This is a genomic window from Bacillus sp. FSL K6-0268, from assembly GCF_038005425.1.
GTDB lineage: Bacteria > Bacillota > Bacilli > Bacillales > Bacillaceae_G > Bacillus_A > Bacillus_A thuringiensis_S.
In genome coordinates, this window is sequence record NZ_JBBOTF010000002.1 from 1 (window position 1) to 461,373 (window position 461,373).

Here is a 461,373-nt window from a genome sequence, read left to right on the forward strand (position 1 = left end):
TGAAAAAGAAATCGTACAAAAAGAAGTAGACACAGTTGTTGAATTAGACTTTGCGATGGATCAATTATACGTCAGTTCTGAGGATGAGAGAGCCAATTATCCTAAGTTCTATCGTGAAATATTAGACCGATTAGCAAATGCTCAACGAGCATTATCAAGACGTACAAAAGGTTCAGGTCGTTGGAATAAACAATGTATCCGTGTAGCTAAGCTGCATGAAAAAGTAGCAAATCAACGTAAGAACTTCCTTCATTATAAATCTAAAGAGTTAGCGACTCATTTTGATGTTGTAGCTATTGAAGATCTAAATAGGAAGGGCATATCGCAAGCACTTCATTTTGGAAAAAGCGTCGCTGATCATGCTTGGGGTATGTTCACTTCTTACCTAGCTTATAAACGAAATGAACAAGGCAAACAGCTTGTGAAAATAGATAAATGGTTTCCTTCCACAAAAACATGTAGCAGTTGTGGAAATGTGAAACATATGTCATTGTCTGAGCGAGTCTATTCTTGTATATGCGGTGTAAATTTCGATAGAGATGATAACGCAGCTATCAATATCAAAAATGAAGTAATACGCCTATTAGCGTTAGCATAGATAGTAATAAAATAACCCTTGTTAGCTAGGCTGTCTTAGGAAGAATTCGTTAGCTACCAAAACCCCACTTCAAACAGTCCGTTAGGACGTTAAGTGGCGGGTAGTTCACAAACTCAAAAAAGTGATACAGAACTCATAAACCATGATTTAAACAGGAAAATTTTTAAAACATATTATTTTTAGAATGTTTAATAATAATATATTAATCGGAGATGCTGGCCCTGTCCCTTGTAGAAGAAATCCATCCACTAATTACAATCCCAATAAATATAGTCCAAAATAGGGTTTTCCAAGTTGTAGATTCTGGAAAGGAATGTGCAATCATGCTTAAAGGAGAATGGGCTAATGCATATACTGCTAGCTTAATACCAACCCAGCCTATGACTAAAGATACCGTAATGTTTAATTTTGGTCTACTCTTTATTATTTTCTCGAAGGCAGAAGTAGAAAAGCGCATAATGATTAAACCAATCATACCGCCTATTAAAACAAGAGAAAATTGACCTATATCAAGTTCACCAATAGTACCTAAGTTTGTTTTAGGTAAATTCATTGTTAATGCCACCGCTACGAAAATAGAATCAATAGCAAACGCAAGATCAATGAGTTCAACTTTTAAGAGTATCCGCCAAAAATCTTCTTGTTTTTTTATATGCTTTTCTTTCGTTGCTTGTGGATTTTCCTTTTCAAATAAATTCTTTGTAGCTATATACAGTAAATAAAGTGATCCTAGCGCTTGTACTTGCCATAAATCAAGAAGTAAGGAAATCATGCATAATGCTATAAATCGGAATATTAATGCTCCTGTCAAACCGTAAAATAATTCTTTTTTTCGTTGATTTTCTGGTAATTTTTTCATAAGAAAAGCAAACACAATCGCATTATCAATAGTTAAAACACCTTCTAAAATAATTAAAATCAGTAATGCCCAAATATATTCTATTAACAATAACATCTTCCTTTCTTTAGTAAAGTGAAATGCGAATCAAGCGATAGTTTTCCATGCTATCCGTAAAATTATCCGGTATTTGCATCTGTTGTATGTAAAAAGGAGTTTGAGTTTCTGTTACGGAAACGTACGAACAGTTACTGTAGTGGTATTTGAGGGCTTTCTTGTGTCAAGATAGACAATATCGAATACAGAGTATTAGTAAAAAAATTTAAAAATAACTAAAAATCATCTAACAGCATGGAAAATATGGCAAGATTTTAATAAAAGTTTGTGGTTAATATCAAATGGACAACTGATTTTAAGAGAAAATAATATCAATATGAGGTTCTCTTATGTTAACTGTAAGAGGAATATTTTTAGCGCAGGTATCCATTAGGTTCGGAACATATCGTATTTACAGGAAATTATATTGGTATATCTGTTATTGTTTTTAAGTAAATCAAAATAGCGTACCGTAAGAAATCTGGGATATCAAAATTAGATGATAATCGACATTGTAAGTTTTCAAATTGAGACTTAAACTACAAGATAATGTGGAGGGTTATTGTATAAAATCATTCCGGATTGGAGAAAATCGTAAACTTTTATAATGAAAGTGTGAAGAATAATACTAGTGCAGGTTTAATAAATCCAAATATAAATTCAACTAAAAAGGGTGTTAATTCTTTATGTATTCTTAAATTCTTTGTTTGTGTAGTATTATTTTTTCAAATGGATTATTGTCAATTCATTTAAAATAGGTGTTTTCATGTTCCATTTTTTCATTAAAATTAACAATAATAACAAACCATTTAATAAATACAAACATAGAATAATGTAAGGGACAGCATCCAAGCGTTCCAAACACCCATGCCAAGAAATAAAACTACAAATTATTTCTTGGCCCCTTTTACATAAAAATAAAATAAATTTCATCAAAAATGTACAAGCTTCTTTTCACCTTATTCATAAAATATTAGTAAGGATCTATCAATCCTTACCTCCACTAATTTCAACTCAAAATTACCCAAAACGAAAAAAAGCAAAACAGAGTAATTTAAATTACTCTGTTTTGCTTTTTAAATACAAACTAAAATGTACAAATCTAAATTTATTATAAAGATAAGCTCTATAGCTCACTTATTCTATTTTTCTTTAAGAAAATCCTTACAAAAAATCGATTTTTTATACAAAGTTGCACCCTAATACAAAACATTCATACGTCTAAAAGGTCTCGAAGTCTCCACATTGTATAAAACCATGCATAGAAGGTAAATAAGGATAACAAACAAATCCAATAATAACAATAATTCATCCTAGTGATATTACCGGTTTAAAGCCCTCTATTAATTCATTTAAAACGCATAAGAATAATATGGTAAATTTGTGTGTATTTTGATAATATACATATATAAAGAACAATAAATTTAGTATCGATTTTAATAAATTCCAAAGAAAAGCTCATTTTTACAAGAAATGAGCTTTTCTGTTTCAGGCTAACAACCATGTATCATTTCAACCTTTATTAGGGGAAAGATTGAAAGAAAAGTTTAGCTTAGTTACATTTTTGCATATATGTATGAGAAAGTGAATTGATAATATTTATTCTGAGTATTATGAAATTTAACTGATGTTTTACAGTAAACAACCGACACATATAATCGCAATTTCGAGTTGTTGAAGCACAAGTTAGATACACTTTGTATCATAAAGGAATCTGATAAGTGGATTGCTCAAATTTCTGTCACAATTTCTATATGTAGAAAAAACAGGAACAAACATTTTAGAAGTTGATTTAGATCTCAAGGTGCTTGCGGTAGCCATCACAGATGAGGGTAAGATTTGTTTTTTTGGAAACGGAAAAACAAATGCATGATACGTAAGTTTCGTAATGTTCGTCAGAATCTAGGAGAAGTGAAGAAGCTGCATGCTCTGCGATAACTTGATAATATGGGACAACAGTAGAAGAATGAAGCATATTTCAAGAAAGGTTAAACTACCCGTCCCTTATAGAATACAAGAAACAGGTAGCATGGGTGGTGTTCTTACAATAGCAAGCTTATAAAATTAAGGGAATGTGTTTTCTATATTTTAACTTCTAGATTTCATATTCATCACAAACATTGTGATGGTCGCATTCTTTACGTTTACAGCAGAAACGGCCACAATCGGGTGAATTTACAGAGACTACGTTAATTTTATTAATGGTAATTCGTGCTAATCCAGGGAAACAATCAAAATCTGAGAGGATTATTACATTGTTTCCTTGGAATCCTTGGAATGTCGCACTTGTAGGTGGTTGACAAGCGTACTGAATAACAAGACAAGTTCCAGGAGCTAATGTTCTTAAAAATTGTAATAACTCTGGGTTATTAACATTGTTTACATTAAAAGTTTGTTCTTCTCTTCTAGGCTGTTCTCTATGACCATTACATCTGTTACAGTCACAACCTCCACCAAAACCAAAACCCATAATATTACCCCCTTTCTTTCGTTAATACATCTTATGCTCGTCTAGAAAGGATGGTGTGAGTATATGAGTCTAGTTACGTGTGGATTTTTTCTTTAAATAAAAAATTGTTTAATATATTTTCTTTTTGCTCAATACAAATATAGTTAAGGATGATTTGTGGTTGATTTTTTCATATAGTGTAATTACGACTGTTGTTTATAAAAACAATAACTAAATTTTTTTGCATAGGATGTGGGTACCTATAGATGATATACTGGAAAAATCATTGGATTGTACATTTGTTGATAAGTATAGGTTTCGCAGATAAAGTACACTAAAGTTGATTATTTGTGTTTTTGCTTTAATTTTATTATGGTGTGTGTTTTATATTAGCATAAAGCTCTTACTATCTAACAGCCGTTTAAAGAGATTTTTTTCTTATATGTTATTGTTTTTCGACAGAAGGCTCATTATTTTGTTCGAAGCTACTAGTTCTATGACTAGTAGCTTTTTAGAAAGCATAACGTTGGGAGAAATGGAGATTCTTTAGTGGATGTGTAGATGAGTGCCCGATAGTATTTTTGAAATACAGAATGAATGTTATTCTAATTGTTCTAATAATTTCTTCTTCTGTTGATGAGTGTTTATTATTCCTCCGCAGAAAAGTCCAGCGGTAGTACCACTAGTTATAGTATATAAAAAGATAAAGTTTAAACTGTGAATAGCATCGGTATTTATGTGCATATAGGTATTTAGAGCATATTTGATAATAAAATTAATCAATATAACCATTAATGGTAGGTAGTTTTTTGAACGAAACAGTATACCATTTTTTAGAAAGAAGCGGTGTTTTCTACTATAAAGTTTATAGCCTAAAAATGTGCCGATTCCAAGAAATATAATATAGAGTACGAAAGCATAAAAACGAAATGAGAAGTTCGCAAAAATATTATATATTCCCCATAAAATAAAAATCCCTGGAACTATGAGTGACTGAGAAATATTTACTTCGCGCTCCTGAGAAGCAGCTATGCCCCTAGAGAGTAAAAAATAAAACAATAGCCATACCCATATAGGTGTATGTTTCACAATTTCGAAAATCATCTACTATACACATCCTTAACAATAGATATAATTGTGTATAGTTTGTTTAACTTCAATACAAATATACCTTGAAAAATAGGATGAAGTCTTTCAATGAAAGTTTATAATCCACTTTCTTCACCAGGAATTTCCGGTAACATTCAGACGGTGAGGATTTTTGTTTCTTGTTAAAGTTGAGATATATGCTAAATAGGGATTTACACTGTATGGAACTATTTTCTTTTAGGTTGGTTTACAAAATATTGTTTGTGACCATACGTCCTTCTTCGAAATAGCATGTGCATAGAAATTGTATCAGAACTAAAAATACTATGTAAACAAAGTAGGGAAATGGCTTAGAAACCTAGAAAGAGAATGGAAGATACGAACATTCAATAATGAACGAAGTGTTAGAAGGAAAAAGAAATACAAATAGGGGCGCGTATTTTATGTATAACTTACAAGAAGATATGTGTGAACAATTAAAAGAGGAAAAAGGGGATATTACTATATTTTTAAAGTATCCTAAAACTGATGTTATCGTTTATTTTTTTGTATTAATTTCCTTTTTTATATGGGGGTTCTAGAAATATGATGACGAACATGTCCAAGTTACTATCTGAAAACCAGTGAAAAATAATTTTTTATCTAATTAGGCCCATAGAAAACTGATTTGGAATCACTTTGCTGTATAATTTTATAAAACGTAATATAAAGATTTTAAAAAATTAAATATAATATCTAATAAGTATTATAATAAGAAGTATCAGTGCCTATTTTTCTTCATAAAAAAGAAGAGACTAATTCTCTTCTTTTTGGGATACTTAATTTTTTTATTTTTGAGAAGTTCCCTGGTCTTGGTGATATAAAACAATACGCTGATGTAAAGGTTGAATTTTTCTGTTGGTCGCTGAATACATCTTTTGAAATTCCTTGATCTGTGCTGGTGAAATTTCTATAATCTCTTTCATGACATACCATTCTACATTTTCAGAAAGTGGTGGAGTCGTTAGAGATCCAAGGTAATGATAATAACTTTTATCGGTTGGAATCATAGAGGCTATATCCAATGTTCCGACATCTGTATTTTTCTTGCCTGTTTTTACATGATTTAGCACATCTTGAAACCCTTTATTTTCTTTTCCTTCCTGAAAAAGTACACCAATGACTGCGAGACGTCCATCTTGACTTTTATGAACAAAATGCACTTCGACAGGATAATGTTGTCCGTTTATGGTATGTTCACTGGGAGCATGAAAATGGAACTGTGTAAATGCAAATGTTCTTCCGTTGATTTGTGCTGTCCCTGTATCATCGACTTGGATGGTGTGTCCATTATCCTCTTCATCCTGTACAGTGGTATTGTAATCGAGATGTATGTCCCCAACATCCTGCATAGGAACGACTTTTGATGTGTCGATATTAATAGGAGATTGTGCATCTCCTGATTCAAAATTCCAATGATCTTGATCTTTATAATTGAGCTGTTCTGTTGATCCATTTTGTTTTAGTTGAGGTTTAGTATCCTTTTTTTGTGGTACTGTTTCTGGTTTTGAGCATCCTTGTATGAGAAAAAGACAGCATGCTACTATGAGAAACTCTTGTTTTCTAATCATATTTTTGCCTCCTTTGTATTTCATTTTGATGTGAATCAAGTGCCTATATACTAGACTATATCTTTTCATTTTGTTTCATAAATACCAAAGGATTTTTTGTGAAATGAAAAAAAGTATGTTCTATTGAGATGTTAATCGAGCCTTTTTACATCATTTCCCATGGTTAGTTTCTCTATTACTGGTTTTAATATACATATATTTTCTTATCTGCTGTAGTTTATTGAACAAGAAAAAGCTTATACGGTGCTACATGCTGACATGGTTAGTTTTTTCTAAAAATTACAAAATATATGGTGTGAAAAATAACCTATTATAGTAGAGGTATTTATTATATAGGAAAGATGTGGGGGTGGTTGGTACAGAAAGTACTTTTAGTAAGGATAATTTTTATATATTTTTCTTGTAAAGGAAGCTTCAAAGATCCATTTTAATATTTTTACTGAAGTTGGACTGTAAAAATATTGAAATGGAATTTTTAAAAGAAAAACACTTGAATTCTGTTAGAATATAAGTTTTCTTTTATAAAGAAACATGTCGTGTCCGTTCTATGTTAGGATGTAAATCGTCAAATCGTTGAGGTTTCCTTATACAATGACGCTTGAATGGATGGAATGAAAAGTTTTCTTTAGAAATCTGGTTTTTTTGTAATAGTACTTATTATCGAAGCTAAAATAAATACTAAATGGTATAAATAAAAAGGAACGGTGCTATTAACATGGGTTTCGTTCCAAAGAAAAATAGAGTAGATATAAAAATCCATTATTTACAGGGGAAATATAGGACACCCAATAATTTAGACTTTCTATACTATTAATAGTATAGAAAGATCCAACTTGTGCAAATGTCAAAATTGGTATACAATACAAAATATGAAGACCTTCCCATGTATTAAATCTCTATAACAAGGGGGTCTTATATAATTATCATCTTCTTTTCATATATATTGGATAAGAGAGGATTGGTATATTGAACAAATTATGGTCGTGCGATTCTATACAGTTATTACGAGAAATTGATCGAAAAATGAGCATACTCGAGTCTATAATTCAGCAGATTTCTGGAGATGCGGTTGCAGAAGAAGTAGAAGGGATTCATCAGATTCTTTTAGAGGTGTCTCAACTGTTGCTCGCTTTACAACATGATCCTAAGATGGCACCATTTGTAAAAGGATTAAGTCTACAACTTCAAAATATACAAGAACAGTGCAATCGATTATTGGGTATGAGGAGAATGCATTGATTTTTATTAGGGGACTGTAAAATATTATAGTTCCACTCGTTATGTACTGGAAGAGTACAGCAAGTTAGGTGATATTTTATATAATTACTTATTTTCTTCTTAAAAAGGAAGGCGACTACAAGAAAGAACTATCCGTAATATTCTTCAGAAGCATATTAAATTTATTAAGTTTGATGGATTTAGTGCTCATGATTTAATGTATTCCCCGAAAGAATTCTCCTTCCTCAAGCGTGTGAAGAGCGTAGCCCAAAAATAGGTGGGAGATGTATTTCGGTGTGGCATAGCCAGAAGGCTTTGCTTTTTATTTTGCCTCTGATAAAATCAGTCGTATAAATAATAGATATTGGTATAAAAATGAAAATAGATAGGAATAACCACTCAGTGTTATTGGCGTATTACTATCTTGTATTGCTTGTGAAATATAGGGGAAATCCGTTTGGTGATAATAGGACTATGTAACTATCTACCCAATACATGTGTATTTTGTAATAGGGATATATTGGAATGGAGGAGAAAGGAATGATAATCAATAAACCGAGTAGCTATTCAGTTATCTGTTGATGACTTTTACGGATATTAATATACGCTTTATCAAAAAAATGAAAACGCTACCATCACAAGGCATAAAATAAAATTGCAAAAACTAGGTCTTGTTTGATTTGCCAAAAGTTGCGAAGTAAAGGAACGCATTATAAATGTTACAGTTAGAGGGGCCCTGATGGCAGATATCTGGTATGATTGTTAGTTGCAACAGAAGGGTAAGAGTTTCAAAAAATACACTTGCATATAGGAATGGATGTAGGGTTGAAAGAGTTCGCTAATTGTCAGATGAAAGGACCTATAAAATCTGAAGTTTTGCAATGGATGGAAGAAAGAGATACTCATTCAAATCAGGAAAATAAAGTGTCTAAATAAATTCGTAGAGCAAGGCTATGGTTTCATTCCAAAGTGCAAGTCATGCTAGGATTTAAAACTTTACATATAGATTGATTACGAGATTAGTCTGTTCACAATTAAAAACAACTCATGCATCAATTGTTGGAAGAGTATCTTTTATTTGCACTAAAACCTATATTCTGAATAAAACGGTTCTTTTTTTTTGTGTTTTCATATACTATTAAAAATTATTTATTTTCAAGGAGGTAGTATTATGGTTATTTTACAAGATATATATAAAGGACCTTATAATGTGTTAGCTATTCCCCCTTTACAAAACGCAGATGTTCCTGTTTCAAATTATGATGAATTAATAGAAGATTTACAAACGGAATTGTTCCTTGGACGCAGTGAAAGAGCAATTGCAAGTATTTTAGAACGTATTGCAGACAATAAAATTAATTATCAAACTATTGTTATGATGAGTTTAGGTTTGGCCTCTTTCGCTGTACCAGCATTAGGTCTTCTTACCCCTTTTGTCGGACTTTTTTTCTCACTTCTTAATCCTGGACCTGAACCACCGACTGTTGAAGATATTTTTAAAGCTATGCAGCCTGCAATTCAAGATATGATAGATAGATCACTTACTCAAACCGAATTAAACCAGATGAATAATCATTCTGACGCACTACAAAAACAACTGGGCATCTATAAAGATGCAATGGAACATTTTTATAGCTTAACAAACCCTACTGATATTCAGGCAAATGATCTTCATAATCAAATAGATTATACAAATAATGTTTTACAAACAGGCTTAAGTTTTTTCAAAACAAAAGAGTATGAAGTACTAGGATTACCGTATTATACTATGTTTGCAACAATATCTTTGCTTTTACTGTCTGATAAAGTAAAACATGGGTTATCGTGGAAATATAGTTCTGATGATATACCATTCTTTGAAGGACAATTTAATGCTGCTACGCAAGAATATAGTTCGCAAATTGTAAAGATAATGCAAACTATGACACGTGAACAAGTAGAGAGTATAGACTTTTATCAAAATGTTACAGGCTTTATGTCTACATGGCCAGGAATATCGCCTATAAACTATAAAATGAAAAATAATTTAGATAATACTCAAACATTTAAATACAAAGTATATAATCCAAATCCAGGGGATCCACCGATAACTGAGTATAAAATGTTTGATCGTACACCTATAGCCCAATTAAAGTCGGTTCCTTGTACAAATAATAAGACATTTGTAACAGCGATAGATACGATTAATAATTCTTACGGTTTAGGCATGGTAGATCTTAACACATACGCCTGGTATTTACAACCAACGGATCCTTCTGCCTGTGCACAGACCTATACTATAGACCCAATGCTCCCATTACTTGCTGAATGGTCTAGATATTTTAGCAAACCTGGTTCTTTCGATCCAGGTCAACCTCCTATAGGCCGTGCATTCGCCTTTTGGACTGATCCTACTACGATTCCTGATGGAATTTTCTTTTTCCCTTATATAGACAATCTTCTGTATATTGGAGAACCTGGTTTTGGAAACAATGTCGTTCATAACGGAATGAAAATATCTCAAATTAACAGTTTTTTTAATTTTAATTTTGTCAATATTTTAACGGTACCAGAAAATATCTCAAATGATGCAAATTCTATTTTATCTATTCCAGCTGAAAAGTATTCCCTAATAAATGGATGGAAATCCGTTCTAGAAGCCAATCTAAATTATCCAAATGAAGCTGTTACCGGTTCTACGCCATTAATTTCTACAGCTTTAAATCAGGATCTAGCTTTTAACGTTATTAACTTATTGCCTCCAAATGGTAGTTGGACGCAATATAAACTACGTGTTCATTATGCCACAGATGCAGATGGAGCAGAATTAAGTGTGATTAATTATGGATATAACGTACAATACTATCCTACACAAAGTAGTATAAAATTACCCAATACAGTAACTTTAAGTAACCAACAACCTTCAGATGTACAAGAAAATATATTACTAAGTTACCCAAGTACGAAAGGTTTATTGGGTACCTATATGATTTCTACAGATACGATACCAATCAATTTCGGCCAAGGTAAATGTCAGTTCACTTTACGAAATACAGGAGGTAAAAAAATTATTCTAGATCGGATTGAATTAATACCCGTTGAAAATCCTAATGCCCCTGGACCGATTGTAGATCGTATTCCTGACCAATTTTTTCCTGGAACACCTGACCCGCCTAGCATATGGAAAAACACTAATGTTATGGCTGTACGAGCGGAATTAGATTTATATCCACTACCACCGGAATGGCTGGGGGGATATGTAGTAGACTTTCTTTTAAAAAACGTATCACAATCCACTCAACAAGCGCAAGATGGACAATTTTTATACGATCCTGTACCACAAGGATTTGATGAAATAAAAATACACGAAAGAGAATGGCCTGAAACTTTTCTGCTAGATGTATCTGTAAGCGGTACAATCTATGGACCGAAACAATCCGAATGATAAAATTCATTTTTCACTACTATAATATAAATATAAAAAACAACTATGACAAGTCAAGGAGATGAATTGTATGACAATATTAAACATGGATGAATCCATGTTCTCTCAAGTGAACTTCAACACTCTGCAAGATTTAAGGAATGTTACTGCACAAGTTAACGCTTTATTTACCAATTTAACAAAAGATCAGTTAGCGTTAAATACCAGTGACTATTGGATTGACCAGGTGGTTATGAAAGTAGATTTGTTAGATCCTGCTGTATTTGGAAAAGAAAAAAAACAATTACGTCAACAAGTAAACAAAGCTAAACAATTATGTAAAATGCGTAATCTTTTGAAAAGTGGTAATTTTGAAAATATAAATGCTTGGATAACAGGTCGAAAGGTAGTAATAACCAATCATAATCCATTATTTAAAGGTAAACATGCGTTATTACCACCAGCTAGTATATATCCTTCTTATGTGTATCAAAAAGTAGATGAATCGAAACTAAAATCCCATACACGATATCTATTCTCAGGTTTTGCATCACATGCGCAAGATTTACAAGTAATCGTATCTCGTTATGGAAAAGAAGTCGATGAAACCTTACAAATCCCCTTTGAAACAGCATTTCCAACAACATCTGAAGCTACAGCAAATTGTTGTCAACCCGTTTCAAATCTAGGTGAGCCTACAACAATGATCTCTAATCCTTCGTCTTCACAAGACACACATTATTTTCAATATACAATTGATGTTGGCTCTTTACAATCTGATTATAATGTTGGCATTGAAGTTGGATTTAAAATTATTTCTCGAACAGGAATGGCTCGTTTGAGTAATATCGAACTGAGAGAGCAACGTCCTCTTACAGATAAAGAAATCCGTGATATACAAAGAAAAGAACAAATATGGAGACAACAACTGAATCAAGAAGAGGGAAAATTGATAACAACGTTACAAAGTATAGTGAAGCAATTAAACCGTTTGTATCAAAATGAAGATTGGAACGGAAGTATTAAATCATATGTAATGTATCAAGATGTTACCAACATTTCTTTACCAGACCTACCAAATCAAAAACATTGGTTTATGTCTGATCGAGAAGGCCCACACGCAGCCGTTACACGTATATTAAAACAAGCAGTAAATCGTGCTTTTCAACAAGTAGAAGATGCCAATTGGATTAAAAACGGTAGTTTTACAAAAGGGTTCGATGGATGGTCGATAACAGGAGATGTGAATATTACCGTGCAGTATGGCCGCCCTATGTTAGAATTTAATCATTGGGATGCACAAGTTCAAAAAACAATCATAGTTCCATCAGAATTGGATAAGGAATATATATTACGTGTTCGTACACAGGGACTCGGAACCATTATCTTACAAGATGATACAAACACGTATGAATTAGCTATGAATCGAGAATCTTTTCAAATTAAAATGTTAGAACATCTATCGTTTAGTGGACCTTCTATTACAGTGAGTATTCAATCCGAAAATAATGCATTTGTATTGGATACGATTGAATTAATAGCGGAAACAAATACAGATTTACCATAAAACTACTCCTAGTTCCAATTTTCCTAATAATAAGACGGATCGTTTAGAATGGTTTAAATATGCTATTTTTCAACTGTAAGTATCATAGAATTTATACGCCGTGTGATTTTCTAATTTGAATTTTATTAGTTAAAATTAATTTAATATTTTTTCTAATAAGAATCTCCATAGGAAAACGGATTTATTATTCGTTTAGTTGTACACAATGATTATAACAAGTAACAAAGAAATAGTGTGTTTGCCAGAACTATCTTTTTGTAATTATATAAGGGTGAATTAAATTATATCGAAATAATAAATTTCGGTACAAATAAAAGATACGTTTCAAACAAAGAGGATTCCATTAGGAATCCTCTTTGTTGTAAAATCATTTTTAATTTTACAATTATACCAAAATTTTTAAAAAACAAACATGTTATAAATCAACAATTAGCTGAATATGAAATGGATGTTGATTTTGGACATAATGAATCAGAATCTTTTGGTTTACTAAATAGTTTCTTAAGTTGACCGTGTTCTTTTAACATTTTATTTCCGAAGGGTGTGATTACGATATGCGGAATTATGAGTGGAGGATCGTTTTTGGTTGAATGATTGTAACAACTGTGTAGAAGCAAGAGCCTATGATTTATCTATGATGCCTCTACAAATTCTTATATACAAGAAACTAAAGAATGATTTATCAAAAGTTATACATCACACCAAATTTACCTTTGACAAAAGTACTATACTGAGTGGAGGCTCATGCTATACCTACGTATAATTTCCTCTGTAGATACGAAATAATTTCTTTTTTCGTATCTTATTTATTTTGTTAAACGTAATAAATATTCAAAAGGAGGTTTAATGAATATATAACATATTAAACGGAGGAAGATGTGAAATGAAAAAGAAAGCATTAAAAGGATTTTTAGTAACATCAATTTTAACAGGAGGGGGGATTTTCATTCCCACTGTGACCACACCTATAGCTTTAGCTGAAAATACACAAGAATATACAGGACTTTCCCCGTCGTTACGAAAATTGGGAGCACAGTCTACTTTGATACAAATGTTTGTAGACCAAGCTTTGACACGCCCTAATATACGAATGAGTGAGATTCCGGCATTACTCACACGTCAAGTATTCATTAAACAAGATTTACAAGAATGGTCGTCTGAAATATATCCACATCTTATCTTAATAAATGCAAAAATTAAGGGGTTTACCTCTAAAATGAATAGTTACTATCCAACACTAAAACAATGTGTTGATAATGATGATTTTGGAATTGAATTTTCAGATAGATTAGAAGCACTCCGAGAGTTGGGTAATTCTAATCAAGATAAAATACAAAATCATATCAATGAACTGCAATTTTTCCGAACGCAATTGGGTAATAATATAAAAGAATTAAATAAACAAATAGCAGTGGGACAACAAATCTTAACAACATCAGAATCGGGTAAGATAGATCAATATAAAAAAGATTTAGTGGATGCTAAGACTACGATACAAAAAGATTTACAAGAAATTGCATTGATACCAGGAGCTTTAAATGCCAAAGGATTTGAAATTTTTAAAGACATGTATGGTTTATCTAAAGGAATCATTACACCAGCAGCAGAAATAGCATTAGCAGCAATTAATAAAGGAAAAGAAATTGAAGAATCTATTGTAGAGGCAGAAAAGGCGGCAGAGAAGGCAGCGAAAGAAGCTGGAAAATCTACTCAAGAAATAGAATTAGCAAAAAAAGAGGCTAGAGACAAAATTGAAGAGAGTAAAAAAGGAGAATTGGCAGCCGCAGCTGCAGCAAAATCTCAAGAATATGATTTAATGAAAACAATCGATATTGAAAAAATTCAACAAACATATAATAGTTTTGCAGAAGTTAATAAATTAACAGCATCACAAAAAATATATTTAGATGATTTACAAAAACAGAATCAACTCATTTATACATTAACAACAAAATTGACTGTAGCAGATATACAAAAGGTAATGTTACTTGAGATGCAAAATGATGTAGATACTTTTGAAGAATTAATCAATCAAGAGTTAACATTACTAGATAATTATAAAAAAGATTGGGAGCAAATTAAAACGTGTATGACGCAACTCTCTACAAATACAAGTAATCATGATATGCAAGTTATCCAACTTAAAAGATTAAAAGAGTTTAGCATGCAATTAGAAGAACAAACAAATCAATTTAATAATACAGGTAATTCACTTTAATGAAATAGGCGAATAGCATAGAAGAGTGGATGAAAAAGTAAGGAGAATACATATGAAAAAATCCCCCTATAAAATTATATCTGCTGCGACGATTATAGCAGCAATAACAACAGGTAACATTCTACCTTCTACACATGTTTTAGCGCAGGAACAAATAGTGCAAGAAGAACCCAAAAGTACATATTCACTAGGACCTACAGGGATAAAAGAAGCGTTGGCTGAGACTGGATCGAATATACTGGTAATGAATTTGTATGCAAGTACGATGTTAAAACAACCTAATGTGGATTTATCTGGAATAAATCTAGGGGCAGAGGGTGAAAAATTAATTAAACAAATTCATAGTGATCAAGAAATGAGTCGAGTAAATGCAAAATATTGGATGGATACCGCAAAACCGAAAATCCAAAAAACGACGCGTAATATTGTCAATTACAATACTCAGTTTCAACAGTACTACGATACGCTTGTGGATGCAGCAAAACAAAATAAGGCTCCTGAATTAAAAGAAGGATTGCAAGATCTTTATAATACAATTAATTTTAATGCAAAAGAAGTAAGTGAAGTTGTACAAATTTTGAAAAAATTCAAACAAAAGTTGTATGTAGATTCGACGCAGTTAAAAAATGATGTTAGTGGACCTGATGATAAAGGTGGATTAACAGCTATTTTAGCAGGAAAAGATGCACTTATTCCGCAACTTCAAAGTGAAATTGAGAGTTTACGTGGCACTCAAAAAGCACATTTAGATAATGCGTTAGGCTGGGGAATTGGCGGCGGATTAGGAATGTTTCTTTTGCTTGGCGGAGCTATTGGTGGGACAGTGGCAATTGTCGTGACGGGTGGAACAGCGACACCGTTAGTTGTTGGAGCACTTGGAGCATTAACTGCAGCAGGCGTTGCACTTGGTACAGCTTCTGGAGTAATGCTATCTAAAAATTTAACCGCATATAATCAAATTTCGGATCAGATTGGTCAACTCAGTGAACAGGTAGGTGCTGCTCAGCAGGCCGTGGTTGCACTTACAAATACAAAAGCGACATTAACGGAACTATATCAAACCGTAGATCAAGCAATTGTTTCTCTAACAAATATGAAAAAGCAATGGGACACAATGGGCGCAAATTATAGTGTATTACTAGATAGTGTGGATTCAATGCAACCACAAAACACATCTCTATTAGTGAATGACTTAGATGCAGCTAGAAAAGAATGGAACGATATTTATCAAGATGCAGATTCAATCGCAAAAGACATGGGATTTAAAGTGGAGTGAGACTACTAAATTAGCAGAGACTGTCTAATGAAGCTAGTAGATTTATGATATTTGAAGGCTTTAAATTATATTGGAGGGAAACACATGCTTAAAAAAATACCATATAAAGTCATTGCACTTTCTACACTTTTAACCTTTACAAGTACGGCTTTAACACCGCCTGTAATGACGTTCGCGGCCGAAATGGATCAGTCTAATATTGGAGTTAATGACCTTTCTGCGAATACAGATAAGATGCAACAAACTTTAGAAAAGGCTGGGGAATTTGCACAAATTATGAATCAATATTCATATATGTTAATTCGTAACCCAGATGTAAGCTTCGAAGGAATTGATATTAAAGGACATAGTGAATTACCTAGTAAAGTTGTACGAGATCAACAGAATGCGAGAAAACATGCTACTACATGGGATACGCAAGTCAAGCGGCAATTGATAGATACATTAACAGGGATTATTGTATATGATACTACCTTTGATAATTATTATGATACTCTGGTACAGGCAACTCGAACGGGAGATAAAGAGGTATTAAAAGAAGGTATTACGGACTTGCAATCTGATATTCAAAAGAATAAGCAGAAAGCAGTTGTCTTAATTGAGGCATTAGAACAATTAAGGGATGCGATGGGAGAAGATTCTAGAGCATTTCAAACCAATAAAGAAACGTTGAATTCAATTTTAAAAAATCAAACAACGGGTCTCGACGATGATGAGATAGCTATGCAAAAAGTGTTAGATCAAATTAATCACTTTAAACGAGTACGACGTGATGGAACTATTGTTGTTGCAGTACCGACAATATGGACATGGATAGCTGGTGGCATAATGTTAGGTGTAGCACAATCTGAATTAAATAAGTTAGAGCCACTATTATTACAACTGAATCAAACTATAGATTATAAAAAAACATTGAATCGAGTGGTAGGAGTTGCAGCGAATAGTGTGACTAAAATGCACATAGAAATTGATAATGCAATTGCAGCTGTAACATATATGAAAACCCAATGGGATGATTTAGATGCTCAATATGTGGGTGTACTTGAAAGCATTGAGGCAGCGGATAAAAAAGTAAATGCCGATAAATTTACATTCCTAATTCCTACGTTAAATACAGCAAAAGAGAACTGGAAAACGTTAAAAACAGATGCAACCACATTAAAAGAAGGATTGAAGGATTTAAAGATAGAAGAGGATTCAACACAAAATTAAAATTGAATATAGCTGATTTTCATGTATAAAGATACATGTTACTGAAGTTTGTTAGTGAAAGAAAGCTTGTATAATCATAACAAGCTTTCTTTTTTGAGCTTGTACAAATAAAGGATAATTTTATCCCTTTCGGCAAGAAGTTGGTCTTGCATCCACAGACTTGGTAAATGCTAAAGAGAAGGCAATGTCAATTCGTTACATATTTTGTGAACTGACTCTTTGAAACAGTCTTCTACTTTTGTGTTAAGAAAAATTTTTCTTCTATATTGTAGACAACATACAAAATGGTAGTTCATTCATGATAGGGTTGTTTTCATTCTTCTATAATGTATCAATTTGTTCAAACTAACCATATAATGAATATGTTCTTTAGGGGTAGGGAGGGTGCTTTTATAGATTGGTAAACATAGGTAATGAAAATATCTATATTCCGAGAACTTCCTATTTTAATTAATCCATAAGGGTATTAAGTGGTGATTTTTTATAAGTAATGAAAAACGTCTTTATTTAAGCGCTTTTAGACATCTCGTATATATTGAACGCCTATCATTTAGTAAGGATTGAAGGGAATATTTCTCCGTCCGTGAACAGAATGTTATTTCTAGGGATAATTTATAGAGAAGATGAAAGGGGTGGTTTTCGTACTCTATTTTCTTTCTAGAACTTCCTATATTAAGTTAGCAAGTAGCCTCTTGTAGCTAGTTTATGAAATGCTGTTGGTATAACCAAAGCGACAAAATTCGCCTACTTAATGTTAGTCTAGCGCTTTTTACACGCTTTAAGAAAGATAAATTTGTTATAGAAAGGATAATTAAATGATGGGTACTTTACAAAATAAACATACTGTATATTCTTTTTGTGGTCCTATTTCTTCTAATTCTCATACTAAAATTTTATTTTATAATCCGTTTATTTATAAAAATGTAGGTTTTATCAGTGTTCAAAATTTCCGTGAAAGTGATTCTGCGTTTTTTATAATTATTTTGGATTCTTGTGGAAAACGAATGATGTGTATCGATTCAGATACAACGTATACAACTTCAGTTAGTCTTTTAAAATCACTAGCCGTAATTGCAAAATCTCCATATATTGTAGGGGAGTATTCTTTACAGCTTCAATATGTCTTGTGAAAATATGTATGTATTATAGGACACTTGTACAATCATTTCCTGTTATTTATCATTTTATATATTATAAATCATATTCATAATGGGAAGTGAACTAAATGTGCTATTCTTCAAATGCTAGTGGCTGTTGTCCGCCATCTCAATTTGTGTCTGAAAATATATGTGGAGTTTTTCATGCGGATTTTCCAGTCGATGTTTTTAATGATTTTACGGGATTTCACTTAGCGACAATTACAATTAAGGCAGATTCAAATTCTGCACCTATTCTAGTTACAGCCAAGACCCCTTCAGGGACCATTATTTTAGATAATGGGTTAAATCCTGATAATTCACAAACACAAACATTACCTGCTGTTAAAATTGTAACAGTTTCTCCTTTTTCAGAAAAAACATTAATAGCTGGAACATACTGTATTAATATTATTCGTAGAGTACGTTAAATCATTATTTCCTAATTCCTATCAGTATATATTCTCTCTCATAATTAAAATTATATAAAATGCCTATTTTATTTAGTGTGCAATTGTATTACATGGCGGAATATATTTGTTATTACGTTGTAGTAAGTTATGTAATTAGTATTCTGTGTATATGTATTACCAACAGTCTGTGATCCTATTTTTAAAATAGGGTCTTTTAATGTTGAAAATAATAACAGTAATAAACTATTTAATGAAATTAGGAAGAATTTATCCTTTTTTCGAGGCATATTAAAATAGCGGTGTTAGTATCGTGTTTCTGCCCATCTAGTATATAGAAGTATGATTTTTCCAAGAAGATATATTTTCAAATTGTCGTTAGAAAATTATGGGGGGAGTAGTTCACATAATTATGTTGTTTTCTAGGCTCATGCGGATTCTTCGTATTTTTTCTGCATCTATGAAAGTATTTTTAAAAATTGAATAGATATATACTGTAAGAGTTACTGGCTTTTTATATAAATTAATCAATGAAAAAATCTTTTATACAATTATTTTTCCATCTAAATAAACAAATAATTTAGAGGATTGTTATTCTTAAGTAATTTAGATTTTTATTTTTTGATTAGAAATTTATAATCGTATGTAAGACGGGAAAATTCACAAAATGAACTATTTCGAGCGATTTGAATTCGGTATGTTTTTTGTTAATTCTACAGTATATGTATAGGGAGTTATCTAATATGAATTTTATTGAAATTATAAAGTATAATTTTGATTCTCTGCAATCATATAGTCAACAGGAATTAATACAATCTGTACAAACGCTAGATTTATCACTTGAAAATATCATGCCCTATATTACAGCACCACAACAGCTGGAATACGGGCGAAACATCATTTATCATACTAAGAAACTTGAGGTAATGGTCCTCTATTTTCCGAGCTTAGCAAAGACTCTGATTCATGATCATGGTACCTCCATAGGATGTGTGTATGTCGTGCAAGGTAGCTTACAAAATCATTTATATATTGAGGGTGCCGGAGAGAACAAACCCACATATACTCAAGTACAGCAATTTACACAAGGTGATTTGTTTTCTATTAATAATGATACGATTCACATGATGCAAAACCCCACCCTTTTTCCAACTATTACCTTTCATGTGTATTCTCCGCCATTAGAAGGAGTCAAGACTCACTTTGCTTAAATTAATTATTCTAAGAGATAGTTACTTTTTATACTTTATTTACTTTGAAAGGAGCTATTATGAATCAATTTAAAAATCATTTTGTCCAAAGTTTGCAGGATGGGCGGAGTGTGTGGCTTGAAGGAAAAAAAATTGATGTCACAAAGAATAAGAACTTTGAAGGTACACTGACTACTATTACGAAATTATATGATTTGTTTGCGAATCCTTCTCACCAGCAATTAGTAGGTTATCTAAGTCCTAAAACGAATACATGGGTTCATAGGGCTTTTTTAGTCCCTAGTTCTTATGAAGATATATTAAAAAGAAGAGCTGCTTTTGAAACATGGAGTTATATGACAGATGGAGTTATGAGCCGTCTATCTGATTATGCTCGCTCTCGCTTAACAGGCTGGTACTCATCTCGCAAATTATATACAAAATTTGATTCGCAATTCCCTGATAAAATTACAAATTATTATGAGGAAGCCAGAGATCAACATCGTTTTATAAGTGTTATTCAACGTGACCCACAAATTAATCGATCTATTCAGCAGACAGCTAATATAGATGAATTAGGACTACTACGAATTACGAAAAAAACTACAGATGGAATTTTTTTAAGTGGCGCTAAAATGATTGGCACTGCAGCCCCCTATTCCAATGACTTACTAATTTATCCCTTGACTAGAATAAAAAGTGAATTGTGTTCCTTAGCTCATTTTCTTATAGTTGCCGCTAATTCTCCTGGCTTGCATATGGTTTGTAGGGAGTCGTTTGCAACAGATTTGTCACAACAGGAAAATGCACCTATTAGCGCAAGCTATGATGAAATGGATGCGCTATTAATCTTTGATAATGTATTTGTACCGTGGGAGCGCGTATTGTTGTACGATAGTCCAGAGGCGCTATGGGCATTAAAAGCCGATATAGCTTCTAATAGTTTGGCGTATCATCAAGCTGTTGTTCGATTATTAATAAAATTAGAATTTGTCACAGCAATTGCTTGCGAGATAGCAGAAGCTATTGGTGCTGAATCTTATTTACATGTGCAAGAAAAACTTGGAGAGCTTATTATGCAGATAGAGGTGATTCGTTCGCTTTTATTAGCAGCAGAAAGAGAAGGGGAAATAAATGAATGTAACGTATATATACCAAACTTTAAATATATTGAAACAGCAAGAAATTTAGGGACCAAGTATTATCCCAGAGCTATTGAAATTTTACAACTTATAGGGGCAGGCGGGTTTATACAATTACCTTCGAGCATAAATGATTTTCAAAGTCCATTAGCACCTTTGTTGAAAAAATATTTTAAAGGTGCTAATATCTCTGCAGACAAAAAAACTAAATTGTTCAAGCTAGCATGGGATATAATAGGTAGTCCTTTAGGATCACGGCATGAATTATATGAACGATTTTATGCTGGTGATCCCATACGTAATATGGCTAACCAGTATATAAATTATGATAAAAGTAAATTAAAAAGTATGGTTAATAAATTTTTAAATGACTAGAATGCATTTTTGCTCTTGATCATGTGCAAGTGGATAATAAGTTTGTAGGTAAATTCAAGAACTTAGGAAAAAATTCTAAGTTCTTGAGGGTATCTGTAGACTATGAATTGTTCGACATGTATAGCGTGCTACATCATTATTTATTGAATGCATGTGTGTCCTATATCAAATTGTTTTGGTTATACCAATCCGGAACCTTAAAATTTTTATCAAGTTTCTTATTTGGGATAGATATACATATTAAGAATTTGAGAAATAATTATTTTATTATGATAGTTAAAAAGATGTATTTCTCAAGGGATGTACAGGTTCAAAGCCGGAAAGGTAAATTTTGAATAAATTGATATGTGGAAGGAGCTTTGCTTTTTAACGTTTCATTAGTTTGATCATTAAAATAATAATAGGCAAAGGCTTCGGCGAAATATTCTTCGGGGTAATAGTAATAAGAGTTGTTTGAAAAGGAAGCATATTCTTTAGCGTGAATTTTAAAAAATTCTTGGGAATAACTAATGTTTTGAAATACATAGTTATCAATAGCGTGAGCAGTTTCATGAAGTTCTAAATTTATAGAGGAATGCATATGCCCAGGGTTACTATAACCAATACGAGCGACCACAGGATTGCCTCCAATCCCAGGGACATCATCCCAAGTATACCCAGTTCCTTCCCAACCTCTGGGGATTTTTCCTCGTAGATAGGTGTATTCAGACAGATACGTAATAGGGAAATTAATAAGTTTAATACGTACATTTCTTGTATAGAGTGCATATAAAATATTGTTATTAATTTTGCTGATACGCTGAATCATGTATGATGCTTCTTGTTGATTATAATTGCCAGAAGTTTGTACAATAATAAGTTGTTGGAGAAAGTTTGAAGATATGATAGGCATTGTTTTTGGGGGAGTAAATAGTGATGGTGGCAATGTTTTAATATCTTTGTATAAAGCAGTAGTTTGTTTTTCCTCCGTATTTATATCAGTGTGAAGAGGAAATAATATAAGGAACATACATGTGATTTTTAAAAGGTAGTTTTTAGGGGATATAGTAATTCATCCTTTGCATATGATTTTGTTAAAACATTATATGAAGAAATTAAGGTATATGTGCTAAGTATATTAAAGGAAATTAACCCTTGAAAGTGAAGCATAATGTTTTGTGTATCCTATTTGATGAAAGACTTGTTTTTTATCCATAAAAGGTCTGGTGGCCGTTGACTATCCCTGTTTTTGTTCTTTTAGTTGTTGAGATGTATTTAAAACTTTATAGGAGCGGGGAATTGCTGTTCATCTTACAGATTTTCCCGAACAAGAAAGCCCATTGCCTTTAGGCATGGGATGAAAGTGAGGTTGGATACGGAGTACCACTAAAAATTGCAAGGTTCGTGGTACTTTAATTATCCAAATTATAGGTAGTTTCTTTGGGTCTTTTTGTTGTAATTTTTCGAAAGTAAATGATACATTGTAGCTAGAATAAATGATAATAGAAGAATGTTTCAAAGTGTTTGAGAGGAACATCTCCTCATCTCATGTCGTTGCAAAGTTTATGGACAAGTTCTTATTTTGTTTCTATTGCTAGAAATGTATCAAATGAACGATGCTGAAAATCAAAAAATAAGGGGATGAAACGTATGTCACAGCCCCTAACAGTGAAAGTAAAATTGATTCCAACAAGAGAACAAATCCGTTTGTTGGAACAAAGCAGTCACGAATATATCAAAGTTATAAATACGCTTGTATCGGAAATGGTGGAAGCAAAGAAAAGTACGAAAAAAAGCACAAAAGATATTGAAGCAAATATCCCAAGTGCGGTGAAGAATCAGGCGATTAAAGACGCGAAAAGTTTGTTTGCTACAAAAGTAAAGAAAAGCAAGTATAAAATCATTCCGGTTTTAAAGAGACCTGTTTGTGTATGGAACAATCAAAATTACTCATTTGACGCCACTCATATTTCAATCTCGTTTAAGATAAATGGAAAGTCCACTCGTTTAAAGGTCCGCGCTTTATTAATCGATAAAAACAATCGCAATTTGAATTTGTTAAAACATAAATTAGGTACACTTCGTATCACAAAGAAATCGAATAAGTGGATCGCCCAAATATCTATCACGCTTACTACAAATGAAAAAGCAGGGACGAAGATTTTAGGAGCAGACTTAGGTCTCAAAGTCCCTGCGGTAGCGATCACAGACGATGACAAGGTTCGTTTCTTTGGGAATGGTAGGCAAAATAAATATAGGAAGCGTAAGTTTCGGAGTGTTCGTAATAAGCTAGGAAAAGACAAAAAGGTGAATGCCATCCGACGATTGGATGATAAAGAAAAAAGATGGATGCAAGATAAAGATCACAAAATTAGTCCTGAAATCATTGATTTTGCGATTGATAATCATATTTTTGTCATTCGATTAGAACAGCTAACGAATATAAGACAGACGGCAAGAACAAGTCGTAAAAACGAAAAAAATCTACACACTTGGTCATTTTATCGTTTATCACAATTTATTATCTATAAAGAATAGCTGGTATTCAGATTGAATATGTGACGCCAGCTTATAGAAATCAAAGTTGTCCAAAATGCGCTGAAAAGAACAGGGCACAAGACAGAAAGTACAGGTGTCCATGTGGGTTTAAGACACATCGTGATATCGTTGGGGCGATGAATATTCGCTACGCAACTGTGATTGATGGTAACAGTCAATCAGCCTAAGTACCTATATGGTCTGGTTTAGAAAGGGCAATGAGATACCCTCATCTTGAAGGTTGTTCAAAATAGAAATGGACTGCGAACGTTTCGTCATTCAAGAATCCCACCCGTAACTCCGTAAGGATTCGGGCTTGCGACTTTAGTCGTGGGAGTCTCAAAGACATTATAAAAAGAGTTTATTGATAGGGAAAATTACTTTAATATCGAAATAAGATAATCAATACAGCACAAGTAACGCTAATTAATAAAACAGTGGGTGGTTCTCGCTTTGTGTGCAATCATTTCCCATTTCTGTGGGATCATACATTTAAAGAAACAGGAAAAAGTTTGACATAGGGGATATGCTCTACTAAACTAGTTTTCCTCAAGAAAGCACTTGTTTGGCAAAAAGAAGTGGCTCGTATTATGATTTCACTGTCTGTTGGAAACTCTGAGGATGCTTATACAAGCTTTTTCAAAAAATAAATCTCGTGTTTTAAATCTAAGAAGAACAACGTACAATCTTATATCACAAAACAAACAAATAAAAAATTTTTTGTTGTAGACAACAACAGAAAATTGCGAAGTAAAGGAAAGTATTTTAAATGCTACAGTTAGATGTAGGTATAGGGATAAAAGAATTCGTTATTTTGTTAGCTGGAACAACTCAAAGCTTATTTCTCGTATTGTTGACGTGCAGGTATGTCGTGTATTAACGCTCCATTTCTACAATTGAATCCTTTTAGCTCAAGCTCACACTTAAAAATGAATGAAAGTCGGATATGTATTTCTGTATTTTGACTCCCTATTTGTTTGAAATCTATTTAAGTTGCATTAGCATTATGTGGGATTGAATGTTATGGGGTTTGTCATAGGTGATTTGCTGTATATGTTATTTTTGTAGAGGGAGAGAAAATAGTGATGATTTTTTAGGGACATGCATATATTTTGTTGAGTAATGAATTACTCGTCTTTTTTCTTACTATAGTTTTGTTTTCATAGCTTTCACAAACATGTTTGTTTACCCACAACCATTAGGCTATCTTTTGTCCAATTGAGGAGAGGATCTTTTAGTTCGAAGAGGGGAAATACAGTGGGGAGGAAGTGAAGAGACCATGGTACATCGATACGAATTTGAATTTTCAGTGATGTATAATGACAAGATAACAGATGCACAGTCTACAATTATCTCAGCAAGCTCTTTGGAAGAAGCCCATAAAAAATTAGAATTAGAAGTAAAGCGGCGATTAGGAAAATGTCAACTGAAGGTTGACATAACAAGTTTATTGGTTTCAGAGAATAATCGGTATACAATTGAATAAAAAAGAAAGACCAAATACCACTTGAAAAATGGAAATGGTCTTCTGACCTTTTCTTTTGGGACATTAAAAGAAAAAATAGAGGCATAGCGCAAGAAATGCAATATTTTAGTGATGTATAAAGTTTTAATATTCAAAAAATGGTCGAGTAGCGTATGCGTGCTACATAGGGATGCTATCGTTAGTTGGATAATTTTCTACTATTTTAGTAAGGATAAGTGACTATGATTATATTGTACAGTTATGCAATATTAGGGTTAACCAAGTTGTATAACAGTTAATGATGCAGCGCGGATGTCTATTGTACCCATTATTTCAATTGGTACAATTTGAATGAGGTCATTAGAATTTAAATTAATGAGGATGACACCGCTAGAAACATCAATTTCACCGGTGCCTATGGTGTTAGAACGTACGGCGATTCCAGATCCTGGGATGATGTTATTTGGAGCGTTTAATGTTAGAAAGAATCGACCTGTTTCAGGTGCCGTAGGAATGTTATCAAGGCTGATTGTTAGCGTATAACTGATTTGATAAATACCATTTTTTTGAACTTCAATACCGGTACCTGTACTTATGGTATCATGTATAACCGGGATTGTAATATTGGGATTTGGACTTGTGCTAGGTAAGGATAGTGGGGTTCCTAGAGTTGCAAATTGGGGATTTGTAGCATTGAAAGCGAAACCAAAGGCAGGAAGTATATGAATTTTGGGTGGTGTGCAGCATATTTCCATACATTTAAAATCAAAGGAATCCATATTTTTTTCACCTCTTTATTTAATCTATTGTAGTTAATACTGTGGATAAATCATTTGTTCTAGAAAAGATTTCAGATGATTGAGTCAAAAGAAATACATTGCTATTCTTGTGAAGAAATATACTCTTTGATTCCATTCATTATATTATACTGTACATGGTTTGTTGATTCCATCTTAGTTACAGAAATATACTTTATCATTTTAGTCAAGAAGACTTCTTGTTCAAAGAATATGAAGTGAGTGAGAGATGAATAGGATTCGGACAAGAGATGACAGAAAGTTATCTGTATTATTCGATATATAGTATGTTTGTTGTACAATACGCACATGTCGAAATGAATGATAATTAATAAAGTTTATACGTTGTGTATCTATCTAAATAGAGCTTGAGCAATTTTAATAAATAAAAAATAATTGGTTGTTCTTGTTTTGTATGCAATCTTTTCTTAGCTCTTTGGGATTATACATACAAAGAAACAGAAAAGGTTTCACATATGGGATATGTTTTGCTAAATTCCTTGTTCTGAAGAAAGCGTTTGATCGATTTGCCAAGAGTCGTGAAGTAAAGGGACGTATTGTATATGCCATAGTTAGAGGGCCCTTTTCCGGCAGCTACTTTGTGTTATTGTGAGTTGAAACAGAAACGCAAGAACTTCCAAAAACACAACCTTACATTGGAATGGATGTGGGAGGAAAAGATTTGGTCATTTTGTCAGATGGAACAACCTATAGTCCGAAGTTTTTTGGTTCATGAGAAGAGAGTTAACATTCATGAATACATGACGAATGCTAGAAAAGATTACTGGGATAAAGTCTCGACTGAAATCATCAAAAGACATGATGTGATTGGTATCGAGGATTTGTAAGTCTCTCATATGTTCAAAAACATAAGTCAGCTAAAGCGATTCGTGAACGTTCGCAGTCCATTTCTGTTTTGAACAGCCTTCAAGATGAGGGTGTGTCATCACCCCTCCTAAGACAGACCATATAGGTTCTTAGGCTGATTGACTACTACTGCCAACCACAGTTGCGTAGCGAATATTCATCGCTCCAACGATATCGCGGTGTTTCTCAAATCCGCATGGACACTTATATTTTCTATCTTTCGCCTTGTTTTTCTCCGTGCATTTTGGACACGTTTGACTTGTATAAGCAGGATTCACATATTCAACCTTTATACCAACTACTTTCGCTTTGTACGCGATGAATTGATGACCAAGTGTGTAGATTTTTCTCGTTTTTACGGCTTGTTCGTGCCGTCTGTCTGATGTTCGTTAATTGCTCTAATCGAATAACAGAGATCGTATGATTCGTTGCGAAATCGACGATTTCACGACTTACTTTGTGGTCTTGGTCTTGCATCCATCTTTGTTCCTTATCATCAAGTTGTCGAAGGGTATTTCGTTTCTTCGTTTCTCCTAACTTCTTACGAACACTACGAAATTTACGTTTCATGTATTTATTTTTCCTACCGTTTCCAAAGAAACGAACTGTATCATCATCTGTGATGGCTACCGCAGGAACTTTGAGACCTAAGTCTACTCCTAGAATTTTCGTTCCTGTTTTTTCTATTGTAGGGACCGTGACAGATATCTGAGCGATCCATTTACCAGATTTCTTTGTGATACGAAGAGTACCTAACTTGTGTTTCAACAAGTCGAAGTTGCGATTATGTTTGTCGATTCATAAAGCACGAACCTGTAAACGAGTGGATTTGCCTTTTATCATGAACGGGATGGAAAAGTGCGTATAGTCAAAGGAATCGTTTTGGTTATTCCACACACAAACTGGTCTTTTTAAAATCGGAACGATTTTGTATGCACTCTTTTTTACTTTTGTAGAAAATACACTTTTCGCATCTTTCATTGCTTGATTTTTCACCGCACTTGGGAGATTGGCCTCCATATCCTTTGTGCTTTTCTTTGCTTCAACCATTTCAGATACAAGGGCATTCATGACTTTTATATACTCGTGGCTACTTTGTTCCAATAGCTTGATTTGTTGTTTTGTTGGCAGCAATTTAACTTTCACTGTGATGGTTTGTGGCACAAGTTTCACCCCCTCGTTTTTTGATTTTCAACATACTGTTGTATTGTCGCACTTGATACCTTTCCAGCAGGAGACACAAAATAGGAACGAGTCCACAGACTTGGCAAGTGCGCGAGATGAGGGAACTCTTCTCTTAAACGTTTTGATGTCACTCCTTTGATTTTCGCCATTGTATCAGCAGGACTGCGTGTTGGAAGTGTATGTAAGAACAAATGAACGTGGTCTTTGTCACATGCCATTGCGACAATAACAATATCCAGTTCGTTACATACCTCTTGGACCAACTCTTTGAAACGTTCTCCTACTTTTGTGTGAAGAAAAATCTTGCTTCTGTATCGTGGGCAAAATACAAAATGGTAGTGAATGAAACAGTTGTTTTGGTTTTTCTATAATTATATATCATGTTCATATCGTATTAGTTAAATTATAAAACTGCAACAAAAAGATAAAAAAATAATACCAACATTTTGGATACTTAAAGTGCCACAAACCTTACGTTTTTTTGGTAGTACTCCGTATCCAACCTCACTTTCATCCCATGCCGAAAAGGCGAGGGGCTTTCTCGTTCGGGAAGGGCTGTAAGAATGAAGCGATAAGGCTTCTAACTGCGAGAGCAGCGGAATTAACTTTAGTATATTAGAGTTAGTTAGAATTTTTTACTTAGGAACCCCACTTTCACTTCGTTTAGAAGTGAAAGTGGGGTAATTCAATTATAGGGAAACAGAATATTGGTGATAAGCAGACCCTTGATATTGTCTAAATTGGTTATAAAAATCTAATTTTCTTTCTTGTACCCTTTTACCTGGTGAAATTTCTTTTTGCTTCATATATGTTTGAATTATCCATCCCTGTAAAGAGTCTGGGCGTAGTAGGTATTTTTCTCCAATATAAGGAGGTAAGGCTACTGGAGTTGGTGCATTCACTGTGCCTGGCAATGTTAATTTGTAATACACGTTTCTATTTTTTTGAAACACATCTTGCAACTGTAAAAGGGTAGTGCCCATATACAGATATTCGTCCTGTGTGCTGTATTTGTTTTGCGCATTTCTCTGATCAGCTTGTGCAGGCATCAATACTAAAGAACTTATTAACACCATGAACAAACTATTAATCCATTTTATTTTTTTAAAAGATAAGAAAGTATAAGTTTTTAAGCACGAATTGCTTCCTTGGAAAGCTTGCTATGTAAGGGATTGTGAACAATATTTGGAATTTCCATAATGCGCTAGATTGTGATATTTTTTAGTTATGGAAGCAAATATATTAAAACGTATTTTCTTTGATGAACATAATCATTGGGAACGATTTAAAGATAAATATGGAGCGAGGATCCGTCCAGTTGTTTTGAAAGAAATTGAAAAATTTAGAGGGTGTGGAGACCCTGAAAATGGATTTAAATTGTTTGTATGTGAAGGGTGTCATCATGTTCGAAAAGTTCCTTATCGTTGTAAAGGACGATTTTGTACAACTTGTTCTGTAGGAGAAAGTGAAGAATGGAGTAGACTTCTTTCAGAAGACGTACTTCAGGTGAATCATCGTCATGTTATTTTTACCGTAGATGAAGGACTTCGAGATATTTTTCTTTTGCACCGCCATTTATTAAAGATTTTTATGGATGAGGCCGCAAGGCTGTTGGTGGATTATTTTCAAAAGAAAATTAAGGTAACACCCGGTATTATCGTAGGTCTTCACACCTTCGGCACTAGAATTAATTTTAATCCGCATGTTCATATACTTGTTACAATGGGTGGGATGACAAAGATTGGAGAGTGGAAAGGGTATGATTTTCTTCCGTTTGAGATGCTTCGGAAACAGTGGCAAACCATCGTGTTAAAACTGATTCGAAAAGAGCTCACGGTGGCAGAAAAAAAGCCAATTCAATCGAAACTTCAAAAAGCATTTTCTGATAATGGGAAAGGCTTCTATGTACACGCTCCGAAACAGAAAGGAAACGTAAAAAAACAACTTCGGTATATTGGCCGCTATATTCGTCGACCTGCTATTGGGTTGAACCGGATCGAGGAATATGATGGGCAATCTGTTTCTTTTACATATACGGACAAATTAGATGGGAGGAAAAAAGTAGAAACGATATCTGTAGAAGAGTTTATTTCTCGATTAATTCGTCATATTCCAGATGAGCAATTCAAAATGATTCGTCATTATGGCATGTATGCACGTCGAATTAAAACATTATGTAAAAAACTATTAAATGAATGGCAAAAGAAAGCCAGACGTTGGATAATAAAAGTGAAAAAAACACTACGTCGTCAGACGTGGAGGGAACGAGTTATCGCGAGTGGAAAAAAAGATCCTCTTCTTTGTCCAAAATGTGAATCATTTTATGAATACAAGGGGGAAGTCTGCCTAGAAAGCAGAGAATGGAAAATAAAAGTAGCTTTATGCCAAAATACGCGAAATTATTTAAAGAGGGTGATTGATTATTTCGCCAGTAAGCAAACATCGAAAAAAGAAAAAGAAGAAAAACACAGTTGGACATAAGCGAATTAGCTATGTACAGTATGTTTGTGTAGGCTGTGCTCAAACAGAAAATATTCCCGATTCTGTGGTAAGAAGATTTGATATCATGGATGTAGGAGATTCGATTGTTCCGCCTAGGTTTTCCTGTGAACGATGTGGTGAAGATATGTATCCGCAGGATTACACAGGGATTGATGGGATTATGTACAATTTATCGGATTTTCGCTAGACGAAAAAGGACCGGGTGGTTTTCCCGGTTTTTCTTATATGCACTTTTTTATAGAGATTCCTAATATTCTAGCATCGGAGAAGGATTTATGCGTATTTTTATAAGTTCAATCTCCTTAGCTTGATGGCGATGGGGTACGGCAACCATTCCTTCTTTGCACCAGAACCTTTAATCGTACGTGAGATATGACGAAGATTTTAAAATCCCGCGGATTTAACAAAATGTCTCTTGACATGTCTATGATCTTATTCGATAAAATGATTGAAATGTTTAACAGTTCCATGTTTCATATGCACATAAAACTTACTATGTTTTAGTTTTTTGAGCGCATAAAGTAGAGACCTATATCGATGTCACTCTTTCTCATTAACAGTAAGAGAAAGAGAATGGTAACGCGCTTTTACGTGTAATCATAGTGTGAATATTCAGTCTGAAAATATGTATTGTGAGGTCTACAACGTAAAAACCCATTGCTAAAACAATGGGTTTTTACAATAATTTGTATTACATTTTATTAATTACAACATCATGTGTAACAGATTTTGCACCATCTGGAAGCATTACTGATTGTTTTGGAGTAATGACAGATTTTACAGAGTCAGTATCATTGTTATATTGGAATTGTGAAAGTTCTATTCCGGTATCCGTTTTATAAGTGATAGTTAATTGACTATGTGGAGGTACTTCTAATGTGTCTCCACCAAATTCAACAGCTGTAGATAATTGATTTTGTGTTTGTACAGTTTTAATTGGCTCATGTTTCTCGGCAGCAAAGGTCATGGAAGGGGATAATAAAAGAGATGTACCTAACGCAGCCATTGGTGCTAAAGTTGCTAATTTTTTATACACTTGCATATGTAACTCCTCCTGAACTAATGTATTTAGAAAAATTGTTGATATACCAATTGTATATGTTGTGATTTTATATTAACAAATATAAAAATGTACTTTTCAAAATGTACGTTTCCTTTTATTTAGTATTTCCATATTAAAGAGAAAGAGGTTCTGTTATAAAATTTTCAAATGAAGCTAAGCTGTAGGGGGAAATTCGTGAGGGAAAATGATATATGAGATATTTTAAAGCAGAATAGCTCATGAAAGACATTCTTTTAGTATCCATTAGTTAGTACTGTCGGTTTTCTTTAAGCTATCGTAATGTCTTGAAATTTTACATCCTTTTCAAATAAAAAAGATCTTTTATAAAGGTCTTTTTTATACATGTTTTATTATTTTTATCTGCTATTATGGAATTTGAAACATCAAATAAACTTAACAGCGGGAGAGATGTATGATGAAAATAACTAAATATAAAAAGTTATTAGCAACTGTACCATTAGCATGTATGCTTAGTGCGCCAGTTATTGCAGCACCTGTTAATGCTTTTGCTGCAGCACCAACAAATTATGAAGAAACTAGTCAATTTTCTAAAGATAGTTTTAAAAAATGGTTAGATGAAAAAATATCACCTGCACTTGCGGATCCTGTCAAGCAAATTTATACAGGTGCTAGCAGCATAGATCTTGATGGTTCCTATACTAATTTAGGTTCAGGTGACATTAATTTAACCGCAACTACTGTGGGAGATGGAAAGCCTACATTTGTAAGTGTAGGAACCTTGCATAATACTACAGATGTAGATCAAGTATTAAAAACAGATAGCCAAGCAATAACGAATACGCATTCATTTACAGAAACAAATGCAGAAGGTGTAGCATTGAAGATTGGTGCCGAGACAAAAGTATCAGTAGGGATACCTTTTGTAGCAGAGGGTAATGTCACACTCAAGATGGAAGTTGATACGTCTTATACTCATACAACTGGTAATACATATACTAAAACAACAACAGACACGTTCCCATCTCAAGATATAAAGGCCGCACCACATGGAACAACAGAAATGAATATTGCGATATTTAATCAAGAATATTCAGGAGCATACGATGGATATACCGAAGTTACATCGAGAATTGGACAAGCTGATTATATAAACCAAACGTCAACATTAGGTGTGATGAGTTTATATGATTTTATTAAGAAGGGGCTTGCTAAGGATCCATCTATTAGTTTACCATCGTATATAAAATTAGACGACATAAATAAAAGAGTATTTGTAAAGGTACCAATGAGCTTTTCTGGTGTAGCGGGTTATCATACAAAAGGTGAAGTAACATTTACACCAGATGATCCAAATAAACCAGCTGTAAAAATGTCATTAGAAGATTATAAAGATCCAGTAAAACGTGCTCAATTATTAAAATAAAAAAAGATATCTTGCCAATTGTAATTGGCAAGATATCTTTTTTGGTTCTGGTGCAAATAAAGGATACATTCCCAAGAAATAATGATGATTCCTACTGGAATCATTCTTTACGCTGTTAATCCAAATAATTGATGAATAAATTCCTTTTGATTGCGAACAGACTGATCCTGTAAATCAACTTGTTCTTTTTTATCATATGCATGGCTTCTACTCCTGCAAGAATACATGTGGCTGTGCCAAAAGATTTAAATCCTAACATAGAACGTACACGTTTTTTAATGAAACGATGGTCTTGTTCCACTACGTTATTTAGATATTTTATCTGCCGAATTTGAGTGCCTAGCGGCACTTTTTTCTCTTTCTTTAATTTGGTGATAGCAACTGAATAAGCAGGATTTTTATCAATCGTGATTGCACGAGGTTTTGAGGCATGAAAAGACTGCAAAGCTTTCTTGAAGAAACGCTTTGCAGCCTTATGATTTCTAGTTTTACTGAGATAGAAGTCAATCGTATTTCCTTCAGAATCGACAGCACGATATAAATACATCCATTGCCCTTTTACTTTTATATACGTTTCATCCACTCGCCATGAATCATTTGTTTGTTTAAGATGACGTCGGATACGTTTATCTAGTTCCGGTCCGTATTGATATGGACCCAGCGCATAATCGTTGTATGAGATAAGGATAATCCTCTTTCTTCCATCATTTCCACCAAATCTCGAAAACTTAGATTGTACCGCAGGTACCAACGTACAGTTAGTAGAATGATATCTGGTTGGTAATGCTTCCATTTAAACAAATTGTCCTTTTTCATACTGATCACATCCCCTTTGTAAAGTAATAGTATGTCCAAGATTTAAAAATTCATTGTACAAGTATTATATTCTTTGCACCAGAACTGTCGAATGCTTGTAAAAAATGAAAACGTAAAAAAAACTTTATCAAAGATTATTTTTGTATTCTTTGTCTTCCCCTTACCTTGTTATAATCAAGGTAGATTCAGAAAAAACATTTTACAAAGGGGGCCTATATGTATGAAGAAAAAATATTATAAAGTATTGGCTATCTTCCCATTAGCATGTATGTTAAGTACACCCATGCTAGCAGCACCCGTTTCTACCTTTGCGGCAGAAACACAAAACGAACAAGGAACAAAAGCTATTGATAGGGCAACATTTGAACAGGATTTGAAGTATGCAATGACAAGTATACCCGCGATTATTCAACCCAATGGTACTGGGAAAGTATATAATCCATTTCACACCACCAATCCAGCGATAATTAATATGGTATTTTCTTTAGAAAACTTTAAAGATGTCACTGCTACAGAAACAAAAGATATAACAACAGCGGACGATATGCAAGAAGCAACGTATGAAAATGTCACAGATTTAAACCAAACACATATCACACCGTCTAAAACGATTACCAATACAGATTCCTTTACGTATTCCAATTCAGAAGGAGCAAAATTAGGTGTAGAATTGGATCATACATTCAATGCAAACGTAAGTATCCCAGGTGTAGGAGGAGCCGGTGGCTCTACAACGGAAAAAGTATCTACTGAATTCTCTTATAATCATACAAGTTCTAATACAACGACGCGTACAGAACAAATTACAATACCTTCTCAAACGATTGTAGCGGCACCTCATGGAACAACACACTACGTAGGTAAAGTACAACGGGTTGAGTTTTCTGGAACAATGGAGAATACAGGCTATATTACAGGTACAATAGAAGCTGAGACCAATTTCCGTAAAGCTACCGAATACGGTCCAGGGACCGGTCCCTATGATTATACGCAAAATGGAAAAGAAAAAGTAGATATCTATGATGTATTTAAACAAGCGCTTACAAATCCAGCTTATAGGGGATTACCAAATTATATAGAATTAGATAATGTAAATAAAAGAGTCATTTTAAAGCAACCAATTACTTCTACCTTTACAGGAAAATTAGGATTTAAATCTGATGCAAAAATTGAATTTACACCAAGTGATCCAAATAAACCAAAAGTTCAAATGTCTTTAGCAGATTACCAAAACCCTGAGAAACGTGCTCAATTATTAAAATAACTAAAAAAGATTTTATTATGCATGGGAATAAATCCAAATTATGGTATAGGGGTTTCTTGTCCATCCCCTCCAAAAAGTATATTAAGAAGTACCTCTCAAAACTTTATTGGTTTAAGAGGTACTTTTTTCTAATATCACTTAGATGTGATGTGGTTTTCTGTTGCAGTTATAGCTTTGGATTGTGCTAATTCTTGAATGATCTCATCCATGTTAATCATTTCTGGTGCAAAGAAAGGATACGTTCCCAAGAAATAATGAGGATTCCTACTGGAATCATTCTTTAGGCTGTTAATCCAAATAATTGATGAATAAATTCCTTTTGATTTTGAACGGACTGATCCAGTAAATCAACCTGTTCTTTTTTTATCATATGCATGGCTTCTACTCCTGCAAGTATACATGTAGCGGTGCCAAAAGATTTAAATCCTAACATAGAGCGTAGACGTTTTTTAATGAATCGATGGTCTTGCTCCACTACGTTATTTAGATATTTTATCTGCCGAATTTGAGTGCCTAACGGCACTTTTTTCTCGCTCTTTAATTTAGTGATGGCAACTGGATAAGTAGGATTTTTATCAATTGTGATTGTACGAGGTTTTGAGACATGAAAAGACTGCAAAGCCTTTTTAAAGAATCGCTTTGCAGCCTTATGATTTCTAGTTTTACTGAGATAGAAGTTAATCCTATTTCCTTCGGAATCAATCGCACGGTATAAGTACATCTTTTCCCCTTTTATTTTCAGATAGGTTTCATCAACTCTCCAAGAATTATTTGTTGGTTTCAAATGTTTTCGAATACGTTCATTTAATTCTGGTCCATATTGATGAACCCATCGCATAATCATTGTATGAGCTAAGGATAATCCTCTTTCCTCCATCATTTCCACCAAATCACGAAGACTTAAATTGTACCGCAGGTACCATCTCACTGTTAATAAAATAATGTCTGGTTGATAATGTTTCCATTTGAATATATTTGCTTGTTCCATACTAAGCACACACCTTTTAGTAGTAGTAGTACCAGTATAACCACGTTTGAAAGACTATTTTCAAAACGTTTCCCTTTTTTGCACCAGAACCGAATATGATGGATTTAAGTTAAGTAATTTAGCTTATGATCCCCGATAGTTTTGTAGATTCTTGGAGAGCCGTATGCCATGAAAGTGGCACGTACGGTTCGGGAAGGGGGAGTTGATACGCCGTAGGCGTCTGGCTCCCTACTTCACCTTAATGTTGTTTATGAGTACACCACCATTACTCAATAGGTAGATGATCTTCGAAATAATCCGAATTACCAGAATCATTATTGCCAGAACCAGAATCAACTATCGGTAGATCGTCAACATCAGGAAAATAACCCGGATCATTCGGATCATCAAATGCCATTATCACTTCTTTTGTCTGGTCATTCAAAGAAACCCCTAGTTCTTCTAGCCTTTTCCAAATCTTTGGATTATGTTGAGAAATAACTTTAAACTTGTTATACACCCCCAACTCAACCCACGTTGGGTAATTATTTACTTGATCCCTATAAACAGCGTCTCTTAGCGTAACTGGAGGAAAAATAGGAACCCCGTTGGCAGAATCTATCTCAGTAATAGTATTTGTATTATTATGATAACCATTTAATGCTTTAAGTACGTCACGAACTTTTAAAGTTTCTCTGGACATTGTATTTAGTTTGTCTAATACTCCTTTCTCTTGACCAGGCAGAATTATATAATTGAAACGAATGAAGTTGTATGAACTTTTTCCACTCCAATTTGTTTTTTCATTTAATGTATCTTCTTCTACTAACCGATTAATTGTCTCGTACATTTCATGTGTGCGGTAACTTGGGTCCATATTCTCTACACATGTTTGCGCATAATCTTGCTTTGTACAAATATCCATGTTAACAGGAACGGAATACAACTTATCAGTTGGAAGAGAGTAGTATAAATAATTTTTATATAAAATAGATTGGGTATATACAGTATCTGGAAAATCTGCAGCTATTATTCCTGTAAAAGTTTTGTATTTATTTTCTTTTAAATACGTTATACCTCTTGGATTAATAAACTCCGCATAACCTGACGGCTTACCAGTGAGTGAATCGTTTGGTGTATTTGCACTAAAATGGCTTAAATAAATCTTATTCGGATCGCGATTTAGAGTCAAATTATCAAGTCTATTCCATACGATATTCCATTTTGATTCATACGTTACATTGTCAAATGCATCTTCAACGTCTAAATTAGAGTAGGGAATCCCGAATTGTGTTTTGGAAGGGAAATCCTGTAAAACAACAATTTTACCTCGAATTTCACCTAGTTTCGGATTTGAAGATGTTGGGTTCCAAAAATATGATTTATATGCGTCCCAATACGTCTGAAAAATTTTTTCATAGCGATTTATATCCTGTTCATGTTCATTTTTCACACGCATAATGACTGTCTCGGTTGGATTACTTTTCAAAAAACTTGTCACCATATTTAATACATCACCAAACATAGCGTTTTCGAATACTATACCGTGATGTATAGCAAAAGCATCGTCTGTATCCCGGATACGTATATCAATGTACCGAATTCCCTTTTCTAATTGTGTGGATAGCGAAGCGGATTGATCCTTTGCATATCCAAATGAAGCGCCATCATACAATGCCATCGAATCATGGGTACCCGGGATAGATAAGGTACTAAGTGGGGCTTCGTTGGGAATGGCAGACATCCACTTTTTTAAATCCATAGAGATATAACCTTCCTCCATAGAATTTCCGAAGCTATATCCGTTATCAGCATATGCATTAGGAATATGAGACAGGAAAACGAGAGCCATTGTACATATAATACTTGTAAGTAAACTTTTCTGTTTCATTTCAAACCTCCTTTTATTTATTATATGTTATTTAAAAATACATTTTTAAGTAACGATTTGGTCATAAATTTTTGTATCAATAAACACGGGTATCGAATAGATACATTATAACCCATTGAATTTCTTCATAAGCATATATAATAACCTTTGAAAAAATCCTTTTTAGGGGTAGTGAGACGGTTCATGCTCTAATCCGTCAGATAATTTGGTTCTGGTGCAAAGAAAGGATACGTTCCCAAGAAATAATGAGGATTCCTATTGGAATCATTCTTTACACTGTTAATCCAAATAATTGATGAATAAATTCTTTTTGATTTTGAACAGACTGATCCCGTAAATCAACCTGTTCTTTTTTTATCATATGCATGGGTTCTGGTGCAAAAAAGGGAAACGTTTTGAAAATAGTCTTTCAAACGTGGTTATACTGGTACTACTACTACTAAAAGGTGTGTGCTTAGTATGGAACAAGCAAATATATTCAAATGGAAACATTATCAACCAGATATTATTTTATTAACAGTGAGATGGTACCTGCGGTACAATTTAAGTCTTCGTGATTTGGTGGAAATGATGGAGGAAAGAGGATTATCCTTAGCTCATACAACGATTATGCGATGGGTTCATCAATATGGACCAGAATTAAATGAGCGTATTCGAAAACATTTGAAACCAACAAATAATTCTTGGAGAGTTGATGAAACCTATCTGAAAATAAAAGGGGAAAAGATGTACTTATACCGTGCGATTGATTCCGAAGGAAACACAATTGATTTTTACTTGAGTCAGAAAAGAGATGCGAAGGCAGCCAAGTGCTTTCTAAAAAAGGCCTTGGCTTCTTGTCATGTCACAAAACCTCGTTCAATAACTGCTGATGGTGATAAAGCCTACCCTGTTGCGATACGTGAACTAAAGGAAGAAAAGTGTATACCACACGGTACACCACTTCGTGTGAAAAAATATTTAAACAATATCATTGAACAAGATCATCGGTTTATTAAAAAACGAATTCGGAATATGCTTGGATTGAAATCAGTACTGACAGCTACAAAAATGATTGCTGGAATAGAAGTTATGCATATGATCAAAAAAGGACAAACTCTCCCAGGGGAGAAGTCTGTTCAAAAGCAGATATATCTTATTCATGAACTCTTTGGTTTAACAGCATAACATTCAATTCCGCTAGGAATCTTTTTCTTTTTTTCATATTCCACTGTTTTTGCACCAGAACCATCTTCTGAAATTGAGTGATACTACATATACATGATTATGTTTTTTTCTTATACGTTTGTCAGCTACCTTAGGAACTCTTACAAAAGAGTTCCTCTTTTGTTAAAATTCCTATTTCTAATTTAAATGCCCTATTTTTATCCCTAATATGAATTCATCCTATTTATGAGGTTGTTTTTGCAGCCGGACTCTTTTTGTCTGAAGTCCACACCTATTCAAAGTAATTGCATATCATACTTGTATGTTCCGCTCGATTAAGAGTAAATAGTCTTTACAGAGTAAGAGCCACTTCAAAGAGTGCTCTTACTTTTACATACTAGATAGATTTTTTTTCTTATTTAAACCACCTCTTTATCCATTACCAGAATAACTCCTCGTTTCGTTAGCATGTCATGGGTAAACAAACTACCTTTTTGTGTCCCAACGCATATTCATTTTTACAGAGCTACTAACATCAGAATGAATTTCTTCCACCGTTTATGATTTAATGTGACTAGTAGCCATTGATTATTTACTTTGTACTGTATTTTTTCATCCTTTAAGATTCTATTTAATCGAACGGCAGACCATCCATAATGAGTTGCAATTTGCAAAACTGTTACCGTATCTTTTGACTGAATAATTTGATTGAGATATGTCATCTTAGATGTATTCTCTGCGACTTGTTGTGCTAACATGAGATTCTTTTGTTCCACCATTTGTCTTGCTTGTTGTTCCGGTTGGAGTTGGGACAACAGACAATATTCTATGGATCATTTCATGATTGGGATAATCGTTGCATGTCTTGTTTGTTATCTCGAATTTAGAGAATAACTTTCTCAATACCAATATATATAATTTCTTGTAGAATGAAGATGCTAACACTATACTAGCTTTTCATAACTTTCTCCTAGCCACCACAGGCCCCTACTTGTGTTGGCTATCTTCATATCAAAAAGAAAGAAAAAACAAATACGGTTCTCATCCTAACTTCGCCTTCGTAATGTCTTTATTACACAAGATATGTGGATTGCTTTCCAAGTTACAATTACAGAGATAAGAAGTTGAATGCCAGGGTATGCCCTTCTTGGTCAATCGGACGATACAGATAACACCACTCCCCCTTAATTTCAGTGCCTATTTCATCCCACGCTATTTTAGAAGTTCAAATACCTCGATCATGATAACTTAAAGAAAAGCGACAGTAGCAGCTAGTAACTACTACTGTCGTTTTTCTTTAGTTGGTTTCTTGTAAAGAATTCTATACTTCATTAGATCCAGCTTAAAAAAATTCTCGCAACAGAGCCTTCAAAATAATTTATTCATCAATTATTGAGAACGTTTAAAAAATAATAAATAGATGAATAAATAATCGAAATAGTTTTTTTCATGTATAAATAAAACTAAAGTTTATAACAGAATCTTCTTATATATTTCCAAACGGCATTGTTATTCCTGTACCGCTATTTTTTTATTCTACCTTTATTTGTTCAAACCATTTTCTGAATTCTCTACTACTATTTTCACCACTTATACGTCCTTTTTCCTTACCATCTTTAAAATGAATAATTGTTGGCGTACCAACGATTTTATATTCATCCCAAATACTATCTATATTCTCAATATTTATCACTTTCATATCAACACCTAACTTCTTCGCAAGAGGCACAATAATAGGAGATACCTTCTTACAATGTATGCATGATGTTTGATAAAAATAGACAACTTGCTCTTTTTTATCCCCAATATTTTTTCGCAAATCCGTGAAAGAAATGGTGTTTGAGTAATAATCTTTCTCCGCTGCTCTTTCTGGTTTCTTTTCAATAAAGATTGCTGTAAATAAGAAGATAATAATGCTAATAAACATAAGTTTTTTTTTCATTTCGAGTATTCCTATCTATTTGGATTACAATAAAACTACAAGCACCGACCATACAAAATGCGATAAAAGCTAAAAGTGGAATTGTAATAAAACCATACCAATTGATAAAAGTCTCCATACAAGGGACTCGTCCACAAATGACATCAGTTTTAGAAAATAGAGAAAATGTTTGAATGAGGTAATGATATAGAGAAATACAACCACCTATCCCAGATATCGGTAAAGAATAATATGAAATTTGGTAATCTTTTCTTTTAATTGCTAAACCAATCCATAAAACAAATGGATACATTAGTATTCGTTGATACCAACAAAGAATACAGGGCTCAAATTTCATAATTTCTGAGAAGTATAAACTTCCCAGCGTAGCAGAAAAGGACACTCCCCATGCAATTCATAAAAAATGAAATCTTTTGTCATTCATAGCAACAATCCCCCCTGTATGCATGTTTTTTTGAACTACTCTCCACGTATCCCCTTACAGATTATGTAAAGCAGGGGATTCTTACGTACGAAACCTATTGTTTTCTAATTAATCAAGTCCCCACTGTAGGCCCTCTGGTTAGAGGTCTCAAAAGCCCAGGTATTTGCATAGGCTTTAAATACAGGAACGACCTCTTTTTCCCACCATTACGCCTTATAACATATTAATTGCTTATAGATGTTCTCCCTCTTATCCAAAAATACATTACATATATTAATTCCTCTTCAAATTTACGAAAACATTTTGGATGAAAGGATAGCCCACCTATGTATGTTCCAAATAATACTGTTTTTTAAACTTCTTACACCTAATGACATGTATCACCTATCTGTTGTTAGATTAACGTGTTTCACGTGCTTTAAGGTTTAAGGAATATGAATGCTTTCCGTCAATGATACGATACTAAATAAAAAATGTAATAGATTAGAAAAAGTTACACATACGGTAAACCATACATTTTCTTATACTAACAGGTCTGTTTCAGCCTTAAATCTTGACGTTTGCTAAATTACTATTTAATTTCGACATGCTTTTTCTAAAGGTACTACTTACAACGATACAATAAAGATTTATTTACTCTTTTGCAGGTTAATCAGATTAACCTGCAGCTATCACATTAATAAATCCACCCTTTTCGATTATCATCATTCTTTCAAAAAAGGTGGATTTTTCATAAATTCATTTAGATATGTACAAATCGAGCAGCTTTCCCTACTTTTATCTTTGATTTATTTTAGAGGTAGCACGCGTTTGGCTGTTACACTTTATTGTATGGCTAATTTTGCTGGTTTTACTACAGGAGATCCTACTGGTTTATTAAAGTTGATATCTCCATTTGCATCTAATTCATAAGTTTGAACCTTAGATTCATATACAGAACCTGGTTCTTTTTTGTCTTTCATATCAATTACACCTTTAAAAATAACTTCTTTTGTTTGATCATCTAAATCAAAGCCTAACTCTTTTAATTTGTTCCAAATAGTTGGATTGTGTTGAGAGATGACTTTAAATTTATTATAAATACCTAATTGTACCCATGTTGGATACGTATTAACTTGATCTGTATAGTAACCTTTAATTTTAGAAGTTCCTAATAGTTTCGACGTATATACTGGTGTACTCAATTTAGCTGTTTTGACAACAGCTGTGCGAGGAGCTATTTCGAATTCCTCTGAAGGAACATTCACAACGTGTGAAACCGTATCAACTGATGTAGATGCGTTTGTGTACCCATAGTTTGCGGAAAACTCAAATGTAATTTCATTTTTCGCATCTAGAAGGCCAAGGAAATTCGTTCCTAATGTTAAATGCATCGATTCCTTCATTCCTATATTCATACTATGTGTGACTGTTAATTGTTTGCTTGACGTCAATGTTTTTGTTATATTCTGAGTTTTACCAATAATTTTATTAGTATAATTTTGATTACTCGCTGATGAAATAATATTTTCATATTGGTCCGAATTAGGATCTGGTTTCGGTGCTTCTACATACTTATCTACGTTTGGATTAGAAATTTGTAATGTGTCAATACCCGTAATTGTATTTGTTCCATTATGATAGCCATTTAAATCTTTCAGAACTTCTTGAAGTTGTACGTTGTCTTTTGGAATCGTATTCAACCTATCTAGCACACCTTGCTCTTGACTCGGCAAAATAAGATAATTCAATCTGATAAAATTATAACTATCCTTTTTCCAATTGGTCTGTTCATTTAAATCATCAATTTCTACAAGGTGATTTATTGTTTCATACATAGCATGAATACGACTAGGATCACTAGAATCATTTTGTTCTACGCATGTTTGTTCATATCCTTTTCCTTGCTTTAAGCACATATCCAAGTTAGTTGCTGCAAATGAATTATTTGGGGCTATTAATAATGACGTACTTAATACTCCAGCAAGTGGGATAACTTTTAATATTTTTTTATACTGGTTCATATTTTTTCCTCTTCTCATACATATTTTTTATACAATTTAGATTCTATCAGAAATATATAAGGGGATTCTCCTAGAAAAGGACATTTATTAAAAGTAAAAAATATAATTGTAACTACTCAGCTTCCTCACGGAGGCTTTTTTCATTTACTAGTCTGATATGTACTTTTTGTGTGAATACTAGATATATCAGACAAGGAGGTGGTATTTATGTTGAAAAAACAAGAAATTCTAGCTGTCTATCAAAAGGGACCTCAAGCTATTTACGATTTTGTTCATCAATTAGAAAGTCAAATACAGAATTTAAAAGAGCGTATAGAAGAATTAGAAAATCGTTCAAAAAAAAACTCTACAAATAGTCATAAACCACCCTCTACAGATGGTTTTCGTAAGCCTATTACAAAAAGTTTGCGAAAATCATCCCAGCGTCAAACCGGTGGCCAGTTGGGCCACAAAGGACATACACTTCATTTGACAACGACTCCTGACAATATGATTACCTATTCTCCTACGCATTGTATTTGTTGTCACACGTCCTTAAAACATGAACCTGTAAAAGGATACCGCATTCGCCAAGTGTATGATTTACCACCTATCCTGATAGAAGTCACAGAACATAAAGTGGAACAAAAAGAGTGCCCACATTGCCATTCTATCCAAGAATCCCAGTTTCCCTCTACTGTCTCTCGTCCTGTTCAATATGGTCCAAATATAAAAACACTGATTCCTTATTTAACACATTATCAATGCCTTTCTTTGAAACGAACAAAAGAATTCTTTCAAGATTGTTTTGGACATTCGATAAGCGAAGGGACGTTAGTCAATCATACCCATGCTTTTTCTGCTCAATTGCGGCCGTTTCTCGAAGAAGTAAAAGAACAGATTCTGCAGTCTTCTGTTGTCCATTTTGATGAAACCGGTATGCGAGTAGAAAATAAAACACAATGGTTACATACTGCGAGTACACCGGAGGTGACATTTCAACATATTCATGAAAAACGCGGAAAAGAAGCGATGGATGCAGGTGAAATCTTGCCTTCTTTTTCTGGAATTGCTATGCATGATGGGTGGAAACCGTATGATGTGTATACAGATTGTCGTCATGTTTTATGTAATGCCCATCTCTTGCGAGATTTGCAAGGGATTATAGATAGTACCGGAGAAACATGGGCACAACAAATGAAAGAATTCCTTACACAAGCTTTGACAATAAAAAAGCAATACAAGGGAAATATTCCAGAAATAGAGAAAAAGAATCTGTTTGCCGCATACCAGGCCATATTGAAAGGCAAACAGGTGCCTTCTGCAGAACAAAAAAAGAAAAGAAAACAGACGCCTTCTCAAAATTTATGGAATCGCTTTGCTAAGTATGCGGACAGAATTCTAGCGTTCTTAGAAAGTCCAGATATTCCATTTGATAACAATCAAGCGGAGCGAGATATTCGGATGACGAAAGTCAAACAAAAAGTGTCTGGGACGTTTCGAAGTAAGGAAGGTGCAGAATCATTTTGCCACATACGTAGTTTTATGAGCACCATGAAAAAACAAAATCAATCAGTATTACAAGCGATAAGTCAGGTGTTAAAAACCGGAACGGTTCCTTGGAATACCACTCTTTCGTAAGAGAATGTTTCTATTTCATATAGATTCTTTCTCTTATCGGAGTGTGTTCTTTTTCATGTTTTCGAACAGGAAACATGTATTTGGCATGCTTTTTTGTTTAACTAAGCTGAGTAGTTACATATAATTTATCTCCTTGTGATTTTCATAAGAAACACTGAAAAAAACCGATCCTTATACAAAGAATATAAAAATTTTAAAATGAGACTTTAAATCTTGGACATACTGATACTATGGTTCTGGTGCAAAGAAAGGATACGTTCCCAAGAAAGAATGGGGATTCCTATCGGAATCGTTCTTTACACTGTTAATCCAAATAATTGATGAATAAATTCTTTTTGATTTTGAACAGACTGATTCCGTAAATCAACCTGTTCTTTTTTTATCATATGCATGGCTTCTACTCCTGCAAGAATACATGTCGCTGTGGCAAAAGATTTAAATCCTAACATAGAGCGTACACGTTTTTTAATGAACCGGTGGTCTTGCTCCACTACGTTATTTAGATATTTTATCTGTCGAATTTGAGTGCCTAACGGCACTTTTTTCTCTTTCTTTAATTTGGTGATGGCAACTGGATAAGCAGGATTTTTATCAATTGTGATGGTACGAGGTTTTGAGACATGAAAAGACTGCAAAGCTTTTTTAAAGAATCTCTTTGCAGCCTTATGATTTCTAGTTTTGCTGAGATAGAAGTCAATCGTATTTCCCTTAGAATCAACAGCACGGTATAAATACATCCATTGCCCTTTTACTTTTATATATGTTTCATCCACTCGCCATGAATCATTTGTTTGTTTCAGGTGACGTCGAATACGTTTATCCAGTTCCGGTCCGTATTGATGAACCCAACGCATAATCGTTGTATGAGACAAAGATAACCCTCGTTCCTTCATCATTTCTACCAAATCACGAAAACTTAAGTTGTACCGCAGGTACCAACGTACTGTTAATAAAATAATATCTGGTTGATAATGTTTCCACTTAAATAAATTTTCTGGTCCCATACTGATCACACACCTTTTTGAAGTAGTAATACCAGTATAGCCAAATTTGAAAAACACATTTCAAACATTTTGTTTTTTTGCACCAGAACCCAAATTAGATCGCATGGGACGATCCATATCTGATGTGTTGAAGACCTACGAATCATTTACTGAGAGGGGGATTCATCTCGTTTGCATATCTGACGGGATTGACACACGCCGGAACAATGATATTATGACCAAAGCAATGGTTACGCTGTTGGGGCTGTTCGCGGAAATAGAACGTAATTTCATTCGTGAGCGGACGATGGCCGGTAAGCTCAGAGCGAGGGAACATGGAGTAAAGTTTGGACGTAAAGGAAAAAACAAGGATTTAGTAGATCATGCCATTGATCTTTGGAAAACGAGAAAGTACACGATTAAGCAAATCGAGAAAAAGACGACTGTAACAAAATCAACATTATATCGTGAGATTGAAAAACGTGGGCTAATGAAAGAATCTTAACTTCGCGGTATCTATTCTTACGAATAGAATCACTAAAATGTCTCTGAATCAAGTAGGGCAGACTGATTCAGAGACATTTCCTTTTATGGAATAAATCCTTAATGTACCTTTTGGAGGGGATGGGCAAGAAACCCCATGTACCTGATTCAATAACTTTAAGGCATATGCTAATGAGGGCTATAGTTCTGAAGAATCTATGGAAACAGGGAATATAGCAATTAATTTGAAAAAAATAGATGACTACGATATCAAATTACATCAGTGATTCGTCTTTCTATTTAGGGTACTTATGATTTAAGATCTTTTCAAGGGTATTTGGCATCTAGATATAAGGATTCGAGATACTGGGAATTTATTTATTAGTCATTATGGGGAATTTTATCAAAAGGTTATGTTGAGAAGTATATTAAAGGAGAAACTGCCAGTTGGGGCTGACAGTTTAATAAAAACATATGTCGAGTTCATTATAACATGAATTGATTTAAGGAAATTAGGTCAATCGTAAATACCAAAAAATTAGCTTACGAAGAGCACGTTCAAAATATAAAAATTTATACAACAAAGCAGCTAGCAAACGCTAACAGCTCAGTAGAAGAAGAGAAAAAACAAGAAGCTATAGGCTATTCACTAGCCTATAGCTAGTATGGATTAAAGCAATAATGTTATACGAGGAGGATACAAAAATGAAAGTACCCACAGACTTTTTAATTGCATTATCTGCAAAATTACAAGAAATTGCGGATAATACTGCAGATTTGGAAACAGCTGCTGAACTAGAAGAGTTAATTGAAAAAATTATTGTAAGTATTTCAAAGAGTTGATTAAGTGAATCTAGCGAATGTTTTCAGAAGGGCACAGGGAGATTAGAAATTTAAGGAATTCGTTCCGTTATACTCTTGTTGAACGCCTCGAGAGATATTTTCGGGACGGTTTATTCGCAATCCACCGCTAGCATAGGATAAATCGGCTCCATACGTATCTTGTGAAAAAGTGTGAGGAATTGATGTCGGAAATTCTAGAGATGTTACAAAAAGAAATCCCGCTATATGTAATCGCTGGAGAGATATGGTGCAAAGCAAACCTGTTACGGAAGCATCTCTAAAAATAGAATCATGGAAACCAACAAGTTTATTGAAAAGATAATTTATAGATAATATAAGTTTTTGACGGAAGAGCATCGGGTGTAGAGTTATCCTTTTTACACCTCTAAATTAGTCTCTTGATATAGGTAGTATATATGCTTCTTGTTTGTTCTTTTTTCAGTTAAAGTAATTCTAAACATGTGCATAGGAGAAATAAAATCTGATGCGAACGACGAAGGATATGTTAAAGCAATGGAAAGAGGATGTTCAAGCTATTCAAGAGGAAAAAAGGCGAAAAAAAAGGGAAAAGAAAAAGAATAAAAAATTTAATATTCCGGGTCACACTGCGGACTTTATGAATAAAGATGCTATGTATTATAAAAAGAACAGGGTATGGAAGCAAAGGGGAAAATAAGTCTAACGACCGGATATTGGATTGTGAAAGTATAGACAGGCGAAGGAATGAAGAATGCAAGGATATACAAGTGTGTGGGGTAATCTTAGATGTCATATAAGGTATCCTGTGCATTCTTCGACCTTCTGAATAGTAGGAGGAGGAAGACAGGTACTATTTGGTACGGTATACGGGCAGATAAGTACATGTAGTGTACCAATTTGATAATAAGTTCTTCCTCCATCTCTATTATGAACTGAAAAATGGTTTTTTAAACCAAAAAATCCCTGTTTTAAATTAATTGTGTATGATATGCTGTAAGGAATAAAACCAAAAGAACACGATGGTTATGTGCTTTTTTGGTTTTTCGAACCATTTTAAAGAGGTGCCAAGAACCTTTTTTAAGGGTAAGCATACATTGAAGTATAGGACAACCATTTAATTGGTATTTATCCGCTCATGAAATCCTTTCTATAAAAAGTTTATTTTAAGAGTACCCAAATTTTATTTTGGGTACTCTCTTTTTGATTAGGAGAAAACAGTGTGGTGTGTTCGATTAGGCATATCTATGTAAAGAAATATGTAATGCGTTTAAAATGGAATCATTAAAGGGGCGCAGCGTGGATCTATAGAGATTTAAAAGATATCGAACATTTTTCTTAGTACCATTAAAAAGCACAACCAAATCATGTTGTGATACATAATTTGGTTGTGCCAAGTGTGAATAGATAAAGAAAGCGTATATCCTCTCATAGGGAAGAGGATATGTTGACTACATTTTCATAATAGCATAACGAAGCTAATATGATGAGTTGAAAAATGATAGATAGTAAAGGGAAAATAAAGAAGGATGAAGAACGACGATATATGGTAAAAATGAAATTTATCATTTTAGTCAATAAAACTCCTTTCTCAAGTATCGCAAGTATCAATCTAAAGAATGAAGCGATACGGCTTCTAGCCGCAGGAACTGTGGAGCTATCCTAATAAATTAGAATTAGTTAGAACGCTATATTTAGGAATTCTCTCTTCTAAACGAAGTGAAAGTGTTCAGAAAAGTTCTGCGTATCACATTTAAATTGTTTAATTTTGTATATGAATAACTTAAATGTTTTTTCGTGTGTCTCTTTACTTACTCGTATTGTAAGCTGCATATATAATTTTAAAGGTCGTTAAAATAATGAAACTGGAACCAATTTAAAGATATAAAATATGATATTATATCATGTCATCATTTTTTAGTGACAGAAAATATATCGACAGATTGACGTATAATATATGAAGAATTTCGAGCAGCATGGGGGAGGTGAATACAGAGTTTTTCAAAGATTAGAAACATGTCAAAAAGTTTTATTTGTAAGAACTGGTGTGTATATAAAGAGTTAAAGTAATGCGAAATGTTGTTGTCTAAAATGGTACAAGGTGAATTTCGAGGAGTATTAATAATTAGAAAAGATTGCTATACGGTTGTCGAATAGGATTGGAATTTATTATTTATCTGTGGTGTAGGAATAGTAACGAATGAGAATCATAATTATGAACGCCGGAATTAATTATTGAAAGGAATTTCACATAGTGATATTTAGAAAATAATGATTACAATTTTATGCTAACTATTAAGTATAGGATTAGCATTTGTGAGACGATGGAAGGGTTTTAATATTCTGTTTATATTGGATAGTTCGAAATAGATGGAGTGAACTAGAAATTAGGAGAGATAATCTATGAAATTAATAGATGTTCAAGGTGAATATAATGCTATTTTTAGTTTAGGGGGACGTTGTTTAGCATCTTATAGATTAGTACAATATCGACTTCGACTTTATACAGGGGTTATAGATTGGATGCTTTCCCCTAAACTTTTGAAAGTAATCGATTTGTTAGAAAATCGATTTGGGGATTTTATGAAAAAGGAAAACTTATTATGGGATGGATATGATGTATCTGGTAAATGCTTATTATTAACAGATAAGGTATATGATATTACATCAGTACATGATTTTCCCATAACAAGGAATACACCCGAGAATTGGGTGATGTATGAAGAATTTCGAGTAACGTTGGATAGAAGAATACAAAGATTTTTAAATAAATTAGAAACATGTCAAAAGATTTTATTTGTAAGAATCGGTGGGACATATGAAGAAGCAAAGCGATTAGAAACGGTGCTTTCTAAGATGATTCAGGGTGAATTTCGAGTACTATTAATTAATGATATAGATGGCGATACAGTTGTTGAATATGATTGGGATTTACTATATACATGTAGTATTGGGATGCCTTTATTATTAGATGACAGACTGTGGGGTCAAGTGTTACAAAAAATTTTTCACAGTGCTATATAATGATATGAATTTTTTGGTTTCACGATGAAAAAATAAAAACAGCCTTTTATGTTGGCTATAATTAAGTTGTTCAGACACTGTAGTTAAGAATCGGTTTTGAATAACGCTGATAATTTTATTTTTTTAGCTAAGAAAACTTTTTCCTCAAGGAACGTGAAGCGAGTAGGCGGGAGAAGAATTGGTTTCGGACAAGGGATGGCAGGAAACCATCTTACTTGTTCGACATACATAAAGTGTTACTTTACTACCTTTCGAACGGATGTTTGTTTTGTAGTAGAACCGCAGCGAAATGGGTGAAACGAATGATGATCAATAGAGCATATAAATTTGGTAGCTATCTATTTCAAAAAAAGAAGCCATGCAAGTTTAGCATGGCTATAAATCGTAAGCAATAATCTTTGGAACAAGGGAGTTCATTATCCGTTAATGTTGTTATGTGTGTAGTGAACTGAAGTCTTGCTTAAATTCCTTACTTAATTTAAGTAAAAGTAAAGAATAATAATTTAATTTCATTTTTTGATTGGTGGTTAAAGATAATTGGGTGGAAAGAACGGAATGAAAATGAGAGGTATTTTTTAATCCTTTTTGATATTCACTTGGCTCTAAAAGATATTTATGTTGTCTACAATGAAATAATAAATGTATTAAATCTTGTACGGCATACAATAACATATTTGTATCTTTACTTATATTATTGGAATGTATACGTAGATTACTAAGAGGCAGTGGTATATATACTAGGTTTCCTTTAGATAGTAAATGTAACCATGCAGCAATATCTACTCCAGATCGATACAATCTTCCTGAAAAGACACCAAAGGGCTCGAGTAAGTCTTTTTTTCGAAAAAGTGGAGTTGTGGGTTCGCCAATCCAATTAAATTCAGAGATTATAGAACTAGCAGCTTTAATCCCATTTACTAAAGTAATTTCGTTGAATCTTTTTTGATTGTAAATATTGTCTGGGATATTATTTCCGTTTTCATCTATAAAAGGTCGATAAGACGTCACCAATGAAATTTCGTTGGTGGTATCGTTTAAAAAATAAGCTATCATTGTTTCTATCTTTTCAGGATGAAAGATATCGTCATCCATTAAAAAATTCACATATTCACCATTGGAATATTCAAAACCTTGTATAAAGTTCAAAGCACCACCAATATTTGTTTTGTTACGATAATAACGAATATAAGGGTATTTTATTAAATAGTGTTGGATTAAATTATAAGTTTCATAATTAGTACTATCGTCCACAACTACAATTTCAATATTTCGGTAAGTTTGAGCTAATGCACTTTTTAAAGCCTGTTGAAAATAATTCAGTCTATTGTATGTGGGAATTATTATGCTAACCAAGGGCATTTTGTTATTCAAATTTTTATCACCTCTTGTTAGTATGATAGAATGTTTTTTAGTCTATTTTAAATTCTAAATAGGAACCTTAATTTTTTATATTGCTTGTTTAATAACTTAATATTAGTTTTTTTGGGTTTTTCATATTTTTATATAATGAATAGGGGGAGTGTGATAAATTATTGAATGTGTAATTTTTTCAGTTAAACTCCCCTCATAAGTTGAATTATAGTTATTCTTAATTCGCTGAACATAGTGTCCAGTTTAGCGTACTATATTTATTTGAGGGGAAAATTATTTTTGTGAATTGGCATACAAGTAACTTTTTTTAAATGTTTTTGTAAGCATTGTTTATAAAATAATAAAAATTGTTTTTTATTTTGGGATAGTTGATCTTCATATAAGGTTTCTAAATCTTGTATGACTTGTAAATTTAACTTTATACGCTGAGATAAATGATGAGGATGTTCTAAAAATTTATGACGAGAACAATGAAAAGACATGTGGAGCCAATCGAATAAAGCATCTATTCTCATTTCTGGGTTTTTTCCAATATTTGATGTATGCAGTCGTAGATAACTTAGTGTATCCGAAATATAAACAAGTTTTCCATCTAATAAAAGACTAAGCCATGCTGCCATATCTACATTAAAAACATATTGTGTACCACAAAATTGGCCAAAAGGATTAGTTAAATCTTTTTTTCGGAATAGAGCTGTAGTCGGTTCGCCAATCCAATTTCCTTCTAAAAGAATCGAATTTCCTGCATCAATGCCGTCTATTATAGTGTCAGAATTAAACTTTTTTTTTGTAAAAGTAAAATCTGAAAGTTTTTTTCCTTGCTCATTAATAGGTTGGCGATAGGATGTAATTAATTTAATGGTATTTGTTGAATCTAATAAATAATATTTCATCATTCTTTGAATTTTATGAGGATGAAATAAATCATCGTCCATTAAATAATTTATATATTCTCCTGTTGCTTTTTGAAAAGCCAATTGAAAGTTGCGTCTACCACCAATGTTTATCTTATTTTTATAATATTTAATATATGGAAACTCTTTAGTGTATTGCAATGCGATGTTTTGTGTTTTGTCATTAGTACTATCATCACACACGATTATTTCTATATTACAGTATGTTTGTGAAAGTGCACTTAATAGTGCTTGTTTAAAATAGACAGGACGATTATACGTAGGTATTAGGATACTGACTAGAGGCGTTTCCATATAATTCTTCCTCTCTTGTTCAAATATATATAACGTGATCGATAACTTATAAATTTTGTAGGGAAGTATTAAGGTTTTAATTTTTATGTGTGTGTATAAGATTCCATTAATTTTTTGAGGAGTAGTGAATAATAATTGCATGATCTTTTTTGTGGTATGTTTAATGGAAATCGTTGGGATATATGATTGAAGATTTGTTGTACCATGTCTAATGCTTTTTTATATTCAGAATCTTCTTTTAAAAACCCATTTTGTTTACAATGAAACAATAAATGTAATAAATCCTCTATAGCATATAATTGCATATTATTATCTTTACCAATATTATGAGAATGTAGACGCAACTGACTGAGAGAATCAGGGATGTATAATACATCTCCTTTAGATAGAAGATTTAACCAAGCTGCAATATCTACACCTGAACGGTATAATCTATCAGAAAAAACACCAAATGGAAGCGATAAATCATTTTTTCTAAATAAAGGGATGGTAGGCACCCCAATCCAATTAAATTCAGATACAAGAGAATCGCCTGCTTGTGTACCATCTACAATCGTTATTTGTTTAAATTTTCGATGACTATAGACATTATGAGGAAGAACGTTTCCATTTTCATCAATTAATGAAAAATATGAGGTAATTAATTTGATTTGTTTGGAGGTATCATTTAAAAAATATTGTAACATTGTTTTAATTTTATGAGGGTGAAATGTATCATCATCCATTAAATAATTTATATATTCTCCCGTAGAATATTCATAGCATTTAATGAAATTTAAAGCACCGCCAATATTTTTATGGTTTTTATAATATTTTATGTGTGGATATTGTTGAAGATAAGGCTGTATCAAATGATATGTATCCAAATTAGTGCTATCATCTACAACTATAATTTCGATATTAGAGTAGGTTTGTGCGAGAGCGCTTTTTAAAGCGATTTGAAAATAATTTGCTCGATTATACGTAGGGATTAATATACTTACAAGCGGATCTTCAGCAGTCAATTTTTATCACCTCTAGTACAATATATTTTAGGTCATCATTTAACCTACAAAAAGATTGTATTTAAAGTAATTGATAGTCAATAAATAGAATAATTAATTTGTAAATCTTTTGCAAAGAGGAAGTATTAGTTAAACATAATAAGAATTTGATTAGGATTTATGCGTTTTATTACACGATACCCTTTCTGACTTCTTGTAGCAATACCTTCTGTATTAGGAAAACAATATCCACCAACTGAACATGTTCCATCATCTCTTACTCGAATTTGACCTAGTAAGCCAACAATGACCCATTCAGATCTTTCAAATCGAGATATATATTTCTTTTCAGAATCCCAATCTGGATTCAATATAGCACTTTTTTCTATTATTCCTGAACAATTTATATTGTCAAATTGTAATCTTCCCCATTCATCTACAACGTATTTTTCTTTCCACCTCATTTCGGCACTATTTCCTAAAATACTAGATGTATCAGTAGTTATTCCTAAAATATATTCGTCCTGTGCTGTAGCTTTTCGTACGTATTCTCCATCAAATGTAACAAAATAACCAATATCAATGGATTCATTTTTCACTTCGAACATTTCAGCATAACCAGTTCCGTTAGAAAAATATGTAGAGCCATCAATATACATATTTCTTGTACTTGCTAACCATTTTGCGCCCAATTCTTTATTATCTGGCGATACCCCATTACCAATAAACCAGGAATAGGACTCTTGAGTATCACCGTATTTCCCCATGATATGAGTGCCTTTAAATCCTGCACTATTTCCAATGCCTTCAGCATGAGAGAAATCACCAATGGTTTGCGTATTAACACCCTCAGCATGAGAAAAATTCCCCTTTGCTACGGTATGAGCTCCTTCAGCATGAGCAGCTTTACCTTGAGCCATAGTATAAAAACCTTCGGTATGTGCACTTTCCCCATAAGCAGTGGTAAAATGTCCTTCAGCATGAGCATTTTCCCCATAAGCAATGGTAAAGTGTCCTTCAGCATGAGCATTTCCCCCATAAGCAATGGTGAAATGTCCTTCAGCATGAGAAGCAACTCCTTCTGCCTTTGTATGGGACCCTTCAGCATGAGAAGCAGTTTCTTTTGCTAAAGTATGAGTTCCTTCAGCATGAGAAGCGATCCCTTCTGCCTTTGTATGGGACCCTTCAGCATGGGAACTATTTCCTTCTGCTTTTGTATGGGACCCTTCAGCATGAGAAGCAGTTTCTTTTGCTAAAGTATGAGTTCCTTCAGCATGAGAAGCGATCCCTTCTGCCTTTGTATGGGACCCTTCAGCATGAGAACTATTCCCTTGTGAAGGGTCATCAGCATGACCTGTAGTAGTATAATGTCCCTCAGCATGAGAGTTTTCTCCATAACTTACTGTATTATTTCCCTCAGCATGAGAAGCAGTCCCTTTTGCTAAAGTATTAGCACCTTCTACATGTGAATAATTTGCCCATGATGTTGTATTAACACCTTCAGCATGAGAAGCGATCCCTTCTGCTTTTGTATGAGATCCTTCAGCATGAGAAGCAGTCCCTGTTGTTTCTGTATAAGCACCTTCTGTATGAGAAGCAACTCCTCTTGCTTTTGTATGGGACCCTTCAGCATGAGAAGCAAGCCCTTCTGCTTGTGTCTTAATACCTTCTATATGTGTATTAGTTTGTGCCTTCGATATTTCATTTGAATTCTCAGGATTAACACCTCTATTCTCGTCACAAGAATGATATTTTGAAGTGATTTGAATTGAAAAATTAGAATATTTACACATATCAACACCTGCTTTCCTTCAAAAAAATAAATTATATGGTCCTGCTTATATATCATTTATATAAACGGAATAATCAAGCATTTCGGAATATAGAACATAATCGTTTCTTAAGTGTTGAGAAGTTAATATCATTATGCTGAAAAATAGAAGTAGGTATATACATGATGCATTGTAAAATGATACTAGTCTTCTTCTATAGGTATTTATTTAAACGTAATATCATAAAGTCATAAAATATGAATTTAAGTTTGTAATTCATATAAATAATTTTTATAGGAATTCATTTTTTCTTGTTCCATTAGAGAAAAGATATTTTGTTTATTTGCTAACAAATTGCTTAGCCATCCTAATAATTTTTGAACAATAATCCTTTCAATATTTTTAGTGTATATATTGCTACTATTTTTAATTAATTTAATTATACTAATCCAATCTGTAATAAGGTCTATATCTATTTTATATTTTTGATTATCAATATTTTTACGTTCAAATGTTAATTCATCTATAATTACCACCAAGGATCCTTGTGTTAATAAGGTAAGCCATGAGGCAATTTCTACATCTTTTATGAATTGATGCCCTGCAAATTGTCCAAAGGGTTGAATTAAATCTTGTTTTCTAAATAAGGGGGCGGATAGTCCTCCCACATAATCTTTATATTTTAAAATAAAATGGCTACCTATTGTACTATCCCATTGAACATCTGATGCGTGATTTTTTGTTATGCTGTTTACAACAGGGAGTATATTTCCTTGTATATCAATAGGTTCTGTATACGACGTAACTAATTTTATAGAATTTGTATTATCTCTTAAAAAATAATTCATCATTTTTTCAATTTTCGATGGATAAAGTAGGTCTTCTTCCATAAGAAAGGTAACATACTCTCCTTTTGAAACTTTTAATAACTCTTGTAATATATTTAACTTAGACATATATTTGGAGTCTCTAATATACGTTATTTTATTTGAGTACGGTAAGAACTCTTTTTCTAATAAAATCTGTATTGTATCGGTAGTAGAAGGATCTCTAATTATAATTTCAATATTTGTATAAGTTTGGAGTAAAACACTTGTTAAAGCAAGTTCTACATAATGAGGGTTTCCTATGGCAGGAATTAAAACACTTACTAAGGGTTTTTCCATGTACATATCCTCCTCATAAAATAAATTTTAGTTATATATAAATACTTCTATTATTGATATTTTGAAACGTTAAAATATAGTGAATATTTTGTATATATTTCCTGCTTATAATTTTGATATCGATATATGATTCTTACAGTATTTAATAATGTGTTGTGGTTTGTGTAAAAGCATACATAATAACGTCATTAATATCGTTATCGTATATGTATATATAATAAATATATACATCCTTTTTAGAAATACATCATCAAGTATTCGTGAATATAAGAGTTGACACAATTATATTGGAATCTAAGTCGGACATACATAATATGTATTTTAAATTATACATAGACTACTGATAGGTATATTAAATTTTCTTTCAATGTATGACGATTTATAAAAATTTGTTATTTTAAGTCAAGCAGTTTGGTTTTCTTCTATGGTTGCTCGTTCTGTTCAATATGCTCCAAATATAAAAGATGGATTTTCTATTTAATTCATTAGCAGTACTTTTCTTTGAAATGAATGAAAGAATTCTTTCAAGGTTGTTTTGGTCATTTTATCAGTGAAGAAACGTTAGTCAATCATACAAACAATTTTTAGACTTAATTACAGACTTTTCTTTAAGAAACAAAAGATATGATTCTTCAATCTCGTGTTTTTCATTTTGATGAAACTGGTATGCGTGTATAAAACAAAATGTTAAGTAATGGAAGGTGTCGATTGTTTTTTAGTTGTGGGGAGAATGAATACATGAGAACAAATTATAGTTATCGGTACACGCATTTCCATGTTGGAGGAGAAAATAGATACGGACTGGATTCACAGAAGTTAGAGAGAGTAAGTGTTATGCAGAATAAGACGCAGGGTAATGCAGCGTCCAGAGAAGTGTAGATATCTTTTCGAGTTAAAATGGTGAAGAAATTTTTGAAGAGGTAGACAAACAAGCACAGCTACATTATCTGTAGTAGACAAGTAGCTGTGCATATAAAGAGTAGAAAAAGGTTCATTATAACTTCATTGCTATAAGGAACAAGATTAGGGTACTTTTAATATAACCGAAAAGAGACAAACCGTGAATTCTAAAGATGACCTTTTACAAAGGTAAAATAACAGGGGAAAAGAGTAGTGAAGGGAAATAGTAAAGAAGTGTGATGACTATGAATGTTAATCTAATAAACATAGTAACTGTGTTCAAACAGATGGCGATGGAAAATTTAGAATCAATCTGTGTGGATTTTCTATAGTAAAGAATAAGGTAGAGTATTCAATAAGAAGCAGAATAAATGGGAATGTGATGAAAAGTGTTAAAAGGGTTCAGTAATAAGGCGCCTCTTTTAAATAAAATGAAACTGGGGGAGTCCCATTATGAATTATTTGGAACGTATTTTTTATTTGCACCAACCCGCGCATGTATATGGTAAAATATATGTGAGATGGAAATAATTCATATCGGTGTTTCGGTGAAACAAGATGGTATTAAATTTGATGTAGTTATCATGTCGACATGTCAAAGAAAAGTGCTCACAAGAGTATTTTCTCTTTGACTAGTTCCGATTGTCATAGTTACTCTAATATGATAAGATAGGTATACTTTATCTTATCAGGGACCTTTAGCTCAGTTGGTAAGAGCAGACGGCTCATAACCGTCCGGTCGTAGGTTCAAGTCCTACAAGGTCCATTAATATATGTATAGATTTTCAATAGAAAGTACGATAATAACACAGAATGTTTAATGCCATGTTCTGTATAAAAAAGCACTCTTATGGGTGTTTTTTCTAAATAGTACGATATCACGATATCTAGTTTGTCACATGCCTCTGGAACCAATGTTTTGAAGAGGTCTTTAACTGGATTTATAAGAAAGCGCTTTCTTAGCTTTCTTATATGGTGATGTAGTATGCTATAGTGTATCAATTTAAAAAACTAATATTCTACACATATTTTTATCGATGAACTATATATTATATATAAATGCTATGGATTTGTTTTGAATTTTGAAGTACTGGAACAAAATATATCCTTAGGAGGGATAAAAATTGAATGAGACTAGTGAATTGATTGTTTTTGTTCACATTGCCAAAACCGGTGGTACAACTTTAAGGGATATTTTAGATAAACAATACGGTCCTGATTCATTAAGTATATATGCAGATCCATCTGTGCCGAATCTGAATAGTAAAGAGAAAATCATAAATAGGGTGTTATCACACATTCATACAGCTAAAAGTATTAGTGGACATTTTAGCTATGGAATGAAATATAATCATATAGTACAGGAGCCGTTACTAGCATCAATAAATACGTCGAGAAATATTGCCCATATTACTATGTTAAGAGAACCTGTAGAACATATACTGTCCTTATATCATCATTACAAACGGAATAATTTTTTTAGTATGCATATGCAAACGCCAACGGTGGATCTTGAAACTTTTATTAAACAAAAATTATATTATCCAAATTACCAAACCTTACGTGTATCAGGTGCAGACTTTCCAGATTTAGATATTGCAAAACATAATATTGTTAATCATTTTTCTATAGCTGGAATTACTGATATGTACAATGAATCTTTATTTTTAATGAAAGAAAGGTTCAATTGGAAGGATATGAAATACCAAAAGTTGAATCAATTTGTAAATTCAGACTTAAAAAAAGACATTTCCAATGAACTTGTAAATCTAATTATTCTTGATAATAAATTAGATTTTAAATTATATATGTTTACAAAACAGTTATTAAAACAAAAAATTGCGGCATTAAATATATGTAAACAACAAGAGCTTCGCGAATTTTCACCTTTTACTTAATGTGACTATCTTTGACTTAGCAAATCTAACAGTGCTAAAGCTTGTGGACGGGGTTTTTAGAAAAAGAGTATACTTAATATTTAGTAGCATACACCAAGTATCTGGTGTTTCGATTATGTATCAAGCTATTAATTTAAAATAGCATTAGATTTTTTTATACCTAGGTGTTACCCACTTTAAGCAGGCCGTAAGGACGTTAAGTGAGTATAAAGCGATTGGTATGATTCAGGATTATCCATCTCTTTTGTATCAATCTACACAGGAAAACACCCACGAAAGAACAAAAATCCTAATCTGCTTGAGCCATTCCTCCTACAGAAGAATGGGCGCTAAATCGTACAGATATGAGAAGAAGACTGTCTTTGATATCATGGGTGGTTTCTATGAAGATAACGAATTGAAAAAATAAAAGAGAGCTGCATAATGTAAAAAATGAAACCCATACAGGCTTGACTTAGTTTAGAAATGGTTTAATTCGATGAACGGGAAATTCAGGTTGTTCTCGCTTTTAAGTTGATGGGCATGTTTACATCAACTTTATAATAAATTAACTTTTCATAAAGAGGAGATTATCTATCATTCTTTACAGGAAAGTTGCTCTCCACGTCCATATGGGTGGTTTTTTTTTTTGTATACCGATACATCATGCTTGCGAATATCGTGGCACAGCATATTCCACAAATAATGGCTAAAATAGGGTATCCATCTATTAATGCAAAACCAATAACAGGGCCGAATCCTGTTGCTGGGACCAGTGGATTTATTCCTAAATTGCTACTCATTTCTTACTCCCCTCCTTTTGTACGTACAATGAAATTGTAAAAGTTTTTCTGGAAAATTCAGAATAGAATAATCTGAATTTACAAAAAACTATTGATGATATAACAGAAATTCTCTAAATTAATTTTAAAGAGTGCTGTTAGAACATATACATTGTAATGAATATGACTTATTAATGAATATACATATAATTACCTTTCGAAAAAGTAATTTTTATAGAAATCGTAAAAGACCCACTATGTAAAAGGGAATGAATGGGATGGAGTGAAATAGTCTTTATGCAAATCCCTTTTTTTATCTATAGTAATTGGCAACCGCCTTGTATAATTTATTTTTGTAAAATGGTTTGCTTATATTAGATGTTTTTTTGCTGAAAGTCCTGTATTTGGATTTCGAACCGCTTTTTGGTGTATTCATCAAGAGGCTTGTTTCGGCATTAGGTTGACGTCGTTGGGATGATGAATACTCACTACGCAACTATGACTGTTGATAAAAGTTAATCGGCCTACGCATCTATGTTCGAATTGAAGGAAGTAATGAGATGTCCTTAAATTTGAATGGGAAAATTTTAAATAACCCATGTGTTGCTTAATCAGGAATGCAATAATCAATCTAACATTATTGTTTAATAGTAGGAGTGAAAATAGCGTGAAAGGAGAATAGATATGCAACAACAGTCTCGAAAGCAACAAGCATATAAATCTATAAAGTTAAATATTATAAATAATATATATCAAAAATGGAAGGTATTTCATCAATATCGTTTAGCAACTCAATTTGAGATAAGTCTTATTTCTATTCGTCAAGTCCTAACTAAATTAATGAGGGGAGAGTATGTAAATTCTTATGTTAAATCAGCGATGTTTGTTTTGTATAATGGATTAATTTGCTCAAATATGCGCAAAGAAAGAGAATGGATATGAAAAAACGAATAGTGTTTGTCCTTACTTGTTTGCTGATATTGGGGGGAGGATATTACGTGCAACAAAGGATTTTACTTGGTACAGCTGATGCAACAGTTCAACAGACGATTTTGATTAAGCCTATTGTACCAAGTGCACAAAATGAAAAAGAGCAAGAATCATCAATGAATATTAGTTCCGTACCCGTGAAACTCACTTTTCAGCGAACACAAGGCACGGTTAATATTCTTCCAGTAGGATTAGACAAAGACGGGAGAATGGTTGTGAAGGATGGTTTAGAAACGGCCTCGTGGTATCGGAACAGTGCGATTCCTGGCAATTCAGGAAATTCTTTAATTGCAGGGCATCGAGATTGGAAAGGTGAATTAGGGGATTTTCAATATTTAGAAACAATTCAAAAAAACGAAACAGTTCTTATTCAATATGAAGATAAAGAAATTCGCACATTCCAGGTTGTAGAAAAAAATGTATATCCGATGAATGAAGTACCTGAAGAGGTTATGAATATACAAGGGGAATCACGTGTTACTCTTATTACCTGTACAGGTGAATTTATTCGAGAGAAGGGAGGATATCAGAGTCGTGTAATTGTTATATTGCAATTGGTATAAGATTTTTCCATATAGATAATTGAGTAAAAAGGGGGGCTAAGAGTGGGAAATGCTTTATGGGTTTGTGGAATAATATCTGTTCCACTTGTATTTTTGTATTACATGTATATCACATTTATTTCACTTCTACCTAGATATAATTCCAGAGATAGGAAGATTCCTTTAGAGAAAGAAAAACCGTACTTTATTTTTTGTATACCCTGTTTAAATGAAGCGAAAGTAATTCAGAAAACAGTAGAATCTTTATTACAATTAGATTATCATCGTTTGCTTGTCGTTGTAATTGATGATGCTTCAGATGATGATACGGTACAGGTCGTCCGACAGATGAATGATAGCAGAGTTCGAGTGTATCAGAGAAAGTATCCACAAGCACGCCTTGGTAAAGGAGATGCGTTAAATGATGCATATCAAAAAATTTGCAAAGTAGTAAATCGTCTATCTATTGATCCTCACCAAGTTATCTTGACGATTGTAGATGGAGATGGTCGGCCAAGTAATAATATTTTACAAGAGGCACAACATGCTTTTGCAGATTCAACGGTTGGGGCTGCACAAACGAATATTCGTATGACTAACCGAAAAAGTTGGTTATCTTTTATGCAAGATGTGGAGTTTTATTCTAGTGTGACAGCGATTCAAAATAGTCGTGAATATTTACAGAGTGTTGGGTTAGGAGGAAATGGACAGTTTTCTCGATTGAGCGCCATGCAAGAATTAGGGGAAAATCCTTGGTCAAGTTGTTTGTTAGAGGATTTTGATTTTGGTCTATCCTTATTAATTTGTGGATGGAAAATCCGTCATCTATCTAATAGTATAATGTATCAGCAAGGTGTTACATCAATCACTCGCTACATTAGACAACGAAGCCGCTGGGCACAAGGGAATATGCAATGTCTTCGTCGATTAAGAGAAGTTTCACAAGCAAAAATACCTTTTCTCGCAAAAATTGATATTTTGTATTTTTTATTACAGCCGTGGACAAGTTTAATAGGTAGTTTGATTATGGTCTTATCATGGGGATTGATAGGGATGTTTCTGTATTCATATGATTTTCAATTTTTTATTGAATCCAAACAATGGATATGGAATGTATCAGCTCTTTGTCTTTGGGGGTTTTTAGTTTTCGGACCTGGGTTATTTTGGGGGATTCGTTATTATCAAGTCACTAAGAAGGAAGCAGCGAACAGCTGTACTTTTGGGCAATGTGCTTTAGCAGGAGTAAGTATGCCACTGTATAATTTACTAGTAATTCCAAGTGTGTGGTTAGCTTGTTGGCGTCAATTGATAAGAAAAAAAGACTGGTTGAAAACGGAAAGAATAGAAGAAAATCATATAAAAGAATAGAATGTTTTGTACAAACTAATTTTCAGTTCCGTGATGCAAGGAACCTTTTGTCTGTCTCTCTTAGTATGGTTGCTATTTTAAGTAGGAACTGAATGGTTAGGCTTTCGGACGCTATTTCTTTCTGTCTCCTTCTTATATCAAGTTATCTAAGAATCTCATGTAGCTTGTTTATCAAAACTTTGGCGAGAATACTAAATTACAAAATTCATCTCCCACTTACCGCTGGGAGATGAATTTTGTAAGCTTGGGAGGAGTATTTTTCTTGCCGATGCTTGAACATTAAATAAACAGAATGTTTTTATATTATTTTGGAATGTTGTTTTTAGACAACATGTTCTTCATTGCATTTTTTGTATTACGTATTTACAACGCCACACAATCATTAATTTAGGAGGTTATAAGTATGTTTCATTCAGACCAATAAAAAACAAATAGGCCCCATTTAACGAATTAACGTTCAGATACCTGACGTAAGCAGATGTCAAAGCGTATTGGGATATACGATTACAGGCCTTTCAAAAATATCCTGATCGTTATTATCGAGATTTAACCGAAGAAAAAATAGATCTCTTACTATCGTAGCTAAAATGCTTGAGGACAGAAATAAGATAGGGACTACTTTATAGCTTGGTAAATATAGATAGTTACTAAAAAATATCTATTTCATTACTTAAAAATAAAATGTACAGAAATATCAACTTTTCTGTGCATAAAAAAGCACCTAATCTATTACATATCAAAAACAGCTTCTTTTTAAAATTCACATAAAGTAAATGCCCCTTTTGATGGTTCCATCACAATATTCCTATCCGTTGTTCGCGTCGTATATATCGAATATAGCCTGTCAACTGAAATTCCTTTGTTTCTTTTGGATCGTTAAAATACTATCTTCAACCGATAAATACTCCATTATCTACTTTGTCTTCATTTTTATACATAATAAAACCTTTTTTCGGTTATTTTAATAATTGAGCACGTGTCTCACGAATTTTGGTAATACGCTAAAGACTTTTGAATTTTCTGTTATTTGGGGTGTTTGATGTAAATTCAATTTTTGTATCTGTTTGAAATCCAGCTTATTCTGTAAATGTAGACTGAATTGGTTTCTTTATGAGGACTTTTTTTATTACAGCCCTCCCGAACGAGAAAGCCGATGTCCTTTAGGCATGGGATGAAAGAGAGGTTGGATACAGAGTGCTACTAAAAACCATAAGAAGTCAACACGTTTCAAAGTTCGTGCCGTATTAACCGACCAATTGCGACTTATTGAAGCACATACAGGAAACGTAAGTTTCGTAGTGTTCGTAGGAAGGTAGAAAAAGCTAAGAAACGAAATGCCCTTCGACAATTTGATGATAAGGAATACAGGTGGATGCAAGACCATAAAGTAAGTCGTGAAGTCGTCGATTTCGCAACGAATCATACGATTTCTGTCATTCGATTAGAACAACTCACGAATATCAGACAGACGGCACGAACAAGCCGTAAAAACGAAAAGAATCTACACACTTGGTCCTTCTTTCGCCTCGCGCAATCCATCGAGTACAAAGCGAAAGTAGTTGGTATACAGGTTGAATATGTGAATCCTGCCTATACAAGTCAAACATGTCCCAAATGCCCGAAGAAGAACAAGGCACAAGATAGAAAATATAAGTGTCCATGCGGATTTGAGAAACACCGCGATATCGTTGGAGCGATGAATATTCGCTACGCAACTGTGGTTGGCGGTAACAGTCAATCAACCTAAGAACCTAAATGGTCTGTCTTGGGAGGGTGATGACACACCCTCATCTTGAAGGCTATTCAAAACAGAAATGGACTGCGAACGTTTCGTTATTCAAGAATCCCATCCGTTACACCGTAAGGTGTAGGACTTGCGGCTTTAGCCGTGGGAGTGTCAATTAATTATATGAAAAGGTGATATAGATGTTAGAAAATTTAACGACAGAAATTCGTAATAATAAAACTATGAATTTAGACGAGATGTCAATCATGGAAATTTTAACTACAATGAATGAAGAAGATGCAAAAGTAGCTAACAGCGTAAAATTGGAGATTCCACAAATTGCAAAAGCTGTTGAAGCGATTATATCAGCAAAAAAACAGGGCGGGCGCTTAGTTTATATTGGGGCTGGAACAAGCGGACGGATTGGTTTATTAGATGCTGTAGAATGTCCACCAACGTTTGGAACAAATCTAAAAGAAATAGTGGGGTTAATTGCTGGTGGTGAAAAAGCTTTTATCCAAGCAGTAGAAGGTGCAGAAGACCGTAAAGAATTAGGAATACAAGATTTGAAAGACATTTATCTGAAAAATATAGATGTTGTAGTTGGAATTGCTGCAAGTGGGCGGACCCCTTATGTAATTGGTGCTTTAGAATATGCAAACTCTATTGGTGCTCAAACAGTAGCGATAAGCTGTAATAAAGGATCTATAATTGGAGAAAAAGCAAATATTGCAATTGAAATTAATAATGGACCTGAAGTACTAACTGGATCTACTCGATTAAAAGCGGGGACAGCTCAAAAGTTAATTTGTAATATGCTTTCAACAGCATCTATGGTCGGGTTAGGAAAAACATACGGAAATTTAATGGTGGATGTACAGTTAACAAACGAGAAACTAGCAGAACGCGCAAAACATATAATAATGGACGCTACGGATTGTGATTATAAAACAGCAGCATTATATTTAACACAAGCTGATAATAAACCAAAAACAGCAATTGTAATGATTCTAACAGGTTTTTCAAAAGAAAAGGCTATGCAACGCCTACAAGAAACACAAGGATTTATTCGTCAAGCAATTAAACCTGCAAAATTGTGAGGAATTTAATATGGATAAATACCAAAATGTAGCTTCGAAAATATTAGAGGCGATGGGTGGAAAAGATAATATATTATCTTATACACATTGTATGACTCGCCTCCGAATAACGGCAGTAAATCGCAATCAAATAAATGAAGATGCTATCCAACAAATAGAGGGAGTCCTTGGAGTTGTGGATGATGACACATATCAAATTATTTTGGGGCCAGGTGTAGTTACAAAAGTGGCAAAACAATTCCATCTTATGAATACACAAGAAGCAAACGTGTCTCTTAATCCATCCTCGTCTTTTACGGAAGATTTACAAATAAAAGGTGCTCATATCAAAGCGGAACAAGCGAAAAAAAATAATACACCTTTTAAATCGTTACTCAAAAAAATTGGAAATATATTTATTACTTTAATACCGGCCTTTGTCGGAGCAGGTTTAGTTTCTGGTATTACATCTATTTTACAAAATAATATTACTATCGGAACATTAAACTACGCTACATGGCAACCGTATATCACTATTATGAATATTATTACAAACGCTTTATTTAGTTATTTGGTTATTTATGTTGGAATTAACGCAGCTAAAGAATTCGGAGCAACACCAGCTTTCGGTGGAATTATCGGGGGCGTAACTCTTTTAACAGGAATGCCATCTAATTCTCCAATAAACAATATATTTAATGGTGAGCCATTATTACCGGGGCAAGGTGGGGTTTTAGGTGTTCTATTAGCTGTTTGGATATTATCAGTTTTTGAAAAACAGTTACACAAATGGATTCCAGATGCACTAGATATTATTGTTACACCCACGATTGTATTGTTAATGGTGGGATTAATTACAATTTTTTTGATTATGCCATTCGCTGGTTTTTTATCAGATAAATTAATGTGGGGTATCGATTGGATATTAAAACATGGTAGTATCCTTTCAGGAATGGTACTCGGAATGTCATTTTTACCACTTGTTATGTTGGGTTTACATCAGGTGTTAATACCAATTCATATTGAAATGATTCATTCATCAGGTACAACACAATTACTTCCTATGCTTTCAATGGCAGGAGCAGGACAAATTGGAGCAGCCATTGCTTTATGGGTCCGTTGTAATAAGAATTCAGAATTGATAACTGTAATAAAAAGCGCACTTCCTGTCGGTATCCTTGGGATTGGTGAGCCACTTATTTATGGCGTCACATTGCCATTAGGCCGCCCTTTTATTACGGCTTGTATTGGTGGTGGTATTGGCGGGGCAGTCATAGGTCTATTACAACCCGTGGGAGCCATTGCAATTGGACCATCTGGTATAGCTTTAATTCCTTTAATCGCAAACGGAGAATGGTTAAAATATATCATTGGATTATTTACCGGGTATCTAGCTGGTTTCATCCTAACTTATTTTTTTGGTATTCCCAAAGAAATACGTAAGGCATAAAAATTACTACTTAGGGCTACTATATTTAAAATAATAAATGTGACAATCAATATGAAAAGAATTGAATCCTGTTCCGTACAGAATTCAATTCTCTATTATGGTCTAAAGTAAGATAATTCTTTTTGAGATGGCTGCGAACTTTGCAGCTTAAATTATACTTGCATCAGTTTTTTTACTGCTTTGTCCAGCAACATGATTGGATACATCATATAATCATGCGTATTCTTTCATTTGTTTCATCTGGAAAATTTTTTTGTTCTTGGGCAGATTTAATCCTTGCTTTTTTCGCAAGAATCGGTTTCTCTCAACTCCATACGCATCCGCTTAGTTTTATTTGTCTGCGTCTTGAAGGTTTCAAATTTGAATCTGCAACTAATTTTTATTACTTCATCTTTACGGTAGTGCTTACTAAACCAATAATCGTTCTCTGTGTATTACGCATGTTTTCTCGAAATATAATCAACATATGTTTATACAGAATGACAATCTCCTCGATTTTAGAATTATTGACTCTTTCTATTAAACGGTTTATTCCTTTTTTATTGTAGCTAATCTCAAATTCGATATCTGTAATGTCTAATCAAATTTGACTTTGTCAATCCCAATGAATTGGAAGAACATACTCATGTTAAATCAGTAATTTGACACTCCCACGGTTAAAGCTGCAAGTCCTACACCTTACGGTGTAACGGATGGGATTCTTGAATGACTAAGCGTTCGCAGTCCATTTCTGTTTTGAACAGCCTTCAAGATGAGGGTGTGCCATCACCCTCCTAAGACAGACCATATAGGTTCTTAGGTTGATTGACTGTTACCTCCAGCCACAGTTGCGTAGCGAATATTCATCGCTCCAACGATATCGCGGTGTTTCTCAAATTCACATGGGCACTTGTATGTTCTGTCTTGCGCCTTGTTCTTTTCAGAACATTTCGGACATGTTTGACTTGTATAAGAAGGGTTCACATATTCGACCTTTATGCCAACTAATGTCGCTTTGTACGCGATAAATTGTGCGAAACGATGGAAATGACCAAGTGTGTAGATTTTTTTCGTTTTTACGGCTTGTTCGTGTCGTCTGTTTTATGTTCGTGAGTTGCTCTAATCGAATGACAGAAATCGTATGATCCGTTACAAATCGATGATTTCACAACTTACTTTGTGGTCTTGGTCTTGCATCCATCTTTTTTCTTTGCTTCAACCATTTCAGATACAAGGGCATTCATGACTTTTATATACTCGTGGCTACTTTGTTCCAATAGCATGATTTGTTGTTTTGTTGGAAGCAATGTAACTTTAACTGTGATGGTTTGTGGTACAAGTTTCACCCCCTCGTTTTTTGATTTTCAACATACTGTTGTATTGTCTCACTTGATACATTTCCAGCAGTAGAAACAAAATAAGAACGCGTCCATAGGCTCGACAAGTGTTGAAGATGAGGAAACTCTTCTCTCAAACGTTTTGATGTCACTCCTTTGATTTTTGCCATTGTATCAGCAGGACTACGTGTTGGAGGTGTATGTAAGAACAAGTGAACGTGATCTTTGTCGCATTCCATTGCAACAATAGAAACATCCAATTCTCCGCATATTTCTTGAACCAACTCTTTGAAACGTTCTTCTACTTTTGTATGAAGAAAAATCTTTCTTCTGTATCTTGGGCAAAACACAAAATGATAGTTAAGTAATGACACGGTTGTTTTGGTTTTTCTATAATCATTCATCATGTTTACATTGTATCTGTTAGATTATAAAGCTACAACAAAAAAGATAAAAACATAAAAGATAAAAACATAAAAGATACCAATATTTTGGATACTTAGAGTGCCACAAACCTTGCGGTTTTTAGTAGCACTTCGTATCCAACCTCACTTTCATCCCATGCCGAAAGGCGAGGGGCTTTCTCGTTCGGGAAGGGCTGTAAGTATTTTTCGTGTGCTAGATAAGGCTAGAAAACACTATGATAGTACTTTAACAAATTAAAGTATTTCCGCAGATTGTTGTGAAGGCGAGGAGAGCGCAAAAGTGAAACGATTCGGCTCGTATACTGGGGAAGTTCAAATGGAAATAAGGTTTACTTTGAGAGATTTTATCGTGCAGTTGAGCAAGAACGTTAGGACTATTTTCGCCATTTTAAGTTACAAGGAATCCTAGTATACATATATCATTTTGATTTTCAATGGAATGTGACTCTTAACAAATCCCTAATTTAAAGTTATCATTACTATTTCTGTATGTTAAATTACATTTCAAACATGTATTGTTTAATAGCTACCTAACATCTTAAAGAAAACATCTATTTTACTCTTCATAATATTCTTAAAAGGAGGGTAACAACAGTTAGTTTATATTTATAAAAATCTATAAATAACGATAAAATATTTATAGATAAAAATATTGATGTGGTAAAATAGTTTCGTGAGGTGAGAAATATGAAACTATATTCAATTGGTGATTTTGCAGAAAAGATAGGTAGGACGGAACAAACTCTTAGGAATTGGGATAAAAATAATAAATTCAAGCCACATCATGTTTCTGTTGGTGGCACTCCCTATTATTCGCAGGAACAACTTAATCATTTTCTAGGGATTCGCAGTTTTTTATCAAATATATGGATATAACGATACATCTAACGTTGGTGGATTTATAGAAGAAAGAGGTCGTTTAGCTTATATTGCTGAGTGTAGTGATTCTTTACTGATATACCCAGCTCGTCTAGGAGATTCTTGTTTAAATTTATTGGTATTCCCTAAAAATATTAATCAAACAATGCATACTCATCCATCTGTTCGTTTAGGTTTAGTGGTTGAAGGTAAAGGGATTTGTATTGCATCTGAGGGTGAGATTGATTTAGTAGAAGTATCTGTGTTCTGTCTTGGTGAAATGAAACAACATTGCTCCCGTACAGATAATAACAACTACATGAAGATAGTAGCGTATCATCTAGATAGCGACTGGGGCCATCAGATGAAAATCATCCAATGTTAAATAGAAAATCGATGGGCAACAAAATACTACTATCGCGCAATTGCTTATGAATTGTTTGGAAAATGTGAAAACATTTAAATGAAACTAAATATAGAGTGTATTGCATATAGTACAGATTTTCCGAGGGAGAAGTGACATGAAAAAAGGCTTGAATGGTTAAAAGAAACATAATGGTGGAGACCAAAATAACTTTAAGATTTACAATTCGAAAAAATATAGAACACGCGTATAACGCTGTACCGTATTATCAGAAAATATTCGAAGAAAGAGGGATTACCTCACATGCCCATCAACTTAAGCATTTTTACTACCCCCAAATACAAAAAAACGTTATTCTTTCTTAATAGACTATAAGGAAGGGTGACGTTTTTTTATGAATCGCTCGATTCAAGAGGAGTTACAGCCATTTGCAGAAGAATTACAGCGCTATATCACACCTGATTTTTTGGAAAAACTCGCAAGAGAGATGAAATTTGTAAAGAGAAAACGCAAATTTTCAGGATCAGATTTAGCTACTATTTGTGTTTGGATTAGCCAAAGAGTGGCCAGTGATCCTTTAGTCCGATTATGTAGTAGGCTTCACGCAGTTACAGGTACTGTACTTAGCCCCGAGGGCTTAAATAAACGCTTTAATGAAAAATCAGTGTTATTTTTAAAGCATATTTTCTCTTTGTTGTTACAACAAAAAATCTGTGAGCAAACTCATATTTCTAATCATCTTTATAATTATTTTAAACGTATTCGTATCATGGATGCCACCATGTTTCAAGTGCCTAATACTTTAGAACATATCTATCCTGGTTCAGGTGGTTGTGCGCAAACAGCTGGGATTAAAATTCAATTAGAATATGATTTACATAGTGGACAATTTCTGAATTTCCAAGTGGGGCCTGGAAAAAATAATGATAAAACATTCGGAACGGAATGTTTAGATACGTTACGACCAGGAGATTTATGTATTCGTGATTTAGGGTATTTTTCATTAGAGGACTTAGATCAAATGGATCAACGTGGGACCTATTATATTTCTCGATTAAAGTTAAATACGAATGTATATGTAAAAAATCCAAACCCAGAATACTTTAAAAATGGGGACATCAAAAAACAAACAGAATATATGAAAGTCAATTTAGAAATGATGGTGGGACGCTTGTTACCTGGTGAAACTTATGAAGTAGGTAATGTTTATGTTGGAGATCAAAAAGTTTTGTTTGCCCGATTGGTCCTGTATCGTCTAACAGAACAGCAATTACGAGAACGACAGAAAAAACAAATAGAAAGTGAAAAGAAAAAAGGAAAACCGTATTCACAAAAAAGCAAAATATTATCTGGGCTAAATGTATATGTAACCAACACTCCGTGGGAGTGGGTTTCGATGAAGCAAGTCCATGAACTCTACTCCTTACGTTGGCAGATTGAAATTGTTTTTAAAACGTGGAAATCATTATTTGATATTGATCATTGTCGCACTGTCAAACGAGAACGAATAGAGTGCCATTTATATGGGAAACTGATTGCTATTTTCTTATGTTCTTCTACGATGTTTAAAATGCGTCAACTGTTGTTACAGAAGAAGCAAAAGGAATTAAGTGAATATAAAGCGATTGGAATGATTCAAGATCATCTATTTCTTCTCTATCAAGCTATACAGAAAGACACCCAAGAGATAACAAAGCTTTTAATCCGCCTGTTCCACCTTCTAGAGAAAAACGGGCGGAAATCTCATCGATACGAGAAGAAAACCGTCTTTGATATCATGGGTGTTATCTATGAGTATAGTGGATGTTGCAAGCAAAAGAAAGTTGCATAAGAAAAAAATGAAACCCGTTAGGGGTTATTTGGCGTGCTGAAATTTAATAACTGGCTCCCTTGTGGGGAAAGTTTAAGTTCAAATGAACAAAAGTTAATATTGTGTCTATCCTTAAGTTGATGGGCATGGGATTACCTCAGCTGTTTGACAAAAAAATGTGTAAGGGTAAAATTTTAGGATTTTTAGAAAACAAAGATGCTGGAATTTGTATATTGACTGGTAGGAAAACAAAATATACAGCTGTGCTATCCAGAAGAATATAATATAAGTAGGTTGAGGGGAAACATGAAAACTAAACTAGTCTTTATCACTGGTGCTCCTGGTGTTGGAAAAACTGAAACAGGACAAAAATTAATTCATTTTTGTCCTAATAACTCCGCCTTAATAGACACAGATAAACTTGGTAGCATTCAACCATTTAAGATAGATGATGATTTTTACGAATTAGTGGGTAAGAATCTTAAGGCATGTATTAATAATTTTCATGATCATAAATATCAATTATTGATAATTACTGGTGTATTAATACCAGAGGGCATGTACAAACATATCATAGATTTTGTTAGCGATAAAACAAAGTTTGAGTATAAGATATATGGTCTTCAAGCGAACGAAGAAACTATTATTAATAGAATTAATAATGATAATAAAGGTCAAAATCCAATTCAACGAAAAAAATGGCTGCATGTAAATGACGAGATATTACATATTGAAAAAATACAAATTATTGATACGACAAATTTTTCTATTGGTGAAGTCGTATATGCCATTAGGCTTTTAGAAATGCTCTGAGGTTGAATAATACCGTCTATCCACATAACAATTTTTTGTATCTGTTATTTTTGTGTTTTTTCATTTGTTATTTTAGCGATGGTAACCGGTTATATTATCTTACCGGCTATTTTATTTTCTATAAAAAGTACTAATAGATGTTGAATGGTTCAGTTGAAAAAACGGAAAGTAATTTGTACTTTTTGACCATATACATCACTTGTATACCATTTAATAGAGTGACGGATATTTATGATGTTTAAATAGAAAAAATTTTGATATAACGTGAATGGAAAAAGTATAGATTGCTGTAGAGTCGCTGTAAATAGGAATATCGATATTGTTTGCGAACGAGCACTTATTTTGAGGAGCGCTCTTTCATTTGAAAAGGAATCTTGAATAGAATATTTCCTCCTAGTTATTTTGGAATGAAACATGCTACAATGAGGGGTAATCAAGATGATTGCATAAGGAGGGAATTGTGGTGGATGAGAAATTAGATATGTTAATGAAGGTAATGCAAGAAGGATTTGATGGCTTGAACAAACGTTTAGATGGATTAGAGAATCATTTAAATGTAGTAAAGACTGAGGTTGCCTCATTACGTGAAGACACTACAATTGTGAAGCAACAAGTGGTAAGGATGAGAAAAGATACAAGATACTTGGAAAAGAAATATCAACAGCATGATAAACAAATTTCTGAATTGGAAGATCAGATGCATAAAGCGTAACGGTTGTTATAAATCACATAGGTAATTCATATGCAATGGGTAGACAATACAATATATCAGCATCCTAGAGATGAAGGTGTTGTGGAGGGAAACGGATATATTGTTATTACGGGTTAAGTTATGGGGCTGAAAATAAGAAGTTATCGTATTTCTTGTTCAGTCATTTTTAGTATAGGTTTTTTATGTTGTTTAAACCAAAAAACAACTTGTGAAAATAAAGATGGTTTCTAGCCATAAAAGCATGTAGTAGTTACGGGAATGTGTAATACATGTGGGATTGTCTGAACGAATCCGTTCTATAAATCGCATAGAGATTATAAATGCAGCTAACACTGTCAAAAGGGAAGTAATATGCCTATTAGCGTAGCATAAATAGCGATAAAATAACCTTTGTAATAAGGGAGTTAGTTTGGCTGTCTTAGGACGAATTCTTTAGCTATAGTGTTGAGGGAATATAAAAACTTCTTTGGAGAACAAAATGCTTCCGCATATGGTTAATTTTGTACACCAACATGATCGTAGAAAGGACACTCTTTTAATGGTGCAAGCATGTATTTAAGTATAGGTTTCCATTTATGGTCATCTATTTGCTCATAAGAACGCCTTTCAAGCATAGAATTTACTTTAAGAGCAACTATTCTTTAGAGGTTGCTCTCTTCTTATGATTGACGATTTTATCTTATCGATTCAAAATCTAGAAGACCAAGATACAAAAGACTGATGCATTGGTTAACTTTACAAAATATGGGGTGGGGATATGTATGGATTGCTATTCCAAAATTATTTTATCAAATGGGAAAGAATATATGGTACCGCTTCGTTTTAATGAACTAATTGGAAAAAAGCTAGTTAATGGAGAAAAAGAATGGTTTAATACATGGATTTTAGTTCCTCATATAGATGTAGAAACAGGAAAGGAACTGCAAGTGGCTTTAAATTCCTTATACATAGTAATAATTGAGGAATTCAATGTAAAAATGCAACCCAATATTCCATTAATATTTAGAAGTGAAAAAATAAATCAAGATTAGGGCTAAAAGTATCCATTTGGATGCTTTTATTTATATTAGTAAGGAGAAACTAACCTAATAAAATGCCCCCATGATATATGGGGAAAGGTTATAATAAAAGCGGATGAAGAGCGACTATATACGATAAAGAGGAACTTTATGAATGAGATATAAGCGCTCATCATCCGTTTAAATGGAAAAGTTGAACGAGAACATATGATCTTTGTACATAGAGTGTAGGTGTAGGATACAAAAAAAGAGATTTATTTAAGTATAAATCTTTGCGTATGTTCTTCGCTCATAATTAATATGCAACATATTTTGGTTTTTTATACCAATAAAATTAAATTTATTTGTTACGAATTTCTACTGGAGTAAAATAAAAGAATTAGTATGAGAAGGGTTATATTGTATTTTGGATAGAGAAAGAACCTACAAGGAAAGGAAAACGAGCGGCTGTATGACTGCAACAAAAGAAAGTAATGGTTTGATCGTTATTCTGAATAACAAACGCGCTCCTTATCCTTCGAGAAATGATTGAACGGATGAAGCATATACATGTTTATACATTTTAAAGAAATAGAATAGCTAATTGGGATCATTTCATGTATAGATTACAGTGTATATTTCTTCAACCACTTGTAGTATGTACATATTTTGGTTTTTGATACCAAAAAGGTGCATATAATTAAGGAAACATTCATTCAATATTGTTAATGGGGAAAGATAAGGAGGAGAGAGAATGGAATTAACTCAGCTTGAGAGGGCAATGATTGTTACTACATTTATGGCATCATTGGGGAAAGTAGAACTTGAGACGTTGATAAATGAATTTACATTTGAACAATTAGAGATAGAACTTGAAGAGATATTAAATGAGGATATAACACTTGCACAAATGATAGAGGCGGGAAGAAGTGGAATTCACAAAATTATTCAGGATTTATTAGGTGAAAGTTGACAGATAGTGAACTTACCCACAACTTAACGTCCTAACGGGCTGTTTGAAGTGGTGGCTTTTTGGGAACTAGATACGTTTATTAGTGTTCTATATTTATCCAGCTGTCCCTAAATAAAAGATCAATTACTATAGATTGTAAATACTAGCCCCTGCTAGATTGTTTCCAGGATAATGTTTAAATCCCCTAGCACATAGGTATGGCATCCCATGTCGATACTATATATTGAGTAACAATTATTAGCGGATATTATGCGCTATAAAAAAGGAAGATCTTCTGAATTGAAGAATCTTCCTTTTTACAAATACATGTAAGTTCCATTTATAGATGTCACCACGATTTCCAATGGTATGTATATGATGTTCTCATCATGAGTGATTTAAAAGATTTTGTATTCTGGTTTGAAAAGGTGTGTAGAAAACAATCTGAGGATACTCTTTTTTATCCACATAGAAGTACCGCTCGTACTATTGCCCGATATCAAGAACATATGCAAATGACAAGATTATTAAACCTGCCAGCACTAACCGGCGCATGAATTCTATTAAACGGCATTTTGACGGGGCTAAGCAAAAAGGTCTTGTACAAACGAATGTATCGATACTAACAAGGTTAATATCGACAGTACGTGATCATGCATATAGAAATATATGGAAAAAGTGCTGTTGTCTTTTAGATAACGCTCAGAAAAAAATTAGAAAAACTTCTTCAGGTAGACCAAAAAATAAAGAGAACGTATCTAGAACGTTTAGGTAATCTGCTTGTTGCAAGTAGTGTTACAGGAATTAAAAATACTCTGATCTGTTTACGGAAATTTCTCAAAATACAGACAGAAAATAGGAAAGGAATCACTGCAAAAAATTAAAACAATAAATACATACGATGTTGCCAAATATAGTACTGAATAGGTACTCATATGTTAATTACTCTGGAATAGTACAATGATTTATCCTACTTTTCTATGTATAACAAGAGACAAAGGATGCAACAAAATGATGTACCAATACATTTGAAATTTGAGAGTAGTAACACAAGCGATGTATACGGGCCTCTAAGCCGACTTGTTACATGGTATATTTTTCATGTATATTTTTTACTGAAGATGCTGGTATATTTAAATTATCAAAGTAAAACAGCCACAAAAAAGTAGCCGAGGAGGCGTTATGAATGAAAAAACCTAACAAATTTTCAGTCGTTATTCCAGTAGTTAGTGTGTTAACGATAGGTAGCATTCTGCCAATTACTTCTTTTGCAGCTGAAACGAACGGACTTCCCCATTCCAAAACTAACCTAACACATCGTATGCACTCTAAAATAGGTGCTGATAGTAAAATACATTCTCCAAAAAAATCAAAAAACAAAGCAGGAGCTGGCATAAGTGCGAGTACAGATACAAAAGCGGGAACAGATACAAGTGCGAGTACAGATATAAAAGCGGGAATGGATACAAGTGCTAGCACGAATATAAAAGCAGGGACGGATACAAGTGCGAGTACAGATACAAAAGCGGGAACAGATACAAGTGCGAGTACAGATATAAAAGCGGGAATGGATACAAGTGCTAGCACGAATATAAAAGCAGGGACGGATACAAGTGCGAGTACAGATACAAAAGCGGGAACAGATACAAGTGCGAGTGCGGATATAAAAGCAGGAACGGATACAAGTACTAACACAGATTCAGTACCGGCTATTGATATGGAACAATTTAAAAGAGATCTTATGACAGCAAATGAATACATGCCACCAGAACCACAATCTGATGGCAGTAGAAAAAGTTATTTTCCAGGCCATCTTACAAATCCAGCAACGATTGATGTTACACCTTCTTTGGAAAATTTTAAAGACGTAACTGCTACAGAAACAAAAGATATAACAACAGCGGACGAGACACAAGAGGCTACTTATGAAAATACGACAGATTTAAACCAAACACACGTAACACCGTCTAAAACGATTACTAATACAGATTCCTTTACGTATTCTAATATAGAAGGAGCAAAATTAGGTATAGAATTGGATCATACATTCACTGCAAACGTGGCGATTCCAGGTATAGGAGGGGCAGGTCAATCTACTACTGAAAAAGTGTCTACTGAATTCTCTTATAGTCATACAAGTTCGAATACAACCATTCATACAGAAGAAATTACCCTACCTTCTCAAACGATTGTAGCGGCACCGCATGGAACGACACACTATCTAGGAAAAGTACAACGGGTTGAATTTTCTGGGAAAACGGAAGGAAACGGTTATCTGACTGGCACAATAGATACCGAGCAGTACTTTACGTATCCTGGAGAAGAGGGGCATTGGAGCGGTCGAGCGGATGATCCTAGAAATGTAAAAGAAAAATTGGATATTTATGATGTATTTAAAAAAGCGCTTACAAATCAAGCTTATAGTGGATTACCAAATTATATAGAATTAGATAATGTAAATAAAAGAGTCATTTTAAAGCAACCAATTACATCTACCTTTACAGGAAAATTAGGATTTAAAGCTGACGCAAAAATTGAATTTATACCAAGTGATCCAAATAAACCGAAAGTTCAAATGTCTTTAACAGATTACCAAAACCCTGAAAAACGTGCTCAATTATTAAAATAATGAAAAAAGATTGTGTATAGAAACAAAACCAAATTATTATATAAGATTCCCCAAATAAATTTGTAAGCTAATTTATTTGGGGAATCCTTGTTTAAAGATACAAGTTAATAACTTGGCAAGAAAAATAATGGCAATGAAAATAAAAAAGATTGTGCTGATGGTATGTTGGGTACCAAAAATTGAATAATCTTCTATTTTTGTATACAAATAATAATATCCGCTAATATGTAGTGTGTGATGCGGTATCGTTGTTACATGTTCGATTGATTTTTTATTCGTAAAATTGCATGTTTATTTTGTTTTTTTTTGACGCTCTCATGGCTAAATCCGCAAATCTTACACCTTACGATCTTTTAGCAGCGTTCTGTATCGAAGCTCACTTGCATCCCATAGCCAAGGCCGATGTGAGTGAAGCCGTTATATAGGATGTTTGTACAGTGTCCAGCACTATTCATCCAGGCGTGCCCTACTTCTTGAGGTATACGTTGGGCCTTGAGCAATGTTTTCCCTTGCAAAGAACACCAAATTTATTCATCATATCAAATGGAGATGCACATGTAGGGCTGTTATGATTAAAGTAGTTATTGTTTTGCACGCTCAGTGTTTGTTAATTCAATAGCGCGTTGTTCAAACTCTCTTGAAGATGTTGTTTCATGATGTGTGCCCTTTCTATACAAAGTGTTAATAGTTGTTTTTGACAACCTGGCTGACGGTTCTGGGGTATACTTCAAATGATGTTAAAATGTATACAAAAAATATGCATTGTTAATGTTTATAAAAATAATTTTTATACAAAAGTAGTTTGAAATTAAGATAATAAAAGAACCAAAGCATCTAACTCAGCAGCGGTAGTCGGCGGGATCGCAAGTACCCCCCACTTCTAAAAGTAACGCAAGTATAGGATTCATATAAATAAACTCTTTTAATAAATTTTAAAAACGCTATAATTCATTTAATTGTTATTAAACCGTATATTTGTCCTGAAATATGGCAAACATTCGGAATATCTGTGTTGCTTTCTATGTTTCTCTATCCTATATATTTCGTGTGAAAAAGTTCTGTTATAAAGTTTGAAAAAATATAGGCTCGTTTTCAAACTTTAGTTAGCGTTTAAGAGGTTCTGAGTAACTGCTGTAAATCTTTACGTGTCGAAAAGAGAAGTTTGGAAGTTCACTTCTCTTTTTTTTATATAACATGAATGGTTTCGCTTCATTGTTAGACATATAAAATCTGACGGGTATTATCACTATGTAAACAAATATTCCCGATTCATACTAATAGCCAGACTTTGTATAGAGTAATAGTATCAGTATGATTAAGATGTGAATTACCCGTCACTTAACGTCCTAACAAACTGTTTGAAGTGGGGGCTTCTCTTTTGTTAGCTATCTATATTTACCAAGCTATAAGGGCAATCTGCCCCTAACGAAAAAAACAATTACATAGCTAGTTTGAGCAAGTTGATGCTTGCGTTTACATCATCCTATCGTGATGTGTGCCACAACATGGACAGTCCCACTCAAGGAGGTTTAGTTTTTTGACATCTTTGTTTTTGTAACCACAGCAAGAACATAGTTGGCTACTTGCATAATTCTTAGGTACGATAATCAAATCACGACCTTTCCATACGGCTTTGTAGTCCAGATATTCTCTTCATTTAGCCCAAGATACTTCACGACTTGCTTTTACTAACGCCAAGCGATCAACTTCCCTTAGAAAAGGAAAATCAGTTTTATATTGTGCGGGTGTAGGATAGTTGATGGATGTATCTATGCATGTTTGGGATTCTTGATACGAACTCATTCTATCTGCAAGCATTTTGTTATATACAAAACGAACGCAACCAAATGTTTTTGCGAAAAATAATCGTTGTTCATCATTCAGATAGATACGATACTTATATGCTTTCAACATGACCTCCACCGCACTTTTCACCTTGATTTTCAATATCCTTTTACCTACATCTAGTGTTGCGTCATCAGTAGTCACTAAACAGAAACTTCTTGACCAAAACATTTCTTTCCACCGTTTCTTTTTTACTTGCGAAAAATCTCTCTTAATGAGTCGAGACCTTGCACTTTTATAAGCCTGAATAAACTTTGTCATTTCTGTATTGAGATGTGCCTTGAACAGAATAGGAACATGGTCTACACCATGATGCCATTCGACTAAAGTTACATTGTATGTTTCAGACAGTCGTACAAACATGTCTGTTGCATAGTTTGATATAGTATCATCAAATACATTTCTTTTATATTTTACAACTAACACAAGAGGATCATGCAATCAGAATACTGCATGATGATTACGATCTCATTTCATTGATATATCAACCTTTTATCTTGATAAGACTAATTATATCAAAACAAAAAAATAAAAAGCTAAGTCAAGTTCTTTTTGGCTACGCCGAACCGAAATTCATATCCCCCTACCGTTGGTCTAGCGCCCTTCACACGCTTGTGGAAGGAGAATTCTTTCGGATCGTGCGTTAAAAACTCGTTGTACAAGTGTTAGATTTTTGCACTATCATTAAAAGTGACCTTTTCCTAAGGCTATTTTTATATTTGTTAAGACCTTTTAGATTCGTTATCTTTAGCTAGTCAATTAAAAATAACTTTGGGAGGAATCATTTTATGAAATTAAATAAAATAATGCACAGGGTACTATTGTCTACACCAACTTATGTTGAGGAAAAATAAAAGGAGAGTTTAGGAAGATAAAAACTAAACTTCTGAAGTCACATTTTTACATAGAGGTGGATGTGGGACGGAAAAATCCCACCATTTTATCAGATGGATCAACCTATCAAAACCCGAAGTTTTTTCGGTCATGAGAAGAGAAGTTAGCGAAAGTACAGCGTGTTATTTCTGGAAAAATAAAAGGATATACTGGCTGGCATACACAGCGAATAAAAGTAGTTAGCATTCATGAATACATAACAAGTGCTGGAAAAAGATTACGAAGTCATCAAAACCACGATGTGACTGATAGAGATAGGAAAACAAATAGTAATCTAAAGAATGAATCGATAAGTCTTCTCACCGCAAGTCTTGCGGTGTTAATTCAATAAATTAGAGTGCATTAGAACTTTTTACTTAGGAATCCCCACTTCTAAATGAAGTGAAAAGGAGGATAGTTCAAGGTTATTACTAGGATATAGTGACTATGAGTTCGCTAATAGTGTTTTCGATCCTAAAACTTAGGAATTACAAATTACATACAATTTATGTAAATAAAATGTCTATTTTGAAGAATTCGTCATTATTAGTATACAGCCCTTCGACAACTTGATGATAAGGAACAAAGGTGGATACAAGACCAAGACCACAAAATAAGTCGTGAAATCGTCGATTTCGCAACGAATCATACGATCTCTGTCATTCGGTTAGAACAACTAACGAACATCAGACAGACGACGAGAACAAGCCATAAAAATGAAAAGAATCTACACATTTGGTCATTCTTTCGCCTAGCACAATTTATCGAGTACAAAGCGAAAGTAGTTGGTATAAAGGTTGAATATGTGAATCCTGCTTATACAAGTCAAACATGTCCCAAATGCACGAAGAAGAACAAGGCACAAGATAGAAAATACAAGTGCCAAACCGCGATATCGTTGGAGCGATGAATATTCGCTACGCAACTGTGGTTGGCGCTAACTGATAAGAAAAAAGCTAATTGAAAAAGGAAAGGATAGAGGGGAAACGTTTCCTAGGAGGTGTTTATATATCTAGCAATCAAATTAAAGAATTAGATTTTATACGTTTCATTGCTTGTTTTAGTGTTGTAATGATTCATACTCTTCACCGAACAATATATGGACGAGAGGTATGGAACCAAGAACTCAATCATATGTTAATGGTTATACAGTTATCTTTGATGTTCGCAACCCCTTTATTTGTCCTTGTGTCGGAAATGATAACAGCTCATTCCACTAAAAATTGTATCCCTAAGGGGTTTTTATGGAGGAAAATAAAATTTATTATTGTTCCGTATTTCATTATGAGCATCATTTATGCAATAGATAAGACCTTTTCTGCATCAAATATTAATCAGGGATTTTTTGAAATATGGAGATTATATTTAATTGGTCAATGGCATGGTTATTTTGTTTTAATCATTTGCCAAATGTACCTTCTTCATATCTTTTTTGTTAAATATTTTTATGATAGCAATCCCGCCATTTTACTTACGTATACAGGTTTATTAAGCATGGGGTATTGGTTGATGTTTGATTTATACGTACCTAATTTACCTTCTTCTAAGTATAGCTGGGAGATTTTGCTTAGAATTCCTTTTTTGGGATGGTTATTTTATTTTACAATGGCCTTTTATGCAGGAAAGAATATCGATCAATTTCGCAGTTTCATTTATCGATATAGAAAATATATGTATTTAAATTTATTTATTACTTTTTGTATGGTACATATACTTTTTCATAACGGTATAATTCATATGGTTAGTTCTGCAAGGTATGATGTAGTTCTTTATACGGCTTTTATATTTATTGGATTATTTCTTTTTTCTCGATATTGGATTGATACGCCATATTCTATAAAGTTGGTATGTTCCTGTTCTTACGGGATATATTTGTTGCATCCGCTTGTTCAAAAGTATGTTGCGATATACATATATAGGTTTCAACTGTCTACTTTATGGTATATAGTGAGTATGCAGATATTAGGAATCGGAATCCCAGTATGTATTGTACTTTTGTGCCATAAATATTGGTGGGGGAAATATTTGGTCGGCAAAGTCCGTGTTCCTTTGAAGTATAAAAATAATTAAGATGAACCCATTTACAAATGGAGATGCAATCTTATTTTTTGATTTTTTTACTCTTCCCTAAAAGCCTTTTCCTTCCTCAAGCGTGTGAAGGGCGTAGCCCAATAATTGGTGGGAGATGCATCTTGGTTGGTATTAGCCAAAGTATTTGTAGTTATCTGACCACTGCACTATAACCTGTCTGTGCATACAGATAGGTTATAGTGCAGTGAAATTAGATAGTAATAAATATTCAGTGTTTCTTTTACAGTAACACTTTGTACTGTTGACACTCCCACGGCTAAAGCCGCAAGTCCTACACCTTACGGTGTAACGGATGGGATTCCTGAATGACGAAACGTTCGCAGTCCATTTCTGTTTTGAACAGCCTTCAAGATGAGGGTGTGTCATCACCCCTCCTAAGACAGACCATATAGGTTCTTAGGCTGATTGACTATTACCGCCAACCACAGTTGTGTAGCGAATATTCATCGCTCCAACGATATCGCGGTTTGGCACTTGTATTTTCTATCTTGTGCCTTGTTCTTCTTCGTGCATTTGGGACATGTTTGACTTGTATAAGCAGGATTCACATATTCAACCTTTATACCAACTACTTTCGCTTTGTACTCGATAAATTGTGCTAGGCGAAAGAATGACCAAGTGTGTAGATTTTTCTCGTTTTTACGGCTTGTTCGTGCTGTCTGATGTTCGTTAATTGCTCTAATCGAATGACAGAGATCGTATGATTCGTTGCGAAATCGACGATTTCACGACTTATTTTGTGGTCTTGGTCTTGTATCCATCTTTGTTCCTTATCATCAAGTTGTCGAAGGGCATTTCGTTTCTTCGTTTCTCCTAACTTCTTACGAACACTACGAAACTTACGTTTCATGTATTTGTTTTTCCTACCGTTTCCATAGAAACGAACTGTATCATCGTCTGTGATGGCTACCGCAGGAACTTTGAGACCTAAGTCTACTCCTAGAATTTTCGTTCCTGTTTTTTCTATTGTAGGGACCATGACAGATATCTGAGCGATCCATTTAGCAGATTTCTTTGTGATACGAAGGGTACCTAACTTGTGTTTCAACAAGTCGATTCATAAAGCACGAACCTGTAAACGTGTTGACTTGCCTTTTATCATGAACGGGATGGAAAAGTGCGTATAGTCAAAGGAATCGTTTTGGTTATTCCACATACAAACTGGTCTTTTTAAAATCGGAACGATTTTGTATGCACTCTTTTTCACCTTTGTAGAAAATACATTTTTCGCATCTTTCATTGCTTGATTTTTCACCGCACTTGGGAGATTGGCCTCCATATCCTTTGTACTTTTCTTCGTGCTTTTCTTTGCTTCCACCATTTCAGATACCAGTGTATGGATGAGTTGAATATAATCAGAACTACTTTGTTTCAATAGCTTGATCTGTTGTTTTGTTGGAAGCAATTTAACTTTCACTGTGATGGTTTGTGGCACAAGTTTCCCCCCTCGTTTTTTGATTTTCAACATACTGTTGTATTGTCTCACTTGATACCTTTCCAGCAGTAGACACAAAATAGGAACGAGTCCACAGACTTGGCAAGTGCGCGAGATGAGGGAACTCTTCTCTTAAACGCTTTGATGTCACTCCTTTGATTTTCGCCATTGTACCAGCAGGACTGCGTGTTGGAAGTATATGCAAGAACAAGTGAACGTGGTCTTTGTCACATTCTATTGCGACAATAACAATATCCAGTTCGTTATATACCTCTTGGACCAACTCTTTGAAACGTTCTTCTACTTTTGTGTGAAGAAAAATCTTTCTTCTGTATTGTGGGCAAAACACAAAAGGGTAGTGAATGAAACAGTTGTTTTTGGTTTTTCTATACTTATTTATCATGTTCATATCGTCTCAGTTAGTTTATAAAACTGCAACGAAAAGACAAAAAAATAATACCAACATTTTGGATACTTAAAGTGCCACAAACCTTACGGTTTTTTGGTAGCACTCCGTATCCAACCTCACTTTCATCCCATGTCTAAAGACGATGGGCTTTCTCGTTCGGGAAGGGCTGTAATAAAGTATACCGCAGGCAAGTGTTTGATGATGAAATATCAAATTTATAGGTTAACCACAAAATACAAGGGGAATAACTTGAGAAAGAATAAGATTTGATTATGTTAGTGCTACAATTGTAAGGGTTAATCCCCAAGTATTTAATGGATCAGAGTACGGTCCTACATTAACAGTAAGGGTACTTGTTACACCTGAAGGTGTAGTGAAAATTGCGGGTGCTGATACAGAAGTAAACCCTGCAGTATACCCTAGAGAAGTAGCTGAGCCAACGATTACATTATCATTAAGTCGCATAGTGATACCTGCATAATGCCCTCCTGCTTCAATATAAACTGCTACTTCATATATTGCTAAGTAATTTCTCCCTCCTTCAAGCAATACTGTTGTTGGTGGTGTAAATGAAATCGCTGTACCGTTAGAATGTACGACTGTATCGAGTGGAATCGCAGAATTTACAGCCACTATCGTTGGGGTAGTTTGAACAACATTTAAACTGTTAGCCGTGGGTGATGGACAAGAACAGGGCTTGTGAATTTTTGAGTTACTATTATCTTGGTGGTTCACAGATAGTTACCTCCTTTGTATATCTTAATATTGCAGATTCATTAAAATGTAGATTTTTTGTATTTTTATTATATTTTTAATAACTTTGTAAAAAGCTAATAAAAGTGGAACAACTAGCTTCTAATAGTCGTTGATACTCTATAGATTTCAAAATATATTCCATAAATATATATGAATGTTTTTTTTTAGGCAGTACTGTATTTAACGTATTGCCGGAAAGAATTCTCATTCCTTAGTGAAGACGAATTGGCTTCCAACAAGGAATGGTAAGAAGCCCTCTGAATTATGAGACATATACATTTCGTGTCTATCCAAGTCAAACACAAACGACTCTAATCAATAAAATAAAGCGATAGGGTTTTTAACCGCAAGGACTGCGGAGATAACCTAATAAATTAGAGTTCATTAGAACGCTTTACTTGGGGATTTTCCTTTTCAAAACGAAGTGAAAGTGGGGATAGTTCAATGGAAATACATTTTGATGAGAAAGCCATATATACAAGCTATTGGTGGAAATCGTGGTGACATCTATAAATAATGCAAATATGTACTTTTAATTAGGAAGATCTTCTAAATTGAAGAGGCTTTCTTTTTTATGTACAGATAATGTTCGCTAATACTTGTTACGTTACCTTATTCCACTCTTACATATATTCCTTTGTATTCTCAATAGGTTGCAGGGTAACATAGCGCTCAAGCAATGGAGGTCGTGAAATAAAGGGACGTATTGTATATACTACAGGTAGACGGAGCCTTTCTGGCAGATACTTTGTGTCATTGTGATTTGAAACAGAAGTGCAAGAACTTTCGAAAACACAATCTTACATCGGAATGGGTGTGGGAGAAAAAGCTTTGGCCATTTTGTCAGAGGAGACAATCTATAAAAATCCGAAGTTTTTTCGGTCATGAGAAGAGAAGTTGGCGAAAGAACAGTGAGTAACCTTTTCTAGCATTCATGAATGCATGATGAATACTAGAAAAGGTTACTTGGCCAAATTCTCAACTAAAATCATCAAAAACCACGATGTGATGGGTATAGAGGATTTGCAAGTTCTCAATTGTATTCATACTGTGGGTGTCAAAATAAAGATGTTAAGAATCTAAATCTTTGTGAATGGGATTGTTCTTCTTGTAGCACACATCATGACAGGGATATTAACGCAGGACAAAATCTTAGAAATGAAGTAATAATACTTCTAACCGCAGGGACTCTGGAGTTAGTCTAATTCATTAGAAATCCCCACGTTCACGTCGTTTAGAAGTGGAAGTGGGGTAGTTTAATGCTTACGTTAGGAAACTTTGTTTTTAACGAATAGCTGCACCATTAGGTATAGCATTTTTCATCCACTGGGGAAGCATAGATGCCTCGGAATGAAAAGCATACTTGTTTAAGAGAGATGGACTCGTAATCCAGCGTTTCATTGGTTTTCCGGTCGCATCTTTATCAAGAAAATAGATGAACGAATCATTTTCAAACTGTATTAACCCCATATCTTGATCAATATTTCTTCCGTTTGGAATCGTGAGAAGGCTTTGAAACTCTAATACCCCATCCCAATTTTTAAAAATACGATTATACGTATCTCGATCCGTAATGTAACGCTTCATGCCTCTATCCACTAAATATATGTCTGGTTTCCCTACTTCCTTTACACGATATCCATTATAAGCATATTGGTCATTTTGTAGAAATTCTCGGTTTAAAGTAGTAAATTTTTCTTGACTGGCTGCATGGGCTTGCGGTGCAGTCAGTATACTCCACCCATTGCAGCCGATAAAAGCAGCCAATGTAAGACTGGATAACCTTTTCACTATCTTTTCACACCTTTCATTTTTAATTGTAGAATACAGACTTGTAAGACATTCTCAGAAGTTCTTTCCACGCTGTCTATTATAATGATAACGCTATCATCATGATATAATTTCTTGTTTAAAAATACAGGAAATCTATTGAGAAAATAAAGGGACACATTTCCATTCTATAAGCAGTTTAGAATGATGTGTAAAGAAGGGAAAGAGCATCATGCCCATCAACTTAAGGTTAGAAATCCCAAGGTTTTTCATTGATTGAAATGAAAAACCTTTTAAACAGTATAATTTTCTTGAAAATAAGCATACGAAATAAACCCTAACGGGTTTCATTTTTTTACTTATGCAACTTTCTTTTGCTTTCTACATCTACTATACTCATAAATAACACCCATGATATTGAAGTGAAGTGAACCCGAATAGTGGTATGAACTGACCTACGAATTTGGTACATGAAAAAAACACCTATGCTACCAGTTTCTTATATTTTATAGGAGACAGGTAGTTTAACTTTTCTTGAATACGTTCCGTATTATAATACTCAATGTAATCGTGAATGAGTTGTTTGAGAGTAGAAGTTGAATGTATTTGTTATTCTTGGGAGTAAAACCATTCAGATTTCAATGAGGAATGAAAAGATTCTATTACGGCATTATCATGACAATTTCCTTTACGGGACATACTTGTGGTAATGCCATTCTCTTTAGATAACGTTTGGAAAGCGTAGGAGGTATACACGGCCCCTTGATCACTATGTAGTATAATTTGAGTCTTTTGTTTTAGTTTGATCGCCTTCTCAACTGTGTTTAAGACAAGTGTTACGTCTTGTCTGTTACTTATTTCATACGCAATGATTTCATTGTTATATAAATCCATAATACTTGATAAATACAACATCTCTGTACCAAATGGCAAATATGTAATATATGTAACCCATTTTTCATTTGGCTTGTTAGCTTGAAAATTTCTATTTAAGAGATTCTCTACAACAATTCTACTTTCTCCATTGATCCAGGTTCTTCTCTTTCTTTTAACCCTACATTGAAAATTTTTCTTTTGCATTATTTTTTGTACGGTTTTTCGATTTAGGTGATAATTATATTTTCGTTTCAATGTTGCATTTTTAATTTCCGATTCTCTATCTGAAGTTTCTCGATTTCAGTTATACCTCCTTCACTAGCCTTTTGTAGCGTACTTTGTTTTCCTACAGTGCGACTAAAACGATACGTTTCACCTTCACGATGCCACTTCATCCAAGTTTTAATCTGTGCTTTATTTTTAATTCCTAATTGTTCCATAATTTCTTTATTTGTGTATCCTTGTTTTTTCAGCTCGATTGCTTTCCATTTAATTTCTTCTGAATATGATTTTCTCGTTCCCCTAAAAGAAACACCTCCGTATATTCGTATTTAAATTAAATACGGTATAAGAGGTGTTTTTTCCTTGTCTTATTTCATTGGGTCACTTCACTAAGTATGCAAATTCATTGGAGGTGTTTTTCGTTTGAAGACAAGAGTTCATTACCCAGAAGAAACAAAGTGGAAAGTCATTAAAATGAAGAAAGACGGTTATTCAAATCGTGCAATTATGGAGAAACTCGGAATTAAAAATGTTTCCCAAATTAAGACATGGATGAAATGGTATCGTACAGATCAAACGTATCGTTTTCAACAACCTGTAGGAAAACAATATTCTTATGGAAAAGGACCAAAAGAGCTCAGTGAATTAAAACAGCTACGTTTAGAAAATAAACATTTAAAAACAAAATTACTTGTATGGGGAAAGTATCTGGAAATCGAAAGGGGCTGAAACCAGAAACTGTAGTTACTTTATGGAGAAATGTACAAACAAAAATAACGGTAAAAGACTTGTGTAACGTATTAGAATTACCCCGTTCTACATTTTATCGTTGGTTACAACGAACGGAAGATCTGAAAGATGATATAGAAGAAAAAGTAAAGGACGTCTGACCTGGTCAAGAAAAACTGGAACACAAATTAGATTACGCAATTGATTTTGAATATTGATAAGGAGTCATTCCGTTTAATGTTGAATGAGGACGAACAGAATGATAGTACATATAAATAAATTCAGCTACTAGCTGATTCACTTGGGACAGGGAAATGAGCTTTTCTCCATGTAAGCATTCTCGCTTAAAGATACTAAAGAAAGATTCTATTACTGCATTATCCCAACAGTTTCCTTTTCGGGACATACTTTGTTGAATTTTTTGCTGTTTACAAAAATCAGTCACTTGGTAACTGCTAAATTGTGATCCTTGATCGCTATGAAATAATATGTTTTCTCGTTTCCCATATGTGTTTTTTACTTGTTGAATTGTGTCTTTTACTAATTGAGCATCTTGACAAGTATCTAACGAATAACCAAGCACCCGTCGGGTGCTAATATCTAATGCCGCACAAAAATATACTTTCATCCCATTCATTAAATGGAATTCCGTAATATCACATACTACAGTTGGTATGTCTTTCTTACCAGGTTTAAAGGATCGCTTTAATACATTGGGAAATGTACGGTGTTCTTGTTTTCGTTTCTTATAATAAGTGACAACTTTTGACTGCAAGCCGGCTTTGCATAACGCTTGTCTTACTTGTGACAACGTAACCTTGACTCCCTTGTTTATAAGATAACTGTACAACTTTCGATACCCCATTCTTCCTTTTAAGCATTTAAATTGCATGACAATATAAGCCGCTGTCTTTTTACGTTTTTTCTGATTTTCAGTGGGTTTACGATGAATATAGTCGTAAAAACCACTGACAGACACTTGTAATCGATGGCAAAGCCAGCGCACTCCAAATATTTGATTATATTGTCTTATAAACCGAAAGCGTGTTAGTTTTGGTTGCTCGCAAAGAAGGTTGCCGCCTTTTTTAGAAATTCATTTTCCTTTTTTAACGCCTGGATTTCTCTTCGTAAAGAACGTAGTTCTTCCAGTTCATTGCTTTCATAGGAGGAAATCTGTGTAGAATATTTTTTAATCCATACATTTAGAGTTCCGTTACCCAAGTCAAATTCTCTTTGGATACTTGAAATAGAACGACCTTCTTTGATCACCAATTCAACACATTGTCTTTTAAACATTTCATCATACTGTTTTTTCATCTGAAACACCTCTTCATATAGAATAATTTATCTCTATACTGTGTTCCAGTTTTACTGTACCACCTCAGTCTGTCTTAGGCATAAATTCCGGTATGGATATCGAAGAGTGACCGCTACTCTTCGAAAAATGGGACTGTGTGTCAATCATAAAAAAGTATTACGAATCATGAGACAAAATCATATTCTTTCAAAAGTGCGTCGAAAGAAAAAGAAATATATCAATGGTGCGGAACCAATGGTAGCCCCTCATCGATTGGAGCGCCAATTCGATGCATCCAAACCAAATGAAAAGTGGTTTACGGATGTGACGTATCTCTTATTTGGAGAGCGTACCTTGTATGTATCAACGATCATGGATGCCTTTAATCGTGAAATGATTAGTTGTGTCATCAGCGAATCACAAACACTGACATTAGCGATGAAAACATTGAAACAAGCAATGAGAGGAATCGATGATAATCGTAGGAGTAAAAAGAAATGAAAAGCACAGCTGCAATTATCATCTGTGGACGACAAGCAACTGTGCTTAGGGTGAGACATAAAGGGTAAATATATCTTAGCCTGATTAGCAAGAGAGGTTTAACCTATGTTTACTATAGCAGGAAACGAAAGTATAGATAATGATAAAAATAACCTTTTCCAAGGGCAAGTAGAACAGAAAATAAGTAGGGACAAAAAATACACAGCTACATCATCCGCGGGAGATGAGTAGCTGTGCTAAGAAAGGGTAAGAAAAAATCCGTTGTAACCACAATTGGCATTTGGAATGTTAGGATACTTTTACTATAACAGGCAGCATGCAAATATAAAATGATAAAGATAACCTATGGCAAATGTAAAGATAAGTGTTCAGGTGGTGAGAGATGTATGTATTGTTAGGGGATATAGAGTACAATCTGCAACGCATAGAGAATACCTATAGAAGTGAAGGAATAAGGAACAGTTGTATTATTACTACAAAGGAAAATAATGGTTTAGGTTTAATAGGAAGTATACAACATGTTCCTCACCCTTCATGGAGTGATGGAAAGGATGAAGAGTATTCAAACATTGCAGTAGATTAGCTAATTGGGGGCCTGCAATGTACAAATCTGATTGTCAGTTCTTCATCCACTCTTACTATTTACTGTTTTTTGGTTTTATATACCAAATAAGAACATATAAATGTGATAAGTACCACTAGGATGTTGTTTTAGTGGAAAACAGCGAGAAGGGTGTTAAAATATGGGGAATATATCCACAGATTTACAAATGAAAATTGATATGTTACAGCTATGTCCTATGGATAATTGTGTGTATCATGAACATTTGAAAGTTTATAAGGAATTAGGAATTGATATACAACGTTTTGAATATTACAAGATATATGGGGAACGTTTGGTGCCCTATTCAAAAGAATATATCATGCGCTCAAATTTGGAAGAGTTGTGGAAAAAGGATAAAGAAAAGTACATACAATTCAGTCCCTCTTTTTTTGATCGGTTAAAAAGAAAGGTGGATATATGGATATGGAAGGGAAAGTTGAAATCGTTAGGGGGAGTGGCAAAATGGGTCCGGAAACATTCAAAGGAAGAAAAGAGATAGAATGTTTTTCTTATTCGCCAGAAAAAGCACAGCCAAATTAATACATAACCTGGCTGTGTAGAGAGTGAATAGATATTGAAAAACATAATGAGCTTCTTAGAGGGAAGGATTATGTTGACTGGTTTTTATCATAACATGAAGGGCGTTACGGGAGGATTTGAAAGATGCTATTTAATACAGGGAAAATAACTGAGGATGGGGAGAAGTTGAAATGGATAAAATAGTTACGACCCATGTTGGTCTTATGAATGGAAAAGTACATATTTTTCAAATGAGTCTGGAAAGATTTTTAGATAAAGTAGTTGCTCCAGATGGATGTTTTAAGGAAGGTTTGATACGTTTTAATGATATTTTAATTAATCCAGAACACATCGTTTCTGTGCAACAAGTGCCTTCTGCTCGGATTCGTAGATCGAGTCGAATGCTAGAGTAACATTTAATTTAGCATCCATTTGGGTGCTTTTCTTACGTCAGCCTATATTTTTATTGGGGTGAGTATGAGAATAAACAGGTGTTTATTCTCATGTATTAAAGGTTCTTTCCCGTATTAGTTGAAATTGATATAATGACATATAAAATAGGGAAAAGGTATGGGGGATATTCGATGGAAAATATTTTAAGTGTATTAGATTCTAACATTCAATATGTAAAACATGAATTTATCGACGATCAAATTGTTTTTCAAGCTAAAACAAAATATATAAAAGCTATATGCCCATATTGTATGATGGAATCAGACAAAGTACATTCAAAATACTATCGAGTTTTTCAAGATCTTCCTGTTTCAAATTTTGAAACCCTTATTCATCTAGAGCTGCCTAAATTTTTTTGTATAAACGCTAGCTGCTCTTATACGACTTTTAGCATGCCACTTCCTTATATCGAGCCGAAGGCACGCAAAACAAAGCGTTTACAAAAGGAAATTTTGGCTCTTTCTTTAGAAATGAGTTCGATTAACTCTGCTAAAAGGCTCCATCAACAGAAAATTAAAATTAGTAAAAGCACCATTTGCCGTTGGATTAAAAAAAAGAAATCATAATCGATAAAAGTAATATTACCAAGGTCTGTATTGATGATTTCGCTATTAAAAAAGGGCATCGATATGGAACGATTATGGTAAATATTGAAACGCATAAAATCGTCGATTTAATCCCTTCTAGGGATTTAGAAGATGTGACTGTCTGGTTGAAAACATTTCCCCATCTAGAAATCGTTTCTAGAGACGGTTCTGTCACTTTTCGAAATGCAATTACAGCGGCACACCCTACAGCTATTCAAGTTAATGACCGCTTTCATTTAGTAAAAAACGTAATGGATTATATAAAAAAATATTTTCAACGATTACTACCTACTTCTATACAAATTAATAGCCCATTAGTGGACGAAATAAATCCAGCTTACTCTTTGCTTACCAGAAAAGAAAAAATTGTGATCGCGCAAAAATTACAGAAAAAAAAGATACCTATTTCTAGGATTGCAAAAGAATTAGCAATGGACATTCGTACGCTTCAAAAGTATATTCATCTGCCTAAACATCAATTGTCTACTCTTTTCATGACTAAATTTGAAAGGGAAAGATTTGAAAACATACAACGAAAAAAGCAGATAATCAAACAGGTGAAAAAACTTCATTCCGAAGGAATGAGTATCAGAAAAATTGCTGTATACGTACATTTAGATCGACGAACGGTACGAAGGTATATAAAGGAAAATTTACGAACAATCAGTGTACAAACCCGTTCTGGTCGAACTACAAAAATCAATTCTTATTTGGAGCACATGATTACATATATGCAAAAAGGATACTCCTCAAAGAAAATTCATGATCATTTAGTTTTGCAAGGATACACAGGCAGTGTTTCTACAACTCGTTACCATATCCGATTGCTCAAGAAGCAACAGAACATCAAGAAACCATTTTTTCATTCTATTCCTAGACAAAAAATTATTAGATTGATCTTTAATCCAGCAGGGGATCCTGCATTGAAGAGTCAACAGATAGAAGAAATTTTTGAGCTTTATCCATCTGTTCAGGAATTGTTAACTTTGCTATACCAGTTTCAAACTATACTGGCAGAAAAACAGTATGAAAAATTGTCTGAATGGATACTTAAAGCAGAAAAACTTTCTATTCCAGAAGTAGACTCCTTCCTACATGGAATAAAACGAGATTTTGAGTCTGTACTCCATGCTTGTAAATATCCCTATAGTAATGGTTTAGCGGAAGGCAGTGTGAATAAAACAAAGCTCATCAAACGGATTATGTATGGCAGGAATAATTTTGATATTTTGCGAAAAAAGATTCTATTACGAGAGTTCAACTAATACGGGAAAGAACCGTATTAAAGACTACTAATATATACTCGTTTTTTTACTAAAGGGAGGTACACTATCTGAGGTGCTTTAATCAGAAGAATGGGTGGGAATTTTCTTCTCAATTCTAAGAGCAGAGTTTAATTAAAATTGTCGAGACGTATAGTTATGTTGGTAATATACAATTTGTGAGATTGCTTGTCCTATATTTAATGGAGAAAGGGATGAATTTACTCCATGTGATCAAGTAATAAAATGGGAGGTGGTAATCTTGTACTTTGAGATACATGAGACGAGGTAAAAGGACGAGAAGAAGGTCTTCGTGGGAGGGGATGAAATTAACCGAAAGAGAGCTATTTATCCATGGTATGCATAAAAATGATATAAATATCCAAAATATAGAAAATCACCTAATTACGTAATTTTTGGGTATCCGCTATATTTTGGAACAATAAAAGACAGGCAAACCAGTACGGATATGTATTTGGTTTTTAAATATTCAGAAAATTAATAATATTTTTCTTTCTTGGCAAACAATTGCTTGTACTGTTCTTGTATGTCTTGAAGTTGTAAACTTAGTTCTTTTGCGAGTGTTGTCATCTTAGGGTCTTGTTGTAAGGTGAGCAATGATTGGGACACTTCTAAAAGCATATAATGAATCGTATATACTTCTTTTGTAATCAAAGATTCAGAAATTTGTTGAAGCGTAGATCCGATTATACTCATTTTTCGATCAATTTCCTGTAATAAGTGTGTAGAATGGCTAACATATGATTTGTTCACTATGATTCCTCTCCTGTCTTATACCATTATGCGTATCAATCTTACGGGTATTTTTTATTTTAATAAGGAAAAAGGAGAAAAGGACAGCTGTCAAATTCTTCTTTTTAATTGGAATTTGGATTGTTTCATTGCACTCATGCCCATTTTCAAGTTAGCGCCTTGATTAAAAATACTTATATATCTTACTTGGATAATAAGTTTAGTGATATACAGTATGAGCATTCTTAATCTCTATTAAAATATCTGCAATTCGTTTTCCATTTTTCAAAATCATATGGTCTTTGGTATATCCATCTATATATTGACCCAATTCTTGACTTAACATCACTTCAATTTCACCGTTGTCTCGTATGTTACTCATTAACAAGGTGGCATGTTGACTCTGTAAATAATACAATTGCAACGTTTTAGCCAAAGATGTCACTAATGGTCTCAATAAGACATCATATTGTGGAAGCATATCCGCAGCTATTTGTTCATTTAAAATAAAATGAATGCCATTCTCTTTTGCATCAAATCGATATAAGAAAATCATATACACAGCACGCCCTTTACATGTTATGTGTGAAGATATAGTAGGAAATAGGAGAATATACGGTCGTATTATTCTCCCAATCCCTGAACTAAATAAAAGAATGGTATATGTTCATTATATATCGTGGGAAGTCACTGTTCAATTTGTTATTTCGTTTTGGAGGATATTTTTAATTTTTTCTATTTTTTGATGAGAGAGCCCTCTTTTTATTTGGTTCTTTTAATACATTTAACGTTTTTGTATTTTCTCAACATATATAAATTGAATTTTCTTTAAGATCTAAAGCTATCTGATCGCATATACAAATGTGCTTGTAGTCATGTCATAGATCGGAATTTGAATGCTGCCATCAACTTGTCACGTTATGAATTAGTCAATTAGCCCCTAAACGTTATGGCTAATATGTAGGATGCGTTGTATCCGAATTTACGCCCTCGGAGAGTTATATCAAACGATAGTAGCTTTGGCAAAACCGGACTCGTAGAACAGGGAAATAAACAAACTTTATAGACTTTTATAAGGTTTTGGCAACGGGCAAAAAGTAAAAGATGTCCTTCTTCACTCGGATCAAGGAAGTATTTATACAGCAAAAGAATTTCAAGCGTATGCCAAAGAAAACGGCATGATCATCAGCATGTCCCGGAGAGGAAATTGCCATGATAATGCCGTCATGGAAAACTTCTTTGGTCATTTAAAAAGTGAAGCTTTCTATTCACAAAAGATAACAAAAGTATCCAACACAACTGTGCGAAAGATTGTGCTAGAATACATTCATTACTACAATTGTGTGCGAATTCAAGAAAAATTAAACCACTTGTTCCCTAAAGAATTTAGGGAACAAGTGGTTTAGGTGTTTTGATTGGTGTCCCGTTTTCGGGGTTCACTTCATATCAAAGACTGTTTTCTTTCATATCGATGAGATTTCCGTCCATTCTTCTGTAGAAGGTGGAACAGGCGGATCAAAAGCTTTGTTATCTCTTGGGTACCTTTCTGTATAGCCTGATAGAGGAGAAATAAATGATCTTGGATCATCCCAATCGCTTTATATTCACTTAATTCTTTTTGCTTCTTCTGCAATAAAAGTTGGCGCATCTTAAACATTGTAGAAGAAGCAAAAAGAAAATGGCGATCAGTTTCCCGTATAAATGGTACTCTACTCTTTCTCGTTTGATATTGCGACAATGATCAATTTCAAACAATGATTTCCACGTTTTAAAAACAAGCTCTATCTGCCAGCGTAATGTATATAATTCATGTATTTGTTCCATCGGAACCCATTCCTAGGGTGCATTTGTTACATATACATTTAATCCCGCAGCGAGCTTACTTTTCTCTGAATACGTTTGCTGTTTTAACGTTTCTTTTTCCACGATTTTCTTTAGACGCGTTTTTAATTGTGCTTCTGTTAAGCGATGAAAAATAAGACGTGAAAATAACTGTTGCTTATCACCAATATAAGCTTGCTGGTATTCTATCGTTTCTCCAGGTTTGAGTTGATTCAAAATCTGTATGACATTTATTTGTAGGTATTTAAAATCCCTACAGGCTGAATTCCAGTCCATTACAACAGGCATGGGCGGTTTTTCTCATGCAACGGAGCAGACGCGAGCGAAAGTAGACATTCTGTCTCGTATGGTAGATAAGCAAAAAGAGAAAATCAGGGAACTTCAACACGCTTATAATCGCGCAAAAACAGAAGAAGGTGAAGCGAGTCAATCCGCACAACGATACGCAGAACAAATTCATCGGGCAACAGCTGAACTGAATCGATTTGAAACGGAATTACAGCAATCAAATCGAGAATTAGAGCAACAAGGTAATCGTCTATTGAACTTCGGTAATCGCATGGAAAGCTTAGGTAATCATTTGCAAAATGCCGGAATGCAAATTGGTATGGTATTTGGTGGTATGACTTATGCAATTGGTCGAGGTCTAAAATCAGCTGTGGAAGAATCTATGAACTTTGAACAGCAGATGGCTAACATAAAAGCTGTATCAGGTGCGACTGGACAAGAAATGAGTAAACTCTCTGAATTAGCTGTTAAATATGGGGAAGATACAAAATATTCTTCTGTTGAAGCTGGAAAAGGGATTGAAGAATTAATAAAAGCTGGCGTTAGTTTAAAGGACATTATCAATGGTGGATTAGAAGGAGCATTAAACTTAGCGGCCGCAGGAGAATTAGAGTTAGGCGAAGCAGCTGAAATTGCTTCAACCGCCTTAAATGTATTTAAAAAGGATGGCTTAAGTGTTACAGATGCCGCTAACGCTTCAGCCACTGATGTACACGAATTAAAATATGGTCTGTCAGCTTCCGCAGCAGTTGCTGCTGGGGCAGGTATGACATTTAAAGATACATCAACAGCTTTAGCAGTTTTTGCACAGAACGGGTTAAAAGGTTCAGATGCAGGTACGTCTTTAAAAACAATGCTTATGAGATTAAATCCATCTACTAAAGAAGCGTATAACAAGATGGCGGATTTAGGTCTTATCACTTATAATGCGCAAGCTGGATTTGACTTCTTGGTTAAAAACGGAATCACGCCAGCATCTAGAAGTGTAGGAGATATTGAAGTTGCATTAGAGAGTTATGTAATGAAAACGGAAGGCGTAAAGAAATGGAATGATAAATGTGATACTACATTTCGTGAATTAGCAACTAGTTCGGCTTTCTTATCTTCTACATTTTACGATCAAGAAGGGCACATCCAAAGTTTAGAAAATATATCTGGAATTCTCCACGAATCCATGAAAAAAGATTCAAATAAACAATTAAAACAACATTTAGCTGAAGGGTCAGTCGAAGCACTTGAAGCACGCATTAAACAGCTTGAGATGGAAAATGAGTACTTAAAAAAGTTAAATGCCTTAGTTCAAAACAAGGAAAAATCACAAAACAAGACAAAGCGCAAGTAATCTATGAATTAAGGCATAAATATTCGGTGAAGGCACTCGTGGAGCTAGCTACTATTCCTCGAAGCACGTATTATGATTTAGTAAAGAAAATGAATCGTCCAGATGTAGATGCCGATTTGAAAGCTGAGATTAAAGCGATTTATGAGGAAAATGAAGGTCGTTATGGTTACCGTCGCATTCGTGATGAATTAACGAATCGTGGCCAGAAAGTGAACCACAAGAAGGTTCAGCGCATTATGAAAGAGCTTGGGTTAAAGTGTGTTGTGCGTATGAAGAAATATAAATCCTATAAAGGAAAAGTCGGTAGAATTGCACCTAATATTTTAGAGCGTAATTTTCATACAGATGCACCGAATCAAAAGTGGGTAACAGACATCACAGAGTTTAAATTGTTTGGAGAAAAACTGTATGTATCACCTGTATTAGATTTGTATAATGGTGAAATTATTACCTATACAATTGGTTCTAGACCGACGTATTCGCTTGTTTCAGACATGTTAGAGAAAGCATTGGAACGTTTACCTGAAACGCACCAGCTACTGATGCATTCGGATCAAGGATGGCATTATCAAATGAGACAATACGTCCGTACACTAGAATCAAGAGCTATCGTCCAGAGTATGTCTCGAAAAGGCAACTGTTACGACAACGCAGTAATAGAAAATTTCTTTGGGATTATGAAATCGGAGTTCCTCTACATAAAAGAATTTGAAAATGTAGAGCACTTTAAAATAGAATTAGAAAAATATATAGATTATTATAATACGAAACGGATTAAGGCAAAATTAAAAATGAGCCCGGTACAATACCGGACTCACTTTTATCAAGCTGCTTAATGAAATAACCGTGTCTAACTTTTAGGGGTCACTTCAGTGAGGAACGCTCCTTTTTTGACATGATAAAGATATACTATTTCTTATTTGGTTTGTCATAGTATTATATGTCACCGCAGAAATGAATAGGAATGGTAAAAATAAAAAAACAGCGTATTCTTGACCAAGGAGTACGCTGTTTTATGGTAGAACCATCTATGTTAAGCAATGCTGAATTACTTTTAGTATATGTGACCAAATTTACAGGTATGACACTTCATTACAAATAAGAATACGTGTAAATGTATGTTTATATGTTGGTTTCAATCACCATACAGGTAAAACAGGAGGAAACAAGCCAGGATAGTGGTCTGGCTTGCTATTTTTGTAAGGTATATCAATAAACTGGGAGTACTCTAAGATATGTAAGATAGAAGCAACATATGTTATTACATAAAAAATTTCCACAGTGGTCGCTATCGTTGTCAAGAAATCTTGCAAGATAGGAAACTAGGATGGGTAGATGGAACGGAAAAGAAGAGATTCCCTTTGTAGGAAATGATGTGAAAACCATGGCGCAGTGGAGAGAACATGCGGCAATTTTTATTGTATGACAAGAAATAGATCGTGCGGAAAACGTAGGTGGGGCAAGTATTGGGCGCTGTAGAAAAATGCGTGAGAGGGGACGTGGATATGGGAATGAGGGATTAGAAGAGTGCTAGTTTGGGGAGTTTGAAAAATTAGGAAAATAGGAATCTATCGTGCGTTTGCTGGGTGTATGTACGATTTTCTTTTGTTTCTTTGGCGCAATAAGATATAAAGTTCTCGATAGGGTGTACCCAAATGAGAAGAACCCAAACTGGATTCAATCAACAGTTATTAAAAAAATATAACAGATACAGGAAACCTTCTTGTTCGTTGCTCCCGCAACTCGTCCTATAAAGAAATGTCTATCCCCTTCCAGAAACAGTAAAATCTCTTTGTTTCGTTGCGTACTGTATTCTATACAACACCCAAGCACTTCGTGCATACTTTTTTGCTTATTTCACCAAAAAAATGTGGTAACACACAGAAAAGATAAGAAAAACACCCAAACATATGGTAAAAAAACCAATCATTCGTATGCTTAATAGATGAAAAAGGTTTTACTTTAAGTTATTTTATAAATATATTACAAAATAACAATTAAATGTATTTTTCTCACTTGTTCATTTCACGAGACGTACCCCTTGATACAGGAATGATCACCATTTGTATCATTCCTATTTGGGTACACCCTAGTGGGAAGTTTTTGTGGTGGGATTCTTCTGGATAAGGTTTTTTTCTTGTTACGTTGTCTCTATTTTGTAAAAAAAGGAGGGTGTAGGATGACAAAAAGACCTGCGGTAGTATGTCAACTGAAAAATAATATATTTTGAAGTTATCAAAGGACAAATTGCTTAAAAAAGACATCACGAAACTAGACCAGCACCGCATGTAAAATACTGGAATTGATTGAAAGGTAGCGATGACAAGTTTTATGTCACACTTTCACACACCTTTCAGGCGTAAAGAGTTGGTGATTACGTAGTAGCGCATCCACCAATCGCACAAATTTTCTTGCGGTTAGAACGAGTGCACGTTTGTGTTGATGTTTTGGTACTTCATTATACTTTTTTGCGTAATATTCTTGGTATTCCAATACATGCTTTCTTACAGAGTTGGCGGCTTCAACTAAGTAATACCGCAAGTAATGATTCCCATTACGAGATAATGAAGTATTTTCAGCGGTGAACCGGCCAGACTGGTATGTACGCCAATATAACCCGGCATATTTTGCGATTTTGGTTTCATCGTCAAATCTTTCGATTTGGCCAATTTCAGCGATAATACCAGCGGCATATATAGGCCCGATTCCAGGAATGGATTCTAATGTTTGCGTTAATCCAGCCATGATCCGCTTAATAGATTTTTCTAGTTCTTTAATTTGTCTTTGATAGGTACGAATGATTTCGATTGATGTTCCTAAAAGAATATCGATTGAGTCTTCTACCACCTTATCTAAACGGTACGACGTGCGAACAGCCTTTTGAATGGTTGATGCGACACATTTCGGGTCACCAAATCGATTTTTACTCTTTTCCTGTAGGAACTCAGCGAGTTCCTCTAAAGGCATGTCAGCTAGCTCTTCTAGACTGAATTTTTCAAGGAACAATTCCATCATGGCGTTACCAAATATAGAAGAATCGACTTCTTGTGAGAACGTATTACATTTATAACTTAGGTGTTGTAGAAAATGTTGTTTCTCCTTTGTCAACATTCTAACGAGTTGATAACGAGCTCTTGTTAATTGCTGTAATGCCACGTATTGACTTTCTTTCACGATGGACATTTGATTTCGCCCAAATCGTAAATAATCAGCGATGACAAAGGCATCAATTTCGTCAGTCTTATTCATGTCTGAATAACTTTTCTTGAAGTTTGCGACTTGTTTTGGATTTAGAAGAAATACCTTTGTGCCAAATCTTTTTAAGTCTTCGTCATGATGGAGAAACATGGATGGGTGAAAACTGTAAACAGATGTAGATTCTAAGCCGATTTTTAAAGTTTCAACCTCTTGATTGGTTGTGCACTGTAATAATCGTTCTTTAAGTACCTGTGCACCTGGTAAGTCATTACTGACTGAAAAAGAATCTAGCTTTTCTCCTTCACCATTTAAAAAGCAAACTTTCATATCAAACGAACTTACATCTAGACCAACAAATAATCTCACGTAAGAGACCTCCTTTCGATTTAGAATCATTGCTTGGACGTCTCGAGATATCTCTAGTGTGTACGCCGACCAACAACCTCGTGTATAAGAGCTAGTCCTGAATCGAAAGCCGCCCTAGAGCTACTAACATCTAGGTTCGAGGATCAGGCTGCTCAGCCTGCGAGTAGGGAGCCCCGCGCGTTCACTGAGAAACACTCTTTTCGTGTGGTAAATCCACAGGGGAATACAGAATTGTCCCAAATGATCCTAAGACCATTATCTAGAAATATCTTGAGACGTCCAAGTATTTTCTTTATTACTGGACTCTTATTAGAGAGAAAAACTAAGCCTGAGATAGGGCTTAAATATTAATATACGAGGGGAATGGCCAAATCCATCGTGACCGATTTAGAAATGCTGGAGATCATTCAACAGCTACAGTGGACGACGACAGGGCAACTGGTTGCTTATATGGGCGCGTATAGTCGGCGGAGTATCCTGCGTAAACTCGAGCATTTGCGTCCGTATTTGCACAACATTCAAGAGCCATCTCGTCATATTTTTGGACTCAATAGTAAAGGGGGCGAGTTACTCGGAACGTCTCATGTGACCATTTTGACAGAGTTACAAGACATCTACGATGTCCTCTATCGTAATGAAATCTGGGAATGGTGTGGGTATCCAGAGTGGAAGTGGCAAGAAGAGTTACTACCTTCTTCGAAACGAGATTCACTGTTGCCCGCTGCCTATTGGTATGATAGGCAGCGCCTGCATGTAGTAGAAATCGATAATGGGGAAAATCTGCATCACACACTTTGTAATATGCGCCGGTATGAGGGATTGGTGCAACATGCAGAAAAGCGCGGCAAGCCTGTGCCGCAGGTGTACTATTTTACACCTGACCGGCAGCGTTTGGCTTGGATGGAAGAAGCAATGGGCGGGCATAAGCCGTGGATACAGTTTGTGCATACGCTCAAAAAAGGAGGAATGGTAACATGAAGCAAGAGGATCATAATGTGGTACCGATGTTGATACCTACGATTCCGATTACACCGGCAGAAGAGGCGCAATTGATTACGCTGTTTCAAAATTTACAAACGGCGGTGGTGAACTATTTTGCGAATCCGACGATTTTGCCGAATCAAGAGCTGCAGCAAGCCTTAACTCAGTTATACACGTTTTTACTCAATACGTTTCCGACGCCAGATGGGCGAAATGCGACGCGGTATAATATGTTTCTTTTACTTGGTACGACAAATTCGTTAGCCAGCTTGACTGCACCGGTTGGGCAAATCGCAGAGATGTTAAATGCGCTGTATAACGCGCTTTCTGTATTTGTCGCGTCTCTGATCACGTCTTCGCCATCCGTTCAAAATCAATTGTTCGTCATTCTCATCAATTTATTTGCAGCAACATCCACAAAGCTGAATACGGTGCAAGGAGAAACTGGGCCAGCGGGATCACAAGGACCACAAGGATCGCAAGGACCAGCGGGACCACCCGGCTTACAGGGACCGCAAGGGACGCAAGGTTTTCCCGGTGTGACAGGACTCCAGGGGCAAGAAGGAGATCAAGGACCGCAAGGTGCACAGGGATCACAAGGACCAGCGGGACCACCCGGCGTGCAAGGACCGGAAGGGGACAACGGCGTGACCGGACCAACGGGACCGACCGGACCACAAGGACCTCCGGGACCAACAGGACCGACGGGGGCGATTGGCGTCAGTAATACATTACTAGCAAAGAAAAACAAGGGCACTTCATTTCTGGTAGAGGGGATACACAAAAACAATACGCAAGGAGGAAACAGCGATGACGAATGATCACAGCAATCCAAACAATCAAAACCTCGGTCTACCAGATATCGGACCGATGATTACGCCAACAGTTCCGATTACCCCTGCGCAAGAAGCCGCTCTGTTAAACTTATTTGCCAATTTACAATTAGCCGTAACAGCTTACTTCAATAATCCCACGCCCGCTACGCAGTTACAACTCAAAAACGAACTGAATCTCCTATACAACTTCTTATTGAATGAATTTCCTACACCTGATGGGCGGAATGCGACGCGGTTTAGTTTGTTTCTTCTGTTAGCTACGGTGAATCAGTTACAAGGTGTGGCGCAGGTTGGGGAAATTTCAAATATGATGCAGTCTCTCTATAACGCACTGTCTATTTTTGTGGCGGAACTGTTGACGTCGAGTCCCGCAGTAAAAAATCAACTGTTGAACACACTTACCTTTACGGTGACGATTACGTCTGATGTGCCGGCGGGATCTCCAGGACCAACGGGTCCAGCAGGGTCACAAGGGTTGCAAGGGCCACCGGGCGCACAAGGGGCACAAGGAGCGGCTGGATTTACAGGACCACAAGGGTTGCAAGGGCCTGCAGGGATTCCAGGTGTGAAAGGAGACCAAGGAACGCAAGGGGCGCAAGGATTGCAGGGACCAGCTGGACCACAAGGAAGTGCGGGACCAGAGGGCGATAATGGCGTGACGGGAACACAGGGGCCAACTGGGCCGACTGGACCTACGGGACCGACTGGGCCTACGCCGACGCTGCCAGCGGGGAATGTGTTTGTGGCGAACTATGGTAGTGCCAATGTTTCGGTGATTGATGGAACTTTGTTTGAAAAGGTTACTACTATCGCCGTAGGCACGCAGCCTTTTGGGATGGCGGTCGATGCGGCAAACGACCAAGTTTGGGTAACGAACACTGGTAACAACAGTGTATCTGTTATCAATACTCTCAATTTTACTAAGGTGACAACAATCTCGGTGGGCTTAAAACCTTATGACGTTGCAGTCGACATGGCCAACAACCAAATTTGGATTACTAATTTTAGCAGCAACAGCGTATCCGTAGTTAATGGCTCAACGTTCATGAAGGTAACGACAATTTCAGTGGGTGCAAATCCATGGGGGGTGGCGGTCGACAAACAAAATAATCAGGTTTGGGTCGTAAACGATGGTAGCGGATCCATCTCGGTGATCAACGCTTCCTCCTTTGTTAAGGTAACTACCATTACAGCAAATGCCGGCCTTCGTTATACGGCAGTCGACACAACCAATAATAGGGTCTGGATTACTAACTTTAGCGCCAACATTGTTTCGGTTATTGATGCTTCTTCCTTCGCTAAGATTACTACCATTACAGCGGGTTCAGGTCCTGAAGGAGTGGCCATAGACTCAATGAATAATCAGGTGTGGATAGCGAACCAGGTTAGCAGCAATGTCTCCGTTATTAATGCTTCCTCTTTTGCTAAGGTTACCACTATCAGCTTAGGCTCTGGTTCTTACGATGTGGCAATTAACGCAGCGCATAACCAGGCTTGGGTGACGAATGTGAGCAGTAACAATGTCTCGGTGATTGAGACATCTTCATTCGCGAAAGTAACAACCATCACCGTAGGTACGCAGCCTTACGGTGTGGCAATCAATCCACCAAGTTTGTAAAAAATTAAATCTTCTGTCAACTTTTGATAGGAGATGATACATACACAAATGAAAATAACAGAACATCCAAATAACTCTTCTTGCTATCATGTCTGATGTTATTAAGAAGAGAGACGATAGTCCCCCGTGCTATGCAGATAAAACCATCAGAAAAAACGTTAAAGTAACAACAATCCCCCACACTTTTTATCACAAATCAATCCATCACGTAAAAAACAAAGAGATACAGTAAGAGCATGCCAATCCCAATTTCCTTATGCGTGGGAATAAGTGCACTTCCAACGCAGCGCTAGGGGAAGGAGGAGAGGCCTCCAATCGCCTTGTAGGAAGATAGGAGAATGTGGATGATACGAGTTCCGAGTTCCTCCCAATACTAATAAGAACGTGTGAGAGGTAAAATACTTGTGACATACAGAAAGGTGTCAACAGAGAAAACCGCAAAGAGAAGGAACTGATGTGGAAAACGTTCGATGACCTAGGCAGGAAAAGAGATGAGAAACATTGGATATATAAGGGGGAGCGAGGATGAGCAATATCTAGCACAGCAAATAGAAATAGAAATAGATATCCTATAGCAAGGAAAAAATGTCTCATCCAAACAGCAATCCACCCAAACGGCAAAAGCTCCCACAAGACTAACAAAATGGAGATACAATCTGAATAACACCCCTCACGCCTTTCACAAGCCGTACAGTGGCAGGATGGGAAATGGTGGCGTACATAGAAAAAAGGGGAACTTACAGTTCCTATCAGATACCTGGCTGGATTGGTGTGCTGGTCATTCGTAGCGTTGTCTGCTGGAAAACTGATGATTTCTGATATACAGATTCATTGATGTATAGATGACATATCGTGTAGAATAACGAGGGAAGAAGGAGAAGATTCGCAAAGCATACAGAGTAATGTTCTGTTGAAACAGGTATGATTTGTGAGAGTTCAGGGGGAAAAGATGAGAAATATCGGATATGTCAGAGTCAGCTCGGAAGATCAAAATCCAGCGAGACAAATCGAACAGTTACAGCAACTAGGGATGGATGTGCTGTATCAAGAAAAAGCATCTGGTGCAGACCGCAATCGGCCACAACTACAGAAGCTCATGCAAGATGTACAGAAAGGTGATATCGTATGGGTGACGGACTTAACACGCATTACAAGAAGTACAGCAGAGTTATTTCAATTGGTCTCGTACATCCAAAAAAAGGGAAGTATGTGGGGCGCGTAGAAAAGTACCATGACAATTTGGAGCAAGCCCTTGCTCTTTATGCACAGAGAAAGACGACCATTCATCAAATTTGTGAACAGACACAAATATCTCAATCCACATTGTATCGTAAGTTGCATATGTTATCCGTAAGAAAAAGAAACAGTGGTTGGCAAATGGACGACACCAGGTAGAGTGAATAGGCGCAGTGTAAGTGGTTTGACAAGCAATAAAATGCACTTCATAGATATTTGCAAAATCGAAATGCCTAGTTCATTGCAGCTAGGTATTTCGATTTTGCTCATACATGCTGTATCGAAGTAGAACTTGTCCATTACGTTGTTTACAATCCCGTTGAAATAAGCGAAGGTACCTTTCTTTATGTTTGTTCCAGATTTCATCTTCATAACAAACGCTTGCACTGCTTGTCAGGCAATCGTAAGCTCTTGTTTGTTCACCTGTAGAGAAGTTTATAACTCTATTGCACTGTCTTACGACCTTCCACAATTCTTGAATTGTTTTTGAGTCACTGTAAAAAGAGCGAACGAAAGAAACAAAACGTTCAGGTACCCAGTGAGCGACAAAATCAGCTTGTTCCATATTTTCTTCTGGCGTATTGCTATTCTCATTGCGATTACGTTTGTTTATATCTTTTATATTTTGTATACTCCTTGTCGGACACTTCTTCTACAATCGGTTGAATGATAATCGCATTAGAAGTTTGAAGCATATCTTTTTTTCGCTTCATTGGAACCTGTTTCACCATCTTTAGATGTACAAGTTTCTTCATTAGACGTTGTACGGTTTTATAAGAAACCTCCATCTTTTCAGCTAATCTATTTTTGCATAGGAAACTAACACCTACATATTTACAGCTGTGGCGCTTTAAGATTTCGAGTAACGCAAGGAGTTTAGCTTGTACGTCGGTACGTTTAATGGACATACGGATATTATCTCTGTATGTACGTATAGTTTTGTTTAATTCTTCCACATCTGTGAATGAGGATAAGTTGTGGAAGGATTCTTTAGTTGCAATTACATTGATACGTTTCTTTTTCATGGTATTAGCCCCTTTGTATAAACAAGAAAGCAACAGAATGCCAAGTGTAAGCAAACTGTTGCCTAGGAGCCCTGACGGTAAAATAGTGCGTAAGAGTACAGCAGGTGTTTGCCTAGATGGGTATAGATGGTGTTGTCAACCCCTTTTATACACGCTGTGCTTTTTGTTTTTTTTGTAGATTTTGCATGGTTATTTCTAAAAATCTAAAGGAGCCTTTATATAAAAGGGGTATTTCATTGTTAGTTCGAATCCCTATCCCTCTGGGAACTAATTCCGGAAATAAAAAAATTACGTGACCGTATTGCGCCCAATACGTTAATAACAATCAATGGAGACATCCTTGATCGTAAAATGGGGATGGAATTTTCTGGTAAATACAGCATTGATGGCGTAATGATCGGACGAGGCATCTTCAAAAATCCATTTGCTTTTGAAAAAGAGCCAAGAGAGCATAGCAGTAAAGAGCATCTAGATCTTTTAAGACTACAACTTGATCTTCAAGATCAATATGCAGAAGTACTGCTACGCTCAATCACAGGACTTCATCGCTTCTTCAAAATTTATGTAAAAGGCTTCCCTGGAGCTGCTGAATTGAGAAATCAATTGATGAGTACGAAATCTACTGATGAGGTGCGTGCTTTGTTGGATAGGTTTGAGGATAGTGTTGGTATGGCTCAGGATAGTGAGACGGTTTAACGCTCTGAAGATAGAGGAAAATGGACTGTATTAATTTGTGGGTAGTTATTTTATTTAGTTTTGAGTTTTTTTGTGAATGTAACTTTTTTTGTAACTACTCAGCTTAATTAGGAAAAAGGGCATACCAAATACATGTTTTCATTCGAAAACATAAAAAAGAAAAGACTCCAATAAGAGAAAGAATCTAAATCAAACAGAGAATTTCTCTTATGAAGTTGTGCGATTCCAAGGAACCGTTCCGGTTTCTATAACTTGTCCTATCGCTTGTAAGACAGATTGTTTTTGTTTTTTCATGGTACTCATAAAGCTTCGTATCTGGCAAAAAGATTCTGCGCCTTTCTTACTTCGGAAAGTCCCAGACACTTTCTGTTTGACTTTCGTCATTCGAATATCCCGTTCCGCTTGATTATTATCAAATGGAATGTCTGGATGTTCTAAGAATGCTAGAATTCTGTCAGCATATTTGACGAAGCGATTCCATAAATTTTGAGCAGGCGTCTGCTTTCTTTTCTTTTTTAATTCTGTAGAAAAGACTGGTTGTTCTTTCAATATAGCTTGATAAACAGTAAACAGGTGCTGTTGCTTTACTTTTGGCAGATTTCCTTTGTATTGTTTTTTCAGCGTTAAAGCTTGCGTGAGAAATTTCTGCATCTGTTGCGCCCATTTTTGCCCCGTACTATCTATAATTCCTTGCAAATCTCGTAAGAGATGGGCATTACATAATACATGTCGGCAATCTGTATACGCATCATACGATTTCCAACCATCATGCATCGCAATTCCAGAAAAAGACGGTAAAATTCCGCCCGCATCCATTGCTTCTTTTCCGCGTTTGTGATGAATATGTTGCAATGTCACCTCCGGTGTACTGGCAGTATGTAACCATTGTGTTTTGTTTTCTACACGCATACCGGTTTCATCAAAATGGACAATAGGAGACTGCAGGATCTTTTCCGTTACTTTTTTTATGAATGGCTGCAATTGAGAAGCGAAAGCCTGTGTATGATTTACCAGGGTTCCTTCGCTTATAGAATGTCCAAAACAATCCTGAAAGAATTCTTTTGTTCGCTTCAAAGAAATGCATTGATAATGCGTTAAATAGGGAATCAGTCTTTTTATATTTGGACCATATTGAACAGGACGAGATACTGTCGAAGGAAATTGGGCTTCTTGGATAGAATGGCAATGTGGGCATTCTTTCTGTTCTACTTTATGTTCTGTCACTTCAATCTGAATAGGTGGTAAGTCATACACTTGGCGAATGCGATACCCTTTTACAGGCTCGTGGTTCAAGGAAGTATGACAACAAGTACAATATGTAGGAGAATGTGTAATCGTATGATCTGGAGTCGCTGTCAAACCAAGAGTATGTCCCTTGTGGCCTAACTGGCCACCGGTTTGACGATGAGACGGTTTGCGCAAACTTTTTGTAACAGGCTTACCTAAACCATCTGTAGAAGGTGGCTTATGACTATTTTTGGAGTTTTTTTTTGAAGCATTTTCTAGTTCTTGTATACGTTTTTCTAATTTAGAAAATGTTTCTTCAAATAAAGAAATAACAGCTTCAGGTCCTTTTTTATATGTATCTAAAATAATTTTTCGATCGACCATAATATTCACCTCCCCTGTTTGATATACTCAGTATTTACAAATAGGAGGCATATGAAACTAGTAAAATTAAAAAAAGCCACCGAAAGGTGGCTGAGTAGTTACCTTTTTTTGTTGATACAGTCTGCTTGCTGAAAAAAGAAGTCTTTGAGAATATAATGAACTAACGAATACTCGTAAGGAGAAAAATGACAAGAGCTGGAGTAGAGTACATTAGGCTTTATCGAGGTATGAAATGTAATCTGAATAATAGACAGAAATAAAAAATCTCTTTATTTGAGCATGGCCATCAAGTTAAGAAAATGTATGATTTTTATCTAAATAGGACCTCCTTACATGCAGAGTGCATGTAAGGAGGTCCTATTTTATGTTCAAATTTTCAGGAACTGGGGGCGGTAGCATATCTATAAGTGTGGATGGGGCTTTCAAAAATAAAGAAGGTACTGTTTGGTTGGATTGTGATCGGGATGGTAATGTGAAATTTATTGAAATGAATTATAAGGGTAAGGTGGTAGGAAATGAAACAAGCATTGCTAACGAGAAATTAGAACCCTTTGATGCAGAGGCAGGATCGGAAGTAGGAAAGAATATTGCAAATATAAAAGTTTATGATACGAAGGATTTACTTATTGAACAAACCGGATTAGCCCCATTTTCATTTCAATCAATGAAAAACCTTGAGGTTTCTAACCTTAAGTTGATGGGCATGGGAAAGAACATGCAATTGGGGAAAGTTATATAAATTGTCGTAATTTTGTGGATTTAAAACAAAATAAACATGGAAAATGGATGGGGACAGTGCCTAATTGAATTAGTCAGGCATTGAATTATTTTTGGAATGGTATAGCAGGTACGATTCAAAATTTAACGTGTTCTTCGAAAGAAGTCTCCTTCCCCAAGCGTGTGAAAGATGATAGTCTAGAGATAGGCGGGAGATGAACTTCTATTTATTTTGCCTCTGATATAATCAGTCTTATAAAAGGTAAAATTTGGTATAATGATAAAAATATATAATACTCATGTAGTGGAGAGTGTAGTTGGATTAGACGTTGCAATGGTTGAATTGTATGTGTGTAGCAAAGCTTTATGAAAAGGTTGCCAATCAATGTAAAAATTTGCTTCATATAAGTCTAAAAAATTAACTACGAACTTTGATGTTGTAGTATTACGAACTGCCGTATTGAAAGGTGAAAATTTGATAAAATCATAGATAATAAGGAGTCTAGGAATTCCGTGAATGACCTACTAAGGTAGGGGAATAGGGAAGCATAAATTAAATACTTGACGTATACCTATATAAAGAAAAGGTAAGGGAGGAACTATATGTTCAATGAAAAATTATTGGAAGCATTAAATCGTTATCAGAGGCGTGAAGGCAAAAATCCAGATATAATCAAAGTACATCCGACATATTATAACAATGTACTGAAAGAACTAAATTATCCAGAATGGCTTATTCAAAAGAAAGAGATGGAGCAGAAGAAAAGTTTATTTGGTGTAAAAGCTATATTTACAAATGATATTGAAACCTTTGAATTATAAAAACTGCCGCTTGTTTTGGAATAAATGTGTTATAGTTAAGGTATGAGTAGTGGCGGAAAACACGCCTCATATAGATTTTTTTAATTTTGTCTAAACGATCTATAATGATGGCATCTAAAATCCGAAACCAGATATCGATGGTGCAAGATTGAATGTAGCCGTTGAAAACAAAGGAGCATCCGTAAAGGATGCCCTTTTGTTTTTATAGAAGAAAGAGTATATAACTATTGTACATACTTTTTACTCATTTTTGAATTAATAACCATACCAATTACGGTGGCTTTCAATTAAAGCATCGTGCGCAGCATCCCAATAATTCACGGAATACACGTAGTCATAGTTCATCATGCATATGATACCACTACCAGAAGCATCATGCGATAGTCCGTAATTGTGAGACCATTCATGTTGGATTGCATAAGGAGTAAAGGTTGTTCCTTGATCAAGCACAACGCTAATACCACTTTGAGGTGCGGCAGAATAGACATAAGCAATGCCGCCAGCTGTAAATTTGTTGTCTTTAGTAAATCCAATTACAAAATCGTATTGTGTATTGTTTTTCCATTCGGCATTTAAATCAGCTAACAGTGCACTACTATTTGCACCATCGGATTTCCAATTTGCGTAACCTGTTACAATGAAGTTAATGTCATGTTCTGCCCAAAAGCTATTATCTGCTTTTTCTACCATTTGCGTAGTAATTGTTTTCCAGTCAGGATGAGCAGCTCGATATTCTTCATCAGCTGCGATTAAAATGGTAACGGTTCGAGTGGGAGCTAAAGTATGGGGCAGAGAATTAAAATTTTCGACGTCTGTAGGGGAGAAGGAGTCGAGGTTAATTGAATTTTTATCGGGATTAACCTTCGGTAAAGAATCACTTACAATCGGTAGTTTGCTAGATATGGAGTGTCTATTCAGTTCTTGTGCATATACATGTGTAGGATTAGATGTGAAAGGTAGTAGTAAGAGTGTACTAAACGCTAAAGATGTAAAAAACATTTTGATGTTCAAATTTTTATCCTCCTAATAAAATTACTTTAAAATATTATATAAAAATTTAATGATGTTAGTGATAGGACAAGTATCTTATTTTAAAAGAATTTTTAAGATGTAGAGGATATGGATAATTATATTAAATGTAAAAAACGACGAGTAGGAACAGAAAATTGATTAGTATGGAAATTGGTTGCAGATAAATACTACGGCAAAGAAAAAGAAACTGCCGCCATATCGCTCAATTAATGAAACGATGTAATTCTCTAACAGAGTGGGCATACATCAATCATGGAGTGGGAAGCACTGCCCATATCGTATGTTGGACGATGTAAAAACATTGTAGAAAGAATTTAAAATGTATATAGTAGAGGTGGTCCTACAAGTACCATTTGCTAATAATATTTTATAGGGTTGTCATAATTACGTATTGTACAAAATCAGGAATGAATAATGGGATTGTGAAGAATATGTATCGTGAGGGATGGGGCATCCAAAATGATTGATACATTGTTGTCGGAAATCAATGAATTTATGCGAAGTATATAAGGTTTGAAGTGGGAATTGCACATTAGTAGCGGAACAACATACTATACAGTAAATGAAGCCTATGTGTATGTGAAGTAGGAAAACAGCCCTTAATTGAACTGGAAAGTTAGACAGAAGAATTAAGTGGCTGTTTGAATATGAGTCCGGTATTGTATCGGGCTCATCTCTTTTAATTTTGTTTTTTCTTTTGTGGTTGTAATGAATATAATTATCTAATTTTAGATTGAAATGGTTTATACTCTCGAATTCTTTAAGATAATGTAATTCAGACTTGAATAAGCCAAAGAAGGTTTTTATGACCGCCTTATTTATCATTTTAGAAAAAGAGAATGTGCAGGTGTATCGTCTCTATCTACGAGCTATAATAAGTCTAAAACAGATGATACATACAACTGTTTATCATGTAAATGAAATTCATTTCTATTACGTTTAGATGAGTGGAATTGGTGTTTTAACATGTTAGGAGCTAATCCCCTTGTAGTTTTCCGATTTTTACTATTTCTTCTGGTGAGAATTTAGCCATAAAAAGGACACCTTTAATTGTTGATGGTGTCTAACAATTGAAGGTGTCCATCAAAATTGGATTTTTTTTACTTTATACTCACAAATTTATTGGATTGAATTAAATTAACTTTAACTAAACTATACATATTATTTATAATACGGATTATACATAGATGCTTTAGATTCAGAACACCCAGAACCCATAGGATATGGTTGAACTCCAGAACCTATATGATATGGGTGATGCGGTTGAACTCCAGAGCCGATATGATACGGGTGGTAGGGCTGAGCTCCAGAGCCGATATGATACGGGTGATATGGCTGAACCCCAGAGCCGATATGATACGGGTGATATGGTTGAGCTCCAGAACCTATATGATACGGGTGGTAGGGCTGAGCTCCAGAGCCTACTTGATAAGGATTAGAATACATGTTTATAACCTCTCTTTCATATGTTTCACCATTCAAAATACAAATGTAGTGATTTTTATGATAGTATTTTGGGTTTGGTATACCATATGTGCAAACTCATCAATCTGTGAAACTTACAGTATCAAAATCCCCTAAATAAACGATTGTTTATTACCGATACACTGCTAAATGATAGGCACAACAAGTGGATTTTTTATATTAGAGATACACATTCTATCTAATGGACAACAAAGCTTACGTGTATGTGAAGTAGACAAGAAAAAAACAAGGAGGATTTCACCTCCTTGTTCTAAAAATGAAACAATGCTGCACATATCCCCTCTTCGATACTCTACTCCAGAGACAGGTTCTTTTATATACCGAATTGTATGTTGGTACTAGTTTAAAAATATTCGGGAAATTGATAGAGGATCTTTTCAATTTGATTTGGAATGTTTGTTAAGCTTATATCTTTCTTCGTTCGGAAAAATAGAGTTCGTAAAAAGGTTTTGATATTTCCATATAAAACAGCGAATTGTGTTGGTGTAAGCCGTTCTCTCACTTGAGAAAGCCGTTGTATTTTCTTCGTAAGAATCGATAGAAACTGTTTTTGTGGAAATTCATGTTGTAAAATCGCTAGGAGTGGTGTAATGAGATACTCGTCCTCGTTATTATAAAGTACATCTTGGTGGTGAAATATTGTATTTAGTAAGCAATGAATTACTTTTTCATAGTGAATATTTGAAATGTTTGGATTTTGGATTAAGGCATGTAGGGCAGATGAGCCATGTAGTATGTGGCGTGTATATCCTTTGTTAGGTATACACACACGGTAGTCTTTTTCTAATTTAAAGTATTGAAGGATTTTTTCTAGAGCGTCTACGAGTTGATTTTCTGGTAAAAAAGGGTGTTCTGTGTCGTACTGTATGATTAAAGCTAGAAGTGCAAGTGTATAGGATCGAGTGAAAATACCATCATTTTGTGAAGGAGATATTTCAAAATATAAATAATTTGCACTAAGACAAGAAGCTAGTAATATTTCTAATTGTGAACTTTCTAAAAGGCCATGCTGTATAAAATATTGAAAACATGGATAAATGAGCATTTCTCGTGTGTAGGCATCGATTGTACCGATATGTTGCATCATGGTGAAGGTAATTTCTTTTACATTACATGTATGTAAGTACAGGTAATCATTTTGCTGCAGTTCCTCTAGTTGTAGGTGTAAATCATGAATATCCAAACCAAAGCCTCCTTTGTATCCTATGATTATAAAAGGGGCTGTAATGAAAGGATGTGTATGATGGAAGAAAAGATATGTTTTATTTTGGTGTTATGGAATCTTATATATAGGTAAAAAGTCAGAGTGCATGACTAAAGGGAGAACAGCATTCCAATGTGCTGGGTTGACATGCTGTTCCGTGGAAACGGTTTTTGGTACGACACAACAGGAGTCATTTTACTATATGTGAGTGAGATACAAAGTATGCGGAAATATAAAAAGATGTTTCTGTAGCTAGAGGCGACTTGGGTGTAGTGGAGAGAATGGATAGACACACCGCTTATGCGAAAATAAAAACGGTGAAAAACGCAGATGTGGAAACTGGCGGACGGGAAAGCGAATGGAGGGGATAAGTGTTCGGAAAATTAGAAATCTATCATATAATTTTGTATTATATACACCATACAATTGGTGTTTTTTGTATTTTCATTTTTACGCCTGTTTTTTTGCGAAATAAGCAAAAAACTAGCACGAAGGGCTTGGGTCTTGTATATCATACAGTAAGCAACGGACCTACAGGACCAGCCGGACCTCAAGATAGCGGAACATTAAACAATGCTTTTATAACACGTGCTTCGGCCGCAACACTAGCTGCAAATACTCCAGTTGTATACGAGAATCTTCTTATTATATCTGGAACGGATATTCAATTCACACCACCTTCTGACAATATTATTCTTGATAGTGGACAGCTGTATTTAGTTAATTATCAATTAACTGGGATAGCAAATGGCTTTTTTGACATAGCACTATTTTTAAATGACGCTGAAGTTTCTGGAACCCGTATTGGTACACAGTCTACTACTACGACTGGCAATATTGCATCCGGGACAGCAATTATTGATACAAGACCTTTTAGTGTACCAACTATATTAACACTCAAGGCCACTACTGCTGTAAAACTTCCAACTGCTACAGGAGATCCCTCATATGCTAACACTCAAATAACTATTATAGGATTACTGTAGTATATAACTTCACAATAACCCCTTACTAGTGTATATACCATGTTTTTTTGACAACTGATAATATATGTGAACACTTATGCAACAATTTAAGAATTTGTAATGATACCAAGCACTCTTAAAAAACTTCTTTTTCTAAAGTAACCTTGAAAGGGTTAACGTTTTATCTCGATGTATCAAACGTATATTCATGAGTACTCCTACTATTCTAATCCCTTCAAAAGAAGCCAACCTGTTAAACTTATTTGTTAGACAGAGGATGGAATACGGTGCAGTACAAGTGGGGATAATTTCTAATATGATGAAACCTCTCTATAATGTGCTTGCTATTTTTATAGCAGAGCTGTGACGTTGAGTCCCATGGTGAAAAAATCAATTATTTAACACGCTGACATTTTGGTTACCATTATGCCCGGTATGCTGACTGGGAAGATGGAAAATAATGTGTTTGTGGTAAATCAGCGAAAATAATGTCTCTGTGAGGCTGACCCATTGCATCCGAAAGTGACAATGATTACGGGGTGGGTAGGAGAATTCAGTAGCCGTGGATGTAGTGAAGACTAGGGGGCGAATCATAGCAGTAAATCGGATTTTCAAGGTGTAGCGGTTAGTCCACCAAGTTTATAAGGTTCCCATCCCCTGTCGGCTTTTGACAGGGGACGGTATACATACTTCTATCTACACATCGTGTAAAAAGCAAAGGTATACAGTGGGAAGGTTAAGCTTAATCACGCCATGCGTGGGAGCAATCGTACTTTCAATGCTAAGAGATGAGGAGAAAACGTAGCAATTCGATGGAGAATGGAAGAAGAACGAGAATCGTTCCCCACCCCAAAAAACATGGGAGAGATAACCAGTTAATTAAAGACGAGAACTTTCGTTGTATTAGTCTTTTGTATATTAAGGTTATAGGGTATTTTTTCAGCTAAAAGAAGGACTCTAAATAGAGTTCTGAGAGGAAAATAAGTGAATTCTAAATACAACAATATTTTAATACAAGAGTAATATGTCAAAGCTATAAAAATGCACACAAGGCAACAAAGCAACTTACATAAGCAAGTTGCTTTGTTGAAACTTGTAAGAACAGAAAAAGGTTTCGGTGTTTCGTTGCTGCAGGAAATACAGCTTATGAATAGTATGGATTAAATAAAAATTTTTATACACGAGGAGAGAAAAAATAACAATACTTTTTAATTCGAAATATCTGTCGAGTATACAGAACTAGTAAACAAAACAACTGATTTAGAAACGACAGTTGAACAAGTAGTATGAATTGAAAAAATCAATGTAAGTATCTCAAAGAGTTAAGAGAATCAGATACGTGTTTTCAAAAACCTGAAAAATGACTCTGATGATTTTTATGCATACCATACGTATTTCTGAGGTAAAGTATCTGTAAGTGGGGTTAAGTATGCATAAGAAGGATTAAGAATATAAGGTGTTTTCCGGATGGCTGTTGTACAAGCTATCTGGATAGTATGAAAAGCAGCTTAACGTAAGGGGCCCATATCATGAATGCGAAAGAAACCAGAATTTACATATTGGATTTGCAAGATCAGCATTGCGCAGCATGTGAACATCGGACAAACGATTCACCTAAGTATTGTATGGTGAATTGTAAGGTAGGAGCAGATTTGTATAGACTGGGGAAACAATTAGCTCCGCGTACAGAGGCAAGTTAGAGAAAGTTCTAGACGGAGAAATTGGGAAACATTGATGCCTAAAATTTTAGAGATGTTACAAAAAAAAATTTCGATGAGTGCAATCGCTGGAGAGATAGGATGCGAAGCAAACACGTTACGGAAGCGACTTAAAAAAATGGGATTATGGCATCCGACAAGCAGAAAACAAATACAAGAAAATGCACGCAAAAGATGGGATGAACGATGTGAACAAGCTATCATGTTACGTGAAATAGGGCTTACTTATAAAGCAATATGTCAGCAATTAGGGTGTAGTCGGAGCGGTTTGTATCAACAACTCGAAAAAAGAGGATTAAAGTAAACGTAAAACAGGTATGCCTATAAAACAACAAAATGATAAAAGTATATATTAAGATGGAAATAATAGAAAAAAGAATGGGTGGATTGTGAACGTTCAATTGAGGGGAAAGAATATCAAAGATTAGAAGATGGGACTACGTATTTAACATACAGCGTAGATTGAATGAAATAGAAATTAAGGCGCTATATTTGTTTATTCAATACATTAGCGGATGGAATAGTAATTAAATATTTAAAATGAGGGATGTGCAGGGAATGATGTTAGAATGAATAGCGAAAAAAACAAAAACAAGCGGAAAGCATTCGTTTTATCGCATTCATGGAATAAAAAGGTACTATTTAGAGTCACTGTCAAAGTCAATTGAAATTCGTAAAAACATGAATTATGGTAATACCATAAGGATTTGATGAAAAAATCACTTTATTTGCATATTGTTTTATAAAAAGAGACATATTGCATATTTATTAAAGTCATGTGGCCAGATGTGAAGACAAATAGGGTTGTGCCTTCACAGAAATTAAATGATACATTCATTTTAATGTGCGGGGCATCGTGGTAGATGTAGAAAATGATGTTTTCTAAAGGTTAAATTAAAAAAGGGATAAATAGAAACGTTTTATGTTATATTCATATAAATGTTTGTAAATTTATAATGAAATTATCACGTTTTGGGTTACGAATGTATATATTAGAGTGTAGGGTAATATAAAAACATTTTCTGAGAGCATGCTGGTTACATGCTCTTTTTGTGTTTTGTATCATTATTTGGACTAGAACCTTTTTGTAAAAAGAGCATACATTAAAATATAGGATAACCACTTAATTGGTACCTATTTGTTTATACGCATTCCTTTCTCTAATAGTGTTTATTTTAAGAGTAGCCATTTTATTTTGGTGGCTCTCTTTTTTTGTATAGGAGAAACGTCGGATTGTATTTGATGGGACAGTTGTCAGATAGTTCACATAGACAAATACCTATACCTATAGGAGCTAATTGTAGGAAACGAAACTCAAAAGGAACCTTATAATGAATGACGATGAATACAGCCTATACGTTTCGTATCTATCCAAATCAAGCACAAGTGATCCCAGTCAATAAAACGATTGACTGGGATCGTTTTGTATGCAATCTTTTCCTATCGATACATACAAAAAAACAGGAAGAAAGAGTTTGTCTGGTTAAAGGAAGAGAATCGCATTGTAATTTAGTTGTTTGTTAGCAAAAGTGCAGCATGCATTTATGAAATACATGACAAATGCTAGAAAAGATGATTTGGACAAAGTCTCAACTGAAATCATGAAAAGCCATGATGTGATGGGTATAGAGGATTTGCAAGTATCGTATATGTGACAGAATCATAGGTTAATAAAAGCAAGTAGTGAGGTACCATGGTCACGTAACGACGTGTGAACGCAGAAATACGATGGTTCGTTTACTGGAAAAAACAATAGATAAATTGTTGAAGGGGTAATAAAAAAAGCCAAGTTGCATTGTCATTTGTGGCTGACAATGCAACTTGGCTAAAGATAAATAAAGGGTAAATCCAAATATGTTTTGGCCTGGATGGCAAGAGGTGTTAGCTCTATTTTTTTACTATAGCAGGAAAGGAAGGTACAGATAATGATAAAAATAACTTTTTACAAGGGTAAATAATCATAAAAAGACAACGGATGTAGCTGTATGAAGGATATACTTTGGATATTCAACTTCGTAAAACAGAGAGTATCAGGCTGAGTATATGTTTATGAAAAAGTTAGTGAAAGTTTTTGAAGAACCAAAGATTCTCACAACAGGAAAGGCTCCCGCTCTACTTTGCGCATTCTTTTTATGCGGATACGAAACATTGTACCATTAAAGAAATTAAAACCATTCACGCTATATACAAACAAAGTATTACAGAAGTTATGCCGAACCGCTTAAACTATTTGTGTTTTTTTAAAATTTTGCAACAGAATAATTTATTGTACGTTTTAAACATGATACCGAAAATACAAGTAGGGAAACCGCAGCTAAACTACAGGTTAAAACTACCTATATCTCTGTAGAGATAAGTAATACAAGCAAAAAGAGAGGTATGTTAAGGTGGAAATTTATAATTTCACGTACCGTAATGAAAGAAAAAATCTCAAAATCAAATATTAGGGTTACTTTTAGTTTATCTTTTCCGCTGCAATAGATATATAGATTCTTTGCCACTTTCTTCGAAAAGAGAAGTAATAAAAAATGATATAAAATAAGAAAGGTGACTGGCTCTATGAATCAACCGTTCGTGAATTTATGAGTTGATTTTGCATGTAAGCAATTATTTGAATCAAAAGGAAATGAACAGATTTAATACAATTTTCGAACGTGACGTTAGACGATGAAACAAGGATTCTATTGGAAATCCAGTTCAAGGACTAACATAATTTTCTAAAACATGGTTTGTAGTATTAGAGTTGTCTACATGCTTCTTAAATAAAAAAAAATTCAATTTTAATAAAAAATGCTGGTTTTAGGCTTTAGAGTTTTTTATATAACTATTTTTATATATTATTTTTTTGTTATAGAAAATTATCGAAACGACGTAAAAGCCAATTATGCCTCCACCAGTGTTTAGAATGATATCATCAATATCAAATAAACGATAGGGACAATTATATAGACCATAGACCCCTGTTAATTGTGTTATTTCAAAGAAAAGAGAAATTGAACTGATAATAAGTAATGTTTGCAGAATTTTGTAACAGAAATAATAACGTAAATATATTCCTAATGGAAATAATAATAGCATATTACATGTCACTTGTATGAACCCACGTTCTTTAAATATATTACTATATGTAATGGGAGAATTCCAAACAATATTCGTTTCCCTTAAAAAATCTGCAACAAATGTAAAGGGAACTAAAGAGTAATGTTGCATCCCTGCTTTTTGTATACTACAAGTATTGAACGTATCTGGTAAAGGGAAGATAACTAAACAATATGCGGATATGCCATATAGTAACAAAGAATACACAATAAACGTATGAAAATAATGAATATAACCATATTTTTTATATTGCCACAATAAAAATGGAATGGAGACGATAGCGACAACAATTAGAAATATAAGAAAAGCAGTTTTAATGGATAGTAGGTACGTTTCCAAGTTCATTTTCCTCCAAAAAATAAAATGTATAGTTGATATCCCTTTTAACCAGTAGGGCTACCAACTTTTTTCTAGTCTATCCATACTCTACGTTTATTTCTATCGAATTCTATTACACTATTCTTACAACTTTGTAATAGTATAAAATGGCGTAAAAAAACATTTGGAAATAATTATAAAGTTAGAAAAAAGACAAAAAAGTTTGTAGATGAATATGAAAAAAATGAAATGATTTGAAAAAAATTAGGTATCGGTAAGATACTTAAAGGTAATCTAAGTGAGTATAGAGTATAGGTTAGACGATACAGGGAACTGAAATTTGCTTAGCATATGTGTACGATAGGAAAGACAGTTTCACTCCTCGTTTTTTGACTGTCTACATACGGTTGTATTGTCTCACTGGATACATTTTCAGCAGTAGAAACAAAATTGGAACGTGTCCAGAGGCTTGGCAAGGGCTGAAGATGAGGAAATGCCTCTCTTATTTTTTAGAAGTCATTCCTTTGAATTTCGCCATTGTATCAGCAGGGATGTGTGTCGGTAGTGTATACAAGAATACGCTTTAAAAAAGAAAAAATTCACATACTTGTCCATTCTATCGCCTCGTGCAATTCATTGAGTACAATGCGAAAGTAGTTGGTATAAAGGTTGAATATGTAAGTCTGTTTTATACAAGTTAAACATACCCCAAATACACTGAAAAGAAAAAGGCGTAAGACAGAAAATATAAGTGCCTCTGTGGATTTGAGAAACATCGTGAAACCATCTTTGCATGTGGCGATGGAAAGGTAGTGAGCGTTTGTTTTGATGTACGTAGGAAGGGAAAGTGTATTACATAGCGTAAGAAGGTACATCTTTTTATGTATGGTGTGATCTCTTGTGCATATATATATGAAACAAAACGCTTTACACCCGATAAGTATCTCAAGCCATGAGGGGGAGAAATATGGTTACCATTAGTTTATGTATGATTGTAAAAGATGAGGAACATGTATTGGAACGTTGTCTAGAATCTGTAAAAGGAATACCCGATGAAATTATTATTGTGGATACCGGTTCTACAGATCAGACGAAACAAATAGCAAACAGATGGACGAAGCGCGTCTATGATTTCAAATGGGTGTATGATTTTTCAGCTGCACGGAATGAAGCATTTCAACATGCTACCATGGATTATATCTTTTGGCTCGATGCAGACGATGTGCTGATGCGAGAAGAGGCGAACAGGCTGAGGATGTTAAAAAATGTGTTAGACCAAAGTGTGGATGCCGTATCGATGAAATACCATGCTGATTTTGATGTACAAGGTAATGTGACGGGGAGTGTCATCCGCCATCGCTTATTCAAGCGAGAAAAACAATATCGATGGACGGGTGTGGTGCATGAGCATATTGAAGTGCCCTCGACAGATACCATTTGGGCCAGTGATATTGTCGTGACGCACCAACCACCAAATAATGAGCGTTCCATACGGAATTTGGACTTATATGAACGTTACCTGAAACGAGGCGGCACATTAACACCACACGATTTATTTCATTACGGCAGAGAATTGTCAATGCACGAACGTTACGAGGATGCGATTGACATATTTAATACTTACTTAAAGACACCAGGTATTGCACCAGATATCCGGCTCTTTATTCTAAATGAACTTGCTTCGTGTTATTTTTTTATACAAAATATAGAAAAAGAAGAAGAGGTGGCATTTCAATCCCTGGCATATGCAATGCCGCAACCTGTATTTTGTTGCCGTTTAGGAGAATCGTTCTTACGAAAAGGAGATGTCCATACTGCTATGTTTTGGTATGAGCTGGCTCTCCAAGTACCAGTAACATATTCCTGGTCTCAAGATAAAATTGCCTTTCGCACGTGGTTTCCACATAAACAATTGGGTGAGTGTTATGAACATCTCAAACAGGAGGAAAAAGCGATTTCGCATTATGAGCAGGTACTGACGTATCTACCAGATAAAGAAATACAGCGTAAATTGCGAAAGCTTGTAGAGAAACAAGCGGAAGAATAAAACCTCCGTTTATCTAATCGCCTAAAAAGGTGCGCTTCCAGCACAATTTTATATATGAGAACGACAATAAGGACCTTGTTTCTTTCTCAGCCGTTATGCAGAGAGATTCTTTGAGAAAAGCTCTCTGTTTATTTTAGGTATAATTTGCCCATTGGTAAAGTGTGTGTATATCCTCATAGAAGTCAGGTCCACTGAAAACCATGTGATAGTTACATGATTTATTTGTCTCGTACCAATGTATGATTTCCAGCTGTTGAAGGGTACCATTTTTATATTGTTATAAATTTGAAAAAAATTTCAACTCTTTTTAATGAAATTGGACAAAGATCTAACACAACATAAAATATTTTTTCATAACATACAGTATCGAATGAAAAAGAGGGATTAATATGAAACTGGACATACTACTAAAACCCCTTATTAATCTAGATTCACTTTCTAGTAGCTCTCATTCATTCGAGTGAAGTACATCCAACCCCTAACCACTAATATTCCCTACAATAAACACAGTCTAGATCTATTTGCACATCGTATAAAACTAATTATGTTAGGTATGTAGAATGGTGTTAGAAACAGGCTATATTTCCCTCTGACAAACACAAAAAGATAGTTTCACTAGTTTGCAAAAATGGATACAGAATACATGAATCGAAAGCTGATTAGGAGGGGAATATAGTTTGATTTACAATATATCCACTATATTTCAAGAAACATCATTTTACAATGGAGGGTATATTTCTTGTTTGCCAGATTCACAAAACAGTATAAAAGGGGGGAAAATAAATGAGTGGAAATATAATACCTATGATTACACCAACTGTTCCTATTACACCTATACAAGAAACGGAGCTCATCAACTTATTTTCTATTCTACAAACGACTGCCACAGCTTATTTTGCAAATCCAGACATTATTAATCGTCAAGAATTACAGGGATCATTAAACCAATTATACATCTTTTTACGAGATCAATTTCCAACGGTAGATGGACGTAATGCGACTAGATACAGTATGTTTCTTCTTTTAACAACAGTGAATCAGTTAGCTGGAGCACCTGAGGTTAGTCAAATTGCGAATTTATTACAAGCTCTATATAATTCACTTTCTATCTTTATAGCAGAATTAATACCCTCTAGCCTTGCCGTTAAAAATCAACTTTTTAATATACTTCTATCCTTAGTTTCTATTACAGCAATTACATCATTTGGTATACCAGGACCTACAGGACCAATAGGCCCAACAGGACTTTCAGGATTACAGGGGCCGCAGGGATTGCCAGGGCCTCAAGGACCACAAGGATTACAAGGAAATCCAGGACCTCAAGGACCAGAGGGACCTCAAGGGGACCCAGGTCCTCCGGGGATAGGCGGTATACAAGGACCCCAAGGACCTCAAGGGATGAAGGGACCTCAGGGAGATGCAGGTGCGACAGGACCCGTTGGCCCTACAGGACCAACTGGGCCCACGGGACCTAAAGGCGCAACGGGCGGATCATTGGCGCTGTTTGGGAATGTACTTGTTAATCCATCGACGTAGGTATAGCATCTTAGGATACGGAGAATAATCAAGTTTGGATGAGAAAAAATGTTTCCAAAGGTGCAACGATTACCAGCGGTGGAAAGATTAAATTGCCAAGCTTATAAGATTTTTTCACGCCTTAATCAGAAGGCGTGTTACATAGTCACTTGATTAAGAATTGGTTAGAGGCCTCTCAGTTGGATAGGTATGTGTGTGATTAAAAAGGGACCAACTTATGTGTAAACAATAAGACTATCAAAGAAGATGTATATAAGTGAGAGGATGGGGACAGAAAATAGGTGTTTGTTTGATACAATGGGGCGGTAACAATATCTAGGTAATCGACAATACCTGTCGGTTTGGTCATTACTTCATTTACATACATGTAAAATCTAAAATTCTTGGGCTGTAGGCGAGAATGAGAGAGGAAAATAGATCAAAGAAGGGTATGTTCTGATGGGCTATTTAAAGTGAAGTGGTATCTAAAAATAGGCAGAGCCTTTGGTATAATAATGATGGAAGAACGATGATTGGTTTTAGCACAGATATAACGGCTATCAGGTTAATTCTTTATGGTTTTTTAATTTTTAGTGTACAATACTGTATCGATTCTTTCTGCTTATCTAGTGAATATGCAAGCAATAATAGCGAAGCCTATCTAAAAGGCTCGTATTTTTTATTTTGTTAAGAAAACATTAAGAAATTTCATCAGTATTTATTCAGAAATTAGATTTATCATTCAAATTATGTATTTTATAAACTAAATGGAGCGATATCTTTATGAAAAAATTACTGATAGTAACAGGGATTGTTGTAGTAGTATTGTTAGGAGGAATATGTGTATTTTTTGACAAGATCATGGAGATTTTTCGAGGTGCTGATAGCATGCTCATAACCGGGGACAATGAATATGTACAGTCAGTAGTACACAATATTGAATCTGAATCTAACATCTCATCTAAAGCTATATACAAGGAAAAGTTTGATGGGAAAATCAGAGTAATTAGTAAAACAGCTGCGGGAGCATTACTGAAGATGCATGCGTTACAAATGGTACAAGATCAGTCTACAACTAAACCAATTGAATTTTTACCAGAGATTACAACAGAACAAGGGATCGTATATCAAAATAAGGATGAAAAACATGTAGATAAAGTTGAAGTCGGAGGTCATACACTTATTGTGAAGTTAAATGGGGATGCAGTCATTGGAGCTGGTCCTATCCGAAAAAAGCAATCTAAGTTAATTATAGTCGATGATAAAGTGTATGAAATTTTAAATATAAAAGAACTGACATCGGGTATATTGAAATTTACGCCTGAAAGTGTATCTAAAAAAGAGCTTCAAGCTTGGCGTAATAATACAGAAGGAGAGGCATATATGTTACGATTAAGTAAATAAATGTATGACGATTAGTATGGGAATACCATTAAAAATAAAATCCCTGACTATTCGATTTTTGGAACATATAATATAGGGATATATGAATATAATTGGTTTTTTTCACTTCACCTATCTTACTCTTAATATTTAGGACTAAGAGTCTTGTGGGGGAAAATCGGTTCGTATATCCTCACCTAGAGGCTAATGCCTATTCTTTTTTCTAGAGTTTTTGCAAAAATTTTCTTCGGCTCAATTAACTTTTATGGGTAAGCCGACAGAAAGAAAAAAGTAATTAAAGAAACTAACAATACCTTATTTTTTGTATAGAATACCAAAAATAGGTTATAATATGGTTAAGGTTATCTCCTGACCTTTGATTTTTCTTCTTAAAGCATAATTCATGGAAAGAGGCGAGAGAATTCTCGTCTTTTTGCCTTGGATAAAAATCCATGAGAGGCTTACGTAACCTTTTGTATCGTTTTCTGATAGAATGTTCCTTCCTCAAGCGTGTGAGGGGCGTAAGCCTACATTTTTAAGTATACTGTAGGCATCATCCTACAAAAAAGCGAGATACGATCTATGTCAGTAAATAAAGCATACAAAATTCGTATCTATCCAAATGAGAAACAAAAAATATGAATTACTAAAATGATTGGATGCAGTCGCTTTAGTAATTCATATTTCTTACTCTGCCGAGCTCACTTAATAAAAAAAGAAGCGGATAGTATTGCTCTTTAATCCACATTAAAAACCTCACAGATGCTTCTTCACAGTTTTTCAAGACACAAAATGATATGCCACGGTTCAAGTCTAAAAAGAATAAGATTCAATTCTACACAAATAAGCAAACGAACGGAAATATTACAGTTGTGAGCAACAAAATGAAATGATCGAAAATTGACCTTGTTCGCTTTGCAAAATCAAGAGGAGTAGAAGGGAGTATTGTAAATACTACCGTTAGATGTAATCCAAGCAGGAAATACTTTGTTTTCATTCTTGTTGAAACAAAAGTGCAACCGTTAGAAAAACAGGTTCGTCTATTGGTGTTGATGTTGGATGAAAAAACTTTACTATTCTTTCAACTGGTGAAGTATTTGGAAACCCCGAGTGGTTTTGTACATTGGAAAAGAAGTTGGTTGATGCACAGTAGTTTCCTTCTAAACGTGTAGAAGGCTCTTCCAATTGGAAGAAACAGCGTGTCAAAGTCGCTTGCGTTCATGAACGAATCACCAACGTAAGAACAGACTATTTGTAAAAAATCTCTGCCGAAACTTTCAAAAATCACGATATTTTTATTTTGGCTGTACCTAGGAAGGCATTGTGTGTACAGGTAATGAACCGATAGACCATATTCATTCTATATTAACATATCATTTTACCTCGTGGATAAACGGAGTGTAGTTGCTTTGTTTATATATATAAGTATTGGATTACGGTAAATTACATTTATAAAAGGTTATTTTCTTTTATTTCGTTCTTCCCTGTTCTTGTTATAATTGGACTGAAAATGAAGACGGATGTTATCTACACGTTCTCTTCATTTACATGTCGAACAGAAGGGAGAGTAAAAGATGAAGATAAAAAATATATACAAAGTGTTGGCGACCACCATGCTAGTAAGCCAACTCATGGGTCCCGCGATTTCATATGCAGCTACACAGGATCTTAGTGAACAAACCAAAGACCCAAAAGAAGTGAAACATGGTTTGTTAGCAAATTATTATACAGATGATGCGTTTCACAATTTGACTATGTTTACAGTTCAATCTACAGGGAAAACGCAACTCAATACAGAAACGCTACAGGAGGCCTTATCGAAAGATAAGCAACAGTTCCAATCTGTACGTTGGATGGGCTACATTCAACCGAGTGAAAGTGGCGAATATGAATTTTCTACATCAGATGATTCACATGCAACCATTCAAATCGATGGGAAGATAATTGTACAAGATGCTCCCATGAAAGAAAAGATGACCCTAGAGAAAGGGAAAACATATGCCATTACGGTAGAATATCACACAGATAAAAATGGAGCAGAAAATGTAGCTTCACAATTTGAGATGTTGTGGTCTGTGAATGGAAAAGAAAAAGAAGTTGTGCCAGAAAATAATTTAGTCTTACCTAATTTTTCTAAGGATAAAGTTAAACAATTTACAATATCATCCAAAAACAATGTCATGGCAGATGATGATGGGGACGTTACAATCGATTCTGATGATGATAACATTCCAGATGATTGGGAAATAAATGGATATACGGTGAAAAACGGTCTCATTGTAAAATGGGATGACGCGCTGAAAGCACAAGGGTATACCAAATACAAATCGGATCCACTGAATAAACATACTACGGGAGACCCTTATACAGATACTGATAAAGTGTTAGATCATGTGGATGGTGGTATTTTATCAGAAGCAAAAAATCCTATTGTGGCTGCTTTTCCAAAAGTAGGGGTCAATATGGAAAAAATGATACTAACAAAGAATCAAAACGTGTCTCATGATCAAGGGGGGACGGAAACAAATGAATCAAGTCATACCGTTGGAATCTCCACTACAAATAGTACGTCGGAGTCAAATACAATAGGGGCCTCTGTATCTGCTGGCTATCCGTGGTCTGTTTCTGTATCAGCAACTTATTCTCATGATTATACGACGAGTGTATCTGTAGATCAGTCGAATTCTAATACAAGTGGGCATAGTGATGGAAAATCATGGAGCGAAACATTAGGAATTAATACAGCTGAAGCCGCCTTTTTAAATGGAAATGTGCGATATGTAAATATTGGAACTGCGCCCATTTACAATGTAAAACCTACGCTTAATTTTGTTGTAGGAGAAGGCTCTTCTGCACCGACTATCGCAACCGTTATGGCAAAATCCAATACAGTAGCAAACGTGTTAAACCCTGGTACATTTTATCCGTCCACAACACAAGGTCCAATTGCTTGGAATACGATGGATGATTTCAATGCACAGCCTATTAAGTTGAGTTATAACCAGGTACAACAAATAGAACAGGGTGATCCTTTACAAATTCAAACGACACAAACATCTGGAAACTACAAAACATACAATTCAGATGGAGATGCAATTGTGGATGATTCGCAAAAATGGGAAAATGTTATGAACGATATTGAAAATAAAACAGCAGCTATTACGATAAGTACGATCAATGATACGAAAGAAAGGTACATTTCAGCTCGAAAGGCAGCAAACTATGACCAGCAAAGCCAACCAGAAATAACTTTAGGAGAAGCCGTAGAAACTGCGTTTCCAGGAGCAAAAATCGATGGGGATAAGATTATATATCAAAACGTCAATCCAGAAGTTATGAGGATTGGGATGGATCGTCAAACATATGATGAGATACACAATCAAATGAGCCAGACAGGGGATGAAAATATCTATCATGCCAAATTAAAGCAAGGTATGAATATTTTATTCTATCAACTACTGGGTATTCAAAAAGATATAGATGGAAAAACTTATTATTTCAATAATGATGGGTCCAAAAAAACTGGCTGGTTTACAGATAGTAAGGGGAAACAATATTACTTTGATGAAAAAAATGGTGGTGCGGCAGCGAGTGGCTGGTTTAGAGCTAAAGATCAAAATACCTATCCATCAGTTCAATTTAATCATAATTATTATTTTCTTGAAGATGGTACATTAGCTAAAGGAGTACAATCCATTGATGGGATGATTTGTCAATTTCAATCCACTGGTCTATTAAGTGGTCTATTAAAATATATAGGCCTACAGATGCCATTGAGTGAATTAAGAAATAAAAAAATTACACTCCTACCAGCTGATGAATCTGCTCATCAGATTCTAATCCAGGTGGCAAGTCGTTCAAGCGGGGTATTACAACATGTATATGATTCTCCTGGTGAGAATGCCCTAGGTGAAGTATCACTAGCTGACTGGCTCCCTAAAGATCTGCCAGATGAAAATTATGAGGTAGCAATTGTTTATAATAATACTATCGCTCCCTAAAGATCTGCCGGATGACCTGTATTCGGGAACCATGCTTTATAGATAGTCATAGCAATCCGATGTAGGAAGGTAGTAAGACGAAAGGAGTTATATAAATAATGAAACAAGGAACGATATATAAGGTTTTAGCAACAACCGCGATAGCTGGACAAGTACTGTTGGCGCCGCTTTCAGCCTATGCCGAACAGGTGTTACCTGAAACGAAGCCAACCACAGTGCAACAACAGTCGCTTCCTATGAACCTTGAATCCGCAGGCGGGAATACGGTGCGTGTAACGGCGGATGAAATAGATTTAGATCAAAAACCAGAAAAAGATGTAAAAAGTTGGGAAGACACCGAATACAAAAAAGTAGAAAGTTCACTCTCATCAACAGAAAAAACGAAACTCCGTGACTATATGAAAAACATAGAGGAAATGAACCGCTATGTAAAAGATCATATTTATACGTATGAGTATGACCAAGATACGACGTTAAATAAGTCCATTGAGGATGTAGAGAAAATATTCACAAAGTCTTCTTTGTCTCGTCCGATGGCTGTATATAAGGAGGAAACACCTGAAACATTTGGTTTTTCAGAAAATTTGTACAAAAATGACAGCCCATCTGAAATTTCGTTAGAAAATATAAACAAATTTAAAGAGCAAATTGTAAATCAAACATATAGATTAGATGGGTATACTAAGACAGATCTTACTAGTGGGAAAAATGCAAAGAATCCGATTATCCTTTGTTTACATTTACCAGCCGGTACGCATGCGATGTTGTATAAACCCGAAGAACTTGCTGATATGAATATGTTATTGAAAGATGGTTATGGTATAAAACCTGAAAATGTAAAAGTGATAACGAAACAGGGGAAACAATATGTAAAAGTGGATGCTACAGTAATAGAACCTTTAGATTTTAAAGATGATGCATCAAAAGCGAAAGAATGGGGAGAGAAGCAGTATAAAGCATGGGGAGAGAATTTAACAGAAGACCAAAAAACCAACTTGAATGGGTATATGCTGGGGCAAGAGTATAAAGAGATTAATAAATATCTGTGGGAGCAAGGGCCGGAAAAAAACCCTAATCCAGATTTAGATAAAAAAATTACAAGTATAGAAGGGGCGCTAAAAACGGAACCGATTCCGGAGGATATCACAGTGTATCGTAGAATGGGTGCGGCTGAATTTGATATGTCTTTAACAGACCCAGCTTATAATTTTAATAATCCTGAAAATGTGAAAGCATTCCAAAAAAAATGGGAAGGACAAATAAAAGAAAATTTAGGGTTTCTGAGTACGTCTTTATCCAGTGAAAAAGTAGGAGCTTTTGCAACAAGAAAATTCATATTACGTTTACATGTATTAAAGGGAACGCAAGGTGCTTATGTATCGGGATTAGAAGGTTATCAAAATGAACTCGAAGTCTTATTGAATCCTGGATATAGCTATAAAATCAATAAGATTACTTCTATTATAGATAAAGGGGTTACAAAATTAGTGATAGATGCAAATATTATTCCAAAGTAAAACTGGTAGTAAGTTTGTACCAATCTCTTTTAGGGGGTTCTAAAAGAGATTGGTTGCATATAGATAATAATGGCCTATAAGAGTATCTATCATATTACCAAATATGGGAGTGTGAATGGACCAATAGGGGTCACACGACCGAAAAAAGAAAATTGTACGTTAAGGAATATTTTTACATATTATTAAGGGGTAAAAACACAGAGAAAATAATTTTCCCTGTGTTTTTATTTTTGTTTTATTCTATTTTTCCGTAGTGGCCGTAAGTTTTCAAAATTCAATTCTTGATTTAAATTCCAAATATAATCTCCTGTAAGTGCGATATGTTCCCAACCTAATGGAGAGATGTGCTGAATATATTCCTCTGGAATATGAATACCATTATTCCGTAACGTTTCAATTGCACGAGAGATATAGATAGAATTCCAAGTTACAATCGCAGAAATAATGAGTTGAAGTCCACTTGCACGATGCAATTGATCTTCATAGGATCGGTCACGAATTTCTCCTAATTGATTAAAAAATACAGCTCTAGCCAAAGAATTTTTACTTTCGCCTTTATTTAATTCAACCTGAACTTTTCTTCTGTGTTCAGGATCTTGTATCCACTTTAACATATATAAACTTCTTTCTATTCGGCCGATTTCACGAAGTGCGATAGATAAACTATTCTGTCTAGGGTAAGATGATAATTTTTTTAAAATCAGGGAAGCTGTAACGGTTCCTTGTCGTATAGAGCTAACTAAACGTAATATTTCATCCCAATTTTCACGTATTTTCGTAACTACTCAGCTTCTTCAAATAAAAAAACAGGCCAAATACATGTTTCCGATTCGAAAACATGAAAAGAAAATACTCCAATCAGAGAAAGAATCTATGCCAAATAGAGAAATTCTCTTATGAAGTCGTGTTATTCCAAGGAACCGTTCTAGTTTCTATGACTTGGTTTATCGCTTGTAAGACCGATTGTTTTTGTTTTTTCATGGTACTCATAAAGCTTCGTATCTGACAAAAAGATTCTGCGCCTTTCTTACTTCGGAAAGTCCCAGACACTTTCTGTTTTACTTTCGTCATCCGAATATCCCGTTCTGCTTGATTGTTATCAAATGGAATGGCTGGATGTTCTAAAAACGCTAGAATTCTGTCAGAATACTTGACGAAGCGATTCCATAAATTTTGAGAAGGCGTCTGCTTTCCTTTCTTCTTTTGTTTCGTGGAAAGAATCTGTTGTTCTTTCAATATGGATTGATACATAATAAACAGATTCTTTTGCGTCGCTTTTGGCATGGTACCTTCGGATTGCTTTTTCATCGTCAACGCTTGCGTTAGAAATTTCTGCATCTGTTGTGCCCATTGTTCTCCAGTACTATCTATAATTCCTTGTAAATCTCGTAAGAGATGGGCATTACATAAAACGTGACGACAATCTGTATACGCATCATACGATTTCCAACCATCATGCATCGCAATTCCAGAAAAAGATGGCAAGATTTCTCCAGCATCCATTGCTTCTTTTCCACGTTTTTGATGAATATGTTGCAATGTCACCTCCGGTGTACTGGCAGTATGTAACCATTGTGTTTTGTTTTCTACACGCATACCAGTTTCATCAAAATGGACAACAGGAGACTGCAGAATCTTTTCCTTTACTTCTTTTATGAATGGCTGCAATTGAGAAGCGAAAGCCTGTGTATGATTTACCAGGGTTCCTTCGCTTATAGAATGTCCAAAACAATCCTGAAAGAATTCTTTTGTTCGCTTCAAAGAAATGCATTGATAATGCGTTAAATAGGGAATCAGTCTTTTTATATTTGGACCATATTGAACAGGACGAGATACTGTCGAAGGAAATTGGGCTTCTTGGATAGAATGGCAATGTGGGCATTCTTTCTGTTCTACTTTATGTTCTGTCACTTCGATCTGAATAGGTGGTAAGTCATACACTTGGCGAATGCGATACCCTTTTACAGGCTCGTGGTTCAAGGAAGTATGACAACAAGTACAATATGTAGGAGAATGTGTAATCGTATGATCTGGAGTCGCTGTCAAACCAAGAGTATGTCCCTTGTGGCCCAACTGGCCACCCGTTTGACGATGAGACGGTTTGCGCAAACTTTTTGTAACGGGCTTACCCAAACCATCTGTAGAAGGTGGCTTATGACTATTTTTGGAGTTTTTTTTTGAAGCATTTTCTAGTTCTTGTATACGTTTTTCTAACTTAGAAAATGTTTCTTCAAATAAAGAAATAACAGCTTCAGGTCCTTTTTTATATGTATCTAAAATAATTTTTCGATCGACCATAAGATTCACCTCCCCTGTTTGATATACTCAGTATTTACAAATGGGAGGCATATGAAACTAGTAAAATTTAAAAAAGACACCGAAAGGTGGCTGAGTAGTTACATATTTTCTTTACCTGAATTGTTCCGCCAACCATGAAGTTAATATGGTCATATATTGTTGGAACAGATAATGTATATATTTTATGATTATCAATCGTTTTAATTCGTGGTGAAAAGCGAAACCCTAACATATGGCACATTCCAAATATATGATCAACAAAACCCGCGGCATCTGTATAATGTTCTTCAATTTGCAAATCTGTTTCATGATACAGTAGCCCATCAATAATATGTGGTGCCTCTTCTGAGGAACTAATAACTTGGACATAAAATGGATGATATTGATCTGATATATGTGTATAAAAACTTAATCCTGGGTCATGACCATACTTACCATTTACTTGTGCTAGGGGACTGGAAGTCCCACCGGCACGAAAAAATTGTCCATCTGAAGATGAAGTAGTGCCCTCTCCCCAATAGGAAGAAAAGGGTTGTTTATGATGAAAATTTGCAATATCTCCAAGTGCTTTCGTATAGCTTTCATCTCTTATATACCAATCTGCTATCCAAGCTAGCTGAGAATATGAGATATTTGGACAAGCATCAGCCATTTTACTTAATCCTAAATTAATTCCATCTGATAAGATAGCCGCAAATAAAATTGATTTTTCTTTTGGAGCCTTTTGAGTGTGAAGATGAACAAAGTGTTTGCTAAACTGTGTCCAAGTATCTACTTCTACTAATAAATCTGTTAATTTAATACGCGGCAATAAGTCATACACAAGCCGAGTAATTTCTTCTACATCTTCTGGAACCATCTTTTTTAGAGAAGCGACTTGTATTTTACCTCCATATATCGTTACACCGTGCAAATCTTGATTTGCAAGTAAACAATTGACTTTTGAAAGCTCTATATCTAATTGTTCAAAGCGTTTGTTTAAATATTTCTCTACATCCTCTGTAAATTCCAGGGGGATTTGTTGTGTTTGCTTCATGTGCTGCCAAGTATGGGGTGGTAAAAGATACTCTTCAAAATCTTTATATTGCTTGCTGCCTTTTACCCACATATCACCAGAACGAAGGGTATTCAATAACTCTGAAAACACACTAAATTCATAGTAATGTCGATTTATTTTATCGTCTTGGTACACATATTTCATCCATTTAGACTTTATAAAATCGGTCGGTACATTATCAGGTATTTTTCGTTTTCCAGATTGATTGGCTTCTTTTAATATTTCTAATGCTTGTAATACAGTTTGGCTGGTTGAAGAAGCTTTAAACACATATCTATTGAGTAAACGCGGAGCCATTTTACGAAAATGTCCATAATGATTATCGAGCAAATCTAGATAATCAAATTCTATTGGTCTAGCTAAGCTTTCAGCCTCATGTACAGAGTGGATAAATTTCTCCCAAGATATAATAGATTGTACAGCTTCGAAAGGATCTGTTTCTAATTCTTTTGCTTCAATTAATGCTTTTCCTATTTCGACATAAAGTCTAACTTTTTCATTTATTGATTTCCCATCCTTTTGAAATAGTTTATTATGTTTATTTTCTCCACGGTTAAACATTCGTCCCATTAGTTTTGCAAACATATCTAAACCTTGATCAGTTAAAAAAGCATAGATATGGATAAGGAATGCCATGATCGTTGCATATCGTTTCCTCTCATTAAACCTAGATAAATGTTGTATAGAATAACGAGAGCCCTCACGGACCATTTGTAATAATCTATTCTGATGAATTTCTTTCCCATTATCTAAAGGTAAATCTAAACTTTGAATAAACTCTAATCGATCCAAAATTTCATGGAAATTTTTAAGCGCTATAACCCCCGGTGGTTGACGTAACCAGGATAAAAGTGAACTTTTGTTCTCTTCATGAGTATAAAGTAATGTATCTAGTTGTTCGTATTGATAAGAAGAAAGTCCTTTCGTTAAATAAGGTGGTACAGTAAAACTGGAACACAGTATAGGGATAAATTATTCTATATAAGAGGTGTTTCAGATGAAAAAACAGTATGATGAAATGTTTAAAAAACAATGTGTAGAATTGGTGGTTAAAGAAGGGCGTACAATTTCGAGTATTCAAAGAGAATTTGACCTAGGAAACGGGACCTTAAATGCATGGATAAAGAAATATTCTTCCCCATTTTTGGATAATGAGAAATCTGATATGGAAGAACTACGTTCTTTGCGGAGAGAAATCCAGGCTTTAAAAAAGGAAAATGAATTTTTAAAAAAGGCGGCAACCTTCTTTGCCAGCAACCAAAACTAACACGCTTTCAATTTATCAGGCAATATCATCACATATTTGGAGTGCGCTGGCTTTGCCATCGATTACAAGTTTCTGTTAGTGGTTTTTACGATTATACTCATCGTAAGCCCACTGAAAATCAGAAAAAACGTAAAAAGACAGCGGCTTATGTTGTCATGCAATTTAAATGTTTAAAAGGTAGAATGGGCTATCGAAAACTGTACCGTTACCTTGTAAATAAAAACGTAATGGTGAGCTTATTTCAAGTGAGACAAGCTTTATGTGAAGCTGGATTAAAGTCAAAAGTTGTCACCTATTATAAGAAAAGAAAGCACGAACATCATACATTTCCAAATGTATTAGAGCGATCGGTTCTGTTGCAAAGTTTGAAAAAACATCAACCTGCTTACAAAATACGGTTGTAGTTTAAGCAGTTCTAAATAACTGCTGTAATTCCTTGTACGTTGAAAAAGAGAAGTCTGGAATGTGACTTCTCTTTTGTTTATATATGGCATGAACCGTTTCGATTCCTTTCAATGTACGTGAAGCATGGCGCAGGTTTTGAAATCCTGCGGATTTAACAAAACGTCGTTTGATATGTCTATGGTCTTGTTCGATGAGATTATTGAAATGCTTAACAGTACAATGTTTCGTATGCACATAAAAGCCATTATGTTTTAGTTTTTTAAACGCACAAAGTAAAGCATGAGCCTTGTCTGTTGTGAGAACCGTTGGTTCTCCAAAAGCTTTCACTAACCTTTTCATAAACATATAGGCTGCTTGATGATCTCGCTTTTTGCGAAGTTGAATATCCAATGTGTGACCTTCCTTATCAATCGCACGATAAAGATAACGCCACTTTCCCTTGACTTTGATATAGGTTTCATCTAAATGCCATACGGAATGTGCTGATTTATTTTTCTTCTTCCAAATTTGATAAATGATATTTCCATATTCATGGACCCAACGCATAATAGTTGTAGGATGAACTGAAACACCACGCTCTCTCAAAAGTTCAGATACGTCGCGATAGCTTAAAGAAAAACGACAATAGTAGCCGACAGCTACCAAGATAATGTCTCTCTCAAATTGTTTTCCTTTAAAATATCCCATATGTTAGGCTCCTCATCTCATTTTTCTACAGTCTAGCTCAGCTCCAAAAACTTTGCAACGGAACCAATAGAAAAGATACACTCACGTTCCATCAAGAAAAACACGAAGTAACGATTAAAGGCGCAACGGTACAGCGTATCACAAATTTAGGGGAATTAGTACTTGTGATACCGGATCAATTATATAACCAAGCAAAGCAGGTAGGCGAATTACGCATTGTAAAAAATATGAGTGTAAAAGATGAGAATGATAGTGCTGTGTTGACAGAGAAATTACAGAAAATCATGCCAATGCCAGTAACAGATCCTATCTCATCGGGCCCTGAACTTCTGAATTTTGAAAGTTTTTACATGCAATATCACATGGGACTTATGATGAATGGCTTATTCATCTTTTGTGGTTTCTTCTTAGGACTTGTTTTTTTACTGGCCACAGGTTCTATTATTTACTTTAAACAAGTAGCAGAAGCTCATGCAGATCGTGAACGATATACGATACTTCAAAAGATCGGGGTTACAAAAATAGAAGTGAAAAGAACGATTGCAAAACAAATGGGTTTTATCTTCAGCATGCCCTTGTTTGTAGGGATTTGTCATAGCATAGTAGCTACTTTAGGAGTAAAAGAAGTATTAGGATCTTCTCTACTAGGCGGAAATCCTATGTTTTTCACACCATTAATCATTAGTACAGGGGTGTATAGTTTGATCTATGTTATCTATTATTTTTTAACTGTTCATTCTTATTATAAGATTGTGAGCGTAAAGGAATAGGGATACAATAACTATCCTAACCATACAATTTTAAATATTTGGAGGCATTTCATGAAAAAATATATAACAGTTCTCGGTTTTGTACTCATGTTAAGTGTATTTTCGGTTGGATGTCACAGTATTAAAAAATGGGGAACAGATTCTTATTACGTACAAATTACAACAGATGGACAATTACAAGATAATCACCGTTACGAGTATAGGTTACAGGGATTTAATGAGAAAGGTACAGAAAAAGAAATGGTATTTGATGCAGAGAGAAAACTTAAAAAAGATGCTTTTTTAAAAGTGTATTACGATAAAGATAAGGGCGTAAAAACGTGGGAAGAAGTAAAAAAAGATAACATTCCAGAAAAAGCAAAAATAAACTTAGGTGTACAATAATACTCTCTAAGATCTACAAGGAACACTCATGATGTAAGAAATACCATACGCTTCTTTCTTTATGGAAGGAGCGTATTTTTTGCGCAGTTGAATATATGTAAGGGAGGATGTTCTTTATCAATTGAAATACGTCTCATCCAATTTCAAAAATACATGTGTATATTTTTCCCTCCAAAATATACAAGAAATAGATACTAACACCCATTACCGATTCCCTACGTAAATACGGAATCGGTAAAATGTGTCCAAATTGTGTCCAAACGTACAATTTTCCCGAAATGGTATGGTGAGGCATGCCCATCAACTTAAGCCTTTTTACTACCCCCAAGTACAAAAAAAACGTTATTCTTTCTTAATAAACTATAAGGAAGGGTGACGTTTTTTTATGAATCTCTCGATTCAAGAGGAGTTACAACCATTTGCAGAAGAATTACAGCGCTATATCACACCTGATTTTTTGGAAGAACTCGCAAGAGAGATGAAATTTGTAAAGAGAAAGCGCAAATTTTCGGGGGCAGATTTAGCTACCATTTGTATTTGGATTAGCCAAAGGGTGGCCAGTGATCCTTTAGTACGATTATGTAGTAGGCTTCACGCAGTTACAGGTACTGTACTTAGTCCGGAGGGCTTAAATAAACGATTTAATGAAAAATCAGTGTTATTTTTAAAACATATCTTTTCTTTGTTGTTACAACAAAAAGTCTGCGAGCAAACGCACATTTCTAGCCAACTTTATACTCATTTTAAACGTATTCGCATCATGGATGCCACTATGTTTCAGGTACCTAATACTTTGGAACATATATATCCTGGTTCAGGTGGTTGTGCGCAAACAGCTGGGATCAAAATTCAATTAGAATATGACTTACATAGTGGCCAATTTCTCAATTTTCAAGTGGGACCTGGAAAAAATAATGATAAAACATTCGGAACAGAATGTTTAGATACGTTACGACCAGGCGATTTATGTATTCGTGATTTAGGGTATTTCTCATTAGAAGATTTAGACCAAATGGATCAACGGGGGACATATTATATTTCGAGGTTAAAGTTAAATACGAACGTATATGTAAAAAATCCAAGTCCGGAGTACTTTAAAAATGGTACCATTAAAAAGCAATCAGAATACATACAAATCAATGTCATGCAAATTTTGAATCAACTCCAACCAGGTGAAACAATAGAATACCAGCAAGCTTATATTGGAGATAAACAGCAGTTATTTTCACGTCTCGTTTTTCATCGTTTAACAGCAGCACAATTACAAAAACGCTTGAAAAAAATTGCAGAAAAAGAAAAGTTGAAACATAGAACCTATTCAGAGAAAAGTAAATTAGTAGCAGGATTAAATGTATATGTGACAAATGCACCTTGGGAATGGGTTCCGATGGAACAAGTACATGAATTGTATACATTACGCTGGCAGATAGAAATTGTTTTTAAAACGTGGAAATCATTGTTTGATATAGATCATTGTCGCACTGTCAAACGAGAAAGAATAGAGTGCCACTTATATGGAAAACTAATTGCTATTTTTTTATGTTCTTCTACTATATTTAAAATGCGCCAACTTTTGTTACAGAAGAAACAAATAGAATTAAGTGAATATAAAGCGATAGGAATGATTCAAGATCACCTATTTCTCCTCTATCAAGCCATACAGAAAAACACCCAAGAGATAACAAAGCTTCTAATTCGTCTGTTCCACCTTCTACAACAAAACGGACGGAAATCTCATCGATATGAGAAGAAAACGGTCTTTGATATCATGGGTGTTCATTATGAGTATAGTATAGCTAGGGAACAAAAGAAAGCTGCATAGTTTTAAAAATAAAACTCGGTAGAGTTTATTTAGTGTGCGTGCTTTTAGAAATAATCAATATGATGAACAATTGGTAGCTATTTTGAAGGGAACTTCATTTTATTTGTTCTCTTAAGTTGATGGGCATGTATCGTGAGGCCTATTAGACAAATTTATTAAAGATTTGATCGTTCAAATTTTAGCTATGATTGCGGAACAAGAACGAACCGAAACGAAAAGAAGGCAAGCACAGGGAATTTCGATTGCTAAACAGAAAGGTGTCTATAAAGGAAGACCGACCCTCTATTCTCCAAAAGCAAAGGATCCACAAAAGAGGTTGGTATATAATCGGGTGGTTGAAATGTTAAACAATGGCGAAGCCATTTCTCATATTGCAAAAGAAAACGGCATAACAAGGCAAACCGTCTATAGAATAAAGCATGCTATGTCTAGCTAGAGCTGGTATATAATTATTTAAATCTGGTTCTTATTTGTCATGTAAGCAAATTCTCACATGACAAATAAGAATTAATTTTATACATAATAAAATCGGATTTTAAATTTTCTTGGTTAAGATAACGTGTATATCTCGGCTGTACCCCAAAAAGGTGTGGCATACGGAAAAAATATTCCGAACGAAGGAATTAAAATTGGAGATCGCAGACGACTCTGTTTATAACGAACTCCCATTGAAAGAAAATACATTTAGCATCTTACGCTTTAGTTTTATTAATACTTTAATGAACGAGGTTCCAGGCATGGGAGTAGTAGAAAGGTCATTTCCTGAGGATGATACAATACGAGTCAAAGCCAATGAAAAAATACATCTCTTTAAATAAATACTGTTCACACCATATTGATTTTATTAAAAAAGAAGCAATAAAATAATGGAAAATACTAAAAGGTTCATTCAATATGGAAAAATAAGCCTCAGATATTAAGCTATATGACTAAAGATGATAGAAAACAAGTCCATGAACGACAAAAAGAAAGAATTACAATTGCACTTCAAAAAGGAGTTAGATTTGGCCGCAGAAAAGTTAAAATAGATGATAATTTTATAGAAACTTATCAAGAATAGGAATATGGGTGAAAAACTATTGACAAAGGTCCCTTCATAACAGGGGATGGGCAAAAACACCCTACTTCTAAACGAAGTAAAAGTGAGGTAGTTCAAGGCTGGTATGAACTTAATAACTGCCCTATATAATCAATTTGGACACAATCTTGGAAAAGATCAATGAAGAGGAAATGTTAAACTGGTTAAAGTGTGGGAAAATCATTGAGGAATAAGATTAAATTGACACACTTTGTATTATCTCCCTTTTAGGGTGAGCAAAAAAGCGCCAGATGCATTGTATAAATGTATTTGGGGTATGGCAACCAAAAGCAAAATATGGGGCCATATACGAATATATTCCAATTAAAAAGGGATGTGGAATATAAAAACGTCTCCACATCCCTTTTTGTTAAATTTTCATTAGGTAAAACTATTGAATTTAATCTTGTATATCTATTTTTTAAATATAAAAATACATAAATTGTGAAATCCCCTCATGTTATGCTCTTGCTTTGTTTCCAAATGTTAATAGATGCCAAATTTTCTCGATAGGACCTTGTTTAAATTTTTGCAACCAAATAAAACTAAAAATAATTAGCATAGTAAATATAATGCAGGAGAGTATCAAGCTTTGTATTAGTGTGTAGCCAGATGTCCAACCTAACAATAAAGGAAGCAGTTTAAGAAGCAATGCGTGTCCAATATAAGCCGTTAATGAAATCCGTCCTACATAACTGAGCGGTTTATAAATATACAAAGAATGGTTTTTATTATATAAAAGAATGATGGAAGACAAATAAAATATTGATAAGGGATAAGCCGTTATATAACATAGTCCTTGAAAAGAAATATTATGCTCTACATCTGGGTTTATATAAATAGTCCATAGACCTCCTAAAATTAGGGGTAAGCTGAGAAAACATGACATCTTCTGAATTTTTTTGATCATGACCGTTTGTTGTGATAATTGCTGAAAAAGATTAATTTTCCCTACATATAGTCCTAATAGCATCATACTAAAAATTACAGATAGATAAGTGACAGCGTAACAAATTATTTGAAAAGAAATATTAAAACTTTTGGAGGAGGGGCATCCCAATACCATAGCTCCCATTACTACTAGTATATTACATGTTAGGATTAATCCCGCAATGCGTAGAATCATTCTAGACATTAGTCTAAAGAAAAGAAGTAAGATAAATCCGAATACACTATAGATGATTAAAATAGGAGTTATCTGAGGGCAAATCAGTATCGATATAATCCCTATAGGAAGCAGCGTAATTAATCGCCTTGAAAAAAGATGATAACTATGCAATCCACGTTGTTGCGCGCGTAAAAAAAAGAAATAAGACCCAACGCCAAATAAAAATGAAAAAATAGAAACGAACTTAAAATGAATAAACATGTTATTAAAAATATCCAAGTAAAAATCCATAGAATACATTGGGATTTCTTGTTTTTTTGACAAACCAGCGGCGTGTATAATTAACATTCCAATCAAAGCAAAGCCACGAAGAATATCAAGAGATATAATACGAGTAGAAATATTATTTTTAGTATGCAAATTTCTGTTGTCCTTTCCAGATGTTTAGGTATTTGTAGTAGAACATTCGTTGCTACATTTTGAATTATAGCAATGCAAAATAAAAAAAAACAGAACAAGTTATGGGGTTCGCAAAGGCCATTAAAAATGTTGCAATTCACCAATGTTTTTTCCACTCCTTGAAAAAAGTATTGGTATAAAGGATTCCATATTAGTTGTGGATGTATTTAAATCTTAGTCTTTTTCGTTCTGTCTGTCACAAAAACGACCATTTTTGTGACAGGGGTGGGGATCAAGAACTGAAGTCAAGTGAACTAGCAATCTCGCTGTCACAAAAATATGTAACAAAATCTTTTTGTAACAATACCTATTTCATATTGTTTTTGATACAATATAACAGAAAAGGAGGAATTATATGAAGTTTGGATATATGCGGGTATCTACCATTGATCAAAATTTAGACCGCCAGGAACAGCAACTAATAGACGCTGGGTGCGAGCGTATGTTTTTTGAAAAAGTAACAGGAACCAAACGAGATCGTCTGGAGCTAAATAGAATGTTAGAGTTTCTGCGTAATGGAGATACAGTAGTAGTAACAGACCTGACTCGACTTTCACGTTCTACAAAGGATTTAATTGAGATTGCCGAGCTCATTTCTCGAAAAGGAGCGAATTTAAAAAGCTTAAAAGAGTCCTGGCTTGATACAACAACTGCACATGGAAAAATGCTGTTTACTGTTTTTGCTGGTATTGCTCAATTTGAACGAGATTTAACTTCAGAGCGAACAAAAGAAGGGATTCTGGCAGCAAAAAAAAGAGGCAAATATCCTGGTAGACCATCTGTAGACAAAGAAAAATTAAGTTATGCATTTTATTTAATAGAACAAGGAACAAGTATCACAGAGGCTGCCGAAAAAGCCGGTGTATCTAGAATGACCCTTTATCGAAACATGGACTAATAAAAGATTGTATTAGTAGTTAAATTCATATAAGGAGTTTTTTATGCCTAGTATTGAAGATACAGCTTATCCTCGACTGAAAAGTAATCCATCCCAAAAAGAATTACAAGAGCTATATTCTCCTACAATTGAAGAAATTCATTGGATGAAGCCACATGTAAAAGGAGATGTAGCTAAATTAGGATTATTCGTTTTACTAAAAACATTTCAACGATTAGGATATTTTCTTCCTGTAACAGAAATACCTGAAGACATTGTCATACATATTGCTCAAAAAATGAATCTTACTCTTGTATCACGAAATGATTTACAGAAATATCATAACTCAGGTACTCAAAAACGTCACCATGCCTTGATTAGAGACTATAAAAACATTCATTTCTTCAATGACCAAGCTAGAAAAATTATGACTGATACAATGAATCAAGTATCATCAACAAAAGACGACTCAGCCGATTTCATTAATGCTGCAATAGATGAATTAATTCGTCAGCGTTTTGAATTACCTACTTTTTCTACTTTAAATGAGACAGCTAAGAGGTTGCGATCTCAATCGTACCATGTGGTGTATGAACAAATATATCAATCGATACATGAAAACGATAAAAATAAGATTGATTCTCTCTTTCAAACGAATGATGGTACGGTGTATACTCCCTGGCATCATCTCAAGCAAGATGCCAAAAGTCCTACTATAAAGCATTTCAGGGAATTAGTAGCACAAATGGAATGGTTAATGGATCAAAAAGTAAATACTACTATACTGAAGAGTATTCCTTCTGTTAAAGTACGACAAATGACCTCGGAAGCCAAAACGCTCGATGCAGCACGAATGAAAAAAATGGAACCTAAAAAACGATATGCACTTGCTCTCTCTTTTATCCAATCTCAACTCGCTCATGTTTTAGATAATATTGGAGAAATGATGGTTAAGAGAATGATGTCCGCCCGTAATAAAAGTCGTGATCAGTTACAACATTATCAAATGAAGAACCAAAAACGGACCGATTTGTTAATTACAACTCTTCATGATGTCATTCTTGCTTATCGTTCAGGAAATGAATCTCAAGATAAAATGGAAGCGATTGAACAGGTAGTAGGAAACCGACATGAGGAGATATTACATGATTGCGAATCACATCTTGCTTATAGTGGTGATAACTACTTTGTCTTTGTCTGGGATTATTATAAAAGTAGTCGTTCTACGTTGTTTAAAATTTTAAACACGGTTTCCCTACGCTCTACAAACCAAGATCAAGGATTAGAAGATGCGATTGCGTTTTTAAAAACTCATCAAAATTCCCGAAAAGAGTCTCTTTCTATCGTAAGTATTGAAAAAAAGGGATACTGGAAAAAGGAAATAAAACCTCTACTCGATTTATCGTGGATTCCTGATGCATGGTGGAGATGGATAGCTCCAAATCGAAAATCTGGGTGTTATCCAGAAGAAATTAATCGCCGTCACTTTGAAGCTTGTGTATTTACCCAAATTATGTGGGGTTTAAAATCTGGAGATCTTTACATTGAGGGAAGTGAAAAATACGCTGATTATCGACAACAACTTATCTCTTGGAATGAATATGAACAAAAATTATTGGATTTTTGTCATAAAAGCAATCTCCCCTCTACAGGTAAAGAATATGTAAAACAATTACGGAAAAGGTTTATGAAAATAGCAAAGAAAACAGATACTTCTTTTCCATACAATAAACAAGTGCGTATTGAGAATGGTGAAATTGTCATGGGTAAGTCAAAGAAAAGAAAACCTTCTCCTAAATTAAAAAGTTTAGAAAAATATATTGCTCAAAATCTAGTTCCCATCAATGTTTTAGATATGCTAGGTGATACAGAACATTGGTTAAACTGGACTCGATTTTTTAAACCCATTTCAAAACATGAGGCTCGATTAGAAGATCCGATTGAACGTTATTTAACTACTGTGTTTTGCTATGGTTGTAATCTAGGGCCTGTTCAAACTGCAAGATCATTAGGAAATATGGACCGAAGGCAAATTTCATGGGTAAATCAAAGACACATTACGACAGAAAATCTAGATCAAGCAATCCAATTCATTATTAATTCCTATAACAAATTCGGCCTACCTAAGTATTGGGGAGACGGGAAAAGCGCATCTGCTGATGGAACAATATGGGCCTTATATGAACAAAACTTGTTATCTGAGAGGCATATCCGTTATGGAGGATATGGGGGAATTGGCTATTATCATGTTTCTGATAATTACATTGCATTATTTAGTCATTTTATACCGTGTGGTGTATGGGAAGGACTTTATATACTAGATGTCTTAATGAATAACAATTCTGAGATTCAACCAGAAGTCATTCATTCTGATACACAAGGACAAAGTGCTACCATTTTTGGATTATCTACCTTAATGGGAATCGAGTTAATGCCACGAATTCGAAATTGGAAAGATTTAAAAATGCTCCGTCCAGATAAAGAAAGTCGATTTAAGCATATTGACGATATTTTTACCGATGAAATTGATTGGGATTTAATTAAAATCCATTATAAAGATATGCTACGAGTAGCCATGTCAATTGAAGTAGGAAAAATTACTCCTTCCACTATTTTGAATAAGCTAGGAACCTATAGTAAGAAAAATAAATTATATCAAGCGTTTCGTGAATTAGGACGTGTAATTCGTACTATGTTTTTATTAAAGTACATAGCTGATGAACAATTGAGACGTACCATTCAAACAGCTACAAATAAGAGTGAATCATTTAATGGGTTTACCAAATGGCTATTTTTTGGTGGAGAGGGAATCATTACTGAAAATAATAGAGAAAACCAAAGAAAAGTGATTAAGTTTAATCACTTAGTAGCGAATTGTTTAATTTTTTACAATGTATTTGCATTAACACAAGTGTTACATGATTATCGGCAAGATGGAAATAAATTGGACGAAGAAGTACTAAGTGAGTTGAGTCCATATATCACAGCTCATGTGAATCGATTTGGCAAATATGGAATTGATCCAAATAGACAGCCACCGGATTTACAGTTCGATATGCCAATTTACCAAGTAGCCAATTAACAAAAAGGGTATGTGGCGAATAAAAACTTCTTCACATACCCTTTTTGAATTGGAATATATTTGCATATGGCCCCATATTTCGCTTTTGGTTGCCATACCCCTATTTCTTATATATATTCACAGTGAAAGAGCTTGTCTCATAGTATAATGGTGAGCACTATAATAGATTTTTCACAAAATGAGCAAGTATATGTGACCTAAAGAAAAAGGAGGGTAAAAAGGCTTTTCTTTATTTAAAAGAGGAGTGGTCAACGTGGAAGAATTACAAGATGTAAAAAGGGCAGTACAAGAAATTAAACAAGATATTAAGGAAATAAAACTTGAAATGAAGAGCTTAGAAATGAGAACAACAGGAAATGAAAAAGATATTATTAATATTAACAAACACTTGGATAAAATCAGTGCAAATACAACTTGGATATTACGTCTAGTTGTAGGTGGTATTATTGGAGCAATTTTCACATTTTTATTAAAAGGAAACGGCATCAATAGAACAATAATAAACGAATATTAAAATTTACTATAGCTGTACGAATGTGGTATGAGAAGAAACTATTTATCAAAAGAAATCCCCCATTGTCTGGTGAGACGATGGGGGGGTTCTTATCTTAGAAGTCGAAAAACAACTAAGACGGTTTGTTCGATGGCAATATCATTATACCGCATTTTTGAATGAAAATGACCTGCAATTTTTAACTTTTAAAAAGGTGAAAAATAAAACATGTAGCCCTTATTAGTTTAATAGATGTTTTATATAAGCCTAAAAACGATGGTTATGAGTCAATTGAAAGGTCCAACCAAGAAAAAACACTCGGAAGAGTGTTTTTTCTTGGTTGGATTTGATAAAAAGTTTTGCTTTCCAATCTAATGCATACATAAAACAAGTAACAACTTTAAATTAACTATATCATATAAATTAAGATAAAATATATGTGTGTTTGTACTTTTATAAAGGTAAAAAATATAATATAAATATGTGCGAAGGTTGACTCAGACGTGCTTCTTTTATATTTCAATAGGACATAATTTTTTTTGTAAATATGATTTTATCTGAGGGAGCATTTCGTTTTTCAAAATAGGCGTAAAATGAGAGGGGTGATATAAAAAGACGTTAAAAGTGAGAGGAACACTAACGATGAAACCCGTAAAAAGGTAACATAAATAGGGAGTTTTTTAGGGATAACTGTTTCACAAGAAAGAATTAATTTGTTGGTTCTTAATTTGAGTGACATCATTAGCTTAGAAATTAATGATGAAATTATTATCAAAAAACAAAATAAGGTATCGCTACCTAAGGATGTTGATCCTGTGTTTTGAGATATTGTTTCTAATGTATTCGAAAGATATGATGAAGCTCTAAAGGGTTTGGCGAACCGTTAGAGAGGAAGGAGTAGTAAAATATATAACAACCACCGAAGTAATCCTTCTTAATGAAATTGTCATTAAGAGCATAACACCAAGTGAATCCGTAGGTGTAAAAGAGTTGGGGCTTTTAGAATCTACAATAGACCGTCCTAAATCTTCAGTATTTGGAGATGATGCTTATCCTACAATTTTTGAAAAAGCAGCCGCATGATTCGAATCAATAGGGAAAAATCATGCTTTTTTAATGCAAACAAAAGAACTGTATTAACAGCTATAAACATATTATATGTTTACCATAATTATAATATGTCTATTGAAAAATTCTAAGATAGGTCTCATATCTTCAATGCGAAAGAAGTTATACGAAAGTAAGCCATATAAAGAAGATGTAAAACTTTGTATATCGTAAAAAATTGTGTTTCGCACTTTGCTGTTATCATAGGAAAACACTTAGGTATCTAAGTCATTTTTCAATGCCAAAGGCCCCTTATCACTAATACAACCCTTACTGTTCTTTGATTTATAAGAATATGTAGTGTAAGAATGTTCTCATCTATACTTGAAAAAAGCATATATATATATAAAGGGGAAAAAGTGAGATAGATGGGAGGAATTATCGTGACTAAAAAATTACATTTGGGTTGTGGACGAACTATTTTGAAAGGGTGGATTAATTTAGATATGATGCCTATGGAAGGAGTAGATGTAATAGCAGATTTAAATCAATGCAAAGTGGAGCCTTTACCGTTCGAAGATAATAGTGTAGACGAATTTTTTGCTTCGCATGTACTAGAACATATTCATAATTTGTTAGACTTAATGGAGGAATTGCATCGTATTGCGAAAGCAAATGCAACGATGATTTGCCATGTTCCTTATGGATCTAGTGATGATGCATTTGAAGATCCTACACATATCCGGCAATTTTTCTTAAACTCTTTTTCTTATTGTTCACAACCTAGTTATTGGCGAGCGGATTATGGTTATAAAGGAGACTGGTCGATTGAAAAAATAACTCTAATTGTAGATGGTGAAACTTATAAAAATAAATATGCTAAAGAAATTTTGGATGATGTCTACAAATATAGAAATGTCGTGATAGAAATGATTGTAAAGTTAAAGGCCATTAAACCTATAAGAGAAGCAAATCAAAAATTATTAAACAACGCTCCTATTGAAATTCAATTAACTGCACTCAATTCACAAAAAGCATAACTACAGATATACAACAGATAGGTAAAGAAGGGTATCCTCTCCATCAATTGAAAGAGCATTATGCTCTTTCAATTGATGTTTGCAAATTTTGTTTTAGTCACTATTAATGAAATTGGCTACATTCATCTATTATAAATTATATTTTAGAAATTCTAGATTCTCTAAATAATGAATATTTCTTTTTTTAAACTATCAAATAATATATATTTCCCGCCATTAATGTGCTCTAAATTAAAAACCCCATCCTTATAGCTTATTAACTCGATGTAAGTGTCTTTATAAAAAATTTCAAATATTATTAAATCTTGGTATTCTCTCCATGAAATCATTTCTCCATATACCATTGCATATCACTGTAGATGACTATAGATAATTCTTTTTAACAATTTTTTATCTGTTGATAAAGATATATCTATATTGTGTGTAAAGGGTGAATTCCAATCTGGAGCTGTAGTCTTTATTATTAAAGCCTCGTATTTATATTGCTTATATTTTAATGTCATTATACAAACCTCCTATATATGTATACTATGTTTAAACTAAAAAAATTGTGAGACAGTCCGTATGTTTTTAATAACTACATACAACATAAGTATATTATTCTTAATAATATGGACGGGTGGATGGTTCTTTTAGAGATATAGGGAGCACACATAGATGCTTTGGATTTGAAGCAGTCTATTTGTTGTTGTTTTCTGCTTTGAAACATGGTATTTTTGCTCATATTTAAACTAAATAAAAAGTAAATTAGCAATGTGAGTTTGCTCAACAATTTTGGTTTTGACAATAGCAAAAAGATTTGAATTAAAAATAATACTGCTTTTGTAGTAAGCGGTATATTTAACCTCCTGGACTAGGAAGTGTACTAGTTACTGCATAAAGTCTGTCACTTGTCTTCTGTTAACAAATAATTAAGGGTGGGGAGAATACATCATTTGAAATTTTACTCATTCTGTTTTTGGAAATATAGTTTACTTTCGAAAATTTTAGAACAGAAGGTCAATACACCTCGGTAATGTCCTTTTTAAAAGGTTATTATTATAGTCTTGATTATTTTATACGCTAGTATACTGAACTTAGTGAGTTACTCGTAACTTACTTTATACATATAGCATATAGAAATGGAGGAGCTTAGATTGCAAAAACACTATAAAAAATTAGCAGTCGTTATACCGCTTACAAGTATGTTAAGTATGTCAGCGATTGCACCTGTTACATCCTTTGCAGCGGAAACACAAAAAGCTGATATTTCATCATCACAGGAAGGATTGATTCAAGGTTACCAAATGGAAAATGGTAAGATTACTCCTGTGTATAAAAACAAACTTACTAAGTTTGATACGGATGGTGATATCGACCCGGGTCTTCCACTACTCCCAGAAAATCCATATAATCCAATTCCTGATCATGGAACGGCATACGTTGAATCGACAGATATAGGAGATACTGTTTATTTCCAGCCATTTGATAATACAACCAATGGAGGATTGCTAGGCGCAAGGATTAAGTCGCTTGCACTCATTGATGGGAAAAAATATCCGACAATAGGGTATTTTATTCAAAAACAAGCGAATGGACAAATCAGAGATGGCTATTATAATCCAGCAGATTTATCTTTGATTGCAGATTCAAATCATTTAGCAGATTACGGCTATACACCGTCCGTAATTGATGCGATTCAAAAAGATTTAAATCAAACATACAGCGTGATATGGGATGGAACAAGCAAACTAAAACGAGAAACAAATTATCAACTGCTTCCAGATGCTTCGGGTCTACAGAATGATGCAGCTGCATTCGGCTATAATCAAACGCTAACCTCGGGTGTATCAACGACAAATATGTTTGGAATAGCAACAACAGTCGGATGGAAAATAGGTTTGAGCGCGGGTATTCCAGGTGTTGTAAATGTTACTTCAGAGATTAGTGGAAGCTTAACAGCTAGTTTTCAGCATACTGTAAACGTTACAAAACAAACTAGTTCACAAGTTAAATTTGACATATCAAGAGTAGATAACCCTGACTATAAGTATAATGACTATGCGGCGGCTGTATACAAAATACAGTCAGACTATACATTGTTACCTGGTAAAGGATTATCCTCTATTATAGGATCAAAAGATCCGGATTTGAACCCAGATGGTATGACTCCACGTTTAGCTGCATTAGCAAATACAAATTACGCATATGAAGGTTCAAAATATTACTTCACAGTAACACCTGGATCACACAAGAAAAGTGTTTAATTAAAAAGCCTCCTTACGGAGGCTTTTTAATAGGGTTCTTGCTATCAACCACAAAGTAGCAACATTCACAAGGGTGTTTTAGGTGGCGCACAATCGAAAAAAGAAAATTATACATTAAGGAATAATATTATTATATGAAAGAGATGTTTATTTTCTATTTGGGTCAGTGTATCGACCCTAGTCTATCAAATCGTGTACGTACAGACTGTGTAACAAAAAACATTATTTTTTTATGTGAAAAATGTTTGTTTTTCGAGAGTTAGTTAAACCCTAGTTATATAGATTTACTTAAAAAATACGATAAACCCTGCTTTGGTTTTTTTCTAAAGAGTGGGTTATGCTAATCAATTCGTTCAAGGGTATAATTTTTTTATAAAATAGTGAGAGAACATGAGAGAAATAACGAATAGATGTGGCTGCTCTCTGTACAAAAGAAAACGAAGTCTGTCGTAGGACTTCGTTTTCTTAACATACCAGAAATCACACTAATTTATAATGAGTTTTTACATTTTTTCTGTAATTATATTGATTTACGCACGATTTTTCAAACTTGTAACGTTGTTAACTGTACCTGCAGTACCTTCAACATTTTCAATTGTTTGAGGTATAAACTCTTTTACAGATTGTAGATGGTTTTGAACAAAGCATTTAATCCCTATCGAAAGCGTTTCTACATCTTCAACAGATAGATTATATTGTTCTTTTATAGAGCTGTTATGATGGGTAGGAAAATGATCAATTGGAACTTCAAAAATCATAATTATTTTTTCACTCCTATGTAGTGTAGGGTTTTTATGAAATTACCTGTGTATAAAAAAGTATTTTTGAATTAAGATAATAAATCAATCAAAGTATCTAATCCAGCAGCGATAGCAGGTGGGGATGCGAGTAACCCGCCTGCTAGAAGTAATGCAAGTATAGGACCCATATAAATCAACTCCTTAAATATATTTAAACAACTTTATAAGTTTATAATGCATTAAAATGTTGTTAAAGAGATACTTTGTCCTGTAATAGGACAAAGTAAGATTATTGATACGTTTTTAGAAAGTACTTTTTTCTATAAGATGGGGATGACACATGACTATACTCCACATAATATATAGATTAGAAATAAAATGTTTTTGTGTGTATAAAAAGTACAAAATGGAGTTTATGTAGTGATAGAATTAGAACGCAATGGTCTAATCGTGTTATCAAAAAATCACGTTTTTGATGAGGTTAAAAACTATGTGAAATAAATTTTTTAAAATACTATCAGAATATAAGTAACAATAACAATCATTAAGGATTTTTAATGTTAACGATTGCATATAACGGTTTAAAATATGTCTGTAAGACCAATCTGTAATAAGATTATAGTTTTATATTTTATAGATTGAACAATGTATGTATCGTCAACTTTATCACATCCTACAAGTTAATTTGTAAATGGTTTTCAGTTTCATTGTTCACCCAGGAATTCATAATCTTCTTTAAAATATTAAAAGGGAATTTTTGTATCTAAAAAATTTAAAATGTACCATTTCGTCCTTATAAAAGGATAAAAGAAGATTGTATTTTGGGTATAAATTCTATAAGGTAAGCGCATACCATATAAAACATACATCGGGAGTGTGATACACAATGAAACCAATTTTAAAAACAAGTATATATAGCTCTAATGCTAGTCTCTCTTTCTCTCATGGGGTGTCAGTCGCCATCAACACAGCCGAAACAAACATCTTCACTAACAGAACAACAAGTCATGGCAGATGCTTGGTATCAAACGGCTGGAGAAGCTAAAGCGCTCTATCATCAAGGATATAATCTAGGAAAAATGAAATTAGACGCGGCGCTTGCCAAAGGTACCGAAAAAAAGCCTGCTATTGTTTTAGATTTAGATGAAACAGTCGTGGATAATAGTCCGTATCAAGCTATGACTGTGAAAGAGAAGAAAGGATTTCCCTATAAATGGGAAGAATGGATTCAACAAGCGACAGCAGAAGCCCTCCCTGGAGCTGTTTCTTTTTTACAATATGCAAATGAAAAAGGTGTATCAATCTATTACATTTCCAATCGCAAACAAAATCAGTTAGACGCCACTTTGCAAAATTTACAGAAATTGAATATCCCACAAGCTGATAAGGAGCATGTTTTATTGCAAGGAAATGAAGAAAAAGGGAAGGAAGAGAGAAGAAAAAAAGTTGCGATAGAACATGATATTGTTCTATTTTTTGGAGATAATTTATCTGATTTTACGGGATTTGATGAGAAATCGGTACAAGATAGAAATCAAGCGGTCGAAGAGATACATGAAGTATTTGGAGAAAAGTTTATTGTGTTCCCAAATCCGATGTATGGGGATTGAGAATCAGCTTTATATCAATATGATTTCAAAAAATCAGATGCTGAAAAAGACAAAATCCGTAAAGATGCATTGCGTATATTTGAAGGTGGAAAATAATGAAAGACTAAAGAATAATAAATGTTTGCTATGATATTCTATTGTCTGTCATTTATAAGGTTGAGCGAATGCGCTCAACCTTTTTTCAGTGTGTCAGGTATAGAAATTATTTAAGCGGTGAAACTCTACTGTGGAGGTATCCAACGACTAAGGGAGAGTAGAATAAAATTTTGGATTGACGAACAGAAATCTGATAGGAAGGCTTCTGAATAAGTTGAAATTCAAAAGATGTTTTTAATACGTATTTTTCTTTTCCATAGAGGCTCCTTACTTATATCAGCAGATACCTTGCTGTACAGAACATTGAGGTGGTACAGTAAAACTGGAACACAGTATAGAGATAAATTATTCTATATAAGAGGCGTTTGAGATGAAAAAATAGTATGATGAAATGTTTAAAAAATAATGTGTAGAATTGGTGGTTAAAGAAGGGCGTACAATTTCGAGTATTCAAAGAGAATTTGACCTAGGAAACGGGACCTTAAATGCATGGATAAAGAAATATTCTTCCCCATTTTTGGATAATGAGAAATCTGATATGGAAGAACTACGTTCTTTGCGGAGAGAAATCCAGGCTTTAAAAAAGGCGGCAACTTTCTTTGCCAGCAACCAAAACTAACACGCTTTCAATTTATCAGGCAATATCATCACATATTTGGAGTGCGCTGGCTTTGCCATCGATTACAAGTTTCTGTTAGTGGTTTTTACGATTATACTCATCGTAAGCCCACTGAAAATCAGAAAAAACGTAATGGCGAGCTTATTTCAAGTGAGACAAGCTTTATGTGAAGCTGGATTAAAGTGAAAAATTGTCACCTATTATAAGAAAAGAAAGCACGAACATCATACATTTCCAAATGTACTAGAGCGATCCTTTAAACCTGGCAAGAAAGACGTTCCGACTGTTGTATGTGATATCACAGAATTTCGTTTAATGAATGGAATGAAAGTCAAAAAAGAATCCTATTTCATAGTGATCAAGGATCTCAGTTTGCCAGTTATAAGGTTACTGATTTTTGTAATCAACAAAAAATTCAGCAAAGTATGTCCCGCAAGGGAAACTGTTGGGATAACGCTGTGATGGAATCTTTTTTTAGCATCTTTAAACGCGAATGCTTATATGGAGAAAATCTAATTTCTCTCGCTCAAGTAAATCAGTTAGTCGCTGAATTTATTTATATGTACTATCATTCCGTTCGCCCTCATTCATCATTAAATGGCTTGTGAGAATTGTTAGTTCTTCAAAAGTTTCCATAAACAGAGGATTTCTTATTTTCCGAAGCCTTGAACACTTAATACATTGTGAATGGTTAGATAGAAGTTAAGCTGAAAACTTCTGATAATTTGTATCTTTTTAAATACATGACATATATATGTACCTCCACTGTCCTACAATATAATTTCCTTCAACTATTAAATCATCAACAGAAAGTTTTTTAATAACCTCTAGATTGCGATCCTTCGTCCAGAATGCTTGAAACTATTTATTTGTTCTCTTGTTTCATAACAACACCCTTATAGGAATGTATTAAAGAAAATAGTAAATCCACGTACATATAATTTCATGTACCGAATTATATGTACAAATAAACATCCAAAAACCATCAATAAACCATCAATAAACGTTTAGTCTGGCTCTTCTCGTAAAAGAGGAGCAACAACTTAACATAACATTTTAACTACCAAAAATCATTTTTAGTGATAATGGTGTCAAAATGGTTATATAAATAGATTTTAGTAGATGATGAATTATGATTTTGAGTTATGCAAGTAGAGACATTAACATCATTCGAAATTGAAAAAAATTTATAAATAAAAATTAACTGGTACTAGGACGAATAAATTAGGGAGAAGAATTTTTAAAGGTCTTACGAAGTGACGATAAAGTAGAAATAGACATTAAAATGTATAAAAGTAAAGACTCACGATTAAGGAAATTACAGAGCCGGATAGAATTTTCAGAGTAAGTGCAGGACAACAGAAACATAATATTTGATGGGGTTATGTACCTTGAAATTCTTTTTTTAGTAGTTTTTTATAAGTTATTCCAATGATTTACTACATTTCTCATTCATATATAATGTAAAAACCCATTGCTTTAGCAATGGGTTTTTACAAAAGATTTTATTATAGTTTACTAATTATAACTTTTGACTAATTACAACATCACGTGTAATAGATTTTGCGCCATCTGGAAGCATTGCTGATTTTTTTGGAGTAAGAACAGATTTTGCAGAATCAGTATCATTGCCATATTGAAGTTGTAAAAGTTCTATTCCTGTATCAGTTTTATAAGTGATAGTTAATTGGCTATGTGGAGGTATTTCCAATGTGTCTCCACCAAATTCAACAGCTGTAGATAATTGATTTTGTGTTTGTACGCTTTTAATTGGTTCTTGTTTCTCAGCAGCAAAAGTCATGGAAGGAGACAGTAACAGAGATGAACCTAATACAGCCATTGGTGCTAAGGTTGCTAATTTTTTGTGAATTTTCATGTATATTCCTCCTGGATTAAGTAGTTAGAAAAAATTTTTCATACACCAATTATATAGGGTGGGATTTTATATCAACAGAAATAAAATGTACTTTTCTTCTTATTTAGTATTTCATATCAGGATGACTTTGTCTAAATCCTCGAATTTTTGGAGTAAACTAATGTAACTTAGAAGTTATACTCAATTTCAAAAAGTACCATGTTGAGGGCAGTAACTTCATAAAAATTACATTAATTAAGAATCCAAATATCAATGTCTCATTAATCAAAGTTTATATTAATAAAATGTCCGTTTCTGTGACAGCGCAAGTATTTTCTATAAGTGAATTTAGAAAATTTAAAGTTACTACCCAAAAATGGAATAATGAATGTATTCTAGCACAATCTTTCGCACAGTTGTGTTGGATACTTTTGTTCTCTCTTGTGAATAGAAGGCTTCACTTTTCAATTGACCAAAGAAACTTTCCATGACGGCATTATCATGACGATTTCCTCTCCGGGACATGCTGGTGATAATGCCATTTTCTTTGGCATACGCTTGAAATTTCTTCGCTGTATAAATACTTCCTTGATCTGAGTGAAGGAGGACATCTTTTACTTTTCACGTCCTCATTGCTTGTTTTCATGTCTGCATCGCTAACGGCGGTGCTTGAGAATCGCTGATGACAATACCAACATTTGGATACTTAAAGTGCCACAAACCTTACGATTTTTTGGTAGCACTCCGTATCCAACCTCACTTTCATCCCATGCCTAAAGACGATGGGATTTCTCGTTCGGGAAGGGCTGTAAGAATAAAGTTAAAATGAAGAAAGGAAATACTTATGATTGCAAATGGTTTTTCTTTTTATGTGTGTACCATAAAAAGTTAAAATAATATGAGAGAGCATATATAATTATTTTGGAGCATAGGAGTATAATAAGTGTATTTAATAATGTATATGCTATATAAATAATATATAGGAGTTTTTTTGTATGGTTATATATGGTAAAATATTAACTTGGAGAATATATCAAGAAGAAATCATATTTGGAATAAATTATGAAGATAAAGTGATAGAAATTTGTTGTTATAAGCATAAAATTTTAAATTTCGAACAAATCAATGAAGGAAAATATATATTACTAGATAAGGTAACAAACGAGGTTTTTATTATATGAATAATAAATGAGTTTTCCAAATTTGAAGTAAAGGAATATTTAGAAAAATAGTATGATGCAAATTTAGAAAAGTTATAGTAAAAATATCATAAAATTTCATTACCAAAGGGATGGGAGTCTTCTTATCATATTTATATGGTATAAGTAAAAAATAGAAATAAATGGATATTAGATTAAATCAAACAGATATTCATTATTGAGATAATACGTAATATCCATTGTTATATATAGGTGGTGTATATCCAGATATTTATAGAATAATAGAAGAAATTTCATCACTTTCGTTACTAGATATATGTAAAAAAGGGGAGAGAACAAAATGAGAGAGAATAGATTAACAGAAGAGTCTATTTGTATACGTGAAATAGAAGAAAGAGATATTGAATTAATACGAAATTGGAGAAATCAAGATAAGATAAGACAATATTTTTTAAATCAAAATTATATTACAGAACAACAACAACAAGAATGGTTTCAAATGTATAAACAAAAAAAAGATGATAAGATGTTTATTATTGAAAAATCAGGAGCAAAGAATACAAGAATTGGAGCGTTTGCATTTTATTATATAGATTTACATAAACACACAGCTGAATTTGGAAGATTAATGATTGGAGAAGAATCTTTTGTTGGAAAGGGATTTGGAAAACAAGCAGTTATTTTGGCATGTAAATATGCGTTTGAGCAACTAAATATAGAAGAAATATATGTATATATATTAACTCATAATACAAAAGTGATACAATTGCACAAAGATATTGGATTTGTAATAGAAAAAAAGAATGGGAATGAGAATACGACTTATATGGTAATAAAAAAACAATATGGTATAAATCTTTCTTAGTTAAAAAATAGGGGCTTTGAAATAAAATAACAATACATCATATGATATGCTAGAATTTTCAGAGTAAATGTGAGACATCAGATAGATAATATTTTATGGATCTATCTGATGGACTAGAATAGCAGCCATATAATTAGTTTGAAAGTAGCATGTTTTGGGGAATTGCTAAGAGAGGTGATTGGGATACGTACCTTGGAATTCTTCTTTCAGTAGTTTTTATAAGTTATTTCAATGGTTTACTACATTTTTCACTCATATACAATGTAAAAACCCCATTGCTAAAGTAATGGGGTTTTTACATTAATTTTTATTATATATTACTAATTACAGCATCATTTGTAACAGATTTTGCACCGCCTGTAAGCATTACTGATTTTTTGGAGTATGAACAGATTTTACAGAATCAGTATCATTGCCATATTGAAGTTGTAAAGTTCTATTCCTGTATCAGTTTTATAAGTGATAGTTACTAGACTGTGTGGAGGTATTTCAAATGTGTCTCCACCAAATTCAACTACACTATATCAAGAATATTTACCATAAGACTTTCCCTAAAATATGATCTATTGGAATTGGTCCGATTTCTCTGCTATCTTTACTATTGTTACGATTATCTCCCATTACAAAAATATGATTTGGAGGAACGACCCATTGGTCCTTTATAAGAGCATTCATCGGTTCTTTTATATAAGGTTCCTTTATTTTTTTGTGATTTCGATACACGTAGCCATCTTTAATTTCAATGCTGTCGCCGGGTTTTCCTATGACACGTTTTACATATATGCTTTTATTTGTATCTCCTGTAAACATAGCGATTAAGCCAATATCAAGAATTTGATTTTGAAGGGTTTCTGATTTTCCTAATTGACTATCAATTATAACGATGTCGTTATAATCAGGTTCTGCTGAAAAAGTATGTACGATCTTTGAAACAAATAGTAATTCTTGATTGGAAAGCGTTGGGTCCATAGAATGTCCTTCAACTCTATACGTTTGAAAAATAAACATATTGATAACCACAGTAAAAATAAAAGCTACTATTAAAATGCCAAACCAACGGCCAAATTTTTTCATGTAAGAACTATCCTTTCTTTTGCTGTATAATTCATACTGTTTTGTCATCTGAAAAAACAATAATGTGAGGAAAAGTATCTTTGTTTACATTATAGCTACATATGTACTTATGACAAGGATCTTATAGTGTGAGGTATAATATAAGATCCTTGCTATTCAGAAATATGCGCGTTACTTATATCACAATCCTGGCGTGATTGGATACTTTACTAGATTACCACAATAGAAGCTACTATATACAACATTTTAATACCTTTACCAAATTGTTCTGGTGCAAAGAAGATTGGATAGAAATGAAGACACCAGATTACCTAAGGGAGTTCAGTGTTATGCGAGGAATTCAAATAAAGTTGTAAATATGAATGGTAAGGAAATGAATGGATTCTAAATCAAGTTTATACTCGAATGCAATAGAAAATACGCTGTACAAGATTCACATCATCAATGATTGTTTTTAGAGAACATCCACTCCCTGAAAAGCATAAAATATATCTGATTAAAATACTTTTTACTATAATCCCAAGATATATTTAGAATTTCTTTCATAAGAATGCCTCCATCAACGGTATATTGCTATGTGAGTTGCATTTTACTAAAATTGATACACAAAGTGCTTAAGCTGATGTGGGGACAGATAGTTAACAGGGGTATTTTCTAAATACTGTTGTTATATAGATAGTCAGAAAGATGGATTGGCTTTTCATGGTGCCAATCCATCTTTGTATTTAATAAAAGGAGTCTTCGTATTTTATAGCCAACAGTATTAGTCGGGTTCTGTTTTTTTATCATTTTTCTTGATTCATATAGGTTTGTACGGCATGTAATAAAAATTCTTCTTGTCTCATGCCAGCATCGGCGGCCATTTGAATTACTTTTTGTTTAAATTCATGAGTAGCATGAAAACTTAGTGCTTCTATATTACTTTTAAAGTAAACCCCTTCTACATGTGGAAGAATCATGCCAGAATTCATATGTGCATGTAAATACTTAAGCTCTTCTTGGAATTGCAAGGGGTCTACTTGTAAAACAAAAGGTTTAATTTCTAATTTGATAGTATCTGGTGTAATATTTAATCGCATATTTGTGGCACCAAGTTTTTTATAAAATAAATTAATTAAATTATAAGTGATGGAATTAAATAATTGCGGCTTTTTAAATGTAAAAGATAAATATCCTCGCTTCGTAATTACTGTTTGTTTCGGGAGAATTTCGAAGGAGTACTCATGTTCTTTATAAGTGGATAGAGGAAAAACCTCTTCATCCTCTGTGAGAATTTTACCATCATTTCCATTTATTTCTATTACCCTAGCTGTTTTTTCGGTATGTATATGTCTTAATAATTGATATAAATATATATCTTTATCGTAAATTTTAGTAAGGAATGTTTTTCGTTCTTTTGTTTTAACTTTTTCATAATCAAGCATAAAAATTTCTAGTTCCTCTTCATCAATTAGATATACTTGTTTGCCACGTTTTTCTATCATTTTCGCAGGTAATTTTCCGGATTTGATGTAGGTAAAGATAGTGGAAGGTGCTACATTAAGAATTTCAGCTGCTTCGGTTGTACTAAGCCCCTTAAGCTCTGCTGTATTTTTTAGGCGTTCAATATCTCCCAAATAGAAAATCTTACTACCAAATTGTTTCCAATTATCTTTATATACACATTCTATTAATCCCTCTTTTTCTTTTTTTAATATGGTCTGTACAGTTACTCCTAATAAATCTGCTGCCTCTTTTGTTGTCACAGTAGGTTTTGTAATGAACAATAAATCTTCTGTCATAAAAGACCTCCTTAATTGTTGTTTAATAATAGATACATTTTATATATATTATATCAAAAATTTATTTGTATTTAAAACTTTAAAAAATCTTTTTATAAAATAAATAACTATTTACAAGTTATAAATAGTTAAGATTATCTTTCTATCTTAATTATATTTATATGTGAAGTTAATAACATGATTACTGTAAAAATACAATCATTCATTACATATAGATATCTATTTAATAATAAATTATAAAAAAATATAAATAAATATAAATAGAGAAGAATGTAGGATTCTTACAGAAAGAATAGTAAGTATCATTTGTATAAATGATAGAAGTAAAATAAAATAATGAGTGTAGGTAATAAACTAAATTATGTTTATAATCTTTAGTAAGAGAGGGAAATTTAACATATGAATAATACAAATGAAAAAGACAATTTATTTATGATAAACAATCAAAGTAATTATATTGATAGATATATAGAAAAGATAAGTGATATCATTCCATTTTTACATAACAAAGGTTATATAGATAAAGTGGAAGAGAAGATGGAAGTTGCAGAGAAAGAGGGAAAGAGTAAATATACGTATGTAAGTGACCTGGAAGTGATTTATCATTTCGTACATTTACAAAAGGATATGGATGAGAAGAAGAATAGGAAAGAGGATACAAAAAAGAGTTATATATCTGAAATCCTGTCGTTTTGTCAGTGCATGGTTCAGCATGCAGAAGAATTCGAATTAGATGGGGAAGAGGTACAGAAAACAGACTCTTTATTAAAAACATTACAGCCTTGGCATATACGTAAGTACAATACATGGTTGAAGCAGGTAGAGAATGGTCGAAACGGTAACGCCTATGCGGTCGCAACACTTGCAAAGAAAACAGTGCTTATCCGTTCTTTTCTAAAACACCTTCATATATTTTCTTATATTGCAAAACCACTTCATGAAGAACTACAGCGTGCAAATGTAAATGAACAAGATCGACCAAACCGGGATTTATCTTATGATGAAGTTGTGAAAATTTTAGGATTTTATAAAGAGAGAGGGCATGTAATTAACTATACAATTTTATTGGCTCTCGCAAGTACTGGTGCAAGAATTCAAGAATTGTGCAACGCGAAAGTGAAAGATTTACATTATGACGGAAAGTACTGGTTAAAAGTCACTGGAAAAGGGGATAAAGTGCGTGAACTTTTCATTTCGGAACATTTATATCAGTGTATTTGTGAAATGAGGCGGAGAAGAGGGTTCCACACTGTATTGGATAGAGGAGATGAAAGATCTTTATTTATAAATCAAAGGGGGAAGTCTTATAATTCGAAAACGTTATCAAATCAGGTAACAGATATGATCAAAAAGACAAACCTAGAGTTTCTACTGTATCGTGAAAATCCTGTAACGGCGCATACATTCCGTCATGCTTTTGCAATTATGGCAGTGGAACAAGGGCAGGCAGATCTGTATCATTTAATGCAAACGTTGGGGCATGAAAATATCCAAACAACAAAAATTTATTTAGAGAAATATATGAAACGGAAAAATAATGTGGGCGCTTCATTTGCAGATATGTTGCAATGAAAAATAAATCAAACGGACATTATGAGGGATAGATAGTATCTAATTTCTCATTTTAGCTAAGTAGACGCCTTGTACCAAGAATACACAGGACCATCTTCTAGGGAGTAGATGTGGCTTCTGATAAGGGAGAGTAGGCAGCTATTTTGTATACAATTACTTCCTATCTTTATGGAGTAGTGAAGTATTATAGTTTCAACTTATGTATATTCTGGAGACGATTTCTACTATCTGCCTGCTACTCAAACTCTTTTTAATAATAAAATCTATGTCGTTGAGCAAAAACATCTTGTTATTAAGATAGTGCTAAAAGTTCAATTTTTCGTATTATTTGTGAGTCCTATAAAAAAATATAGGAAAAGCTAAAAAAAAGACTTTGTCAAAGGTTTATTTTTATCTCTTCGTCCTCTTCTTTGATTAGTATAATTAGAAAATAATCAATCTTTCATGAGAAAGAGTCCCAGAATACTTTGCATCTTTGATTACAGCCGAAAATGCGCCCCTCTTTAATATTTTTTAATCATTATATTTTCCATAAAAAAGGTTGTGTGAAAATGAAACAAAATTTTTTTACAAGCAAGTATACCTCTCAATTTTCTTGCATTGGTTCTAAATGTGAAGACAATTGTTGTCAGGGGGATTGGGGTGTTTTTATAAGCAAAGAAGAATATGAAGGATATCAAAGGTTGGATAGTGAAAACGCAACTAATCTTTTACAATATGTGGAGAAAAATGATAACGCTACATCAAATGGTGCGTATGCGACAATACAATTTAATTCTGCGGGGAGATGTTCATTTTTAACCGAGGAAAAATTGTGCCAAATCCAATTAGATCATGGACTGCATACGTTATGCGATACCTGTAAAACATATCCTCGAGTCATACAGAAAGTCCAGCATAGCTATTATGAAACGTGCCATCTTTCTTGTCCTGAGGTAGCACGGTTAGTTTTGTTGGCTAACACGCCATTTGATTGGATTACATCGATAGATAGCAATCTGAAGACCACGTTTGTAGGATCATCTGATATTGACAGAAATCTAAATTATGTAAAAAAAATGCATAAACATATCACATATTTTCTCACACAAAAGGAATATACGTTAACGCAACGAATTCGGATAATTGGGATATTTGTGAACAGATTTTGCCATGCACTTCAAAATAACATAGGTATGAATAAAGCCATGAAATTAGCACAAAAACAAATAAATATCGACTTGAAAAACAAAAACGAAAATATGTTCGAATTCAAGATATCTCTGCTGTTACATGTTATTCTAAAAATAGAAAATGCTTTGCAGTCACATGATGTTTCACCACGGTTTAAAGAATGTTATGATGCGTATTACCAACCATTTTTTACAAAACATGAACAGATGTTAGAAAATTATTGTTCTTATTATTTTCAACATCAGCTCTTTCCATATGATGGTAATATGCTTGCGAGAAATTTTTTGATATTTAACATAGAATTTTCAATTTTAAAACTTATTCTAGTAGGTATCTCTGCGTCGCATAGAGGATTAAGTGAGGATATTATCATTCAATTATTCCAAAGTTATTCTAAAATTTTTCAACATTATCCCGGATATAGAATCGAATGTATTAATAAATTACATGATGAACTATTAAATTATACGACAGACTATTCGCAAGTACTTAATATCTTGATTAATGAATAAATGTGGATGTAAAAAAAGATGTCTGTAGGCATCTTTTTTCTTTCATTTCTCGATAGAAAGTTAATAAGTTAGATTTTTTCAAAAGTAACCGCATGAGTTGTGGAAACAGATAAAAGTCAAGTCGACTTCGGCGTGATACTTTCTAAATTAAAGTAAGTAGATACCATTCCTGAGAGTGTCTATCTTCAATATAGGTAAATTTTATTATATAAAATTTACCTATTGTTTTTCTTTTATAATGAAATTACAGGGTAGACATAAGTAGGTGAAGTGGGAGAACGCGTGAAAGTTTTCACAGTTTTTTTCGAAGGAGAAAGCTATCGCCTTTAGGCATGGGATGAAAGAGAGGTTGGATACAGAGTGCTACTAAAAACCATAAGAAGTCAACACGTTTAAAAGTTCGTGCCGTATTAACCGACCGATTGCGATTTATTGAAGTATAAGTTAGGCAGATTTCATATCATAATGAAATCTGGTAAATGGATTGCTCAAATTTCTGTCACAATTCCTATAATAGAAAAAGCAGGAGCAAAAATTTTTGGAGTAGACTTAGGTCTCAAACTGCCTGCGGTAGCCATCATAGATGATAATACAGTTCGTTTCTTTGGAAATGGTAGGAGAAAATACATACAGGAAACATATCATGTATGATACATGAGTAACGATGAAAATAGTGAAAAATATATAATTGGTTACACTAAAAAAATGGACTATTTCTGCATGAAAATAAAATGGATCGTAGGGAAGATAAAATATGCAAAAAACAATCTTAATTGTAGAGGATGAAGACATTTTACGTGAAATAATGAAAGATTATCTACTGAACGAAGGATACAACGTTTTAGAGGCGATGAATGGGAAAGAAGCACTATGTATATTTGAAGAAAATGAGGTGCATTTAATCATTTTAGATATTATGTTACCGGAATTAAATGGTTGGGCGGTCTGTCGGCGAATTCGTAAGAAATCTAATGTACCAATTATTATGTTAACGGCGCGGGTGGACGAGGAAGACATTTTACTCGGGTTTGAACTAGGAGCGGATGATTATGTTACAAAGCCATATAGTCCTCCTATTTTATTAGCAAGAGTAAAACAATTAATTCAGAAAGGCTATGCTTCTACTGTCGATGTGTCTACTGAAGACAAATTAACTAGCAATGATATCCATGTCCATTTATCTTCTCGTGTAGTTACTGTATATGAAGAAAACATAACGCTGACACATACCGAATTTGAAATATTAGCGTATTTAATGCAAAATCAAGGGATTGTAATTTCAAGAGAACAATTAATTACTAAAATTTGGGGCTATGAATTCACAGGGGATGACCGCACTGTTAATAGTCACATACGTAATTTGCGTCATAAATTAGGAAGAAAAGCAAACTGTATTGTAACTGTCGTGCGAGCGGGTTATAAGTTTGAGGGACAAGTATGAAAAAAGGAATTGTATTAAAATTATTTATATTAACAACAGCATTATGCACTCTTATTTTAGTCACTATTTTTATTGGGCAAACCATATTTTTTAAGCAATACTACGCGAACCGAAAAATCAATGATATTAAAACAAATATTCAATCCTTTGAAAAAGCATATGTAAAAGCTGGAGATGACGAGAAAATAATTCAAGAATTAGAACAGACGTTTTATCGAGATAATGGGACATGGATCACAACGTTAGATAATGTGGGCAATATAAAATATGCAAATGATTTTTCTTTAGAAATTCAATTAGATCCTAATGAAAATAAGACTTTTTCAGAGCGTGTCATTCAAATTCCATTGTATAGCTTTGTACATATAGAAGATATACAACGAATAAAATATAGGTTAGAACAGGGATATCATATTATTATCGATGGGGTACAAAGAGGGGATACTGTTGTCCCTGCAATTTTAACAATGACAAATGAGAATGTCGGGCTGGAAAATGAGCAATTATCAGAAAGGCTATATGGAAAAAAAAACATATCTTCAACAGAAGGCTCACAATTATATTTAGCAGGAAGCATTAAAAATGTACGATTACCAGAAGCTACCGCAGGGACTAACTCTATTTATGGAAATCGTGTGCTTATAGATAGAATAAAACAATTTCAAGCCGATCTAATATTAAATCAAACACCTAAAAATAGTAATTCTACAAAAATAATGGATTATGAAGAAAATGATATTAAATATAAATTATTAATCAAACCAACAAAAGATACAACTGGGAAGACAAATTATATATTCACTATGACATCATTGCAGCCAGTGGATGAAGCTGTGCAAATGATAAAGGATTATTATATATATTTAATTATCTTTGTATTGATTTTAATCATTTTGATATCGTTCTATTACTCAAAAAAAATCGCCAAACCATTATTACAAATAAATGATACGACAAAAAAAATTGCTGGTTTAGATTTCTCAGAGACAATACCTATTACTACAAATGATGAAATAGGTGATTTATCACAAAATATTAATACGCTTTCTAAAACTTTGCATTCGTATATTAATCAATTACAACAAGATATAGAGAAAGAAAAACAATTAGAAAATACACGTAAAGAATTTATCTCGGGTGTATCGCATGAATTAAAAACACCTTTAAGTATTATGAAGAGCTGTATTTCCATTTTGTCGGATGGTGTTGCGAGTAATAAAAAAGATTATTACTTTAAAGCAATGTCAAAAGAAGTAGATAAAATGGATATGCTCATTATTGATATGTTGGAGTTAGCAAAATTCGAGTCTGGTACATATAAAATGAAAATGGACGTTTTCCATGTTGATGAGATAATTGATTATATATGTGAGCAATTAACGTCAGATATAACAGCTAAGCGGTTACATGTCCATAAACAGCTTTCAAAAATTGAAGTCGTTGCAAATCTACATCGAATAGAACAAGTACTTACTAATTTTATTACGAATGCAGTCCGTTACACACCAGAATGCGAGAATATTATTATCTCCACTATAGAAGAGAACGAACGTGTGAAAATATGTATAGAAAACAAAGGGACTCATATTGCGTTAGAACATTTGGAAAAGATATGGGATCGTTTTTATCGAGGGGATACATCTCGTCAGCGATCTAAAAAAGGTGGGACAGGACTGGGTCTTGCTATTTCAAAAAATATATTGGAGCTCCATGACGCGGAATATGGTGTATCAAATACAGAAGATGGCGTATTATTTTTCTTCTATTTAAATAAAAACGTGTAGAACGGAAAATCTACACGTTTTTATTATTTTTTTAAAATCGACATTATCTGCACATAATCTTTACCTGCATTTATTATTATTTTCATTAGAAACAGAATGAAAAGCTAATAAGGAGGTTGTTGAAATGAAAAAAAGAGCGATACTGTTTTTATTTATTATATTAATAATGAGTACAGGATTTGGTTTAATACATGCTAAAGGACGTAAAAATATATCAAAAGAAGATTTACGCTTGAAAGGAAAAACCATTGTAATTGACCCAGGGCATGGCGGGGGCGATAGAGGGGCGCAAGGAAAAAATTATGGAACAATTGAAAAGGATCTTAATTTAAAAGTGGCACAAAATATAAAAAAAGAATTAGAAGAAAGAACGGATGCAAAAGTTATACTCACACGTGAAACAGATACTAGTTTACTTCCAGAAACAAAACAAAAGGAAGAATTACAAGCACGTGTCAAAGTAGCTAAAGATAATGTAGCGGATCTTTATATCAGCATTCATCATGATACTTTTGGAGATACAAAAGTAAAAGGAATCACAACTCATTATGGAGCTAATAAGAGACAGGATAAAAAGTTAGCTGAAATTGTACAAGAAGCTATTTTTAATCAAAATATAGATACTCGGGATAGAGGCATTCAAGCAAGTGATTTTCTTGTCCTACGAGAAAATTCTTCCCCGGCTATTTTAATTGAGTTAGGATTTATGTCCAATAAGAGTGATGAAAAAAGAATGAATTCGGAAGACTTCCAAGTAAAATCACAAAAGGGTATTGTAGATGGTATTATTACTTATTTTACTACCTAGCAAAACAGGTAAACAAAAAACACTATTTTTTCTATATCTTAATCATGAAGGATAGTACTTTTTGTATATAAAGCTAATAGTTGTCACATTATATACATTCATCAGAAACGGAATGCTTGTTTGTTATTTTTTTCAGCATATAACTAGTTTGTGAATTTGGGAATAAATTTAATTGAAGTAGAGAGAGAAATATTTTTCAAAAAGGTGAATAAAATGAAGGGATTTTTAGCGAATTTCGACATTATCTGCACTTTATCTTTATCTCTTTCTAGTAATCTATGTACTATAAGTATCGGTTGAAACTAATAATTTAACCGAGTAAAGAACCAGTTTTATAAATAATTACTATAAAAGGAGGAGTGACAAATAATGAAAAGATCACAAAATAAAATAAGTGGAATAATGAAGATACTCATATCTATAGGAGTTATTCTAGTAGCATCTATTTCCATGATCTTTTTAATGGGACAACTTAGTTCTACTCCAGCAAAAGGAAGTGTTAAAGAAAGTGCTAAAGAAAGCGTTACACAAGTTAACACACAGAAACCAGAAAAGAAACATGAAACACCACCGCCGAAACAAAAAAGACCGGATGGAAAACCTGTAGGAAAAGTGGTTTATTTAACATTTGATGATGGTCCTAGCGAATTAACAGGACAATTTTTAGATGTGCTGAAAGAGCAAAATATTAAGGCAACATTTTTTATGCAAGGTAGCAATTTACAAAATACACGTTTTCAGGAAAATGTAAAACGAGCAGTAAAAGAAGGGCACTATATTGGTGGACATAGTATGACACATAATAGTGAGAAGTTGTATCAAAAAGGACAATTTGTACCAGAGATGAAAGAAACGTTAGCTCTTATTCACGATATTACAGGTACTACTCCTAAGCTAGTTCGTCCACCATATGGATCTGCACCAGGTTTAAAAGGAGAAGAGATTCGAAATCAAATTGTAGAAGCAGGCATAAAAGTTTGGGATTGGACAATTGACTCAAATGATTGGAAATTAAAAGATAATCCAAACCAGATTATAGAGAATGTAAAAAAGCAAACAACAGAAGATGTAGAAGTGGTTTTAATGCATGAAAGAGCACAAACACTACAAGTTCTTCCTGAAATTATTAAATTTTATAAAGAGCAAGGGTATGAGTTTGGAGTATATGATGATGCAGATCATTTTTGTCTAAATTTCCAAAAGGATAAGCGTTTATAGTATACAAATTAAGTACTTTTAAATATTAGTTTTTATTTGTAAACCAATATTCTTGGATAATCCATAAAAAGGAAGTGAGCGGTTGCAACTAGTAATTATTCACTTCCTTTTTATTTATCTAAACTTGTATTGCGTGATTTAAAATATATCATTGGCTAGCCATTTCATTTTTTATTAAATCGATTTTTTGAATGAAATATCCGATCTAATTGAGGAGATATAAGCGTTACATTATTTTTCTGTTAAGTTATGTGCTCATTAATTTTCGAACCGTAAATTCTTTAAGTTATATCGATATAATCTGCATCTTATCTTTACCTGTAACATGTAATCTATATTTTGTAAACGAAAAAATCATATGGAACACAAACTAGTAGAGTTATATCCACCATCGCTTACGAAATAATGACTGGAGAGGAAGATCGAAATGTTAAAGAAAGTATGTGTTTGTCTACTTGCGGGAGCCGTTGTATGGACCTCTGCAGCCTGTGCAAATAATGAGACTGTAAAACCAGCAAATAAAATTGCTTCAAATGCTGCGCAAAAAAAATCACCGGAAAATAAGGGGTATAAATCGATTTTTAAAAACAGTGTATTCTTCGGAGATTCTATGATAGAAGCTATATCTTATTATGGATTTTTAGACGATGAAAATGTTTTAGGGTCAGCAGGTGGAGCTACAATGCTCGCTCTAGATGACGTAGAAAATGTAGTAAAAAGAAAACCGGAACACGTTTTCATGAATTTTGGAAGTAATGATTTACTACTTCCTGCGGATTTGGAAGGAAAACCTATCGAGAACCCTGTTAAATTTTCGATAGATAATTATTCTATATTAATACAAAAGCTAAGGGAGAAGCTTCCAAATGTAAAAATACACCTCCTATCTGTTACACCCGTTACAGATAAGAACGTGGAGGAAATACCACAATATAAACATATTAGTGAATACAATTCAGAACTAAAAGAATTAGCCAAAAGAGAGAAAGTAGATTACATTGATTTATCTCCAATCTTTGAAAAAAATAGAAATTTACATGATACAGATGGTGTACATTTTAAAGCTGATTATTACAAGGTATTACTTGAACAATTAAAGGATTCCATTAAATAGTTCCTGTGTTTCAAATTTACAGTTCTTTATCCAAAGGCTGTAAATTTGAAACAAACTATTGTAGGAGGTGTCAAAATAATGGTGTTCAGTAGTTTAATTTTTCTTTTCATGTTTTTGCCATTAACTCTTATTATTTATTATATATCACCCAAAGTTTCTCGAAATTTTATACTATTTATCGTCAGTCTCATTTTTTATGCATGGGGTGAGCCTGTGTATATAGTTATTATGCTATTCTCTACCATATTTGACTATGCCAATGGCGTACTTATAGATAAGTATAGAAATTACAAGGGAATTGCAAAAGTAATATTTATTAACTCTATCATAGTAAATTTAGGAATACTTAGTTTTTTCAAATATTATAGTTTCATAATAGAGAATATCAATACTCTTTTTAATTTAAATATTCAGGTCGAGGTGCTTCCTCTTCCTGTAGGAATTTCATTCTATACTTTCCAAACGATGTCTTATGTGATCGATGTTTATTTAGGGAAAGTACAAGCACAAAGAAATATTATTTCTTTTGGTACGTATGTGACGATGTTTCCGCAACTTGTTGCAGGACCGATTGTAAAATACAGTGACATTGATAAACAATTACAAGACAGAAATGTAACGTTAGATCGTTTTGGTGAAGGGATGGAATTGTTTATTAGAGGTCTTGCATTGAAGGTGCTTTTAGCTAATAATATAGGACTTCTTTGGACAAGCATAAAAACAACCCCTCTATCAGAACTTACGATTCTTACAGCATGGATTGGGATTATTGCTTTTGCTTTTCAGATTTATTTTGATTTTAGAGGATATTCAGCCATGGCTCAAGGATTAGGTAAAATGTTTGGATTTGATTTTCCGGAAAATTTCAACTATCCGTATATATCAAAAAGTGTAACCGAGTTTTGGCGTAGATGGCACATATCGTTAGGATCATGGTTTAGAGAGTATGTATACATTCCTCTCGGTGGGAATCGTACCGGGTTGTTCAAACAACTTAGAAATTTGTTTATAGTTTGGTTCTTAACAGGGTTATGGCATGGAGCAAACTGGAACTTTATTATTTGGGGCTTGTATTTTGGTTTTTTTGTAACCATAGAAAAGCTATTTCTTTTAAAATGGCTTAAAAATAGAATGAACTTTATCGGACATGTGTATACACTTATCGTTGTGTTGATTGGATGGGTATTTTTTGAATTTGAAAATTTATCAGTAGCAATGCATTTCATAGGAACAATGTTTGGCTGTAATCAATCGGTTTTCTGGGATCAAACAACACTATACTATGTCACAACTAATTTTATCCTAGTTAGTGTTCTTGTATGTTGTTCAACACCATTTCCTAAAAAGGCAATGGTATATATTAGAGAAAAGCTAAAATTACCAGGTGCTATTGGGATTCCAATTTTGTACGTCATACTGGCAGTTCTTTCAACTGCGTATTTAGTGAATGACACATATAATCCATTCTTATATTTTAGGTTTTAGTAATCATTCATAGACCAATAATAGCGGATGTATTTTGAAAGAGGTGAGTTACTTGAATCGGTATGAAAAAATATACACATATATGATGGCTGGATTATTATCACTCTTTATAGGGGGCATGCTTGTTATAAATTTATTAACGCCCAATAAAACATTTTCAGATGAGGAGAATAGAAAATTAGAACAGTTTCCAGATTTCTCTTTTCAAAATCTAATAGAAAAAAAGTTCACTGTGAGTTATGAAAAATATATTTCTGATCAATTTGCATTCAGGGATAGTTGGATAAGTATGAAATCTAGCATGGAACGAGCAATAGGTAAGAGAGAGAATAATGGTGTGTATATAGGCAAAGACGGTTTTTTACTTCAAAAGTTTAGTAAGCCTAAAGACCAAGATGTAAAAAGTAAAATAGAAGCAATAAATGATTTCCATATTACTAATCCTAATATAAAAATCCAAGTCATGTTAGTACCTACAGCAATTAGTGTTTTAGAAAATAAACTCCCAAACTATGTTTCTCATTCAGATGAACTTACTTATATTAATAAAGTAAAAAAATCTCTAGATAGGGCTATAAACTTTATTGATGTATATCCTGTATTAAATTCTAAAAAAAATGAATATATATATTACAAAACGGATCATCATTGGACCACCAAGGGTGCATATTATGCTTATCAAGAGCTGGGGAAAAGCATGGAATTTACGCCTAATAAAATGGATGCATTCAATACGAAACAAATTACAAATAGTTTTTATGGGTCCTTATATTCAAAATCCGGTTTTAGAAATATAGCGCCTGATAGCATAGAATTATATGAACAAAAAAAGGCCAACAAGTATAAGGTTGAATATAGTGATGAAAACAAAACAACAACGACTCTTTATGCAATGGAGAATATCAAGAAAAAAGATAAATATACTATATTTTTTAATGGGAATCATCCGTTAATAAAAATACAAACGGATAATACAAACGGAAAAAAATTATTAGTTGTTAAAGATTCGTATGCAAATTCTTTAGTGCCGTTTTTACTACCGCATTTTAGTGAAATCTATATAGTTGACCTTAGATACTATACAGATAATATAAATATGTTAATACAAAAAAATAAAATTAATGATATGTTAATACTTTATAATGGAAATACCTTCTTTGAAGATTCATCTATAAATAATTTATCTGAATAAAAGGATTAAATATAATGTGTTTTCTATAATGAGAATAATCACCATTTCACTTAATTGAGGTTTATGGCGATATTTATAAAATAGTAGAATCCGGATTTGAATGTAATATGAAAATAACTAAATAAAAAGGAGAATGTAAACGTATGCTAAATACATTGAAGATTCTTAACATAAGATTCGTTATTACTATTATAATTTGTATGATTACGTTAGGGGTTTTAAACGGTTGTTCAGGTAAAAAAGAAGGTGGTAATAGTTTTTCAGCGACAGAAATAGGAGAGAAAATGAAACGTGTTACTAACCTAGAAAAAATGAGGGAAGGGGATAGTAAACAACTCCAAAAGTTATATAATATTAGTACGGATGAAGTCGAAAGTTTTGCGATATATACCGCTCCTACAAATATTAAAGCAGATGAAATTGCTATAATGAAAGTAAAAGATACCAAAAATGTAGAAACCATAAAAGGTAAGATTTTAAATAGGATTGAAAACAAATCAAAAAGCTTTAAGGATTATCTTCCAGACGAATATTTCTTAATAGAAAAACATGTTTTAAAAACAAAAGATAATTATATCCTTTTAGCTATATCAAAAGATGCTGATAAAATTGAAAAAATGTTTGATGAAACGTTAAAATAAGTAACCTTTCAATCAATACCTAAGCAGAAAGCTGATTTTTTATACAATAAGGAAATCAGCTTTTTGTTTGCTTCAAGTGTAGTAATCTCGGTTAGATATCATGTGGCTAGTAATGAATAACTTAAATTCTATCTTCGCAATAATTTTAGGATTTTTCTCATTCGGTTGCATAAGTGTTTTCTGACTTATTGCTAATGGCATGGTAGTCTCTTCTGCTTTAATGAATAATATTTCTTGGTATGAAGTATGTCTTACTATTTTGCTCCATGGAGTTTTAGAGATACCTGCATTAATTATTGCAGGTGCTGTTGGATTTAAAAGTTCAGATTGGTAAATTACTAAAATGTTAGGTAACTCTAGAAAGAATAACGTTTTTGACAATTGGGGGTAGTGAAATTTCTTAAGTTGATGGATGTTTGATTATACCCCTAGTACGATCAAAGGGATTGGAACCATTCAAGTTATATTTAAACAAAAACGGAGTCTTTCATCAAACTCCGTCTTTTCGACGTACAATGAACTACAGAAATTATTCAGATCAACCTAAACTACAATAGTATTTTGTACGCAGATCTATGTTTTCTCAAACTTTGCAACAGAGCCGGATAAGAACATATTTTACTTACAGGGGATGAGCAAAAACCCCTCTATAATTTATTATATTTTTGGCTAAAATATAATTTAGAATACATACTCCCATTGGTTCTGGTGCAAAGTTTTAATTTTTTTAAAATATAGCTTTATCACTGGTACTTCCTTCATAAAGGAGTCATGTAAATAATCTTAGCCTTGAAGTATATCTAAAAATAATACATTCCATTATAATTTCTTCAATTCCTCACTTATTATGCATAATAGTGAGGATAGGTATGAACTTTCAGAAAGAGGGTTGCATAAAAATGAAATACAATTTTTTTACAAGTAAATATACTTCTCAATTTTCTTGCATCGGTTCTAGTTGTGAAGATAATTGTTGTCAGATGAATTGGAAAATTTTTATGGACAAAGAAGAATATGAAGTATATCAAAAACTAGATGCTACAAAAGAAACAAATCTCCTACAACATATAGAGAAAAATGATACAGCTATATCAGAAGAAGCTTATGCGACAATTGAGTTTAATTCTGCAGGAGAGTGTTCATTTTTAACCGCGGAAAAATTGTGTCAAATCCAGATAGATCATGGCTTTCATGCATTATGTAAGACTTGTAAATTGTATCCTCGAACCACTCAGAAAGTCCATCATGCTTATTATGAAACATGCTACCTCTCCTGTCCGGAAATAGCACGTATTGTTTTATTAACTAACACATCGTTTGAATGGGGCGCATCTATAAGTAGAGATCCTAAGGACTCGGTTATAAGTTCATCTGATTTCCCAATAAATTCAAACTACGTAAAAAAGATGCATAAACATATGACACATTTGCTCAGACGAAAAGAATATTCTTTATCACAACGAATTCGGTTGATGGGGGTATTTGTGAATGCATTTTGTCATGGGCTTCACAATAAAATGGGAATAGATAAAGCAGCCAAATTGGCACAAAAACAAGTAAATATCGAATTGAAACATAAACGGGAGAATGTTTTTGAATTAAAGATCCCTCTTTTGTTAAACAGTATTCTAAAAATGGAAAATGATTTACATGCACATGATATATCACCACGATTTCAGGAATGTTTACAACTTTTTAAAGAAGGAATGGAGATTCACTCAAAGGAAGCTATCGATAGGGATGCGTTCTTACGAATGTATAAAAATAACTATGATACCTATTACAAACCATTCTTCACACAACAGGAACGAATTTTAGAAAATTATTGTTCGTATTATTTGCAGCATCAGCTCTTTCCGTATGATAGGAACATGCTTGCAAGAAATTTTTTAGTATTTAACATAGAATTTTCGATTTTACAACTCATTTTGGTAGGTGTCTCTGCGTCCCCATCTCAATTAAATGAACAGATTATCGTGCAATTATTCCAAAGTTATTCTAAAATTTTTCAACATTATCCTTTATATAAAATGGAATGCATTGATAGTATCCATGATGAATTATTAAAATATACAACAGATTATTTGCAATTACTCACCATCTTAGTTAGTGAATAGATTTTGGTACAAACAAAAGATACTTTGTAAAATGGAGATATTAATTATTTAATTGAGATGCCTGTGGGCATCTTTTTTTAAAAGATAAGAAAGTATAAGTTTTTAAGCACGAATTGCTTCCTTGGAAAGCTTGTTATGTAAGGGATTTTGAACAATATTTGGAATTTCCATAATGCGCTAGATTGTGATATTTTTTAGTTATGGAAGCAAATATATTAAAACGTATTTTCTTTGATGAACATAATCATTGGGAACGATTTAAAGATAAATATGGAGCGAGGATCCGTCCAGTTGTTTTGAAAGAAATTGAAAAATTTAGAGGGTGTGGAGACCCTGAAAATGGATTTAAATTGTTTGTATGTGAAGGGTGTCATCATGTTCGAAAAGTTCCTTATCGTTGTAAAGGACGATTTTGTACAACTTGTTCTGTAGGAGAAAGTGAAGAATGGAGTAGACTTCTTTCAGAAGACGTACTTCAGGTGAATCATCGTCATGTTATTTTTACCGTAGATGAAGGACTTCGAGATATTTTTCTTTTGCACCGCCATTTATTAAAGATTTTTATGGATGAGGCCGCCAGGCTGTTGGTGGATTATTTTCAAAAGAAAATTAAGGTAACACCCGGTATTATCGTAGGTCTTCACACCTTCGGCACTAGAATTAATTTTAATCCGCATGTTCATATACTTGTTACAATGGGTGGGATGACAAAGATTGGAGAGTGGAAAGGGTATGATTTTCTTCCGTTTGAGATGCTTCGGAAACAGTGGCAAACCATCGTGTTAAAACTGATTCGAAAAGAGCTCACGGTGGCAGAAAAAAAGCCAATTCAATCGAAACTTCAAAAAGCATTTTCTGATAATGGGAAAGGCTTCTATGTACATGCTCCGAAACAGAAAGGAAACGTAAAAAAACAACTTCGGTATATTGGCCGCTATATTCGTCGACCTGCTATTGGGTTGAACCGGATCGAGGAATATGATGGGCAATCTGTTTCTTTTACATATACGGACAAATTAGATGGGAGGAAAAAAGTAGAAACGATATCTGTAGAAGAGTTTATTTCTCGATTAATTCGTCATATTCCAGATGAGCAATTCAAAATGATTCGTCATTATGGCATGTATGCACGTCGAATTAAAACATTATGTAAAAAACTATTAAATGAATGGCAAAAGAAAGCCAGACGTTGGATAATAAAAGTGAAAAAAACACTACGTCGTCAGACGTGGAGGGAACGAGTTATCGCGAGTGGAAAAAAAGATCCTCTTCTTTGTCCAAAATGTGAATCATTTTATGAATACAAGGGGGAAGTCTGCCTAGAAAGCAGAGAATGGAAAATAAAAGTAGCTTTATGCCAAAATACGCGAAATTATTTAAAGAGGGTGATTGATTATTTCGCCAGTAAGCAAACATCGAAAAAAGAAAAAGAAGAAAAACACAGTTGGACATAAGCGAATTAGCTATGTACAGTATGTTTGTGTAGGCTGTGCTCAAACAGAAAATATTCCCGATTCTGTGGTAAGAAGATTTGATATCATGGATGTAGGAGATTCGATTGTTCCGCCTAGGTTTTCCTGTGAACGATGTGGTGAAGATATGTATCCGCAGGATTACACAGGGATTGATGGGATTATGTACAATTTATCGGATTTTCGCTAGACGAAAAAGGACCGGGTGGTTTTCCCGGTTTTTCTTATAGAAATTGGATAATTCAGATTTTTATCGAGAGGAATCCGCCACATCATTGTTGTAAAAAATAGTTCTCTTTTTTACATTATCCCTTTGTTAAAATTCTTTTTTAATGTGTTAAGTTTACATATTTTCAGTTATATTGAAATTGCAGAATAAACATCAATATACATGAGGGGGGAAAAAATGAAAACACGTAAGAATTTTAAGAAAATAGCACCTATTACTTTATTAAGTGCAGCAATCCTCTGTTCGCCGGCATCTAGTTTTGCTGCCGAAAATACAACAGGAACACCTCAACAATCAAGTGACCAACAGAGTAATACACCACTGCAAGAGCGTGTCATCCAAGGATACTTATTCAAGGATGGGGTTAAAACACCTGTATATACTAGTGGGATTAAAAATCGATCAGAGGCGCCTTATCCTATTTTGCCATCTAATCCAAATGATCCGATTCCGGAAAAGGGGTCTATTCACAGTGAATCTGGAGATGCTGGCCCCATGCTCTATTTTTCATCTATGAATCTTGAGTATTCTATACTGTTTATGAACGGCCGTCCACCATCACAGGGTTTTCCAGATCCATTGGCCGCTGCTTATAATATTAGTATAGAAAAACTGACAAATGGTTCTTTAGAATTTAGTTATTATGATCCAGAGACTTTAGAAAGAAAACCATTTGCTACTATAAATTCACAACATCCAAAGTATGCTCTATATAATAATGCATTTACTGGTAACAAAGTCAAGCGAGATACTTCTTTTCAAAAAGTAGGTTCGGGTTTAACCCCTAGAAATGGTACCTATACATTTAGTGACGGTTTAACATATGGGTTATCTAAAACAGATGCAGGATCAGTTGCTTTAGAAATTGGATATAAAATGACTATAAAAGCAGGGGGCGGTATCTTACCTGCTGAAACTACACATGAAATTAGTTCAAAATTAACAGGAACCTATAGTCATTCTATTAACGTTACAGAGCAACACACACAAACCCAAACTTTAAGTTCTGGAACTACACCTACACCTGCATCATACCCATATGATTACTTCTGGGGGGTAACATATCAACTTAAGTCTGATTATACAGTTGTACCAGGGGATGGGTTAAACACCTTAACGCAACAGCGTACTGCGACACTTGCTAAGAAAATGTTTACATATAATGATAATGACTTCTATCTGGCTGTTACTCCTGGATCCAGATAACACTTTTACCTTTTCTCCTCCTTATTGAATGAGGAAATAATATCTCTTAATACTGGAGTTATAGGACACCTATCAAAACACCTAAACCATCTGTTCCCTAAATTCTTTAGGGGATAGGTGGTTTAATTTTTCTTGAATTCGCACAGTTGTGTTGGATACTTTGGTTATTTTTTGCAAATAGAAAGATTCACTTTTTAAATGACCAAGAGGGGGTCACACGACCGAAGAAAGAAAATTTGAAAGATATTCTCGATCAATTTACAGAATATTTTTCCACCTGTATCCCAAGTCAATTAATTTCAAATAAAGATCCTGAATTAAAGGAATCTATAGCAAAATATGTAATTACCCAAGATTCTGTTTCCTCCGGAAGCTATTGTTTTGATGTCCGAAGGAATGGTCTCAAGAAAGATGGTACACAAAAGCAAAGAAGCCCTATAAATAATCAAAAAACAGCTTTATTAAGACCTGAATTAGGGGCTTGTGTAGTAACGGAACAAAAATGGCAATAACACATACCAACCCCCTTTATATCATCTATTTTTCTTCTATTTTGATTAATGAACGTAAAGCCCCGTTTTCAACTTCTTCTGGTAAGTGAAACGAATACCTTCCTACAATATTTATATGTTCATGTCCTACTGGGGAGAGTCTTTGTATGTCCTCTTTATCAATTTTCACACCATTGAATGAATTAGTAAACAAAAAAATTACACTCCTATCACCCGATGGGAGGTATAAGCAGGTTCTAGTAGGTCTTAATACCGATAAACGACCAGATATAATCGTGGGAACGCACTACTATGATTCTCCAGGTGAAGTATCACTAGGTGACTGGCTTCCTACTGGCCTGTCGGATGAACTTTATATGATAACAATTCTTTATACACCATCATCTTTTTTTAAGAAGTCATAATGCGTTCATATTTTAAAAATATGGATATCTATATAGGGAACAGGCAGTACTATGGGTTCTGGTGCAAAAAATCGAGAAATTGCAAGTAATCTCTAAACCTTGGACATACTGATAGTATTGCTCTATAAAGGTGCATGATCAGTATGCAAAGGGATAATTTGTTTAAATGGAAGCATTACCAACCGGATATCACTGTATTAACTGTATGTTGGTACCTACGGTACCATCTAAGTTTTCGAGACTTGGTGGAAATGATAGAAGAAAGAGGATTATCCTTAGCGCATACCACGATTATGCGCTGGGTCCATCAATACGGACCGGAACTGGATAAACGGATTCGACGTCATCTTAAACAAACAAATGATTCATGTCGAGTAGATGAAACATATATAAAAGTAAGAGGGCAATGGATGTATTTATACTGCGCGGTTGATTCTGAGGGAAATACGATTGACTTTTATCTCAGTAAAACCAGAAATCATAAGGATGCAAAGCGTTTCTTCAAGAAAGCTTTGTTAACCCAAACTGAGATTTGTTTTGTAGTTTACCTTCTTGGGGTCACACGACCGAAAAAAGATCGCACGTTAAGGAATACAAACACAGAGAAAATGATTTTCCCTGTGTTTGTATTTTTGCTTTATTCTATTTTTTTGTAGTGGCCGTAAGTTTTCAAAATTCACTTTTTGATTTAAATTCCAAATATAATCGCCTGTAAGTGTTCCCAGCTTAATGGAGAGATGTGCTGCATATATTCCTCTGAAATATGAATACCATTATTCCGTAACGTTTCAATTGCACGAGAGATATAGATAGAATTCTAGATTACAATCGCAGAAATAATGAGTTGAAGTCCACTTGCACGATGTAATTGATCTTCATAGGATCGATTACGAATTTCTCCTAATTGATTAAAAAATACAGCTCTAGCCAAAGTGTTTTTACTTTCGTCTTTATTTAACTCAACCGGAACTTTTCTTCTATGTTCAGGATCTTGAACGCTCTTCGTCAACTTGATGATAAAGAACGTAACTACTCAGCTTAATTAGGAAAAAGGGCATACCAAATACATGTTTTCATTCGAAAACATAAAAAAGAAAAGACTCCAATAAGAGAAAGAATCTAAATCAAACAGAGAATTTCTCTTATGAAGTTGTGCGATTCCAAGGAACCGTTCCGGTTTCTATAACTTGTCCTATCGCTTGTAAGACAGATTGTTTTTGTTTTTTCATGGTACTCATAAAGCTTCGTATCTGGCAAAAAGATTCTGCGCCTTTCTTACTTCGGAAAGTCCCAGACACTTTCTGTTTGACTTTCGTCATTCGAATATCCCGTTCCGCTTGATTATTATCAAATGGAATGTCTGGATGTTCTAAGAATGCTAGAATTCTGTCAGCATATTTGACGAAGCGATTCCATAAATTTTGAGCAGGCGTCTGCTTTCTTTTCTTTTTTAATTCTGTAGAAAAGACTGGTTGTTCTTTCAATATAGCTTGATAAACAGTAAACAGGTGCTGTTGCTTTACTTTTGGCAGATTTCCTTTGTATTGTTTTTTCAGCGTTAAAGCTTGCGTGAGAAATTTCTGCATCTGTTGCGCCCATTTTTGCCCCGTACTATCTATAATTCCTTGCAAATCTCGTAAGAGATGGGCATTACATAATACATGTCGGCAATCTGTATACGCATCATACGATTTCCAACCATCATGCATCGCAATTCCAGAAAAAGACGGTAAAATTCCGCCCGCATCCATTGCTTCTTTTCCGCGTTTGTGATGAATATGTTGCAATGTCACCTCCGGTGTACTGGCAGTATGTAACCATTGTGTTTTGTTTTCTACACGCATACCGGTTTCATCAAAATGGACAATAGGAGACTGCAGGATCTTTTCCGTTACTTTTTTTATGAATGGCTGCAATTGAGAAGCGAAAGCCTGTGTATGATTTACCAGGGTTCCTTCGCTTATAGAATGTCCAAAACAATCCTGAAAGAATTCTTTTGTTCGCTTCAAAGAAATGCATTGATAATGCGTTAAATAGGGAATCAGTCTTTTTATATTTGGACCATATTGAACAGGACGAGATACTGTCGAAGGAAATTGGGCTTCTTGGATAGAATGGCAATGTGGGCATTCTTTCTGTTCTACTTTATGTTCTGTCACTTCAATCTGAATAGGTGGTAAGTCATACACTTGGCGAATGCGATACCCTTTTACAGGCTCGTGGTTCAAGGAAGTATGACAACAAGTACAATATGTAGGAGAATGTGTAATCGTATGATCTGGAGTCGCTGTCAAACCAAGAGTATGTCCCTTGTGGCCTAACTGGCCACCGGTTTGACGATGAGACGGTTTGCGCAAACTTTTTGTAACAGGCTTACCTAAACCATCTGTAGAAGGTGGCTTATGACTATTTTTGGAGTTTTTTTTTGAAGCATTTTCTAGTTCTTGTATACGTTTTTCTAATTTAGAAAATGTTTCTTCAAATAAAGAAATAACAGCTTCAGGTCCTTTTTTATATGTATCTAAAATAATTTTTCGATCGACCATAATATTCACCTCCCCTGTTTGATATACTCAGTATTTACAAATAGGAGGCATATGAAACTAGTAAAATTAAAAAAAGCCACCGAAAGGTGGCTGAGTAGTTACTAAAGAACAAAGATGGATGCAAGACCCAGACCACAAAGTAAGTCGTAAAATCGTCGATTTTGCAACGGATCATACGATCTCTACCATTCGATTAGAGCAATTAACGAACATCAGACAGACGGCACGAACAAGCCGTAAAAACGAGAAAAATCTATACACTTGGTCATTCCATCGTTTCGCACAATTCATCGAGTACAAAGCGACATTAGTGGGCATAAAGGTCGAATATGTGAACCCTTTTTATACAAGTCAAACATGTCCGGAATGTTCTGGAAAGAACAAGGCGCAAGACAGAACATACAAGTGCCCATGTGGATTTGAGAAACATCGTGATATCGTTGGGGCGATGAATATTCGCTACGCAACTGTGGTTGGCGGTAATAGTCAATCAGCCTAAGAACCTATATAGTCTGTCTTAGGAGGGGGGATGGCACACCCTCATCTTGAAGGCTGTTCAAAACAGAAATGGACTGCGAACGTTTCGTCATTCAAGAATCCCATCCGTTACACCGTAAGGTGTAGGACTTGCGGCTTTAGCCGTGGGGATGTGTTTTTCCGTTTTGGGACAGGTTGAACAGCTGGAAATGAAAGCATAAAAATATTATTTTAAAAACGCCAAGTGATTGTGGCGTTTTCATGTTCGATTTGTATTTCTTGTATAAATTTATTAATTAATATTTGTCTATCTTTGAACTCTAAGGTGTTAAAAGATTTCATTGTTTTCTCAATCATTTCATTAGAGATTGAAATTTCTTGTTCGGAACTTTGTTGTTTTAGGATAAGTTTTTCTTTCTCTGAATTGAGTTTTTCCATTTGTTGTTCTAAGAGCTGTCTACTTATGGTTGTATTTGTCGTAAATAAATCCAAAAGTCGTTCCATTTTTTTATCTATTTATTTGATTAGCTTAGCATAGTTGATTTGTTTTTCTTTTTTTTGGGTGTGATATTTAGATATAGTTAAAGATTTCATTTGACTAATAATAATGTCTTCAATTTTTTGCTTAGACCATGTTTTATTTACACATCTTCTTTCGTATTCAGCCGGAAATCTCTTGGCTCTACAAATGTAATAATAATATCTTTTGGATTCAACATCTTTAGATTTGCCTGTACTGTATGCTACATAATTTTCTCCACAACAAGAACAGGTTATTAGCCCCGATAATAGGCTTTGCTTAGCTTTATGGGCATTATCCCTTATGGCGTTTCAAAAGCGACTGCACACGTTTAAATTGCTCTGGTGAAATGATTGGTTTATGTTGACCTTTATATGTTTTTCCAGCAAAAGTTATGTGTCTTGTGTATAAAGTATTAGAGAGAATATCTCGATATCTGCGAAATCTCCACACAATATAGCCTTCTACTTTTAAATTTTCCTGCACTCTAGTAATTGAATGATATTGTTCATACAAATCGAAAACCCTTTGTATATGATTAGCTTCGTCCTTTTTAATTATTAAGAATCTGTCTTGTCTAGTGTAGTGTAACCAGCCGGATCGTAGTCTCCACCATTACCTCTTAATCCTTTTTCTGCTCTTTTTAAATGTCCCATTCTCATACGTTCTGCAATTGTTTCACGTTCTAATTGAGCAAATACAGATAGAATACCAATCATTGCTTTACCAAATGGTGTGGAAGTATCTAATGTTTCTGTGATAGATACAAAGTCTACATTGTTTTTTTTAAAATGTTCTTCAATTAGTTCTAGTGTATCTCGTTGAGAACGTGATAGCCTATCTAATTTGTATACAACGACTACATCTATGTTCTTTAAATCGTTTAAAAGTTTTTTTATGGCAGGTCTTTTTAGATTAGAACCTGAATAACCACCGTCTATATATTCATCATGGACGTCCCAATTTTTTGCAGTGCAGAATGCCCGAATTCGTTCTCTTTGAACTTCTATACTATAGTTTTCAACTTGTTCCTGTGTACTAACTCGAATGTATATAGCTGCTTTTGTCAAAAGAATTCTCCTTTATAATCTAAAATTTTATATTAAGTGGTGCCATGTACCAAACTAATTTCCCTTTTACTACAACAGGTGTATATTTTTCAGTTTTAGAATCATAAAATTATGTTTTATGTTCAGGGTTATAGCTTTCTGGCTCTAAAGTTATTCCATCTTGGAATTTATAAAATCTTTTTAGGGTTGCATCAAGTCCATTCACTGCTACAGCAGCAATATCCCCGTTTTTAATTTCAATATCTGGATCAATTAATGCCAGCGCATCTGGTGGCACTATTTTATTCATACTATCTCCAACTACTCTTAATAAAAAAGCATGAGGATGACAATCAGTAATTTCAACAGGAACATTAACCCATTCCTCTATAGTGACCATTTCAAGCGGAGTTCCAGCTGCTATTGCTCCAAGTACAGGAAGGGTTGTACAGTTATTTTCAATCTTTGATTGATTAGGTCTAATGTGAGTGATTTTAGACTCTTGCTCTTCAATGATGTCACTTTTTAATATTCCGAAATAATCAGCAATTTTTTGAATCGTTCCCATCCTGGGTTCTTTTAAGTTTTTTTCCCAAGTTGATACTGCTTTATCTGAAACACCAGCTATTTCCCCGAATGCTTTTTGTGAAAGATTATGTTTATTTCTTAATTTTTTTATATTTTTTCCTAAGTGGAAGGCGTTTGTGGAAAGTATTTTCAAAGATACAGAAGGACATACAGATTACGAATTAATAGGCTTCATTCAAAAATCGATTGGATATTCATTAACAAGTGATATATCCGAACAGGTGATGCTTTTCCTTTATGGTAGCGGAAGAAATGGTAAATCAACATTTATTAACACAATTAAAAACTTGTTAGGTGATTATGCCAAGTAAACAAATAGTGAAACATTTATTAAAAAGAAAAACGATAATGGGGCAAATAATGATATTGCTCGTTTGGCAGGTTCTCGTTTTGTATCAGCTGTTGAGAGTGAGGAAGGACAACAATTATCGGAAGGATTAGTGAAGCAAATTACGGGCGGCGAACCAATCACAGCCCGATTTTTAAGACAAGAATATTTTGAGTTCCAACCAGAATTTAAGGTATTTTTTACAACGAATCATAAGCCAATTATCAAAGGAATGGATGAAGGGATATGGCGTAGGGTTCGAATGATGCCGTTTACTGTAACGATACCGAAAGACAAAGTAGACCGTAAGCTGCCTAAAAAGTTGGCAATGGAGATGTCCGGTATATTGAATTGGGCTATTGAAGGCTGCTTGAAATGGTAACGTGAGGGATTAGGAGAACCAAAAGTAATTCAAGACACGACCAGTCATTACAAAGAGGAAATGGATATCCTCGAACCTTTTCTACTGGATATGTGCTTTTAACATCCACAGGCGAAGATAGAGGCGAAAGAACTGTATAACGAATATTCTCGTTGGTGCAATGATGAGGGGGAAATCAGTTTAAAGAATCGAACCGTCTATAGATTGTTAGGAAACAAAAATATTGTGAAAAAGCGTGGGGCAAAAAATAAAGTATTTTTACATGGTGGTGGTATGCAAAAACAAAATTATAAGTATATCAATAAAAAGGTGGATGATTCAGTAAACGGAAATGACCGAAAAATAGTTTGATAACCTCTTTTAAATTGACCTGAAATTCAGTCATATCAAGGGTTAAGAGAGTTTCGTTTTCTATTATGTTATTATTGGTTATTTATTTTATATATATCCAAAAATAATAAATATTTATAAAACATATATATATTATTTTTCTACAACGGAGATCGAGTTAACCTTTGATAACGATAAGGATAAAAATATGCTCAAACCACTGATATAACAACGTTTGTAACGGGTTAATTAAGTGGTTTATGCTTGTTTTTTTGTGGATGAAAGCAAAAAAAAGAAAGCTTTTTACTAATATGGCCTACCATACATGGTCATTTGGATTAGGAAGAGGGAGATGAGATGGCACAAATATTAACAATACTGAGTGAAATTTGGAAAGCGGGTGCAAACATTTATCTAGACGAAAGTGACGGTCGTATTACGATCAAGCGACAGGATTTAATTTCAATGGAAGTCATGCAAATGGCTGAACAAAATTTTAATGCTATCCATACATGGTTTCATTCCTGGAAGAATGAGAGTGTGGAGGAAATCACCATGTTGAAAATCTTATATCAATTCTGTGGATGGCAGCATAATCAAAAATTATATGCCTGGTTAGTGGCCGATGTAGATTCTTTACAACTGTTTTATGACTGGACGATTGTTCTTGCGAAGAACGGATGGACAGACATCTATAAAGATAATCGTCCGTTTAAAAATAATAAATCGGATGCAATGGCAAGAAAGATATATGAACGTGCAGTTATACATGCGAAGAAAGGAGTAGGAGCATGATTAGTTATCGTTATACCGGTACGGAAATAAATAACATTCTTAAAACACTCATCATCGTGATGGATACGAGAGAGAAAGATAATACTCATATTCGAGATTATTTACATCAAAAGGGAATACCGATAAAAAATCAAAAATTAGATACTGGTGATTACGGCTGTATGATTTCGAAAAATGAAGAGCTGGGCATATTTCGTGATATCTATTTAGATAGCCGAGTAGAACGGAAAGCCCATATGGATGAAATCACAGGGAATCTGCAAAAGAACACACAAACAGCTTTTGAAAATGAATTGATTCGTAGTAAGGATATCCCCTTCACCTTAATTGTGGAGGACCTACATGGATATGAGAAGATGTTACAAGGAAAGTATCATTCCAAATACAATCCACTAGCATTACTGGGAAGGCTAAATACATTTAAAGCAAAATACGGTTTTGAAATCGTGTATTTGGATAAGAAATTCAGTGGGAATTGGATGTATCATCATTTTTATTACCAAGCGAAACATTATTTTAAATGGGGGGCTTTTTAGGAGATAAAAAAGAGGACTCTTATATGAGAGTCCTGATAGGAAAATGAGTGAATCACAAACACATTTTGGTACAAGACTAGTATGTCCAAATGATCAAGAATATATACAACGCAACAAAGCAGCTAGCAAATGCTAACTGCCCAGTAGAAGAAGAGAAAATCTAAGAAGTTGCTGAATAACTGGCATACAAGTGTAGGCTATTCATCAGCCTATGGATAGTATGAATCAAATTTGAAATTTTATACGGAGGGGAAAAAATGACAGTACTTACAGATTTCTTATTGACATTATCTGAGAAATTAACGGAAATCGCAGATGATACAGCCGATTTAGAAACGGCGGTGGAACTAGAAAAGCTTATCCATCAAATCGATGAAAGAATCAAAAAAGCTTAGGTTTTTCATATGGCTGCGCATGGAACGAACCCAAGTTTGAATCGAAGTTAAAAGACTGACAGAAATCTGGCATTTTAAAGCTTTAAAAAGATTTTAATATCGCAGTATTCAGTGTGAAAAGGCTGCTTAGAAAGGATTCTGGACAAGTTTAAAAAGGGTGGGTGAAGGAGCATTTGTTTGATTGGCTAAAGAACTATCAGAAATTAGAAGAAGAGATTGCTTATTTGGAATATAATCTAGATAAAACAAAAGCAGAATTAAAACGTTGGATCTATGGTGATTTACAACGTATACGCTTATCTGTAGCATCGGAAGGTGCGAAGGTAGAGGCACGTTTGGAGGCAATTGCATATGAACTGGCTCATAAAATGAATGAAATGTATACCTTAATAAAGTTAATGAATAAGTTTAGAGGATTGGATAATCAAATACTAAAAATGAAATATGTGGAGGGTATGACGTTAGAAAGAATAGCGTATGAATTACATTGTCATCCCAACTACATCAGGAAGCGACATGCAGAAGTCATTCGGATTGTCAAGTTTAAATATGCGTAAAAATATAACATTTTTGTACACAACATTTTGTGTATAGTATCTATTGAAAAAATGGTTTATAGTAGCAGTATAGAGATTTGACGGAAAGCGAGGAGAGATGTAATGGAAGAGAAGTTAGATATGTTAATGAAGATGATGCAAGCAATGGGGACAGATCTTAACAAACGTTTTGATGATATGGAAGAGCGTTTCACATCGATTGATGAAAGGTTACAACGTGTGGAAGACAAAACGGATGCTTCCTATCTCATGTTGCAAGAAGCGGGAAAAGGTGTTGCCCAGTTGCAAGTAGATGTAAATGAATTAAGATAAGAAGTAGAATACTTACATACCAAAGCGGTTGAGCATGACAAAAAATTGTTTAAAATTGAAAAGAGAATTCATTAAATATGGTTCGAGAAATGAATTCCATTCGAATATAGCATATACAACCCATAAAAAAATGAGGAATATGAAAAAGAGAACTAGATAATGAGCAACTTTCATGGCAGCGTCCCTTTGCTAACAGTCTAGATGAAGGAATGAAGAATGCCAGAATATACAAGTGTGGGTAGGCCATAGTAGGTGTAAAGGATTCTGAGGATTCTGAGCATTCTTCAACCTTCTAAAAAAATGTTGGAGGAAAACAGTTTAGATATAAGTATAATGGTTTACCAAGTTGAGGGCCTGAAATAAACCGTCTGAAAGGGATGTTTTCCAAGCATTTGTAGTATATGTAGAAAAATGGTTTTTACAACCAAAAAAATGGGGGCTTATTCGTTTATAGGAATCTCTTTTTTATGAATAAAGTCTGATGTAAGAGTAGCCATGTTATGTTGGCTGCTCTCTTTTTGCTGAGAGAAAACGTATGCTAGTATTTTTTTGTTTAAAAAACCATTTTTCAGGAGGGGTGAGACACTTGTCCATCGGTTTGCATACAATATCGTATCAAACAATAGAGGGTGAGAGAACTTGTTTAAAGAGGGGCAATTATTAATTACATTTTATGAGCATACAAATGAGCAAGCGAAAAGCGAAATCCATACGCAATTAGGCGGAAAGAAAATAGATGAAATTCCTAAGTTCCATATGGATTTAATTGAAGTTCCTGCAGGAGAAGAGGAAACATTCCAAGCATTATATAAAAACAATTTGTACGTTCGATTTGTTGATTTTAATATCATCTATACCATAGGAAGTTTCAAAAAGCATCGCTTTTCAAAATATGGTTGCTGTCATTACGAAATGAATCAGGATATAAAAAATGATTGTATACCAAATGATTATTATTATTTTCAGAAATTCGAAAATACTACAAACCAATGGGGACTACAACGAATTAATCCGACAGAGGCGTACTGTGTAGCGAAATATAAACATTTGCTAACTAAAATAGCGATTTTAGATACAGGAATTGATCCAAATCATCCAGATTTAATAGGAAAAATAATAGATCCGATCAATGTAGCCTCCGATGATCCTACAGACTATATGGACAGAATAGGGCATGGCACTTTTGTAGCAGGCATAGCCGCTGCCACTACGAATAATCAAATCGGAATAGCGAGTGCAAGTTATAATACTGCATATATTGTTCCCATAAAAGTTATAAAAGTGAATCATATGGTATTAGCGGTAGATGTGATTAAGGGGATTGCGTATGCAATAGAAAAAAGGGTAGATGTAATAAATATGAGTTTTTTTACTCATGATCCTAGAGATTATTTAGAAGCCCTTCAATTGGTAATTGAAGCAGCCTGGAAGCAAAATATTATTTTAGTAGCCGGAGTCGGAAATGATGGAGCAACTGCCCCATATTATCCTGCTGCAAATAACTTTGTATTAGGAGTGAGTGCAACAGATCAAACCAATCAATTAAGTGTTTTTTCAAATTGGGGAATTAATATTGGAATAACAGCGCCAGGAACAGATATTTTATCTACGGTGCCAACGTATTTACCAGATGTGGATGACAAAAACGCGTATTTTGTACTCAGTGGAACATCTTTTTCCACACCATTTGTAAGCGGGGTTGCAGCTATGTTACGAGCGATGAAACCATCTGCGACGAATCAAGAAATTATTCAAGCTATACAACGTTCTTCTAAAAATGTAAATATAGTTCATAAAGAATGGGTTCCATTTTATGGGTATGGGTTGTTACATGCCAGTGAAGCGGTCAAAGAGCTATTATCTCCTGCAGTTTCATCTAGTAATGTTTTAGGATCTTTTTATGGACAGATTACAAAAAACGAAGAACCCATTTCAAATATCACGCTATATGTAGTAAATACAAGTACAAATCGTATTGTAAGAATTTATACGCCGCCCAATTATAATCTTTCTAGTACGTCACTATCAAAACCAGACGGCATGTTTCGTATCATTAATTTGCCAAGAGGAAGATATTCTATGTATGCAGGTAGTGTAGATCCAAAGTTTCTTTTAACCACTGCGGATATTGTACCTGGAGCAGATGTATATATAAAATTAGTAGTTCCAGAGAGTTCAGAGGAAATGTTGGTAGATAAAGAGGGAAAGGGAAAAGAACGTAGTTAAAACATGTAACAAATGTATAAAAAAGTAGGGGGAATGACAAATCGTCGTAACTACTATAAAAGTGATAATGGAAGACGTACAACATATTCTGCATGTATGATAAGTTGGGTAAATAATGGATAAGTAAAAAGCATCAGTGATGGTGCTTTTTTATTGTGCGGAAATTCTGTATCAAAATATTTGAGAATGGAGTATGTAACATGAAGTATTGTGATTTTAACGGCTGCTATCACAAAATAAGTAAAGGGCGTTATTGCGCGGAGCATAAGCGAAACAAACCAAGAAAGAAAACAGATAAGAAGAACATCTATCATCACGAGAACAAACCTTTCTATCGTACGAATGCATGGAAGTATGTGAGGTCTCAAGTATTTGAACGAGAGAAAGGATGTTGTGAGCGATGTGGAAGGTTTGTTTTTGGTAGAAGAGCTCATCAATTAAACAAGATGACACACTGAAGTTAGATGAAAATAATTTAATGCTACTTTGTCCGAAATGTCATTTCAAGGAAAAGAACAAAGGAAAGCTGAGAACCGTGTTTCCGAGTTACTTTGGAAGCCCCCCTATCGAAAGTTAAAATTCCCCTTTTTGGGAAGATAGATAGCTAGGGGGCACATCAATGGTTGCACGATGTTGAAAAAAGTAAGGGGGGTGTGAAAATGACTCGTATGTCGAAAAAGAAAAGGCTAGAAATGTTAGATGTGGCAAGGGATGAAGAGCGAAATAGAATTATACAATCATTGACTGAGGAGGACAATTTTACACCTTCTTTAGAACCACTACTTGAAAATTATGTAGATGCTTTTATCATTTATAAACGATGTTTGAAGAATGGAAAGAGGATGGATTTCCGCCTACAAAAACGCATCAGAACAAGGCTGGAGCCGTAAATGAAATGAAGCATCCACTGGCACAACAGGTAGAAACTTGGAATGATAAAAAGAATAAAATGTTAGAAGCGCTCGGCATGACGAATAAGGGGAAAAGTGTACAAAAAGCGTCCAAACATGAAAAAAATATCCCATCTCATGAACCAAAAGATGAATTAGCGGCTCATCGAGCCAAATGGCGGAAATCTACATGATGATTACACCAGGCGTGAACTATGCGGATCAGTATGCAAGTCACGTCATGCGGCATAAAAAGAAATACCCGAAGTCGATCATTCGTGCTGTAGAGTGCTATAAGAAGTGGAAAAAACGGAAAGATATTTGGTTTGAGGTAGATCGAGCAAATGAAATGTTGGATTTTGTTCAATCGTTTATCCGTCATGTGAAAGGCCCACTCGCAGGTCAGTTGATGGCAATGGATACTTGAATGCAGCTTCTTTATACTTTTCGCAAACAGGGAATGCAATGCTTCATGCTGACAACATGATTGTCCTAAATCCTCAAACTGATATGAGGTTTAAAGTCAAAGATCAGTTCCGCTTTTATCGTAATGACAATTGGATTGCGAGTATTGGAGTTTCATCTGGAGGAGATACAGATATCATACTTCCAAATGCGATGATACGAAATTCGAGTTGGGAAAATGGCTATATTCAAGTGAAAACCGCTCTGGGGACCTATTATCAAGGAGTAATTGCTTCAGACTTTAAAGTTTCTTCTAAAGAAACCTATAAAACCAATATTAGACCAATTACACGTAGTGTATTGGAAACTGTAATGGCTTGGGATATGGCTTGGGATATTAAACAGTATAATCTGAAAACGGACATTCCAAAACTCTATGAAATGCGTATGAATCGCAAAGAAGGAGAACCGACAATTACTATAGGTGCAATTCCTACGCATTATGGTTTCGTTATTCCAAAAGAAGCAGAGGAAAATGGTGTAGGTTTATATGGAATGCTTTCGCAACTCACAAAAGGTTTCCAAGAATATGTGACAAAAACGGATGCTAGATTGGAAGAATTAGAGCCGTTAAAGCCTAAAGGAAATATTAAAACATAGGAACAAAGTAAAACGTCAAAGAAGACCGCCTAGACGCGTGAAAGGGAATAGATAAAGAGAGGTGTAGTCATGCGAAATGAGGAAATGATGCTAGATTTAGCAGATCCTGTGTTTACAAAAACAATTCGTTCTCGGCAGAATGACAAGAATGGATTGAAGCTTACGGTGTACGTAAGAGAAAAAGGGGGAGAAGGTGGATTTAACAGGATATGCGGTTAAATATGAAGCGACAAATCACACAGGAGTATTCATTCGAGATGATGCTCAAGTAGTTGATGCAAAGAATGGAGTGTTTTTATATACGTTTACATCTCAAGCTGTTTCTACATCGGATGATTGGACAGCTTTTTTTGTGATGGAAAAAAATACAGAACGAATGAGTACACCAGACATTCGTATTACATTAAGACGTGATGTGAAAGAAGGAAATATTAAAATGGAAAATTATATTTCAGAGTTTGAGATTATTAAGAAAACGATAGATGCTTTACAACCAGCGGTTGAAAAAATGGATGTTGTAAAGCGATCAGGCGGGATAATGACAGGGTATCTAACCATGAAAGCAACGTCCGGTTCCAATATCGGAGTTGGATTCAATAGTGAAGATAAGGTATTAGATATCGGTCTTGTAGGAGCCTCGGATGGTCAATTCTATTTAAAAGACTGGAAAAATAATAAAGTGTTGCTTGATAAATCACCTACAGGGGTATTCAATGTTTTTGCTGATAATCTTCTAAAAAAAGCTGGCGACATTATAAATGGATTACTTGAATGTAAGAGCGATAATGCAATTGTATTAGGTAGTCGTTCCTATAAGACAGTCATTCACAAAGGGGCGCAGGGAGAGCTAATTGTTGCTCCTTCTACAAAGGAACAGGGGGATAATTGGGATTGGTCCAAACGAGTAGAATTTCGAACAGATGGTACCATTAGGCAAGCAACAGATACAGGGTGGATTAACCTTCCTACAACTGGGGTATAGAATGTTGCTAACAGAGATATGAAATACAAGAGAAGTGGTGAAAACATGAGTGTAATTGGTTCGGTTCGAAACCCTCAAAATGAGGCAGTATTCGCTACACTACCAGTTGGATTTAGACCGATACAGCACATTGCTTTTCCAGCGCTGGCATATGGATATACACCCACAGCTTGTGAAGTTACAATAAAACCTGATGGGGGGATTTTCGTGAATGGTGTTCCAAGCGGGAGCATTGTTCATATTGCAATGAACTTTTTAATTTAAATCGTACAAGTTAAGCGTACATAAGCAGGCTTTTTTAGTGTGTATACAAAGGGGATGAGAACAGTGGAGGAACAAATCTTCAATTCAATGATTCAACAAGGAGCATTCGCAGCGTTATTTGTGTGGATGCTTTTTACTACGCAAAAAAAGAATGAGCAGCGTGAAGAACAGTATCAAAAAGTAATCGAGAAAAACCAAGCAGTCATCGAAGAACAGGCAAAAGCATTTGGTTCACTTTCAAAAGATGTATCAGACATTAAGCAAAAAATTATGGGGAATGGTGACGAAAAATGAAAAAATCTATTAAATTATTAGCCTCAATTTCTACTGCAGCTATCATTATATTTACTTCGGCAGGTAGTGTCTTTGCTGATCGAGAAATAATTATTCCAGGGTTACCTAAAGCTGAATATCACAATGGATATGAGGCATATGAAGGTGTAGTAGCACATTCTACAGCAACTCTTGAAGCGCCTGCCTGCTATTAATATCCGAAACTATGAAGCAAGAACATGGCGCTCTGCATTTGTACATTATGCGACAGATTGGGATGAAACCATTCAAATTGCTTCTACTAAGTATCAAGCATGGGGAGCAGGTCCAGCAGCCAATAAACGATTTGTTCATGTAGAGCTCTCTGAAACGAGTGACCCTATTAAATTAAAAAAATCCTATGAGAGATATGTGAAGCTACTAGCTAAGATTTTACGTGATAGAAACATTGAGCCATCCATTGGGTTGTGGACGCATAAAGACATTACGTATTAGCTTGGTGGCACAGATCACGAAGATCTGATTGATTATCTTCGCAGTCATGGTGTATCAGAATCAAAGTTTCGTGCTGATGTATTAAAAGCATATAAGGGAAATTCTATTTCAGTTGAAGCGAAACCAAAGCAACCAAGTGAAGTACCTGGTGTTATGAATGAGGCGGGAGTAGCGTATATTGATGGATACAATATAAACCTTCGTTCTGGTCCATCCACAACAAATAGTGTGATTCGTAAATTACAAAAAGGCGAATCATATAAAGTCTGGGGTAAAGTAGGAAACTGGTTGAATCTTGGAGGAAATCAGTGGATGTATAACGATTCATCATACATTCGTTATACAGGAGGAAGTACATCAACACCGTCCAAATCTTCAATTGGTGGCATTGGTGTAGTGACTATTACAGCTGATGTATTACGCGTTCGTACTGGTCTAGGAACGAACTATAGTGTCGTAAAAAATGTGTACCAAAGTGAAAGATATCAGTCGTGGGGATATCAAGATGGATGGTATAACGTTGGGGGCAATCAGCGGGTTTCAGGTGGGTATGTGAAATTTGAAAGGTAACAAAGCCGTATGTGGGGTCAGCAAAAAAAGAGCATTCTCTGGCGAGTGTGAACGCTCTTTTTTACATCGCAAAGATATATATATAAATTGATTTAACATTGTATTATATGTAACACGTGGAAGTAATATGAACATGAAAAATAAAAAACAGCGCATTCTTGACTGGCGTACGCTGTTTTGTGGTAGAACTATCATAAATCAGGAGTACTTTATGTCAGATAAAAGTCACATATGTTATCACATAAAAAAATTTCCACAGTGGCCGCTATCATTGTTAGGAAATCTTGCAAGATAGGAAACTAGGGGCGATAGATGGACGGGAAAAGAAGAATTTCTCTTTGCAGGAAATGGAGTAAAAATCATGGCGCAGTGGAGAAAATTTGTCGTTATTTGTATCGTAGTACAAGAAATAGGTCGGATGGAAAACGTAAGCGGGGCAAGTGTTGGATGATGTAGAAGAATGCGTGAGAGGGGAGTAATTATGTACGGGTGTAGGGGCAGGTTGTGTCTGTTTTGGTGGTAGGATATACTGAAAATGGGAGATGGGGAGAATACGAGTTTGGGGTGTTTAGAAAACGAGGAAAGTAGGAATCTATCATGCGGTGGTGTCTCTGGATGCTTTATGTAGTGGGTAAGATTCAGTACAAACTTCCCACTAGGGTGTACCCAAATGGGAAGAACCCAAACTGGATTCAATCAACAGTTATTAAAAAAATATAACAGATACAGGAAACCTTCTTGTTCGTTGCTCCCGCAACTCGTCCTATAAAGAAATGTCTATCCCCTTCCAGAAACAGTAAAATCTCTTTGTTTCGTTGCGTACTGTATTCTATACAACACCCAAGCACTTCGTGCATACTTTTTTGCTTATTTCACCAAAAAAATGTGGTAACACACAGAAAAGATAAGAAAAACACCCAAACATATGGTAAAAAAACCAATCATTCGTATGCTTAATAGATGAAAAAGGTTTTACTTTAAATTATTTTATAAATATATTGAAAAATAACAATTATATGTATGTTTCTCACTTGTTCATTTCACGAGACGTACCCCTTGATACAGGAATGATCACCATTTGTATCATTCCCATTTGAGTACACCCTATTGGGAAGTTTTTGTGGTGGGATTCTTCTGGATAAGGTTTTTTTTCTTGTTACGTTGTCTCTATTTTGTAAAAAAGGAGGGTGTAGGATGACAAAAAGGGGAATGGCCAAATCCGTCATGACCGATTTAGAAATGCTGGAGATCATTCAACAGCTACAGTGGACGACGACGGGGCAACTGGTTGCTTATATGGGCGCGTATAGTCGGCGGAGTATCCTGCGTAAACTCGAGCATTTGCGTCCGTATTTGCACAACATTCAAGAGCCATCTCGTCATATTTTTGGACTCAATAGTAAAGGGGGCGAGTTACTCGGAACGTCTCATGTGACCATTTTGACAGAGTTACAAGACATCTACGATGTCCTCTATCGTAATGAAATCTGGGAATGGTGTGGGTATCCAGAGTGGAAGTGGCAAGAAGAGTTACTACCTTCTTCGAAACGAGATTCACTGTTGCCCGCTGCCTATTGGTATGATAGGCAGCGCCTGCATGTAGTAGAAATCGATAATGGGGAAAATCTGCATCACACACTTTGTAATATGCGCCGGTATGAGGGATTGGTGCAACATGCAGAAAAGCGCGGCAAGCCTGTGCCGCAGGTGTACTATTTTACACCTGACCGGCAGCGTTTGGCTTGGATGGAAGAAGCAATGGGCGGGCATAAGCCGTGGATACAGTTTGTGCATACGCTCAAAAAAGGAGGAATGGTAACATGAAGCAAGAGGATCATAATGTGGTACCGATGTTGATACCTACGATTCCGATTACACCGGCAGAAGAGGCGCAATTGATTACGCTGTTTCAAAATTTACAAACGGCGGTGGTGAACTATTTTGCGAATCCGACGATTTTGCCGAATCAAGCGCTGCAGCAAGCCTTAACTCAGTTATACACGTTTTTACTCAATACGTTTCCGACGCCAGATGGGCGAAATGCGACGCGGTATAATATGTTTCTTTTACTTGGTACGACAAATTCGTTAGCCAGCTTGACTGCACCGGTTGGGCAAATCGCAGAGATGTTAAATGCGCTGTATAACGCGCTTTCTGTATTTGTCGCGTCTCTGATCACGTCTTCGCCATCCGTTCAAAATCAATTGTTCGTCATTCTCATCAATTTATTTGCAGCAACATCTACAAAGCTGAATACGGTGCAAGGAGAAACTGGACCAGCGGGATCACAAGGACCACAAGGATCGCAAGGACCAGCGGGACCACTCGGCTTACAGGGACTGCAAGGGACGCAAGGTTTTCCCGGTGTGACAGGACTCCAGGGGCAAGAGGGAGATCAAGGACCGCAAGGCGCACAAGGATCGCAAGGACCAGCGGGACCACCCGGCGTACAAGGACCGGAAGGGGACAACGGCGTGACAGGACCCACGGGACCGACCGGACCACAAGGACCTCCGGGACCAACAGGACCGACGGGGGCGATTGGCGTCAGTAATACATTACTAGCAAAGAAAAACAAGGGCACTTCATTTCTGGTAGAGGGGATACACAAAAACAATACGCAAGGAGGAAACAGCGATGACGAATGATCACAGCAATCCAAACAATCAAAACCTCGGTCTACCAGATATCGGACCGATGATTACGCCAACAGTTCCGATTACCCCTGCGCAAGAAGCCGCTCTGTTAAACTTATTTGCCAATTTACAATTAGCCGTAACAGCTTACTTCAATAATCCCACGCCCGCTACGCAGTTACAACTCAAAAACGAACTGAACCTTCTATACAACTTCTTATTGAACGAATTCCCGACACCAGCTGGACGAAATGCGACGCGGTTTAGTTTGTTTCTTCTGTTAGCTACGGTGAATCAGTTACAAGGCGTGGCGCAGATTGGGAAAATTTCGAATATGATGCAGTCTCTCTATAACGCACTGTCTATTTTTGTGGCGGAACTGTTGACGTCGAGTCCCGCAGTAAAAAATCAACTGTTGAACACACTTACCTTTACGGTGACGATTACGTCTGATGTGCCGTCTGGATCTCCAGGACCAACGGGTCCAGCAGGGGCACAAGGGTTCGGGCGCACAAGGTGCACAAGGAGCGGCTGGATTTACAGGACCACAAGGGTTGCAAGGGCCTGCAGGGATTCCAGGTGTGAAAGGCGAACAAGGTACGCAAGGAGCACAAGGATTGCAGGGGCCTGGGGGGCCACAAGGAAGTGCGGGACCAGAGGGCGATAATGGCGTGACGGGACCACAGGGGCCAACTGGGCCGACTGGAGTGACAGGACCGACTGGGCCTACGCCGACGCTGCCGGTGGGGAATGTGTTTGTGGCGAACCGTAGTAGTAATAATGTTTCTGTGATAGATGGGACTACGTTTGAGAAGGTAACCACCATAGCTGTCACGGGTCCTCAGGGTGTGGCAGTGGACGTGGTGAATAACCAGGTGTGGGTGGCGAACCTTAGTAGTGCCAACGTATCAGTGATCGACGCATCCACGTACGCGAAGGTAACCACTATCGCGGTGGGCTCGCGGCCTCAGGGTGTGGCGGTGGACGCGGCGAACAACCAGGTATGGGTGACGAACCTTGACAGTAACAACGTATCGGTGATAGATGGCTCCACGTATGCGAAGGTAACGACCATCGCGGTGGGCTCGCGGCCTCTCGGCGTGGCAGTAGACACGGCGAATAATCAGGTGTGGGTGGTGAACCTTGACAGTAACAACGTATCGGTGATCGACGCATCTTCGTACGCGAAGGTAACCACCATAGCAGTGGGCTCGGGTCCTGAGGGTGTGGCGGTGGATGCGGCGAATAACCAGGTGTGGGTGACGAACTCTAGCAGTAACAACGTATCGGTGATAGACGGATCCTCGTACGCCAAAGTAACGACCATCGCGGTGGGCACGCAGCCTTTCGGCGTGGCGGTGGACGCGGCGAATAACCAGGTGTGGGTGACGAATTATAGCAGTAGCAACGTATCAGTGATGGACGGCTCCACGTACGCGAAGGTAACAACCATCGAGGTGGGCACGGGTCCTCTCGGTGTGGCAGTGAATCCGCCTAGTTTATAAGTGTAGAAGGAGGTATTTGCCTCCTTCTTTTTTATGTGTGTTGTTATGAGAATGGGAAAAATCCAGTACCCCAATCGGTACGGGATTCTTTTTATGTATTTTTACCACACCGCAAGGTGTGGAGGCTACGCGGTATCTATTGTTTATTCTATGCCAGTGGTCCGGTTTTTTATCACCAAAAAATCCTTACGCATTTTTCCCTATATTTTCTTTCTATATCGTATTGTATTCTTATTTCTTCTTTTTGTAAGTCATTCGAAGCATATTCATTTTGTAACTGACATTCCGAATTCTTGTCCTAAAAAGTAAATGTTCCCGTAGAGAAAGTCTCTTTCATTCTCCATCGCATCGTCCTACACTAGATGCCAACCATAACAAAGTTTTAAAATAACATCCAATATATATCAAAATATATAACAATGCGCACGTTTATACCATGTAACTGAAAGATAGAAATCTATACTATTATACCGCACAATCCATCACACAGAATTAATCCAAAGAGAAAGGAGAAGCATAATAACCTTTACTAATATTTAATAAGTTTGTTACTTTTATCCAGTTAACATAATCTTTATTATAGGAAGTTGTGAAAAATATCAAAATTATATATCAAAAAGACTATATATCTTAGCTTATTGAGATGAACTTCGGAAATTTTTTTGAAACTATATATGATACTTTTTATTTACATACCGTTTTATTTTGTAGAATTCATTTTTTTAACATTAATATTTATATGTAGAAAAAAATCGCTTGTATCTCAAAACAAAAAGTATTCTTGATTTTTGAGATATTATAGAAAAAATAGAATTTTTCCATCTACCTTTTATCCTATCCATAGGATTATTGCTCTAGTTCGTCAAAAATGTTACAAAAACGAAAGACTTAAACCACCTCTTTTATACTTTTAAGGAAGAATTTTCTATTTATTTTTATAATAGATAATAAATGCAACGTAAAACATACAGCAAGAACTACCGCTTTTGATAAGAACTATAAACTAATCATCGGCTTACAAACCATAAAAGAATTTGAGATGAAAGTAAAATCGGGTATACATATGAAAAAAGATCCATTTGCGTATTTCAATGGCATTGTCAATAACCTTATGGACAAGCTGTATCACGCACAAAACGTTCCTATAAAAATAGCCTGTCCTACTCGTGGGGCGAATTAACCCTTGTTCTGTATGTTGGGATATCAAACAACAACTCGAACCACGCATACCGATTCTACATAGGATTGTCTATTTGCCGGACACTGTTTCTTTTTCTTACGGATAGCATGCGCAACTTACGATACAATGTGGATTGAGATATTTGTGTCTGTGTACAAATTTGATGAATGGTCATCTTTCGCTGTGCATAAAGAGCAAGGGCTTGCTCCAAATTAGGATGCTTTTCATGATACTTTTCTACGCGCCCCACATACTTCCCTTTTTGTTTCGCCAGCTCAATACCCTCTCGCTGCGCATGCGAATGAGATCTCGTTCTAACTGATTCACGCCGCCGATCACAGTCAGTAAAAATTGACTATATGGATTTTTAGATGTTAAATCTAGCCATGTATCTTTTACAGATTGTAAGTTAGCCTCCTTCATTTGGATATAGGCGACTAACTCAAACAATTCCGCCGTACTTCTTGTAATGCGTGTTAAATCTGTTACCCAGATCGTATCTTCTTTCTGTATATGTTGTAACAGCTGCTGCAGGATATCGATTCCGATTTGCTGTAACTGCTCGATTTGTCTCGCTAAGTTTTGATCAGCACTGCTCACTCGTACATAGCCCATTTTTCTCATTTGTTTCTCCCCCCTACTCCGTAGCAAATGAAATTCGTTCTACGCAAGATCCTCTGCTTATTGTTTCTTCTATCGGGTTCTCTGTATACCCCACTCAGATTTTATAAGATATGTCATCTATACAACAATCTGTTTTTGGTGTTTTTTGTAGTACAAACGGCTCTTGACATTCCCCATCTTCTAGAAGGGAATGAATGATCTAGTATCCCAGCACTGAAAATGCGATTGATATTTCCTTTGTCTCTACTTATTATGCGCTAGATATAAGCTAGAAAGTCTTTTTCTTCAAAAGGCACTTAAAAAAAGAATAAAATATGATATATAAAGAAAATATAGGGGGAAATGCGTAAGGATTATACATATCCGGGTATATAAACCCAGTCATACCAAGGGTTCATATCCCTTACGCCATTTCAAACATGCGTAAGGATTTTTTTGGTGATAAAAAAAGAAGGAGGCCTACACCTCCTTATGATTCCCTTATAAACTTGGCGGGTTGATTGCCACACTGTAAGGATTCGAGCCCACCGCGATGGTCGTTACTTTTTGGAAACTAGTTGCATCTATCACCGATACGTTGTTATTGTTACGGTTCACCACCCAAACCCGGTTATTCCCCACGTCCACCGCCACACCCTCAGGACCCGTGCCCACTGCTATGGTGGTTACCTTCGCGTACGAAGATGCGTCGATCACCGATACGTTGTTACTGTCAAGGTTCACCACCCACACCTGATTATTCGCCGTGTCTACTGCCACGCCGAGAGGCCGCGAGCCCACCGCGATGGTCGTTACCTTCGCATACGTGGAGCCATCTATCACCGATACGTTGTTACTGTCAAGGTTCGTCACCCATACCTGGTTGTTCGCCGCGTCCACCGCCACACCCTGAGGCCGCGAGCCCACCGCGATAGTGGTTACCTTCGCGTACGTGGATGCGTCGATCACTGATACGTTGGCACTACTAAGGTTCGCCACCCACACCTGGTTATTCACCACGTCCACTGCCACACCCTGAGGACCCGTGACAGCTATGGTGGTTACCTTCTCAAACGTAGTCCCATCTATCACAGAAACATTATTACTACTACGGTTCGCCACAAACACATTCCCCACCGGCAGCGTCGGCGTAGGCCCAGTCGGTCCTGTCACTCCAGTCGGCCCAGTTGGCCCCTGTGGTCCCGTCACGCCATTATCGCCCTCTGGTCCCGCACTTCCTTGTGGCCCCCCAGGCCCCTGCAATCCTTGTGCTCCTTGCGTACCTTGTTCGCCTTTCACACCTGGAATCCCTGCAGGCCCTTGCAACCCTTGTGGTCCTGTAAATCCAGCCGCTCCTTGTGCACCTTGTGCGCCCGAACCCTTGTGCCCCTGCTGGACCCGTTGGTCCTGGAGATCCAGACGGCACATCAGACGTAATCGTCACCGTAAAGGTAAGTGTGTTCAACAGTTGATTTTTTACTGCGGGACTCGACGTCAACAGTTCCGCCACAAAAATAGACAGTGCGTTATAGAGAGACTGCATCATATTCGAAATTTTCCCAATCTGCGCCACGCCTTGTAACTGATTCACCGTAGCTAACAGAAGAAACAAACTAAACCGCGTCGCATTTCGTCCAGCTGGTGTCGGGAATTCGTTCAATAAGAAGTTGTATAGAAGGTTCAGTTCGTTTTTGAGTTGTAACTGCGTAGCGGGCGTGGGATTATTGAAGTAAGCTGTTACGGCTAATTGTAAATTGGCAAATAAGTTTAACAGAGCGGCTTCTTGCGCAGGGGTAATCGGAACTGTTGGCGTAATCATCGGTCCGATATCTGGTAGACCGAGGTTTTGATTGTTTGGATTGCTGTGATCATTCGTCATCGCTGTTTCCTCCTTGCGTATTGTTTTTGTGTATCCCCTCTACCAGAAATGAAGTGCCCTTGTTTTTCTTTGCTAGTAATGTATTACTGACGCCAATCGCCCCCGTCGGTCCTGTTGGTCCCGGAGGTCCTTGTGGTCCGGTCGGTCCCGTGGGTCCTGTCACGCCGTTGTCCCCTTCCGGTCCTTGTACGCCGGGTGGTCCCGCTGGTCCTTGCGATCCTTGTGCGCCTTGCGGTCCTTGATCTCCCTCTTGCCCCTGGAGTCCTGTCACACCGGGAAAACCTTGCGTCCCTTGCAGTCCCTGTAAGCCGAGTGGTCCCGCTGGTCCTTGCGATCCTTGTGGTCCTTGTGATCCCGCTGGTCCAGTTTCTCCTTGCACCGTATTCAGCTTTGTAGATGTTGCTGCAAATAAATTGATGAGAATGACGAACAATTGATTTTGAACGGATGGCGAAGACGTGATCAGAGACGCGACAAATACAGAAAGCGCGTTATACAGCGCATTTAACATCTCTGCGATTTGCCCAACCGGTGCAGTCAAGCTGGCTAACGAATTTGTCGTACCAAGTAAAAGAAACATATTATACCGCGTCGCATTTCGCCCATCTGGCGTCGGAAACGTATTGAGTAAAAACGTGTATAACTGAGTTAAGGCTTGCTGCAGCGCTTGATTCGGCAAAATCGTCGGATTCGCAAAATAGTTCACCACCGCCGTTTGTAAATTTTGAAACAGCGTAATCAATTGCGCCTCTTCTGCCGGTGTAATCGGAATCGTAGGTATCAACATCGGTACCACATTATGATCCTCTTGCTTCATGCTACAATCCCTCCTTGTTTGTTTTGATGGGGCATAGGCGCCTTGCACATGTAAGCCACCTTCTGAGGCAGCGATAAACAGAAACACACGTTTCATCCGTATCGCGCGAAAACAAAGGAACCCACGTGATTTTTTCCTTCACGATGAACCGCCCCCTCTTTTCGGCGTATGCACACACCGCAGCCACGGTTTATGTCCGCCCAGCGCTTCTTCCAGCCACGTTAAACGCAGCCGATCACTTGTAAAATAATAGACTTGGGGAACGGGTGTGCTACGTTTTTCGGCTTGTTTCACAAGCCCCTCATAGCGGCGCATATTACCGAGTGTTGCATGCAAATTCTCCCCCGTATCGATTTCGACGACATGTAGGCGCCGTCCTTGATACCAATAAGCCGTTGGCACAAGCGGTTCTCGTTTACGAGAAGAAAATAGCGTCTCATTCCACTTCCACTCTGGATACCCACACCATTCCCAGATTTCATTGCGATAGAGAACATCGTAGATGTCTTGTAATGAGGTGGTAAAGTAAAACTGGAACACGATATAGAAATAAATTATTCTATATAAAGAGATAATATGAAGTGACCTCCTAGATTATCAAGTCAGGGATTTTAGCCCATAATAATGAGTGAAACAAACAGTATAACTGGGTTTATACCCTATGATAATAGGAGGCCACTATGGAAAATATAATCTATATTGGGATGGATGTCCATAAGGAAAGCTTTAGCTTATGTGCACTGCACGGAACAACTGGGGAAATTGTAAGAGAAGCACGATGTGCTTCAAATGTATCTCTCGTAAAAAAATTCGTTGAGAAACTGAAAACAAAATATGGTGAAGATATAAACATTAAAGCTGGATATGAGGCGGGTTGTTTAGGGTATTCACTTCATAATCTTCTTGAACAAAACGGGATTGATTGTGATATTTTAGCTCCAACAACAATGTATAGTTCATCTAAAAATAAAATGGTGAAAAATGATAAATTCGATGCCAAAATGATCGCTCTTAATTTAGCGAATGGCACTTATAAAGAAGTATATGTTCCAGAAGAAGAGGATGTTGCCGTGAAAGAGTATATCCGCATGCTAAGTGATTTTAAAACATCATTGAAGAAGATGAAACAACAGATAAAATCATTCCTTTTAAGGCAGGGTTGTGTGTATGAAGGGAAATCAAGCTGGACAATCGCTTATATGAAATGGTTAAAAAATCTTGATTTACAAGGATTGTTTAAAGAAACGTTGGATGAATATCTATTACAGTATGATGTTCTAGTTGATAAAATTGAGCGCTTTAGTCTGAGATTAGAAAAATTATCTCATAGTGAAAGATACGAAGAACCAGTCGCGAAGTTAAGATGCTTAAAAGGGATAGACACAACCGCAGCAATGATTGTTCATATAGAAATTGCAGACTTCACTCGTTTTCCCACAGCTAAAGCATTTATGGCTTATCTAGGATTGACGCCAAGCGAAAGTTCAAGTGGAGAGAAAATCAGTCGAAGTTCGATTACAAAACAAGGCAATTCGACCGTTAGGTCTACACTTGTAGAATGTGCAAATGCGCTGGTAAAAGGAACAATCGGATTAAAATCGAAACGAGTAAAAGCAAGACAAAAAGGGCAACAAAGCGAAGTAATTTCCTATGCAGATCGGGCAGTAGAAAGGTTACAAAGAAAATATCATCGCATGATGTATCAAGGGAAGCCCAGAAATGTTGCCCTTACAGCGATTGCAAGAGAACTTGGGTGTTTTATCTGGGGATTAGAAACAGGAAAAATTTAAAAAATTAAAAAGGGATATGAAGGGGCTGCATTCATAGTTAGAGATCCAAAGTATCAATCGATTGATGGTATAGATGAGCTTCAGAGATAATGAATTACAGGTCTGGCTATCTATGTTGACACCTTTCTGGCACAGCTGAAGTTCTGATAAACAAGCTATTTATTAGAATGTGAAAAGATGTGAACCACGTAATGAGATTATAAGAGCCTAACGACGGACCATTAACCTGAGGTAACCAATCCACGAATAACAGAGTGGTTAACTGTCGATAGATCTTATTTCTGAAGCTTTTGTATGCCATCAAGAAAAATATTATGGGTGAAAAACTATTGACAAAGGTCACTTCATAACAGGTGTTTCAAATGCAAAAAACATATGATGAAATATTTAAAAGAAAATGTGTGGAATTGGTAGTCAAAGAAGGTCGTACAATTATAAGTGTCAAAAATGAATTCGGTTTAGGAAATGGTACTTTAAATGAGTGGATCAAACAATATAAAGCGCGTCTTACGTTTCCTGAAAAGACAGAAATGGAAGAACTACGTTCTTTAAGGAGAGAAATTCAAGAGTTAAAAAAGGAAAATGAATTCTTAAAAAAAGCGGCAACCTTCTTTGCCAGCAATCAAAACTAACACGTTTTCAGTTTATCAAACAATATAATAAAATATTTGGAGTGCGCTGGCTTTGCCATCGATTACAAGTGTCTGTTAGTGGTTTTTACGACTATATACATCGTAAACCTACTGAAAATCAGAAAAAACGTAAAGAGACAGCGGCTTATATTGTCATGCAATTTAAACGTTTAAAAGGAAGAATGGGATATCGAAAGTTGTACTGTTATCTGGTGAAAAAAGACGTTAAAGTTACAGTATCTCAAGTAAGAGAAACTCTATACAATGCAAATCTGCAATCAAAAGTAGTAACATATTATAAAAAACGAAAACAAGAACATCGAGTGTTTCCAAATGTATTAGAGCGTTCTTTTCAACCTGGTAAGAAAGACATACCAACTGTAGTATGCGATATTACAGGATTTCGTTTGATGAATGGATTGAAAGTATATTTTTGTGCTGCATTAGATGTTGGCACCCGTCGGGTGCTTGGCTATTCGCTGGATACTTGCCAAGATGCTCAGTTAGTAAAAGATACAATTCAACAAGTTAGAAATGGTTATGGAAATCAAAAAAAGATTTTATTCCATAGTGATCAAGGATCACAATTTACAAGTTACAAAGTTACGGATTTTTGTAAGCAACAAATGATTCAGCAAAGTATGTCCCGTAAGGGAAATTGTTGGGATAACGCAGTAATGGAATCCTTTTTTAGCATTTTTAAACGGGAATGCTTGCATGGAGAAAAACTATTTTCCTTGCCCCAAGTCAATCAATTAGTCGCTGAATTTATTTATATGTATTATCATTCTGTTCGTCCTCATTCAACATTAAACGGAATGACCCCTTATCAATATTCAAAATCCATTGCGTAATCTATTTTATGTTCTAGTTTTTCTTGACCAGGTCATAACTCTGTCAAAATGGTCACATGAGACGTTCCCAGTAAGGTACCGCCTTTGCTATTGAGTCCGTAAATATGACGAGCCGGTTCTTGAATGATGTGGAGATAAGGACTGAGTTGTTCGAGTTTACGCAGAATGCGTCGCCTGTTATAAAAACCAATATACGAAACAAGCTGACTGGTTGTGGTCCACTGAAACTGTTGAATCATCTCTAAAAACTCTAAATCGGTCACGACTTGTTCCGCCATCACCTTTCTTGCCATCATCCACCCTCCTTTTTTAGAAAATAAAGCAACCGAACAAGGAAAGGAATCCATCCAGCACAATGGTTGCTAGGATACACATTCTCAATGGGGTGTCCCCCATCGAAAATGCAAAAGAACAATCAAAACAGGAAAAATATGTATTCCCTCTTATTCTCTCTTCTCCCAACGAGAAAGAAGACAAAATGGCATTCCCCGTTGCTTACTGTATGGTATACAAAACACAAGCCCTTCGTGCTAGTTTTTTTGCTGATTTTACCAAAAAAATGTGGTAATACCTAAAAAGATAAGAAGATGCCCTAAATTATACTCTCTTAATACTCCTATTTGGCCATACACTAAAACGGGTGGGACTGTGTCTCTTATAACTGAAAATAGGTGTTTCTCCTCTACAGTACAACCTCCATATATTTTCTTATTTGTATTTTTCGGTGTTCCTATTTCCAAACATACGGTGAAACCTATGAAACATCATCTTCAGCTGTGCCAAGGTTCCCTCATCATTTGTTTCCAATCAAAAAAATCATTATTGGTTATCCCTCAATGTTAATTTCCCAGTAGCCTAAAAGCCCCATATCCTTCTCTGGGTCTTGCCATTGGCAAGTAAACATATTCAAAAAAACAATCCATGTATTCCATTACTTACTGGGATCTTCACGAAATAGCTCTGTAATTTTTGATTTCCGATAGAAAAATACCCTTTTCGTTTGGACCTATGTCTCCAAACGAAAAGGGTATTTCTGCAAAATCATCTGTTGTAAGAAATTAATTGAATTGTTTTATCTTTGCATTTGATAATCTCAATTTTCTAGTCAATATGGGATGAGTGTAGAAATGGAACACAACCCTGGAACAAGTATGAGTAGACATTGTTTGTGCTAGTTAGTTTTGGATTGGATAGTCAGTAACCAAGACATTATCATATATACCCTGGATTTTCCTCTTAAACGATTGATGAACGGGGTGTATAGCATAATCCTTTAATGCTTGTTGATTTTCAAATGTAATACGCAACCCTAGTGTATAACCTTGAATTTTATCTGTTTCTTCTGTTATATTATGACCAGCAGAGATATCTAAAATGCCTGGTATGAATTCTTTAAAACGTAAAATTTCTTTTACAAGCGCTGACTCATGCTCTCGTGTTAAGTCTTGATTCGACTTAAAGAACACCATATGTTCATACCTCATATCCATAGTTTCTGCTGTTGGTTTCATTTAGAATCTCCTTTAGGTTTATTTATAATCTGAAAATCATTTTGCGAATTTCCGATTTTATTGCTATCTTATCTCAAAAAGGAAATTTACATACAAAATACTAAAAGAATGCGTTTCTTGATATAGGATAAGCTACATTTTGCTATTCCTTCTCACATATTCCCTGTTTCTCCGTTCCTTATCAATCATTTTTCACATTAGGTCTTTACTGACTGTCATTGTCCATCAAATAATATCTTTTCTCTTGCTTCATATGCAAGACGACATGAACTCCTCTGACTCATCTTTTCCCATTTGTAGATTATTTTCTGGTGCTCTTATATAGGAATCTGTTGATAAAACAGCCATAAGACATAAAAAATACAAAAAACTCCCTAACTTGTTATACAAATTAGGGAGAAAAAGGTAGTACAGTATCGGTTAAGTTAAGTATAGCATAAACAGGTTCATTCGGTCTGTGTTTTTTCTGAACATTCAATCGTTTTTTAAGTGTTAATTTTTTAGGTTTAGAAGCTTCATCGATAAGGGCCTTTTGTCTTGCCTCATATAACATGCGAAATGCAGGGGCTTACCTAATCTTTTCTCACGTTTCAATCACATCTTTTAAAAATACTGTACTTTTAGACAAAGTAACAAAAAAGGTTCTGAATGGGATTAGAAATAACAGTAAGCCTATGACCTATTTGTACACGTGTATATCTCGGCTATATTCCATTTTACTTAGTTATTATTTCTTTTATCTGATCTTGTGCTTCTTCTTTTCCATCAATCGTTACCTTTACCTCTTGACCTGATTTTGCAGTAACTACCCAAGCATTTGGAATAAATCGGCCTTCATGAGATGTAACTGGTTTATTTATAATATCACCCATTGCATATAGAATGGTAGAAGCACCGCCGTCCATAGCTAATGCATTTACAGCCCCTTTTTCATACAAAATATCTTGACATTCTCGAAGTGTAGCACCTATACTGTGCAACTGTCTTCCATCTATCACCAAAAACATAATCGAGCCATCTTTTTTCTGTGCCATAATAGTACGGGGGCCAGATCCCCATGAACCATCATCATCTTTAATTAGCTTTTCTCTGTTAACTATGAGTTGTGGCATAAAACCAGCAGCATATATTACGTTTTTTTCTAACAGTTGATTAGATGTGTATTTTCCCGTTAATAGTCCTCCATAGGATGTTAAACCTGCAACCAAGGTTGGCGAATCATTTTCATCAGCTCGATGAATAACATTCCCATTTTCAATAACGATTCCGGTACCTGTAGCCCCTCCTCCTTTACCTGTTTCATCAGAAAATCCACTTGCATTGACTGCTACTAAAGCATGGTTACGTTTTGCCATCACACTAAGCTTTTCCCCTAACTTCTGCCCTTGAGTTCCTTGTTGGTTTACTAATTTCACATTAAATGGATTACTTATTGTAAGCAGTTTACCTTCAAATTTATATTCTGCATTGCTGGTAGAATGGATTGTTTCGATTTTAATCTCTAGAGGTTTATCCTTTTGTTGTTGCAGTTGCTTAGATGTGAACTTTGCGCCTTCTATCTCGCTACTATTTTCCCATTTTGGATTGTTAATTTTATACGAAACATCATCTAGCTCCTTTTTTGATAATAAACTGATAGGTGCTAAGTATTGATGTTGTGAGGTTAAAATGATTTCGGCTAATGTTACACGCAATTTATGACCATAAGGTGTACCAAATAAAGTACAGGCTCCTAATAACAGCATGATGCAAAAAAGAAGAAAAAATCTTTTTATGGATTTTTTTATTTTTTCTTTCGTATGTTCATTCTATTCACTTTTTTAACTCCTTTTTCTCTTAGTAGTAATATTCTACCTATATTATTCGTAAAAAATTAGCAAAGTTTTATAATATATATCCAGTTAGATATTTTAATAAACTGAAGCTAGTGAGTTACCTTTATTAGGGGTTACACGACCGAAAAAAGAAAATTGTACGTTAAGGAATATTTTTACATAGAAAGACGATTCTTTTCTATATTAAAGAGTCGTCTTTTCATCTTTTTTCAGTTCTCTTAATTTCCGATATAACGAAGTTTGACTTACACCTGTGATAGCACAAATTTCTTTAATCGTTTTCTTCGTTTGTTGGTGTAATTCAATCGCATCGTTCATTCCTGCATGTTGTTTTGTATATTTTTTATTCTCCCCGGGTAAGCTCCTTTTTCATGAAAAGAAGATGGATGGCTTCTTCTCATAGATAAAACATAGGAGAGGATTGGTATATTGAACAAAATGTTATCTGGTGATTCTAAACAATTACTAAAAGAAGTGGATCAGAAAATGAGCATAATTGAGTTTATGTTTATACAAAATTCTGGATATGTGATTATAGAAGAAGTGTCTACGATTCAACAATTGCTTTTAGAAGTATCACGATTGTTACTCATGTTAGAACAAGACCCTGGGATGTCATCTCACGCAAAATAATTGAGTTTACAACTACAAACTTTCAAAGAGCACTACAATCGAATAATTGGTGTAGGCTAAATACAGTATCTTTATAATTGTAAAAGACCATTTGTAAATATATAAAATTACCTTTGATAAATCCATTTTCATGAATCTTAAAATCTGGATTTAATGTTATTGTATGAGTTGTCAGAAATATGATACATATGTGAATGTTTTTGAAAATTATATATGGAGGAATTATACTATGGTAAAATCTAAAACAAAATTAAAGAAAATCATTCCGGCTACAATGCTAGTAGCGGTTACACTAACATTTGTACCGCTTTCTTCTTTTGCGGCTGAAAAAAACGATGTGCAAAACAATTATGTTTCTTCTCAAAAAGCGAATAAAGCATTTCAACCTACAGAAGAATCAATTACTTTTATGTCTAAAGTAGTAAGCAGTGGGGCAATTAAAGAATTTAATTTTAGCCCAGATTTAAAAATAATGACATACAAACACGATATGGCCACAATGAAAATACTTACAACTTTAATGATGAAGAAATTGCTAAATTAGAGCAAATCGTGAACTTCTATAATGAAAGTGTAAAGAATAATCCTAGTTCAGGTTTAACTAATCCAAATATGAACGCAGTTAAAAAAGGTGGTCCACAATATGTAGTAACTGATTACGGTTGGACATGGATTAAAATGACTTTTACTAATGAAGAGACAAAATTACTTTTAGCAGGCGCTGCAGCTGAAGGAGCATATGCTATGTATGCTGCATTTGTTGGGTTATCAGCAATAACAGCTACACCAGTAGGAGGAGCGATTATTTCTGCTTTAGCTTTGATGGGTCTTCCTAAATTCGCTTCAATTTGCCAAACTGTTCTAAGAGCACTTGCTGGAGGCAAAGGAGTTTTCATTGAAATTGGAATGGATGGTGTAATTCCATATATCACTGCAAGTGTTGCGAGACACTAAAATGAATCAAGGAGGTGGTACTATGACAAAGAAAAAGAGGGATACGTTTAAAATGGTGTGTGGTTTCGGAGTCTGGGGTTACAGCTTTTTTCTAGGCGCTATGCTTACACATGTATATTATGCTGGTAATCTCCTCCTGGCAACATGTATCTATGGATTTATCGGAAGTGTAATGTTAACTGTACAATATCATATGTTACGGGATTCACCATTTAAGGAACGTTTACTTGAAGTAGTGATAGTATTATTAATACAGGCTTACACCATTTTTTCAGAACATCAAAATATGACTGTTGTAATGCTTATATTTGTTGCCGCTGTTGTAAGTTGTGTATTAATTAATCAAAAAAAGGTACGAAAAGTGTATAAGTAAATAGGGTGTTTTTTCCATACCCTTTGTACTTTTCTTTGCTTCAACCATTTCAGATACAAGGGCATTCATGACTTTTATATACTCGTGGCTACTTTGTTCCAATAGCTTGATTTGTTGTTTTGTTGGAAGCAATTTAACTTTCACTGTGATAGTTTGTGGCACAAGTTTCACCCCCTCGTTTTTTGATTTTCAACATACTGTTGTATTGTCTCACTTGATACCTTTCCAGCAGTAGAAACAAAATAGGAACGAGTCCACAGACTTGGCAAGTGCGCGAGATGAGGGAACTCGTCTCTTAAACGCTTTGATGTCACTCCTTTGATTTTCGCCATTGTATCAGCAGGACTGCGTGTTGGAATTGTATGCAAGAACAAATGAACGTGGTCTTTGTCACATTCCATTGCGACAATAACAATATCCAGTTCGTTACATACCTCTTGGACCAACTCTTTGAAACGTTCTTCTACTTTTATGTGAAGAAAAATCTTTCTTCTGTATCGTGGGCAAAACACAAAATGATAGTGAATGAATGAAACTGTTGTTTTGGTTTTTCTATACTTATTTATCATGCTCAAAGTGTATCGGTTTAATTATTAAACTGCAACAAAAAATATAGGATACCCACACTTTGGATACTTAAAGTGCCACAAACCTTGCGGTTATTTAGTAGCACTCCGTATCCAACCTCACTTTCATCCCATGCCTAAAGGCGATGGGCTTTCTCGTTCGGGAAGGGCTGTAAACCCTCTAAATTAGTAGCATATGCGGGCTTAGATGCTTCTATTTCACAGTCTGGTCAATACGAAGCATCTCGTGGATCTATATCTAAAAGGGGTTCTTCTCACCTCCGACGGGCCCTCTTTCAAGCCGCCATAACAGCAGCATGGAGCGATCCTGTATTAAAAGAATTCCACAACAAGAAACAAGGGCAAGGAACGCACTACCTTGTTTGTATAGGAGCTGTAGCTAGAAAATTATGTTATATCATATATGCAGTTTTAAAAAATAACAAAGCGTATCAGGTCCCTAGTTAAGCTGTATATTTTATATATCCATATTCAAAAATAAACCTTAATTAAGGTTTATTTAGCATGCTTTCATTTTCTCTGAAATATTCTTAAAAAAATAGTCATATTTTATTGACTTTTCATAGTTGGTCTCCAAAGTGTGGGTTAAATGTTCATCTTCATGTGCTGGTATTGAACTACCCCCACTTTCACTTCGTTTAGAAGTGAGGGATTCCTAAGTAAAGAGTTCTATCGAAATCTAATTGATTAGGCTATCCCCGCAGTCCTTGCGGTTAGAAGCCTTATCGCTTCATTCTTTAGATTGATACTTGCGTTAATATCCCTATCATGGTGTGTACGACAAGAAGGACAGTCCCATTTACGTAGGTTTAGATTTTTAACGTCTTTGTTTTGATATCCACAATGAGAACATAATTGGCTAGAAGCAAATGTTTTCGATACGACAATGACTTGTTTGCCATACCATTTTGCTTTGTATTCTAACATGGATCGAAACTGCGACCATGATACTTCACTAATTGCCTTCGCTAATTTATGATTCTTTAACATATTTGATACTTGCAAATCCTCTATACCGATAACATCGTGGTTTTTGATGATTTCAGTTGAGATTTTGTCCAAGTAATCTTTTCTAGCATTTGCCATGTATTCATGAATGCTAGCCACTTTTACTCGCTGTTTATTCCAGCGAGAAGATCCTTTTTTTCTTCTAGAAAGAACACGCTGTGCTTTCGCCAACTTATCTTCTAATGATCGAAAAAACTTCGGATTTTTATAGATTGTTCCATCTGACAAAATGGCGAAATCTTTTAGTCCCACATCCATTCCAATGTAAGATTGTGTTTTCGGAAGTTCTTGCACTTCTGTTTCAACTAACAGTGACACAAAGTATCTGCCAGAAGGGTTCCATCTAACTGTAGCATTTACAATACGTCCCTCTACTTCGCGACTTTTGGCAAATCGAACAAGGCCTAGTTTCGGCAACTTTATCTTGTTTCCTACAACAGCGATGTTTTCATTGGTTTGTTTTGTGGTATAAGATTGTACGTTGTTCTTTTTAGATTTGAAACGCGGGGCACTGTTTTGTTTTTTAAAAAAGCGTGTATAAGCATCCGCAAGGTTGCGAACAGACGATTGAATCGCAATACTATCCACTTCTTTTAGCCAAACAAACTCTTTCTTCATGGCAGGAAGTTTGGCAGAGCATGTACCATATGTCAAACCTTTTCCTTTCTCTTTGTATGCGTGATCCCATAGGGATAGGAAATGATTGAATACAAAGCGAGAACAACCAATCGTTTTGTGGATTAGAATTGCTTGTGCTTGATTTGGATAGATACGAAACTTATACGCTTTATTAATCATCATTTCATTCACCTCCATTTCGGTATATAACTATTATATACCAAACGTACATTCGATAGATAGTGGAGTAACACTCTATGTATGTCGAACAAGTAAGATGGCTCCCTGCCATCCCTTGTTCGAAGCCAATTCATCTCCCACCTACTCACTGGGCTGTGACCCTTCACGCTCCTTGAGGAAGGAGTCTTCTTGGCTAAAATGATAAAAGTAGCCAACGAGCGAATTCATTTTTTCTTCTCTCCATTGCTGTAGTAACTTTGGAATTTCAATACAATGGATTTCTAAAGCTTTGAGTAACACCTCTTGATGTTACCTGCTCCAAAACTGTCCAACAGTGTGCATATCATCATAATGAGGAAAGAGCTTAAAATCTAATAGATTGATGGTAATCGTTTTTCACAAAGAACGGTAAGGCATGCCCTATTCTAATTGAAGTGGGATTGCTAAAATAATGCGTGATCGCCGCTTGTATATTGGCAAATTAGTTGAATAAAGCGGCTGCGCAATGATAATGGGCGTATGGGTACAATTATATATTTTAAATAAAAAATAAGACATAGATTATTTCACATCTATGTCTTTATCGTTCTACTGAGTATTCTTTTATGATGGCTACTATTTGTTCGAAGGTGTATTCCTTATTAACCATATTCACAGTAAAGTCTTCAGCGAACTTTTGTCCCATTACTAATTTATAGCCATTGTAACCTAAAAATAAGTTCATAGCTGTGAATGCAGTTCTTTTGTTTGCATTAAAAAAAGCATGATTTTTCCCTATTGATTCGAATAATGCGGCTGCTTTTTCAAAAATCGTAGGATAAGCATCATCTCCAAATGCTGAAGATTTAGGACGGTCTACCGCAGACTCTAAAAGCCCCAACTCTTTTACACCTACGGGTTCACTTGGTGTTATTCTCTTAATGACAATTTCATTAAGAAGGATTACTTCGGTTGTTGTTATATATTTTACGGCATTCATCTTACTACTTCTTCCTCTCTAACGGTTCGCCAAACCTTTTAGAGTTTCATCATATCTTTCGAATACATCAGAAACAATATCCAAAAACATAGGGTCAACATCTTTAGGTAGCGATACCTTCTTTTGTTTTTTGATAATAATTTCATCATTATTATCATTTACTTCTAGACTAACGATGTCACCCAAATTAACATCTAACAAATTCATAATTTCTTGCGGAACAGTTATTCCTAAAGAATTCCCTATCTTTGTTACCTTTCTTTCTACTGGTTTCATCGTTAGTGCACCTCCTATAGTTACTACAGTCATTTGAATTTCCTCACTTTGTAGATACCTAATGACAATTACTACGTGATATTGTCATTAGGTATCTTATTTCCTTTTAGTTTGTTTTACTACGACATGTTTGTCTGTGTTTATTCCTATCTTTCTTGTTATAGCATCTTGTTGTTATTACGTTATAACGGTTATAATTATACTGTATAGTATTTACAATTACAAGATATCTATGCTCAAATTTATAAAGTTGGATGTATCTCCTTGAACACTTCTACATCTTTTGACACTCCCACGGCTAAAGCCACAAGTCCTACACCTTACGGTGTAACGGATGGGATTCCTGAATGAGGAAACGTTGGCAGTCCATTTCTGTTTTGAACAGCCTTCAAGAGGAGGGTGTGTCCTCCCCCCTCCTAAGACAAATCATATAGGTTCTTAGGCTGATTGACTGTTACCGCCAACCACAGTTGCGTAGCGAAGCATGGACACTTATATTTTCTATCTTTCGCTTTGTTCTTCTTCGTGTATTTGGGACATGTTTGACTTGTATAAACAGGATTCACATATTCAACCTGTATACCAACTAATTTCGCTTTATACTCGATGAATTGCGCGAAGCGAAAATATCAATATATAACATACTTATATGTATTATGATTCTGAACATAGTATGAGACACATTATCGAGTTACTAGAGTTGGAACCTTTTCGTCCATTACTATTCAAAAAACATAGTGAGAAATCTGTAATTAAAATTGAATTTTTGCTTTTAATAATTTAAAATAAAGTGTAAGATGAATGAATTTTCTGTCATCTAAACCCTTGTGTACTAAAAAGATTACCGCTACCTTTTCCAGAGTGTTAGAAAACTCTTTAGAGCTCCAACATTCTGGAATCTTTTTAATGTTAGCTAAAGAAAACAATATATTTTAGAAAAACACCCTTCCCTGCGCGACTACGTTATATTGATAACCATGCAATTCTTCGCTTTATAGTTGAATAGCGTAGGTATTACAATTTTTCACTTGTAGGGGTCACCTACATGCCCATCAACTTAAGAACGGAAACAAAATGAACTTTTGTTCTAATAAACTAAACAACTCTTAAAACACTTTTTCATTACTTAATATTTGTGTATTTGTGGTTTGTCTAGTCACTGTAATCGTGTACCTTTACGAATAAAAAAGATTAGTGGTTTTTTGTCTCATTTCCCTTTTTATGTGATCTGTCATAAAAACCCGATTTAGCTATAGCATTACTGAAAACCTTATTGAATTGCAACAATTACGGTATTCACTAAAGGATTGGTAGGGTCGGAAGCACGAATTAGTTTCATCAAATAATGAGCGGTTTTTACAAATTCTTCCGCTAGTATTTTTCCTTCGGAATGGTAACCGATAATTTTCAGGCGAATATCTAAAGAGCGAAAAGGAGCTTTTACATAATCATATATCTCTACAGATTGAAAATTTCTGAATCTCTGTTGATTCGCTATTGCTAAAATGTCTTCCGAACTGGTAGAAGCATGTAGTACTGACTGAAGGCCTTCCCATTCTTCTTGCATATACGTATATACTTTCATACATGACATTTGTTTTTGTAGAAAAAGAGCTATATGCGATTGTAATACCTTCGGATTTAACGTCAAACAATACGAATTTTCTTGGTCCTGAATAGTATACAATGTAGAATCGAGTAGGTATTTTTGAAAGACAGATTGTTGTATTACTTCTATATCGATTGGATCACCATACACTTGCTTTGGTATGATAATTTCAGTAAGAATTCCAATTTCTAAATAGCTCCCCATATATAACACTCCCTCTCTTAAAAGCTCTTACCTATATTATTGTCCCAAAAGATAGCATATTTCCGACAGTTCCATATTTGTAAACTTTGCGATATCTTCGATATCCATGCCATTTTTATACATGCCACGGATTAATTGTTCTCTTTCGGCTAGTTTACCTTCTTCTCGCCCTTTTTTCTCTGCATATTTATATTTAGTGGCTTCATCAATAAGCGTCTTTTGTCTTGCTTCATATAACATACGGAATCCAGGGTCTTGACTCATCTTTTCCCATTTTTGCATCACATCTTTTAAAATCGGGTCTCGGTTCATGGCGATCTCCTCCAGCGTATGTGTTAATTGTGTATCATCATTGGCGGATAATAAGAGTAACCGTCGTACAAAGTCGTCTTCCCACGGGTTGACCTGTTCTTGTTTCCATTACGCCATTAATTTAGGGATTTCAATGATGTCGGGTAAGTCGGAGTCCTCACGGACTCTTTCTCCCCTCAGAACCGGACTTGTCCGTTTCCAAACATCCGACTCAAGCCTTCTTTTTATCCAAAACAGCTCGTCGTTTTTCACCCATCACACGCCATTCAATAACTTGAATCCTTTCCAAAGATGTCAATGTAATATGTTGATTCAGCTTTTTGTAAATATATGCTCTCTCTCGATAGACAGGATGTTCATAATGATATTGAATATGGCATGATGTATGTAAAAGTTGAAGATTCTTATACTCATTTGTTCCCCCATAAATCTTAGGGACTTTATGATGTATTTCTAATGTTTCTCCATTTTGTAGAGATTCTTTACAAATCGGGCAGATATACTTCTGTTTTTTTGCTATTTTGATTCGAGTTAAGGTATTATTGTTATCAAAATCTTTTTTATCACGCTTCGCAAAGTACGGGATAAGTTCTGGGTTATCAGGACTATTTTTGTATTTAATCTTTGTATGTCTTACAATAGGAATCCAACTCATTTTAAAAATTTGATGCTTTGTCTTTGGACAAGTCAGAATCCACTTATCGCGACCACCATAATGAGGTCGTCGAAAATATTGTCTCACAATCCATTTCCAGCTTTTCCTTGGGTGTAATCGTTTCAGGTATTTCACTACTTTCCCCCAGATAAAGAAATCCATTGATGAGAAAACTTTTTTGGATACTACGTGTCTCCAATAGTAAGCGTACCCTCGGATAACTGGGTTTAGTTGCGTTAATAGTGATGAGACCGGTGTGCCCTTTGCGTTTTGGAATATATTCTTTATCTTATTCTTTGCTTTTTGTATACTATCTTTCGAAGGTTTAATTAATAACTTATTTTTGTCTTGTTTATATTGTTTAATATGAAACCCGAGAAAAAGAAATCCATTCGTAACGTGCGTGATACGTGTTTTATCCGTCGCCAATCTGATTCCGCGTTTATTTAGATACGGTATTAACTCTTGATAAAGAGACTCAGCTTCGTTTTTCGTTTGACAAGCAATGATAAAATCGTCTGCATAAAGAACGATTGCTTTTGTACACTTTTCATGCGTTTGGTATACAATGCCGTCTCTTTTTGTGTTAACCTTTCTATAGTGAATGCCTATCTCTTTCTCCATGCCGTCTAAAGCAATATTAGCTAGTAATGGTGAGATAATTCCTCCTTGAGGAGACCCCATTTGTGTAGTGTGAAACACTTGATTGTCTACATATCCCGATTGTAGCCATCTTTTGACGGTTGTTCTAGCTGGGAAGCTTTTGATTTGTTCTAAAATATGTTCGTGTTTTAGACTGTCGAAACACCCCGCGAAGTCCCCTTCAAATATCCATACCTTTTTACTAGTTGACCGCAATTTGCAAAAAATGCTCTCTATCGCATCGTGAGCGCTACGTTTTGGTCGGAATCCATATGAAATAGATTCAAATGTAGCTTCCCATTCAGGTTCTAGTGCATTTTTAGCAATATTTTGCCAAACCCTATCTTTGATTGTTGGAATCCCTAACGGACGGAATTTTCCATTCTTTTTAGGAATGTATATACGTTTCACAGCTTTCGGACGATGAAGCTGAATATTTTGATCACTCATTTGATAAAATAATTTCAGCCTATCCTTAGGCGTTACTATACGTTCCCCATCGATACCCGCAGTGCGTTTTCCGCGATTAATTTGTGTAGCCTTTTTAATCGATAACAGTAAATTTGCTTTACTTCGAAGCATAAGCCTTTGTAATTTTCTTACTTTTCTTTTTTGATTTTGCTGTTTGGCACGAAAAATTCGTTGTCGTAATTTCCTTACATACTTTTCGATTTCTTTCCACTGGATTGTAAACCACTCTGTAAGCGAAGGAATAGCCGACGTCTTGTGAGTTGTATTCATAACTAAATTCCTTCCTTTCGTCAGAGATTACTTTCCGCTTTCTTTCGTGTTGAAGACCTGTTGGAAGTCTGCATCCTTTCGGATTACATCATTAGGGTCTTCCCTCGATGCTATTCGCACAGTTATGAGTTCCTGTTGTCTTTCGACTTACGACATTCGCTTTTTCCAACATCCCATACCCTCTATAACATCATTTTGCCTTACGACATCCTTACTGTACAACGTACAGATATAGGGCTTACCAAGTTCCACTTCTAATAGATACGATGAGGGAGGGTATCTTATATACTCCGGCGGCTATATAGGTTGTTCCTCAGTGAGCTGCACAATTCACTTTTCTCATCCGCATTTCCAATGTATCAACGTCTTTCATTGGATTCCTAGTAACGAAGCTTACAAAGATTCACTATTGTTTACCCTTCTCATCTTTTCCTAGCACGGATTAGATGTACGTTCATCGCTTCCTTATGCATCCCCTCATGCAACCAACCCTGCCATTACTAACAACGCTGTTTCGGGTGGAAATATTCTTAACAACTAGAATAGCGTATCCCTATGGATACGCACTATTATGAAGCGACTTCTTGTCGCGCGTGCAATTCTAGATCATCTAAGAGTAACTTTTGTAAATTGATATCCCACAGTTTCCCTGTTGTATGGAACGTTTCGTATTCTGGAAAGACTGGAAAGTTCAAAATATTAATCGTAATTGTCTTCCGTAGCGTATCATACGAACTCCCTTTTTGCATTTGAGAAGCGTATAAGCGACTCCAGTAATACAAACTACGTTTCAGAAAATCATTTTGGTCATTCAATTGTATTTCAATTGCAATTTGGGTTTCGTCATCTAAAGTTGCTAATACATCTAGAATGGACAATTTGTCTCTGTCGTATTCGCGGTGGATATCTGGGTCTTCTATTTTCAACGTTTGAATAGGTGAAGAGAGCGTAGAGGCTATATTCAAGTAGTTAGAATATTCTCCTGTTCATCCTGAATTACATGTGAATCGCCAAATAAGCCGAACAGTAATACACCGCTCGGTGTTTCATCTCTTCATACATGTATAATCTTTGTTTCTCAAATAATTTCGGATGTTTCTGTCTATAGTATTGAAACCATCCTTCTCCATTTTTCCGTATGCGATACCAACGTGTTTCTCTAATTGTGCCCGATATCGGAGCGAAGGGGACGATGTACAGGGTAAATCCATTATTTTCTCGGTATCGACGTATGCGCTGAAAGGCGCACGTGCAGGACGCAATCCACATACTGGTGAAACTCTTACCATTCCTGTGAGAAAAACACCTGCCTTTAAAGCGAGAAAAGCATTAAAAGAAGCTGAAAATGCTAAATAATATTTTTGTAACAGTAGCATGAATTCTAAAAATTTCATGCTACTGTTTTATTTTAGAAGCGAATCGTGGAGATCACATGTTTATATACAAGCTGTTGCTTTCCTTCAACTTCTATTAAAACAGAATAAGTATCAAATCCTCGTATCATTCCTTTTACATGCAATCCCTTTAACAGAATTAACGTGATATCCTTCCTCTTTTGAAAAGCCTCTTGTAACAATTGTTCCTGCAAAGATAGCATGTTCTTGCTTCTATCCTTTTGGAATGCTTGTAATTTCACTTCCAACGAACTCGCCCCCTATTCTATTCTCATACCGTTACTTTGTAATGTTCTAATTCAGCTAATAATTGCTTTACCCCCTCTGGGCTCAATGTCAGCTTTCCATCCGCAAGTTTGATATTCTGGGAAGAAATTTCTCCTGTAATGGGACAAGTACCATACGATTTATATTTCTGTAGAATAATCGTTTCACCTTCTACAAATATTTCTAGTGGGTCTTTTTCGTGAATATTGAGTGTACGCCTCGTTTCCCTCGGTATCACAACTCGACCAAGCTCATCAATTTTTCGTACAATGCCTGTTGATTTCATAGAAATGCCTCCTTTTGTACACATAGCATACCTCATACCTTATGTGACCGTTTCCATTTTTAAAAACTGCAATACTATAAAAAATTAATTTCAATCTGTAGAAATAAAGCGGTTTTTCATGTCTACATCTTATATTTCCTATTTATAAAAGAAAAGTAAGAAGAAACAAAAAACACTTCAAAAATTAACAAAGCTATCTGGATTCACAGATCCATTAGTTGTTCTTATAATGCGCCATCTTTCCTCTTAATGGAGGAGAGATTCGAATTCCTTATACACATATCCCCGTTGCTATAAACTTATAAAAAGTCTATAAATCATGTTTATTCCCCTGTTCTACGTGTCCAATTTTGCCGAAACTACTTTTGTTTGATATAACACTCCGAGGGCGTAAATTCGGATACAACGAATCCTACATATCAGCAGTAACTTTTTAAGTGTTAGTTTGCTAATTCATATCGCGACAAATTGATAGAAGCGTTTAAATCCCTATCGATTTCATGACTACAATTGCATTTATATATTCGGTCAGAAAGTTTTAGTTCTTTTTTGATGTTTCCGCAATTTGAACACATTTTTGAAGAGGGATACCATGTATCAGCTTCTACAAATTCAATACCATATTTTTCACATTTATATTGTATTTGTCTTTTGAACTCATATAAACATTGCTTCGCAATAGCTTTAGACAAGTGTTTATTCTTCATCATACCTTTGATATTCAAAGTTTCCATCACAATACGAAATGGCTTGGTTTTCACAATTTCGCTCGTTGATTCATGAAGATGATTATTTCTGATATTTGATCATCTTCTATGTAGTTGTCGTATCTCTTGCTCGATTTTTATAAATATAAACTAACTGTTGTTACTCCTCTATTTTACCATACTTTTTCATAGAATGGTTTTTATAACCATTCTATGAAACATTTTTTTTGCACATCCTAACATTACAATCCCATCCTACTACTGTTATTTGCACCAAAACTACATCTGTTTCGTGGGATTGTCATTGATTATTTTTCTTTAACTTCATTCAAAATGAGGACAAAATATGTCAACATACATCGTCTTGTCCTCATTTTATGATTTCACTCAAAAATAAAACTGAATGAACCTCCTAGAGAACATATCAAAAAACGGAATTCACATATAGTAAAAACAACAATTCCACTATACAATCCATTCATTGCACATGAATTCCCTACACAATACTACAAAGTGGAATTTCGTTTTCTCCTGAAAGACATAAGGGCACAGAAAGGCATACTGTTCTTCCGTACGTCTTTTCTCATACACTCCCCTTCCTCTTAACAAATCAGCATTCCGATTCTTTCATTTGTTATGCGAATCTATTTCTCTTCTTCCATCCTTCTACTTTCTAACTCGCTTTCTAATTTCCGATACCACTTTCCTTTTTTTCGTGTGAAATACGTCTTTACTTCTACATACAGTATCCAAATATCACGTGCCTGAATTCTTTCCATCACACTATCTAACATATATTCTTCTTCATAGCGTTTGGGCTTTCGCAAATACATGACGATAAAACCTCGATATTCTTCTTGTAACCATCCTGCTATCAAATTCTTCTGATTCTGTTTCAGATGTGACCATTTCTTGTTCGTTTGGAGAATTTGACCATTGACATGCTCATGATTTTTCATCGTTCTCCCTCAATTTGCTCACCATTATTTGTTCCTTTATTATACTTTTTTTCGTTGTACTCCCCCAAGTAACCAAAAAAGCACAGCGTGTATCAAAGGTGCTGACAACACCACCTTATTAACCGTCCGCCTAACCCATCTAGGCAAACATCTGCTGTACTCTTACAAACTATTTTACCGTAAGGGCTCCTAGGCAACAGTTTGCTTACACTTGGCATTCTGTTGCTTTCTTGTTTATACAAAGGGGCTAATACTATGAAAAAGAAACGTATCAATGTAATTGCAACTAAAGAATCCTTCCACAACTTATCCTCATTCATAGATGTGGAAGAATTAAACAAAACTATACGTACATACAGAGATAATATCCGTATGTCCATTAAACGTACCGACGTACAAGCTAAACTCCTTACGTTACTCGAAATCTTAAAGCGCCACAGCTGTAAATATGTAGGTGTTAGTTTCCCATGCAAAAATAGATTAGCTGAAAAGATGGTGAAACAGGTTCCAATGAAGCGAAAAAAGATATGCTTCAAACTTCTAATGCAATTATCATTCAACCGATTGTGGAAGAAGTGTCCGACAAGGTAGATACCAAAAGCCCTACAAAGTGTCCTACCAGTAAAACAATTACTAAAACCTTAAAACAAAATATAAAAGATATAAACAAACGTAATCGCAATGAGAATCGCAATACGCCAGAAGAAAATATGGAACAACCTGATTTTGTCGCTCACTGGGTACCTGAACGTTTTGTTTCTTTCGTTCGCTCTTTTTACAGTGACTCAAAAACGATTCAAGAATTGTGGAAGGTCGTAAGACAGTGCAATAGAGTTACAAACTTCTCTACAGATTACTTGTCAAACCACTTACACTGCGCCTATTCACTCTACCTGGTGTCGTCCATTTGCCAACCACTGTTTCTTTTTCTTACGGATAACATATGCAACTTACGATACAATGTGGATTGAGATATTTGTGTCTGTTCACAAATTTGATGAATGGTCGTCTTTCTCTGTGCATAAAGAGCAAGGGCTTGCTCCAAATTGGGATGCTTTTCATGGCACTTTTCTACGCGCCCCACATACTTCCCTTTTTGTTTGGCAAGCTCAATACCCTCTCGTTGCCGCATGCGAATGAGATCTCGTTCTAATTGATTCACACCACCCATCACAGTCAGTAAAAATTGACTATAGGGATTATCCGCTGTTAAATCAAGCCACGTGTCTTTTATGGACTGTAAGTTGGCTCCCTTTTTTTGGATGTACGAGACCAATTGAAATAACTCTGCTGTACTTCTTGTAATGCGTGTTAAGTCCGTCACCCATACGATATCACCTTTCTGTACATCTTGCATGAGCTTCTGTAGTTGTGGCCGATTGCGGTCTGCACCAGATGCTTTTTCTTGATACAGCACATCCATCCCTAGTTGCTGTAACTGTTCGATTTGTCTCGCTGGATTTTGATCTTCCGAGCTGACTCTGACATATCCGATATTTCTCATCTTTTCCCCCTGAACTCTCACAAATCATACCTGTTTCAACAGAACATTACTCTGTATGCTTTGCGAATCTTCTCCTTCTTCCCTCGTTATTCTACACGATATGTCATCTATACATCAATGAATCTGTATATCAGAAATCATCAGTTTTCCAGCAGACAACGCTACGAATGACCAGCACACCAATCCAGCCAGGTATCTGATAGGGAAACATCGTTTCTTCTTAAAAAAGAATAAAATACGATATATAAAGAAAATATAGGGGAAAATGCGTAAGGATTTTTGGTGATAAAAAAAGAAGGAGGCAAATACCTCCTTCTGATTCTCTTATAAGCTTGGCGGCTTAATCGCCACATCACGAGGAGCCGAGCTCACCGCTATGGTGGTTACTTTTTGGGAACTAGTTGCGTCTATCACCGATACGCTGGCATTGCCATTATTTCCTACAAATACATTCCCCGCCGGCCCCGGCAATCCTTGCGCCCCTTGCGTTCCTTGATTACACCTTTCACGCCCGGAATCCCTGCAGGCCCTTGCACCCCTTGTGTCCCTGCTGGACCAGTTGGCCCCGGAGATCCCGATGGCACATGTGAGGTAATCGTCACCGTAAATGTCAGCGTGTTAAATAATTGATTTTTCACCGCGGGACTCGACGTCAACAGCTCGAATTCACCCTCTTGAATGAAAAATGATACATTTGTTAACACATGGGATTGGTTTCTCCCCTTTTTACCGTACATTTTTTGAATGTTTTTTACATCTACAACTGATTTCATCAGGTGAATTCTCCTATATTTGCTATTCTTTTGTCTATTTTTTGCTTTTTAGAAGTGAACTCCTATTGATGAATATGACCGTAACCCTACACTTTTGTAAAAATCTATGCACTTTGTAATGGAGTCTTATAAAAATGTAGGGAGGTATTTTTTCTATTATTTGTAAGTAACAAACCAAAAAATAAAACAATATTGGTTTAATAAACCAAATGTAATTGCTAACGTTCCAGTTATGATGTTCAGATTGGCTTTAAAAAGGTTTTTTATAAAAAATAATATCAAAGCACATAAATCTAACATTGTCTGTTTACAGATGCGTTAAGCGTTTTAAATTAACTTTCTTTTTTTCCGCAATAACATACAGCTCAATTTACACTTTATTTTCATCAATATGAAACTGAAAATCAGCATAATAATTATAGCTACTTGAAAAATGGGTATATATTCTTTCGCTATGTGTCTGTTTACAGTTTTTTTGTTTATGTTTCTGATAATGACACATTAGGCTGTAATGGACTTTTGTCATACTAAAATCCGACGTAAGAAATTAGCTTGGCCTTTTTTGTATAAGAAATCTTAGAAACAATCCTAGATATAAATAGGAGTGTTTGATCTCTGAATATGTTCTCATGAAAAAATAGCCTTCCATATGAAATCAGCTCAAGTATTTATTCAGTTTCATCTATACAGCAAAGTCGATAGTTTTTATGACTCACAACGGTCTTATCATATGGAAAATCACCACCAATTATTTTTATAATTTCTATTAATACAGATCTCTCATACAGTTTTATTACGATACCTGTAATTTCCATACCACTTCTCTCAAATACGATTGCATCATCTAGTTTTGCTTGCATATTAAACCTCCTCGTTATTTTGATTTTGCATTATATATGCGTATAATAAATCTACAAATTTTACATTTTCCTTTTGTAACACACGATTATTATTTTCTCAATGTAACTTAACATGCATGCTATACAAAACGAATATAAAATATCAATTTTCCTTACTTTTAGCAAAATACAGTATACAGTATGCTCTACACGCAAATGGGCTTTTACTCATATCCTTGTAAGAAGGGATAAAGCTATGAATTAAAAATACTATACTCTATTATTATGAGTGTTTTCTGCTATAAAAAAGGATACATAGATGAAAATATATTTACATATCTAAGTAGAACTATTAAGTTTTGATGCATTAGCAATTTTGGTATTTATAATACAACAGTATTTTACACATGTATGTCTAAATTGTATCGCCCCCTTCCTTTCATGTTTATAAAACCTAATATATCTTGATTTTATGCAATTCCTCATATCATCATGTAGAATCTTTAAATTTACATGTAATAGGAAAATACTTGATAGAACAAAGCTCTATCACGACTCTATTATGTCACTTAAAATGATTTTATATAATTTTTACACCATAAAATATAAAAAATAATTTTTTTCTCGTTCGAAACAGGAGGAAATAAAAAGTTCTTTCTTTTATAATATAGGACTTCTCTTCCTCGAAAAAGAATTGTATTTTGAGTATACCTACTGTAAATACGTTCATACCATACATCTAGGAATAAAATATCAAATGAAAGAAAAACTGAAAATAGATACGATTGTAATACTTTTCGCTTTTTTCTAGTAGGATAATGGCTACAAGTAGGCGTAAGAAAATACTTCCACTTGTAGAATAACAAGTCCTATCAGATATGTTGCATCAAACAACAGATGCTATTCCCTATAGAGAAATAGCATTGAAGAAATGAAATTAGATGCGAAATTTATCAAAGGTACAAAAAAAATGTGATTGTGTTTGATTTAAATGAACCAATCATGGATAATAATCCATATCAAACTATGGCCATGTGATAGGAAAAGGCTATTCATTATAAATAGAAAACATAGACTCCGTAAGGAAAAACGCTATCCTTACGTATTTTCGTTTCCTTTTTACATTATATAAATAAAAGAAAAGTGCCAATGTGTTACAATTCAAACCAGTAACTAAATCTGTTGAATGCTACATAAAAAATTAATAAAGTACATGTTTTGTTGCATAGAGAATGACGAAGGGAACGAGGAAAACAAATTATAGCGCAACAAGCTATTCTTTTTTCTTTGGAGATAATCTATTTGATTTTACTGAATTTAATAAAAAAACCATAGAAGATTGAAAAACACACCATAGAAGAAACAAATACTTTTTTTGGAGGTACAATTATTATGTTTCCAAGTCAAATGTATAGTGATGGAGAATAGGTTTAATTTCAATATAATTTGAAACAATTAAATGTGAAGAAAGATAAAATTCATAATTTTTTTACCCGTATTTAACAAGAAGAAATAGTGAAAAATTGAATTATAACAGAGCGCAGCAAGATTGGATGAATATACTGTACCTATTAAAAAGGAGTGTCACTGATAGCTAGATATATCGCTATCGTTATGCAACTGTAGGAGGGAATTCTATTTTTTTATAAATGTTTATACATCATTATTTCAACTACAACAGTTTAGAGAGGAGTTCTTTTATGTATAAATCTAATTGGATTGCTTTCTTGTTATTTACTATATCCTGGTCGTGCTATATCGTATATTTAACCGGTAATCCACTATATTTCCACCCCATATTTTTGTTATCTATTATGTTGATTACAATGCTAGGAGTCATTTTTTTTAGCAATACACATGGTTCGACGTATATAAAATACCTCATTTTCATTGGATTATCGATATATACCATACTTATATGTATTACAATTCTGAATATAGTATGAGATACATTATCAAGTTACTAGAATCGTAACCCCATTTCTTCAAAAAATTACCGAAATGACATTAGAATTTGGATATACATTTAGAGATCTATCGAAATAAAATCTACAACTAGTATGAGCGGATTGAAACCTTGTTCTTGCCAAGAATGAGGTTTCTTTATATTTGTACTCAATAACTCAAGCTATTGAAACAAAGTAGCCACGAGTATATAAAAGTCATGAATGCCCTTGTATTTGAAATGGTTGAAGCAAAGAAAAGCACGAATAAAAGTATAAAAGTTCTGAAAAGAACAAGGCACAAGATAGAACATACAAGTGCCAATGTGGATTTGAGAAACATCGTGATATCGTTGGGGCGATGAATATTCGCTACGCAACTGTGATTGGCGGTAATAGTCAATCAGCCTAAGAACCTATATGGTCTGTCTTAGGATGGGTGATGGCGCACCCTCATCTTGAAGGCTGTTCAAAACAGAAATGGACTGCGTACGTTTCGTCATTCAAGAATCCCATCCGTTACACTGTAAGGTGTAGGACTTGCAGCTTTAGCCGGGGGAGTGTCAAATGTTATTTACTTTCGTTAGAAGAATCTTTGATTCTTCTAGAGAGGGATACGCGGAATTATTGCTAATTGCTCTTCTAACGTACGAAAAAAGCATAGTTCAGACACAAAAATATGCTGTGGAGAAGACTTCCTCCACAGCATGAAAATGAGTAATAAACTTATGCCTTATTGTAATTCTTTCAAGCTGTTTTTTGTGACTTCATATTTTTTGATAACAGCTGTATATGGACTTCCTAATTTAGTAGTCTCGCCATTATCAATAGTGTAACGCAGTCTATCTCCTTCAGTATGTACAATTTCAATTGTATAACCTGCTTTCATTGGAATCATTTTTGATTCATCCGCTAGTTGCTGAGCATTGTTTATAGCTCGATCATACACTACTTCACCAGTAGATTTTTTAACTTTGATATTGGCATAGTGTGAATTTGTAGAATAAATATTAGGTATGCTTAGATTAAATTTAATTTGTAATTCTAAATTTTTTGGAGTAAAGGTCATATTTACAAATTCGTTATCCATATATCCTACTAATGACCATTTAAATTGTTGTTCAATTTGTTGATCATTTATTTTTACTAGACCTACATTTAAATCTTTTAAATTATTTTGAGTTACAGTTATGTACTTTGTTAATCCATCACTACCAAAATAAGGAACGCTTCCACCAAAGCGATAATTTTGTGGAACGTTTACTTTCGCATAGTACTTCCCATCGGCCACATCACCAAAAGAATACTTCCCTTGTGAATCCGTTGTAGAACTTTTAATTAAAGATCCATTAACAGTAAATAAATCCATTTTAATATTATTGATTCCAGATTCTCCTGCATCCATCTTACCATTTTGGTTTTTGTCTTCCCACACCACACCTGTATTTTCAGCAGCATATGTTGGCGTAGTCATCACATATTGACTACTTAATAGTGCGGTAGATAATAGTGTTCCATACATTATTTTGTTTAATTTCATAAAATGATTCCTCCCAAAGTTATTTTTCATTGACTTACTAAAGATAACGAATTCGAAAGGTCATAACAAACATAAAAATAACTTTAGGGAAAGGCCATATTTTATATTTTGATGACATGAACGTAGGAAGTTTTCAAAATATAAATTTGCACATTTTGTATTACATTGAGATGGAATTTACATCCATATCAAAAGTGATTCATGTTATAAGATTGATTGACAAAATACCGTATATAAAAGAAATTCCCTAACTTAATTTTGGTTTTTAACGTGCAATGAATTACATCATTCATTGTATATAAATTTTTCCTATGAAATAAAAATTGAATTTTCGATTTTTAATACATTAAAATAAAGTGTGAGATTCATGAATTTTCTGTCATCGAAACCCTTGTACGAATTAAGATAGGATTACCTCTATCTTTTCCAGGGTGTTGGGAAACTCTTTAGGGCCCCTCAACATTCTGGAATATTTTTTGATATTAAAAGAAAGAAAACAATATAATTTAGAAAAAATAGCCCACGCCTTTAGGCGTGGGCTGACAGTGAAGTTGGATACAAAGTACAATTAAAAATCGTAAGGTTTGTGGCACTTTAAGCATTCAAAATGTGGGTATCTTTTGCTGTAATTTTTATTAAACGGATACAATCTGAATGTGATGAATGATTATAGAAGAACGCAAACAACCGTATCATAAATGAACTACCATTTTATGTTTTGCCCACGATACAGAAGAAAGATTTTTTAACACAAAAGTTGAAGAATATTTTACAGCATTGGTTCAAAAGGTATGTACTCGGTTGGATGTTGCAATTATCCGTGACAAACCATGTTACAACCGACACACAGTCCTACTGATACAATGGTACCTGAAAAATAATATGAAATTGCTCAAGTCTTAGAGACTATTGGAGAAGTGATGGTAATAAAGCTGTACTCTGTTGCAACACTATTCTGCACAAACTATCTTTTTTTGTTTTATTCAGCTTCTTTTTGATCATCAGTCCCTATCTTTAACTGTGTCTTTTCCATTTTGCGTATAATCATAAGGGCCTGTTCCGGGACCGTTTTCGGTAGCTTTAAGGAAATTTGTCTCCGCCTCTATAGTACCTGTAATATAGCCTGTATTCTCCGTTGTTCCAGAAAATTCAACCCGTTGTACTTTTCCGAGATAGTGTGTTGTTCCATGTGGTGCCGCTACTATAGTCTGAGAAGGTATTGTAATTTGTTCTGTATGACTCGTTGTATTCGAACTAGTATGATTATAAGAGAATTCAGTAGACACTTTTTCTGTTGTAGAGCCACCGGTCCCTCCTACACCTGGGATACTTACGTTTACATTGAATGTATGAGCCAATTCTACACCTAATTTTGCTCCTTCTGTATTAGAATACGTAAAGGAATCTGTATTAGTAATCGTTTTAGACGGTGTTACGTGTGTTTGATTTAAATCTGTGACGTTTTCATACGTAGCTTCTTGCATATCATCTGCCGTTGTAATATCTTTTGATTCTGTAGCAGTTACGTCTTTAAAGTCTTCTAAAGAAAATGCTAAATTAATTATCGCTGGATTGCTATAGTGAAATGGATTGTATATTTTCCCAGTACCATTAGGTTGAATAATCGGGGGTATATACGTCATTGCCCTCATCAAATCTTGTTCAAATGTTGCCCTATCAATAGCTTTTGTTCCTTGTTCGCTTTGTGTTTCTGCCGCAAAGGTAGAAACGGGTGCTGCTAGCATGGATGTACTTAACATACATGCTAATGGAAAGATAGCTAATGCTTTATGATGTTTTTTCGTAACTACTCAGCTTAGTTAAACAAAAAAGCATGCCAAATACATGTTTCCTGTTCGAAAACATGAAAAAGAACACACTCCGATAAGAGAAAGAATCTATATGAAATAGAAACATTCTCTTACGAAAGAGTGGTATTCCAAGGAACCGTTCCGGTTTTTAACACCTGACTTATCGCTTGTAATACTGATTGATTTTGTTTTTTCATGGTGCTCATAAAACTACGTATGTGGCAAAATGATTCTGCACCTTCCTTACTTCGAAACGTCCCAGACACTTTTTGTTTGACTTTCGTCATCCGAATATCTCGCTCCGCTTGATTGTTATCAAATGGAATATCTGGACTTTCTAAGAACGCTAGAATTCTGTCCGCATACTTAGCAAAGCGATTCCATAAATTTTGAGAAGGCGTCTGTTTTCTTTTCTTTTTTTGTTCTGCAGAAGGCACCTGTTTGCCTTTCAATATGGCCTGGTATGCGGCAAACAGATTCTTTTTCTCTATTTCTGGAATATTTCCCTTGTATTGCTTTTTTATTGTCAAAGCTTGTGTAAGGAATTCTTTCATTTGTTGTGCCCATGTTTCTCCGGTACTATCTATAATCCCTTGCAAATCTCGCAAGAGATGGGCATTACATAAAACATGACGACAATCTGTATACACATCATACGGTTTCCACCCATCATGCATAGCAATTCCAGAAAAAGAAGGCAAGATTTCACCTGCATCCATCGCTTCTTTTCCGCGTTTTTCATGAATATGTTGAAATGTCACCTCCGGTGTACTCGCAGTATGTAACCATTGTGTTTTATTTTCTACTCGCATACCGGTTTCATCAAAATGGACAACAGAAGACTGCAGAATCTGTTCTTTTACTTCTTCGAGAAACGGCCGCAATTGAGCAGAAAAAGCATGGGTATGATTGACTAACGTCCCTTCGCTTATCGAATGTCCAAAACAATCTTGAAAGAATTCTTTTGTTCGTTTCAAAGAAAGGCATTGATAATGTGTTAAATAAGGAATCAGTGTTTTTATATTTGGACCATATTGAACAGGACGAGAGACAGTAGAGGGAAACTGGGATTCTTGGATAGAATGGCAATGTGGGCACTCTTTTTGTTCCACTTTATGTTCTGTGACTTCTATCAGGATAGGTGGTAAATCATACACTTGGCGAATGCGGTATCCTTTTACAGGTTCATGTTTTAAGGACGTGTGACAACAAATACAATGCGTAGGAGAATAGGTAATCATATTGTCAGGAGTCGTTGTCAAATGAAGTGTATGTCCTTTGTGGCCCAACTGGCCACCGGTTTGACGCTGGGATGATTTTCGCAAACTTTTTGTAATAGGCTTACGAAAACCATCTGTAGAGGGTGGTTTATGACTATTTGTAGAGTTTTTTTTTGAACGATTTTCTAATTCTTCTATACGCTCTTTTAAATTCTGTATTTGACTTTCTAATTGATGAACAAAATCGTAAATAGCTTGAGGTCCCTTTTGATAGACAGCTAGAATTTCTTGTTTTTTCAACATAAATACCACCTCCTTGTCTGATATATCTAGTATTCACACAAAAAGTACATATCAGACTAGTAAATGAAAAAAGCCTCCGTGAGGAAGCTGAGTAGTTACGTTTTTTCTTCATAAAATAGTATCCCCCTTTTGAATTGTTTTTTTAGTCTACTTTAATTATATCAATGAAATGGGAGACGAACGTTTCAAAAATAGCATTTGGCAAAATATAGAATACTATAAACAAACGAAAATAGAACGTACTCAGAGAAAAGTAAAAGTTTAGCGGAATTTTAGGTGTGTACGTGACGAATATACCTTGAGAATGCGTTATGAACAGGTACACAAATTATATTGGCGTTGGAAAATGTAAATGGTCTTTAAAACGTGGAAATCACTTTTCAAAATAGATCCTAATTGTAATGTAAAACAAGAACGATTAGACCCCCAACTATAGGGCCGCACTATACTATTTCGAGAAAATCATACAGTATTAAAATCTAAATTGTATAAAGTCATACAAAATAAAAGGTGATACATATTAAGTAAGCATGCCTAATATGTATCACCTTTTATTTGTTGTTAAACAAACGCGCCCGATTGCTGTAATTAAGAATTGTTTATTTTAACAATAATCGTCATCAAATGTTAATCAGTTTTAACTGCTCATTTGTTAATTTTTGGCATTTTCTTCAGCCCAGTCGAGATTGACTGTGGTTCAATAAATTTATCTTATTTTCTACAACGGCAATGTTTTCGTCTGTTTGTTTTGCGATAAAAGATTGTACGTTGTTCTTCTTAGATTTGAAACACGAGGCACTAGTTTGTTATTTTTGAAAAAGTGTATACACACAAAGTTGCAAACAGACGACTGCATCGCAATACGATCCACTTCTTTTAGCCAGACACACACTGTCTTCTTGGCAGGAAGTTGGGCAGAGTACCATAGTCAAATCTCTCCTACCTATTCACGTCACTTTCCTTAAGGAGAGAATCTTCTTGGCTAAAATAATAAAAGTAGTGCTACATTTATATACGTATAAATAGTAGTCACTACTTTTTACAGGTGCAACAGGTGCAACAGGAGGAACAGGACCCCCCTATACCATATATATGGTTCATAATGGAATTTGTGAATAAAATAGTTTATTCTGATTGTTATTTTTCTTTGCACGAAAATGGTACGTATTTTTAGCGTATAAAGAATTGGTAGCTTGTATCTAAATATACAATTTCTTTTAAATAGAATTGTTATGTCATTACAGTTGAACAACATAACTTTAGCCACTTTCTCTATATTTAGTAGTCTGTACAAAATCAAAAAGAATTTATTCATCAATTATTTGGATTCACAGCGTAAAGAATGCTTCCAGTAGGACTCCTCATTATTTCTTGGGAATATATCCTTTCTTTGCACCAGAACCTTTGATTCTATGACTCGCCTTCATGGTAGGATAAAGCTTTAGCGGGTGCACTGGATGCAGGAGCAGAATTCATAAAGTGAAAGGGCTCACCGCAAAATATAGTACACAATTTGAAAAGGAATATGTACTATATAACTGTGAATGCAGCCTATGTTTTTTTTGAAGATGAATTGGTTGAACTTTTATTTTTCGTTTTCAAATTTTCCAATGGTAACACTTATATCAGCTGTATTTGTTATATTGGCAAAAGTACGTAATTGATCAACAGCATGTATATGCCGAACAACTTCACTAAATTGAGCAGATCTTTTCGAATGAGAAGCATCTTGGACAAATGTAAAACGAAACCCACGATGGTAGCCATCTATAATAGTAGCCATGCAACACATAGTTGAACCATATCCTATTACAAAGATTTCATAATCTATTAGTGGCTCCATATGATTTGAAAACACAAGGTCGGAAAAACAAGAAAAATTTTCTTTAGTAAAAATAAATTCATTATTTTTAGGTTCAAATCCGGGAATAAAATTACTATATTGAGAATCTGGATGGAATATCGCTCCATCTTGAAGGTGTTGGACATGTAGAATCTCCCAAGACTCCGCTCGAGCTGTTTCTAATACTTTTTTTGCATTTTTTAAAGATGGGCTAATTGTTGAAATAAAAAAGGGGCGTCCTTCTGACACGTATTCTTGCTGAATATCGATTAATAGTAAAACTTTTTTCTTTTCCATATTAATACTCTCCTTACATAATCATATAATTTAAGATGAAATTAACACACAGGTAAAATTATTTTAAAGGATAAGAAGTATGTAGATAGAATGTTAATGGCTTATTTAAGTAATAAACCATTAACATTGATAATTATTCCTCATTTTCAATTTTGAAAATGAAGTATTAATTGTTCGGCTACCTTAATTGAATCGAAATAAGGATTTTTCAAGTGGTCCTTCTTCATCTAATCGACCCTCTGGTCGATTTAAATACATCGGAGTTTCACCTATACAAGATGTTACATCCACATGCACCGTGTTGGAGTGCATTTTCAAGGTTGATGAATCTGCTTCCATTTCGATATATTCATAATCAGAAAATCCGAATGAGTTTCCTACAACGCGAAAACCGTAGCTTTCATAAAACTTTTTTAATTGAGATTGAGCATGAAGATAGAAATGTTTATAACCTTTTTTAAGTCCAAACGAAATTAGGTAGCTAAGTAGCTGATGGCCATAGCCTCTACCTCTATATGCATCTCGAATAGCTAAGCGCTCAATTTTAATTACGTTTGGAAAATAGCGGATTCGAGCAGTTAATACTGGTTCTTCTCCAATTAATCCAATAATTTGGGTAGCAGTAAAATCATTTAAATCGAATTCTTCTTCAAAAGGACAGTGTTGTTCATGCATATAGACAATGGCACGAACTAAATTAGCTTTTAACTTTTCCTCTTCATTTTCTACTACTTTAATAACGAGATTCTTGGTTACTTCTACAGGTCCCGATTTTTCGAGCTTTTCACATGGTTGTGGTAAATATTCTTGTAGTAAACCTTCTAAAATATGAAAATTTCGTGATGCGACTTGTACTGTAGAAGCAGATTCTCGAAATGCGCATAGAATTTCTTCAATTGTTTTTGGTGCCATACCCTTACTGCCATTTCGTATAGCGGTTGCAGAGATGCCATCTACTCTACGAATTGAATATGGATAAATCCATCCAGATTCATCATAGATTCTTCTAACCCACATACCTCCCAAATCACTTCCATGAATACCATGTATACGTTTCTTCGAGTATTTCTCTTTGATTTTGTGGATAATGCCATAAAATCCTTTATTATGATAAATATCCGGAAAAGAAAGGACTTCGATTTTGTCTGTCAATCCTGCTTCCTCGATCGCTAATTCCATCATTTTTTTTCGGGTCTCAAATTCATAAAATCTGTTTCCAGTTGGAAAGTAATTCACGTGTACATCCGCTTGGGGGGTCCGTTTATAGATGCGCATTCCAGCTTGTCTTTCTGCAATTTCTATTTCGCCCTTAGTCAAAGCATCTGCATGTAATTTAGGAATCACAGTTGAGTGTATAATTACTTTTTCTAAGTTACGTTCTTTTATAGCCTGTTGTATGATAGCTAAGTGAGTATTATGAAAAGGATTAAATGTTCCAAAAAAAATGCCAATGCCCCCTTTACGAGGGAACAATGAACGGAAATCTGAAAGTATACCGGATCCAAATACCCAACTACCAAATATCAAACCTGTCAATAAAAAAATGGGCCTCATCCATTCAATACCAATTGCTGCGGCTGCGGTAATAAGGATATTAAGTGCTAAACCAAGAGATACATTTTTATTTACATTTCCAATTTCACGATTAGCTAAAGTAATGGCTATGTATTGAATACCTTGTGAAGCAATAGTTGTTAATAAAGAAATGCCCCATATTCCGCCCAATGATTTTGTATCAAATTGATTAATAATATTGCTATACAAAAATACATAAAAAATAAAAAGATTGAATAGCCATTGTGCAAAAAATCGACCCATTCTTCCTGGGGTTACAAATGCGGTTTTAAAGCAAAGCCATTCATCAATTTTATTACTAATACGAGAGTAATAAGGGAGAAAAAAACTAATGAAAAGTGTAATACATACTAAACCTATGTTGGCCCATGCCTGATGAGGATAAGCATAAGCAATATACATTAAAATACCGATAAAGTAGCCAATTAAGGTAGATGAACTTAGTAAATATGATTGAAATCGTACCATGAAAATTTCTCCTCTTTTTATATATGACATATCTGTTCTTGTGTTTGGAAAAGAAAAGTTCTTACATAGGCCTATAGGATGTGTTTTTCCTTGAATAGAATATAATTGAGAGTTGTGTATTTTATATGTATTTTATAGGTCTATTGATGTGTTTTATTTGGAAAATATCACTCTTCATGTGGTTACAGGGTACGGTACCTAGTTTATGAATCTAGGACATGTACCTAAGTCAAAGTTAGGGTTCTGGTGCAAAGAAAGAATATGTTCCCAAGAAATAATGAGGAGTCCTACTGGAAGCATTCTTTACGCTGTGAATCCAAATAATTGATGAATAAATTCTTTTTGATTTTGAACAGACCGATCCCGTAAATCAACCTGTTCTTTTTTTATCATATGCATGGCTTCTACTCCTGCAAGAATACATGTAGCTGTGCCAAAAGATTTAAATCCTAACATAGAGCGTACACGTTTTTTAATGAACCGATGGTCTTGCTCCACTACGTTATTTAGATATTTTATCTGTCGAATTTGAGTGCTTAACGATACTTTTTCTCTTTCTTTAATTTAGTGATGGCAACTGGATAAACAGGATTTTTATCAATTGTGATTGTACGAGGTTTTGAGACATGAAAAGACTGCAAAGCTTTCTTAAAGAATCGCTTTGCAGCCGTATGATTCCTAGTTTTACTAAGATAAAAGTCAATTGTATTTCCCTCAGAATCAACCGCGCGGTATAAATATACCCATTGTCCTTTTACTTTTATGTACGTTTCATCCACTCGCCATGAAGCATTTGTTTAAGATGACGTCGGATCCATTTATCCAGTTCCAGTCCGTATTGATGGACCCAGCGCATAATCGTGGTATGAGCTAAGGATAATCCTCTTTTTTCCATCATTTCCACCAAGTCTCGAAAACTTAGATTGTACCGTAGGTACCAACATACAGTTAATACAGTGATATCCGGTTGGTAATGCTTCCATTTAAACAAATTATCCCTTTGCATACTGATCATGCACCTTTATAGAGCAATACTATCAGTATGTCCAAGGTTTAGAGATTACTTGCAATTCCTCGATTTTTTTGCACCAGAACCCATAGTACTGCCTGTTCCCTACATAGATATCCATATTTTTAAAATATGAACGCATTATGGCTTCTTAAAAAGATGCTGGTGTATAAAGAATTGTTACCATATAAAGCTCATCCGACAGGCCAGTAGGAAGCCAGTCAGCTAGTGCTACTTCACCTGGAGAATCATAGTAGTGCGATCCCAGGGGTATACCTGGCCGTTTATCGGCATTAAGACCTACTAGAACCTGCTTATACCTCTCGTCGGGTGATAAGAGTGTAATTTTTTTGTTTACTAATTCATTCAATGGTATGTGTCTTATGAGTATAGAGTGTAGTGCACCAGTGGATTCAAAGTAACATTCCTGCCCATCAATCACTTTGAAGTCTGTAACTGCTGTACCATCATCATTAAAATAATAATTACTACTTGGTTGGCCTGTTTTATCTGTAAACCAACCAATCACTGCTGCACCACCATTTTTTTCATCAAAGTAATATTTTTTTCCATCTTTATCCGTAAACCAGCCAGTTTTCTTAGAACCATCATTATTGAAATAGTAAATTTTACCATCTACATCTTTTTTGAGTCCTAGTTGTTGATAGAATAAAATATTCATACCCTGCTTTAATTTGGCATGATAGATATTTTCATCCCCTGTTTGGCTCATTTGATTATGTATCTCATCATATGTTTGACGATCCATCCCAATTCTCATAACTTCTGGATTAACGTTTTGGTACATCAGCTTATCCCCATCGATTTTTGCTCCTGGAAATGCAGTCTCTACCGCCTCTCCTAACGTGACTTCTGGTTGGCTCTGTATGTCATAGTTTGCTGCCTTTCGAGCTGAAATGTACCTTTCTTTCGTATCATTGACCGTATTTATCGTAAGAGCTGCTGTTTTATTTTCAATATCGTTCATAATATTTTCCCATTTTTGCGAATCATCCACAATTGCATCTCCATCTGAATTGTATGTTTTGTAGTTTCCAGATGTTTGCGTCGTTTGAATTTGTAAAGGATCACCCTGTTCTATTTGTTGTACCTGGCTATAACTCAACTTAATAGGCTGTGCATTGAAATCATCCATCGTATTCCAAGCAATTGGACCTTGTGTTGTTGACGGATAAAATGCTCCAGGGTTTAACACGTTTGCTACTGTATTGGCTTTTGCCATAACAGTTGCGATAGTCGGTGCAGAAGAGCCTTCTCCTACAACAAAATTAAGCGTTGGTTTTACATTGTAAATGGGCGCAGTTCCAACATTTACATATCGTACATTTCCATTTAAAAAGGCTGCTTCAGCTGTATTAATTCCTAATGTTTCACTCCATGATTTTCCATCACTATGCCCACTTGTATTAGAATCTGATTTATCTACAGATACACTCGTCGTATAATCATGAGAATAATTGGCTGATACAGAAACCGACCACGGATAGCCAGCAGATACAGAGGCCCCTATTGTATTCGACTCCGACGTACTATTTGTAGTGGAGATTCCAACAGTATGGCTCGATTCATTTGTTTCCGTCCCCCCTTGATCATGAGACACGTTTTGATTCTTTGTTAGTATCATTTTTTCCATATTGACCCCTACTTTTGGAAAAGCAGCTACAATCGGATTTTTTGCTTCTGATAAAATACCACCATCCACATGATCTAACACTTTATCCGTATCCGTATAAGGGTCTCCCGTAGTATGTTTATTCAGTGGATCCGATTTGTATTTGGTATACCCTTGTGCTTTCAGCGCGTCATCCCATTTTACAATGAGACCGTTTTTCACCGTATATCCATTTATTTCCCAATCATCTGGAATGTTATCATCATCAGAATCGATTGTAACGTCCCCATCATCATCTGCCATGACATTGTTTTTGGATGATATTGTAAATTGTTTAACTTTATCCTTAGAAAAATTAGGTAAGACTAAATTATTTTCTGGCACAACTTCTTTTTCTTTTCCATTCACAGACCACAACATCTCAAATTGTGAAGCTCCATTTTTATCTGTGTGATATTCTACCGTAATGGCATATGTTTTCCCTTTCTCTAGGGTCATCTTTTCTTTCATGGGAGCATCTTGTACAATTATCTTCCCATCGATTTGAATGGTTGCATGTGAATCATCTGATGTAGAAAATTCATATTCGCCACTTTCACTCGGTTGAATGTAGCCCATCCAACGTACAGATTGGAACTGTTTGCTTATCTTTCGATAAGGCCTCCTGTAGCGTTTCTGTATTGAGTTGCGTTTTCCCTGTAGATTGAACTGTAAACATAGTCAAATTGTGAAACGCATCATCTGTATAATAATTTGCTAACAAACCATGTTTCACTTCTTTTGGGTCTTTGGTTTGTTCACTAGGATCCTGTGTAGCTGCATACGAAATCGCGGGACCCATGAGTTGGCTTACTAGCATGGTAGTCGCCAACACTTTGTATATATTTTTTATCTTCATCTTTTACTCTCCCGTTTGTTCAACATGTAAAATGAAGTGAACTCCTCAGTAATGTTCTCCCCATTCTCATTCAAATTGTAACAAGAAACGAGAGTGACGATGTAAACTAAAATGAACTTTCACAAAAGTGATTTATTGTAAAACACGCTGGGAGATAACCGATTATTTCCAATTGGTTGGTTTCAAATCAACAAAGTTAATATATCGACATAATATAAAACTACTTCTAATTATCTTCTGTTCTCTACTAATAGGGGTAAAACCAAACGTCTATCAACTAGATTTTATAAATGTTTAGGAAAATTTAGGTAGATGATTATTCTGCAGAAAAACTAGCATGCATACTATTGCACGTACAAGAAAGAAGAAAAATTGCAAAACAATTAAGGCTTGATTGTGAAACAGTCGGAAAACACATCGACAAATACGAGGAAAAAAGAGAAAAACTTTTATATACAAAAACTTAATAAATAAAATTCTTATGTATGTCATGTGATCCACATAAGAAAAGAGGGTATATATTCATATATTGAACATATATCCTCTTTTCTATTTCATCTATTTAAAATAGTTTTCTAATCATATATCTTTTTAGAATCCTAGTATCAGTGTATCCAAGAAACATCGAATTTAAAAGGTTACGTCAAAAAAATTAACCTGTTACCCCAGGAGTAACCGTTAAGTATAAAGTGGATGTATCGTAAACGAATTTTGTTTGCGCTAAAGATACTGGCGCTTTTTCCAATGCAGGACCTGGATTTACAGTATACGTAGATGATAATTGATATACAGCTCCCCTGTATTCTTTCAGTGGATAAGAATCCGCCACTTTTTCATTACTTAATTGTTGTGTATTTGTTACTTGTCTAGTTACTGTAATAGTATGATTATAACTTACTGATAATTGTGTACTAAACTCATGTTCCGCTTCCGCAGGTAGAATACCGCCAGCATTTCGGAAAAAAACAACGTTAAGAATATTTTATGTTAAAACCCTCCATTTTTTCTGGTTGACGTTTCAAAAAAGTTAATAAGATGTATGATAAATAATTTATAGTGTAGAAAAAACGAGATGTAATCAAATCTCGTTTTTTTAATCTTTACTATCCCGTTCATTTTTAAATAAATTTTTAAATAAATTTTTAAAATATCATTATTACCTTCTAATAGGTATTAATTTCCAATAAGTAAGAATTCTCCATATATATTCCAATGGTCCCATTCTAAAAAAACGAAGCCATATCATACTAAATAATATCTGAATGATATAAATACCAATGCAAACAATGTACAGAAATAAGAATAAGTACCTATTCGCTGACAAAGATATCCCACAATTAATACAAGAGCTGTTTGTGAAATATAATTTGTTAACGCCATACGTCCATAATATTTTAATGGGCAAAATAGTTTTTGTACCCAGTTATTTTGTAATAATATAACTAAAATTCCTATATAGAAAGCTGAAGCAAAAGTCCTTGTACGATCCCGACTTGCAAAAATAGATTAGATGCTTGCATATCAGATCGAACTGCACCAGCTATAATCATACCACTTATCACAGGAGGGATATGCATATATTGAAATACTAATCCAATTACAGCAAAAACAGCTGCAATAATTGTAAATATTTTGTATGCTCTTATGTTTTTTGATATATTCGGTGTCGTTTACAATCGTACCATGTCTGAAAATCAAGCCGCTTAATTCAAAAAATTGAAACCCGTTAGGGTTTATTTCGTATGCAAACCTTTCACTCATCTACACTTGCCCTTTAGAAAAAAGAAAAAATCTCACTTAAAATTGACTTTGCATAAGCTTAGCTTGATAGCGATGTGGCGGTACCCCTAATAAGAAACAAATAGAACATGCTTTATTTCTTTTACATAATCATTCTTACAAAGAAGTGGAAGAAAAAATGGGGATTTCAAAAAGTACATTAATCAGAGCAAAGAGGCAATTTAAAAAAGAGTGCGCCAAAGAAATTACAGTTACATCATAGCATTCATCCACCCATTTACTTTTAATGGAAAAAGTCCTGCAGACTAGAGCAGCTACCCTGTCACTAAGCCTACAAATCATCGGCACTATATTCTATATATCCCTCATAGTAATAGCTAATATCTATACCTTTCATGAAAACTTCACGGTCATTGATTGTAGTGGTCAACGCATTTTTAATTAGATAACGAATTTCCAAATCATTAACTGGACTTCGCTCCATGGCTGAAAGATACGCTTCTTTTTCAATCAGATTCCAATCAACGACTTTCTTTAATTCTTTTTTCAAGATTAAGTCTAGCCAAATACGTGTACTACGACCATTACCCTCTCGAAACGGATGTGCAACATTCATCTCTACATACTTCGCCACAATTTCCTCAAGAGTGGATTGTGGCATACTATCAATGTAATTCAATGATGCCTCTAAGTACATAACTGGTGCAAATCTGAAATTCCCTTTTGCAATATTCACATTACGTGTCTTACCTGCAAACTCATAGATATCACCAAACAGATATGTATGAATATCTGCTAAGCCTTTGTATGTACCGACATCTAATTTATTAATATCTCCCGAATCATACATCTTTTTGGCATTGGTTTTACTTATCCTCTCTTCTGCTTTTGCTAACTCGATTTGATTCGTAATTCCTAACTTGTTTTCTAACATTAACCCATCCCCTTTACATCGAATATATTTTAAAACGTAAAACATTCCATATTTTTCTGAACCTCATCAAGTGGTAGAGGTATGTGTAGCAATGTCGGACATTATTTGTACATAAAAAAGGAAATTTTCCAATTTAGTATCTTTTCCCACCCCCTCGAAACAGTGGAATAGCAAAAAATTTAGTGACAAAACCCTTATCAATAAATGATTAAAATTGTTTAAAAAATAAACATATCAAAACATATACAGTTTCATTGACATGTTTCAGATGTTATTACGTTGTATTTTTGAAATAAAAAATAAAAAATTTTGAGATAGTTACCGCATTTTGGATATTTAAGAAAAACAGCAAAACAAAATCTAACACATTAATCAGAATGAATTTCTGTAGTTTACTATACGGCATGATTTCTTTCATTTGAGATGCATACAGTTTTGATTAGTAATACAAAGAATGTTTCTAGATACCATGGTTTATTCGCAATCTACATTTCTACATTTACGAATTCTCCTATACCTAAGATAGTGTCGTCTGCAAGACTGCATTCAAAAAAGCTCCTTCAGTCCCTTGGGTTCCAAATAATTGCGTAAAAGCAAAATCAATATGAAAATTAACGCGATTGTTCATTCTGATACCTACCTAGCCTTTCATACCTCTATCATATCAAATTCATTTCAAAAGAACGAGCGGATAAAAAATACTCCATATAGGCTATTATTTTACATACGCAAAATTTGTTCATTATTTAGCGAATTTCCCCGGACTTTGCACAAATCATGCTGAATCAAACGTTTGTTTAAAAATAGGAGTATTTGTCCCTCCAATCTATGTGTGTAACACCCCCCAACATATCAAAAGGATTCCCTTAACACCGGTACGTCTTCGCCAAATTTAGCAAGACATGATTTTAGACATCATCGGAGCGCAGTGCCCTACCGTAACAATTACAATGCTTATATAATAGGAAGAAACTCGGTTGTCTTCTTTGTAAATATCATTCCATTTCAGCTGTATATTTCGTTTTTCTTTGTGCTTCATATTCTTTTACTAGTTTATAAAAAGAAGAACGTTTTATATCATATTTTCTCATTGCTCCGACGGCTGTAATTTTTCCAGATTGCCACTCTCGGTATGCCTCCATAAATTGATCTGTAATTTGTACAGGCGGTCTTCCTAAAGCAATCCCTTCCGCTTGTCTTTGTTTGATATCATTTCTTTCTTTTTCTGCAAAAGCAGATAGAATGGTAAGGGTTGCTTTTTGTACAGCTTGCTGAATCACATCGTTTGTACTTTCGCCATTATAATTCACATTAATAAAAGGCTCTTTAATAAATTGCAAATTAATACGCTGTTGTTCAAAGTAACGAAATTCCTCTAATAAATCATTCATGCTACGCCCTAATCTTGTTAAGGAATCAAAAATAATGGTATCCCCCGTACGCACCAATCTTTTTAACATTTGATAATTTTCCCTCTTCATATTTTTCCCAGATTGCTTATCAATAAAAATATCCCGATCTTCTATTCCAAGATATTTCATATTTTCAATCTGACGTTCTTCATTTTGGTCTTTACTGGAAACCCTAACATATCCAAACTTTTTATCTTGCAATCTTTTCACCTCGGCCACAATTATAGCTCATTTATATCCGTAAAGGTATATAAAATTTAAAGATGTCTGTAAAACAAAAAACAAACTTTTATAGACGCGTCTTTCCCTATGTTTCTATGTATCTGAAAAAGTGTACGTTTACGAATGGATTTAAAAAATAATGTACTGTTTATGGTTCTGGTGCAAAAAATTCGAGGAATTGCAAGTAATCTCTAAACTTTGGACATACTGATAGTATTACTCTATAAAAGGTGTGTGACAATTTGTTTAAATGGAAGCATTACCAACCGGATATCATTGTATTAACTGTACGTTGGTACCTGCGGTACAATCTAAGTTTTCGAGACTTGGTGGAAATGATGGAAAAAAGAGGATTATCCTTAGCTCATACCACGATTATGCGCTGGGTCCATCAATACGGACTGGAACTGGATAAATGGATCCGACGTCATCTTAAACAAATGCTTCATGGCGAGTGGATGAAACGTACATAAAAGTAAAAGGACAATGGGTATATTTATACCGCACGGTTGATTCTGAGGGAAATACAATTGACTTTTATCTTAGTAAAACTAGGAATCATACGGCTGCAAAGCGATTCTTTAAGAAAGCTTTGCAGTCTTTTCATGTCTCAAAACCTCGTACAATCACAATTGATAAAAATCCTGTTTATCCAGTTGCCATCACTAAATTAAAGAAAGAGAAAAAGTATCGTTAAGCACTCAAATTCGACAGATAAAATATCTAAATAACGTAGTGGAGCAAGACCATCGGTTCATTAAAAAACGTGTACGCTCTATGTTAGGATTTAAATCTTTTGGCACAGCTACATGTATTCTTGCAGGAGTAGAAGCCATGCATATGATAAAAAAAGAACAGGTTGATTTACGGGATCAGTCTGTTCAAAATCAAAAAGAATTTATTCATCAATTATTTGGATTCACAGCGTAAAGAATGCTTCCAGTAGGACTCCTCATTATTTCTTGGGAACATATTCTTTCTTTGCACCAGAACCCAATTGTGTGCGAATTCAAGAAAAATGAAACCACTTGTTCCCTAAATTCTTTAGGGAACAAGTGGTTTAGGTGTTTTGATAGGTGTCCCGTTTTCGAGGGTCACTTCAAATTACAAATTAACAATGTGCTCGGAGATGCTGGTTCTACCCTTAAAAATGAGATAGGCTAGGGTTTATTTCACATACAAAGTTTTGAAGTTCTACCTATTAATTTGAGCAACAAAACTCTACACCCCTATACTTATCATTGTACGCATTTACCTTGATGGCAATGTATATGCCCTTAACTATTCAACATCGTGTAGATGAGATATGCAAGTTTATATTTTTTTGCTATACTGAATTATAAATCAATTTGTAAAGTGAGGTATAATCTTTTGAATAAACGACGTATTTTTATTGGTGCGGTAATAAGTAGCATTTTATTATTATCCGCATGTGGTTCCTCAGAAAATGTTGCAACATCAAAAGCAGGAAATGTAACACAAACCGATTTAGAAAAAGAATTAAAGAAAACGTATGGAAAAACAGCATTACACCAAATGATGCTGAATAAGGTTTTACTGGATAAGTACAAAGTTTCTGATGAAGAAGCAACTAAAAAAGTAAAAGAATTAAAAGAACAGATGGGAGATAATTTCAAATCAGCATTGGCACAATCTGGCCTTAAAGATGAAAATGCATTAAAAGAACAAATGAAACCCCAAATCGCTCTTGAAAAAGGTATTAAAGCATCCATTACAGAAAAAGATCTTAAAGAAAACTACAAACCAAAATTGAAAGTAAGTCATATTTTAGTTAAAGATGAAAATACAGCAAAAGAAATCAAAGAAAAATTAAATAATGGGGAAGATTTTGCTACACTAGCTAAACAATATTCAGAGGATCCTGGTTCAAAAGAAAAAGGAGGCGAATTACCTGAGTTTGGTCCAGGTGAAATGGATTCTAAATTTGAAGAAGCGGCTTATAAATTAGAAGTAGGACAAGTAAGTGATCCGGTAAAGTCCTCTTATGGATATCATATTATTAAGGTAACAGATAAAAAAGAATTAAAACCTTTTGCAGAAGAAAAAGAAAGGATTCGTAAAGAATTAGAAACCAAACGCTTACAAGATCAACAATGGCAGCAAAAATTTATTGAGGATTTATTAAAAAAAGCTGATATAAAAGTAACAGATAAAGATTTAAAAGATACATTTAAAGAATCAAAAAAATAGAAGTATGTACCAAAAAAAGACCCTAATAGGGTCTTTTTTTGGTACATACTGTGAAATAATAGCTACTTATTTGCCTTATAAATAAGTAGGAGTGTTTATTTCTCTTATATTATAACACGTTATCACCTTAATTATTCAATTTTATAAAAATAATTTATATGTATCAAATTGAATAGAACACACATCTTAATGAATTGTATCCCTTTATCATTTTTATTATTTCTTTTAATCCTCTGAACTCCTAAAATATTTTCTGTTTTTTTCTGAATAAAATGATTATTTATTTTCGCTCCATCTGGTAATTTTTCTATTTTATTACCTATATATGAGCTCGCACTACGATTATCAGAAGGTTTAATATAGGCAATAAATACACTAGCGATTGCAAAGCTTCCCAAGAATAGCTTTAACGTTCATTTGTTTCCCCCTTTATTCTTATAACGTGAAATCCTCCATCGATACTCGAATTTCATCCGCTGCAACACCAATGTACTATAATGTTTGTCTTTGCGTCGCATGACCAAATAGTTTCATTAAATAATACACATCTTTTTTTCTTTGATAGTAATGGTATCGTGAGGTAGGACGCCAGCGCCTTTACGCTCAGCGTAGGTTTCCAACGTCCCCCTCCCAAACCGGACTTGCAAGTTTCCCTGCATCCGGCTTTCCAGTTATTCGCTAGAGGTTAGGTTTGTTCCGTCGTATCGTCCTCCATGAATATCAAGATGACATTTTTTACAGACTATCAAGGTTTTTCTGTTCTTGGCAGACGTCGTAACTACCCATTTAGGGGTAGGTTTGTTCTTATGCTTGTATTTGTTTTTGACGTCTTTCAATTTCCTAATGTGATGAAAGTTTTGTTCATGTTTCATTCCAACTGTAGATTGTCCTTAAGGAAAAATCTAATTCGCTCCCTAATTTCTAATGCTACCCGTTTACTTCCGCTTATAAAAATGACAAAGTCATCAGCGTATCTATAATAGTCTACCTTCACGTAATCTGGGTCGAAAGGATCATAGACAGGAAGCTTTCGCATCTCGTTGAGATACTCCTGTGCTTCTTCCATCCTTCCTTTCTCTAGTGCCCATCTTCTTTTCCAGTACCATTTCATGTATTGAGGGTTCTTTTTCTTGTATGTACCCTTATTAAACTCCCCAATTATGTTTGATACGAAAATGTCCAGTCCATGAAGATAAATATTGGCCAGAATAGGACTGATAATTCCTCCTTGAGGGGTTCCGGAATACGTGTTGTATTTTGTTTCATTCTCCAGATACCCTGCTTTTAAAAATCTTGCGATGAGTTCAAGAAGTCTTCCATCGTCAATTTTTTTCCTTAAAAATGAGAGGAGTGTATCATGGTTGATATTGTCAAAGAAACCTTTGATGTCTCCTTCTATTGCCCAAACTGCTCCAGTACTGATTTTTTTAATGTCCGTAAGGATTGTATGACAGCTTCTGTTCGGACGAAAACCGTGTGAGCAATTGAGGAAGATAGGCTCATAGATGGCTTCAAGGATTTGTCTTAGGACTTCTTGAACTATCTTATCTTTAATGCTTGGGAGGCCTAACGGCCTTTGCTTACCATCTTTTTTGGGAATGTATTTTCTTCTAACGGGTGTTGGTTGGTATTTCTCTTTTTTGATGTCATCAATGACTTCACTTATCCAAGTCAGATTGAATCCGTCGATAGTCTTTCCATCAGCGCCTGCTGTCATATTTCCTTCTTTTCCTTGAATTTTGGAGTAGGCTTTCAAATAAAACGTTGGGTTTTATAAGTTTCTGTAAAGCCCTTTGAAAGTATATTGTTTATCCTTTTTTGACTTTTCCTCTAGGATTGTAAGAGTTTGTTCAGCATTTCGCACCTCTCGTGCACCTCTCATTCTCTAACAAAATGAATAACCTGCCTTCCTTCGCCATGTAATAGGCTTTCCCTATCTCGAACTACTACGAAGGCTCCGTAGCCATAGCATCTATGCCTTAGGCTATCCCCAGTTGATGTAAGACACATGTTTAGGCGAAACTTAGGTTCCCCGTTCGTCACGTTAACGCATTTCCAATGCTCGGGGAATAAGAAGGAGCTTATCAATAACCGTTCGGCTGATATCGGTATCCTTATTCCGAAGGCGTGTTAACGGATGTACGCCTTCCCCGCAAATAAGAGCCTTATGACTAGGATTCAAGCAGTTTAGCTTTAACCATATTTCGCGTTACTCTTGCAAGACAATCTGATAACCCGCTTCTCAGCTTTCTTGCGTTACCCACATGCTTTGTTCCCTTTCAGCGTTTCCACTTCCGGTAAGTAGGTTGAGTACTGGATATTGCTCCAATCCAGACCTCTATCGAGGCAATGTATCAAACACCCTGTCTGGGCGCACCAAACGTTTTTCTCATGGAATGAGTTCTCCATCTTTCTGAGTCAATCCCACAAGCTTTTGCTGCGTGGTGTAAGAATGTATGAGCCATCTGTCTTGTAATCGGCTTATCTCCTTACCGGCTTAAAAATAACCAATCAGAATCCGCTCGATTACTTGTATACTTCGCAATTTCTTGTTGCAATACAGTATTGAAGTAAACTTCCACCGTTGTTTCTGTTTTCTCCATTTTGATTTTCATGACATTTTTCCCACGAACATCTTTCACACGTAACCGTAAAATGTCGCTAATTCGTAAACCTGTGTTAATTCCAAAGTAGAACAGAAAATAATTTCGATACGAAGAATTCTGCAATAACCAATCTTTCATTTCTTCAACTTTTTCTAATGATCGAATAGGTTCCTTTGCGCCAGGTTGTCTTCCTCCTTTCGCCATATAAAATGACCTCCTAACACTGTATTGTTAACTATAATATGTAAAATTCTCAATGTCTTTTTACGAAATGTGCAACGAAAGAATCCAGTAATACCATGCAAAAGCGCATCGCATCATATCACTGATTTTTTACGAGTTTAACATTTGGTATCTTGTGTAAATTTCATTTTTAATTGTGCGGTTCTTATTGTTACAAAAAAACAGTTTGGAATACTTAATTCTTGACATATCTTTTTTGTACCGTACTAAATATGATTTGTATTTATCTACATTTTCAAAAACTAAATGATAGACGTAGAATCAGCATCTCTAAACGAATCTAATTTTTAAATATTCAGACAACTATTGCTATTTTCATGTTTTCTATAGCTTAAAATCATAAGGGTTGAGTTCTGTGTCGCTTTTTTGAACTGTTAAAACATGAAATAAACTTGATGTTTTATTGATTTTGATAAAAAGTGTCACAGAATCATAATTCTATGTCACTTTTTGTTTAAAATATGATTATTCTAAAATATTAGATTCACTTGAAGATGCTAGATTTAGGCCTCGAAAATGGTATGTTGTAAACATTCTATACGAGGACCAAATCTCCTTTAGAAAAAATGATAGACTAAGATTTGTATAAGGAACAAGAAAATATATAAAATTACATATTCCAATCTCGTTCATTATTTTGTATAATTATAAAAATTAGAAATATCAGTTTTTTGCATAGGGAGGAATTCGGGATGTCAATTGCTATCGCAGTCTTAACATTTATTGGGGGAGTGGCTCCATTAGTAGCCCAGTTATTAAAAGCATTCATGTAGTTTATCATCTATATCCTGTTATAAAAGAGATAGAATATTCTTTATTTTCATTTATTTGCCCCTTTGGGGCTTTTTATATGAAAATAAAGCATCACAAGTATACGGGGGGTTATAGTGTTTAGGCAAAATTTATACTCATAATGAATATCCTTACTATCAAAGACCGCTCGTTTTTCTTAGCTCGATGATGATGGTACCGTACCCTAAAAATAAACGGTTGAAAAGGATGACATCTATAGAAGAAAGGATATATATCTATGACAGTACCATTACAGTTTCTATATAAAACAAACAGTATCATTTATTTTAATAGTATTCCGTAACAAAAAGGTGATTCTTATCCAAGAACCACCTTTTTATCCATTATAGGAGAGCAGTTAAAAAGGAAAACTTACATCGTTTATTACGTGCGCACCCTTACTTTCTTATTTTGTACAGATTCTCCTAGAATATACAGCATAGGAGGAATGAACGAGTTGTCTGTTTTCTAAGGGGACCCCGTATAAGCAAGTTAGAAAAATTCATTTCAAGTTATTTATTTTTTGCATCATAACCTGCTTGTTCAGCTGCAATTCTAGAAAAACCTAGGACACCAGCTCCAAATTGGGCACTATGGATTAAAAAAAGTGTATAGATGGGAGATACTTGATATGCTGGGTTTACTTTCATTATTTTTATACTCCTATTGATTTTGTATGGTGTAAAAAAGAAATCATGAGATAAAAGTTCCGGGTAGATCTCCTCGTGTACTATTTTGGTAATGTAGAACCGGAATGTGTAATATTGGGGTTTACATGGATACGAATTTGACATGTAGTGAAATATTGTTTTCCATGTTCCCAGTTCCTCTCGATGGTTTTCCATTTTTTATAGTCTTTACGCTGATATACATCTCCTATTCCTAAGACATCTAGTTTATATTGTTTTTGTATGCGCTGTATCGTACTTTGTAATTGTTCTGTCATTTCCTTCGCTAGTAAGTTATGTAATTGTTCTACTGAAAAATGACGATACAAAGAGGGGTGTATTTCTGAAAATTTCCCACCTACTGTCACATATAGATCTACTTTAGGATGTTTTGGGTTCCTAATATCTAGTTTCATACGATGGTGTACACGTTGAAATTCATATGTGATGGGTTGTTTCTGCATTAAAATGGTAAAAATTCCTCTTACCTGTGAACCAGTCATGTAATTTAAGGAGGCTGTATCTTGTGCAGATAAAATCGTAATGAAACGGTTATCTTTTCCTCTAAATAAAGCCGCCCCACTTAATGCCATTCCTTGTTTTGTTTGAAATAAAACGGGAAGTATAAAGCTTTTCTTGGCAAGGATCTTACTATGGATATCACCAATTCGTTTTTTCTCTACCATTTGGGCATTTTTTTGTGTATGTTCTGATAACATTTCAACGTATTTGGCAGGTAAATATTCAGGACCTGCATTTTGCTCTAAAATAGGTTCGGCGTTCCCCTTCGATACAAAGAGTCGAATATTTCTTCGCATTGCGTCGTCACGTGTGTACACATCTAAAATACGTTGTAACATATACGGTGTTTGTAGGAGTTTGTCAGAGAAAATAATTACTTGTATGTGTGGAAAAAATAACGGACGACTAATTTTTTTGGCAATCATGCGGAAATGAGCAAAAATACTTTCTCCTGTAGCACTTAAATTAATATAATTTTTTTGTGTAGATGTGCCACGCTCTGAGGTACTAAGTGTATTAGGTAATACCAGTTGATAGGTTCCTTTGATTCCCGACCCTTGTGCTTGATCATAAGCGGCGCCAACAACAAACCCTAATTCTTCGATTTCTCTTCGCTCCGCACACGCACACAATAGACAAAGAAGGGAACTAGCAAAAATGAGTTTCAGAATCGCTTTCATATACACTCCTTCTGTTAAGAATTGGTATGTATAATAGCGTGTGTCGTTTGAAGTATAAATATGTAAGAAAACAGAAATCTGACTCGCATAGAATGGGTTTTTGCAATAAAAATGGGGTGATTTTATTTGTCACCTATCTTAGAGGGTCAATGTAAAGGGATTCAAGTAAAAAAATACTAGGATGTTATTGTACAACCCACACTCATATGATGTTTAGCATTGTACGACATATAAGAATGAGATACAGAAATAATCCCGTGAGAAGTATATATTTCATATAAGTTGTATCATAGAAATCACTAAAAAGTAGGATACCTATAATGGTAATCAACATAATAGATAATAAAACGACTGGATGCAAATAGAGCGGATTTTTGGTTACATAGATGACGTAACAAGAAAAAGAAATCATGAATAATAAGAAAGCAACGAAATTAGATTTATACATGCGAGAATTCCTTTCTCAAAAAAATATGTAAGCATTGACGAATTGCAGCGAATCTGTATGTGTTTTGTACGAAGGATGTCGAATCAAACATTTGTTTAAAACATAAAAATTGGGATAGAGGTCCTCTATCGTTGATACATCAACATTTTACCGTCATGGAAATCCCCTTGATAGGCAGTGTGTATTCGCCATATGTTGCAATTGAGTCATGGGATAGTAAAAAATATGAAAAAAGATTGAGCGAATGCGCTCAATCTTCCAAATAACAGCTTACCATAGCTTATAAAATAGAATAGCAAACCTGTATCTGTTTGTTTTAATACTTCTGTTATTTCGTATCTTCAAATACATGCAATGCATCTTTACGGAGCGTATCTTTTTCAGTATCTGACTTTTTGAAGTCGTATTGATATAAAGCGGATTCCCAGTCCCCATACATTGGATTTGGGAACATAATAAACTTTTCTCCAAATACTTCGTGCATCTCTTCTACAGCTTGATTTCTATCTTGTACAGATTTTTCATCAAATCCGGTAAAATCAGATAAATTATCTCCAAAGAATAAAACAATATCATGATCTGACGCAACTTTTTTTCTTCGTTCTTCTTTTCCTTTTTCTTCTTTTCCTTGCAATAAGACATGCTCCTTATCAGCTTGTGGAATATTCAATTTCTGTAAGTTTTGTAAAGTAGCATCTAATTGACTCTGTTTGCGATTTGAGATGTAGTAGATCGCCACACCTTTTTCATTTGCATATTGTAAAAAGGAAACGGCACCAGGAAGAGCTTCTGCTTTAGCTTGTTGAATCCATTCTTCCCATTTATAGGGATATCCTTTTCCTGTTTTCACGGTCATGGCCTGATACGGACTATTATCCACAACCGTTTCATCTAAATCTAAAACGATGGCAGCCTTTTTTTCGGTACCTTTGGCAAGTGCAGTGTCTAATTTCATTTTCCCTATATTATATCCTTGATGATAGAGCGCTTTGACTTCTCCGGCCGTTTGATACCAAGCATCGGCCATAACTTGCTGTTCGGTTAGTGAAGATGGTTGTTTCGGCTGTGTTTGTGGTGACTGACACCCCATAAGAGAAAGAGAAAAAAGTGTTAAAGCTATACTTGTTTTAAAAATGGGTTTCATTGTGTATCACACTCCTAGGTGTATGTTTTGTATGATATGCGCTTACTTTACGGGAATTATACCGAAAATACAATACTCTTTTATTAGAAAAATACCTTCGATTATTTTAAGGGTTATTATAGATCTGTGTATTCGTTTTAATTCATTTGCATGTTTGTTCTACTCCACATAAATCAAAAACGTTTATTAGCCAATCTGAAGAGTTTGTTTCAAATGAAGTAGTATACAGTTGGTACACAAAACCATTCATTTCATATAAATTGGCTGGATTAACATGATCAAACCTAAAATATATAATGATAATCAAATCATACATCTGTTGTTGTTCATTTTCAATTGCATTCCTCCCCATTCAAATCTCCTTTAAAGTTAACCTTACTGTGTAAAAAATTTTGATATAACTTAGGTTAACTCATTTGCATCAAATAAAAGACTATTTCAGGTAGAAACCAAACAGAACAAATTCAATGAAGAACTTCGAACTGTATACAAATTGGGCTTTTCTTAATTGTTCCGAAGCTAAATAATCACACAAAAACATTGTTTTAATCACTTTTCCTAATTCTTGAAATGCTAAAAAGGTTGGATGAGAGCTATTCTTAGAAAATTGTTTCAAAAAGGCTTCTGTATCAGCAGTATTTACTCGTAGTGCTGTCGCATACTTAACCATTTCGTTATATTGCCGCTTAATTAAGTCCCAATTAATAGCTCGTTTCGCAATGACAAGAGACAAATCGTCATAACAATCTGTTGTAGAAACTTTATAGAGCTTTTGAGACTGAATATTTTTAAAACGTGGCAATAGTTCAAAACCTAGTAAATGACAAAAGGCGAATCCAACTGTACTTTGACCATGTGTATCTACATAATTACGATCTATCTCTTTATCCGTATCATGATTAAGTAATCCATGTAACATGGCAGCCACTTCAGAAGAATTAGGTGCGTTTACTTGAGAATAAATGCACATTGATTTTTCCTCAACATGCCAATAAACAGAAACACCTGGCCCACGATATCTAGGAAACCATTGTGTCCTTAGATTTTGATCGTAAGCTACTACGCGTGAGGAATCTGAAGCACATGGAGTGGTACCTTGGCCCCAAAGAGGTTCGGCTCGTTCAGTTAAAATTGCATTTACTATACTTTGATTTGCAATTCTTAAATTTTCTACATGTATGTACTTTCTTTTACATATAAAAGTGCTTTATATTGCATACTGGGATCACCCGAAGATACCCGTTTAATTCCCGTATTTGTCCCTATACCATACAAACAGAGCAATAATCTTTTTTGGAGTTCATCCCAATCTAATCGTTGGTGAGTAGCTAAGCTTTAGAAGTGATTGATAAAACCAGTTCTTAGCGCTGTCTCTTTCAAAATATCAATCAAATTTGTCATCCACCAACGGTTGGACAGTTCTCTTTTTAGATGACCTAATTGTTTCGGTCCTGGGCTTAATCCATTTGGAGCTATTGATATCCACCCATTATGTTTACTTAAAATTTTCACTTTTTTATTCTTAAGGATATTATTGTTTAACATATCTAGTTTTGCACGTAGTTGTTGTAGGTCACCTATTTTCTCTTGAGATTCTAAAGATAGATTTAATTCTTCATAAATGTTGGATACGATTTTCCTCAAAATCAGCTGGTAAATACTCTTCTGGATTCCGATAACGATGAGAAAAAGCAACCCCAATTTCTCGACATTTCAATTTATCTTTTAAAGCATGTAAAACGCAGATTTCATAGTTTATTCGATTCACACGTATATCTCCATTTTTATCTTCTGTTACAACTAAATCATACCATTTCCTTGGAATGATTTCTGTTCCAAGCGGAATATCTTCATGCGGTGAAAATGTGATTTGTTTAGAACCATCATAACTTCGTAGAAGTTCAATCACTTCAATAACAGGCCGATGAAGATGATTGTTCGACTTAAAATTAAGCAGTTTTAATATCTCTGTTACTGCAGTACGATAGGAACTGCTATAAGAATTTCGAATTTCCCAGTGAACTTTTTGTTGATACATAGACTTTTTATACTTTAATTCTTTAACAATATCCTCAAGGATTTGTGGCTTTACGACTGGAAACAAGGTGTCTTTTATAGTCCCTTCGGGATTTTGAAGTGCTGTTTCGAGCAAATCAATTAACATTTTGTTTTTTCCAAACACTTTTTTTACCTCTAAAATCATTTCCATTTTCACTTTTTTCTCAGCACGACCATCAATTTTATGAATAAGGGTAATAAGAAGCTCAATTAAGTTGTCATTCAATTCTTTTATTTTTAACCAGAAAAAAGTGGCGAGTAATGTATACTGAATCGGATTCTTGTGACGTTGCAACTCTGTTTTATCCTCAGAAATAGCACGTAACCTGTATTTCTGAAGTACTTTAGGTGGGATTTTAGAAAATAAATTCATAGGTAGTTCTAAAGCTAGCAAAGTTTTTAATTTATCAAGTTCAGTAAATAACGTGACTTGGCTTAAACGTCCAGGTCCCATTGTTAATTTTCGGAATGTAATTTCTGATGTTGCGCTTTCATTAGAACCGCTTTCTTGATTTTCTAAATGTCCCCAGTAGTCCAATAACTCATCGATTTTTTTCAAAGTACTAGTTGAAAGATTTTTATACGTTTCTTGATAAAAATCTTGTTCTCTTTGAAAAATAAGTTGCTGAACCAGTGGATTTATCTGCCACTCAGAAGGAGCTACAATTTTCTCTGTTCGATACTTGATATATAAATGTTTCTTCATCTTGTTCTTCTTTAAAACCAAAAAAATCAAGTATTTCTTGTTTATGTTTTCTAGCTGTTTTAGAATCAAGAATGTAAGTGTGATAGGAATTTAAAGAAAGATTTAATTGTTTAGAAAGAAAGTGTAGCATGTCAGATGGAATTTGACTTTTTTTCATTGGGAATTGATGAAACAATTGAAAATACTTGAGCAAAGCTGCAAAACCGATTCTAGTTAGTTTATATAGGGACTTATCCTTTCTAAATCTCGGCGTGAAAAGCGATAACCTTCATTTTTGAGTAGCCATAAAATTTCTGTGATCTCTATTACATTTTGAAAAACTACAAAATTGGTGATTAAGCCTAACGTAAACAATGCACAAATGATAGCGCACAATGAAAATAGAATAAAATAATAGAAGTAGAAAATAATACATATAAAAATGAACGAGGTGCAATGACGATGAAGCTATTTCCAAATTCTAAACAGTACCTGAATCCATATCCATTTTTCAAGAAAATGCGTTGTGATTACCCTATAGTTTATGATGACTCACAACAAGTATGGGGGATATATCGATATGAAGATGTTAACCGGATTATCACTGATTATAAAATATTTTCTTCCGATTTTTCTCAAAGTAATAATTCGCAACTAGAACAACGTCCGAAAACTTTACTTACTTCTGATCCACCTATACACAAAAATTTACGTAATCTAGTATTTAAAGCTTTTTCTCCTAAAGTAATCCAAGATATGGAACCACGGATTACACAAATTGTAAATGAGTTGATTAATAACATGAAAAATAAAAGTCAAATCGAGCTCATACAAGACTTTGCGGCCCCATTGCCAACGATTGTCATTGCTGAAATGTTAGGTATTCCGACAGAGGATAGAGGTATGTTTAAAAATTGGGCAGATAAACTTTTAAGTACCGAAGGCGAATTTAATCTGAATAATAGACCGGATCGACAAACTGTATTAGAAGAAATGAATCAATATTTTCGGCAGATTATTAAACAACGCCGGATACATATGGGGGCAGATTTAATTAGTGCACTTATTCGCGCAGAAATAGACGGAGAACGATTATCTGAAATCGAACTACTGTCCTTTTGTGAAATCCTTTTATTAGCCGGTCACATTACGACGGTGAATTTAATTGGTAATGCTATTTGGAGTTTTACGGAGCGCCCTCAAATACTGGAACAAATCCGTTGTAATCAGACATTAATACCTTCCGCGATTGAAGAGGTACTTCGTTATAAATCTCCGATTCAATTAGTGGCACGGGTTGCCAAGCAAGATGTCAAGATAGGCGATCAAATGTTAAAAGAAGGAGACCGCATTCTTGCATGGATCGGTTCAGCAAATCATGATGAGAATCAATTTGAAAATGCAAATCAATTTTGTGTAAATCGCAATCCCAATCCACACATAGCATTCGGACATGGAATCCATTTTTGTCTTGGTGCCCCACTTGCTCGCTTAGAGACCCGAATAGGTCTTACATCGTTACTGAATACTTTTTCTCATATTCAACGTAATCCTACTGTTACATTAGAAAGTACCGGTAGTTTTTTAATATACGGATTAAAATATCTACACTTAGAAGTAGAGCGATAAACCGGTGTTACTCATGTTAGAACAAGAGCCCAAGATGGCATCACTTGCAAAAGGTTTAAGTCTACAACTACAAATCAGCCAAGAACAATACAATAATTGGTAAAGATTAAAAACACCGTGATAATTATAAATATTTAAAAATAAAGAACCATCATGCTGTTTTTAGCCCTTTTTGAGAAAGGAATGAAGATTTTTTCATTCTGATACTAACTACACTCAACTATAACAAAACAAAAAGCCCTGGATACATTGAAGTGAACCCGAATAGTGGTACATGAAAAAAACACCTCCTGAATTCGCATACTAAGTATGCAAATTCATTGGAGGTGTTTTTCGTTTGAAGACAAGAGTTCATTACCCAGAAGAAGTAAAGTGGAAAGTGATTGAAATGAAAAAGGATGGATATTCCAATTGGACAATTATGGAGAAGCTTGGAATTAAAAATGTTTCCCAAATTAAGACGTGGATGAAGTGGTATCGTACCGATCAAACGTACCGTTTTCAACAACCTGTAGGAAAACAATATTCTTATGGAAAAGGACCAAAAGAGCTCAGTGAATTAGAACAGCTACGTTTAGAAAATAAACATCTAAAAACAAAATTACTTGTATGGGGAAAGTATCTGGAAATCGAAAGGGGCTGAAACCAGAAACTGTAGTTACTTTATGGAGAAATGTACAAACAAAAATAACGGTAAAAGACTTGTGTAACGTATTAGAATTACCCCGTTCTACATTTTATCGTTGGTTACAACGAACGGAAGATCTGAAAGATGATATAGAAGAAAAAGTAAAGGACGTCTGTCTTAGGCATAAATTCCGGTATGGATATCGAAGAGTGACCGCTACTCTTCGAAAAATGGGACTGTGTGTCAATCATAAAAAAGTATTACGAATCATGAGACAAAATCATATTCTTTCAAAAGTGCGTCGAAAGAAAAAGAAATATATCAATGGTGCGGAACCAATGGTAGCCCCTCATCGATTGGAGCGCCAATTCGATGCATCCAAACCAAATGAAAAGTGGTTTACGGATGTGACGTATCTCTTATTTGGAGAGCGTACCTTGTATGTATCAACGATCATGGATGCCTTTAATCGTGAAATGATTAGTTGTGTCATCAGCGAATCACAAACACTGACATTAGCGATGAAAACATTGAAACAAGCAATGAGAGGGCGAAAAGTAAAAGATGTCCTTCTTCACTCGGATCAAGGAAGTATTTATACAGCAAAAGAATTTCAAGCGTATGCCAAAGAAAACGGCATGATCACCAGCATGTCCCGGAGAGGAAATTGCCATGATAATGCCGTCATGGAAAGCTTCTTTGGTCATTTAAAAAGTGAAGCTTTCTATTCACAAAAGATAACAAAAGTATCCAACACAACTGTGCGAAAGATTGTGCTAGAATACATTCATTACTACAATTGTGTGCGAATTCAAGAAAAATTAAACCACCTATCCCCTAAAGAATTTAGGGAACAAGTGGTTTAGGTGTTTTGATTGGTGTCCCGTTTTCGGGGTTCACTTCAACATATCCAAGCCTTTTTGTCAGCAAGTACATACTCGTCTAGAACAAATAACACGTTACTCGAAAACTCTGTTAGTATAGCAAATAATGCAGTTTTCAGCAATGAGATGTTTCTTGCTACTTCTTATTTCTTTTTTGTCGTGTGGGGCCAATTTAGCGAGTGGCTCTACAAAGAAGGAATGGTTGCCGTACCCCTTATTCCTCTTCACTAACAGAAGAGAAACGATGAAGCTTTCCCGAACATTTGAATTTTCATCCTAAAGAAATACGCGTGAAAATTACATGTATAATATATAAAAACGTCTTTGTTATTTAATTGTCAAGGGATGAGATACTTCATATGATTTCCCATTATATTTCGCTGTAATCACAATTGTATAGGTGCCCTTCGGTACCTTCTTTTTATTTTTATCTTTTCCATCCCATTTAAATTGTTGATACCCTTTAGATGGATGTCGTGTGTCCATTAAAGTCGCAGAAAATGGTTGCTGCTCCACTGTATGTCCTGTAATAGAAATTGTTAACTGTTTTGGTGGGAATGGTGTATCATATTCTAACAAATAAGGGAATTGGTTACGCGAAACTGTCTCTTCGCCATGAACAATTGATAAAAATGGATAATCTTTTGGATCTACTGACACGATATACGGGATATGCATTTGTTCCTTACCTTGTCCAAGCGAAATCAACCCTATATGTTTATCTATTGTAAGAGAGGTATCTACCTGTAACTTGACAGGAATTTCAATCGTCTGATGGGCAGGAATGGTAATATACTCTGGTATATTTATGTCTACTTTCCCATCTAATAATTGATTTTGAGTAGATAAAGTACGATTCTTATTTGATACATTCTCAATTCTTAATGTTTGAGTCACGGTTTGAACTCCTGTATTTGCATGTAAGAAACCGAAATTTAGATTATTCGTTAAGGGTAATATTTCTGCCCGTAAAGCTTTTTCAATATTAATTTGTCCTGATCCCTGTGCCAAAGGGGTTGTGACTTGACCAGATCGTTCTGTAAGTAATGTGGTCGTACTCGTAAGAGCTGCACGGATTTCATAAGGTGTCCAGTCCGGATGCTCTTGCTTGAGTAACGCCGCGGCGCCTGTCACATAAGGGGCTGCCATACTCGTCCCAGACATAATAGCGTACCCCTTCTTTTGTGAGGAGGGCATTTCCTCTAAATTCAGTGGGAATGTACTTTCTATATCCACTCCTGGTGCAGCTAAATCAGGTTTTATTCCCCAAGAACCTACCGTAGGTCCATGCGAGCTGCTAGAATCAACTCGTGCCTCTGTGTCATTTGAAATGGTTACTATTTTTTGTTCTTGAGCTGCCTTTATTAACATTCCCTTTTCCTCTTTCGAAATCCCTATCAGTACAGGAATTTTTTCTTGGATATTCAACATTGTCCTATATAAAGATGCATACTGTTTGACCGATTTGTTTTCATCATTCAGACTATCCAAAATAGCTACTACACCCCGTTTTTGAAGTTCTTGTAAAGTATTCATAGCTTGTTCACCATTGAAATCCGCATTTTCAATCACCACAATTTTATTTTTGAAGTCAGTTTCCTTTTGTATGCTATCAAGATTGAAATCATGTAAATACACAATACCATACTCTCCCGTATGCAATGTTTGATTTTTGTCCAGTAGATGAAGCCCAATTTCTTTTTGTATACCTGGAATTTGTAATATCGTTTCTTTTATCCCCTGCGCCTTTGCATTCCCTACCGTGATAGCCTCTGGTGTACTAGCTAAACTATGTATAGACCACTGTGTAGGTCCTGCATTCCCTGCAGCTACTACCACCGTAATATTACGATTGATCGCTTTTCGAATTGCTTGATTTAATGGTGTATCAGTACCATCAATATTTTCTCCTAATGATAAATTAATAATTTGTGCTCCATCTTTAATCGCTTGCTCAATGGCTTTTATAATCGCTTGAGGACCTCCTCTGGAACCACCCCAAACACGGTATGCTAGAATGGATGCATCTGGCGCTATTCCTTTCATCGCTCCGTTTGCAGCAATAATGCCCGCTACATGTGTACCATGTCCATCCCTATCTTCAGGGACCGTATCATTATCGAGAAAATCATATCCTTTTACATAATTTTGTTTGAGATCTGGGTGTGTAACATCTATACCAGAATCTATTACAGCAACTTTTACACCCTTGCCTGTAAGTGATTTATTTGTAGGTATTGTGTCAGCGTAACAATAGGAATGCATACTGGATGCGATAATAATGGAACTCAAAGTTATTTGAATACTTTTTTTCATGTGGTGTCTCCTCCTTAGCAAGTATGTTTCTATCAAACAAAGCTGGTTATCTAACATACTTTATATAAAAAAAGAAGGAAGAGACATCGATTAAGCTTACAAATAGATGACAAGTTTGTAAGAAAGCAACGTATTTTTAGTACAAATAAATGATAAATTTAACAAAAAAAGAGGATTTCTATTGGGTGTTTTTGTAAGAGGTTACTCTTTCTTATTTCTCCTTTTTGGGAGATAGTTAAAGATAAAAAATCTCGAATTATTTTTCATCTTATTCTTTCTCTAGTGAAGGATCTTGCTGAAGCTGTGTACGTATTTCTTTACAAACAAAGAACAGGTTATTGAAATAATCTGTTCTTAAATAAATAATACAATTTTTGTATAAATCACATCATTATATTAATTTTCTTCCCGAAGCACAATCCTCTTATACAATTAAACTGTAATGAAATAGTAAATGGAGTAAATCACTACGAAAATATGAATCCGGCAAAAGAACACTAACCATGTTCATACCAACGGATACGTGAACAATACCGACAATTGCTGGGACTACAAATACAAAAAATTATTCTTTATAAATCGATTGTGTTAATACCGGTTTTGGTACAAAAATAATAAGGATATAGAGAGAACAAAAGATTCCTAACGAAATTTAACTTTATGCTATTAAACTAAAGCGTTTATTGATAAGATATATCTGCCTTTGGACAGTGGAGAAGTTTGTCCTTTTTTGAGCTTCTATTCCAGTAATTATTTTCGCACCAGAACCTAGAATACATAGTAATCCGGATTATTTATTTTACATATGGAATTTTCTCAATATTTGTCAATAGTGATGTATGGTAAAATCATAGTGGACATGAAGCCCTTTCCATTGTTCATAAAAATAACCAAAAAGAAAAAACGCTTTCGTAAGTGATTGCGTTTTTTCTTTTTGGTGAAATATTCTCGTTATTTCTGTTTTATCCACAGATCATTCCGTAAGATATTTCTCAACCTATGAAATCTAGTCAATCAAAATTCAGTATTGTATGGTTGTATATGCCATATACAACACTTTATTGGAGGGATTTTACAAGATGAAATCGAGAAAAAATAAATCTATTGTTATTCCAGGTATACTTGCTTGTTGTAGTTTTATGATAGGGGCTCCCTGTTCTGCTACGGCTTTACCAACAGGAGAAAACATCATAGATTTTTCAAGACAAGTTGTAGATGCATCACCAAATCAAATGGGTAACTCTACATCGTATCAATACACAGGATCAGAATGGTTAGATATTACACAAGTATTTCAAAAAAATAATAATGTCTACCTTCGACTAGCTCCAGAAGGAATGATGGATGCACCAGGACCATTGGTTTTACCTAAAAAAATGAGTGACTTATTTATAAGAAATACAAACAATTTAAAAGGATGGTATATATATAAATATATGCGTTATACAAATTATCCACATGTACAAGAACTTCGATTTGATTTTTATGATAAGAATCAGCAATACCAAGGAACAGCATCCACTACCTATTGGTTACTTTAATTCCCTTATCACTAACGTAAAATAGTAATTTGGGATGGGAGGTTCCGGTGCAAAAATAAATTTATAATAATTCTAAAATGAATATTTGATGATTTTGAAAATAAATCATTCGAAATTTCGCTTATATTTTGACATCATTCGAGGTTTGCACCAAAACTTTTTGGAACAATCGAATATAAGCACCTTATTCAATAAGAAGCCTATATTCGATTGTTTTGATTATTCAGCCCCCTTGACTTCACTCCTATTAAATAATTGATTGTATTGTTCTTGTATACTTTGGTATCGAAATCAGCTCTTACGCAATTACTTCAAACACTTGATAGATACATAACTTCTATTCCATTGACACCCCCACGGCTAAAGCCGCAAGTCCTACACCTTACGGTGTAACGGATGGGATTCCTGAATGACGAAACGTTCGCAGTCCATTTCGGTTTTGAACAGCCTTCAAGATGAGGTTGTGTCATCACCCCTCCTAAGACAGACCATATAGATTCTTAGGCTGATTGACTACCCGCCAACCACAGTTGCGTAGCGAATATTCATCGCTCCAACGATATCGCGGTGTTTCTCAAATCCGCATGGACACTTATATTTTCTATCTTTCGCCTTGTTTTTCTCCGTGCATTTTGGACACGTTTGACTTGTATAAGCAGGATTCACATATTCAACCTTTATACCAACTACTTTCGCTTTGTACGCGATGAATTGCGCTAGGCGAAAGAATGACCAAGTGTGTAGGTTTTTCTCGTTTTTACGGCTTGTTCGTGCCGTCTGTCTGATGTTCGTTAGTTGCTCTAATCGAATGACAGATATCGTATGATTCGTTGCGAAATCGACGATTTCACGACCTACTTTGTGGTCTTGCATCCACCTTTGTTCCCTATCATCAAGTTGTCGAAGGGCATTTCGTTTCTCCTAACTTCTTACGAACACTACGAAACTTACGTTTCATGTATTTGTTTTTCCTAACGTTTCCAAAGAAACGAACTGTATCATCGTCTGTGATGGCTACCGCAGGAACTTTGAGACCTAAGTCTACTCCTAGAATTTTCGTTCCTGTTTTTTCTATTGTAGGGACCGTGACAGATATCTGAGCGATCCATTTACCAGATTTCTTTGTGATACGAAGGGTACCTAACTTGTGTTTCAACAAGTCAAAGTTGCGATTATGTTTGTCGACTCATAAAGCACGAACCTGTAAACGTGTTGACTTGCCTTTTATCATGAACGGGATGGAAAAGTGCGTATAGTCAAAGGAATCGTTTTGGTTATTCCACACACAAACTGGTCTTTTTAAAATCGGAACGATTTTGTATGCACTCTTTTTCACCGCACTTGGGAGATTGGCTTCCATATCCTTTGTACTTTGTTGCAATAGCTTGATTTGTTGTTTTGTTGGCAGCAATTTAACTTTCACTGTGATGGTTTGTGGCACAAGTTTCACCCCCTCGTTTTTTGATTTTCAACATACTGTTGTATTGTCTCACTTGATACCTTTCCAGCAGGAGACACAAAATAGGAACGAGTCCACAGACTTGGCAAGTGCGCGAGATGAGGGAACTCTTCTCTTAAACGCTTTGATGTCACTCCTTTGATTTTCGCCATTGTATCAGCAGGACTGCGTGTTGGAAGTGTATGCAAGAACAAATGAACGTGGTCTTTGTCACATTCCATTGCGACAATAACAATATCCAGTTCGTTACATACCTCTTGGACCAACTCTTTGAAACGTTCTTCTACTTTTGTGTGAAGAAAAATCTTTCTTCTGTATCGTGGGCAAAACACAAAATGGTAGTAAATGAAACAGTTGTTTTGGTTTTTCTATAATTATATATCATGTTCATATCGTATCAGTTAAATTATAAAACTGCAACAAAAAGATAAAAAATAATACCAACATTTTGGATACTTAAAGTGCCACAAACCTTACGGTTTTTTGGTAGCACTCCGTATCCAACCTCACTTTCATCTCATGCCGAAAGACGATGGGCTTTCCCGTTCGGGAAGGGCTGTAAGCATTTTCTTAGTGTTCACAATGATGTCACTTCAAGTATATATTTGTTTAAAATATCAGTGTCTTCATAATTTGTTTCACTTTTTCATCATCCACTCGATAAAATATTTCTAATCCTTGTCGTTCATAAGATACGATTTGAAGTAATTTTAACTTACTAAGATGCTGTGAAATCGTAGATTAGATTGTGGCATAGCAAGATACTGTTGTAATTCAGACACATTCAAAGCCTTCTTCATCAGTAAATATTGTACAATTTGAAGACGAATAGGGTTCGCTAATCCTCTTAGTATTTCTGTAACTCGTTCATATTCGCCTATCTCCATATGAACGGTTGTTGTCATCTTCTTTTCTCCCTAAGTTCTCATTCCTTATTATATTGTTTTTACAATATAATATTAGTATAACCACCGTATTTTACTACCTACCTAATATCATCTATATCACTTTCTTCAATTCCTGGTATTTCGGAAGTATCTACAATAATTGTATTTAGTGAACTACCCGCCACTTAACGTCCTAACGGATTGTTTGAAGTGTGGGCTTCTCCGGTGTTAATTTTGGTAGCTAACGAATTCGTCCTAAGACAGCCGGGCTAACTCCCTTGTTCCAAGGGGTATTTTATTACTATCTATGCTAACGCTAATAGGCGTATTGCTTCATTTTTGATATTGATAGCTGCGTTAATAATCTCTATCGAGATTTGCACCGTTAAGCATCTAAATAACCTTATCGAACAAGATCATAGACATATCAAGCGATGTTTTGTTAAATCCGCAAGATTTCAAAGTCTTCGCCATGCTTCACGTACATTGAAAGGAATCGAAACGATTCATGCTATATATAAACAAAAGAGAGGTCACATTCCAGACTTCTCTTTTTCGATGTACAATGAATTACAAAAATTATTCAGAACTGCTTAAACTACAACTATATTTTGTAAGTCGGTTTAGGTTTTTTCACACTTTACAACAGAACCTATTTTTTACTATCCAACTATACCTAAAATATCATAATTAAAGTATTCAATATTTCTCTTTTTTGTAGCATCTTTAAACACAAGCCCTTTATCTGCTAAAGAATTTAAAATTCTTCTCGCCGTACTTGGCGCTATTCTAAATTGTTTAGATACCTGTACCGCTGTAATATTAGGCGACATAAATGTCATTAAATATACCCGTCTTTCCGCATCTGTTTCACACTTGCCCATTCCTATTTTTGCAAGTTCTTCAGCTTTGTCAAATAACACATTCAATTTATCAGCCATTCTTTTAGAAGCATCTAAAAAGAAGCTTAACCAGTTTGACCAATTTGGATTTGCTCCACGTGTTTCATTCAATAAATGATAATATCTCGACCTTTGTTTTTCTAATTCTTCACTTACAAAGAATATAGGACTAGATAATTGTTTAGATTGCATCATATACAACGCGATAATAATTCTTCCTAAACGTCCATTACCATCTAAAAATGGATGAATTGACTCAAATTGAGCGTGTAATATAGCTACTTTCAATAAAGGATGAGCTTCCTCATTAATAATATAACAATCAGAATTTAAATGAGAAGTATCCATCTTCTCTCCATATGGATGACCATTGGCAAAAGTCTCCCAATTTTTTAAGTAATCCTCTATTTCATTGGAATCTATCGGTATATATACCGCATCCTCAGGCCTTTTTGTAGGACCAATCCAGTTAGGGACTTTTCGAAATTGCCCACAAGCAACGTTTGTCCCTCTAGCCCCATCCATTAAGATTTCATGTAGTTCCAAAATTAATCTTGTAGAAAGAGGGTAACCATTTCTCATTCTATCTTGCCCTATTAAAAGAGCCTTCTGATAATTTAATACCTCTATATGTTCCCATTTCTGTTCTGTTTTATGAGTTTGTTCCACCATATCAGTAAAAGTTACTTGCGTTCCTTCAATCCTTGTAGATTGCACAGACTCATTTAACGCTAACATATTAACAAAATCACTTTGTAAAATTGAACGTTTAAATTTTTCATCAAGTCTTCCGATTTCTGAAGATATATTGGCCAATTTACTAAATAAATCTACAGCACTTTGACTACTAACACATATAGGTAATTTTTTAACGCCTTTAATAGCAGTCATAAAAACCCCTCCTTAAGTTCTTATAAATTCATTTTTGAACCTAATACACAAATTGTATACCTATTAAGAAATAAATATACATAAAATGAACTTAAAATGTCAATAAATTAAAGAGATTATGATAAAAAAATAATACATAAACTTCACGTATTATGTCTGATTGATAAAACCTAATTTCACAATAAGGCCTCACGATACATGCCCATCAACTTAAGGTTAGAAATCCCAAGGTTTTTCATTGATTGAAATGAAAAACCTTTTAAACAGTATAATTTTCTTGAAAATAAGCATATAAGAAAAACCGGGAAAACCACCCGGTCCTTTTTCGTCTAGCGAAAATCCGATAAATTGTACATAATCCCATCAATCCCTGTGTAATCCTGCGGATACATATCTTCACCACATCGTTCACAGGAAAACCTAGGCGGAACAATCGAATCTCCTACATCCATGATATCAAATCTTCTTACCACAGAATCGGGAATATTTTCTGTTTGAGCACAGCCTACACAAACATACTGTACATAGCTAATTCGCTTATGTCCAACTGTGTTTTTCTTCTTTTTCTTTTTTCGATGTTTGCTTACTGGCGAAATAATCAATCACCCTCTTTAAATAATTTCGCGTATTTTGGCATAAAGCTACTTTTATTTTCCATTCTCTGCTTTCTAGGCAGACTTCCCCCTTGTATTCATAAAATGATTCACATTTTGGACAAAGAAGAGGATCTTTTTTTCCACTCGCGATAACTCGTTCCCTCCACGTCTGACGACGTAGTGTTTTTTTCACTTTTATTATCCAACGTCTGGCTTTCTTTTGCCATTCATTTAATAGTTTTTTACATAATGTTTTAATTCGACGTGCATACATGCCATAATGACGAATCATTTTGAATTGCTCATCTGGAATATGACGAATTAATCGAGAAATAAACTCTTCTACAGATATCGTTTCTACTTTTTTCCTCCCATCTAATTTGTCCGTATATGTAAAAGAAACAGATTGCCCATCATATTCCTCGATCCGGTTCAACCCAATAGCAGGTCGACGAATATAGCGGCCAATATACCGAAGTTGTTTTTTTACGTTTCCTTTCTGTTTCGGAGCGTGTACATAGAAGCCTTTCCCATTATCAGAAAATGCTTTTTGAAGTTTCGATTGAATTGGCTTTTTTTCTGCCACCGTGAGCTCTTTTCGAATCAGTTTTAACACGATGGTTTGCCACTGTTTCCGAAGCATCTCAAACGGAAGAAAATCATACCCTTTCCACTCTCCAATCTTTGTCATCCCACCCATTGTAACAAGTATATGAACATGCGGATTAAAATTAATTCTAGTGCCGAAGGTGTGAAGACCTACGATAATACCGGGTGTTACCTTAATTTTCTTTTGAAAATAATCCACCAACAGCCTTGCGGCCTCATCCATAAAAATCTTTAATAAATGGCGGTGCAAAAGAAAAATATCTCGAAGTCCTTCATCTACGGTAAAAATAACATGACGATGATTCACCTGAAGTACGTCTTCTGAAAGAAGTCTACTCCATTCTTCACTTTCTCCTACAGAACAAGTTGTACAAAATCGTCCTTTACAACGATAAGGAACTTTTCGAACATGATGACACCCTTCACATACAAACAATTTAAATCCATTTTCAGGGTCTCCACACCCTCTAAATTTTTCAATTTCTTTCAAAACAACTGGACGGATCCTCGCTCCATATTTATCTTTAAATCGTTCCCAATGATTATGTTCATCAAAGAAAATACGTTTTAATATATTTGCTTCCATAACTAAAAAATATCACAATCTAGCGCATTATGGAAATTCCAAATATTGTTCACAATCCCTTACATAGCAAGCTTTCCAAGGAAGCAATTCGTGCTTAAAAACTTATACTTTCTTATCTTTCGAAATAAACCCTAACGGGTTTCATTTTTTTACTTATGCAACTTTCTTTTGCTTTCTACATCTACTATACTCATAAATAACACCCATGAATATTGGAGTGAACCCTGAGAATGAGACGATAAAAAACACCTCTCTAAATCGTAAGTATCAGTTGAAGTGACCCAATGAAATAAGACAAGGAAAAAACACCTCTTATACCGTATTTAATTTAAATACGAATATACGGAGGTGTTTCTTTTATGGGAACGAGAAAATCATATTCAGAAGAAATTAAATGGAAAGCAATCGAGCTGAAAAAACAAGGATACACAAATAAAGAAATTATGGAACAATTAGGAATTAAAAATAAAGCACAGATTAAAACTTGGATGAAGTGGCATCGTGAAGGTGAAACGTATCGTTTTAGTCGCCCTGTAGGAAAACAAAGTACGCTACAAAAGGCTAGTGAAGGAGGTATAACTGAAATCGAGAAACTTCAGATAGAGAATCGGAAATTAAAAATGCAACATTGAAACGAAAATATAATTATCACCTAAATCGAAAAACCGTACAAAAAATAATGCAAAAGAAAAATTTTCAATGTAGGGTTAAAAGAAAGAGAAGAACCTGGATCAATGGAGAAAGTAGAATTGTTGTAGAGAATCTCTTAAATAGAAATTTTCAAGCTAACAAGCCAAATGAAAAATGGGTTACATATATTACATATTTGCCATTTGGTACAGAGATGTTGTATTTATCAAGTATTATGGATTTATATAACAATGAAATCATTGCGTATGAAATAAGTAACAGACAAGACGTAACACTTGTCTTAAACACAGTTGAGAAGGCGATCAAACTAAAACAAAAGACTCAAATTATACTACATAGTGATCAAGGGGCCGTGTATACCTCCTACGCTTTCCAAACGTTATCTAAAGAGAATGGCATTACCACAAGTATGTTCCGTAAAGGAAATTGTCATGATAATGCCGTAATAGAATCTTTTCATTCCTCATTGAAATCTGAATGGTTTTACTCCCAAGAAAAACAAATACATTCAACTTCTACTCTCAAACAACTCATTCACGATTACATTGAGTATTATAATACGGAACGTATTCAAGAAAAGTTAAACTACCTGTCTCCTATAGAATATAAGAAACTGGTAGCATAGGTGTTTTTTTCATGTACCAAATTCGTGGGTCAGTTCAGTTTTTCGCATGTGGAAAAAGAATCATTATCCCGCCGAAATAAAGTGGAAAGTAGTTGAAATGAAGCACCAAGGATTCAAAAATAAAGAAATTATGGATGCCTTAGAAATTAAACATGTGGCTCAAATTAAAACTTAGATGAAATGGTATCGTGAAGGCGAAACCTATCGGTTTGAACAATCTATTGGAAGACAATCTGTACATGGAAAAAGCTTAAAAAAGTTAACAGAACTTGAACCAAAAGAATTAGAAATAAACGACACCTTCCTTATAGATTATAAGGAAGGTGTCGTTTTTTGTACTTAGAGTAATAAATAATATTATGTTCAGAGACTGTTATTCATATACCTATAATTGCATCAATATATGATAGAGTATATTTATTATTAAGCTTGAAACGTTTCCTGCTCTTTACTATTGTGGAACTATAGAAACGTCAACCTTAAGAGATTGTATACCATCTTCATTTATAATAGTAAATTTATCGTATTTATACGTATATCCTCTTTGTATCAACAGTTCAACTTGATCTGAATATTTACTTAGATCAGATATATATGCTGCCGTTGTTCCTTTTGGTACTTTAATATGCAATAAAACACCATAGCGCTCTCCAGTAAAAGATTTATCTGGATCTTTCGATAGTGATGTACTCATAAACTTAAATGGCTCAAATGTTTTCCCTAAAAAATTATCCTGAATTTGTTGCGCTTTTGCTACATCCATACCACCCCTTGGGCCGTTTGGACGTAAATCACCAGCCTCCATACCAAATTGTGTTTCACTCACGCGTTTATACACCGAAACAGTTTCAGGAGTGCTGACTTTTTTCAAAATACCTTCTAGGTTTTTGATTTTTTCATTGTATTTTTGAGCATCAGCTAATTTATAGTCTGTGCCTGGTGGTAAATCTTCTTGTTTCTCGACTAAATTCCCTTTGGTCGCTATTAAATAATCATTAAGAACACTCGCACCACTAGCTGTATAATTGTACACTATGTCCTTTTCTGCCTTCGTTAATTTCTTCTCTTCCCAGTCTTTATATTTTTCTTCTCCCCATTTTTTAGCCGCTTCTTTATCCGTATTAAACTCTCTATCTTCTGTATTAGCAGCGTATGCTGTATTGACTGATACATGATACGGTGTATGCAAAATAGGTAGACTCCATACGAAACTTGTTAACAAACTTACAATCATTAATTTTCTTTTATTCATTTGTAACATTTCCTTTCTATATTACGTATTTTCGCTAGAATTCCATTATAAGAAAACCTATATTGGGTAAACATATGATGACTGTTGGCCCACTCACTCCTATAATCGATGGTGTAATACGTGCTGTCAAGAATCCATTTCATCGCATATAAACCATATGCTATTATATACAACCAATTTCTTTTCACGCCCCTAAAAGAGACTGGTACAAATTTACCGGTTTTTACTTTCGCATAACAGTTACATCTATCACTAATTTTGAAGCCCCTTGATATACAATAGGCGTAATTTCATTGATTGTATAGCTATATCTAAGATTCAGTAAGACTTCGAGTTCTTTTTGATAGCCTTCTACTCCCGAAATAAAGGCACCTTGCATTCACCCTAAGTTTTCTTTTATTCGACCATACACCCTGATCCCCCCGGCATCGGTTGCGTTGTCAACGACTCCCCTATACTTGTAATCGTTTCATTATATATACAACCTCTGCATCCCGTTGACTTTTTTCATACATGTAGCGTTAATATAAAAGAAAAAAACCTTAGACTCTACCTAGATAGTTAATACCTATATACATTATTTTAAGAAAAACAATTCAACGACTTTGCCTCTTCGCATAGAAGCAAAGTCGTTGTTACTTGTTTTGTTAAGCCTTAAACAAAAGCGATTCCTGATCTTAGAGTATAACTTATTTCCCGACTAGGTCTTCAGGTTCAATAGAAAAATGATTCCCGCTTATCCCATTTGGATTAGCCTGATAAAATTTGTCTATAATATTTTTAATTGGGTCTACTTCATTAAACTCACCTTTTTTCACACCATCAGCTAAAATATTCCATTTTATATTCTTGTTATAACTAATCCCATAGTCCAGCTTGTCCCCCCCCATTGTTAATATATTCCCGAATTGTTTTAATTTTAAACGACCGTATCCTTTATCCATAGTAAAATCTAATGGCGGTGTTTGGGGCTGAATTAAAATATTCATACCTTGTTTTAATTTTGCATGGTAGATATTTTCATCTCCTGTTTGACTCATTTGATTGTGTATGTCATCATACGTTTTACGGTCTATAACAATCTCTTCTGAATCAAGACCTGGATAGGATAATTTATCCCCATTTACCTTCGCCCCAGGGAACGCAGCTTCTACTGCTTCTCCTAGCGTGACTTCTGGTTGACTCTGTTGATTATACTTTTCTGCTTTTCGAGCCGAAATATATCGTTCTTTCGTATCAGTATTTGATGTACTTATGGTAATAGATGCTGTTTTACTGTCAATATCATTCATAACATTTTCCCATTTTTGTGAATCATTCACAATCGTATCCCCATCGGCATTGTACGTTTTATAATTTCCAGATACTTGTGTAGTTTGAATTTGTAAAGGTATCCCACCTTCTACGGCGCTCACTTGATTGTAACTCAACTTGATTGGCTGGGCATTGAAATCATCCATCGTATTCCAAGCAATTGGATTTTGTGTTTTTCCTGGATAAGTTGTCCCAGGATTTAACACATTCGCTACTGTGTTTGCTTTTGCAACAACTGTGGCAATAGTAGATCCAGATTGTGCTCTTCCAATAACAAAATTAAGCGTAGGTTTTACATTATAAATTGGCGCAGTTCCAACATTTACATATCGCACGTTCCCATTTAAAAAGGCTGCTTCTGCGGTATTAATTCCTAATGTTTCACTCCATGACTTCCCATTACTATGCCCACTAGTTTTAGAATCCGATTGATCTACAGACACGCTTGTTGTATAATCATGAGAGTAATTTGCAGATACAGAAATACCCCATGGGAAACTTGCAGATTCAGATAATCCTATTGTACTCGACTCTGTGTTACTATTTGTAGTGGATACTCCCACTGTATTACTTGCTTCATTTGTTTCGGTTTGCCCTTGCTCATGGGACACATTTTGATTCTTTGTTAGTATCATTTTTTCCATATTAACGCCTATTTTTGGAAAAGCAGCCACAATCGGATTTTTCGCTTCTTCTAAAATACCACCATCCACGTGATCTAACACTTTATCAATATCTGTAAACGGGTCTCCCGTAGTATGTTTATTCAGCGGATCCGATTTGTATTTGGTATACTCTTGTGCTTTCAGCGCGTCATCCCATTTTACAATGAGACCGTTTTTCACCGTATATCCATTGATCTCCCAATCATCTGGAATGTTATCATCGTCAGAATCAATTGTAATCCCCCCATCATCATCTGCCAGGACATTACTTTTAGCAGTTGTTGTAAATTGCTTGACTTTATCCTTAGAAAAATCAGGTAAGACTAAATTATTTTCTGGCACAACTTCTTTTTCTTTTCCATTCACAGACCACAACATCTCAAATTGTGAAGCTACATTTTCTGCTCCATTTTTATCTGTGTGATATTCTACCGTAATGGCATATGTTTTCCCTTTCTCTAGGGTCATCTTTTCTTTCATGGGAGCATCTTGTACAATCACCTTCCCATCGATTTGAATGGTTGCATGTGAATCATCTGATGTAGAAAATTCATATTCACCACTTTCACTCGGTTGAATGTAGCCCATCCAACGTACAGATTGGAACTGTTGCTTATCTTTCGATAAGGCACCTTGTAGCGTTTCTTGGTTGATTTGCGTTTTACTTGTAGATCATCGTTAAATCTTTAAACGCATCATCTGTATAATAATTTGCTAACAAACCATGTTTCACTTCTTTTTGTTCTTGATTGGTTTGTTCACTAGAATTCTGTGTAGCCGCATACGAAATCGCAAGAACCATCAATTGGCTTACTAGCATGGTAGTCGCCAACACTTTGTATATATTTTTTATCTTCATCTTTTACTCTCCCTTTCGCTCTACATGTAAAATGAAGAGAACGTGTAGATAACATCCTCTTCATTTCCATATTGATTATAACAAGGAAAAGGTGGAACGAAATAAAGGGAAATTACCTTTATTAAATGTAATTTACTGTAAAATAATACTTTTATATACAAACAGATCATATAGACTCCCTTTATCCACGAGGTAAATGATATGTTACTATAGAATGAATGTGGTCTATCGGTTCATTAAATGCCTAAAGAATAAATAATAACCACTTCGCATTACCTGTACATGCCCATCAACTTAAGAGAACAAATAAAATGAAAGGAAATTCCCTTCAAAACAGCTACTAATTGTTCATCATATTGATTATTCCTAAAAGTACGCATGGAACAGACGAATTAGAAGCTTTGTTATCTCTTGGGTGTTTTTCTGTATGGCTTGATAGAGGAGAAATAGGTGACCTTGAATCATTCCAATCGCTTTATATTCACTTAATTCCTTTTGTTTTTTCTGTAACAAAAGTTGACGCATTTTAAACATCGTAGAAGAACAAAAAAAATAACGATGAGTTTCCCATATAAATGGCACTCTATTCTTTCTTGTTTGACAGTGCGACAATGATCCATATCAAATAATGATTTCCACGTTTTAAAAACAATTTCTATCTGCCAGCGTAATGTATACAATTCATGTACTTGTTCCATCGGAACCCATTCCCAAGGTGCATTTGTCACATATACATTTAATCCTGCTACTAATTTACTTTTCTCTGAATAGGTTCTATGTTTCAACTTTTCTTTTTCTGCAATTTTTTTCAAGCGTTTTTGTAATTGTGCTGCTGTTAAACGATGAAAAACGAGACGTGAAAATAACTGCTGTTTATCTCCAATATAAGCTTGCTGGTATTCTATTGTTTCACCTGGTTGGAGTTGATTCAAAATTTGCATGACATTGATTTGTATGTATTCTGATTGCTTTTTAATGGTACCATTTTTAAAGTACTCCGGACTTGGATTTTTTACATATACGTTCGTATTTAACTTTAACCTCGAAATATAATATGTCCCCCGTTGATCCATTTGGTCTAAATCTTCTAATGAGAAATACCCTAAATCACGAATACATAAATCGCCTGGTCGTAACGTATCTAAACATTCTGTTCCGAATGTTTTATCATTATTTTTTCCAGGGCCCACTTGAAAATTGAGAAATTGGCCAATGCTATTTTGCAATTGAAGATACTGTTCCAATTGAGGGTGTCATTCAACCTAAATGGAAAAATATAATTAATAGAATCGGATATTCAGAGAGTTGAAAGAGTCAATCGAATTAACTATGAAATTGCAGTAATTCAATCTCTTCGCACGCAACTTCGGTGTAAATAAATTTGGATTGAAGGAGCAAATCGATATCGTAACCCAGATGAAGATTTTCCACAAGATTTTGAAAAAATAAGGAAGAATATTTTGAAGCATTAAAGATACCACTTGATGTGAAGCCTTTTATTGAAAATATAAAGCTGTTAATGAAAGGAAAACTACAAATGCTTCATCAAGGATTAAAGAGTCAAAGTAATCAAAAAATAGTGATTACTACTAAAAGTAATAAAGGATGGATCCAAGTTACTCCCCTTGATAAGCAACTGGAACCTCCACTTGTACCAACGATTAAACAAGAAGTTAAAAATAGATGGAATGATATTAATTTATTAGATTTATTAAAAGAAACAGACTTTCATACAGGCTTCACCAAACATTTTAAAACTACAGCTAACCGAGAAATATTAGATTCAGAAACGATTCAACGTCGCTTACTTCTTTGTTTATTTGGATTAGGAACAAACACTGGGTTAAAAGCAGTAGCTGCTGGAAACCCCATTGATAATTATCGAGAGCTTCGATATATGCGTCAAAAATTTATACATAAAGATCATTTAAGAAAAGCGAATGCAGAAGTAATCAATCAAATTATGAATCACCGAGAAAAAAATGTATGGGGAGAAGCTACCACTGCTTGTGCCTCGGATTCTAAACATTATGGAGCTTGGGATCAAAACCTACTAACAGAGTGGCATCCTCGTTATAGAAAACATGAAATTATGATTTATTGGCACACAGATATGGAAATTGATCGAAACTATGTAGATACGCATGAGCAAAGTGTGATTGCATTTGCCTTTTGTCATCTGTTAGGCTTCAAACTTATGCCACGTTTCAAGAATATTGGTTCTCAAAAATTGTATCGTCCTGAAGCTGGGATGAACGAAGAATACCTTCAGTTACATCCTGTTTTAAGTAGACCAATTGACTAGGATCTTATTCAACAACAATATGAAGAAATTGTTAAGGTTGCGACTGCCCTAAGATTGGGAACAGCTTCTGCCGAATCTATTTTAAAACGATTCACAAGGGATACAAAACATCCAACATATTTAGCATTATGTGAACTTGGAAAAGCAATGAAAACTATTTTTTTATGTGAATACTTACACACCGAAGATATTCGTAGAGAAATTCAAGAGGGATTAAATACTGTAGAGCAATGGAATTCAGTAACTACTTATATTTTCTATGGGAAAAATAGTGAATTGCGCTCCAATTCATTAGAGGATTAAGAAGTATCGGTCTTATCACTACAGTTACTTCAAAATTGTTTGGTCTATATGAATACCTTAATGGTACAAGAAATTCTATACGATAACCAACAATATTGGTTAAAAAAAATGACAATAGAAGATTTCCGAGGTTTAACCCCGTTATTTTATCATCATGTGAATCCATACGGAATTTTCAAATTAAATACGAATCAAAGAATACCAATTAAATTACAAGTAGCTTAAAAGTTATCATTCTTGTACAAACAGATTCATAACTTAAGGTCTAAAGTTTAGTGGAAAAAGGAGCAATTTTTTATGAAATATGGCTATGCACGTGTAAGTACATTACACCAGGACCTGGGGTCCCAAATTCAAACATTGCAAAATGAAGGCTGTGAAGAAATTTATTCTGAAAAGTTTACTGGAACAAAAACAGATCGTCCAAAGCTTCAGGAAATATTATCTATACTAAAAATAGGGGATACGCTTGTTGTGACAAAACTAGATCGTTTTGCACGTTCAACAGTTGATGCGATACATATAATTAGAACGCTATTTGAAAAAGGTGTAAAGGTTCATATACTCAATATGGGATTAGTTGCAGATACACCAACAGGCAGGCTTGTATTTAATGTAATGAGCGCATTTGCTGAATTTGAAAGAGATATAATTGTAGAACGTACACTAGAAGGAAAAGCAATTGCAAAGATAAATCCTAATTTTAAAGAAGGGCGACCAAAGAAATATAATAAGAAACAAATAGAACATGCTTTATTTCTTTTACATAATCATTCTTACAAAGAAGTGGAAGAAAAAATGGGTATTTCTAAAAGTACATTAATCAGAGCAAAGAGGCAATTAAAAAAAGAGAGTGTCACAGAAATTACAGTTACATCATAGTATTTATCCTTCCATTTACTTTTAATGGAAAAAATCCTGCGGACTAGAGTAGCTACCCTGTCACTAAGCCTATATGGATCAATGTATTTTCCTAAACCTTTACTGAGTATAATTTCCACTTCCCCATTATCATGAATGACTCCTGAAAAGATAGTTTTCTCTTTATTATAAACTTTATAGTAGTCGAGCATGGAACATAACGATTTCACTAAATCAAGAAGCATTCCTTTCAAATCAGGATACATATCCTTTGCGATTTCTTCATTTAGAATAAAATCCATTCCTTTGTCTGTCACATCGAAACGAAATAAAAAAATCACTACTTTCACCTCGCTAATTCATAGTTTTGTTTAGCATAACAGAAAAAGGCATACGGCAACCATGTCATTCGTTTAGTTTTCATAGTTTTAAGAAACTTTGCTGTACTCAATTCAAAATAATTAGAAGTATCTGGAATGTTTTTTCATAAGCATTCCCCAAATAACCAATAGTTGCGGCATACGTAATACTTGTTGTGTTACTAAAAAGTTTTCTTGTACAATAAAGACAACGTATCAACGGAAAGGAACGTATATGAGTCAAATAAAAGAATATGATCTCGCGTATATTTGCTATTATGCAGAGAAAATTGAGCTATCTGCAATTGCAGCTGGCTTTGCTCCTAGCTTATCAACAAAAGCATTGGAATCTTTAATTCAGGAATTAAAAGAAACCAATCAGTTTCATTTTTATAAGAAAATGTATCAAGACTTGTTAGAATAGTCATACTTCGGTGCAGTTATTTAGTAAAAATGTAATGGTTTTCTTTACTAAATGCAAAAATTTTAAAAAGTCGACTTATTTAGTTTATTTTCTTGAGTGGCTCCAAAAGTAACGAATGGTTGCCGTATGCCAAAAAGATGAGAATTGTTATAAAAAACAATTGGTACATGTAAAGAAACTTGGTTATACTTTTACTTGCACAATGTAGCAAAATCATAAAGGATGAAGAAACAGCTAGGCAGTGCTTTCTCTTTGTTTATATTGGTAAGTTCATAGAATTATGATAGAATGATTACAACTGTATAACGTGGGGTGGTTAGTTGCTGTCCTTTCTCTTATATGTTAAAGAGAAAGGAGGTGACTCCTATGATGGAATATTTACTGTCTTTGCTACAAGATTTGTTAAAAGTATTTTTAACAATCCTCGTTACATCTTATGGAAATAAGCTTGTCAGCAAATTAAGCAAAAAACGTAAAAGAGCCACCCAACGCCGTAGGAAGCAGGGTAGCTCAAAAGCTAGAAAATAAATTTTAGCAACTATCCGCCTTGCGGTAGCAGTTACCAGAAGAGATGTTGACGCATCTCTTCTTTTTATTTTATGTGTTCTAGGAAATACTTATACCTTAATTTTCTACTTATATTATAGCATCTTCAAAAGCAATTGCAAATCCTACTGCCTAATTAGGCAGTAGGATTTTTAGGTTACTCATCGTGAAAATGTAAAGTAAATTGATAATATTCAAAATAAATATTATGGGTGTTTTTGCCCATCCCCCGAAAAGGGAGAATAAGAAAAAAGCAAGTCTTTCTTTTAAGAGAACTTGCCTTTTTCTAAGCTATATTCGTATTCTTTGACTCTTCTATAAAATATATTACTCTTCATCCCTACTCTTTGCATGGCTTCTACCGCAGTAATTTTATGATTTTTCCATTCTGGATAAGTTTCTTTAAAATTATCATCTATTTTCCACTTTTTTGCGGCCAAATTTAACTCCTTTTTGAAGTGCAATTGTAATTCCTTCTTTTTGTCGTTCGCGGATTCTTTTTCCTTCATCTTCAGCCATATAACTTAATAACTGTAAAATTAAATCTGAAATAAGAGTTTCAATTCCATTTAAATCTTTATATTTCATAGTGTTAAGAAGTGGCATATCTAACACAACGATATCAATCTTTTTTTCTTTAATTAATTCTTGCCATTCGTCTAAAATCATTTGTTTATTTCTTCCCAAACGATCTAAGGATTGAATATATAAAACATCGCCGTTTCTCAACATACGCTTCATAAGTTGATATTCAGGACGTTTGAAATCTTTTCCACTTGCTCTTTCTATAAAGATGTATTCTTCAGGAATACTTATCTCTGCTGCGGTTGCGAGTTATCTCTCAATAGATTGATCTTTACTACTTACTCTAATATAAAAGAATTTTCTCATTCCATCATTATCAAAATAAAGACAGCTATTTGGGCTCACCGTACCATTTTACCGAAATCGTACGGTGAGAAATATTTTCATATAAAAATACGATTTTTTCTATAAAAAAGATTCGTCTTTTCATCTTTTTTTAATTCTTTTAACTTCCCATACAAAGCAACTTGACTTACTCCGATGACAGTATAAATTTCTTTCATGATTTTCTTTGTTTGTTGGTGTAATTCAATTGCGTGGTCCATTCTTGCATATTGTTCCGTGTATTTTTCAATTCTCCCTACAAGCTCTAGTTTAAATGAAGTATTAACATCATCAGTCCCCATTTATTGATCATTTTAACGAATTTTCTGAAAGAACTCTCATTCCTCAAGCGTGTGAAGGGCGTAGCCTAACGGTAGGTGGGAGATGAATTTCGGGAAATTCGTTAAAAAACCTTGCAATAAAACCGATATTGAGTTTCTCGTATCCCATCGATTCCTGGCTTTCTGCTGTACATATCATTAGTTTTTTAGCAGTTATCAAATATCTTTTTTTTGCTGTATAAAGTAGTATGTGTAACTTAGAATAGGGAGGGAGTATAACAATAAAAGGGAGGGATAATGATGAAAAAAACATACAAAAGTAAAACCGATATTTCCACTTTCATTTACAAGTAGTATCATGGTAATCCCCTCTTTACAATAGAAAATTATTACAATTAATTATCAGAAATATTCGAATAATTAGCATATTTAAAGGGGTGATTTGATGATTAAAAAAACATGTATTCTTTTTATACTATTTGTAGGAATGTTTAATTGTACACAGGCTCTAGCAGATGGTCCTGGATCAGGAGTCGCAGGTTTTGATAAGGGCTTTAGGGATTCTGGCTCCTTTGTAATCACTTCGGATCCACAGTATCCATGGACAGATAAAACAGATCGAAGAGAACCTGAATCTGATTCGGAGAAAAAAACTCGTTCAGAACAATTGATTAGAGCACAATATAACAGTATTAATGCGTATACTGATACGATAAAAAACACGATTACTCCGGTTTTAGTTAATGGTGATATAACTGCATTTGGACATGGACCTCAAATCTTAGGGTTGGGTGCTGAAGATGAATGGGGGAAAATGGTGGAGCTTATGAATGTTTTAAAATCTCCAGTTTATCCAGGACTAGGTAACCATGACATTCAAAATAATTATAACGATTGTGCTGATAATGGTTGTATTTATAATTCATTTATGAATTATTTCAGTCAGGTAATATACGGTGTACCGACAACTAGTTTTGATATGAAAATGAATAATCCTAATGCATCGACTACTGATCCGACACAAGAGTATTCTGGAAGTTTTGCATACTCAACTGATATGGGTCCTATCCATTCTATCCAACTTAATAATTATCCAACGATGACGTTTCCAGACAAAACAGTATCCACTAAAATGGGAAGAATTAAATTTACACTGGAAAGTTCTTTAGATTGGTTAGAACAAGATTTAAAATCGGCCTCAGCAAGTGGACAAGCAATTATTATTAATCTTCATGAACCTAACAATTGGGGGTGGGACTCAGATAAATATCCCCAATCGCAATATCCTAATTTAGAATCTGGGCCAAATCAAAGGTTTATCAATCTGTTAAAAGAATATGATGTAAAAGCTGTATTTGCAGGACACTATCATACAGAGCATGGCCTATCTACAAGCTATAAAAATTATTTTGGGGATGTTCCCGTTTTCATATCCGGTAGCGCGGCTCAAGCAACGTATTTAATTGCAGAATATAATTCAAATGATTTGAAAGTGTATGGTGTAAATAATAATGATTGGCAAGCAAAAACATTGCTGAAAACCATTGGGATTCCATACACATTTACAATTGATAAGGGACAAGGTCGATTGGTTTTTAAACAAATAGGAAATCATTTGGTACTTAGTGGTTATAACGCTACAAATCCAGTTAGTAATAATGATGTAATGTGGCGTGTTATGGTAAATGGCAAGCAAGTATTTACATTTTCAGAAACAACGCCTATCTACAAACTTGTAGACCAAGTTAATGCAGCTGAGCTTGTTGGGGATAGTTTTTCTGTTGAACCGCTTTGATATTCCGTCCTCTAAAGGAAGAGCAAGTTCACTTCTGTCAAAATACATTTCTTTATCTGTAACTACTCAGCCACCTTTCGGTGGCTTTTTTTAATTTTACTAGTTTCATATGCCTCCTATTTGTAAATACTGAGTATATCAAACAGGGGAGGTGAATATTATGGTCGATCGAAAAATTATTTTAGATACATATAAAAAAGGACCTGAAGCTGTTATTTCTTTATTTGAAGAAACATTTTCTAAATTAGAAAAACGTATACAAGAACTAGAAAATGCTTCAAAAAAAAACTCCAAAAATAGTCATAAGCCACCTTCTACAGATGGTTTAGGTAAGCCTGTTACAAAAAGTTTGCGCAAACCGTCTCATCGTCAAACCGGTGGCCAGTTAGGCCACAAGGGACATACTCTTGGTTTGACAGCGACTCCAGATCATACGATTACACATTCTCCTACATATTGTACTTGTTGTCATACTTCCTTGAACCACGAGCCTGTAAAAGGGTATCGCATTCGCCAAGTGTATGACTTACCACCTATTCAGATTGAAGTGACAGAACATAAAGTAGAACAGAAAGAATGCCCACATTGCCATTCTATCCAAGAAGCCCAATTTCCTTCGACAGTATCTCGTCCTGTTCAATATGGTCCAAATATAAAAAGACTGATTCCCTATTTAACGCATTATCAATGCATTTCTTTGAAGCGAACAAAAGAATTCTTTCAGGATTGTTTTGGACATTCTATAAGCGAAGGAACCCTGGTAAATCATACACAGGCTTTCGCTTCTCAATTGCAGCCATTCATAAAAAAAGTAACGGAAAAGATCCTGCAGTCTCCTATTGTCCATTTTGATGAAACCGGTATGCGTGTAGAAAACAAAACACAATGGTTACATACTGCCAGTACACCGGAGGTGACATTGCAACATATTCATCACAAACGCGGAAAAGAAGCAATGGATGCGGGCGGAATTTTACCGTCTTTTTCTGGAATTGCGATGCATGATGGTTGGAAATCGTATGATGCGTATACAGATTGCCGACATGTATTATGTAATGCCCATCTCTTACGAGATTTGCAAGGAATTATAGATAGTACGGGGCAAAAATGGGCGCAACAGATGCAGAAATTTCTCACGCAAGCTTTAACGCTGAAAAAACAATACAAAGGAAATCTGCCAAAAGTAAAGCAACAGCACCTGTTTACTGTTTATCAAGCTATATTGAAAGAACAACCAGTCTTTTCTACAGAATTAAAAAAGAAAAGAAAGCAGACGCCTGCTCAAAATTTATGGAATCGCTTCGTCAAATATGCTGACAGAATTCTAGCATTCTTAGAACATCCAGACATTCCATTTGATAATAATCAAGCGGAACGGGATATTCGAATGACGAAAGTCAAACAGAAAGTGTCTGGGACTTTCCGAAGTAAGAAAGGCGCAGAATCTTTTTGCCAGATACGAAGCTTTATGAGTACCATGAAAAAACAAAAACAATCTGTCTTACAAGCGATAGGACAAGTTATAGAAACCGGAACGGTTCCTTGGAATCGCACAACTTCATAAGAGAAATTCTCTGTTTGATTTAGATTCTTTCTCTTATTGGAGTCTTTTCTTTTTTATGTTTTCGAATGAAAACATGTATTTGGTATGCCCTTTTTCCTAATTAAGCTGAGTAGTTACCTTTATCTTATCATGTATCAAAAAATATAATTATCAAAAACCATCGTTTTTGCGACGAATAAATGATTAAAAAGCTCATTTCCCACAAAAATGAGCTTTTCTTTTTCCGGCTAAAAATTGTGTATGTATTCAACCTTTATTAGGGAAAAAGATTGAAAGAAAAGTTTAGCTTAGTTACATTTTTGCATACATGTAAGATAAAGTGAATTGATAATATTTATTCTGATTATTTCGAATCTCAACTTATGATTTTACAATTAGTAACTTACAGATCCCGTTGTTTCATCTTGCAGCGGGATTTGCAATTGATTTTGAAGATGATATAATATAAGTATCAGTTTAAGGTATAAGTATTTCCTAAAACACATAAAATAAAAGAAGAGATGCGCTAACATCTCTTCTGGTAACTGTTACCGTAAGGTGACTGGTTACTACTAAAATTTATTTTCTTTTAGAAGGCCTTCCACACTTTCCACGGCGTAGGGAGGTCTTTTTACGTTTTTTGCTAAATTTGCTGACAAGCTTATTTCCATAAGCCGTGATAAGGATTGTCAAAAAGACTTTTAACAAATCCTGTAGCAAAGACAGTAAATATTCCATCATAGGAGTCACCTCCTTTCTCTCTAACATATAAGAGAAAGGCTAGCAACCAACCACCCCACATTGTATAGTTATATATACTATAGTCTCACCATCATAAACAAAGAGACCGCTAAGTTGGTCTTATCCCTGTCAAATAGACAGTATTAAAAAGACTAAGCAACTATCGAATCTCGATGGTTGCTTAGTCTTTTTGGAAACGTTTATAGTTATAAAAGTAAATATATTCTTCAATTGCTTGTATGAAATCCGCTTCTGTTTTAAAATGACTCACATACAACATCTCCGATTTAAAATGGGAGAAAAATGACTCGATACAGGCATTATCATGGCAGTTTCCTTTGCGAGAGTGGCTGCCAATGATACCCAAATCGAACATTCGTTTGTTGTAGGCATGAGATGTGTACTGGAGCCCTTGATCTGAATGGAGAATGGTTCCACGCACATCTCTTTTTTGTGCCAACAGTTCAATTGTATCTAATACAAGTTCAGTATCATTACGCTTGGATATTTTCCAAGAAACAACTTCGTTATTATAAATATCTTGTACAACAGAAAGATAGCGGAAGCCCTCTTGAAATCGTAGGTAGGTAATGTCTGTAACAAGCGACGCTTCTTCCGAATAATAGACTGAATGTTAAGCTCACTCATGAATCAATATACCTTTTTGTGATTTATAAAATAGCCCTCTTCTTCTAAAGCAATTTTCATACGTGGATAACCATATTCTTTGTGCTCTAGGTGAATAAATTGAATTACCTTTTTTAATCGTGTATCGGATTCTAGTCGTATGTGGTTCATACTTTTTGTATGAACCCACTGATAGTAACTTGAGCGATGTACACCCGCAAAATTAGTAAGCCATATAACGAGATATTTTCTTTTTAGTCATTCAATGATATGATATCGTTTTTTATATTTTAGTACGCCCCCATTTACAGATTTGGATACTGCTTTTTTAAATATGCAACCTGGGCCTTATAGTAATCACGCTCTTCTTCAACAGTTTTAAAATGAATCCGTTTGCCTTTTAAAGGGTTCGGTATGCCTTTCATTTTATTGTTTTCCCCACGAGTATCTGTAATTGCACCACATTCTTTATATTTTTTCACCCTATTTTAAGTTGTGTAGAGCTTCTCAACTGATATTTCTCCGCTATCATATCGTAGCGTCCTTCCCCGTTTAAATAACTTTGAACAGCTGATAACTTTATCTCATTTGAGTATGTATGAAATATTGTACCTTTTTTGGCCATGAAACATCCCCTCTAAGTAACAGTGTAACATCCATGTGTATACAATGGTCTTTTTCACACTGTCTACCTAAAGGGGATAATATCATAAGTATGGTCCCTTTGTTTATGTTGTTTTTCTACTTTACGGTCTGTAGCAAGAACCCTACGATGAATCGAAGTAGTTTTGTAACTTAATATCCCACCGTTTCCCCTAGTGTATGGAACGTTACGTATTTTGAAGTCTCGCGGTAGATACCCCATTAGAATCCATTCAACGCGCTTTATAAAATGGGGACAATGTCCAACTAGTTGGGTTTTGTACATTCGAGGTGCGAGAGCGTTCTGCACGTGAAGGACGAAATCTATAAAACGGATAACCTATGACTATTCCTGCAGGAAAAACACCTGCCTTTAAAGTATGAAAACTACTAAAAGAAGCTATAAAAAATAAATATTTATCTGTCTATCTATTAGTCGAAAGAAGCATGATTTCTTACATTCATGCTTCTTTTCTTTTAAAGACGAATTGTTGAAATGGCGTGTTTATATACCAACTGTTGTTTCCCTTCCACCTCTACTAGAATCGAATATACATCATATCCTTGTATTTTCCCTTTTATATGAAAACCTTTCAACAAAATTAGCGTAACGTTCTTTTTCTCTTGCATCACTTCTTGCAGCAACCGATTCTGAAGCGATGCCGTATTTAGATTTTGTTCCTTTTGGACGGTTTGTCGTTTTCTTTCCAACATTCGTTTCCCTCTTTCCTCAAACTATTACTATATACTATTATATGTATAGTAAAGTTTTTTTATTCGATACGCCGTGCTGTTGCTAAATCAAATAAGACACTTGGTTGTTCATTATATAGCCAAGTACGTGCATATAGTCATCTGATGAATCGCCAATGTGTTGATTTGTCATATATGTAATAACCGATTATGGTACATTTGTAGGAGCAGATAAAAATGTTCCTACGAACCTAACGGTTCCTAATCGAACAGCGAAACCAAGTTGATTATGCTCTCCACGACGATTCCATATCAGTTCTTTGTCTGTATCATCTAACCAAAAATATTTTGCTAACTACTCTGATGTTGGAGTGGCACAAAAACAACCATATTTTTCTTCATGTTCAGGTGTTAAAAAATCTACAGGCATAACCCTTGCTCCGTTGCTAAAACCTTATAAAAGTCTATAAAGTTTGTTTATTTCCCTGTTCTACGAGTCCGGTTTTGCCAAAGCTACTACCGTTTGATAGAACTCTCCGAGGGCGTAAATTCGGATACAACGCATCCTACATATTAGCCATAACGTTTGGTTCATGACAAGTTGATGGCTGCATTCAAATCCCGATCTATGACATGACTACAAGTACATTTGTATATGCGATCAGATAGCTTTAGATCTTTCTTGATGCTTCCACAACTTGAACACATCTTAGAAGATGGATACCATGTATCAGCTTCCATAAATTCAATACCGTATTTTTCGCTTTTATATTGAATTTGTCGCGTAAGCTCATATAAGCATTGTTTTGCAATAGCTTTAGACAAGTGCTTATTCTTTATCATTCCTTTGATGTTCAAGGTTTCCATCACGATTCGATATGGCTTGGTTTTCACGATATCTTTCGTGACTTGATGAAGATAATTTGTTCTGATATTGGTCAACCTTCTATGCAAGTGTTGTATTTTCTTTTCGACTTTTATCATGTTGCCTATGGAATAGTACTTCATCTATATCACCTCTCTAATTATTATAACTCAATCTTTATAATAATTAGAGGGTCTTTTATAAAGTTTTATAGATTTAGTTCAACTGTTACTCCCCTCCCGTTACAATTCTTTTTGTATCACATGACTAAATGAGTAGGATGATGTGTATTCTTTAGTTCCAGGCAATCTTTTCTACTTCCGAATGAGTGACCTTATCAATTAGTTGATGTAATCCCTTTTTATTATAGTTAATCCCACTTCCTATATCAGTGATGATTTCAAATGGATAACCTGTAGCAAACATATACGTTTTTACGTTATTCATTTGTCTTTCCTATTAAATTAGCAAATTCACCTATGAAATAGTAGTACTTCATCTATATCATCTCCCTAATTATTATTACTTAAATTTTATAATAATTAGAGGTTTTTTTATAAAGTTTTATATATTTATTTCAACTGTTACTCCCCCCTCCTCTTTTATTGACTTACATTAGCGGACATCAAACATTTATTTCCCCACACTGCATGTCCACTAAAATTAATTAGTGGACATGCCAAATAAAACCGAAGGTAGGTGTACCACATGGCTATTCGTAAAAATGAGTTGTATCAATTGATAGATCGTCTTAACCGACAAGATGAAAAAGCAGCGTTTGATTTTTTAGAATTTCTTGTTCAACGCTCAAAAAAGAAACCTAACGATTGGGAAAAAATTGATATAGCGGATCCAGATCATAAACCGTTATCTACACAAGAAGTAGATCAGCTAAATAGTGACGAAGGCTATGTATCAGGGGAGGACGCAAAACGTGAATTCGGACTACAAATTGATTTACCATAAATCCGCTGTGAAATTTATTGCAAAGCAAGGAAAAGAAATACAAAAAAGAATTGCTGAAGGATTGAAGGGACTTCTTGAAATTCCTCCTGAAGGAGATATTAAAAGTATAAAGAGTTACACAGATCTATATCGATTACGGGTTGGAACCTTTCGAATTTTATTTGAAATCAATCATGATGAGAAAGTCATATACATACAAGCCATTAGAAATCGTGGTGACATTTATAAATAGGACTTACATGCATTTTTAAAGAGGAAGATTTTCTGTATTGAAGAATCTTCCTTTTTTATGCGCTTTTTATTATAGTCTGTTTAAAATACTTGTTGCGTGCTTTTGTTCCGTTGCTACATAAACCCCGACTTAAACCATCTTAATTTTAATAAGATGTGTTGGACGCCAATCCAATTTTAATGAATCTCTACCACAAAGAGAAATTTGTTCTACTAGTGGCATAAATGCCATTTATTTTCCTGTTTTATGATGAAAGATTAGAAGCGGTTCGATTTTTTTCACGTAGTTCTTCTTGCGTTACTCGCTGCGCTTCCTTTTCTCTTTCCTCCACCTTATTATCATATATACGTAAGAATAATGAATATTCCATATGCTTTCAAACTCATTTCCGATACCATTTGCCCCTTTACATGCAAAGTACATCTTACTTCTCTATACGGTATCCAAATACCACGTGCATGAATCCGTTCCCTCACACTATCTAGCAGCATATATTCCTAAAAACCACGACTACCTGGATTTTCATTTTTGTAATCAGAAGCATCACTTTTTAATCGTTCAATTAATGAATCTAATTCTGTGCTCGTTATCATAAAAAGCATCCTAAATTATTCTATTATTACAACGGATTTTTTAAAGAAAGTAACAATTTTATTTACCACAACAAGGTTTCTGTTTTTTTATAGTGGTACGTTTTACTATCGCCTCTTCCCACTCATGATTACATTCTTCACAAAACCACCATACAACCATTTTTGAATTAGCAATATATCCGTAAGAGTCTCTTTTATTTTTTGTAGGATGCCATTGCTTTGCTAAATGTGGATAGTGATTACCAAAGCTTTCTTCTGGTAACACGCGCGTCTTTGAGCAGTACGGACAACCTTCACCATGATGAGTACGTCTATTAATTCCCATTTCCCAGATATGCTGTTCATCCCTCGTGCACTGCCATATCACTTTTTTCCCTGATTTAGGTGCCAACTGCCATGGGTCTACGCCCTCATTCAATTTCGAATGTAACTCTGAGAGCAATTTGGGATGTAGGGCTGCAAAGCTCTCTTCTGGCAACACACGTTTTTTGGCACAATAAGGGCACCCTTCTCCTCTTATACGATACCAAACGGGCATATCCCAGATATGGTTCTTTTTCTTTTTACAGCGCCACCATACTTTTTTCATAGATTTTAAGAATGGATCATCAGGATTAATTCCGTTATTTTGTTCATAACACCATTCGTCCATAAGTTTAGGATATCGAGAAGCAAATCCATTTTCAAAGTATGTTCTTGCACCCGCACAATATATACAAGTTGTTTTTCTATTCACTCGATAGGCAATACTCGTTTTCCATACGTGCTGTGTATTGTTTCGACACATCCAATACACAGTTTTTTTGGAGTTTGGTAAAACATCGTTTTGCGTTAAATCTCCATTTAATGTCGGATGCCATTCTGCCGCAATTTCTGGATATTTACTCTGTAATGAAGATAATTGATTTAAGATTTTGTTTCGGCAAACTGGACAGTCTTTGTCTTTTCTTCCTGTTCTTTTAGCTATTTCCTCTTTCCATTCATATCCACATGAACAAATCCACCAAGCTTGAACATCTGATCCATATGTAATACCGTATGGAAGGGCTCCTTTATTTAATTTTGGATGCCATTGCACTGCTATATCAGGGTGTGTTGTAAAAATGGAGTTGCAAATCGGACAATTTCTCCCTCCGTTTTTTCTTTGTTTCACAGGCGCTTCCCACTCATGTCCTTGCTTACATTGCCACCATACAATCTTGTGAGAATTAGCAGAAATATGGTTCTTTCCCCATGCCCATCAACTTAAGCATTTTTACTACCCCCAAATACAAAAAAACGTTATTCTTTCTTAATAGACTATAAGGAAGGGTGACGTTTTTTTATGAATCGCTCGATTCAAGAGGAGTTACAGCCATTTGCAGAAGAATTACAGCGCTATATCACACCTGATTTTTTGGAAAAACTCGCAAGAGAGATGAAATTTGTAAAGAGAAAACGCAAATTTTCAGGATCAGATTTAGCTACTATTTGTGTTTGGATTAGCCAAAGAGTGGCCAGTGATCCTTTAGTCCGATTATGTAGTAGGCTTCACGCAGTTACAGGTACTGTACTTAGCCCCGAGGGCTTAAATAAACGCTTTAATGAAAAATCAGTGTTATTTTTAAAGCATATTTTCTCTTTGTTGTTACAACAAAAAATCTGTGAGCAAACTCATATTTCTAATCATCTTTATAATTATTTTAAACGTATTCGTATCATGGATGCCACCATGTTTCAAGTGCCTAATACTTTAGAACATATCTATCCTGGTTCAGGTGGTTGTGCGCAAACAGCTGGGATTAAAATTCAATTAGAATATGATTTACATAGTGGACAATTTCTGAATTTCCAAGTGGGGCCTGGAAAAAATAATGATAAAACATTCGGAACGGAATGTTTAGATACGTTACGACCAGGAGATTTATGTATTCGTGATTTAGGGTATTTTTCATTAGAGGACTTAGATCAAATGGATCAACGTGGGACCTATTATATTTCTCGATTAAAGTTAAATACGAATGTATATGTAAAAAATCCAAACCCAGAATACTTTAAAAATGGGGACATCAAAAAACAAACAGAATATATGAAAGTCAATTTAGAAATGATGGTGGGACGCTTGTTACCTGGTGAAACTTATGAAGTAGGTAATGTTTATGTTGGAGATCAAAAAGTTTTGTTTGCCCGATTGGTCCTGTATCGTCTAACAGAACAGCAATTACGAGAACGACAGAAAAAACAAATAGAAAGTGAAAAGAAAAAAGGAAAACCGTATTCACAAAAAAGCAAAATATTATCTGGGCTAAATGTATATGTAACCAACACTCCGTGGGAGTGGGTTTCGATGAAGCAAGTCCATGAACTCTACTCCTTACGTTGGCAGATTGAAATTGTTTTTAAAACGTGGAAATCATTATTTGATATTGATCATTGTCGCACTGTCAAACGAGAACGAATAGAGTGCCATTTATATGGGAAACTGATTGCTATTTTCTTATGTTCTTCTACGATGTTTAAAATGCGTCAACTGTTGTTACAGAAGAAGCAAAAGGAATTAAGTGAATATAAAGCGATTGGAATGATTCAAGATCATCTATTTCTTCTCTATCAAGCTATACAGAAAGACACCCAAGAGATAACAAAGCTTTTAATCCGCCTGTTCCACCTTCTAGAGAAAAACGGGCGGAAATCTCATCGATACGAGAAGAAAACCGTCTTTGATATCATGGGTGTTATCTATGAGTATAGTGGATGTTGCAAGCAAAAGAAAGTTGCATAAGAAAAAAATGAAACCCGTTAGGGGTTATTTGGCGTGCTGAAATTTAATAACTGGCTCCCTTGTGGGGAAAGTTTAAGTTCAAATGAACAAAAGTTAATATTGTGTCTATCCTTAAGTTGATGGGCATGGGTTCTTTCCCGTATTAGTTGAAATTGATATAATGACATATAAAATAGGGAAAAGGTATGGGGGATATTCGATGGAAAATATTTTAAGTGTATTAGATTCTAACATTCAATATGTAAAACATGAATTTATCGACGATCAAATTGTTTTTCAAGCTAAAACAAAATATATAAAAGCTATATGCCCATATTGTATGATGGAATCAGACAAAGTACATTCAAAATACTATCGAGTTTTTCAAGATCTTCCTGTTTCAAATTTTGAAACCCTTATTCATCTAGAGCTGCCTAAATTTTTTTGTATAAACGCTAGCTGCTCTTATACGACTTTTAGCATGCCACTTCCTTATATCGAGCCGAAGGCACGCAAAACAAAGCGTTTACAAAAGGAAATTTTGGCTCTTTCTTTAGAAATGAGTTCGATTAACTCTGCTAAAAGGCTCCATCAACAGAAAATTAAAATTAGTAAAAGCACCATTTGCCGTTGGATTAAAAAAAAGAAATCATAATCGATAAAAGTAATATTACCAAGGTCTGTATTGATGATTTCGCTATTAAAAAAGGGCATCGATATGGAACGATTATGGTAAATATTGAAACGCATAAAATCGTCGATTTAATCCCTTCTAGGGATTTAGAAGATGTGACTGTCTGGTTGAAAACATTTCCCCATCTAGAAATCGTTTCTAGAGACGGTTCTGTCACTTTTCGAAATGCAATTACAGCGGCACACCCTACAGCTATTCAAGTTAATGACCGCTTTCATTTAGTAAAAAACGTAATGGATTATATAAAAAAATATTTTCAACGATTACTACCTACTTCTATACAAATTAATAGCCCATTAGTGGACGAAATAAATCCAGCTTACTCTTTGCTTACCAGAAAAGAAAAAATTGTGATCGCGCAAAAATTACAGAAAAAAAAGATACCTATTTCTAGGATTGCAAAAGAATTAGCAATGGACATTCGTACGCTTCAAAAGTATATTCATCTGCCTAAACATCAATTGTCTACTCTTTTCATGACTAAATTTGAAAGGGAAAGATTTGAAAACATACAACGAAAAAAGCAGATAATCAAACAGGTGAAAAAACTTCATTCCGAAGGAATGAGTATCAGAAAAATTGCTGTATACGTACATTTAGATCGACGAACGGTACGAAGGTATATAAAGGAAAATTTACGAACAATCAGTGTACAAACCCGTTCTGGTCGAACTACAAAAATCAATTCTTATTTGGAGCACATGATTACATATATGCAAAAAGGATACTCCTCAAAGAAAATTCATGATCATTTAGTTTTGCAAGGATACACAGGCAGTGTTTCTACAACTCGTTACCATATCCGATTGCTCAAGAAGCAACAGAACATCAAGAAACCATTTTTTCATTCTATTCCTAGACAAAAAATTATTAGATTGATCTTTAATCCAGCAGGGGATCCTGCATTGAAGAGTCAACAGATAGAAGAAATTTTTGAGCTTTATCCATCTGTTCAGGAATTGTTAACTTTGCTATACCAGTTTCAAACTATACTGGCAGAAAAACAGTATGAAAAATTGTCTGAATGGATACTTAAAGCAGAAAAACTTTCTATTCCAGAAGTAGACTCCTTCCTACATGGAATAAAACGAGATTTTGAGTCTGTACTCCATGCTTGTAAATATCCCTATAGTAATGGTTTAGCGGAAGGCAGTGTGAATAAAACAAAGCTCATCAAACGGATTATGTATGGCAGGAATAATTTTGATATTTTGCGAAAAAAGATTCTATTACGAGAGTTCAACTAATACGGGAAAGAACCAATTTTCATTGACAATCTACAGGCTTCGAACAAGAGATGGCAGGAAGTCATCTTAATTGTTCGGCATATGTAAAGTGTTACCGGAGAATTTCTCATAATCACTTCACCATTAATCGAATGTACGTTCTGTGTATGAATGTATGTTCTGTATATAATGGATATATATCGAAATGGAGGTGAAACGAAGGATGATCAATAAAGCGTATAAATTTCGTATCTGTCCAAATAAAGCACAAACAATCCTGATCAATAAAACGATTGGTTGTTCTCGTTTTGTATTCAATCACTTCCTATCTCTACGGAGTAATGCATACAAAGAAACAGGAAAAGGTTTGACATATGGTACATGCTCTGCCAAACTTCCTGCAATGAAGAAAGAGTGTGTTTGGCTAAAAGAAGTGGATAGTATTGCTATTCAATCGTCTGTTCGCAACCTTGCGGATGCTTATACACGCTTTTTTAAAAAACAAAACAGTGCCCCGCGTTTCAAATCTAAAAAGAATAACGTACAATCTTATACCACAAAACAAACAAATGAAAACATTGCTGTTGTGGGAAACAAAATGAAATTGTCGAAACTAGGTCTTGTTCGATTTGCCAAAAGTTGTGAAGTAAAGGGACGTATTTTAAATGCTACGGTTAGACGGAACCCTTCTGGCAGATACTTTGTGTCATTGTTAGTTGAAACAGAAGTGCAAGAACTTCCGAAAACACATTTTTATATTGGAATGGATGTAGGATTAAAAGATTTCGCCATTTTATCAGATGGAACAATCTATAAAAATCCTAAATTTTTCGCTCATTGGAAGAGAAGTTGGCAAAAGCACAGCGTGTTCTTTCTAGAAGAATGAAAGGATCTTCTCGCTGGAATAAACAACGAGTAAGGGTCGCTAGAATTCATGAATACATAGCTCATGCTAGAAAAGATTACTTGTACAAAATCTCAACTGAAATCATCAAAAACCACGATGTTATCGGTATAGAAGATTTGCAAATATCGAATATGTTAAAAAATCATAAGTTAGCAAAAGCGATTAGTGAAGTATCTTGGTCACAATTTAAAACGTTGCTAGAATACAAGGCAAAATGGTATGGAAAACAAGTCATTCCGGTATCCAAAACATTTGCTTCAAGCCAATTATGTTCTTGTTGTGGGTATCAAAATAAAGACGTTAAGAATCTAAATCTTCGTGAATGGAATTGTCCTGCGTGCAATAATCATCACGATAGAGATAGTAACGCAAGTATCAATCTTAAAAATGAAGCTTTAAGGCTTCTAACCGTAGGAACTACGAGGATAGCCTAATGAATTAGAAGCCACTAGGCTTCTGTACTTAGGAATCTCCCACTTCAAACAAACAGTCCGTAAGGACGTTAAGTGGTGAGTAGTTCAATCTATATGTTTTTGATAGTCCCTTTTTTCGGAGGATGAGAAAAGAAAAAATACTTGTTGTTTTGTTTTTGAAGGTCTTATCTTTATATACATTACGGTACTTGAAATTATATGGTTTTTTCTGCACATACCCCTATTTCTGGAGGCTAATTCCCTAATCATTTTTTGGCGGGGTACAACCGAGATCCGTGTAAAAATAAGTCATGGATTTCCTTTCTTCCAACTATAACCCGTTTCTTTTATAGAGGTATTTCGTTTTCTGTAATAATACCATTACATCTAAAAATAACCATTTCGAAAATCTATTATAGGCTTTAATCTTATTGGGGTAGGACCAAAATCACCTAACAAATCGATATTTTTCCACAAAAAAGTATCATAGAGTTAGATACAACCAAATATAGAAATATTTTAGGGAATTTGATTACCAATCTTGTACTTCAATTTTTTTTCCTGGCTGGCAAAAAAAGAGCATCTCCAAATCAAAATACACCAAATATAAGGAGTTGATTTAGCTAAAAACAGGGAAAACACCTTGGTAGACCCAAGCAGAAATTACAACAGTGGAAGCAATGAAGAAAGCGAATGTATTATCGGTGGGTTCAAAATTTACTTTATTGTTGCACCAAAATAGCTAAAAAGTTTTCTTGTGCGATCCTGGTGTCGCCGCGAAATAGTATTTTGCGCCTTGATATAAATAATCAGTGTTTGCTAATGCAGCTGTACGCCAATACCAAGATTTAGAATCTGACTTAAGATCGGAGTTTTGTCCTACAACACTAGATAATCCTTTTCCGGGTTCCATTGTATAGTCAGATTGTATTTGATATACAGCTGTAGCATAGTCATTATATGGGTAGTCAGGGTTATCTACTCTTCCTATTGAAAACCCTACTAGTTCACTAACTTGCTTCGTTACGGTAACTGTATGCTGATAACTAGCCGTTAAACTTCCACTTAGCTCGGTACTAACATCTACAATACCTGGAATACCCGCTTTCAAACCTATTTTCCATCCAATTGTTGCTGCCATTCCAAACATATTTGCTGTTGCGATACCAGAAGTTCGAGTTTCGTTAAAAGTGAATGTAGCTGCATTATCCTGTATAGCCGGTTTAACCAGTTGATATCGTGTCTCTCGTTTTACTTTGGTTGTTCCATCCTAGATAGCTCCGTATACTTCATTTAAACCAAGCGAAGTATGTGATACGGCGTCATTTGAATCTACAATCAGCGATACATCTGCTGGATTATAATCACCATCTCGAATTGTCCCGTCTGGTTGTTTTTCAATGAAATATCCTATTTCAGGAAAATTTTGTGCATCAATAGGTAGAAACACATGATGAGTTGCCCCTACATAGCCACCATTGGTCGTATTAGGAACTAATTGGAAATAAATAACATTTCCTATATTTGTAGATTCACCATATACAGTTCCATGATCAGGAACAGGATCGTATGGATTGGGTGAAAGTTTTGGTAGGTCCGGCTCAATATCGCCAGCAGTATCGAACTTGGTAAGTTTATTTTTGTACACAGGAGTCATCTTACCATTTTCCATTAGGTAACCTTGAATCTCCCCTTATTGTGGTGAAACCGCTGTTTTTTGTGTTTCCGCTGCAAAGGATGTCACAGGCGCAATTGCTGACATACCTAACATACTTGTAAGCGGTACCACAACTGCTAATTTTTTATAGTGTTTTTTCAAGTTAAAACCCTCCGTTTCTATATGTATGGATACAGTAAGTTCTAAGTAGCTCACTGCCACCAGTATACTAGACTAGAATTTTACTAAGCTATAACGATAATGGACCTTTAAAAAGGACATTATTAGATTGCACGTTAAGGAATTTTTTACAAATAACAGAACAATCTATAGTCTTCCCTCGTTCTATAATAGCCTCTGTACCTTTTAATTGACGCTCATATTCTCTTGCGAATTCCAGCGTTATACATAAAATTACGACAAAATAAACAGGGATCCGATTGCTTAGGATAAGGTTGTTTAATCGGTTTTGTATAATAACTCAGTGGTATCTTGATTGCATCTAAATTTGAACGAATAGATTCCCATTCAATGATATCTTCATTTTCAATATCCGAAGGATGTACTTTTACTGGTTTGCCAAAATCCTTCATTCGAAATAAAGCATGTTCTATTTGTTTCTTAATTATATTTCTTTGGTCTCCCTTCTTTAAAAAATGTCACAGAATGACTCTTCTGTGACGAAAATATATTATATAAGGTACTAATTTAACATTCAGAAAATAACGAAATTAATGATTTACTCGAAGATGCAGGTTCTACCTCTAGTTCAAAGTAGATTCAATTTATCTAACATTTTTGTTCGAGAGGCGCTTATATACAATAATGTGTTATGTATATTAGAATGACCGGCTATATGTTCAGCAAACATACGCTACTCATTATCCTAATTGGTACGCCTTGGTTTTGATATCAAGGCGTACTTTTTGTTAAGGTCTTTGTAAAGGGGCTAAAAAGATTGCATGGTGTTCATTTTGTCATTTGTTTTAGAAAAAGAAAGTTATATAAAATATAACGATTAGATGTTGAATAGGTTTATAATATGTTTTCTGCCACTTCAATTCCAAGTAACGATCGTACATGTTCTATATGATTTGCGATTGTAACTGAGGCTGAACCAGCAAATAATAATCCAATGGCAACGCCATCATTTGTCGTGATTAAAGAGCCAGAATCTCCTCCGGAAGAAAGGTTTGTTGTAACAATTTGATCTCGAAACCGTGCAACCCTACCACTTCCATAATTCACATCTACAGTCGCGTTTACTGCAGTTATGACACCATGTGTATGATTTGTGGTCCTTCCCACTTTCATGACACGTGTACCGACAGTAACATTTTGTTTTCGTCGCCAGCCCTGCACAGAACCAATCCAATGAATCGAACGATCTATCTGATGAAAAGGTGCTTCTGCAATTGCGGCATCCGCGAGATTGTTTTGATTTTCAAGTGGTACTTGCGAAGAAAAGGTAATTGGGATAAATCTTGATAATGTTGCAATCCGATCTGCTGGATCACTTCCCCCATCGATTGGGCCGGGTTGTAAAATAGGATCGCCTATGTTCGCATTATTACTATTCGCTAATACATGATTATTACTTAGTATATAGTATCGACTTGGGATACCGTATCCATGTGCTGGCGGATTCGTAGAACCATTCGGTAATATATCATATACGCAAGTCGCAATCGTACCTGCCGTCACATTTCGATGGGCAATACTATAACCACCTTTTGCTGGGCGAACTCGAGTAGAAAGAGCCTGTGTATCAAATTGTAATGTTTGTTGAGTCCCAGCAAATAGATACCCTGTTTGAATGACATCCGTTTTGATTCCCTTGATTTCTTTTGGAATAACTTGATTCGTTTCTAATGTTTCAACAGGTAGTTTTTGATCTACAAAGACAAGTAAAGAAGGTGTCCCTGTCATAACCCCGTTTATCTGTTGAATACCGGCTCCAACACCTGTTACATTCCGAAACTGTAAGAAATCATCCTCTACACTTTGTTGTATTTTTTGAATGTCTTGTTGTTCCTGAATCGTCAACATCTTTGCATTTGAATATTTCCCCATAGAACTCTCCCCCTTATCCCATGTAATGATTTGTAATGGTCCCCACTTCTACAATGTTCGTTGGATATGTTTCTAATTGTATCGGTATTTGTTCCGCTGCTTTTAATTGAGAACGTGGTACTTTTTTTGAAACAAATACTTGAATCACGTCTTTTCCTTGTACAAATCCCATTCCTACTCCTACAACATAAGGTAAACGCAATAAATCTGTTTCATATTTGCGCACAACTTTTTCTAATTCCATCGGACCACTCCTTCTCATTTAACATTAGATTCATCTTCGATGGTTTCTTAAAAATGGTGTATAGCACCACTATAAATATTTAGCTATGCTCCTGTGTTTTCCTTCTTGAAGTATGCATGAAAATCGAGTAGAGGGAGAATAAAATAATTTATTCTCGCCCCTCTCACACCACCGTACATACGGTTCCGTATACGGCGGTTCAGTTTATATTACAGTGTGAACTTTTAGATAGCGTTCTAGAGAAGAAGGGCCTCCCCTCTTCTTTAGTCTTTGATTTGAGATTGCTCTTTGAACAACTTTCGATAATCCTATATATCGGTAGCCCTTTCGACAGAAGGTTAATCCTTTTGCTTCTTCCTCCGGAATCCCTAATTGAACAAGTGATTTGATTTGTTTCTTCGGTACTTTCCATTGCTTCCAGATGATCACTCTAATTCTGGAGCGGAGCTTCTTATCTACTTGCTTCATAACGCCTTTCATATTTGCACTCCTGAAGTAATTTACCCATCCAAATATAACTTGTTTTAGTTTCAATATTCGATAGTCTAACGGTACACTCCAGTTTCGCTTTGTCAGTTTTCGACGCTTTCTTTGAAATTTCTGTACTGAGATTGGGTATGGCTTCGTTTGATATCTCTTATCCTTAGGGTTGTAATAACATCCAAACCCTAAGAATTTTAAATCTTCTGGCCGAGAGATGTTACTCTTTTCTGTAGTAACTATCAAACCTAAGTTCTTTTCTATGAATCTCACTATTGATTTCATCACTCTGCTCGCTGCTTTCTCACTCCTCACAAAGATAAGAGCGTCATCAGCGTATCTCACAAATTGAAGTCCTCTACCCTCGAGTTCCTTATCTAGTTCGTTCAACATAATGTTACTCAGTAAAGGGCTGAGATTGCCTCCTTGCGGAGTTCCGACTGGTGTTTCTTCATATTTTCCATTCACCATAACTCCACTGACTAGATACTTTCTTATGAGAGAAATGACGTCTCCATCATGTATTGTGTTAGATATAATTCGCATCAATTTATCGTGATGAACTGTATCAAAGAATCTCTCCAAATCAATATCTACTATCCAATCATGTCCGTTGTTTAGAAATTCCAAGCTTTTAACAACTGCCATCTCACAACTTCTTTTTGGTCTAAAACCGTAACTGAATTCACTGAACTGCTTCTCAAATATCGGGCTGAGTATTTGATGAATGGCTTGTTGAACGACTCTATCCACTACTGTTGGTATTCCCAGCTTGCGCATCTTGCCATTTTCTTTTGGGATTTCCACTCTTAAGACAGCTTGTGGTTGGTATTTTCTTGTTCTAATGCGCTGACGTAGCTCGTCCTTGTTTTCTTTCAGATATAGTTTAAGTTCGTCGACTGTTACACCATCCACTCCACTTGCACCTTTGTTTTTATAAACGCGTAAGTAGGCTCCATTCATATTTTTGTTGCTTAAAATTGTTTCTAAGAGTTCCACACTCGTTTCTCCTTTCCCTTCACGTAGTAAGTGACACCTTCATTTTGATTATCCTTTGAGATACGCTCATACTTTCGTCATTAACATATTCGGAGTACGTCACATACGCATTCATGGCGTTGAAACACTATAAACTGTTCAGCCCTTTATGAATTTGTTCCATTACTATGGCTTCGGCTGACTTCTTGCGGTTAACCCTTTTCGACTGTACTCTTAGTACATCCGCAAGATCTCCCAGGGTAAGACAACTATCTTTCCTCTTTTACTCGCCTGATTTACTCTACAAAGTTACGCACATCTTTTGGATTTTAACTTGTCTTGGAGTCTCATCCCTTTATAGAGCCTTCGTATCAGATTTCTGTTCGTCGAGCCAAGATTTTATTCCACGCTTCCTCCAGCCCTTACCTCACGGTAAGTACCTTGCGCTTCCTTAGTGGTTGGTCGATGCGTACCCCCACAGTGGACTTTCACCACCTAGATAGTTGCCATGCCTGGCACACAAGAAAAAAGAGATTTTCTATAGAAAATCCCTCTAAAAAACGTATATCTTTTGTGAAAAACAAACATGAAAAATATGAAAATTTATCATTTGAACGCTTCTTCATGACTTACATGTTTTTATGAAAAATTCTTCCTGTCTGAGTCTGTTTCTGCAGATTGTCCAGAAAGTGTCGCACATTCTTGAAATGCAAAGTGTTTACAGCCCTTACATTGGGATGTCTCTTATTTTTGTAGTGCGAAGTGTATCGCTAATCCTGAACGTGTAAAAAAGTACTGTTCTCCAATTCTTTCGTATAACCTTGTTTGATGAAATATTTCTTTCGGTTGATGTTGGACGCCTGAAATCAAAAGGGGTCCTTTTTGATTATTCGTTGTATAGCTTCGGTGGTTATCTTTCTTACTTTTGAACTTTGAAAATCCAACGAATTTATCACAAAAAAAATTAGCGTATGCCTTATTTAGATTCATTTGGGAATTTGCTAAAGCCAAGCTATCAACTTCTTTTAGAAAAGGAAAATCAATTTTATATTGTATTGTGCTGGTGTAGGATATTTGATGGATGTATCTATGCGTTTTTGTGATTCTTGATAAGAATGAATTCTATCTGAAAGCATTTTGTTATATACAAAACGAACGCAACCAAATGTTTTTGCGAAAAATAATCGTTGTTCATCATTCGGATAGATACGATACTGATATGCCTTATTTACTAACATCAATTGCACCTCACTTTTTCATAGGGTATCTACAGTATACAAAAAAATGTAGGCTTACACCCACCGAAATTCAGCTTCCACCTACCGTTGGACTATCGCCCTTCTCACTCTTTATATACAATCTAAAAGTTCCGGAAGAAAAGAAACAGATAATATTTTTAATTACAAATAGAATTTTTCATAGTTTTTCACTAATTGATAAAAATATTGATTATTAATGTTACAAATTCTCATAGCCATTAAAGTGGAAATTTCTTTATTTTTCCATTTAATGTATATTTCTGAGAAGTTTGGAGGGAATTTATGATTTGGTTTATTTATAGAGACATGAGAGGGTTGATTTTCTTCTTCTTCTTTTGATAACCAATATAGAAATTGTAAAATACAATCATGATACAGTTTTAAATTTGTATTTTCTTGAAATATAGGAAATCCTAAAACAAAAACAGATATTTCCATTTTTTCAATTAAGTAAATCCATTCTTGTAAAATCATTGTTTTTGTCTCTCCTAAATCACTTAAAGAGGAAATATACAATATATCCTTTTTTCTTAAAATTCTTTTTAATAATGTATATTGTTCTTTAGAAAATTGATTTGGAATGTTTATATCAATAAATAAATCTAATTCATCTTGTATATATTGTTTCATTTGTTCATTTTTCATTTGAGGGTATATGTTATTAACACGCATATATCCATACTTTCTTGTATTCAAATTCAAAACACCTCTTATGTTGAAATTTGTATTTATTTACATTATATTCTCTATATAGCCAATGTAAATAATGTGAATGTCTAAAAAATACAAGAAAATAACTTTGTTAACTATTTGATAAAATGTACGTTTATTGAAGAAATACTTGATTTTTTGTCCATATCTAAATAAATTCACCGTATGGGTTAATGTGAGAGTAAATCATAGGTACAAGTGTCCAATAATCTTCTGTGTCCAAACGATTTTTTCATTCATCTTCGCTGAGTATTTGTTGGAGGATTAAAGTATTCATATATATGATGCAGTTTTGAATTAATTGTAAGCTTAACATGACAACCTCTTGTTCTTCGAGCTCATTACGATGTATTTCCCCTCTTTGGCCATGAAAAATAAAGTCACTTGCTGAATGCCAATTTTCAACCGTATTCAATCCAGAATGGATTTCTTTCCTTAATGATTCCGAAGCTAAATAATCACACAAAAACATTGTTTTAATCAATTTTCCTAATTCTTGAAACGCTAAAAACATAGGATGAGAGCTATTCTTAGAGAATTGTTTCAAAATGGCCTCTGTATCAGCAGTCGTTACTCGTAGCGCCGCAGCATACTTAATCATTTCGTTATATTACCTCTTAATTAAGTCCTAATTAAGAGCTCGTTTCACAATGACAGAGGACAAAATTTCTACAACTGATTATTTTTTAAAACAAGCGCTCTATTAGTTATAATAGTGGGATATAAGAAGAAAATCCCAACAATTAATGCCGTATTTTTAATAAATCCATTCCCAAAAATCAAATTAAAGGCTATTGCAGCAACTAAAGCGCCTACACCTACGTCTAAGAAAACAATCCCTTTTAAATGACCATTGCTAATATAATACCACCATCTACATATTCCATCTCTTCGCTTTCAATCTCTACATAGGCTATAAGGGTACGTCACATGCCCATCAACTTAAAACCTTTGACTACCCCCAAATACAAAAACGTTATTCTTTCTTAAGAATCTATGAGAAAACAAAAGAAAGAAGCATAATTTTTAAAAATGTTACCCATTCTCAGATTATTATTAAGTCTGCTTATAAGAAAAACCGGGAAAACCACCCGGTCCTTTTTCGTCTAGCGAAAATCCGATAAATTGTACATAATCCCATCAATCCCTGTGTAATCCTGCGGATACATATCTTCACCACATCGTTCACAGGAAAACCTAGGCGGAACAATCGAATCTCCTACATCCATGATATCAAATCTTCTTACCACAGAATCGGGAATATTTTCTGTTTGAGCACAGCCTACACAAACATACTGTACATAGCTAATTCGCTTATGTCCAACTGTGTTTTTCTTCTTTTTCTTTTTTCGATGTTTGCTTACTGGCGAAATAATCAATCACCCTCTTTAAATAATTTCGCGTATTTTGGCATAAAGCTACTTTTATTTTCCATTCTCTGCTTTCTAGGCAGACTTCCCCCTTGTATTCATAAAATGATTCACATTTTGGACAAAGAAGAGGATCTTTTTTTCCACTCGCGATAACTCGTTCCCTCCACGTCTGACGACGTAGTGTTTTTTTCACTTTTATTATCCAACGTCTGGCTTTCTTTTGCCATTCATTTAATAGTTTTTTACATAATGTTTTAATTCGACGTGCATACATGCCATAATGACGAATCATTTTGAATTGCTCATCTGGAATATGACGAATTAATCGAGAAATAAACTCTTCTACAGATATCGTTTCTACTTTTTTCCTCCCATCTAATTTGTCCGTATATGTAAAAGAAACAGATTGCCCATCATATTCCTCGATCCGGTTCAACCCAATAGCAGGTCGACGAATATAGCGGCCAATATACCGAAGTTGTTTTTTTACGTTTCCTTTCTGTTTCGGAGCGTGTACATAGAAGCCTTTCCCATTATCAGAAAATGCTTTTTGAAGTTTCGATTGAATTGGCTTTTTTTCTGCCACCGTGAGCTCTTTTCGAATCAGTTTTAACACGATGGTTTGCCACTGTTTCCGAAGCATCTCAAACGGAAGAAAATCATACCCTTTCCACTCTCCAATCTTTGTCATCCCACCCATTGTAACAAGTATATGAACATGCGGATTAAAATTAATTCTAGTGCCGAAGGTGTGAAGACCTACGATAATACCGGGTGTTACCTTAATTTTCTTTTGAAAATAATCCACCAACAGCCTTGCGGCCTCATCCATAAAAATCTTTAATAAATGGCGGTGCAAAAGAAAAATATCTCGAAGTCCTTCATCTACGGTAAAAATAACATGACGATGATTCACCTGAAGTACGTCTTCTGAAAGAAGTCTACTCCATTCTTCACTTTCTCCTACAGAACAAGTTGTACAAAATCGTCCTTTACAACGATAAGGAACTTTTCGAACATGATGACACCCTTCACATACAAACAATTTAAATCCATTTTCAGGGTCTCCACACCCTCTAAATTTTTCAATTTCTTTCAAAACAACTGGACGGATCCTCGCTCCATATTTATCTTTAAATCGTTCCCAATGATTATGTTCATCAAAGAAAATACGTTTTAATATATTTGCTTCCATAACTAAAAAATATCACAATCTAGCGCATTATGGAAATTCCAAATATTGTTCACAATCCCTTACATAGCAAGCTTTCCAAGGAAGCAATTCGTGCTTAAAAACTTATCCTTTCTTATCTTTTAAAAAAAGCCAAGCTTCTTTAGAAAATACTTGGCAACCTTCTCCTCTCGTTTACAGCTTACATACAAATCAATTGTGCGATATAAATCCATTTTTTTCAGCCTTGATTATGATGTATGTTTCATCCACTCGTCAAGAATCCTTAGTTGATCTCAAATGTTGCCGAATACACTCATTTAATTCTGGTTCATATTGATGAACCCATCATATAATCGTTGTACGAGCTAAAATTTCCACTAAATCACGAAGATGTAAGTTGTATCGCAGGTTTATATAAGTTCTCTTTGAATTTTTTCCATACTTATATTTGTTTGAGTCGGTGAAACCCTAGATAAGTGTTGCAGGCTTATGGCCACGGAACGCTTTGTGATTTCACCGCCAACTGCGCCATTGGCATGAGCTGTAGCATTTGCACCCAGTGTAACGCCTAATTCACGGGCAATATCTTCTTTCATCCAGTGCAACCATGGCTTTGGATTGTTTTTTCTAGTCATTTACACACCTCCTTTATGAAATTAGGATATATGTACTGGAGTCTTTGTATACAATATAAAAATTGGAAATAGAGGCGAATGGGGTCCAAATGCGAAACGACAGTGTAACCGCTGCTGCATCTTCGTACAAAAAAGCGGTTATCCATGATTAGTTATGAAAATCATGGATAACCGGAAATGGAGGAATAAAATTACTTCATTTAGATGTTATAATTAATATCTGAAAATTAGACTTTATGATATAGCTAAAATTTTATAATTTTTCATTCTAACAATACAATTTATACTTATGTACACTTTAATTATCTACAATATGGCGTATTCCCGATATATCCCTATTCGTAAACTTCGCAATATCTTGGATATACATGCCCTGGATTAATTGAATTTTTCCTTTTTGGATACCTTCTTCTCGTCCTTTTTTCTCTGTTACTTATATTAGAATAAGAGCCTTTTATCTCGCCTCATATGACGTACGGAATGCTAGGTCTTGACTCATTTCCCCCCACTTTTGCATCGCATCTTTTTTTACAAATTTAATCTCGATTCATAGCAATCTTCTCCAGTGAATGTGTTGATTCTAGTATATCTTCTTCATGAAATCTTGCGATAAAAACCGCTATTCCGAATGTAACCAGCCTGCAATTAGATTTTTTTGCTTTTGTTTTAATTGGGACCATTTTTTATTATTTCGAAGAATCTGTCCATCTACTTTTATATGATTTTTCATATCTCATCTTGTATGGACATAGAATTGAAGACAGCAAAACAACTAATTCTAGCTAGATGACTAATACTGGTACTCATTATAATGCACTTCGAGGTAAAAAATTATGTCGTTGACAATCCACATGAGACCTTCAATACTATGTACATTCAAAAATCTATGAAAAAGTATTTTGTTGAAAATCTTTCTAGACAAGTATTCAATATTAAAGCTGAAAAAATTGACAGCGTCAAAAAGATTCTAGTAGGCATCCTCCTTATTTTTTTGGAATATATCCTTTATTTGCACCAGAACCCTAAATAGCTGTATTTATTTTGATAATGACGGCAGGTTATCTTCATATATACTATCAGTAGAACGTTTATTTCGATAATTAGATTCGATATCTAAAATTTCAACATCTAGCATTACATATTCTTTGTCTTTTTCAATTACTGGTGATATATTTGTAACCTTATACGTTCTATTTCTTGGCAATAGTAATTCCATTTCCCCAGGAACCTTACTTAATAAATCTACATATATAGCGGGTACTCCTTTAGGAACATGGATTTTCATCAAAATAGGCAGTAAACTAAATGTTTTTGCTGCGTCTTTAACAATACTGGTACTCATATACGCTGGATCTTTTTTATATTTTCCTTGAAACCTCTCTTTAAAGTGTTCAAAGCTTTCCGTATTTATCTTTGAAGTACTATTAACTGGATCATCCTCTTTTAAATCAAGTTTCACTAAGGAGTTTTCTGGTAATCCAAATGCACTTTCACTTACTCGGCGATAAACTATCATATCATCATGTAGTCTCACTCTCGAAAAAGCACGATCTATCTGAGTAATACTCTTCTCTGTTTTTTCTTGATCTAGAACATCAAAATAATTAGAACGAAGATATTCATTAATAGGATAATATCCCCCTCCTGTATAGTCTCTTACGGCATCTTTTTCTACTTGTGGGGTAAGCTTATTCCAAAGGTCAAAGAATTCTTTTCCCCAATCTGTCGCTTCTGCTTTACATTCGGGTTTAAAATTCAATAGTGTTGTAGAATGACACTGTTGATTCACAGTTGTCTCTGCTGAAATGCCTACCGGTATCGTTAGTGACGATACCATACTTATACCGACTATACATGCATATAATATTCTTTTATTTTTTTTTAACATCGTTTTTACTCTCCTCTAATTGTTTTATTTTAAAATACTATTCATTCCTATAACTTACTATCTGTTTCCCTTACATAATCCTTACAAAAATGTAAGATACCCCTGTAGGAATAGATTCTACGGGTTAGAAGGCGCAACCCTGCCGTGAAGTGTAAAGCATATTCTAATAAACGTATTTTATGATTTTTTTTTGTTTTCGAACATTCCATTTTCATGAAGTTTCTTTATGGATCAGTGAGACGATTCGTGCTCTAGTCCATAAAATGATTTACATAAAATAGAAAAACCTACTTTTAAACAGTAGGTTTTTCTATTTTATGTAACATTTTTGTTCGAGATGGGTTTGTATACATTAACACTCTCTCGGCTAAAGCCGCGAGTCGTATACCTTACGGTGTAACGGATGGGATTCCTGAATGACGAAACGTTCGCAGGCCATTTCTATTTTTGAACAGCCTTCAAGAGGAGCGTGTGTCATCACCGCTCCTAAGACAGATCATTATAGGCTCTTAGGCTGATTGACTGTTACCACCAACCACCGTTGCATAGCGAATATTCATCACCTCAACGATATCGCGGTATTTCTCAAATCCGCATGGACACTTCTATCTTGTGCCTTGTTCTTCTTCGTGCATTTTGGACATGTTTGACTTGCATAAGCAGGATTCACATATTCAACTTGTATACCAACTAACTTCGCTTTGTACGCGATGAATTGCGCGAAGCGAAAGAATGACCAAGTGTGTAGCTTCTTTTCGTTTTTACGGCTTGGTCTTGCATCCACCTTTGTTCCTTATCATCAAGTTGTCGAAGGGCATTTTGTTTCTTAGCTTCTTGCGAACACTACGAAACTTACCTCTTGGACCAACTCTTTGAAACGTTCTTCTACTTTTGTGTTAAGAAAAATCTTTTTTTCTGTATCATGGGCAAAACACCAAATGGTAGTTAATGAATGAAACAGTTGTTTTGGTTTTTCTATAATCATTTATCATGTTCACAATGTACCAATTTACAAGATTAACCGCAATAAACAGATGCAATAATATGTAGTACCAACATTTTTGATGCTTAAAGTGCCACAAACCTTGCGGTTTTTGGTAGCACTTCGTATCCAACCTAACTTTCATCCCATGCCGAAAGGCGATAGGCTTTCTCGTTCGGGAAGGACTTTAATATAGTATGACTATTAGAATAAATGGATATACGTGCCCCTTTATGTACATCGAAACCATTTTCCAATGCGCGTGAACAAAATAATGTCTTACATCATATGGCGTTAAGTTTGTTGCTAATCCCGCTAATTTACTATATTTTTAAACAAGTCATTTACAGTCAGTCATCCGGCTTAATTTGGGTCCTTTATTTAATACAAACAAATAAGGGCTCTTTTTATATTTGTGTAAGCCTCGTTCTACTAAATAATGTTTTAATATTTGTATCACTTTTTGGTTTAATAAAACCGTTCGTTGTTTGTCGCCTTTTTAGAACGAATAACTATTTCTGACGAAGAGAGATACAAGTTTTGGTTATTCCACACACAAACAGGTCTTTTTAAAACTGGAACGATTTACATAGTTACTCTTTTTTTACTTTTGTAGAAAAGATACTGTTTGCATCTGTAATCATTTGATTTTTCACCGCACTTGGAAGATTGATTTCGGAATACTGATTTCTTCCATTAGCATGCGTTCCTATGAATGTATGTCGAGTATTTTTGCCTTTGAAAGGAGGAAATCCCTGCTTTTCTTGTCTTCGTTGTGGATAAGGAGAAAAGGAGATTCGATACAAAAAAGACCTTTGTTATTGCCAAGGTCTTTTTTGTATGTTGGTAAAAAGAAGACAGCTAAGTCATCGCTTCCTGAACATCTTATCACATATACAGTCGTATTTATTGGTCTTATTTGTCTTTTGAAAGAGACAAATAAGACCTTTCAGAATAAGCAACCGCTTAATTCATTCTCTAAAAAAGATGGAATGATGTGTTTGATACAGGGAGATGGTTTCTCATCTAATCGTTTGTTCCATGTCGTATGCCTCTCACAGCTAAATCTACCACTTTTCTACCATCTGTTTGTTTTTCCTTCTCTACCACAAAAAATGGAACGCCCTTATAAAAATTTTTCCTAATCGATAACGTCATCTGCGGTCATTTGAACTACTTTTTGTTTACATTCATAATCGGGATAAAAACTTAAGGTCTCTATGTTTCTTTTAAAATAAACGCCTTGTATATAAGGAAGAATCGAACCAGATTTCGTATGCTCATATAAGTGTTTAATTTCTTCTTGGAATTGTAGTGGGTCTATTGCGAAATAAAAGATTGGATTTCCAATTCAATTGTATATAGTATGATTCTTACGGTTCTTTCCGAAAAAAAAAGCCCATTGCCTTTAGGCATGGACTGAAAGTAAGGTTGGATACCGAGCGCTACTAAAAAACCGCAAGAAGTCAAACAGATCCAAAAGGTACGAGATAGAAAATATAAGTGTCCATGCGGATTTGAGACACACCGCACTATCATTTTGGTGATGGCACACCTTCACCTTGAAGGCTGTTCAAAATAGAAATGGCCTGCGAACGTTTCGTCATTCAGGAATCCCATCCGTTACACCGTAAGGTCTAAAACTTGCGGCTTTAGCCATGGGAGTGTCAAATCGCTGAGTTTTTCAATTGAATTTTTCTAATCTAAAATTTTAACAATCGGTGTAGTTCCCCTTTTATTGCGCTCAATAAGAGATTTAATTTGATTAGACGTCTTAATTTTTATATGTACTGGAAAATAATCGGGGATTTTCTCCATAACAAGATTGGCAATATATTGAGTAAAACCGATTAATTCCACTGTTCCTATAAGGTTTGTTAATATGTCTATTTGTAAATCATTGAGTGCCCCATCTATATAGAAACCCTTTCCTATCACAATAATACCTTCTGGGAAATATGTATGAATCTTTTCAGTAAAATTAGATAACATCATCGAATCGCCTCGATGATTTGATAATGCATCTTTAGACGGAAATAAGGCATATCTTTCATTTATATTTTCCCAATCTGTAATTTCTACTTTCCCTTTATCGACTTTTCCATACGTTAAAATTGAACCTGGTATGAGAGCACTTTGCGCTCCTTGTTGATAAATAACAAAGATTATAGGAAGATTTTTTGTTTTACTCTTTTGATGTATTATTTTTAGGATGTCATTTGCCATTTTCTTTCCCTCAGATATTACTTTCTTTTCATTGATTGAGACCTCCCTCTGATAGTCATGTTCTTCCTTAAAATAATGAACCGAATTCATCACAAGTCCAACAACTATGCCACCTAATTCATTATGTGGATCTTTCTGTAAAACATAATTTTGTTCCAAAATTCCAGCAAGATACTCAGGATTTTTTTTATTTTCTTCTTCATCATGTTCTTTCCCATCTGGTATCAATGGATTAAGTCCAGTATTAGGAATTTTTCTCCCTAACTCCCTCAACAAATCCTCTTGTTGCTTTTCTGTTCGTTTTCTTAATAGTAAGGATTCTAATGTATTTCTTTCTAAAGTCTTCCCATTTTGAAATATATACTTTTTTGGATTGAAAAATTGACTTGCTACACGTGTTAATCCTATTTCAAATGCATCTCTATTCAGTAGATTTATTTTGTTATTTTTACTTACAGTAACTAATCCATTCACCGAACCTTTCTTAAATGGAATATGTATTTTGTAACTATCATTTGATAGTGAAATCATTGAACCCTGTGTACTTTTGTTTCCTTCATCTTTCTTTTTTAAGCCACACCCAACTAATGCTATACTCAAACTAGATACTAATAATATTAATTTTTTCAAACCACAATACTCCTTTGCATGTTTTAAACTTTATTTTTATACTGTATCAAAAAGATAAAATTTTTATTAAAAAATAATATATATTGCGATTATATGTAGTGTATTTTCTTTATAGTAATTTCACTTATTCGCTTATTTTACAAAATTCGTAAGTGATCTCATTTGTGAACAGACAGAGGTGGGAGAATGTACTGCAAGGGCTCGGAGATGTTTTGGTGGAAGACCTGAAAAAATTAGGAACAAAAGAGCAACAAATGATACAAATACACGTGTCTAAGAAAACCCTCATTAAAGATATTGCGCAAACATTAAAGATTTCTTGTACAACGGTGTATCCTTGTTTACAATTATTAACCTACAAATCCCTTTATTTTATCCTACAGCGGGATTTGTAATTGATTTTGAAGATGATATAAGTATCAATTTAAGATATAAGTATTTCCTAGAACACATAAAATAAAAGAAGAGATGCGCTAACATCTCTTCTAAGTAACTGTTGCCGTAAGGTAATTAGTTGCGTTAAGATTATTTCCTTTTCTCAAGACTATCCTTTTGCTTCCGACGGCACGGATGGTCTTTTTACGTTGTTTGCTTATATTGCTAACTAGTTTATTTCCAAAACCAGTCGCAAGGATTGTTACAAAGACTCTTAACAAACCCTGTAGCAAAGATAGTAAATATTCCATCATAGGAGTCACCTCCTTTCTCTCCCATATATAAGAGAAAGGACAGCAACCAACCTACATTATACACATTTTACCATATAACCTATAGTCCCACCAACATTCTGAAAAAACGAGGGAGTTTTCAAACCATTTATGGTTAACAATCCATAGTTCATAAGTTCTGTATCATTTTTTGAACTTTTAAAACATGAAATAGATCTGATATTTAATTGATGCAAAAAAAATTACAGTCTGCTCCGAACGAGAAGTCCCATCGCCTTTAGGCATGGGATGAAAGTGCAGTTGGATACTCTTCATGAGGAAACATACACTTTGTAGTTTTTAAATTTAGAAATTGACACAAAAACTCCGCCAGAATTTTTTTCACAACAAAGAGGAGTGTGTCTAGAGAGAATAAAGACTCTACGAAACAACTTGCTTTTTTTGGATTGCGTGTTCCCTTTTTACACCATACAAAAACCGGTTCTATTTTAGGGCTTGTTCCTATAGGAATCTATGTCTATGTCTGTATTTGTCTTTGTTTATTATTTATATTAGAATCAATTATAGTATGTTTTCCCGTCTTAGCTTAATTTTTATAAATTATTCTAAGGTATAGATTCAGAAATTTCCAATAAAATCTATGTATAAACCCAACAAACTTACAAAATATGTAATATATTGTGGTTCTATTTCCTAAAAACATAATTTTTTATTTACACAAAAATTATGAGATATAAAAAATTCTACAATCAAGTACCACAGAAATACACCGTATTATTATAAAACAGCTAGTTTAACACTTAAAATATTGTAAAGGAAGAATTAAAAATGCATCATACAAAACCTACCTCTTCACGAATACTCTCTCTTGATATAATTCGTGGTTTTGCTTTACTTGGAATATTAATTGCACACGCTTCTGGTGGAACACAAGGGCAAAAATATCCGATTTATTCTTTAGATTTCGATTTATCTGTTTTTAACAATTTGTTTATTCACTTTAAATTTGTTTCCATTTATTCATTTTTATTTGGTATTGGATCTTACATATTTGTTTCGCACGCACAACAACGTGGATTACGTAGTTATTATCTTTTTTCAAGACGATTAATTACTTTACTCTCAATAGGAATTATACCAATATTAATTTTCCCTCAAATAACCCCTATTTTAATTATATATGGTTTATTAGGGTTTATCTTGTTACCTTTTTTTAAACTACAGCCTAGAATTATTCTGATCATCGCTGGAATATTAGCATCCTGTAATATGATATTTATAATTGGAACCATGGTATTTCGAAATCCATTAATTAAAGATTTCAGTGCCGTTTTTATGATTATACAATATTTTATTTATTATATTTTAGTAATTGTTACGATGTTTTTGCTAGGACTATATGTAGGTAAGATATGTCTTTTTCAGCAATTATCCCACAAAAAGAATATAATTAAACGCATTCATAGGATTTCATTTTTTCTGAGTTTATTATTAGTATTAGTGGGACTATGGATGGTTTATATCAATCCAGATATAGGATACAATATGCCATTTCAGGGGATAAGTTATATAACATCCTATCCCTTATCAATTTTTTATATGTCTTCCATAATTCTTTTATATAATAAAAATTATTTAGTGTATTTATATAAACCACTTAGTTATGTAGGACGGATATCATTAACCGCCTATATAGGGCATGCCGTACTTCTTAAATTTCTTATTTTATTGTTAGGTTGGACAAACGGATATACACTTATACAAAGTCTGGTTCTCGTCTGCATTGTGTTTACCATACTCACGATTTTTAGTTTTATTTGGTTGCAAAAATTTCAGCAAGGGCCTTTTGAAAAAATTTGGCGTGTTCTAACATATGGAAAACATGATTCTATTGCAAAACTTAAATAAATACGCGTGACAGGGAAGCTAGACACTTTATTCAATGAGCTATCTAGCTTCTATTGTTCTAAAATATAGCGCATATCCTCGATATCCCTGCCGTTTTTTATGCATACCACACGGGTAAGATGAATCATTCCTTTCTCTATATCCTCTTGAAGCCTTTTGTCTCACCTCATATGACATACGGAATGCTAAGTCTTGACTCATCTTTGCCACTTTTGCATTGTATCTTTTAAAATCAGGTCGAAATTCATAGCAATTTCCTCCGATGTATGCGTTAATTGTGTATCCTCGTGTGCAGATAATAAGTGCAATCCTCGTACAAAGTCACCTTCCCATAGACTGACTTGCTCTTGTTTCATCAAAACCGGCAACATGATAAAAGTCGAAAAGAAAATACAACACTTGCATAGAAGGTTGACCAATATCAGAACAAATTATCTTCATCAAGTCACGAAAGATATCGTGAAAACCAAGCCATATCGAATCGTGATGGAAACCTTGAACATCAAAGGAATGATAAAGAATAAGCACTTGTCTAAAGCTATTGCAAAACAATGCTTATATGAGCTTACGCGACAAATTCAATATAAAAGCGAAAAATACGGTATTGAATTTATGGAAGCTGATACATGGTATCCATCTTCTAAGATGTGTTCAAGTTGTGGAAGCATCAAGAAAGATCTAAAGCTATCTGATCGCATATACAAATGTACTTGTAGTCATGTCATAGATCGGGATTTGAATGCAGCCATCAACTTGTCATGAACCAAACGTTATGGCTAATATGTAGGATGCGTTGTATCCGAATTTACGCCCTCGGAGAGTTCTATCAAACGGTAGTAGCTTTGGCAAAACCGGACTCGTAGAACAGGGAAATAAACAAACTTTATAGACTTTTATAAGGTTTTGGCAACGGTAGGGATAGTACATGACTATTCGACACAATAAAAAGGTTATATACAAACCATTGGAATTCGTAATGGCATCTATAAATAGTACTTACATATGCATTTGTAAAAAGGAAGATTTTTCAATTCAGAAAATCTTCCTTTTTTATGCGCGAATAATGTTCACTAATGCTTGTTAAGTAATTTTATTTCGTTGCTATACATCCTCCACAATCCATGTAAAAATATCCTAATCTCATTTCAAACCAGACGGTTCGGTTTGAAATGATTCGCAATATAAAATACAATAATATAGGTTGTCTGTATTTGGAGTGCTCTAGTAGTGGACCTTTTTTTCGCGTTATCTTGTAAAAATGAAACACTGCACTCGAAAAACCTTAAAAATTAATGATTCCATCAGAAGTGCTCTTTTTAATCTACACCCATTATTTGATTGTACTGTTCCTGAATAGTTAGTAGTTGTAGACTTAATCCTTTTACGAGTACTACCATCCTATGGTCTTGTTCCAACATAAGTAACAATTGTGCTACTTCTAAAAGCATTTGATGAATCTCATATGCTATTTCGGCAACCACATAACCAGAAATATGCTGAAGAATAGACTCGAGTATGCCCATTTTCCGATCGATTTCTTGTAGTAATTGTTTAGAGCCTCCAGATAATAATTGGTTCAATATACCAATCCTCCCCTACACTTTATCTTCCTATTAAAACTCAAAAATTGAAAAGAGTTATACTCTATACTTTTTTGTATTTTATATCAATTATAATACCTATACAATAATAATTCTAACATCTAAATATAGAGAAAATCATTTATACTTAGGAAATTATAGTGCCCTAAACGTAAAAGAAACCCTGAAAAAATTTAATTCGATACATGTATTTTCACAATGTTCTATCCTTGTTCCATAAAAAATATTATAGAAATAGATTAATGAAATACATTTTTTACATAGAAAGATTCCTTAACGTACCATCTATGCCAGCCGTGTGACCAAAATCGCTTCTCTTTTGATATAAAAATAAACACCACAAGTAGGGCCTGTGGTGTTTTGGAGAAAGTTATAAAAGCTACTATGAAATGTTAGTATCTTTTATTTTACAAGAAATTATAAATATTGGTATTGAGAAAGTTACTCTCTAAATCCGAAATAATCCCATAAAATGCTTCAATAAAAGTACTGCAGGAGAATAAGACAATCTTGAATTTTCTTATTCTCCTTTTTTTCTAGAGGATAGGCAAAAATACCCTAACTACACTTGAATATAAAAAAACAAAAAGACCTGGATAAAAATCCACGTCTTTTGTTAGCAAGTACATACTCGTCTAGAACAAATAATGAGGATTTCAGCAATGGGAGGTGTCCTTCTACTTCTTATATATCTTTGCTATGCCTTTTCATTGAAGGAGCATCTATATCTCTGTGAGAAGTACGAAGTCTAAAATATCATGGTGGTATAAGCATTTCCTAATAATTTTTCACCTGTAATGCCATAAACTCTATACTTTTTTTGATCCATTTGTATAGATATAACCTAGATGAAAATCATAGAATCTATGTAAGGACTCTATTGCTCCAGCAAACTCCAGTATTAATGGTATTTCCTTTTTAGATTGATAATAAATTTGTTTTGCTTGCGGTATTTTCCCGTCTGTTTGTATTCGTTTTAAGCCTACACCTAATTCACAATGTAACACACGAGCTATGTTATTCAATACATCAACGGACCCATGTATGCGTAAGCGCGCGCGTTTATATAATTTTCCTTTATCTTGGCCATGTACAGTTCCTAAATCATGTAATAAGCGAATATAAGTTGCTACAAACACTTTTTCGTTAAAAATACCTTTGGGAAAAGTTCGATTTTTTTCTGAAATTGGCGTCCAGTTCATTTCCTCTATCTTTTTCACAAGCGGATGACTTTCATTTATTCCAATTTCCCAAAAATTCACTTTCCCTTCACGTTCTCTCTTGCAGTATCTTATAGAATTACTTCTCACAACTAATTCACGAAATCTCTCTGGAATTTCTTTTTTCTTATTTCTGATAGAAAAATACCCTTTTCGTTTGGATCCATATCTCCAAATAATCGCTAATATTTCTGCAAAATCATCTGTTGTAAGTAATTGATTGAATTGTTTTTCTTCTTCATTCGATAATCTAAATTTCTTAGTCAATATTAGTTCTCCTATTCTCTACAGAAATATACATTTTCTATTTATAATATTATGATAAATAATATATAATTCCTTACAATACATTTCAATGAAACAATTTCTACAATCAGCAGGATTTGCAATCTCATAGATAATATCTTCAATCTATTTAGTTAAATCATCAATACTCTTTGTAGGGAACGAAAAATAAAAATCCGTTAGATAAATTCATTTCCATGCTAAAATCGTATCAAAGATATTGCTCCACCTTTTTTCGTACCTTGCTTATGCCCTAACAAATTTATTATCATTTTTCTATTCTAAGCCACATTCTAATTTTAGCTATTTTTTTTCGATTGTTTTTGCGACAAAGCAATAATAAAAAGAACCCACTTATTATAGTAGATTCATTTAATCATTTTCGAGGTTTCAAACTTCATGATAATTCAGACAAAAAAACAAGAATAATGCGGTATATATTATGATAATATATGTATGAAAAAGAGTAGAGAATTTATTTTTGAATTCAATAGATTCAGAAGAAAAAGCTCATTTCTCTGAAGTGAACCCCGAAAACGGGACACCAATCAAAACACCTAAACCACTTGTTCCCTAAATTCTTTAGGGGATAGGTGGTTTAATTTTTCTTGAATTCGCACACAATTGTAGTAATGAATGTATTCTAGCACAATCTTTCGCACAGTTGTGTTGGATACTTTTGTTATCTTTTGTGAATAGAAAGCTTCACTTTTTAAATGACCAAAGAAGCTTTCCATGACGGCATTATCATGGCAATTTCCTCTCCGGGACATGCTGGTGATCATGCCGTTTTCTTTGGCATACGCTTGAAATTCTTTTGCTGTATAAATACTTCCTTGATCCGAGTGAAGAAGGACATCTTTTACTTTTCGCCCTCTCATTGCTTGTTTCAATGTTTTCATCGCTAATGTCAGTGTTTGTGATTCGCTGATGACACAACTAATCATTTCACGATTAAAGGCATCCATGATCGTTGATACATACAAGGTACGCTCTCCAAATAAGAGATACGTCACATCCGTAAACCACTTTTCATTTGGTTTGGATGCATCGAATTGGCGCTCCAATCGATGAGGGGCTACCATTGGTTCCGCACCATTGATATATTTCTTTTTCTTTCGACGCACTTTTGAAAGAATATGATTTTGTCTCATGATTCGTAATACTTTTTTATGATTGACACACAGTCCCATTTTTCGAAGAGTAGCGGTCACTCTTCGATATCCATACCGGAATTTATGCCTAAGACAGACGTCCTTTACTTTTTCTTCTATATCATCTTTCAGATCTTCCGTTCGTTGTAACCAACGATAAAATGTAGAACGGGGTAATTCTAATACGTTACACAAGTCTTTTACCGTTATTTTTGTTTGTACATTTCTCCATAAAGTAACTACAGTTTCTGGTTTCAGCCCCTTTCGATTTCCAGATACTTTCCCCATACAAGTAATTTTGTTTTTAGATGTTTATTTTCTAAACGTAGCTGTTCTAATTCACTGAGCTCTTTTGGTCCTTTTCCATAAGAATATTGTTTTCCTACAGGTTGTTGAAAACGGTACGTTTGATCGGTACGATACCACTTCATCCACGTCTTAATTTGGGAAACATTTTTAATTCCAAGCTTCTCCATAATTGTCCAATTGGAATATCCATCCTTTTTCATTTCAATCACTTTCCACTTTACTTCTTCTGGGTAATGAACTCTTGTCTTCAAACGAAAAACACCTCCAATGAATTTGCATACTTAGTATGCGAATTCAGGAGGTGTTTTTTTCATGTACCACTATTCGGGTTCACTTCACTCACAAGAAATGAGCTTTTTCTTTTTCAGACTAAAAATTTTGTATCATTTCAACCTTTACTAGGGAAAAGGTTGAAAGAAAAGTTTAGCTTGGTTACATTTTCGCATACATGTAAGGTAAAGTGAATTGATAATATTTATTCTGATTATTATGAAATCAAACTTGTGTTTTTACATTTATTAGCTAACAAATCCCGTTGTATAGTAAACCTTTTGACAGCGTAGGAAAGTCTTTTTAAAGAGTTTGATATACCTTTTATTCCACTATTCCCTCCACGGATATCTGTAAAAAATCCGATTTCCACATATCATACGCCTTTGGAAATCGCAAAACAAAAAATATAATTTTAACTCCTAAACATGTCTATCGTTCCAAAATATAGCGTATGTCCGACAGTTCCATATTCGTAAATTTCGCAAGATTTTCGATATTCATGCCGCTTTTATTCCTATCCTGGATCAGTTGAAGAAGCTTGATTATATTTGAAGCCTGTACATGAAGAAACGAGCAATTTTCGCTCGTTTCTTCATGTACAGCTATATCCCCTTTCGAGAGATATCACGTATTATTCGTCGTTTTCCCTATGTTTACATACAAAAATTTTATTTATTTTTAGAAATTGCAATAGTTACACCACGTCCATTTTCACTTTCTTTTACAACTTTAAACTGAAGGCCCAATTTGGGAAGAATTTTGTCTGTATAATTATTTTGATCACTAAAAGCAGATACTCCTTCTTGAGCCGAAGAATCTACATTTCCTTGTGGTGTTTCTACTTTAATGGGTGTGGTTTTTCGTAGGCCAAAAGCTGCATCCGCATTTTGCAAGCTACTCATAGCCGGCTTCGTTTTATCATGATTGTAATACAGTATTTGTTGATGTGCATCGATAACCCCAAGCATCTCATGACCAGGATGGTTACTTTCTTGATTATCTGTATAACGTCCATCATAGTACCAAACAATCATTCCAGGATCAGCTGATAATCCTTTATAACCAGCAGCAGTCTTATTAAGTCCTTTATCCGCCCCATTATGGCTACGCCATTCTATGAGATAATAATTAGGATATTGTACACCATTTTTCATTACTGGAGGAAGGTTCACCTTGATTACTTTTCGAGCAGGATTGTTACTAGTAGCTTCTTCCAATACAAACTCTTTCTTTTTCTCTAAGTCCTTGTAATCTACCTCGATGGGTTTAATCCACTTTCCTCCATAAGTAGACTGCAAAAACATTTTGGACCATGGATCAAAGTTACTAGGTTCAATTCCACCTGGCTGTCCATTAAGTGCGCCAAAAGCCATTAATGACCACATATCCGCACCCTTTACCACCAAAATCATATAAATCCGGTAAATCAAGATTATGACCATATTCATGAGCCAGAGTCCCTACCGCAGTGTCCTCTGGAATAATAGTGAATTTCTTTGCTTTCAGAGTCGTACCAGGAATTTGTGCAGGTTCTTTAAGCTCCCCTGTATAGGGCACAACATACATATCAGAGGTCCCCCCTGCCATAACTACTACTAAATTATCTAAGAATCCATCCGGCTCTACCTTATTTCCATATCTATCTAAATCATCGGGATCTTTTTGATCATATAAATTTTCCTTTCCTTTAATAGATTGCCCTACTTGTGTGAGTGTTTCTTTCACTAATTCTCCAAATCCTTCAAACGGTTCACCTTTAAAATCTCTGTAATATTCTATATTATTCTTCGCCTGCATCCATGATGAAACCACTCCTTTTACATTCCAAAATCCATTCGATTGTTCGTTATAATATTCATTTAGGGAGGGCATACTTATTCCTTCCGAGGTTTTGAAAATGCCAGTATTAAATAACATTCTCTCATAGTGAGCTTTGTTAAAATCTTTTGTATAAAAATCTGTTTCTGGTTTAATTTGATTATGCTTCATGTTCGGGAACTCAATTAAAGAAACAGCAATATGATCCGTATAAGATTTCTGCTGACGAGAGGCTGCCGTACTTGTGTTTAGCATAGATACCTGGATATTCCCTAGATTTTTGTTTACATTCTCTGGTTGTACCCCATCTAGATCAAAATTACCAGCGCTCGCTTGAATGCTTTCTGTTGGTGCTGTACTCATAATAACCGTGGTTAAAAGCATCGAAAAAATAATACCACTCCTTTTTTTATACATATGTGTCCTCCTCAATTATTTATAGCCAGTAATTAATTAAATAACTAATTTTCATTTTAAAGAACACTTACAAAGATAGGATGCAAATGAAATAAAGATTGAATAAAATCTATATGTGAATGATTTTTCTCATAGTCTTGAAGCAATTTTTCTAATTAATAAGCATAAAACCATTTTCATCTACTTGGCGGACTTCACAGGAATCCTAAAGTGTTTGTACCTAAACGAAAATATGCACAATCTGAAACGTTCATTTTAACCGACATCCACTACCTTATATTTGACACTCCCACGGCTAAAGCCGCAAGTCCTACACCTTACGGTGTAACGGATGGGATTCTTGAATGACGAAACGTTCGCAGTCCATTTCTGTTTTGAACAGCCTTCAAGATGAGGGTGTGCCATCACTCCTCCTAAGACAGACCATATAGGTTCTTAGGCTGATTGACTATTACCGCCAACCACAGTTGCGTAGCGAATATTCATCGCCCCAACGATATCACGATGTTTCTCAAATTCACATGGGCACTTGTATGTTCTGTCTTGCGCCTTGTTCTTTTCAGAACATTTCGGACATGTTTGACTTGTATAAGAAGGGTTCACATATTCGACCTTTACCACTAATGTCGCTTTGTACGCGATGAATTGTGCGAAACGATGGAATGACCAAGTGTGTAGATTTTTTTCGTTTTTACGGCTTGTTCGTGCCGTCTGTCTCATGTTCGTGAGTTGCTCTAATCGAATGACAGAAATAGTAGTATCCGTTGCAAAATCGACGATTTCACGACTTACTTTGTGGTCTTGGTCTTGCATCCATCTTTGTTCTTTATCATCAAGTTGACGAAGGGCATTCATGACTTTTATATACTCGTGGCTACTTGGTTCCAATAGCATGATTTGTTGTTTTGTTGGAAGTGTATACAAAAACAAGTGAACGTGGTCTTTGTCGCATTCCATTGCAACAATAGAAAAATCCAATTCTTCACATATTTCTTGAACCAACTCTTTGAAACGTTCTTCTACTTTTGTATGAAGAAAAATCTTTCTTTTGTATCTTGGGCAAAACACAAAATGAGAGTGAATGAATGACACGGTTGTTTTGATTTTTCTATAATCATTTATCATGTTCACAATGTATCAATTTACAGGACTAACCACAACAAATCGATGCAATAATATATAATACCAACATTTTGGATACTTAAAGTGCCACAAACCTTGCGGTTTTTGGTAGTACTTCGTATCCAACCTCACTTTCATCCCATGCCGAAAGGCGAGGGGCTTTCTCGTTCGGGAAGGGCTGTAATGAGCTAACTCGTCTCTTACAACATGATGATGAATTTAAACTATCAGAAAATTTAACACTTGCGTTTGCAGGTATCATATTATTACAAAGCCAAAGCTTAAGCTCAGGTTTTGGCTTCGTTTTGCTAGAAATACGCTCATGCTTACCTATTAAAAAGAAAATTCTATACAACTACAAAAGGAATCAAATCCAGACAATCCAGGCCATATATCAATGGAGAGGCAAATCTTCTTGTTACCCCTTTCGGACACAAAGTATTCATTAAGATGTTTTCCAACCTATGAAATCAGAATTCATTATTGTACAGTTGTATACGCCATATACAACTCTTTATTTGATACTTTTTACAAAATGCAATTGTGAAAAAATATATCTATTGCTGTTCCAAGTATTAATCTATCTTCAATCAGCTCCAGAAGGGCGATGGATGACCAAGATTATTGATTTTACCCTAAAAAATGAGTGACTATTCCTACAAAATACAAACCATTTAAAAGGATGATGCATGGTTTAGAAGCAAAAAAGAACAACCTATGAAAATAATCTGTTCACAAATTAAGATGATATGAAATTAACTAAACATAATAGCCATGAAAATGAAAAAAGGATAGAATAGAATCAAATAAAAAGAACGGACTGGCAGTCCGTTCTTTTTAAAAAGGAGCAATGAAAGTTATTCTTCTTTATTATAATTTAAATAACTGAAAATTAAATCTTTTTATATTGAGAAAGTCTATAACTAAGAAAGAAGGTCACTACAATGAATAAAGGTGATGCCATTTTAAGATTACTATCCGAAATCAAATTGGAACTTAAGGACGTAAAAGAACAGGTGGAACAAATACAATCAAAGCTAGATACATTCGAACAACAAAATCAAGTGAAGAACAAAGTAGAGAAACAAAAAACAAAAATAAACCCTGTTAAAAAAGAGAAACGAGCTTGGAAATATCCAGCTAAGCTAAAATGAAAATTGGATTTTTCTTTCTTCTTATCTAGTCGCGGAAGAAAGCCCCCACAATTAAACAATACGTCTATGATATTGAGAACTTTGGGAGATAGATGCTTCTTCTTATTGTGATACAATCATATCCAGTGAACTACCCGCCACTTAACGTCCTAACGGACTGTTTGAAGTGGGGGCTTCTCGGTTAGTCGTTACTTTTGGTAGCTAACGAATTCGTCCTAAGACAGCCGAGCTAACTCCCTTGTTCCAAGGGTTATTTGATTGCTATCTATGCTAATGCCAATAGGTGTATTGCTTCATTTTTGATATTGATAGCTGCGTTATCATCTCTATCGAGATTTACACCGCATATACAAGAATAGACTCGCTCAGACAATGACATATGTTTCACATTTCCACAACTGCTACATGTTTTTGTGGAAGGAAACCATTTGTCTATTTTCACAAGTTGTTTGCCTTGTTCATGTAGTTTATAAGCTAAAAAAGAAGTGAACATACCCCAACCATTGTCAGCGACACTTTTTCCAAAATGAAGTGCTTGCGACATTCCTTTCCTATTTAGATCTTCAATAGCTACAACATCAAAATGAGTCGCTAACTCTTTAGACTTATGATGAAGGAAGTTCTTACGTTGGTTTGCTACTTGTTCATGCAGCTTAGCTACACGGATACGTTGTTTATTCCAACGCCCTGAATCTTTTGTACGTCTTGATCATACTCGTTGATCCTTTGCTAAACGGTATACCATTTCACGATAGAACTTAGGATAATTGGCTCTCTCATCCTCAGAACTGACGTATAATTGATCCATCGCAAAGTCTAATCCAACAACTGTTTCTACTTCTTTTTGTACGATCTCTTTTTCGTATGCAGTCAAAATGGACACATAGTATTTACCAGTAGGTGTCATAGAAATCGTACATGACTTGATTATATGGCCTTGTGGTATTTCTCTATGCTGTTTGATACGTACCATTTTCAGTTTTGGCAATTTGATAGGACCGTTACGCAACATAATATTTCCGTTCACTACATTCGTTGTATAAGACTTTCTGGCTTTTTTGCTTTTGAATGTGGGGAAGTCATTTTGACCACAAAAGAAATTTTTATAGGCAGTTTGCAAGTTTAGTTGCGCATTTGCCAAAGCTAATGAATCAACTTCTTTTAGCCATTCAAATTCTGCTTTGTATTTTGCAGGAGTGGGAAGCTTTTGTTTCTTTAGTTGATCCGTATCATCTTTATGTTTTTCATACGCTTCTTTCCGTTCAGCTAACATTCTGTTATACACGAAACGTACACAACCGAAGGTTTTACGCATAAGATGTGCTTGATCTTCTGTTGGATACAAACGGAATGTATATGCTTTATTCTGCTTTTCCCTATCATTTCACCTCACTTTTCACTTTGATTTTCAATATATGTTTTTACTACGTCTATTGGCGAACCACCAGTAGTTCGCAAACAAAAACTTCTTGACCAAAACATCTCTTTCCAAAGTTTCTTTTTCACTTGTGGAAAGTCTCTTTTAATAAGTCGAGAACTTGCACTTTTATAAGCATTGATAAATTTTGTCATTTCTGTATTAGGGTGTGCCTTGAACAAAATAGGAACGTGATCTACATCATGATTCCATTCAACTCATGTGATGTTATAGTTTTCAGATAGTCCAACAAACATATCTGTTGCATAGTCTGACATATCATCATCAAACACATTTCTTCTGTATTTTACGACCAACACAAGGTGATAATACAACAAGAATACTGAATGGTTATGACTATCTCATTTCATTTATATAACATCCTTTATAATTTATAAGACTGATTACATCAGAGGCGAAATAAAAAGGAAAACCTTTTGGTTACGCCAAACTGACATTCATCTCCCACCTACCGTTGGGCTACGCCCTTCACACGCTTGAGGAGGGAGAATTCTTTCGGGAAATTCGTTAAATTCTGAAGTTCCATCACACAAATCACTCCAAAACACCGCGTATTTTCAATATATCCATATTTGTAAATTTCGCAATGTCCTCTATGTCCATTCCGTTTTTATACATGTCCCGAATCAATTGTATTTTCCCTTGCTCCATTCCTTTTTTCTCTGCATGTGCAGCCGCCACATTCTCATCTAAAAAGCTTTTCTTCCTTGCTTCATACTCGCTACGAAACGACTGATTATGACTCATATCATCCCACTTCTGAATCGCTTTCTGCAATGGTTCATCTTGCTCCATCGCAATCGCCTCCAACGTTTCTATAAGATTCTGATCTTTATGTGACGCTAACAAAAGTAACCACCGTGCTAAAACGTCATGCCACAGGTTGACTTGTTCATTTCGCCATTGCGCCGTCAGCTTTGGTAATTCAATATAATGAATTTCTATGTCTTCACTCACCAATACTTCCTTTTCTATATCCCAGAGCGTTCCTGTTGTTTGAAATCTATCGTGAATTGGAAATAAAATAAAATCTAGTACATGAATCGTAATGGATTTCTTCAGCTTACTATATGGCATACCTTCTTGCATTTGAGACGCATACAATTTCGACCAGTCATACAACGAACGTTTCTGGATATCCTGTTTGTTGACAATCTGTATTTCTATATGTACGAATTCCCCCGTACCTAAGGTAGCTTGTACATCCATAATCGATAATTTGTCCTCTTTGTATGCTTTACGGACATGTGGGTCTTCCAGCGTCAAACTCGTAATCGGAGACAGTAGCGTCTTCTGTAAGATGGCATTCAACAATCCGATTAAAACGCTTTCATTTCCTTTGGTACCAAATAATTGCTTAAAAGCAAAATCAATACGTAAATTAACACGATTGTTCATCTGAAAGCCTCCCTTCTTCGTATTTTATCCCTCTATCATATCAAATTTATTTCAAAAGAACGAGCGGATACAAACGAATTCATTTATTCATAAGAAAGTATGGGAAATAGTAAAATCACACCTTACATATGCTCCTATCAATTACTTACCATTAATATTGACAACATATAATTGATTGTGTTCAACATCTACAGCAACATTTTCTGGGGCATTCCCTACAACAATAGTTCCTATAACAAGGTTATTCTCAATATCAATTATACTTACTTTATTAGAAAGTCTGTTTGCTACATATAAACGTTTGGTACTTTGATCTATATCCATTCCTTCAGGGCTTGACCCTACAGGGATGGTTGCAATTACGATGTTAGTGGCAGCTTCAATAACAGAAACGGTACCATTTCCCGTGTTGCTCACGTAAACACGATTATTATTTAAATCGGTTAAGAGGAAACGTGGCGTAGAAAACCCTATAGTGATAGTAGTAATCAATTATATATAATCTTAATATCTAAAAAATGTACAGAATAGCTACGTTACGCTGGTTTGTACGATATCAAAAACTATAAATGGACACACTTTTCTGGTTGTTTGTGACCAAATCGTTACCGTAAAAATTCAAAATGAAACTAAAAAAATAAAAAAGCACAGCGCGTTAATAAAGTGTACCACCACCTTATTAACCGTCCGCCTAACCCATCTAGGCAAACACCTGCTGTACTCTTACAAACTATTTTACCGTAAGGGCTCCTAGGCAACAGTTTGCTTACACTTGGCATTCTGTTGCTTTCTTGTTTATACAAAGGAGCTAATACTATGAAAAAGAAACGTATCAATGTAATTGCAACTAAAGAATCCTTCCACAACTTATCCTCATTCATAGATGTGGAAGAAGTGTCCGACAAGGAGTATACAAAATATCTTGCAAAGTGTCCTACCAGTAAAACAATTACTAAAACCTTAAAACAAAATATAAAAGATATAAACAAACGTAATCATAATGAGAATCGCAATACCCCAGAAGAAAATATGGAACAAGCTAATTTCGTCGCACACTGGGTACCCGAACGTTTTGTTTCTTTCGTTCGCTCTTTTTATCATGAATCTACAACCATTCAAGAATTGTGGAAGATCGTAAGACAGTGTAATAGGACGGTGAACTACACAACAGGTGAACAAGCCTTTACGAAAGACCAAGAACTAGTCATCGGCTTACAAGCCATGAAAGAATTTGTGATGAAAATGAAGTCCGAAGTAAACATGAAAAAAGGCCCATTTTCCTATTTCAATGGCATTGTCAACAACCTCATAGACAAGTTGTATTTTGATACAAACTTCACACAAGAAACATTCCTATGAGAAGGTTTGTCATACTCGCACCACGCATATCTATTCTATATAGAATTATCTATTTTCCGGACACCATTTCTTTTTCTGACGGATAACATACGCAACTTACGATACAATGTGGATTTCGATATTTGTGTCTGCTCACAAATTTGATGAATTGTCATCTTCCTCTGCGCATAAAGAGCAAGGGCTTGCTCCAAATTGGGATGCTTTTCATGGTACTTTTCTACTCGCCCCACATACTTCCCTTTTTGTTTTGCAATCTCAATGCCCTCTCGCTGCCGCATGCGAATGAGATCTCGTTCTAACTGATTCACGCCGCCCATCACAGTCAATAAAAATTGACTATACGGATTTTCGGATGTCAAATCCAGCCACGTATCTTTGACCGATTGTAAGTTGGCCCCCTTCTTTTGGATGTACGCGACCAATTCAAACAACTCCGCCGTACTTCTTGTAATGCGAGTTAAGTCTGTTACCCAAATCATATCCCCCTTCTGTACATGTTGTAACAACTGCTGGAGAATGGAACGATGGCGGTCCGCCCCGGACGCCTTTTCTTGATATAAGATATCGATTCCGATTTGCTGTAACTGCTCGATTTGTCTCGCTAGATTTTGATCAACGCTGCTCACTCGTACATATCCTATTTTTCTCATTTGTTTCTCCCCCTTACTCCGTAGCAAGTGAAATTCGTTCCACGCAAGATCCTCTGCTTATTGCCTCTTCTGTCGGGTTCTCTGTATACCCCATTCACATTTTACATGATATGTCATCTATACAATAATCTGTTTTTGATGTTTTTTGACGTACGAACGGTTCTTGACATTCCCTCTATCCCCACCCTTTATAAGTAACCTTGACTGTTCCTCCGAAAAGAATCTCCCTATACACCCCTATCCCCATCAAGCTCTCATCCGAACCAATCACTCATGGATGTGCCGATACAACGTAGATTGAGATATCTGTGTATCTTTATAATTCCCTCTCTCAATATTCTGAATGATCATCCTTCTTGCAGAAAAACGAGATTTTTATACATGCAACCTTGAATCTTTATACGTTTTACAATATCCTCTAAACGCTGTAAACAATCTAGTCAGATATACTTAGCAAACAGGTTGCCCATTTGTACAAATGTGTAAAAATCACTTCTAAACGATTCCTTTTCACATATAGTAGACATAACTAAAACGATTTGATTTGAGAAAAGGGTGAATGATTTGGTTACAATTAGTTTATGCATGATTGTAAAGAATGAAGAAAAAGTATTAGAACGATGTTTACAGTCCATAAAAGACATTCCAGATGAAATTATTATTGTAGATACTGGATCAACAGATTGTACAAAGGAAATTGCAAAAAAATGGACGCCCCATGTGTATGATTTTAAATGGATAGATGATTTTTCAGCTGCGCGTAATGAATCTTTTCGACATGCGACGAAAGACTACATTTTATGGCTAGATGCAGACGATGTTTTACTAAGACAGGATAAGACCGCATTACAAAAGTTAAAACATTCTTTACAGCCCCAAATTGATGCCGTATCTATGAAATATCATGCTCATTTTGATAAACAAGGGAACGTAATTAGTAGTGCCTTTCGTTTTCGTCTTCTGAAACGAGAGCGGCAGTATCGTTGGATAGGGGTTGTCCATGAACATATTCCAGTGACCGAACAAGATCAAACCTATCAAAGTAATATTGTTGTGACACATCAAAAAGAAAATCCGCAACGTTCCGTTCGAAATGTAACCATTTATGAAAAATATATAGCACGGGGCGGTACACTAACGTCACATGATTTATTTCATTATGGAAGAGAATTAATTTCCAATCATAGATATGAAGAAGCAGTGGATGTATTTCACAAATTTTTAGATTCTCCGGATGTATCAGATGAGATGCGGCTCTTTATTTTTAATGAGCTTGCCTCATGCTACTATTTCTTACAGAATATAGAGCAAGAGCATCAAATCACACTCCAATCTTTATCCTATGATATGCCGCAACCTGTATTTTGTTGTCGACTGGGCGAACATTTTTTACGTCAAGGGAAAGTGGAGGGAGCCATTTTTTGGTACAAACAGGCGACACAGCTACCCGTTTCGTATTCTTGGACCGTGGATAAAAAGCCGTTTTATACGTGGTTACCCCATAAGCAATTGGGGGTTTGCTATGAAATGAAGAAAGAAAATCGACAAGCACTGAAGTATTATCAAAAATCCTTAACATTCCTTCCAGACGATACCGAAGTACAACAAAAGATTCAGCATCTAAAAAAACAAATGAAAAAAAAGTAATTCGTTATCTTTCATTCACTTGGTCATACCTATTATTGCATACAGCGTATGCTAGGACATGAGATTTTTGATACGAGGAAAAATAATATCGTCTTAGAATTTTTACTTACAATTGAACAAGTATAAATTCCGGCTATTGTTTTAACATTCTATTATTCACATGCAAATTGTATACTTTTCACACTCGTTTACCATGTTTTCTACTGGGGTTTTGTATGTTTGTAAAAGAAAACATGAAATGAAACGGAAAAACCCCACTACATTTGTGCCGTTGAACGGTAAATTGTAGTGGGGTTTTCTCCATTGTATCCGTTGCAATCACACGGATAGTCTCTGTCTTCATGTATGCAACAGATTACTGAAATACTTCTTGCTAACTGAATTATTGGGAAATAGAGACGCCTAAAGGCTGTGTACCTACAGGGATCGTTGCGATGATTGTATCTGTAACTGTATTAATGACATTAATCGAAGCAGCGCCAAACCTGGCAATATACGCTCGATTTAAGTCTACATTTACAGCTATTCCACGAGGTTGAGAGGTAATGGGGATCGTGCCAATCACAGTATTAGATTCCGTACTAATTACTGATACACTATTACCAGTATTATTTGATACATATAACTTATTGTGAACAGGATCTAACCCCATGTTTACTGGCTGTGAACCTACAGGAATCGTAGTAATCGAAGTGTTCGTTATCGTATCGATGACAGAAACATTATTGTTACCACCATTGGCCACATATAATTGATTGTGTTCAGAATCGATCGTCACACCTTCTGGCTTAGTACCAACAATAATCGTCCCGATAACAAGATGCTCATCAGTATCAATGATAGTTACGGCATTGGCGTCAAAACCTGATACATATAAACGCTTCGTAACTGCGTTTAGATCCATTCCTAACGGATTTTGGCCCACAGGGATGGTCGCAATTACAATGTTCGTTGCCGCATCGATAACGGAAACGGTAGCATTGCCGTTAGCAACGTAAACTTGATTCGTAATTTGATCCACTAAGACGTAACGGGGATTTGTAATACCAACGGTAATCGTAGTAATGACGACATTGAAAGAGCCGCTTATAACGGATACATTGTTGGCCGATTGATTCGCGACATAAATACGATCGAGACTAGGATTTGAATCTAGATAACGTGGGTTATTTCCTGTTTGAATCGTGGCGATAACTGCATCTAAATCACTGTTAATAACGGATGCGTTAGCAGATCCATAATTAGAAACATAAATATTTCCAATTTGTGAAAGAGAAGGCGTACCAGGTCCCGTCGGTCCGCGGGCACCCGTAGCTCCTGTTGCACCAGTTGCCCCTGCTGGTCCTGTCGCTCCTGTTGCACCATTGTCACCTTCCACACCCTGAATCCCTTGTGGCCCTTGCGGTCCTTGTAACCCTTGCACCCCTTGCACCCCTTGCTCGCCCTCAGGTCCTTCAGGTCCTGCTGGCCCTTGGGTTCCTTGTGGCCCTTGTGCCCCAGGAGCCCCCTGTGCCCCAGGTGTACCTGTCGGTCCCGTTGGTCCTGTTACACCTGTGCTTGGTCCAGTGGCCCCTGTCGCTCCCTGGGGCCCTGCCGGTCCCGTCGGCCCAGTTGCTCCAGCACCACCGTCAGGAACAGCGGCTGTTCTTGTCACTAAAGTTGATAAAATAGTGAGAATTTGATTACGCGTAACATTATTCATAATAAATTCTGCTATTAAAATTGATAAAGTAGTATACAGTGATTGTAGCATCGTCGCGATCTGACCAACTTGTGCTGCAGTAGCTGAGGGTAAACGATTGTTAACAAATAAGAGAAGAAATAAACTATTCCGTGTAGCGTTTCTTCCTGTTACAGTAGGAAATTCGTTGAGTAAAAAATTATATAAATTCATTAGACTATTCTGTAAAGCTGTATTATTGATTTGATCAGGATTATTCAAATACGTATTAATAGCAATTTGTAATTGTTGGATTAAGGCTAAAAGTGCTGCTTCTTGCGCTGGGGTAATAGGAACCGTAGGTACTAGCTGGGGGGCGATGAGATTATCAAATACATTTTCGTCCTTACTCATATAGATACTCCTCCTTGTTGTAACGTACCATACATCTGATGAGAAACTCGTAAGTTATTCATCATACACGTCCTCCTTTTTTAAGTGCGTGCACACACTGCAGCCACGGCTTATGCCCGCCCAGTGCTTCCTCGAGCCACGCTAGGCGCTGGCGGTCAGGTGTGAAATAATACATCTGCGGAACGGGCGTTCCTCGTTTTTCCGCCTGTTTAACCAGCCCCTCATAGCGGCGCAGGTTGCCAAGCGTTGTATACAAATTCTCCCCCGTATCGATTTCCACGACATGTAGACGCTGCCGATTATACCAATAGGCTGCCGGCACAAGCGGTTCCCGTTTACCAGCAGGTAATAATCCCTCGTGCCACCGCCACTCGGGATACCCGCACCATTCCCAAATGTCATTGCGGTAGAGGACATCGTAGATGTCATGCAAATCACTGAGCATCGTAACATGAGGTGTGCCAAGTAACGACCCGCCTTTACTATTGATTCCAAAAATATGACGAGACGGTTCGACAATACTGTGAAGATACGGACGCAGGTGCTCGAGCTTACGCAGAATACTGCGCCTACTATACGATCCCAAATAGGCAACGAGTTGTCCTGTCGTAGTCCATCCAAACTTCTGAATAACCCCCAACAATTCCAAATCTGTCACAATTTGTTTCACAATCACCTTTTTCGTCATGATCCAACCTCCTTTTTTTACAAAATAGAAACAAACGAACAAAAAAGAATCCAATACACACAAGGATTTCTACGAAAAGATTCCCAATAGAGCGTACCCAAATGGGAATGATACAAATGGTGATCATTCCTGTATCAAGGGGTACGTCTCGTGAAATGAACAAGTGAGAAACATACATTTAATTGTTATTTTATAATATATTTATATAATAATTTATAGTGAAACCTTTTTCATCTACCAAGCATACGAATGATTGGTTTTCTTTACCATATGTTTGGGTGTTTTTCTTATCTTTTCTGTGTGTTACCACATTTTTTTGGTGAAATAAGCAAAAAAGTATGCACGAAGTGCTTGGGTGTTGTATAGAATACAGTACGCAACGAAACAAAGAGATTTTACTGTTTCTGGAAGGGGATAGACATTTCTTTATAGGACGAGTTGCGGGAGCAACGAACAAGAAGGGTTCCTGTATCTGTTATATTTTTCTAATAACTGGTGATTAAATCCAGTTTGGGTTCTTCCTATTTGGGTACACCCTATCGGGAACTGCACCTCTAACCTTACCAATTACAAATGATACATAAGCCTAACAAAACGCATGACCACTTTCCTAGTTTTCTAAACACCCCAAACTCATAGTCTCCTCATCTCCCATTTTCAGCACATCCATCCCAAAAACAGACCCAACTCGCACATGCTTCTACATCGCCCACCCGTTGCCACACCTGTGTTTTCCACCCGTCCTATTTCTTGTCATACAATAAAAATTGCCACATGTTTTCTCCACTACGCCATGATTTTCACATCATTTCCTGTAAAGAGAATCTCTTCTTTTCCGGTCCATCTATCGCCCCTAGTTTCCTATCTTACAAGATTTCCTGACAGCGATAGCGGCCACTGTGGAAAACTTTTTATATACTAACATATGTTGCTTCTATCTTACATATCATAAAGTACTCCTGCTTTGTGATATGCCTTACAAAAAACACGTCCATCAAAAAACAGCAAGCCAGACCACTCACCTGGCTTGCTTCTTCCTGTTCTAAAGACTTGTTTCCTCCTGTTTTACCTTTATGGTGATTGAAACCAAAATATAAGCAGGCATTTACACTCATTCTTATTTGTAATGAAGTGTTATTATAAATGCTAACTTAAATATGCACATTAACGCTTGAATAAAGATGTACAAAATCAACAGGATTCGCCATACTGGCCATGAGGTGGTTGGTATGTACATTATGTTAGATGTTCAAACAGAATTTGAGATTAAAAGTCTTACAGACTTACCAAATTTTAAAATATTAATGGAGAATTTAAAGATGAAAATAAATAAAAGCCAATTAGCAAGAGAATTAAACGTTGATCGGAGAACAATTGATAAATACTTAAATGGTTTCACACCAAAAGAAACAAAAAATAAAACATCAAAGATCGATACATATTATGAAGTAATTGTGGCTCTTTTATCGAGTGACTCTAAGCAAACATTTTATTACAAACGAGTATTATGGCAATATTTAACGGATAATCACGGTTTACAGTGTTCACAATCTAATTTTCGTGCTTATATCAATAAAAAACTAGAATTTAAACAATACTTTGATGAAGGAAAACGCATCATTTCAAGTTATTCACCAGGTGTTCGCTATGAAACAAATCCTGGAGAACAGGCACAGTTAGATTGGAAAGAAAATATACAGTTTGAAACAACAGATGGTGAAATCGTATACGTGAATATAGCTGTACTCTTATTATCTTATTCACGGTTTAGAGCTTTTCACTTGAGTATCTCGAAGTCACAAAATGTTTTAATGGCATTTATGACAGAGGCATTTGAAGCATTTGGTGGTGTACCGAAGGTAATTGTCACTGATAATATGAAAACCGTAATGGATGAGGCTCGGACCGAGTATTCCAAAGGAACCATTAATAATAAATTTGCTCAATTTGCGCAAGATTTTGGATTCAAAGTTCAACCTTGCATCGCCGGGCGACCGAATACAAAAGGAAAAGTAGAAGCACCCATGAAACTTTTAGATGAGATTCATGCTTATCAGGGGAAATTTACCTTTGAAGAGCTCCATCAATTTGTGCAAAAACTATGCATAAGAATTAATCAAACATTTCATCAAGGTACTAATAAAATTCCCATGTTTGCCCTAAAACAAGAAAAGAATCTCTTACAACCACTCCCACAGAGCACAATAAGAGATTCTTATAGAATCAAACACACACTTGTAAAAGTTAATGCATCAAATATGATTTCTTACAAGTCAAATCAATACTCAGTGCCAGCTGAGTATCAAGGTAAGACCGTTGGTCTACAAGTATATGATGATCAATTATTCGTTTATTATAACATGCAGCTAGTCGTACAACACAAAATCAGTCAATTGAAATTAAATTATAAAGAGGATCATTATAAACAGATGTTGGCCAAGGCAATTCCACAATATCCAAATATTGATAATCTAGCCAAACAAAATTTATCAGTTATTGGTGAGGTGTATAGTAATGAAGAATAGCTATCAACAATTAACACAAAATCTAGAGTATTTAAAGTTAAAGCAAATGGTACAACACTTAGGGGAAGTTGTCGATTTTAGCATCAATAATCAATTATCATTCATAGAAACACTCGTTAAGCTAACGAATTATGAAATTGATATACGCGAACAAAATATGATCCATTCTATGGTGAAAGTGGGTGCATTTCCTCACCGCAAAGAGATAGATGAATTTGATTTCGATTTTCAACCAAGTGTTAATCGACAACAAATTTTAGATTTCATTTCTCTACGTTTTTTAGAGAAACACGAAAATATTGTATTTTTAGGTCCTAGTGGTGTTGGAAAGACTCATTTAGCAACCTCTATTGGTATCGCAGCAGCTAAAAAACGAACAAGTACTTATTTTATTAAGTGTCATGATTTACTCCAAAATCTTAAACGTGCAAAAATTGAGAACCGTTTAGAAACTCGTCTAAAGCATTATACAAAATATAAACTACTTATCATTGATGAAATTGGCTATTTACCTATTGATCCGGAGGATGCAAAACTATTCTTCCAATTAATAGATATGCGTTATGAAAAGCGGAGTACGATTTTAACTACTAATATTAATTGTAACTACTCAGCTTAGTTAAACAAAAAAGCATGCCAAATACATGTTTCCTGTTCGAAAACATGAAAAAGAACACACTCCGATAAGAGAAAGAATCTATATGAAATAGAAACATTCTCTTACGAAAGAGTGGTATTCCAAGGAACCGTTCCGGTTTTTAACACCTGACTTATCGCTTGTAATACTGATTGATTTTGTTTTTTCATGGTGCTCATAAAACTACGTATGTGGCAAAATGATTCTGCACCTTCCTTACTTCGAAACGTCCCAGACACTTTTTGTTTGACTTTCGTCATCCGAATATCTCGCTCCGCTTGATTGTTATCAAATGGAATATCTGGACTTTCTAAGAACGCTAGAATTCTGTCCGCATACTTAGCAAAGCGATTCCATAAATTTTGAGAAGGCGTCTGTTTTCTTTTCTTTTTTTGTTCTGCAGAAGGCACCTGTTTGCCTTTCAATATGGCCTGGTATGCGGCAAACAGATTCTTTTTCTCTATTTCTGGAATATTTCCCTTGTATTGCTTTTTTATTGTCAAAGCTTGTGTAAGGAATTCTTTCATTTGTTGTGCCCATGTTTCTCCGGTACTATCTATAATCCCTTGCAAATCTCGCAAGAGATGGGCATTACATAAAACATGACGACAATCTGTATACACATCATACGGTTTCCACCCATCATGCATAGCAATTCCAGAAAAAGAAGGCAAGATTTCACCTGCATCCATCGCTTCTTTTCCGCGTTTTTCATGAATATGTTGAAATGTCACCTCCGGTGTACTCGCAGTATGTAACCATTGTGTTTTATTTTCTACTCGCATACCGGTTTCATCAAAATGGACAACAGAAGACTGCAGAATCTGTTCTTTTACTTCTTCGAGAAACGGCCGCAATTGAGCAGAAAAAGCATGGGTATGATTGACTAACGTCCCTTCGCTTATCGAATGTCCAAAACAATCTTGAAAGAATTCTTTTGTTCGTTTCAAAGAAAGGCATTGATAATGTGTTAAATAAGGAATCAGTGTTTTTATATTTGGACCATATTGAACAGGACGAGAGACAGTAGAGGGAAACTGGGATTCTTGGATAGAATGGCAATGTGGGCACTCTTTTTGTTCCACTTTATGTTCTGTGACTTCTATCAGGATAGGTGGTAAATCATACACTTGGCGAATGCGGTATCCTTTTACAGGTTCATGTTTTAAGGACGTGTGACAACAAATACAATGCGTAGGAGAATAGGTAATCATATTGTCAGGAGTCGTTGTCAAATGAAGTGTATGTCCTTTGTGGCCCAACTGGCCACCGGTTTGACGCTGGGATGATTTTCGCAAACTTTTTGTAATAGGCTTACGAAAACCATCTGTAGAGGGTGGTTTATGACTATTTGTAGAGTTTTTTTTTGAACGATTTTCTAATTCTTCTATACGCTCTTTTAAATTCTGTATTTGACTTTCTAATTGATGAACAAAATCGTAAATAGCTTGAGGTCCCTTTTGATAGACAGCTAGAATTTCTTGTTTTTTCAACATAAATACCACCTCCTTGTCTGATATATCTAGTATTCACACAAAAAGTACATATCAGACTAGTAAATGAAAAAAGCCTCCGTGAGGAAGCTGAGTAGTTACTATTAATTTCAAATCATGGGATGAAGTTTTTCAAGACCCTAAGCTCGCTAACGCTATTTTGGATCGTATATTACATCACGCCACCGTCGTTAGTATTGTAGGGCATTCATACCGAATCATAGATCATTTTAGTAACGAAAATGTACATGTTTATCTTGACATTTACAGTTATACCTAAAATTTGGTCGCATATACTACAAGTGATTCCACATCGCTTCACTATAGATGGTTCTATCACAAAACAGCGTACTCCAGTCAAGAATGCGCTATTTTTTTATTTTTATCATTCATATTCATTTCTACTGTTACATATAATACTATGGCAAACCCAAAATGGGAGATAGTATATCTTTATAATGTCAAAAACAGAGCATTCCTCACTCGCCAGGGAAATGCTCTGCTTTTGTTTACCTCATATACACATAGGCTTCATTTGTTACCTCTTATTTTGCATGTAACCCAACATGATAACAAATAAGAAGTATAAGGAGTATTGAACTTGTAAGAAGTGTTTTTTTAAGAATTTTTCTCTGTTAAGTATTGTAAATATCGCCGTACAACATAATGTTAAACCCATAATTCCTAATAAAATATGCGAATTCAATTTGAGGTCAATTCCTGACACATATAATTGAAAAGAACATGTTGCTATAAGCAAACAAATCAAAGCCATTATACCCAATATTTTGTTCATACACTCACCCCCGAAAAATAAATTACTATAAAAATATCTTATGTATGCTTTAAGAATTACTGATATCAGTTAATTGATATCCCGATATATATGTAAAGATATATTTTAAAATACCACATTCTTGCAAATAAGATATACCATAAAAAGTATTTTGACAAGGAAGTTTTATGAAGGTAACATCTAAGATTTCTATGATGTGATTTCAATTTCTATTTTATTTAATTATTTATCTATCTACATAAATAAAATAACAACAATGAATAAGGGGAATTTAAAATGAATACGACAAACAGAAAAATAGCTATTTCAGCTATGGCTCTAGGCTTATTAACAACTTCACTTCCAACATTATCATTGGCAGAAGAAAATAATTCTATATCTTCTAATATGCCTACCCAACTCATTCAAACTCAGAAATGTAGTTTTCTACTTTAATATTTCCTTCTTTTACATCTCTTCTCAATAGGATCCGAATGTCTGGTGTGCTCATTCGCTCTGTATTTTTTTCCATCACAAAATAAGCCGTCCCATCATCCGATGTAGAAACAGCTTGCGAGGACAATATATAGACGAACACACCATTCTTTGCATCAACTACTTGAGCGTCATCTCGAATACATACTCCTGTATGATTGGTCGCTTCATATTTAACCACATATCCTGTTAAATCCACATTCTGCTCTTTTTCTCTTACATACACAGTAAGCCTCAATCCATTCTTGTCATTCTGCCGAGAACGAATTGTTTTGGTAAACACAGGATCTGCTAAATCTATCATCCGTTTTTATCACATGCTCTTGAAATGCACTCGTCAATTGTGAAAGCATTCCGTATAAGCCTACGCCATTTTCCTCTACTTCTTTTGGAATAACGAAACCATAATATGTAGGAATTGCCTCTGTAGTAATCGTTGGCTCTCCTTCTTTACGATCCATACGCATCTCATACAGTTTTGGGATATCGTTTTTCAAATTGTACTGTTTCATTTCCTATCCCATTACCTTTTCAAGTGCGCTGAATGCAATAGGACGGATATTGGTTTTATATGTTTCTTTAGAAGAAATTTTAAAGTCTGAAGCAATTACTCCTTGATAATATGATCCAAGAGCTGTCTTTATTTGAATATAGCCATTTTCGTATCATCGCATTTGGAAGTATGATATCTGTATCTCCTCCAGATGAAACCCCAATACTCGCAATCCAATTGTCATTACGATAAAAGCGGAACTGATCTTTGACTTTAAACCTCATATCACTTTGAGCATTTAGGACGATCATTTTATCAGCATCAAGCATTGCATTCCCAGTTTGAGAAAAGTATAAAGAAGCTGCATTCAAGTATCCATTGCCATCGAGTCCTTTAGTCATTCCTATTCCACCAGATTTAACACTTGTGTCTGAGAATTGGTATACCATAATAGCACCATTTGCACCTGTGGAATCTGAATCTCCGCCTAAAATAAGAGTAGGCTGTATCTCATTTCTACTATTTTTGTAGTACCCGACAAACACCCTTGTTTTCGATGATTCATACAAACGGATAAATTGCTTTGAAATATTTACATAGTTGACACTATCTGAAGTTCGTAATGTTGAACCTGTTATTTCTCCCCCTCGAACAACATTCCCACTTAACGTGCCTGCAGTAATAAAATCAGCAACAATTCTTCCGTCACTTGTAATAGCAGTTCCATATGGTCCATTCACACCTGTAGAGGAGTAACCTAGTCCATTTAGGTTCCATTGCCAAACCTTTTTGGCCGTCTTTTCATCCCTTGTATCCATGATGAAAAGACGGTCAGGATACAAACGAACATGTCCTCCAAAACCAGACTTGATAAGACTTGTCGCATTCGCTTTTGCTGCATCTAAAATCGAACTTGGCATAGCGGATAATTCTTTTTGCATCAAGTCAACGCTACCGGAAACGTCCGTAAAAGATTCTTTGAAATTCCCAATCGTTATGTCCAGTTATTCTTTTTTGACCTGATCATACTTATACGCAATTACCTTCGCTTTAATCGAAATCCCATCTTCTTCATGGATCACTGTAACGGTATACGTTGCTTTAGGCTGATCAACCTTTTGAATAGCAAACATATCCTTGGCTGCCTGGCGTAATAACCTATATGCTTCTTCTAACGGAACTGCATCTTCGTCATTAGCATTTTCATCAATAGCGGCTTTAGCCGTGGGAATGTCAAAGATACACGTGTTTTATAACAACCTACATCCTCACATCATGGGGTTTTATAAATACGATAGAAAAAACCAATATATTTGCATTAACAAAAAATTAGACACAAATGATCAAACCGCAACTTGTTCACATGAATTAGGGCATTGTAAAATACATAAGCATATCAATACCCCTTTTTTACGTGTTAATACCTTTCTAACTGTTGATAAATTAGAAAGACAAGCGAATTTATTTGCTATTGAACTGTTAATGCCAGATGAAGATTGGTATGCGTATACAAAAGATTTTCAAACCTTAGACGAAATTTCCAGTTATACCGGCATACCAAAAGATTTATTACTACTCAAATACCAAAAAACAATGGGAGCGGAGCAAACGAATGTTTATTCTATCTCAAAATAGAATGGAGAGATGAAATTGGCTAGTTTTAGAAAACGTAACGATAAACGGGAATATCAGATTAGATATAAAGAAATGGGGAAATACAAAGAAACATCCAAAGGTGGTTTTAAAACAAAAAAAGAAGCCCAATTAGCTGCCGCTAAAATAGAAGAGAAATTTGCTAACGGAGTTGACATAAATAACCATAATATAACATCTAATGATTATATGTATGCATGGTTAGATACTTATAAAAAAGGAACTATTTCTGAACGAACATATACAATTTAAAGAAAAAACATTCGATTGTTCATATTACCTACATTTGGTAACCTAAAATTAAAAGATTTAACTCGTGTGAAATATCAAAAATTCATAAATTCTCTTCTAAAAACACGTAGTAAACAAACTGTATCACTGATTAACGCTACAATGCATTAGAAATAGCAGTTAATGAACTTGAAACTCTCACGAAAAATCCAACAAACGATCAGAAATTAAATGTTTTGACATAGATGAATTAAGGTCATTCTTAGACTATGTTTTGAATAAACAAACTACTTTTAAATACTATTCCCTGTTTATGTTTTTATCGCGGACTGGCTTACGAATTGGAGAGTGTTTGGCTTTATAATGGGATGATATAGAATTTACTAAAAACAAATCTATATCAACAAAACATTAATAACTACTCAAAGAAATGACCTTATAAAATTCGGCCCCCCTAAAAATAAAAGTAGTATCAGAATACTTACTCTAGATGATTCTACATTATCGCTTTTAAATCAAGTGAAAATAGAGCAAGCTAAAAACATCTTAATAAACGGTAAATATTATCAGAATTATAATTTTGTATTTACCAATGAAGATAACTCTTACATATTACGAGCTTCAACGTTAGTATTTTTAAAAGAAGCATGTAAAAAAAGGCGGATTCGAATATATAACATTACATGGATTCAGGCATACACATGCTGTGCATCTGCTACAAAGTGGAGCGAACATAAATATGTTTCTGAACGTCTAGGACATTCCACTATTAACATGACAGCAGATGTTTATCTACATGTAACAAAATCTATGGAAGAAACCTCAGTAAATCAATACGATGAATTTTTGAAATCACGTGGGCAAATTGTGGGAAATCGGTGTTAGTGAAACGGCCAAACAGCTTGAAACACAGGGATTTAGATACAAATAATCATAATACTGTACTATGATTATTTGTTAACCGCCTGAAACCATAGTTTCATCCATTATACCCTATCTTCCCCCTAGTAAAAAAACAGACACATATTAGGGGGATTGGGATTGGGTTTGCATTCTAATTTGCCTAAAACCTCTAGCATTTAATCAATTCTAGTTCTAAAAAACATTTGACTAATCGTAAGAAAGACACCCAAGAGCTATCAAAGATTCTAATTCTCCTATTCAACTTCTTACAGCCAAACTAGAGAAAATCTCATCAATATGAGAAGAAAACAGTCTTTGATATATTAGGTATCGTTTACAATTGTACGATGCTGGATAATCAGGCGGCTTAATTCAAAAAATAAAACCCGTTAGCGTTTATTTCATATGCAAAAACCTTTCAATTCCTTAACCATAACCTTTAGAAAAAACACTTGCTAACTATAATTGACGTTGTACGTGAGTGGCTTGATAGCAATGGATTCTATCTCTTATACAAATATATTTTTCACTAGAATCTTTATATTTTCAAATTAATGAGAATATAAAGATTCACTTGAAATTTTTTGTTCAGATCCGCTATTAATAGACCATAATAATTCCATTATACTTGCACCAGGACCATTGAAATACTCTATTTTAATATTGTACAATTCATCTTTTTTTAAATAAATAGATGGACTAGTATGTTTTGTTTTCCCCATTATATTGTAATCATCAATTACAGCCTCATCATTAATATAGACACGTACACCATCGTCTGAATTCGTAATAATTTTATATTCCCCCGTTTGAGGCGCTTTAACTTTCCCAGTCCAACGAATTGAAAAATTTTCTGGGACTTTTCCTAATGAGTCGGGTAAATAACTTATGGTAATGTCTTTATCTACACGTTCCATTACTTTATTATTAAAAAATACTCCTGTATAGTATTCGCCTAATAAACCATGTTCTATTTGAGGTGGTGCTTCATTTTTCACCAAACCAGCATTTAAATTTTTTAAGTCATTTTGAGTTACTACTATGTAATTTGTTAAACTGTCCGATCCAAAATAAGGGTCTGTACCATAAAAAATATAATTCTGTGGTACGTTAAGTTTAGCATAGTATAGACCATCTGGAATAGCACCAAATGAATAATTACCTTGCGAATCTGTTGTAGCATTTTTAATTAAAACTCCATAAATGTTAAATAAATCCATTTTAACATTACTTATTCCAGGTTCTCCTTCATCTATTTTTCCATTTTGGTTTTTATCTTCCCAAACTAATCCTGTATTTTCAGCAGCGTAAGTTGGCGTAGTTATCACATATTGACTACTTAATAGTGCGGTAGATAATAATGTTCCATACATTATTTTGTTTAATTTCATAAAATGATTCCTCCCAAATTTATCTAATTAACGTTGTTTTGTAGAGACCATTTTGATTGGAATCCCCCAAAACAAGCTTGCCAACACTATCTTCAAAAAAATTCGTTCACTCTTATGCTTGCTCTTGTATAGAAAGCATAGAAATAGAAAATTCTAATAGTGTTGCAGAAACTGTCCCATAGCATACTACTATTTTTCCATTGCGCATATGTCTCATATGAAACATTAATCTTTCACAAATAAATCATTAACTGTCCTTTTCTACAGGGACATCTTGCCCTACTTCCATACATTCGATATTTTTTTCTTGTAGACAACTCTATCATGCTTGCGAATATCGTGGCACAACATCGTCCACAGATTCTGAATAAAATAGGGGACTCACCAATACAAACTTCATAACTGAACCGAATCTTGTTGCTGGGCCAGTAGATTTATTCCTAAGTTACTCTTCAGCCATTCCCCCTTCTGAAAGACATACTGAAATTGCGCGTGTTTTTCAATACTCCTTACGATATAACAGAAATTCTCTAATTAGAGAGTGCCGTTAGAACATATACATTGTAATAAATATGACTTATTAATGAATATACATATAATTACCTTTTGAAAAAGTAATTTTTATAGTAATCATACAAAACCTATGCAGAGGGGAAAAATAGTCTTTATACAAAAAATAATAGCTATCTTGTATAACTCACTTTTATAAAATAATTTTTATATTAAAATATTTGCGTTGAAAGGATTTGAGTAGATTTTTTAGTGTATTCATCAAAAGACTTGTTAATGGTTGGACACTAACTAATACGCATTCATATCCCAAGTTCGTGGGTCAATTCACATATTATCACGTTTCAAAAAAACGACACCTTCCTTATAGATTATAAGGAAGGTGTCGTTTTTTGTACTTAGAGTAATAAATAATATTATGTTCAGAGACTGTTATTCATATACCTATAATTGCATCAATATATGATAGAGTATATTTATTATTAAGCTTGAAGCGTTTCCTGCTCTTTACTATTGTGGAACTATAGAGACGTCAACCTTAAGAGATTGTATACCATCTTCATTTATAATAGTAAATTTATCGTATTTATACGTATATCCTCTTTGTATCAACAGTTCAACTTGATCTGGATATTTACTTAGATCAGATATATATGCTGCCGTTGTTCCTTTTGGTACTTTAATATGCAATAAAACACCATAGCGCTCTCCAGTAAAAGATTTATCTGGGCACAGATAGAATTAAAATGTTTTAATACACGAAAAAAGAGAAAAAACATAATTTTTTTGTTTAATATTTATATATCCAGAAACACAAAAAGTAACCTACATGGTAAAAGCAGGTTACTTTTTTGATAAATTCATTCACACAGCATAATATTAGTCTTTAATTTTCTCTCTTACTTTCTCAGGTAGATCTGTTTCTTTTACTTTTTTGTAATCTTTAACAAAATGATTTTCATCAGGATCTGTTGATTTTAATACACGAATCCGAAGAAACGTAGAAGGCTTTATCTCTTCCGATACAGTAAAAATAACTTTAACTTTTTCCCCTGCCTCATTGTAAGCGTTCAATTTATATTCATTCGTCGTCGGATGTTGTCGCGTGTCTTCATTTCCTTGAATTTGGACATAGTATTCTTGTGCTGTCGCTTTTTCATATAAACCAGATACTTGTTCACACCCTGCCGTAAAAACCATCAAAATAGTTAACCATACAAATATATTTAGATATTTTTTCATGTTTTCATCCCCCTTCTATCTATATTTACTTGGCTTATATTTTTGCTGTTCGATACTACTTTTTAGTCCATTTTCGTTTTTCATATTCTATGGAATTTAAAGTTGCTTTGGAAACACAAGTCTTTTATATAATTGTACAGTAATCAGATAATATATCGTATATATAATAAAGAAAATAAAAATTGGTGCCCCAATATTAATATAGGGATCTGTAAACATAACTACATTTGCAAAAACTTTCATTCCAACTAAAACATGTAGCACGCCAAGAATAGCGGGAAATATAAAGAGAACTCCAATTTCTTTATATATAGACTTTATAAGTAACTCTTTACGTACGCCTATTTTGCGAAGTATGCGATAACGATCTATATCCCTTGTAGCTCCCGAGAGAATTTTAAACATCAAACAACTTGCCATCATCGCTAAAAATGCAATACCTAAGAAGAATCCCATAAATACAGTTCCTTTTGAGAAAGCAAGCATCTCTTCATACATACCATACTTTGTTAACAAGACGTCTTCTCTCTGAAGATTAGGTAATTGTTTTCGGTGACGAATATCTAATTCTTTCAATTCCTTTTTATATTTCAGAAAATCATCTACTTTAGCTAGTAAAAATATATGCTCTGGCCCAGAAACGGCTGTATACTGTTTTTGATCTACGATATATACTGCTTTCTGATCAAACATTTGCCTATTTATTCTAAATTCAAATGCGATTGCTCGATTCCACTCTGAAGGTAATGTCTTATACATTTTGTTATCACTAAACATACTGTAGGCTTCCGCTGGAAGTCCTTTTGTAATGCGATACGGATGACTCGCTTCAAAATTCAAAAATACAAGTGGTGGATGGGCTACAAGATCATCCTTTAAGTAATAAATCGCTTGATTATTGCTTTTATAGCGATATTGATTTTTTTCTGTTATTTTCATATTTTTCAATGTTTCATAATCTGCGTTTTCTGGATTCAAAATCGTAATATCATATACTTGAGTTTTATTTGCTCTTAATTCTACATTTTGTTGCAAAGACATACTACTAGCCATAGCACCAACCCCAAGTCCAATTAATATTGTAACTGTCCCTAATATTTTGGCTAGACTATTCACACGAAATTGTAATTGAGAAAAAGTAAAGGCATTAATATATCTTCCATTTAAATTTGTTTTTTTTAATACACTTATCAATACAGGTAAGAGTGAAATAAATAGTAGATATGTTCCTAACGTAATAGTACAAAGTGGCAGTTGAATATCTGAAACTTTTTTGATGCCAGGAACTATAACCAAATAATAACCGATTCCAAGTCCACCTACACCCACTATAGCTAGGAACATGGTTATAAGGCTCTTAGTTTGTATACGCTCTACCGTTTGTTCTATGTAAATCAATTGTAACTCTGTTTTCATAGATAGACGAAATACATTGATAATAGAGGTAAAGAAAAATAAGATACCAAAAAAGAAACATGTTTTACCCCAGGCAGGCAAATAAAAAACTTGATATCCCTTCAGAGAGACTTCTAATTGTTTCATTAATGAGAAACTCACTAATTTTGAAAGGAGAACTCCTAACACGCTTCCCAAAATAAGTGCTAAAAAGCCCATACCTATTGTTTCAAAAAATAATAGACGACTAATTTTATTTTTTTTTGCCCCTAATATTAAATACATTCCCAATTCTTTACGACGCAGGGAAAGTAAAAAGGAATTCGCATAAAAAATATAAAAAAAAGAAATAAACATGAGTAAAATAGAGCCAATCTGGAATATTAGAACAATGGAACTAATTACACTATTTTGCTTTGTAAATTCTGTATTCATCGCCAAGGTTTGAAACATATAAAAAATAGCAATGGAAATAACTAGTCCAATTAATAACACTATATAATCTTTCATCATCTTTCGCATACTAGAAATAGAAAGTTTAAACAACATACTGTTATCTCTCCATTTCTTTTGAAAATGTGTCAATTGTAGCTAATACATCTAAAATTTCTTTATAGAAAACGTCTCGTGTATCACTCCGATGAATTTGCTTATACAACTCTCCATCTTGAATAAACAAAATACGCTTACAATAACTCGCACTATACGGATCATGTGTAACCATCATAATCGAGACATCTTGTTCTTTATTTAACTGTTGCAACGTTTCTAGTAAACTTGTTGCATTTTTAGAGTCAAGCGCTCCAGTCGGTTCATCTGCCAAAATTATCGCCGGCTTATGCACAAGTGCACGAGCTGCAGCGGTACGTTGTTTTTGCCCTCCGGATATTTCAACAGGGTATTTGGAAAGAATAGAAGTAATGCCTAATATCCCCGTTACATCATATACTTTCCCCTTAATTTCACGGGAGGATCTCCCTTGAAGCGAGAGTGGCAATGCAATATTTTCATAGACCGATAAATTTTCCAGTAAATTGAAATCTTGAAATATAAAACCTAATTTCTGAGATCGAAAATCAGAAAGTTCATTCGCTTTCATCTTAGTAATATCTATTCCAGCGATAGTAATCCTACCCTCTGTGGCTTGATCTAAGGTAGAAATCACATTTAGTAGTGTTGTTTTCCCTGAACCAGAAGGTCCCATAATTCCAACAAATTCACCTTCTTCTATAACAAAAGAAACACCTTTTAAGGCGTGGAATTGATTTTCACCTTTTCTACCGTATACTTTTTTCACTTTATTTACATATACTACGGGTTTACTCATAATAATTACCTCCAATCCAAAATGTAATCACAGGTTGATTCATATAATATTAGTTTATCTATTTTACTTTAATAAAGATATTGATTCTTCTTACATCTACCTTACAATGTTGTAAGCTGTAGTTTATTGTTATTTTTTCAGTCAAAATATAGGTAACAAGAACTCTTCAAATGATATATAGCTATATCCAAAATACATCTCCGTTTAAATTATTCAGACCTAAAGTTTATAACCTCATGACCATTAACGTAAGGGTTTTCACTACCCCAAGTACAACAAGACATTATTCTTTCTTGACGGACTAAATAAGAAAGAACAATGTCTTTTATGAAATCTCTTGATTCAAGATGAATTACAGTCATTTGCGAAAGAAGTCAAATGACACATCATACTTGTATTTTAACAGGGCTGGCAAGCGATCCCTTAGTCCGATTACGTTAATCACATTTAATATATAATTACTTTTTAATTAGAGGGAAGTACTACCCTTATAGCCTGGTAAATATAGAAAGCTAATATCCTAAAAAGCCCCCACTTCAAGCAGTCCGTTAAGACGTTAAGTGGGGGACACGTTCACTAAAACATATTTACTTATTGATTCACTGCATTAACTACAAGTGCTGCATATGTTTCTGCACCTACTTTAGTTAAGTGTACACCATCAGGTGCAAAGTATTCACTCTTTCCAGCACTTGCGTCATACCAATCTACTAGCGTTACATTTGAATATTCCGCTGCTGTTACTTTTAATCGCTCGTTCACAATCGATTCCCATGGACGTGGTACCCTCGTATTAATCAATATTATTTTACGTTCCTTTCCAATTAATTTTATTAATGAAACAAGGTTCTCAGTAGTAAAAGCTCCATTTGTACCTAATCCAATAATGACATGGTTTCCTAAATTCCCTTCATTTTTTAAGCGTTCAACTACAGGAATTGCTTTTGACAGCTGGCGACCAATTTGTGCATCGATCCCAATATCAGGAAATGTATTTTTTAAATACGGAGCAATATCAATCATTATGGAATCGCCTATCGCAGTAACTGTTAGTGAATTTTTAGGTTGTACAGAATTCACTTCTTTTGATTTTTCTTGATTTTGAGGCGCTTCTTGAGTTAGATTTTCCCGTACTGCAACTGGATGTTTCGCAGGTTGTGTTTTCGTTACTTCCACCGTATCCTTATTAGCTTTTGCTACTCCTAAAACGGCTATGGCCGAAACGAATATTGTACCAATTAAAACTAACTTAATACCTAAAGTGACATTTTGAAGTCTTATATTTTTAAACTGAATATTCCGAAGTCCACCTTGTCGGATTGGATTTTCAATAAACTCCCAAGAAATTTGCGCAATTATAATAATCAAAATGAATTGAAGAATGGCTCTTATTAGTGAAAAATCTCCAGTATTTACTTTTGGGGTCGTCAATGTAAGAATTGGATAATGCCAGAGATATATTCCATACGACCTCACCCCTATCCAGCGTAAAGGTCTAAATCGTAAAAATTTAGCAATACGACTAGCAGGATGAGCAAGATTTGCTACTAACAATGCTGTTGCAATCGATAAAATAACCATCCCTCCGCGGTATAGAAATGCATCATATTGATTGGTCTTCCAAAACATAACCAATATAATAATAAGAGCACTCCCTCCTACCACATCAAGAATGAAACGTGCCTTTGGAATAATTTTATTTGTAAGCTCAGCGCTTGGCCAAATTAAAGCCAGTGCTGCTCCAATAAGTAAAGAAAAGGCCCTCGTATCTGTACCATAATAAATTCTACTTGGGTCAGTTCCCGGTTCATACAAAATTGCCATTGCTAACGCTGAAAAAGCAGCCCCCAGACAAATCCATAAAATTAACCGAGATCGTTTTTTTGTGTAATAAAGTCCTAAACTAATGATAAATGGCCATACAACATAGAACTGTTCCTCCACTGCCAGCGACCAAAAATGATTCAATGGAGAAGGTTGGTTAAAATTATCAAAGTACGATAATTTATGATAAATATACCACCAGTTACTAACATAAAATAATGCTGCTAATGAATCGTCACGCATTGTTTCAAGTAAAGAACTATGAAAAATCGCAATCCATGCGAACGTGATAACAAGCATAACAAGCATTCCTGGAAGCAATCGTCTTGCCCTGCTAAACCAGAACTTCTTTAAATCAATTCTCTTATTTTTTCTCCACTCCGTCACTAGAATATCTGTAATTAAATACCCTGAAAGTACAAAAAATACAGTAACTCCCAAAAAACCTCCAGGCATCCAATTAAAATTAATATGATACAAAATAACAGCCATTATTGCTAGGCCCCTTAGGCTGTCCAATCCAACCATATAACGACTATTTTTTTTTGAAGGTTTAATCACCTTACAATCCCTCCTATTTCTTAAAAATCAGGTTACGGTTAGTGATACAAAATGATACCTTTTTCTAAAAATTCTTTGAGAAATTGTTCTATAGCTTTGGTGTAAAGATAATGAAATATAAAAAACTATACTTCCAATTATTGAACATTATCCAACAATTAGAAGTATAGTTCAGAGCACCTTGCACTTTCCGAATAAACTTATTGTTTATTCGGAAAGTGCATGTATTTGTGGATTTTGATATGGTTGTTATAGGACTTTAATTAAGACGCTTGATTCATCTATTGACTCTATCTTAAACTTGTATCTGTTAATACTCAGCTATTTCACTGAATAGTGAATTTAGCACTAGACTCAGCGCCTTCGAGTAGCTAATCCACATTTTCACCATTTTAGAAAAATTGTACGCTAGTTAGTTGTTTATGCAACTAGGATTTATTTTGAGTTTAACCTTATTGGTTCAATTTGTAATTCGTATGTTAATAAAAATTTTATATTCTGTATTCCCTAAAATAGTTTACTAAGTAAAGTATTTTCGCAATTATACTATAAAATAAACTATGTCTTTTAACAACATAAAAAAGGGGCATTCACAATGGTCATTTTCCATCTATCTAAAAACGTTGTAAGAGTCCATATAAATTTTATAGTTTATTAGTCTAATGAAAGATAGTGCATATTATTTGAATGTTTCAACTTTCGGATTTTTATACCCATTGGTATCTTTCCTCAACTGTTCTCTAGGGATTCAACAAATAGACGCCCCTATTACTCGTAAAACTGAACATGCAAAGAAAAAGGCACTCTTACGAGCACCTTTTTCTTTGCTATTCATGATATATATCTTACTTTTCAATATACATAGAACGTATAATCGTACGCGTATATGGATGTCCGGACTCATTTTTTCCTTTTACATCAATCGTAAGATTGTATACACCCGATTGCTCTACATGCTGTACCATTGTAGACAACGTATTTGCATCTAATTGTTGGATCCCCGTAGATTGTGAAACGAGTGTACCCATCTGATTAACAACTCGCACCGTCATAGAAATATTCTCAGCTTCAACTGATTTTTCATTAACAGATTGCATTTGAACCTTTGCTGCATCCGCTTTCGTTTTAGCAGGTATTTTTAAACGGAACGGTGCTTCTTGTTGATATTGTACTATCGCTAAATAAGCATCTTTTACCGCTGTATTCATTTTTATTTTCCATTCACCTATTTCCATACTTTTCAACTGAAAGGTATGAATGGAAGCCCCTTTAAAAAAGGTATCCTTATCCGCTGTTAATACGGCCTCCTGTTTATTGTAGACTGTCCCTGTAGGTGAAATGAGTTGTACTTCGACCTGTTTATTTGCAGTTAAAATTGATACTGTTCCTGATGTTAGTGTATCTACAGAAAACGTAGCGTAATTATCTTGATGTGGAATTAGTTCACCACCTAAAACCGTTTGATTTTCTGTTGTACCTAACGCTGTATAAGACTTGTTCATAAAAGAGGATGATAACCTTTCTTTCCCCATCTCTTTCGTTTGTAGATAGGGTTCTATGCGAGCGAAAACGGCTGTTCCTGTCCGAATAGAGTCATGATCTAATGTAGGGTCGGAAAAAAGATGGGCACCGTACGGTAATGCGGTACTCCATTCACTGACAAGTCCATCGTTATTTCCATATGGAGACAAATATAACCCTCCCATAGATAAAGCAGAGAAAGTAGGACCCCAGCTCGTCCCTGCTAACGTGTAATACTGATTAGAGTTTATGACTGGATTCGTATCAATAATCGAGCGAAAACGCGCCATTTCACCAGTTTGTAACGCATACGTCCCTTCATCTTGTTGTCCTAGTAAGGATGAAAGCCATCCTGCCCACCAACTATATGCTAGATCTGCTAGATGTGTCCCATGATGAGGGGATCCAAGTGTGATTACCTTATCAACAAAACGATATGCGCCATATTGTACAAGGGCCGCTTGTGTATCAATTCCCCCTTTACTATGTGCGACGATGTTTACTTTTTTCCCAAAATGTTGAGAAATGGCTTCTAATTTTTCCGCCAATAATTTTCCATTTGTCCAGGGACTCACAGACCCTGCTCCCGCAGCATCATAGAGTTGTACAAAAGCAGTTTGATAACCAGCATGGTAAGCCAGGTCGTACATATTATTTTTCCCATGATAGTAAGTATCTTCGTACCAATCATTTGCCTTCCCATTCTTCCCTTGTACAAATACAATTGGTAATTTTGTAGAATCTATCTGTGCAGGTGTTGCCCCCACAAACCAATCTCCCGGTAGAAAAATGTCTTTTGATGGGAATACCTTACTGTAATCTAGATGTGTATCGGCAGATACAGAAGGTAGACTACAAAACATGATAAAAAAGAAAAAAAATGATTGCAATAGTATTTTACAATGCCTCAAGTGAATGCCCCCTATGTTTTTGTTTTCTATTATTACACACATTATTAAATTAAAGTTACATCTCCTCACCTCCCTTTTTACATAAAGTTTTTCATGATATTCGGTTTTCGAAAGAGAAAAACCTTTTATTCTAACAATTTCACTATATTTCCCTTATATAAATACAAGGAGTGTTATCCAGTAAGCCTGACCGAAGATATAAAATGAGGAGAGTAAAAATTGAGATAAATTGAACGTGAAAATTTTGTCTAGTTTTCGGACAAAATAAACATTCTATATTTTGAAGAAATCCTAGGTTTTATTATATTAATTCGTTATGATAATAATTGAAAAAAGTAGAGTATTCCTGATTATACGGCTGATTTTATCATTTTAGCCAAGAAAACGCCTTCCTCAAAAAACACGAAGTGAGAAGTGGGAAATGAATGAGCTTCGGACGAAGGATGGCGGAAGTCATCTTATTTGTTCGACATACAAACATTGTTACTTCACCACCTACAAAACATATGTTTGTTATATGATCGAACTACATCGAAATAGAAGTAAAACTTGTGACACAAACTATGACGGTCCAAGTTAAATTGCTTCCGACAAAAGAACAAATCAGGCTATTGAAACAACGTAGTCAAGAGTACATGAAACTCATTACTATACTTGTATCTGAAATGGTTAAAGAAAAATACAAAGGATATCAAAGCCACCCTTCCAAGTACAGTGAAAAAGAGTGCATGTCAACTCGTTTCAAAGCTTGTACCGTATTAACCGACACATATAATCGTAATGTCGACTTGTAGAAGCACAAGTTAGGTATACTTCGTATCACGAAGAAATCTACTAAATGGATTACTCAAATATCTGTCACGGTTCCTACAATAGAAAAACAGGAACAAAGATGAATGCAAGACCAAAAATCACAAAATGAGTCGTAAACTCGTTGATTTCGCAACGAATCATACGATTTCTGTCCTTCGATTAGAACAACTAACTAACAGCAGACAGACAGTGCGGGATAGAAGATATAAGTGTCCATGCGGATTTGAGAAACACCGCGATATCGTTGGGGGCGATGAATATTCGCTACGCAACTGTGGTTGTTGACAATAATAGTAAATCATTCTAAGAACCTATATGGTCTGTCTTAGGAGGGGTGATGGCACACTCTCATCTTGAAGACTGTTCAAAATAGAAATGGACTGCGAACATTTAGTCATTCAAGAATCTCATCCGTTACACCGTAAGATGTAGGACTTCCTGCTTTAGCCATGAGAGTATCAAATCCTTTAAGAATTAGAGGTGAAATTATTGAACAAAATAAATATTTTCTGCACAATAGATCGTCTTGGGCGACTATATATTCCAAAATATGTTCGACGAAACATGGAGGTTTCAAAACAAGATAAGATTGAAATATATACAGAAGGCCAAACCTTACAACTAAAACCTTATAAACCACAGTGTCTTATCACAGGCACATGTTCTAGTGAAAACATTGTATTATCTCGTGGAACAATTATCTTAAGCAAGGAAGGTGCCAAGCAAGTAATTACTCAAATCCAAACATATTTAGAAAAATAATCAAAAATATGAATTTAACATTTATCTTATATAAATGCTAAATTCTGCAATTCCACTACAAACAGAACGCTTATTTTTCAAAGAAGCGTTCTGTTTTACAACAAATTTAACAGATATATGTAGAAAGACTCCGAACAAAAAGATATTTAAATTTTCTTTATATTCACTTCTCCTTATTAGTATCTTTTTACTTTTTTATTCAATAAAGTACAATTAAAGCGGGGTGTATATCTTTTAGTATAGATAATTATCTAGCGGGATTTAAAAATATAATATAGATGTAAAAAGTAGAGCTTTGGAATCATTTGAATCACTACTCATAAAAAGAAACAACGTGCGCTCATAAAATTCAAATGCTTATCTAATAGAGCAGAAAGGATTGTATGTAGAATGTTATATTCAGAGCTAACTTTTTCGTTACAACAGAGTTTTCGTTCAGATTTATTTAAAGTATTACGCTATTATTTAGAGGATACAAATTATGCATGTGTTACAGAAAACACACCTATTGTGACAGATTCTTTTGTGGCGATGTTGGTTGTATATTTTCAAGGTTCTAATTTATTCTTAAAGTGGGAGCTAATGGGGTTCGAAATAGACATTATTTCATGTAAAAAGATATTACATGAAATTGAAACTGCCATGAGACAGAGAAATTCTACGTTAAAACAACGAAATTACTTTTATAGTTTACTACGGGATATAGGCATTCAAGAAAATATACCAAGGGACCTATTATGTTTGAAAAAAAGACTATTAGAGTTAGAAATGCTAAAAATTCAGCAAGAGACAAAAAAAGAATGTCCAAATCCTATGCAAAAAATCAAATTTTTGCAAAAAAAATGTAAAAACATTCCATTGAACGTTGGCGCTATCAAAGAATACGAAAAAATAGTTTAAATTAGCCTTGTCCCAGTGGGATAATAACGGGCATCATGTGTAATACACATATCCAAACAGGATGTAATATTAGATGGTTACAGATATAGCTAACAGAACTCTCGAATGGCACTTTACTTGATCTAAATGCGTATGTATCTGATGACAAAGAACTGGATTTGTACCTAAGTCTATTTTATTTTTGGTAACATCGATTTATATAATGTTTTGTATTACGATTTGTATACATTATTCAGTCAACTCCCCCCACTGAGATGAGGCGTTTCAGTGGGGGCTTGAGTTCAAACACTAGGTCTTTTCGTCTATCTCTAGACAGTTTGACGCTCTAGCACTCATGCCACCTTATGGTAACACCCCAAGTATGTTTTTGGTTGGTACTGGCAACGAACGATTGCTTTCCCACTTGCACCACCCTTTCGAAAAAGAGCAGTTCTTCCTTGCAGAAGAAGCCACCACTCAGATGAATCCGGCGTGTGCTACAAGCCCCGACAAGTCGAGTACACATGGATGGTTGACACACCCACTAAGCTATGCGCGAAGCAACAGCCTTACGTTTTTGCACTTTTAATAGAATCGGCGTTTTCACTTTCAGATTGTCATCCCATTCTACAATTCTTGATTTTTGCAATGTATTCAACGCACCATTCATATCAGCGTGGATACATGTTCCTGCTTTACTTTGGTACAGACCACGAGTGATTCGTTTTCCACTAAAAAGATAATGAGTCTTATCGCCATTAGACCAAACTGGAACCGGATCTTTATCCAGAAAACTAGCTTTTGAAGTATAGCTTTCTTCTTGTTTTACAAATCGGATGCCTTCTTTTATACATTTATTCTCAATTGCTACAATCAGTTTATGAAAGGGGATTTGCACAAACTTTTGATTATTCTTTTTTCCCATATCAGATTTTTGTTTCCAACCAGCGTTATACCCTACGACAATCGTATCTATGCCAAATGCTTTCACTTTTTTGAACAACAGGCCTACAGTTTGTGAAATGTAACCATGTATTTGTCGTTCTCGTTTATACCAAAGTGCAGCCATTTGATTCGTTACAACTCGTTTCGAAAGGCCATTCTCCATATTTTTCTGTTGTAGATTACGTATCACTTTGTTGAAGTATTGGTTAATAGATTTTAGTTTTTTTCCATCAATTAAGAAGGCATCACCTGTAGTTGTTACGCAACTTACTAATCTGTCTACACCTAAATCGCAACTCAAAGCGTTACTCGTAGTCGTGGGTTGTTTCTTCATTTGAGAGACGTGCATTTCATAGGTATAATGCACCTCAAAGAACCGACCTTTTTGCTTAGGTACAATCTCCATGTAGGAGATTTTTTTATTTCTTACGTTTTTCGGCATACGTATTTTAATGGAACCGAATTTTTTTCTGAATGCAACATTCATTGGAATGATCCAATACCCGTTCTCATCCACTTTTGGCACTTGATAGATTTCAATGATTCGTTTGTCAATGGAACGAGAATAATTCGGAAACTTCGGACGACCTGTGAACTTATCAGGATGTTTCTTCCACTGTTCCAACGCTTTAAAAAAGCTCTTCATTTCTGTAAATAAGGCTCTACGAATCGCTTGAACAGAGTTTGATTGAACGCCCGAGTAGTTCATATCAGCCTGCATGGCATTGTCCACTTCTTTTACAGTAGCCATTTTATTATCGTTCAAATAACTTTGTTTTATCGTGTACAACCCAACATTTCGCAGTGCTTTTGAACTATGCGCCATGCGCTGAAGTAAACGAAATTCTTTTGCAGTAAGGCAAGCTCGTCCGATATTCTGTTTCTGCGTGAACCGTTGCATCGTTTCTCTTTTCTTTTGTTTCCGTAATACTTTCACTGCCTTCTTTCTAGCCATTGTGTTCACCACCTCGTATGATAAAGTTAGGTTTTTTAGGAAAGGGATTTACCTATAAACCCATGAGTATCTAGTAAATATGGGATACTTATATTTGTAGATAGAGTGGTACCGGTCACCCCCTTGAATCTTGCATTCGGTTGAAAGATTGGTACCTCTGTCTAATAAGTAATTTACGAATGAGTTGGATGTTGATGGCTTTCTTAGTCATTCTTCGTATCTCTTACGAGGTAGTAGCACTTATTAGTTCAGAGGAGCACAAACACTATCTAATACTTATCAGAATAGAAGTGTATACGATGTTGTATTTAGGTATTGATATTGCCAAACATAAGCATTATGCATCCATTATGGATTCCAACGGGAATCCTGTGGAAAAACCATTCCCAGTCTATAATCATAGAAAAGGAGGCCAAGCATTATTAAAGAAAATATACCAACACATTGACGCCCCAACAGAAATTAAAATTGGAATGGAAGCTACTGGACATTACTGGTTAGCGTTATATTCCTTTTTGTTAGACCATGGGTTCTCAGTGATTGTACTGAACCCAATTCAAACGAACGCGTGGCGGAAAGGAACCGAAATTAGAAAAAGAAAAACAGATGCCATTGATGCGACAATGATCGCTGATATCATTAGGTTTGGGAACTTTTTAGAAACGCCTCTTGTAGATGAAAAGATGTTTGCCCTCAAACAACTCAGTCGCTTTCGTAATTCTCTCGTAAGTAGTATGGGTGATTTAAAACGTAAATCACTTGTCGTATTAGATCAAACATTTCCTGAATACCAAAAAATGTTCTCAGATGTTTTCGGTAAAACTTCCACACAACTTTTACTGGAGTATGCTTCTCCCAGTGACTATGAGCAAGTATCTATTGACGATTTAACCCAAATAATCGAACAAGCAAGTCGCAACCGACTGGGAAAAGAAAAAGCACATCAGATTATTGAATCTGCCTCTCATTCATTTGGTATTACTTTCGGTAAAGAAGCATTTTCATTTCAACTAAAAATGTTAATGGAGCAAATCCACTTTATTGAGATTCAACTGAAACAATGTGAAGAACAAATGGACCAACTCCTTATTGAACTGGATACCCCAATCACTACAGTACCTGGCATTGGCCCTATTTTAGGTGCCACTATACTAGGTGAAATTGGGGATATAAAACGATTTGATAAACCTTCCAAGCTCGTCGCTTATGCGGGCATTGATGCCTCTGTATCCCAATCAGGCCAATATAACTCGACTAGCATGTCAATATCGAAGCGTGGCTCTTCTCATCTACGTAGAGCATTATTTCAAGCTGCCGTTACTGGTTATAAATACGATCCAATTTTGAAATCCTTTTATGAAAAGAAAAAACAGCAAGGAAAGCATTATTACGTTTGTATCTGTGCAGTAGCCAGAAAATTATGTCATATCATTTACGCTATCTTAAAAAACAATAAACCTTATAAAGTCCCTATACCTATTGCCTAGAAATCAAGTTAATACCTTGATTTTTTCAGCCTTTTCTCAAGGGTTATTTGGTTTGCACTTTTTTTCAGCAAGCACTTCCATGATTTATTCTGTATTTCATCCTTGACTTTTCATAGTTGGTCTTTCTTAGAAAGTTCATTAAGCGTATTCATTACTTTTGGCTTAAGTAGCTGAATGATAATCATTATCTAATTTCGTTGCCTTACAATCTATTCCCTTCTTATCTACATAATATCGTAGGACAAAAAGAAACAAACATTCGCCCTCGAAAATTGTTATGAACGAAACAAAAGCGTTCAGCCTACCTGTTGGCGGCAATTCATCTCCACCTGAATTGTTGGGTTTCACCCGTAACACAGATCAGGTGAAGTCTTCTTGCCGGAAGAGATAAAAAAATTGTATGCCTCGGAATTTTAGAGTTAATTTGATCGTTTTTAGTTGGAACTAGGATTTCCTCGTATGATAAAGCAAGCACACAACGTAATCGTTATGTGCTTGCTATTTGCTACATTTATCAAAATAAAACGTTTAAAATTTTCATTTCTCATACATTTCAAACAATTATAGCCTATGCTTGCCAGAATACATAACTTAAAATGTAAGTATTCCCTGATGCTATTAGGCTAAAGCTATTTTGAAAATAACCGTTCCTGGTATGGCACATACAGTCCATAGTCGGCTATATGACATTATATATTACGCCCACTTACCTTCTTATTATTAATCAGAGTGACAATATACATAATAATTTCATATTATTACCGCTTCACTCGGGGATGCCGGTTCCCTTTCCCTTATAAGAACCCTCTTGTTCCCAAATTACTTAGAGTATAAACTATCACTTGAAATTTGTTGTTCAGGTCCATTATTAATAGACCATAACAATTCCATTATACTTAGACCAGGTCCATTGAAGTACTCTATTTTAATATTATATAATTCATCTTTATTTAAAGAGATTGATCGGCTAGTATGTTTTGTTTTTGACATTACATTGTAATCATCAATTACAGCTTCATCATTAATATAGACACGCACACCATCATCAGAATTCGTAATAATTTTATATTCCCCTGTTTGAGGCGCTTTAATTTTTCCAGTCCAGCGAATTGAAAAATTTTCTGGGACTTTTCCTAATGCGTCGGGTAAATCGCTAATAGTAATATTTTTATCTACACGTTCCATTACTTTATTATTAAAAAATACTCCTGTATAGTATTCTCCTAATAAACCATGCTCTACTTGAGGTGGTGTTTCACTTTTCACCAACCCTGCATTTAGATTTTTTAAATTATTTTGAGTTACAGTTATGTATTTCGTTAATCCATCACTACCAAAATAAGGAGCGGTTCCAAAAAAGCGATAATTTTGTGGAACGTTTACTTTCGCATAGTACTTCCCATCGGCCACATCACCAAAAGAATACTTCCCTTGTGAATCCGTTGTAGAACTTTTAATTAAAGATCCATTAACAGTAAATAAATCCATTTTAATATTATTGATTCCAGATTCCCCTGCATCCATCTTACCATTTTGATTTTTGTCTTCCCACACCACACCTGTATTTTCAGCAGCATATGTTGGCGTAGTCATCACATATTGACTACTTAATAGTGCGGTAGATAATAGTGTTCCATACATTATTTTGTTTAATTTCATAAAATGATTCCTCCCAAAGTTATTTTTCATTGACTTACTAAAGATAACGAATCCGAAAGGTCATAACAAACATAAAAATAACTTTAGGGAAAGGTCATATTTTATATTTTGATGACATTAACATAGGATATTTTGAAAAAGAGAGCTTTATTTTATCCAAAAAAACCCAGTACATACTTCCTTCTACATGTCCCTCAACTTAAGAAAATAAAATGTTGTTCTTTTAAAAAAGCAACTAATTTGACATCATGGTTATAGTTCTACTGCAAATTTTTTCAAAAAAAGAGACTACCATCTGAAAAAGAAACACAGAGAATCACACATAACATATTTTTATAGAAAACAATTCAAATAAAATACTATTTTAATAGTCGATAATTAAAATTAATACTACCGTTTTTCTTTACCCTTGCCGTTAGAAATTATCATCACTTCAATTTGTCTACCTCCATTTTGATTTTTACTACTCATCCATACATATTCAAAAGTTCTGTTATTTCCGAAAAACTCCTTAGATTCTACTTAACATAATCGTATTATACGAAGAAAAAAAGCCTACAGGGATAGATACATTCCAATTGTTTGGTATCACGTCTTTTGGTTCAAATAATCTATCAAAACAAGCAACTATCACAAGATATAACCTTTATGAGCGATAACCCTAAAAACATTTATCAACCTATACAATCTAGTCAATGTATATAATTTATTGTATGTTTAGTGTGCAAACAAGACTTTGACTGTAAAAATGAAATAAAATTAGAAAGGAGCATACTATGAAGTATTATGCGTCTATCATTCTGAAGATTGCCTTAGTAGGAATTATCGGATTTCTATTTGGAACTACTATAAGTGCTGAAACTGAGAAACCTTTTCAATCCAATGATTTTTCTACATATGGGCTTGGCTTAAAGGATAATAAAGTGAGTGAAGATATCCCAGAATATACACCGTCTACTTATTATCTTACAAAACAGGAAGCCGCTATACAAAAACAACAAGGAGTTTCCAATCCAAACATTCTTCCAAATCAAATCAACTTACGTGAATATTTTCCAGAGGTACGAAGTCAGGGGAAATTTGGAACTTGTGTCCCCTTTGCTACAACTGCTTTAAGAGAATACTATATTGCGAAAGATGCGGGAGCTCGTGGAACGGATATTACGTATTTATCTCCCTCTTATATTTATTACCCAAGTGGACCCAAGGATGGTATGTATTTCGAATCAGCATTTCAAATTTTAAAACAAGAAGGCGTACCGCCAGAAACAGAACGCTTGTATGATTTAAATCCAGAAAATATAAACCAGTTTAAAGAACCGCTTACATCATTACAACAAAGAAATGCCCTGCCTTATAAAATTAGTTCCTATCAAGCCATACGCCAAGCAAATATGATTGCCGATATCAAACAAGCATTAGCCAATCAAGATCCTGTTTTAGTAGGAATACATGTATATCCAAACTTTGATGCAACTCCTACATCTGGAATTGTACCGCCTGTTACGGAAAAGAAATCACGGGGAGGACACGCCCTCGTGGTAGTGGGATATGATGAGACAAACCAATGGTTTATTATAAGAAATAGTTGGGGAACGAAATTTGGCGATCACGGATATGCTTATATGACATATCAAACATTATTAGATATGTCAAATAGTGTCGCTTATGTTATTAAGCCTATACAAAAACAATATCCACCATTTGGTGTACAAATAACAACTGCAAATATAAATTCTTCTGAAGTCAAATTCAATGTTTCAGCGAAAAACGTAACTGCATATGATTTATATAAAAATAATCAAAAAATACAGACTTTCACAACAAATATCATTACAGATTTAAATATTCGGCCCGAACAATCCTACATGTATCATTTGGTCGCAAAAAATGCAATTGGAGAAACGCGTAGTTATCCTTTATCGATTCTGACCCCATCTTTCATACAAATAGGGAAAGCCAATTAATTATGCTGCAATTGGGAACCATAAACACACTTGATAAACATTGATGTAAAAAAGAATAGAGACAAAAGGAGAACCTGTTATATACGACAGGTTCTTTATATCACTAAAAATAATAAATTTTCAGGAAAACTCATCTTTACCACACGAATGAAAAGTGAGTTAACAGTTACTCTTTAGTACTTCATTAATAAAAAATCAGATTTAAAGGATAAAATATACTTCAGAGTTATTAATATAGAAGACATACTGCAAATTATTTTGCTTTATCACAACTTAATGTTCATATTGAGAAAATGATCATCCCGCCAACACAAAATGGTGATTATGAATAAAGATAATACGAATTTCCGAAGTATCCATATTCGTAAAGTTTACAAAGTTTTCTATGACCATACCATTTTGATGCATGATATGGATAAGTTGAGTTGGAATTTTCCTTTCGCCATACTTTCTTTTCTCACCCATTATATGGAAAACAGTAAATTTACAGATATCAACAGAGCTCATCTTTTTGCCTGAATTATTCATTTAATAAGAAGAAAAATCAAAAGTATAGGAAATAAACCTTACCTATAACGTCACAGCCTTAGAAACATTTAGTTTTGTAAGACAATCAAAAGTAAATGTTTCTGCTAATGTCCGATGGGTATCGTTAACAGATATCTAGTTATTGATAATAGCTATTTTATGTCCACTAATATACAAAATTCCCTTTGGTGATTTAGCGCTATTACTATACATACCCCAAAATTTCGAGCTTACTAGCAAAAAATTCATAATTTTACAACATAATAATCTATAGTTTCACTCCCACTCCCATTGGCCTTACTCCTATTGATATCGTTGCTACTACAGCATTGGTACTCCCGTTTATCACGGATACATTATTTGAAATTATATTAGAATTTGTTATATAAATCAGATTCGTTAATGGATTCACTCCCGCTACTACTGGTAATGATCCTACTGGTATAGTTATTAATACAATATTTGTATTTCCGTTTATTACGGATACATTATTTGAATCATAATTTACTATATAAACCACATTCATTGATAAATTTACTGCTCCTCCTTCTGGTGATGTTCCTACTGGTATAGTTGCTACTACAGCGTTGGTACTCCCATTTATCACAGATACATCATTAGTAACACGATTTGTTACATAAATCAGATTCGTTGATGAATTTATACCTATGCCTACTGGTGATGTTCCTACTGGTATAGTTGCTACTACAATGTTTGTACTTCCATTTATCACGGATACATTATTTGAAATATTATTTGCTACATAAATTAGATTTGTTGATAAATTAATACCTATACCCCACGGGTGCAGATGTTAATACTGTATTTGTATTCCCATCTATTACAGATACAGTATTTGAATCATAATTGGCTATATAAATTAGATTCGTTAACGAATTTACTCCCACTCCAAATGGTCTCATTCCTACTGGTATAGTTGCTACTACAGTGCTTATATTTCCATTTATCACAGATACAGTATTAACAGCCCGATTTGTTATGACCTGGTCAAGAAAAACTAGAACATAAAATAGATTACGCAATGGATTTTGAATATTGATAAGGGGTCATTCCGTTTAATGTTGAATGAGGACGAACAGAATGATAATACATATAAATAAATTCAGCGACTAATTGATTGACTTGGGGCAAGGAAAATAGTTTTTCTCCATGCAAGCATTCCCGTTTAAAAATGCTAAAAAAGGATTCCATTACTGCGTTATCCCAACAATTTCCCTTACGGGACATACTTTGCTGAATCATTTGTTGCTTACAAAAATCCGTAACTTTGTAACTTGTAAATTGTGATCCTTGATCACTATGGAATAAAATCTTTTTTTGATTTCCATAACCATTTCTAACTTGTTGAATTGTATCTTTTACTAACTGAGCATCTTGGCAAGTATCCAGCGAATAGCCAAGCACCCGACGGGTGCCAACATCTAATGCAGCACAAAAATATACTTTCAATCCATTCATCAAACGAAATCCTGTAATATCGCATCTACAGTTGGTATGTCTTTCTTACCAGGTTGAAAAGAACGCTCTAATACATTTGGAAACACTCGATGTTCTTGTTTTCGTTTTTTATAATATGTTACTACTTTTGATTGCAGATTTGCATTGTATAGAGTTTCTCTTACTTGAGATACTGTAACTTTAACGTCTTTTTTCACCAGATAACAGTACAACTTTCGATATCCCATTCTTCCTTTTAAACGTTTAAATTGCATGACAATATAAGCCGCTGTCTCTTTACGTTTTTTCTGATTTTCAGTAGGTTTACGATGTATATAGTCGTAAAAACCACTAACAGACACTTGTAATCGATGGCAAAGCCAGCGCACTCCAAATATTTTATTATATTGTTTGATAAACTGAAAACGTGTTAGTTTTGATTGCTGGCAAAGAAGGTTGCCGCTTTTTTTAAGAATTCATTTTCCTTTTTTAACTCTTGAATTTCTCTCCTTAAAGAACGTAGTTCTTCCATTTCTGTCTTTTCAGGAAACGTAAGACGCGCTTTATATTGTTTGATCCACTCATTTAAAGTACCATTTCCTAAACCGAATTCATTTTTGACACTTATAATTGTACGACCTTCTTTGACTACCAATTCCACACATTTTCTTTTAAATATTTCATCATATGTTTTTTGCATTTGAAACACCTGTTATGAAGTGACCTTTGTCAATAGTTTTTCACCCATAATATTTTTCTTGATGGCATACAAAAGCTTCAGAAATAAGATCTATCGACAGTTAACCACTCTGTTATTCGTGGATTGGTTACCTCAGGTTAATGGTCCGTCGTTAGGCTCTTATAATCTCATTACGTGGTTCACATCTTTTCACATTCTAATAAATAGCTTGTTTATCAGAACTTCAGCTGTGCCAGAAAGGTGTCAACATAGATAGCCAGACCTGTAATTCATTATCTCTGAAGCTCATCTATACCATCAATCGATTGATACTTTGGATCTCTAACTATGAATGCAGCCCCTTCATATCCCTTTTTAATTTTTTAAATTTTTCCTGTTTCTAATCCCCAGATAAAACACCCAAGTTCTCTTGCAATCGCTGTAAGGGCAACATTTCTGGGCTTCCCTTGATACATCATGCGATGATATTTTCTTTGTAACCTTTCTACTGCCCGATCTGCATAGGAAATTACTTCGCTTTGTTGCCCTTTTTGTCTTGCTTTCACTCGTTTCGATTTTAATCCGATTGTTCCTTTTACCAGCGCATTTGCACATTCTACAAGTGTAGACCTAACGGTCGAATTTCCTTGTTTTGTAATCGAACTTCGACTGATTTTCTCTCCACTTGAACTTTCGCTTGGCGTCAATCCTAGATAAGCCATAAATGCTTTAGCTGTGGGAAAACGAGTGAAGTCTGCAATTTCTATATGAACAATCATTGCTGCGGTTGTGTCTATCCCTTTTAAGCATCTTAACTTCGCGACTGGTTCTTCGTATCTTTCACTATGAGATAATTTTTCTAATCTCAGACTAAAGCGCTCAATTTTATCAACTAGAACATCATACTGTAATAGATATTCATCCAACGTTTCTTTAAACAATCCTTGTAAATCAAGATTTTTTAACCATTTCATATAAGCGATTGTCCAGCTTGATTTCCCTTCATACACACAACCCTGCCTTAAAAGGAATGATTTTATCTGTTGTTTCATCTTCTTCAATGATGTTTTAAAATCACTTAGCATGCGGATATACTCTTTCACGGCAACATCCTCTTCTTCTGGAACATATACTTCTTTATAAGTGCCATTCGCTAAATTAAGAGCGATCATTTTGGCATCGAATTTATCATTTTTCACCATTTTATTTTTAGATGAACTATACATTGTTGTTGGAGCTAAAATATCACAATCAATCCCGTTTTGTTCAAGAAGATTATGAAGTGAATACCCTAAACAACCCGCCTCATATCCAGCTTTAATGTTTATATCTTCACCATATTTTGTTTTCAGTTTCTCAACGAATTTTTTTACGAGAGATACATTTGAAGCACATCGTGCTTCTCTTACAATTTCCCCAGTTGTTCCGTGCAGTGCACATAAGCTAAAGCTTTCCTTATGGACATCCATCCCAATATAGATTATATTTTCCATAGTGGCCTCCTATTATCATAGGGTATAAACCCAGTTATACTGTTTGTTTCACTCATTATTATGGGCTAAAATCCCTGACTTGATAATCTAGGAGGTCACTTCATATTATCTCTTTATATAGAATAATTTATTTCTATATCGTGTTCCAGTTTTACTTTACCACCTCATCCCGTATCTCCGGTAGGTCCTGCATTTCCTGTAGGTCCCGCATTTCCTGTAGGTCCCGTACCTCCGGTAGGTCCTCTATCTCCCATAGGTCCCGTACTTCCTGTCGCTCCCGTACTTCCCGTCGCTCCCATATCTCCTGTAGATCCTCTATCTCCTGTAGGTCCTGTACTTCCCGTTGCTCCCGTATTTCCGGTAGGTCCCGTATCCCATCCCATACTTCCCGTTGCTCCCTATCTCCTGTAGGTCCTCTATCTCCTGTAGATCCCATACTTCCCGTTGCTCCCGTATTTCCGGTAGGTCCCGTATCTCCTGTAGATCCCATACTTCCCGTTGCTCCCGTATTTCCGGTAGGTCCCGTATCTCCTGTAGATCCCATACTTCCCGTTGCTCCCGTACTTCCGGTAGGTCCCTTCCCGTATCTCCTGTAGATCCCATACTTCCCGTTGCTCCCGTATCTCCGGTAGGTCCCGTATCTCCTGTAGATCCCGTACTTCCCGTTGCTCCCGTATCTCCGGTAGGTCCCGTATCTCCTGTAGGTCCCGTACCTCCGGTAGGTCCTGCATTTCCTGTAGGTCCCTATCTCCCATAGGTCCCGTACTTCCTGTCGCTCCCGTATTTCCGGTAGATCCCGTACTTCCCGTCGCTCCCATATCTCCTGTAGATCCTCTATCTCCTGTAGGTCCTGTACTTCCCGTTGCTCCCGTATTTCCGGTAGGTCCCGTATCTCCTGTAGATCCCATACTTCCCGTTGCTCCCGTACTTCCGGTAGGTCCCGTATCTCCTGTAGATCCCGTACTTCCCGTCCTCCCGTATCCCCGTACTTCCCCCCGTATCTCCGGTAGGTCCCGTATCTCCTGTAGGTCCCGTACCTCCGGTAGGTCCTGCATTTCCTGTAGGTCCTCTATCTCCCATAGGTCCCGTACTTCCTGTCGCTCCCGTATTTCCGGTAGATCCCGTACTTCCCGTCGCTCCCATATCTCCTGTAGATCCTCTATCTCCTGTAGGTCCTGTACTTCCCGTTGCTCCCGTACTTCCCGTCGCTCCCGTATCTCCGGTAGGTCCTCTATCTCCCATAGGTCCCGTACTTCCTGTCGCTCCCGTATTTCCGGTAGATCCCGTCGCTCCCGTATTTCCGGTAGATCCCGCTCCCATATCCTGTAGATCCTCTATCTCCTGTAGGTCCTGTACTTCCCGTTGCTCCCGTACTTCCCGTCGCTCCCGTATCTCCGGTAGGTCCTCTATCTCCCATAGGTCCCGTACTTCCCGTTGCTCCCGTATTTCCAGTAGGTCCCGTATCTCCGGTAGGTCCCGCATTTCCTGTAGGTCCCGCATTTCCTGTAGGTCCCGCATTTCCTGTAGGTCCCGTACTTCCCGTCGCTCCCGTATTTCCCATAGGTCCCGTACTTCCCGTCGCTCCCGTATTTCCGGTAGATCCCGTACTTCCCGTCGCTCCCATATCTCCTGTAGGTCCTCTATCTCCCATAGGTCCCGTACTTCCCGTTGCTCCCGTATCTCCGGTAGACCCCGTACTTCCCGTTGCTCCCATATCTCCTGTAGGTCCTCTATCTCCCATAGGTCCCGTACTTCCCGTTGCTCCCGTATCTCCGGTAGACCCCGTACTTCCCGTCGCTCCCGTATTTCCAGTAGGTCCCGTATCTCCGGTAGGTCCTCTATCTCCCATAGGTCCCGTATTTCCAGTAGGTCCCGTATCTCCGGTAGATCCCGTACTTCCCGTTGCTCCCGTATCTCCGGTAGATCCCGTACTTCCAGTAGGTCCTGTAGGAAAAACAAAAGGTTTAATAGGCGAAAGAGTAGGACCAATTAAATTTAAATGTAACTCATGAGTTTGAAGTACTTCATTTGTTTCTTTTATCTTATTTTTATCATTCATTTTATTACCTCCTTTATTTTAGTACAGGAAAATTTATCATTTTAGCCAAGAAGACTTCTCCCTCAAGGAACTCGAAGTGAGTAGATGGGAGATGAATTGGCTTCGTACACGGGCTAATAGAAACCATCTTACTGGTTTGGCATATATAATTTTTCACTTCACTACCTATCAAATGTATGTTTTTTGTACAATAGAACCAGATTGAAATGGGGTAAAACGGATGAAGTGAATAAAGCCTATACGTTTCATATCTACCCAAATCAAACACAAGCGACTCTAATCAATAAAACGATTGGCTGTTCTCATTTGATATACAGTCATTTCCTATCCCTATAGAATCATATACAAAGAAGTCGGAAGAGGTTTGATATATGGTACATGCACTGCCAAACTTCCTGCCATGAAAAAGCGTTTGTTTGACCAAAATGATAAAGAAAGGACATCCATTTTTATATTGAACACACACTCCTCTCTTCACAATACTCTAATTAACGTACAATTCTCCCGTAATGGTATTTTGAGGCCTTCTTGTACTAATACTTAAGACAAACGGTACAAACAGAAAAAAATATGTAGTCTCATTCTATAACAATCACCAACATTTTGAACCAAAGATACCAAGCTTAAATTATTGAAAGTATCATATACTAAAAAGATGCATTTTGTATTGGGAAATCCCTATGTCATTTGTAATACAAAAAAAGATATTGAAATTAATCATATACGTTTTTTGTTTTAGCGCGTTGTAGTAGTAACCATTTTAAATAGAAAAGAAAGTGCTCGTTGGAACAACCTCACTGTTTAACTAAAGGTAGAATATTCCAAATATGTTGTTCGGATCGTTTGTTACAGCTGTCGCAATTAGCGGGTTTATAGTTTTTAATCATACCGGCTGGCCCATTGGCGCCAGGAAATAGTCAAACCGGTTTTGTACCAAGAAAGAAAAATACCTATAAAACAAAGGGGTCCCCTCAAGGCATATTAAAGAAGCTTATCTAGAATATTTAGCGGAAAAATCGATAAAAGAATTAACGAATTACGAAAAAAAGGGGCAAATACAAGAAAAAGGAAAAGAGCCAGACCACGAGTTAAGTTTATAGGGGATAAACAAAAAAAGACGAACCGAAATAGTACACGGTGCATTTCGATTAATATTAATAAACCGAATATAAAATCATTTAATATGATTGAGATTTATCATATACTTGCAGTTTAGAAACTCCTATGGACGAAAATCCAAATCATGAAATATAAGATCAAAAGGGATTTCATATATATACAAATTTAGTTAATAGAATCAAAATGTCTGATAATACAGGTGGTCTAGTACTTTCTGGTTATGTTCCCCCTGACTAATCTATCTTTAAGTGCTGCTAGCACCTTTTAATTAATAACGGAACAAATATTATTGGACCAATAACTCCAGGAATTAGTCCAACCAGTTTTATACCAAACATAGAAACATTAGTTTTCTGTTACTGTAAGAACTATCTGTTATAGGTAGCGTTTCAGGCGAGGCTGTGCGTTGAGTAAGCTTAATTCATAGGGAGGAAAATTGAAATTCAAACTTCATAATAAAAAAGCGACGTGCTGAACGAATATGCATTGTCTCATCTCAACAAGTATTGCTGCAACAATACTTGTTGTAGCATGTCTTTTTATTCTCGAAATAGTTAAAAGGAGTTCAACTTTCTTTTAATAGGATGAAAGAAGTTCATTATCTTTGTTATTGGTCGAATAAATTCTTCGAGAGATTGACAAATAATAAAATTTGATGTGGATTTAAAGTCCCAAATCAGAATTTGGTAATCCATGGTACCTTCGGCATTTACTACGTCTACCTTAACATCAAACCATCGACAGCATTGCCGTCAAGCTAAAGAATTAACACCATAGTCGTTATACCATTATTACTACCCAAAGGTATACTTCTTTAAATGAGATGAGCTACAGTCCTACTTAAAAAGGTTTATAAAACAAAAAATGGTTATTTTTTTGGTTAATGAAGCATAAAAATGATATTGTGAAGAAAAAAAGTGTTTTATTTTTGTGGAATATAACATACATATAATTGCAACATGTGTTGCTATATTTTCTATATTTATTGACACATGTTGCATATCGATATTACTGAAAAAAAGTAATGATTTATGTGTTTTTTAAAATAATTTGTAGGAAAATCGGTTCTGTTGCAAATTAACAAAACATAAACCTGTTTACAATACGCGGTTATAGTTTAACCCGTTTTAAAAATAGCCAAACTCTAGTACGTAGAAACCACTAAAATGTTATAAAAACCATAGCCTATTTTGTTTTTTTCAATAACTCATTATTGACAATACAAATTTAATTTATCAACTATCTCTAATTTCCATAAATCTTGAACAGTTTGTAATCTATTTTTCATAAATGTGGTATTTAATTGCGATGCACGATTTACTTCATCCACTAAGCTAGATAACATAGCATCTAACTCATTCCATTTTGTATTTAAGCTTTCTAATGAACTAAGCAAGCTTAACGTTACAAAGTTTCCATCTGTATTAGGTCCATTAATATTACCGATAATCATATCAATATGATTATATAAAACCTGTGCATATAAAAATTTTTGCTTTGCACCAATAGTATCGTATCCGTCTGCTAAAACTTTTACTTTGGTGTTCACCATTTGCAATTGCTGTGAATTTTGCGCAAACGCTTGTTTAAAACCATTTATTTGCGTTAATAGTTCTGTAAATCCATCCTTAAAATCTGTAATGTCAGACTGCAAATGCATCAGGTCGATGAGAATATATTTTTGTAATGTTGGATCTTTTACTTGTTGTTGTACTTCAATTTCTTCTTTTATCACTTTTAACTTATCATCAAATTTAGTATTATACTCCATAATTTGCTGCTTTCTCCAGTATAGCGTAGGTTGTAGAATATTTTTCCACTGATTAGCCAGTATAAATACATTATTTTCAAGATTTGTCGCATTTGATAAAGTAGCCTCTGATAGATCTGTATTATTTTTAACTGCCGTTATTTTATCTACAAAAGAAGGATGTATTTGAATAATATTACTTGTTAATGCATTTATAGTAGAAACAGGCCCAACTATCATTTCTGCAGATACAGGATTTGACATAAAAGAAGAAATAACAATACATATAACAATTAAATAATAATTCTTTATTTCCCGAATATATAACATATATATCACTTCCCATATATTCAAATAAGAATTATATGTATAAATATTTATACACATAAAACTCTTACCTACTAGTTTTTCATTTGTTGAATTTTTACAATGGATTGACTATCCCCTTTATGAGTAAACAATTTTTTTATTCCTCAATACCTTAGTTTTGTCTATACTCTTTTCATAATATGTATAAAAACGAACGGACCATGATACTTTATATAGACTCTTCGTCAAAAAATTTTAGACTTTTTCCTAACCAGCACTCTGTCCAAAAAGCGAGTTTACAACGTATTTTTTATATACACATATTTACTTTATTACCAGTCCTTCTGAGTTTACTACAGGTATCCCTAAAGGTTTAAAGTTGATATTTCCGTTTACATCTAATTCATAAGTTTGAACGCTAGATTCATATACTGAACCTGGTTCTTTTTGGTCTCTCATATCAATCACACCATTAAAAATGACTTCTTTCGTCTGATCATCTAAAGCAAATCCTAATTCTTTTAATTTGTTCCAGATAGTCGGATTGTGTTGAGAGATGACTTTTAATTTATTATAAATCCCTAATTGTACCCATGTTGGATACGTATTAACTTGATCCGTATAGTACCCTTTAATTCTAGAAGTTCCTAATAATTTCGATGTATATACTGGTGTACTCAGCTTAGCAGTTTTTACAACTGCTGTACGCAGAGCTATTTCGAATTCCTCTGACGGAACATGAACAATATGTGAGACAGTATCAACTGATGTAGATACATTTGTATATCCATAGTTTGTAGAGTATTCAAACGTTATATTATTTTTTGCTTCAAGAAGGTTAAGGAAATTCGTTTCTAAGGTTAAATGCATCGATTGTTTCATTCCTATATTCATACTATGTGTGACTGTCAATTGGTTAAAATGGTAAAATAACCTAACGATTTATATATTATTGGCATTTTTCAGCTTAATATTGTATTTCAATCCTCCATAAAATGGCGTTATTGTTATATCAAAATCATATATGTTCAAAAATAACTTTTTAATAGTATATTTCATATTCTCCTCGAACTCCCTCAACTTCAAACCGCTAGCAACAAAATCTCTCTTCTTGATATTTCGCCTCTATACTATTTCGTCTTGATTTGTTCAAACCATTTTTTGAACTCTGTTCTACTATGCTTACCGCTAATACGGCTCGATTCCTTACCCTCCTTAAAATGAATAATAGTGGGAGTACCTGTTATTTTATACTCATCCCAAGGACCATCTAATGTTTCAATATCCATAACTTTCATATCAATATTCAAGTGTTGCGCCATCGGTACTATAATTGGAGATATTTTTTGACAATGAACACAAGAAGTTTGATAAAATTAAATTATTTCTTCTTTGTTCTCTTCTAAATTTTTTTGAAGATTTGAAAGGGAAATTTTGTTTGTGTAGTAGTCAGAACTATTTATTTGACTACTACTAACATTATCCTTTTGCGTATTAGTGGAATCCGTTTGTTTTTCTATTTGTACGATAATTAAAATTGTTGCAAACAAGATGATAAGAATACCACCGAATATGAACATTTTTTTCATTTTTTCATCTCCTTGTTTGTTGTTGATTACAATGAAACTACAGACAGCGCTTGTGAAAAAACGATAAGTGTTGAATTCTCAAAAAAAAATAGCCGCATACATACATTACTACCAACAAACTCAAAACCTATATAATCTCAGAAAAATATAAGTTTCCTAACTTAGCAACACATAAAACGCCTTATTCAATTCATAAATAATTTAACCTTTTATCGCCACCTGGACACCCCTTATATAGACTTTACAATCTTTTTATGTTTTTGATACACACGTAATTTTATAAAAATGTTAATTTAAAATCGAGCAATAGTATAATTACAGATAACCTTCATCAAATTTTATTACACAGTTTAAATTCGCACTAAAATCAAATTTACTCCTTACTTACATATACTGATTTTGATAATAAGTAATACATAGTAAATATCTTGCAATGTTAAATGATATAACTTTTTAAGTTAAGACCGGCAAAATTAAAACAACCTCCATAAGGAGGCTACATAGTCATATTGATTTGAAAATCAAATTATCGCTCTATAAATTCAAATTATTGGTAAATGCTACACTATCATCAACTGGCCAAATATACATGTTTGGATTTACTTCCCCTATTTTAAAATGATTGTATTTTGCTGTTTTTCTACTTTTCTTATTTTTTCTACAGGAGCTCCTACAGGATTGTTATAATTAATATTCCCAGCTACATCTAACTCATAAGCCTGATAGATTACCGTATACGAATCATCCGTTTCTTTCCTGTCTATCATATTAATAACTCCTTTAAAGATAACTTCTTTCGTTCGATTATCGAGAGAAAATCCTAACTCCTGTAGTTTCTCCCAAATAATTGGATTGTGTTGAGAGATTACCCTGAATTTATTATAAATGCCCAATCGAATCCACGTTAGATAAGTATCGACATAGTCCGTATAGTACCCTGCAATTCTAGAGATTCCTAATAGTTTTGATGCATATATAGGTTTACTCAATTTAACAGTTTTTATAACAGCTGTACGAGGAGCCACTTCTAAGTTTTCTGGTAAAATTCGAACAAACTTTATTTCAATATCTATGGTTTTAGTTGCATTCATATATCCATGATTGTAATTAAATTCAACAATTCGATCAGTTTGCGCCTTAAGAATATCTTCCAAACCACCTGATAATGTAAGTTTCAAGGGTTCTTTCGCTCCCACATTCAGAATATGTCTGACAGATAATTCCTTACTCATTTGATAAGTCGTTACTATTTCTTGAGTTGATGCGGTTATTTTATTGGTGTAAAACTGATTAATGACTTTCATATCAATAGTCTGATACTGATTTGAATTAGCGTCCGGTCTAGGTGCTTCCAAATATTTATCTGCATTGGGATTAGAAATCTGCAATGTGTCAATACCAGTAATTGTATTTGTGTTACTATGATATCCATCTATCGCTTTAAGGATTTGCTGAAGTGTTACATTGTCTTTTTGAATTGCATTTAACTTATTTAAAACACCTTGTTCTTGGCTGGGTAAAATTAAATAATTAAGACAAACAAAGTTATATGAGTCTCCTTTCCAATTAGTTTGTTCATGTAAATCGTCAACTTCTACAAGATGATTTATAGTTTCATACATAGAATAAATACGCCTATGATTACTTGCATCATTCTGTTCCACACACCCCTGAAAAAATACCTGTTTCATATAAATCTCAAGATTAGTTGCTGTAAAGGAACTAATGGTGTGCTTAATACCCCAACAGGTGGAGCGTTTTTTAACATTTTATTATATCGTTTCATACGTTTTCCTCCTTATGTATGTTGCAATTTAATTTTATCAAAAAAGAGCAGACACATAATACAAAGAAAGGGATTTTACAAAGGGATAATTCGAATTAGTATTTTTACTATCAACATAAAAATATAATTTCACCTTAAATGGAATTGGAACCCTTATTTCAGATTTAATTCTACAATTATTAAACTACCTGGTGAAGATGAAAAAATACGTACATGACAAAAAGAATACATTACAGTTGCAATTCAAATAGGATTTAAATTTGACCGAAAAAAATTGAAATTGATGATAATTTTATAGAAATTCACAAAAAAGTTCTCTTTCTAAAAAAGAGGTTGGCTTTTCTTATTCTTCCTCTAGTGAAGGACCTCGCATGGCCCTACTTACACATATCTTTACGAGCTCAAAAGAACAGACTAATGAACCAGTCTGTTCTTAGGTAAAACGATATAATTTGAGCGTTTTTTCACTAGGACCCATTTCATATAAATAATATCATTCCATTAAATTTATTTCGGAAGCACAATTTTTTTATACAATTGAACTGTAATGAAGTAATAAATTGAGTAAATCACTACGAAAATAACAATGGGTGACCAAATTCGATAATATGGATCAACCAAAAGGACACCGAATATATTCATACCAACTAATATGTGAACAATACCGATAATTACTGGAACTAAAAATACAAAGAATAACTCTTTATAAATGGATTGTGTTAATAGCTCTCGGCGAACACCGATTTTTATGAAGCATTTGATAACGTGTACAATCTTTGGATGCACCGGACAGAACTTTACCGTATACTTTTTGAACGTTTTTTACATCTGAAAACATCTACTATAATGTTGGAAGAATACACTTAAAACTGGTTCTTTCCCGTATTAGTTGAAATTGATATAATGACATATAAAATAGGGAAAAGGTATGGGGGATATTCGATGGAAAATATTTTAAGTGTATTAGATTCTAACATTCAATATGTAAAACATGAATTTATCGACGATCAAATTGTTTTTCAAGCTAAAACAAAATATATAAAAGCTATATGCCCATATTGTATGATGGAATCAGACAAAGTACATTCAAAATACTATCGAGTTTTTCAAGATCTTCCTGTTTCAAATTTTGAAACCCTTATTCATCTAGAGCTGCCTAAATTTTTTTGTATAAACGCTAGCTGCTCTTATACGACTTTTAGCATGCCACTTCCTTATATCGAGCCGAAGGCACGCAAAACAAAGCGTTTACAAAAGGAAATTTTGGCTCTTTCTTTAGAAATGAGTTCGATTAACTCTGCTAAAAGGCTCCATCAACAGAAAATTAAAATTAGTAAAAGCACCATTTGCCGTTGGATTAAAAAAAAGAAATCATAATCGATAAAAGTAATATTACCAAGGTCTGTATTGATGATTTCGCTATTAAAAAAGGGCATCGATATGGAACGATTATGGTAAATATTGAAACGCATAAAATCGTCGATTTAATCCCTTCTAGGGATTTAGAAGATGTGACTGTCTGGTTGAAAACATTTCCCCATCTAGAAATCGTTTCTAGAGACGGTTCTGTCACTTTTCGAAATGCAATTACAGCGGCACACCCTACAGCTATTCAAGTTAATGACCGCTTTCATTTAGTAAAAAACGTAATGGATTATATAAAAAAATATTTTCAACGATTACTACCTACTTCTATACAAATTAATAGCCCATTAGTGGACGAAATAAATCCAGCTTACTCTTTGCTTACCAGAAAAGAAAAAATTGTGATCGCGCAAAAATTACAGAAAAAAAAGATACCTATTTCTAGGATTGCAAAAGAATTAGCAATGGACATTCGTACGCTTCAAAAGTATATTCATCTGCCTAAACATCAATTGTCTACTCTTTTCATGACTAAATTTGAAAGGGAAAGATTTGAAAACATACAACGAAAAAAGCAGATAATCAAACAGGTGAAAAAACTTCATTCCGAAGGAATGAGTATCAGAAAAATTGCTGTATACGTACATTTAGATCGACGAACGGTACGAAGGTATATAAAGGAAAATTTACGAACAATCAGTGTACAAACCCGTTCTGGTCGAACTACAAAAATCAATTCTTATTTGGAGCACATGATTACATATATGCAAAAAGGATACTCCTCAAAGAAAATTCATGATCATTTAGTTTTGCAAGGATACACAGGCAGTGTTTCTACAACTCGTTACCATATCCGATTGCTCAAGAAGCAACAGAACATCAAGAAACCATTTTTTCATTCTATTCCTAGACAAAAAATTATTAGATTGATCTTTAATCCAGCAGGGGATCCTGCATTGAAGAGTCAACAGATAGAAGAAATTTTTGAGCTTTATCCATCTGTTCAGGAATTGTTAACTTTGCTATACCAGTTTCAAACTATACTGGCAGAAAAACAGTATGAAAAATTGTCTGAATGGATACTTAAAGCAGAAAAACTTTCTATTCCAGAAGTAGACTCCTTCCTACATGGAATAAAACGAGATTTTGAGTCTGTACTCCATGCTTGTAAATATCCCTATAGTAATGGTTTAGCGGAAGGCAGTGTGAATAAAACAAAGCTCATCAAACGGATTATGTATGGCAGGAATAATTTTGATATTTTGCGAAAAAAGATTCTATTACGAGAGTTCAACTAATACGGGAAAGAACCTTAAAACTCCCCCACTTTCATTTCGTTTAGAAGAGGTGGATTCCTAAGTAAAGAGTTCTAAAGAACTCTAGTTTATTTTGTAAAAAAGCGTGTATACGCATCCGCAAGGTTGCGAATAGACAACTGCCTCGCAATACATTCCCCTTTTTTTAGCCAAACAAACCTCATTCTATTTCTTTGTATGCATAATCCCATAGGGATAGGAAATGTATACAAAACGAGAACAGCCAATCATTTTATAAATTAAAATCACTTGTGTTTGATTTAGATAGATACGGACCGTATAGGTTTTATTCATCATGATTCATTTAACCCCATTTCGAGAGAATAGGCCAAAACATTCTATATACAAATAAAAGAGCACTCCTAATTCAAACTTCTCTTTTACTTTATTTTTGCACCAGCAGCATTCTTACACGAAAAATGAGGCCTCTTTTGCAAAAATGATATCATAAAAGTATAAAAATTACGCTTGTCAAAAGACCTTTTCATACATATCGATGCTCTCCCGTTTCGATATAATAAATATCTCTATAATAAATATTATTTTTCACGCCACCTATTTGATAAGGACCAAAAGAAACGGACAATATAAGCATGAAGCGTATATTGTCTTTTTCGTGTGGATTCAATCATGCGAAAAAGTCGGTTTCGGATATTTCTATCAAAAAAACAAAATAGAAATAAAACATAGAAAGGAGCAAGTGATGAAACTAATTTTATACCTATGTATCGCCATCAGTATCTTTGCTACAACTGGTTGTTCTTTTAATGCAAATAAATCATACACGTCCCATTCTAAACAATCTAACCAACAAACAAAAAATACATTAAATAAAGAAAAACGCCAAACATATTTACAGCACCAACTGCAAGGGGCTAATGCTTTTATCCAAGATCCTACGATTCGTGCAAACAAATATAAAAAAATGATGGAATCACCATTCAACTTTTATAGGGGGACAACCCCTTTATATTATAGTGACCTTCGAGCCGGAGTTATTCCGATACCGGCTGGATGGAATCAACATGCCCCTATCCAAACCTGGTTAGAAGGAGACGCGCATGCTCAAAACGTAGCTATTTTTGATGATTGTGAGGGGACTTTACGATTTGATGTCACTGACTTTAAGAATTCTTATATAGGACCATTCTATTGGGATATTCTTCGTTTTATGAGTAGTATCTTTTTATTTACAGATGAATTACCTCATATTAAGGTATCGACAGCACAACAAAAACAAATGGCTTCCGCATTTTTACAAACATATCAAACAACATTACAAAAAATCATCGAAAATCCGACGGAAAAATACAAGGAACTTCGTGCTGAACAATTGAAAGATGGATTTATCAAAAAACAAATGGAAGAAATGAAATCGTCCTATACATACGAGGCCTTTCTTGGGCAGACTACTACATTACTGCAAAATGGAAAGCATATCTTTCTTCCAAATGACTCCTCTTTCGTTTCTCTTGGTGCAGAAGAACAAGAAGATTTTACAAAAGGGTGGAACGGGTATATCAAAAGTATAGCGTCTTTCGCTGATACGAAATCCGAAGGATATTTTACTCGAAAAGATGTGGTGCATAAACAAAATTCAGGTGTTGGCAGTGTGGGAAGGGATATTTTTTATGTCTTGATAGAAGGAAATACGGCAGAACCAGAAGATGATATTGTGTTGGAAGTCAAAGAACAACAACTACCCGCAATGTTTACAGAAGGCCCATTATCCAAAGAAGAATATGACGGATGGTTTTCATCTCATGCAGAACGGACGCGTATTGCTACGCTTGCAACAGGTATAAACATCGATTCGCATCTTGGTACCCTATATACACGAGGGCGGTCCTATTCAGTAAAAAAATTATCTCCTTGGTATCATGAGTTTGACTCAGCAGATTTCCGTAAAATTTCAGATGTAGAAGAATTTGTACAATACGCCGCAATAGCGTTCGCTCGTATGCATGCACGGGCAGATTCAGATTATAATCAAACATATATTCCCCATCGTTTTGCAGAAAATACTGTGGAATTTATGAAAAAAAATCCACAGTTCCCTCAACAATTTTTGCAATGGAGTGAGGACTATTATCATCAAGTAGTCGAAGATTACACATTATTTCAAGAATTAGTTCAAAGTAAGAAATTATAAGATTCTGCTGCAAAGTTTTTTGAACTAAGCTAAATTGTAGGAAAATTGAACAGAGGTCGATGGTACATAATGCTTTAAAGGAAAACAATTTAGGAAAAATATTATTTTGGTAGCCGTTGGTTACTACTTTCGTTTTCTTTAAACTATCGTGATGTATCGGAACTTTTGAGCGAACATGGCGTATCCATTTATCCTACAACAACCCTCATGCGTTCAGTTTATGAATATGAAAATTTGATTGATCAAATGCGGAAGAAGAAAACAAATCAACATATTTGGCATTTAGAGGAGACCTATATGAAAGTCAAAGGTAAGCGATATTATCTGTATCATGCAATTGATTGAAAAGGGTATCACCTTAAGTATTCAATTTCGTAAAACCAGAAATTATCAAGCTACTTATATATTTATATAAAGACTCATGAAATTTGTTGGAGACCACCGGTTCTCACAACAAATCCGGTTCCAATCCTACTTTGTACATTCAAAAAATTGAAAAAGATATGAAACATTGTACTGTTACGGTTAAGCATTTGAATAACCTCATCAAACAGGATTATAGATATATTAAACGACGTTTTGCTAAATCCGCAGGATTTCAAAATCTTCGTCATGTCTCACCTACCATTCCTGCTATATACAAACAAAAGAGAAGTCATAGTTCAGACTTCTCTTTTTCGACATACAAAGAATTACAGCCGTTACTTATAGCACTGCTTAAACTAAAGTTGTATTTTATAAACGTACTTATGTTTTGTCAAAATTTGCAACAGAGCCTTCACTCTCCCTACTGAGATGAAGCGTTTCCGTGGGGGCTTGAGTTAGAACACTAAGTCTTTTCGTCTATCGCTAGACAGTTTGACATTTTAGCATTCATGCTCCCTTACGGTAACACCCCAAGTATATTTTTGGTTAATACCGCAATAATATGTTCTGGTTCAAGGGTATGTCGGATTCCGAAAATAAAACCAATAGTCACAACCGAAAATGTAACTTTCATCAATTTTCTCCGCCATTTATTTTATTGTTAAAACCCAGGGGGTTCCATTAGTTGGTAAGCAATGAATATTAGTATTTCCTTAGAAAGCTAGGGGGTTTATTAAACCATTCGTGACTAATTATATGGTGAAATTCAGAGAATAAATCTTCAATGGTTTGTGTAGTATTAGCTAAAACTCGTATGGTGAATCCCGGAATTAATAAGGATGACAATCCGACCTTATATTCCTTTGTATTAGCATCAATAGCATGATATAAAACATCAAGTAAATCTGGATTTGCTTTTTCACCAATCACAATCATAGATCCCAGGTGCGAATACCCTTCCATTAAGCCCATCTCTTTCATATCCTGTATAGCAGGCTTTAGTTTAATATGATCATATACTACCAACTCGCTTTCCATATAAATCTCATTAATCAACTGAAGCATATCATAACTAAATTCTTCTCCATCAGGAGACCATCCCGGAGTAATGATATCCGAATAAAAAAGTGTAGAACCTTTTTCCATATAAATAACATTTTTTTGTTTATATCGTGCATCCCGATAACCAATCAAAGGATCAGGAATATATTCGAGATAGCTACCTTCCTTAAGGTTAATTTCTGTTTCCTGATAAGCAGGCTTGTTTGGTGTCTTGTATATTTTTGTAGCTGACTGTGTGGTTAATGTTAACTTTGCATGTTTCTCTAACGAAATCTGGATTTGATAGCGTTCACCATCCAGATAACCACCTCCTGGATTTAAAATATAATAACAGGCTTGACCAGATTCATCATGATAAATAGGACGCATGACTTTATACGCCCCTTGAAAATATACTTTCTTTGCTACTGTTTTTCCGTTCCTGTGCTGGGCATCTAAACGTAAAATCCCTGTCCAATTCTGCATCTTTATTCCAAGCCTTTTAAAAATGCATTCTTACTAATCCAATCAACGACTTGGTCAAGTCCTTCATTAGTTTTTAAATTAGTAAAAATAAATGGCTTATCACCACGGAATACTTTAGTATCAGATGCCATAATATCCAAATTTGCTCCAACTAAAGGAGCCAAATCCGTTTTGTTGATGATAAATAGGTCTGACTTAATCATACCTTGTCCGCCCTTACGTGGAATTTTTTCTCCTTGGGCTACATCGATGATATAGATGGAAAAATCAACAAGTTCTGGGCTAAATGTAGCAGCTAGGTTGTCCCCGCCACTTTCTACAAAAATAAGCTCAAGATTAGGATGTCTCTTGATTAATTCTTCAATGGCTGCGAAATTCATAGAAGCATCTTCACGTATGGCAGTATGAGGACATCCACCTGTTTCTACACCAATAATACGATCTTCTGAAAGTACACCGTTGGTCATTAAAAATTTAGCATCTTCTTTAGTATAAATATCGTTTGTCACAACAGCCATGTCGATATCATCTTTCAGATGACGAGTTAATTTTTCAACCAATGCGGTTTTCCCTGCTCCTACAGGTCCCCCAACACCAATTTTAATGAGTTCCATCAAAAACACTTCCTTTCCATTAAGACATGAAAATGCGAATATTCACACGTTCATGTTGCATTTGCGATAGTTCCAATCCTGGCGAGACAATACCAAAGTCTTCTTCATTCAATGTCTTTATCTTAGCTATGGTCTCCTCTGTTAAAATTGTTTGAAATTCTTGAATAATTTTCTGACCTGAAGTTTGTCCCAAAGGAATGGCTCGTACTGCATTTTGGACAAGACTCAAAACAACTGAGTATAAATAATATAAAATGGTGGTAAATGTAGGCACCCCTAAATGGTAGCCCACAATCGCAAATACAATCGCTGGATGACCGAAGGATTGCATTTGTTTAATGCGCTCACTATATTCAGATAGAAGCGGAATATCATACAGAGATTTTACGAGCAGTAACATCCGGTGCCCCATTCTTTGGGTGCCCTCTCTCGTTTCTCGTGGTAAATTTTGTACAGTCGCCATCCGATCAATCTTCCATATCTTTTGGAAGTCTTCCTTTTCTAGTGCCTCGTATACAAGACGGCAAGCAAGTCCATCGGAATAAACGAGCTGCTCATTTATATATACACGCAACCAATGAAAAAATGATTTCTGATCATACACTTTGTCTGCTTGAATATAAGTTTCCAGCCCGTATGAATGACTAAACGCCCCTGTTGGTAAATTAGAATCGCATAGCTGTAATAATGCAAGTAAATTTTTACCCATGACTATGTCCAATATGACGGAAAGCTTTTTTCACTTTCCGTTTTTCACATTTATAAGGAATTTGAAGTTCTTGCAGTAACTCTTCTACAAGATAATCATACTGAACAAGCATTTCATTTTTTTCAAATTGAGCGGGAAGATGGCGATTCCCCAATTGATGAGCAATTGTCCCCATCTCTTTTAAGCTGTGTGGTTTAATCACAATTAAATCATCGGACAGAACATCTATTATAATTAAATTTTTGTCGTCCATATATAATACATCACCAGCAACGAGGTCACGCGGTTCTTTTAATCGAATTCCAATTTCCTTACCATGGTCCGTTGTTGTTCTTTGAATCCGTTTCATCAAATCTGCGCTTTCTAGGTAAATTTTCTCAATATGACGTTTTTCAATCTCTTCTTTTTCCATATTTTCAATATTTGTTATAATTTGTTCAACTATCAATATCTTCACCTCAAAATAGGAAATATCGTTGTCCCATCGGCACTTGATCAACAGGTTCACATGTAATTAACTCGCCGTTTACTTTTACTTCATAAGTCTGTGGATCTACTGTGATTTCAGGAGTCTCACAGTTCAACTTCATATCTTTCTTCGTCAGTTTTCGAATGCCGTGAACTGGAAGAATCATTTTTTGCAATCCAAGCTTCTCATGTAATTTTTCATCGAAGGATACTTGAGAAATAAACGTAATAGACGATTTGGATAGAGCTTTTCCGAATTGTGCATACATAGAACGATAAATAACTGGCTGAGGTGTTGGGATAGACGCATTTGCATCTCCCATCAAGCTTTCCACAACAAATCCATTTTTCAAAATCATTTCAGGTTTTACCCCGAAAAAGGCCGGATTCCACATCACAAGGTCAGCAATTTTTCCAACTTCAATAGATCCAACATACTCAGAAATACCATGGGTAATAGCGGGATTTATAGTATATTTAGCCACGTAACGCTTCACACGATTATTATCAGAAAACTCACTGTCACCTTCCAATGTCCCTCTTTGTTTTTTCATTTTGTCAGCCACTTGCCAGGTGCGTAAAATAACTTCGCCGATACGCCCCATCGCCTGTGCATCTGAGCTAGTCATACTAAATACGCCTATATCTTGAAGAATATCTTCAGCAGCAATAGTTTCACGCCGAATACGCGAATCGGCAAATGCTAAATCTTCTGGAATAGAGGGATTTAAGTGATGACAAACCATCAACATATCCAAATGTTCGTCCACTGTATTCACTGTATAAGGTAAAGTTGGGTTTGTTGATGACGGTAGAATATTCATATGGCTAGCGGACTTAATTAAATCTGGTGCATGCCCCCCTCCTGCTCCTTCTGTATGATACATATGAAGGACACGACCTTTAATCGCTGCCATTGTATTTTCCATAAATCCTCCTTCATTCAAAGTATCTGCATGAAGTGCGACCTGTATGTCATATTTATCAGCTACCCTTAATGCATAGTCAATGGCGGAAGCCGTTGATCCCCAGTCTTCATGGACCTTCAACCCGATAGCACCGGCGCGAATTTGTTCCACAAGTGGATCTTCGGAAGCTGCTTGACCTTTTGCAGTGAAACCGACGTTAATCGGCATTCCTTCCGCTGCTTCCAGCATCCGGTGCATATGCCATTCTCCAGGAGTAACCGTTGTGGCTTTTGATCCTGCCGCTGGACCTGTCCCTCCACCAATCAACGTGGTAAGACCTGAAGCTAATGCTACTCTTATCTGTTCAGGATTAATAAAATGAACATGGGTATCGACACCACCAGCTGTTACAATCATTCCTTCACCAGCAATAATTTCTGTCCCCGATCCAATCACGATATCCACTTTGTCCATAATCAATGGGTTTCCTGCTTTACCAATACCAGCAATTTTACCATCACGGATACCAATATCAGCTTTGTAAATACCAGTATAATCCAGAATAACAACATTAGTAATAACCACGTCTGCGATTCCATCTCCACGTGTTACTAGCGGATTTTGCCCCATACCATCACGAATAACCTTCCCACCTCCGAATACCACTTCATCACCATAGGTAGTATAATCCTTCTCAATTTGAATAATTAAGTTAGTATCTGCTAAACGAATAGAATCTCCTGTAGTAGGTCCATACATTTGTGTATATTGTTTTCTAGACATTTTGAAACTCATTTTTCTCCCTCCTTTTCTCTCGAACCGTTCATTTTATTATTGAAGCCATAAATACGACGTTCGCCAGCATAATCAACCAATTGAACTTCCTTTTTGTCCCCTGGTTCAAAACGTACAGCAGCTCCTGCAGGGATGTTCAATCTCTTTCCCAATGCCTTTTCTCTATCAAATTGGAGGGCTTCATTAGTTTCATAAAAATGAAAATGCGACCCTACTTGAACAGGACGATCCCCCGTATTTATTACAGTTAGCTTGATGGATACCCTTCCCTTATTACAAATAATGTCTTCTTCTTTCAAAAATAATTGTCCTGGCTGCATGTATATAGCCTCCCGTCTTTTTATTTAATCGGATTATGTACTGTCACAAGTTTTGTACCGTCAGGAAACGTAGCTTCTACCTGTATATCATCAAGCATTTCTGGAATCCCTTTCATAACATCGTCACTCGTTAAAATGGTTGCTCCATATTCCATCAATTCTGCAACAGTTTTTCCATCCCGTGCTCCCTCTAATACTTCATAAGTAATAAATGCAACAGCTTCTGGATAATTTAATTTCAATCCTCTCTTTTTTCGTCGCTTAGCAAGATCTGCGGCAACAACGATTATGATTTTGTCGATCTCACGTGGTGATAATTGCATAAAAAATCCCTCCTCTTTTATCATGTAATCAACAGTATTTTGCTATAAAAAACATACTCAATTAATACATTCCCCTATTCCTTCCTTACTTATGCAAACTTTACCAGTAACCAATTATCAAGTAGCTATTCACATTTGAAATATGCTTTTCTACGTAATCAATAGTTTAGTGTAGCTAATGGTTGTAGAATAAACCGATAAAACACGTACTTTCAGAAGTTTAAGTGTATCTCGATAATTTAAAGAAACCAACAAGCATAACCTGACGAATTTGCTTTTCTTTTAAAATCGTTTATTTAAAATCAATCCCATTTTCACAAAATTTTAACTTCTTTCCAAAAACATAAAATTTTCCGATTATAGATTTGGCAAAATTTTTCTAGCTCCTAAAAAAATCCATGTACTTAAAACGAAAGGCATAGTCAAAGTCGGCAGTCCGTATGGTAAAAGCCAAGTATCTATACTACCTGTGAACACCACGGTTAAACAAACCGCGACAATACCGGTGAACAATGTAAAACGATTTGGAACGGTTTTAAATACTACCGATACAGCTAACATAGTCAAAATAGCATTGTATCCATAAAGTCCTAAATATATTAGATTATGCTCTCCCCCCAGAGTATACGATATCAACAAAGCACACGCATTTCCTACTATAGCGTACAGACCAAGTTTCCATCCTGCCAAACAAACTGCAATAATAATTAAAATCCCTGATAGGAATCCATGGATGAAGAAAATCTGTGCAAATCCGTTAAATACCCCTTCTCCCCAATCTATTTTCCCAGATATCTCTAATTTCCAATGAGAAAGATCCTGCGGTCGCAAATTTGAAGTTAAGTGAAAAACCTTTAAGCGATAAGAAGCCAACAGCATGAGCCATGTTAAAATGATAAAAGGAAAAGTAAGGACCGGAATCTCTGTCCTCTTCATGATATGCATCATAGCAGCTGTTAAAACCGCAGCTAATGCTGCGCTAATAAGAGCGATAATCCAGTTGTATGGTCCTGTTAAAAATATGGTCAACGCCATTCCCGTCAATACAGAATTATAGCCGAATAATCCCTGACTGATGATTTTGTCCTCCACTCCCCCTATTTTTCCGACTATAATGCTAATTAAGGATGATAACAAAGCAACAGCTCCTAAATCATAGGAAAAAATGGTTATCGCGAGAAGTATGATAAGCCCAGAAATAGCATTTTCAATAAGCATAACTTGAGATATATTTTTTAAAGTAGCTGTAAAAAAAGAATACCAATTTTCTTTAATCCATAGCTTATAATTAGTAGGTAGCATGCCACTCCTTCTTTCAAAATATTTTTAATTTGTTGACTACACAAAAAAATTAGGATTTAATGTAGTGCAGCCATACTATTTTTGGGGTATATAATTTTTTTTACCTTCTCCACATCATTCTTAAAATATTCAAAACACTGTTATCATACATATTTAAATATTTTTTCATGTTTCCAAACCGGAAACATATACTCTGTATTTTCCTGAAAATATTAAACATCACAACGATTTTTTGACACTCCCACGGCTAAAGCCGCAAGTCCTACACCTTACGGTGTAACGGATGGGATTCCTGAATGACGAAACGTTCGCAGTCCATTTCTGTTTTGAACAGCCTTCAAGATGAGGGTGTGTCATCACCCCTCCTAAGACAGACCATATAGGTTCTTAGGCTGATTGACTATTACCGCCAACCACAGTTGCGTAGCGAATATTCATCGCTCCAACGATATCGCGGTGTTTCTCAAATCCGCATGGATACTTATATTTTCTATCTTTCGCCTTGTTTTTCTCCGTGCATTTTAGACACGTTTGACTTGTATAAGCAGGATTCACATATTCAACCTTTATACCAACGAATTTCGCTTTGTACTGGATGAATTGCGCTAGGCGAAAGAATGACCAAGTGTGTAGATTTTTCTCGTTTTTACGGCTTGTTCGTGCCGTCTGTCTTATGTTCGTTAGTTACTCTAATCGAATGACAGAAATAGTATGATCCGTTGCAAAATCGACGATTTCACGACTTATTTTGTGGTCTTGGTCTTGCATCCATCTTTGTTCTGTATCATCAAGTTGACGAAGGGCATTCAGTTTCTTAGCTTTTCCTAACTTTTTGCGAACACTGCGAAACCTACGTTTCATACATTTGTTTTGCCTACCGTTCCCGAAGAAACGAACTGTATCATCATCTGTGATGGCTACCGCAGGAACTTTAAGACCTAAGTCTACTCCTAAAATCTTTGTTCCCGTTTTTTCGTTTGTAAGAATCGTGACAGATACTTGAGCAATCCATTTAGCAGATTTCTTCGTGATACGAAGTGTACCTAACTTGTGCCGCAACAATTCGAAATTGCGATTATATTTGTCAATTCATAAAGCGCGAACCTTTAAACGAGTTGACTTTCCGTTTGCCATAAATGGAATTATAAAGATAGTTCAATTCCTTTGCAATCGCATGAACTGTACCAAAATTATTGCTTTTAAAACAAAATCAACCTTCTGATAACAGTCAATATTAATAACTTCTCGTTCTGTTACAAGGCGATAATATTCTAACAACTCCGTACGTATTAACTGAATTTCTTGAGATAAGAAAGGGATATTCTCTATTTCCAGATAACCTGAAGTACTATAGAAGCGCATATCTAGTGAACAATTTACATTGGAATACACAATTACTTCTTTTTTCAACTATTACATAGCTAATTCGGCTTCTTGTAGGGAAAGGACGTTTACTAAGCACAGATAATAACAACATCATACATAGTTTGATAATTCTCCATTTGATTTCTCCTTTTACTATTATCATTATTACCTACTGTAAAACTATTGATACTCATGCACGTTTTTTATTAGGCTCGGGTACAAATATAATAGGCTCTAAAAAAGACCATTAGCTTCCTAATGGAATCCATTCTTCTGCTAATAAGCCGAATAGATGCTCGATTAACTATATCTATTTTTCGACAGACTTTATCCATCGAGAATTTCATTTAAATATAGTGATTAAATGATTTAATTCCTATCGGCCGTCATCGTACAGGGTTTGTGACATGCCAAGAAACCCAGGTCTTCTTTAAAAAGCGCTTGGCATTTCGTCTTTGGCTTAAGTAAAAATCAACTATGTTTCCTTCAGAATCAATCGTACGATATAAATACATTTTCTCAATCAAAATGTTTGGTACATATAATAAAATAAATATAGATAGGAAATTTACGTATATTTGTCAGTATATCGAGGGATAGTATTCAAATCAGTAACTCACAAATCAACAAATAGTTATCAAAGATTTCTTCTACCTATTGGGCAGATAGAATAGAGTTAGATTTCCGGATGAAAATTTCTTCTTCCAACTCAACTTTTTTAAAATTCTCTTACAGATTTCCTCGAAAAAGAAAGCCCATCTTCTATAGGCATGGGATGAAAGTGAGGTTGGGTATGGAGTACCATTAAAAATTGTAAAGTTTGTGGTACTCTAAGCATCCAAAGTATAAATAGTTTCTCCGGATGTTTTTATTGGAATCTTCCGAAAGTAAATAATATAACTAGAATAAATGATGATAGAAGAAGATTTCCACGTGATTGAGAGAAAAACCTCCGCGGTTCATGCAGTTGTAAAATTGATAAACGCGTTCTGATTTTATTATTGCTAGAAATGTACTAAATAAACACGCTGTTGAAAATCAAAAAATAAGGGAATTAAACGCATGCCACAAACCCTAACAGTGAAAGTGATTCCAACAAAATAACAGGTCTGTTTATTGGAACAAAGTAGTCAAAAATATATACAATTTATACATAGACTTGTATCGAAAATAATGGAAACAAAGAAAATTACGAAAAAAATACGGCACAAGCTCGAAAATACAAATCTCAATGCGGATTTGAGAAACACAGCGATATCATTGGGACGATGAATATTTGCTACGCCACTGTGATTGGCGGTAATAGTTAAACCAGCCTAAGAACCAATATGGCCTCTCAAGGGGGATGGCACCCCCTCCTCTTGTTGTTATTTATACAGGGTTCGTTTCATTAAATCTTGGATAACTGCAACGATACTAGTACTGTGAACACTTACAAATCATTATTATGGTACTTTTTTTCAAGAGTATTCAATTTCAAGTAGAAAGGGTTAGTAACTATGTGGAAAAGTGAACTAAAAAAAGCAATTAACTTTTTTGTTATTATTCTATTTCTTCACGTGCTTGGAGTTCTCTTATTATTACCAGCACTGTATAAAGGTAATAGCATAATTGGGATGGCTATCATTGCATATTCTTTAGGATTGCGTCATGCGTTTGATAGTGATCATATTGTCGCAATTGATAATACTGTTCGGAAGCTAATTGAAAAAGGGAAAAGCTCACAAGGGGTAGGCTTTTACTTTTCATTGGGACACTCTACTGTAGTATTTATAATGATTGTACTAATTGCTTTAATTGGACGAACGGCAAAACATGGAATGGAGAGTTTTTCTACTATAGGTGGGATTATCGGCACAATCGTTTCTAGCACATTCCTTATTATTATCGGGTTTACTAATCTGTTGTATCTTATTAAAGTGCTACAAAGCCAAGAAGATACGCAGCCCGAAAACTTAGGAGTTATATATCGGTTCACGCAGCGTCTATTTAGTTTTATTGATAGTCAGAAACAATTGTATATAATCGGGTTTTTATTTGGTCTGGGCTTTGATACAGCAAGTGAAATTGGATTAATTGCTCTTTCTACAGTAACTGCAACAAGTCAATCTATTCCACTTGCAAGTATCTTTGCTTTTCCAATTTTATTTGCTGCAGGAATGTCATTGATGGATACATTAGATAGTACATTCATGAATACAAATTATAAGTGGGCAATGGACAATAGTCGAATAAGAAATTCGTATAATGTATTAATCACCTCGATATCTGTTATAATGGCTTTTCTAGTAGGAGGTTATCAACTTTTATCTTTGCTTATTGAAAACTATAATTTAAAGGGACCATTTTGGAATTTCATACAGGTAGTTAATTTTGATTATTTGGGTATATGTCTTGTTGTATTCTTTATTATTTCTCTTATTATTTTTGCTATATGGAACAGAAAGGCTTTTAAAGAACCACTTTGATCTAAAGGAGAATGGGATAAATTTTGTTCTGCGAATCTTCCTCCTCAATATGTTGTCATGTTGAAACCCTTAGTAATATCGTAACTATTCAACTTCCTTACAGCCCTTCCCGAACGAGAAAGCCCTAAGGTTTGTGGCACTTTAAGTATCCAAAATGTTGGTTTTATATTTTTTCATCTTACTCGTTGCAGGTTTTTATCGAACTGATACAACGTGAACATGATAAATGAGTGTAGAAGAACCAAAACAACCGTATCATGAATGAACTACCATTTTGTATTTTGCCCACGATACAGAAGAAAAATTTTTCTTCACACAAAAGTAGAAGAGCGTTTCAAAAAGTTGGTTCAAGAAATATGTCTCGAACTAGACATTGTTCTTGCATACACTTCCAACACGTAATCCTGCTGATACAATTGCGAAAATCAAAGGAATGACTTCTAAAAAATGAAGAAAGGAATTTCTTCATTTCGAGCATGTGCCAAGCCTGTGGACACATTCTACTATAGAACTCGCATTCCCCACCCGTATAATTGTTTCCTAATAACTTCTAGTATATATTCTTCTTCATACCGTTTTGTTTTCCTGAAAACATTTCCATAAAAAGGCAATATCCCGATTGTAACCAGTCCACAATTAGATCCTGTTGATTTAATTGCGACTTTTATTACTTTGGAGAATCTGTACCTCTACTTTTATGTTATTTTCATCTCCTCCGTATCAAATTCACTCCTTTCTTTTTCCATACTTGTTTTATCACATCCCACCTTAGATGGGCATATTATAATTAGGGACAGCAAAAAGGCATCTCCCCCAGGAAGATGCCTTTTTATATAGATTTCTCTAGATGTTACTAATATTATATAATTTAATCATAAATATACCAAATAATCGTAGGTTAATAAATTAGACGTGTTGTTCTTTGCAGACACAGCTATTCATATGCTAGGAAAGTTGCTGGCTCTACTACCCAATCCTTCATAACAATTTTGCTTGTGCCAGCAAAAAATCACTAATACACTTTTTTTCATCATAAAGTTTATCTCTTATTTTGTCAATAGCAGACAAAATAAGAGATAAACAATAAAATAATATACACATTTCAATTCTAGGATTCATACCCAATGATTTTTACCCTTGAACAGAGTTTGATTGCATGCCCCAATAGTTCATATTGGTTTACATGGCAGTGTCCACTTCTTTTAAACAATATACTTTTTTCGTCAGATTAATTTAAGTACTTTCCAAATTTCTTTGTAAGATAACTTAATTTATTACATTAATTTTTAACGTATATTCATGAATGGGCTCCGTTTCCCATGGGCGAGCATATTTTAATTGTATTTTATTCATACCTAAAGAATCTCCTTTAAATACAAACGTATGTAATCCACCACGTCCCACACCAATAGGGCCATTTTCTTCAGACAAGGGATCAATATTTTCTATATAATTCGTTATTAAAGAAATATTTTGTTTCATAGGGTCTAGCATCCACACATATCCCGCTGTAGGGTTCTCTTGCAATCGGATTGCAAAGGTCTCCCCTTTTTTAATGGAAAATGTTTTATTGTGACTAGCCTCTGTAAAAATTGCGGAGTACGGAGCCTTATCAAGATAATTCATGGTTTCTGTAGTTAAAACAGATTCCGCGCTCAGATTGAGTGGTATAATAGTTAAGCTACTTACAACAACACCGCTTACAAATAAAAAATCTTTTATAGTTTTACATACATTCATAAAAAATCTCCTTTATATTTTTATTGAAAGAACAAATTCATTGTATAAAAAAATAACTATACTGCCTATAAAAGATAGGTTGAGAAATAAATATACTGTATGGATTTTCTCCTAATGAATTTTTAAAAAATATAAAGAGACGCGTTTCTATTCAACATCTACGACTTAATGACGTATCTCCTTCTCTACTGTTTATATCCCTTGATTCTCTACACACTCTAGAGTTTTTGTACCAGAACACCAAATCATACGAATAACATTTAGCATTGCCACAGAAAAAAATTAAATTACTTTCATAGATAGTTTTTTGTAGAATATCATTTTCGAAATTAACGTAATATTCAGATTGAAAATATTTTTTTTGCGCGCATCCAAATGGTATGAACAGAATGGCATTTTCAAAATCCCATAAAAAATTATTGATACAATTATATTTCAAATTCAAGTCTCTGCATTCTTTATTATTTGCTAAGCTATGAATCCAATAAAATTAATATCATTTTTTATTGGTTTAAGTTAAAACGTGGCGCAGAATACATATTCTGTAACAAAAATCCATAAGATACCTCACTACAGCATTTGAAAAATCACAAAATTATCGATTTACTCGAAGTCACTAGTTTTAAGTCCAATTTAAAGGCTGTCCCACATTCATCAACGTAAGGAATATTTTTAAATATCAAAGTGCTTACCTACAGCGCACGTCTTGCTTTTACATAATGAATGGTCCACAAGATTATAAGTCCAATCAAACTGTAGGTAATAAATGTAGAAACCAGTAGAAAGGTTTCTACTGACAATGAATATACTAGCACAATTTTAATCATCGCCTCAAAGAGGAACGTAAGTCCCCATACCCTTGTTAAAACACGAAATGTACGCCTCATACTAGCACTCTGTTCCCACTTGTAATCTAATTGTGGATTATTTGAAAACCTCCTCGCAAAATAGAATATTAATGGTTTCGAAAATAAAAGAGAAACTAAAAAAACACTGCCCATTATCCCTGTTATATAAGATTCCCTGAGTAAAATGAATCTCTCATTACCGCCGATTAAAACAGCAATAATACTCAGAACCAATGAGAAAAAAATAACAGCTGAGAACACATCTACTTTGTGCATCCGAATTAAACTATATAGCGTTTCAAGCAACGGAGCTATCGATGAAATAATTAATGCGTTTATATGACTAGTATATGGAACTAATACTATATAACTGATGTAGGGTACTATGATATTGATAACCAATGTAAAAATTAGGGATTTTCGGATTGAATTCATTATTTTTTCATCCTCTCATAGTATGCACGTATTATAGATGGAAAAAGGATTTCCATAGAATTCCCCCCAAGTGAATATCCCCTTCTCTTTCACAACTTTTGGCAAAGCGATTACAACTAATCATTTTAACAATTCACATCTCTTGTTTCTTATATCGGTAGATACGAAATATATGTTTTACTCATTAACATAGGTTGCACCTTAATTTATTGTAGGATATAAAAAAGTAGGCTGACTCCTATAGACATTCATCTCTCACCTAAAATTAGTGTTTCACACTTTCACATTATTGAGGGAAGGAAGTTCCTATTCTTCGCTCTTTTGAGACAAAAAATGACCCTCTTCTTCTTCACGTACCTGAAACCATTCATTTTTTCTTAAATATTGATATTCTCTTTTGGTGATTTTACATTCTTTGTGTAATAGAAAACGTTTCCCAAAAGCGTAGTAAGATGCGCCTTTGATTAAAGTTGCGTAATACATGCATTAACAGTCCTTTTCATACAAAAATAAGAATAAAAAGGAAACAAACTCCTTGTTTCCTTTCAATAAAAAAGATGGATTGTACAGCCTACTCTCTTTTTACTAGGATAGTTAATTAAATGGTTTTTTATACCAATTATTTTAAAAACCTAACTCTAGGAAAGTATCTAGATTTCATTACATCAAAAAACAAATTATACATTTAGACATATTTTAGACGCGAATTAACCGGTATCTTATACGGTGAACTACCCGCCACTTAACGTCCTAACGGACTGTTTGAAGTGGCGGGTAGTTCACAATATCTCATATATCATTCTCCACGTCTCATTTTCTCCTCCGTTTAGCCCAGACTAAAAAACTTTGCAACAGAACCATTTCGAGTCTGAGTCTCACAGAAAATGATAGTAATTTCTTATTTTTGGGAAATGGATGGTAACCCTTGTATATTTTCCTTCTTGTGATTGAATAGAAATATCATGTCCCAATTTCAAAACCATTTGTTTTACAAGGTACAGTCCCATCCCAGTAGATTTTGTATGTGTTCTTCCATTAGAACCTGTGAATCCTCTTTCAAACACACGATGTATAGCTTCTTGCTTTATCCCAATGCCTGTATCTTGCATAAGCAATCTTTTTTCTTCATGATCCTCCTCAAAGCGGAAAAAAATCTCTCCACCTTCATTTACATACTTTAAAGCATTTGCAGTAATGACACGGTTATTTTGGTTTTGCTATAATCATTCATCCTGTTTGTGTTGTATCAGTTAAATTATAAAAACTGCAACAAAAAAGATCCTAACATTTTGGATACTTAAAGTGCCACAAACCTTGCGGTTTTTAGTAGTACTCCTTATCCAACCTCACTTTCATCCCATGCCGAAAGGCGAGGGGATTTCTCGTTCGGGAAGGGCTGTAAAAAGATCTTCGATAATAATATCCAATAGTAATATACAGACTTACGGAAAGGAAACAAATAATGTGAGTATAGAACAGATTTTTAATCACGAGATTCCGACTATCATTTACAACCATAAATAATGAAACAAACAACATTAATATGAAGTACAGTATGAAAAAGAAGCGATTATCTTTTATATATTGAAAAAAACTCATGAAATGATATACCCGTATCCTTTCTTAGTAGTAATGAAGCCTTCCTTACCGAGGTCAGTAATTTTCTTGCGTATCCGTGTAATGTTAACGGTTAAGGTGTTTTCGTCCACGAATCTTTCATCAGCCCAAAGACTACGCATTATCTTTGTTCGGCTTACAACTGTTCCTTTATTTTGCATGAGAAGTTTTAAAATAATAAATTCATTTTTAGTTAGCGTAATAGCTTCATCCACATAAGACAAATTGTAGGTTTTAAGATCGAGCACAATCCCACCATGCTCAATAACATTTAACTCTATGTCTTCTATATACGTATATGTCCTGCGCAGGAGTGCATTAATCTTTGCCATTAAAACATCTGTGTGGAACGGTTTATTACTGAAATCATCTCCGCCCATATTCATCGCCATATCCATTGGTGTATTACGAGATGAAAGAAAAATAGTAACTACTCAGCTTCTTCAAATAAAAAAACAGGCCAAATACATGTTTCCGATTCGAAAACATGAAAAGAAAATACTCCAATCAGAGAAAGAATCTATGCCAAATAGAGAAATTCTCTTATGAAGTCGTGTTATTCCAAGGAACCGTTCTAGTTTCTATGACTTGGTTTATCGCTTGTAAGACCGATTGTTTTTGTTTTTTCATGGTACTCATAAAGCTTCGTATCTGACAAAAAGATTCTGCGCCTTTCTTACTTCGGAAAGTCCCAGACACTTTCTGTTTTACTTTCGTCATCCGAATATCCCGTTCTGCTTGATTGTTATCAAATGGAATGGCTGGATGTTCTAAAAACGCTAGAATTCTGTCAGAATACTTGACGAAGCGATTCCATAAATTTTGAGAAGGCGTCTGCTTTCCTTTCTTCTTTTGTTTCGTGGAAAGAATCTGTTGTTCTTTCAATATGGATTGATACATAATAAACAGATTCTTTTGCGTCGCTTTTGGCATGGTACCTTCGGATTGCTTTTTCATCGTCAACGCTTGCGTTAGAAATTTCTGCATCTGTTGTGCCCATTGTTCTCCAGTACTATCTATAATTCCTTGTAAATCTCGTAAGAGATGGGCATTACATAAAACGTGACGACAATCTGTATACGCATCATACGATTTCCAACCATCATGCATCGCAATTCCAGAAAAAGATGGCAAGATTTCTCCAGCATCCATTGCTTCTTTTCCACGTTTTTGATGAATATGTTGCAATGTCACCTCCGGTGTACTGGCAGTATGTAACCATTGTGTTTTGTTTTCTACACGCATACCAGTTTCATCAAAATGGACAACAGGAGACTGCAGAATCTTTTCCTTTACTTCTTTTATGAATGGCTGCAATTGAGAAGCGAAAGCCTGTGTATGATTTACCAGGGTTCCTTCGCTTATAGAATGTCCAAAACAATCCTGAAAGAATTCTTTTGTTCGCTTCAAAGAAATGCATTGATAATGCGTTAAATAGGGAATCAGTCTTTTTATATTTGGACCATATTGAACAGGACGAGATACTGTCGAAGGAAATTGGGCTTCTTGGATAGAATGGCAATGTGGGCATTCTTTCTGTTCTACTTTATGTTCTGTCACTTCGATCTGAATAGGTGGTAAGTCATACACTTGGCGAATGCGATACCCTTTTACAGGCTCGTGGTTCAAGGAAGTATGACAACAAGTACAATATGTAGGAGAATGTGTAATCGTATGATCTGGAGTCGCTGTCAAACCAAGAGTATGTCCCTTGTGGCCCAACTGGCCACCCGTTTGACGATGAGACGGTTTGCGCAAACTTTTTGTAACGGGCTTACCCAAACCATCTGTAGAAGGTGGCTTATGACTATTTTTGGAGTTTTTTTTTGAAGCATTTTCTAGTTCTTGTATACGTTTTTCTAACTTAGAAAATGTTTCTTCAAATAAAGAAATAACAGCTTCAGGTCCTTTTTTATATGTATCTAAAATAATTTTTCGATCGACCATAAGATTCACCTCCCCTGTTTGATATACTCAGTATTTACAAATGGGAGGCATATGAAACTAGTAAAATTTAAAAAAGACACCGAAAGGTGGCTGAGTAGTTACAAAAAATAATCGGCGTTTTTGAGGTTTCTCTCATTTTATTACACTCTATTGATAAATTTTTATCTTCCTGATAATTAAAGGTTTGTAGGCTATCAATAACACCTGTCAAAAATGAAAAGAAAGACAAGGGAACCAATTAGTTCTGGTTAGTTAACCTTGATAGCATTTCCTTTAAGACTTATAAAAACAAGAAGTGGATATAATCCTTATAATGGGTATTTTTACAAACAAAGAACAGATTATTTCAATAATCTGTTCTTAAATAAATGATACAATTTTTGTATAAATCATATCATTATATTAATTTTCTTTCGGAAGCACAATCCTCTTATACAATTGAACTGTAATGAAATAGTAAATGGAGTAAATCACTACGAAAATAGTAATTGGTAACCAAATACGAAAATATGGATCCGGCAAAAGAACACCAAACATATTCATACCAACTAATACGTGAACAATACCGACAATTGCTGGGATTAGAAATACAAAGAATAACTCCTTATAAATCGATTGTGTTAACAACTCTCGACGAACACCAATTTTACGAAGCATTTGATAACGTGTACAATCTTTAGATCCACCAGACAGAACTTTAAACATCAGACAACTTGCCATCATTGCTAAGTAGGCAATACCGACGAAGAAGCCCATAAACATCAGTCCACTAAACATACCATGAAAAGCATCATACATTCGATATTTACTCCGCCATTCTTCAGGTTTCACATTTGTATATTTAACTGCCTGCAATTCATCAAGTTTTTTCCATTCTTTTAAGTAGGATTTAAAATTATCTGTTTTCCCAATAAATACAGTGCTTTCTCGCCCTTTTATACTATGGTACATGTTTTTGTCTACGATTTGTATTTCATGATCAGGATACATATAATATGGCTGAATGGTTTCAAAAGCTTCACTCCATGGTTCTGGTGACTTTTTCACGTTTGCACCAATTGGTAATTCTTCTGAAACTCTCTTTGTTTTCCCGAAATCTTCTCTCTTGGTTACATGTGCTGCTACTAAAGGACGATGGTTTTCTAGCTCTTCTTTTATATAATAAATATATTTATCATCTACTTTGTATCGATATTCGAGCTTCTCTTGAAATGAGATACCACTCAAAATTTCCCTTTCTTCCGCTGTTGGATTATGAACGACTGAATCGTAAATGTTACTACCATTAACCATTTTTATTACATTGTTTTTAAATGCCATACCACTAGAAATCCCACCAGCTCCAAGAGCCACTAACAATGCTACCGTGGCGAGTACATTTGCTAGGCTATTCATACGAAAGCTTAATTGTGCAAAAGTAAAAGCATTCAGGCCTTTTTCACTATGTTTTTTATTATTCTTTAACTTGTTAATTATTACTGGAAGCAGTGAGCCAAATAAAAGATACGTACCAAAGGTTGCTGTCGTTAATCCAAGAGCCATTAATCCAAGGGCAGCCATTCCTGCTTGTGGAATATAGATAAGTGATACATAACCACCCCCTAATAAAATAATACCTAGGAAAGCAACTACCGTTGTCATTTTTCCTTTTACTACAATACGCTCTGTTTGTGTATCTGCATGTACAAGTTGTAATACAGAAATACGAGATAATTTAATGCCATTCATAATTGCCGATAAGACAAATAATGTAAGGAAGAAGATGCAAGTAACAGTCATAGATGGTAAATACAATGATTGATAACCTGCTCCAGTAAATGCCAATTGTTTCATTAATAATTGACCGATACCTTCTGCAAGTCCTACACCTACCGCAATCCCGATTGCAAGAGAAATCAAGCCCAATACGATTGTTTCGATAAACATAAGTAAGGTAACTTTATGCTTTTTTGCTCCTAACATCATATACATGCCAAACTCTTTTTGACGAAGAGATAACAAGAAAGAGTTTGCATATAAAATGTAGAAAAATGTGATAATCGCTAACAGAAAGGAACCAATGTGGAATATAGATACAATATCCTTAATAGTAGAATTAGATTCCAGAAACACCTTATTTAACGAGAGCGTTTGAAACATATAAAAAGTTGAAATAGATACGATAAGACCAACAAGTAAGACAATATAATCTTGTAATTTACTTTTTAGCCCTGACATGGAAAGTTTGAATAACATGCTCTAGAACCTCCTTTCTTACGCTTTTTGTGTGCCTAAGTCCGCAAGCACATCTAAAATTTCTTTATAAAACTCTTCACGTGTACCGCCGCGGTGAATTTCTTTATATAGCTCACCATCTTGAATGAATAAAATACGCTGACAGTAACTTGCACTATACGGATCATGTGTAACCATCATAATAGATACGCCTTGCTCTTTATTTAAGTTTGTCATCGCATCAAGTAAACTCGTTGCATTTTTAGAATCAAGCGCTCCTGTTGGCTCGTCCCCTAAAATAATGGCAGGTTCATGCACTAACGCACGTGCTGCTGCTGAACGTTGTTTCTGTCCACCAGATACTTCAGATGGATACTTTTGAAGTATTTCTGTAATCCTTAACATATCCGCTACTTTTTCTACTTTCGGTCCAATATTACGTGACGCGACACCTTGAAGAGATAATGGAAGTGCGATGTTTTCATAAATAGATAAGTTCTCTAATAGGTTAAAGTCTTGGAAAATGAATCCTAATTTTTGTGAACGGAAATCAGAAAGTTCACCTTGCTTCATTTTCGTAATATCCGTACCCGCAATTTCAACAACGCCGCCCGTTGCTTTATCAAGTGTTGAAATTACGTTTAATAATGTCGTTTTACCAGAACCAGATGGCCCCATAATTCCGACAAACTCCCCCTCTTGAATGGAGAATGAGACACCTTTTAACGCATATGATTGATTTTCTCCTTTTTTACCGTACACTTTTTGGACGTTTTTCACGTCTACAACTGGTTTCGTCATATATATCCTCCTACGTTTGTTTTTTCATTATCTATTTTGTGTTTTTTCGAGATGAATCGCTATTTAATAACATTACATTTCCCTTACATTTTTGTAAGATGCAATTTATCTGGGGTGCCTTGAAATTTATTCGTTATTTTTTACCACAATTGAGCTTATATCTGGGATAAACTTAGAAAATATCCCCTAGAAATACTTAGGTTTATACAAAACTTCGCTTTATATCAATAAAAAATATTTTTAAATGCCCTATTAGGGATCACACGACCGAAAAAATAAAATTTTACGATAAGTAACATTTTTACATAGGAATTTGCTTTTTATATGTAAAGAACTAAATTGGTATCTTATTTCCATTACCGGCACATATAACCTCGATTGAATCTTACAATGTTGTAATTTTAATGTAAGCTAAATAAATAGCATGTATAAAAGAATAAATAGTATTTTAAAGCTATCAGCATCTATAACCCATTTTTTATATTTAAATAATAAAACTGGGATAGAGAAAATTAAAAATAATTTGCAATGTAAATTATAAATAAATGGAGGATTTTAATTCATGGCAAAGTTTTTTTATGCTTGCACGGTGGTAGTAGTACTAGGAATCGTGTATTATTACTATCAATCTCAACCAAACGTGTTACTTGTATCTGGAGTTCAAGAACAAGTAACAAAAGTAACCGAAGAGTATCAATCTAAATTAAGTTCATCTACACAATACACTGAAAAACAATTATGTACCCGTGAATTTAACGAATTTCCCGAAAGAATTCTCCCTCCTCAAGCGTGTGAAGGGCGTAGCCCAACGGTAGGTGGGAGATGAATGTCAGTTTGGCGTAACCAAAAGGTTTTCCTTTTTATTTCGCCTCTGATGTAATCAGTCTTATAAATTATAAAGGATGTTATATAAATGAAATGAGATAGTCATAACCATTCAGTATTCTTGTTGTATTATCACCTTGTGTTGGTCGTAAAATACAGAAGAAATGTGTTTGATGATGATATGTCAGACTATGCAACAGATATGTTTGTTGGACTATCTGAAAACTATAACATCACATGAGTTGAATGGAATCATGATGTAGATCACGTTCCTATTTTGTTCAAGGCACACCCTAATACAGAAATGACAAAATTTATCAATGCTTATAAAAGTGCAAGTTCTCGACTTATTAAAAGAGACTTTCCACAAGTGAAAAAGAAACTTTGGAAAGAGATGTTTTGGTCAAGAAGTTTTTGTTTGCGAACTACTGGTGGTTCGCCAATAGACGTAGTAAAAACATATATTGAAAATCAAAGTGAAAAGTGAGATAATATGAAGTGACCTCCTAGATTATCAAGTCAGGGATTTTAACCCATAATAATGAATGAAAACATTATGAATGGGGTTATACCCTATGATAATAGGAGGCCACTATGGAAAATATAATATATATTGGGATGGATGTCCACAAGGAAAGTTTTAGCTTATGTGCACTACACGGAACAACTGGGGAAATTGTAAGAGAAGCACGATGTGCTTCAAATGTATCTCTCGTAAAAAAATTCGTTGAGAAACTGAAAACAAAATATGGTGAAGATATAAAAATTAAAGCTGGATATGAGGCTGGTTGTTTAGGGTATTCACTTCATAATCTTCTTGAACAAAATGGAATTGATTGTGATATTTTAGCTCCCACAACAATGTACAGTTCATCAAAAAACAAAATGGTGAAAAATGATAAATTCGATGCCAAAATGATTGCTCTTAATTTAGCAAATGGCACCTATAAAGAAGTATATGTTCCAGAAGAAGAGGATGTTGCCGTGAAAGAGTATATCCGCATGTTAGGTGATTTTAAAACATCTTTGAAAAAAATAAAACAACAGATAAAAGCATTCCTTTTAAGACATGGCTATGTGTATGAAGGGAAATCAAGCTGGACAATCGCTTATATGAAATGGTTAAAGAATCTTGATCTACAAGGATTATTCAAAGAAACGTTAGGCGAATACCTATTACAGTATGATGTTCTAGTCGATAAAATTGAGCGGTTCAGTTTGAGATTAGAAGAATTATCTCATCGTGAAAGGTACGAAGAACCAATCGCAAAGTTAAGATGCTTAAAAGGTATAGATACAACATCGGCAATGACTGTTCATGTGGAAATTGCAGACTTCACTCGTTTTCCCACGGCTAAAGCATTTATGGCTTATGTAGGATTGACGCCAAGCGAAAGCTCAAGTGGAGAGAAAATCAGTCGACGTTCGATTACAAAACAAGGAAATTCGACCGTTAGGTCTACTCTTGTAGAATGTGCAAATGCGTTGGTAAAAGGAGCAATCGGATTAAAATCGAAGCGAGTGAAAGCAAGACAAAAAGGGCAACGAAGCGAAGTGATTGCTTATGCGGATCAGGCTGTAGAAAGGTTACAAAGAAAATATTATCGCATGATATATCAAGGGAAGCCTAGAAATGTTGCCGTTACAGCTATCGCAAGAGAACTGGGGTGTTTTATATGGGGATTAGAAACAGGTAAAATTCACCGAAAATAAAGAGGGAAGGATATGAAGTTGATTGATTCATAGTTAGAAATCAAAGGTATCAATTGATGGCATAGATGAGCTTCAGAGATAGTGAATTACAGGTCTGGCTATCTATGACTCACCTCTTCTGGCATGGCTGAAATTCTGATAAACAAGCTATTTATTAGAATTTGAAAAGGTGTGATCCACGCAGTGAGATTATAAGAGCCTAACGACGAACCATTAACCTGAGGTAACCAATCCACGAATAACAGAGTGGTTAACTGTCGATAGATCTTATTTCTGAAGCTTTTGTATGCCATCAAGAAAAATATTATGGGTGAAAAACTATTGACAAAGGTCACTTCATAACAGGTGAAATGATAGGGAAAAGCAGAATAAAGCATATACATTCCGTTTGTATCCAACAGAAGATCAAGCACATCTTATGCGTAAAACCTTCGGTTGTGTACGTTTCGTGTATAACAGAATGTTAGCTGAACGGAAAGAAGCGTATGAAAAACATAAAGATGATACGGATCAACTAAAGAAACAAAAGCTTCCCACTCCTGCAAAATACAAAGCAGAATTTGAATGGCTAAAAGAAGTTGATTCATTAGCTTTGGCAAATGCGCAACTAAACTTGCAAACTGCCTATAAAAATTTCTTTTGTGGTCAAAATGACTTCCCCACATTCAAAAGCAAAAAAGCCAGAAAGTCTTATACAACGAATGTAGTGAACGGAAATATTATGTTGCGTAACGGTCCTATCAAATTGCCAAAACTGAAAATGGTACGTATCAAACAGCATAGAGAAATACCACAAGGCCATATAATCAAGTCATGTACGATTTCTATGACACCTACTGGTAAATACTATGTGTCCATTTTGACTGCATACGAAAAAGAGATCGTACAAAAAGAAGTAGAAACAGTTGTTGGATTAGACTTTGCGATGGATCAATTATACGTCAGTTCTGAGGATGAGAGAGCCAATTATCCTAAGTTCTATCGTGAAATGGTATACCGTTTAGCAAAGGATCAACGAGTATGATCAAGACGTACAAAAGATTCAGGGCGTTGGAATAAACAACGTATCCGTGTAGCTAAGCTGCATGAACAAGTAGCAAACCAACGTAAGAACTTCCTTCATCATAAGTCTAAAGAGTTAGCGACTCATTTTGATGTTGTAGCTATTGAAGATCTAAATAGGAAAGGAATGTCGCAAGCACTTCATTTTGGAAAAAGTGTCGCTGACAATGGTTGGGGTATGTTCACTTCTTTTTTAGCTTATAAACTACATGAACAAGGCAAACAACTTGTGAAAATAGACAAATGGTTTCCTTCCACAAAAACATGTAGCAGTTGTGGAAATGTGAAACATATGTCATTGTCTGAGCGAGTCTATTCTTGTATATGCGGTGTAAATCTCGATAGAGATGATAACGCAGCTATCAATATCAAAAATGAAGCAATACACCTATTGGCATTAGCATAGATAGCAATCAAATAACCCTTGGAACAAGGGAGTTAGCTCGGCTGTCTTAGGACGAATTCGTTAGCTACCAAAAGTAACGACTAACCGAGAAGCCCCCACTTCAAACAGTCCGTTAGGACGTTAAGTGGCGGGTAGTTCACAGATACAGATGGAGCATCTTGCAAAACATTGAATCTATACGAGTTTTAAAAAAACTACAACTGATAAGTTACTACAGGAAAAGATGTTACAAAAAACAATACGTCCGCGTGTTACAGAACCCATGGATTCCTTACCATCCATCACAAAAGAAAAAGGTGTGGCATACGGAAAAAATATTCCGAACGAAGGAATTAAAATTGGAGATCGTAGAATTTCTGTGACAAAATACGAGGATGAATTAGGTATTGGCGTTGGACAAGGGCAAAAAACGCAACAAAAACCACATGTGTTAGATGACTACACTACACATCGCGTCATTCAAGTATATACCGATCAGCTTGAATTTTTGCCAATATATATAATACAACTCGAAAGATGGCAAACTGAAGTGAGTTTAACACTCAATCAACAAAATGAAATAAAACGACTGCTAGAACAAGTAATTATTAATTGCTTTTAACAAATCAATGTTTGGAACTAAACGGAACAAAAGCATTTAGCCTACCTTCTGACCACAATTCATCTCCACCTGAATTGTTGAGTCTCACCCGTAACACAAATCAGATGGCGTCTTCTTGCCGAAAAGGATAAATAGCAAAACAGTTTTTACTTTTAATGAAAGAGCTCTGTATACTAGAGCAATCCCTCTGTTGTTAAGTTTCCATTCTGAATTTCCCTTAAATATGCGCATTGCACAAACTAAGGTATTATCTTTTTTCATTATTTTTCTTTAAAAAACCAACATATCATGCGATTCTTCTTACTGTCCTATAGATTAGCTCAAAAAAATTTACAACAGAACTAAAAAATATGCTATCCCAATTAAAAAATATGCTATCCCAATTAAAAAATAAGGGTAACTACTCAGCTTAATTAGGAAAAAGGGCATACCAAATACATGTTTTCATTCGAAAACATAAAAAAGAAAAGACTCCAATAAGAGAAAGAATCTAAATCAAACAGAGAATTTCTCTTATGAAGTTGTGCGATTCCAAGGAACCGTTCCGGTTTCTATAACTTGTCCTATCGCTTGTAAGACAGATTGTTTTTGTTTTTTCATGGTACTCATAAAGCTTCGTATCTGGCAAAAAGATTCTGCGCCTTTCTTACTTCGGAAAGTCCCAGACACTTTCTGTTTGACTTTCGTCATTCGAATATCCCGTTCCGCTTGATTATTATCAAATGGAATGTCTGGATGTTCTAAGAATGCTAGAATTCTGTCAGCATATTTGACGAAGCGATTCCATAAATTTTGAGCAGGCGTCTGCTTTCTTTTCTTTTTTAATTCTGTAGAAAAGACTGGTTGTTCTTTCAATATAGCTTGATAAACAGTAAACAGGTGCTGTTGCTTTACTTTTGGCAGATTTCCTTTGTATTGTTTTTTCAGCGTTAAAGCTTGCGTGAGAAATTTCTGCATCTGTTGCGCCCATTTTTGCCCCGTACTATCTATAATTCCTTGCAAATCTCGTAAGAGATGGGCATTACATAATACATGTCGGCAATCTGTATACGCATCATACGATTTCCAACCATCATGCATCGCAATTCCAGAAAAAGACGGTAAAATTCCGCCCGCATCCATTGCTTCTTTTCCGCGTTTGTGATGAATATGTTGCAATGTCACCTCCGGTGTACTGGCAGTATGTAACCATTGTGTTTTGTTTTCTACACGCATACCGGTTTCATCAAAATGGACAATAGGAGACTGCAGGATCTTTTCCGTTACTTTTTTTATGAATGGCTGCAATTGAGAAGCGAAAGCCTGTGTATGATTTACCAGGGTTCCTTCGCTTATAGAATGTCCAAAACAATCCTGAAAGAATTCTTTTGTTCGCTTCAAAGAAATGCATTGATAATGCGTTAAATAGGGAATCAGTCTTTTTATATTTGGACCATATTGAACAGGACGAGATACTGTCGAAGGAAATTGGGCTTCTTGGATAGAATGGCAATGTGGGCATTCTTTCTGTTCTACTTTATGTTCTGTCACTTCAATCTGAATAGGTGGTAAGTCATACACTTGGCGAATGCGATACCCTTTTACAGGCTCGTGGTTCAAGGAAGTATGACAACAAGTACAATATGTAGGAGAATGTGTAATCGTATGATCTGGAGTCGCTGTCAAACCAAGAGTATGTCCCTTGTGGCCTAACTGGCCACCGGTTTGACGATGAGACGGTTTGCGCAAACTTTTTGTAACAGGCTTACCTAAACCATCTGTAGAAGGTGGCTTATGACTATTTTTGGAGTTTTTTTTTGAAGCATTTTCTAGTTCTTGTATACGTTTTTCTAATTTAGAAAATGTTTCTTCAAATAAAGAAATAACAGCTTCAGGTCCTTTTTTATATGTATCTAAAATAATTTTTCGATCGACCATAATATTCACCTCCCCTGTTTGATATACTCAGTATTTACAAATAGGAGGCATATGAAACTAGTAAAATTAAAAAAAGCCACCGAAAGGTGGCTGAGTAGTTACAAATAAGGATAGCATATTTTTCTTCATTTACTGATAAAGTGATTAAATTTCTTTCTGTGTAGCCATATTCTATTGTAACTACATTTCACTTAGATTCCCAATAATCCCGTGACAATAGCTGGTAATCCCAAAGCTGCATACACTGTAATCATACCTAAAAAACCTGCCATGTATGTTCCCTCCTCGAATAAATTAAATATAAAACATAAATTAATCCTACATTTTATATAGTACACTTTAATAATATTATATTTTTGAAATGTATAAAGTTTAAGTTTGTCCGTAATTAAGACGAGCTTAAATACTTAGTCACAAGATCCTTGTTGTAGGGTCATCGCTACCCAACTAAAATCCTAAAAAATCAATTATATTAGAGGATATTTCTTCTTTTTCAAAGGCTACATGCTGAGAATTTAAAAATATGACTCCCGCTAAATATAGAAATCCTCTTCTTGATATTAACTAATTTTCTATTTTAAAGCGTCCTTTATAATGGGGTACCGTTTATAGATTCAAACTTATTTTTCTTCCAAAATCGAACAATAGAAACCTCATATTTATAGATCCATTGACTAAAATCAGGGGAATCTCTATTTTTTTTGCATTGCCTCTTGGAATAATCGATCCTGTATTCCCACTTTCACTTCGTTTAGAAGAGGCGGAATTCCCCAGTAAAGGCTTCTATCGAATTCTAATTTATTAGGTTAGTTCCACAGTACTTGCGATTAGAAATCTTATCACTTCATTCTTCTGCTTGATACTCGCGTTCCTATCTCTATCGTGGGGTATAAAACAAGCAGTTCAGCTTCATTTACCTAGGTTTACATTTTTAACGTCTTTGTTTTGATATCTACAACAAGAGCATATTTGGCTGGAAGTAAATGTTTTCAATATGGCAATGACTTGTTTACCGTGCCATTTTGCTTTGTATTCGAGCACAGTTCTAAAAATGCACTCATGATACCCCATTACTTGATTTTGCTAACTTATGATTCTGTAACCTATTCAATACTTGCAAATCCGCTACACTAATCACATCGTAGTTTTTGATGAACTTCAGTTGAGGCTTTGTCCAAATAATTTTTTCTAGTATTCGTCATGTATTCATAAATACTAACTACTTTTACTCGCTGCTTATGTCAACGAGAAGATCCTTTTATTCTTCCAACAAGAACACTCGCCAACTCTTCTTCTCATGACCGAAAAAACTTCAGATTTTTAAAGATTGGGTTTTCGGAAGTTCTTACGTTTCTGTTTCAACTCACAATGACACAAAGTATCTGCCAGAAAGAACCTTAATAAATACTGACGATTCATGAAATACATTGACCACTCTGTGTTCTTCTCTTTTTCACATGTAAAAAGAGCCCTTTCAACCCACTATTTTTTATGGATTTCAAATTTGGCTCTTATAATTGTTCATCTATATTGTTTTGTAAATCAATCAGAATCCTGGTTTTTAATTCTGATAATGTTGCATTTAAACTTTCCTTTGCACTCCCTTGGCTTTTACTCCTTATTTCCTTCCTAAAACCATCCTTGACTTTCTGTGGAAGCATATTAGCCGTCACACTTAAAAATTCCCTGTTAATAACTGAATTTATCATAACCATAATTCCCTCCACAAAATAATACAATCACGCTTGTTTGGGACTCATTCCAGTTGTTTTCAGTCATCATTTACCATCGCTGAATCTGCCGTTTACAACACCTTAGCCACCTTCAATAAACTCAATGTCCTTTACCCTATATTGTACTATTCTCTCTATTTACATTATCATCGAAATGGTAATATAGATTTCATTTGATCTGTTTTTGAATCTATAATAGATACAAGTCCTGTATTTGCATTTGTAATATATATTTTATCTTGATTTACAGTCGTTTGCACACCATTTATTGACGGATTGGATATCCCCATTGTTATAGGATAATTGTTTACATCCTTTCTTGTAATAAAAAATAATACAAAAACAATAATCAAAACTATCCATACAAATAACCATGTACCTGTTAAATAATTCTCTTCAAAATCTCTCTCTTCAGGCTGTGGATTCGTTATGGATATATTCACATTATTCTCCATATACTCACCTCTGCATACATAGTATATATTAACAAACTATGCAAAAAAATTTTATTGGTTATACCAACCAATAAAAATCCGCCAATCCAAACCCCAAAAGTCTCCTCGCTAAGAACCATCTTCAAAAATGCAGACGGGTGCTTCCTCTTTGAAAAAGGTTATTTGTATAGTTCGTTGTTTTCATCTCCCTGTTATAGTAACAGTAACCTAATCATGTTTCCTATAGCAATAACGTTATAAGGAAAGTTTTCACATGTACAGTTGCACCTCTTTCATAGATAGTGATGCCGCTGTTTTTATTTATTTCTCTGAGAAAGTCGTTATTATTTTATTCAGCAAACCAATCATATACTCCTTCACCAACTTTAACATTATGATATTTTCCATCTCATTAAAAATTAGAATAGTACATTCTAATTTTGTTGAATAGATACACTTACTTACGAAATCTTGTCCTCATTTTGACCTAGATAATCCATTGTAAGCAAATACTGTATACTAGCAATAAAATTCATAATACATAAATTAGATCTAATAAACATCATGAACAAGCATTACTATATACTCCTCATTTCGATATTTAAAACCAAAATGACGATTAAATACGAATAATGAGTATCCCCATAGCTAAAATTCTGTTATACCCCAAATCCCTATTATCATCCCTTTAACAAAGGTAATTTTTCAAATCATATTATTAAACCATCTATGGTATAGTAAAGACAATCCAACATTCTCCTTCCCCCTACAGAAGGTAAATTGGGTTTTCTACCTATACTGCACACCCATGACAAAGCCGATTTAGAACAACATCCATTCGGCTTTGTCTTTATTTTTATGTAGTGAGAATACAGAGAGTTTCATGGTTATTCTAGAAACATAAATTAGAACCCTTCTAGGACAAAATCGAGTTTTTACAATTTATTCTTTTTATTTCTAATACACGGATTGAGTTTAAACCCTCTCTAAAATCGTACAAAACCGGATTCTTTATGTAAACAGCACATCGCAGCGCTTTCTCCCTAAATAATATGTCCATTATCATCCCCATGCTTTAAGCATAATCGTTTATATCTAAAACGCGAGGCCACTATTTTATTTTTTGAAAAAGCCTGTATACATATCCGTAAAGTTGCGAACAAACGACTACATCACAATACAATTTACTTCCTTTAGCCAAACAAATTCTTTCTTCCGAGCAAGAAGTTTGGCAGAATTCTTTGTGCTACGAAGGGTACCTAACTTGTGTTTCAATAAGTCGAAGTTGCGATTGTATTTGTCAATTCATAAAGCACGAACCTGTAAACATGTTGACTTGCCCTTTACCAGAAACGGGATGGAGATGTGCGTATAGTCAAAGGAATCGTTTTGGTTATTCTACACACATACTGATCTTTTTAAAATCGGAACAATTTTGTATGTACTCTTTTTCACTTTTGTAGAAAGTACACTTTTCGCATCTGTAATCGCTTGATTTTTAACCGCGCTTGGGAGGTTGGCTTCCATCTCCTTTGTGCTTTGTTTCGCTTCAACCATTTCAGATACTAGTGTATGGATAAGTTGAATAGAATCAGAACTACTTTGTTTCAATAGCCTGATTTATTCTTTTGTTGGCAATCATTTCATTTTGACCGCGATAGTTTGTGTCACCAGTTTCAGCCCCTCGTTTTTGACTTTCTACATACTGTTGTATCGTATCACTTGATACATTCCCAGTAGTAGAAACAAAATAAGAACGCGTCCACAGACTTAACAAGTACGCGAGATGAGGGAACTCTTCTCTTAAACGCTTTGATGTCACTCCTTTGATTTTCGCCATTGTATTAGCAGAACTAAGTGTTGGAAGTGTATGCAAGAACACTTAAACGTGGTCTTTATCACATTCCATTGCGACAATAACAATATCCAATTCGTTACATACCTCTTGGACCAACTCTTTGAAACGGTCTTCTACTTTTGTGTAAAGAAAAATTGTAACTACTCAGCCACCTTTCGGTGGCTTTTTTTAATTTTACTAGTTTCATATGCCTCCTATTTGTAAATACTGAGTATATCAAACAGGGGAGGTGAATATTATGGTCGATCGAAAAATTATTTTAGATACATATAAAAAAGGACCTGAAGCTGTTATTTCTTTATTTGAAGAAACATTTTCTAAATTAGAAAAACGTATACAAGAACTAGAAAATGCTTCAAAAAAAAACTCCAAAAATAGTCATAAGCCACCTTCTACAGATGGTTTAGGTAAGCCTGTTACAAAAAGTTTGCGCAAACCGTCTCATCGTCAAACCGGTGGCCAGTTAGGCCACAAGGGACATACTCTTGGTTTGACAGCGACTCCAGATCATACGATTACACATTCTCCTACATATTGTACTTGTTGTCATACTTCCTTGAACCACGAGCCTGTAAAAGGGTATCGCATTCGCCAAGTGTATGACTTACCACCTATTCAGATTGAAGTGACAGAACATAAAGTAGAACAGAAAGAATGCCCACATTGCCATTCTATCCAAGAAGCCCAATTTCCTTCGACAGTATCTCGTCCTGTTCAATATGGTCCAAATATAAAAAGACTGATTCCCTATTTAACGCATTATCAATGCATTTCTTTGAAGCGAACAAAAGAATTCTTTCAGGATTGTTTTGGACATTCTATAAGCGAAGGAACCCTGGTAAATCATACACAGGCTTTCGCTTCTCAATTGCAGCCATTCATAAAAAAAGTAACGGAAAAGATCCTGCAGTCTCCTATTGTCCATTTTGATGAAACCGGTATGCGTGTAGAAAACAAAACACAATGGTTACATACTGCCAGTACACCGGAGGTGACATTGCAACATATTCATCACAAACGCGGAAAAGAAGCAATGGATGCGGGCGGAATTTTACCGTCTTTTTCTGGAATTGCGATGCATGATGGTTGGAAATCGTATGATGCGTATACAGATTGCCGACATGTATTATGTAATGCCCATCTCTTACGAGATTTGCAAGGAATTATAGATAGTACGGGGCAAAAATGGGCGCAACAGATGCAGAAATTTCTCACGCAAGCTTTAACGCTGAAAAAACAATACAAAGGAAATCTGCCAAAAGTAAAGCAACAGCACCTGTTTACTGTTTATCAAGCTATATTGAAAGAACAACCAGTCTTTTCTACAGAATTAAAAAAGAAAAGAAAGCAGACGCCTGCTCAAAATTTATGGAATCGCTTCGTCAAATATGCTGACAGAATTCTAGCATTCTTAGAACATCCAGACATTCCATTTGATAATAATCAAGCGGAACGGGATATTCGAATGACGAAAGTCAAACAGAAAGTGTCTGGGACTTTCCGAAGTAAGAAAGGCGCAGAATCTTTTTGCCAGATACGAAGCTTTATGAGTACCATGAAAAAACAAAAACAATCTGTCTTACAAGCGATAGGACAAGTTATAGAAACCGGAACGGTTCCTTGGAATCGCACAACTTCATAAGAGAAATTCTCTGTTTGATTTAGATTCTTTCTCTTATTGGAGTCTTTTCTTTTTTATGTTTTCGAATGAAAACATGTATTTGGTATGCCCTTTTTCCTAATTAAGCTGAGTAGTTACGAAAAATTTTTCTTCTGTATCGTGGGCAAAACACAAAATGGTAGTGAATGAATAAAACGTTTGTTTTGGTTTTTCTATACTTATTTATCATGTCCATATTGTCTCAGTTAATTTATAAAACCGCAACAAAAAGATAAAAAAATAATACCAACATTTTGGATACTTAAAGTGCCACAAACCTTGCGTTTTTTTGGTAGCACTCCGTATCCAACCTCATTTCGCGTTCCTTAAGGAAGAAATTTTCTTAACTAAAATAATAAAAAGCACAGGCTATTGAAATAGACTATTCATAGGTAAAATATGAAATGAAAGTTACTCACATTTATAGTATAATAAATTCCTAAATAATAAAAAATATGAACAAAAAAGCACAGTGCATATTGGTATAGTCCGTTCTTCTACAAAAATAATAATGACTGAATTATTCGTTTAGTTTGCCGTTTAACAAGTAAAATTCAATATTATTATCCGAAATCTAATTGGAGTTCAAAGAAGTACCAGACTAGATAGCCAACATATAAATAAAATTAAATACATTCGGACCACAAAATTAAATGAATAATTAAATACAGCGAAAGAAGCAACAATCAAAGCCTGATAAAAAAAGAAGAGAGAGATTGGAAATACCCAGGTAAGCTGAAATAAAAAATGTATAGAATTAAGTTCCTGCAGAAAAAGCGAGGTGAACATAGCATGAATAAAAAAATTTTTGAAGATACCTTGCAACATTTTTCTTTTTTCTTATCAAGTCGAGGAAGAAAACCATCCACAATTAAACGATATGTCTATGATATTGAGGACTTTAGGAGATGGCTGCAAGCATCAAATCGTTTGCAAAAAAAGAACATGTGGAACGAAATAGATAAAGAAGATTTTGAAGCCTATTTTCAAGAACTTCTGTACCAAAGAAAATATGGACAGAAAACCATTCATCGAATTGCAGTCGTATTAAAAAAATTGTATCAGTTCTTAGATATTCCACATCCTATTGCAGAAATACAAGGAATCACTCCACCGAATCGCTCCCTATGCAAAAATGATTTTGTTACGAAAGAGGAAGAGAAAAAGCTCAAGTATATTCTTTCTTCTTCCGAGGGATTGTCAGAGAAGCAACTTTCCGTTCGACCATTTCTGATAAATCGGAATGAGTCTATCTTATCACTTCTCTTGAACTATGGACTCACACTACAAGAACTTGTATCGTTACAAATGCAACATATGCACTTTGGAAAGAATAAAATGACAGTTGTACATAGTCAAGGGACGAAACGAACCATCTTTTTAGAAGAAGAAGATAACACATGTTTATTTACGTATTATAAAACAATTCCTGAACCAGTTCGTCCTAGATACCATAGCAAGGATCCTTTGTTTGTTGCATTCGATTTTCAACGAGGTACATTTCGTTGGGTATATGACAATGATGCTCCAAAAGCATTAACAGCCATTGCGGTGCAAAAGATGATTCGATTAGAAGTAGCTAGAGCGAAATTGAGAAAAGGCATTTCTGCACAACACTTACGGAACACCTATATTCTACGTTGTTTAGAAAAATATATGTCTACAGAGGAAATCATGAAACGAACAGGTTTTCGTTCGCTTCTATCAGTAAAGCGTTATGAAGAATATGTAAATAAACATGCACCTACAAAATAATTTAGAAGAATGCATTTCTAGGATTCCACACAATAAAAATAGTATATCGTTTGAATTGCAAAATTGAAATCTTTTGTTTAAAGAGCGTCATGATGACATTGTTCAAACCCCCAATTCAAAAAGGAGAAATTGAAGTGTATCATTTTCTCCCTTTTTTCGTAGTACAATAATACGTGAAAATATCTGTAAATTTGAAACCCCTTTAAGCAAGTTTAATAAGCATAGATAATGATGTGATGACGGAAGTGTATCCTAGTAAACCAATTATGGTCTAGTGATTCTACACTATTACAGCCCTTCCCGAACGAGAAAGCCCATCGTCTTTAGGCATGGGATGAAAGTGAGGTTGGATACGGAGTGCTACCAAAAAACCGCAAGATTTGTGGCATTTTAAGTATCCAAAATGTTGGTATTATTTTTTTATCTTTTTGTTGCGGTTTTATAAATTAACTGAGACAATATGAACATGATAAATAAGTATAGAAAAACCAAAACAAACGTTTCATTCATTCACTACCATTTTGTGTTTTGCCCACGATACAGAAGAAAAATTTTTCTTTACACAAAAGTAGAAGACCGTTTCAAAGAGTTGGTCCAAGAGGTATGTAACGAATTGGATATTGTTATTGTCGCAATGGAATGTGATAAAGACCACGTTTAAGTGTTCTTGCATACACGGATCATGTGTAACCATCATGATAGATACGCCTTGCTCTTTATTTAAGTTTGTCATCGCATCAAGTAAACTCGTTGCATTTTTAGAATCAAGCGCTCCTGTTGGCTCGTCCCCTAAAATAATGGCAGGTTCATGCACTAACGCACGTGCTGCTGCTGAACGTTATTTCTGTCCACCAGATACTTCAGATGGATACTTTTAAAGTATTTCTGTAATCCCTAACATATCCGCTACTTTTTCTACTTTCGGTCCAATATTACGTGACGCGACACCTTGAAGAGATAATGGAAGTTCGATGTTTTCATAAATAGATAAGTTCTCTAATAGGTTAAAGTCTTGGAAAATGAATCCTAATTTTTGTGAACGGAAATCAGAAAGTTCACCTTGCTTCATTTTCGTAATATCCGTACCCGCGATTTCAACAACGCCGCCCGTTGCTTTATCAAGTGTTGAAATTACGTTTAATAATGTCGTTTTACCAGAACCAGATGGCCCCAATTCCGACAAACTCCCCCTCTTGAATGGAGAATGAGACACCTTTTAACGCATATGATTGATTCTCTCCTTTTTTACCGTACACTTTTTGTACGTTTTCACGTCTACAACTGGCTTCGTCATATATATCCTCCTACAATTGTTATTCTCTTACTTATTTTGCTCTTTTGGAAGATGAATCGCTATTGATTGATATGACAGTAACCTTCCATTTTTGTAAGGGGATGTTTCTTCCATTTTAAAACAGCTACTTTAGTATGAGAATAACACAAAAAATACCAAATGATGATTGGATTGTTACAATGAAAGGTGTATGGTTTAAATAACATCAAATATAGACTTTTACAAACAATATAACTTACTTAGTTTTAATATAAGAATTTTATAATACAAGGAGTATACAATATTCATTTGCTTATTCCTCCATTTCGAGTGGATGGGCAAAAACACCCTATTATATATATCAGCTATATTTGTCAGTTTACCAAGGAATGTTATTAAATTAATTATCAAACCAAAAAATCCATTAACGTATTTTTCTTTTTCAAAGTATGGCCATACCCTATTATCTTATCCAGTATACATTTCTATAAGCCATTGGCTCAATTAGTCAGAATAGAGGCCACTCATACATATCTGGTCATAGATTCAAACTCTAAAAATCCAGCATATTCTATTTTTTCATCACTCCATAGACTGTATGTATGATATATATAAGCAACAAGCACATTCATAAATATCTTTTTCTTTCCACAATCGTTAATAATTATTTTACAATATTGTAATTCACTAAATGCTGAAAGATGTGCGAAGTAAGAAACATAAATAAATATATCCAGCGTACAAATACTATTTGTAACTACTCAGCCACCTTTCGGTGTCTTTTTTAAATTTTACTAGTTTCATATGCCTCCCATTTGTAAATACTGAGTATATCAAACAGGGGAGGTGAATCTTATGGTCGATCGAAAAATTATTTTAGATACATATAAAAAAGGACCTGAAGCTGTTATTTCTTTATTTGAAGAAACATTTTCTAAGTTAGAAAAACGTATACAAGAACTAGAAAATGCTTCAAAAAAAAACTCCAAAAATAGTCATAAGCCACCTTCTACAGATGGTTTGGGTAAGCCCGTTACAAAAAGTTTGCGCAAACCGTCTCATCGTCAAACGGGTGGCCAGTTGGGCCACAAGGGACATACTCTTGGTTTGACAGCGACTCCAGATCATACGATTACACATTCTCCTACATATTGTACTTGTTGTCATACTTCCTTGAACCACGAGCCTGTAAAAGGGTATCGCATTCGCCAAGTGTATGACTTACCACCTATTCAGATCGAAGTGACAGAACATAAAGTAGAACAGAAAGAATGCCCACATTGCCATTCTATCCAAGAAGCCCAATTTCCTTCGACAGTATCTCGTCCTGTTCAATATGGTCCAAATATAAAAAGACTGATTCCCTATTTAACGCATTATCAATGCATTTCTTTGAAGCGAACAAAAGAATTCTTTCAGGATTGTTTTGGACATTCTATAAGCGAAGGAACCCTGGTAAATCATACACAGGCTTTCGCTTCTCAATTGCAGCCATTCATAAAAGAAGTAAAGGAAAAGATTCTGCAGTCTCCTGTTGTCCATTTTGATGAAACTGGTATGCGTGTAGAAAACAAAACACAATGGTTACATACTGCCAGTACACCGGAGGTGACATTGCAACATATTCATCAAAAACGTGGAAAAGAAGCAATGGATGCTGGAGAAATCTTGCCATCTTTTTCTGGAATTGCGATGCATGATGGTTGGAAATCGTATGATGCGTATACAGATTGTCGTCACGTTTTATGTAATGCCCATCTCTTACGAGATTTACAAGGAATTATAGATAGTACTGGAGAACAATGGGCACAACAGATGCAGAAATTTCTAACGCAAGCGTTGACGATGAAAAAGCAATCCGAAGGTACCATGCCAAAAGCGACGCAAAAGAATCTGTTTATTATGTATCAATCCATATTGAAAGAACAACAGATTCTTTCCACGAAACAAAAGAAGAAAGGAAAGCAGACGCCTTCTCAAAATTTATGGAATCGCTTCGTCAAGTATTCTGACAGAATTCTAGCGTTTTTAGAACATCCAGCCATTCCATTTGATAACAATCAAGCAGAACGGGATATTCGGATGACGAAAGTAAAACAGAAAGTGTCTGGGACTTTCCGAAGTAAGAAAGGCGCAGAATCTTTTTGTCAGATACGAAGCTTTATGAGTACCATGAAAAAACAAAAACAATCGGTCTTACAAGCGATAAACCAAGTCATAGAAACTAGAACGGTTCCTTGGAATAACACGACTTCATAAGAGAATTTCTCTATTTGGCATAGATTCTTTCTCTGATTGGAGTATTTTCTTTTCATGTTTTCGAATCGGAAACATGTATTTGGCCTGTTTTTTTATTTGAAGAAGCTGAGTAGTTACTACTATTTTTAAAAATATGAACACCTCTATTTACTTGAGAAACATATAACTCGTAATCCGCAGCACTTATTGCCATTTCGAACGTTTATCAAATAGGAAAAGTTCCGAAAGGTTGAAATACTCGCCTAATAACATTGGTACTTTTTCACTCTTACTATCTTCACCTATTTACCATAAAAACCTCGTTTACGCATTTCATTACGTAAATTCGATGCAGGGATTTTAAGATGTTGTGCTATTTTTGGATAACTCCATCCCTGCTCCCTTAAGTTTTTTGCTTGTCGACACCAATGCTCCCATTTATTTCGACTTTGTTCCTGTATTTCTGTTTTACTTTTTCCTTGCCACAAACCTCTTCTTTTCAATTGGTCATATAACGTACTGCGCGAACAATCCAGCTTCTTTGAAATGCTCCCTGCTCCAAATCCTTGCTCTTTTAACGCCACAGCTTTCCTACAAACCTCATCCCATTCTTCTTTTGTCTTTTGTCCTTTACTCTCTATAAAAAGATCCTTTGTTAAAAATTGGAATTCTTTTCCCACCATACAGTTGTGAATTTGAATACATTCTTTCAAAGAGCGCATTTGATATTCGCATGTTTGACAATACTGATCCTGTAAATCTAAAATACGAATTCTCTTTTCTTTTGGATTCATACTGTACACCTCACTAACTTTTCACCCTTTATTCCATAATATCTACATTGGATCTCTCATCAATAGTTTCAACATTTTTTTGTAATTATAACCAATTTTTATTAGTTTTTGGTCTTTGAATTCTTCCTTACTTCTCAATCCGTTTTCACGGTATAATAAATTAATTAGATGCAGAATAATAAATAATATTCAAAAAAAAAAAAATGATTATATTATCTTAATAATTGTTCTTTCCCATATTATTTGAACTCTAGCTATAGAATCCTTTTACAAGATAAGCAACTGGATTTTTCCCCCACATAATAGATTTTATAAGCTATATTTCATTTCTATAACAAAAACTATATATAATGATATAATGAGATGAAATTCTGATCGCTCCTTAATATAAAATATGGTAGCTTGAAAATAACAAGCTTTTTCTATTTTATATACCCATACAAACTATTTTTCATATTCAATCAGAATGGGAGGGTTAGTTGATATTTTGATATATTTTTGAAAAGTATGGATGTTCACTTCCAATTTTTTAATAATCATAGAAAAGGGCTTTCTGTAATAATTTGCAATTATAATCTTTTTCTTTCTAAGTAAACAAAGAGTAAATTAGATTTGTTTCACTCACTAAATCTATAGTAGTTCATACGACAGTAATCAAAAAAGGACAAAGCCTTCAAACAGAGCTAATCGAACTTATCTTAAAAGAAAAGGATAAAAATTCTGTTACTATCTCTTATTATGATACGCGAACCATAGGGACAATCTCATTTACGAAGATTTAGATGTGTAACGTCGTTATTTGGGTAATCACAATTTGAATATAGCTTTGAATAAAATTGAATGTTTTTGAAACAACTATAACTTTCTTCCTGTACCATTCACCTTTTACGCCACTACTTTTCAAAATCATGACACAGATACTTCACATTACATCTCATTTTTGAGGAAAGAACCTTCTTACACAAAATCACAAATATGTGTGTTCGAGAATCTAAATGGAGAATGTAGCTAATAAGTCGGATAAATAAAGACTTACATTATCGTTACAACGGCCCTTACATCATAAAATATAATCAAATCAGCAAACGTAAACCCCTCTTCCACTTAACAGTCCACCGACTGTCTGAAGGGGGGGTTTACCGCCACTAATACATTCCAGCATTTTTTTAACTACACTAGAAGAAATATTAGGCTTTTATCTATAACTGTCATTTCTCTCCCCTATTCATTACATATTGCTCTGTCTATTTCTTGAGGTGGAAGTTTTCTATCAAGAAATAATGAATGAAATATCATTAACATAACAAGCCATCTTAATCCATTTCTAAGAAGGTTTTAATATCGTCTAATTCTCTTCGAGTCGGAATAACTGATATGTGTAGCACAGGTACCTTCATTTTTTCTAGTGGAACCGTCGTTAAAATACCATCTATTCCCATTTTTTCGAAATCGTACTCTTGAATATCTAATGCTTCCTCCGATACAATTGATAGTGTATTCCCAAACTCATGATAAAGTACACCTTGTATATATCGTTTCCATAAAATAGCATCTCCTAAATACAAACATACATTTTTTCGAAATGCTTGAGATAATTGAAATACAGCCTCTAATTGTAACGTGATGGCTAGAATATCTTCTTCGTTCACCCGAGAAAAAAATGGGTATTGTTGTATCCATGATGTATAAACTTTTTGAACTTTTTCAAATGTTACAGGATGTATTTGTTTCACTTTTTCATGCCATTCAGATGTAGGTGATGTAATTGTCGGAATAAACTGATACCTATATGAAATTTGTCTAATGTATTGTAACAAATAAAACAAGAACTCTTCATCTCGATGAAAAAGCATATTAAATTCATTTTCTAATTGTACTACTAAATCTTTGACGTATTGATATAGCATAGATGTCCCATTATAATAATATTGAAGAAGCTCTTCTTTATAACGACTTCTGTTAGAATAAACAAACATACAACAATTTACAGCAATTGTCATTACCACTTTATCTGTTTTTGTAAGTGAAACACCACATAAAACAGAAGGCAGCGCTTTAATTTTATGATAAAAGGGTGTTTCAATTATAAGTGCCTCATGAATAGGTAACACACTTATATTATCCCCCTTCTTTTTACGTTGCACAGCAATCGCTAGTAAATAAGCCAACCGTTGTTTATAAATCGGATAAAATTGAATATCTAGTTTTTGTTCGATGTTTTTTACGTAAGAAAAAATTTCAAATTCGTCAGAAAATGGCCATTTATCCCATCCATAGGTTGTAAAATACAATTCATAGAACATATATACAATATGCGCTTCTATTCCAACAATACGCAGAGGTTTTTTATGCAACTCTAAATCAAAATGATTTAGATATTCCTGAACCTCACGGAGTACTGAAGAAATAGTTGCTACTTGTACATATAGTACATCAGCTAGTTCCGTCACTGTACGAATATTCCCTTGTAACAATTGTTCTAAAACTCGAAATCGCATGTCTTCTTGCTTAAAAAAAGAATACACACTGGTTTGAGATGAATGAGGAGGTTTATATAATTTTACACCTCTTCCTTTAATGACGTGTATCTGCCAATCTAAAGGTAACTGATTTTTCAAATAATGCAAATCTCGCCGAACAGTCTTTACTGCACATTGAATTTGTTCAGCAATTTCTTCTAAAGTATGCCATTTTTGATCTTGCAATAGCATATTAATAAGTTCTTGTTGTCGTTGCTGAGTAGACATAATTTATACCATCCCTGTCTCAAAACATGACTGGATGTACTCCTTTCTTTTTTTGTTTAGTATAATCAAATAAGCGAGGAATACAAGTAGTATTTTTTGCCTAAATAGCTGTTTTAAATAAAAAATATATTATTGATTTCCTTGAAATTAAAAACATTCCTTCCACTACTATAAAGCAAGTATTTTTAATATATTAAAGCGTTGTTGACTGGAAACATACATTTTCACGTAAGGTCTTTTCCAAAATGAAAAGCTTACCACCAAAAATCCCAGTACAAATATACCTATCTTTGGCGGCAAACTTTCACCTCAATTTCCTATTCACATATAGGGTTATCAAAAATCGTGTGCAACACCTAGTATATGATCCAGCGGAATGTACCCTATCATGCGACTATCTTTACTATTATTCCTATTATCCCCTAACACAAATAAGTGTCCCGCCGGTACTCGCCATGTTTGATTTTCCTGTTCGGACATTTTCTCATACAAATACGGTTCTTGTATCTTGTTTCCATTTCGATACAAAACTCCATTTTTATACGAAATCGTATCTCCTGGTTTTCCAATTACCCTTTTAATATAATTAACTGAAGAATTTTCAACAAACAACTGACCAATATTGGTTTCCAACAAATCATTCCACATATTATGTTGTTCATCTAATTGACTGTCTAACACCACAATGGAACCATATGCAGGAACGTTTCCTAATACATGAGACCACTTTGATACAAGAACCCATTGTTCATCGTGTAGAGTTGGATTCATGGACTCCCCTTTCACACGAAATGGTTGTACTACAAAGATTTGTAAAACGATAGTGATAATCAAACTTATTACTATATATTTCGCCCAATTTTTTATCACAGCATATCCCCGCATAACTCTCCCCCCATGGCCTCTGGTAGTATCTACTTATTCCTTTTTCTGCGGCTTAAAAACATCCTTAAATTCAGCATCTTTCACCTTAATATCTGCTTTTTCAAGCAACTTTTGAATAAACTGCTGCTGCCATACTTGATCTTGTAAACGTTTTTGTTCTAATGTTTTACGGATATTTTCTTTTTCTTGTTCAAATGGTTTCAATTCTTTCTTCTCTGTTAATTTAATGATATGATATCCAAATGTTGTTTTAACTGGTTCACTTACCTCGCCCACTTGCAACTTATATGCAGCATCTTCAAATTCTTTTTGCATTATACCGGGACCAAATACTCCAAGATCCCCACCTTTCTCTTTGGAACCTGTATCTGTAGAATATTGTTTTGCTAAAGCCGCAAAATCTTCTCCTTGCTTAATTTTTTCTTCCACTTCTTTAGCTGTATTTTCATCCGCCACTAAAATATGACTAGCTCTGATTTCCGGCTTATAATTTTCTTTCAATTCCTTTTCAGTAATAGACTTTTTAACAGCTTTTTCTAACGCCGCTTGGGCTTTTAATTGTTCTTTTAGAGCTTCCTCATTGGGTACACCAAATTGTTTAATTAAATCTGTTACATTTTTTTGGTTTGTTTGTTTTTTTAATTCTTCTAATTTCTGATTTACTTCTTTCTCTGAAACTGGATAATCATGAATTAGTACTTTTTTCACCATCATCTGATACACTGCTACTTTTCCAAATTGTTCTTGCAAATTTGTCCCAAGTTCCTTTTCGGTAATCGCTCCAACTTTTGATGTAACTACTTCTCCTGTGTTCCCACAGGCAGCGAATAATATAGCGCTTCCTAATAAAACGCTTGCTAATTTTACTTTTTTATTCATTTATAATCCCTCTTTTCAATTTCTACAGTTCCTACAGTTTATTTGACTTTATCCTTCAAATAAACTGTACTTCACGTTTTTTTAATTGTTTTCGTAAAGTACTCTCATCACAACCTAAAAATTTTGCAATAGCTCGATAGGTAACATGTGTTTCTTGTAATTTAACCGCTTCTCCGCATAAATAATCCCATTTTTTCTCACTCTCTCCATATATTTTTTCTAAAGAATCTACTTCAGAAATTAATAACAATGCTTTACCAGCTTGTTCGATCCACGATCCGATTAAACACTGCTTATAACAATACGTATAAGAAGCACTTTGAAACGAACAAGTTTGGCAATGTAAATCTTGTACGTCCAAAACCTGTATACGTAGTTGCTTTGCATTCATATAGTATTTCCGCCTCTCTAAACATATTTAAATTTCCAATGATTTATTAGCCATATATTTAAAATAAAAAATAGCTTCTCTTGAACGATACTACAAATTAAGCATCTTTCTTAAAGCAATTAAACTTTTGTCAAAAGTATTTTTTCATAACATAACTCTACATCAAAACTCTTTTTTCTGTGATAAACTAAATGTATTATCTTATAACGCCTGTATAGGATATAACATAGTGCGTATAAAAGGACATTCCAAACCATCTTCACAAAATCATATAAAGACACTCTTTTTTCTGGAAGTAGAACAGAAAGTGTCTTTATATACTCGTTATTATTTCTCTTGTTCACATCAGTCACATCCAAGTTTCCTTAATATATTGCATTTTTAGAAATACTAACCATTCGAGACTCCCACGATGTATCTTCAACTCACATAGACACTTATATTTTCTATCTCGAGCATTATTCGTTTTAGTACATTTCAGATAACTTTGATTTCTATAAGCTGGCGTCACATATTCAATCTGAATACCAGCTATTCTTTATAGATAATAAATTGTGATAAACGATAAAATGACCAAGTGTGTAGTTTTTTTCGTTTTTATACCTTGTCCTTATCATTTTTATATTTGTTAATTGTTCTAATTGCACAACTTATTTTATGATTTTTATCTTGCATCGGTCTTTACTCTTTATCGTCCATTCGCCAAATGGATTTCATTTCTACTTATTACGTACACTACGCAACGTACGCTTCTTATATTTATTATACCTACCACTCCCGAAGAAACACCTTATCATCTGCGATTGCTACCGCGGGGACCTTGAGACCTAAGTCTATACCTGAAATTTTCGTTCCTGTCCTTTTATTACTAGGAAGTGTGACTGCTATTTAGGCTATCCACTTATTCGCTTTTTTTGTGATACGCAGTGTACCTTCAGATTACGTTTGTTTGTAGCGCTTAATAAAGCTTGGATTCTTATACGAATCAACTTTTCATTTACCTGAAATGAGATTGAAATATAAGTAGGATTAAATAAATAATTTTGATTGTTCCATACACAAACACGCCTCTTTAGAATTAGGATAATTTTATACTGGTTTTTCTTTACTTTTATAGTAAACAAATTTTTTGCGTCTTTAATCACTTGATTTTTTCACTGCACTTGGAGAGTATGAAATAATTGCATACAAAAGCCAATTTTTTATTAATTAGAGTCGCTTGTGCTTGATTTGGATAGATACGAAACGTATCATCATTCGTTCGTTTCACCCCATTTCGATTGTGAGAGAAGAAAAATTTTGAGGCTAAACATACAAAGGGTAGGGCACACTGGTATGAACAGCGATTGGAATTCTTGTATTCATGAACAAATCCAACATATAAAATCAGAATACTTTCAGGAGCCCTTTACTCAAATCATCAAAAATCACGAGGTGATGGAAATAGAAGATTTGCTAGTAACCACTCTATAAAAGAGCGTACAGTAGCCCAAGTGCTATAAGAAGTTCAATACTAACAAATGATTAATTATTTATGATAATCTATCCCCTTTCCATCTGGCTGTGCAATCAAATTATTTCATTTCCCCAGAATACTTTGTAAATATTTTATGTTAATGTGTAATTCTTTTATCTACTGTTCGCTTTGCCAAAAACCGCTGGTAAATTTACATTACTAGCATAGCTGAAAAAACCTTATTCTTCCAATAATTCTTCATAGGTATTTTTATAAAAATCAAAGACTTCCTTCTTACGTAAATCTTCGAGTAAAAATTTTATGTCGTTGGACCTTAGCCTAGGCGAATAACCCGCTACAAGAGCTGGTAATGCTACCTTTTCTGAGTAGTAACAAATATAAGCTAAGTCATATTCAGTAAGTTTTATCATGACGACTCCTTTCTCCTCTATTTTATATTATGATTTGAGATTTAAGATGTATGTATTTTTCTCTTGACAAGCACCTTATTATAATTTAAATCCATATTTATAAATGAAAGGGACAGGAGCAAGTAAGAGCTTCGCCCCCCTGTTACATAATTATACAAAAACAATAGATTTACACCTACTGACACCAATTTCTCCTCTTCAGATTTTTTAGTGAGAAATTCTCTGTGAGAAGCTAATAAGTTTTCATTTTAATTAAAAATAACAGTCAGATTATTTTCTCAATAATAATCTGACTGTTATTTTTGTGAATAGATAGGACAACTACATGATTTCCCAGTGCCGGGAAGGGTTTTGTTGGCTTGTTTTTATAATAACATGCGGGAAGCCATATATTCAGTTCAAAAAGGCTGTTTGATAAAAGGAAAATAACTAAACATGAAGAATAGCGCAAATCTGTTAACCCGACGTCCACTCCAATATGAGGGTGTATGTTCGGCAAGTCTTGCACTTCTGTGTTAACTAACCGTAATACATAATACAAATTAAATAAAATTTAGTTTTGACCACTTTAGTTTATTTCCCATAACAGCAATGTTTTCATTCTTTTGTATTGTCAAGGAAGATTGTATGTTCTCCTCTAGAGTGTAGGGGGGACGTGTAGTATGTAAAATCAAAGACTCCTTCTTTAATGACTTGAAGGCGTTCGATTTATATAATTTTTTTCAACAGCCTTCAAGATGAGGGTGTATCATCGCCCCAACGATTGCACGACTCACTCTCATCCCATGCCTAAAGGCGATGGGCTTTCTCATTCGGGCAAGGCTGCAGTGGAACGTAAATAATTTTACATTTATAAAGAGTAAATTATAATCTACACAAATACAAAGTGCATATTATAATCATTCATATGCTAGTATTATTTTCATTTGATTTGTTTAGAATGAGAATCAACACCTTATCAATTTGAACAAATAATCCTGATACAATTTACGAAAAAATAATACTGCACACCTAACATGTACTATACTAGCCGAGACATCTAATAAAGGACAACATTCATCATTATTGAGTGTTGTCCCTTATTATGTCTTTTTTTATTTTCAAACAATAGGTTTTTTCATGATTTGAACTACCCCACTTTCACTTCGTGTAAACGAGGAGGATTCCTAAGTAAAGAGCTCTAGTTTATTAAGCTAGCCCCGTAGCTCTTGCTGTTAGAATCCTTATCGATTCATCCTTTAGATTGATACTTGTAAATCCTCTATACCGATCACATCGTGGATTTTGATAATCTCAGTTGAGACTAGTAATTTTTTCTAGCATAGGTCATGTATTCATGAATGCTAGCTCTAGCTACTTTTATTCGCTGTTTATGCCAGCGAGAAGATCTTTTTATTCTTCTAGAAAGAACACGATGCGCTTTCGCTAACTTCTTTTCGGATTTTTTATAGGTTGTTCAATCTGACAAAATGGTGAACTCTTTTCATCAAACATCCATTCCAATGTAAGATTATGCCTTCGGAAGTTTTGCACTTCTGTTTCAAATCACAATGATACACAGTATCTTCCAGAAGGTTTCTATCTAACTGTAGCATGTATAATACATCCTTTTTTCGCGGGTTTTGGCAAATCAAACAAGACCTTTTTTTGATAATTTCATTTTGTTTCCTACAACGACAATGTTTTCATTTGTTTGTTTTATGGTATAAAATTGTACCTTGTTCTTCTTAACTTTGAAACGCGGGGTACAATTTTATTTTTTTATAAGCGTGTATACGCAAGGTTGCGAACAGACGACTATATCGTAATACAATCCACTTCTTTTAGCCAAACACTTTCTTCCTGGTTCTTTGTATGCATGATTCCATATGGATAGGAAATGATTGCATACAAAATGAGAACAGCCAATCATTTTATTGATTAGAGGCGCTTGCATTTGATTTGGATAGATACAAAACGTATAGGTTTTATTCATCATCATTCGTTTCACCCCATTTCAATATGATTCTATTACAAACCAAACATACATGCGATAGGTTCATAAATACATCATTTCAATGTCTGAGCAATAATATTAAATTATAAATTCTTTTATCTTTATAAATAAATATTATTTCAACATGGAATCAGACAAATAATCCAACTCAATTTATACATCATATCTCACCATTATAAATGCAAGTCCCCCTGCAACCTGCAGCATAATTTATACAGTGATGCACACAGGTTGCAATATATATGTATGCTATATTCTGAAAAATTATGTTTATTTTTATCTTATATGATATATATACCAAAATACCAAAACTTTTTTGGTTATATATACCAACTATAATTAAAAAAAAAGACATAATAAATCTATCTCAATATTAGATAGATATCTATTCGCATTTTTTATTATTAATTATTTTATCTATATATGGCAAATAATCCAATGGAATTTCCTTTTGATTGTGTACTTGATATCCGTATAAATTACAATCATCTAACGGAATTGATTTCCGGCCACCTTGGTAAGCATTTTTTATATATTCATTCACCAGATGAAAAGACATTAAATACACTATATTTAATGTACGAAATTCTAATAAAAAAAACACACTGCTCCCATTTTTTCCGCTTGTTCTAAATATAAAACTTGATGCTCGCGAATATTTTTCAATGGAAAACTACTAGAATTCATTGTTGATTTCGCCTCAAAAGCCACAGCATATCCATTGTATACACCCTCATAGTCTACAGTGCTTTTTTTCACGTACAGACCTGATACAATATGCCTCCCTTTGCTTTTTAACACTTGTATAGGTGTAGGTCTTTTGGTAATTAATGCACGACTTTTTTGTTGATAAATTTCATTAGATTGATTAATATTACTTTCTAATGATAGCCCTTTATTTTTTTGCCCCATAACATTCTCCTTTCTCTTTGCATAGAGCTTACTAAATCCAGCCCCTATGTATTCTAAGGTATGTGGTTGTGCTTTATTTATACCATCAATTTTAATTTTAAATGGCAGTTATGAGACAAACTTTTTCTATCATATTTGTAATAATGTGCTATGTATTAATTTTGTACATAAGGGGGATATTCATGGCTATTCAATTATTCGTTCCGAAATTCGAAATTTCTGAATGTTTACAAGAAATTCAACAATGTTTAGAAAAGGGATGGACCGGTTTAGGTTATAAAACCGTAGAATTTGAACAAGAATGGAATAAATACACAGGGTTTCCTAATTCTCATTTTGTTAATTCGGCTACCGCGGGACTTCATCTAGCTGTCAAAGTTTTAAAAATGTACCACAAATGGGACGATGATGATGAAATTATTTCTACACCTCTAACATTTATATCTACAAACCATGCCATTAAATATGAAAATTTAAAAGTCATTTTTGCAGATGTGGATCAATACCTTTGTCTAAATCCACAAGATGTTGAAAATAAGATTACAAAAAAAACACGAGCAATTATGTATGTTGGAATTGGAGGAAACACCGGCCAATATCAACAGATTGTAGAAATATGTAAAAAGTATAATTTACGTCTCATTGTTGATGCAGCTCATATGGCTGGAACGCGTTTAATGGGAGAAATCCCCGGGAAAGAAGCTGATGTCGTTGTATATTCATTTCAAGCCGTAAAAAACCTGCCCACAGCTGATTCTGGAATGATTTGTTTTCAAAACAATGATTATGATATATTATGTAGAAAATTAACATGGATGGGTATTGACAAGACCACTTATGAACGAGTTGAAAAAAAAGGTGCTTATAAATGGATGTATGATGTAGAGCATGTTGGCTATAAATACCATGGAAATTCTATTATTGCAGCTATCGGATTAGTACAATTAAAATATTTAGATCGCGATAACGCTTATCGTAGACAACTGGCAAAGTGGTACGATGAACGATTAAGTCCTTACACTTCTAAAATAATGATTATTCCACAGCCTAACGGGTGTGAATCTTCTTATCATACCTATATAATTCAAGCTAAAAATAGAAATGAATTATTATTAGCATTGAATCAGGCCGATATATATCCTGGTGTACATTATAGAGATAATACCCAGTACCCAATGTATGCTTATGGAAAAGATACTTGCCCACGTGCTCATGAAATATCTGAACACGTAATTTCTTTACCTTTACATCTTCATTTATCAAAAAATGATGTGGATTATGTGTGTGAGCAAGTTATTAAATATGTAGAGCAGTAAGTAATGAAATGATATATTATTCCAAGAATGAAAAATTATCAATTCGAAACATTAAAGAAGCTGATATAGAAATGATACGAATGTGGAGAAATCAAAACAATATTAAACAGTATTTTATTAATACCGATACGATAAATAAACAACAAAAAAATGGTTTATTGATTATGTAAAAAAGGAGCCGATCAAATGTTCATGGTACAAGAACATGAACATTTTAAACCAGTAATCGGAACGAATGCCCTATATAATATTGATACAAAAAATATTCTGCAGAATTTGGAAGGTTAATGATTGGACATATCCCTGCTCAGAGAAAAGGATTTGGCACACAAGCTACTATCTTAACTTGTAAATATGCTTTTGAAAGATTAAATATGTCTGAAGTTTATTTGTACGTTTTACCTCATAACACCCGTGCTATAACACTTTATAAAAAAATTGGGTTTCTACCTATTAATATGCAAGATAATAAAATGTATATGGTACTAGATAAAAACAATTTCTTAATTAATCATACTGACTGAGCACATATTATTTATTTTAGTTGTTTGAAATCCCCCCACTTTCACTTCTTTTAGAAGAGGGGGATTCCTAAGTAAGGAGTTCTAACAAGCTCTAATTTATTAGGCTAGTTCCGCAGTCCCATTTAACTATGTTTACATTTTTAACCTCCTTGTTTTGATATCCTCAACAAGAACATCATTGGCTGGCAGTAAATGTTTTCGATACGACAATAACTTGTTTGCCGTACCACTATGCTCTGTATTCGGGCATAGTTCTGAATCGTGACCACAATACCTACCTACTTGCTTTTACTAACGTATGCTTCCGCAATATATTCAATACTTGCAACCCTCTATGCCAATCACATCGTGATTTTTGATAATTTCAGCTAAGACTTTGTCCCATTAATCTTTTCTAACGTTCGTCATGTATTGGTGAATGCTAGCTACTTGTACTCGCTGTTTATGCCAGCGAATAGATCCTTTTATTCTTCTAGAAAGAATATAACATTTTCACCAATTTCTCTTCTCATGACCGAAAAAACTTCGGATTTTTATAGGTTGTTCTATCTGACAAAATGGCAAAATCTTTTCATCTCACATCCATTCCGATGTAAGATTGTATCTTCGGAAGTTCTTGTACTTCTGTTTCAATTCACAATGACACAAAGCACCTACCAAAAGAATTCCGTCTACCTGTAGCATGTAAGTCCCTTTAATTCACGACTTTTGGCAAAGCGAATAATCCTCGTTTCGGCAACTTTATTTTGTTTCCTACAACAGCAATGTTTTCATTTGTTTGCTTTATGGTATCAGATGATACCTTGTTCTTCTTAGAGTTGTTTTGTTTTTTTGCAAGGTCTTGTATAAGCATCCGAAAAGTTGCGAACAGACAATTACATCGCAATGCTATCCACTACTTTCAGTTAAAACTTTTCCTTTTTTTCATTCTAGGGACCGTATAGATATTTAAGCGATCCATTTAGCAGATTTCTTCGTGATATGAAGTATGCCTAACTTGTGCTTCAACAAATCAAAATTACGATTATATATGTCGGTTACTACGGTATGAACCTTGAAACGATTTAACTTTCCATTTACCATGAACGAGATTGAAATGCAGGTGTAGTCAAATGAATCGTTTTGGCTATTCCACACACAAACGTGTCCACAGACTTGGTAAATGCTGAAGATGAGGAAATGCCTCTCTTACTTTTTTAGAAATCACTCCTTTGCTTTTCACCATTGTACCAGCAGGGCTGCGTATCGGTAGTGTATGCAAAAAACAAGTGAACATGGTTTGTCATATTTCATTGCGACTATTACAACATCCAGCTCGTTACATACCTCTTGAACCGATTATAGAAGAACGTTTTATAAAAACTACAACAAAAAATACCCAGATTTCGGATATTTAAAGTGCTACAAACCTTCCAGTTTTTAGTAGCACTCTATATCCAACCTCCCTTTCATCCCGTGTCTAAAAGCGATAGGCTTTCTCGTTCGGAAAAGACTGTAATCAAAGATTAAAACCGCTAAGGTATATATGATATTTTTCAATAAATTGGTTTTTAACAACCATTATAACTCACAAAAAATGGTATACAACTCCAAATAAATCACATACTAATTTACATCTAAACATATTGTAAATGAATTCACAAAAAAAGGAAGAATGATTTTATGGAACGACCATCCACATTATCTTGTAATTTAAGTCTCAATTTGGAAAACCTACAATATCGATTATCATCTAATTTTGATATTATATATCGGGAATTTGATATTCCAGATTTCTCACGGCACGCTGTTTTGATTTACTTAAAAACAATAACAGATGTACAAATGCTGCAAGATTATATCTTGCGTCCATTATTACAACGTTCAATAAAACAAAAATCTAAAAACGCTAATATCACTGTATCGACTGTTACAAACCGTATTGAATTATGCGATATCCAAATTTTTTCTGAATTAGATACTATCGTTTCTCATCTTTTCGCTGGTTCCTGTGTATTATTGTTAGAAAATATGAACATCGCTTTTATCTTAGATACTTCTAAAATAATGAATCGAGCGATTTCTGAGCCAACAACTGAAAGTAGCATACACGGCTCAAAAGAAAGTTTTGTAGAAATACTGTCTATCAATGTATCTATGTTAAGACGTAACTTTAAATCATCTCATTTATCTATACAAAAATCAACAATAGGTGTGCAAACACAACGCGATGTAGCAGTAGTTTATTTAGATCATCTTACAAACAAAAAATTCGTAACTGCAATAACTGAAAGAATTTGTGCTATCGACATAGATGATATTTTAGACAATAGTTGTTTAGAACAACTTCTTAGCAATAACTCATATTCACCATTCCCTCAAATGATACAGACTGAGAGACCTGATCGAGTTATACAGGGTCTACTAAAAGGACAAGTTGCTATTATTTTAGATGGGTCACCATTTGTTTTATTAACTCCCATTACCTTAGCATTATTATTACATACTCCTGAAGACGATACAGAAAGATGGTGGATTGGAACAACCTTCCGCCTATTACGCTTATTTTGTTTTTTATTGGCACTACTACTACCAGGCTTATACATCACTTTTATTTCTTTTCACCCAGGGCTTATTCCATGGCAATTGATTATCTTTATTCAATCTAGTAGAGGTGGTGTTCCTTTCTCAACATTTATAGAAACATTTTTAATGGCGTGTACGATTGAGTGTCTAGGAGAGGCCGGAATTAGGTTACCTAGATCCAGCGGGCAAGCAGTAGGCATTGTTGGTGGACTTGTTATTGGACAATCCGCTGTAGAAGCTGGGCTTGTCAGTCCGGTTACAGTGGTTATAGTTGCCCTAACGACATTATGCTCCTTTGCTATTCCACAATATGGATTGGGGCTTTCTATTCGACTATTACGGTTTTTATTCATTATAAGTGCTGCCATTTTCGGGCTATATGGCATTATCTTTGCATTTCTTTTCTTATGTGCCCATCTTGTAAAATTGCAAAATTTTGGAGTGAATTATTTAGGGTATTTTGTTCATTATCAATCTCAAGACTGGAAAGATACTTTCATTCGTCTCCCAATACAATGGAATATATTTCGAAATTCTATTTTTAAAACCAAAAATCGTAAGCGTATCAACTTAAAAAAAAGAAAGAAAGGTGTAACATGAATCAAATGACCAAAAAAAAAATTTCTACATCTCAAGTAACAATTGCCATCTCAACAGCTTTAATAGCAGATGGTTTTATTGTCAATTCCCGTAGCATTGCTCAAAATATGCAAACACCTGATGTATGGATATCATTTTTTCTAGGTGGACTCGTCAGTTTAGTTTGTGGGCAGTGTTGTGCCAAATTAGCTCAACACTATCCTCGACAAACCTTTTTTCAATTTGTACAACTCTTACTTGGAAAACCGATAGGTATATGTATAGGAATTATATACATAATATGGTATACCATGGTAGCTGCTTATCAAATTCGAATATTAGGCGAGTTCGCTCAACAATTCCTATTAAATCGTACCCCTCTATTCATTGTCATGTGCCTTCCTATTCTTGTTGGCTCCTATTTACTGCACAGCGGGATACAACCTATGGTAAGATTCTTTCAATTATTTTTTCCTCTCACAATTTTCGTAATTCTTATCATTTTAGCTAGTGGGTTTATTAGTTTTCAATGGCAGTATTTACACCCTATACTAGGCGATGGTATTTCACCAGTTATTCATAGCGTACCTTTAACTTTCTTCTCTTATTTCGGCTATGAAACCATTCTGATTTTTGCATCTTTTATGGATAAACCCAAGCAAAGTGGAAAAGCCGTTTTTCTAGGAGTTGGTATTACTTTATTATTATACACACTTCATAGCTTTGTTCTCGTGGGAACTTTATCTATCGAGGAATTAAAAGTACTAACATGGCCTACCATGGAGTTTGCCCAACGAATCCAGGCTTGGCACTTAGAACTTATATTTTTCGTTATTTGGATTATTCAATTATTTACTACCTATGTTATAGGGCACTTTATTGCTCATTTAGGTTGTTGTTACTTAATTAAAAATCAAAAAAATATTTCTTTATATGTCCTAATGGTGATTGCATACATTCTGGCTTGTATTCCTAAAAATTTAAATGAAACTCTATTACTAGGAAATTGGATTAGTAAAATGGGCATTATATGTAGTGTAGTATTACCTTGTATATTACTCTTAATTTCATTTGTACGGAGACGATATTTATGTCATTAAAATTAAAACAATTATGGTGTGTATGTAGTATTTGTTTTCTTTTTACGGGCTGCTGGGACAGCCACGAAATTTTGTCTTTGGGATTCGTTGATGGAGTAGCTATTGAATATAGAGAGGCCAAAAATATCCGACTTATTTTACAAGTAGCTCAACCATCTTCAGATAAAACCAGCGCTAAGTATTTAAATGTTTCTCAAATCGGCCCAACAATAGTAGCCGCGCTGCATAGAGCAACTTATTATTCCAATAAATTATTGAATTTCACACATGTCCATACAATCCTTATGAATGAAGCATTAGGAAAATCCAAAGATTTCACAAAAATATTAGATGCCTTTTTAAAAAATAATGAATTTAACCGAACTGCATATATGGTATTTACGCAGTCTTCTTCCGAAAAAATATTAGAAAATAGAAATTCTGATATATCTACTCCAGCAGTTTCTCTCGCTACATTAATCCAACAAGCGCATGATTCTCTAAATACTCCAGCTATAATTACACTAGGTGAATTTTCTAAAAGAATGCTGAATCACTCCAGTTTTTTAATCCCAAGAATCAATGTATCAAATCGCAAAAACACTTTAATGGGAAGTGCCGTTATTTCTGGTGAAAAACAACAATTAATAGGTTGGCTTACTCCGACTGAAACACAGACGGTTACTTTATTAACAGGTGCTAAGTATAAAAGTGGGTTGCCCCTTTATATCAATTATCATGGATCACCTATCATATATCAAGTGGATAACGTAAACGTCAATATTTCTTCTCAACTACATCATAATCAATTATCATTTTATTTAGATTTAAAATTACGAGGAAAGTTAGTAGAGAATTGGACAACTTACCAACAATTCGACTTGAAATTTTTAAAGTCGCTTGAAAAGAAAATAAACACTCACGTAAAAAATAAAGTCCAGGCCCTCATTTTTAAGATGCAAAAAGAATTACACACAGATATCGGAGATTTTTCTCGTGTAGCAAGAACTCAACAATATCCGATATGGGAGAAACACAAGCAAAACTGGGACGAATATTTCACACAGGTTCCTATCAAAGTTAAAGTTACTTCGAAAGTTCAAAAATTCAGCGTGCAGGATAAACAATAACAAGACCTCTCCCATTCTATAATCTTACACCTATTTGAAATGGAACCTACAAACACCAATTTAATCGTTCGCTTTTTTTCACAGAATCTCCCCCTAATTCTACGGTAATAAAGGATAGGAGGACCTTGACTATAGTTCTAGTGAAAAGTTCAACAATGCATAAATACGTTTTTGACACTCCCGCGGCTAAAGCCGCAAGTCCTACACCTTCCGGTGTAACAGATGGGGTTCTTAAATGACCAAACGTGCGCAGTCCTTTTCTGTTTCGAACAATTTTCAAAATGAGGGAGTATCATCCCCAAACGATATCGCAGTGTTTCTCAAATCCGCATGGACACGTGTATTTTCTATCTCGTTCCTTGTTCTTTTTCCTGCATTTTGGACATGTTTAACTTATATAAGAAGGATCCACATATTCAGCCTTTATACCAACTACTTTCGCTTTGTATGCAATAAATTGCGCAAGACAATAGAATGAACAAGTATGTGGATTATTTTCGTTTTTACGGCTTGTTCGTACTGTGTCTGATGCTCGTTAGTTGTTCTAATTGAATGACAGAAGTAGTATGATTCGTTGCAAAATCAACGATTTCACGAATCACTTTATGGTCTTGCATCCACTTTTGTGCCGTATCCCGTATCATCAAGTTGTCGCAGATCATTCAGCTTCTTCGCTTCTCCTAGCTTCTTACGAACACTACAAAACTTACGTTTCATGTATTTGTTTTTCCATTTCCAAACAAACTGTACCATCATTTGTAATAGCTACTACAGGCGCTTTGAGGCCTAATTCTACTCCTAAAATGTTTGTTCCTGTTTTTCTATTATAGGAATCGTGGCAGAAATTTGAGCGATCCCTTTACCAAATTCCTTTGTGATACGACATGTACTTAACTTGTGCTTCAACAAGTCGAAATTACGATTATATGTATTGGTTATCAGGCACATACTTTTAAACGTGTGGACTTTCCATTTACAATAAATGAGATTGAAATGTGTGTAGTCAAATAAATCGTTTTGGTTATTCCACACACAAAACGATCTTTTTACGTTGGCAGAGCACGTACCGTAGTCAAACCTTTTTCTGTTTCTTCGTATGCAGAATCCCATAGGGATAAGAAATACTTGCATACACAACGAGAACAACTAATCATTTTATTGATTAGAATCGCTTGTGTTTGATTTAGATAGATACGAAATGTATAGGCTTTATTCATCATCATTCGTTTTACCCCTCCATTTCGATATGGTTCCATTACAAACTAAATATACATGTAGTGAAGTAACGAATTATGTCTGCCGAACAAGTAAGATAGCTTCCGCTATCCGAAGCTGATTCCACTCCATCACTCCTTGAGAAAGGAGTATTCTTGACCAAAATGATAGTCAACTAGGGATACGGCTATTTTCATTCTTCTATGATTACTTATCCTACTTACAATGTATCAGTTTTTTCCAAAATATTAAAACAAAACACCTCAAAAAAACTACAAATAATTAAATCACTATAGATTCTATAGTTTTAGTAGTACTGGGTAACCAGCCGTACTTTCAGACCCTGCTCTAAAGACGACTTCAAAAAATCCTATAAAGAGGTAAACAGAATTATTTATAGCTTAAAAATATTGCTTTATACCATCAAAAAAATCCCTCTTTTTAATAAACCAATTAAATTTTCTCAAGGTAATTGGTTTATTAAACCTTTTCAATTCCAAAAATATTCATTTATTATCTAGTTATCATTCACAAGTACGAATCATTTTTTGTATATTAAACCAATTCATTTTATATACTACTATTTTTTTTCAACACTTATTTATGCGAATATACTATTTATTTTATTTACATTCATATATCCTCCTTCTATACTAGTACATAAGATACTTTTAATCTCACTAATATAGTTAAAAACTGGCCTTTAAAATAGTAAATAATATTTGATTGTTAACACCTGTTTCCACCTTAATAAACCATACATTACAGATTAAACTCTGCAAAGATTTTAGCTCGAATCGAAGACTCCTAAAATATTATAATATAAGATTAAGATTATGATAAAAATTATATATTGCCCTATATAATACTTCCATGGTAATCTTTTTTAATGATGCGTTATATTTACATATGTATTAAGGCAAATCGATCCTAATATGCAACACCCTATTAAAAATCAAGAGTTCCATTCTTCACAGCGTTAACTAGTTTTAAATTAATCACGTAGTCGACAATAATTTATTGCACTTACATCTTAATTATAAACATTTTTAAGGAGGGTTTTTAATTGCGTACTCGAATTAAAGAGGTTCGAAATCAATTCGGCGATACTTTACAAAGTTTATCACAAAAAATAGATTACGATTATAGTAACTTATCTAAGATTGAACGTGGCATATATAAACCATCATTGGAATTATTAGATAAGATAGCGACGGTTTACAATAAATACTTGTAACTACTCAGCTTCCTCACGGAGGCTTTTTTCATTTACTAGTCTGATATGTACTTTTTGTGTGAATACTAGATATATCAGACAAGGAGGTGGTATTTATGTTGAAAAAACAAGAAATTCTAGCTGTCTATCAAAAGGGACCTCAAGCTATTTACGATTTTGTTCATCAATTAGAAAGTCAAATACAGAATTTAAAAGAGCGTATAGAAGAATTAGAAAATCGTTCAAAAAAAAACTCTACAAATAGTCATAAACCACCCTCTACAGATGGTTTTCGTAAGCCTATTACAAAAAGTTTGCGAAAATCATCCCAGCGTCAAACCGGTGGCCAGTTGGGCCACAAAGGACATACACTTCATTTGACAACGACTCCTGACAATATGATTACCTATTCTCCTACGCATTGTATTTGTTGTCACACGTCCTTAAAACATGAACCTGTAAAAGGATACCGCATTCGCCAAGTGTATGATTTACCACCTATCCTGATAGAAGTCACAGAACATAAAGTGGAACAAAAAGAGTGCCCACATTGCCATTCTATCCAAGAATCCCAGTTTCCCTCTACTGTCTCTCGTCCTGTTCAATATGGTCCAAATATAAAAACACTGATTCCTTATTTAACACATTATCAATGCCTTTCTTTGAAACGAACAAAAGAATTCTTTCAAGATTGTTTTGGACATTCGATAAGCGAAGGGACGTTAGTCAATCATACCCATGCTTTTTCTGCTCAATTGCGGCCGTTTCTCGAAGAAGTAAAAGAACAGATTCTGCAGTCTTCTGTTGTCCATTTTGATGAAACCGGTATGCGAGTAGAAAATAAAACACAATGGTTACATACTGCGAGTACACCGGAGGTGACATTTCAACATATTCATGAAAAACGCGGAAAAGAAGCGATGGATGCAGGTGAAATCTTGCCTTCTTTTTCTGGAATTGCTATGCATGATGGGTGGAAACCGTATGATGTGTATACAGATTGTCGTCATGTTTTATGTAATGCCCATCTCTTGCGAGATTTGCAAGGGATTATAGATAGTACCGGAGAAACATGGGCACAACAAATGAAAGAATTCCTTACACAAGCTTTGACAATAAAAAAGCAATACAAGGGAAATATTCCAGAAATAGAGAAAAAGAATCTGTTTGCCGCATACCAGGCCATATTGAAAGGCAAACAGGTGCCTTCTGCAGAACAAAAAAAGAAAAGAAAACAGACGCCTTCTCAAAATTTATGGAATCGCTTTGCTAAGTATGCGGACAGAATTCTAGCGTTCTTAGAAAGTCCAGATATTCCATTTGATAACAATCAAGCGGAGCGAGATATTCGGATGACGAAAGTCAAACAAAAAGTGTCTGGGACGTTTCGAAGTAAGGAAGGTGCAGAATCATTTTGCCACATACGTAGTTTTATGAGCACCATGAAAAAACAAAATCAATCAGTATTACAAGCGATAAGTCAGGTGTTAAAAACCGGAACGGTTCCTTGGAATACCACTCTTTCGTAAGAGAATGTTTCTATTTCATATAGATTCTTTCTCTTATCGGAGTGTGTTCTTTTTCATGTTTTCGAACAGGAAACATGTATTTGGCATGCTTTTTTGTTTAACTAAGCTGAGTAGTTACAAATACTTTATTAGTTTCCGATGATACAACTCATCCGTTGCATCTAACCGAGACCCCCCAACCACTTTTTTTGGATGGTCAACAACTTTCTAAAGAAGAATTAGATTTATTAATTCAAAGTATCCGTCTCTTTAGAAAAACGCTTAACGCCTATAAACCTAAATAAGCTATTTATATTTTTTTGTACAAACATCAAGTACACTATCCCCACTGTAGCTATTACGAGCTAGCTTGAAATAAGGGCTTTCTCGGTTAGTCGTTACTTTTGTTAGTAAACGAATTCGTCCAAGGACAGCCGAGCTAACCCCTTTATTCCAAAGAGTCTTTTGTTCCTATTTCATGTACATACTAATAAATGTATAATTTATTTTTTTACTATTGGTAACTACCGTTATAACTTCCTATATATCTACAAAAGCAATCTTTAGGTAATGACCTATCTTTTCTGTCTCCATAACAACTATGCCTGTTGATAGAAAAAACACTTATCTATTTTTTCAAATCTTTTTCCATAATCTTATAGCTTATATACTAATCCCCTCAACTGTCGTCCACAACACCTTTCCCAAGAATAAACTACTAGTGTTTGATGCACGCCTTCTATTTTTAAACGTCAATAAGAATAAGCACCCCTTTAGGCTTATTCATAAAAACATTCTTATCCTACTTTACAAGTTGTTCCATTCTTTCGAGACAAACAGAATACTCAGGCTTTATCTGCAGCAAACGATGAAAGATTATAATCCAGTATGAAAACACCTAAAATCAAAGGCGAAATAAACCAAAGATACTTTTTATTATATCCGATCAAAATCCCTCTCCCACCTATCGTTGATATGGTCCCCCATACATTTAAGGAAGGAGAAGTCTTCCGGTAAATTTATAATACACTATTCTCTATTTATTTTTTCAGAATTATATTAATATTCTTCATATGAATTAATAATTGCATCATTAATTCTGCATATATATTACTTTCTAATAAAAATATTAACATTGTTTCGATTTGTTTTAATTCTACTTGAACCCCTTTAATCCTTTCTTTGCTTAGCTCATCTAAATTTCTCAACAGAAACGATTCTATTTTATACATTTTTTGAGAAATTTCTAATAAAATTTTTTGGTGATGTAAATACGAATCTGTCATAGATACTCTCCTCTATATTTTTTAATACATAGCATTAGATGCTTTTAATATTTTTTTGTTCGATTTTTTTGAATACTTCGATAAATCATTTGCATCACTGCTTCCTCCTTACTCTTCCAAACGTCCTCCGCTTTTTCTAAAGAAATATATTCCAATGCTATATGAATAAAAGCCTCTTTAACTAAAAATGTTGCTACTGTACCTGTTGTATTAGAATATTTTTCTACTACTTGAAGTACTATTGATTCAATAACATCCGATTTATTAAGTTCTTCTGTTTTTTCTGAATTTTCAAAAATATTTTTTTGCTTTTTCTCCAATAAATTATTCAATCCGCTTTCCACATAAGCAATTGGCATTTTTATATCTGTACGGAAGCGTATACATTCAATTATATCTAGAACCTCTTTCGGATACTTTCTCCATTTATCGAAAACTGTTGGATATACTTTTTGCTTGCACCTTTCTTCAAAGCTTTTAATTTCTCTTTCAAAAGTATCTACGTATTTAATCTCTTCCCAATTATCTCCTAATGTTCCATTTTTATTTTTTTTACTCTTAATTATAAATTTAATTTTCTGTACCTTTCTTCCTGATTTAATTTCTTCAAACTCAAAAAATATATCTGTTTTTCGTTTTAATTCTTGCTGAGATACATTTAAAACTCGTTGCTTAAAATTTGCATACTTTGGATATATATTAAGTGCGTCTAAATAGTATCTTAAATCTTCTAAATAAATAATTCGTTCCTTTAAATCTTCATATTGTTTTAATAATTCATAAATCCGTATAGAATACGTACTTTTTAAATTCATAACATTTCCTAAACGATAGCTAGTGAACTGACTACTTAGTTCTAACAAAAATGGTTTTAACAATGGATCAAAGCGAATATCAATCGTACCTCTATTTTTATTATAAATTACTGAAGAAACCCAAGAGAGCTGCATCAAGCCCTCTTTTGTACGAATTTCAATAACTTTAGATAATAAATCTTTTGTAATTCCACTCAATTCAGTATACTTCGTAGCACCATTTAAACCTAATAATTCATGAAATTGTTTTATAGGAAAAGTATATATTTTAAAATCTCGATCTGTGGGTTCAATATTACTTGCTAAACAAAGCAATATTTTCTGCTCTATTAAATTCAAACGAGAACTTGCTTCAATTAATACATTTGATTTTGACACAATATTATGTTCTTTTATTTGCACCCTTTGCTTTTGTAACATATCCACACTCTCCTCCCTATTGAACACATCCTTCACGCTATAAATTTGGTTTAAACGTCAAAAAATATAAATGTATACACAAATTATAAAGCATATAAAAGAATTTTTTAACTCCTTCCTATAAACTAAAGATACTATTTTTGTCTTTTTTAGGGACATTTTTGTTACCTTTGGAACCATTTTTGTTATCTTTAGAACCATTTTTGTTATCTTTAGAACCATTTTTGTTACCTTTAGAACCATTTTTGTTACCTTTAGAACCATTTTTGTTACCTTTAGAACCATTTTTGTTACCTTTAAAACCATTTTTGTTATCTTTAAGGAACCATTTTTGTTACCTTTGGAACCATTTTTGTTATCTTTAGAACCATTTTTGTTATCTTTAATGTCTTAAAACCTTGTTATACCAAGTGTTCCCTCCCCCCTTAAAACATATAAAACATATAAAACAAAAATATATATAAACATATCAAACATATTATCAATTTGGTTATTGACACAAAAAAAAAAAAAGATAAAATAAGAGTAAGGAATTAATTTTATTATTCATAGAATAAAAAAATATTAAAAAACCAATAAAATCATCACAAAATTTCACATCCAAATATATTGAGATAAAACTAACCAATATCCCAATGTATACTTTATTAAATAATTATTCTTACAATTCACATATATAGAGTTTGTAACAACATGTATCAAACAATTATTTCCTGGCTCTATTCTCAAAATCCCTCTTTACATACACATAATCTTTAATACATTAAATTACTCATGTATTAATCCCATGCAATATAGCGTAAAAACTTTACTTATTACATAAAAACCTTTGGTTTCCATTTTTCAACACCTATAAATTCTACTATTGACATTCATCTAACTTTCAAAACAAAAAATATTCCGGCTGAAAATTAAATACAATTTAATAAAAAACTGTTCAAGTAAAAGCATGTTATAAACTTACCCCCCTCTTACAATCTAACTGTATTAAAAATTCACGTAACTACTCAGCTTAGTTAAACAAAAAAGCATGCCAAATACATGTTTCCTGTTCGAAAACATGAAAAAGAACACACTCCGATAAGAGAAAGAATCTATATGAAATAGAAACATTCTCTTACGAAAGAGTGGTATTCCAAGGAACCGTTCCGGTTTTTAACACCTGACTTATCGCTTGTAATACTGATTGATTTTGTTTTTTCATGGTGCTCATAAAACTACGTATGTGGCAAAATGATTCTGCACCTTCCTTACTTCGAAACGTCCCAGACACTTTTTGTTTGACTTTCGTCATCCGAATATCTCGCTCCGCTTGATTGTTATCAAATGGAATATCTGGACTTTCTAAGAACGCTAGAATTCTGTCCGCATACTTAGCAAAGCGATTCCATAAATTTTGAGAAGGCGTCTGTTTTCTTTTCTTTTTTTGTTCTGCAGAAGGCACCTGTTTGCCTTTCAATATGGCCTGGTATGCGGCAAACAGATTCTTTTTCTCTATTTCTGGAATATTTCCCTTGTATTGCTTTTTTATTGTCAAAGCTTGTGTAAGGAATTCTTTCATTTGTTGTGCCCATGTTTCTCCGGTACTATCTATAATCCCTTGCAAATCTCGCAAGAGATGGGCATTACATAAAACATGACGACAATCTGTATACACATCATACGGTTTCCACCCATCATGCATAGCAATTCCAGAAAAAGAAGGCAAGATTTCACCTGCATCCATCGCTTCTTTTCCGCGTTTTTCATGAATATGTTGAAATGTCACCTCCGGTGTACTCGCAGTATGTAACCATTGTGTTTTATTTTCTACTCGCATACCGGTTTCATCAAAATGGACAACAGAAGACTGCAGAATCTGTTCTTTTACTTCTTCGAGAAACGGCCGCAATTGAGCAGAAAAAGCATGGGTATGATTGACTAACGTCCCTTCGCTTATCGAATGTCCAAAACAATCTTGAAAGAATTCTTTTGTTCGTTTCAAAGAAAGGCATTGATAATGTGTTAAATAAGGAATCAGTGTTTTTATATTTGGACCATATTGAACAGGACGAGAGACAGTAGAGGGAAACTGGGATTCTTGGATAGAATGGCAATGTGGGCACTCTTTTTGTTCCACTTTATGTTCTGTGACTTCTATCAGGATAGGTGGTAAATCATACACTTGGCGAATGCGGTATCCTTTTACAGGTTCATGTTTTAAGGACGTGTGACAACAAATACAATGCGTAGGAGAATAGGTAATCATATTGTCAGGAGTCGTTGTCAAATGAAGTGTATGTCCTTTGTGGCCCAACTGGCCACCGGTTTGACGCTGGGATGATTTTCGCAAACTTTTTGTAATAGGCTTACGAAAACCATCTGTAGAGGGTGGTTTATGACTATTTGTAGAGTTTTTTTTTGAACGATTTTCTAATTCTTCTATACGCTCTTTTAAATTCTGTATTTGACTTTCTAATTGATGAACAAAATCGTAAATAGCTTGAGGTCCCTTTTGATAGACAGCTAGAATTTCTTGTTTTTTCAACATAAATACCACCTCCTTGTCTGATATATCTAGTATTCACACAAAAAGTACATATCAGACTAGTAAATGAAAAAAGCCTCCGTGAGGAAGCTGAGTAGTTACAAATTCACAACAGAAATATCAAATTATAGTTAAATACAACAATAATTTTTTCAAAAAAACAAGATACAGATATCTGTACTGATGATTTACATAAGTTTGCTACAAAAATCGTCAAAAACACAATATCAATCAATATCGAATACATACAAGACATCAATATATTCAAAAATAAAAATACAACGATTAATGACATGTCTTAGTCACAATTTTAGATCAAGTTAGAATATAAGGCAAAGCTATTCCTCTTAATCATAGAAATCTCCCACTTCAAATTATCTATAAAAATGTTAAATAATAACTAATCCGACGTATTATACACACTTAATAGTTCACCTTACTATCTTGATTATAACCAAGAAATATCAGTAAAACATTTTCATTTATATTAAAAGATTATCCTATTTAGGATAATCTTTTAATATAAATGAAAATGAAATATTTATAGCATACAATAATGCCCATAACAAATACCTTTTTTAATCTACTCAATTTTATTTCTTTTTTGTATACTAAAACAATATAAAATTTAAGTCATTACATTAATAATTTAATAGCTGGCAATAAATTTATACCCTTTTTACATATTATTAAGTATTCAATCTATAAAACTTTTTTATACTCCTCTAATAAGTATTATGAAATAGGCTATAAAAAGATATTCAGAATTAAAAACTCTATTACTTTTAAACTCATATATATTCCCTATACAATTACATTTAACAGTAATAACCAGTTAGCTTACATTGTCACATAACGCCTTAAACAAGGAAATAAACAATCCTTATCTTAAAGATTGATTTAAATAGAACTAGCGTCCAAATTTAATCATAAAATATGAAAGGAGGAAATCCATTATTAACAATGGATTTATCACATGTTTATACATAATCGACAACAAGAACTCATTACTTTGTTATTACAAGACAAAGAATGGCGCACTCTTGAAGAAATATCCAGCCATTTAAATTGTTCGGTAAAAACCGTTCGAAGAGATTTGATATATTTACAAGACTACTTACCTTTGGAATGGAAAATCCAAATTGAAAAAGGAAAAGGTGTACTTTTATATAAACCACCTCATTCTTCTAGCACCGACATCTATTTGTTCTTTAAACAAAACGATTTAACTTTTCAAATCCTAGATTATTTATTACAAGGAAAAATTCATACCGTTGCCAACTTAGCAGAAGTATTATATATGCAGGTTTCTTCTTTATCTATACATCTTCAAAATGTAGAAAAATATCTAAATCAATTTGAATTACAATTACATAAAAAACCCTTACGTATTGTAGGAAATGAAATTCATATTATATATATGTTTTACGAATTATATTATACGACTTATAAATTAGAAGATTATCCATTGCTCTATAAAAACGAAATTATCCAATTTCTTCTAAATTTAGAAGAGAAGTTAAACATTCAATTTTATCCTACATATAAACAAAAATTAGTTTATTTATTAGCAATTACTTTACAAAGAAAAAAACAAGGACATAAAATAAATATATCATCAAATCATATAACACATGTAATCGATTCCCCCTTCTATAGAAAAATTAAAACAATTTCTCATACCCTATGCGGTATTAAATTAACTGAAATGGATCAAATATTCATCACTGTTGCAATTAATTGTTGCTTATTTTCCTACTCAAATATAAAAACTAATAAAAAACATATTCTACAACATTTTTATAATAAAAACATTTCTCATTATCAACATATACATAATTTAATATCCAATTTAGAATATGAATTTAAAATTACATTAAAACATGATCAAGAATTTGTATTTCAACTATTACAATATATAAGACAAATTTCATACAAATATCAGTTTGTTACTACAAGTATTTTTCAAACATCTACATTTCATAAAAAAGTAAAAAATAATCACTATGTAACATTTTGTAAAGTGAAAAACATTTATACAAATTGGATACAACAATATACGCTAATACCGTATGCTCATGAAGCAGATATAATTGCTATAACACTACAACTAGAAGCAATGTTTCAATTAACAAAATTATCTCCCAAAAAAGCATTACTCTACTTAGGAGATGGCATTTTATGGAAAAGATATATACAAGGAATATTACATCATTCATTTGGAAACACATTATCAATTGTTCAAGAAGAAATATTGGATATCCAAACATTAGATATTCAAAAACTTAATATAGACTTTATTATCACTACTATACCATTTGAAAAAATAAAAATACCGGTAATTCAAATATCACCTGTTCCTACCAAAAGAGAATTAAATGATATTAGAACATTTTTATATAGTGAATTAGATGAATATCCGGCCAAACTTTTTTAATGTAAATAAATCTTCTAACTATATTTCATAATAAAAATATTGAAATAAATATACAAGGCCTTATTTTTATGAAAATGTACCATTCAGTACTTTTCTTTAAAATTTAGGCCCTGTTTTTTTTCTCACTAATAAATAGTCAATCCCAGACAATTCAACAGCAGCACGATGTCCACCTCGATTTTTAAATAATTTTCTAATTTCTTCATATAAGTTATTATAATTTTTTTTCAAGTTCGATGATGATATATCTACCTCAAGTTTATATAGTACTTGTAAACTTTGGATAATAAATTCCTCATCCCAATTTCTACATGCTACTTTTTTACGTATATGTTTGTAAGGAAGATTAGCTTCTAATATTGCTTTTCGATGTCCACCTTTTCCGAAAATTCTAAAAATCGCACTATATAAATCCGTATGTTTTTTCTGTAAAGCACTATCTGAAATGTCTGCTCTCTGTTTATATAACATCTGTAATTTTTTTATAATCTTGTCACGATTCCACTTATTACGTTGATATATACATTGGTTTGTTAAGAGTGATAAAGGAATAGATTCCATTTTTTTTCTCATAAAAATCCCCCTAATATTCGAGCAAAAAAGTCTTTACTTATATATATTATGTTGTTTCAATCAATAGGGAAATTATTTATTATAATAAATAGACGGACAAATTGTAATAAAGGAAAACGCAAGGGAGCTTTTGTGGTAGAACTAATCAGTAGATAACTTTAATATCTTTCGGGGTCACTTTCTCATCTAATTTCCATGTTTGATTTTGGCAGCGTACTGTTTGAATTATCATGTAATAAAGGGTTTTTAATCATGCATACGTGCTTGTTGTATTTCTATATTTAATTATGGATTAGATGGATAAAACAACGTGTATCTCAGACGTTATCTTTGAAAAAGGCCATCTTTATTATTTTGTATTACGCTATTTGCTGTTATAGTAAAAGTATTCTTAACCTTCTTGATATCTAGGCATAGTTATCATGTTGTCTGTGGATGGTGATGACGTTTTAATTTTCATCATCCACTATCATTTTATTTAAATTCATTAACCCCCACAAAAACCTTATAAAAACATGCCCTTAGGACAAACTGTAACTTCTTTAATATTCATATTCCCCATGAAAACTAACAAGTCGTATAAGTTCAGATGCTCTAGACCAATAGAACGAAAATCAAGATAGTGAACAAATCTCATATGTTACAACAATATGAGACTAGGGCTTAATTTCCCCTTTCGTATGGTATCTTATGCAAAAACATACAGATAGTTACTATCTAGCTGTAAAATTTGATAATTTATTGTATGAACAGCTCTAAATATATGTATAACGTTATTAAGATTTTCCTTGTCTTTTGAATAATAAGTACTGGAATATATTTGATTTACCATTTGAATGGTGTTGTAATCGAAAGTATTTTTTTTAGTTTTTAATATGAGTTAGCCCCAAAAATATATGTTAATTTCTGATCGTTGTTATAAGCGCCTAGAACCGTCTATAGTGGTTTTTATTAATTAATAGTCCAAAAGGATTCAGATGTATTTAATCACTCAATTTACTAAGCTGGAAGCAATTATTTTGAGTTGAATTGTCTTTGGGTTCTTTTTACACATAATATATCTAGTTCATTTTAATTATGTTGTTAATTGAATCATTAAATTAGTTTCAACTTAATAAGTTAACGGATTGGCAAATTCAAACTATTTATTAGTTTGAATTTTTTACATTGGAAAGATTTGTTTTAACTCATTTATTATAAACAGAATTCTCCTCTATCTAAAAATGAAATTGTTTATATACAGATTTATTTTCTAGAATAAATAATAAAATCTAATATATTATATATCTTTAAAATATAAATAAATAAGAGATAAAACTACTATACAGAGGAAAAATAATCTTTAAATATTGTAGTAATAAAGGTCCATAATTACTCTAGTCATAAAAAATCATAAAAGGTAATTACTAGGAATGTGTTTACTGAATTTGATACAGATTTAAAACCACAAAATATCATCAAATGGGGATCAGAAACCTACATATAATCAGCATTAATTTGATGCAATTAACTGAATAAATAATAAGTGAAAATTCCGGTGACTTATTAACATATTTTCCACATTTTTAAATAATTACACACAATCTATTCACAAAGTAATAGATATTAGGAACAGAATTCACTTTTTAAACAAAATTCACATAAATTTTGTTGATTTTAAGTAGGTTTAGAGATAGAACATGATAATAACGGTCTTTAAAGCTCTTTATTATACACATATGGTCATAATTATTAAGATATCAACAAAATTTATAAATATGTTTATGTTTTTTTGTTGATAAAACCAGAAAAAAAAGACAGAATATTTTTGGTTTTATGTCGATAATATGTGAATAACTGATTTTCTTTCATGCCAAATGTATAAAAGTGTATAAAAATAGAGAGTTGTAATCACTAAAATTGAAAACTTTCTCTCTGATTTGTTGGTAGTGATATATTCCGCGGGCTATTTCTATCACGAATAGCCCTCTATTTATGTTTTTTCAAAAATAGAGGGCTGTATATTTATATTGCTGGAAGCAGCTGATCAACAGTATATGGTATGTCACTTGTTGAACGGTAGTATGATTCTAAGGATTGTAGAAACAGAGTTAAATTAAAGTCTTCAGGGACTGCAATTACACGAATCTTTTCCTTCGGCAATTTATCAATTTTTTCAATAAATAGTTCACGAATATCACTAGGCATGTTATTTCCGGTATGACCGCTAGATTTTAATAGTTCGCGAATGTGAATCTCTAATGCTGTATATGCGTTAATATTTACTCCTTGCTCATAAGCATATTTTCTAAATAGCGATTCCTCTTGATATTGCATGTAATTACGCTGGTAAGCATCTATGGTTACAGGTACAGCATATTTAGCATGAAGAAGATCATGAGCTTTATGGAATAACTTTTGAACATTCCGTAACGAGTATATAGCAAAATGCGTACCAAATTTGAAGATGGATTCTTCTTGTTCATGTTTTGGTACGTTATTTGTAATTAAAGGATAAATACCAGTTTTAGCAGCTGTGTCTAATACACGATATTGAGAAGATTGTTTTAATAATTTACTTAGTGTATAAACAAGATTTTTAGGATATTCTTCTTGTCGATCAATTATTTCTCGTAAGCCGCGAATTACCTGGCGGATTTGACGATGACAAGAGTACTTTAAGACATTAATAAATTGATTCATATCCTTTGTAAATTCGGCAATATTCATTTCAATTAACAAGTTCTCTATGAATTGAACTTTACGTTTATATGTATCTCTTGCTGTAAATGGATCACGGTAGTCTGTCCCCTCTTCTCTCATACATAAGAAATCCGGATGTACAGATAAATGCAATGTTGTATATTGCTTTTTATTCTTTTTCCCTTTTTCTAACTTGCCAATTTTGAATAAAGGAGATCCAGTAGCAGGTAGCTTCGTTGTTAATTCCTCAAGTACAGTGTGAATCTGATGTGGGTATTTTTTATGTAAGTAACGATACATACCGCCAAAATGAGTTGAATTTCCTTGTTCATCAACTTTAAATAGAGAGCGTTTCAAGGTAGTTTCGCGTTTTTGTTGCATTGCTATATCTATGAATAGTTTCTTAGCTGCAATAGATAATTCAAAGAATTCCTTTGTAAATACTATTGGACTAATAAATGTATATGCATTTGCTTTATTTGTTTCTTTATTTATGAAATCATTTAGGGTTATTTTATATTTACCACTGTATTCATTTTCGATTGAAATGATGTTATGGAAACTTAATTTCTTCAAAGCCACATAAAATTGTGAGTGGTGAATATGTGCAAATACTTCTTTATAGTTTTTATAATCTTCCCAAAGCATATGAATAGATACATGTGAAATTTCACCATAGGTATTACATTTTTTATGGAGAAATAGAAATACTTCTAAATCAGCATTTGTAATACCATATAGCTTATGTTTTCTACCTTCATTTCTATCAAAGATATTTCCTTTATTTAACGTTTTTTTTATTTTTAGTGAAAAAGAAGGCCTTGTTTGTTGAACAAATCCGTCTTCATCGGCAATTTTTTCTTCAGAAGACATTGATTTCACAATGTCTTCTAAATAAGTATCTTTAAAACTGTAATATTTATCTTCTAATGCTGCCACTAATTTTTTCCAAGATTTTATAGTTACAATTACTGGTGTTGTTGTTTTCCCATTTAAACTACGGTTGTTCTTTAGAACGAAAGGTTTTGCCATCTTTTTCACCTCCTTTTATGTAACGTACAGTTTTTCTATAATTAGATATAGAATTTCATTTTTGATTATATCAAATCAAAGGTTAGTACAATCTGTCCCTTTAAGAAAAACAAATAAAAAATGAAACGCACCTTGAACGCTTGTACAGTAGGGGATTTGGCGTTTTATGAAAAAAAAAATGTTGCCACTATAGGTCTGTGGAGCTGATAAAAAATGAAACGTGAAACAAATTGCATTAAACCTTTATGAATCAGTAAGTTTATAGGGTTTCATGCAAAGTTCTTTTGAAAAAAGTTGCCATCATACAGCTATAACGTTTCATGTTTTTATTGAATGAAATTATTTGATAGAAAGTAGATAAAAGTTGTTATATAAGGGATTAAAATAACTTGTACTTCAAAAGTTATTGCCGTCATATAACTATAACCGTTTCATTTGATTTCAAAAATGCTGCCGTCATATAGCTATAACGTTTCATGTTATAAAAATAACTTAAATTATATTGAAAACTACTATAACCCTAGATATATATGGACTTTTGAGTGTTTTGTGATAAAAAAAAGTTGCCACCATATAGCTATAATGATTTAATTTCATTTTTCTTTCTTTTTTATGAAAAGGCTGTATATCAACGTTTATTCCTAAATTACATAAAATAAATTTTTTTTGAGAAGAATGCTTCTTAGGGAATTCTTCTTTCTTTTTTAATCGTTGTTGCCACCATATGGCTATAACGTTTCAAGAATTGATAAATTATGGCCAAAATAGAGCTATATGGGATTAAAAATACAAATTTGATACCAGTGTAGGGTTACATGATTTCAAGTAAGGTGTTATTTGTATAGTAGGCCAATAGTTTTCAATTTTGTCTGACATACGCTAAAAATGAGAAGGTGTAGGACAAAAAGTACAGTGTTCATGAAGGTCCATTTTTCATATCTAAATTTAATTAATCTTTGTAATGCTTTCACGGTAAATTTTGTGTTTTTTGTAAGTTGAATTCGTGATATGTTCTATTGCTTCTCAGTTTGGGCTAATTTTTTCTTAGTTCAACAGCTATAAAAGAAAAGTAATCGCTTTTAAATTTTATCAGGTATTTCAATACAGTCTATTAACGCAATAAACAAAGAATATAGGGTTTAATCACTGTAATAAATTACTTCCACATGTTGCTAAAATTTACGACTTTATTTACAATCAACAATTGAACCGGTATTGTAGAGTAGTAATTTTCTAAATAAGAATGGTTTTATCAGTTTCTGATAGAAGTATTTCTTTCCTCAAAATTATGTATGAAGGTGTAAGTTTACATTTGTAGGTATGCGGTAAAGAGGTGAGATGTATTTCATATCTCTTTATGTAACTAGATCGGAATGAAATATTCCAGAAATGCCTTAACTTTATGATATGTAGCCATCATATGGCTATGACGTTTCACTTTTCTAAAATGTAAACGAGAATCTGCCACTGCAAGTAAGTTTGTAAGAAATACTAAGTGTAAGGTCATTCACTTTGTTAGGAGGTATTAAAATATGGAGAAAGTATTAGTATTGTTCAGTGACGCCCTCCTACTTGCTGCCCAAATTTATGAAGAAAACGAACCATTATGGGCCAAATGGAAAAAATATTATAACGAAGTACAAGAGAATCATGAAAAATTAGTAACGTCAGCTAATATATCGCCTTCGTTTTCAGCACTTGTCTCTTGGTTAGGTCAAAAACAAGAGCAAGGGATATCGGTGCTAAGTATTTATGCCAACCTGAATAAATATAAAATTGAGATTCAGAATGTACTAGGAAAGATCATTGAACAAGAATTAGGAGGGAAATTTGAAGTGCTTGAATCAGCCCAAATTTCACACTCTAAAGGCAGTAAGATTCAAGACCATATAGTAGATATATCCGGAGAATATTATCCTGTAAGTAATGATGCCATGTATTATCAATTACGTGATGGCATAGCAAAGAATCAATTTGAAGAAGATGAAATCGTAGCTAAACCGGTATTACCATTAGAAACGAAAAATTCAAGTGGAGTTGCGCAACTATCTTCACATAAGGACGAGGATTTGAGACTAGTTAACACAAACGAAGCAGAACGATGGTCTATATTAGTTGATGGAGTAATTAGTAATATGGATGATCTTACAGCAGATTGTTTGGATACAATTACAATCCAGTGGTTAAATCAAGCTAAATCTCCAGATGAATTTATAGATTTTAGTTATGAAAATGTATTAGAATTGTGTAATATGCCAAAAGCCTCTGCAAATGGTGTAGAGTACTATCGTGCAGAAGATAAGATAAAGGTAGCGCAACGTATTGCAGCTTTGGCAAGTATTTTTATTTATTTGAATGATGAGAATGAAATTGTGGTACTAAACGACCAGGCAGAAACTGGCCAACAATTTGAAATGAAACGTGAAGTGATTAAAAGGCTGTTCGTACTGGATTCCGTAGTGTTATGGAGAGACAAGAATACCAATGAATATATGGGAATAGAATCTTGTAAAATTAAACCAGGTAGTTTTTTATCAGGCTATTTGTATGGTTCAAATAGTACAACGGCGTTATTATCAAAAAAAGCACTAGAATATAACAGCTATAGACACAAGTTTCATAAACGTTTAATACGTTATTTATCATGGCAGTGGAGAATCCGCCAACAATACAGTACTCTAAAAAGACCATATTCGATTGGTGGAGAAAAAGGTTTGTTATCTGTAATGGGTATCAAAATAACGAATGGACGTCCACATCGAATTAGAGAACAACTAGAAAATGTTTTAATGGACTTAGAAAAAGAAAATGTAATCTCACATTGGGCATATGCGGAAGAATTGGATGAGACAAAAATAGGAGGGCGTAATTGGTTTAAGAATTATTATGCGAAATTAGGAATCATTATTCTGCCTCCAAAAGAATTGATCAATAATATAGATAATATAGTGAAGAAAAGAACAATAGATTTACAAGAGAAACAAGAAAGTCATTATATTACAAATACAGTTAAACAACATACTATAGGATTAGAAGATATGATTCTAAAAAAAATTATGTATCAGCATGTGCATCAAAATAAAACAATGCGTGAGATGGCAGATGAAATAGGGTTATCACCTGCTACGCTATCGAGATTTTGTAATAAAAAAATGAAACGTATTTCAAAAAGTGTCAATGAAAAACTCAACAAATGGTATGAAAGACAAATAATTATAGAGTCCATGTAAAAAGAAGCAAATGCCTTATTCAAAGGTACTAGCTTCTTTTTGTTCATGTAATGGGAAACGTGTATACAAAGTTGTTTTAATTTTGTGCTCTCTAAAAGAGTACAAGAAGAACAATAGTTAACAGGATGCTATGCTATTTTAACGGTCCGTGTGAATTACCCGTCACTTAACGTCCTAACAAACTGTTTGAAGTGGGGGCTTCTCTTTTGTTAGCTATCTATATTTACCAAGCTATAAGGGCAATCTGCCCCTAACGAAAAAAACAATTACATAGCTAGTTTGAGCAAGTTGATGCTTGCGTTTACATCATCCTATCGTGATGTGTGCCACAACATGGACAGTCCCACTCAAGGAGGTTTAGTTTTTTGACATCTTTGTTTTTGTAACCACAGCAAGAACATAGTTGGCTACTTGCATAATTCTTAGGTACGATAATCAAATCACGACCTTTCCATACGGCTTTGTAGTCCAGATATTCTCTTCATTTAGCCCAAGATACTTCACGACTTGCTTTTACTAACGCCAAGCGATCAACTTCCCTTAGAAAAGGAAAATCAGTTTTATATTGTGCGGGTGTAGGATAGTTGATGGATGTATCTATGCATGTTTGGGATTCTTGATACGAACTCATTCTATCTGCAAGCATTTTGTTATATACAAAACGAACGCAACCAAATGTTTTTGCGAAAAATAATCGTTGTTCATCATTCAGATAGATACGATACTTATATGCTTTCAACATGACCTCCACCGCACTTTTCACCTTGATTTTCAATATCCTTTTACCTACATCTAGTGTTGCGTCATCAGTAGTCACTAAACAGAAACTTCTTGACCAAAACATTTCTTTCCACCGTTTCTTTTTTACTTGCGAAAAATCTCTCTTAATGAGTCGAGACCTTGCACTTTTATAAGCCTGAATAAACTTTGTCATTTCTGTATTGAGATGTGCCTTGAACAGAATAGGAACATGGTCTACACCATGATGCCATTCGACTAAAGTTACATTGTATGTTTCAGACAGTCGTACAAACATGTCTGTTGCATAGTTTGATATAGTATCATCAAATACATTTCTTTTATATTTTACAACTAACACAAGAGGATCATGCAATCAGAATACTGCATGATGATTACGATCTCATTTCATTGATATATCAACCTTTTATCTTGATAAGACTAATTATATCAAAACAAAAAAATAAAAAGCTAAGTCAAGTTCTTTTTGGCTACGCCGAACCGAAATTCATATCCCCCTACCGTTGGTCTAGCGCCCTTCACACGCTTGTGGAAGGAGAATTCTTTCGGATCGTGCTTAAAATTAGGGGCTCTGGTTAGTGCTAATTAACGAACAACCGAGATAATGCAAAGAACAGATTATTGGACTTGCTTAGATCTTTATATATGTTTTGTATTTTTAGGCGCACTTATAAGTTAATAACGAATTGAATATATCTGAGCAATTATTACCCACATATTACCTGAAATGAAGTGATTATGACAGCCCTTTCGTGTTTAGGTTTTCAATAGTTACCATGAAGTGTCTACATTTGTTCGTATTCAGTCAAGGTAGATACAAAGTATTTACTATCAGATGGTATAGAAAATTCACATGATTTGAGTTTTGCTACTTTAATACGAATGCATAATACTTCCATTTACTATATAGGTTGTATAGGACGCTTTTGTTTATTTAGTTGTTCTTAATTTATATTGTATTTCTCATATCTCCCCTCACTTAATGATTAAGAAAAAATTCCAAATCTTATATGAATACATGTTGCTGTTTCTGTATTAGAATGTATCTGGGACAAAATATGGACGTGTTAAACTTTCTGATGCCTCTTTCGTGGGAGAATAAGAAGTAGAGTGTATGCTAAACAGAAGTACATCTCCGCCTATCGTTGAATTCGCAAATCGATGTTTATAGAGAAAAAATTCAACCTGGCGGAGTTTACGTGCTTCATACCTCTGTTAGTTAATATGAAATTGATAAAGCTTAATTTAAAAAGTAGAAAAATAAATAAAAATAAGTCACAAGTTTATGTAGTATTCTTGAAGATTCTAGAGACAACTATGAAGTTAAAGACAACTTAACATAACAATGACGTTCCTCATATTGTTATATTTATACTATGTTTTTATTTTGAAGGCATATACCTTTTGTTGTGCAATATTTTTTGATCCGCGTTTATTCTTCAGCATTTCTTTGCTATTCAACATGTCTATCACAACTTATTTCATATGTACGAGAAATGGGATGTTTTTGTTTTTTATCGTAGTCAACAGCTAAAACAGTGCAAATCTTTATATAGAATCACAATCTGTTCTACTCCCGAATTAGTGACCTTTTCAATGAGTTGAATGATTCCTTTTTACTCTAGTTAATTCTAGTTTTTTAACGTTTAAATTATTTTTCTTATTAAATGAGCAAATTCACCTATGGAATCGTACTGAATCTATTACTTCCCTTCCTTTTTTGAATATCAAATAAAAAAAGAAAAAGAAATTATATTTTACGGGTTCATTTATACAGCGTTGATATAAAACTTATAAATAAGACTTGTTTATAAGTTTTATATCAATTTCATACTGTATTTTATATGTATGAAATTCACATTTAACCTTTATATACAAGTATTTTTTTATAAGACGTATTTATGCAACTTGTATATAAGTTGCATAATAAAAATGATTATAATAAAAGTGTATTATTTTGAGGATATATAGTTTAGAGATTTGATTTCAGAGAGAATCCTACATATTTTTTTGTGTTTGTTCGTTTTTTAATATGTATTGTTAATTATATGAACGCTAATATTGACATGTGTTATTCACTACTTGCATATACGTCTTATATATCTAATGTTGATATATAAGACATTAAGACTAATTTTATGTATTGTAACGTATATATAAGACTTATTTATAATGACTTGATATACATCCTACAATGATGTAAGATGTTTTTAGGAATAATTAACCAACATTTTAAGGGGGGGACAAATTGAACGAAGTATTGAGTAGGAAATATAAACAAAACAAATTTACTGAAGAAGTTGTGGAAATGTTTGCAGATATTATTGAAGAAGACACTGTACTTTACAATGTGTTTCATTACATAGGATCTCAAGTCAATAAACAAT

317 protein-coding genes, 1 tRNA gene and 144 pseudogenes (1 of these 462 only partly in view) are annotated in these 461,373 nt (G+C 34.5%); 208 read left to right on the forward strand and 254 right to left on the reverse strand.

Annotated elements, in window-relative coordinates:
- A partial coding sequence (locus tag MHI28_RS30770) for an RNA-guided endonuclease InsQ/TnpB family protein (protein WP_340828454.1) occupies window positions 1–598 on the forward strand: 598 nt, incomplete at its 5' end.
- Between the two features lie 202 nt (window positions 599–800).
- Here MHI28_RS30770 and MHI28_RS30775 read toward each other — a convergent pair.
- Entirely contained in the window at window positions 801–1,553 is a 753-nt protein-coding gene (locus MHI28_RS30775; RefSeq protein ID WP_340828455.1) for a TerC family protein, read from the reverse strand.
- A gap of 1,623 nt (window positions 1,554–3,176) precedes the next feature.
- Between MHI28_RS30775 and MHI28_RS30780 the strand changes: the two are divergent.
- Window positions 3,177–3,467 (forward strand): annotated as a pseudogene (locus MHI28_RS30780) (RNA-guided endonuclease TnpB family protein); the annotation flags it as partial.
- Window positions 3,468–3,627: 160 nt separating this feature from the next.
- On the opposite strand, the gene MHI28_RS30785 reads toward MHI28_RS30780, so the two are convergent.
- The 3 genes from MHI28_RS30785 to MHI28_RS30795 all read right to left on the reverse strand — a co-directional run bounded on the left by MHI28_RS30785 (window position 3,628) and on the right by MHI28_RS30795 (window position 6,680).
- Complete coding sequence (locus MHI28_RS30785; protein WP_078186817.1) at window positions 3,628–4,002, reverse strand: hypothetical protein; 375 nt, start codon at window positions 4,000–4,002, stop codon at window positions 3,628–3,630.
- Window positions 4,003–4,581: 579 nt separating this feature from the next.
- Entirely contained in the window at window positions 4,582–5,085 is a 504-nt protein-coding gene (locus tag MHI28_RS30790; protein WP_340828456.1) for a hypothetical protein, read from the reverse strand.
- Between the two features lie 812 nt (window positions 5,086–5,897).
- Window positions 5,898–6,680: a carbonic anhydrase gene (locus MHI28_RS30795; RefSeq protein ID WP_340828457.1), complete on the reverse strand. Its 783-nt coding sequence runs from the start codon at window positions 6,678–6,680 to the stop codon at window positions 5,898–5,900.
- A gap of 966 nt (window positions 6,681–7,646) precedes the next feature.
- Here MHI28_RS30795 and MHI28_RS30800 point away from each other — a divergent pair.
- From MHI28_RS30800 to MHI28_RS30830, 6 genes are all read left to right on the forward strand, one after another.
- Window positions 7,647–7,919, forward strand: coding sequence for a hypothetical protein (locus MHI28_RS30800; protein ID WP_340828458.1), 273 nt, complete (start codon window positions 7,647–7,649; stop codon window positions 7,917–7,919).
- Window positions 7,920–9,069: 1,150 nt separating this feature from the next.
- Window positions 9,070–11,322 carry an insecticidal delta-endotoxin Cry8Ea1 family protein gene (locus tag MHI28_RS30810; RefSeq protein WP_340828459.1) on the forward strand — a complete coding sequence of 751 codons (2,253 nt, stop codon included), beginning with the start codon at window positions 9,070–9,072 and terminating at the stop codon, window positions 11,320–11,322.
- A gap of 70 nt (window positions 11,323–11,392) precedes the next feature.
- On the forward strand, window positions 11,393–12,868 hold the full coding sequence (locus MHI28_RS30815) for a hypothetical protein (RefSeq protein ID WP_340828460.1): 1,476 nt from the start codon (window positions 11,393–11,395) through the stop codon (window positions 12,866–12,868).
- A gap of 883 nt (window positions 12,869–13,751) precedes the next feature.
- A complete protein-coding gene (locus MHI28_RS30820; RefSeq protein WP_340828461.1) occupies window positions 13,752–15,086 on the forward strand; it encodes an HBL/NHE enterotoxin family protein in 1,335 nt (444 codons plus the stop codon).
- A gap of 52 nt (window positions 15,087–15,138) precedes the next feature.
- Window positions 15,139–16,362, forward strand: a complete 1,224-nt coding sequence (locus MHI28_RS30825; protein WP_340828462.1) for an HBL/NHE enterotoxin family protein — start codon at window positions 15,139–15,141, stop codon at window positions 16,360–16,362.
- 84 nt (window positions 16,363–16,446) lie between these two features.
- On the forward strand, window positions 16,447–17,574 hold the full coding sequence (locus tag MHI28_RS30830) for an HBL/NHE enterotoxin family protein (protein WP_340828463.1): 1,128 nt from the start codon (window positions 16,447–16,449) through the stop codon (window positions 17,572–17,574).
- 188 nt (window positions 17,575–17,762) lie between these two features.
- Here MHI28_RS30830 and MHI28_RS30835 read toward each other — a convergent pair.
- Window positions 17,763–17,870: pseudogene (locus MHI28_RS30835) on the reverse strand (transposase); the annotation flags it as partial.
- Window positions 17,871–18,392: 522 nt separating this feature from the next.
- Here MHI28_RS30835 and MHI28_RS30840 point away from each other — a divergent pair.
- The 4 genes from MHI28_RS30840 to MHI28_RS30855 all read left to right on the forward strand — a co-directional run bounded on the left by MHI28_RS30840 (window position 18,393) and on the right by MHI28_RS30855 (window position 21,827).
- Complete coding sequence (locus tag MHI28_RS30840; protein ID WP_340828464.1) at window positions 18,393–18,704, forward strand: hypothetical protein; 312 nt, start codon at window positions 18,393–18,395, stop codon at window positions 18,702–18,704.
- 95 nt (window positions 18,705–18,799) lie between these two features.
- Window positions 18,800–19,141: an S-Ena type endospore appendage gene (locus tag MHI28_RS30845; protein ID WP_078186827.1), complete on the forward strand. Its 342-nt coding sequence runs from the start codon at window positions 18,800–18,802 to the stop codon at window positions 19,139–19,141.
- Between the two features lie 722 nt (window positions 19,142–19,863).
- A complete protein-coding gene (locus MHI28_RS30850) occupies window positions 19,864–20,331 on the forward strand; it encodes a cysteine dioxygenase (protein ID WP_340828465.1) in 468 nt (155 codons plus the stop codon).
- 59 nt (window positions 20,332–20,390) lie between these two features.
- Entirely contained in the window at window positions 20,391–21,827 is a 1,437-nt protein-coding gene (locus MHI28_RS30855; protein ID WP_340828466.1) for a 4-hydroxyphenylacetate 3-hydroxylase family protein, read from the forward strand.
- A gap of 310 nt (window positions 21,828–22,137) precedes the next feature.
- Here the strand turns inward: MHI28_RS30855 and MHI28_RS30860 are convergent, their stop codons facing one another.
- A complete protein-coding gene (locus tag MHI28_RS30860; protein WP_340828774.1) occupies window positions 22,138–22,719 on the reverse strand; it encodes an anthrax toxin lethal factor-related metalloendopeptidase in 582 nt (193 codons plus the stop codon).
- Between the two features lie 737 nt (window positions 22,720–23,456).
- Here MHI28_RS30860 and MHI28_RS30870 point away from each other — a divergent pair.
- The 3 genes and pseudogenes from MHI28_RS30870 to MHI28_RS30880 all read left to right on the forward strand — a co-directional run bounded on the left by MHI28_RS30870 (window position 23,457) and on the right by MHI28_RS30880 (window position 25,830).
- Window positions 23,457–24,532: pseudogene (locus MHI28_RS30870) on the forward strand (RNA-guided endonuclease TnpB family protein).
- A 210-nt stretch (window positions 24,533–24,742) separates the two neighbouring features.
- Window positions 24,743–25,166: pseudogene (locus MHI28_RS30875) on the forward strand (hypothetical protein); the annotation flags it as partial.
- A gap of 457 nt (window positions 25,167–25,623) precedes the next feature.
- Complete coding sequence (locus MHI28_RS30880; RefSeq protein WP_233936681.1) at window positions 25,624–25,830, forward strand: hypothetical protein; 207 nt, start codon at window positions 25,624–25,626, stop codon at window positions 25,828–25,830.
- A gap of 254 nt (window positions 25,831–26,084) precedes the next feature.
- On the opposite strand, the gene MHI28_RS30885 is transcribed toward MHI28_RS30880, so the two are convergent.
- Window positions 26,085–26,588: a hypothetical protein gene (locus MHI28_RS30885; RefSeq protein ID WP_340828467.1), complete on the reverse strand. Its 504-nt coding sequence runs from the start codon at window positions 26,586–26,588 to the stop codon at window positions 26,085–26,087.
- A 393-nt stretch (window positions 26,589–26,981) separates the two neighbouring features.
- On the opposite strand from MHI28_RS30885, the pseudogene MHI28_RS30890 reads away from it, so the two are divergent.
- Window positions 26,982–27,579, forward strand: a pseudogene (locus MHI28_RS30890) (hypothetical protein).
- A 4-nt stretch (window positions 27,580–27,583) separates the two neighbouring features.
- Here MHI28_RS30890 and MHI28_RS30895 read toward each other — a convergent pair.
- The 3 genes and pseudogenes from MHI28_RS30895 to MHI28_RS30905 all read right to left on the reverse strand — a co-directional run bounded on the left by MHI28_RS30895 (window position 27,584) and on the right by MHI28_RS30905 (window position 29,641).
- Window positions 27,584–28,637: pseudogene (locus MHI28_RS30895) on the reverse strand (RNA-guided endonuclease InsQ/TnpB family protein).
- 5 nt (window positions 28,638–28,642) lie between these two features.
- Window positions 28,643–29,040: pseudogene (gene tnpA / locus MHI28_RS30900) on the reverse strand (IS200/IS605 family transposase).
- 307 nt (window positions 29,041–29,347) lie between these two features.
- Complete coding sequence (locus MHI28_RS30905) at window positions 29,348–29,641, reverse strand: hypothetical protein (RefSeq protein WP_340828468.1); 294 nt, start codon at window positions 29,639–29,641, stop codon at window positions 29,348–29,350.
- 244 nt (window positions 29,642–29,885) lie between these two features.
- On the opposite strand from MHI28_RS30905, the gene MHI28_RS30910 reads away from it, so the two are divergent.
- Entirely contained in the window at window positions 29,886–31,139 is a 1,254-nt protein-coding gene (locus tag MHI28_RS30910) for an IS91 family transposase (RefSeq protein WP_100910182.1), read from the forward strand.
- 408 nt (window positions 31,140–31,547) lie between these two features.
- Here the strand turns inward: MHI28_RS30910 and MHI28_RS30915 are convergent.
- Together MHI28_RS30915 and MHI28_RS30920 are read right to left on the reverse strand one after the other, a co-directional pair.
- Window positions 31,548–31,688 (reverse strand): annotated as a pseudogene (locus MHI28_RS30915) (IS6 family transposase); the annotation flags it as partial.
- Window positions 31,689–31,851: 163 nt separating this feature from the next.
- On the reverse strand, window positions 31,852–32,202 hold the full coding sequence (locus tag MHI28_RS30920) for a hypothetical protein (RefSeq protein WP_340828469.1): 351 nt from the start codon (window positions 32,200–32,202) through the stop codon (window positions 31,852–31,854).
- 436 nt (window positions 32,203–32,638) lie between these two features.
- Here MHI28_RS30920 and MHI28_RS30925 point away from each other — a divergent pair, with 436 nt between their 5' ends.
- Window positions 32,639–33,607 carry an ETX/MTX2 family pore-forming toxin gene (locus MHI28_RS30925; protein WP_340828470.1) on the forward strand — a complete coding sequence of 323 codons (969 nt, stop codon included), beginning with the start codon at window positions 32,639–32,641 and terminating at the stop codon, window positions 33,605–33,607.
- Window positions 33,608–33,714: 107 nt separating this feature from the next.
- Here MHI28_RS30925 and MHI28_RS30930 read toward each other — a convergent pair.
- Window positions 33,715–34,423 (reverse strand): annotated as a pseudogene (locus tag MHI28_RS30930) (IS6 family transposase).
- Window positions 34,424–34,643: 220 nt separating this feature from the next.
- Between MHI28_RS30930 and MHI28_RS30935 the strand changes: the two are divergent.
- Window positions 34,644–35,687: an ETX/MTX2 family pore-forming toxin gene (locus MHI28_RS30935; RefSeq protein WP_340828471.1), complete on the forward strand. Its 1,044-nt coding sequence runs from the start codon at window positions 34,644–34,646 to the stop codon at window positions 35,685–35,687.
- 280 nt (window positions 35,688–35,967) lie between these two features.
- Here the strand turns inward: MHI28_RS30935 and MHI28_RS30940 are convergent, their stop codons facing one another.
- The 3 genes and pseudogenes from MHI28_RS30940 to MHI28_RS30950 form a co-directional block, all read right to left on the reverse strand.
- Window positions 35,968–36,675: an IS6 family transposase gene (locus tag MHI28_RS30940; RefSeq protein WP_340828472.1), complete on the reverse strand. Its 708-nt coding sequence runs from the start codon at window positions 36,673–36,675 to the stop codon at window positions 35,968–35,970.
- Between the two features lie 265 nt (window positions 36,676–36,940).
- Window positions 36,941–38,545 (reverse strand): phosphatidylinositol-specific phospholipase C, encoded by a 1,605-nt coding sequence (locus MHI28_RS30945; protein WP_340828473.1) that lies wholly within the window; start codon window positions 38,543–38,545, stop codon window positions 36,941–36,943.
- Window positions 38,546–38,816: 271 nt separating this feature from the next.
- A pseudogene (locus MHI28_RS30950) lies at window positions 38,817–38,918 on the reverse strand (IS6 family transposase); the annotation flags it as partial.
- Between the two features lie 86 nt (window positions 38,919–39,004).
- Here MHI28_RS30950 and MHI28_RS30955 point away from each other — a divergent pair.
- The gene (locus tag MHI28_RS30955) at window positions 39,005–39,712 is read left to right on the forward strand and encodes an IS6 family transposase (protein WP_327946164.1); all 708 of its coding nucleotides are present in this window, start codon (window positions 39,005–39,007) and stop codon (window positions 39,710–39,712) included.
- Window positions 39,713–40,110: 398 nt separating this feature from the next.
- Here MHI28_RS30955 and MHI28_RS30960 read toward each other — a convergent pair.
- The 5 genes and pseudogenes from MHI28_RS30960 to MHI28_RS30975 all read right to left on the reverse strand — a co-directional run.
- Window positions 40,111–40,509, reverse strand: a pseudogene (locus MHI28_RS30960) (phage antirepressor KilAC domain-containing protein); the annotation flags it as partial.
- Window positions 40,510–40,799: 290 nt separating this feature from the next.
- Complete coding sequence (locus tag MHI28_RS36220) at window positions 40,800–40,907, reverse strand: DDE-type integrase/transposase/recombinase (protein WP_445661808.1); 108 nt, start codon at window positions 40,905–40,907, stop codon at window positions 40,800–40,802.
- Window positions 40,908–41,222: 315 nt separating this feature from the next.
- Window positions 41,223–41,633, reverse strand: a complete 411-nt coding sequence (locus MHI28_RS30965; RefSeq protein WP_340828474.1) for a thioredoxin family protein — start codon at window positions 41,631–41,633, stop codon at window positions 41,223–41,225.
- A complete protein-coding gene (locus MHI28_RS30970; protein ID WP_340828776.1) occupies window positions 41,608–42,027 on the reverse strand; it encodes a disulfide oxidoreductase in 420 nt (139 codons plus the stop codon). Before MHI28_RS30970 ends, MHI28_RS30965 begins: the two co-directional genes overlap by 26 nt.
- 854 nt (window positions 42,028–42,881) lie before the next feature.
- A complete protein-coding gene (locus MHI28_RS30975) occupies window positions 42,882–44,060 on the reverse strand; it encodes an ETX/MTX2 family pore-forming toxin (protein WP_340828475.1) in 1,179 nt (392 codons plus the stop codon).
- Between the two features lie 207 nt (window positions 44,061–44,267).
- Here MHI28_RS30975 and tnpC (MHI28_RS30980) point away from each other — a divergent pair, with 207 nt between their 5' ends.
- Complete coding sequence (gene tnpC, locus MHI28_RS30980; RefSeq protein ID WP_197233369.1) at window positions 44,268–45,680, forward strand: IS66 family transposase; 1,413 nt, start codon at window positions 44,268–44,270, stop codon at window positions 45,678–45,680.
- Window positions 45,681–45,976: 296 nt separating this feature from the next.
- On the opposite strand, the gene MHI28_RS30985 is transcribed toward tnpC (MHI28_RS30980), so the two are convergent.
- Complete coding sequence (locus MHI28_RS30985; protein WP_100910020.1) at window positions 45,977–46,684, reverse strand: IS6 family transposase; 708 nt, start codon at window positions 46,682–46,684, stop codon at window positions 45,977–45,979.
- 103 nt (window positions 46,685–46,787) lie between these two features.
- Between MHI28_RS30985 and MHI28_RS30990 the strand changes: the two genes are divergently transcribed.
- The 4 genes from MHI28_RS30990 to MHI28_RS31005 all read left to right on the forward strand — a co-directional run bounded on the left by MHI28_RS30990 (window position 46,788) and on the right by MHI28_RS31005 (window position 50,989).
- Complete coding sequence (locus tag MHI28_RS30990; protein ID WP_340828476.1) at window positions 46,788–47,168, forward strand: recombinase family protein; 381 nt, start codon at window positions 46,788–46,790, stop codon at window positions 47,166–47,168.
- A 683-nt stretch (window positions 47,169–47,851) separates the two neighbouring features.
- Window positions 47,852–47,989, forward strand: a complete 138-nt coding sequence (locus MHI28_RS30995; protein ID WP_176116623.1) for a hypothetical protein — start codon at window positions 47,852–47,854, stop codon at window positions 47,987–47,989.
- A 502-nt stretch (window positions 47,990–48,491) separates the two neighbouring features.
- On the forward strand, window positions 48,492–48,665 hold the full coding sequence (locus MHI28_RS31000; RefSeq protein WP_445661797.1) for a hypothetical protein: 174 nt from the start codon (window positions 48,492–48,494) through the stop codon (window positions 48,663–48,665).
- A 1,703-nt stretch (window positions 48,666–50,368) separates the two neighbouring features.
- A complete protein-coding gene (locus MHI28_RS31005; RefSeq protein WP_340828478.1) occupies window positions 50,369–50,989 on the forward strand; it encodes a DUF1796 family putative cysteine peptidase in 621 nt (206 codons plus the stop codon).
- A 713-nt stretch (window positions 50,990–51,702) separates the two neighbouring features.
- On the opposite strand, the pseudogene MHI28_RS36225 reads toward MHI28_RS31005, so the two are convergent.
- The 6 genes and pseudogenes from MHI28_RS36225 to MHI28_RS31030 all read right to left on the reverse strand — a co-directional run.
- A pseudogene (locus MHI28_RS36225) lies at window positions 51,703–51,865 on the reverse strand (glycosyltransferase family 2 protein); the annotation flags it as partial.
- A gap of 95 nt (window positions 51,866–51,960) precedes the next feature.
- Window positions 51,961–52,348: pseudogene (locus MHI28_RS36230) on the reverse strand (glycosyltransferase family 2 protein); the annotation flags it as partial.
- A gap of 269 nt (window positions 52,349–52,617) precedes the next feature.
- Window positions 52,618–53,568 (reverse strand): glycosyltransferase family 2 protein, encoded by a 951-nt coding sequence (locus tag MHI28_RS31015; RefSeq protein ID WP_340828480.1) that lies wholly within the window; start codon window positions 53,566–53,568, stop codon window positions 52,618–52,620.
- A gap of 83 nt (window positions 53,569–53,651) precedes the next feature.
- Window positions 53,652–54,572, reverse strand: coding sequence for a glycosyltransferase family 2 protein (locus MHI28_RS31020; RefSeq protein ID WP_340828481.1), 921 nt, complete (start codon window positions 54,570–54,572; stop codon window positions 53,652–53,654).
- A gap of 125 nt (window positions 54,573–54,697) precedes the next feature.
- Window positions 54,698–56,344: a peptidase G2 autoproteolytic cleavage domain-containing protein gene (locus tag MHI28_RS31025; RefSeq protein ID WP_340828482.1), complete on the reverse strand. Its 1,647-nt coding sequence runs from the start codon at window positions 56,342–56,344 to the stop codon at window positions 54,698–54,700.
- Between the two features lie 242 nt (window positions 56,345–56,586).
- Window positions 56,587–57,489: a glycosyltransferase family 2 protein gene (locus tag MHI28_RS31030; RefSeq protein ID WP_340828483.1), complete on the reverse strand. Its 903-nt coding sequence runs from the start codon at window positions 57,487–57,489 to the stop codon at window positions 56,587–56,589.
- Window positions 57,490–58,227: 738 nt separating this feature from the next.
- On the opposite strand from MHI28_RS31030, the gene MHI28_RS31035 reads away from it, so the two are divergent.
- The 4 genes and pseudogenes from MHI28_RS31035 to MHI28_RS31050 form a co-directional block, all read left to right on the forward strand.
- On the forward strand, window positions 58,228–58,368 hold the full coding sequence (locus MHI28_RS31035; RefSeq protein ID WP_340828484.1) for a hypothetical protein: 141 nt from the start codon (window positions 58,228–58,230) through the stop codon (window positions 58,366–58,368).
- A 713-nt stretch (window positions 58,369–59,081) separates the two neighbouring features.
- A tRNA-Ile gene (locus tag MHI28_RS31040) sits at window positions 59,082–59,155 on the forward strand.
- A gap of 358 nt (window positions 59,156–59,513) precedes the next feature.
- Entirely contained in the window at window positions 59,514–60,287 is a 774-nt protein-coding gene (locus MHI28_RS31045) for a hypothetical protein (RefSeq protein WP_340828485.1), read from the forward strand.
- A 190-nt stretch (window positions 60,288–60,477) separates the two neighbouring features.
- A pseudogene (locus MHI28_RS31050) lies at window positions 60,478–60,696 on the forward strand (IS4 family transposase); the annotation flags it as partial.
- Between the two features lie 160 nt (window positions 60,697–60,856).
- Here MHI28_RS31050 and MHI28_RS31055 read toward each other — a convergent pair.
- On the reverse strand, window positions 60,857–61,069 hold the full coding sequence (locus MHI28_RS31055; protein ID WP_340828486.1) for a hypothetical protein: 213 nt from the start codon (window positions 61,067–61,069) through the stop codon (window positions 60,857–60,859).
- A 663-nt stretch (window positions 61,070–61,732) separates the two neighbouring features.
- Here MHI28_RS31055 and MHI28_RS31060 point away from each other — a divergent pair.
- The 6 genes and pseudogenes from MHI28_RS31060 (at window position 61,733) to MHI28_RS31085 (ending at window position 68,203) form a co-directional block, all read left to right on the forward strand.
- On the forward strand, window positions 61,733–61,990 hold the full coding sequence (locus tag MHI28_RS31060) for a hypothetical protein (RefSeq protein ID WP_340828487.1): 258 nt from the start codon (window positions 61,733–61,735) through the stop codon (window positions 61,988–61,990).
- 56 nt (window positions 61,991–62,046) lie between these two features.
- On the forward strand, window positions 62,047–62,601 hold the full coding sequence (locus MHI28_RS31065) for a class F sortase (RefSeq protein WP_340828488.1): 555 nt from the start codon (window positions 62,047–62,049) through the stop codon (window positions 62,599–62,601).
- A gap of 42 nt (window positions 62,602–62,643) precedes the next feature.
- On the forward strand, window positions 62,644–63,948 hold the full coding sequence (locus tag MHI28_RS31070) for a glycosyltransferase family 2 protein (RefSeq protein WP_340828489.1): 1,305 nt from the start codon (window positions 62,644–62,646) through the stop codon (window positions 63,946–63,948).
- Between the two features lie 1,276 nt (window positions 63,949–65,224).
- Window positions 65,225–65,695: pseudogene (locus MHI28_RS31075) on the forward strand (RNA-guided endonuclease TnpB family protein); the annotation flags it as partial.
- Window positions 65,696–65,874: 179 nt separating this feature from the next.
- On the forward strand, window positions 65,875–66,774 hold the full coding sequence (gene murQ, locus MHI28_RS31080; protein ID WP_078187187.1) for an N-acetylmuramic acid 6-phosphate etherase: 900 nt from the start codon (window positions 65,875–65,877) through the stop codon (window positions 66,772–66,774).
- Between the two features lie 10 nt (window positions 66,775–66,784).
- Window positions 66,785–68,203: a PTS transporter subunit EIIC gene (locus MHI28_RS31085; RefSeq protein WP_340828490.1), complete on the forward strand. Its 1,419-nt coding sequence runs from the start codon at window positions 66,785–66,787 to the stop codon at window positions 68,201–68,203.
- Window positions 68,204–68,998: 795 nt separating this feature from the next.
- On the opposite strand, the pseudogene MHI28_RS31090 reads toward MHI28_RS31085, so the two are convergent.
- Window positions 68,999–69,394, reverse strand: a pseudogene (locus tag MHI28_RS31090) (RNA-guided endonuclease TnpB family protein); the annotation flags it as partial.
- A 130-nt stretch (window positions 69,395–69,524) separates the two neighbouring features.
- A complete protein-coding gene (gene tnpA, locus MHI28_RS31095) occupies window positions 69,525–69,926 on the reverse strand; it encodes an IS200/IS605 family transposase (protein ID WP_340828491.1) in 402 nt (133 codons plus the stop codon).
- 705 nt (window positions 69,927–70,631) lie between these two features.
- Between tnpA (MHI28_RS31095) and MHI28_RS31100 the strand changes: the two are divergent.
- The 8 genes and pseudogenes from MHI28_RS31100 to MHI28_RS31135 all read left to right on the forward strand — a co-directional run.
- A pseudogene (locus MHI28_RS31100) lies at window positions 70,632–70,796 on the forward strand (MerR family transcriptional regulator); the annotation flags it as partial.
- Between the two features lie 142 nt (window positions 70,797–70,938).
- The gene (locus MHI28_RS31105; protein WP_340828492.1) at window positions 70,939–71,187 is read left to right on the forward strand and encodes a hypothetical protein; all 249 of its coding nucleotides are present in this window, start codon (window positions 70,939–70,941) and stop codon (window positions 71,185–71,187) included.
- A 373-nt stretch (window positions 71,188–71,560) separates the two neighbouring features.
- Entirely contained in the window at window positions 71,561–72,997 is a 1,437-nt protein-coding gene (locus tag MHI28_RS31110) for an IS4 family transposase (protein WP_340828013.1), read from the forward strand.
- Between the two features lie 285 nt (window positions 72,998–73,282).
- Window positions 73,283–73,789 carry an AAA family ATPase gene (locus MHI28_RS31115; protein ID WP_340828493.1) on the forward strand — a complete coding sequence of 169 codons (507 nt, stop codon included), beginning with the start codon at window positions 73,283–73,285 and terminating at the stop codon, window positions 73,787–73,789.
- 463 nt (window positions 73,790–74,252) lie between these two features.
- On the forward strand, window positions 74,253–74,501 hold the full coding sequence (locus MHI28_RS31120) for a hypothetical protein (RefSeq protein WP_078187182.1): 249 nt from the start codon (window positions 74,253–74,255) through the stop codon (window positions 74,499–74,501).
- Between the two features lie 761 nt (window positions 74,502–75,262).
- Window positions 75,263–75,532: a hypothetical protein gene (locus MHI28_RS31125; RefSeq protein WP_340828495.1), complete on the forward strand. Its 270-nt coding sequence runs from the start codon at window positions 75,263–75,265 to the stop codon at window positions 75,530–75,532.
- Window positions 75,533–76,253: 721 nt separating this feature from the next.
- Entirely contained in the window at window positions 76,254–76,472 is a 219-nt protein-coding gene (locus MHI28_RS31130) for a hypothetical protein (protein ID WP_078187180.1), read from the forward strand.
- A gap of 1,165 nt (window positions 76,473–77,637) precedes the next feature.
- Entirely contained in the window at window positions 77,638–79,080 is a 1,443-nt protein-coding gene (locus tag MHI28_RS31135; RefSeq protein WP_340828496.1) for an ETX/MTX2 family pore-forming toxin, read from the forward strand.
- Window positions 79,081–79,433: 353 nt separating this feature from the next.
- Here MHI28_RS31135 and MHI28_RS31140 read toward each other — a convergent pair.
- The 4 pseudogenes from MHI28_RS31140 to tnpA (MHI28_RS31155) all read right to left on the reverse strand — a co-directional run.
- Window positions 79,434–79,733 (reverse strand): annotated as a pseudogene (locus MHI28_RS31140) (CAP domain-containing protein); the annotation flags it as partial.
- Window positions 79,734–80,518: 785 nt separating this feature from the next.
- Window positions 80,519–80,772, reverse strand: a pseudogene (locus MHI28_RS31145) (zinc ribbon domain-containing protein); the annotation flags it as partial.
- A gap of 150 nt (window positions 80,773–80,922) precedes the next feature.
- Window positions 80,923–80,994, reverse strand: a pseudogene (locus tag MHI28_RS31150) (helix-turn-helix domain-containing protein); the annotation flags it as partial.
- Window positions 80,978–81,366 (reverse strand): annotated as a pseudogene (tnpA, locus tag MHI28_RS31155) (IS200/IS605 family transposase). The pseudogenes tnpA (MHI28_RS31155) and MHI28_RS31150, both read right to left, overlap by 17 nt.
- Window positions 81,367–82,354: 988 nt before the next feature.
- Between tnpA (MHI28_RS31155) and MHI28_RS31160 the strand changes: the two are divergent.
- Together MHI28_RS31160 and MHI28_RS31165 are read left to right on the forward strand one after the other, a co-directional pair.
- Window positions 82,355–82,743: pseudogene (locus tag MHI28_RS31160) on the forward strand (RNA-guided endonuclease TnpB family protein); the annotation flags it as partial.
- 15 nt (window positions 82,744–82,758) lie between these two features.
- Window positions 82,759–83,868 (forward strand): acyltransferase family protein, encoded by a 1,110-nt coding sequence (locus tag MHI28_RS31165; RefSeq protein WP_340828497.1) that lies wholly within the window; start codon window positions 82,759–82,761, stop codon window positions 83,866–83,868.
- A 417-nt stretch (window positions 83,869–84,285) separates the two neighbouring features.
- Here MHI28_RS31165 and MHI28_RS31170 read toward each other — a convergent pair.
- From MHI28_RS31170 to MHI28_RS31180, 3 genes and pseudogenes are all read right to left on the reverse strand, one after another.
- A pseudogene (locus tag MHI28_RS31170) lies at window positions 84,286–85,324 on the reverse strand (RNA-guided endonuclease InsQ/TnpB family protein).
- Window positions 85,296–85,727 carry an IS200/IS605 family transposase gene (gene tnpA, locus MHI28_RS31175; RefSeq protein WP_340828499.1) on the reverse strand — a complete coding sequence of 144 codons (432 nt, stop codon included), beginning with the start codon at window positions 85,725–85,727 and terminating at the stop codon, window positions 85,296–85,298. Before tnpA (MHI28_RS31175) ends, MHI28_RS31170 begins: the two are co-directional and overlap by 29 nt.
- Window positions 85,728–86,003: 276 nt before the next feature.
- On the reverse strand, window positions 86,004–86,468 hold the full coding sequence (locus tag MHI28_RS31180; RefSeq protein WP_078187235.1) for a hypothetical protein: 465 nt from the start codon (window positions 86,466–86,468) through the stop codon (window positions 86,004–86,006).
- Window positions 86,469–87,176: 708 nt separating this feature from the next.
- Here MHI28_RS31180 and MHI28_RS31185 point away from each other — a divergent pair.
- Window positions 87,177–87,622 (forward strand): annotated as a pseudogene (locus MHI28_RS31185) (IS200/IS605 family element RNA-guided endonuclease TnpB); the annotation flags it as partial.
- Window positions 87,623–87,773: 151 nt separating this feature from the next.
- Here MHI28_RS31185 and MHI28_RS31190 read toward each other — a convergent pair.
- A complete protein-coding gene (locus MHI28_RS31190) occupies window positions 87,774–88,280 on the reverse strand; it encodes a hypothetical protein (RefSeq protein WP_340828500.1) in 507 nt (168 codons plus the stop codon).
- A 462-nt stretch (window positions 88,281–88,742) separates the two neighbouring features.
- Window positions 88,743–89,680: pseudogene (locus tag MHI28_RS31195) on the reverse strand (IS3 family transposase).
- A 100-nt stretch (window positions 89,681–89,780) separates the two neighbouring features.
- On the opposite strand from MHI28_RS31195, the pseudogene MHI28_RS31200 reads away from it, so the two are divergent.
- Window positions 89,781–90,244, forward strand: a pseudogene (locus MHI28_RS31200) (helix-turn-helix domain-containing protein); the annotation flags it as partial.
- A gap of 35 nt (window positions 90,245–90,279) precedes the next feature.
- On the opposite strand, the gene MHI28_RS31205 reads toward MHI28_RS31200, so the two are convergent.
- Window positions 90,280–91,179, reverse strand: coding sequence for an IS3 family transposase (locus tag MHI28_RS31205; RefSeq protein WP_340828443.1), 900 nt, complete (start codon window positions 91,177–91,179; stop codon window positions 90,280–90,282).
- The gene (locus tag MHI28_RS31210; RefSeq protein ID WP_069354784.1) at window positions 91,134–91,403 is read right to left on the reverse strand and encodes a transposase; all 270 of its coding nucleotides are present in this window, start codon (window positions 91,401–91,403) and stop codon (window positions 91,134–91,136) included. Before MHI28_RS31210 ends, MHI28_RS31205 begins: the two co-directional genes overlap by 46 nt.
- A 67-nt stretch (window positions 91,404–91,470) precedes the next feature.
- Here MHI28_RS31210 and MHI28_RS31215 point away from each other — a divergent pair.
- The 6 genes and pseudogenes from MHI28_RS31215 to MHI28_RS31240 form a co-directional block, all read left to right on the forward strand.
- Window positions 91,471–91,851, forward strand: a pseudogene (locus tag MHI28_RS31215) (IS3 family transposase); the annotation flags it as partial.
- A 138-nt stretch (window positions 91,852–91,989) separates the two neighbouring features.
- A complete protein-coding gene (locus MHI28_RS31220; protein WP_303047666.1) occupies window positions 91,990–92,115 on the forward strand; it encodes a hypothetical protein in 126 nt (41 codons plus the stop codon).
- Window positions 92,116–92,266: 151 nt separating this feature from the next.
- Complete coding sequence (locus tag MHI28_RS31225; protein WP_078187236.1) at window positions 92,267–92,467, forward strand: hypothetical protein; 201 nt, start codon at window positions 92,267–92,269, stop codon at window positions 92,465–92,467.
- Between the two features lie 731 nt (window positions 92,468–93,198).
- Window positions 93,199–93,420 (forward strand): hypothetical protein, encoded by a 222-nt coding sequence (locus MHI28_RS31230; protein ID WP_340828501.1) that lies wholly within the window; start codon window positions 93,199–93,201, stop codon window positions 93,418–93,420.
- Between the two features lie 171 nt (window positions 93,421–93,591).
- Window positions 93,592–94,026: a transposase family protein gene (locus tag MHI28_RS31235; protein ID WP_075717486.1), complete on the forward strand. Its 435-nt coding sequence runs from the start codon at window positions 93,592–93,594 to the stop codon at window positions 94,024–94,026.
- A gap of 14 nt (window positions 94,027–94,040) precedes the next feature.
- Window positions 94,041–95,312 (forward strand): ISL3 family transposase, encoded by a 1,272-nt coding sequence (locus tag MHI28_RS31240; protein ID WP_269800728.1) that lies wholly within the window; start codon window positions 94,041–94,043, stop codon window positions 95,310–95,312.
- Between the two features lie 495 nt (window positions 95,313–95,807).
- Here MHI28_RS31240 and MHI28_RS31250 read toward each other — a convergent pair whose 3' ends face one another.
- Window positions 95,808–96,083: a hypothetical protein gene (locus MHI28_RS31250; RefSeq protein WP_340828502.1), complete on the reverse strand. Its 276-nt coding sequence runs from the start codon at window positions 96,081–96,083 to the stop codon at window positions 95,808–95,810.
- Between the two features lie 199 nt (window positions 96,084–96,282).
- Window positions 96,283–96,618: a hypothetical protein gene (locus tag MHI28_RS31255; RefSeq protein ID WP_340828503.1), complete on the reverse strand. Its 336-nt coding sequence runs from the start codon at window positions 96,616–96,618 to the stop codon at window positions 96,283–96,285.
- Window positions 96,619–96,894: 276 nt separating this feature from the next.
- Between MHI28_RS31255 and MHI28_RS36235 the strand changes: the two are divergent.
- Window positions 96,895–96,999: pseudogene (locus tag MHI28_RS36235) on the forward strand (RNA-guided endonuclease TnpB family protein); the annotation flags it as partial.
- 151 nt (window positions 97,000–97,150) lie between these two features.
- Window positions 97,151–97,468, forward strand: a pseudogene (locus MHI28_RS31260) (IS3 family transposase); the annotation flags it as partial.
- A gap of 50 nt (window positions 97,469–97,518) precedes the next feature.
- Here the strand turns inward: MHI28_RS31260 and MHI28_RS31265 are convergent.
- Window positions 97,519–98,147: pseudogene (locus MHI28_RS31265) on the reverse strand (transposase); the annotation flags it as partial.
- Window position 98,148: 1 nt separating this feature from the next.
- On the opposite strand from MHI28_RS31265, the pseudogene MHI28_RS31270 reads away from it, so the two are divergent.
- A pseudogene (locus MHI28_RS31270) lies at window positions 98,149–99,390 on the forward strand (phage tail tape measure protein); the annotation flags it as partial.
- Window positions 99,364–100,370 (forward strand): annotated as a pseudogene (locus MHI28_RS31275) (IS3 family transposase); the annotation flags it as partial. The pseudogenes MHI28_RS31270 and MHI28_RS31275, both read left to right, overlap by 27 nt.
- A 1,498-nt stretch (window positions 100,371–101,868) precedes the next feature.
- Here the strand turns inward: MHI28_RS31275 and MHI28_RS31280 are convergent.
- Window positions 101,869–103,098 carry an IS110 family transposase gene (locus MHI28_RS31280; RefSeq protein WP_100909797.1) on the reverse strand — a complete coding sequence of 410 codons (1,230 nt, stop codon included), beginning with the start codon at window positions 103,096–103,098 and terminating at the stop codon, window positions 101,869–101,871.
- A gap of 363 nt (window positions 103,099–103,461) precedes the next feature.
- On the opposite strand from MHI28_RS31280, the gene MHI28_RS31285 reads away from it, so the two are divergent.
- The 4 genes and pseudogenes from MHI28_RS31285 to MHI28_RS31300 all read left to right on the forward strand — a co-directional run bounded on the left by MHI28_RS31285 (window position 103,462) and on the right by MHI28_RS31300 (window position 107,928).
- Window positions 103,462–104,076, forward strand: a complete 615-nt coding sequence (locus MHI28_RS31285; protein WP_340828505.1) for a hypothetical protein — start codon at window positions 103,462–103,464, stop codon at window positions 104,074–104,076.
- A 26-nt stretch (window positions 104,077–104,102) separates the two neighbouring features.
- Entirely contained in the window at window positions 104,103–104,900 is a 798-nt protein-coding gene (locus tag MHI28_RS31290; protein WP_340828777.1) for a collagen-like repeat preface domain-containing protein, read from the forward strand.
- Window positions 104,890–106,533 (forward strand): YncE family protein, encoded by a 1,644-nt coding sequence (locus tag MHI28_RS31295; protein ID WP_340828506.1) that lies wholly within the window; start codon window positions 104,890–104,892, stop codon window positions 106,531–106,533. Before MHI28_RS31290 ends, MHI28_RS31295 begins: the two co-directional genes overlap by 11 nt.
- A 949-nt stretch (window positions 106,534–107,482) precedes the next feature.
- Window positions 107,483–107,928: pseudogene (locus MHI28_RS31300) on the forward strand (recombinase family protein).
- Here MHI28_RS31300 and MHI28_RS31305 read toward each other — a convergent pair.
- Window positions 107,878–108,794 (reverse strand): annotated as a pseudogene (locus MHI28_RS31305) (helix-turn-helix domain-containing protein). The pseudogenes MHI28_RS31300 and MHI28_RS31305 overlap by 51 nt on opposite strands.
- Window positions 108,795–109,055: 261 nt before the next feature.
- Here MHI28_RS31305 and MHI28_RS31310 point away from each other — a divergent pair.
- Window positions 109,056–109,490, forward strand: a pseudogene (locus tag MHI28_RS31310) (tRNA-dihydrouridine synthase); the annotation flags it as partial.
- Window positions 109,491–109,697: 207 nt separating this feature from the next.
- Here MHI28_RS31310 and tnpC (MHI28_RS31315) read toward each other — a convergent pair.
- The gene (tnpC, locus tag MHI28_RS31315; RefSeq protein WP_340828062.1) at window positions 109,698–111,101 is read right to left on the reverse strand and encodes an IS66 family transposase; all 1,404 of its coding nucleotides are present in this window, start codon (window positions 111,099–111,101) and stop codon (window positions 109,698–109,700) included.
- Between the two features lie 364 nt (window positions 111,102–111,465).
- Here tnpC (MHI28_RS31315) and MHI28_RS31320 point away from each other — a divergent pair, with 364 nt between their 5' ends.
- Together MHI28_RS31320 and MHI28_RS31325 are read left to right on the forward strand one after the other, a co-directional pair.
- On the forward strand, window positions 111,466–111,840 hold the full coding sequence (locus tag MHI28_RS31320) for a hypothetical protein (RefSeq protein WP_340828508.1): 375 nt from the start codon (window positions 111,466–111,468) through the stop codon (window positions 111,838–111,840).
- 581 nt (window positions 111,841–112,421) lie between these two features.
- Window positions 112,422–112,640 carry a hypothetical protein gene (locus MHI28_RS31325; RefSeq protein ID WP_078187242.1) on the forward strand — a complete coding sequence of 73 codons (219 nt, stop codon included), beginning with the start codon at window positions 112,422–112,424 and terminating at the stop codon, window positions 112,638–112,640.
- 255 nt (window positions 112,641–112,895) lie between these two features.
- On the opposite strand, the gene MHI28_RS31330 is transcribed toward MHI28_RS31325, so the two are convergent.
- From MHI28_RS31330 to MHI28_RS31340, 3 genes are all read right to left on the reverse strand, one after another.
- Window positions 112,896–113,651, reverse strand: a complete 756-nt coding sequence (locus MHI28_RS31330; RefSeq protein WP_340828509.1) for a M12 family metallo-peptidase — start codon at window positions 113,649–113,651, stop codon at window positions 112,896–112,898.
- A gap of 405 nt (window positions 113,652–114,056) precedes the next feature.
- Window positions 114,057–114,497 (reverse strand): IS3 family transposase, encoded by a 441-nt coding sequence (locus MHI28_RS36240; RefSeq protein WP_445661798.1) that lies wholly within the window; start codon window positions 114,495–114,497, stop codon window positions 114,057–114,059.
- A 1,003-nt stretch (window positions 114,498–115,500) separates the two neighbouring features.
- Complete coding sequence (locus MHI28_RS31340; protein WP_340828510.1) at window positions 115,501–116,340, reverse strand: DUF2785 domain-containing protein; 840 nt, start codon at window positions 116,338–116,340, stop codon at window positions 115,501–115,503.
- A 392-nt stretch (window positions 116,341–116,732) separates the two neighbouring features.
- Here MHI28_RS31340 and MHI28_RS31345 point away from each other — a divergent pair, with 392 nt between their 5' ends.
- The 5 genes and pseudogenes from MHI28_RS31345 to MHI28_RS36245 form a co-directional block, all read left to right on the forward strand.
- Window positions 116,733–117,347: a hypothetical protein gene (locus MHI28_RS31345; protein WP_340828511.1), complete on the forward strand. Its 615-nt coding sequence runs from the start codon at window positions 116,733–116,735 to the stop codon at window positions 117,345–117,347.
- Window positions 117,348–118,855: 1,508 nt separating this feature from the next.
- Complete coding sequence (locus MHI28_RS31350; RefSeq protein WP_340828512.1) at window positions 118,856–119,026, forward strand: zinc-finger domain-containing protein; 171 nt, start codon at window positions 118,856–118,858, stop codon at window positions 119,024–119,026.
- 34 nt (window positions 119,027–119,060) lie between these two features.
- Window positions 119,061–119,348 (forward strand): hypothetical protein, encoded by a 288-nt coding sequence (locus MHI28_RS31355; protein WP_078187609.1) that lies wholly within the window; start codon window positions 119,061–119,063, stop codon window positions 119,346–119,348.
- A 1,037-nt stretch (window positions 119,349–120,385) separates the two neighbouring features.
- The gene (locus MHI28_RS31360) at window positions 120,386–120,568 is read left to right on the forward strand and encodes a helix-turn-helix domain-containing protein (RefSeq protein ID WP_340828780.1); all 183 of its coding nucleotides are present in this window, start codon (window positions 120,386–120,388) and stop codon (window positions 120,566–120,568) included.
- A gap of 463 nt (window positions 120,569–121,031) precedes the next feature.
- A pseudogene (locus MHI28_RS36245) lies at window positions 121,032–121,220 on the forward strand (IS6 family transposase); the annotation flags it as partial.
- 623 nt (window positions 121,221–121,843) lie between these two features.
- Here MHI28_RS36245 and MHI28_RS31370 read toward each other — a convergent pair.
- Window positions 121,844–122,482, reverse strand: a complete 639-nt coding sequence (locus MHI28_RS31370; protein WP_340828513.1) for a VanZ family protein — start codon at window positions 122,480–122,482, stop codon at window positions 121,844–121,846.
- Between the two features lie 323 nt (window positions 122,483–122,805).
- A pseudogene (locus MHI28_RS31375) lies at window positions 122,806–123,041 on the reverse strand (transposase); the annotation flags it as partial.
- A 13-nt stretch (window positions 123,042–123,054) separates the two neighbouring features.
- On the opposite strand from MHI28_RS31375, the pseudogene MHI28_RS31380 reads away from it, so the two are divergent.
- The 7 genes and pseudogenes from MHI28_RS31380 to MHI28_RS31415 form a co-directional block, all read left to right on the forward strand.
- Window positions 123,055–123,195 (forward strand): annotated as a pseudogene (locus tag MHI28_RS31380) (zinc ribbon domain-containing protein); the annotation flags it as partial.
- Window positions 123,196–123,428: 233 nt separating this feature from the next.
- Window positions 123,429–124,508, forward strand: coding sequence for a tetratricopeptide repeat-containing glycosyltransferase family 2 protein (locus tag MHI28_RS31385; RefSeq protein ID WP_340828514.1), 1,080 nt, complete (start codon window positions 123,429–123,431; stop codon window positions 124,506–124,508).
- A 783-nt stretch (window positions 124,509–125,291) separates the two neighbouring features.
- Complete coding sequence (locus MHI28_RS36250) at window positions 125,292–126,044, forward strand: collagen-like repeat preface domain-containing protein (protein ID WP_445661799.1); 753 nt, start codon at window positions 125,292–125,294, stop codon at window positions 126,042–126,044.
- A 762-nt stretch (window positions 126,045–126,806) separates the two neighbouring features.
- A complete protein-coding gene (locus MHI28_RS31400) occupies window positions 126,807–127,427 on the forward strand; it encodes a lipoprotein BA_5634 family protein (RefSeq protein ID WP_340828515.1) in 621 nt (206 codons plus the stop codon).
- Between the two features lie 561 nt (window positions 127,428–127,988).
- Window positions 127,989–128,661, forward strand: a pseudogene (locus MHI28_RS31405) (RNA-guided endonuclease TnpB family protein); the annotation flags it as partial.
- 319 nt (window positions 128,662–128,980) lie between these two features.
- Window positions 128,981–131,407 (forward strand): binary toxin-like calcium binding domain-containing protein, encoded by a 2,427-nt coding sequence (locus tag MHI28_RS31410; protein ID WP_340828516.1) that lies wholly within the window; start codon window positions 128,981–128,983, stop codon window positions 131,405–131,407.
- Between the two features lie 98 nt (window positions 131,408–131,505).
- Entirely contained in the window at window positions 131,506–132,924 is a 1,419-nt protein-coding gene (locus MHI28_RS31415) for an ADP-ribosyltransferase (protein ID WP_078187774.1), read from the forward strand.
- Between the two features lie 224 nt (window positions 132,925–133,148).
- On the opposite strand, the pseudogene MHI28_RS31420 reads toward MHI28_RS31415, so the two are convergent.
- The 3 genes and pseudogenes from MHI28_RS31420 to MHI28_RS31430 form a co-directional block, all read right to left on the reverse strand.
- Window positions 133,149–133,697: pseudogene (locus MHI28_RS31420) on the reverse strand (Tn3 family transposase); the annotation flags it as partial.
- A gap of 121 nt (window positions 133,698–133,818) precedes the next feature.
- Window positions 133,819–135,222, reverse strand: coding sequence for an IS66 family transposase (gene tnpC / locus MHI28_RS31425; protein ID WP_100910632.1), 1,404 nt, complete (start codon window positions 135,220–135,222; stop codon window positions 133,819–133,821).
- A gap of 103 nt (window positions 135,223–135,325) precedes the next feature.
- Window positions 135,326–137,209 (reverse strand): annotated as a pseudogene (locus tag MHI28_RS31430) (Tn3 family transposase); the annotation flags it as partial.
- Window positions 137,210–137,276: 67 nt separating this feature from the next.
- Between MHI28_RS31430 and MHI28_RS31435 the strand changes: the two are divergent.
- Both MHI28_RS31435 and MHI28_RS31440 read left to right on the forward strand, forming a co-directional pair.
- Window positions 137,277–137,546 carry a transposase gene (locus MHI28_RS31435; protein WP_098139883.1) on the forward strand — a complete coding sequence of 90 codons (270 nt, stop codon included), beginning with the start codon at window positions 137,277–137,279 and terminating at the stop codon, window positions 137,544–137,546.
- A 155-nt stretch (window positions 137,547–137,701) separates the two neighbouring features.
- Entirely contained in the window at window positions 137,702–137,950 is a 249-nt protein-coding gene (locus MHI28_RS31440) for a hypothetical protein (RefSeq protein ID WP_340828518.1), read from the forward strand.
- A gap of 1 nt (window position 137,951) precedes the next feature.
- On the opposite strand, the gene MHI28_RS31445 is transcribed toward MHI28_RS31440, so the two are convergent.
- Window positions 137,952–138,638, reverse strand: coding sequence for an IS6 family transposase (locus MHI28_RS31445; RefSeq protein ID WP_100910633.1), 687 nt, complete (start codon window positions 138,636–138,638; stop codon window positions 137,952–137,954).
- 164 nt (window positions 138,639–138,802) lie between these two features.
- Here MHI28_RS31445 and MHI28_RS31450 point away from each other — a divergent pair, with 164 nt between their 5' ends.
- From MHI28_RS31450 to MHI28_RS31470, 5 genes and pseudogenes are all read left to right on the forward strand, one after another.
- Window positions 138,803–139,408 carry a hypothetical protein gene (locus MHI28_RS31450; RefSeq protein ID WP_340828519.1) on the forward strand — a complete coding sequence of 202 codons (606 nt, stop codon included), beginning with the start codon at window positions 138,803–138,805 and terminating at the stop codon, window positions 139,406–139,408.
- 51 nt (window positions 139,409–139,459) lie between these two features.
- On the forward strand, window positions 139,460–139,792 hold the full coding sequence (locus tag MHI28_RS31455; protein WP_078188051.1) for a YxeA family protein: 333 nt from the start codon (window positions 139,460–139,462) through the stop codon (window positions 139,790–139,792).
- 385 nt (window positions 139,793–140,177) lie between these two features.
- A complete protein-coding gene (locus tag MHI28_RS31460; RefSeq protein ID WP_199665201.1) occupies window positions 140,178–141,614 on the forward strand; it encodes an IS4 family transposase in 1,437 nt (478 codons plus the stop codon).
- Between the two features lie 139 nt (window positions 141,615–141,753).
- Window positions 141,754–142,050: pseudogene (locus MHI28_RS31465) on the forward strand (helix-turn-helix domain-containing protein); the annotation flags it as partial.
- Between the two features lie 489 nt (window positions 142,051–142,539).
- Window positions 142,540–142,674: a hypothetical protein gene (locus MHI28_RS31470; protein WP_445661800.1), complete on the forward strand. Its 135-nt coding sequence runs from the start codon at window positions 142,540–142,542 to the stop codon at window positions 142,672–142,674.
- Window positions 142,675–143,152: 478 nt separating this feature from the next.
- Here the strand turns inward: MHI28_RS31470 and MHI28_RS31475 are convergent, their stop codons facing one another.
- Window positions 143,153–144,220: a DUF418 domain-containing protein gene (locus MHI28_RS31475; RefSeq protein ID WP_100910723.1), complete on the reverse strand. Its 1,068-nt coding sequence runs from the start codon at window positions 144,218–144,220 to the stop codon at window positions 143,153–143,155.
- Window positions 144,221–144,614: 394 nt separating this feature from the next.
- On the opposite strand from MHI28_RS31475, the gene MHI28_RS31480 reads away from it, so the two are divergent.
- The 5 genes from MHI28_RS31480 to MHI28_RS31500 all read left to right on the forward strand — a co-directional run bounded on the left by MHI28_RS31480 (window position 144,615) and on the right by MHI28_RS31500 (window position 153,044).
- Window positions 144,615–145,157 carry a recombinase family protein gene (locus MHI28_RS31480; RefSeq protein ID WP_098584175.1) on the forward strand — a complete coding sequence of 181 codons (543 nt, stop codon included), beginning with the start codon at window positions 144,615–144,617 and terminating at the stop codon, window positions 145,155–145,157.
- A 43-nt stretch (window positions 145,158–145,200) separates the two neighbouring features.
- Window positions 145,201–148,218, forward strand: a complete 3,018-nt coding sequence (locus MHI28_RS31485; RefSeq protein ID WP_100910650.1) for a Tn3 family transposase — start codon at window positions 145,201–145,203, stop codon at window positions 148,216–148,218.
- A 253-nt stretch (window positions 148,219–148,471) separates the two neighbouring features.
- Complete coding sequence (locus MHI28_RS31490; protein ID WP_340828523.1) at window positions 148,472–148,732, forward strand: hemolysin XhlA family protein; 261 nt, start codon at window positions 148,472–148,474, stop codon at window positions 148,730–148,732.
- A gap of 1,469 nt (window positions 148,733–150,201) precedes the next feature.
- Window positions 150,202–150,798 carry a class I SAM-dependent methyltransferase gene (locus tag MHI28_RS31495; protein ID WP_078188007.1) on the forward strand — a complete coding sequence of 199 codons (597 nt, stop codon included), beginning with the start codon at window positions 150,202–150,204 and terminating at the stop codon, window positions 150,796–150,798.
- A 1,136-nt stretch (window positions 150,799–151,934) separates the two neighbouring features.
- Entirely contained in the window at window positions 151,935–153,044 is a 1,110-nt protein-coding gene (locus MHI28_RS31500; protein ID WP_340828525.1) for a hypothetical protein, read from the forward strand.
- Between the two features lie 530 nt (window positions 153,045–153,574).
- Here the strand turns inward: MHI28_RS31500 and MHI28_RS31505 are convergent.
- Window positions 153,575–153,802, reverse strand: a complete 228-nt coding sequence (locus MHI28_RS31505) for a hypothetical protein (protein WP_340828526.1) — start codon at window positions 153,800–153,802, stop codon at window positions 153,575–153,577.
- An 896-nt stretch (window positions 153,803–154,698) separates the two neighbouring features.
- On the opposite strand from MHI28_RS31505, the pseudogene MHI28_RS31510 reads away from it, so the two are divergent.
- The 3 genes and pseudogenes from MHI28_RS31510 to MHI28_RS36255 all read left to right on the forward strand — a co-directional run bounded on the left by MHI28_RS31510 (window position 154,699) and on the right by MHI28_RS36255 (window position 156,717).
- Window positions 154,699–155,490 (forward strand): annotated as a pseudogene (locus tag MHI28_RS31510) (5'-nucleotidase, lipoprotein e(P4) family).
- 418 nt (window positions 155,491–155,908) lie between these two features.
- On the forward strand, window positions 155,909–156,109 hold the full coding sequence (locus tag MHI28_RS31515) for a transposase (protein WP_340828528.1): 201 nt from the start codon (window positions 155,909–155,911) through the stop codon (window positions 156,107–156,109).
- 341 nt (window positions 156,110–156,450) lie between these two features.
- A complete protein-coding gene (locus MHI28_RS36255; RefSeq protein ID WP_445661809.1) occupies window positions 156,451–156,717 on the forward strand; it encodes an integrase core domain-containing protein in 267 nt (88 codons plus the stop codon).
- Between the two features lie 914 nt (window positions 156,718–157,631).
- Here MHI28_RS36255 and MHI28_RS31520 read toward each other — a convergent pair.
- The gene (locus MHI28_RS31520) at window positions 157,632–157,985 is read right to left on the reverse strand and encodes a hypothetical protein (RefSeq protein ID WP_340828529.1); all 354 of its coding nucleotides are present in this window, start codon (window positions 157,983–157,985) and stop codon (window positions 157,632–157,634) included.
- A gap of 360 nt (window positions 157,986–158,345) precedes the next feature.
- Window positions 158,346–158,660: pseudogene (locus tag MHI28_RS31525) on the reverse strand (IS3-like element ISBt2 family transposase); the annotation flags it as partial.
- 299 nt (window positions 158,661–158,959) lie between these two features.
- Between MHI28_RS31525 and MHI28_RS31530 the strand changes: the two are divergent.
- Window positions 158,960–159,145, forward strand: coding sequence for a hypothetical protein (locus tag MHI28_RS31530; RefSeq protein ID WP_340828530.1), 186 nt, complete (start codon window positions 158,960–158,962; stop codon window positions 159,143–159,145).
- Between the two features lie 319 nt (window positions 159,146–159,464).
- Window positions 159,465–159,989 (forward strand): GNAT family N-acetyltransferase, encoded by a 525-nt coding sequence (locus tag MHI28_RS31535; RefSeq protein ID WP_340828531.1) that lies wholly within the window; start codon window positions 159,465–159,467, stop codon window positions 159,987–159,989.
- Window positions 159,990–160,523: 534 nt separating this feature from the next.
- On the opposite strand, the gene lepB (MHI28_RS31540) is transcribed toward MHI28_RS31535, so the two are convergent.
- Complete coding sequence (gene lepB / locus MHI28_RS31540; RefSeq protein ID WP_340828532.1) at window positions 160,524–161,063, reverse strand: signal peptidase I; 540 nt, start codon at window positions 161,061–161,063, stop codon at window positions 160,524–160,526.
- A 785-nt stretch (window positions 161,064–161,848) separates the two neighbouring features.
- Window positions 161,849–162,844 (reverse strand): helix-turn-helix domain-containing protein, encoded by a 996-nt coding sequence (locus MHI28_RS31545; RefSeq protein ID WP_340828533.1) that lies wholly within the window; start codon window positions 162,842–162,844, stop codon window positions 161,849–161,851.
- 399 nt (window positions 162,845–163,243) lie between these two features.
- Between MHI28_RS31545 and MHI28_RS31550 the strand changes: the two genes are divergently transcribed.
- The 16 genes and pseudogenes from MHI28_RS31550 to MHI28_RS31625 all read left to right on the forward strand — a co-directional run bounded on the left by MHI28_RS31550 (window position 163,244) and on the right by MHI28_RS31625 (window position 180,808).
- A complete protein-coding gene (locus tag MHI28_RS31550; protein WP_340828534.1) occupies window positions 163,244–164,416 on the forward strand; it encodes a tyrosine-type recombinase/integrase in 1,173 nt (390 codons plus the stop codon).
- A 551-nt stretch (window positions 164,417–164,967) separates the two neighbouring features.
- Entirely contained in the window at window positions 164,968–166,101 is a 1,134-nt protein-coding gene (fliB, locus tag MHI28_RS31555) for a flagellin lysine-N-methylase (RefSeq protein ID WP_340828535.1), read from the forward strand.
- A 380-nt stretch (window positions 166,102–166,481) separates the two neighbouring features.
- Window positions 166,482–166,722, forward strand: a pseudogene (locus MHI28_RS31560) (RNA-guided endonuclease TnpB family protein); the annotation flags it as partial.
- 133 nt (window positions 166,723–166,855) lie between these two features.
- Complete coding sequence (locus MHI28_RS31565; protein WP_340828536.1) at window positions 166,856–167,542, forward strand: response regulator transcription factor; 687 nt, start codon at window positions 166,856–166,858, stop codon at window positions 167,540–167,542.
- On the forward strand, window positions 167,539–169,326 hold the full coding sequence (locus MHI28_RS31570; protein WP_340828537.1) for a HAMP domain-containing sensor histidine kinase: 1,788 nt from the start codon (window positions 167,539–167,541) through the stop codon (window positions 169,324–169,326). Before MHI28_RS31565 ends, MHI28_RS31570 begins: the two co-directional genes overlap by 4 nt.
- 124 nt (window positions 169,327–169,450) lie before the next feature.
- Window positions 169,451–170,134: an N-acetylmuramoyl-L-alanine amidase family protein gene (locus MHI28_RS31575; RefSeq protein ID WP_340828539.1), complete on the forward strand. Its 684-nt coding sequence runs from the start codon at window positions 169,451–169,453 to the stop codon at window positions 170,132–170,134.
- A gap of 369 nt (window positions 170,135–170,503) precedes the next feature.
- Window positions 170,504–171,352, forward strand: coding sequence for a polysaccharide deacetylase family protein (locus tag MHI28_RS31580; protein ID WP_340828540.1), 849 nt, complete (start codon window positions 170,504–170,506; stop codon window positions 171,350–171,352).
- A 427-nt stretch (window positions 171,353–171,779) separates the two neighbouring features.
- Window positions 171,780–172,466, forward strand: a complete 687-nt coding sequence (locus tag MHI28_RS31585; RefSeq protein WP_340828541.1) for a GDSL-type esterase/lipase family protein — start codon at window positions 171,780–171,782, stop codon at window positions 172,464–172,466.
- Window positions 172,467–172,544: 78 nt separating this feature from the next.
- Window positions 172,545–173,951, forward strand: a complete 1,407-nt coding sequence (locus tag MHI28_RS31590; protein WP_340828782.1) for an MBOAT family O-acyltransferase — start codon at window positions 172,545–172,547, stop codon at window positions 173,949–173,951.
- A 52-nt stretch (window positions 173,952–174,003) separates the two neighbouring features.
- Complete coding sequence (locus MHI28_RS31595) at window positions 174,004–175,143, forward strand: DHHW family protein (RefSeq protein WP_340828543.1); 1,140 nt, start codon at window positions 174,004–174,006, stop codon at window positions 175,141–175,143.
- A 143-nt stretch (window positions 175,144–175,286) separates the two neighbouring features.
- Window positions 175,287–175,784, forward strand: coding sequence for a DUF4358 domain-containing protein (locus MHI28_RS31600; protein WP_340828545.1), 498 nt, complete (start codon window positions 175,287–175,289; stop codon window positions 175,782–175,784).
- Between the two features lie 199 nt (window positions 175,785–175,983).
- Window positions 175,984–176,118, forward strand: a complete 135-nt coding sequence (locus MHI28_RS31605) for a stage II sporulation protein M (RefSeq protein WP_340828547.1) — start codon at window positions 175,984–175,986, stop codon at window positions 176,116–176,118.
- A gap of 99 nt (window positions 176,119–176,217) precedes the next feature.
- Window positions 176,218–176,331 (forward strand): annotated as a pseudogene (locus tag MHI28_RS31610) (IS6 family transposase); the annotation flags it as partial.
- 352 nt (window positions 176,332–176,683) lie between these two features.
- Window positions 176,684–177,901 carry a flagellin lysine-N-methylase gene (fliB, locus tag MHI28_RS31615; RefSeq protein WP_340828783.1) on the forward strand — a complete coding sequence of 406 codons (1,218 nt, stop codon included), beginning with the start codon at window positions 176,684–176,686 and terminating at the stop codon, window positions 177,899–177,901.
- Between the two features lie 200 nt (window positions 177,902–178,101).
- The gene (locus MHI28_RS31620) at window positions 178,102–179,355 is read left to right on the forward strand and encodes an IS91 family transposase (protein WP_100910182.1); all 1,254 of its coding nucleotides are present in this window, start codon (window positions 178,102–178,104) and stop codon (window positions 179,353–179,355) included.
- A gap of 424 nt (window positions 179,356–179,779) precedes the next feature.
- Window positions 179,780–180,808 (forward strand): hypothetical protein, encoded by a 1,029-nt coding sequence (locus MHI28_RS31625; RefSeq protein ID WP_340828549.1) that lies wholly within the window; start codon window positions 179,780–179,782, stop codon window positions 180,806–180,808.
- A gap of 81 nt (window positions 180,809–180,889) precedes the next feature.
- Here MHI28_RS31625 and MHI28_RS31630 read toward each other — a convergent pair.
- A pseudogene (locus MHI28_RS31630) lies at window positions 180,890–181,012 on the reverse strand (IS3-like element ISBt2 family transposase); the annotation flags it as partial.
- Window positions 181,013–181,044: 32 nt separating this feature from the next.
- On the opposite strand from MHI28_RS31630, the gene MHI28_RS31635 reads away from it, so the two are divergent.
- Window positions 181,045–181,320 (forward strand): DUF6037 family protein, encoded by a 276-nt coding sequence (locus tag MHI28_RS31635; protein WP_340828550.1) that lies wholly within the window; start codon window positions 181,045–181,047, stop codon window positions 181,318–181,320.
- Between the two features lie 25 nt (window positions 181,321–181,345).
- Here MHI28_RS31635 and MHI28_RS31640 read toward each other — a convergent pair whose 3' ends face one another.
- Window positions 181,346–181,513 (reverse strand): hypothetical protein, encoded by a 168-nt coding sequence (locus MHI28_RS31640; RefSeq protein WP_340828551.1) that lies wholly within the window; start codon window positions 181,511–181,513, stop codon window positions 181,346–181,348.
- Window positions 181,514–181,867: 354 nt separating this feature from the next.
- Here MHI28_RS31640 and MHI28_RS31645 point away from each other — a divergent pair.
- Window positions 181,868–182,239, forward strand: a pseudogene (locus MHI28_RS31645) (IS6 family transposase); the annotation flags it as partial.
- A 69-nt stretch (window positions 182,240–182,308) separates the two neighbouring features.
- Here MHI28_RS31645 and MHI28_RS31650 read toward each other — a convergent pair.
- Together MHI28_RS31650 and tnpC (MHI28_RS31655) are read right to left on the reverse strand one after the other, a co-directional pair.
- A pseudogene (locus MHI28_RS31650) lies at window positions 182,309–182,721 on the reverse strand (Tn3 family transposase); the annotation flags it as partial.
- Between the two features lie 145 nt (window positions 182,722–182,866).
- Window positions 182,867–184,270, reverse strand: coding sequence for an IS66 family transposase (tnpC, locus tag MHI28_RS31655; RefSeq protein ID WP_340828062.1), 1,404 nt, complete (start codon window positions 184,268–184,270; stop codon window positions 182,867–182,869).
- A 103-nt stretch (window positions 184,271–184,373) separates the two neighbouring features.
- On the opposite strand from tnpC (MHI28_RS31655), the pseudogene MHI28_RS31660 reads away from it, so the two are divergent.
- Window positions 184,374–184,769: pseudogene (locus tag MHI28_RS31660) on the forward strand (RNA-guided endonuclease TnpB family protein); the annotation flags it as partial.
- Window positions 184,770–184,978: 209 nt separating this feature from the next.
- On the opposite strand, the gene MHI28_RS31665 reads toward MHI28_RS31660, so the two are convergent.
- The 5 genes from MHI28_RS31665 to MHI28_RS31685 form a co-directional block, all read right to left on the reverse strand.
- Window positions 184,979–185,239, reverse strand: a complete 261-nt coding sequence (locus MHI28_RS31665; protein ID WP_340828552.1) for a hypothetical protein — start codon at window positions 185,237–185,239, stop codon at window positions 184,979–184,981.
- 24 nt (window positions 185,240–185,263) lie between these two features.
- Complete coding sequence (locus MHI28_RS31670) at window positions 185,264–185,572, reverse strand: zinc ribbon domain-containing protein (RefSeq protein ID WP_340828784.1); 309 nt, start codon at window positions 185,570–185,572, stop codon at window positions 185,264–185,266.
- Complete coding sequence (locus MHI28_RS31675; protein WP_340828553.1) at window positions 185,562–185,783, reverse strand: recombinase family protein; 222 nt, start codon at window positions 185,781–185,783, stop codon at window positions 185,562–185,564. Before MHI28_RS31675 ends, MHI28_RS31670 begins: the two co-directional genes overlap by 11 nt.
- Before the next feature lie 44 nt (window positions 185,784–185,827).
- Complete coding sequence (locus MHI28_RS31680) at window positions 185,828–186,337, reverse strand: recombinase family protein (RefSeq protein WP_340828554.1); 510 nt, start codon at window positions 186,335–186,337, stop codon at window positions 185,828–185,830.
- A 109-nt stretch (window positions 186,338–186,446) separates the two neighbouring features.
- Window positions 186,447–187,037, reverse strand: coding sequence for a LexA family protein (locus tag MHI28_RS31685; RefSeq protein WP_340828555.1), 591 nt, complete (start codon window positions 187,035–187,037; stop codon window positions 186,447–186,449).
- Here MHI28_RS31685 and MHI28_RS31690 point away from each other — a divergent pair.
- From MHI28_RS31690 to MHI28_RS31770, 18 genes and pseudogenes are all read left to right on the forward strand, one after another.
- Window positions 187,003–187,965: pseudogene (locus MHI28_RS31690) on the forward strand (DNA primase family protein); the annotation flags it as partial. The gene MHI28_RS31685 and the pseudogene MHI28_RS31690 sit on opposite strands and share 35 nt — an antisense overlap.
- Before the next feature lie 336 nt (window positions 187,966–188,301).
- Window positions 188,302–188,739 carry a hypothetical protein gene (locus tag MHI28_RS31695; RefSeq protein ID WP_340828556.1) on the forward strand — a complete coding sequence of 146 codons (438 nt, stop codon included), beginning with the start codon at window positions 188,302–188,304 and terminating at the stop codon, window positions 188,737–188,739.
- Window positions 188,736–189,275, forward strand: coding sequence for an ERCC4 domain-containing protein (locus tag MHI28_RS31700; RefSeq protein WP_340828557.1), 540 nt, complete (start codon window positions 188,736–188,738; stop codon window positions 189,273–189,275). Before MHI28_RS31695 ends, MHI28_RS31700 begins: the two co-directional genes overlap by 4 nt.
- Before the next feature lie 257 nt (window positions 189,276–189,532).
- Window positions 189,533–189,670: a hypothetical protein gene (locus tag MHI28_RS31705; RefSeq protein ID WP_340828558.1), complete on the forward strand. Its 138-nt coding sequence runs from the start codon at window positions 189,533–189,535 to the stop codon at window positions 189,668–189,670.
- Between the two features lie 173 nt (window positions 189,671–189,843).
- Window positions 189,844–190,227, forward strand: coding sequence for a hypothetical protein (locus tag MHI28_RS31710; protein ID WP_340828559.1), 384 nt, complete (start codon window positions 189,844–189,846; stop codon window positions 190,225–190,227).
- Window positions 190,228–190,329: 102 nt separating this feature from the next.
- Entirely contained in the window at window positions 190,330–190,539 is a 210-nt protein-coding gene (locus MHI28_RS31715; RefSeq protein ID WP_340828560.1) for a hypothetical protein, read from the forward strand.
- A 639-nt stretch (window positions 190,540–191,178) separates the two neighbouring features.
- Window positions 191,179–192,765 (forward strand): S8 family peptidase, encoded by a 1,587-nt coding sequence (locus tag MHI28_RS31720; RefSeq protein WP_340828561.1) that lies wholly within the window; start codon window positions 191,179–191,181, stop codon window positions 192,763–192,765.
- Between the two features lie 200 nt (window positions 192,766–192,965).
- Window positions 192,966–193,342, forward strand: a pseudogene (locus MHI28_RS31725) (HNH endonuclease).
- 82 nt (window positions 193,343–193,424) lie between these two features.
- Window positions 193,425–193,849 (forward strand): annotated as a pseudogene (locus MHI28_RS31730) (P27 family phage terminase small subunit).
- Window positions 193,846–194,076: pseudogene (locus tag MHI28_RS31735) on the forward strand (terminase large subunit); the annotation flags it as partial. The pseudogenes MHI28_RS31730 and MHI28_RS31735, both read left to right, overlap by 4 nt.
- Window positions 194,055–194,775, forward strand: a pseudogene (locus MHI28_RS31740) (phage tail spike protein); the annotation flags it as partial. The pseudogenes MHI28_RS31735 and MHI28_RS31740, both read left to right, overlap by 22 nt.
- A gap of 14 nt (window positions 194,776–194,789) precedes the next feature.
- Window positions 194,790–195,966: pseudogene (locus tag MHI28_RS31745) on the forward strand (BppU family phage baseplate upper protein).
- A gap of 63 nt (window positions 195,967–196,029) precedes the next feature.
- Complete coding sequence (locus tag MHI28_RS31750) at window positions 196,030–196,260, forward strand: BhlA/UviB family holin-like peptide (protein ID WP_033692567.1); 231 nt, start codon at window positions 196,030–196,032, stop codon at window positions 196,258–196,260.
- Window positions 196,257–197,304 (forward strand): annotated as a pseudogene (locus MHI28_RS31755) (N-acetylmuramoyl-L-alanine amidase). The gene MHI28_RS31750 and the pseudogene MHI28_RS31755 overlap by 4 nt, the downstream one beginning before the upstream one ends.
- 1,194 nt (window positions 197,305–198,498) lie before the next feature.
- The gene (locus MHI28_RS31760) at window positions 198,499–199,128 is read left to right on the forward strand and encodes a hypothetical protein (RefSeq protein WP_340828562.1); all 630 of its coding nucleotides are present in this window, start codon (window positions 198,499–198,501) and stop codon (window positions 199,126–199,128) included.
- Entirely contained in the window at window positions 199,125–199,952 is an 828-nt protein-coding gene (locus MHI28_RS31765) for a collagen-like repeat preface domain-containing protein (RefSeq protein ID WP_340828563.1), read from the forward strand. Before MHI28_RS31760 ends, MHI28_RS31765 begins: the two co-directional genes overlap by 4 nt.
- A gap of 49 nt (window positions 199,953–200,001) precedes the next feature.
- Window positions 200,002–200,607, forward strand: a complete 606-nt coding sequence (locus MHI28_RS36260; protein WP_445661810.1) for a collagen-like repeat preface domain-containing protein — start codon at window positions 200,002–200,004, stop codon at window positions 200,605–200,607.
- A 91-nt stretch (window positions 200,608–200,698) separates the two neighbouring features.
- Window positions 200,699–201,445 carry a YncE family protein gene (locus MHI28_RS31770; RefSeq protein ID WP_340828564.1) on the forward strand — a complete coding sequence of 249 codons (747 nt, stop codon included), beginning with the start codon at window positions 200,699–200,701 and terminating at the stop codon, window positions 201,443–201,445.
- A 1,235-nt stretch (window positions 201,446–202,680) separates the two neighbouring features.
- On the opposite strand, the pseudogene MHI28_RS31780 reads toward MHI28_RS31770, so the two are convergent.
- The 4 genes and pseudogenes from MHI28_RS31780 to MHI28_RS31790 form a co-directional block, all read right to left on the reverse strand.
- Window positions 202,681–203,249, reverse strand: a pseudogene (locus MHI28_RS31780) (recombinase family protein).
- 480 nt (window positions 203,250–203,729) lie between these two features.
- Entirely contained in the window at window positions 203,730–204,350 is a 621-nt protein-coding gene (locus MHI28_RS31785; RefSeq protein ID WP_340828566.1) for a YncE family protein, read from the reverse strand.
- Between the two features lie 91 nt (window positions 204,351–204,441).
- Window positions 204,442–205,107 (reverse strand): collagen-like repeat preface domain-containing protein, encoded by a 666-nt coding sequence (locus MHI28_RS36265; protein ID WP_445661801.1) that lies wholly within the window; start codon window positions 205,105–205,107, stop codon window positions 204,442–204,444.
- A complete protein-coding gene (locus MHI28_RS31790; protein ID WP_340828563.1) occupies window positions 205,097–205,924 on the reverse strand; it encodes a collagen-like repeat preface domain-containing protein in 828 nt (275 codons plus the stop codon). Before MHI28_RS31790 ends, MHI28_RS36265 begins: the two co-directional genes overlap by 11 nt.
- 680 nt (window positions 205,925–206,604) lie before the next feature.
- Here MHI28_RS31790 and MHI28_RS31795 point away from each other — a divergent pair.
- From MHI28_RS31795 to MHI28_RS31805, 3 genes are all read left to right on the forward strand, one after another.
- Window positions 206,605–207,714, forward strand: coding sequence for an IS110 family transposase (locus MHI28_RS31795; RefSeq protein ID WP_100909858.1), 1,110 nt, complete (start codon window positions 206,605–206,607; stop codon window positions 207,712–207,714).
- Between the two features lie 362 nt (window positions 207,715–208,076).
- Window positions 208,077–208,346, forward strand: a complete 270-nt coding sequence (locus MHI28_RS31800; RefSeq protein ID WP_340828567.1) for a transposase — start codon at window positions 208,077–208,079, stop codon at window positions 208,344–208,346.
- Window positions 208,301–209,200: an IS3 family transposase gene (locus tag MHI28_RS31805; RefSeq protein WP_340828786.1), complete on the forward strand. Its 900-nt coding sequence runs from the start codon at window positions 208,301–208,303 to the stop codon at window positions 209,198–209,200. Before MHI28_RS31800 ends, MHI28_RS31805 begins: the two co-directional genes overlap by 46 nt.
- Window positions 209,201–209,232: 32 nt before the next feature.
- Here the strand turns inward: MHI28_RS31805 and MHI28_RS31810 are convergent, their stop codons facing one another.
- The 5 genes and pseudogenes from MHI28_RS31810 to MHI28_RS31825 all read right to left on the reverse strand — a co-directional run bounded on the left by MHI28_RS31810 (window position 209,233) and on the right by MHI28_RS31825 (window position 212,864).
- The gene (locus tag MHI28_RS31810; RefSeq protein WP_340828568.1) at window positions 209,233–209,493 is read right to left on the reverse strand and encodes a hypothetical protein; all 261 of its coding nucleotides are present in this window, start codon (window positions 209,491–209,493) and stop codon (window positions 209,233–209,235) included.
- Between the two features lie 882 nt (window positions 209,494–210,375).
- Window positions 210,376–210,711: a Dabb family protein gene (locus MHI28_RS31815; protein WP_340828570.1), complete on the reverse strand. Its 336-nt coding sequence runs from the start codon at window positions 210,709–210,711 to the stop codon at window positions 210,376–210,378.
- Between the two features lie 218 nt (window positions 210,712–210,929).
- Window positions 210,930–211,022: pseudogene (locus tag MHI28_RS36270) on the reverse strand (Rpn family recombination-promoting nuclease/putative transposase); the annotation flags it as partial.
- Window positions 211,023–211,427: 405 nt separating this feature from the next.
- Window positions 211,428–212,456, reverse strand: a complete 1,029-nt coding sequence (locus tag MHI28_RS31820) for a phosphodiester glycosidase family protein (RefSeq protein ID WP_340828571.1) — start codon at window positions 212,454–212,456, stop codon at window positions 211,428–211,430.
- Between the two features lie 273 nt (window positions 212,457–212,729).
- A complete protein-coding gene (locus tag MHI28_RS31825; protein WP_340828572.1) occupies window positions 212,730–212,864 on the reverse strand; it encodes a helix-turn-helix domain-containing protein in 135 nt (44 codons plus the stop codon).
- A 111-nt stretch (window positions 212,865–212,975) separates the two neighbouring features.
- Here MHI28_RS31825 and MHI28_RS31830 point away from each other — a divergent pair, with 111 nt between their 5' ends.
- The 4 genes from MHI28_RS31830 (at window position 212,976) to MHI28_RS31845 (ending at window position 214,506) form a co-directional block, all read left to right on the forward strand.
- A complete protein-coding gene (locus tag MHI28_RS31830) occupies window positions 212,976–213,179 on the forward strand; it encodes a hypothetical protein (protein ID WP_445661802.1) in 204 nt (67 codons plus the stop codon).
- A gap of 229 nt (window positions 213,180–213,408) precedes the next feature.
- Window positions 213,409–213,723: a hypothetical protein gene (locus MHI28_RS31835; RefSeq protein WP_340828573.1), complete on the forward strand. Its 315-nt coding sequence runs from the start codon at window positions 213,409–213,411 to the stop codon at window positions 213,721–213,723.
- An 8-nt stretch (window positions 213,724–213,731) separates the two neighbouring features.
- Window positions 213,732–214,133, forward strand: coding sequence for a hypothetical protein (locus MHI28_RS31840; protein WP_340828575.1), 402 nt, complete (start codon window positions 213,732–213,734; stop codon window positions 214,131–214,133).
- A gap of 22 nt (window positions 214,134–214,155) precedes the next feature.
- Window positions 214,156–214,506, forward strand: coding sequence for a hypothetical protein (locus MHI28_RS31845; protein WP_340828576.1), 351 nt, complete (start codon window positions 214,156–214,158; stop codon window positions 214,504–214,506).
- Window positions 214,507–214,515: 9 nt separating this feature from the next.
- Here the strand turns inward: MHI28_RS31845 and MHI28_RS31850 are convergent.
- Both MHI28_RS31850 and tnpA (MHI28_RS31855) read right to left on the reverse strand, forming a co-directional pair.
- A pseudogene (locus MHI28_RS31850) lies at window positions 214,516–214,668 on the reverse strand (RNA-guided endonuclease TnpB family protein); the annotation flags it as partial.
- Between the two features lie 5 nt (window positions 214,669–214,673).
- On the reverse strand, window positions 214,674–215,075 hold the full coding sequence (gene tnpA / locus MHI28_RS31855) for an IS200/IS605 family transposase (protein WP_340828577.1): 402 nt from the start codon (window positions 215,073–215,075) through the stop codon (window positions 214,674–214,676).
- Between the two features lie 171 nt (window positions 215,076–215,246).
- Between tnpA (MHI28_RS31855) and MHI28_RS31860 the strand changes: the two are divergent.
- Window positions 215,247–215,540, forward strand: a pseudogene (locus MHI28_RS31860) (transposase); the annotation flags it as partial.
- A 240-nt stretch (window positions 215,541–215,780) separates the two neighbouring features.
- Here MHI28_RS31860 and tnpB (MHI28_RS31865) read toward each other — a convergent pair.
- The 10 genes and pseudogenes from tnpB (MHI28_RS31865) to MHI28_RS31910 form a co-directional block, all read right to left on the reverse strand.
- The gene (gene tnpB, locus MHI28_RS31865; RefSeq protein ID WP_340828578.1) at window positions 215,781–216,902 is read right to left on the reverse strand and encodes an IS200/IS605 family element RNA-guided endonuclease TnpB; all 1,122 of its coding nucleotides are present in this window, start codon (window positions 216,900–216,902) and stop codon (window positions 215,781–215,783) included.
- A gap of 219 nt (window positions 216,903–217,121) precedes the next feature.
- Window positions 217,122–217,319, reverse strand: a pseudogene (locus tag MHI28_RS31870) (PD-(D/E)XK nuclease family transposase); the annotation flags it as partial.
- A gap of 160 nt (window positions 217,320–217,479) precedes the next feature.
- Window positions 217,480–217,878: a type II toxin-antitoxin system death-on-curing family toxin gene (locus MHI28_RS31875; protein ID WP_078187467.1), complete on the reverse strand. Its 399-nt coding sequence runs from the start codon at window positions 217,876–217,878 to the stop codon at window positions 217,480–217,482.
- Window positions 217,879–217,896: 18 nt separating this feature from the next.
- On the reverse strand, window positions 217,897–218,187 hold the full coding sequence (locus MHI28_RS31880; protein ID WP_139362505.1) for an AbrB/MazE/SpoVT family DNA-binding domain-containing protein: 291 nt from the start codon (window positions 218,185–218,187) through the stop codon (window positions 217,897–217,899).
- Window positions 218,188–218,592: 405 nt separating this feature from the next.
- A pseudogene (locus MHI28_RS31885) lies at window positions 218,593–218,783 on the reverse strand (zinc ribbon domain-containing protein); the annotation flags it as partial.
- Between the two features lie 641 nt (window positions 218,784–219,424).
- Window positions 219,425–219,967, reverse strand: coding sequence for a hypothetical protein (locus tag MHI28_RS31890; protein ID WP_340828580.1), 543 nt, complete (start codon window positions 219,965–219,967; stop codon window positions 219,425–219,427).
- 36 nt (window positions 219,968–220,003) lie between these two features.
- A pseudogene (locus MHI28_RS31895) lies at window positions 220,004–220,417 on the reverse strand (Rpn family recombination-promoting nuclease/putative transposase); the annotation flags it as partial.
- A 73-nt stretch (window positions 220,418–220,490) separates the two neighbouring features.
- On the reverse strand, window positions 220,491–222,317 hold the full coding sequence (gene ltrA / locus MHI28_RS31900) for a group II intron reverse transcriptase/maturase (protein ID WP_340828581.1): 1,827 nt from the start codon (window positions 222,315–222,317) through the stop codon (window positions 220,491–220,493).
- Between the two features lie 593 nt (window positions 222,318–222,910).
- Window positions 222,911–223,285: pseudogene (locus MHI28_RS31905) on the reverse strand (Rpn family recombination-promoting nuclease/putative transposase); the annotation flags it as partial.
- Window positions 223,286–223,313: 28 nt separating this feature from the next.
- Window positions 223,314–223,502: pseudogene (locus MHI28_RS31910) on the reverse strand (hypothetical protein); the annotation flags it as partial.
- Here MHI28_RS31910 and MHI28_RS36275 point away from each other — a divergent pair.
- Window positions 223,428–223,673: an HU family DNA-binding protein gene (locus tag MHI28_RS36275; RefSeq protein WP_445661811.1), complete on the forward strand. Its 246-nt coding sequence runs from the start codon at window positions 223,428–223,430 to the stop codon at window positions 223,671–223,673. The pseudogene MHI28_RS31910 and the gene MHI28_RS36275 overlap by 75 nt on opposite strands.
- Before the next feature lie 52 nt (window positions 223,674–223,725).
- On the opposite strand, the gene hfq (MHI28_RS31920) is transcribed toward MHI28_RS36275, so the two are convergent.
- From hfq (MHI28_RS31920) to MHI28_RS31935, 4 genes and pseudogenes are all read right to left on the reverse strand, one after another.
- Window positions 223,726–223,959, reverse strand: coding sequence for an RNA chaperone Hfq (gene hfq / locus MHI28_RS31920; RefSeq protein ID WP_340828582.1), 234 nt, complete (start codon window positions 223,957–223,959; stop codon window positions 223,726–223,728).
- A 23-nt stretch (window positions 223,960–223,982) separates the two neighbouring features.
- A complete protein-coding gene (locus MHI28_RS31925; protein ID WP_340828583.1) occupies window positions 223,983–224,264 on the reverse strand; it encodes an AbrB/MazE/SpoVT family DNA-binding domain-containing protein in 282 nt (93 codons plus the stop codon).
- Between the two features lie 440 nt (window positions 224,265–224,704).
- A pseudogene (locus MHI28_RS31930) lies at window positions 224,705–225,112 on the reverse strand (RNA-guided endonuclease InsQ/TnpB family protein); the annotation flags it as partial.
- Window positions 225,113–225,615: 503 nt separating this feature from the next.
- Window positions 225,616–225,930 (reverse strand): transposase, encoded by a 315-nt coding sequence (locus tag MHI28_RS31935; RefSeq protein ID WP_340828584.1) that lies wholly within the window; start codon window positions 225,928–225,930, stop codon window positions 225,616–225,618.
- A 255-nt stretch (window positions 225,931–226,185) separates the two neighbouring features.
- Between MHI28_RS31935 and MHI28_RS31940 the strand changes: the two are divergent.
- Window positions 226,186–226,781 (forward strand): annotated as a pseudogene (locus tag MHI28_RS31940) (helix-turn-helix domain-containing protein); the annotation flags it as partial.
- A gap of 38 nt (window positions 226,782–226,819) precedes the next feature.
- Here the strand turns inward: MHI28_RS31940 and MHI28_RS31945 are convergent.
- From MHI28_RS31945 to MHI28_RS31955, 4 genes and pseudogenes are all read right to left on the reverse strand, one after another.
- Complete coding sequence (locus MHI28_RS31945) at window positions 226,820–227,434, reverse strand: recombinase family protein (RefSeq protein ID WP_340828790.1); 615 nt, start codon at window positions 227,432–227,434, stop codon at window positions 226,820–226,822.
- Between the two features lie 324 nt (window positions 227,435–227,758).
- Complete coding sequence (locus MHI28_RS36280; protein WP_445661812.1) at window positions 227,759–227,848, reverse strand: hypothetical protein; 90 nt, start codon at window positions 227,846–227,848, stop codon at window positions 227,759–227,761.
- 194 nt (window positions 227,849–228,042) lie between these two features.
- Window positions 228,043–228,210, reverse strand: a pseudogene (locus MHI28_RS31950) (bacitracin ABC transporter ATP-binding protein); the annotation flags it as partial.
- A gap of 665 nt (window positions 228,211–228,875) precedes the next feature.
- Complete coding sequence (locus tag MHI28_RS31955; RefSeq protein ID WP_340828585.1) at window positions 228,876–229,067, reverse strand: DUF2187 family protein; 192 nt, start codon at window positions 229,065–229,067, stop codon at window positions 228,876–228,878.
- Between the two features lie 2,199 nt (window positions 229,068–231,266).
- Here MHI28_RS31955 and MHI28_RS31960 point away from each other — a divergent pair.
- Window positions 231,267–231,401: pseudogene (locus MHI28_RS31960) on the forward strand (zinc ribbon domain-containing protein); the annotation flags it as partial.
- A gap of 321 nt (window positions 231,402–231,722) precedes the next feature.
- Here the strand turns inward: MHI28_RS31960 and MHI28_RS31965 are convergent.
- Window positions 231,723–232,529: an SdrD B-like domain-containing protein gene (locus tag MHI28_RS31965; protein WP_340828586.1), complete on the reverse strand. Its 807-nt coding sequence runs from the start codon at window positions 232,527–232,529 to the stop codon at window positions 231,723–231,725.
- A gap of 698 nt (window positions 232,530–233,227) precedes the next feature.
- On the opposite strand from MHI28_RS31965, the pseudogene MHI28_RS31970 reads away from it, so the two are divergent.
- Window positions 233,228–233,348, forward strand: a pseudogene (locus tag MHI28_RS31970) (transposase); the annotation flags it as partial.
- 182 nt (window positions 233,349–233,530) lie between these two features.
- On the opposite strand, the gene MHI28_RS31975 reads toward MHI28_RS31970, so the two are convergent.
- From MHI28_RS31975 to MHI28_RS32025, 10 genes and pseudogenes are all read right to left on the reverse strand, one after another.
- The gene (locus MHI28_RS31975; RefSeq protein ID WP_340828587.1) at window positions 233,531–234,289 is read right to left on the reverse strand and encodes an ETX/MTX2 family pore-forming toxin; all 759 of its coding nucleotides are present in this window, start codon (window positions 234,287–234,289) and stop codon (window positions 233,531–233,533) included.
- Between the two features lie 161 nt (window positions 234,290–234,450).
- On the reverse strand, window positions 234,451–235,863 hold the full coding sequence (gene tnpC, locus MHI28_RS31980; protein WP_197233369.1) for an IS66 family transposase: 1,413 nt from the start codon (window positions 235,861–235,863) through the stop codon (window positions 234,451–234,453).
- Window positions 235,864–236,564: 701 nt separating this feature from the next.
- Window positions 236,565–236,782: pseudogene (locus MHI28_RS31990) on the reverse strand (IS200/IS605 family element RNA-guided endonuclease TnpB); the annotation flags it as partial.
- 666 nt (window positions 236,783–237,448) lie between these two features.
- On the reverse strand, window positions 237,449–238,003 hold the full coding sequence (locus tag MHI28_RS31995; RefSeq protein WP_340828588.1) for an isochorismatase family protein: 555 nt from the start codon (window positions 238,001–238,003) through the stop codon (window positions 237,449–237,451).
- Between the two features lie 183 nt (window positions 238,004–238,186).
- Window positions 238,187–240,046 carry a GNAT family N-acetyltransferase gene (locus MHI28_RS32000; protein WP_340828589.1) on the reverse strand — a complete coding sequence of 620 codons (1,860 nt, stop codon included), beginning with the start codon at window positions 240,044–240,046 and terminating at the stop codon, window positions 238,187–238,189.
- 303 nt (window positions 240,047–240,349) lie between these two features.
- A pseudogene (locus MHI28_RS32005) lies at window positions 240,350–241,052 on the reverse strand (IS6 family transposase).
- A 154-nt stretch (window positions 241,053–241,206) separates the two neighbouring features.
- Window positions 241,207–243,306, reverse strand: coding sequence for a binary toxin-like calcium binding domain-containing protein (locus MHI28_RS32010; RefSeq protein WP_340828590.1), 2,100 nt, complete (start codon window positions 243,304–243,306; stop codon window positions 241,207–241,209).
- Entirely contained in the window at window positions 243,284–243,586 is a 303-nt protein-coding gene (locus MHI28_RS32015; protein ID WP_340828591.1) for a hypothetical protein, read from the reverse strand. Before MHI28_RS32015 ends, MHI28_RS32010 begins: the two co-directional genes overlap by 23 nt.
- Window positions 243,587–244,238: 652 nt before the next feature.
- Window positions 244,239–244,415 carry a hypothetical protein gene (locus MHI28_RS32020; protein WP_340828592.1) on the reverse strand — a complete coding sequence of 59 codons (177 nt, stop codon included), beginning with the start codon at window positions 244,413–244,415 and terminating at the stop codon, window positions 244,239–244,241.
- 327 nt (window positions 244,416–244,742) lie between these two features.
- Window positions 244,743–245,089: pseudogene (locus MHI28_RS32025) on the reverse strand (DUF418 domain-containing protein).
- Window positions 245,090–245,426: 337 nt separating this feature from the next.
- On the opposite strand from MHI28_RS32025, the pseudogene MHI28_RS32030 reads away from it, so the two are divergent.
- A pseudogene (locus MHI28_RS32030) lies at window positions 245,427–245,588 on the forward strand (helix-turn-helix domain-containing protein); the annotation flags it as partial.
- 69 nt (window positions 245,589–245,657) lie between these two features.
- Here MHI28_RS32030 and fic read toward each other — a convergent pair.
- Complete coding sequence (fic, locus tag MHI28_RS32035; RefSeq protein WP_340828593.1) at window positions 245,658–246,260, reverse strand: protein adenylyltransferase Fic; 603 nt, start codon at window positions 246,258–246,260, stop codon at window positions 245,658–245,660.
- Window positions 246,261–247,255: 995 nt separating this feature from the next.
- Entirely contained in the window at window positions 247,256–247,891 is a 636-nt protein-coding gene (locus tag MHI28_RS32040) for a recombinase family protein (protein WP_340828594.1), read from the reverse strand.
- A gap of 233 nt (window positions 247,892–248,124) precedes the next feature.
- On the opposite strand from MHI28_RS32040, the pseudogene MHI28_RS32045 reads away from it, so the two are divergent.
- Both MHI28_RS32045 and MHI28_RS32050 read left to right on the forward strand, forming a co-directional pair.
- A pseudogene (locus MHI28_RS32045) lies at window positions 248,125–248,824 on the forward strand (IS6 family transposase).
- Between the two features lie 441 nt (window positions 248,825–249,265).
- A complete protein-coding gene (locus MHI28_RS32050; RefSeq protein WP_340828595.1) occupies window positions 249,266–250,105 on the forward strand; it encodes a peptidylprolyl isomerase in 840 nt (279 codons plus the stop codon).
- Between the two features lie 671 nt (window positions 250,106–250,776).
- Here MHI28_RS32050 and MHI28_RS36285 read toward each other — a convergent pair.
- From MHI28_RS36285 to MHI28_RS36295, 9 genes and pseudogenes are all read right to left on the reverse strand, one after another.
- Complete coding sequence (locus MHI28_RS36285) at window positions 250,777–250,977, reverse strand: HNH endonuclease (RefSeq protein WP_445661803.1); 201 nt, start codon at window positions 250,975–250,977, stop codon at window positions 250,777–250,779.
- The gene (locus MHI28_RS32055; protein WP_340828596.1) at window positions 250,974–251,822 is read right to left on the reverse strand and encodes a reverse transcriptase domain-containing protein; all 849 of its coding nucleotides are present in this window, start codon (window positions 251,820–251,822) and stop codon (window positions 250,974–250,976) included. The genes MHI28_RS36285 and MHI28_RS32055 overlap by 4 nt, the downstream gene beginning before the upstream one ends.
- A 772-nt stretch (window positions 251,823–252,594) precedes the next feature.
- On the reverse strand, window positions 252,595–252,915 hold the full coding sequence (locus MHI28_RS32060) for a tyrosine-type recombinase/integrase (RefSeq protein ID WP_340828597.1): 321 nt from the start codon (window positions 252,913–252,915) through the stop codon (window positions 252,595–252,597).
- A 1,358-nt stretch (window positions 252,916–254,273) separates the two neighbouring features.
- Window positions 254,274–254,396: pseudogene (locus MHI28_RS32065) on the reverse strand (GerAB/ArcD/ProY family transporter); the annotation flags it as partial.
- 80 nt (window positions 254,397–254,476) lie between these two features.
- On the reverse strand, window positions 254,477–255,616 hold the full coding sequence (locus tag MHI28_RS32070) for a Ger(x)C family spore germination protein (RefSeq protein WP_340828598.1): 1,140 nt from the start codon (window positions 255,614–255,616) through the stop codon (window positions 254,477–254,479).
- A gap of 776 nt (window positions 255,617–256,392) precedes the next feature.
- On the reverse strand, window positions 256,393–257,208 hold the full coding sequence (locus MHI28_RS32075; RefSeq protein WP_340828599.1) for a 5'-nucleotidase, lipoprotein e(P4) family: 816 nt from the start codon (window positions 257,206–257,208) through the stop codon (window positions 256,393–256,395).
- Between the two features lie 142 nt (window positions 257,209–257,350).
- Window positions 257,351–257,560: a hypothetical protein gene (locus MHI28_RS32080; protein WP_340828600.1), complete on the reverse strand. Its 210-nt coding sequence runs from the start codon at window positions 257,558–257,560 to the stop codon at window positions 257,351–257,353.
- Window positions 257,561–257,707: 147 nt separating this feature from the next.
- Window positions 257,708–260,201, reverse strand: a pseudogene (locus MHI28_RS36290) (Tn3 family transposase); the annotation flags it as partial.
- Window positions 260,192–260,311, reverse strand: a pseudogene (locus tag MHI28_RS36295) (Tn3 family transposase); the annotation flags it as partial. The pseudogenes MHI28_RS36295 and MHI28_RS36290, both read right to left, overlap by 10 nt.
- 102 nt (window positions 260,312–260,413) lie before the next feature.
- Between MHI28_RS36295 and MHI28_RS32110 the strand changes: the two are divergent.
- Both MHI28_RS32110 and MHI28_RS32115 read left to right on the forward strand, forming a co-directional pair.
- Window positions 260,414–261,580, forward strand: coding sequence for a cytochrome P450 (locus MHI28_RS32110; protein WP_340828604.1), 1,167 nt, complete (start codon window positions 260,414–260,416; stop codon window positions 261,578–261,580).
- 337 nt (window positions 261,581–261,917) lie between these two features.
- Window positions 261,918–263,074 (forward strand): IS3-like element ISBt2 family transposase gene (locus MHI28_RS32115; RefSeq protein ID WP_340828016.1). Its coding sequence is split into 2 segments (ribosomal slippage): window positions 261,918–262,170 and window positions 262,170–263,074, totalling 1,158 coding nucleotides; the frame shifts between segments, so codons are not numbered across the junction.
- Window positions 263,075–263,419: 345 nt separating this feature from the next.
- On the opposite strand, the gene MHI28_RS32120 is transcribed toward MHI28_RS32115, so the two are convergent.
- A complete protein-coding gene (locus MHI28_RS32120) occupies window positions 263,420–265,408 on the reverse strand; it encodes a S8 family serine peptidase (RefSeq protein WP_340828605.1) in 1,989 nt (662 codons plus the stop codon).
- A 432-nt stretch (window positions 265,409–265,840) separates the two neighbouring features.
- Window positions 265,841–266,021, reverse strand: a pseudogene (locus MHI28_RS32125) (hypothetical protein); the annotation flags it as partial.
- Between the two features lie 466 nt (window positions 266,022–266,487).
- Here MHI28_RS32125 and MHI28_RS32130 point away from each other — a divergent pair.
- Window positions 266,488–266,949 carry a hypothetical protein gene (locus MHI28_RS32130; protein ID WP_340828606.1) on the forward strand — a complete coding sequence of 154 codons (462 nt, stop codon included), beginning with the start codon at window positions 266,488–266,490 and terminating at the stop codon, window positions 266,947–266,949.
- A gap of 513 nt (window positions 266,950–267,462) precedes the next feature.
- Here the strand turns inward: MHI28_RS32130 and MHI28_RS32135 are convergent.
- The 4 pseudogenes from MHI28_RS32135 to MHI28_RS36300 all read right to left on the reverse strand — a co-directional run.
- Window positions 267,463–268,390, reverse strand: a pseudogene (locus MHI28_RS32135) (RNA-guided endonuclease TnpB family protein).
- Window positions 268,391–268,395: 5 nt separating this feature from the next.
- Window positions 268,396–268,793 (reverse strand): annotated as a pseudogene (tnpA, locus tag MHI28_RS32140) (IS200/IS605 family transposase).
- A 224-nt stretch (window positions 268,794–269,017) separates the two neighbouring features.
- Window positions 269,018–269,313: pseudogene (locus tag MHI28_RS32145) on the reverse strand (ArsR/SmtB family transcription factor).
- A 287-nt stretch (window positions 269,314–269,600) separates the two neighbouring features.
- A pseudogene (locus MHI28_RS36300) lies at window positions 269,601–269,679 on the reverse strand (RNA-guided endonuclease InsQ/TnpB family protein); the annotation flags it as partial.
- Between MHI28_RS36300 and MHI28_RS32150 the strand changes: the two are divergent.
- Window positions 269,674–269,892: pseudogene (locus MHI28_RS32150) on the forward strand (DDE-type integrase/transposase/recombinase); the annotation flags it as partial. The pseudogenes MHI28_RS36300 and MHI28_RS32150 overlap by 6 nt on opposite strands.
- A 65-nt stretch (window positions 269,893–269,957) precedes the next feature.
- On the opposite strand, the gene MHI28_RS32155 reads toward MHI28_RS32150, so the two are convergent.
- Both MHI28_RS32155 and MHI28_RS32160 read right to left on the reverse strand, forming a co-directional pair.
- Entirely contained in the window at window positions 269,958–271,088 is a 1,131-nt protein-coding gene (locus MHI28_RS32155) for a Fic family protein (RefSeq protein ID WP_340828607.1), read from the reverse strand.
- A 537-nt stretch (window positions 271,089–271,625) separates the two neighbouring features.
- The gene (locus MHI28_RS32160; protein WP_100910182.1) at window positions 271,626–272,879 is read right to left on the reverse strand and encodes an IS91 family transposase; all 1,254 of its coding nucleotides are present in this window, start codon (window positions 272,877–272,879) and stop codon (window positions 271,626–271,628) included.
- Between the two features lie 359 nt (window positions 272,880–273,238).
- Between MHI28_RS32160 and MHI28_RS32165 the strand changes: the two are divergent.
- Window positions 273,239–274,155: pseudogene (locus MHI28_RS32165) on the forward strand (IS3 family transposase).
- Window positions 274,156–274,606: 451 nt separating this feature from the next.
- Here MHI28_RS32165 and MHI28_RS32170 read toward each other — a convergent pair.
- From MHI28_RS32170 to MHI28_RS32185, 5 genes and pseudogenes are all read right to left on the reverse strand, one after another.
- A complete protein-coding gene (locus MHI28_RS32170) occupies window positions 274,607–275,407 on the reverse strand; it encodes an ADP-ribosyltransferase (protein WP_340828608.1) in 801 nt (266 codons plus the stop codon).
- Between the two features lie 223 nt (window positions 275,408–275,630).
- Window positions 275,631–275,786: an ADP-ribosyltransferase gene (locus MHI28_RS36305; RefSeq protein WP_445661804.1), complete on the reverse strand. Its 156-nt coding sequence runs from the start codon at window positions 275,784–275,786 to the stop codon at window positions 275,631–275,633.
- Window positions 275,787–276,096: 310 nt separating this feature from the next.
- A complete protein-coding gene (locus tag MHI28_RS32175) occupies window positions 276,097–278,040 on the reverse strand; it encodes a binary toxin-like calcium binding domain-containing protein (RefSeq protein ID WP_340828797.1) in 1,944 nt (647 codons plus the stop codon).
- 7 nt (window positions 278,041–278,047) lie between these two features.
- Window positions 278,048–278,245, reverse strand: coding sequence for a hypothetical protein (locus tag MHI28_RS32180; protein ID WP_340828609.1), 198 nt, complete (start codon window positions 278,243–278,245; stop codon window positions 278,048–278,050).
- 378 nt (window positions 278,246–278,623) lie between these two features.
- Window positions 278,624–279,456, reverse strand: a pseudogene (locus tag MHI28_RS32185) (IS4 family transposase); the annotation flags it as partial.
- Between MHI28_RS32185 and MHI28_RS32190 the strand changes: the two are divergent.
- The 4 genes and pseudogenes from MHI28_RS32190 to MHI28_RS32205 all read left to right on the forward strand — a co-directional run.
- Window positions 279,453–281,078, forward strand: a pseudogene (locus MHI28_RS32190) (transposase); the annotation flags it as partial. The pseudogenes MHI28_RS32185 and MHI28_RS32190 overlap by 4 nt on opposite strands.
- Before the next feature lie 72 nt (window positions 281,079–281,150).
- A complete protein-coding gene (locus MHI28_RS32195) occupies window positions 281,151–281,735 on the forward strand; it encodes a recombinase family protein (protein WP_340828610.1) in 585 nt (194 codons plus the stop codon).
- Between the two features lie 573 nt (window positions 281,736–282,308).
- Window positions 282,309–282,497, forward strand: coding sequence for a hypothetical protein (locus tag MHI28_RS32200; protein WP_340828611.1), 189 nt, complete (start codon window positions 282,309–282,311; stop codon window positions 282,495–282,497).
- A 366-nt stretch (window positions 282,498–282,863) separates the two neighbouring features.
- Window positions 282,864–283,025, forward strand: a complete 162-nt coding sequence (locus MHI28_RS32205; RefSeq protein ID WP_340828612.1) for a hypothetical protein — start codon at window positions 282,864–282,866, stop codon at window positions 283,023–283,025.
- 284 nt (window positions 283,026–283,309) lie between these two features.
- On the opposite strand, the pseudogene MHI28_RS32210 reads toward MHI28_RS32205, so the two are convergent.
- A pseudogene (locus tag MHI28_RS32210) lies at window positions 283,310–283,859 on the reverse strand (recombinase family protein).
- A 152-nt stretch (window positions 283,860–284,011) separates the two neighbouring features.
- Entirely contained in the window at window positions 284,012–284,254 is a 243-nt protein-coding gene (locus MHI28_RS32215; RefSeq protein WP_340828613.1) for a recombinase family protein, read from the reverse strand.
- A 424-nt stretch (window positions 284,255–284,678) separates the two neighbouring features.
- On the opposite strand from MHI28_RS32215, the gene MHI28_RS32220 reads away from it, so the two are divergent.
- Complete coding sequence (locus MHI28_RS32220; protein ID WP_340828614.1) at window positions 284,679–286,028, forward strand: metallophosphoesterase; 1,350 nt, start codon at window positions 284,679–284,681, stop codon at window positions 286,026–286,028.
- Window positions 286,029–286,188: 160 nt separating this feature from the next.
- On the forward strand, window positions 286,189–287,592 hold the full coding sequence (gene tnpC / locus MHI28_RS32225) for an IS66 family transposase (protein WP_340828062.1): 1,404 nt from the start codon (window positions 286,189–286,191) through the stop codon (window positions 287,590–287,592).
- Window positions 287,593–288,150: 558 nt separating this feature from the next.
- On the opposite strand, the gene MHI28_RS32230 is transcribed toward tnpC (MHI28_RS32225), so the two are convergent.
- From MHI28_RS32230 to MHI28_RS32240, 4 genes and pseudogenes are all read right to left on the reverse strand, one after another.
- Window positions 288,151–288,312 carry a hypothetical protein gene (locus tag MHI28_RS32230; protein WP_340828615.1) on the reverse strand — a complete coding sequence of 54 codons (162 nt, stop codon included), beginning with the start codon at window positions 288,310–288,312 and terminating at the stop codon, window positions 288,151–288,153.
- Window positions 288,313–288,493: 181 nt separating this feature from the next.
- Window positions 288,494–288,907, reverse strand: a pseudogene (locus tag MHI28_RS32235) (IS3 family transposase); the annotation flags it as partial.
- 56 nt (window positions 288,908–288,963) lie between these two features.
- Window positions 288,964–289,110: an IS3 family transposase gene (locus tag MHI28_RS36310; RefSeq protein ID WP_139362491.1), complete on the reverse strand. Its 147-nt coding sequence runs from the start codon at window positions 289,108–289,110 to the stop codon at window positions 288,964–288,966.
- A gap of 307 nt (window positions 289,111–289,417) precedes the next feature.
- Window positions 289,418–289,564, reverse strand: a complete 147-nt coding sequence (locus MHI28_RS32240; protein ID WP_340828616.1) for a transposase — start codon at window positions 289,562–289,564, stop codon at window positions 289,418–289,420.
- Between the two features lie 224 nt (window positions 289,565–289,788).
- On the opposite strand from MHI28_RS32240, the pseudogene MHI28_RS32245 reads away from it, so the two are divergent.
- Window positions 289,789–289,965 (forward strand): annotated as a pseudogene (locus MHI28_RS32245) (HU family DNA-binding protein); the annotation flags it as partial.
- Between the two features lie 93 nt (window positions 289,966–290,058).
- Here the strand turns inward: MHI28_RS32245 and hfq (MHI28_RS32250) are convergent.
- From hfq (MHI28_RS32250) to MHI28_RS32265, 4 genes and pseudogenes are all read right to left on the reverse strand, one after another.
- Window positions 290,059–290,292 carry an RNA chaperone Hfq gene (gene hfq, locus MHI28_RS32250; protein ID WP_340828798.1) on the reverse strand — a complete coding sequence of 78 codons (234 nt, stop codon included), beginning with the start codon at window positions 290,290–290,292 and terminating at the stop codon, window positions 290,059–290,061.
- A gap of 65 nt (window positions 290,293–290,357) precedes the next feature.
- Window positions 290,358–290,704, reverse strand: a pseudogene (locus MHI28_RS36315) (DUF4158 domain-containing protein); the annotation flags it as partial.
- A gap of 161 nt (window positions 290,705–290,865) precedes the next feature.
- A pseudogene (locus MHI28_RS32260) lies at window positions 290,866–291,261 on the reverse strand (RNA-guided endonuclease InsQ/TnpB family protein); the annotation flags it as partial.
- A 184-nt stretch (window positions 291,262–291,445) separates the two neighbouring features.
- Window positions 291,446–291,595: pseudogene (locus tag MHI28_RS32265) on the reverse strand (IS607 family transposase); the annotation flags it as partial.
- 252 nt (window positions 291,596–291,847) lie between these two features.
- On the opposite strand from MHI28_RS32265, the gene MHI28_RS32270 reads away from it, so the two are divergent.
- Both MHI28_RS32270 and MHI28_RS32275 read left to right on the forward strand, forming a co-directional pair.
- A complete protein-coding gene (locus MHI28_RS32270; RefSeq protein ID WP_340828617.1) occupies window positions 291,848–292,105 on the forward strand; it encodes a hypothetical protein in 258 nt (85 codons plus the stop codon).
- Entirely contained in the window at window positions 292,074–292,337 is a 264-nt protein-coding gene (locus tag MHI28_RS32275; RefSeq protein ID WP_340828618.1) for a type II toxin-antitoxin system RelE family toxin, read from the forward strand. The genes MHI28_RS32270 and MHI28_RS32275 overlap by 32 nt, the downstream gene beginning before the upstream one ends.
- 244 nt (window positions 292,338–292,581) lie before the next feature.
- On the opposite strand, the gene MHI28_RS32280 is transcribed toward MHI28_RS32275, so the two are convergent.
- Both MHI28_RS32280 and MHI28_RS32285 read right to left on the reverse strand, forming a co-directional pair.
- Complete coding sequence (locus MHI28_RS32280; protein ID WP_340828619.1) at window positions 292,582–292,707, reverse strand: hypothetical protein; 126 nt, start codon at window positions 292,705–292,707, stop codon at window positions 292,582–292,584.
- A 281-nt stretch (window positions 292,708–292,988) separates the two neighbouring features.
- Window positions 292,989–294,149: a zinc-ribbon domain-containing protein gene (locus MHI28_RS32285; RefSeq protein ID WP_340828802.1), complete on the reverse strand. Its 1,161-nt coding sequence runs from the start codon at window positions 294,147–294,149 to the stop codon at window positions 292,989–292,991.
- A gap of 105 nt (window positions 294,150–294,254) precedes the next feature.
- Here MHI28_RS32285 and MHI28_RS32290 point away from each other — a divergent pair, with 105 nt between their 5' ends.
- The 4 genes and pseudogenes from MHI28_RS32290 to tnpB (MHI28_RS32305) all read left to right on the forward strand — a co-directional run bounded on the left by MHI28_RS32290 (window position 294,255) and on the right by tnpB (MHI28_RS32305) (window position 298,931).
- Window positions 294,255–295,691, forward strand: a complete 1,437-nt coding sequence (locus MHI28_RS32290; RefSeq protein WP_340828013.1) for an IS4 family transposase — start codon at window positions 294,255–294,257, stop codon at window positions 295,689–295,691.
- A 199-nt stretch (window positions 295,692–295,890) separates the two neighbouring features.
- A complete protein-coding gene (locus MHI28_RS32295) occupies window positions 295,891–296,325 on the forward strand; it encodes a transposase family protein (protein WP_075717486.1) in 435 nt (144 codons plus the stop codon).
- A 14-nt stretch (window positions 296,326–296,339) separates the two neighbouring features.
- Complete coding sequence (locus MHI28_RS32300) at window positions 296,340–297,611, forward strand: ISL3 family transposase (RefSeq protein WP_269800728.1); 1,272 nt, start codon at window positions 296,340–296,342, stop codon at window positions 297,609–297,611.
- Window positions 297,612–297,813: 202 nt separating this feature from the next.
- A pseudogene (gene tnpB, locus MHI28_RS32305) lies at window positions 297,814–298,931 on the forward strand (IS200/IS605 family element RNA-guided endonuclease TnpB).
- A 721-nt stretch (window positions 298,932–299,652) separates the two neighbouring features.
- Here tnpB (MHI28_RS32305) and MHI28_RS32310 read toward each other — a convergent pair.
- From MHI28_RS32310 to MHI28_RS32395, 19 genes and pseudogenes are all read right to left on the reverse strand, one after another.
- Window positions 299,653–300,051 (reverse strand): hypothetical protein, encoded by a 399-nt coding sequence (locus MHI28_RS32310; protein WP_340828620.1) that lies wholly within the window; start codon window positions 300,049–300,051, stop codon window positions 299,653–299,655.
- A 129-nt stretch (window positions 300,052–300,180) separates the two neighbouring features.
- Window positions 300,181–300,582 (reverse strand): hypothetical protein, encoded by a 402-nt coding sequence (locus tag MHI28_RS32315; protein WP_340828622.1) that lies wholly within the window; start codon window positions 300,580–300,582, stop codon window positions 300,181–300,183.
- A gap of 21 nt (window positions 300,583–300,603) precedes the next feature.
- Window positions 300,604–300,729, reverse strand: coding sequence for a hypothetical protein (locus MHI28_RS32320; protein WP_340828623.1), 126 nt, complete (start codon window positions 300,727–300,729; stop codon window positions 300,604–300,606).
- A gap of 873 nt (window positions 300,730–301,602) precedes the next feature.
- A complete protein-coding gene (locus tag MHI28_RS32325) occupies window positions 301,603–302,640 on the reverse strand; it encodes a hypothetical protein (RefSeq protein WP_340828625.1) in 1,038 nt (345 codons plus the stop codon).
- 13 nt (window positions 302,641–302,653) lie between these two features.
- Window positions 302,654–302,884 (reverse strand): hypothetical protein, encoded by a 231-nt coding sequence (locus tag MHI28_RS32330; RefSeq protein ID WP_340828626.1) that lies wholly within the window; start codon window positions 302,882–302,884, stop codon window positions 302,654–302,656.
- 204 nt (window positions 302,885–303,088) lie between these two features.
- Window positions 303,089–304,363: a group II intron reverse transcriptase/maturase gene (ltrA, locus tag MHI28_RS32335; RefSeq protein WP_340828627.1), complete on the reverse strand. Its 1,275-nt coding sequence runs from the start codon at window positions 304,361–304,363 to the stop codon at window positions 303,089–303,091.
- 837 nt (window positions 304,364–305,200) lie between these two features.
- A pseudogene (locus MHI28_RS32340) lies at window positions 305,201–305,580 on the reverse strand (helix-turn-helix domain-containing protein); the annotation flags it as partial.
- A gap of 162 nt (window positions 305,581–305,742) precedes the next feature.
- Window positions 305,743–306,297 carry a hypothetical protein gene (locus MHI28_RS32345; RefSeq protein ID WP_340828629.1) on the reverse strand — a complete coding sequence of 185 codons (555 nt, stop codon included), beginning with the start codon at window positions 306,295–306,297 and terminating at the stop codon, window positions 305,743–305,745.
- A 247-nt stretch (window positions 306,298–306,544) separates the two neighbouring features.
- Window positions 306,545–306,913 carry a Tn3 family transposase gene (locus tag MHI28_RS32350; RefSeq protein ID WP_340828630.1) on the reverse strand — a complete coding sequence of 123 codons (369 nt, stop codon included), beginning with the start codon at window positions 306,911–306,913 and terminating at the stop codon, window positions 306,545–306,547.
- 713 nt (window positions 306,914–307,626) lie between these two features.
- Complete coding sequence (locus MHI28_RS32355) at window positions 307,627–308,880, reverse strand: IS91 family transposase (RefSeq protein WP_100910182.1); 1,254 nt, start codon at window positions 308,878–308,880, stop codon at window positions 307,627–307,629.
- A gap of 134 nt (window positions 308,881–309,014) precedes the next feature.
- A pseudogene (locus tag MHI28_RS32360) lies at window positions 309,015–309,267 on the reverse strand (IS6 family transposase); the annotation flags it as partial.
- 2 nt (window positions 309,268–309,269) lie between these two features.
- The gene (locus MHI28_RS32365; RefSeq protein WP_340828632.1) at window positions 309,270–309,494 is read right to left on the reverse strand and encodes a small, acid-soluble spore protein, alpha/beta type; all 225 of its coding nucleotides are present in this window, start codon (window positions 309,492–309,494) and stop codon (window positions 309,270–309,272) included.
- A 622-nt stretch (window positions 309,495–310,116) separates the two neighbouring features.
- A pseudogene (locus MHI28_RS32370) lies at window positions 310,117–310,224 on the reverse strand (transposase); the annotation flags it as partial.
- Window positions 310,225–310,530: 306 nt separating this feature from the next.
- The gene (locus tag MHI28_RS32375; protein ID WP_340828633.1) at window positions 310,531–311,382 is read right to left on the reverse strand and encodes an ADP-ribosyltransferase; all 852 of its coding nucleotides are present in this window, start codon (window positions 311,380–311,382) and stop codon (window positions 310,531–310,533) included.
- A gap of 509 nt (window positions 311,383–311,891) precedes the next feature.
- Window positions 311,892–312,216 (reverse strand): annotated as a pseudogene (locus MHI28_RS32380) (zinc ribbon domain-containing protein); the annotation flags it as partial.
- A gap of 19 nt (window positions 312,217–312,235) precedes the next feature.
- Window positions 312,236–312,374 (reverse strand): annotated as a pseudogene (locus MHI28_RS32385) (IS200/IS605 family transposase); the annotation flags it as partial.
- Between the two features lie 1,131 nt (window positions 312,375–313,505).
- A pseudogene (locus tag MHI28_RS36320) lies at window positions 313,506–313,723 on the reverse strand (helix-turn-helix domain-containing protein); the annotation flags it as partial.
- Between the two features lie 339 nt (window positions 313,724–314,062).
- The gene (locus tag MHI28_RS32390; protein ID WP_340828634.1) at window positions 314,063–315,220 is read right to left on the reverse strand and encodes a CamS family sex pheromone protein; all 1,158 of its coding nucleotides are present in this window, start codon (window positions 315,218–315,220) and stop codon (window positions 314,063–314,065) included.
- A gap of 485 nt (window positions 315,221–315,705) precedes the next feature.
- Window positions 315,706–315,909, reverse strand: coding sequence for a hypothetical protein (locus tag MHI28_RS32395; protein WP_340828635.1), 204 nt, complete (start codon window positions 315,907–315,909; stop codon window positions 315,706–315,708).
- 807 nt (window positions 315,910–316,716) lie between these two features.
- Here MHI28_RS32395 and MHI28_RS32400 point away from each other — a divergent pair.
- Entirely contained in the window at window positions 316,717–317,796 is a 1,080-nt protein-coding gene (locus tag MHI28_RS32400) for a DUF418 domain-containing protein (RefSeq protein ID WP_340828636.1), read from the forward strand.
- Between the two features lie 197 nt (window positions 317,797–317,993).
- On the opposite strand, the gene MHI28_RS36325 is transcribed toward MHI28_RS32400, so the two are convergent.
- Entirely contained in the window at window positions 317,994–318,152 is a 159-nt protein-coding gene (locus MHI28_RS36325) for a hypothetical protein (RefSeq protein ID WP_445661813.1), read from the reverse strand.
- Between MHI28_RS36325 and MHI28_RS32410 the strand changes: the two are divergent.
- A pseudogene (locus tag MHI28_RS32410) lies at window positions 318,148–318,558 on the forward strand (RNA-guided endonuclease InsQ/TnpB family protein); the annotation flags it as partial. The gene MHI28_RS36325 and the pseudogene MHI28_RS32410 sit on opposite strands and share 5 nt — an antisense overlap.
- A gap of 554 nt (window positions 318,559–319,112) precedes the next feature.
- Here the strand turns inward: MHI28_RS32410 and MHI28_RS32415 are convergent.
- The 7 genes and pseudogenes from MHI28_RS32415 to tnpA (MHI28_RS32445) form a co-directional block, all read right to left on the reverse strand.
- A complete protein-coding gene (locus tag MHI28_RS32415; RefSeq protein WP_340828637.1) occupies window positions 319,113–319,376 on the reverse strand; it encodes a hypothetical protein in 264 nt (87 codons plus the stop codon).
- A gap of 830 nt (window positions 319,377–320,206) precedes the next feature.
- The gene (locus MHI28_RS32420; protein ID WP_340828638.1) at window positions 320,207–320,884 is read right to left on the reverse strand and encodes a hypothetical protein; all 678 of its coding nucleotides are present in this window, start codon (window positions 320,882–320,884) and stop codon (window positions 320,207–320,209) included.
- A gap of 575 nt (window positions 320,885–321,459) precedes the next feature.
- A protein-coding gene (locus tag MHI28_RS32425) for an IS3-like element ISBt2 family transposase (RefSeq protein WP_340828016.1) occupies window positions 321,460–322,616 on the reverse strand; the annotation gives its coding sequence in 2 pieces (ribosomal slippage) (window positions 321,460–322,364 and window positions 322,364–322,616; 1,158 coding nt in all).
- A gap of 690 nt (window positions 322,617–323,306) precedes the next feature.
- Window positions 323,307–323,942 (reverse strand): hypothetical protein, encoded by a 636-nt coding sequence (locus MHI28_RS32430; RefSeq protein WP_340828804.1) that lies wholly within the window; start codon window positions 323,940–323,942, stop codon window positions 323,307–323,309.
- 24 nt (window positions 323,943–323,966) lie between these two features.
- Window positions 323,967–324,873 (reverse strand): annotated as a pseudogene (locus MHI28_RS32435) (immune inhibitor A domain-containing protein); the annotation flags it as partial.
- Between the two features lie 435 nt (window positions 324,874–325,308).
- A pseudogene (locus MHI28_RS32440) lies at window positions 325,309–325,734 on the reverse strand (RNA-guided endonuclease TnpB family protein); the annotation flags it as partial.
- 45 nt (window positions 325,735–325,779) lie between these two features.
- Window positions 325,780–325,998 (reverse strand): annotated as a pseudogene (tnpA, locus tag MHI28_RS32445) (IS200/IS605 family transposase); the annotation flags it as partial.
- Window positions 325,999–326,939: 941 nt separating this feature from the next.
- Between tnpA (MHI28_RS32445) and MHI28_RS32450 the strand changes: the two are divergent.
- Window positions 326,940–327,149 carry a hypothetical protein gene (locus MHI28_RS32450; RefSeq protein ID WP_078187683.1) on the forward strand — a complete coding sequence of 70 codons (210 nt, stop codon included), beginning with the start codon at window positions 326,940–326,942 and terminating at the stop codon, window positions 327,147–327,149.
- 265 nt (window positions 327,150–327,414) lie between these two features.
- Here the strand turns inward: MHI28_RS32450 and MHI28_RS32455 are convergent.
- The 4 genes and pseudogenes from MHI28_RS32455 to MHI28_RS32470 all read right to left on the reverse strand — a co-directional run bounded on the left by MHI28_RS32455 (window position 327,415) and on the right by MHI28_RS32470 (window position 330,477).
- Window positions 327,415–328,494, reverse strand: a pseudogene (locus MHI28_RS32455) (RNA-guided endonuclease TnpB family protein).
- Between the two features lie 44 nt (window positions 328,495–328,538).
- Window positions 328,539–328,904 (reverse strand): annotated as a pseudogene (gene tnpA, locus MHI28_RS32460) (IS200/IS605 family transposase).
- A gap of 217 nt (window positions 328,905–329,121) precedes the next feature.
- The gene (locus MHI28_RS32465) at window positions 329,122–329,985 is read right to left on the reverse strand and encodes an Rpn family recombination-promoting nuclease/putative transposase (protein ID WP_340828639.1); all 864 of its coding nucleotides are present in this window, start codon (window positions 329,983–329,985) and stop codon (window positions 329,122–329,124) included.
- A gap of 141 nt (window positions 329,986–330,126) precedes the next feature.
- A complete protein-coding gene (locus MHI28_RS32470) occupies window positions 330,127–330,477 on the reverse strand; it encodes a YncE family protein (RefSeq protein WP_340828640.1) in 351 nt (116 codons plus the stop codon).
- A 390-nt stretch (window positions 330,478–330,867) separates the two neighbouring features.
- On the opposite strand from MHI28_RS32470, the pseudogene MHI28_RS32475 reads away from it, so the two are divergent.
- Window positions 330,868–331,344 (forward strand): annotated as a pseudogene (locus tag MHI28_RS32475) (helix-turn-helix domain-containing protein); the annotation flags it as partial.
- A gap of 35 nt (window positions 331,345–331,379) precedes the next feature.
- Here the strand turns inward: MHI28_RS32475 and MHI28_RS32480 are convergent.
- Window positions 331,380–331,994, reverse strand: coding sequence for a recombinase family protein (locus MHI28_RS32480; RefSeq protein ID WP_340828807.1), 615 nt, complete (start codon window positions 331,992–331,994; stop codon window positions 331,380–331,382).
- Window positions 331,995–332,558: 564 nt separating this feature from the next.
- Between MHI28_RS32480 and MHI28_RS32485 the strand changes: the two genes are divergently transcribed.
- On the forward strand, window positions 332,559–333,641 hold the full coding sequence (locus tag MHI28_RS32485; RefSeq protein ID WP_340828641.1) for a glycosyltransferase: 1,083 nt from the start codon (window positions 332,559–332,561) through the stop codon (window positions 333,639–333,641).
- A 382-nt stretch (window positions 333,642–334,023) separates the two neighbouring features.
- On the opposite strand, the gene MHI28_RS32490 is transcribed toward MHI28_RS32485, so the two are convergent.
- Window positions 334,024–335,715 (reverse strand): collagen-like repeat preface domain-containing protein, encoded by a 1,692-nt coding sequence (locus tag MHI28_RS32490; RefSeq protein WP_340828645.1) that lies wholly within the window; start codon window positions 335,713–335,715, stop codon window positions 334,024–334,026.
- A gap of 61 nt (window positions 335,716–335,776) precedes the next feature.
- Window positions 335,777–336,403 carry a hypothetical protein gene (locus MHI28_RS32495; protein WP_340828647.1) on the reverse strand — a complete coding sequence of 209 codons (627 nt, stop codon included), beginning with the start codon at window positions 336,401–336,403 and terminating at the stop codon, window positions 335,777–335,779.
- Window positions 336,404–337,632: 1,229 nt separating this feature from the next.
- Between MHI28_RS32495 and istA the strand changes: the two genes are divergently transcribed.
- Together istA and istB are read left to right on the forward strand one after the other, a co-directional pair.
- On the forward strand, window positions 337,633–338,928 hold the full coding sequence (gene istA / locus MHI28_RS32500) for an IS21 family transposase (protein ID WP_340828648.1): 1,296 nt from the start codon (window positions 337,633–337,635) through the stop codon (window positions 338,926–338,928).
- Window positions 338,918–339,529, forward strand: a pseudogene (gene istB / locus MHI28_RS32505) (IS21-like element helper ATPase IstB); the annotation flags it as partial. The gene istA and the pseudogene istB, both read left to right, overlap by 11 nt.
- A 119-nt stretch (window positions 339,530–339,648) precedes the next feature.
- Here the strand turns inward: istB and tnpC (MHI28_RS32510) are convergent.
- Complete coding sequence (gene tnpC / locus MHI28_RS32510) at window positions 339,649–341,061, reverse strand: IS66 family transposase (protein ID WP_197233369.1); 1,413 nt, start codon at window positions 341,059–341,061, stop codon at window positions 339,649–339,651.
- 100 nt (window positions 341,062–341,161) lie between these two features.
- Between tnpC (MHI28_RS32510) and MHI28_RS32515 the strand changes: the two are divergent.
- Both MHI28_RS32515 and MHI28_RS32520 read left to right on the forward strand, forming a co-directional pair.
- Window positions 341,162–341,338: pseudogene (locus MHI28_RS32515) on the forward strand (ATP-binding protein); the annotation flags it as partial.
- A 792-nt stretch (window positions 341,339–342,130) separates the two neighbouring features.
- Complete coding sequence (locus MHI28_RS32520; RefSeq protein ID WP_340828649.1) at window positions 342,131–342,289, forward strand: hypothetical protein; 159 nt, start codon at window positions 342,131–342,133, stop codon at window positions 342,287–342,289.
- On the opposite strand, the pseudogene MHI28_RS32525 reads toward MHI28_RS32520, so the two are convergent.
- Both MHI28_RS32525 and MHI28_RS32530 read right to left on the reverse strand, forming a co-directional pair.
- Window positions 342,258–342,632, reverse strand: a pseudogene (locus tag MHI28_RS32525) (BppU family phage baseplate upper protein); the annotation flags it as partial. The gene MHI28_RS32520 and the pseudogene MHI28_RS32525 overlap by 32 nt on opposite strands.
- A pseudogene (locus MHI28_RS32530) lies at window positions 342,577–344,041 on the reverse strand (phage tail spike protein); the annotation flags it as partial. The pseudogenes MHI28_RS32525 and MHI28_RS32530, both read right to left, overlap by 56 nt.
- Between MHI28_RS32530 and MHI28_RS32535 the strand changes: the two are divergent.
- The 4 genes and pseudogenes from MHI28_RS32535 to MHI28_RS32550 all read left to right on the forward strand — a co-directional run.
- Window positions 343,959–344,456: an ImmA/IrrE family metallo-endopeptidase gene (locus tag MHI28_RS32535; RefSeq protein WP_340828651.1), complete on the forward strand. Its 498-nt coding sequence runs from the start codon at window positions 343,959–343,961 to the stop codon at window positions 344,454–344,456. The pseudogene MHI28_RS32530 and the gene MHI28_RS32535 overlap by 83 nt on opposite strands.
- Before the next feature lie 15 nt (window positions 344,457–344,471).
- Window positions 344,472–344,726 (forward strand): Arm DNA-binding domain-containing protein, encoded by a 255-nt coding sequence (locus tag MHI28_RS32540; RefSeq protein WP_340828653.1) that lies wholly within the window; start codon window positions 344,472–344,474, stop codon window positions 344,724–344,726.
- A gap of 15 nt (window positions 344,727–344,741) precedes the next feature.
- Entirely contained in the window at window positions 344,742–344,876 is a 135-nt protein-coding gene (locus MHI28_RS32545; RefSeq protein ID WP_340828655.1) for a hypothetical protein, read from the forward strand.
- A gap of 947 nt (window positions 344,877–345,823) precedes the next feature.
- Window positions 345,824–345,979, forward strand: a pseudogene (locus MHI28_RS32550) (IS4 family transposase); the annotation flags it as partial.
- A gap of 180 nt (window positions 345,980–346,159) precedes the next feature.
- Here MHI28_RS32550 and MHI28_RS32555 read toward each other — a convergent pair.
- From MHI28_RS32555 to MHI28_RS32585, 7 genes are all read right to left on the reverse strand, one after another.
- A complete protein-coding gene (locus MHI28_RS32555) occupies window positions 346,160–346,999 on the reverse strand; it encodes a PA14 domain-containing protein (RefSeq protein ID WP_340828657.1) in 840 nt (279 codons plus the stop codon).
- 1,020 nt (window positions 347,000–348,019) lie between these two features.
- Window positions 348,020–348,244, reverse strand: coding sequence for an ADP-ribosyltransferase (locus MHI28_RS32560; protein ID WP_340828809.1), 225 nt, complete (start codon window positions 348,242–348,244; stop codon window positions 348,020–348,022).
- Between the two features lie 144 nt (window positions 348,245–348,388).
- Entirely contained in the window at window positions 348,389–348,751 is a 363-nt protein-coding gene (locus tag MHI28_RS32565) for a YxeA family protein (RefSeq protein WP_340828658.1), read from the reverse strand.
- Between the two features lie 96 nt (window positions 348,752–348,847).
- Window positions 348,848–350,695, reverse strand: a complete 1,848-nt coding sequence (locus MHI28_RS32570) for an ABC transporter permease (protein WP_340828659.1) — start codon at window positions 350,693–350,695, stop codon at window positions 348,848–348,850.
- A gap of 4 nt (window positions 350,696–350,699) precedes the next feature.
- The gene (locus tag MHI28_RS32575) at window positions 350,700–351,473 is read right to left on the reverse strand and encodes an ABC transporter ATP-binding protein (protein ID WP_340828660.1); all 774 of its coding nucleotides are present in this window, start codon (window positions 351,471–351,473) and stop codon (window positions 350,700–350,702) included.
- Between the two features lie 591 nt (window positions 351,474–352,064).
- Entirely contained in the window at window positions 352,065–353,858 is a 1,794-nt protein-coding gene (locus MHI28_RS32580; RefSeq protein ID WP_340828662.1) for an acyltransferase family protein, read from the reverse strand.
- 845 nt (window positions 353,859–354,703) lie between these two features.
- Window positions 354,704–356,242 carry an esterase/lipase family protein gene (locus tag MHI28_RS32585; RefSeq protein WP_340828810.1) on the reverse strand — a complete coding sequence of 513 codons (1,539 nt, stop codon included), beginning with the start codon at window positions 356,240–356,242 and terminating at the stop codon, window positions 354,704–354,706.
- 599 nt (window positions 356,243–356,841) lie between these two features.
- Between MHI28_RS32585 and MHI28_RS32590 the strand changes: the two are divergent.
- The 3 genes and pseudogenes from MHI28_RS32590 to MHI28_RS32600 all read left to right on the forward strand — a co-directional run bounded on the left by MHI28_RS32590 (window position 356,842) and on the right by MHI28_RS32600 (window position 358,765).
- Window positions 356,842–357,410, forward strand: a pseudogene (locus MHI28_RS32590) (zinc ribbon domain-containing protein).
- Window positions 357,411–357,592: 182 nt separating this feature from the next.
- Complete coding sequence (locus MHI28_RS32595; RefSeq protein ID WP_340828665.1) at window positions 357,593–357,865, forward strand: AbrB/MazE/SpoVT family DNA-binding domain-containing protein; 273 nt, start codon at window positions 357,593–357,595, stop codon at window positions 357,863–357,865.
- 390 nt (window positions 357,866–358,255) lie between these two features.
- Window positions 358,256–358,765, forward strand: coding sequence for a hypothetical protein (locus tag MHI28_RS32600; protein ID WP_340828666.1), 510 nt, complete (start codon window positions 358,256–358,258; stop codon window positions 358,763–358,765).
- Window positions 358,766–359,288: 523 nt separating this feature from the next.
- On the opposite strand, the gene MHI28_RS32605 is transcribed toward MHI28_RS32600, so the two are convergent.
- Window positions 359,289–360,644 (reverse strand): transposase, encoded by a 1,356-nt coding sequence (locus MHI28_RS32605; RefSeq protein ID WP_340828667.1) that lies wholly within the window; start codon window positions 360,642–360,644, stop codon window positions 359,289–359,291.
- A 299-nt stretch (window positions 360,645–360,943) separates the two neighbouring features.
- Here MHI28_RS32605 and MHI28_RS32610 point away from each other — a divergent pair, with 299 nt between their 5' ends.
- Entirely contained in the window at window positions 360,944–362,131 is a 1,188-nt protein-coding gene (locus MHI28_RS32610; protein ID WP_340828668.1) for an IS110 family transposase, read from the forward strand.
- A gap of 819 nt (window positions 362,132–362,950) precedes the next feature.
- On the opposite strand, the gene MHI28_RS32615 is transcribed toward MHI28_RS32610, so the two are convergent.
- The gene (locus MHI28_RS32615) at window positions 362,951–363,790 is read right to left on the reverse strand and encodes a PA14 domain-containing protein (protein ID WP_340828670.1); all 840 of its coding nucleotides are present in this window, start codon (window positions 363,788–363,790) and stop codon (window positions 362,951–362,953) included.
- 776 nt (window positions 363,791–364,566) lie between these two features.
- Between MHI28_RS32615 and MHI28_RS32620 the strand changes: the two genes are divergently transcribed.
- Window positions 364,567–365,757, forward strand: coding sequence for a C1 family peptidase (locus MHI28_RS32620; protein ID WP_340828671.1), 1,191 nt, complete (start codon window positions 364,567–364,569; stop codon window positions 365,755–365,757).
- Window positions 365,758–366,553: 796 nt separating this feature from the next.
- Here MHI28_RS32620 and MHI28_RS32625 read toward each other — a convergent pair.
- From MHI28_RS32625 to MHI28_RS32650, 7 genes and pseudogenes are all read right to left on the reverse strand, one after another.
- Complete coding sequence (locus tag MHI28_RS32625; protein WP_340828673.1) at window positions 366,554–367,018, reverse strand: YncE family protein; 465 nt, start codon at window positions 367,016–367,018, stop codon at window positions 366,554–366,556.
- 52 nt (window positions 367,019–367,070) lie between these two features.
- Entirely contained in the window at window positions 367,071–367,256 is a 186-nt protein-coding gene (locus MHI28_RS36330) for a hypothetical protein (protein WP_445661805.1), read from the reverse strand.
- A 64-nt stretch (window positions 367,257–367,320) separates the two neighbouring features.
- Window positions 367,321–367,764: an IS3 family transposase gene (locus MHI28_RS32630; RefSeq protein WP_340828676.1), complete on the reverse strand. Its 444-nt coding sequence runs from the start codon at window positions 367,762–367,764 to the stop codon at window positions 367,321–367,323.
- The gene (locus MHI28_RS32635) at window positions 367,764–368,132 is read right to left on the reverse strand and encodes a hypothetical protein (RefSeq protein WP_340828677.1); all 369 of its coding nucleotides are present in this window, start codon (window positions 368,130–368,132) and stop codon (window positions 367,764–367,766) included. Before MHI28_RS32635 ends, MHI28_RS32630 begins: the two co-directional genes overlap by 1 nt.
- 41 nt (window positions 368,133–368,173) lie before the next feature.
- On the reverse strand, window positions 368,174–368,443 hold the full coding sequence (locus MHI28_RS32640) for a transposase (RefSeq protein WP_340828567.1): 270 nt from the start codon (window positions 368,441–368,443) through the stop codon (window positions 368,174–368,176).
- A 362-nt stretch (window positions 368,444–368,805) separates the two neighbouring features.
- Window positions 368,806–369,915, reverse strand: coding sequence for an IS110 family transposase (locus MHI28_RS32645; protein ID WP_100909858.1), 1,110 nt, complete (start codon window positions 369,913–369,915; stop codon window positions 368,806–368,808).
- A gap of 164 nt (window positions 369,916–370,079) precedes the next feature.
- A pseudogene (locus MHI28_RS32650) lies at window positions 370,080–371,974 on the reverse strand (exosporium leader peptide-containing protein).
- 225 nt (window positions 371,975–372,199) lie between these two features.
- Between MHI28_RS32650 and MHI28_RS32655 the strand changes: the two are divergent.
- Window positions 372,200–372,383, forward strand: a pseudogene (locus tag MHI28_RS32655) (helix-turn-helix domain-containing protein); the annotation flags it as partial.
- A gap of 1,920 nt (window positions 372,384–374,303) precedes the next feature.
- Here MHI28_RS32655 and MHI28_RS32660 read toward each other — a convergent pair.
- The 5 genes and pseudogenes from MHI28_RS32660 to MHI28_RS32680 form a co-directional block, all read right to left on the reverse strand.
- A complete protein-coding gene (locus tag MHI28_RS32660; protein ID WP_340828678.1) occupies window positions 374,304–375,173 on the reverse strand; it encodes a hypothetical protein in 870 nt (289 codons plus the stop codon).
- A 303-nt stretch (window positions 375,174–375,476) separates the two neighbouring features.
- Window positions 375,477–376,022: a hypothetical protein gene (locus MHI28_RS32665; protein WP_340828679.1), complete on the reverse strand. Its 546-nt coding sequence runs from the start codon at window positions 376,020–376,022 to the stop codon at window positions 375,477–375,479.
- 260 nt (window positions 376,023–376,282) lie between these two features.
- Window positions 376,283–376,741: pseudogene (locus MHI28_RS32670) on the reverse strand (thioredoxin family protein).
- A gap of 608 nt (window positions 376,742–377,349) precedes the next feature.
- Entirely contained in the window at window positions 377,350–378,432 is a 1,083-nt protein-coding gene (locus MHI28_RS32675) for a hypothetical protein (protein WP_340828681.1), read from the reverse strand.
- A gap of 602 nt (window positions 378,433–379,034) precedes the next feature.
- Window positions 379,035–379,326, reverse strand: a pseudogene (locus MHI28_RS32680) (ABC transporter permease); the annotation flags it as partial.
- Between the two features lie 143 nt (window positions 379,327–379,469).
- Here MHI28_RS32680 and MHI28_RS32685 point away from each other — a divergent pair.
- A complete protein-coding gene (locus MHI28_RS32685; protein WP_075717486.1) occupies window positions 379,470–379,904 on the forward strand; it encodes a transposase family protein in 435 nt (144 codons plus the stop codon).
- Window positions 379,905–379,918: 14 nt separating this feature from the next.
- A complete protein-coding gene (locus MHI28_RS32690) occupies window positions 379,919–381,190 on the forward strand; it encodes an ISL3 family transposase (RefSeq protein WP_269800728.1) in 1,272 nt (423 codons plus the stop codon).
- Between the two features lie 89 nt (window positions 381,191–381,279).
- Here MHI28_RS32690 and MHI28_RS32695 read toward each other — a convergent pair.
- Window positions 381,280–381,505: pseudogene (locus MHI28_RS32695) on the reverse strand (helix-turn-helix domain-containing protein); the annotation flags it as partial.
- 406 nt (window positions 381,506–381,911) lie between these two features.
- Between MHI28_RS32695 and MHI28_RS32700 the strand changes: the two are divergent.
- Together MHI28_RS32700 and MHI28_RS32705 are read left to right on the forward strand one after the other, a co-directional pair.
- Window positions 381,912–383,360 (forward strand): DUF2252 family protein, encoded by a 1,449-nt coding sequence (locus MHI28_RS32700; protein ID WP_340828683.1) that lies wholly within the window; start codon window positions 381,912–381,914, stop codon window positions 383,358–383,360.
- 100 nt (window positions 383,361–383,460) lie between these two features.
- Window positions 383,461–384,067, forward strand: a pseudogene (locus MHI28_RS32705) (IS6 family transposase); the annotation flags it as partial.
- Window positions 384,068–384,428: 361 nt separating this feature from the next.
- Here MHI28_RS32705 and MHI28_RS32710 read toward each other — a convergent pair.
- The 10 genes and pseudogenes from MHI28_RS32710 to MHI28_RS32755 form a co-directional block, all read right to left on the reverse strand.
- Window positions 384,429–385,253: an urease accessory protein UreD gene (locus tag MHI28_RS32710; protein WP_340828684.1), complete on the reverse strand. Its 825-nt coding sequence runs from the start codon at window positions 385,251–385,253 to the stop codon at window positions 384,429–384,431.
- A 2-nt stretch (window positions 385,254–385,255) separates the two neighbouring features.
- Window positions 385,256–385,867, reverse strand: coding sequence for an urease accessory protein UreG (gene ureG, locus MHI28_RS32715; RefSeq protein WP_233936731.1), 612 nt, complete (start codon window positions 385,865–385,867; stop codon window positions 385,256–385,258).
- Between the two features lie 19 nt (window positions 385,868–385,886).
- Window positions 385,887–386,576, reverse strand: a complete 690-nt coding sequence (locus MHI28_RS32720; protein ID WP_340828812.1) for an urease accessory protein UreF — start codon at window positions 386,574–386,576, stop codon at window positions 385,887–385,889.
- Window positions 386,569–387,024: an urease accessory protein UreE gene (ureE, locus tag MHI28_RS32725; RefSeq protein ID WP_340828688.1), complete on the reverse strand. Its 456-nt coding sequence runs from the start codon at window positions 387,022–387,024 to the stop codon at window positions 386,569–386,571. The genes MHI28_RS32720 and ureE overlap by 8 nt, the downstream gene beginning before the upstream one ends.
- A gap of 10 nt (window positions 387,025–387,034) precedes the next feature.
- A complete protein-coding gene (gene ureC, locus MHI28_RS32730; RefSeq protein WP_340828690.1) occupies window positions 387,035–388,747 on the reverse strand; it encodes an urease subunit alpha in 1,713 nt (570 codons plus the stop codon).
- Complete coding sequence (ureB, locus tag MHI28_RS32735; RefSeq protein ID WP_340828693.1) at window positions 388,744–389,067, reverse strand: urease subunit beta; 324 nt, start codon at window positions 389,065–389,067, stop codon at window positions 388,744–388,746. Before ureB ends, ureC begins: the two co-directional genes overlap by 4 nt.
- A 20-nt stretch (window positions 389,068–389,087) precedes the next feature.
- Window positions 389,088–389,390: an urease subunit gamma gene (locus MHI28_RS32740; RefSeq protein ID WP_233936725.1), complete on the reverse strand. Its 303-nt coding sequence runs from the start codon at window positions 389,388–389,390 to the stop codon at window positions 389,088–389,090.
- 357 nt (window positions 389,391–389,747) lie between these two features.
- A complete protein-coding gene (locus MHI28_RS32745; RefSeq protein ID WP_340828697.1) occupies window positions 389,748–390,692 on the reverse strand; it encodes an urea transporter in 945 nt (314 codons plus the stop codon).
- Window positions 390,693–391,079: 387 nt separating this feature from the next.
- Window positions 391,080–391,835: pseudogene (locus MHI28_RS32750) on the reverse strand (RNA-guided endonuclease TnpB family protein); the annotation flags it as partial.
- Window positions 391,836–392,452: 617 nt separating this feature from the next.
- A pseudogene (locus MHI28_RS32755) lies at window positions 392,453–392,578 on the reverse strand (DDE-type integrase/transposase/recombinase); the annotation flags it as partial.
- A 978-nt stretch (window positions 392,579–393,556) separates the two neighbouring features.
- On the opposite strand from MHI28_RS32755, the gene MHI28_RS32765 reads away from it, so the two are divergent.
- Together MHI28_RS32765 and MHI28_RS32770 are read left to right on the forward strand one after the other, a co-directional pair.
- Window positions 393,557–394,525 (forward strand): HoxN/HupN/NixA family nickel/cobalt transporter, encoded by a 969-nt coding sequence (locus tag MHI28_RS32765; RefSeq protein ID WP_340828699.1) that lies wholly within the window; start codon window positions 393,557–393,559, stop codon window positions 394,523–394,525.
- A 261-nt stretch (window positions 394,526–394,786) separates the two neighbouring features.
- Window positions 394,787–394,973, forward strand: a pseudogene (locus MHI28_RS32770) (transposase); the annotation flags it as partial.
- Between the two features lie 818 nt (window positions 394,974–395,791).
- Here MHI28_RS32770 and MHI28_RS32775 read toward each other — a convergent pair.
- From MHI28_RS32775 to MHI28_RS32815, 8 genes and pseudogenes are all read right to left on the reverse strand, one after another.
- Window positions 395,792–396,265, reverse strand: coding sequence for a protease inhibitor I42 family protein (locus tag MHI28_RS32775; RefSeq protein ID WP_340828700.1), 474 nt, complete (start codon window positions 396,263–396,265; stop codon window positions 395,792–395,794).
- Between the two features lie 692 nt (window positions 396,266–396,957).
- A complete protein-coding gene (locus tag MHI28_RS32780) occupies window positions 396,958–397,548 on the reverse strand; it encodes a VC0807 family protein (protein WP_340828701.1) in 591 nt (196 codons plus the stop codon).
- Window positions 397,549–397,854: 306 nt separating this feature from the next.
- The gene (locus tag MHI28_RS32785) at window positions 397,855–398,031 is read right to left on the reverse strand and encodes a YqbF domain-containing protein (RefSeq protein WP_340828702.1); all 177 of its coding nucleotides are present in this window, start codon (window positions 398,029–398,031) and stop codon (window positions 397,855–397,857) included.
- A gap of 392 nt (window positions 398,032–398,423) precedes the next feature.
- Window positions 398,424–398,744 (reverse strand): annotated as a pseudogene (locus MHI28_RS32790) (ATP-binding protein); the annotation flags it as partial.
- 399 nt (window positions 398,745–399,143) lie between these two features.
- Window positions 399,144–399,590: pseudogene (locus MHI28_RS32800) on the reverse strand (response regulator transcription factor); the annotation flags it as partial.
- Between the two features lie 118 nt (window positions 399,591–399,708).
- Window positions 399,709–401,112 (reverse strand): IS66 family transposase, encoded by a 1,404-nt coding sequence (tnpC, locus tag MHI28_RS32805; RefSeq protein ID WP_100910632.1) that lies wholly within the window; start codon window positions 401,110–401,112, stop codon window positions 399,709–399,711.
- 402 nt (window positions 401,113–401,514) lie between these two features.
- Window positions 401,515–403,347 (reverse strand): ABC transporter permease, encoded by a 1,833-nt coding sequence (locus tag MHI28_RS32810; RefSeq protein WP_340828704.1) that lies wholly within the window; start codon window positions 403,345–403,347, stop codon window positions 401,515–401,517.
- Between the two features lie 18 nt (window positions 403,348–403,365).
- Window positions 403,366–404,127 (reverse strand): ABC transporter ATP-binding protein, encoded by a 762-nt coding sequence (locus tag MHI28_RS32815; protein ID WP_340828705.1) that lies wholly within the window; start codon window positions 404,125–404,127, stop codon window positions 403,366–403,368.
- 562 nt (window positions 404,128–404,689) lie between these two features.
- Here MHI28_RS32815 and MHI28_RS32820 point away from each other — a divergent pair.
- The 5 genes and pseudogenes from MHI28_RS32820 (at window position 404,690) to MHI28_RS32840 (ending at window position 408,734) form a co-directional block, all read left to right on the forward strand.
- Window positions 404,690–404,953, forward strand: coding sequence for a hypothetical protein (locus MHI28_RS32820; RefSeq protein WP_340828706.1), 264 nt, complete (start codon window positions 404,690–404,692; stop codon window positions 404,951–404,953).
- A gap of 120 nt (window positions 404,954–405,073) precedes the next feature.
- Window positions 405,074–405,439, forward strand: a pseudogene (gene tnpA, locus MHI28_RS32825) (IS200/IS605 family transposase).
- 107 nt (window positions 405,440–405,546) lie between these two features.
- Complete coding sequence (locus MHI28_RS32830) at window positions 405,547–406,665, forward strand: IS110 family transposase (protein ID WP_277548338.1); 1,119 nt, start codon at window positions 405,547–405,549, stop codon at window positions 406,663–406,665.
- A 388-nt stretch (window positions 406,666–407,053) separates the two neighbouring features.
- Window positions 407,054–408,133: pseudogene (locus MHI28_RS32835) on the forward strand (RNA-guided endonuclease TnpB family protein).
- 223 nt (window positions 408,134–408,356) lie between these two features.
- Window positions 408,357–408,734, forward strand: coding sequence for a hypothetical protein (locus MHI28_RS32840; protein WP_445661806.1), 378 nt, complete (start codon window positions 408,357–408,359; stop codon window positions 408,732–408,734).
- A 513-nt stretch (window positions 408,735–409,247) separates the two neighbouring features.
- Here MHI28_RS32840 and tnpC (MHI28_RS32845) read toward each other — a convergent pair.
- The 6 genes and pseudogenes from tnpC (MHI28_RS32845) to tnpA (MHI28_RS32870) form a co-directional block, all read right to left on the reverse strand.
- Window positions 409,248–410,651, reverse strand: a complete 1,404-nt coding sequence (tnpC, locus tag MHI28_RS32845; protein WP_340828062.1) for an IS66 family transposase — start codon at window positions 410,649–410,651, stop codon at window positions 409,248–409,250.
- Window positions 410,652–411,452: 801 nt separating this feature from the next.
- A pseudogene (locus MHI28_RS32850) lies at window positions 411,453–411,991 on the reverse strand (RNA-guided endonuclease TnpB family protein); the annotation flags it as partial.
- Between the two features lie 171 nt (window positions 411,992–412,162).
- Window positions 412,163–412,366, reverse strand: coding sequence for a hypothetical protein (locus MHI28_RS32855; protein WP_340828707.1), 204 nt, complete (start codon window positions 412,364–412,366; stop codon window positions 412,163–412,165).
- A gap of 164 nt (window positions 412,367–412,530) precedes the next feature.
- Entirely contained in the window at window positions 412,531–412,839 is a 309-nt protein-coding gene (locus MHI28_RS32860) for a hypothetical protein (protein ID WP_340828709.1), read from the reverse strand.
- Window positions 412,840–414,033: 1,194 nt separating this feature from the next.
- A pseudogene (locus MHI28_RS32865) lies at window positions 414,034–414,375 on the reverse strand (RNA-guided endonuclease TnpB family protein); the annotation flags it as partial.
- A 127-nt stretch (window positions 414,376–414,502) separates the two neighbouring features.
- Window positions 414,503–414,811: pseudogene (gene tnpA / locus MHI28_RS32870) on the reverse strand (IS200/IS605 family transposase); the annotation flags it as partial.
- 103 nt (window positions 414,812–414,914) lie between these two features.
- Here tnpA (MHI28_RS32870) and tnpC (MHI28_RS32875) point away from each other — a divergent pair.
- Window positions 414,915–416,318 (forward strand): IS66 family transposase, encoded by a 1,404-nt coding sequence (gene tnpC / locus MHI28_RS32875; RefSeq protein ID WP_340828062.1) that lies wholly within the window; start codon window positions 414,915–414,917, stop codon window positions 416,316–416,318.
- A gap of 112 nt (window positions 416,319–416,430) precedes the next feature.
- On the opposite strand, the pseudogene MHI28_RS32880 reads toward tnpC (MHI28_RS32875), so the two are convergent.
- Window positions 416,431–416,526: pseudogene (locus tag MHI28_RS32880) on the reverse strand (IS200/IS605 family transposase); the annotation flags it as partial.
- 602 nt (window positions 416,527–417,128) lie between these two features.
- Here MHI28_RS32880 and MHI28_RS32885 point away from each other — a divergent pair.
- Both MHI28_RS32885 and tnpA (MHI28_RS32890) read left to right on the forward strand, forming a co-directional pair.
- Entirely contained in the window at window positions 417,129–418,091 is a 963-nt protein-coding gene (locus MHI28_RS32885) for a tyrosine-type recombinase/integrase (protein ID WP_340828711.1), read from the forward strand.
- Between the two features lie 466 nt (window positions 418,092–418,557).
- Window positions 418,558–418,749 (forward strand): annotated as a pseudogene (gene tnpA, locus MHI28_RS32890) (IS200/IS605 family transposase); the annotation flags it as partial.
- Between the two features lie 18 nt (window positions 418,750–418,767).
- Here tnpA (MHI28_RS32890) and MHI28_RS32895 read toward each other — a convergent pair.
- Window positions 418,768–419,385: pseudogene (locus MHI28_RS32895) on the reverse strand (ABC transporter ATP-binding protein); the annotation flags it as partial.
- A gap of 834 nt (window positions 419,386–420,219) precedes the next feature.
- Here MHI28_RS32895 and tnpC (MHI28_RS32900) point away from each other — a divergent pair.
- Window positions 420,220–421,623 (forward strand): IS66 family transposase, encoded by a 1,404-nt coding sequence (tnpC, locus tag MHI28_RS32900; protein WP_100910632.1) that lies wholly within the window; start codon window positions 420,220–420,222, stop codon window positions 421,621–421,623.
- A gap of 281 nt (window positions 421,624–421,904) precedes the next feature.
- Here tnpC (MHI28_RS32900) and MHI28_RS32905 read toward each other — a convergent pair whose 3' ends face one another.
- The 9 genes and pseudogenes from MHI28_RS32905 to MHI28_RS36335 form a co-directional block, all read right to left on the reverse strand.
- Window positions 421,905–422,396, reverse strand: a complete 492-nt coding sequence (locus tag MHI28_RS32905) for a hypothetical protein (protein ID WP_340828713.1) — start codon at window positions 422,394–422,396, stop codon at window positions 421,905–421,907.
- Between the two features lie 1,313 nt (window positions 422,397–423,709).
- Window positions 423,710–425,143 carry a BglG family transcription antiterminator gene (locus MHI28_RS32910; protein ID WP_078187312.1) on the reverse strand — a complete coding sequence of 478 codons (1,434 nt, stop codon included), beginning with the start codon at window positions 425,141–425,143 and terminating at the stop codon, window positions 423,710–423,712.
- A 336-nt stretch (window positions 425,144–425,479) separates the two neighbouring features.
- Window positions 425,480–426,028: a signal peptidase I gene (lepB, locus tag MHI28_RS32915; protein ID WP_078187313.1), complete on the reverse strand. Its 549-nt coding sequence runs from the start codon at window positions 426,026–426,028 to the stop codon at window positions 425,480–425,482.
- A gap of 33 nt (window positions 426,029–426,061) precedes the next feature.
- The gene (locus MHI28_RS32920) at window positions 426,062–426,907 is read right to left on the reverse strand and encodes a peptidylprolyl isomerase (RefSeq protein WP_233936784.1); all 846 of its coding nucleotides are present in this window, start codon (window positions 426,905–426,907) and stop codon (window positions 426,062–426,064) included.
- A gap of 55 nt (window positions 426,908–426,962) precedes the next feature.
- On the reverse strand, window positions 426,963–427,298 hold the full coding sequence (locus MHI28_RS32925) for a hypothetical protein (RefSeq protein ID WP_340828717.1): 336 nt from the start codon (window positions 427,296–427,298) through the stop codon (window positions 426,963–426,965).
- A 409-nt stretch (window positions 427,299–427,707) separates the two neighbouring features.
- Window positions 427,708–428,452: pseudogene (locus tag MHI28_RS32930) on the reverse strand (RNA-guided endonuclease TnpB family protein); the annotation flags it as partial.
- 541 nt (window positions 428,453–428,993) lie between these two features.
- The gene (locus MHI28_RS32935; protein ID WP_078188096.1) at window positions 428,994–429,185 is read right to left on the reverse strand and encodes a hypothetical protein; all 192 of its coding nucleotides are present in this window, start codon (window positions 429,183–429,185) and stop codon (window positions 428,994–428,996) included.
- Between the two features lie 1,244 nt (window positions 429,186–430,429).
- Window positions 430,430–431,166 (reverse strand): annotated as a pseudogene (locus tag MHI28_RS32940) (helix-turn-helix domain-containing protein); the annotation flags it as partial.
- Window positions 431,167–431,566: 400 nt separating this feature from the next.
- A pseudogene (locus MHI28_RS36335) lies at window positions 431,567–432,093 on the reverse strand (Holliday junction resolvase RecU).
- Window positions 432,094–432,275: 182 nt separating this feature from the next.
- On the opposite strand from MHI28_RS36335, the gene MHI28_RS32955 reads away from it, so the two are divergent.
- From MHI28_RS32955 to MHI28_RS36340, 3 genes are all read left to right on the forward strand, one after another.
- A complete protein-coding gene (locus MHI28_RS32955) occupies window positions 432,276–433,409 on the forward strand; it encodes a DegT/DnrJ/EryC1/StrS family aminotransferase (RefSeq protein ID WP_340828723.1) in 1,134 nt (377 codons plus the stop codon).
- A gap of 8 nt (window positions 433,410–433,417) precedes the next feature.
- On the forward strand, window positions 433,418–433,579 hold the full coding sequence (locus tag MHI28_RS32960) for a hypothetical protein (RefSeq protein WP_340828726.1): 162 nt from the start codon (window positions 433,418–433,420) through the stop codon (window positions 433,577–433,579).
- 117 nt (window positions 433,580–433,696) lie between these two features.
- Entirely contained in the window at window positions 433,697–433,933 is a 237-nt protein-coding gene (locus tag MHI28_RS36340; protein WP_445661807.1) for a GNAT family N-acetyltransferase, read from the forward strand.
- A gap of 166 nt (window positions 433,934–434,099) precedes the next feature.
- On the opposite strand, the pseudogene MHI28_RS32965 reads toward MHI28_RS36340, so the two are convergent.
- From MHI28_RS32965 to MHI28_RS32975, 3 pseudogenes are all read right to left on the reverse strand, one after another.
- Window positions 434,100–434,838: pseudogene (locus tag MHI28_RS32965) on the reverse strand (RNA-guided endonuclease TnpB family protein); the annotation flags it as partial.
- A 46-nt stretch (window positions 434,839–434,884) separates the two neighbouring features.
- Window positions 434,885–435,076, reverse strand: a pseudogene (locus MHI28_RS32970) (RNA-guided endonuclease TnpB family protein); the annotation flags it as partial.
- Window positions 435,075–435,268, reverse strand: a pseudogene (locus tag MHI28_RS32975) (transposase); the annotation flags it as partial. The pseudogenes MHI28_RS32970 and MHI28_RS32975, both read right to left, overlap by 2 nt.
- A 327-nt stretch (window positions 435,269–435,595) precedes the next feature.
- Here MHI28_RS32975 and MHI28_RS32980 point away from each other — a divergent pair.
- From MHI28_RS32980 to MHI28_RS32990, 3 genes are read left to right on the forward strand one after another with little or no spacing between them, the layout of a single operon-like run.
- The gene (locus MHI28_RS32980) at window positions 435,596–437,098 is read left to right on the forward strand and encodes a spore germination protein (protein ID WP_340828727.1); all 1,503 of its coding nucleotides are present in this window, start codon (window positions 435,596–435,598) and stop codon (window positions 437,096–437,098) included.
- Window positions 437,099–437,103: 5 nt separating this feature from the next.
- Window positions 437,104–438,177: a GerAB/ArcD/ProY family transporter gene (locus MHI28_RS32985; protein ID WP_176116641.1), complete on the forward strand. Its 1,074-nt coding sequence runs from the start codon at window positions 437,104–437,106 to the stop codon at window positions 438,175–438,177.
- Window positions 438,168–439,286, forward strand: a complete 1,119-nt coding sequence (locus MHI28_RS32990; RefSeq protein WP_340828728.1) for a Ger(x)C family spore germination protein — start codon at window positions 438,168–438,170, stop codon at window positions 439,284–439,286. The genes MHI28_RS32985 and MHI28_RS32990 overlap by 10 nt, the downstream gene beginning before the upstream one ends.
- A 292-nt stretch (window positions 439,287–439,578) precedes the next feature.
- Here MHI28_RS32990 and MHI28_RS32995 read toward each other — a convergent pair.
- Window positions 439,579–440,506: pseudogene (locus MHI28_RS32995) on the reverse strand (zinc ribbon domain-containing protein).
- A gap of 1,061 nt (window positions 440,507–441,567) precedes the next feature.
- Here MHI28_RS32995 and MHI28_RS33000 point away from each other — a divergent pair.
- Both MHI28_RS33000 and tnpC (MHI28_RS33005) read left to right on the forward strand, forming a co-directional pair.
- Window positions 441,568–441,726, forward strand: a pseudogene (locus tag MHI28_RS33000) (helix-turn-helix domain-containing protein); the annotation flags it as partial.
- Window positions 441,727–441,833: 107 nt separating this feature from the next.
- The gene (tnpC, locus tag MHI28_RS33005; RefSeq protein ID WP_197233369.1) at window positions 441,834–443,246 is read left to right on the forward strand and encodes an IS66 family transposase; all 1,413 of its coding nucleotides are present in this window, start codon (window positions 441,834–441,836) and stop codon (window positions 443,244–443,246) included.
- A gap of 1,019 nt (window positions 443,247–444,265) precedes the next feature.
- On the opposite strand, the gene MHI28_RS33010 is transcribed toward tnpC (MHI28_RS33005), so the two are convergent.
- The 3 genes from MHI28_RS33010 to tnpC (MHI28_RS33020) all read right to left on the reverse strand — a co-directional run bounded on the left by MHI28_RS33010 (window position 444,266) and on the right by tnpC (MHI28_RS33020) (window position 448,276).
- Window positions 444,266–444,511, reverse strand: coding sequence for a hypothetical protein (locus MHI28_RS33010; protein WP_340828729.1), 246 nt, complete (start codon window positions 444,509–444,511; stop codon window positions 444,266–444,268).
- Between the two features lie 44 nt (window positions 444,512–444,555).
- On the reverse strand, window positions 444,556–445,746 hold the full coding sequence (locus tag MHI28_RS33015) for a replication initiation protein (protein WP_340828731.1): 1,191 nt from the start codon (window positions 445,744–445,746) through the stop codon (window positions 444,556–444,558).
- A gap of 1,117 nt (window positions 445,747–446,863) precedes the next feature.
- Window positions 446,864–448,276 (reverse strand): IS66 family transposase, encoded by a 1,413-nt coding sequence (gene tnpC / locus MHI28_RS33020; RefSeq protein WP_197233369.1) that lies wholly within the window; start codon window positions 448,274–448,276, stop codon window positions 446,864–446,866.
- 973 nt (window positions 448,277–449,249) lie between these two features.
- Here tnpC (MHI28_RS33020) and MHI28_RS33025 point away from each other — a divergent pair.
- The gene (locus tag MHI28_RS33025) at window positions 449,250–450,710 is read left to right on the forward strand and encodes a BglG family transcription antiterminator (protein ID WP_340828732.1); all 1,461 of its coding nucleotides are present in this window, start codon (window positions 449,250–449,252) and stop codon (window positions 450,708–450,710) included.
- A 96-nt stretch (window positions 450,711–450,806) separates the two neighbouring features.
- Here the strand turns inward: MHI28_RS33025 and MHI28_RS33030 are convergent, their stop codons facing one another.
- Together MHI28_RS33030 and MHI28_RS33035 are read right to left on the reverse strand one after the other, a co-directional pair.
- Complete coding sequence (locus tag MHI28_RS33030) at window positions 450,807–451,283, reverse strand: hypothetical protein (RefSeq protein WP_340828733.1); 477 nt, start codon at window positions 451,281–451,283, stop codon at window positions 450,807–450,809.
- Between the two features lie 2,004 nt (window positions 451,284–453,287).
- On the reverse strand, window positions 453,288–454,997 hold the full coding sequence (locus MHI28_RS33035; protein ID WP_340828735.1) for a hypothetical protein: 1,710 nt from the start codon (window positions 454,995–454,997) through the stop codon (window positions 453,288–453,290).
- A gap of 1,532 nt (window positions 454,998–456,529) precedes the next feature.
- On the opposite strand from MHI28_RS33035, the gene MHI28_RS33040 reads away from it, so the two are divergent.
- On the forward strand, window positions 456,530–458,227 hold the full coding sequence (locus MHI28_RS33040; protein ID WP_340828739.1) for a helix-turn-helix domain-containing protein: 1,698 nt from the start codon (window positions 456,530–456,532) through the stop codon (window positions 458,225–458,227).
- A gap of 266 nt (window positions 458,228–458,493) precedes the next feature.
- Here the strand turns inward: MHI28_RS33040 and MHI28_RS33045 are convergent.
- The 3 pseudogenes from MHI28_RS33045 to tnpA (MHI28_RS33055) form a co-directional block, all read right to left on the reverse strand.
- Window positions 458,494–458,747, reverse strand: a pseudogene (locus tag MHI28_RS33045) (zinc ribbon domain-containing protein); the annotation flags it as partial.
- A gap of 150 nt (window positions 458,748–458,897) precedes the next feature.
- Window positions 458,898–458,969, reverse strand: a pseudogene (locus tag MHI28_RS33050) (helix-turn-helix domain-containing protein); the annotation flags it as partial.
- Window positions 458,953–459,341: pseudogene (gene tnpA / locus MHI28_RS33055) on the reverse strand (IS200/IS605 family transposase). The pseudogenes tnpA (MHI28_RS33055) and MHI28_RS33050, both read right to left, overlap by 17 nt.
- 1,893 nt (window positions 459,342–461,234) lie before the next feature.
- Between tnpA (MHI28_RS33055) and MHI28_RS33060 the strand changes: the two are divergent.
- Window positions 461,235–461,373: the beginning of a hypothetical protein gene (locus tag MHI28_RS33060; RefSeq protein ID WP_078187463.1), read on the forward strand. The gene runs 293 nt beyond the window's last position; the window shows 139 of its 432 coding nt (coding positions 1–139); the start codon lies at window positions 461,235–461,237; its stop codon lies beyond the right edge, outside the window.

Coding starts and splice junctions, on each gene's coding strand:
- tnpC (WP_100910632.1), bottom strand. CDS start 135,222: ATGGTCGATCGAAAAATTATTTTAGATACATATAAAAAAGGACCTGAA.
- MHI28_RS32315 (WP_340828622.1), bottom strand. CDS start 300,582: ATGGAAAATGGTAAGATGACTCCTGTGTACAAAAATAAACTTACCAAG.
- tnpC (WP_340828062.1), top strand. CDS start 286,189: ATGGTCGATCGAAAAATTATTTTAGATACATATAAAAAAGGACCTGAA.
- MHI28_RS31360 (WP_340828780.1), top strand. CDS start 120,386: ATGAATACAGCCTATACGTTTCGTATCTATCCAAATCAAGCACAAGTG.
- MHI28_RS32830 (WP_277548338.1), top strand. CDS start 405,547: ATGGAAAATATAATATATATTGGGATGGATGTCCACAAGGAAAGTTTT.
- tnpC (WP_197233369.1), bottom strand. CDS start 448,276: ATGTTGAAAAAACAAGAAATTCTAGCTGTCTATCAAAAGGGACCTCAA.
- MHI28_RS31035 (WP_340828484.1), top strand. CDS start 58,228: ATGAGAACAAATTATAGTTATCGGTACACGCATTTCCATGTTGGAGGA.
- MHI28_RS31125 (WP_340828495.1), top strand. CDS start 75,263: ATGGATTGCTATTCCAAAATTATTTTATCAAATGGGAAAGAATATATG.
- MHI28_RS31545 (WP_340828533.1), bottom strand. CDS start 162,844: ATGACAGAAGATTTATTGTTCATTACAAAACCTACTGTGACAACAAAA.
- MHI28_RS31800 (WP_340828567.1), top strand. CDS start 208,077: ATGCAAAAAACATATGATGAAATATTTAAAAGAAAATGTGTGGAATTG.
- MHI28_RS32060 (WP_340828597.1), bottom strand. CDS start 252,915: ATGGCGAAAGGAGGAAGACAACCTGGCGCAAAGGAACCTATTCGATCA.
- MHI28_RS31600 (WP_340828545.1), top strand. CDS start 175,287: ATGCTAAATACATTGAAGATTCTTAACATAAGATTCGTTATTACTATT.
- MHI28_RS32685 (WP_075717486.1), top strand. CDS start 379,470: ATGGAAAATATTTTAAGTGTATTAGATTCTAACATTCAATATGTAAAA.
- MHI28_RS31415 (WP_078187774.1), top strand. CDS start 131,506: ATGAAACAAGGAACGATATATAAGGTTTTAGCAACAACCGCGATAGCT.
- MHI28_RS31790 (WP_340828563.1), bottom strand. CDS start 205,924: ATGAAGCAAGAGGATCATAATGTGGTACCGATGTTGATACCTACGATT.
- MHI28_RS32600 (WP_340828666.1), top strand. CDS start 358,256: ATGTTATATTCAGAGCTAACTTTTTCGTTACAACAGAGTTTTCGTTCA.
- MHI28_RS31565 (WP_340828536.1), top strand. CDS start 166,856: ATGCAAAAAACAATCTTAATTGTAGAGGATGAAGACATTTTACGTGAA.
- istA (WP_340828648.1), top strand. CDS start 337,633: ATGTACATTATGTTAGATGTTCAAACAGAATTTGAGATTAAAAGTCTT.
- ureG (WP_233936731.1), bottom strand. CDS start 385,867: ATGGAACTCATTAAAATTGGTGTTGGGGGACCTGTAGGAGCAGGGAAA.
- MHI28_RS32610 (WP_340828668.1), top strand. CDS start 360,944: ATGTTGTATTTAGGTATTGATATTGCCAAACATAAGCATTATGCATCC.
- MHI28_RS31935 (WP_340828584.1), bottom strand. CDS start 225,930: ATGAAAAATCATGAGCATGTCAATGGTCAAATTCTCCAAACGAACAAG.
- MHI28_RS30880 (WP_233936681.1), top strand. CDS start 25,624: ATGGTACATCGATACGAATTTGAATTTTCAGTGATGTATAATGACAAG.
- MHI28_RS31055 (WP_340828486.1), bottom strand. CDS start 61,069: ATGAGTAGCAATTTAGGAATAAATCCACTGGTCCCAGCAACAGGATTC.
- MHI28_RS32645 (WP_100909858.1), bottom strand. CDS start 369,915: ATGGAAAATATAATCTATATTGGGATGGATGTCCATAAGGAAAGCTTT.
- ureB (WP_340828693.1), bottom strand. CDS start 389,067: ATGCAGCCAGGACAATTATTTTTGAAAGAAGAAGACATTATTTGTAAT.
- MHI28_RS32130 (WP_340828606.1), top strand. CDS start 266,488: ATGAAATCGAGAAAAAATAAATCTATTGTTATTCCAGGTATACTTGCT.
- MHI28_RS30925 (WP_340828470.1), top strand. CDS start 32,639: ATGAAAATAACTAAATATAAAAAGTTATTAGCAACTGTACCATTAGCA.
- MHI28_RS32630 (WP_340828676.1), bottom strand. CDS start 367,764: ATGAATGGATTGAAAGTATATTTTTGTGCTGCATTAGATGTTGGCACC.
- MHI28_RS30905 (WP_340828468.1), bottom strand. CDS start 29,641: ATGGGCACTACCCTTTTACAGTTGCAAGATGTGTTTCAAAAAAATAGA.
- MHI28_RS31825 (WP_340828572.1), bottom strand. CDS start 212,864: ATGAACGATGCGATTGAATTACACCAACAAACGAAGAAAACGATTAAA.
- MHI28_RS33040 (WP_340828739.1), top strand. CDS start 456,530: ATGGAGAAAGTATTAGTATTGTTCAGTGACGCCCTCCTACTTGCTGCC.
- MHI28_RS31320 (WP_340828508.1), top strand. CDS start 111,466: ATGTTCAAATTTTCAGGAACTGGGGGCGGTAGCATATCTATAAGTGTG.
- MHI28_RS36310 (WP_139362491.1), bottom strand. CDS start 289,110: ATGAACCACATACGACTAGAATCCGATACACGATTAAAAAAGGTAATT.
- MHI28_RS32230 (WP_340828615.1), bottom strand. CDS start 288,312: ATGATGGAATATTTACTGTCTTTGCTACAGGATTTGTTAAAAGTCTTT.
- MHI28_RS30815 (WP_340828460.1), top strand. CDS start 11,393: ATGACAATATTAAACATGGATGAATCCATGTTCTCTCAAGTGAACTTC.
- MHI28_RS31235 (WP_075717486.1), top strand. CDS start 93,592: ATGGAAAATATTTTAAGTGTATTAGATTCTAACATTCAATATGTAAAA.
- MHI28_RS32840 (WP_445661806.1), top strand. CDS start 408,357: ATGTTACAAAAAACAATACGTCCGCGTGTTACAGAACCCATGGATTCC.
- MHI28_RS36250 (WP_445661799.1), top strand. CDS start 125,292: ATGAGTGGAAATATAATACCTATGATTACACCAACTGTTCCTATTACA.
- MHI28_RS31955 (WP_340828585.1), bottom strand. CDS start 229,067: ATGCAAGCAAAACTAGATGATGCAATCGTATTTGAGAGAAGTGGTATG.
- MHI28_RS32195 (WP_340828610.1), top strand. CDS start 281,151: ATGAAATATGGCTATGCACGTGTAAGTACATTACACCAGGACCTGGGG.
- MHI28_RS31520 (WP_340828529.1), bottom strand. CDS start 157,985: ATGAAAATTCACAAAAAATTAGCAACCTTAGCACCAATGGCTGTATTA.
- MHI28_RS31700 (WP_340828557.1), top strand. CDS start 188,736: ATGATTAGTTATCGTTATACCGGTACGGAAATAAATAACATTCTTAAA.
- MHI28_RS31440 (WP_340828518.1), top strand. CDS start 137,702: ATGCAATTTAAATGTTTAAAAGGTAGAATGGGCTATCGAAAACTGTAC.
- MHI28_RS32450 (WP_078187683.1), top strand. CDS start 326,940: ATGAATAAAGGTGATGCCATTTTAAGATTACTATCCGAAATCAAATTG.
- MHI28_RS32640 (WP_340828567.1), bottom strand. CDS start 368,443: ATGCAAAAAACATATGATGAAATATTTAAAAGAAAATGTGTGGAATTG.
- MHI28_RS31580 (WP_340828540.1), top strand. CDS start 170,504: ATGAAAAGATCACAAAATAAAATAAGTGGAATAATGAAGATACTCATA.
- MHI28_RS36240 (WP_445661798.1), bottom strand. CDS start 114,497: ATGATAAATAAGGCGGTCATAAAAACCTTCTTTGGCTTATTCAAGTCT.
- fliB (WP_340828535.1), top strand. CDS start 164,968: ATGAAACAAAATTTTTTTACAAGCAAGTATACCTCTCAATTTTCTTGC.
- MHI28_RS32990 (WP_340828728.1), top strand. CDS start 438,168: ATGTCATTAAAATTAAAACAATTATGGTGTGTATGTAGTATTTGTTTT.
- MHI28_RS30965 (WP_340828474.1), bottom strand. CDS start 41,633: ATGAAAAAAAAACTTATGTTTATTAGCATTATTATCTTCTTATTTACA.
- MHI28_RS30830 (WP_340828463.1), top strand. CDS start 16,447: ATGCTTAAAAAAATACCATATAAAGTCATTGCACTTTCTACACTTTTA.
- MHI28_RS31005 (WP_340828478.1), top strand. CDS start 50,369: ATGAAATTAATAGATGTTCAAGGTGAATATAATGCTATTTTTAGTTTA.
- MHI28_RS32985 (WP_176116641.1), top strand. CDS start 437,104: ATGACCAAAAAAAAAATTTCTACATCTCAAGTAACAATTGCCATCTCA.
- MHI28_RS31530 (WP_340828530.1), top strand. CDS start 158,960: ATGGTTATATATGGTAAAATATTAACTTGGAGAATATATCAAGAAGAA.
- MHI28_RS32310 (WP_340828620.1), bottom strand. CDS start 300,051: ATGGCAGCAACAATTGGATGGAAAATAGGTTTGAAAGCGGGTATTCCA.
- MHI28_RS30945 (WP_340828473.1), bottom strand. CDS start 38,545: ATGAAACAGAAAAGTTTACTTACAAGTATTATATGTACAATGGCTCTC.
- MHI28_RS31975 (WP_340828587.1), bottom strand. CDS start 234,289: ATGTTAAGTACATCCATGCTAGCAGCACCCGTTTCTACCTTTGCGGCA.
- tnpC (WP_340828062.1), bottom strand. CDS start 111,101: ATGGTCGATCGAAAAATTATTTTAGATACATATAAAAAAGGACCTGAA.
- MHI28_RS33025 (WP_340828732.1), top strand. CDS start 449,250: ATGTTTATACATAATCGACAACAAGAACTCATTACTTTGTTATTACAA.
- MHI28_RS36325 (WP_445661813.1), bottom strand. CDS start 318,152: ATGAAACAAGAGCAAGTCAGTCTATGGGAAGGTGACTTTGTACGAGGA.
- MHI28_RS31810 (WP_340828568.1), bottom strand. CDS start 209,493: ATGGCAAGAAAGGTGATGGCGGAACAAGTCGTGACCGATTTAGAGTTT.
- MHI28_RS32325 (WP_340828625.1), bottom strand. CDS start 302,640: ATGGGGAAATATTCAAATGCAAAGATGTTGACGATTCAGGAACAACAA.
- MHI28_RS31455 (WP_078188051.1), top strand. CDS start 139,460: ATGAAAAAATATATAACAGTTCTCGGTTTTGTACTCATGTTAAGTGTA.
- tnpC (WP_197233369.1), bottom strand. CDS start 235,863: ATGTTGAAAAAACAAGAAATTCTAGCTGTCTATCAAAAGGGACCTCAA.
- tnpC (WP_340828062.1), top strand. CDS start 414,915: ATGGTCGATCGAAAAATTATTTTAGATACATATAAAAAAGGACCTGAA.
- MHI28_RS30985 (WP_100910020.1), bottom strand. CDS start 46,684: ATGGGACCAGAAAATTTATTTAAGTGGAAACATTATCAACCAGATATT.
- MHI28_RS32810 (WP_340828704.1), bottom strand. CDS start 403,347: ATGTTATTCAAACTTTCCATGTCAGGGCTAAAAAGTAAATTACAAGAT.
- MHI28_RS32205 (WP_340828612.1), top strand. CDS start 282,864: ATGATGGAATATTTACTGTCTTTGCTACAAGATTTGTTAAAAGTATTT.
- MHI28_RS32170 (WP_340828608.1), bottom strand. CDS start 275,407: ATGAATAAAAGAAAATTAATGATTGTAAGTTTGTTAACAAGTTTCGTA.
- MHI28_RS31460 (WP_199665201.1), top strand. CDS start 140,178: ATGAATCTCTCGATTCAAGAGGAGTTACAACCATTTGCAGAAGAATTA.
- MHI28_RS30935 (WP_340828471.1), top strand. CDS start 34,644: ATGAAGAAAAAATATTATAAAGTATTGGCTATCTTCCCATTAGCATGT.
- MHI28_RS33035 (WP_340828735.1), bottom strand. CDS start 454,997: ATGGCAAAACCTTTCGTTCTAAAGAACAACCGTAGTTTAAATGGGAAA.
- MHI28_RS31945 (WP_340828790.1), bottom strand. CDS start 227,434: ATGAGAAATATCGGATATGTCAGAGTCAGCTCGGAAGATCAAAATCCA.
- MHI28_RS31965 (WP_340828586.1), bottom strand. CDS start 232,529: ATGAAATTAAACAAAATAATGTATGGAACACTATTATCTACCGCACTA.
- MHI28_RS31355 (WP_078187609.1), top strand. CDS start 119,061: ATGCCTAAAATTTTAGAGATGTTACAAAAAAAAATTTCGATGAGTGCA.
- MHI28_RS31285 (WP_340828505.1), top strand. CDS start 103,462: ATGGCCAAATCCATCGTGACCGATTTAGAAATGCTGGAGATCATTCAA.
- MHI28_RS31505 (WP_340828526.1), bottom strand. CDS start 153,802: ATGATTTTTGAAGTTCCAATTGATCATTTTCCTACCCATCATAACAGC.
- MHI28_RS32700 (WP_340828683.1), top strand. CDS start 381,912: ATGAAACTAATTTTATACCTATGTATCGCCATCAGTATCTTTGCTACA.
- MHI28_RS31585 (WP_340828541.1), top strand. CDS start 171,780: ATGTTAAAGAAAGTATGTGTTTGTCTACTTGCGGGAGCCGTTGTATGG.
- MHI28_RS31995 (WP_340828588.1), bottom strand. CDS start 238,003: ATGGAAAAGAAAAAAGTTTTACTATTAATCGATATTCAGCAAGAATAC.
- MHI28_RS32490 (WP_340828645.1), bottom strand. CDS start 335,715: ATGAGTAAGGACGAAAATGTATTTGATAATCTCATCGCCCCCCAGCTA.
- MHI28_RS30795 (WP_340828457.1), bottom strand. CDS start 6,680: ATGATTAGAAAACAAGAGTTTCTCATAGTAGCATGCTGTCTTTTTCTC.
- MHI28_RS31015 (WP_340828480.1), bottom strand. CDS start 53,568: ATGGAAACGCCTCTAGTCAGTATCCTAATACCTACGTATAATCGTCCT.
- MHI28_RS31025 (WP_340828482.1), bottom strand. CDS start 56,344: ATGTGTAAATATTCTAATTTTTCAATTCAAATCACTTCAAAATATCAT.
- MHI28_RS32495 (WP_340828647.1), bottom strand. CDS start 336,403: ATGACGAAAAAGGTGATTGTGAAACAAATTGTGACAGATTTGGAATTG.
- MHI28_RS32080 (WP_340828600.1), bottom strand. CDS start 257,560: ATGGGGAGGAATGCAATTGAAAATGAACAACAACAGATGTATGATTTG.
- MHI28_RS31705 (WP_340828558.1), top strand. CDS start 189,533: ATGACAGTACTTACAGATTTCTTATTGACATTATCTGAGAAATTAACG.
- MHI28_RS32710 (WP_340828684.1), bottom strand. CDS start 385,253: ATGCAGAATTGGACAGGGATTTTACGTTTAGATGCCCAGCACAGGAAC.
- MHI28_RS30840 (WP_340828464.1), top strand. CDS start 18,393: ATGGGTACTTTACAAAATAAACATACTGTATATTCTTTTTGTGGTCCT.
- MHI28_RS32860 (WP_340828709.1), bottom strand. CDS start 412,839: ATGGAGAATAATGTGAATATATCCATAACGAATCCACAGCCTGAAGAG.
- lepB (WP_078187313.1), bottom strand. CDS start 426,028: ATGCGGGGATATGCTGTGATAAAAAATTGGGCGAAATATATAGTAATA.
- MHI28_RS32745 (WP_340828697.1), bottom strand. CDS start 390,692: ATGCTACCTACTAATTATAAGCTATGGATTAAAGAAAATTGGTATTCT.
- MHI28_RS32110 (WP_340828604.1), top strand. CDS start 260,414: ATGAAGCTATTTCCAAATTCTAAACAGTACCTGAATCCATATCCATTT.
- MHI28_RS31295 (WP_340828506.1), top strand. CDS start 104,890: ATGACGAATGATCACAGCAATCCAAACAATCAAAACCTCGGTCTACCA.
- MHI28_RS31925 (WP_340828583.1), bottom strand. CDS start 224,264: ATGAAATCAACAGGCATTGTACGAAAAATTGATGAGCTTGGTCGAGTT.
- MHI28_RS32280 (WP_340828619.1), bottom strand. CDS start 292,707: ATGGAATATTCATTATTCTTACGTATATATGATAATAAGGTGGAGGAA.
- MHI28_RS31445 (WP_100910633.1), bottom strand. CDS start 138,638: ATGGGATATTTTAAAGGAAAACAATTTGAGAGAGACATTATCTTGGTA.
- MHI28_RS31480 (WP_098584175.1), top strand. CDS start 144,615: ATGAAGTTTGGATATATGCGGGTATCTACCATTGATCAAAATTTAGAC.
- MHI28_RS33030 (WP_340828733.1), bottom strand. CDS start 451,283: ATGAGAAAAAAAATGGAATCTATTCCTTTATCACTCTTAACAAACCAA.
- MHI28_RS32815 (WP_340828705.1), bottom strand. CDS start 404,127: ATGACGAAACCAGTTGTAGACGTGAAAAACGTCCAAAAAGTGTACGGT.
- MHI28_RS32665 (WP_340828679.1), bottom strand. CDS start 376,022: ATGCATTTAACCTTAGAAACGAATTTCCTTAACCTTCTTGAAGCAAAA.
- MHI28_RS31485 (WP_100910650.1), top strand. CDS start 145,201: ATGCCTAGTATTGAAGATACAGCTTATCCTCGACTGAAAAGTAATCCA.
- MHI28_RS32885 (WP_340828711.1), top strand. CDS start 417,129: ATGAATAAAAAAATTTTTGAAGATACCTTGCAACATTTTTCTTTTTTC.
- MHI28_RS30850 (WP_340828465.1), top strand. CDS start 19,864: ATGAATTTTATTGAAATTATAAAGTATAATTTTGATTCTCTGCAATCA.
- MHI28_RS31000 (WP_445661797.1), top strand. CDS start 48,492: ATGTTAAAGCAATGGAAAGAGGATGTTCAAGCTATTCAAGAGGAAAAA.
- MHI28_RS30785 (WP_078186817.1), bottom strand. CDS start 4,002: ATGGGTTTTGGTTTTGGTGGAGGTTGTGACTGTAACAGATGTAATGGT.
- MHI28_RS32935 (WP_078188096.1), bottom strand. CDS start 429,185: ATGATAAAACTTACTGAATATGACTTAGCTTATATTTGTTACTACTCA.
- MHI28_RS30995 (WP_176116623.1), top strand. CDS start 47,852: ATGAAAGTACCCACAGACTTTTTAATTGCATTATCTGCAAAATTACAA.
- MHI28_RS31845 (WP_340828576.1), top strand. CDS start 214,156: ATGACAAAGAAAAAGAGGGATACGTTTAAAATGGTGTGTGGTTTCGGA.
- MHI28_RS30990 (WP_340828476.1), top strand. CDS start 46,788: ATGGGACGATCCATATCTGATGTGTTGAAGACCTACGAATCATTTACT.
- MHI28_RS31715 (WP_340828560.1), top strand. CDS start 190,330: ATGGAAGAGAAGTTAGATATGTTAATGAAGATGATGCAAGCAATGGGG.
- tnpB (WP_340828578.1), bottom strand. CDS start 216,902: ATGATGATTAATAAAGCGTATAAGTTTCGTATCTATCCAAATCAAGCA.
- MHI28_RS32430 (WP_340828804.1), bottom strand. CDS start 323,942: ATGTTTTTGCAGTCTACTTATGGAGGAAAGTGGATTAAACCCATCGAG.
- MHI28_RS31210 (WP_069354784.1), bottom strand. CDS start 91,403: ATGAAAAAACAGTATGATGAAATGTTTAAAAGACAATGTGTTGAATTG.
- ureC (WP_340828690.1), bottom strand. CDS start 388,747: ATGAGTTTCAAAATGTCTAGAAAACAATATACACAAATGTATGGACCT.
- MHI28_RS32160 (WP_100910182.1), bottom strand. CDS start 272,879: ATGGAAGCAAATATATTAAAACGTATTTTCTTTGATGAACATAATCAT.
- tnpA (WP_340828491.1), bottom strand. CDS start 69,926: ATGATGAATGATTATAGAAAAACCAAAACAACCGTGTCATTACTTAAC.
- MHI28_RS32200 (WP_340828611.1), top strand. CDS start 282,309: ATGAGTCAAATAAAAGAATATGATCTCGCGTATATTTGCTATTATGCA.
- murQ (WP_078187187.1), top strand. CDS start 65,875: ATGTTAGAAAATTTAACGACAGAAATTCGTAATAATAAAACTATGAAT.
- MHI28_RS32375 (WP_340828633.1), bottom strand. CDS start 311,382: ATGTTAAAAAAAAATAAAAGAATATTATATGCATGTATAGTCGGTATA.
- MHI28_RS31085 (WP_340828490.1), top strand. CDS start 66,785: ATGGATAAATACCAAAATGTAGCTTCGAAAATATTAGAGGCGATGGGT.
- MHI28_RS31030 (WP_340828483.1), bottom strand. CDS start 57,489: ATGGAAAAACCCTTAGTAAGTGTTTTAATTCCTGCCATAGGAAACCCT.
- MHI28_RS32220 (WP_340828614.1), top strand. CDS start 284,679: ATGATTAAAAAAACATGTATTCTTTTTATACTATTTGTAGGAATGTTT.
- MHI28_RS31620 (WP_100910182.1), top strand. CDS start 178,102: ATGGAAGCAAATATATTAAAACGTATTTTCTTTGATGAACATAATCAT.
- MHI28_RS32350 (WP_340828630.1), bottom strand. CDS start 306,913: ATGATTAAGTATGCTGCGGCGCTACGAGTAACGACTGCTGATACAGAG.
- MHI28_RS32765 (WP_340828699.1), top strand. CDS start 393,557: ATGTGGAAAAGTGAACTAAAAAAAGCAATTAACTTTTTTGTTATTATT.
- tnpC (WP_100910632.1), top strand. CDS start 420,220: ATGGTCGATCGAAAAATTATTTTAGATACATATAAAAAAGGACCTGAA.
- MHI28_RS31820 (WP_340828571.1), bottom strand. CDS start 212,456: ATGCTGTTATTAGGAGCCTGTACTTTATTTGGTACACCTTATGGTCAT.
- MHI28_RS36340 (WP_445661807.1), top strand. CDS start 433,697: ATGATTGGACATATCCCTGCTCAGAGAAAAGGATTTGGCACACAAGCT.
- tnpC (WP_340828062.1), bottom strand. CDS start 184,270: ATGGTCGATCGAAAAATTATTTTAGATACATATAAAAAAGGACCTGAA.
- MHI28_RS31410 (WP_340828516.1), top strand. CDS start 128,981: ATGAAGATAAAAAATATATACAAAGTGTTGGCGACCACCATGCTAGTA.
- MHI28_RS32660 (WP_340828678.1), bottom strand. CDS start 375,173: ATGTTATATATTCGGGAAATAAAGAATTATTATTTAATTGTTATATGT.
- MHI28_RS32010 (WP_340828590.1), bottom strand. CDS start 243,306: ATGGGCTACATTCAACCGAGTGAAAGTGGCGAATATGAATTTTCTACA.
- MHI28_RS30810 (WP_340828459.1), top strand. CDS start 9,070: ATGGTTATTTTACAAGATATATATAAAGGACCTTATAATGTGTTAGCT.
- MHI28_RS32330 (WP_340828626.1), bottom strand. CDS start 302,884: ATGGAATTAGAAAAAGTTGTGCGCAAATATGAAACAGATTTATTGCGT.
- MHI28_RS30820 (WP_340828461.1), top strand. CDS start 13,752: ATGAAAAAGAAAGCATTAAAAGGATTTTTAGTAACATCAATTTTAACA.
- MHI28_RS32000 (WP_340828589.1), bottom strand. CDS start 240,046: ATGGTACGATTTCAATCATATTTACTAAGTTCATCTACCTTAATTGGC.
- MHI28_RS31535 (WP_340828531.1), top strand. CDS start 159,465: ATGAGAGAGAATAGATTAACAGAAGAGTCTATTTGTATACGTGAAATA.
- fliB (WP_340828783.1), top strand. CDS start 176,684: ATGAAATACAATTTTTTTACAAGTAAATATACTTCTCAATTTTCTTGC.
- MHI28_RS36265 (WP_445661801.1), bottom strand. CDS start 205,107: ATGACGAATGATCACAGCAATCCAAACAATCAAAACCTCGGTCTACCA.
- MHI28_RS31605 (WP_340828547.1), top strand. CDS start 175,984: ATGGTAGTCTCTTCTGCTTTAATGAATAATATTTCTTGGTATGAAGTA.
- MHI28_RS32075 (WP_340828599.1), bottom strand. CDS start 257,208: ATGAAACCCATTTTTAAAACAAGTATAGCTTTAACACTTTTTTCTCTT.
- MHI28_RS31435 (WP_098139883.1), top strand. CDS start 137,277: ATGAAAAAACAGTATGATGAAATGTTTAAAAAACAATGTGTAGAATTG.
- MHI28_RS32570 (WP_340828659.1), bottom strand. CDS start 350,695: ATGTTGTTTAAACTTTCTATTTCTAGTATGCGAAAGATGATGAAAGAT.
- MHI28_RS31230 (WP_340828501.1), top strand. CDS start 93,199: ATGGATAAAATAGTTACGACCCATGTTGGTCTTATGAATGGAAAAGTA.
- MHI28_RS30775 (WP_340828455.1), bottom strand. CDS start 1,553: ATGTTATTGTTAATAGAATATATTTGGGCATTACTGATTTTAATTATT.
- MHI28_RS31225 (WP_078187236.1), top strand. CDS start 92,267: ATGTATGTATTGTTAGGGGATATAGAGTACAATCTGCAACGCATAGAG.
- MHI28_RS32290 (WP_340828013.1), top strand. CDS start 294,255: ATGAATCGCTCGATTCAAGAGGAGTTACAGCCATTTGCAGAAGAATTA.
- MHI28_RS32555 (WP_340828657.1), bottom strand. CDS start 346,999: ATGAAATTAAACAAAATAATGTATGGAACATTATTATCTACCGCACTA.
- tnpC (WP_340828062.1), bottom strand. CDS start 410,651: ATGGTCGATCGAAAAATTATTTTAGATACATATAAAAAAGGACCTGAA.
- MHI28_RS36305 (WP_445661804.1), bottom strand. CDS start 275,786: ATGCAAGGTGCCTTTATTTCGGGAGTAGAAGGCTATCAAAAAGAACTC.
- MHI28_RS31130 (WP_078187180.1), top strand. CDS start 76,254: ATGGAATTAACTCAGCTTGAGAGGGCAATGATTGTTACTACATTTATG.
- MHI28_RS32980 (WP_340828727.1), top strand. CDS start 435,596: ATGGAACGACCATCCACATTATCTTGTAATTTAAGTCTCAATTTGGAA.
- MHI28_RS32925 (WP_340828717.1), bottom strand. CDS start 427,298: ATGAATGCAAAGCAACTACGTATACAGGTTTTGGACGTACAAGATTTA.
- MHI28_RS36260 (WP_445661810.1), top strand. CDS start 200,002: ATGATTACGCCAACAGTTCCGATTACCCCTGCGCAAGAAGCCGCTCTG.
- MHI28_RS32395 (WP_340828635.1), bottom strand. CDS start 315,909: ATGATGGAATATTTACTATCTTTGCTACAGGGTTTGTTAAGAGTCTTT.
- MHI28_RS32120 (WP_340828605.1), bottom strand. CDS start 265,408: ATGAAAAAAAGTATTCAAATAACTTTGAGTTCCATTATTATCGCATCC.
- fic (WP_340828593.1), bottom strand. CDS start 246,260: ATGTTAGAAAACAAGTTAGGAATTACGAATCAAATCGAGTTAGCAAAA.
- MHI28_RS32785 (WP_340828702.1), bottom strand. CDS start 398,031: ATGTATTACGCAACTTTAATCAAAGGCGCATCTTACTACGCTTTTGGG.
- MHI28_RS31575 (WP_340828539.1), top strand. CDS start 169,451: ATGAAAAAAAGAGCGATACTGTTTTTATTTATTATATTAATAATGAGT.
- MHI28_RS31135 (WP_340828496.1), top strand. CDS start 77,638: ATGAAAAAACCTAACAAATTTTCAGTCGTTATTCCAGTAGTTAGTGTG.
- MHI28_RS32620 (WP_340828671.1), top strand. CDS start 364,567: ATGAAGTATTATGCGTCTATCATTCTGAAGATTGCCTTAGTAGGAATT.
- MHI28_RS32585 (WP_340828810.1), bottom strand. CDS start 356,242: ATGTTTTGTAGTCTACCTTCTGTATCTGCCGATACACATCTAGATTAC.
- lepB (WP_340828532.1), bottom strand. CDS start 161,063: ATGAAAAAATTTGGCCGTTGGTTTGGCATTTTAATAGTAGCTTTTATT.
- MHI28_RS30940 (WP_340828472.1), bottom strand. CDS start 36,675: ATGGAACAAGCAAATATATTCAAATGGAAACATTATCAACCAGACATT.
- MHI28_RS36285 (WP_445661803.1), bottom strand. CDS start 250,977: ATGAAACATGAACAAAACTTTCATCACATTAGGAAATTGAAAGACGTC.
- MHI28_RS32910 (WP_078187312.1), bottom strand. CDS start 425,143: ATGTCTACTCAGCAACGACAACAAGAACTTATTAATATGCTATTGCAA.
- MHI28_RS32605 (WP_340828667.1), bottom strand. CDS start 360,644: ATGGCTAGAAAGAAGGCAGTGAAAGTATTACGGAAACAAAAGAAAAGA.
- MHI28_RS30790 (WP_340828456.1), bottom strand. CDS start 5,085: ATGATTTTCGAAATTGTGAAACATACACCTATATGGGTATGGCTATTG.
- MHI28_RS32855 (WP_340828707.1), bottom strand. CDS start 412,366: ATGGTTATGATAAATTCAGTTATTAACAGGGAATTTTTAAGTGTGACG.
- MHI28_RS32780 (WP_340828701.1), bottom strand. CDS start 397,548: ATGAATTCAATCCGAAAATCCCTAATTTTTACATTGGTTATCAATATC.
- MHI28_RS31875 (WP_078187467.1), bottom strand. CDS start 217,878: ATGAATGCCGTAAAATATATAACAACAACCGAAGTAATCCTTCTTAAT.
- MHI28_RS32565 (WP_340828658.1), bottom strand. CDS start 348,751: ATGAAAAAATATCTAAATATATTTGTATGGTTAACTATTTTGATGGTT.
- MHI28_RS33010 (WP_340828729.1), bottom strand. CDS start 444,511: ATGACAGATTCGTATTTACATCACCAAAAAATTTTATTAGAAATTTCT.
- MHI28_RS30825 (WP_340828462.1), top strand. CDS start 15,139: ATGAAAAAATCCCCCTATAAAATTATATCTGCTGCGACGATTATAGCA.
- MHI28_RS31880 (WP_139362505.1), bottom strand. CDS start 218,187: ATGACTGTAGTAACTATAGGAGGTGCACTAACGATGAAACCAGTAGAA.
- MHI28_RS31590 (WP_340828782.1), top strand. CDS start 172,545: ATGGTGTTCAGTAGTTTAATTTTTCTTTTCATGTTTTTGCCATTAACT.
- MHI28_RS30855 (WP_340828466.1), top strand. CDS start 20,391: ATGAATCAATTTAAAAATCATTTTGTCCAAAGTTTGCAGGATGGGCGG.
- MHI28_RS32905 (WP_340828713.1), bottom strand. CDS start 422,396: ATGAATCCAAAAGAAAAGAGAATTCGTATTTTAGATTTACAGGATCAG.
- MHI28_RS31350 (WP_340828512.1), top strand. CDS start 118,856: ATGAATGCGAAAGAAACCAGAATTTACATATTGGATTTGCAAGATCAG.
- tnpA (WP_340828499.1), bottom strand. CDS start 85,727: ATGATAAATAAGTATAGAAAAACCAAAAACAACTGTTTCATTCACTAC.
- MHI28_RS32720 (WP_340828812.1), bottom strand. CDS start 386,576: ATGGGTAAAAATTTACTTGCATTATTACAGCTATGCGATTCTAATTTA.
- MHI28_RS31385 (WP_340828514.1), top strand. CDS start 123,429: ATGGTTACCATTAGTTTATGTATGATTGTAAAAGATGAGGAACATGTA.
- MHI28_RS32520 (WP_340828649.1), top strand. CDS start 342,131: ATGAATACGACAAACAGAAAAATAGCTATTTCAGCTATGGCTCTAGGC.
- MHI28_RS31765 (WP_340828563.1), top strand. CDS start 199,125: ATGAAGCAAGAGGATCATAATGTGGTACCGATGTTGATACCTACGATT.
- MHI28_RS30975 (WP_340828475.1), bottom strand. CDS start 44,060: ATGAACCAGTATAAAAAAATATTAAAAGTTATCCCACTTGCTGGAGTA.
- MHI28_RS32015 (WP_340828591.1), bottom strand. CDS start 243,586: ATGAAGATAAAAAATATATACAAAGTGTTGGCGACTACCATGCTAGTA.
- MHI28_RS33015 (WP_340828731.1), bottom strand. CDS start 445,746: ATGTTACAAAAGCAAAGGGTGCAAATAAAAGAACATAATATTGTGTCA.
- tnpA (WP_340828577.1), bottom strand. CDS start 215,075: ATGATAAATAAGTATAGAAAAACCAAAACAACAGTTTCATTCATTCAC.
- MHI28_RS31625 (WP_340828549.1), top strand. CDS start 179,780: ATGAAAACACGTAAGAATTTTAAGAAAATAGCACCTATTACTTTATTA.
- tnpC (WP_100910632.1), bottom strand. CDS start 401,112: ATGGTCGATCGAAAAATTATTTTAGATACATATAAAAAAGGACCTGAA.
- MHI28_RS32365 (WP_340828632.1), bottom strand. CDS start 309,494: ATGACTAGAAAAAACAATCCAAAGCCATGGTTGCACTGGATGAAAGAA.
- MHI28_RS31470 (WP_445661800.1), top strand. CDS start 142,540: ATGACTAAAGATGATAGAAAACAAGTCCATGAACGACAAAAAGAAAGA.
- MHI28_RS32920 (WP_233936784.1), bottom strand. CDS start 426,907: ATGAATAAAAAAGTAAAATTAGCAAGCGTTTTATTAGGAAGCGCTATA.
- MHI28_RS31760 (WP_340828562.1), top strand. CDS start 198,499: ATGACAAAAAGGGGAATGGCCAAATCCGTCATGACCGATTTAGAAATG.
- MHI28_RS31325 (WP_078187242.1), top strand. CDS start 112,422: ATGTTCAATGAAAAATTATTGGAAGCATTAAATCGTTATCAGAGGCGT.
- MHI28_RS32575 (WP_340828660.1), bottom strand. CDS start 351,473: ATGAGTAAACCCGTAGTATATGTAAATAAAGTGAAAAAAGTATACGGT.
- MHI28_RS32615 (WP_340828670.1), bottom strand. CDS start 363,790: ATGAAATTAAACAAAATAATGTATGGAACACTATTATCTACCGCACTA.
- MHI28_RS31795 (WP_100909858.1), top strand. CDS start 206,605: ATGGAAAATATAATCTATATTGGGATGGATGTCCATAAGGAAAGCTTT.
- MHI28_RS31400 (WP_340828515.1), top strand. CDS start 126,807: ATGAAAAAATTACTGATAGTAACAGGGATTGTTGTAGTAGTATTGTTA.
- MHI28_RS32180 (WP_340828609.1), bottom strand. CDS start 278,245: ATGAAGATAAAAAATATATACAAAGTGTTGGCGACTACCATGCTAGTA.
- MHI28_RS32240 (WP_340828616.1), bottom strand. CDS start 289,564: ATGGCCAAAAAAGGTACAATATTTCATACATACTCAAATGAGATAAAG.
- MHI28_RS32270 (WP_340828617.1), top strand. CDS start 291,848: ATGGCTATTCGTAAAAATGAGTTGTATCAATTGATAGATCGTCTTAAC.
- MHI28_RS31550 (WP_340828534.1), top strand. CDS start 163,244: ATGAATAATACAAATGAAAAAGACAATTTATTTATGATAAACAATCAA.
- MHI28_RS32215 (WP_340828613.1), bottom strand. CDS start 284,254: ATGGGGACTGATGATGTTAATACTTCATTTAAACTAGAGCTTGTAGGG.
- MHI28_RS31110 (WP_340828013.1), top strand. CDS start 71,561: ATGAATCGCTCGATTCAAGAGGAGTTACAGCCATTTGCAGAAGAATTA.
- MHI28_RS32955 (WP_340828723.1), top strand. CDS start 432,276: ATGGCTATTCAATTATTCGTTCCGAAATTCGAAATTTCTGAATGTTTA.
- MHI28_RS30955 (WP_327946164.1), top strand. CDS start 39,005: ATGGAACAAGCAAATATATTCAAATGGAAACATTATCAACCAGATATT.
- MHI28_RS32960 (WP_340828726.1), top strand. CDS start 433,418: ATGATATATTATTCCAAGAATGAAAAATTATCAATTCGAAACATTAAA.
- tnpC (WP_197233369.1), top strand. CDS start 441,834: ATGTTGAAAAAACAAGAAATTCTAGCTGTCTATCAAAAGGGACCTCAA.
- MHI28_RS32155 (WP_340828607.1), bottom strand. CDS start 271,088: ATGACTGCTATTAAAGGCGTTAAAAAATTACCTATATGTGTTAGTAGT.
- MHI28_RS32675 (WP_340828681.1), bottom strand. CDS start 378,432: ATGAAACAGGTATTTTTTCAGGGGTGTGTGGAACAGAATGATGCAAGT.
- MHI28_RS30860 (WP_340828774.1), bottom strand. CDS start 22,719: ATGCCTATCATATCTTCAAACTTTCTCCAACAACTTATTATTGTACAA.
- MHI28_RS31060 (WP_340828487.1), top strand. CDS start 61,733: ATGCAACAACAGTCTCGAAAGCAACAAGCATATAAATCTATAAAGTTA.
- MHI28_RS32740 (WP_233936725.1), bottom strand. CDS start 389,390: ATGCAATTATCACCACGTGAGATCGACAAAATCATAATCGTTGTTGCC.
- MHI28_RS31890 (WP_340828580.1), bottom strand. CDS start 219,967: ATGGGGAGCTATTTAGAAATTGGAATTCTTACTGAAATTATCATACCA.
- MHI28_RS31290 (WP_340828777.1), top strand. CDS start 104,103: ATGTTGATACCTACGATTCCGATTACACCGGCAGAAGAGGCGCAATTG.
- tnpC (WP_197233369.1), bottom strand. CDS start 341,061: ATGTTGAAAAAACAAGAAATTCTAGCTGTCTATCAAAAGGGACCTCAA.
- MHI28_RS32820 (WP_340828706.1), top strand. CDS start 404,690: ATGGCAAAGTTTTTTTATGCTTGCACGGTGGTAGTAGTACTAGGAATC.
- tnpC (WP_197233369.1), top strand. CDS start 44,268: ATGTTGAAAAAACAAGAAATTCTAGCTGTCTATCAAAAGGGACCTCAA.
- MHI28_RS31835 (WP_340828573.1), top strand. CDS start 213,409: ATGGTAAAATCTAAAACAAAATTAAAGAAAATCATTCCGGCTACAATG.
- MHI28_RS31220 (WP_303047666.1), top strand. CDS start 91,990: ATGTTTACTATAGCAGGAAACGAAAGTATAGATAATGATAAAAATAAC.
- MHI28_RS31815 (WP_340828570.1), bottom strand. CDS start 210,711: ATGAAACCAACAGCAGAAACTATGGATATGAGGTATGAACATATGGTG.
- MHI28_RS30845 (WP_078186827.1), top strand. CDS start 18,800: ATGTGCTATTCTTCAAATGCTAGTGGCTGTTGTCCGCCATCTCAATTT.
- MHI28_RS32400 (WP_340828636.1), top strand. CDS start 316,717: ATGCATCATACAAAACCTACCTCTTCACGAATACTCTCTCTTGATATA.
- MHI28_RS32480 (WP_340828807.1), bottom strand. CDS start 331,994: ATGAGAAAAATAGGATATGTACGAGTGAGCAGCGTTGATCAAAATCTA.
- ltrA (WP_340828581.1), bottom strand. CDS start 222,317: ATGAATACAACTCACAAGACGTCGGCTATTCCTTCGCTTACAGAGTGG.
- MHI28_RS31255 (WP_340828503.1), bottom strand. CDS start 96,618: ATGATTTTCTTATATCGATTTGATGCAAAAGAGAATGGCATTCATTTT.
- MHI28_RS32055 (WP_340828596.1), bottom strand. CDS start 251,822: ATGACAGCAGGCGCTGATGGAAAGACTATCGACGGATTCAATCTGACT.
- MHI28_RS31570 (WP_340828537.1), top strand. CDS start 167,539: ATGAAAAAAGGAATTGTATTAAAATTATTTATATTAACAACAGCATTA.
- MHI28_RS30920 (WP_340828469.1), bottom strand. CDS start 32,202: ATGCAAGTGTATAAAAAATTAGCAACTTTAGCACCAATGGCTGCGTTA.
- MHI28_RS32070 (WP_340828598.1), bottom strand. CDS start 255,616: ATGAAAGCGATTCTGAAACTCATTTTTGCTAGTTCCCTTCTTTGTCTA.
- MHI28_RS31695 (WP_340828556.1), top strand. CDS start 188,302: ATGGCACAAATATTAACAATACTGAGTGAAATTTGGAAAGCGGGTGCA.
- MHI28_RS31115 (WP_340828493.1), top strand. CDS start 73,283: ATGAAAACTAAACTAGTCTTTATCACTGGTGCTCCTGGTGTTGGAAAA.
- MHI28_RS32775 (WP_340828700.1), bottom strand. CDS start 396,265: ATGAATGTATGTAAAACTATAAAAGATTTTTTATTTGTAAGCGGTGTT.
- MHI28_RS32355 (WP_100910182.1), bottom strand. CDS start 308,880: ATGGAAGCAAATATATTAAAACGTATTTTCTTTGATGAACATAATCAT.
- MHI28_RS32465 (WP_340828639.1), bottom strand. CDS start 329,985: ATGAACAATCGTGTTAATTTACGTATTGATTTTGCTTTTAAGCAATTA.
- MHI28_RS32295 (WP_075717486.1), top strand. CDS start 295,891: ATGGAAAATATTTTAAGTGTATTAGATTCTAACATTCAATATGTAAAA.
- MHI28_RS30885 (WP_340828467.1), bottom strand. CDS start 26,588: ATGGATTCCTTTGATTTTAAATGTATGGAAATATGCTGCACACCACCC.
- MHI28_RS30910 (WP_100910182.1), top strand. CDS start 29,886: ATGGAAGCAAATATATTAAAACGTATTTTCTTTGATGAACATAATCAT.